Annotated in this window: 348 protein-coding genes, 9 tRNA genes and 2 pseudogenes (1 of these 359 only partly in view); 115 read left to right on the top strand and 244 right to left on the bottom strand. The window is 56.0% G+C overall.

Annotated elements, in window-relative coordinates; all coding sequences use genetic code 11:
• The first annotated feature begins 327 nt into the window (after nucleotides 1–327).
• Entirely contained in the window at nucleotides 328–1,203 is an 876-nt protein-coding gene (locus CDH48_RS07490) for a hypothetical protein (RefSeq protein WP_100688080.1), read from the top strand.
• A gap of 64 nt (nucleotides 1,204–1,267) precedes the next feature.
• Nucleotides 1,268–1,690 (top strand): annotated as a pseudogene (locus CDH48_RS07485) (glycosyltransferase family 4 protein); the annotation flags it as partial.
• A gap of 89 nt (nucleotides 1,691–1,779) precedes the next feature.
• Here CDH48_RS07485 and asnB read toward each other — a convergent pair.
• The 7 genes from asnB to CDH48_RS07455 form a co-directional block, all read right to left on the bottom strand.
• On the bottom strand, nucleotides 1,780–3,738 hold the full coding sequence (asnB, locus tag CDH48_RS07480; RefSeq protein ID WP_100688078.1) for an asparagine synthase (glutamine-hydrolyzing): 1,959 nt from the start codon (nucleotides 3,736–3,738) through the stop codon (nucleotides 1,780–1,782).
• 114 nt (nucleotides 3,739–3,852) lie between these two features.
• A complete protein-coding gene (locus tag CDH48_RS07475) occupies nucleotides 3,853–4,761 on the bottom strand; it encodes a glycosyltransferase (protein WP_157807805.1) in 909 nt (302 codons plus the stop codon).
• Nucleotides 4,762–4,823: 62 nt separating this feature from the next.
• Nucleotides 4,824–5,198, bottom strand: a complete 375-nt coding sequence (locus CDH48_RS19710; RefSeq protein ID WP_406564991.1) for an IS30 family transposase — start codon at nucleotides 5,196–5,198, stop codon at nucleotides 4,824–4,826.
• 145 nt (nucleotides 5,199–5,343) lie between these two features.
• The gene (locus CDH48_RS19705) at nucleotides 5,344–5,574 is read right to left on the bottom strand and encodes a helix-turn-helix domain-containing protein (RefSeq protein ID WP_406564990.1); all 231 of its coding nucleotides are present in this window, start codon (nucleotides 5,572–5,574) and stop codon (nucleotides 5,344–5,346) included.
• A 121-nt stretch (nucleotides 5,575–5,695) separates the two neighbouring features.
• Entirely contained in the window at nucleotides 5,696–6,979 is a 1,284-nt protein-coding gene (locus CDH48_RS07465; protein ID WP_100688076.1) for an O-antigen ligase family protein, read from the bottom strand.
• Nucleotides 6,979–7,530 carry an arsenate-mycothiol transferase ArsC gene (locus CDH48_RS07460; protein WP_100688075.1) on the bottom strand — a complete coding sequence of 184 codons (552 nt, stop codon included), beginning with the start codon at nucleotides 7,528–7,530 and terminating at the stop codon, nucleotides 6,979–6,981. The genes CDH48_RS07465 and CDH48_RS07460 overlap by 1 nt, the downstream gene beginning before the upstream one ends.
• Nucleotides 7,530–8,639: a glycosyltransferase family 4 protein gene (locus CDH48_RS07455; protein ID WP_100688074.1), complete on the bottom strand. Its 1,110-nt coding sequence runs from the start codon at nucleotides 8,637–8,639 to the stop codon at nucleotides 7,530–7,532. Before CDH48_RS07455 ends, CDH48_RS07460 begins: the two co-directional genes overlap by 1 nt.
• 129 nt (nucleotides 8,640–8,768) lie before the next feature.
• Between CDH48_RS07455 and CDH48_RS07450 the strand changes: the two genes are divergently transcribed.
• Both CDH48_RS07450 and CDH48_RS07445 read left to right on the top strand, forming a co-directional pair.
• Nucleotides 8,769–9,947 (top strand): carboxylate--amine ligase, encoded by a 1,179-nt coding sequence (locus CDH48_RS07450; RefSeq protein ID WP_100688073.1) that lies wholly within the window; start codon nucleotides 8,769–8,771, stop codon nucleotides 9,945–9,947.
• A 200-nt stretch (nucleotides 9,948–10,147) separates the two neighbouring features.
• The gene (locus CDH48_RS07445) at nucleotides 10,148–10,966 is read left to right on the top strand and encodes a polysaccharide deacetylase family protein (RefSeq protein ID WP_157807804.1); all 819 of its coding nucleotides are present in this window, start codon (nucleotides 10,148–10,150) and stop codon (nucleotides 10,964–10,966) included.
• An 11-nt stretch (nucleotides 10,967–10,977) separates the two neighbouring features.
• Here CDH48_RS07445 and CDH48_RS07440 read toward each other — a convergent pair whose 3' ends face one another.
• Genes CDH48_RS07440 through CDH48_RS07410 form a run of 7 tightly spaced genes read right to left on the bottom strand, consistent with a single transcriptional unit; the run spans nucleotide 10,978 to nucleotide 19,063 of the window.
• Nucleotides 10,978–12,042, bottom strand: a complete 1,065-nt coding sequence (locus CDH48_RS07440; RefSeq protein ID WP_100688071.1) for a FemAB family XrtA/PEP-CTERM system-associated protein — start codon at nucleotides 12,040–12,042, stop codon at nucleotides 10,978–10,980.
• A gap of 5 nt (nucleotides 12,043–12,047) precedes the next feature.
• A complete protein-coding gene (locus CDH48_RS07435) occupies nucleotides 12,048–13,151 on the bottom strand; it encodes a GNAT family N-acetyltransferase (protein WP_100688070.1) in 1,104 nt (367 codons plus the stop codon).
• Nucleotides 13,151–14,515, bottom strand: a complete 1,365-nt coding sequence (locus CDH48_RS07430; RefSeq protein WP_100688069.1) for a hypothetical protein — start codon at nucleotides 14,513–14,515, stop codon at nucleotides 13,151–13,153. Before CDH48_RS07430 ends, CDH48_RS07435 begins: the two co-directional genes overlap by 1 nt.
• A 4-nt stretch (nucleotides 14,516–14,519) precedes the next feature.
• On the bottom strand, nucleotides 14,520–15,392 hold the full coding sequence (locus tag CDH48_RS07425; RefSeq protein ID WP_100688068.1) for a P-loop NTPase family protein: 873 nt from the start codon (nucleotides 15,390–15,392) through the stop codon (nucleotides 14,520–14,522).
• Nucleotides 15,392–16,981: an XrtA system polysaccharide chain length determinant gene (locus tag CDH48_RS07420; RefSeq protein WP_100688067.1), complete on the bottom strand. Its 1,590-nt coding sequence runs from the start codon at nucleotides 16,979–16,981 to the stop codon at nucleotides 15,392–15,394. Before CDH48_RS07420 ends, CDH48_RS07425 begins: the two co-directional genes overlap by 1 nt.
• Nucleotides 16,981–17,619 (bottom strand): XrtA/PEP-CTERM system exopolysaccharide export protein, encoded by a 639-nt coding sequence (locus CDH48_RS07415; protein ID WP_100688124.1) that lies wholly within the window; start codon nucleotides 17,617–17,619, stop codon nucleotides 16,981–16,983. The genes CDH48_RS07420 and CDH48_RS07415 overlap by 1 nt, the downstream gene beginning before the upstream one ends.
• 37 nt (nucleotides 17,620–17,656) lie before the next feature.
• Nucleotides 17,657–19,063 carry a TIGR03013 family XrtA/PEP-CTERM system glycosyltransferase gene (locus tag CDH48_RS07410; RefSeq protein WP_100688066.1) on the bottom strand — a complete coding sequence of 469 codons (1,407 nt, stop codon included), beginning with the start codon at nucleotides 19,061–19,063 and terminating at the stop codon, nucleotides 17,657–17,659.
• A 318-nt stretch (nucleotides 19,064–19,381) separates the two neighbouring features.
• Here CDH48_RS07410 and CDH48_RS07405 point away from each other — a divergent pair, with 318 nt between their 5' ends.
• Together CDH48_RS07405 and CDH48_RS07400 are read left to right on the top strand one after the other, a co-directional pair.
• Entirely contained in the window at nucleotides 19,382–20,254 is an 873-nt protein-coding gene (locus CDH48_RS07405) for an XrtA system polysaccharide deacetylase (RefSeq protein ID WP_100688065.1), read from the top strand.
• 20 nt (nucleotides 20,255–20,274) lie between these two features.
• Nucleotides 20,275–21,318, top strand: coding sequence for an ExeA family protein (locus tag CDH48_RS07400; RefSeq protein ID WP_100688064.1), 1,044 nt, complete (start codon nucleotides 20,275–20,277; stop codon nucleotides 21,316–21,318).
• Nucleotides 21,319–21,362: 44 nt separating this feature from the next.
• Here the strand turns inward: CDH48_RS07400 and prpD are convergent, their stop codons facing one another.
• From prpD to CDH48_RS07345, 11 genes are all read right to left on the bottom strand, one after another.
• On the bottom strand, nucleotides 21,363–22,847 hold the full coding sequence (prpD, locus tag CDH48_RS07395) for a 2-methylcitrate dehydratase (RefSeq protein WP_100688063.1): 1,485 nt from the start codon (nucleotides 22,845–22,847) through the stop codon (nucleotides 21,363–21,365).
• Nucleotides 22,848–22,895: 48 nt separating this feature from the next.
• On the bottom strand, nucleotides 22,896–24,071 hold the full coding sequence (gene prpF / locus CDH48_RS07390) for a 2-methylaconitate cis-trans isomerase PrpF (protein WP_100688062.1): 1,176 nt from the start codon (nucleotides 24,069–24,071) through the stop codon (nucleotides 22,896–22,898).
• 195 nt (nucleotides 24,072–24,266) lie between these two features.
• Nucleotides 24,267–26,879 (bottom strand): Fe/S-dependent 2-methylisocitrate dehydratase AcnD, encoded by a 2,613-nt coding sequence (gene acnD / locus CDH48_RS07385; protein WP_100688061.1) that lies wholly within the window; start codon nucleotides 26,877–26,879, stop codon nucleotides 24,267–24,269.
• Between the two features lie 204 nt (nucleotides 26,880–27,083).
• The gene (gene prpC, locus CDH48_RS07380) at nucleotides 27,084–28,214 is read right to left on the bottom strand and encodes a bifunctional 2-methylcitrate synthase/citrate synthase (RefSeq protein WP_100688060.1); all 1,131 of its coding nucleotides are present in this window, start codon (nucleotides 28,212–28,214) and stop codon (nucleotides 27,084–27,086) included.
• A gap of 70 nt (nucleotides 28,215–28,284) precedes the next feature.
• Nucleotides 28,285–29,175, bottom strand: a complete 891-nt coding sequence (gene prpB, locus CDH48_RS07375; RefSeq protein ID WP_100688059.1) for a methylisocitrate lyase — start codon at nucleotides 29,173–29,175, stop codon at nucleotides 28,285–28,287.
• A gap of 34 nt (nucleotides 29,176–29,209) precedes the next feature.
• On the bottom strand, nucleotides 29,210–29,890 hold the full coding sequence (locus CDH48_RS07370; protein WP_100688058.1) for a GntR family transcriptional regulator: 681 nt from the start codon (nucleotides 29,888–29,890) through the stop codon (nucleotides 29,210–29,212).
• A gap of 113 nt (nucleotides 29,891–30,003) precedes the next feature.
• Nucleotides 30,004–31,590 carry a glucan biosynthesis protein gene (locus CDH48_RS07365; protein ID WP_100688057.1) on the bottom strand — a complete coding sequence of 529 codons (1,587 nt, stop codon included), beginning with the start codon at nucleotides 31,588–31,590 and terminating at the stop codon, nucleotides 30,004–30,006.
• Between the two features lie 35 nt (nucleotides 31,591–31,625).
• Nucleotides 31,626–33,716 (bottom strand): glucans biosynthesis glucosyltransferase MdoH, encoded by a 2,091-nt coding sequence (mdoH, locus tag CDH48_RS07360; RefSeq protein ID WP_100688056.1) that lies wholly within the window; start codon nucleotides 33,714–33,716, stop codon nucleotides 31,626–31,628.
• The gene (locus CDH48_RS07355; protein WP_100688055.1) at nucleotides 33,709–33,975 is read right to left on the bottom strand and encodes a hypothetical protein; all 267 of its coding nucleotides are present in this window, start codon (nucleotides 33,973–33,975) and stop codon (nucleotides 33,709–33,711) included. Before CDH48_RS07355 ends, mdoH begins: the two co-directional genes overlap by 8 nt.
• A gap of 37 nt (nucleotides 33,976–34,012) precedes the next feature.
• Complete coding sequence (locus CDH48_RS07350) at nucleotides 34,013–35,566, bottom strand: glucan biosynthesis protein G (RefSeq protein ID WP_100688054.1); 1,554 nt, start codon at nucleotides 35,564–35,566, stop codon at nucleotides 34,013–34,015.
• Between the two features lie 91 nt (nucleotides 35,567–35,657).
• The gene (locus CDH48_RS07345; RefSeq protein ID WP_100688053.1) at nucleotides 35,658–36,812 is read right to left on the bottom strand and encodes a ShlB/FhaC/HecB family hemolysin secretion/activation protein; all 1,155 of its coding nucleotides are present in this window, start codon (nucleotides 36,810–36,812) and stop codon (nucleotides 35,658–35,660) included.
• 343 nt (nucleotides 36,813–37,155) lie between these two features.
• Between CDH48_RS07345 and galU the strand changes: the two genes are divergently transcribed.
• Entirely contained in the window at nucleotides 37,156–37,995 is an 840-nt protein-coding gene (gene galU / locus CDH48_RS07340) for a UTP--glucose-1-phosphate uridylyltransferase GalU (protein ID WP_100688052.1), read from the top strand.
• Between the two features lie 35 nt (nucleotides 37,996–38,030).
• On the opposite strand, the gene CDH48_RS07335 is transcribed toward galU, so the two are convergent.
• Both CDH48_RS07335 and CDH48_RS07330 read right to left on the bottom strand, forming a co-directional pair.
• The gene (locus CDH48_RS07335; protein ID WP_100688051.1) at nucleotides 38,031–38,447 is read right to left on the bottom strand and encodes a helix-turn-helix transcriptional regulator; all 417 of its coding nucleotides are present in this window, start codon (nucleotides 38,445–38,447) and stop codon (nucleotides 38,031–38,033) included.
• 146 nt (nucleotides 38,448–38,593) lie between these two features.
• Entirely contained in the window at nucleotides 38,594–38,992 is a 399-nt protein-coding gene (locus tag CDH48_RS07330; RefSeq protein ID WP_100688050.1) for a 6-pyruvoyl trahydropterin synthase family protein, read from the bottom strand.
• 336 nt (nucleotides 38,993–39,328) lie between these two features.
• Between CDH48_RS07330 and CDH48_RS07325 the strand changes: the two genes are divergently transcribed.
• From CDH48_RS07325 to CDH48_RS07305, 5 genes are all read left to right on the top strand, one after another.
• Nucleotides 39,329–40,402: a hypothetical protein gene (locus CDH48_RS07325; RefSeq protein WP_100688049.1), complete on the top strand. Its 1,074-nt coding sequence runs from the start codon at nucleotides 39,329–39,331 to the stop codon at nucleotides 40,400–40,402.
• Between the two features lie 37 nt (nucleotides 40,403–40,439).
• The gene (locus tag CDH48_RS07320; RefSeq protein WP_100688048.1) at nucleotides 40,440–41,528 is read left to right on the top strand and encodes a hypothetical protein; all 1,089 of its coding nucleotides are present in this window, start codon (nucleotides 40,440–40,442) and stop codon (nucleotides 41,526–41,528) included.
• 148 nt (nucleotides 41,529–41,676) lie between these two features.
• Nucleotides 41,677–42,636: a DMT family transporter gene (locus CDH48_RS07315; RefSeq protein WP_100688047.1), complete on the top strand. Its 960-nt coding sequence runs from the start codon at nucleotides 41,677–41,679 to the stop codon at nucleotides 42,634–42,636.
• Between the two features lie 45 nt (nucleotides 42,637–42,681).
• Nucleotides 42,682–42,758, top strand: a tRNA-Val gene (locus CDH48_RS07310).
• A 281-nt stretch (nucleotides 42,759–43,039) separates the two neighbouring features.
• Entirely contained in the window at nucleotides 43,040–43,507 is a 468-nt protein-coding gene (locus CDH48_RS07305) for a c-type cytochrome (protein WP_100688046.1), read from the top strand.
• Between the two features lie 36 nt (nucleotides 43,508–43,543).
• Here CDH48_RS07305 and CDH48_RS07300 read toward each other — a convergent pair whose 3' ends face one another.
• On the bottom strand, nucleotides 43,544–44,227 hold the full coding sequence (locus tag CDH48_RS07300; protein WP_100688045.1) for a cytochrome b/b6 domain-containing protein: 684 nt from the start codon (nucleotides 44,225–44,227) through the stop codon (nucleotides 43,544–43,546).
• Between the two features lie 109 nt (nucleotides 44,228–44,336).
• On the opposite strand from CDH48_RS07300, the gene CDH48_RS07295 reads away from it, so the two are divergent.
• Nucleotides 44,337–44,732 carry a glutaredoxin family protein gene (locus tag CDH48_RS07295; RefSeq protein ID WP_100688044.1) on the top strand — a complete coding sequence of 132 codons (396 nt, stop codon included), beginning with the start codon at nucleotides 44,337–44,339 and terminating at the stop codon, nucleotides 44,730–44,732.
• A 165-nt stretch (nucleotides 44,733–44,897) separates the two neighbouring features.
• Here the strand turns inward: CDH48_RS07295 and CDH48_RS07290 are convergent, their stop codons facing one another.
• The 8 genes from CDH48_RS07290 to CDH48_RS07255 form a co-directional block, all read right to left on the bottom strand.
• The gene (locus CDH48_RS07290; protein ID WP_157807803.1) at nucleotides 44,898–45,701 is read right to left on the bottom strand and encodes a PEP-CTERM sorting domain-containing protein; all 804 of its coding nucleotides are present in this window, start codon (nucleotides 45,699–45,701) and stop codon (nucleotides 44,898–44,900) included.
• A gap of 260 nt (nucleotides 45,702–45,961) precedes the next feature.
• Nucleotides 45,962–46,969: an NAD-dependent epimerase gene (locus tag CDH48_RS07285; RefSeq protein WP_100688123.1), complete on the bottom strand. Its 1,008-nt coding sequence runs from the start codon at nucleotides 46,967–46,969 to the stop codon at nucleotides 45,962–45,964.
• Between the two features lie 70 nt (nucleotides 46,970–47,039).
• A complete protein-coding gene (locus CDH48_RS07280; protein WP_100688042.1) occupies nucleotides 47,040–47,765 on the bottom strand; it encodes a TIGR04219 family outer membrane beta-barrel protein in 726 nt (241 codons plus the stop codon).
• A 45-nt stretch (nucleotides 47,766–47,810) separates the two neighbouring features.
• A complete protein-coding gene (gene purC / locus CDH48_RS07275) occupies nucleotides 47,811–48,524 on the bottom strand; it encodes a phosphoribosylaminoimidazolesuccinocarboxamide synthase (RefSeq protein ID WP_100688122.1) in 714 nt (237 codons plus the stop codon).
• A 61-nt stretch (nucleotides 48,525–48,585) separates the two neighbouring features.
• Complete coding sequence (gene bamC / locus CDH48_RS07270; protein WP_100688041.1) at nucleotides 48,586–49,716, bottom strand: outer membrane protein assembly factor BamC; 1,131 nt, start codon at nucleotides 49,714–49,716, stop codon at nucleotides 48,586–48,588.
• A gap of 62 nt (nucleotides 49,717–49,778) precedes the next feature.
• Nucleotides 49,779–50,657: a 4-hydroxy-tetrahydrodipicolinate synthase gene (dapA, locus tag CDH48_RS07265; protein ID WP_100688040.1), complete on the bottom strand. Its 879-nt coding sequence runs from the start codon at nucleotides 50,655–50,657 to the stop codon at nucleotides 49,779–49,781.
• Nucleotides 50,658–50,781: 124 nt separating this feature from the next.
• Nucleotides 50,782–51,873: an AI-2E family transporter gene (locus CDH48_RS07260; protein ID WP_100688039.1), complete on the bottom strand. Its 1,092-nt coding sequence runs from the start codon at nucleotides 51,871–51,873 to the stop codon at nucleotides 50,782–50,784.
• Nucleotides 51,874–51,889: 16 nt separating this feature from the next.
• A complete protein-coding gene (locus CDH48_RS07255) occupies nucleotides 51,890–52,117 on the bottom strand; it encodes a sulfurtransferase TusA family protein (protein WP_100688038.1) in 228 nt (75 codons plus the stop codon).
• A gap of 170 nt (nucleotides 52,118–52,287) precedes the next feature.
• Between CDH48_RS07255 and CDH48_RS07250 the strand changes: the two genes are divergently transcribed.
• Complete coding sequence (locus CDH48_RS07250) at nucleotides 52,288–53,763, top strand: M48 family metalloprotease (protein WP_100688037.1); 1,476 nt, start codon at nucleotides 52,288–52,290, stop codon at nucleotides 53,761–53,763.
• 15 nt (nucleotides 53,764–53,778) lie between these two features.
• On the opposite strand, the gene nadA is transcribed toward CDH48_RS07250, so the two are convergent.
• The 32 genes from nadA to aspS all read right to left on the bottom strand — a co-directional run bounded on the left by nadA (nucleotide 53,779) and on the right by aspS (nucleotide 80,995).
• The gene (gene nadA, locus CDH48_RS07245; RefSeq protein ID WP_100688036.1) at nucleotides 53,779–54,840 is read right to left on the bottom strand and encodes a quinolinate synthase NadA; all 1,062 of its coding nucleotides are present in this window, start codon (nucleotides 54,838–54,840) and stop codon (nucleotides 53,779–53,781) included.
• A gap of 68 nt (nucleotides 54,841–54,908) precedes the next feature.
• Nucleotides 54,909–55,463 (bottom strand): BMC domain-containing protein, encoded by a 555-nt coding sequence (locus CDH48_RS07240; protein WP_100688035.1) that lies wholly within the window; start codon nucleotides 55,461–55,463, stop codon nucleotides 54,909–54,911.
• A gap of 23 nt (nucleotides 55,464–55,486) precedes the next feature.
• Entirely contained in the window at nucleotides 55,487–56,818 is a 1,332-nt protein-coding gene (locus tag CDH48_RS07235) for a 4Fe-4S dicluster domain-containing protein (RefSeq protein ID WP_188437628.1), read from the bottom strand.
• A gap of 14 nt (nucleotides 56,819–56,832) precedes the next feature.
• The gene (eutL, locus tag CDH48_RS07230) at nucleotides 56,833–57,489 is read right to left on the bottom strand and encodes an ethanolamine utilization microcompartment protein EutL (protein WP_100688033.1); all 657 of its coding nucleotides are present in this window, start codon (nucleotides 57,487–57,489) and stop codon (nucleotides 56,833–56,835) included.
• A 75-nt stretch (nucleotides 57,490–57,564) separates the two neighbouring features.
• Nucleotides 57,565–58,509: an ethanolamine ammonia-lyase subunit EutC gene (eutC, locus tag CDH48_RS07225; RefSeq protein ID WP_100688032.1), complete on the bottom strand. Its 945-nt coding sequence runs from the start codon at nucleotides 58,507–58,509 to the stop codon at nucleotides 57,565–57,567.
• A gap of 10 nt (nucleotides 58,510–58,519) precedes the next feature.
• Entirely contained in the window at nucleotides 58,520–59,884 is a 1,365-nt protein-coding gene (locus CDH48_RS07220) for an ethanolamine ammonia-lyase subunit EutB (RefSeq protein ID WP_100688031.1), read from the bottom strand.
• A gap of 14 nt (nucleotides 59,885–59,898) precedes the next feature.
• Nucleotides 59,899–61,332, bottom strand: coding sequence for an ethanolamine ammonia-lyase reactivating factor EutA (locus CDH48_RS07215; protein WP_100688030.1), 1,434 nt, complete (start codon nucleotides 61,330–61,332; stop codon nucleotides 59,899–59,901).
• Nucleotides 61,329–62,627, bottom strand: coding sequence for an ethanolamine utilization protein EutH (gene eutH, locus CDH48_RS07210; RefSeq protein ID WP_100688029.1), 1,299 nt, complete (start codon nucleotides 62,625–62,627; stop codon nucleotides 61,329–61,331). The genes CDH48_RS07215 and eutH overlap by 4 nt, the downstream gene beginning before the upstream one ends.
• Before the next feature lie 33 nt (nucleotides 62,628–62,660).
• Nucleotides 62,661–63,908: an iron-containing alcohol dehydrogenase family protein gene (locus CDH48_RS07205; protein WP_100688028.1), complete on the bottom strand. Its 1,248-nt coding sequence runs from the start codon at nucleotides 63,906–63,908 to the stop codon at nucleotides 62,661–62,663.
• A gap of 1 nt (nucleotide 63,909) precedes the next feature.
• Entirely contained in the window at nucleotides 63,910–64,755 is an 846-nt protein-coding gene (gene eutJ / locus CDH48_RS07200) for an ethanolamine utilization protein EutJ (protein ID WP_100688027.1), read from the bottom strand.
• Between the two features lie 12 nt (nucleotides 64,756–64,767).
• Nucleotides 64,768–66,165 carry an aldehyde dehydrogenase family protein gene (locus CDH48_RS07195; protein ID WP_100688026.1) on the bottom strand — a complete coding sequence of 466 codons (1,398 nt, stop codon included), beginning with the start codon at nucleotides 66,163–66,165 and terminating at the stop codon, nucleotides 64,768–64,770.
• 56 nt (nucleotides 66,166–66,221) lie between these two features.
• Nucleotides 66,222–66,527: a EutN/CcmL family microcompartment protein gene (locus CDH48_RS07190; protein WP_100688025.1), complete on the bottom strand. Its 306-nt coding sequence runs from the start codon at nucleotides 66,525–66,527 to the stop codon at nucleotides 66,222–66,224.
• Between the two features lie 31 nt (nucleotides 66,528–66,558).
• Nucleotides 66,559–66,879: an ethanolamine utilization microcompartment protein EutM gene (gene eutM, locus CDH48_RS07185; RefSeq protein ID WP_157807807.1), complete on the bottom strand. Its 321-nt coding sequence runs from the start codon at nucleotides 66,877–66,879 to the stop codon at nucleotides 66,559–66,561.
• 103 nt (nucleotides 66,880–66,982) lie between these two features.
• The gene (gene eutM, locus CDH48_RS07180; protein ID WP_100688024.1) at nucleotides 66,983–67,270 is read right to left on the bottom strand and encodes an ethanolamine utilization microcompartment protein EutM; all 288 of its coding nucleotides are present in this window, start codon (nucleotides 67,268–67,270) and stop codon (nucleotides 66,983–66,985) included.
• 23 nt (nucleotides 67,271–67,293) lie between these two features.
• Nucleotides 67,294–68,277 (bottom strand): phosphate acetyltransferase, encoded by a 984-nt coding sequence (gene pta / locus CDH48_RS07175; protein WP_188437626.1) that lies wholly within the window; start codon nucleotides 68,275–68,277, stop codon nucleotides 67,294–67,296.
• Nucleotides 68,274–69,098 carry an ethanolamine utilization cob(I)yrinic acid a,c-diamide adenosyltransferase EutT gene (gene eutT, locus CDH48_RS07170; RefSeq protein WP_100688023.1) on the bottom strand — a complete coding sequence of 275 codons (825 nt, stop codon included), beginning with the start codon at nucleotides 69,096–69,098 and terminating at the stop codon, nucleotides 68,274–68,276. The genes pta and eutT overlap by 4 nt, the downstream gene beginning before the upstream one ends.
• Before the next feature lie 15 nt (nucleotides 69,099–69,113).
• Nucleotides 69,114–69,809: an ethanolamine utilization acetate kinase EutQ gene (gene eutQ, locus CDH48_RS07165; protein ID WP_100688022.1), complete on the bottom strand. Its 696-nt coding sequence runs from the start codon at nucleotides 69,807–69,809 to the stop codon at nucleotides 69,114–69,116.
• Between the two features lie 24 nt (nucleotides 69,810–69,833).
• Entirely contained in the window at nucleotides 69,834–70,370 is a 537-nt protein-coding gene (locus tag CDH48_RS07160; RefSeq protein WP_100688021.1) for a EutP/PduV family microcompartment system protein, read from the bottom strand.
• Complete coding sequence (locus tag CDH48_RS07155) at nucleotides 70,367–70,729, bottom strand: BMC domain-containing protein (protein WP_318276751.1); 363 nt, start codon at nucleotides 70,727–70,729, stop codon at nucleotides 70,367–70,369. The genes CDH48_RS07160 and CDH48_RS07155 overlap by 4 nt, the downstream gene beginning before the upstream one ends.
• A gap of 306 nt (nucleotides 70,730–71,035) precedes the next feature.
• Nucleotides 71,036–71,111, bottom strand: a tRNA-Lys gene (locus CDH48_RS07150).
• A 72-nt stretch (nucleotides 71,112–71,183) separates the two neighbouring features.
• Nucleotides 71,184–71,259 (bottom strand) — tRNA-Lys (locus tag CDH48_RS07145).
• Between the two features lie 86 nt (nucleotides 71,260–71,345).
• Nucleotides 71,346–72,116 (bottom strand): tol-pal system protein YbgF, encoded by a 771-nt coding sequence (gene ybgF, locus CDH48_RS07140; RefSeq protein WP_100688020.1) that lies wholly within the window; start codon nucleotides 72,114–72,116, stop codon nucleotides 71,346–71,348.
• 27 nt (nucleotides 72,117–72,143) lie between these two features.
• Nucleotides 72,144–72,713 carry a peptidoglycan-associated lipoprotein Pal gene (gene pal, locus CDH48_RS07135; RefSeq protein WP_100688019.1) on the bottom strand — a complete coding sequence of 190 codons (570 nt, stop codon included), beginning with the start codon at nucleotides 72,711–72,713 and terminating at the stop codon, nucleotides 72,144–72,146.
• Between the two features lie 66 nt (nucleotides 72,714–72,779).
• Nucleotides 72,780–74,036 carry a Tol-Pal system beta propeller repeat protein TolB gene (gene tolB / locus CDH48_RS07130; RefSeq protein ID WP_264754764.1) on the bottom strand — a complete coding sequence of 419 codons (1,257 nt, stop codon included), beginning with the start codon at nucleotides 74,034–74,036 and terminating at the stop codon, nucleotides 72,780–72,782.
• Between the two features lie 73 nt (nucleotides 74,037–74,109).
• Nucleotides 74,110–75,153 carry a cell envelope integrity protein TolA gene (gene tolA / locus CDH48_RS07125; RefSeq protein WP_227520982.1) on the bottom strand — a complete coding sequence of 348 codons (1,044 nt, stop codon included), beginning with the start codon at nucleotides 75,151–75,153 and terminating at the stop codon, nucleotides 74,110–74,112.
• Nucleotides 75,154–75,175: 22 nt separating this feature from the next.
• Nucleotides 75,176–75,622: a protein TolR gene (gene tolR, locus CDH48_RS07120; RefSeq protein WP_100688016.1), complete on the bottom strand. Its 447-nt coding sequence runs from the start codon at nucleotides 75,620–75,622 to the stop codon at nucleotides 75,176–75,178.
• 37 nt (nucleotides 75,623–75,659) lie between these two features.
• On the bottom strand, nucleotides 75,660–76,349 hold the full coding sequence (tolQ, locus tag CDH48_RS07115; protein WP_100688015.1) for a protein TolQ: 690 nt from the start codon (nucleotides 76,347–76,349) through the stop codon (nucleotides 75,660–75,662).
• Nucleotides 76,350–76,352: 3 nt separating this feature from the next.
• Entirely contained in the window at nucleotides 76,353–76,823 is a 471-nt protein-coding gene (gene ybgC / locus CDH48_RS07110; RefSeq protein WP_100688014.1) for a tol-pal system-associated acyl-CoA thioesterase, read from the bottom strand.
• Nucleotides 76,820–77,848 (bottom strand): Holliday junction branch migration DNA helicase RuvB, encoded by a 1,029-nt coding sequence (gene ruvB, locus CDH48_RS07105; RefSeq protein ID WP_100688013.1) that lies wholly within the window; start codon nucleotides 77,846–77,848, stop codon nucleotides 76,820–76,822. The genes ybgC and ruvB overlap by 4 nt, the downstream gene beginning before the upstream one ends.
• A gap of 141 nt (nucleotides 77,849–77,989) precedes the next feature.
• On the bottom strand, nucleotides 77,990–78,619 hold the full coding sequence (ruvA, locus tag CDH48_RS07100) for a Holliday junction branch migration protein RuvA (protein ID WP_100688012.1): 630 nt from the start codon (nucleotides 78,617–78,619) through the stop codon (nucleotides 77,990–77,992).
• A gap of 30 nt (nucleotides 78,620–78,649) precedes the next feature.
• The gene (gene ruvC, locus CDH48_RS07095) at nucleotides 78,650–79,177 is read right to left on the bottom strand and encodes a crossover junction endodeoxyribonuclease RuvC (RefSeq protein ID WP_100688011.1); all 528 of its coding nucleotides are present in this window, start codon (nucleotides 79,175–79,177) and stop codon (nucleotides 78,650–78,652) included.
• 12 nt (nucleotides 79,178–79,189) lie between these two features.
• On the bottom strand, nucleotides 79,190–80,995 hold the full coding sequence (aspS, locus tag CDH48_RS07090) for an aspartate--tRNA ligase (RefSeq protein ID WP_100688010.1): 1,806 nt from the start codon (nucleotides 80,993–80,995) through the stop codon (nucleotides 79,190–79,192).
• Nucleotides 80,996–81,247: 252 nt separating this feature from the next.
• Between aspS and fabR the strand changes: the two genes are divergently transcribed.
• Nucleotides 81,248–81,871, top strand: a complete 624-nt coding sequence (fabR, locus tag CDH48_RS07085) for an HTH-type transcriptional repressor FabR (RefSeq protein WP_100688009.1) — start codon at nucleotides 81,248–81,250, stop codon at nucleotides 81,869–81,871.
• On the opposite strand, the gene CDH48_RS07080 is transcribed toward fabR, so the two are convergent.
• The 4 genes from CDH48_RS07080 to tadA form a co-directional block, all read right to left on the bottom strand.
• The gene (locus CDH48_RS07080; RefSeq protein ID WP_227520997.1) at nucleotides 81,864–82,292 is read right to left on the bottom strand and encodes an HIT domain-containing protein; all 429 of its coding nucleotides are present in this window, start codon (nucleotides 82,290–82,292) and stop codon (nucleotides 81,864–81,866) included. The genes fabR and CDH48_RS07080 overlap by 8 nt on opposite strands.
• A gap of 86 nt (nucleotides 82,293–82,378) precedes the next feature.
• Nucleotides 82,379–83,719 carry a UDP-glucose dehydrogenase family protein gene (locus CDH48_RS07075; protein ID WP_100688007.1) on the bottom strand — a complete coding sequence of 447 codons (1,341 nt, stop codon included), beginning with the start codon at nucleotides 83,717–83,719 and terminating at the stop codon, nucleotides 82,379–82,381.
• Between the two features lie 68 nt (nucleotides 83,720–83,787).
• Complete coding sequence (galE, locus tag CDH48_RS07070; protein WP_100688006.1) at nucleotides 83,788–84,783, bottom strand: UDP-glucose 4-epimerase GalE; 996 nt, start codon at nucleotides 84,781–84,783, stop codon at nucleotides 83,788–83,790.
• A gap of 6 nt (nucleotides 84,784–84,789) precedes the next feature.
• Nucleotides 84,790–85,293, bottom strand: coding sequence for a tRNA adenosine(34) deaminase TadA (tadA, locus tag CDH48_RS07065; RefSeq protein WP_100688005.1), 504 nt, complete (start codon nucleotides 85,291–85,293; stop codon nucleotides 84,790–84,792).
• A 198-nt stretch (nucleotides 85,294–85,491) separates the two neighbouring features.
• Between tadA and CDH48_RS07060 the strand changes: the two genes are divergently transcribed.
• Together CDH48_RS07060 and CDH48_RS07055 are read left to right on the top strand one after the other, a co-directional pair.
• Nucleotides 85,492–85,992 carry a cytochrome c gene (locus CDH48_RS07060; RefSeq protein ID WP_227520981.1) on the top strand — a complete coding sequence of 167 codons (501 nt, stop codon included), beginning with the start codon at nucleotides 85,492–85,494 and terminating at the stop codon, nucleotides 85,990–85,992.
• A 37-nt stretch (nucleotides 85,993–86,029) separates the two neighbouring features.
• Complete coding sequence (locus CDH48_RS07055; RefSeq protein ID WP_157807802.1) at nucleotides 86,030–86,587, top strand: cytochrome c; 558 nt, start codon at nucleotides 86,030–86,032, stop codon at nucleotides 86,585–86,587.
• 28 nt (nucleotides 86,588–86,615) lie between these two features.
• On the opposite strand, the gene CDH48_RS07050 is transcribed toward CDH48_RS07055, so the two are convergent.
• From CDH48_RS07050 to CDH48_RS07020, 7 genes are all read right to left on the bottom strand, one after another.
• Nucleotides 86,616–87,740 (bottom strand): ABC transporter permease, encoded by a 1,125-nt coding sequence (locus CDH48_RS07050; RefSeq protein WP_100688003.1) that lies wholly within the window; start codon nucleotides 87,738–87,740, stop codon nucleotides 86,616–86,618.
• 2 nt (nucleotides 87,741–87,742) lie between these two features.
• A complete protein-coding gene (gene rbbA, locus CDH48_RS07045) occupies nucleotides 87,743–90,547 on the bottom strand; it encodes a ribosome-associated ATPase/putative transporter RbbA (RefSeq protein WP_100688002.1) in 2,805 nt (934 codons plus the stop codon).
• Nucleotides 90,544–91,605 (bottom strand): HlyD family secretion protein, encoded by a 1,062-nt coding sequence (locus CDH48_RS07040; RefSeq protein ID WP_100688001.1) that lies wholly within the window; start codon nucleotides 91,603–91,605, stop codon nucleotides 90,544–90,546. The genes rbbA and CDH48_RS07040 overlap by 4 nt, the downstream gene beginning before the upstream one ends.
• An 11-nt stretch (nucleotides 91,606–91,616) precedes the next feature.
• Complete coding sequence (locus tag CDH48_RS07035; protein ID WP_100688000.1) at nucleotides 91,617–92,237, bottom strand: TetR/AcrR family transcriptional regulator; 621 nt, start codon at nucleotides 92,235–92,237, stop codon at nucleotides 91,617–91,619.
• 25 nt (nucleotides 92,238–92,262) lie between these two features.
• Entirely contained in the window at nucleotides 92,263–95,376 is a 3,114-nt protein-coding gene (locus CDH48_RS07030; RefSeq protein ID WP_100687999.1) for an efflux RND transporter permease subunit, read from the bottom strand.
• Nucleotides 95,373–96,710, bottom strand: coding sequence for an efflux RND transporter periplasmic adaptor subunit (locus CDH48_RS07025; RefSeq protein ID WP_198515480.1), 1,338 nt, complete (start codon nucleotides 96,708–96,710; stop codon nucleotides 95,373–95,375). Before CDH48_RS07025 ends, CDH48_RS07030 begins: the two co-directional genes overlap by 4 nt.
• Before the next feature lie 190 nt (nucleotides 96,711–96,900).
• On the bottom strand, nucleotides 96,901–97,635 hold the full coding sequence (locus CDH48_RS07020) for a murein L,D-transpeptidase catalytic domain family protein (protein WP_100687997.1): 735 nt from the start codon (nucleotides 97,633–97,635) through the stop codon (nucleotides 96,901–96,903).
• Between the two features lie 101 nt (nucleotides 97,636–97,736).
• On the opposite strand from CDH48_RS07020, the gene CDH48_RS07015 reads away from it, so the two are divergent.
• The 6 genes and pseudogenes from CDH48_RS07015 to CDH48_RS06990 all read left to right on the top strand — a co-directional run bounded on the left by CDH48_RS07015 (nucleotide 97,737) and on the right by CDH48_RS06990 (nucleotide 112,115).
• Complete coding sequence (locus CDH48_RS07015; RefSeq protein ID WP_100687996.1) at nucleotides 97,737–99,362, top strand: L,D-transpeptidase family protein; 1,626 nt, start codon at nucleotides 97,737–97,739, stop codon at nucleotides 99,360–99,362.
• Nucleotides 99,363–99,428: 66 nt separating this feature from the next.
• Complete coding sequence (locus CDH48_RS19405) at nucleotides 99,429–101,294, top strand: adenosylcobalamin-dependent ribonucleoside-diphosphate reductase (RefSeq protein ID WP_227520980.1); 1,866 nt, start codon at nucleotides 99,429–99,431, stop codon at nucleotides 101,292–101,294.
• A pseudogene (locus CDH48_RS19400) lies at nucleotides 101,293–101,385 on the top strand (erythromycin esterase family protein); the annotation flags it as partial. The gene CDH48_RS19405 and the pseudogene CDH48_RS19400, both read left to right, overlap by 2 nt.
• Nucleotides 101,386–101,523: 138 nt before the next feature.
• Nucleotides 101,524–102,546 (top strand): universal stress protein, encoded by a 1,023-nt coding sequence (locus CDH48_RS07000; RefSeq protein WP_100687994.1) that lies wholly within the window; start codon nucleotides 101,524–101,526, stop codon nucleotides 102,544–102,546.
• A 17-nt stretch (nucleotides 102,547–102,563) separates the two neighbouring features.
• A complete protein-coding gene (locus CDH48_RS06995; protein WP_198515478.1) occupies nucleotides 102,564–110,972 on the top strand; it encodes a GH36-type glycosyl hydrolase domain-containing protein in 8,409 nt (2,802 codons plus the stop codon).
• A 111-nt stretch (nucleotides 110,973–111,083) separates the two neighbouring features.
• Nucleotides 111,084–112,115 carry a zinc-dependent alcohol dehydrogenase family protein gene (locus CDH48_RS06990; RefSeq protein WP_100687993.1) on the top strand — a complete coding sequence of 344 codons (1,032 nt, stop codon included), beginning with the start codon at nucleotides 111,084–111,086 and terminating at the stop codon, nucleotides 112,113–112,115.
• A gap of 57 nt (nucleotides 112,116–112,172) precedes the next feature.
• On the opposite strand, the gene CDH48_RS06985 is transcribed toward CDH48_RS06990, so the two are convergent.
• Both CDH48_RS06985 and CDH48_RS06980 read right to left on the bottom strand, forming a co-directional pair.
• On the bottom strand, nucleotides 112,173–112,778 hold the full coding sequence (locus CDH48_RS06985; protein ID WP_100687992.1) for a protein-L-isoaspartate(D-aspartate) O-methyltransferase: 606 nt from the start codon (nucleotides 112,776–112,778) through the stop codon (nucleotides 112,173–112,175).
• Between the two features lie 203 nt (nucleotides 112,779–112,981).
• Nucleotides 112,982–113,245, bottom strand: coding sequence for a hypothetical protein (locus CDH48_RS06980; RefSeq protein WP_100687991.1), 264 nt, complete (start codon nucleotides 113,243–113,245; stop codon nucleotides 112,982–112,984).
• Nucleotides 113,246–113,503: 258 nt separating this feature from the next.
• Between CDH48_RS06980 and CDH48_RS06975 the strand changes: the two genes are divergently transcribed.
• Nucleotides 113,504–115,183 carry an aspartate:alanine exchanger family transporter gene (locus CDH48_RS06975; RefSeq protein ID WP_157807801.1) on the top strand — a complete coding sequence of 560 codons (1,680 nt, stop codon included), beginning with the start codon at nucleotides 113,504–113,506 and terminating at the stop codon, nucleotides 115,181–115,183.
• A gap of 820 nt (nucleotides 115,184–116,003) precedes the next feature.
• On the top strand, nucleotides 116,004–116,351 hold the full coding sequence (locus CDH48_RS06970) for a helix-turn-helix transcriptional regulator (RefSeq protein WP_100687989.1): 348 nt from the start codon (nucleotides 116,004–116,006) through the stop codon (nucleotides 116,349–116,351).
• Between the two features lie 8 nt (nucleotides 116,352–116,359).
• On the opposite strand, the gene CDH48_RS06965 is transcribed toward CDH48_RS06970, so the two are convergent.
• From CDH48_RS06965 to guaB, 5 genes are all read right to left on the bottom strand, one after another.
• Nucleotides 116,360–116,884 (bottom strand): helix-turn-helix transcriptional regulator, encoded by a 525-nt coding sequence (locus tag CDH48_RS06965; protein WP_100687988.1) that lies wholly within the window; start codon nucleotides 116,882–116,884, stop codon nucleotides 116,360–116,362.
• Nucleotides 116,885–116,887: 3 nt separating this feature from the next.
• Nucleotides 116,888–117,157, bottom strand: a complete 270-nt coding sequence (locus CDH48_RS06960; protein ID WP_076517519.1) for a hypothetical protein — start codon at nucleotides 117,155–117,157, stop codon at nucleotides 116,888–116,890.
• Nucleotides 117,158–117,576: 419 nt separating this feature from the next.
• Nucleotides 117,577–118,197 (bottom strand): tyrosine-type recombinase/integrase, encoded by a 621-nt coding sequence (locus tag CDH48_RS06955; RefSeq protein WP_455429678.1) that lies wholly within the window; start codon nucleotides 118,195–118,197, stop codon nucleotides 117,577–117,579.
• Nucleotides 118,198–118,552: 355 nt separating this feature from the next.
• Nucleotides 118,553–120,130: a glutamine-hydrolyzing GMP synthase gene (gene guaA / locus CDH48_RS06950; protein WP_100688115.1), complete on the bottom strand. Its 1,578-nt coding sequence runs from the start codon at nucleotides 120,128–120,130 to the stop codon at nucleotides 118,553–118,555.
• 62 nt (nucleotides 120,131–120,192) lie between these two features.
• On the bottom strand, nucleotides 120,193–121,656 hold the full coding sequence (guaB, locus tag CDH48_RS06945) for an IMP dehydrogenase (protein ID WP_100687987.1): 1,464 nt from the start codon (nucleotides 121,654–121,656) through the stop codon (nucleotides 120,193–120,195).
• 221 nt (nucleotides 121,657–121,877) lie between these two features.
• Here guaB and xseA point away from each other — a divergent pair, with 221 nt between their 5' ends.
• From xseA to CDH48_RS06930, 3 genes are all read left to right on the top strand, one after another.
• Complete coding sequence (gene xseA, locus CDH48_RS06940; RefSeq protein WP_379923132.1) at nucleotides 121,878–123,257, top strand: exodeoxyribonuclease VII large subunit; 1,380 nt, start codon at nucleotides 121,878–121,880, stop codon at nucleotides 123,255–123,257.
• Between the two features lie 89 nt (nucleotides 123,258–123,346).
• A complete protein-coding gene (locus tag CDH48_RS06935) occupies nucleotides 123,347–125,221 on the top strand; it encodes a propionyl-CoA synthetase (RefSeq protein WP_100687985.1) in 1,875 nt (624 codons plus the stop codon).
• Between the two features lie 100 nt (nucleotides 125,222–125,321).
• A complete protein-coding gene (locus tag CDH48_RS06930) occupies nucleotides 125,322–125,531 on the top strand; it encodes a cold-shock protein (protein ID WP_100687984.1) in 210 nt (69 codons plus the stop codon).
• An 86-nt stretch (nucleotides 125,532–125,617) separates the two neighbouring features.
• On the opposite strand, the gene leuA is transcribed toward CDH48_RS06930, so the two are convergent.
• The gene (gene leuA, locus CDH48_RS06925; protein ID WP_100687983.1) at nucleotides 125,618–127,312 is read right to left on the bottom strand and encodes a 2-isopropylmalate synthase; all 1,695 of its coding nucleotides are present in this window, start codon (nucleotides 127,310–127,312) and stop codon (nucleotides 125,618–125,620) included.
• A gap of 146 nt (nucleotides 127,313–127,458) precedes the next feature.
• Here leuA and CDH48_RS06920 point away from each other — a divergent pair, with 146 nt between their 5' ends.
• Together CDH48_RS06920 and CDH48_RS06915 are read left to right on the top strand one after the other, a co-directional pair.
• Nucleotides 127,459–127,956: an Lrp/AsnC family transcriptional regulator gene (locus tag CDH48_RS06920; RefSeq protein ID WP_100687982.1), complete on the top strand. Its 498-nt coding sequence runs from the start codon at nucleotides 127,459–127,461 to the stop codon at nucleotides 127,954–127,956.
• A gap of 97 nt (nucleotides 127,957–128,053) precedes the next feature.
• Nucleotides 128,054–129,787 (top strand): proline--tRNA ligase, encoded by a 1,734-nt coding sequence (locus CDH48_RS06915; protein ID WP_100687981.1) that lies wholly within the window; start codon nucleotides 128,054–128,056, stop codon nucleotides 129,785–129,787.
• 65 nt (nucleotides 129,788–129,852) lie between these two features.
• On the opposite strand, the gene murB is transcribed toward CDH48_RS06915, so the two are convergent.
• From murB to CDH48_RS06870, 9 genes are all read right to left on the bottom strand, one after another.
• A complete protein-coding gene (gene murB / locus CDH48_RS06910) occupies nucleotides 129,853–130,881 on the bottom strand; it encodes a UDP-N-acetylmuramate dehydrogenase (RefSeq protein ID WP_100687980.1) in 1,029 nt (342 codons plus the stop codon).
• Nucleotides 130,878–131,357, bottom strand: coding sequence for a low molecular weight protein-tyrosine-phosphatase (locus CDH48_RS06905; protein WP_100687979.1), 480 nt, complete (start codon nucleotides 131,355–131,357; stop codon nucleotides 130,878–130,880). Before CDH48_RS06905 ends, murB begins: the two co-directional genes overlap by 4 nt.
• Complete coding sequence (gene kdsB / locus CDH48_RS06900) at nucleotides 131,354–132,169, bottom strand: 3-deoxy-manno-octulosonate cytidylyltransferase (RefSeq protein ID WP_100687978.1); 816 nt, start codon at nucleotides 132,167–132,169, stop codon at nucleotides 131,354–131,356. The genes CDH48_RS06905 and kdsB overlap by 4 nt, the downstream gene beginning before the upstream one ends.
• 27 nt (nucleotides 132,170–132,196) lie before the next feature.
• Nucleotides 132,197–132,385 (bottom strand): Trm112 family protein, encoded by a 189-nt coding sequence (locus CDH48_RS06895; RefSeq protein WP_100687977.1) that lies wholly within the window; start codon nucleotides 132,383–132,385, stop codon nucleotides 132,197–132,199.
• A 19-nt stretch (nucleotides 132,386–132,404) separates the two neighbouring features.
• Nucleotides 132,405–133,442, bottom strand: a complete 1,038-nt coding sequence (lpxK, locus tag CDH48_RS06890; RefSeq protein ID WP_100687976.1) for a tetraacyldisaccharide 4'-kinase — start codon at nucleotides 133,440–133,442, stop codon at nucleotides 132,405–132,407.
• A complete protein-coding gene (msbA, locus tag CDH48_RS06885) occupies nucleotides 133,439–135,214 on the bottom strand; it encodes a lipid A export permease/ATP-binding protein MsbA (protein WP_100687975.1) in 1,776 nt (591 codons plus the stop codon). Before msbA ends, lpxK begins: the two co-directional genes overlap by 4 nt.
• Nucleotides 135,211–135,636, bottom strand: coding sequence for an ExbD/TolR family protein (locus CDH48_RS06880; RefSeq protein WP_100687974.1), 426 nt, complete (start codon nucleotides 135,634–135,636; stop codon nucleotides 135,211–135,213). The genes msbA and CDH48_RS06880 overlap by 4 nt, the downstream gene beginning before the upstream one ends.
• Before the next feature lie 5 nt (nucleotides 135,637–135,641).
• Nucleotides 135,642–136,268 (bottom strand): MotA/TolQ/ExbB proton channel family protein, encoded by a 627-nt coding sequence (locus tag CDH48_RS06875; protein ID WP_100687973.1) that lies wholly within the window; start codon nucleotides 136,266–136,268, stop codon nucleotides 135,642–135,644.
• Nucleotides 136,269–136,340: 72 nt separating this feature from the next.
• Nucleotides 136,341–138,785, bottom strand: a complete 2,445-nt coding sequence (locus CDH48_RS06870; RefSeq protein ID WP_100687972.1) for a DNA internalization-related competence protein ComEC/Rec2 — start codon at nucleotides 138,783–138,785, stop codon at nucleotides 136,341–136,343.
• A 45-nt stretch (nucleotides 138,786–138,830) separates the two neighbouring features.
• On the opposite strand from CDH48_RS06870, the gene CDH48_RS06865 reads away from it, so the two are divergent.
• Nucleotides 138,831–139,376 carry a DUF2062 domain-containing protein gene (locus CDH48_RS06865; RefSeq protein WP_100687971.1) on the top strand — a complete coding sequence of 182 codons (546 nt, stop codon included), beginning with the start codon at nucleotides 138,831–138,833 and terminating at the stop codon, nucleotides 139,374–139,376.
• On the opposite strand, the gene CDH48_RS06860 is transcribed toward CDH48_RS06865, so the two are convergent.
• Together CDH48_RS06860 and CDH48_RS06855 are read right to left on the bottom strand one after the other, a co-directional pair.
• The gene (locus tag CDH48_RS06860; protein ID WP_379923192.1) at nucleotides 139,364–140,053 is read right to left on the bottom strand and encodes an ABC transporter ATP-binding protein; all 690 of its coding nucleotides are present in this window, start codon (nucleotides 140,051–140,053) and stop codon (nucleotides 139,364–139,366) included. The two genes, CDH48_RS06865 and CDH48_RS06860, sit on opposite strands and share 13 nt — an antisense overlap.
• Before the next feature lie 13 nt (nucleotides 140,054–140,066).
• Complete coding sequence (locus CDH48_RS06855) at nucleotides 140,067–141,308, bottom strand: lipoprotein-releasing ABC transporter permease subunit (RefSeq protein WP_100687969.1); 1,242 nt, start codon at nucleotides 141,306–141,308, stop codon at nucleotides 140,067–140,069.
• A gap of 123 nt (nucleotides 141,309–141,431) precedes the next feature.
• On the opposite strand from CDH48_RS06855, the gene CDH48_RS06850 reads away from it, so the two are divergent.
• The 9 genes from CDH48_RS06850 (at nucleotide 141,432) to infA (ending at nucleotide 148,569) form a co-directional block, all read left to right on the top strand.
• Nucleotides 141,432–142,019, top strand: coding sequence for a PilZ domain-containing protein (locus CDH48_RS06850; RefSeq protein ID WP_100688114.1), 588 nt, complete (start codon nucleotides 141,432–141,434; stop codon nucleotides 142,017–142,019).
• Between the two features lie 103 nt (nucleotides 142,020–142,122).
• On the top strand, nucleotides 142,123–142,425 hold the full coding sequence (locus CDH48_RS06845; RefSeq protein WP_100687968.1) for a hypothetical protein: 303 nt from the start codon (nucleotides 142,123–142,125) through the stop codon (nucleotides 142,423–142,425).
• 93 nt (nucleotides 142,426–142,518) lie between these two features.
• Nucleotides 142,519–143,571 carry an agmatine deiminase family protein gene (locus CDH48_RS06840; RefSeq protein WP_188437624.1) on the top strand — a complete coding sequence of 351 codons (1,053 nt, stop codon included), beginning with the start codon at nucleotides 142,519–142,521 and terminating at the stop codon, nucleotides 143,569–143,571.
• The gene (locus tag CDH48_RS06835; protein ID WP_100687967.1) at nucleotides 143,568–144,503 is read left to right on the top strand and encodes a carbon-nitrogen hydrolase; all 936 of its coding nucleotides are present in this window, start codon (nucleotides 143,568–143,570) and stop codon (nucleotides 144,501–144,503) included. Before CDH48_RS06840 ends, CDH48_RS06835 begins: the two co-directional genes overlap by 4 nt.
• 7 nt (nucleotides 144,504–144,510) lie before the next feature.
• Nucleotides 144,511–145,422, top strand: a complete 912-nt coding sequence (locus tag CDH48_RS06830; protein ID WP_100687966.1) for an AAA family ATPase — start codon at nucleotides 144,511–144,513, stop codon at nucleotides 145,420–145,422.
• Between the two features lie 131 nt (nucleotides 145,423–145,553).
• Nucleotides 145,554–146,507, top strand: a complete 954-nt coding sequence (gene trxB, locus CDH48_RS06825) for a thioredoxin-disulfide reductase (protein ID WP_100687965.1) — start codon at nucleotides 145,554–145,556, stop codon at nucleotides 146,505–146,507.
• A gap of 242 nt (nucleotides 146,508–146,749) precedes the next feature.
• Entirely contained in the window at nucleotides 146,750–147,463 is a 714-nt protein-coding gene (gene aat, locus CDH48_RS06820) for a leucyl/phenylalanyl-tRNA--protein transferase (protein WP_100687964.1), read from the top strand.
• Nucleotides 147,464–148,177, top strand: coding sequence for an arginyltransferase (locus CDH48_RS06815; protein ID WP_100687963.1), 714 nt, complete (start codon nucleotides 147,464–147,466; stop codon nucleotides 148,175–148,177).
• A 173-nt stretch (nucleotides 148,178–148,350) separates the two neighbouring features.
• Nucleotides 148,351–148,569 carry a translation initiation factor IF-1 gene (gene infA, locus CDH48_RS06810; RefSeq protein WP_008938619.1) on the top strand — a complete coding sequence of 73 codons (219 nt, stop codon included), beginning with the start codon at nucleotides 148,351–148,353 and terminating at the stop codon, nucleotides 148,567–148,569.
• A 90-nt stretch (nucleotides 148,570–148,659) separates the two neighbouring features.
• Here the strand turns inward: infA and clpA are convergent, their stop codons facing one another.
• Both clpA and clpS read right to left on the bottom strand, forming a co-directional pair.
• On the bottom strand, nucleotides 148,660–150,930 hold the full coding sequence (gene clpA / locus CDH48_RS06805) for an ATP-dependent Clp protease ATP-binding subunit ClpA (RefSeq protein ID WP_100687962.1): 2,271 nt from the start codon (nucleotides 150,928–150,930) through the stop codon (nucleotides 148,660–148,662).
• Between the two features lie 18 nt (nucleotides 150,931–150,948).
• Nucleotides 150,949–151,308 carry an ATP-dependent Clp protease adapter ClpS gene (clpS, locus tag CDH48_RS06800; protein WP_100688112.1) on the bottom strand — a complete coding sequence of 120 codons (360 nt, stop codon included), beginning with the start codon at nucleotides 151,306–151,308 and terminating at the stop codon, nucleotides 150,949–150,951.
• A 357-nt stretch (nucleotides 151,309–151,665) separates the two neighbouring features.
• On the opposite strand from clpS, the gene CDH48_RS19660 reads away from it, so the two are divergent.
• The 8 genes from CDH48_RS19660 (at nucleotide 151,666) to CDH48_RS19575 (ending at nucleotide 158,720) form a co-directional block, all read left to right on the top strand.
• Nucleotides 151,666–151,977: a cold shock domain-containing protein gene (locus CDH48_RS19660; protein ID WP_100688111.1), complete on the top strand. Its 312-nt coding sequence runs from the start codon at nucleotides 151,666–151,668 to the stop codon at nucleotides 151,975–151,977.
• A 167-nt stretch (nucleotides 151,978–152,144) separates the two neighbouring features.
• On the top strand, nucleotides 152,145–152,783 hold the full coding sequence (locus CDH48_RS06790) for a pseudouridine synthase (protein WP_100687961.1): 639 nt from the start codon (nucleotides 152,145–152,147) through the stop codon (nucleotides 152,781–152,783).
• Entirely contained in the window at nucleotides 152,780–153,229 is a 450-nt protein-coding gene (locus tag CDH48_RS06785; protein ID WP_100687960.1) for an NUDIX hydrolase, read from the top strand. The genes CDH48_RS06790 and CDH48_RS06785 overlap by 4 nt, the downstream gene beginning before the upstream one ends.
• 51 nt (nucleotides 153,230–153,280) lie before the next feature.
• Nucleotides 153,281–154,465: a tRNA 2-thiouridine(34) synthase MnmA gene (gene mnmA, locus CDH48_RS06780; RefSeq protein WP_100687959.1), complete on the top strand. Its 1,185-nt coding sequence runs from the start codon at nucleotides 153,281–153,283 to the stop codon at nucleotides 154,463–154,465.
• A complete protein-coding gene (hflD, locus tag CDH48_RS06775; RefSeq protein WP_100687958.1) occupies nucleotides 154,462–155,106 on the top strand; it encodes a high frequency lysogenization protein HflD in 645 nt (214 codons plus the stop codon). Before mnmA ends, hflD begins: the two co-directional genes overlap by 4 nt.
• Before the next feature lie 90 nt (nucleotides 155,107–155,196).
• Nucleotides 155,197–156,564 carry an adenylosuccinate lyase gene (purB, locus tag CDH48_RS06770; RefSeq protein ID WP_100687957.1) on the top strand — a complete coding sequence of 456 codons (1,368 nt, stop codon included), beginning with the start codon at nucleotides 155,197–155,199 and terminating at the stop codon, nucleotides 156,562–156,564.
• A 31-nt stretch (nucleotides 156,565–156,595) separates the two neighbouring features.
• The gene (locus tag CDH48_RS06765; protein WP_100687956.1) at nucleotides 156,596–157,747 is read left to right on the top strand and encodes a ribosomal protein uL16 3-hydroxylase; all 1,152 of its coding nucleotides are present in this window, start codon (nucleotides 156,596–156,598) and stop codon (nucleotides 157,745–157,747) included.
• Between the two features lie 4 nt (nucleotides 157,748–157,751).
• Nucleotides 157,752–158,720, top strand: a complete 969-nt coding sequence (locus tag CDH48_RS19575) for a GNAT family N-acetyltransferase (protein WP_100687955.1) — start codon at nucleotides 157,752–157,754, stop codon at nucleotides 158,718–158,720.
• On the opposite strand, the gene CDH48_RS06755 is transcribed toward CDH48_RS19575, so the two are convergent.
• Nucleotides 158,709–159,719, bottom strand: coding sequence for a LysR family transcriptional regulator (locus tag CDH48_RS06755; RefSeq protein WP_100687954.1), 1,011 nt, complete (start codon nucleotides 159,717–159,719; stop codon nucleotides 158,709–158,711). The two genes, CDH48_RS19575 and CDH48_RS06755, sit on opposite strands and share 12 nt — an antisense overlap.
• A 241-nt stretch (nucleotides 159,720–159,960) precedes the next feature.
• On the opposite strand from CDH48_RS06755, the gene CDH48_RS06750 reads away from it, so the two are divergent.
• Both CDH48_RS06750 and CDH48_RS06745 read left to right on the top strand, forming a co-directional pair.
• Complete coding sequence (locus tag CDH48_RS06750; RefSeq protein WP_100687953.1) at nucleotides 159,961–160,734, top strand: hypothetical protein; 774 nt, start codon at nucleotides 159,961–159,963, stop codon at nucleotides 160,732–160,734.
• 54 nt (nucleotides 160,735–160,788) lie between these two features.
• Nucleotides 160,789–162,795, top strand: a complete 2,007-nt coding sequence (locus CDH48_RS06745; RefSeq protein WP_227520978.1) for an ATP-binding protein — start codon at nucleotides 160,789–160,791, stop codon at nucleotides 162,793–162,795.
• Here the strand turns inward: CDH48_RS06745 and CDH48_RS06740 are convergent.
• Together CDH48_RS06740 and CDH48_RS06735 are read right to left on the bottom strand one after the other, a co-directional pair.
• The gene (locus tag CDH48_RS06740) at nucleotides 162,755–163,222 is read right to left on the bottom strand and encodes a MarR family winged helix-turn-helix transcriptional regulator (RefSeq protein ID WP_227520977.1); all 468 of its coding nucleotides are present in this window, start codon (nucleotides 163,220–163,222) and stop codon (nucleotides 162,755–162,757) included. The genes CDH48_RS06745 and CDH48_RS06740 overlap by 41 nt on opposite strands.
• A 9-nt stretch (nucleotides 163,223–163,231) precedes the next feature.
• Complete coding sequence (locus tag CDH48_RS06735; protein WP_100687952.1) at nucleotides 163,232–163,717, bottom strand: glutathione peroxidase; 486 nt, start codon at nucleotides 163,715–163,717, stop codon at nucleotides 163,232–163,234.
• Between the two features lie 273 nt (nucleotides 163,718–163,990).
• On the opposite strand from CDH48_RS06735, the gene CDH48_RS06730 reads away from it, so the two are divergent.
• The 3 genes from CDH48_RS06730 to htpX all read left to right on the top strand — a co-directional run bounded on the left by CDH48_RS06730 (nucleotide 163,991) and on the right by htpX (nucleotide 166,677).
• Nucleotides 163,991–165,205: a pyridoxal phosphate-dependent aminotransferase gene (locus CDH48_RS06730; RefSeq protein ID WP_100687951.1), complete on the top strand. Its 1,215-nt coding sequence runs from the start codon at nucleotides 163,991–163,993 to the stop codon at nucleotides 165,203–165,205.
• Between the two features lie 25 nt (nucleotides 165,206–165,230).
• Nucleotides 165,231–165,689 carry a hypothetical protein gene (locus CDH48_RS06725; protein WP_100687950.1) on the top strand — a complete coding sequence of 153 codons (459 nt, stop codon included), beginning with the start codon at nucleotides 165,231–165,233 and terminating at the stop codon, nucleotides 165,687–165,689.
• Nucleotides 165,690–165,792: 103 nt separating this feature from the next.
• Complete coding sequence (gene htpX, locus CDH48_RS06720; protein ID WP_100687949.1) at nucleotides 165,793–166,677, top strand: protease HtpX; 885 nt, start codon at nucleotides 165,793–165,795, stop codon at nucleotides 166,675–166,677.
• An 88-nt stretch (nucleotides 166,678–166,765) separates the two neighbouring features.
• On the opposite strand, the gene pdxB is transcribed toward htpX, so the two are convergent.
• Genes pdxB through CDH48_RS06705 form a run of 3 tightly spaced genes read right to left on the bottom strand, consistent with a single transcriptional unit; the run spans nucleotide 166,766 to nucleotide 169,828 of the window.
• Complete coding sequence (pdxB, locus tag CDH48_RS06715) at nucleotides 166,766–167,935, bottom strand: 4-phosphoerythronate dehydrogenase PdxB (RefSeq protein ID WP_100687948.1); 1,170 nt, start codon at nucleotides 167,933–167,935, stop codon at nucleotides 166,766–166,768.
• Between the two features lie 17 nt (nucleotides 167,936–167,952).
• Nucleotides 167,953–169,239, bottom strand: a complete 1,287-nt coding sequence (locus CDH48_RS06710; protein ID WP_100687947.1) for a DEAD/DEAH box helicase — start codon at nucleotides 169,237–169,239, stop codon at nucleotides 167,953–167,955.
• A gap of 16 nt (nucleotides 169,240–169,255) precedes the next feature.
• Nucleotides 169,256–169,828, bottom strand: coding sequence for an elongation factor P hydroxylase (locus tag CDH48_RS06705; RefSeq protein WP_100687946.1), 573 nt, complete (start codon nucleotides 169,826–169,828; stop codon nucleotides 169,256–169,258).
• Nucleotides 169,829–169,986: 158 nt separating this feature from the next.
• On the opposite strand from CDH48_RS06705, the gene dsbD reads away from it, so the two are divergent.
• On the top strand, nucleotides 169,987–171,882 hold the full coding sequence (gene dsbD, locus CDH48_RS06700; protein ID WP_100687945.1) for a protein-disulfide reductase DsbD: 1,896 nt from the start codon (nucleotides 169,987–169,989) through the stop codon (nucleotides 171,880–171,882).
• 14 nt (nucleotides 171,883–171,896) lie between these two features.
• Here the strand turns inward: dsbD and tusA are convergent, their stop codons facing one another.
• A complete protein-coding gene (gene tusA / locus CDH48_RS06695) occupies nucleotides 171,897–172,136 on the bottom strand; it encodes a sulfurtransferase TusA (RefSeq protein WP_100687944.1) in 240 nt (79 codons plus the stop codon).
• 84 nt (nucleotides 172,137–172,220) lie between these two features.
• On the opposite strand from tusA, the gene CDH48_RS06690 reads away from it, so the two are divergent.
• The 10 genes from CDH48_RS06690 (at nucleotide 172,221) to CDH48_RS06645 (ending at nucleotide 181,462) form a co-directional block, all read left to right on the top strand.
• On the top strand, nucleotides 172,221–172,511 hold the full coding sequence (locus tag CDH48_RS06690) for an antibiotic biosynthesis monooxygenase family protein (protein WP_100687943.1): 291 nt from the start codon (nucleotides 172,221–172,223) through the stop codon (nucleotides 172,509–172,511).
• Between the two features lie 273 nt (nucleotides 172,512–172,784).
• The gene (gene ccoN, locus CDH48_RS06685) at nucleotides 172,785–174,215 is read left to right on the top strand and encodes a cytochrome-c oxidase, cbb3-type subunit I (RefSeq protein WP_100687942.1); all 1,431 of its coding nucleotides are present in this window, start codon (nucleotides 172,785–172,787) and stop codon (nucleotides 174,213–174,215) included.
• 14 nt (nucleotides 174,216–174,229) lie between these two features.
• Nucleotides 174,230–174,838: a cytochrome-c oxidase, cbb3-type subunit II gene (gene ccoO, locus CDH48_RS06680; RefSeq protein WP_100687941.1), complete on the top strand. Its 609-nt coding sequence runs from the start codon at nucleotides 174,230–174,232 to the stop codon at nucleotides 174,836–174,838.
• A 4-nt stretch (nucleotides 174,839–174,842) separates the two neighbouring features.
• A complete protein-coding gene (locus CDH48_RS06675; RefSeq protein ID WP_100639641.1) occupies nucleotides 174,843–175,028 on the top strand; it encodes a cbb3-type cytochrome oxidase subunit 3 in 186 nt (61 codons plus the stop codon).
• Nucleotides 175,025–175,915 (top strand): cytochrome-c oxidase, cbb3-type subunit III, encoded by an 891-nt coding sequence (gene ccoP, locus CDH48_RS06670; protein ID WP_100687940.1) that lies wholly within the window; start codon nucleotides 175,025–175,027, stop codon nucleotides 175,913–175,915. Before CDH48_RS06675 ends, ccoP begins: the two co-directional genes overlap by 4 nt.
• A 135-nt stretch (nucleotides 175,916–176,050) precedes the next feature.
• On the top strand, nucleotides 176,051–177,481 hold the full coding sequence (gene ccoG / locus CDH48_RS06665) for a cytochrome c oxidase accessory protein CcoG (RefSeq protein WP_100687939.1): 1,431 nt from the start codon (nucleotides 176,051–176,053) through the stop codon (nucleotides 177,479–177,481).
• A gap of 54 nt (nucleotides 177,482–177,535) precedes the next feature.
• The gene (locus tag CDH48_RS06660; RefSeq protein WP_100687938.1) at nucleotides 177,536–178,051 is read left to right on the top strand and encodes a FixH family protein; all 516 of its coding nucleotides are present in this window, start codon (nucleotides 177,536–177,538) and stop codon (nucleotides 178,049–178,051) included.
• On the top strand, nucleotides 178,048–180,498 hold the full coding sequence (locus tag CDH48_RS06655; RefSeq protein WP_100687937.1) for a heavy metal translocating P-type ATPase: 2,451 nt from the start codon (nucleotides 178,048–178,050) through the stop codon (nucleotides 180,496–180,498). The genes CDH48_RS06660 and CDH48_RS06655 overlap by 4 nt, the downstream gene beginning before the upstream one ends.
• 50 nt (nucleotides 180,499–180,548) lie before the next feature.
• Nucleotides 180,549–180,776, top strand: a complete 228-nt coding sequence (gene ccoS, locus CDH48_RS06650) for a cbb3-type cytochrome oxidase assembly protein CcoS (RefSeq protein ID WP_227520976.1) — start codon at nucleotides 180,549–180,551, stop codon at nucleotides 180,774–180,776.
• A complete protein-coding gene (locus CDH48_RS06645; protein ID WP_100687935.1) occupies nucleotides 180,773–181,462 on the top strand; it encodes a sulfite exporter TauE/SafE family protein in 690 nt (229 codons plus the stop codon). Before ccoS ends, CDH48_RS06645 begins: the two co-directional genes overlap by 4 nt.
• A gap of 16 nt (nucleotides 181,463–181,478) precedes the next feature.
• Here CDH48_RS06645 and ttcA read toward each other — a convergent pair whose 3' ends face one another.
• Nucleotides 181,479–182,384 (bottom strand): tRNA 2-thiocytidine(32) synthetase TtcA, encoded by a 906-nt coding sequence (gene ttcA / locus CDH48_RS06640; RefSeq protein ID WP_100688108.1) that lies wholly within the window; start codon nucleotides 182,382–182,384, stop codon nucleotides 181,479–181,481.
• An 87-nt stretch (nucleotides 182,385–182,471) separates the two neighbouring features.
• Between ttcA and CDH48_RS06635 the strand changes: the two genes are divergently transcribed.
• The 3 genes from CDH48_RS06635 to CDH48_RS06625 are packed head-to-tail and all read left to right on the top strand — an operon-like array spanning nucleotide 182,472 to nucleotide 184,850.
• The gene (locus tag CDH48_RS06635) at nucleotides 182,472–183,116 is read left to right on the top strand and encodes a TetR/AcrR family transcriptional regulator (RefSeq protein ID WP_100687934.1); all 645 of its coding nucleotides are present in this window, start codon (nucleotides 182,472–182,474) and stop codon (nucleotides 183,114–183,116) included.
• Between the two features lie 28 nt (nucleotides 183,117–183,144).
• Nucleotides 183,145–183,822 (top strand): DNA-J related domain-containing protein, encoded by a 678-nt coding sequence (locus CDH48_RS06630; RefSeq protein WP_100687933.1) that lies wholly within the window; start codon nucleotides 183,145–183,147, stop codon nucleotides 183,820–183,822.
• Nucleotides 183,819–184,850 (top strand): polysaccharide deacetylase family protein, encoded by a 1,032-nt coding sequence (locus tag CDH48_RS06625; RefSeq protein WP_100687932.1) that lies wholly within the window; start codon nucleotides 183,819–183,821, stop codon nucleotides 184,848–184,850. The genes CDH48_RS06630 and CDH48_RS06625 overlap by 4 nt, the downstream gene beginning before the upstream one ends.
• Before the next feature lie 4 nt (nucleotides 184,851–184,854).
• Here CDH48_RS06625 and CDH48_RS06620 read toward each other — a convergent pair whose 3' ends face one another.
• From CDH48_RS06620 to CDH48_RS06590, 7 genes are all read right to left on the bottom strand, one after another.
• Nucleotides 184,855–185,889 (bottom strand): MalM family protein, encoded by a 1,035-nt coding sequence (locus tag CDH48_RS06620; protein ID WP_227520975.1) that lies wholly within the window; start codon nucleotides 185,887–185,889, stop codon nucleotides 184,855–184,857.
• Between the two features lie 34 nt (nucleotides 185,890–185,923).
• Nucleotides 185,924–187,549 carry an OmpP1/FadL family transporter gene (locus CDH48_RS06615; RefSeq protein WP_100687930.1) on the bottom strand — a complete coding sequence of 542 codons (1,626 nt, stop codon included), beginning with the start codon at nucleotides 187,547–187,549 and terminating at the stop codon, nucleotides 185,924–185,926.
• Between the two features lie 39 nt (nucleotides 187,550–187,588).
• Complete coding sequence (locus CDH48_RS06610; RefSeq protein ID WP_100687929.1) at nucleotides 187,589–188,599, bottom strand: flagellar protein FilC; 1,011 nt, start codon at nucleotides 188,597–188,599, stop codon at nucleotides 187,589–187,591.
• A gap of 67 nt (nucleotides 188,600–188,666) precedes the next feature.
• Nucleotides 188,667–189,467, bottom strand: coding sequence for a C39 family peptidase (locus CDH48_RS06605; RefSeq protein WP_100687928.1), 801 nt, complete (start codon nucleotides 189,465–189,467; stop codon nucleotides 188,667–188,669).
• Nucleotides 189,468–189,594: 127 nt separating this feature from the next.
• Nucleotides 189,595–191,058 carry an SLC13 family permease gene (locus tag CDH48_RS06600; RefSeq protein ID WP_100687927.1) on the bottom strand — a complete coding sequence of 488 codons (1,464 nt, stop codon included), beginning with the start codon at nucleotides 191,056–191,058 and terminating at the stop codon, nucleotides 189,595–189,597.
• 51 nt (nucleotides 191,059–191,109) lie between these two features.
• Nucleotides 191,110–192,864, bottom strand: coding sequence for an N-acyl-D-amino-acid deacylase family protein (locus CDH48_RS06595; RefSeq protein ID WP_100687926.1), 1,755 nt, complete (start codon nucleotides 192,862–192,864; stop codon nucleotides 191,110–191,112).
• Nucleotides 192,865–192,911: 47 nt separating this feature from the next.
• Nucleotides 192,912–193,232 (bottom strand): TraR/DksA family transcriptional regulator, encoded by a 321-nt coding sequence (locus tag CDH48_RS06590; RefSeq protein ID WP_100687925.1) that lies wholly within the window; start codon nucleotides 193,230–193,232, stop codon nucleotides 192,912–192,914.
• A 154-nt stretch (nucleotides 193,233–193,386) separates the two neighbouring features.
• Here CDH48_RS06590 and CDH48_RS06585 point away from each other — a divergent pair, with 154 nt between their 5' ends.
• Nucleotides 193,387–193,704, top strand: coding sequence for a phasin family protein (locus CDH48_RS06585; protein WP_100687924.1), 318 nt, complete (start codon nucleotides 193,387–193,389; stop codon nucleotides 193,702–193,704).
• Between the two features lie 11 nt (nucleotides 193,705–193,715).
• Here the strand turns inward: CDH48_RS06585 and CDH48_RS06580 are convergent, their stop codons facing one another.
• The 14 genes from CDH48_RS06580 to CDH48_RS06515 form a co-directional block, all read right to left on the bottom strand.
• On the bottom strand, nucleotides 193,716–194,726 hold the full coding sequence (locus CDH48_RS06580; RefSeq protein ID WP_100687923.1) for an AgmX/PglI C-terminal domain-containing protein: 1,011 nt from the start codon (nucleotides 194,724–194,726) through the stop codon (nucleotides 193,716–193,718).
• Nucleotides 194,723–195,229 carry an ExbD/TolR family protein gene (locus tag CDH48_RS06575; RefSeq protein WP_100687922.1) on the bottom strand — a complete coding sequence of 169 codons (507 nt, stop codon included), beginning with the start codon at nucleotides 195,227–195,229 and terminating at the stop codon, nucleotides 194,723–194,725. The genes CDH48_RS06580 and CDH48_RS06575 overlap by 4 nt, the downstream gene beginning before the upstream one ends.
• Nucleotides 195,226–195,747: an ExbD/TolR family protein gene (locus CDH48_RS06570; protein WP_100687921.1), complete on the bottom strand. Its 522-nt coding sequence runs from the start codon at nucleotides 195,745–195,747 to the stop codon at nucleotides 195,226–195,228. Before CDH48_RS06570 ends, CDH48_RS06575 begins: the two co-directional genes overlap by 4 nt.
• A gap of 24 nt (nucleotides 195,748–195,771) precedes the next feature.
• On the bottom strand, nucleotides 195,772–196,494 hold the full coding sequence (locus CDH48_RS06565) for a MotA/TolQ/ExbB proton channel family protein (protein WP_100687920.1): 723 nt from the start codon (nucleotides 196,492–196,494) through the stop codon (nucleotides 195,772–195,774).
• Between the two features lie 135 nt (nucleotides 196,495–196,629).
• Nucleotides 196,630–196,938, bottom strand: a complete 309-nt coding sequence (locus CDH48_RS06560; RefSeq protein ID WP_100687919.1) for a hypothetical protein — start codon at nucleotides 196,936–196,938, stop codon at nucleotides 196,630–196,632.
• 15 nt (nucleotides 196,939–196,953) lie between these two features.
• Nucleotides 196,954–197,541, bottom strand: a complete 588-nt coding sequence (locus CDH48_RS06555; protein WP_100687918.1) for a tetratricopeptide repeat protein — start codon at nucleotides 197,539–197,541, stop codon at nucleotides 196,954–196,956.
• Complete coding sequence (locus CDH48_RS19385) at nucleotides 197,528–202,147, bottom strand: tetratricopeptide repeat protein (RefSeq protein WP_264754762.1); 4,620 nt, start codon at nucleotides 202,145–202,147, stop codon at nucleotides 197,528–197,530. Before CDH48_RS19385 ends, CDH48_RS06555 begins: the two co-directional genes overlap by 14 nt.
• Nucleotides 202,148–202,233: 86 nt before the next feature.
• A complete protein-coding gene (locus tag CDH48_RS06545; RefSeq protein ID WP_100687917.1) occupies nucleotides 202,234–202,779 on the bottom strand; it encodes an AraC family transcriptional regulator in 546 nt (181 codons plus the stop codon).
• 19 nt (nucleotides 202,780–202,798) lie between these two features.
• On the bottom strand, nucleotides 202,799–203,998 hold the full coding sequence (locus CDH48_RS06540; RefSeq protein ID WP_227520973.1) for a DUF3570 domain-containing protein: 1,200 nt from the start codon (nucleotides 203,996–203,998) through the stop codon (nucleotides 202,799–202,801).
• A complete protein-coding gene (locus CDH48_RS06535) occupies nucleotides 203,955–204,191 on the bottom strand; it encodes a DUF4266 domain-containing protein (protein WP_100688105.1) in 237 nt (78 codons plus the stop codon). Before CDH48_RS06535 ends, CDH48_RS06540 begins: the two co-directional genes overlap by 44 nt.
• A 20-nt stretch (nucleotides 204,192–204,211) precedes the next feature.
• On the bottom strand, nucleotides 204,212–204,709 hold the full coding sequence (locus CDH48_RS06530) for a TlpA family protein disulfide reductase (RefSeq protein WP_100687916.1): 498 nt from the start codon (nucleotides 204,707–204,709) through the stop codon (nucleotides 204,212–204,214).
• Nucleotides 204,710–204,726: 17 nt separating this feature from the next.
• A complete protein-coding gene (locus tag CDH48_RS06525) occupies nucleotides 204,727–205,386 on the bottom strand; it encodes an outer membrane beta-barrel domain-containing protein (protein WP_100687915.1) in 660 nt (219 codons plus the stop codon).
• Nucleotides 205,356–206,105, bottom strand: a complete 750-nt coding sequence (locus CDH48_RS06520; protein ID WP_100687914.1) for an SH3 domain-containing protein — start codon at nucleotides 206,103–206,105, stop codon at nucleotides 205,356–205,358. Before CDH48_RS06520 ends, CDH48_RS06525 begins: the two co-directional genes overlap by 31 nt.
• Before the next feature lie 21 nt (nucleotides 206,106–206,126).
• Nucleotides 206,127–208,778: an HzsA-related protein gene (locus CDH48_RS06515; RefSeq protein WP_227520972.1), complete on the bottom strand. Its 2,652-nt coding sequence runs from the start codon at nucleotides 208,776–208,778 to the stop codon at nucleotides 206,127–206,129.
• Nucleotides 208,779–208,993: 215 nt separating this feature from the next.
• Here CDH48_RS06515 and CDH48_RS06510 point away from each other — a divergent pair, with 215 nt between their 5' ends.
• The 3 genes from CDH48_RS06510 to CDH48_RS06500 are packed head-to-tail and all read left to right on the top strand — an operon-like array spanning nucleotide 208,994 to nucleotide 214,286.
• Nucleotides 208,994–210,226 (top strand): hypothetical protein, encoded by a 1,233-nt coding sequence (locus tag CDH48_RS06510; RefSeq protein ID WP_227520971.1) that lies wholly within the window; start codon nucleotides 208,994–208,996, stop codon nucleotides 210,224–210,226.
• A gap of 7 nt (nucleotides 210,227–210,233) precedes the next feature.
• Nucleotides 210,234–212,735 (top strand): LamG domain-containing protein, encoded by a 2,502-nt coding sequence (locus CDH48_RS06505; protein ID WP_100687913.1) that lies wholly within the window; start codon nucleotides 210,234–210,236, stop codon nucleotides 212,733–212,735.
• A 12-nt stretch (nucleotides 212,736–212,747) separates the two neighbouring features.
• The gene (locus CDH48_RS06500; protein ID WP_100687912.1) at nucleotides 212,748–214,286 is read left to right on the top strand and encodes a general secretion pathway protein GspF; all 1,539 of its coding nucleotides are present in this window, start codon (nucleotides 212,748–212,750) and stop codon (nucleotides 214,284–214,286) included.
• 69 nt (nucleotides 214,287–214,355) lie between these two features.
• Here the strand turns inward: CDH48_RS06500 and CDH48_RS06495 are convergent, their stop codons facing one another.
• Both CDH48_RS06495 and CDH48_RS06490 read right to left on the bottom strand, forming a co-directional pair.
• Nucleotides 214,356–215,378, bottom strand: a complete 1,023-nt coding sequence (locus CDH48_RS06495) for an FAD:protein FMN transferase (RefSeq protein WP_227520970.1) — start codon at nucleotides 215,376–215,378, stop codon at nucleotides 214,356–214,358.
• A complete protein-coding gene (locus CDH48_RS06490; RefSeq protein ID WP_100687911.1) occupies nucleotides 215,378–215,908 on the bottom strand; it encodes a methylated-DNA--[protein]-cysteine S-methyltransferase in 531 nt (176 codons plus the stop codon). The genes CDH48_RS06495 and CDH48_RS06490 overlap by 1 nt, the downstream gene beginning before the upstream one ends.
• Before the next feature lie 246 nt (nucleotides 215,909–216,154).
• On the opposite strand from CDH48_RS06490, the gene glpD reads away from it, so the two are divergent.
• Nucleotides 216,155–217,660: a glycerol-3-phosphate dehydrogenase gene (gene glpD, locus CDH48_RS06485; protein WP_100687910.1), complete on the top strand. Its 1,506-nt coding sequence runs from the start codon at nucleotides 216,155–216,157 to the stop codon at nucleotides 217,658–217,660.
• Here the strand turns inward: glpD and CDH48_RS06480 are convergent.
• Nucleotides 217,615–218,229, bottom strand: a complete 615-nt coding sequence (locus tag CDH48_RS06480) for a uracil-DNA glycosylase family protein (RefSeq protein ID WP_100688101.1) — start codon at nucleotides 218,227–218,229, stop codon at nucleotides 217,615–217,617. The genes glpD and CDH48_RS06480 overlap by 46 nt on opposite strands.
• A gap of 120 nt (nucleotides 218,230–218,349) precedes the next feature.
• Between CDH48_RS06480 and CDH48_RS06475 the strand changes: the two genes are divergently transcribed.
• Nucleotides 218,350–219,102, top strand: coding sequence for a nitroreductase family protein (locus tag CDH48_RS06475; protein ID WP_100687909.1), 753 nt, complete (start codon nucleotides 218,350–218,352; stop codon nucleotides 219,100–219,102).
• 47 nt (nucleotides 219,103–219,149) lie between these two features.
• A complete protein-coding gene (gene pyk, locus CDH48_RS06470; RefSeq protein ID WP_100687908.1) occupies nucleotides 219,150–220,598 on the top strand; it encodes a pyruvate kinase in 1,449 nt (482 codons plus the stop codon).
• 65 nt (nucleotides 220,599–220,663) lie between these two features.
• Here the strand turns inward: pyk and zwf are convergent, their stop codons facing one another.
• Nucleotides 220,664–222,139, bottom strand: coding sequence for a glucose-6-phosphate dehydrogenase (gene zwf / locus CDH48_RS06465; RefSeq protein ID WP_100687907.1), 1,476 nt, complete (start codon nucleotides 222,137–222,139; stop codon nucleotides 220,664–220,666).
• Nucleotides 222,140–222,348: 209 nt separating this feature from the next.
• On the opposite strand from zwf, the gene CDH48_RS06460 reads away from it, so the two are divergent.
• Nucleotides 222,349–223,227 carry a MurR/RpiR family transcriptional regulator gene (locus CDH48_RS06460; protein WP_100687906.1) on the top strand — a complete coding sequence of 293 codons (879 nt, stop codon included), beginning with the start codon at nucleotides 222,349–222,351 and terminating at the stop codon, nucleotides 223,225–223,227.
• Between the two features lie 75 nt (nucleotides 223,228–223,302).
• On the opposite strand, the gene CDH48_RS06455 is transcribed toward CDH48_RS06460, so the two are convergent.
• From CDH48_RS06455 to CDH48_RS06370, 19 genes are all read right to left on the bottom strand, one after another.
• On the bottom strand, nucleotides 223,303–225,156 hold the full coding sequence (locus CDH48_RS06455; RefSeq protein ID WP_100687905.1) for a SurA N-terminal domain-containing protein: 1,854 nt from the start codon (nucleotides 225,154–225,156) through the stop codon (nucleotides 223,303–223,305).
• A 116-nt stretch (nucleotides 225,157–225,272) separates the two neighbouring features.
• The gene (locus CDH48_RS06450) at nucleotides 225,273–225,545 is read right to left on the bottom strand and encodes an HU family DNA-binding protein (RefSeq protein WP_100687904.1); all 273 of its coding nucleotides are present in this window, start codon (nucleotides 225,543–225,545) and stop codon (nucleotides 225,273–225,275) included.
• Between the two features lie 238 nt (nucleotides 225,546–225,783).
• Nucleotides 225,784–228,201, bottom strand: a complete 2,418-nt coding sequence (lon, locus tag CDH48_RS06445; RefSeq protein ID WP_100687903.1) for an endopeptidase La — start codon at nucleotides 228,199–228,201, stop codon at nucleotides 225,784–225,786.
• 127 nt (nucleotides 228,202–228,328) lie between these two features.
• The gene (locus tag CDH48_RS06440) at nucleotides 228,329–229,282 is read right to left on the bottom strand and encodes a carbohydrate kinase family protein (RefSeq protein ID WP_100687902.1); all 954 of its coding nucleotides are present in this window, start codon (nucleotides 229,280–229,282) and stop codon (nucleotides 228,329–228,331) included.
• Between the two features lie 31 nt (nucleotides 229,283–229,313).
• Nucleotides 229,314–230,363, bottom strand: a complete 1,050-nt coding sequence (locus tag CDH48_RS06435) for a LacI family DNA-binding transcriptional regulator (RefSeq protein ID WP_227520969.1) — start codon at nucleotides 230,361–230,363, stop codon at nucleotides 229,314–229,316.
• A gap of 31 nt (nucleotides 230,364–230,394) precedes the next feature.
• Nucleotides 230,395–231,528 (bottom strand): ABC transporter ATP-binding protein, encoded by a 1,134-nt coding sequence (locus CDH48_RS06430; protein WP_100687901.1) that lies wholly within the window; start codon nucleotides 231,526–231,528, stop codon nucleotides 230,395–230,397.
• A gap of 69 nt (nucleotides 231,529–231,597) precedes the next feature.
• Nucleotides 231,598–233,214: an alpha-amylase family glycosyl hydrolase gene (locus tag CDH48_RS06425; protein WP_100687900.1), complete on the bottom strand. Its 1,617-nt coding sequence runs from the start codon at nucleotides 233,212–233,214 to the stop codon at nucleotides 231,598–231,600.
• Nucleotides 233,215–233,229: 15 nt separating this feature from the next.
• Nucleotides 233,230–234,072, bottom strand: a complete 843-nt coding sequence (locus tag CDH48_RS06420) for a carbohydrate ABC transporter permease (RefSeq protein ID WP_100687899.1) — start codon at nucleotides 234,070–234,072, stop codon at nucleotides 233,230–233,232.
• Nucleotides 234,069–235,061, bottom strand: coding sequence for a carbohydrate ABC transporter permease (locus CDH48_RS06415; RefSeq protein ID WP_100687898.1), 993 nt, complete (start codon nucleotides 235,059–235,061; stop codon nucleotides 234,069–234,071). Before CDH48_RS06415 ends, CDH48_RS06420 begins: the two co-directional genes overlap by 4 nt.
• A gap of 6 nt (nucleotides 235,062–235,067) precedes the next feature.
• Nucleotides 235,068–236,339 carry an ABC transporter substrate-binding protein gene (locus tag CDH48_RS06410; protein WP_198515477.1) on the bottom strand — a complete coding sequence of 424 codons (1,272 nt, stop codon included), beginning with the start codon at nucleotides 236,337–236,339 and terminating at the stop codon, nucleotides 235,068–235,070.
• Nucleotides 236,340–236,370: 31 nt separating this feature from the next.
• The gene (locus tag CDH48_RS06405) at nucleotides 236,371–237,780 is read right to left on the bottom strand and encodes a carbohydrate porin (RefSeq protein ID WP_227520968.1); all 1,410 of its coding nucleotides are present in this window, start codon (nucleotides 237,778–237,780) and stop codon (nucleotides 236,371–236,373) included.
• Between the two features lie 64 nt (nucleotides 237,781–237,844).
• Nucleotides 237,845–237,919, bottom strand: a complete 75-nt coding sequence (locus CDH48_RS19700; RefSeq protein WP_379923187.1) for a DUF6053 domain-containing protein — start codon at nucleotides 237,917–237,919, stop codon at nucleotides 237,845–237,847.
• 362 nt (nucleotides 237,920–238,281) lie between these two features.
• Entirely contained in the window at nucleotides 238,282–239,565 is a 1,284-nt protein-coding gene (gene clpX / locus CDH48_RS06400; RefSeq protein ID WP_100687896.1) for an ATP-dependent Clp protease ATP-binding subunit ClpX, read from the bottom strand.
• A gap of 84 nt (nucleotides 239,566–239,649) precedes the next feature.
• A complete protein-coding gene (clpP, locus tag CDH48_RS06395) occupies nucleotides 239,650–240,285 on the bottom strand; it encodes an ATP-dependent Clp endopeptidase proteolytic subunit ClpP (RefSeq protein WP_100687895.1) in 636 nt (211 codons plus the stop codon).
• 185 nt (nucleotides 240,286–240,470) lie between these two features.
• On the bottom strand, nucleotides 240,471–241,775 hold the full coding sequence (gene tig, locus CDH48_RS06390; RefSeq protein WP_100687894.1) for a trigger factor: 1,305 nt from the start codon (nucleotides 241,773–241,775) through the stop codon (nucleotides 240,471–240,473).
• A gap of 182 nt (nucleotides 241,776–241,957) precedes the next feature.
• Nucleotides 241,958–242,042: transfer RNA gene (locus CDH48_RS06385), tRNA-Leu, on the bottom strand.
• Nucleotides 242,043–242,114: 72 nt separating this feature from the next.
• Nucleotides 242,115–242,190: transfer RNA gene (locus CDH48_RS06380), tRNA-His, on the bottom strand.
• Nucleotides 242,191–242,296: 106 nt separating this feature from the next.
• Nucleotides 242,297–242,373: transfer RNA gene (locus tag CDH48_RS06375), tRNA-Arg, on the bottom strand.
• A gap of 33 nt (nucleotides 242,374–242,406) precedes the next feature.
• A tRNA-Pro gene (locus tag CDH48_RS06370) sits at nucleotides 242,407–242,483 on the bottom strand.
• Nucleotides 242,484–242,710: 227 nt separating this feature from the next.
• Here CDH48_RS06370 and folD point away from each other — a divergent pair.
• On the top strand, nucleotides 242,711–243,571 hold the full coding sequence (gene folD, locus CDH48_RS06365; RefSeq protein WP_100687893.1) for a bifunctional methylenetetrahydrofolate dehydrogenase/methenyltetrahydrofolate cyclohydrolase FolD: 861 nt from the start codon (nucleotides 242,711–242,713) through the stop codon (nucleotides 243,569–243,571).
• Between the two features lie 79 nt (nucleotides 243,572–243,650).
• Here the strand turns inward: folD and CDH48_RS06360 are convergent, their stop codons facing one another.
• The 3 genes from CDH48_RS06360 to CDH48_RS06350 all read right to left on the bottom strand — a co-directional run bounded on the left by CDH48_RS06360 (nucleotide 243,651) and on the right by CDH48_RS06350 (nucleotide 249,050).
• Nucleotides 243,651–245,831, bottom strand: a complete 2,181-nt coding sequence (locus tag CDH48_RS06360) for a malate synthase G (protein WP_100687892.1) — start codon at nucleotides 245,829–245,831, stop codon at nucleotides 243,651–243,653.
• 135 nt (nucleotides 245,832–245,966) lie between these two features.
• Entirely contained in the window at nucleotides 245,967–247,355 is a 1,389-nt protein-coding gene (cysS, locus tag CDH48_RS06355; RefSeq protein WP_100687891.1) for a cysteine--tRNA ligase, read from the bottom strand.
• A gap of 18 nt (nucleotides 247,356–247,373) precedes the next feature.
• On the bottom strand, nucleotides 247,374–249,050 hold the full coding sequence (locus tag CDH48_RS06350) for a glutamine--tRNA ligase/YqeY domain fusion protein (RefSeq protein WP_100687890.1): 1,677 nt from the start codon (nucleotides 249,048–249,050) through the stop codon (nucleotides 247,374–247,376).
• A 137-nt stretch (nucleotides 249,051–249,187) separates the two neighbouring features.
• Between CDH48_RS06350 and CDH48_RS06345 the strand changes: the two genes are divergently transcribed.
• The 3 genes from CDH48_RS06345 (at nucleotide 249,188) to CDH48_RS06335 (ending at nucleotide 253,162) form a co-directional block, all read left to right on the top strand.
• Nucleotides 249,188–249,697 carry a peptidylprolyl isomerase gene (locus CDH48_RS06345; RefSeq protein ID WP_100687889.1) on the top strand — a complete coding sequence of 170 codons (510 nt, stop codon included), beginning with the start codon at nucleotides 249,188–249,190 and terminating at the stop codon, nucleotides 249,695–249,697.
• The gene (gene lpxH / locus CDH48_RS06340; RefSeq protein ID WP_100687888.1) at nucleotides 249,694–250,440 is read left to right on the top strand and encodes a UDP-2,3-diacylglucosamine diphosphatase; all 747 of its coding nucleotides are present in this window, start codon (nucleotides 249,694–249,696) and stop codon (nucleotides 250,438–250,440) included. The genes CDH48_RS06345 and lpxH overlap by 4 nt, the downstream gene beginning before the upstream one ends.
• A 94-nt stretch (nucleotides 250,441–250,534) precedes the next feature.
• On the top strand, nucleotides 250,535–253,162 hold the full coding sequence (locus CDH48_RS06335) for a mechanosensitive ion channel domain-containing protein (RefSeq protein WP_227520967.1): 2,628 nt from the start codon (nucleotides 250,535–250,537) through the stop codon (nucleotides 253,160–253,162).
• Here CDH48_RS06335 and CDH48_RS06330 read toward each other — a convergent pair.
• The 6 genes from CDH48_RS06330 to CDH48_RS06305 form a co-directional block, all read right to left on the bottom strand.
• Nucleotides 253,154–254,107 carry a hypothetical protein gene (locus CDH48_RS06330; RefSeq protein WP_100687886.1) on the bottom strand — a complete coding sequence of 318 codons (954 nt, stop codon included), beginning with the start codon at nucleotides 254,105–254,107 and terminating at the stop codon, nucleotides 253,154–253,156. The genes CDH48_RS06335 and CDH48_RS06330 overlap by 9 nt on opposite strands.
• A 134-nt stretch (nucleotides 254,108–254,241) precedes the next feature.
• A complete protein-coding gene (locus CDH48_RS06325) occupies nucleotides 254,242–255,450 on the bottom strand; it encodes an ABC transporter permease (RefSeq protein WP_100687885.1) in 1,209 nt (402 codons plus the stop codon).
• Nucleotides 255,447–256,199 (bottom strand): ABC transporter ATP-binding protein, encoded by a 753-nt coding sequence (locus CDH48_RS06320; protein WP_227520966.1) that lies wholly within the window; start codon nucleotides 256,197–256,199, stop codon nucleotides 255,447–255,449. The genes CDH48_RS06325 and CDH48_RS06320 overlap by 4 nt, the downstream gene beginning before the upstream one ends.
• Nucleotides 256,192–257,442: an efflux RND transporter periplasmic adaptor subunit gene (locus tag CDH48_RS06315; protein ID WP_100687884.1), complete on the bottom strand. Its 1,251-nt coding sequence runs from the start codon at nucleotides 257,440–257,442 to the stop codon at nucleotides 256,192–256,194. Before CDH48_RS06315 ends, CDH48_RS06320 begins: the two co-directional genes overlap by 8 nt.
• Before the next feature lie 3 nt (nucleotides 257,443–257,445).
• Nucleotides 257,446–257,838 (bottom strand): acyl-CoA thioesterase, encoded by a 393-nt coding sequence (locus CDH48_RS06310; protein WP_100687883.1) that lies wholly within the window; start codon nucleotides 257,836–257,838, stop codon nucleotides 257,446–257,448.
• 137 nt (nucleotides 257,839–257,975) lie between these two features.
• Nucleotides 257,976–258,746: a ferredoxin--NADP reductase gene (locus tag CDH48_RS06305; RefSeq protein ID WP_100687882.1), complete on the bottom strand. Its 771-nt coding sequence runs from the start codon at nucleotides 258,744–258,746 to the stop codon at nucleotides 257,976–257,978.
• 144 nt (nucleotides 258,747–258,890) lie between these two features.
• Between CDH48_RS06305 and CDH48_RS06300 the strand changes: the two genes are divergently transcribed.
• Nucleotides 258,891–259,775 carry a LysR substrate-binding domain-containing protein gene (locus tag CDH48_RS06300; protein WP_100688097.1) on the top strand — a complete coding sequence of 295 codons (885 nt, stop codon included), beginning with the start codon at nucleotides 258,891–258,893 and terminating at the stop codon, nucleotides 259,773–259,775.
• Nucleotides 259,776–259,779: 4 nt separating this feature from the next.
• On the opposite strand, the gene miaE is transcribed toward CDH48_RS06300, so the two are convergent.
• Complete coding sequence (miaE, locus tag CDH48_RS06295; protein ID WP_100687881.1) at nucleotides 259,780–260,406, bottom strand: tRNA-(ms[2]io[6]A)-hydroxylase; 627 nt, start codon at nucleotides 260,404–260,406, stop codon at nucleotides 259,780–259,782.
• A 193-nt stretch (nucleotides 260,407–260,599) separates the two neighbouring features.
• On the opposite strand from miaE, the gene CDH48_RS06290 reads away from it, so the two are divergent.
• Nucleotides 260,600–263,194, top strand: a complete 2,595-nt coding sequence (locus CDH48_RS06290; RefSeq protein ID WP_100687880.1) for a bifunctional aconitate hydratase 2/2-methylisocitrate dehydratase — start codon at nucleotides 260,600–260,602, stop codon at nucleotides 263,192–263,194.
• Nucleotides 263,195–263,280: 86 nt separating this feature from the next.
• Here the strand turns inward: CDH48_RS06290 and CDH48_RS06285 are convergent, their stop codons facing one another.
• The 16 genes from CDH48_RS06285 to CDH48_RS06210 all read right to left on the bottom strand — a co-directional run bounded on the left by CDH48_RS06285 (nucleotide 263,281) and on the right by CDH48_RS06210 (nucleotide 278,974).
• Entirely contained in the window at nucleotides 263,281–264,273 is a 993-nt protein-coding gene (locus CDH48_RS06285; protein ID WP_100687879.1) for a zinc-dependent alcohol dehydrogenase family protein, read from the bottom strand.
• A 30-nt stretch (nucleotides 264,274–264,303) separates the two neighbouring features.
• A complete protein-coding gene (locus tag CDH48_RS06280) occupies nucleotides 264,304–265,050 on the bottom strand; it encodes a sulfite exporter TauE/SafE family protein (protein WP_100687878.1) in 747 nt (248 codons plus the stop codon).
• Nucleotides 265,047–267,206 (bottom strand): TRAP transporter permease, encoded by a 2,160-nt coding sequence (locus CDH48_RS06275; protein WP_198515476.1) that lies wholly within the window; start codon nucleotides 267,204–267,206, stop codon nucleotides 265,047–265,049. The genes CDH48_RS06280 and CDH48_RS06275 overlap by 4 nt, the downstream gene beginning before the upstream one ends.
• Nucleotides 267,207–267,208: 2 nt before the next feature.
• Nucleotides 267,209–268,216 (bottom strand): TAXI family TRAP transporter solute-binding subunit, encoded by a 1,008-nt coding sequence (locus tag CDH48_RS06270; RefSeq protein WP_100687877.1) that lies wholly within the window; start codon nucleotides 268,214–268,216, stop codon nucleotides 267,209–267,211.
• 164 nt (nucleotides 268,217–268,380) lie between these two features.
• On the bottom strand, nucleotides 268,381–269,874 hold the full coding sequence (gene putP / locus CDH48_RS06265) for a sodium/proline symporter PutP (RefSeq protein WP_100687876.1): 1,494 nt from the start codon (nucleotides 269,872–269,874) through the stop codon (nucleotides 268,381–268,383).
• Nucleotides 269,875–270,173: 299 nt separating this feature from the next.
• A complete protein-coding gene (locus tag CDH48_RS06260) occupies nucleotides 270,174–270,953 on the bottom strand; it encodes an AraC family transcriptional regulator (RefSeq protein ID WP_100687875.1) in 780 nt (259 codons plus the stop codon).
• 38 nt (nucleotides 270,954–270,991) lie between these two features.
• Nucleotides 270,992–271,627, bottom strand: a complete 636-nt coding sequence (gene tmk / locus CDH48_RS06255) for a dTMP kinase (RefSeq protein WP_100687874.1) — start codon at nucleotides 271,625–271,627, stop codon at nucleotides 270,992–270,994.
• The gene (gene mltG, locus CDH48_RS06250) at nucleotides 271,624–272,676 is read right to left on the bottom strand and encodes an endolytic transglycosylase MltG (RefSeq protein ID WP_188437622.1); all 1,053 of its coding nucleotides are present in this window, start codon (nucleotides 272,674–272,676) and stop codon (nucleotides 271,624–271,626) included. The genes tmk and mltG overlap by 4 nt, the downstream gene beginning before the upstream one ends.
• A gap of 5 nt (nucleotides 272,677–272,681) precedes the next feature.
• A complete protein-coding gene (locus tag CDH48_RS06245) occupies nucleotides 272,682–273,512 on the bottom strand; it encodes an aminotransferase class IV (protein ID WP_100687872.1) in 831 nt (276 codons plus the stop codon).
• 6 nt (nucleotides 273,513–273,518) lie between these two features.
• Nucleotides 273,519–274,766 (bottom strand): beta-ketoacyl-ACP synthase II, encoded by a 1,248-nt coding sequence (gene fabF, locus CDH48_RS06240; RefSeq protein WP_100687871.1) that lies wholly within the window; start codon nucleotides 274,764–274,766, stop codon nucleotides 273,519–273,521.
• A 138-nt stretch (nucleotides 274,767–274,904) separates the two neighbouring features.
• Entirely contained in the window at nucleotides 274,905–275,138 is a 234-nt protein-coding gene (gene acpP, locus CDH48_RS06235) for an acyl carrier protein (protein WP_012136033.1), read from the bottom strand.
• 135 nt (nucleotides 275,139–275,273) lie between these two features.
• A complete protein-coding gene (gene fabG, locus CDH48_RS06230; protein ID WP_100687870.1) occupies nucleotides 275,274–276,017 on the bottom strand; it encodes a 3-oxoacyl-ACP reductase FabG in 744 nt (247 codons plus the stop codon).
• A 26-nt stretch (nucleotides 276,018–276,043) separates the two neighbouring features.
• Nucleotides 276,044–276,982: an ACP S-malonyltransferase gene (gene fabD / locus CDH48_RS06225; protein ID WP_100687869.1), complete on the bottom strand. Its 939-nt coding sequence runs from the start codon at nucleotides 276,980–276,982 to the stop codon at nucleotides 276,044–276,046.
• Nucleotides 276,983–277,093: 111 nt separating this feature from the next.
• Nucleotides 277,094–278,095 carry a phosphate acyltransferase PlsX gene (gene plsX / locus CDH48_RS06220; RefSeq protein WP_100687868.1) on the bottom strand — a complete coding sequence of 334 codons (1,002 nt, stop codon included), beginning with the start codon at nucleotides 278,093–278,095 and terminating at the stop codon, nucleotides 277,094–277,096.
• 43 nt (nucleotides 278,096–278,138) lie between these two features.
• Entirely contained in the window at nucleotides 278,139–278,318 is a 180-nt protein-coding gene (gene rpmF / locus CDH48_RS06215) for a 50S ribosomal protein L32 (RefSeq protein WP_100687867.1), read from the bottom strand.
• A gap of 101 nt (nucleotides 278,319–278,419) precedes the next feature.
• The gene (locus CDH48_RS06210; protein WP_100687866.1) at nucleotides 278,420–278,974 is read right to left on the bottom strand and encodes a YceD family protein; all 555 of its coding nucleotides are present in this window, start codon (nucleotides 278,972–278,974) and stop codon (nucleotides 278,420–278,422) included.
• A gap of 135 nt (nucleotides 278,975–279,109) precedes the next feature.
• On the opposite strand from CDH48_RS06210, the gene CDH48_RS06205 reads away from it, so the two are divergent.
• Entirely contained in the window at nucleotides 279,110–279,706 is a 597-nt protein-coding gene (locus CDH48_RS06205) for a Maf family protein (protein WP_100687865.1), read from the top strand.
• Nucleotides 279,707–279,722: 16 nt separating this feature from the next.
• Here CDH48_RS06205 and CDH48_RS06200 read toward each other — a convergent pair whose 3' ends face one another.
• From CDH48_RS06200 to rluC, 3 genes are read right to left on the bottom strand one after another with little or no spacing between them, the layout of a single operon-like run.
• On the bottom strand, nucleotides 279,723–280,748 hold the full coding sequence (locus tag CDH48_RS06200) for a S49 family peptidase (protein ID WP_100687864.1): 1,026 nt from the start codon (nucleotides 280,746–280,748) through the stop codon (nucleotides 279,723–279,725).
• 37 nt (nucleotides 280,749–280,785) lie between these two features.
• Complete coding sequence (locus CDH48_RS06195; RefSeq protein ID WP_100687863.1) at nucleotides 280,786–281,433, bottom strand: HAD family hydrolase; 648 nt, start codon at nucleotides 281,431–281,433, stop codon at nucleotides 280,786–280,788.
• The gene (gene rluC, locus CDH48_RS06190) at nucleotides 281,433–282,497 is read right to left on the bottom strand and encodes a 23S rRNA pseudouridine(955/2504/2580) synthase RluC (RefSeq protein ID WP_100687862.1); all 1,065 of its coding nucleotides are present in this window, start codon (nucleotides 282,495–282,497) and stop codon (nucleotides 281,433–281,435) included. Before rluC ends, CDH48_RS06195 begins: the two co-directional genes overlap by 1 nt.
• A gap of 605 nt (nucleotides 282,498–283,102) precedes the next feature.
• On the opposite strand from rluC, the gene rne reads away from it, so the two are divergent.
• Nucleotides 283,103–286,390 (top strand): ribonuclease E, encoded by a 3,288-nt coding sequence (rne, locus tag CDH48_RS06185; RefSeq protein WP_100687861.1) that lies wholly within the window; start codon nucleotides 283,103–283,105, stop codon nucleotides 286,388–286,390.
• Between the two features lie 3 nt (nucleotides 286,391–286,393).
• A complete protein-coding gene (locus CDH48_RS06180) occupies nucleotides 286,394–286,936 on the top strand; it encodes a YecA/YgfB family protein (protein WP_100687860.1) in 543 nt (180 codons plus the stop codon).
• On the opposite strand, the gene CDH48_RS06175 is transcribed toward CDH48_RS06180, so the two are convergent.
• On the bottom strand, nucleotides 286,933–287,811 hold the full coding sequence (locus CDH48_RS06175) for a PHP domain-containing protein (RefSeq protein ID WP_100687859.1): 879 nt from the start codon (nucleotides 287,809–287,811) through the stop codon (nucleotides 286,933–286,935). The two genes, CDH48_RS06180 and CDH48_RS06175, sit on opposite strands and share 4 nt — an antisense overlap.
• A 143-nt stretch (nucleotides 287,812–287,954) precedes the next feature.
• Between CDH48_RS06175 and CDH48_RS06170 the strand changes: the two genes are divergently transcribed.
• From CDH48_RS06170 to CDH48_RS06160, 3 genes are all read left to right on the top strand, one after another.
• Complete coding sequence (locus CDH48_RS06170; RefSeq protein WP_100687858.1) at nucleotides 287,955–288,254, top strand: YciI family protein; 300 nt, start codon at nucleotides 287,955–287,957, stop codon at nucleotides 288,252–288,254.
• A gap of 145 nt (nucleotides 288,255–288,399) precedes the next feature.
• On the top strand, nucleotides 288,400–289,071 hold the full coding sequence (locus tag CDH48_RS06165; protein ID WP_100687857.1) for a TIGR04211 family SH3 domain-containing protein: 672 nt from the start codon (nucleotides 288,400–288,402) through the stop codon (nucleotides 289,069–289,071).
• 5 nt (nucleotides 289,072–289,076) lie between these two features.
• On the top strand, nucleotides 289,077–289,367 hold the full coding sequence (locus CDH48_RS06160; RefSeq protein ID WP_100688095.1) for a PilZ domain-containing protein: 291 nt from the start codon (nucleotides 289,077–289,079) through the stop codon (nucleotides 289,365–289,367).
• Nucleotides 289,368–289,388: 21 nt separating this feature from the next.
• On the opposite strand, the gene rraA is transcribed toward CDH48_RS06160, so the two are convergent.
• Together rraA and ppsA are read right to left on the bottom strand one after the other, a co-directional pair.
• Nucleotides 289,389–289,868: a ribonuclease E activity regulator RraA gene (gene rraA, locus CDH48_RS06155; protein ID WP_100687856.1), complete on the bottom strand. Its 480-nt coding sequence runs from the start codon at nucleotides 289,866–289,868 to the stop codon at nucleotides 289,389–289,391.
• Between the two features lie 42 nt (nucleotides 289,869–289,910).
• Nucleotides 289,911–292,283 (bottom strand): phosphoenolpyruvate synthase, encoded by a 2,373-nt coding sequence (ppsA, locus tag CDH48_RS06150; RefSeq protein WP_100687855.1) that lies wholly within the window; start codon nucleotides 292,281–292,283, stop codon nucleotides 289,911–289,913.
• 224 nt (nucleotides 292,284–292,507) lie between these two features.
• Between ppsA and ppsR the strand changes: the two genes are divergently transcribed.
• Nucleotides 292,508–293,323, top strand: a complete 816-nt coding sequence (gene ppsR / locus CDH48_RS06145; RefSeq protein WP_100687854.1) for a posphoenolpyruvate synthetase regulatory kinase/phosphorylase PpsR — start codon at nucleotides 292,508–292,510, stop codon at nucleotides 293,321–293,323.
• 53 nt (nucleotides 293,324–293,376) lie between these two features.
• Here the strand turns inward: ppsR and CDH48_RS06140 are convergent, their stop codons facing one another.
• Nucleotides 293,377–296,301 (bottom strand): insulinase family protein, encoded by a 2,925-nt coding sequence (locus CDH48_RS06140; protein WP_100687853.1) that lies wholly within the window; start codon nucleotides 296,299–296,301, stop codon nucleotides 293,377–293,379.
• A gap of 101 nt (nucleotides 296,302–296,402) precedes the next feature.
• Here CDH48_RS06140 and CDH48_RS06135 point away from each other — a divergent pair, with 101 nt between their 5' ends.
• The 3 genes from CDH48_RS06135 (at nucleotide 296,403) to CDH48_RS06125 (ending at nucleotide 299,286) form a co-directional block, all read left to right on the top strand.
• Nucleotides 296,403–296,864 (top strand): hypothetical protein, encoded by a 462-nt coding sequence (locus CDH48_RS06135; RefSeq protein WP_100687852.1) that lies wholly within the window; start codon nucleotides 296,403–296,405, stop codon nucleotides 296,862–296,864.
• Nucleotides 296,865–296,977: 113 nt separating this feature from the next.
• Nucleotides 296,978–298,186 carry a PEGA domain-containing protein gene (locus CDH48_RS06130; RefSeq protein WP_100687851.1) on the top strand — a complete coding sequence of 403 codons (1,209 nt, stop codon included), beginning with the start codon at nucleotides 296,978–296,980 and terminating at the stop codon, nucleotides 298,184–298,186.
• 50 nt (nucleotides 298,187–298,236) lie between these two features.
• A complete protein-coding gene (locus tag CDH48_RS06125) occupies nucleotides 298,237–299,286 on the top strand; it encodes a response regulator (protein ID WP_100687850.1) in 1,050 nt (349 codons plus the stop codon).
• Here the strand turns inward: CDH48_RS06125 and CDH48_RS06120 are convergent.
• Complete coding sequence (locus CDH48_RS06120; protein ID WP_100687849.1) at nucleotides 299,246–299,914, bottom strand: nucleotidyltransferase family protein; 669 nt, start codon at nucleotides 299,912–299,914, stop codon at nucleotides 299,246–299,248. The two genes, CDH48_RS06125 and CDH48_RS06120, sit on opposite strands and share 41 nt — an antisense overlap.
• Nucleotides 299,915–300,030: 116 nt before the next feature.
• On the opposite strand from CDH48_RS06120, the gene CDH48_RS06115 reads away from it, so the two are divergent.
• Complete coding sequence (locus CDH48_RS06115; RefSeq protein ID WP_100687848.1) at nucleotides 300,031–300,879, top strand: 6-carboxytetrahydropterin synthase; 849 nt, start codon at nucleotides 300,031–300,033, stop codon at nucleotides 300,877–300,879.
• A gap of 246 nt (nucleotides 300,880–301,125) precedes the next feature.
• On the opposite strand, the gene CDH48_RS06110 is transcribed toward CDH48_RS06115, so the two are convergent.
• The 3 genes from CDH48_RS06110 to gltX all read right to left on the bottom strand — a co-directional run bounded on the left by CDH48_RS06110 (nucleotide 301,126) and on the right by gltX (nucleotide 302,881).
• Nucleotides 301,126–301,201, bottom strand: a tRNA-Glu gene (locus CDH48_RS06110).
• Between the two features lie 7 nt (nucleotides 301,202–301,208).
• Nucleotides 301,209–301,284: transfer RNA gene (locus tag CDH48_RS06105), tRNA-Ala, on the bottom strand.
• A 112-nt stretch (nucleotides 301,285–301,396) separates the two neighbouring features.
• The gene (gltX, locus tag CDH48_RS06100; RefSeq protein ID WP_100687847.1) at nucleotides 301,397–302,881 is read right to left on the bottom strand and encodes a glutamate--tRNA ligase; all 1,485 of its coding nucleotides are present in this window, start codon (nucleotides 302,879–302,881) and stop codon (nucleotides 301,397–301,399) included.
• Nucleotides 302,882–303,078: 197 nt separating this feature from the next.
• On the opposite strand from gltX, the gene CDH48_RS06095 reads away from it, so the two are divergent.
• Nucleotides 303,079–304,044 carry a zinc ABC transporter substrate-binding protein gene (locus CDH48_RS06095; RefSeq protein WP_100687846.1) on the top strand — a complete coding sequence of 322 codons (966 nt, stop codon included), beginning with the start codon at nucleotides 303,079–303,081 and terminating at the stop codon, nucleotides 304,042–304,044.
• Here CDH48_RS06095 and CDH48_RS06090 read toward each other — a convergent pair.
• Nucleotides 304,021–304,935: an AEC family transporter gene (locus tag CDH48_RS06090; RefSeq protein WP_100687845.1), complete on the bottom strand. Its 915-nt coding sequence runs from the start codon at nucleotides 304,933–304,935 to the stop codon at nucleotides 304,021–304,023. The genes CDH48_RS06095 and CDH48_RS06090 overlap by 24 nt on opposite strands.
• A 204-nt stretch (nucleotides 304,936–305,139) precedes the next feature.
• Here CDH48_RS06090 and CDH48_RS06085 point away from each other — a divergent pair, with 204 nt between their 5' ends.
• The gene (locus tag CDH48_RS06085; protein WP_100687844.1) at nucleotides 305,140–306,354 is read left to right on the top strand and encodes a trans-sulfuration enzyme family protein; all 1,215 of its coding nucleotides are present in this window, start codon (nucleotides 305,140–305,142) and stop codon (nucleotides 306,352–306,354) included.
• Here the strand turns inward: CDH48_RS06085 and CDH48_RS06080 are convergent.
• Genes CDH48_RS06080 through CDH48_RS06065 form a run of 4 tightly spaced genes read right to left on the bottom strand, consistent with a single transcriptional unit; the run spans nucleotide 306,349 to nucleotide 310,871 of the window.
• Complete coding sequence (locus CDH48_RS06080) at nucleotides 306,349–306,711, bottom strand: DUF488 domain-containing protein (protein ID WP_100687843.1); 363 nt, start codon at nucleotides 306,709–306,711, stop codon at nucleotides 306,349–306,351. The genes CDH48_RS06085 and CDH48_RS06080 overlap by 6 nt on opposite strands.
• A 22-nt stretch (nucleotides 306,712–306,733) precedes the next feature.
• A complete protein-coding gene (locus CDH48_RS06075; protein WP_100687842.1) occupies nucleotides 306,734–307,876 on the bottom strand; it encodes an L-lactate dehydrogenase in 1,143 nt (380 codons plus the stop codon).
• Complete coding sequence (locus tag CDH48_RS06070) at nucleotides 307,873–309,858, bottom strand: putative bifunctional diguanylate cyclase/phosphodiesterase (RefSeq protein ID WP_100687841.1); 1,986 nt, start codon at nucleotides 309,856–309,858, stop codon at nucleotides 307,873–307,875. The genes CDH48_RS06075 and CDH48_RS06070 overlap by 4 nt, the downstream gene beginning before the upstream one ends.
• Nucleotides 309,859–309,914: 56 nt before the next feature.
• Nucleotides 309,915–310,871 (bottom strand): AraC family transcriptional regulator, encoded by a 957-nt coding sequence (locus CDH48_RS06065; protein ID WP_198515475.1) that lies wholly within the window; start codon nucleotides 310,869–310,871, stop codon nucleotides 309,915–309,917.
• A 110-nt stretch (nucleotides 310,872–310,981) separates the two neighbouring features.
• Here CDH48_RS06065 and CDH48_RS06060 point away from each other — a divergent pair, with 110 nt between their 5' ends.
• The 6 genes from CDH48_RS06060 (at nucleotide 310,982) to CDH48_RS06035 (ending at nucleotide 316,616) form a co-directional block, all read left to right on the top strand.
• On the top strand, nucleotides 310,982–312,109 hold the full coding sequence (locus CDH48_RS06060) for an acyl-CoA dehydrogenase family protein (RefSeq protein ID WP_100687839.1): 1,128 nt from the start codon (nucleotides 310,982–310,984) through the stop codon (nucleotides 312,107–312,109).
• Complete coding sequence (locus tag CDH48_RS06055) at nucleotides 312,110–313,498, top strand: acyl-CoA dehydrogenase family protein (protein WP_198515474.1); 1,389 nt, start codon at nucleotides 312,110–312,112, stop codon at nucleotides 313,496–313,498.
• Between the two features lie 2 nt (nucleotides 313,499–313,500).
• Nucleotides 313,501–314,286, top strand: a complete 786-nt coding sequence (locus tag CDH48_RS06050) for an acetoacetate decarboxylase family protein (protein ID WP_100687838.1) — start codon at nucleotides 313,501–313,503, stop codon at nucleotides 314,284–314,286.
• 167 nt (nucleotides 314,287–314,453) lie between these two features.
• Nucleotides 314,454–315,167: a succinate dehydrogenase iron-sulfur subunit gene (locus CDH48_RS06045; protein WP_100688093.1), complete on the top strand. Its 714-nt coding sequence runs from the start codon at nucleotides 314,454–314,456 to the stop codon at nucleotides 315,165–315,167.
• Nucleotides 315,168–315,289: 122 nt separating this feature from the next.
• A complete protein-coding gene (locus CDH48_RS06040; RefSeq protein ID WP_100687837.1) occupies nucleotides 315,290–315,691 on the top strand; it encodes a PA2779 family protein in 402 nt (133 codons plus the stop codon).
• 10 nt (nucleotides 315,692–315,701) lie between these two features.
• The gene (locus tag CDH48_RS06035) at nucleotides 315,702–316,616 is read left to right on the top strand and encodes a PA2778 family cysteine peptidase (RefSeq protein ID WP_100687836.1); all 915 of its coding nucleotides are present in this window, start codon (nucleotides 315,702–315,704) and stop codon (nucleotides 316,614–316,616) included.
• On the opposite strand, the gene CDH48_RS06030 is transcribed toward CDH48_RS06035, so the two are convergent.
• Genes CDH48_RS06030 through CDH48_RS06020 form a run of 3 tightly spaced genes read right to left on the bottom strand, consistent with a single transcriptional unit; the run spans nucleotide 316,606 to nucleotide 319,918 of the window.
• Nucleotides 316,606–316,950, bottom strand: coding sequence for a YdbL family protein (locus CDH48_RS06030; RefSeq protein WP_100687835.1), 345 nt, complete (start codon nucleotides 316,948–316,950; stop codon nucleotides 316,606–316,608). The genes CDH48_RS06035 and CDH48_RS06030 overlap by 11 nt on opposite strands.
• Before the next feature lie 43 nt (nucleotides 316,951–316,993).
• Nucleotides 316,994–317,209, bottom strand: coding sequence for a YnbE family lipoprotein (locus CDH48_RS06025; protein WP_318276738.1), 216 nt, complete (start codon nucleotides 317,207–317,209; stop codon nucleotides 316,994–316,996).
• Nucleotides 317,210–317,233: 24 nt separating this feature from the next.
• On the bottom strand, nucleotides 317,234–319,918 hold the full coding sequence (locus CDH48_RS06020) for an intermembrane phospholipid transport protein YdbH family protein (protein WP_100687834.1): 2,685 nt from the start codon (nucleotides 319,916–319,918) through the stop codon (nucleotides 317,234–317,236).
• A gap of 114 nt (nucleotides 319,919–320,032) precedes the next feature.
• On the opposite strand from CDH48_RS06020, the gene CDH48_RS06015 reads away from it, so the two are divergent.
• Nucleotides 320,033–320,836: a methyltransferase domain-containing protein gene (locus tag CDH48_RS06015; RefSeq protein WP_100687833.1), complete on the top strand. Its 804-nt coding sequence runs from the start codon at nucleotides 320,033–320,035 to the stop codon at nucleotides 320,834–320,836.
• Between the two features lie 46 nt (nucleotides 320,837–320,882).
• Here CDH48_RS06015 and CDH48_RS06010 read toward each other — a convergent pair whose 3' ends face one another.
• The 3 genes from CDH48_RS06010 to CDH48_RS06000 form a co-directional block, all read right to left on the bottom strand.
• Nucleotides 320,883–322,265, bottom strand: coding sequence for a sodium-dependent transporter (locus tag CDH48_RS06010; RefSeq protein WP_100687832.1), 1,383 nt, complete (start codon nucleotides 322,263–322,265; stop codon nucleotides 320,883–320,885).
• Between the two features lie 96 nt (nucleotides 322,266–322,361).
• A complete protein-coding gene (locus tag CDH48_RS06005) occupies nucleotides 322,362–323,543 on the bottom strand; it encodes an amino acid aminotransferase (protein ID WP_100687831.1) in 1,182 nt (393 codons plus the stop codon).
• Nucleotides 323,536–327,072 (bottom strand): indolepyruvate ferredoxin oxidoreductase family protein, encoded by a 3,537-nt coding sequence (locus CDH48_RS06000; protein WP_100687830.1) that lies wholly within the window; start codon nucleotides 327,070–327,072, stop codon nucleotides 323,536–323,538. The genes CDH48_RS06005 and CDH48_RS06000 overlap by 8 nt, the downstream gene beginning before the upstream one ends.
• A gap of 156 nt (nucleotides 327,073–327,228) precedes the next feature.
• Between CDH48_RS06000 and CDH48_RS05995 the strand changes: the two genes are divergently transcribed.
• Nucleotides 327,229–327,696, top strand: a complete 468-nt coding sequence (locus CDH48_RS05995; protein ID WP_100687829.1) for an Lrp/AsnC family transcriptional regulator — start codon at nucleotides 327,229–327,231, stop codon at nucleotides 327,694–327,696.
• Here the strand turns inward: CDH48_RS05995 and CDH48_RS05990 are convergent.
• Complete coding sequence (locus CDH48_RS05990) at nucleotides 327,668–328,816, bottom strand: MFS transporter (protein ID WP_227520965.1); 1,149 nt, start codon at nucleotides 328,814–328,816, stop codon at nucleotides 327,668–327,670. The two genes, CDH48_RS05995 and CDH48_RS05990, sit on opposite strands and share 29 nt — an antisense overlap.
• A 123-nt stretch (nucleotides 328,817–328,939) precedes the next feature.
• Complete coding sequence (locus CDH48_RS05985) at nucleotides 328,940–329,857, bottom strand: DMT family transporter (RefSeq protein WP_227520964.1); 918 nt, start codon at nucleotides 329,855–329,857, stop codon at nucleotides 328,940–328,942.
• Between the two features lie 113 nt (nucleotides 329,858–329,970).
• Between CDH48_RS05985 and CDH48_RS05980 the strand changes: the two genes are divergently transcribed.
• On the top strand, nucleotides 329,971–330,846 hold the full coding sequence (locus tag CDH48_RS05980) for a LysR substrate-binding domain-containing protein (protein WP_100687827.1): 876 nt from the start codon (nucleotides 329,971–329,973) through the stop codon (nucleotides 330,844–330,846).
• A 102-nt stretch (nucleotides 330,847–330,948) separates the two neighbouring features.
• Here CDH48_RS05980 and CDH48_RS05975 read toward each other — a convergent pair whose 3' ends face one another.
• From CDH48_RS05975 to CDH48_RS05885, 19 genes are all read right to left on the bottom strand, one after another.
• Nucleotides 330,949–331,500, bottom strand: a complete 552-nt coding sequence (locus CDH48_RS05975; protein ID WP_100687826.1) for a hemerythrin domain-containing protein — start codon at nucleotides 331,498–331,500, stop codon at nucleotides 330,949–330,951.
• A 97-nt stretch (nucleotides 331,501–331,597) separates the two neighbouring features.
• Entirely contained in the window at nucleotides 331,598–333,040 is a 1,443-nt protein-coding gene (gene nuoN / locus CDH48_RS05970; RefSeq protein WP_100687825.1) for an NADH-quinone oxidoreductase subunit NuoN, read from the bottom strand.
• Complete coding sequence (gene nuoM / locus CDH48_RS05965; RefSeq protein ID WP_100687824.1) at nucleotides 333,040–334,611, bottom strand: NADH-quinone oxidoreductase subunit M; 1,572 nt, start codon at nucleotides 334,609–334,611, stop codon at nucleotides 333,040–333,042. The genes nuoN and nuoM overlap by 1 nt, the downstream gene beginning before the upstream one ends.
• 37 nt (nucleotides 334,612–334,648) lie before the next feature.
• Nucleotides 334,649–336,532 (bottom strand): NADH-quinone oxidoreductase subunit L, encoded by a 1,884-nt coding sequence (gene nuoL, locus CDH48_RS05960; protein WP_100688090.1) that lies wholly within the window; start codon nucleotides 336,530–336,532, stop codon nucleotides 334,649–334,651.
• Nucleotides 336,532–336,840 carry an NADH-quinone oxidoreductase subunit NuoK gene (gene nuoK, locus CDH48_RS05955; RefSeq protein WP_100687823.1) on the bottom strand — a complete coding sequence of 103 codons (309 nt, stop codon included), beginning with the start codon at nucleotides 336,838–336,840 and terminating at the stop codon, nucleotides 336,532–336,534. Before nuoK ends, nuoL begins: the two co-directional genes overlap by 1 nt.
• A complete protein-coding gene (nuoJ, locus tag CDH48_RS05950; RefSeq protein WP_100687822.1) occupies nucleotides 336,837–337,367 on the bottom strand; it encodes an NADH-quinone oxidoreductase subunit J in 531 nt (176 codons plus the stop codon). The genes nuoK and nuoJ overlap by 4 nt, the downstream gene beginning before the upstream one ends.
• Nucleotides 337,368–337,432: 65 nt before the next feature.
• Complete coding sequence (gene nuoI, locus CDH48_RS05945; protein WP_100687821.1) at nucleotides 337,433–337,972, bottom strand: NADH-quinone oxidoreductase subunit NuoI; 540 nt, start codon at nucleotides 337,970–337,972, stop codon at nucleotides 337,433–337,435.
• Between the two features lie 37 nt (nucleotides 337,973–338,009).
• Nucleotides 338,010–339,017: an NADH-quinone oxidoreductase subunit NuoH gene (nuoH, locus tag CDH48_RS05940; protein ID WP_100687820.1), complete on the bottom strand. Its 1,008-nt coding sequence runs from the start codon at nucleotides 339,015–339,017 to the stop codon at nucleotides 338,010–338,012.
• Nucleotides 339,014–341,806: an NADH-quinone oxidoreductase subunit NuoG gene (nuoG, locus tag CDH48_RS05935; protein ID WP_100687819.1), complete on the bottom strand. Its 2,793-nt coding sequence runs from the start codon at nucleotides 341,804–341,806 to the stop codon at nucleotides 339,014–339,016. The genes nuoH and nuoG overlap by 4 nt, the downstream gene beginning before the upstream one ends.
• Nucleotides 341,806–343,158 carry an NADH-ubiquinone oxidoreductase-F iron-sulfur binding region domain-containing protein gene (locus CDH48_RS05930; protein WP_100687818.1) on the bottom strand — a complete coding sequence of 451 codons (1,353 nt, stop codon included), beginning with the start codon at nucleotides 343,156–343,158 and terminating at the stop codon, nucleotides 341,806–341,808. The genes nuoG and CDH48_RS05930 overlap by 1 nt, the downstream gene beginning before the upstream one ends.
• Entirely contained in the window at nucleotides 343,155–343,682 is a 528-nt protein-coding gene (nuoE, locus tag CDH48_RS05925; RefSeq protein WP_100688089.1) for an NADH-quinone oxidoreductase subunit NuoE, read from the bottom strand. The genes CDH48_RS05930 and nuoE overlap by 4 nt, the downstream gene beginning before the upstream one ends.
• A gap of 32 nt (nucleotides 343,683–343,714) precedes the next feature.
• Nucleotides 343,715–345,502 (bottom strand): NADH-quinone oxidoreductase subunit C/D, encoded by a 1,788-nt coding sequence (gene nuoC / locus CDH48_RS05920; RefSeq protein ID WP_100687817.1) that lies wholly within the window; start codon nucleotides 345,500–345,502, stop codon nucleotides 343,715–343,717.
• On the bottom strand, nucleotides 345,502–346,182 hold the full coding sequence (locus CDH48_RS05915) for a NuoB/complex I 20 kDa subunit family protein (protein WP_100687816.1): 681 nt from the start codon (nucleotides 346,180–346,182) through the stop codon (nucleotides 345,502–345,504). The genes nuoC and CDH48_RS05915 overlap by 1 nt, the downstream gene beginning before the upstream one ends.
• A 32-nt stretch (nucleotides 346,183–346,214) precedes the next feature.
• Complete coding sequence (ndhC, locus tag CDH48_RS05910; RefSeq protein ID WP_100687815.1) at nucleotides 346,215–346,595, bottom strand: NADH-quinone oxidoreductase subunit A; 381 nt, start codon at nucleotides 346,593–346,595, stop codon at nucleotides 346,215–346,217.
• A gap of 164 nt (nucleotides 346,596–346,759) precedes the next feature.
• Nucleotides 346,760–347,761: a phosphogluconate dehydrogenase (NAD(+)-dependent, decarboxylating) gene (gene gnd, locus CDH48_RS05905; protein WP_100687814.1), complete on the bottom strand. Its 1,002-nt coding sequence runs from the start codon at nucleotides 347,759–347,761 to the stop codon at nucleotides 346,760–346,762.
• 37 nt (nucleotides 347,762–347,798) lie between these two features.
• Entirely contained in the window at nucleotides 347,799–350,630 is a 2,832-nt protein-coding gene (gene acnA, locus CDH48_RS05900) for an aconitate hydratase (RefSeq protein WP_100687813.1), read from the bottom strand.
• 143 nt (nucleotides 350,631–350,773) lie between these two features.
• On the bottom strand, nucleotides 350,774–352,735 hold the full coding sequence (locus tag CDH48_RS05895; protein ID WP_100687812.1) for a heavy metal translocating P-type ATPase: 1,962 nt from the start codon (nucleotides 352,733–352,735) through the stop codon (nucleotides 350,774–350,776).
• Between the two features lie 58 nt (nucleotides 352,736–352,793).
• Complete coding sequence (locus CDH48_RS05890) at nucleotides 352,794–353,009, bottom strand: heavy-metal-associated domain-containing protein (protein ID WP_198515473.1); 216 nt, start codon at nucleotides 353,007–353,009, stop codon at nucleotides 352,794–352,796.
• Between the two features lie 119 nt (nucleotides 353,010–353,128).
• A complete protein-coding gene (locus tag CDH48_RS05885) occupies nucleotides 353,129–353,890 on the bottom strand; it encodes a Crp/Fnr family transcriptional regulator (RefSeq protein WP_157807800.1) in 762 nt (253 codons plus the stop codon).
• 102 nt (nucleotides 353,891–353,992) lie between these two features.
• Here CDH48_RS05885 and cfa point away from each other — a divergent pair, with 102 nt between their 5' ends.
• Nucleotides 353,993–355,150 carry a cyclopropane fatty acyl phospholipid synthase gene (cfa, locus tag CDH48_RS05880; protein WP_100687809.1) on the top strand — a complete coding sequence of 386 codons (1,158 nt, stop codon included), beginning with the start codon at nucleotides 353,993–353,995 and terminating at the stop codon, nucleotides 355,148–355,150.
• Between the two features lie 101 nt (nucleotides 355,151–355,251).
• Here cfa and CDH48_RS05875 read toward each other — a convergent pair whose 3' ends face one another.
• Nucleotides 355,252–356,187: a hypothetical protein gene (locus CDH48_RS05875; RefSeq protein WP_100687808.1), complete on the bottom strand. Its 936-nt coding sequence runs from the start codon at nucleotides 356,185–356,187 to the stop codon at nucleotides 355,252–355,254.
• Nucleotides 356,188–356,482: 295 nt separating this feature from the next.
• On the opposite strand from CDH48_RS05875, the gene CDH48_RS05870 reads away from it, so the two are divergent.
• Nucleotides 356,483–357,406, top strand: coding sequence for a 5'-nucleotidase (locus CDH48_RS05870; RefSeq protein WP_100687807.1), 924 nt, complete (start codon nucleotides 356,483–356,485; stop codon nucleotides 357,404–357,406).
• Nucleotides 357,407–357,421: 15 nt separating this feature from the next.
• Here CDH48_RS05870 and CDH48_RS05865 read toward each other — a convergent pair whose 3' ends face one another.
• The 3 genes from CDH48_RS05865 to CDH48_RS05855 all read right to left on the bottom strand — a co-directional run bounded on the left by CDH48_RS05865 (nucleotide 357,422) and on the right by CDH48_RS05855 (nucleotide 360,357).
• A complete protein-coding gene (locus CDH48_RS05865) occupies nucleotides 357,422–357,907 on the bottom strand; it encodes an acyl-CoA thioesterase (protein ID WP_100687806.1) in 486 nt (161 codons plus the stop codon).
• Nucleotides 357,908–358,028: 121 nt separating this feature from the next.
• Entirely contained in the window at nucleotides 358,029–358,823 is a 795-nt protein-coding gene (locus tag CDH48_RS05860) for an alpha/beta hydrolase (protein ID WP_100687805.1), read from the bottom strand.
• Nucleotides 358,824–358,854: 31 nt separating this feature from the next.
• Nucleotides 358,855–360,357, bottom strand: coding sequence for a flavin-containing monooxygenase (locus tag CDH48_RS05855; protein ID WP_100687804.1), 1,503 nt, complete (start codon nucleotides 360,355–360,357; stop codon nucleotides 358,855–358,857).
• 435 nt (nucleotides 360,358–360,792) lie between these two features.
• On the opposite strand from CDH48_RS05855, the gene dusA reads away from it, so the two are divergent.
• From dusA to CDH48_RS05830, 5 genes are all read left to right on the top strand, one after another.
• Nucleotides 360,793–361,854, top strand: a complete 1,062-nt coding sequence (gene dusA / locus CDH48_RS05850) for a tRNA dihydrouridine(20/20a) synthase DusA (RefSeq protein ID WP_100687803.1) — start codon at nucleotides 360,793–360,795, stop codon at nucleotides 361,852–361,854.
• Nucleotides 361,855–361,993: 139 nt separating this feature from the next.
• The gene (tal, locus tag CDH48_RS05845; RefSeq protein ID WP_100687802.1) at nucleotides 361,994–362,962 is read left to right on the top strand and encodes a transaldolase; all 969 of its coding nucleotides are present in this window, start codon (nucleotides 361,994–361,996) and stop codon (nucleotides 362,960–362,962) included.
• A 43-nt stretch (nucleotides 362,963–363,005) separates the two neighbouring features.
• Nucleotides 363,006–363,455 (top strand): tellurite resistance TerB family protein, encoded by a 450-nt coding sequence (locus tag CDH48_RS05840; RefSeq protein ID WP_100687801.1) that lies wholly within the window; start codon nucleotides 363,006–363,008, stop codon nucleotides 363,453–363,455.
• A 24-nt stretch (nucleotides 363,456–363,479) separates the two neighbouring features.
• Nucleotides 363,480–364,607 (top strand): hypothetical protein, encoded by a 1,128-nt coding sequence (locus CDH48_RS05835; protein WP_100687800.1) that lies wholly within the window; start codon nucleotides 363,480–363,482, stop codon nucleotides 364,605–364,607.
• Nucleotides 364,604–365,398 carry a glycerophosphodiester phosphodiesterase gene (locus tag CDH48_RS05830; RefSeq protein WP_100687799.1) on the top strand — a complete coding sequence of 265 codons (795 nt, stop codon included), beginning with the start codon at nucleotides 364,604–364,606 and terminating at the stop codon, nucleotides 365,396–365,398. The genes CDH48_RS05835 and CDH48_RS05830 overlap by 4 nt, the downstream gene beginning before the upstream one ends.
• Before the next feature lie 17 nt (nucleotides 365,399–365,415).
• Here the strand turns inward: CDH48_RS05830 and sthA are convergent, their stop codons facing one another.
• The 10 genes from sthA to CDH48_RS05780 form a co-directional block, all read right to left on the bottom strand.
• Nucleotides 365,416–366,807 (bottom strand): Si-specific NAD(P)(+) transhydrogenase, encoded by a 1,392-nt coding sequence (gene sthA, locus CDH48_RS05825; RefSeq protein ID WP_100687798.1) that lies wholly within the window; start codon nucleotides 366,805–366,807, stop codon nucleotides 365,416–365,418.
• Nucleotides 366,808–366,873: 66 nt separating this feature from the next.
• Nucleotides 366,874–367,122 (bottom strand): (Na+)-NQR maturation NqrM, encoded by a 249-nt coding sequence (gene nqrM / locus CDH48_RS05820; protein ID WP_100687797.1) that lies wholly within the window; start codon nucleotides 367,120–367,122, stop codon nucleotides 366,874–366,876.
• A gap of 11 nt (nucleotides 367,123–367,133) precedes the next feature.
• Nucleotides 367,134–368,186 carry an FAD:protein FMN transferase gene (locus CDH48_RS05815; RefSeq protein WP_100687796.1) on the bottom strand — a complete coding sequence of 351 codons (1,053 nt, stop codon included), beginning with the start codon at nucleotides 368,184–368,186 and terminating at the stop codon, nucleotides 367,134–367,136.
• 9 nt (nucleotides 368,187–368,195) lie between these two features.
• On the bottom strand, nucleotides 368,196–369,422 hold the full coding sequence (nqrF, locus tag CDH48_RS05810; RefSeq protein ID WP_100687795.1) for an NADH:ubiquinone reductase (Na(+)-transporting) subunit F: 1,227 nt from the start codon (nucleotides 369,420–369,422) through the stop codon (nucleotides 368,196–368,198).
• Nucleotides 369,423–369,459: 37 nt separating this feature from the next.
• Nucleotides 369,460–370,068: an NADH:ubiquinone reductase (Na(+)-transporting) subunit E gene (nqrE, locus tag CDH48_RS05805; RefSeq protein ID WP_100687794.1), complete on the bottom strand. Its 609-nt coding sequence runs from the start codon at nucleotides 370,066–370,068 to the stop codon at nucleotides 369,460–369,462.
• Nucleotides 370,068–370,733, bottom strand: coding sequence for an NADH:ubiquinone reductase (Na(+)-transporting) subunit D (locus CDH48_RS05800; protein ID WP_100687793.1), 666 nt, complete (start codon nucleotides 370,731–370,733; stop codon nucleotides 370,068–370,070). The genes nqrE and CDH48_RS05800 overlap by 1 nt, the downstream gene beginning before the upstream one ends.
• Nucleotides 370,734–370,735: 2 nt before the next feature.
• Nucleotides 370,736–371,539, bottom strand: coding sequence for a Na(+)-translocating NADH-quinone reductase subunit C (locus CDH48_RS05795; protein WP_100687792.1), 804 nt, complete (start codon nucleotides 371,537–371,539; stop codon nucleotides 370,736–370,738).
• The gene (locus CDH48_RS05790; RefSeq protein WP_100687791.1) at nucleotides 371,532–372,740 is read right to left on the bottom strand and encodes an NADH:ubiquinone reductase (Na(+)-transporting) subunit B; all 1,209 of its coding nucleotides are present in this window, start codon (nucleotides 372,738–372,740) and stop codon (nucleotides 371,532–371,534) included. The genes CDH48_RS05795 and CDH48_RS05790 overlap by 8 nt, the downstream gene beginning before the upstream one ends.
• Nucleotides 372,741–372,744: 4 nt before the next feature.
• The gene (locus tag CDH48_RS05785; RefSeq protein ID WP_100687790.1) at nucleotides 372,745–374,091 is read right to left on the bottom strand and encodes a Na(+)-translocating NADH-quinone reductase subunit A; all 1,347 of its coding nucleotides are present in this window, start codon (nucleotides 374,089–374,091) and stop codon (nucleotides 372,745–372,747) included.
• A gap of 269 nt (nucleotides 374,092–374,360) precedes the next feature.
• Nucleotides 374,361–375,857 (bottom strand): glyceraldehyde-3-phosphate dehydrogenase, encoded by a 1,497-nt coding sequence (locus tag CDH48_RS05780; RefSeq protein WP_227520963.1) that lies wholly within the window; start codon nucleotides 375,855–375,857, stop codon nucleotides 374,361–374,363.
• Between the two features lie 163 nt (nucleotides 375,858–376,020).
• On the opposite strand from CDH48_RS05780, the gene mfd reads away from it, so the two are divergent.
• Together mfd and CDH48_RS05770 are read left to right on the top strand one after the other, a co-directional pair.
• Complete coding sequence (mfd, locus tag CDH48_RS05775) at nucleotides 376,021–379,551, top strand: transcription-repair coupling factor (protein ID WP_100687788.1); 3,531 nt, start codon at nucleotides 376,021–376,023, stop codon at nucleotides 379,549–379,551.
• Between the two features lie 44 nt (nucleotides 379,552–379,595).
• A complete protein-coding gene (locus CDH48_RS05770) occupies nucleotides 379,596–380,279 on the top strand; it encodes a CsiV family protein (RefSeq protein ID WP_100687787.1) in 684 nt (227 codons plus the stop codon).
• Here the strand turns inward: CDH48_RS05770 and CDH48_RS05765 are convergent.
• The 5 genes from CDH48_RS05765 to CDH48_RS05745 all read right to left on the bottom strand — a co-directional run bounded on the left by CDH48_RS05765 (nucleotide 380,254) and on the right by CDH48_RS05745 (nucleotide 384,458).
• Nucleotides 380,254–381,036 carry an S-methyl-5'-thioinosine phosphorylase gene (locus CDH48_RS05765; RefSeq protein WP_100687786.1) on the bottom strand — a complete coding sequence of 261 codons (783 nt, stop codon included), beginning with the start codon at nucleotides 381,034–381,036 and terminating at the stop codon, nucleotides 380,254–380,256. The two genes, CDH48_RS05770 and CDH48_RS05765, sit on opposite strands and share 26 nt — an antisense overlap.
• Nucleotides 381,036–382,331 (bottom strand): mechanosensitive ion channel family protein, encoded by a 1,296-nt coding sequence (locus CDH48_RS05760; protein ID WP_100687785.1) that lies wholly within the window; start codon nucleotides 382,329–382,331, stop codon nucleotides 381,036–381,038. The genes CDH48_RS05765 and CDH48_RS05760 overlap by 1 nt, the downstream gene beginning before the upstream one ends.
• 32 nt (nucleotides 382,332–382,363) lie before the next feature.
• Nucleotides 382,364–382,828 carry a L,D-transpeptidase family protein gene (locus tag CDH48_RS05755; protein WP_379923183.1) on the bottom strand — a complete coding sequence of 155 codons (465 nt, stop codon included), beginning with the start codon at nucleotides 382,826–382,828 and terminating at the stop codon, nucleotides 382,364–382,366.
• A gap of 91 nt (nucleotides 382,829–382,919) precedes the next feature.
• The gene (locus CDH48_RS05750; protein ID WP_100687784.1) at nucleotides 382,920–383,597 is read right to left on the bottom strand and encodes a TetR/AcrR family transcriptional regulator; all 678 of its coding nucleotides are present in this window, start codon (nucleotides 383,595–383,597) and stop codon (nucleotides 382,920–382,922) included.
• A gap of 60 nt (nucleotides 383,598–383,657) precedes the next feature.
• Complete coding sequence (locus CDH48_RS05745; RefSeq protein ID WP_100687783.1) at nucleotides 383,658–384,458, bottom strand: hypothetical protein; 801 nt, start codon at nucleotides 384,456–384,458, stop codon at nucleotides 383,658–383,660.
• Nucleotides 384,459–384,645: 187 nt separating this feature from the next.
• Here CDH48_RS05745 and CDH48_RS05740 point away from each other — a divergent pair, with 187 nt between their 5' ends.
• Nucleotides 384,646–385,266, top strand: a complete 621-nt coding sequence (locus CDH48_RS05740) for a riboflavin synthase subunit alpha (RefSeq protein ID WP_100687782.1) — start codon at nucleotides 384,646–384,648, stop codon at nucleotides 385,264–385,266.
• A gap of 15 nt (nucleotides 385,267–385,281) precedes the next feature.
• On the opposite strand, the gene CDH48_RS05735 is transcribed toward CDH48_RS05740, so the two are convergent.
• The 4 genes from CDH48_RS05735 to CDH48_RS05720 form a co-directional block, all read right to left on the bottom strand.
• Nucleotides 385,282–386,406, bottom strand: a complete 1,125-nt coding sequence (locus tag CDH48_RS05735) for a methyltransferase (RefSeq protein WP_100687781.1) — start codon at nucleotides 386,404–386,406, stop codon at nucleotides 385,282–385,284.
• Entirely contained in the window at nucleotides 386,403–387,455 is a 1,053-nt protein-coding gene (locus CDH48_RS05730; RefSeq protein ID WP_100687780.1) for a class I SAM-dependent methyltransferase, read from the bottom strand. Before CDH48_RS05730 ends, CDH48_RS05735 begins: the two co-directional genes overlap by 4 nt.
• A gap of 45 nt (nucleotides 387,456–387,500) precedes the next feature.
• The gene (gene can / locus CDH48_RS05725; RefSeq protein WP_100687779.1) at nucleotides 387,501–388,181 is read right to left on the bottom strand and encodes a carbonate dehydratase; all 681 of its coding nucleotides are present in this window, start codon (nucleotides 388,179–388,181) and stop codon (nucleotides 387,501–387,503) included.
• A gap of 84 nt (nucleotides 388,182–388,265) precedes the next feature.
• Nucleotides 388,266–393,158, bottom strand: a complete 4,893-nt coding sequence (locus tag CDH48_RS05720) for an NAD-glutamate dehydrogenase (protein ID WP_100687778.1) — start codon at nucleotides 393,156–393,158, stop codon at nucleotides 388,266–388,268.
• A 136-nt stretch (nucleotides 393,159–393,294) separates the two neighbouring features.
• Here CDH48_RS05720 and CDH48_RS05715 point away from each other — a divergent pair, with 136 nt between their 5' ends.
• Together CDH48_RS05715 and CDH48_RS05710 are read left to right on the top strand one after the other, a co-directional pair.
• Nucleotides 393,295–394,257, top strand: a complete 963-nt coding sequence (locus CDH48_RS05715; RefSeq protein WP_100687777.1) for an AAA family ATPase — start codon at nucleotides 393,295–393,297, stop codon at nucleotides 394,255–394,257.
• An 8-nt stretch (nucleotides 394,258–394,265) separates the two neighbouring features.
• A protein-coding gene (locus CDH48_RS05710; protein WP_100687776.1) for a DUF58 domain-containing protein crosses the window boundary here: on the top strand, nucleotides 394,266–394,408 show its start. It continues 790 nt past the right edge of the window; 143 of the gene's 933 nt are visible here — the first part of the coding sequence; it begins with the start codon at nucleotides 394,266–394,268; its stop codon lies off the right edge, out of view.

Below are 394,408 nucleotides of genomic sequence, written 5' to 3'. Positions count from 1 at the left end.
GTCGCCAGGTCAGAAATTGCGAGCCCGTTGGGCCAACGACACTGAATCCGGTGAAGCGTACGGTAGAAAAAGACGCGGCTTAAACACAGAAACAGTGCCAACTATCTTGAAAAACACCGGTGACCTGCCTCCTTAGCTTTGAGTTGCCTACTGTCTCGGAAATCGCCAAGAGTCTGCAAATCGAACCTAGCCGTCGCCGGTGCTCGATCATCACAAAGTTCAGTTCCTTATTAACGGTTAGTAACCGAAAAACACTTATATTCTGGATACAATTGTTAAGGTTCAAGTTAAGCTTCGACGGATGATCAAACCATACCGGAGAACTCTATGAATAAATTTGCGCTTACCTTTACCGCGGCGTGGCTCTTTGCATTTGCCACTTTCACCAGCGGCGAATCAATTGTGTATGACTCCTTTGAATCTGGAGACTTTTCCGCACCAAGCGCACATGGATTCAGGTGGTCGACGAACTCTGCCATGACATCGATCGTTACATCAACAACTGAATTATTCAGAACATCAGTAATTAATGCGCCAGCTCCAGAAGGCAGTCAATGGGAAGCGAAAAGCGGCGAACACGCACTACGGCTTTTCTACCCCGCTGGTCAGCACTGGACAGAACAAAAATTCTACTTGGATAAACCTCAACCTGAGATCTGGATGAGCTTTTGGCTGCGGGTTCCGACCAATTTTACCCACCCCAAACGCGGAAAAGCCGGTGACAATCAAAAGCTCTTCAGGCTTTGGATGGACAAGTACTCTCAGCAAGGCGATGGCTCAACTGTAGGAATGTCGTTCAGAGGCGATGGACATGGGGGGTCCTATTTCTTTGCTAAAATTAACGGCAGTCATGATATCGGCAAGGTTCCGTTTATCGCTATCCCTGGCGACCGCGGCAGATGGATGCATTTGGTAGTTCATTTGGATAGCGAAAGCGTGCCTGGAGCAAGTGATGGATTAATGGAGGTTTGGCGGAAGTGGGAAGGAGACACAGATTATACCAAAACTCATGATATTAGGAACCAACCTATCAACCTTAGTTCCACGAAAAAAGGCTTCGCCGCAGGTTACTTGATGGGCTATGCCAACGCTGTTTATCCAGTAGATACTGAATTCATGATTGATGATTTTGAGCTCTCTACTTCACCTTTATTTTTGAGTTCAAATGTTCCAAACCCGCCTTTGGGACTTTACGTAAGATAGAATCAATTTGATTGAGACATAAGACCTTGAACCCAAGTCGTACCGCTATTGCTGGACAGTCACGGGTAGTACCCATCGCAAAGAACTAGAAAGTACGGTACGAAGGCTCGGCATCGAAAAATCTGTAACCTTTCTTGGCACACGCAATGATGTGCCTGACCTTCTCGTAGCTAGTGATATAATGATCGTGCCATCAGTTTGGGAAGAGGCGTTTGGATTTACAATTTTAGAAGCTATGAGTGTCGGCATTCCCCTAGTTGTGTCGAAAGTCGGGGGAATCCCCGAACTTGTTGAGGACAGTTTTAACGGTTTAGTTGTAGAAAAAGCCTCTTCTGACGAGATCGCCGCGGCAATCATTACTCTTATCAATAATCCAAGACTTCGAGAAGAATTTTCAAAAAATGGAGTTGCAAAATCTATTGATAAGTTCTCCATCGTTGACCAATGTCAGAAAATATTCTCATCATATCAGAAATCACTGTTATAAAGCCTATAATACGGCGTGGGCAATCTGTGTTTAATATATTAATCTTTTGTTCGAAAATTATAATTATTTCTGATCTAAATTCACCTTATTCAATAGTTATTTGAAAGCCACTGTGATAAAACTAAAACAGGCCATAACACTAATCCGTTATCGTAAGCACCTCGTTGATGTTTGTCCCATAGACTGCGGTAATGGCCGACATCAACAAACTCCTTAAGAAGAGGGTTTTCTATAAGATCTAACGACCAACTTTTTAATTCATTCCTCAGCCAGACAGAAATAGGCACGGAAAAGCCCATTTTAGGTCGCTCAATTAAGGATTCCGGGACATGCTTAAACAGTATTTGTCGAAGAGGCCACTTCTTTATCCCATGTCGTAGTTTTAATTTCGTAGAGAGACTCCATGAATATTCTACGATCTGCCGGTCAAGTAATGGCAAGCGAGTTTCGAGCGAAACTGACATTGCAGAGCGATCAACTTTCGCCAAGTTGTCGTCGACCAAATAGTTTAATTGATCAATCAACATAGCAGTAGTTGCAAAATCTTCTCCGTCATCAAAGAATTCCCGAACTCTTTTTTCAAGAATTGTGGTTGGTATAGACTTATCTGGAGAGAGACCGTTAAATTTTAAAAGAAAAAGATAAACCTCATCGGGCCTCGTTGTTCTCATCAGAACTCCTAACTTCTGGAGCTTCAACACGAGGTTGGGTTGCTTTACTTTGCCGAGGCCCGGTAGCTTACACAAGCATTCCACAGCTCTGTCGACTCTATCCGGATTCAGGCTTAATAGCAATTTACTCAAACTGTGTTTAACCGGGTCAGGCCAACGCTCAAACGTAGCGGACATATGGCTCGCGGTGGCGTAACGATTATAACCCGCGAACAACTCATCCCCACCATCGCCGGAAAGACAAACTTTCACATTTTTACGCGCAACTCCGGCAACGAGTATCGAGGGTAACTGTGAGGGATCTGCAAACGGCTCATCATAAACGAGCGGTAAACGATCGATCAGATCAAGCACATCGGTGGTTTTAACGTAGGTTTCTTGATGGTCCGTACCAAGGTGATTCGCAATATCTCGTGCGAATGGTGCTTCGTTAAATTGTTTCACATCAAAGCCTACTGTGAATGTTTTAATAGCTCGTGCAGACTGCTTCTGTGCTAGCGCCGCGACCAGGCTTGAGTCTATGCCGCCCGAAAGGAAGCACCCAACCGGTACGTCAGCTATCAACTGTCGAGAAATGGTATCTTCGAGCTTTTGTTCTAAAACGTCTACTGCCAGCTCTGGTGTTTCTATACAATTGCTTACCCGCTTCACTTTTTTAAGATCCCAAAATGGCCTTGGACCGTGATCGGTGCCCGGGTATGGACTGAACGATTCCGGTACTCCGTAATTTTCCCTTTTGGTTAACGTAAGGCTTGTGCCAGGCGTCAATTTGTAGATGTCTTGGTAGATGGAATGTGGAGTGGGAATATAACCATAAGTGAGAAAATCGCCTATGCAACCCCTGTTAATCGTGAGCGAATAATTAAGTGTTTTTAGTGCCTTCAGTTCCGAAGCGAAGACAAACCGACCGTTAATCCACCCATAGAACAGCGGTTTCTCGCCCATCCTATCCCTAGCAATTGTTACCTCTTGGCGTTCACGGTCATACACAGCAAACGCAAACATCCCATCAATTTTACGTAAGGTTTGGTCAATACCGTGAGCATCAATGAGAGCCAAAATTACCTCAGTGTCTGATCGCCCCCTGAAGTTAATACCTAGTTCTACTAAAGCAGACTTTAGCTCCGAGAAATTATAGATTTCACCATTGAACGTGAGCACATAACGTCCACTTGCAGCAATCATAGGCTGCTGACCGTGCTCAGACAAATCTAGAATGGCCAAGCGGTTATGTGTTAAGAGCAAGTTATCGTCATCTCTCCAAAAACCGTTACCGTCAGGGCCACGATGATTTAGAGCTTTCGTAAAGCGCTGGGCTTGGCTTTCAACTTCGTCACTGGTGAGCTGAGTAATTGAACAACCAGCAATTCCACACATTTCTTTCTCCCAACTTTTCAGGATGATAGCATCACATATTTCTACAAACGAAAATAGCTCGCGTCTACCCAATCCCTAATATACAATTTTCGTAGTTATTTTAGTTAATGCCCATCAATACTTACGACTTCTTCTGGCTAAAGCCAAAAACAGAGACCCAAAACGAGCAGAAAAATAACAATAGTTTAAAAAATTATTTATAACTAAAGTTTTTAAAGGTTTATTTTTAAACCTTGCCGACGTAATATAAATATTTAAAGAGCACAAAAAAAACATAAAAATTAAGCCATATAAATAACAGCCAACCACAAAAAAGGCAATCGCATGCACTTGAATAGCGAAATAAAAAACCGATAACAACGCTACTTTAGAGCTTAAAAAAGTCTTAAAGCTAGAGAAATCACCTTCTCCGTGCCATAGTTCCCTTTTTATAAATCCAGAAAGAGTTGAAGGGTAGCCTAAATGTATTGCTTCAAATGACTTTACTGGGCAATAGTATATATTATTATTTTTTTTTGCTCTATCGCATAAATCATAATCTTCCCCAGTTTTCAGGTCTTCATTAAACCCTCCTAGCATATCAAATGCCGATCTTGATATTATTAGATTGGCCGAGTTAATATGATTACTGGCTAGGTTGCCGAACCAATGCTTTTCTATCCATGACGGTTTTTCTCTAATAATAACCTCATACCCGGTCAAGAAAGGTGTCTTGCGATCTTCAACAAAACGACTAACCGAATCTACCCACACATCATTAACAACAACATCTCCATCGATAAATGCAAGAACATTACCTTTAGATTTTGATGCTCCGACATTTCTTGCATATGAAATCGTTGATCTAGGGATATTATATACGCTCGCATTTTTAAAGCTCTTCAGCAACGCTGGTGTTTGGTCACTCGAACCATTATCTATGATTACGATTTCGTACGACAATTTCGATTCATCTAAACATGAAATCAACGACTCATAGCATTGCACTATAAATTGTTCTTCATTAAAAATTGGTATTATCACCGATACATCCATATAAAGCCCTATAAATCATGAATTCAACCAATAACCGCAGCACCGCTCATTTATAGTGCTCTGGAATATTCACCCCAGAACACCTCTGCCGGTGTTCGGTAGCCCAGCCGTTTCCTGGGCCGGTTATTCAATTGCTCAACCACTCGATTGATATGTGTTTGAGACACCTTGGTGAAGTTCGTCCCTTTCGGGTAGTACTGGCGTAGCAAACCATTCGTATTCTCGTTGGTGCCTCGCTGACCCGAACAATACGGATCACAAAAATAGGCGGACAAGTTCAGCGCTTTGGCCATGTATTCATGCCCTGAAAACTCACCGCCGTTGTCCAGAGTCAGGGTTTGAGCCGCGCCTCGAACAGGTTGCAGAAGTCGAATCACGGTCTGCGCCGACGTCCGCGGCTGTTTCTGTGTCGACAATAGCGCCATAGAGTGCCGCCATGGAATCGATCACGATGGATCAGATCATAAACCCACAGGTGACTGACGCGAACCGGCGTCTTCATGCGATTCATGAAGCCGGCAATCTGCTCAGGGCTCCAATATTGCTTTAATTGCTCGCTGACCCAGTCTGTCAGCCACACTGCACTCGTTTGTGCCATTTAAAAGCTTGCCTGCGCCTCACATTTGATTGGTGCTGGGCGTCCTCAGGGTCATAGTCTGAGGTGCCGATGCGCCTCAACTCACGGCCAACGGTGCTGCTGTGGCGACCGATTATTACCGCAATCTGTCGTTGGCTTTTGCCGGCCACACGCAGGGCCGAAATCTGATATCGTTGTGTCTGGATCAGTTGTCGGTACTTCATCACTGCTTCACTTTGGTCGGTAAAGTCCGTGAGGGTACCGGCAACGACCCTCCAACCTCTACCTGGTTACGCCAAAGTGCTGCAGTTATTATCTGAATTCACGATTAGCGGAACGACTATTTCATATGGCTTTGGCACTAAAGGCTCCTCTGTGCATTTCAATTTCGCGTTCCTTTTCTTTGGATAGCCGAGCATTAATTATTGCCAAGCCCAACAGGAAATATATGTAGGGATAAAATGTGATGGACATAAACATTGCACCTACAAAATAAGTCAGTATAGCTCCGTTCAAGGACACCCGGAAACTCTCAAGGAAGACGATCCCAGGGACAGGTTCTTTGTACTTCTTTAACAAGGACCTGCTGGAAAAGACGACAACGTGGAACCAGAGATACAAAACAAGGGCAGGTACCCCAAGGGTGGAAACCACCTCAATCAATGAGTTATGGGCAACTTCTTTCCTGTTCGAAAGGTAGCGGCCATCTCTCACTTTGTATAACCTGTGATAATGTTCTGGAAAGGTTCTGAACCCTACTCCTAGCCATGGATACTCTTTAGCCATATCGATTCCGGCTTCCCAGTAAAGCAGCCGGGTAGCGGAAGTTTGGTCCGAACCTGCAGTTTCAAATCGAGCTTTTTGCTCTTCTGGGAAAACCGCCCAAACGATCGAAACGAAGACCGCAACATAAACCAGATTTTTGAAGCGAATCTTCTTGTACGCCAATAACAAATATATGAAGCCTACGAGCAATGCCAACTGCCCTCCCCTGGAACTGGCGCCCATAACAGTCATTGTCGCAGTTATTGGAAGCAACCAGTACAACTTCGTTTTTGGCTTCATGTAAAGAATCAGCGGAATCGACATCACCGCACATATCGCCATCAGCAAACTGAACTCACCACTATTCTGAAAAAACCCGGCGGGGCCTTGTATGCCCCAAGCCGCAAAACCAAAACCACGGCTCGCCCAGACGCGGGCGCCAAAAAGGGACATCTTGAAAATGCACAGGAAGAAGACAACCATCAGCAGTTGTAACTGCTTGACGTTTTTCACACAATTCGAGAGGAATAAGACCTCAAGGGCAAAAATAAAAGGGGTCGTTATGTCCCTTGAAGAGATATCGGGATAGAGTGAATTCATGGCCGACAGCCATGCCAGTGTTGCAAAAAGAAAAACCAGAAAATGGGTACCCGTGAATTTGAGCCTGCTTTTGCCGGCCATCGCGATAAAGCCAAGCAAAATCGTAATCTGCATCCAGGGTATGATATTTAGCCCGGGAATAATGACCTGGGGGCGCAAGTAATACAGAACAATAAAGGCCAGCCCAAAGTAGAAAATTGAGTCCTGCCCTTTGAGTGCCTGCCGGAAGGTTTTCAGATCTTGTTTGATTACGGAAAACACCATCACCTCTTTAGGCTTTCTGCCAATTCAACAGTGTGGTACACGATGTCATCAACGGTTTTGGCCATGAACGTGTCGTTGGCGGAATATGGGTCGTTAATGCGAAACGTTTTCTTTTTGCCGAACAATCCAAGGAGCAGGAAAGGCCCGCCATACCCGAGACTTTCAATCTGCTTGATATGACTGGCTTCCATACACACAAAAGCGTCGCCTGGCTTAGGCACATAATCTTCAACACTGGTGGTTTTATGGGATGACAGGTCTATATTTTTTCTTTCAAACGCAATTTTTAGTAACCGGGGATTAGCCTTTTTACCGGTGTGCGTATTTAAGCCCAGCGATATGGCCTCAATATCCGAGTGGCTTTTGAAAACCCATTCCGCCAGCGCACTTCGGCAGATGTTTCCCTGGCATACGAACACCAGTCGTTCAGGTGGCGTTTCCCATTGGGCGTATTGTCGAAAATTACCGAGCCGAAAGGCTAAACCGTCCCGTAAGTAGCGCAACAATCCCTTTTTGCTACCAAACCTGTCCATAATGTATTCGCGGAACATCAAGCTGCCCCGATTTCATACAGATTGATGTATCGCTGGCGCATTACGTCCTCGCTATAGTTATCCTTTACGAACTTCCGGCCTGCAACAAGGCGCTCTGAAGCTCCTGCGATCGCTGCAGTCTCTGAACTTCGCAGAAGCTCCTCCAAGGCTGCAAACAGCGAGGCGGCTGTATGCTCATGGGCCAGAAACAGCAAATGTTCCGGCACCACGCGCTCTACTCCATTACGGGTGGAGAGAATCGGCTTGGCCGCTGCCAGAGCCTGGGTTAGTGCCAGTGGGTGGCCTTCCGATGAGGAGGTCATCAGAAATACATCAATGGAGCCGAAAAACCCGGGCACGTCGTTTATAAAGCCAAGAAACTCGACGTTTTCTTCCAACCCCAGCCGGGCGACCTCTTTTTTAAGCTCAATGGCACCGCTTTTAGTGTCGTCACCTGCGATCCGCAGCATGACGTTGGTACCCTTGCTTTTCAACAACTGCACAAATTCAATGGCAAGAGCGTAGTTTTTTGCAGGCCTTATATTCCCCAGGCATCCCAGAGTCAGTGGCTTGTCGGACGATGCCGGGGCACCGATAGGGAGCTTTTCCAGTTCGGACAGATCGATGCCGTTTGGAATAACAGTCGGATAAAGCCGGCACCAGGAACCGGTGGTCTGATTAATGGTATTTTTCAGATCTTCTGTTACAGACACTACATGCCTGGCCCCCAATTTTATAAGCGCTAATTTCGCGTTACGAAAACGTTCGTTGGGGGAGATATCCACATGGCCATGAAAAGTGGCCGTTACGGGAAGCCCGGTAAAGAGCCCTAGAATGGACGTGTAAACGTTGGAGCCAAGCAGGTGGGACTGAATGTGAGTCACTTGTTCCTTACGAATAATGGAACGCATCTCCAAAAGAAACCTGAGGTTCAGCGAGCCTTTGCAGTCACGGATATAATAGGGAATCGACCGCGTCTTAAGCTGTTGTTCCACCCAGCCCGGCCCACGAATCAAGGCCACGCTGCGATAGCCCTGTTTGATGCAGCCTTCTGCGAGTGCCAGAAAGACCGTTTCCGCACCTCCAGGCCCTGTGGTGTCGATTACATGCAGTATGGTGGGAGTCATTCCACGTTTGCCATTCCATTGATCCGATTTCTGTATTTGTTGTATGTTAACCTACGACAATATGCTGAGCCACTGCTGTTTCTACACGGATTTGTTAGACTCTTTAACTTGTATTTTATGAGGTAGTGAATGGATTCTAATCCGCCCGGTGTGCTGGTTCTGGACGCCAACCAGCGCAGTGCTCTTGCGGTTACCCGTTCTTTGGGCAAGTCCGGTCAATTCCTGATTACCACCGCGGACGCCACTACCCAAGCGCTGGCCGGCGCTTCCCGCTATAGTAAGGCTTATCTGCAGCACCCTGACCCCTGCCATCACCCACGGGACTTTATTGCCTGGATAAAAGACCTCACCGGCCGTCAACACTTCGATCTGGTAATTCCAACCACTGAAGTCACCAGCCAGTTGCTGCTGTTTTGCAAGGATGAGCTGCCGGGAATCGAACTTCCTTTTGCGCCCTATGAAACGGTAATGGCGCTGTCTGATAAAATCTCCCTGGTGGAGCTTGCCAGGAGCCTGGATATTCCGGCACCTGAAAGCTTGGTGTTTAACAATGCGGCTGAACTGGAGGGGGTATCCGTCAGCTACCCTTGTGTACTTAAACCTGCATTGTCGCGTATTTTTACCGGGCATGACTGGATATATACCCACGTAAAAGTCATTCAGGATGAAGCCGGGTTAAAGCAGGCTTTGGATCGCGCGCCATATCTCAAGACATATCCTTTTATGCTTCAGGATTTTATTCCGGGGCACGGCGGTGGCATCTTTTGTTTGTACAACAAAGGGGAGCCGCTGCAATTCTTCGCCCACGAACGCCTTCGGGAAAAGCCTCCTGAAGGTGGCGTCAGTGTTCTGAGCCGAAGTGTTCCGGTTAACGAGGAACTAAAGGCAAGTGCAAAAAAGCTATTGGATGCTGTGAACTGGCACGGGGTTGCAATGGTCGAGTTCCGGGTTACTCCGGAGGGTAAAGCCTATCTTATGGAGGTAAACACCCGCTTCTGGGGGTCTTTACAGCTGGCGGTGGATTCAGGTGTGGATTTCCCGCTGATGTTGGCACGAGCGCAGCTTGGGCAGCCTTTGAACAGCATGGAGGACTACCGTATTGATCAGCGATTGCGCTGGCTATTGGGCGATGTTGACAGCCTTTATCTGTATCTGAAGGGGCGGCAGCCGTGGATGAAAAAATTTATGAGGCTGGTGAGCTTTCTTTCCATAAGGCTCCGCCATCAAAAGCACGAAATTAATCGTTTGCACGACCTGATGCCGGCCTGGCTTGAATTCAGGCAATATCTGAAGGCGCTGGTCAAATAATGATGTTATCCAAAGCTGTGATAAACCTTTTAACAAGCCAGTCGGTGTGCAAACTGATGCAGCCTCTCAGGCAAAACCTGGTGCCGGTTTTTCTGTTACACCGGTTTGCGGATGCCTCCCGGGGGATTCAGGGCCACTCACAGGCTCAGCTTGAAGCCGCCCTCACCTACCTCAAACGTAATAACTATACCGTGGTCTCTGTGCGCCAGGTTGTAGAAGCCCTGATTAGCGGTGAAGCTCTGCCTCCCAGAACTGTGGCTTTTACCCTTGATGATGGGTTTTATGACCAGGCTAAAACCGCTTTGCCCGTTTTCGAAAGTTATCAGGCGCCCGTTACGCTGTTTTTGGCCACCGACATGCAGGACCAACGGTACTGGTCCTGGGACTACAAACTCGAATATATTTTCAAACACACACCCCGCCAGAGCCTGGAGCTCGACCTCGGCAAAGGCGTCGCGCCCCAAACTTTCGCTACCTCCAAGGATAAACGGGATCTGGTAAGAGCCCTGCGGAACCTCAATAAACGCCTACCGAACCAAGCCGCTGAGTCGTCCGTAAAAGATATCGCTGAGCGTCTTGCAGTGCATCTTCCTGCCGAGGCCCCTGACGAGTATCAGCCAATTACGTGGGAGCAGGCACGCAGTCTTGAATCACACTATGTTGAATTCGGACCACATACGCAACGCCATCCAATTTTGGCGCAGGTGAGTGATGAAGAGGCAAAGCAGGAAATAGTAGGCAGTTGGAAAGCGCTGCAAGCCAACATCGCCAATCCCGTCCCGATCTTTTGCTATCCGAGCGGCCGTGAGGGCATTGATTTTGGCGTCAGAGAACAGAAAATCGTCAAACAGGCAGGGTTAATCGGGGCGTTTTCAGCTGATCCTGGCTATGTTCACCTTACGAGGGCGGACAACAACCGGTTTTCGCTAAAACGGTTCAACTTTCCCAACGATATTACTCACTTCAGACAATACTGTAGTTGGCTGGAGTATGCCAAAGAGAGAATGTCCCGCAGATAGCGTAAAGCCTCTTATAAACGAATATGCTTTCGAACGAGAGGGCCCAGAGCATTGGCCAAACCCAGCGGAAGCCTGCGCCAGGCGTTCTCAATAATTGACCTTAATCTGCCCGGTGGCCCGGTCAGGCTTTCGCTCTGGCCGAGCCAGTTTTCCCATGTGAGTAAATAAGGCTGGGCGCCCCACTGCTTCTTGAACCGAAACGTACCCTCCCCAAAGGAAGACCGGCCAAAATCAAAAAAACGGATGCCTGCATCTGCGCAGTGTGAAAGAAGCTCCCAATACAGCAGCATATTGGGCGCCAGCCGGTTATATTCGGCCAGTGACGAGGCCCAGGGAATAGCAGCCTGGTGGCCGTTGCTGAGAACAATACCGCCTGCGGCCACTTTATCTTCAAAATAGACAACCGCAACTACGGCCTTGTCACCGTAAGCTTCGCAGATAGCGTGAAAGAGCGCCTTGCTGTGAACCGGGGAACCCAGCGCATGCATATTCCGGCTGAATACGTAGTAGAAGTCTTCGACCAGTTCCGGCGTGTTACCCGCTACCGTTATACATCCGTTTTTGATCGCTTTTTTGATCTGACTTCTCAGTTTTGGTTTAAAGGCCGCTAATTGCTTTTCACTGCCTGGTTCCAGCTCAAGGAGCATGCTGACTTTCTGGCCGCCTAACTCTTCGCTCAGGCGGTCAAAATCATAGCCTAGCCCTTCTTGCTGGCGATGCCTGACCTCCAGCAATTGAGCATTCATCTTTTTTGCCAGATCCGCTGCAGCGCTGCGCAGCAATTGCTGATGTTGTTCGGCTCCAAGCATTCCACCCAGATCGCAGAAAGGCAGGCTTACAAGAGAATATTTTTGTTTCAGGGGGTTATTAAGAGGGTGTTCCATGAGTATCAGCGGCAAAACAGCAAGTATCGCTCCCTCCTCTTCTACCGCCAGCGGGTAGGCCTTGTGGCCGTATGCAGTTTCAATGGCTTCCATCCACTCAAACCGGTGGTACGGCGACGCATCAGCCGCTTCGGAAACAAATCGATTCCACTCGGCTCGCTTCGAAGAATCAAGCAGCAATGTTTTAGCCATGGATTTCAACGGTCCTTGTTCAAGCGGTGTTTTATGGCTCGCGCCCCACGTTCTGCTCGCAATTTCCAGCGGTCTCTTTGCAAGCCAATTTTAACCAGGTGCTGGTGCGGTTCCGCTAGCTGGGCTTTGTAGCGATCCTGGCCGCCCATAAAATCATAGAAATCGAAGCCCTTTTCGAGATAATCATCGATGCAGAGGCTATGGCCGAGTAACCCTGGTTTTAACCGGTTATCTTGTTCTTTCCTGATGCCGGCAAGATAGAAGTAAACACGATTGCGATAAATCAGGTTGTAGAAAATTGCCAGCGTTTCATCCCCTGCTTTCAGCACAATCAGGTCGGCTCCTCCCTGCTCCCAGTGGGTGCGGATATAATGTTGGTGGAAGCGTATGAACTCGGGGTTGGTAAAACTGCTCTCACCCTGGCCACCTCCCCAACGCGCAAAATGCAGCGGGGTGATGGAATGAAAAATGAACTCGGCTTCTGCAACTGTTCCCGGTCGCTGCAGAACTACGGCACCCGACTCCTCGTAAAGCCGGCGTGTGCGACGAATCTGATGACGAGTATTTCTTGAGAGTGTATCCAGATAAGCCTGATCACCGGATCGAAGAGAACGCAGATCAACCCCATAACTTGGCGATTCCCAACGGATGTGGGAAACAAGCCCCGAGGCTTGCGCCAGCTCTTGCGCGTAATCGGCTTCAACCGCACCAATCACGATTTCATCCCAGCCCGTTCCTGATTGTTTCAGGTACTCTATAGCGGACTTCCCCACCTCCGCTTCCCGGTCTTTTTCAGCGAGGAAGCCATTGTATTCAATACAGATCTGATCCTCTGCCGGGCAACCGGTTTGATGCAGGCGCAGGCATCGCGAAACCAGCACTCTGTGCCTGCGTTCAGATGATTCCGTTACCAGCCCCAGGCCAACCAGTTTTCCACGATCTCTTACCCTGATAACACTGCATTCAGGCCGGTAAACGGATAGCCAGACCCCTATCCATTGCCAGGACAGAAAAACACTGGGCTGCGCAAGAGCCTCCAATGTTTTCCAGTCGTTGGCGAGCAAATCTGATTTGGCGCTTGCGTCTTCATGGCAAACGTCTAAAGCCACTACTTGCGTGCCCCTGTCATCGAAAAACCGCGGCTAAGCACCAGCCGCAGTTCAAACTGATCCTGGTCGTCTCTGGCTAATTTAGAACGGAGGTAGGACTGGTAGAACTCCACACCAAAGGTTGTATTTTCGGCAATCTGCCGAGTCCAGCTTGTGTTAAAGCGATGAATCTGATCAACAATAACGTCGGCATCTTCATTTGCATCGGCTTCCCAGCTATACCCGAAGCTGAGCCGCTGGAGTGACGTTAATTGAAAACCAAGATTTACGCCTGCACGGTATTCGTGGGTTTTATCTCCGGAATTCTGCGATTCGAGCAGGGCGCCTTTTGCGTATACCCCAAGATTACAGGCATCGCAAACGAGCCGGTTGTTGTGGGATATCGACAGTGAATCTTCAATAACCAGGCCCCGCAATCGAATGGTCCCGGCCTCCGGTAGCAAGGGAAAAACAGGTGACTGGTTAAGGGAGAGTTCTGTGGCACTGTCTGACAAGCTGCGATCGTATTTCACCGCTGTGCGCCAATTGGATGCTACCCAGGCGCGCTCCGCAAAACCGGTTACTGCTTCATTTTCACTGATGGTTCCGTCGCTGTATTCCGATTCCGCCTGGCTGCCCCCGGCCCCAATGCGAAAGTAACCGCTTTCCATTTGCAGGCTGTAGACCAGCTGCGCGGTATCGATGGTGATATCCGTACCACGCTCGTCAGACCAGCTTCGGCTAAGATTAAGGCCTCCGGTGGAGCGGTCGCTTAACCTTCGTGTAAGCTCACTGCCGAGAGTATAGGATTTCTGATCGCCAATGTAGTCATCACCATAACTGCGGCCGGCCTGGCCGGTAAACCGCAAGGTTGTTAACTTCCCCGGATAGAACCGCAGCCCCGCGCCCGCGCTCAGGGTGTTTTCTGTGTCGTAACTGGAAGGGTTTAGTTCAAAACCTGTGTTGTTGCGCACCGAGCTGATGGTGTGGCCGAGGTTGAAATCAACACGGCTGCCGGGATCAAAGTAGGTATAGCGGGAGGCGCCGGTGACAGACGTGTTGTTCCCGTCACCACCGTCGATTGTCTCCCGATCGGTTTCCAGAGTTCCGCCGTATCTCAACGCAAGCGCATTGGCGCCGCTTTCAAGCGTGCCACCGATTTGGCCGGATACACCAACACCTGGCTCTGTGTTGGTCTCCGTGGACTCTGCCCGATCCGTTCGCGTGTGGGTAACCCCTGTAAATACCGAGGCCGAGCCCGCAAGCCTGCTGACATTATCACTCAGGCCCTGCGCTGTTGCTCCATAGGACCAGGCTAAACAGAAGGCACCCACATAAAGACCTCCGAGACTGCGTTTACTTGCGTTCCATGCTCTGGGTCTCATGAGACTACTCCTGGAAAATCAGGCCGGAAAATTTATCAGACCCGAATGCATCCACGGAATCTGCAATAACTTCCCCGGTAACTTGTCCGAAAGGAACCCCGAAGACGATCTGATCTGCAAAGCGCTCAAGGATCCGTGCTTCTGTATTTTCCCGGAACGGCGGGGCGTTCAATACTATGCAACGATCCGGATAACGAGTTTTGAGCTCTTCCATCAGCTGGCGCATACGCACGGAAGAAAACAGTTCAACCGCCGAGGAGGCCTGGGTACCGGCCGGTATTACCGAGAGACGCGCGACACCGCTTGGATAGAGGATGGATTCGATGGCCATCGAACGGTCACTCACAAAATCTGTAACGCCGGCCCTCATTGGGGACGATACCAGGCCCGCCAATTCGTCGCTGTGCGGGTCGCAATCCACAAGCAGTGCCGAGGTGTGCGAATCCAAAGCGAAAGCCGCGGCAAGGTTAAACGCCGTCAAAAGCCCACCTGAGGTATTACCGAGGCTGCTGTACATCACCGCGAAGTTACCTTCCCCGGCACGATTACGGAGCTGGATACGAAGCTCGCGATAGGCATCCATCACTTCTTTATCCGGCATGCCGGAAAAGATTATCTTCCGCTCCCTTAGCTGCTCACGGCTCCATGGCTTCGGGTTGGCAATCAGTGCCAATGACACAGACGAATCATAAAGCGTGGGAGGCTCGTGATTGCTCGTTTCTACCCGGTTCCAGTTAGACTTGTCCCGGTCGGAGGCTGCATAAGGGCGCTCTTTGCGAAAGTTTTCTTCGCGCTTTGCTTCTCCCCGGTCGTGCCCCAGCCGACGGCGTTCGTCCTGGCTTTTCAGAAGCGCATTGTAGAGTTTGTTGTCGTCCATTACTCGCTCTCTCCCCAAAGCCCAAGCACAAACTCGGTTAATTTGTCCACTTCACTGACCAGTTGTTCGGTGGTAACACCCATAATGCCGAACACAAGAAACGCTAGATAAGCCGTCATGAAAATGGCGAGCACACACAGAATTGCGAGTATATCCTTACGTAGTATCCGGTCTTTCCAGGTGCTGCGATAATGGGGTATCGAAGTCAGCACCGGAATGGTTTCCGGCAGGGCCAGTTGCAGCGCGCGGGGCGATCGCACGCGCTGGTCAAACATAACCAGCATAACCAGCAAGCCCAGCACCATGGCGCTGCCCAGGAAGGGCCCGGCAAGGCCGAACTGATAAAGCTGCAGGCCATCCCACTGCGTGGGGTAAGAAGCTGGTTCCTGTATTTTGTAGCTTACGCCCTCGCCCTGTACGTCCAGGGTCATTGAGAGCCGGGCTTTTTCCCGGCTCTGAAGCATGTCTTCGTATACGCCCCGGGTAACGTTGTAGTCCCGGGTCAACTCCGAAAGCTGTGCCTGATTCTCTGCAACCCGCTGGGAGCGTTCAAACGCCTCCTCGAGAAGCCGTTCCAGCGATTCCAGCCGGTTCTTTTGGACGGCCAGGCGTGTGGTGCTGTCCGACAGTTGAATTTTAAGATTTTCGTAAACCGGGTTTTCCATAACCTCGGTGATGCCGCCATCCCTATCGTCATCGGTTTCTGTGTTTACGCGCTTCTCGAGGTCTGCAATCTGCGCCTTGACACTCACCACGTCGGGATGGCGTTCGTGATAACGCAGTAGCAATGAATCGAGTTCCTGCCGCATAGAGACGAGTCGCCGTTCGGCGGAGGTTTTGCCCGGGTCCACTGTTATGCGCCTTACGGGCTGTTCCTCAGCGAGCTGCTGGCGGGTAAGCTGAACTTCAGATTCGGTTTGCTGAATTTCCAGTTTGAGGTTTTCGATTTCGCGCCGCAGGTTTTCAATTCTGGCGAGCACGCTACCCTCGGTACCGTCCTGATTGTTTAATTTGAATTCCTTTAAACGCTGTTCAGCCGCTTCAAGCTGTCGCTGGTAGGTTTCAACCTGGGACCCGATGAACTCAAACGCACCCTGGCTCTCGGTGCGCTTTTTAAGCAGGGTGCGCTCAATAAAGCGGTTAAGCACTGCGCTGAGAACCTTAAAGGACTCGTCCGGGTTTCCACTGGTGTAGGAAAGCTCGATAAAGTTCTTGTTTGATACTTTTATCCCAACCTGGTTGCGCAGGCTATCGATCTTCCCGTTACGAACGATATCGATTTCGTCGCCTCTGATGAGCCCGGTATCCATGGCGACCTGTTCCAGAAAAGACCGGCTTTGCAGCATCTCCCGCGCTTCGTTTACACGATCGATCTGGGTCATCTCAGCCTTGCCCTGGAGCAATGGCTTCAGAATGGTGGGTTGGTCTGCGTAAAGAACAGCCGTGGAGGTATAGCTTTTCGGTATTACATAGCCCACCGTTAACACCCCGACCGTTGCGACCATAAAAATAATCACAGCTGCCAACCTGTGCCGATAAAGCTCGAGCTTCACCGCACGGAGGGTATCAATTATGAACTGGATATCCATCAGAGCTCGCCCCGGAACAGTTGTTTACGAGGAACGCTAATCACGTCTCCCGGCTGTAGCCTGTAGTTGGTGCTCATGTCGCCGTCGGTCAGAATAGCTTCAAGATTCAGGCTGAAGCTCTGGTATTCGCCTTCTATCTGGCGGTGCAACACTGCACGGCGGTCGGCAGCAAAATCGGTAATGCCTCCGGCCATCAGCACAACGTCCAGAACAGTCATGCCGGGCTGAAAGGCGACAGATTGGGGCGAGGCGACCTGTCCGGTAACCCGGATACGATTACGGAACTCTTTGCTGAGCGGGTTGGTAACCATCACGGTCACTTCCGGGGTACGGATAAACTCGCTCAGGGCGTCATCGATTTCAATCGCCAGCTGTTCCGGTTTTTTGCCTTCCGCTTTTACGTCACCCATCAGGGGCATGGAAATATAGCCATCCGGCCGAACCACAATAGACTGGCTCAACTCGGGATTGCGCCATACGTGTATAGCAACCGTATCCCCTACTCCGATTTCATAAGGGTCGGTTTCCAGCTCAGACGCAGGCGGCATTTCCGCAGAAGACTGCAGGCCGGAGCAAGCCGTGATGAACAGCCCCAAAACCGCAATCAAGCCCACCCGCATCAATGTGAAACTAGTCATAAACACCCCCAAACCCATTGTTTTCTTCGTCTGTTTATTATCGGACGCCTTTACCCAGAAGGATTACTTCCACTGTCTGGATCATGATCAGAAAATCCATTAAAAGGCTGTGATTCTTGGAGTAGTATAGATCGTACTCCAGCTTGCCCCGGGCGTCTTCAACCGATGCGCCGTAAGGGTATTTAAGTTGTGCCCAGCCCATTAAGCCAGGTTTTACATAATGCCGGGTATCATAAAACGGAACTTTGTCTTTCAGTTCCGAGACAAACTCGGGCCTTTCCGGGCGCGGCCCGACGATGCTCATTTCGCCTTTGATCACATTATAGAGCTGCGGCAGTTCGTCCAGGCGCGTGTTGCGTATAAATGCTCCAACCCGGGTAACCCGGTCATCGTTAGCCGAAGCCCAGCGCGCTTTGCCGTCTTTCTCTGCATCCTGGCGCATGCTGCGAAACTTGTAGATTCGAAACTCCTTACCCAGCATCCCGACTCGAGTCTGGCTATACAGTATAGGCCGCCCCGTTTCCAGAAACACCGCAATAGCCGTCAGGATAATAAACGGGAGCGTAACTGCCAATAACGTGAGGCTGATGAACAAATCCAGAGAGCGTTTTGCGAAGTCGCGGGTTTTGGAGGCTTTGAACCCCTCCGAAAACACAATCCACGACGGGTGAACCATATCCAGCTTGGCTTTCTTCAACTCGCGCTCATAAAAATCGATACCATTGGTTATGGCAATTCCACGTAACTTGCATTCCATCAGTTGCGGTACCGGAAGCCAGCCACCTTCATTTCGACGCCGTTCCTGTTGCGCTATAACAATCTCCGAAACCCGGTTCTGCCGGCAAAACTTATAAAAATCTTCGGGCTTGGGAAGCAATTTATCAGCTGCGACAGTGCCATTGGGGCTGTCGGCAATGCACCCTATGATTCGCACACCCAGTGCGCACATGTTGTGCTCGTATTCGTCCAATAAGCTGGCGGCGAAACTGCCGTCACCCAGCACAACTACGCGGCGCACCAACTGCTCTGAATCCACTATACGGAGGAATGCCAGGCGCAGCACAATCACTACGAACGATGCGACAATAACGGCCCAGAACAGGTTCGTGCTGCCAGGATCTGCCGTTGGAACCACCAGGTAGAGTAATTTTAGCCCAATCCCCCCCACGAAACAGTAAGCAACCAAGGTGCGGAAAAACAGTGCGGAAACGCTTTCATGAACCATAGCAAGGTAACCACCCATGGCAAGCGTTCCACAGCTCAGGATCAGTGCGAAGAGGTTTGCTGACATAGCGTTCGTATCAACCGACGGATAACCGACACCCGCTATTGAGAGCAGTGGTGAGAGCAAGGAGAAAATTGCGTACAGGGCGAGGAATTCCAGCGCTGCAAGCACCAGATAGGGGATATGAAGATAATGCTTTCGAAACCGTATATAAGACACACTGAACTTCCTTGTTGACTGCACAACGCCTTGCAACAGACCAACATCAGTTTTCCGGCGACAAACGCTCAATCTGACAAGGACCGATCTTCTTACCACCGGTTCTTTTTTCGAGCGGTCCATTCTGCGCTGACCAGACTCTAATCTCAACTCATTGTATCTTTCACCTGCTGAATTTTACACAGTTTCTCTCGCGAAGCGGAACTACTCGCATCCAGAATTGTATTTACACGGTCAGTAAGCGAGAATCAGGTTCTTCGTTATGCATGGAAAGGAGAGCCCGTGCCTGGAAAGGAAACATCCTCACCCTTACACGCCATGAGCATAGACGTAGAAGACTACTTCCACGTTGCTGCGCTTTCCGGCGTCATACGGCCAGAGCAGTGGGACACATTGCCGTCCAGGGTGGAGCAGAATACGGAACGCCTGCTCGCGCTGTTTGACAAGCATCACGTAAAGGCTACCTTCTTTGTGCTCGGATGGGTAGCCGAGAGATTTCCGGCTCTTATCCGCAAGTTGTCCGATCACGGGCACGAGATTGCCTCCCACGGATACAGTCACCAGCTGATCTACAACCAGACTCAGGAGGTTTTCCGGGAAGAAACACTTCGTTCCAAGGCGCTGCTGGAAGACATCACCGGTAAAGCCGTAGAAGGCTACCGCGCTGCAAGTTACTCCATTACCCGGAAGTCGCTTTGGGCACTGGACATACTGAGTGATGCAGGCTTTACCTGGGATTCGAGCATATTCCCCGTGCGTCATGACCGTTACGGTATCCCCGGCTCGCCGTCGGCGCCCTACTCCATCGAAACCGCCAGTGGCGCCATTATCCGGGAATTTCCGCTGACCACCGCCCATATAATGGGGCTTTCCATACCGGCAGCCGGGGGCGGTTATTTCCGCCAGTTTCCCTATCCGGTATTTCGTTACCTGTTTCGCAACGCCTCCGGCTTTGGCGCGAAACCCCAGATGTTTTATCTGCACCCCTGGGAGATAGACCCGGAGCAACCACGTTACAATAACGCAAGCTGGTTCTCACGCTTCCGGCATTATACTAATCTGCATCAGTGCCACGATCGCCTTGAGCGATTGCTTGGGGATTTCCGGTTCGGAACCGTGAGCGAAAGCTATAATGCCTATGAACCAGACAAAACCCTGCTGCGCAGCGATCAGATGATCCGCCTTGCCTGATTCGGGGACAGGAACTGAATATGTATCTGGAATTTTTCGGTCTCCACAGACATCCCTTCCGCATTACACCGGAAGACGACTTTATTTACATGAGCCAGCAGCATTCCCGGGCTTACGTGTACATGTCTTCGGCGATCTGGAGCTCTGAAGGCTTTGTGGTTATCAGCGGTGAAATTGGTTCCGGCAAGACAACCCTGCTGAAGAAGACCATTCGTAACCTCGACAGCAATCTGAAACTGCTCAATATTTCTTACACCAATCTGGAATCCAGGGATCTCTTCAGCCTGATTCTTCGCAAGGCGGGGATAAAGGTGGAGGACGAGAGCAAAGTTGCAATGCTCTTTCAGATTACCGATTACCTGGAAAAAATGGCCACGGCAGGCACCCCGGTGGTGTTAACCATTGATGAAGCGCAGAACCTTACCCGGGAGAATCTTGAAGACATCCGTATGCTGACTGGCATGGAAAGCATGGGCGGGCCGTCAATGCGGGTGATCCTGCTTGGACAGCCGGAGCTGAAACAGGCGGTACTGGATATTCCCCAGCTTGCTCAGCGGGTGAAGCTTTTCTTCCATCTGGAAGGTCTGACCCTTGCTGAAACAACTGAGTATATTGACTACCGGCTTCTGGTTTCCGGCCATGGCGGCGGCAACAAGCTTTTTGATAGTGGCACCGTTCGCGAAATCCACAAGCTGAGCAAAGGCATTCCGCGACTGGTCAATAAGCTGTGTGACGGGATGATGATGTGCGCATACTCCGAAGACAGACCGTTCATCGACCCCCATGATCTCAAATCCATTCGCAAGGATTTGCTGGGGGATGTGCTGCCGGAAAAAGCGCCTAAAAGCACCGAGCTTACGAAGCAGGAACATCCAGGCCCGGGGCATGCCGGATACAACATGGGCGATCTCACGGGCGCAACCACTGCGCTTCTGCGCATGGCGGAAGCGCTGGAGCGAATTGACAACCGGCTGGCGTCGATTTTCCCGGACGAGCAGTCTTCCCGCAGGGAAAATATCGGGGCGCCTGACAACGTCAAACCGTTGTCGCCCGGTCGCAAGTGATGCTTTCTGGCCACTGCAAACCCGTTTAAGCAGTGACCGCCCTGCTATATCATAAACAACCTTGAGAACTCATCAGCCGATGTTTTCTCAAGTGCCCGCTGATTATTACACAGGTCAAATATTTCCTGGCATCGCTGCCCGACAAAACGAGTAGCAACATTGGCCTTGAATTTTTCTTCCAACAGCGGGATCCCCTCTTTCCGGCGCCTGCGGTGGCCGACGGGATATTCAACCTCAACCTTGTCGGTGCTGGAGCCGTCTGTGAAAAACACCTGAATGGCGTTAGCGATGGAGCGCTTGTCCGGTTCCAGATATTCCCGGGTGTAGCGCTCGTCTTCCACGATTTCCATCTTTTCCCGCAGCCTGTCTATGAGCGGATTGGCCTCGTGGAAGCTGTCTTCGTAGTGCTCGGCGTTGAGGTTACCGAAAATCAGTGGTACTGCGGCCATGTACTGCAGGCAGTGATCCCGGTCCGCCGCATTCGCCAGCTTGCCTTTTTTGGAAATAATACGAATCGCCGACTCGTGTGTGGTGATAACGATTCGGTCGATCTCGTCCAGCCGGTCTTTTACCTGGGGATGAAGCGTTACCGCCGCTTCAGCGGCCGTCTGGGCATGAAACTCCGCCGGGAAGGAAATCTTGAACAGAATGTTTTCCATTACGTAGGAACCGAAGTCCTGGGGTAATGAGAACTTGCGTTTATCCTCGGGCTTGAGGGCCTGGTCTTTGTTGGTTTTACTGAAAAGCACATCGTAGAACCCCCACTGCGGAGCGGTCAGCGCGCTTGGAATGCCCATTTCTCCACGCATGGCAATATCCGCGAGGCGAACCGCCCGGGATGTGGCATCACCAGCAGCCCAGGATTTACGGGAGCCGGCGTTTGGTGCGTGGCGGTAAGTTCGCAGGGCCTGTCCGTCTACCCAGGCGTGAGAGAGTGCTGAAAGCAACTGCTCGCGGTTGGCGCCCATTAGCTTGGCGGTGACCGCGGTGGAAGCGACCTTCACCAGTATCACGTGGTCCAGCCCTACCCGGTTGAAGGAGTTCTCCAGGGCGAGCACACCCTGGATTTCGTGCGCCATGATCATGGCTTCCAGAACTTCGCGCATGGTGAGCGGTTCCTTTCCCTGTGCAACGCGTTTCTGGGACAGGTGGTCTGCCACCGCGAGAATCCCGCCCAGGTTATCCGAAGGGTGCCCCCACTCTGCGGCCAGCCAAGTGTCGTTATAATCCAGCCAACGCACGATGCAGCCGATATCCCAGGCAGCCTTGACGGGGTCAAGGCGGAACGACGTACCGGGAACCCGCGCACCGTGGGGAACAACTGTTCCCTCCACAATCGGCCCGAGATGCTTGGTGCATTCCGGAAAGCGAAGTGCCAGCAACCCGCAGCCCAGGGTGTCCATCAGGCAGAGGCGCGCGGTATTCCAGGCTTCCTTGCTCTTCACCCGATAGGTCAGAACGTAGTCTGCAATCCGCTGCAGAACGTCGTCGTAATCGGGTCGCTCGTTGAGATCGAATGTTGCAGACATATCGCTCCTCCTTTCGGGGCTCATGTGGTGATGTTTGTGCTTCGAGGTTCAGGCCTCATCCGGTATGCGAACCCAGCCCTCCATCAGAATGCGCGCGCTTCGGCTCATGATGGCTTTGGTGGCAGTCCACTGGCCGTTCACTTCTTTTGCTTCCGCGCCTACCTGCAGAGTGCCTGAGGGATGGCCGAAAGTCACTGAAGTGCGATCGCCACCGCCCGCTGCCAGATTTACCAACGTTCCGGGAATGGCTGCCGCCGTAGCAATGGCCACGGCCGCCGTGCCCATCATGGCGTGGTGCAGTTTGCCCATGGACAAAGCGCGCACCAGCACATCAATATCGCCCGCGTTGATATTTTTGCCACTGGATGCAGTGTAGTCCGCCGGCGGCGCTACGAAAGCAACTTTTGGTGTGTGCTGCCGGGCGGCGGCCTCTTCAATGTTCTGGATCAGACCCATTTTTACCGCGCCCTGGGCACGGATGGTTTCAAACATCGCCAGTGCTTCGGGATTGCTGTTGATATCATCCTGCAGCTCCGTGCCCGTGTAACCGATTGCCTCTGCATTGATGAACACGGTGGGAATACCGGCATTGATCATGGTGGCCTTCAGGGTACCAACGCCGGGCACGTCCAGTTCATCCACCAGATTGCCGGTGGGAAACATGGAACCTTCGCCGTCTGCTGGGTCCATGAATTCAACCTTCACCTCGGCGGCAGGAAATGTAACGCCGTCCAGCTCAAAGTCGCCGGTTTCCTGCACTTCACCGTTGGTGATGGGCACATTGGCGATGATGGTTTTGCCGATATTGGCCTGCCAGATACGCACAACCGCCGTGCCGTTCTCCGGGATGCGGTCTTTGGCAACAAAACCGCTGTTAATGGCAAAGGCACCTACCGCGGCTGTGAGGTTGCCGCAGTTGCCGCTCCAGTCTACGAAAGGCTTATCGATGCTCACCTGCCCGAACAGGTAATCCACATCGTGATCCGGCTGGGTAGGCTTGGCCAGGATGACCGTTTTACTGGTGCTGGATGTGGCGCCGCCCATGCCGTCTGTGTGCTTCTGGTAGGGGTCCGGGCTGCCGATTACGCGCAACAGAATGGCATCCCTCGCCGGGCCCGGGGTCCGGGCTTTTTCGGGGAGATCTTCCAGGCGGAAGAACACGCCTTTGCTGGTGCCGCCACGCATGTAGGTGGCGGGGATTTTTATTTGGGGCTTGTGGGGCATGTGGGGTTACCTTTGGTGTTTGGTTTTGGGGTTGGGGGTTGTCCTCGCCCCCTCTCCCCAACCCCTCTCCCGCCGGGGGAGAGGGGCTTTACTGCGCTGCTCTCAGGTTTGGGAGTCAAGCTCCCCTCTCCCCTCGCGGGAGAGGGGCCGGGGGAGAGGGGGTAAAAGAACCTGCCACATCCAGTGGCAGCTCCTTCAAGCCGCTCCTTCCGATTGAAGGAAATCCTCAGCAAACCGCTGCAACACACCACCTGCAGAGTAAATCGACAACTCCTCAGCCGTATCCAGCCTGCAGATAACAGGCACTCTCTGCGAACTGCCATCTTTGCGGTTGATAACCAGAGTCAGCGTGGCACCCGGCTCGGGCTTACCTTCCACATCAAAGGTTTCTGTACCGTCAATCTTCAGGGTCTTGCGGGTTGTGCCTTCTTCAAACTGCAAAGGCATAACACCCATACCCACCAGGTTGGTCCGGTGGATGCGCTCAAAGCCTTCGGCAACAATGGCTTCAACACCGGCGAGCGCCACACCCTTTGCCGCCCAGTCGCGGGAGGAACCCTGGCCGTAGTCAGCGCCGGCGATGATGATCAGCGGCTGTTTGCGCTCCATGTAGGTCTCTATGGCTTCCCACATGCGGGTGACCTTGCCTTCCGGCTCGATGCGGGCCAGAGAGCCCTGCTTCACTTTGCCGTTTTCATCCAGAACCATTTCGTTGAACAGTTTCGGGTTGGCCAGGGTTGCCCTTTGTGCGGTCAGGTGGTCACCACGGTGAGTGGCGTAGGAGTTGAAGTCCACTTCCGGCACGCCCATTTTGTGCAGGTATTCACCGGCAGCGCTGTTCATCAGAATCGCGTTGGAGGGTGAAAGGTGGTCGGTGGTGATGTTATCCGGCAACACCGCCAGCGGGCGCATCCCTTTGAGAGCCTTCTCCCCTACCATGCTGCCTTCCCAGTATGGCGGGCGGCGGATGTAGGTGCTCATTGGGCGCCAGTCGTACAAGGGGCTGACGTTGGCGTGGGATTCCTGGGTTACGTCGAACATCGGGATGTAGGTGCTGCGGAACTGTTCCGGCTTCACCGATTCTTTCACGATGGCGTCGATTTCTGCATCATCCGGCCAGATGTCCTTCAAGGTTACGGGGTTGCCGTCCTTATCGTAGCCTAGGGCGTCTTTTTCGATGTCGAAGCGGATGGTTCCGGCAATGGCGTAAGCCACCACCAGCGGCGGAGAGGCCAGAAACGCCTGTTTGGCGTAGGGATGAATCCGGCCATCGAAGTTACGGTTACCGGAGAGCACCGCTGTTGAGTACAAATCCCGCTCAACCACTTCTCTCTGGATTTCAGGATCCAGTGCACCGCTCATACCGTTACAGGTGGTGCAGGCAAAGCCGACCACGCCAAAGCCGAGGTCTTCCAGCTCTGGTAACAGCTTGGCATCGTTCAGGTACATCTCAACAGTTTTGGAGCCCGGTGCCAGGGAGGTTTTCACCCAGGGCTTGCGGGTGAGGCCCAGCTTATTGGCGTTACGGGCAATCAAACCAGCGGCCACCATGTTACGGGGGTTACTGGTGTTGGTGCAGCTGGTGATGGCAGCGATGATTACCGCGCCATCCGGCATTTTGCCTTCTTCCTGCTCCCACTCACTGGCAATACCCCTTGAGGCAAGCTCAGAGGTTGGCAGGTGAGCATGGGGGTTGGACGGGCCAGCCAGGGTGCGTACAACGGTGGAAAGATCAAACTTCAGAATGCGCTCGTACTCGGCGGTTTTCAGGGCATCTGCCCAGAGGCCGGTGTGCTTGGCGTATTTCTCTACCAGTGCCACCTGCTCGTCTTCACGGCCGGTGAGTTTGAGGTAGTCGATGGTCTGGCCGTCGATGTAGAACATTGCAGCTGTGGCGCCGTATTCCGGTGTCATGTTGGAGATGGTGGCACGGTCGCCGATGGTGAGACTGTCTGCGCCTTCGCCAAAGAATTCAAGATAGGCCCCTACCACACGCTCTCGGCGCAGGAACTCGGTCAGGGCCAAAACCATATCGGTACTGGTGATGCCTGGCTGCAGTTTACCGGTGAGCTCAACACCCACGATATCCGGCAGGCGCATCATGGAGGCACGGCCCAGCATCACGCTCTCCGCTTCCAGGCCACCAACGCCTACGGAGATAACGCCCAGGGCATCCACCATGGGCGTGTGGCTGTCGGTACCTACGCAGGTATCGGGGAAAGCGACCTTCTTGCCTTCACCATCCGGGCGCGCCTGGATCACCGGAGACATTTTCTCCAGGTTGATCTGGTGCATGATGCCGTTGCCCGGGGGAATCACATCCACGTTCTTGAACGCTTTTTTGGTCCAGTTGATGAAGTGGAAGCGGTCGTCGTTGCGGCGGTCTTCGATGGCGCGGTTTTTCTCGAAGGCGTCTTTCTCAAAGCCGGCGTGCTCCACCGCCAGGGAGTGGTCCACAATCAATTGGGTGGGCACCACCGGGTTTACTTTGGCGGGATCACCGCCCTTCTCGGCAATGGCATCGCGCAGGCCGGCGAGATCCACCAGTGCGGTCTGGCCCAGGATGTCGTGGCAGACTACGCGGGCCGGATACCAGGGGAAGTCGAGATCCCGCTTGCGCTCGATGAGCTGCTTGAGGGAATCGGTGAGTGCGTCCGGATCGCAGCGGCGAACCAGCTGTTCCGCCAGGATTCTGGAGGTGTATGGGAGTTTGTCGTAGGCGCCGGGCTGAATGTCTTCTACGGCCTGGCGGGTGTCGAAATAGTCCAGGTCGGTGCCTGGCAGGGGTTTGCGGTAGTTGGTGTTCATTTGAATTCTCTTGATTGGAATATGGTGGCTCCCCCTCTCCCCCGGCCCCTCTCCCGCGAGGGGAGAGGGGAGACAAGATCGCCATTCCGGGAGTGAGAGTGGGCTGGATGCTTTGTTCCCTCGCGGGAATCTTTAGCCCCTCTCCCCTCGCGGGAGAGGGGTTGGGGAGAGGGGGGGGAAGCAAAGGCTTCCTCTCAACTCACATCACGCCCGCTTCTCAATCGGCAGCCACTCAGCATGCTCCGGCCCGGTGTAATCCGCGCTCGGGCGGATAATCCGGTTATTGGCACGCTGCTCTTTCACATGCGCCGTCCAGCCGGAAACGCGGGACATGACGAAGATTGGGGTGAAGAGTTCAGTCGGAATGCCCATGAAGTGGTACGTAGATGCATGGAAGAAGTCGGCGTTGCAGAACAGTTTTTTCTCACGCCACATGACTTCTTCACAGCGCACGGATACCGGGTAGAGCACCGTATCACCTACTTCCTTGGCCAGTTTTTCCGACCACTTCTTGATGATCACGTTGCGGGGATCCGACTCGGTATAAACCGCGTGGCCGAAGCCCATGATCTTTTCCTTGCGCGCCAGCATGCCCATCAGGCCTTCTTCGGCTTCTTCTGGCGTTTTGAATCTCTGAATCAGCTCCATGGCTGCTTCGTTGGCACCGCCGTGCAGCGGGCCGCGGAGGGTTCCGATGGCGCCGGTTACGCAGCTGTGGATGTCAGAGAGTGTGGATGCGCACACGCGGGCGGTGAAGGTGGAGGCGTTGAATTCGTGCTCGGCGTATAGAATCAGGGATACGTTCATTACCCGTTCGTGCAGTTCGCTGGGCTTTTTACCGTGCAGCAGTTCGAGGAAGTGGCCGCCAATGGAGTCCACATCACTGTCTGTTTCAATGCGTACGCCTTCGTGGGCGAAGCGGTACCAGTAGGTGATGATGGAGGGAAACAGGGCCAGCATGCGGTCGATTTTATCGTCCTGCTGGCTGAAGTCCTCTTCGGTTTCCAGGTTGCCCAGCATGGAGCAGCCGGTACGCATTACATCCATGGGGTGAGCGTCTTTGGGAATCTGTTCTAGAACCGCTTTCAGGGGGGCAGGCAGCCCGCGAAGGCTTTGCAGTTTCTTCTTGTAGGCATCCAGTTCCTGCTGGTTCGGCAGTTTGCCGCGCAGTAGCAGGTAGGCTACTTCTTCAAACTGGGCGTTGTCTGCCAGGTCACTGACGTCGTAACCGCGATAGGTCAGGCCGGTTCCGGTTTTACCAACGGTGCACAGTGCGGTTTCACCAGCAACCTGCCCGCGAAGGCCTGCGCCACCTGTTTTTTTTGCTTCAGCCATGGTGCTCTCCCTTTATGATTTATGATTGATCGGGTTTCGTTCGGGAACCCGATGACTCAACACTCGGATATCAGCTTTTGGACTGCTGGAACAACTGGTCCAGCTTCTGTTCGAAATCGTGGTAGTTCAGGTAATCGTAGAGTTCCATACGAGTCTGCATCAGATCAACTACGTCTTTCTGATCACCTTTCTCCAGAATGTTCTGGTACACGGTTACCGCGGCTTTGTTCATGGCCCGGAATGCGCTCAGCGGGTACAGCACCATGGCGGCTCCGGCTTCACCCAGTTCTTTACGGTTATAAAGCGGCGTCGCGCCAAATTCGGTGATATTCGCCAGAATGGGTATGTCACCCAGAGCTTCAGAAAATGCCTTGTAGTGCTCCAGCTCGGTAACCGCTTCCGCAAAAATACCATCTGCGCCGGCTTCGATGCAGGCTTTGGCGCGATCAATGGCCGCTTCCAGGCCTTCTTTCTGGAAGGCGTCGGTGCGGGCCATGATGAAGAAGTCTTTGTCTTCCCGGGCGTCTACGGCGGCTTTGATGCGATCAACCATTTCCTCTTTGGAGACAATTTCCTTGTTGGGGCGGTGCCCGCAGCGCTTCTGGGCTACCTGGTCCTCAATGTGCACGGCCGCAGCGCCGGCACGCTCCATTTCCCGGATGGTGCGGGCAATATTGAACGCCCCACCCCAGCCTGTGTCGATATCCACCAGCAACGGCAGGTCGGTTGCTGCGGTGATGCGGCGCACGTCTTCCACCACATCGTTCATGCTGGTCATGCCCAGATCCGGCAGGCCATAGGAGGCGTTTGCCACGCCGCCGCCGGAAAGGTAGATCGCCTGGTGCCCGACTTTTTCCGCCATCATGGCGGCGTAGGCGTTGATTGTTCCCACAATCTGCAGGGGCTTGTTGTCTTTGAGGGCTTTACGGAAACGGGCGCCCGGGGAGAGCTTGCTGGACATGTTATTTTCCTCTCTTTTCAGATAGCAAATGAATTCAGATAGTTAAAACGCCTTCCTTTATTTTTTTCTCAATGTTTTCGCGGGCAGCGTTGATGTGCCTTTTCATCAGAAATTCTGCGAGTTCACCATCACGCTGGGCAATGGCTTCCACAATCCGGCGGTGTTCGCCGAGGGCGCGATGGGGGCGACCGGCGGAGGTGCTCAGCCGATAGCGGTACATTCGCACCATATAGTAAAGATCCCCTAACAGCATCTGGGCCAGTTTGGTATTGCGGCTGCCGGTGGTAATGCGGTGGTGAAAATCGTAATCCCCTTCAGCCTGGTAATAGGCCTGCCCATGGGCTTCTTCGATCATGGTTTCGTGGCCATCCAGAGTGGCCTGAAGGTCCGCAATTTCCTGATCGGTCATGCGTTCGGCCGCCTGGCGAGCTGCCAGGCCTTCCATGACTTCGCGTATGCGATACAACTCAACCAGTTCTGCTGCACTTAACGATACAACCTTTACACCTGCATGAGGCCTGCGCACCAGAAGCCCGCGGGACTCAAGCCGGCCAAGTGCTTCCCGAAGCGGGCCGCGGGTGAGTTCAAAACGCGAACAAAGGTCCAGCTCACCGATTTTGTCTCCTGGCGCAAGTTCCCCCTTCACGATGGCCGTTTGCAGACAATCAAAAGCCTCATCGGCGCGGGTATAGGTTTGAGCGTTGGTATCCAGCATGGTTTGTCGACAATATTGGGCGATATTTCGGAAATCTACGCTTTCAACCCAATATTGTCAACAATTACTGATTTTGATTGTTAACAATCCAGGAATGATGTGTTCCTACCACATCAGTAGAGCTTGCGCTCGGAAACGGGAGGCGGTGAATACTGGTAAACCCAGGTTTCGGTAAGCGGCTCGTCGCCGAGGCGCAGGTACAGCCGGATATCGATGGGTTCTTCTGATTCGCCCGGAACCAGATCAAACATCGCCCTGTATCCGTTGATTGCAGACAACGGGCGTGCCGAGGTTATTTCCACCTCGCCCCGGCTGGCACTGATAACGGCTTCCACTTCGGCGTCGTCACCCAGCATTTCGAGCATCCCCCCGGCAAAATCCACGGCAAATCGCCAGGAGAAATACTCCCGTTTCTGGCCAACGACACCACCCAGGCCGGTTCGGGTTGCCTGCACAGTGGCAAGCTCCTGCGGCCTGACCGGCGCACGTTCACCCCAATGCAGGCGGTAGGCATACAGATATTCCTGCCCGGGCTTCAGCGGCTCCTCGGGGTGCCAGAAGGCAACGATGTTATCGAAGGTTTCATCCACCGTCGGAATTTCCACCAGATCAATACTGCCCTTGCCCCATTCGCCTTTTGGCTGCACCCATACGCTTGGGCGGCGGTCATAGAAAACACCATCGTCCTGGTAGTGGTCAAAGTTGCGATCGCGTTGCAGCAGGCCAAATCCTTGCGGATTGTTATCGCTGAAACTGTTAAAACGCAGATGAGCCGGGTTCTCGAGGGGGCGCCACAACCACTCGCCACTGCCTGATAACATCGCAAGGCCGTCGGAATCGTGAATTTCCGGGCGCCAGTCGTACCCCATACGCCGGTTGTTTTCACCAACCTGATACATACTGGTTAAAGGAGCGATGCCGGCCCGGTTGATTTCCTGGCGCGGGTAGAGCGCGACGTCAACATCCATCACCATGTTGCGACCCGGATCCAGCACAAAAGCATAGGCTCCTGTAGTACTGGGTGAATCAAGCAGCGCCCACACCCGCATTACGTGGCTGCCGGGTTTGGGTTTCTCCAGCCAGAAGGCGCTGAAGCGGGGGAATTCCTCGTCGCCGTCAATGGCGGTATCAATCGCCAGCCCTCGGGCAGACATGCCGTATTGCATCTCCGCACCCACCGCGCGGAAGTAACTGGCGCCGAGAAACGCCGCAAGGTCCAGGGAAAAGTTGGTTTGATAATGAAGGCGAAACCCGGCATAGCCGAGGTTGCCCGGCAGGTCACCAAGGGGCTGTTCACCCTGGTAATCAAAAAAATCCGGGTTGTAGCGAAGCATGGTGGCTTTGCCATCAACCACCTCATGAATCTGTACTGGCGACTGAAAATACAACCCCAGATGAAAAAGCTGCACCTGGAAGGCGGTGTCGCTATCGGCCCATAACGCGTGATCTTCCTGGAACCCGATTGCCTGGTAGTCGTCCCAGGAGAGCTGTTTCAAACTCTGGGGCAGCTCGCCCTCATGGGAAATGTAGGGATGGCCGGCCAGTTCCCTGGCATAGCCTTTCAGCCATGCGTAGCTGAATGGTTTCCCATTAACGCCGGAACTGAGCTCCGATTCCTGTGCCCAGACCAAAGGCGCCAGGGGCAAGGCACTGGCACCCACTCCTGCTATCAGGGTTTTTATCAGAGTTCGTCGATCCATAGCCTGCGTTCTCCTCTGTTAGCCTGTTTGCTGATCTATAACCTTAACCGGCCTATGGCACGGCCCCAGAAACTGTCCGGGGGTGCCCGCCAGGCGCCTTCGTGCATTACTCTGAGCGACTCCCGGTCCCGGGCAATCTGGCTCATTTCGGAGCGTGAAAGAACATCCGGCCCCTCCGCAAGGCAACGCGCCACACAGGATTCCAGCTCGGCCTTGCGGGACCCCCGGCGGTGATCCCATGCCAGTGCCTGGTGCAGGCGGTTGTGATCAAGCCTGAGCACAGCCTGTTCAAGCGGTGTAAGGGTGGAGTCTGTCTGCTCCCGTGAACGAAACCGAATCGCGTCTTCAAGCAGTGTCATGGTTTTGTTTTCTTCCGGTATCAGCAGCAGGCGGCGATTCTTCAGCGCCTGGCCAAGCGAGTTCCGGCTGAGGTACACGGCGGTAGGCGCGGCCAGAATCAGGGGCAAGGCCACGGGCAAAGACCAGAAGAAAAACATGGTGTCCAGGCTCCAGGCAAAGGCCGACCAACCGGCACCCAGCAGCATTCCCGGCAGCTGGGTTATCAGCGCTTCCTTCCAACTCGTTTCCTCGGTGCGGTTCTGCCCCGCCCACTGCAGTGATACATTCAATAATGCCGAGAGCACGTAACGACTGTGTGCCCACATGCGCACCGGCGCCAGCAGAACCGAAATGACGATTTCCAGCAACACGCTGCAGAACAGCCGGAACAGCCCGCCAAAGTCTTTCGTGAGCCGGTGAATAACCGCATCAATAATCGCCAGGAACTTGGGAAAGAAAAGCAGCGCCAGGGTACTCAGGGCCAGGCCGAGGGCCCACTCTGGCCGCCACTCTGGCCACAGTGGGAACAGGCCCTGATGCCCTTCCGGGAAATACTCGATGGGTGACAGGGTCATATTGGCCGCTTCAATGGTGGTAAGAATCAGAAAGCCGAGCCACAAAGGCGAAGCCACGTAGGCCATTATGCCGTTAAGAAAAGCCATCCGGTGCGCAAAACGCAGGCCTGGCTCCCGCAGCATAATCCACAGGTGCTGCAGGTTGCCTTTGGCCCAGCGGCTGTCGCGGGCGAGTTCATCTGCCAGGGTTGGCGGCGACTCTTCGTAGCTTCCCCCCAGACCCGGCTCCAGCCAGACTTCGTAACCGGCGCGCCCCATATAGGCGGCTTCCACAAAATCGTGGCTCATGATCGGGCCGCCAAAAATCCCGAACCCGGGGAGTTTGCGCAAGCCACAGTGCTTCATGAAAGGTTCTATACGGAGGATGGCGTTATGGCCCCAGAATGCCGCATCACCCATTTGTATGGCCGCCAGCCCGGTGGCAAACAAAGTAGAGTAGAAACGATTGGCAAATTGCTGAATCCTTGCAAACAGCGACTGCCCGTTGATGATACTGGGGTTGGTCTGCAGAATGCCCACGGCAGGCTCGAGCTGCATTAACCGCACCATGCGAACAATGGTACTGCCGCTCATCAGGCTGTCGGCATCGAGCACCACCATATAGGTACTGCGCCTGCCCCAGCGGCGGAGAAAGTCCGCAACGTTGCCGCTTTTGTAATTCAGGTTTACCGGGCGCCGGCGATAGAAAATCCGGCCTTCACCTCCCAGTTCTTTCGCCAGCTTGCTCCACGCCGTCTGCTCCTCCAGCCAGACGTCCGGGTCCCGGCTGTCGGAAAGGATGTAGAACTCGAAGTGCTCAATCTGCCCGGTGCGTTCAATGTCCCGGTACACCGCCTTCAACCCGCTGAGGGTCCAGTGAACCGGTTCATGGTAAATAGGCAGCAGTACAGCGGTTTTTGCCAGGGGCGTTTTCAGCAGTTCCGCCTCTGTGTGGCGTTTGAGCATGGAATGGCGATCACCGCCCGTTAGCCTGATCACAAACCCGAACACGGCTGTCCAGAACCCGACGGCAATCCAGGCGTAAAGAATGGCAAACAACACCAGCATGCCAAGTTCCAGAGCGGTCCCGCCATGGTATGGCAACACCCAGAGCAGATAATAGGAGGCCACTGCGGTCTGGCCAAACACAAACAGCATCAACACGGCACGGCGAAGATTGGCAATACCTCGCCAGCGGTGTTCCGGGGCGGCGCGGGCAGCGGTGCTATCCATTACGGCTGTACCCGATGCTACCCCGGTATAAAGGCGGTGTCGGCGTGGGAATCCGTGCTTCCGGCAGAACAAAATACTCGGGTAACCGGTCCATGGCGTTATCAAGAAGCACCTGCCCGGTATTCTCGCCAACCGTGGCAACAGCGTCATCAATCAGCTGAAGCATTTGCCGGCAGCGCTCACTGGTCATCTCGACACCTGCTTCACACAGATAGCTGTACAAACGGCTGAATACATCCTGGAAGGAAATATCTTCCATGCCTGTCTCCTTGCACGTTATTTACCGCCGGAAGTTTCTACGACGACTTACCACGAAGATCCGTTGAGGGCCCCAGCCGATAGGTCCATGTCTCGGTAACCGGCTTATCGTCCCTGGCAAGGGACCCTCTTAGTGTGAGTGGCTGGTCAACCGCCGGTTTTGCCAGAATGGACAGCCGCCACACATCAATCGCCTCGATGTACTCAACAAAGTGCTCGATAACCTCTACACCCTCGCCGCCACTCACCTGGCTGACAATAGCGGAGTTCGGGCGCAGCCCGGCAAGCTCGCCACCTTTGAAGTCAACAATCAGCCGCAGCGCTTCGTCAGCGTTATCCCCCCGGCTCTCTTTGCCCACAAAGGTACTGACAGCACGAGCGTTTGGTTGCCCGGTGATTTCCGGCCCACCAAAGAGCACGGAGTAATTCACCCGCCGGCTCTCTCCTGCCTTAATCGGCTGAGCCGGCTTGAAAAATGCCACGATGTTGTCGTTAGTCTCTGCCCGGGAGGGAATTTCAACAAGCACCACCTCCCCTTCTCCCCAGCCTTCTTTGTTTTCACCAGTCGGCTTTACCCACATGCTCGGGCGGCGATCATAGCGGGCTTCGTTATCCTGAAAATCTGCGAAGCGGCGGTCCCGTTGCATCAGGCCAAATCCATCAAGATCCTGAACATGATGATAGCTTAGTTGCAGTTGCGCCGGATTAACCAGTGGCCGCCACAACCACTCCCCGGTTTTGCCATCCTTCACTAGCAGCCCGTCGGAATCATGCACCTGCGGGCGCCACTCCCCCAGGGGCCTGAGGGTGTTTTCCCCGTAAAAGAACATGGATGTAAGCGGTGCCTGGCCCAGTTGCTCAATATCATCCCGGAAAAAAAGCTCGGCACTGACGTTCATGCGGGTGTGCTCGCCCGGACGGATCTCGAACCGGTAGGCACCAGTCAGGCTTGGGCCATCCAACAGGCCATAGACCACCATCACATCGCTATCCGCCTTCGGGCGCTCCATCCAGAAATCGGTGAATGCCGGAAATTCCTCCCCGGACGGGAGGCCGGTATCAACCGCGATTCCCCGCCCGGACAGCCCGAAATTCTGGTTTGCACCCACTCCCCGGAAGTAGCTCGCTCCGCCAAACACCAGAAACTGGTTTTGTGTTCCTGCGCCAGACAAGGGATAAGTTAACTTGAACCCGGCATAGCCAAGGTTGGCGGGAATCCGTTTTGCCAACTCGGGGTTCGGGTACTCAAACCGGTTTTTGTCAAATTCGACGGGGTGTACGCCTTCGCTATCAATGACATTAAGCTGCACGGCCTGGGAGTAGAAGCTGCCCTGGGGAATCATCATCACCTGAAACCGGGATTTGCCAGAGCGCCACAGGCTGTCTTCGGGCCTGAACCGGATCGACTGGTAGTCGCTGTAGCTGAGGTTTTTGAGAAAGTCCGGTGCCTGGGTTGGCGCCTCATATTTTTCCCCGGCACGGGTTTTGGCTTTTTTGATGACGTCGTCAAAGCCGAACGCCAGGGCGTTACCGGAAACTCCGAACAGAATAAGAAAGGAAAATACTAACCCCTGCAGGCGTAATCCTGACATGTCAAAACTCCTTTTAGGCCTGGATACAGATGTAACAACAGCTACACTGCGGCCTCAAGTGACATCTTGGTAAGGGCGGGACTGGCAGGGATCAGATGCCGAGCGTAATGGAGAAGGAAAGATCCGGGCTGGAAGGCATGAGGAGTGCAGTGTTGGATGCATTGAGCATTTGCCCGATGCTTACATCCGCATGAAAATCACGGGAATAGAGCTGGAAAGAAATTTCGCCGGTACTGGTGCTGCCAAACCGGTCAGACTGTGCCGCCGAATAGGGTGCCCAGCCCTGCAGCAGGGAGATTGTGATGGACGAGTTCAGCTCCGATGCAAAGGGCCAGTGATAACCGGGGCTGCGGGCATTCATCCACAACAGACCTCCTTCCGGCACCCGCACGGACTGGCCACCAAAACCCCGCATGAGGCTTGGGCCTGCAATGGTCAGGTACTCAGAAGACGGCAAATCCCCGGGGGCAAACTGGTACCGCCCGTTAAGCCCGAGGTTCCAGCTCAGCACTTCCCGGCTGAGGGAAGCAGAGAGAGCCAGTTTGTGGAAACCATCTGAATCACTTGTGTAGCCCGATTGGCTGACTGTCTCTTCGGAATCCAGCCCCCCCATGGCAATGAGTGTTGTGGAGGCATAAAACCCGCCAAGCAACTCCCGTGATGCGCTGCCTTCGAGGCCGAAGCTTGAAAGCTGATGGGTGGAATCCTTAACCCATACGGCATCTTCAAAAGCACTGCTGCTGCCGCTGGTGTGGGAAACAACGCTGCCAATTTCCATTCCCTGCCAGGACCAGAGAGAACGGCTGCCGGTAATCCGGAGATCGCGTCGTTCGCCACGGGCATCGAAGCGCTGCCCCGACTCGCTGATGGCACCCGCATAATCCCTGTCTTCCAGATCAATACGGAAATTGCCACCTGCAATGGGAAATGAGTAGCGGAGCGCAAGCGTCGTGGATTCAGCGTTACCGTCGCGCACAACGGAATCGCTGAAATCAAGCCCAAGTATGTGCTGAGACCAGATCAGGTTGTTGCTGGTCAGATTGAGGCGCCCGTTTGCCTTGTCGTTGTTCTGGCTGGAGTTGCCGCTAAACTCGACGTGGGAAGCAACGTACCGGGTAACCGACTGGAGAAGATCCGCAGGATACAGATCCCACAGAGGGGATCTGGCCCGGGGCCCTTCGCTATCGGCAAGAGCTTGACCGGTAACCATGCCCGTGATTATGGCCAGGAGCAGAATACGTCCCACTAAACAGCCTCGTTGAAATCATTAACCGGAATTACGGTAGTTTAAAAGTGCCCGCCCACTCTAAAAAAAGGCAGCAAAACAATCCACCGAAAATTTCCAAAATTTACAATTTTAATGTTCGCTAAAACAGCAGGTTATAACGATAACTGAAAATTTACTTTAACACTGGCAAGCACTTGGCTGAAACCGGTCGTGCGAAACTGCCGATTACAAAACGTAATGAATTCCGGCTACGCTCTCCAATTGACGGAATATCTTGGTAAACTCGCGACATTCCATGGAATGCTGCTGCTGTATAGCAGTACCAGCCAGGTTACGAAATCCGATGAAAAGGACGAATGCGATGATCAAAAAATGCCTGTTCCCGGTTGCCGGTTATGGCACCCGCTTTTTGCCGGCTACCAAAGCGATGCCCAAGGAAATCCTGCCTGTTGTTAACAAGCCGCTGGTGCAATACGGCGTTGAGGAAGCCGCCGAAGCCGGCATCCACGAATTCGGTTTTGTAACCGGTCGCGGCAAAAGGGCAATCGAAGACCATTTTGACATCAGCTATGAGCTCGAGCACCAGATTGCCGGCTCCGGAAAGGAAGACCTGCTAACCTCCATACGCGAACTGATTGATCACAACACCTTTGCGTTTACCCGCCAGGTTGAGATGAAAGGCCTGGGCCATGCTATTCTGAGTGGTCGCAACCTGATGGGTGACAATCCGTTTGCGGTTGTGCTGGCGGATGACTTCTGTGTTGGCCCCGGTAACGGCGAAGACGGCGTTATGGCGCAGATGGTCAGGCTGTACAACCAGTTCCGCTGCTCCATTGTGGCTATTGAAGAAGTGCCGGCGGATGAAACTCACAAGTACGGCGTTATTGCCGGCGAATCCATGAAAGACGGCCTCTACCGCATCACCGACATGGTTGAGAAGCCTGCGCCGGAGGATGCCCCGAGCAACCTCGCCATTATTGGCCGTTACATTCTCACACCGGATATTTTCGATATTCTGGAGCGCACGCCTGCCGGCAAAAACGGTGAGATCCAGATTACCGATGCGCTGCTCGAACAGGCCAAGAATGGCTGCGTGCTGGCCTACCAGTTCAAAGGCAAACGCTTTGACTGCGGCAGCATTGACGGGTTCGTGGAAGCCACCAACTACGTGTACGAGAATATCTACAAGAAGCAGAAATAACGGGAGCTTGCTCCGGGTCTTTCAGTCAGTCTCGGTCAGTTGCCCAGAATCTGCAGAATCATGCGCCGGTTCTCTGCTGTTGTCTTGCGGAACCGGCGCAACAGTTCCGCCTCTTCATCTGAAAGCTGAACCCGGTTTATCTCCTGCTCCAGTTCTTTCAGCGCCCTGGAGAGATCATCGCTGCTACTGAATGCCAGCCCAGGCAGTTCAAGCTGTCCACAGTTTCCCGGTTCCGCAAGATCCAGCAGGTCTTCCAGAGGGGTTTCGGTTTTTATACAGAAATCCAGCAACTCTGACACATCCGGGTAGGTGCGCTGCCTGGCATCTGTGGCTTCCCAGCTAATAACCTGCGCCTCTTCAACGCCACAAAGCTCTGCCACGTCCTGGCAGGATAAATGCCCTGCCTCACGCATCTGCCGCAACCGGCGGTTGAATGTCTGCAGGTAACGCATGGGTTTCGCCTCTGCAAAATTGTGCCTGATCCGGAAATGTAACGTACATACAGCTTTAAGCACAATCTGCCTAAACTGATTTGAACAGAACTGGACCTGTTCTTGGCTTTGTGTAAGCCCTGGACCACATAACAAAGTGCAGGGTGTCAGATTCCCGCATGGTAACTGGCCCAGGCATTGGGCGATTCCGCCAGAGTCACTTTCAATGCACAAATGGCATTTGCGCTCTCCCCCAGACGCCCGGAGTGGATGGCTGCGGCCATGCGGTCAAATACTTTCTTTGCCATGAATTCGGTGGTCGTATTGCGGCCCTGGAAATCCTCGAAATCATCCAGGTTCTTCAAGTTGAACTCACTAAGAACCTGTTTCAGAACCGCCGACGCCAGCCCGATATCCAAGATCAGATCGTCTTTATCCAGCTGATGACGTTCGAATGTAACATCTACCACATAAGTGGCTTCGTGGGTTTTTTGTGCCTGACGGAAGACTTCTCCGGTAAGGCTGTGGGCGATCGTCATGTGATCGCGAACGGTAAGGCTGAACATGACTGACTCCTTAATAGTTCATGCAGTGACACAGCGTATCACCGCCATTCGCAAGAATCCGGCTCACCGCTTCACGCATCTGTTCCAAACGGGTTCGCTGTCGTATGCAATAACCTGTTCCTGAAACTATAGTTGTAAATACCCGATCAGCACAGATCTGGGCAGGATCGCAACCCTGATCAAGGCTGTTAAGGATTCAGACTGGTTTTGAGCGCTTTTGAGATACCGGTCACAGGAATTGCCCGCGCTTTTCATTTTTTTGACTATATTTTAGCCGGTACGGACTAATCGACAGTATGGTTGTCAGATAACACATTCACGGAAAAGGACAGACGAATGCCCCGAAAGGCGCTCGTAGTCAGTTTGGTTGCAGCTTCTTTCGTGCTCGGCACCGGGTACCTGTTGTCGGAGGACAACCGCTTCGGTTTTAGCTGGGATATGCAAACCCAGGGGGATGAAGGCCGCGGGAAACCCCGCAGTGCTCAGCCCGCGCCGGGAACCGTTTCGGCAACCGCCAGCCGCCAGCAAAAACCACCTTCAGACAGCCCTGTCGGGTTTATGCTGGCAAAGGTAGCCGAAGAGTATGCCCGGTCGGTTCGTTATCCGCCCTGGTCGATACCATTAACGGAAGCACAGGCCAGGGCGTACCGGGGTAATCACTACGAGCCTGTGGCGCTGCCGCTGGAACACGGCGGTCAGTTTATTGTCACCCTCGACAAGTTCCGCTTTACCCGGGGTGAAGACATCCTGGTTGTCGCCTCCTTACAGGGGCCACAGGTGGTCGGTGATTCGCTTCAGGCAACACTGGAGCGCCCCGAATCCAGAGACCCGGTCACAAGCACCACGCTGGAACGGGACGGCCAGACAGGCTACTACGAGGGCAGCCTGAGCTCCGATGAAGAGCCCGGGGAATACCGGCTGATCGTCGAGGCAGCCATTGACGGAAAACCTGTGCGACACGCATCCAGCCTTACCATCGAACCCTATCTCGGGGATTTTGAAGGCCTCGAAGACACCTATATCAGCAACAATAACCTTATTATTCCAGTCATTTTTTCACCCCAGACCTCAGGTTTTTATGGGTTGTCTGCCCAGCTCTATAACGGCCAGCAACCCGTCGCCCAGCTTCAGGCCGAGAAGCGCCTTGACCGCACCTCTGACACGATTTCTCTGAAGGTTCACGGAACCCTGCTTGCAGGCAAATCGCTCAACGGGAAGTTCCAGCTGCGCAATATACAGATTCGACAGCTTCCGGCCAGGCCCGGCGACCGGACACATTACGCTTTTGGGCCGGATGACGGCTACGACTTTGAACCGCCCGATCTTGATGACCTCACGGACACACCGGCGGTAAATCCCGAATCGGAACAGCGTGCAGCCCTTCTGCAGCAGTTGGCTGACAAGTTCTGAGGTACTCCAACAATAATCAGACAAATACGGAGCAATCATGAAAACAATAAAGACGAACAAAACCTGGAAAATCGCGCTTGCAGCAGCATTTACCAGCAGCATGCTGGCCGCACCTGCCCAGGCCCAGTTGGCCGGACACAACGTAATACTGGTACACGGGTTTCAGATGGAAGATCTGGCCACGCCCCCCGCCGATCTGCAGGCGATCAAGGATGCGGGCGAGGATTACTGGCGTACATTCTGGTTATCCCGTTCCGAAGCCCGTATTGACTGGCCCAGTGATGGCCGGGTAGAAGGCAGCATTGCCCAGCGCGCCTATGAACAGATCCGGGAAATCAGTCAGCAGGGTTTGTGTAACGACTTTTGCATAGTTGTCTCACACTCCACCGGTGACCTCGTTACCCGCTATCTGCTTGAGAATCAGGCACGCTGGCTGCAGAACGAAGGTTTGCCACCGCTGAAAATTCTCGCATCCATTGACTATTCCGGTGCAGGTGGCGGCACCGAACTTGCCAACCTGGCCATGAGCCTTGCATACAACCCAACCTGGTATAACTGGGCTCTGCGTGCCGCTGTGCAGGCGTTTACAGGCATTGAACCAGAACCCGGCAAAATGGGAGTTGTAAATGACCTGCAAACCAACACTGCCAGAAATCTTGCCTTGAGCCCGAACTCTGTGCCGCGCCTGCGTTTTGTTGCCGGAGGATCCTCCTACGGTGGCATCACCAAGCCGTTTATTTCCGGAACCGATGACGGCGTTGTTCCCACTCATTCCGCCTGTGGCGCAACCAGCGCACAGGGCATAGATTCCTGCTCCGGTAACCTGAGCCTGGCTGGCAAGGTAACCAGCCAGAACGGCCCCGCCGGCCTTTACTACAACCATTACCCGGTGCTGATGAATGAAGGCGTTTCCCACAGTGGCGTGCTGGGTTCAGAAACCGGCAATATTTCTGTTCCGGTGATCAATAATACAACCCTGAACGGCCTGCAGGTCGATTTCGCCAGCAGAAGCTACAACAAACGCCCCTGGTGGAAGCTCTGGGGTTCGGGAGATCAGTATATAGAGGTGCCCGGTTCCGATCAGACAGACATGTCTTCGCTGGTGTATTCCACACTCAACAACTGACGCATTCTGGTTTCTGCGAAAGAATGCTTTTTGCACAACCTGCATTCCCAACACCGGCTCAGGGAAGAGCCACCTTTCTTTTTTAGTTCGCTAACTATACATTGGCAGGTTACTACCGTTCTCTTTCCACTGGTAAAGCCCTACGCCAATGTCTGACGCCCAAAAATCCGATCTTCTGCTGGTTATCGTCACACTGCTCGCAGCCATTAGCTGGATATTTTCGAAAGAAGCCGTGCTTCTTATGCCGCCGTTGTTATTTATGGCTGTACGGTTTTTGATTGCGGGGGGCTTTCTGGCGGTAGTCGCCTGGCGCCCTCTCATGCGCTTGAATGCAGATCAGTTCATACGCGGCGTTGGCGTTGGCCTGGTGTTTGGTATCGCCATGAGCTTTTGGGTTATGGGCCTGGTTCATATCACCAGCATGGGCGAAGGTGCATTTTTAACCAGCCTGGGCGTGGTGATTGTTCCGATTGTTGCGCGGCTTATTTTCAGAGAGGCGCAACCTGTGAGCACCTGGTTTGCCATACCTGTGGCCATTGCCGGGCTGGCCCTGCTATCCCTTCGAAATGGATTCCAACCGGAACCTGGCCAGATGTTTTTCGTGGTGGCCGCCACAATTTTCGCGTTGTACTTCACCCTGAACACCCGGGCTGCTAACCAACGCACGGTAACAAGCCGCGCAGGGGCAACCATCGAAAAACAACGAATCCCCGCCCTGCCCCTCACAGCCCTGGCACTACTGACTGTCGGACTCGTGACCCTGGTTGAATCCCTGGTTACGGAACCCTGGCGGCCAACTTTCGCAAACCCTCCGCCACTGTTGATATGGTGGGTTCTGGCCAGCGCTGTTATAGGAACTGCGGGGCGCTTCTTTGTACAAACCTATGCCCAAAGCCTCTCCACCCACAGCCATGGCGCCGTTATCCTGGTGCTGGAGCCGGTTTGGGTATCTCTGTTTGCAGCCGGGTGGTTCGGGGAAACCATGACACCCACTCAAATGGCTGGCTGTGGTCTGATTTTTGCGGCGTTGATTGTTAACCGTTGGAGTGCTCTGAGCAGCACCCTCCGGACCCGACTCAGGACAACAAAAACGCGGAAAACAGGTTGACCCTAAACGCTGGAATCAGTATATTCCTTTCCCGTTGCAGATCGCAGGACCATAGCTCAGTTGGTTAGAGCGCTACCTTGACATGGTAGAGGTCCCCAGTTCGAATCTGGGTGGTCCTACCAATATCTGCGAGAAAAAGTCAGTTGCTTACGGAGATCGTGAGAACTGGCTTTTTTTGTGCCCCGGTTTTCCAAAAGAACGGTTTCCCAACCACGCCCTTGCCAGCCAGCAAATGCATTCATCTTAATTTTTATCAAGACAGCAAAAATTGCACTACCATGAAGTGAGATCGGGAAGGTTTACCGGAACTTTCCAGTTTTGCTGTGTAAACGCGGCCTGATATATGGAATGATTAGACTGCAAAACTGCTGTAGTTATTTTCATAGATGAGAGAGGAATAACAATGCATAGATCAGGAATTTTTGCCGCCCTGGCATTGAGCGCTGCCGTCGCGACCCCAGTTGTGGCCCAACTGGATGTGGAAGAACAGATTGAAACCCGCCAGAGTGCATTTACGTTTGCCTCATGGAACATGGGCAAAATCAAGGCTCAAGCCGTTGATGGCACGGTCGCCTATAATGAGCAGCAGATGCTGGCAGCTGCCAATGCGATTGCATCTGTCGCCAATTCCGGCCTTGGCTCTTTGTTTGGCCCGGGTACTGCCATGGACAAGAACGACAATACCAGGCTCAAGCCGGAATTTTTTGATAAGCCAGATAAAGCCCGCGAGGTGGCCATCGGTTTCGCTCAGGCCGCCAACAAGCTCCAGGAAATTGCCGCCAACGGTGGCAGCAAGGCCGATCTGGCTGCCCAGTTCAGTGAGGTGGGCAAGTCCTGCAAGGCCTGCCACGATGAGTTCCGTGCCGAGTAAGCCTTAGAGGTATGAGCAGCCCTGCACCTCTGCCGTTTACCAGCCCAGATCAGGCGGTGGAGGCGGAGGTGGAGGCAGTAGCCCGCCGCTCGCCACCCAGACTGCAAAGCTGGCGATCGCCAGGGATACAATCAGAGCTATAGCCCCACCACCCTGACGTTCCTTGTGCTGCTTATCATCAACAATCTTGCGCCCGCTTATCATCGGGCTGATCAGATTGTCTTTTTTAACCAATGTGTAGAAAAACACAGTGGCAACGTGCAGCCCGATCAAGCCATAGATAAACCATTCCGTCAGTTTGTGCCAGGAGGTAATCGTATCGTTCCAGCCCGAAGATACCGCACGGTAGAGGGGCCCATTAAAGGCAATGGCATCGGTCGCAAACAAGCCGGAGACGGCCTGGAAACCAAGCAGGCCGAGCATGGCCAGAACCGACAGGCCTCCGAGCGGGTTATGGCCCAAACCCTGCCATTCACCTTTCAGATACGCTGAAATGGCGACCGGCCCGGGAATGAAATGCCAGAAGCGCGCATAGGTGGAGCCAACAAGCCCCCACATCAACCGAAAGCTGATCAGGCCTACAATGGCAAGACCAAAGCGCTCATGCCATAACATCCAGGTTCCGCCAAGGTTCACTGTTACGAGTGAGCCTGTAACGGCAAGCACCAGCAACCAGTGAAACAGCCGTGTGGGCAGATCCCACAGGGGTATCGATTTCATTCCGCTTCCTTCTAAATCTCCTGAGTACCAAGGGAGGTTACCCGAAAGATACCAATTTTGCTTTATACTGCGCACCGAAGTTCATGCACCATGATTAAAGGTCTATTCAATGCGAGTGGTTATCCGTTATTTTTTCCGGACGTTACGTCTTATTCTGACACCCTTTGTTCTGCTTAGCGAAAAAATGGGCGGAGGCAAACCGGTGGAGCGCAGCGCTGAAGAGCAACAAAAAGTGGATGCAGCCTGCGAGAGCCTGGCACTGTATCAGTTCAAAACCTGCCCTTTCTGCGTCAAGGTACGAAAGCAGATAGCGCGGCTGAACCTCAATATTGAAAAGCGGGATGCCCAGCACAACCCGACCCACAGGGCCGAGCTGGAACAGGGTGGTGGTAGCATCAAGGTTCCCTGCCTGTTAATAAAGCACCCGGATGGCAGTGAACAGTGGATGTACGAATCAGCTGACATTAATGCTTGGCTGGACGAGCGGTTTGGAGAGACTGCCTGATATTCAGGTTATCGATTCAACGAATGCCCCTGTATAGCCAGATCGAGACCGACAGCCGTATGTCATCGCATATTTTTCAAAAACAGTAAAAGGGGGTGCAAGCCCCCTTTAGTAAATTATTGAGTCGATTAGTCAGCGCTTATCAGACCAAGTTTACGCAGCGATTTATGCGGCAGATGCCTTCCTCCGACGCAGGCCCAAGAACATCAACCCAAAGCCGAGCAAAGCGAAAGTACTGGGTTCCGGGACGGACACGGGGTCATCGATTTGCGTGGAGGCGGCAGTCCAGATATTTTCCCATAAGTTCTGATTACGAGTATCTCCCCAGCCAACTCCATCGCTCCAGAAGTCAATATCCGTAGCTATAAAAACGTCACTGGAGCGGCCTGCGCCCGCATCAAAAACGCCCATAATGGCACGGCCCTCGTCATCTTCCGCGAGGACGTCAAACCCGGCGGGTATCTCATTGATGGTACTGTGCGCACTTCCAGTGAAACCGTTTACCAAATGGGGTTCGGTAACCCATGTGGAGGAGCCTACCGTTGTGTGGCCAGCGTCATTGGAGTACGTGCCGGCAGAGTTGCCAATCCCCCAGTTTGCGAGAATGGCACTGCTGGGACCGTGCCACGATCCACCATCGTGATCTTGTTGAATGAACAAAAAACCACCACTGACATCGACAAAACTCTGAAAAGCCGAGATTTCCGTTGTATCCACGGATCCTATAAGACCTGTATAAAACGCATCAACGGTAGAAAGGAAGCTGGCATTTGCCTCACTGGTTGAGACTAACGTATGTCCATTATCCGCTAGCCACTGCGTTGCGCCAGAAAGATAACCTGTTGACATGCCGTATAACTCACGGGTGTTATCGAAATGACCGATAACCAGTGCGTTAGCTGGTTGCGTTAGTGCACCAATGATAAAAACAGGAGCGAGTAGATGTCTTTTGAGTATCCGTGCGTTCATGCTGTATCTCCTCATAACCATATAAGACTTAGGTTCTGGGCAGACTTCTCGTTGCTTTAATGTGTGGTTAATACAAAAACAGCGAGTGCGAACAGCCCACTATAGGAAACAGCATAATCCGCGCCATACTCATTATTGCTTTATAAAACTATCGGTTATACAACAAAGAGTCACGATGGTTAATTTTCATTAGCCGTTAATGTAAAAAAAATCGACGTTCGCTAATGGAGTGAGTTTAGGGGTGGTAATGAGACTTCTGTTTAAACCTGGTAAAACTCGCGATACCAGTCAATAAAGTTGGCAATGCCCTCTTCCACACTCGTTGATGGCTTATATCCTACGTCGCTGATCAGATTATCGACATTGGCATAGGTTGCGGGTACATCGCCGGGCTGCATGGGCAAAAGGTTCTTCTGCGCTTTTTTTCCTGTTCTCTGCTCAATAATTTCTATGAAGCGAGACAGTTCCACGGGATTGTTGCTGCCAATATTGTATATGCGGTACGGGGCTTTGCTGGTGCCCGGATCAGGAGCTGCACCACTCCATTCCTCGTTGGGCTGCGCGACCTGATCAAGGGTGCGGACAACACCTTCCACTATATCGTCAATGTAGGTGAAATCCCGCTTGTGGTTGCCATGATTAAAAACATCAATCGGCTCACCGGCGAGAATCTTTTTGGTGAAGATAAACAGCGCCATATCCGGGCGACCCCAGGGACCATACACGGTGAAGAATCGCAGGCCGGTGGTTGGCAGCCCGTAAAGATGGCTGTAGGTGTGTGCCATGAGCTCATTGGCTTTTTTGGACGCTGCATACAGGCTCAGGGGGTGGTCTACGTTGTCGTGCACAGAAAACGGCATGGCTTCGTTGGCGCCATATACCGAACTGCTGGAAGCGTATACCAGGTGTTTTACGTTGTTATGGCGACAGCCTTCCAGGATATTCATGAAGCCAACCAGATTGGCATCCACGTAGGCGTTGGGGTTTTCCAGCGAGTATCGAACGCCAGCCTGGGCAGCAAGGTGCACGACCCGTTCCGGGCGATGTTTGGCGAAGATCTCCGCCATCACAGTACGGTCTGCAATGTCCTGTCGAACTTCTGTGAAATTGGGGTTACCGGTCAGGCGTGCCAGCCGGGCTTCCTTGAGAGTGACATCGTAGTAGTCATTAACGTTATCAACGCCGATAACCTCGTCTCCCCGCTCAAGTAGCCGGTGCGCCAGTTGCGAACCGATGAACCCTGCTGTGCCCGTAACCAGAATTTTCAAATCTTTTGCTTCCCTGTTGTTGTGCTGCAAACAAACATAGCGCAAGCCACTGCCAGTGTGCTCCCGCCCTTTAGAAAGTCACACCTGCACTGATGAACGGGCCATCCAGTTCAATGTCAAAAACGTCGCTGCCATCTTCATAATCAACGGCGATCTGACGATAGCCTGCACGCAGTTGCAACAGTGAGATACTGTACTGGCCATACACGTTGAAGTCGCGAATGGAGTCACCGTCAAAGCTCATGAAATTACCTTCAGCGCCCACCGCAACGCCGGTCAGCGGCAGATCAAAACGGGCGGCGACATAGCCCAGTGGCAACACGGCATCAGCTTTGGTAAGGCTGGACTGTGAGGTGTTCTGTACCAGCAGCTCACCGGAGAAATCACGCACGGTCAGCCCCAGATCCAGATTTACCCAGTTATCCAGAATTTCGTAATACAGGGTCAGATCCAGTTGCTCCAGATCCAGATCCGAGCGCACCGCGGTTCCGGCGCCAAACCCCTGGTAAGAGCTGGTAAGCGTGCCATTGCCACTTTGCTGAACCAGGGTGTAGGCCAGGCGTACGTTGGGCAGCACGGGTACCGGATGCTCTACGTAAATACTGGCATTGGCGTTACCGTCGTCTTTCAGTCGCAATTCGTCGTTGACATCAACTGAACTGCCGTCAGACGCGATCCGGCCGGACAAATCAGAGTCCCAATAGCTTACACTGGCGCCGAGCCCCACCACGTCGGAATGGGCCAGAGGAGCCGCAATTAAAAGAGAACTGCCGATCGCCAATGTCAGTTTACGCATAATGCACCTGTATCATTATTGTCTGTCTGGATTTATCGCTAGTAATCAGTTGAAGTCAATGCCCAGGCGGCGACCAACTTCCTCATAGGTTTCGATAACGTCGCCCAGCCCCTGCCGGAAGCGATCCTTGTCCATTTTCTTACGGGTTTCCTTATCCCATATTCGGCAGCCGTCCGGGCTGAACTCGTCGCCCAGAACAATTTCACCGTTACTCCGGCCAAACTCAAGCTTGTAATCCACAAGCATCATTCCAGCCTCATCGAACAGGTTCTTCAATACATCGTTTACTTTATATGTGAGCTCTTTCATCCGGGCGAGTTCGGCCTCGCTTGCCCAGTTGAAGCTTACGGCCAGGGATTCATTCACCATCGGGTCGTGCAAGGCATCGTTTTTCAGAAACAATTCATAGGTTGGAGGGGTCAGTTCAAGCCCTTCCTCAACGCCAAGCCGACGACACAGGCTGCCTGCAGACAAGTTTCGCACCACACACTCCACGGGGATCATGTCGAGCTTTTTAACCAGTGTCTCAGTTGCGGACAGCAGGCCTTCATAATGGGTGGGCACGCCTGCGGCTTCCAGCTTTTCCATAATAAAGGCGTTAAAGCGATTGTTCACCATACCCTTGCGGCTGAGCTGCTCTTTCTTTTCGCCATCAAACGCCGAGGTGTCGTCCCGGAAAACGAGCACAAAGCGTTCCGGGTCGTCCGTTCGATATACCGACTTCGCTTTGCCTGCGTAGAGTTCTTCGCGTTTTTCCATCATCAATCTCCGAAACGGAAGCCTGCACCGCAGGCTTCCTTCTTGATCAGTATAGGCCTGGTCAGTACAGGTAATCGAACAACTGTGTCAGCAAATCATCGACCTGGCGGTCACCGCTGTAATCATCGGCTTCCCGGGCTGTAACCTGTACCTGACCATCATCGCCTTCCACCAGGGTAACCGTATGGGTATGGCGAGGCTTTTCTTTATCACTGAACCAGCTGAACCAGCCGGGATCCCGCTCGTCTTCCGTGCGAAAATCAACAAAGAACCAGCCTTCACTGCGGTTGAGGTCCACCACTGCAATATCAGATTCAACAAGTGCGCGATTGACTTCCGCCCAGGCGCGACCATAGTCCAGGTCCATGCGGATGGATTGTGCCTTGTCGTTTTCAGATACCAGCCTGACCAAAGGTTTTGAAACCATGCCCGATGCAGCGCGGGAGAAGGACTTGCTTTCTTCGCGAGCCTGCATGAAGTCACCAAGATCCTTTAACAGGCGTTTTTGCAACGCGAGTTGCTCTGCCGGGGGATCGGACACCCGGCGCCAGGGAATCAGTTCACCGGGCCAAACCGAGCCCTCTTCCACCAGTGTCTCTGAGGTAAGCTTTCGCACCTGGATTTCGGTGGTTTTGCGACGCACACCGGGGGCAATGCGAACCTGCAAGACGGCTTTGGGCTCGGCTGTGCCTGCCTCAGTGGGCGCATTGGGCAGCTCCAGCAGCTCCCGGGCGCGCATACTGAAATTTGCCAACTCACTTTGCAGCAGCCCCAGTTGCGGGTTGTCATAGGCGACACCCAGGCCCCGCTCATTCATGTAAGCCGTTACTGCGGGCCAGATACGGCCGGGCACATCATTGACCAGGAGCCAGGCACGGCCATCCAGCTCTTCCACCAGGTAATTTTCTTCGAGAATTTCCGAGGTCATATCCGGAGGCCGGGGAATGTCCGACGGGTACATCCTGCTACCGTCCGCAGGCTCTACCTGGCGTATGGGCATTACCTGAGTGAAGCGCGAAGGATCCGCGGTTTCCGGCAGGTCCAGTGGCTTACCTTCTTTTGCATTCACATAACGCTCGGAACGGTCTTCAACCAGGCTGCACCCGGACACGACGACCATCAGTAAAAGCCCTGTTGCAATGCCCAGGTGCCGGAATAAAACTGACTTACGGGTTCCTGAAAGAACCGGCATTGGCCTACTCTCTGTGTGGTACTGTTCTGTGTGGGGCTGATTCAGCATCAAGGTCTGCAAGCTCAGATAACACCCGATGCTTTCAGGGCTTCTTCGAGTTCTGAATGGAACTTCTCGCTGAGCTGTGTCAGCGGCAGCCTTATACCACTCTCAATCATACCCATGCGCTGGAGAGCCCATTTAACCGGGATAGGGTTAGCTTCCAGAAACAGTTTGCGGTTCAGTGGCATCAGCAGTTCATTCAGGCGTTCAGTTTCTTCCCGGTTTCCCGCAAGCGCCGCCGCACAGAGATCAGACATGGCTCTGGGCGCCACATTAGCGGTAACCGATACGTTCCCCTTCCCGCCCGCGAGGATAAGTTCCGCTGCAGTTGCATCATCGCCGGAGTAGACCACAAGGCGTCCGTCCAGATCCCTGATCAGTTCCGCACCCCGGGGAATGTTGCCGGTGGCGTCCTTGATGGCAACGATATTGGGAATATCCGCCAGGCGCAAAACCGTTTCATTCAGCATATCGCATGCCGTACGGCCAGGAACGTTATAGAGCATCTGGCTCATCCCGGGTACTGCTTCTGCAATGGTTTTGAAGTGCTGGTAAAGACCTTCCTGGGTTGGCTTGTTGTAGTAAGGCACCACCAAAAGGCAGGCATCTGCACCGAGTTTGTAAGCTTCGGTTGTCAGATAGATTGCTTCACGGGTGCTGTTACCACCGGTACCGGCGATAACAGGAATCCGCCCGTTAACCCGTTTGATGATGTGACCAATTACCTGGCAGTGCTCTTTCTGATCAAGCGTTGCGGATTCGCCCGTGGTTCCCACAGCAACAATACCGTTGGTCCCGTTCTCCAGATGAAAGTCCACCAGCTTATCCAGATGCTCCCAGTGGATGTCTCCGTTGGGATGCATGGGTGTGACCAGTGCGACAAGGCTACCCGTAATCATAAAAGCTCCATCCGAATAAAACGAATATGGTAATGTTGGGCAAGGGCTGACACAAGGGAATTAAAGCAGATGTCATGCCCTGTGTTGCGCCCGATGATGCGGTGCACCCGGTGAGATCGGTTAATCACGTCTGATCCGGTGCAGTTGGTGCAGCCGGGGAAGCAGGCTCATTCTTCACCGGCCAGGCAGAGACCACGGCTTTCAGCATGGTTGCCAGGGGAATTGCAAAGAAAACCCCCCATAGCCCCCAGATACCCCCAAAGAACAATACTGAAATGATGATTACTACCGGGTGCAGGTTATTTACTTCGGAGAACAGCACGGGCACCAGCACGTTCCCGTCCAGGGCCTGAATGGTTCCGTAGATCACCATCACCCAGATAAAGTGGCTGCCCCAGCCGAAGGCAAAGAGTGCAATAACGGCAACCGGAATGGTCACCACGGCAGCGCCGATGTATGGAATAACAACGCTAAGCCCTACCAGAAGCGACAGCAATGCCGCATAGGGCACACCCAGAAGCTTGAATGCCACATAGGTTGCGCCGCCAACTATAAGAATCTCAAGGGCTTTTCCGCGAACATAATTGGCACACTGCAGGTTCACTTCGTGCCAGATCTGGAGCATCATCGGGCGCTGGGGCGGCAACAGCCTGGAAATCGCACCAAGCAGCACTTCACGATCTTTCAGAAAGAAGAACACCAGAATGGGTACCAGCACCATATAGATCAGCAGCGCGACCAGATCCGGTATACTGGAGAGTGAAAAAGACACCAGCCACTGGGTCATGTGCCCGACTTCCGTGTTCACCTGCTGATAAAGGCTCTCGACTGCCTGAGCGGAGATAAGGTGGGGATACTCATCGGGCAGCAGTTCAAGATAGGACTGGAGCTCGCCGATAATACGGGGCGCTTCCCCGGCAAGGGTGCTGACCTGGGTCCATACCAGAGGCAGCAGACCGAATATAAAGCCCACAAGCACCCCCAGAAACACAAGGAATACGCCCAGTATTGCAAAACCTTCAGGGAGCCCGAGAGAGTTCAGCCGTGTTACAAGGCCTTGCAGAATGAATGCGACGATGAGCGATGCGATCGCGGGTGCCAGCATGGCGCCAAACCAGATTATGAAAGCTGTGCCGACAATCAGAATCAGGAAAAGAATGACAGCTTCTTCATCTGAAAAGTATTTGTGGGCAAGACCGCGTAAAATTCTGAACATCAGGGACTCCGGAGAATTAGCCGCCGCACTCTACCACAAACCGGTAGTAACCATCAGTTTCCGAGCACTCCACCAGGCGGTGGCGGGACAACTCCAGAAAGGCCGGAATATCGCGGGCAGAGCCCGCATCTGTGGCAATCACCTCAAGCAACTCACCGGGAGACATGCCATTGAGCTCCAGTTTTGTTTTCAGCAGGGGCATGGGGCAACGAAGCCCGGACGCATCCAGTGTACGATCAGCCATAACGAAGAGGCACCTTCACAAGACATGAAATTTGCAAGGCGGCATTATGCCCCCAGTGTTACTGTATTGCATCTCAATACCTGTTAATCATTGATTGCGGATATCCACGGGAATCCCGACACCTTTGTTCTGTCATAATAGCGCTATATATCAGGAGCACAGTGTATTACATGAATAACGTTCTAACCGGGCTTTGCTGTTGGCGAAAATTGTCAATTGCTACGCTATGTGCTTTTGCATTGATATCCAGCCCTGCCTCGACAGCCCAGGAGACTCGCCTGCCGGATATTGGTGGCGCCGGGGGCGGTCTTATTTCCGGGCAACAGGAAACCGACATCGGGCAGCAGGTTATGGTCTCAATCCGGCGCTCTGCGCCACGGATCACTGACCCGCTGGTATACGATTACCTCAACGCCATTATCTATCGGCTGGTACCCTCGGCTCCGCTGGAAAACCGGGACCTGACTCTTGCCCTTATTGACAGCCCTGCCCTGAACGCCTTTGCCGTGCCAGGGGGAATCGTGGGTGTGAACGGAGGCCTGTTCCTTAACGCAGCCACAGAGCAGCAGTTTGCTTCCGTGCTGGCTCACGAACTGGCTCACCTCAGCCAGCGACACTTTGCGCGCCGCCTGGAGCAACAGGAAACCAGCGCACCACTGACCATTGCCGGGATGATCGCCGGTATTGTGCTCTCCGCTGTAACCCAGTCGGATATTGGCATTGCCGCTATAGCGGGTACTCAGGCGCTGGCAATACAGAATATGCTTGCCTACTCACGCTCCCACGAACAGGAAGCAGACCGGGTGGGGCTGGACATCCTGGCAACCGCTGGCTTTGACCCTCGCGGCATGCCCGAAATGTTCGAGATTATGATGCGGCAGAACCGGTTGCAGGGAAACAACATGCCGGAATACCTCTCAACCCACCCCCTGACCCAGAACAGGGTGGCAGACACCCGTAACCGCGCGGAACAGTATCCAGACAATGCAATTCGTGACGGCCAGGAATATCACCTGATGCGCAACCGGCTGCAAGTGCATTATTCGGCTTCACCCGAGGTTGCGGTGGACACCTTTGAAAACTATCTGGAAAAGCCCGACGCTCAGAACAGCGAGGCAATCCGTTACGGACTCGCCGTCGCTTATCTGAGCAACAACCAGTTTGAGCAGGCAGCCGACATCATCAACGATTTGCTGGCTAACAATCCGGGCCGGATAACCTTGCAGGTCACCAAGGCGGAGATACTCATACAGCAAAAAAAGCTGGATGAAGCGCGGTCCCTGCTGAAGACTGCCCTGGACAGGAACCCTGGCAACTATCCCATTTCGTCAACCCTTGCGGATGTCGAGATTGCCGCCGGCAACGGCACGCAAGCTGCCGAACATCTGAAACAACTGACACGCAGAATCCCCGCGCAGGAATATCTCTGGTTGCGGCTTGCAGAGGCAGAGGGTATGGCGCGAAACATTGTGGGTGTTCACAGGGCACGGGCAGAGTACGATGCACTTATGGGGGATCTGGAGTCCGCCCAGAGGCAGCTCAGGCAGGCGCAGGAGAAGCTCCCTGCCGGGTCAGCCCAAAGACAGGTGGTGAGCGAGCGGCTGGCAGAAATCACCAGCCGCCTGCAGGAGCGCAGGAATAACTAGTGCCCCGTCTGGCTACTAGGCGTTACCCGCTGCTTTCAGGTTCATCCCTGCGGTGAAATCCAGCATACGCCGCAACGGCCTGAGCGCTTTCTCCCGGGTTTCCGGGTCTACCAGCACTTCCTGATCGCCGTTCTCGATCACCCGGAGCAGGTTTTCGAGCCCGTTCATCGCCATCCACGGGCATTGGGCACAACTGCGGCAGGTGGCACCATTGCCGGCCGTGGGCGCTTCAATAAGCGTCTTGTTAGGCGCAAGCTGTTGCATTTTATAGAAAATGCCGTTATCCGTGGCCACAATGAATTCCTGATTCGGCAGAGTCTGGACTGCGTGAATCAGCTGTGATGTGGAACCAACAACATCTGCCATTTCTACCACGGCATCCGGTGATTCCGGGTGGACCAGAATAGCCGCATCCGGATACAGGGCCTTGAGATCCTCGAGACCACGGTACTTGAACTCCTCATGCACAATGCATGAACCGTCCCACAACAGCATGTCGGCGCCGGTGGTTTTCTGTACATAGTGGCCAAGGTGCTTGTCTGGCGCCCAGAGGATTTTCTGTCCGCGGGCATCAAGGTCTTCCACAATCGCCTGGGCACAACTGGACGTTACAACCCAGTCTGCACGAGCTTTGACCGCAGCGGAGGTGTTGGCATAAACCACCACAGTACGATCGCTGTGCTGATCGCAGAAAGCTTCAAATTCATCCGCAGGACACCCGACATCCAGCGAGCAGGTTGCCTCCAGGGTGGGCATCAGAACCCGTTTTTCCGGATTCAGGATTTTCGCGGTCTCGCCCATGAACCGAACACCCGCCACAACCACGGTCGAGGCCGGATGCTGGTTTCCGAAGCGGGCCATTTCAAGCGAATCTGCCACGCAGCCACCGCTTTCTTCCGCGATGCGCTGGATGTCAGGATCCGTGTAATAGTGCGCCACAAGTACGGCGTCTTTTTCCTTGAGGACAGCCTTGATACGGGCCTCAAGCCGCGCCTTCTCGTCTGCGCTGAGCGGCTTGGGCTCCGCAGCGTGGGCCAGGTGCTCCTGAACAAGGATTCGGTCTTCAATTTTAGTCATGTACAGCTACTCTCAGTTACTTCCTGCACCCGAGTATATCATTTCAGACACAGGTAGCACTGTACGGACTATACCTTGTCCCGCAAAATTTCTTTCCGGGGCTGCGGAATGACCACTTTATCAACCAGCAGACCTTTGGCCTTGATGTAGTCTGTGCCTGCGTCAACGGCTGCGGTTACGGCGGCGACGTCTCCGGTCAGGGTTGCATAGCCTTTACCGCCGATTGCCATGGCAAGGTGAACATCAATCAGTTCTACATTGGCGGCTTTTACTGCCGCATCGGCGGCCTCAATAATGGTTGCAACAGAGAAGGTTTCGATAATACCGAGTGCCGCAGTCTGTTCAATAACCCGTGTCCCGCTGATGGCTGAGAATACAGAAGGATGCACATTGGGAATGATGAGCTCGTCGACAATGGTTTCACTCCCCAGTTCCATGCCAGCGGACATGGCTGCGTCCACGGCTGCTACATCGCCAGCCACCATTACCATGAACTTGCCCGGGCAGATTGTGCGGTTGAACAGGATTTCAACATTAGCCGCTTTCAGCATGGCATCGCCGACCGCGTAGCCTTTGGCGATTGAATTCAGTTCAATCATTCCGATCGCACTTTTATTACTCATAGTCATTACCTGTAAAAAGCCCGTCAGTTAGCGGCGTCAATAGCAATAAAACCGTCCAGCAATGTCACTCTACCACCGATGCTGGCGTGTAGAGGCACACCCATGCCCTCACCTTGCGGTGCAGCAATCACGGCACCCTCATCCACCAGGTCCCCGGTTTTTACTACGGGCACTGGTTGCTGGCCCATGCGCTGATGCAGCGGGATGGTTACACGGGATGGAGACACAGCCACATCCTTCCAGCGCGCTGTTTTGCTGTCGTATTTCGCCAGCCCCAGTTTGCGGGTCAGGCGCTGCGATGGCACACCCCGGTAATCCCGCATGCTGTGCACTTCACGCGTCTGGTTCTGCAGCTGCTGAGGTGTCAGCCACAAGTCATTGGCCTTGAGGTCACGCTTGGTCGAAACACAGATATCCCTGGGATTCAGCTGCTCCGGGCAGGCCCACAAGGTGCAGATGTTGCACTCGCAGCAAGCCTGGGCATGCACCGAGAGGGTTTCACTGACTTCACCGGTGGTCAGCAACGAACGCATGACCAGGTGGGGCTGTATGGGATAGCCAAGCAGGTACCGGGGACACATTTCAGTGCACAGCGTACACTGGTCACAGCCGGATTTGCCGATGCGTTTGTACTGCTGTTCTGTTTCCGATCGGCGTTTCACGAGATTGGTGTCGCGTGGTAGTACCAGCAAGCCGCTACTCACCGCTGAGATCGGTGTTTCCAGATCTTCAACGACCTCACCCATCATGGCGCCGCCATCAATGACCACAGGGTCATCGCAGGTTATGGCGCCTGCAAGGCTGATAACATCGGCAAAGCGCATTCCTACGGGCAACCAGGCGGTGAACGGGTGCTCCACCTCTCCGTGTACCGTAACCATGGTTCGGGTAACCGGCTGGCCTTCCGCAGCCCGCGCAATGTTCACAAGTGTCTCAACATTCTGAACCAGTACGCCGATATCCTTGGGCAGGCCGCCGGCCGGAATCCGGTTTCCGGTTATTTCGTAAACCAGTTCATATTCATCACCCGCCGGATACATATTGGGCATCAGCTTGAGCTCAATATTGGCGGGCAACATGGGTTTGATGTGTGCGATCGAATCCTTATGCTTCTCCTTGACTGCCAGAACACCCCGGCTTGCACCCGTCTGCTCCATCAGAAGCGCCATACCGCGAAGCAGGTCATCCGAGAACTGCTGGATAACCGTCTGGTCTTTGTACAGCAGCGGCTCGCATTCGGCACCGTTGGCAATGACCACATCAACCTGGGCCTGAATTTTTACGTAGGACGGAAAACCCGCACCACCGGCACCGACAACACCCGCATTTCTGACTTTTTCAACAAGTGAGTTCATGTCAGGACAACCACTCAGATATCGATTGGGTTGCTGGCCACGGCCAGGACTGCCTCCTCAAAGGCTTCACATGCTGCTCTGCAAGCTGCCTGGGTACCCGTCAGAAACCCGCCACCGTAGTTGGTTTCAGAAGGCGGGGAAAAGAAGGTAGCCACTTGAACACTGGCTGCTTTAAGCGCTGCATCCATACCGAACATGGCCTCCAGTGGCGGCGCAATCAGATAGGCCATTGAATCGCCCCGTTTTAACCCGCCTTCTTTGGAAAGATAGCCGCCTGTGGCGGATACCAGGTGGGCAAAGTATGCGATGCTGCCTTCTTCATTGGCGGAGTAAAAACAGGCTTCGTTCTCGATAACTTCCTGCGTGCGCCTGAGACCCGCGATAACATCGGCCGGCCCCGGCCCTGCGATGATGCCAATCACCTCACCGGATAACAGGCCTGAGGAATGGGCCGCGCCGGCGTAAAACGACCGGGCGTAGACCACATCCACCTGGGCTGCCTTGGTGGCCTCGTCCAGGGCTACGTAGGTAACATCGTCGCTGTCGCAGGTGATCATACCGATACAACGCTGCTCTTTTTTGAGGTTGAACTGTTTCATCATCCCGTCATCAACCGAGGCGATGACGCGAGTTGCCAGTACAGATGCTCTGATTTCATCCCGAACTGCCATGATGTTGCTCCTTTAAAAGGTTAGTCCGGAAAAACCACTATGAATTCCCGGATCAAGAATTCCGGAGGCCGGGCCTCACCGTTTAAGCGCTAAACCACTGGCCTTCTGCTCAAGCATTTTGCGCGTCAGATCAACGATCACTGCTGCCGCCTCTATTGGCGGTGTTCCGCCTCTGTGGATATTGGAAATAACCATGCGATCCGATTCCACTGTGGACTCGGTGGGCTTGTATACACAATAGCAGCTCAGGCTTTCGGACTGCCCAAGACCAGGTCTTTCTCCAATCAACAGAAGATTAGCTTCGGCCTGCAGCAAGCTGCCTATTTCGTCCTGGGCTTTCACCCGACCATAGCGCAAAAAGAAAGGCGTACCAACGCTAAAGCCCGCGCTCTCCAGCCCCTTCATAAGCGGCGGGATGATTTCCTCAAGGTTATTGGTGACAGCGTCTGTACTTAGCCCGTCAGAAATAACCACCTGCACCTGGGGCGATTTCTTGCAGCGCTCGCCAATGATTTTCTTCGCTTCATCGGAAAGCTTGCGGCCAAGGTCGGGGCGCCGGAGATATTCGCTCTTGTCTGTGACACGAGTCTGCACTTCCCAGAGATTCTGCTTTTCAAGCCACTCTGGTGTGACTTCCTTGACCACTGTGTCCTTGGAACGGGAGTGGTCCGCGAGAAAGCGCAGCAGCGACCGCGTGCGCGGCCTTGGGCCTGCGCGTCCCTGACACACCCGGGCCGCTGTCTGTTTGACCATTTCGCTGTTTACGGATTCGTTATGGGCATTTTCGATGCCATTCCAGTGCACGAATTTATCCAGGCTAAGATCCTCAAGCCCGGCTCCCTGGTCTTTCGATGCAGACTGCCTGCCGGCACTTTCTGTGGGCTTGTAGGCGGGTGGATTGTTTTGCGAAGACCCGCTGTTCTGGGGCTGTACACGTGTCACTTGCCCTGTCGGAACATTCTGTTCACCCAGCTCCCGCAACACTGAATTGACGATACTCTGAATTGTTTGCTCATCCATGGTTATCACCTCAATCAAAGAAGATGGATGGGTCGCCCGCACGGGCGGTGAGCTTGCCGTTTTCCATCAGCCCCATGGTTTCCATCCAGGCCTCGAACTCGGGAGCGGGACGGTAGCCCAGAAGCTGGCGGGCGGTAGCGACGTCGTGATAGCTGGTAGTCTGGTAATTCAGCATGATGTCATCACCCAGGGGTAAGGACATGGTGAAGTTACAGCCTGCGGCCGCCAACAAAGCAATCAGGTTTTCATTGGAGTTCTGGTCGGTTTCCGCATGGTTGGTGTAACAGGCGTCACAGCCCATGGAGATGCCGGTCAGCTTGCCCATGAAATGGTCCTCCAGCGCTGCCCGGGTTATTTGCTGATGATTAAACAGATATTCCGGCCCGATAAAGCCAACGACCGTGTTTACCATGTGCGGCTTGTAGCGTCGCGCCAGGCCATAGTTGCGGGCTTCAATGGTCAGCTGGTCCGCGCCATGGTGAGCGTTGGCGGATAACGCCGTGCCCTGACCGGTTTCAAAATACATCATATTGGAACCGGCCAGCTTGCAGTAATGCTTGCCCATTTCATAGGCTTCGTCCAGCAGTTCCACGGTGACACCGAACTCGTTGAGACCCTTTTCTGTTCCAGACAGGCTCTGGAACAGCAAGCCTCCGGGGGCGCCCTTCTCAAGGGCCGCCATCTGGTTGGATATATGGGCAAGCACACAACCCTGTGTTGGAATGTTCCATTTGTCGGTGGTTTCCTTGATCGCATTGAGAATGCGCAGCGTGTTCTCTACCGACTCGGTAACCGGGTTGACGCCAATGACCGCATCACCACAGCCATAGGTCAGCCCCTCGTATACCTGCACCATTATGCTGTCAATATCATCCCGGGTATCGTTTGGCTGCAAACGGGCGGAGAAGGTTCCGGGGGTGCCAATGGTGCAGTTTGCTTTGGAAATCACGTAGAGCTTCTTGGCGCCTACCATAAGATCGCCGTTCGAACATATCTTGCACACGGCAGCGACCATTTCGGCTGTCAAACCCTTGCGCAGCCGTTCATAGTCTTCCCGGGTGGGCACATCAGACAATATGTACTCCCTTAGTTCACTGACAGTCCAGTGTTTGATATCGTCGTAGGACGCTCTGTTGATCCCATCCTGAATAACCCGGGTTACGGCATCCTCCTCGTAGGGAACAATCGGATTTTCCCGCAAGGTTTCGAGGCGCATTTCGCTCAATACCTGTTTTGCGGCCACACGCTCCTGGGCGCTTTCTGCAGCAACGCCGGCCAGCACATCACCGGAGCGAAGCTCGTTGGCTTTTGCAAGCACATCTTTTACGTCTCGGAACTGGTATACCTGTCCGAACAATGTTGTTTTCAAGTTCATGGAAAACCTCCCCTCTATGCAGGAAATGCCAGCGATTTGATGGTTAATGGCACAACTTCCCCGCCAAAAAAGCTTTCGCCGATATCAATATAGTCACCGGCAACGGCACGCACTTCATCAATCACCAAAAGCTTCTGGGGCTCGATCAGGGGCTGCAACTCCATGCCCAGTACCTTGCCCAGATCATTTTCGGTAACGATAATCACAGGTGCACGGCTGTTGCCGTGCTGTTGGTAATACTGCGCAATTTCCCTCGCGCTGTGATTCACAACCCGGTAGCTCATGGGCATACTGCCGCCCAGTGAGACCGCGTACTGATCCTCGCGCAGATTCAGGTCCATTCGCTTTGCGGCTTCAACAATCAGATCGCAAAGCGGTGGCTGATCCGTTTTTTCCCAGTCAACGTCCGGCTCCACCACGGGTATGTTGCGCATGGGTAAGGCTTCGGGATTGAGCCAGATGGAGCTTCCGGACAGCGACATGGAATAAGCCCCGGCGCCAATCACAGTGGCCTGCTGGGTTTGCACAGGCTCACGCACATTCATCGCCGCCAGGGTCGGGTGCTTTAACAGCGCTCCGGCCAGCAGCACGCCCATGTCCTGCCACAGAAAAGGATCCAGCTCTTCCTTACGCAGGCGATAATAGCTGTTGCCCACACCACCACTGATAAAGACCGCGTCAAACTCGCCCGGGCCCTTCAGGTTTGGCGTCATCATCAGCTTGTCCCCCAAAACGGAGCGGTTGCCGACAATTTCATCCACAATCAATTGGGCCATGCAGTTGGCGATCTTTCTGAGATGATCAATGCTGAGCCGGGAAGCAGGTAGCGCTTCCCGAAACATGTACTCGATAACCTGCCTGGCTGGCTCCCGGATAACCGTGACTTTGCCGGAGCGGTCGGTTTTAACAAGGTTGCCGCCAATATTGATGCATGCGGTATCCTCCACATGACCGCTGTGAAACACCACGTAATTGCTGGTGCCACCGCCAATATCAATATTCAGTACCCGGGCGTGGTTGCGTTTGGAGTATTCACCGGCACCACTGCCCTTGCCTGCAATTACCGATTCCAGATTCGGCCCGGCAGTGGCCACCACGAAGTCACCCAGGCGGTCGGCCAGCCCCATCACGGTATCCCTGGCGTTTTTAACCTTGGATGTTTCGCCGGTAATGATGATGGCGCCGGTTTCAATGTCGCTCAGCTTGACGTCGGCTGCAGCAAACTGGTCGTCGATAAACCGCTGCAGCATGGCCACATCCACTGTGCCATCCTCCTGCAGGGGTGTGGGGCTGACCGGGCTCTGGTAGAAAATATCCCGTTCCACAAACTCATACCGGGGCACCTGGGTTACAGGCGCCCGGTTAACCATGGTGAGCCGGGAAAAGATCACCTGGGTTGTGGTGGTGCCGATATCGATACCGACACTGTGTACGGTTTTTCTGTTCACAGTTTCTCTTCCGCCACCTCTGAAGTGGACAGGTCCGGCCCCGGCTTACCGTGCTTTTCGATAGACGCAATCATCCGGTTGGCGAGCAGCATGGCGAACATAACCGCGGTGATACCACCGACAAGCTTGCCGATGATAACCGCCATGATCATGTCCGGCTTGTTGGCAGCAGTAAAGCCAAGGTGGTCCCCAAAGGTAAATGCAGCGCTCACAGCAAAAGCAGAGCAAAGAATCTTGCCGCGGCTGTCCATATCCTTCATTACCTGGAACATGGGAATGTTGTTGGCCAGGGTTGCGATCAGGCCGGTAGCGGCTGTCGGGTTTACATTCAGCACACCACCCATCTTCAACAAGGGCTTTTCAAACCAGCGGGTCAACAACAGCACCATCGGATAGGCACCCAACAGGATGATCGCGATGGAGCCAATGACCTCTATGGCCCGCATATCAACACCCGGCTCATCACCCTCGGTCATGAAAATCGGGTCCATACCGGGGATCAGGGTTATGCCCAGTGTGGTTTTCAGCACCGCAGCTGCAAGGCCAATGGTGATAAACGCCACCAGGAACTTTGAAAAAATTGAAAAACCACCGATCATCTTTTCGGGCATAAACCAAAGGCCGGCAGCAATAAGCGCAGACACGATAATCACCGGTATCAGGTTCATGAAAATCAGTGGCAGGTTGAACTGTATCGCCTCATTCGTACCGGGTATCAGAACCGTGGAAGCCATGGCCGCAAAGCCGCCTGCAATACAGCCCAGTGGAATAGTCACAATACCTGCAAGCACACCGGAGGCAAGATAGGGACGATCCTGTTCCTTGATGATGCCGACGGCAACGGGGATGGTGAATACAATGGTCGGGCCCATCATGGCGCCCAGAATCAGGCCCGCGTACATCCAGGCACCGTAGTTGATGGTGCCATCAGCGGCCGTGGCCATTTCCTTCGCCAGGAAGTAACCACCCATATCGTTGGCCAGAAGCGTGGTTGCGAACATGGCGGGATCCGCGCCCAGGAAGGTATAGATAGGTACCACGATGGGCGACAGTATTTTGGCCAGTACCGGCGCCATGGCGATAATACCGACCATCGCCAGGGCAAGTGCCCCCATGGCCTGAAAGCCTTCTTCGAATTCGTTACCGGCGCCGGTTATCGACCGCCCTACCCCGCGAAGCCCCAGTTTGCCGAGCACCGGTTCTGAGCCACCGAATTGCATGAATATACGATCCAGGGCACCGATAACCATGAAGGTCATCATGATGTAAAGAATAATCTGGTTTAGCATTTCCATAACCGTTTCTCCGCCTTCGAGCACAGGGTTGGTTCAATTTTTTTCTTTGGTACTGCAAGCCTCTTCAAGTAGTTGCACTATGTCCGTTTGGGTAACGTCTCTTGGGTTGTCCCGGATGCACACATCCGCCAGGGCACCGGTTGCGATGTCAGCAAAGTCATCCCTGTGGATGCTGGTTCCCGCAAGGCTTCCGGGCAAGCCAATATCACAAAGCAGTTGCCGGACTGCCGCAATGGACGCCATGCACTGCTCACGTTCTGTCATTCCCGAGTGAGTTACGCCCAGCATGTGGGCTATGGCGGCGTACTGCCGCTGACACACCAGGGCGTTGAATTTCATGACATAAGGAAGAAGGATCCCATTGGCAATGCCATGGGCGAGCTGGTAGCGGGCTCCGATCTGATGTGAAATGGCGTGCACAAGGCCGAGCCCGGAATTACTGAAGGCGAGACCCGCTTTATAGGCGGCGGTCGCCATGGTCAGTCGCGCTGCCATATCACCACTGTTACCCACCACCACAGGTAAGGCTTCGGCAATGCTCTGCACCGCACAGATAGCCAGCGCTTTTGCCAGCGGATGGGAACTGCGCGCGGCATAGGCTTCAATGGCGTGGGTCAGTGCATCAATCCCGGTGGCCGCGGTCACCAGAGGCGGCAGATTCAGCATCAGGGCAGGATCAACGATGGCGAGATCCGGCATCAGATCTACCTCTTTGATCACGAATTTGTGCTGCCGGTCAGCGCACATGATCACGCTGATGTCGGTTACTTCCGATCCTGTGCCCGCAGTTGTCGGGACAGCCCCCAAACCGATAGTCCGGCGGCCTGAAAATCCTGGCTCTGCCATTTCCTGCAAACTGCTCTTACAGCTTCCTGCCAGCGCAATGGCCTTGGCGGCATCGATTGCGGACCCGCCACCAAAACCCAGTACAAAATCTGCACGATTGCGAGCCACGAGCTCTGTTGCAGTAGCGACCACCGTTTCATCAGGTTCGCGGGTAATACCGGGATATAGCGTAAATTCGATACCTGCCCGCTCCAGGCTCCTCTCCATGCTCCGCATCAGACCTTTTTCATGTACCACGCGGTCGGCCACCACCAGCACATGAGATACACCGAGGTGGCGGAGCATCTCGCCAATTCTCAGAATCGCACCCTCGCCCATCAATGTCTGGCGCGGTGCATTGAAATTGAACAGACCTCGTGGCGTCAGTTCGTCTACCGTGTGGGTAACGACATTTTCGATCAACGCATTATCCAGGGACTGCTCAATGGTTTTCATATCAGCCGACCCTCTCTTCGCAGGGCTGGGAAACCTGCGAATAGGTAGCTATGGCGAGGGGCGTGAGGTACAGAGGATGTGATGGCATCACAATGTCAATACCGGGAAACTCTGCTGCAAAAACCTCAAGAAACCCGGGAAGCGCGCAGGAACCACCAGTGAGATAGATGGCCGGCACCTCATGGCCTGCAATATGGCCATGAACGATATCTGCCATCTTCGCAATCACCGGCGACGCCAGCCGGCATAAAGCGAGATCTTTGCTGGTGCGTTTCATCTCTTCGGCTTCTTCATAGGGCATACCGAAGTGCCCGGCCAGCGCCAGCGTGATATGCCGCCCTCCCGTAGCGTCATCCCTTGAGCATACAACCCGGCCCTGCTCTATAATGGCGGTGCCTGTGGTTCCACCACCAATATCGACCACCGCTGCGTGGTCGAGTTGCAGAAGCTGGGCAACACTGCTTGGCTCATCAATAACGCCGGCCACTTCCAGGCCAGCGGCTTCAATAACGTTGGTCGAAATACGTGAATCGGTACCGGGCGGAAAAGACGTGGTAACCCGCTCTATGGAAATACCCAGCCTGGCGCCCGCCCGCCTGATCTGTTCCCGGACGATCTGGCTGGCGCCAAAGAAATCCACCACTACCCCGTCACGAACAACATTGGCCCAGTCCATGTAGCCGGCCAGAGGGTTACCGGCTGCATCCAGTACAATGGTCTGAATATCAGCGGTGCCCAGATCCACGCCCACTCTGAACTCCCCCTGAAAAGGCGCCTCGGTATCCTTGTTAATCAGGCCGGCAGTCTTCTTCAGTAATCGGTTGACCTCGGCCATTGTCCTGCTCATTACGCTCTCCTTTCACACAATCCGGAACGAATCCACCAGAGTGCAACGCCGTTTGCGCACAAAGGTGCTGGCGTTGGTTACACCTTCGCCGGTGGGAGTTGATATCGTCATGGATGTCCAGCCCTCTCCCCCTGCCCCCAGCCCGGCGAGGCAGGGGCCATTTTTTACAAACAGGCTGCAGTTGATTTCCAGCGCCATGCGGGAGAGGTTGTCGATATTGCGGGAATGCATGGCCGCGGTGTGACGGTTGCCGGCTTCCAGCTCTACTGCCCAGTCGATCGCCTGGTCTGCATCTTTGACGCGGATCAGCGATATAACCGGGAGCATCATCTCGGTGGTAGCAAAAGCGTGATCCCGTGCTGTCTCTGTAACAAGCAGCCGTGTTCCTGCGGGGACACTGAAGCCTGCTGCGGCCGCGATTTTTTCTGCGTCGCGCCCCACCCACTCCGGTTTGGGGCGCGGATTCGGGCCCGGGTAACCCGCGAGTACAAGCCTGGCGACTGCATCCGCCTGATCGGCACTGATCTCCGCCGCACCGTGCCGGCACATGGACTCCTTCAGTTTCGTAGCAATCGACTCTACGGCGACAATCTCTTTTTCATCGACGCAAACGATGTTGTTATCAAACGAGGCACCCTGCACGATACTGATGGCAGCGCGTTCAATATCAGCCGTTTCATCCACCACCACGGGTGGATTACCCGGGCCCGCAGCAATCAGGCGCTTGTCGGTGACTTTTCGGGCGGCGTTCACCACCGCCTCGCCGCCAGTAATGGTAAGCAGATTGATGCCGGGGAAGCTGAATAACCGTGTGGCTGCCTCAATCGTGGGATCTTCCACACAGGTTACGAGATTGGCAGGCCCGCCCGCGCTTACAGAGGCGCGATTAATCAACTGAATCGTGCGCTGGGAGACCGCCTTGGCTGCGGGGTGCGGTGAAAACACCACCGAATTACCGCCCGCGATCATGCTGATCGCGTTATTCAGGATGGTTGCAGACGGGTTGGTTGAGGGCGTAACGGAGGCAATTGCACCCCAGGGGGCGTTCTCAACCAGTGACAGCCCGTGATCACCGGTAACCGCCATAGGCACTACGGCTTCAATACCCGGTGTTTTATCCAGAACCAGTTGGTGTTTGCGTATTTTGTCGTCTACCCGGCCGAACCCTGTCTCCTGCACCGCAAGCTCGGACAGTTCCCGTATGTGCTCCCCCCCGCTGCGCCGGATAGCCTTGATGATCGCTTCTCTCTGCGCCATCGATCTCAGCTTTTTATGGGCGGCCTGAGCCGCCGCCACGGCATCATCAAGGGTCTTGAAAACACCGTAACTTTCACCGTCGCGCTGCGGAGCGTGCAACTGCTCGATAACGCGGCGGACGATGGACTCAATCTGCTGTGCATCCATCTGCATATCCAGTCTCCCCTCTGGCTGCCCTGTTGTTACCTGTGGCAACCCCAAAAAGTGGCCTAATAGTTTCTCTGGTACTTCTGAAACCAGGTTTTCGAGCCACTGGTAACTTCATCGATGATACCCACGATGCTCAGGTCAACAGGTGCCTGGCCGGTGCCATCCACAGACATCCGGGCGGAGCTGCCACTAACCACCAGTACCCATTCACCTTCCCCCGCGCCCAGCCGGTCAGCTGCCACCAAAACTGAGCTTTCTTCCTTTCCGTCCTGATCGATAAACTTAACCAAGGCCAGCTTATCCATCCCCAGACGGTCGCTGCGGACAGTAGCAACGACTTGGCCAATTACTTTTGCAAGTCTCATGGGATGTCTTCCAAATCAGTTAACCCTGGCCCTATGTTTTCTTACCCTGAGCCGGCTTTTCCGGCTCCGCTGGCTTTTTCGGCAGGATCGGGAAAATGGATTCCAGATCTGCGTGTGGCCGTGGGATGACATGGACCGCTATCAGCTCTCCCAGCCTCTGTGCTGCCGCTGCTCCGGCATCCGTAGCCGCTTTACAGGCAGCTACGTCGCCTCTGACCAGGGCGGTAACGTAGCCATGGCCAATCTGCTCATAACCCACCAGTTCTACCCTGGCGGCTTTAACCATGGCATCAGAAGCTTCTATAAGAGCTGTCAGACCTCTGGTTTCAATAATGCCTAATGCTTCCATCATGCTCGTACCCTCATGCCGTGTAGCTTGTTCTGAAGCCTGCTTCCAGACTGCGTTCATCTGCATAAACCCTTTCCGGTGTCAGTCGACTGCCACAAGAGCCAGATCAGGACTGCCCGGAAGGTGTGATCGGGAAAATGGCCTCCAGATCTCCGTGTGGACGCGGAATCACGTGCACCGCCACCAGTTCGCCAATTCTCTGGGCAGCCGCAGCACCGGCATCTGTTGCCGCTTTGCAGGCTGCCACATCACCTCTGACCATTGCGGTTACCAAACCGCTACCAATCTGCTTGTAGCCAACGAGCTGAACCCTGGCGGCCTTGACCATTGCGTCAGACGCTTCGATCAGTGCTGTCAGACCTTTTGTTTCAATAATTCCAAGTGCTTCATTCATGGTTAATTCTCCTCAGGGTGTTACTACTCTTTGTTTCCCAGGCACGACGCCACTATGGCTACATCGACGATATCATCGGCGGTACAACCTCGTGACAGGTCATGCATTGGTTTTGCCAATCCTTCCAGTACCGGACCCAACGCCATGTAGTTACACAGGCGCTGGGCAACCTTGTAAGCGATATTTCCCGCCTCCAGCGAAGGAAATATCAGAACATTGGAGTTACCTTTCAGCGGGCTTTCAGGCGCTTTTTTCAAGGCAACCGAAGGCACCACCGCTGCGTCAAACTGCAGTTCACCATCAATAACAAGTGACGGCTCCCTGGCTTTGGCCAGTTCAAACGCCTCTCTTATGCGCCGGGCTGCCGGGTGCTGGGAGCTGCCCTTGGTAGAGAATGACAAAAGTGCTACCCGGGCTTGCTCGCCGGTAAGCGCCTCAAAGGCGCGTGCAGAATCGATGGCAATGTCGGCAAGCTGCTCTATTGTGGGTTCGGGTATAACACCTGCGTCTGCAAACAGCCGGAAGTCCCCACCATCGGCGGAGGACATCAGAAAAAACGAGGACACGGTTTTATGGCCGCCCTCAACACCAATCACTTTGATCGCTGCACGGATAACATCACCACTGGTTGAGATGTTTCCCGCGATGCAGATGTCTGCATGTCCAAGCTTGACCATCATGGCACCGAAATACAGCGGATCAGTCATCAGCCTGTGACCTTCATCGCGGCTCATCGCCTCGTTTTCGGCAAGGTGCGTACTGACAAAAGAATCCCGCCAGGCCGAATGCGCCGGGTCCACAATAGAAAAACAGGGTACGGCAACCCCTGCGTTGTGGGCGTAATCACGAATCTCGAAAGGGTTACCCAGCAAAACGGGTTTTGCCAGGCCCCGCTGTTGCAGCTCGTTAGCCGCATGCAATACCCTCACGTCCAGGGCATCGGGGAAAACAATGCGCTTGGGCGCCTTGCGACAAGCGTTCCGGCACTTTTCGATAACCGGGATCATGAAATCCCTCCCAGATCCGGAAGCGATCCGGTTGACTCAACCACCAGCGTCATCAGCATCAGAACGTAAAGTGCGCTACTCAGCCGGTTCAGGCCCTGGACAATATCCGGCCTGGTGATATCAAAACTGTCTGTCTGGAAGGTTCGGCAAGCCTCGACTTCGGCCTCCCGTGCAATAGCCCTGAGTACATTAATCAGGGACACATTCGGCCCGTGCTTCAGCTCCGGGACAATGTGGTCGTGACCGAGATATTTCAGGGGGTTATGGGAGATACGGTGAATGGTTTCGTCCGCCAGATCACCCATGCTGATTTCCGGCTGGGCGTCGCCAGTGACTTCACTGCGCAGGAGGTTACCCATAAAAGACCGCAGATCTGCCAGTGCATGCTGTAAAGCCGGATACTTTTCGAAGTTGGCGGCAAACTGGGTCTGCACCCATACCGTCTGGGAAATAAGCGTATCGAGCTTGCCACGCAGTGCGATCCTGGGGTGTGTCTTGGGCACCAGTTTTTCACCATCCAGCAGCGTTAATAGCTGGGTTTTCTTTTCAACCTGGCTGTTACAGAGGGCACATGCATTACCCGGGCGCTTGTTGGCACTGGTGAGAGGATGCACAGACGCTTTCTGGCTGGCGCCGGCCCCGGACTCGTCGGGGAGAAAAACCCGGCCATCATCGCCAATATACTTGACCCGGATTTTGCGCTCGGCCAGGAGCTGGCTTGCCGACGGTGTGAGGCGGGAGCCCTGGGGCAGGTGCACTTCGCTGCCATGGGCAAGGCCGAACTCGTGCCGTAAACTGGTTTCTGTGATCCAGGAAGGCATTGTTACAACCCCTTCTTATTGCGCGGACCAGTCCGCCGGATAGGTCACATACACAAACCGCACTTTTCCGGGCGACCCGAATTCGATCGCCGCGCCCTTGGGTATGAAAAACACATCCCCGGGCTTACCGACATGGGTCTTGTTGCCGCAGGTAATGTGCAGTTCGCCTTCCAGAACCACATCAATCTCGTCGTAGTTCAGTGTCCATGGAAAACTGCAGTTTTCCCACTGCATGTAACCGGCTGCTATGGAACTGTTGTCGGCAGAGCCAATTACATCGATAAGCCCGACCGGCTTGCCGCGTGCGCCCTCGAACCTGCCGGGCTTGACCGAGTTACCACGCACAAGCACCACCCCGTTGGGGGCTGTCTCGCGCTTACAGGAGGGGCCCTCCGCATCCTGGTGCTGCAGTTCTTTCAGGGCTTTCTCGATGAGCTGATCGAGCAGGCTGGAATTCTGGTGCGCGGCAGGCAGCTTGGCCCTCACGGCCTTTTTGATGGCCTGCAGGCTCTCAGGTTGGTTGCCAGCCCCGGGCGAGTGTTTTTTCCGGGGTTCATGGCCAACCGGAGCATCAACAATTTTCAGCCCCAGTTTTTTTGCAACATCGCGCGCTTCCGGTGTAATGATTGTGCGCTTCGGGCAAACCTCTACCGAGGCTTGTCCGCTGCGATGAAGCTCCTTGATTGTCTCAGCCGTTAACAGAGATTTCATAATCCGGCCCCTATCAAACCTGTATCAGAACCCGTTTTCGCCAACGTCTGCCAGCTCGGCGTGCTTGTCGTTGGCACCAATGTTCGAATCCGGTGTTTGCAGACCGATCAGAAACGATCGCAAACGGTCAACGCCCTCTCCTGTTTTCGTTGAGGTCAGGAAATACGGTGGTGGGATATTGTGTTCTGCCATCACACGACAGGCAGCTGCGGTGTCTGCGTCCGGCAAGTCTGTCTTACTGACGACTCCGACAACACGCTTGTTGGGATAGACATGCAGCAGACCGGGCGGCAGGGAGAAAGCCCTGCTGTTAGCAGGCTGCAGGTAAACTATCGTGTCAATCTCGGCAATTGTGGAAAGCAAGGCGCCGTAATACGCCGGGCGATTCACAAATTCACCGGGAGTATCTACGACATGGCTGGGGTGAAAAACAACAGCCTGGGTTTTCAGGACTTCTTCATCAGATTGCAGTAAGGCCAGGGTAAGCGCTGTTTTTCCACAGCCCACATCACCAACAAGGGCAAAATTCGCCAGATCCGGGTGCAAAAATCCCTCGCTCACGTCCTCGTCGCCTGACATACCCTGTACCCCAATGAAGACTCCAATGTGGAGAGGATGGCGGTGAGCGCTTCTTCGACTGAGCCTATACTGCCGGTGAGCACAAGAGCGCCCGAAAAACGATCCAGAAATCCTATTCTTACCGATGCAAACTTGGTTGCTATGTCTCCGGCAATAATGGCCGTCTCGCCGGGCGTCAGCGTAAGAATGCCGACTGCCTCTACGTGTTCCACCCCGACTTTCTGGCACAACTCCTCGGTAGGGTTGGCAAGCAAGTGCGCCAGCGTGACCTGTTTGCCCGGAACGTATTCCTGAATAATCCGTTCAATCTCGGCCGACTTACCAGAACCGATCACAGACACTATAAAATGCCCCGCTTTTTTGGCGCTCGAATAATCAATAAAGCCAGGATAAATCTGGACACACGTTCAGGTTAGACCAGTATTATTTTTATGCCAGTCAATCTTCAATCATACTGATACTAAGTTGACGCTGGTCAAAGAGAAGTTGCAGCTTGCAAGAATGTTGCGAACCGGGGGCGAGAAGCCAGGCTCAGGCAAGCGAAAGGAAGGGGGGAAGAGTGGTACGAAACACACCGACAAAAAAGGGCTGCATCTCTGCAACCCTTTTTTGTCGTTAAAGCTCTTTGAGTTTTCAAACTACAAATATGGTGGGTCGTGATGGATTCGAACCATCGACCAATTGGTTAAAAGCCAACTGCTCTACCAACTGAGCTAACGACCCAAAACTGGTGATCAGCGCATGTACCCTGATCGATTCCAGAGCGGCTCAGCAACTGCCCCGGAACATCGAATATGGTGGGTCGTGATGGATTCGAACCATCGACCAATTGGTTAAAAGCCAACTGCTCTACCAACTGAGCTAACGACCCAAGCGAGGCGCATATAGTAATGATTTTTACTGGACGATCAACCCTTTCGCGCCATGTTTTTTAAAAAAATTGCCAAACCCCGGCGTTCAGTCCTGCCCTGAGTCCAGAAATTTTCTGGCAAGCCTGGCGGCTTCGCTCTCCGGATAGTCAGCCAGAACCTGTTCCATCTGCCGGCGGGCCTCGGAGTTTTTATCAAGCCGGGCAAGCGTAATACCCAGTTTGTAGAGCGCATCCGGGGCTTTGCGGTGATCCGCATAGCGGGTCGCGACAATGGAGAATGCCTGGCGAGCCTGCTCAAGCTGAGGCTTTACAAGGTAAACTTCACCTAACCAGTAGTAAGCATTCACCGTCAGATCCCCTTCGGGATACTTGTCTATAAATTCATAAAGAGCGCTGATGGCCTGATCGTATTTTTTCTGGTTATGAATCAGATCCTGAATGGCTTTATAGGCTTTGCGCTCTTCCGCGTCGGGCTGACGATATTCCCGTATTTCGGCAGCGCGCTTCTCCTTGCCCGCCTCCTCGCCTGGCGTCTCTGCAGCCTGGGGCCTGGCGGCAAGCTTTTCTGAAAGATCGAGTATCCTCTGGTCCAGATCTATGTAACGATCCCGGCCCTGATCCTGCAGGCGCTTGATGAGATGCCTCTGCTCTTCTGTTTCGCCCTGCAGCCGCCGGACTTCACTCTGGAGTTGCTGGATCATGTAGAAAAGCTCAGATGTCGCCTGGCTGGAACTGGCGTTGCGCTGGGCTTCTGAAGCACTGTTCTGGAAAGCAGGAGTAGATGATTGCGCCAGAGTTATTTCCGCTTGCCCTAAAGCAAGCGGAAACATCACTGCCGCCATGAGCTGTTTTCTCATGGGCTTAACCTGATGTTGTGTGTGCGTTTACTCGAATACGAGCTCCACACGGCGGTTTTGCGCCCACGCACTCTCTGATGAGCCCATTACCGCCGGCTTCTCTTCACCATAGCTTACGGTTTCCATCTGGCCCCGTGAAGCACCATTTACAATCAGGAAGCGCTGAACGGCGTTGGCACGGCGTTCACCCAGTGCCAGGTTATATTCCTTGGATCCACGCTCATCAGCGTGCCCTTCAAGGCGCACATTCTGGCGGGGGTTATCAGCCAGATAACGGGCGTGAGCCATAAGCACATCACGAGCCTCGGGCTTGATTTCCGAGGTATCAAAATCGAAATAGAAGGTGGTGATATCCCGCAGAGCTTCCTGCTCAGCCTGCTTCCGGGCTTGCATGCGCTCTTCTTCAGTCATTGCAGACGAGGAAATACCGCCCTGGTCATCACCGCCATACACGGTAGAGCCGCCGTCCTGATCGATGGCTGCAACGTCAGAATCGTAGCCGCCTTCGTCCATACTCTCGCCCGTAGTACTACAGCCGGCAAAAAGGCCTGCGGAGAACAAAAGAGCAATTACTTTGGTTTGCGCTGACAACTTCATGATTCATTCCTTTCCGTTGATTGACTTGAACTTCTGTTTTCCGATGAATGGTTGGACATTCATCTACTACCGAACAATAGGCCCCCAGGCAGGGTCACGAACATCACCCTCTGAAGCCGGCAGGCTGTATGCCGCCCCGCCATCTGCAGAAACAACGGTCAATACGCTTTCACCATTGTGTTTGGTGGCATAGATCAGCATACGACCGTTTGGTGACACGCTTGGGGTCTCATCGGATTCCGTGCGCGTGAGGATGGTTTCCTCATCGTTTTTCAGGTTAGTGCGTGCAATATGAAACGCCTGATCCCGTTGATGGACGTAATACACGTAGTTACCTGTGTTGTCCGGGCGCGGGCGAGCGTTGTAACGGCTGCCGAATGTGATCCGGCGCGGCTCGGCACCAGGCTTTGCCATATAGTATATCTGCGGGCCACCGGAGCGGTCCGATGTGAAGAATATCCCCTTGCCTTCGCTGTCCCATACCGCCTCGGTATCAATGGCCCAGTGATTGGTAAGCTTTGTCACCTTCCGGGACTGAAGATTCATCTGGTAGATTTCAGCATTACCATCTTTTGACAGAGTCATCAGCAGGGATTGCCCATCCGCCGACCAGGCAGGTGCCGAGTTCAGACCCGGAAAATCCGCTACTTTTGTGCGCTGGCCGGTACTGAGTTCGTGTACAAAAATAACGGGTTTACCGGTTTCGAATGACACATAGGCCAGCTTCTTTCCATCCGGAGACCAGGCCGGGGACAAAATCGGTTCCTTACTCTGAAGCCGTACCCTGGCCCGCTTTCCATCGATATCACTGACCTCCAGGCGGTAACGGGGTTCTCCGTTACTCATATCAAGCGTGACGTATGCAAGCTTGGTGGAAAATGCCCCTTTAACGCCCGTGATCGCCTCGTAGACCTTGTCACTTACATGGTGGGCCAGCGAGCGCATATTGGAGGCCGGGGCTGCAGCCGTTTCACCCAGGATTCGCTCTTCCCGGTTGACATCAAACAGCTCGTAACGCGCCTGTATGCGATCCCCTTCGCGGGTGAGTTCGCCGACCAGCACATATCGCTGGCCGAGTAAACGCCAGTCCCGGAAGTACACCTCGGAGCGCCGGGAGGGAAGACTCAGCATTTTCTCCGGAGGCAGGGGCCGGAACTCGCCACTCATGGCCAGGTCTGCCTGTACGATGCTACTGAGTTTGTCGCCTGCGGGCATGTTGCCATTCTCGGCAAACGGCACTACGGAAACCGGAATTGCCGAGTCCGCGCCTTCGGTAATACGGATCAGCAGTTCGGCCTGAGCGCTGGTAGCTGCCACAAGCATCAGGGCGACCGCCGCAAAAGTAGCCCTTAACAGGCTGAACGAAATTTTCTGCTTCATGGTGTTACCCGCATCCTTATCTCAATCTTCGGGGATTGAACTCGATCGTGAACTGGCGGAAATAGGTTTCAAACGTATCCCGCTCAGACGGTACCGGATACCGGTTCAAAGACTTTACTGCGCCCAGCGCCGAGTTATCAAACGCCGTATTGCCACTGCTGGCGATCAGTTTTACTCCGGCCAGCTCACCAGTTGGCAGCAGGGTTATCTGCAGGCGAGCCGTCATTTCTTCCGTTGCTGAGGACGGTGGATACCAGGCCTGGCTCAAACGCTCACGAATCAGTGCCTGATATTTCTCGGTCTCCGACAACATCTGAGCCTGCCTGGCTTTGGCCGCTGCGGCCTGCTCTATGCGGCGCGCCTCTTCTGCCCGGGCTTTTCTCGCCTGTTCCGCCTGAGCTTCCAATTGCTGCTCCCGGAGTCGTCGCTCTGCCTCCAGGCGCTTGCGCTCAGCTTCCTTGCGAGCCTCTTCCTCTTTCTTCCTGCGCTCGGCTTCTTCACGTTTGCGCTGTTCTTCCTGGCGCCGCTTTTCTTCCTCGGCCTTGCGCTTGGCCTCCTGCTGCCGCCGTTTCTCTGCCTCCGCCTCTGTTTTACGACGTTCGCGTTCTTTCGCTTCAGCTTCCGCTTTCTGGCGCGCCGCTTCCGCTTCACGGGCTTTTTGCGCTTTCAGCTCTTCCGCCTTTGCCTGCTCGCGTTTGCGCTTCTGCTCCTCAGCTTTGCGCTCGGCCTCTTCGCGTTTTTTCTGCTCAGCAGCCTTGCGGGCCTCTTCCTCTTTCTGGCGCTTTTGCAATTCTGCCTGCTTCTGTTTTTCCAGCTCTTTGCGTTCCTGCTCTTTGTCCGGCTGATCTACCGGCTCGACAACCGGGCTTGGTTCCGGTTTCTGCTGGGTAATAAGGCGTGCAGAAATGCTGCTGGGAGGCGGTTCATGAGTAGGAGATGACCACGACCAGCCCGCCAGAGCCACACCGGCAATAAGCAGGTGCAAAGCTACCGAGAGTGCAACTGGCGATTTCCAGGGCGGCACTCCGGCACTGGTGTATTCCCGTTCCTGACCTGTCACAACCATTCCGCCTGCACTGATCTCACGTTTCGTCCGGTGCGGTATCGGTAATCAAACCGATACTGGTCGCCCCCGCACCCTGAAGAGCCGCCATCAAACGAACCACAGTGCCGTAATCAACGTTTTCATCCCCGCGCACGAGGATATCGCCGGACGTTCTCTGAGACAGGATTTTTGCCACCTGCTGGCGCACTTCCGACAGTGGCATGGGGTCGCTGCCCTTGTCACCCACTTCCACGTAATAGGCGCCGTTGGAATCTACGGATACGATGATGGATTCCACATTTTTATCCGGCTGAATCGGATCTGATGCCGTCTCTGGAAGATCCACCTTGACGCCCTGGGTAAGCATGGGCGCGGTAACCATAAAAATGATCAGCAGTACCAGCATCACATCGATGTAAGGCACCACATTGATTTCCGACATCGGTTTACGCCGCTGTTCGGGCATCATCCCCATACCTTTCATAGCGGTGTGCTCCGGCTGTTAATAACATTCAGGGTCATCACGCTGCGCTCTTCTCACCGCTGTGAACACGTCGATGCAGAATGCTGGAAAATTCATCTGCAAAGGTTTCGTAGTTCTTCAGAAGTGCATCCGATTTGGCCGAGAACCGGTTATAGGCAACCACTGCCGGGATGGCCGCGAACAGGCCCATGGCCGTTGCAATCAGCGCTTCCGAAATACCGGGGGCAACCGTTGCCAGTGTGGCCTGCTGAACCTGGGCCAGGCCACGAAACGAATTCATGATGCCCCAGACAGTACCGAACAGGCCCACGTAAGGGCTGGTGGAACCTACCGTGGCAAGAAAAGGCAAATGCATTTCCAGGCGCTCCTGTTCCCGGGAAAAGGCAACCCGCATGGCTCGCTGCGTGCCCTCCATGACGGCGTCCGCATCACGGCTTTGCTGGCGTAACCGGGAGAACTCCTTGAAGCCGGCACGAAACAGGGCTTCCATACCCGAGAAAGGCGTCGGCTCGGCATTGACTTCCCGATAGAGTTGCCCGAGATCCATGCCAGACCAGAAACGCTCCTCGAAAGCCAGTTGCGCCTGCCGGGCTTTACGGAATACCTGCAAACGCTGAAAAATAAGTGCCCAGGACACCACCGATGCGGCAGCAAGTAACAACATCACCAGTTGCACCAAGACACCGGCGTTTGCAATCAGACTCCAGACTGACAGTTCCGAATCCACCACTTACTCCTGGGTTATTTCATGTTGTGTTTGGTTTTTGCCCTGAAGATGCCGGACGTTACGCTCCAGCAACTCCCGCATATTTTCCGGCAAACGCCTCGGGCGACCGCTATCAAGGGCTATACAGGCTACTATTACATTCGCATCACACAAGTGCTTGCTGTCCCGTGTTCTTACAACCCGCTGCCGGAATTCCATCCATACCCGCCCGAAGGCCACTGGCTCCGCAGTCACCGTAAGCTCATCGTCCAGCATGGCCGGTGCTGCATAATGAATCGACAAGCGCTGAACAACATAGCTTATGTTATCCGCCATTCCGGCCCGGAGCCCCACCCCGCAACTCCGTACCCATTCGGTGCGGGCGCGCTCCATGTAATGCAGGTATCGCGCATGAAACACGATACCGCCGGCATCGGTATCTTCAATATAAACCCGAACCGGCCAGTGGAAGTCCGCGCTTGCACTCTCGCTCAAAGCGCGTCTCCTTCCGGGCCTGCGGCTTGCCTGGCGATACCGAAATGCTGATACGCATGGGATGTCACCATACGACCCCGGGGTGTGCGCACCATAAAACCCTGCTGAATCAGAAATGGCTCAAGCACATCTTCAATGGTGCCACGCTCCTCACTGATCGCCGCCGCCAGGCTTTCAACGCCCACCGGGCCACCATCAAATTTTTCGATCATCGCCAGCAGCAACCGGCGGTCCATATGATCAAAACCCTGGCTATCTACCTTCAACATGTTCAGTGCCTGGTCTGCGATACCGGCACTGATATGCCCATTCGCCCGCACTTCAGCATAATCCCGCACCCGCCGCAGCAGGCGGTTCGCGATCCGGGGTGTTCCGCGGGAACGCCGTGCTATTTCGTAGGCGCCTTCTTTGTCGATATCCACACCTGAGAGCCGGGCCGAACGCACAATAATGTGTGTAAGATCCGCAGTGTTATAAAACTCCAGCCGCTGCACTATACCGAAACGGTCTCGCAACGGAGATGTCAGCAGGCCCGCCCGGGTGGTTGCACCTACCAGTGTAAACGGTGGCAGATCCAGCTTGATTGAACGGGCCGCCGGCCCCTCACCAATCATGATATCCAGCTGGTAGTCTTCCATTGCCGGATAAAGCACCTCCTCCACCACAGCGCTGAGGCGATGAATCTCATCAATAAAGAGCACATCGCCCTCTTCCAGATTGGTGAGCATCGCAGCCAGATCCCCGGCTTTCTCGAGCACTGGCCCGGAAGTTGTCTTTATCGAAACGCCCATTTCATTGGCAACAATGTTGGCAAGCGTGGTTTTGCCCAGCCCCGGAGGCCCGAATATCAAAACGTGATCCAGCGCCTCCCGGCGGCCACGCGCCGCGGAGATAAAGATATCCATCTGTTCCCGAACGGCGGGTTGCCCCACATACTCCGCCAGCAACGAGGGCCGGATAGCACGATCCTGAAGCTCTTCGTTGTCACCGGCCCGGGCTGAGATCAGTCGATCGGATTCAATCATTTACGCATCCGTTTATCGGGAATCAATAGACTGCCACTTGCCAATCCGGAAGTGAACCAATTGTACAAACCACCATGCGCCTGTCACGTTACGCTCTCTACAGGTTTGGTGCCACATAAGCGACACATTAATGTCCTGTCATCAAGCCGGAATCATGTTGCGCAAAGCCAGGCGTATCAGCGCTTCACTGGACATACCCTCTTCAGCCACTTTTGCAATGGCACGGGCGGCTTCCTGGGGCTTGTACCCGAGCGCAATGAGCGCCGCCTCGGCCTCGTCGGCGGGCTGATGGGATGCCGGTGAAAGCTGAGGCGCTTCCGCTGCAGCCCCATCAGCCTGGCCCGCCACCGGTATGAACCGGCCTTCCAGCTGCTTTATGCGGTCTGCCATCTCGATCAGCAGCCGTTCTGCAGTTTTTTTGCCAACCCCGGGGAGCTTTACCAGGGATTTGATATCCCGCCCTTCCACGCAATGAATAAACTGCTGTGCGTCCAGCCCGGACAGGATGCCTGCCGCCAGCTTGGGGCCAACGCCATTCACTTTGATCAACAGGCGGAAAAGGTCACGGTCAAGGCGTGAAACAAAGCCATAGAGGCTCTGGGCGTCTTCGCGAACCACAAAATGTGTATGAAGGGTAACTTCCTGCCCGGCATCCGGCAGGTGGAAAAACGTAGTGTAAGGAATGTCGACTTCATAACCCAGGCCACTGCATTCAACCAGCGCCTGAGCGGGTGCCTTCTCAATCAGAATACCTCGGATACGACCTATCAAGAATTGCCTCCTGCCGCTCCGCAGAGCAGTTTATTGTTGTCGCACGCGACCGCTGCGAGACTTCCCAGCCCCTCCCGCTACCCGAAGAATGCTTTGATTCATGTGCGCATGACACAGCGCGATAGCCAGGGCATCCGCGGCGTCTGCCTGGGGTTTTCGGGAAAGCGAAAGCAACACCTGCACCATGTGCTGCACCTGGGATTTGTCGGCACCGCCCCTGCCTACAACGGCCTGTTTGACCTGCCGTGCCGAGTATTCATGAACCGCAAGACCGCTGGTTGCGGCACCAACTATAGCAGCGCCACGGGCCTGCCCCAGTTTGAGAGCGGAATCAGGGTTACGCGCCATAAAAACCTGCTCGATGGCAAATTCCTGTGGCCGGAATTCTCCAATCAGGCTTACCAGGCTCTGAAATATGATTTGCAGGCGCTCCGCCATGGGCTTTTCCCCCACGCGGATGCACCCGCTGTCGATGTATTCCGTGTGCCGACCTTCCGAACGGATAATACCGTAGCCGGTGATCCTTGAGCCGGGGTCGACACCCAGAATAATCGCCACATCAGTGCCTGCTTATTGTTCTTCGGTTTGAGTTGCCAGGCTGTCAGCCTCTTTGGCCGGCTTTCTGCGCAAACGGATATTCAGCTCGCGCAGCTGCTTCTCCTCCACTTCACCCGGCGCCTGCGTCATCAGGCAGGTTGCGCTCTGGGTTTTCGGGAATGCGATCACATCGCGGATGGAGCCGGCCCCGGTCAGCAACATGATCAGGCGGTCCAGGCCTAAAGCCAGGCCACCATGGGGCGGGCACCCGTACTTGAGTGCGTCAAGCAGGAACCCGAACTTGGCGCGGGATTCTTCCTCGTCAATGCCCAGAATACGGAATACTTCCTGCTGCATCTGCTCGCTGTGAATACGAATGGAGCCACCACCCAACTCAGTACCATTAAGAACCATGTCGTAAGCCCGGGACAATGCTGTTGCCGGGTTCGACGCCAGCTCTTCCGGGCTGCAGCTCGGCGCCGTGAACGGGTGGTGAATGGCTGTGAGGCCGCCATCCGGCAGTTCTTCAAACATCGGGAAATCCACAACCCACAAGGGCGCCCACTCGGAGGTCAGCATGTTCAGGTCATGGCCTATGCGAACGCGCAGTGCGCCCAGGGCCTCGTTAACAACGGTGGCTTTGTCGGCACCGAAGAAGACAATATCGCCATCTTCCGCTGCCGTGCGCTCGATAACCGCCATGGCAACGTCGTCACCCAGGAATTTAACGATGGGTGATTGCAGGCCTTCAGCGCCTTTAGCGAGATTATTTACCTTGATATATGCCAGACCTTTAGCACCGTAGATACCAACATACCTGGTGTATTCATCAATCTGCTTGCGGCTTAACTCACCGCCTTTGGGCACTCGCAGAGCCGCAACACGGCCTTTCGGATCGTTTGCCGGGCCGGCAAACACCTTGAAATCCACACCTGCGACCAGGTCACCCACATCCTGAAGCTCCAGGGGAATGCGCAGGTCCGGCTTGTCACTGCCGAAACGCTCCATGGCTTCTGCGTATGGCATGCGCGGGAACGCTGGCAATTCGACATCCATAACGTCTTTGAACAGGGCGCGTATCATGCCCTCGTTCAGGTTCATCAGATCTTCCTCGTTCACGAAGGAAGCTTCGACATCCACCTGGGTAAACTCGGGCTGGCGATCTGCCCGCAAGTCTTCGTCGCGGAAGCACTTGGCAATCTGATAATAGCGATCCACACCCGACACCATCAGCAGTTGCTTGAACAGCTGGGGCGACTGTGGAAGCGCGAAGAAGGAACCTTCGTGGGTACGGCTCGGCACCAGGTAATCCCGGGCACCTTCCGGTGTTGCACGGGTGAGGATGGGGGTTTCCACATCCATAAAGCCTTTGCTGTCGAGGTAGTTTCGAATATAACTGGTGACCCGTGAACGGAAGCGCAAGCGATTGAGCATCTCGGGCCGGCGCAGATCCAGAAAGCGGTAGCGCAGACGCACGTCTTCGCCCACGTCTACGTGTTCGTCCAGGGGGAACGGCGGCGTTGCGGCGGCGTTCAGGATGGTAACTTCTTTGCCCAGCAGCTCCACCTGGCCCGTTGGCATGTTGCTGTTCTCAGTACCCGCCGGGCGGCGGCGCACACGCCCGGTAACCTTCAAGACAAACTCACTGCGCACTTTTTCTGCCAGCGCGAAGCTTTCAGGGGTGTCCGGGTCGACCACAACCTGGGATATACCGTCCCGGTCGCGCAAATCCAGGAAGATAACGCCACCATGGTCACGGCGGCGGTGTACCCATCCGCAGAGTGTAACTTCCTGATCAATGTGGGATTCGTTGATCCCACCGCAATAATGACTGCGCATACCGGTTCCCGTAGTGTTTGATGTTTACGTAGTTGTCTGGTAAGTGCTTGCGGCTCAATCTGTTTTTGCCCGCCAGATACGGCACGAACCATACTTCAAAAGTCGCTCATTATAAACAAAATGGCGACGAAAATCAGGGCTGTTTGACTCCCGAAAAAGGGCTGAAAACGAAACGCAAAACATGCAATGGAGGTTTCCTCAGGAGTAACAGACGGCTAGACTATTGCGCTAACGTTTTACGGGAGCAGAACCTTGTCAACCAGAGCCGAGCAGAAGCTTCTTACCCGGCGCTCCCTTATGGATGCTGCCCTGTCCCAGTTGAGCCCGGATCGTGGTTTCGGGAGCCTGAGCCTTCGGGAGGTGGCGCGGGAAGCCGGGATTGCGCCAACGTCTTTTTATCGCCACTTCGCAGATCTTGACGAACTGGGGCTGGTATTGGTGGACGAAGGTGGCGTGGCTTTGCGGCAGCTGATGCGCCAGGCGCGCAAGCGGATTGCCAGGGATGGCAGTGCTATCTCCACCTCTGTAGAAACCTTTATGGAGTATCTGGGCAACAACGCCAATCTGTTCCGGTTAATGCTCCGGGAGCGCACCGGTGGATCCAAACCCTTTCGAACAGCGATCAAAGCCGAAATTGATCATTTCGTAACCGAGCTGGCAGACGATCTGCGGCGATTCGCGGAAGAACAGAACAAGCCCTTGTCCGATGCACGGGTAGTTGCCGAAGCCATGGTAACGCTGGTTTTCAACCAGGGTGCGGACGCACTGGATGCAACTCCGAAAGAGCGTGAGGATCTGAAAGTCAAGCTGAAAACCGAATTGCGGATGATCCTGATCGGCTCGCAAATGATGGCCAGGCATGCGTCAATCAGGTAACCCCCAGGCGCGCCAGCACAGGCGCCAGCAATTGCTTTACCTCCGCCAGCCGGTTTTCATCGTAGGGTACCGGCGGCTGCTTGCCCCAGACCGGCCCCGGCCAGGCCGCATCACCTTCAAAGCGGACAATGTGGTGCAGATGCAACTGGGGGACCATGTTTCCTAGTGCTGCCACGTTCATCTTGTCGCCACCGAAGGCTTCCATCATGCCGCGGCTGAGCGCCGAGGATTCCTGCATCAGCAGGTGCTGCTGCTCCGGGCTTAACTCGTAGATTTCACGGATACCGGCAAGTGCCGGCACCAGCAACACCCAGGGCCAGGCCTGATCGTTCATCAGCCGGACTTCGCACAGGCTGGTGCGGCCAAGGTGGATAGTATCCGCCTCCAGCCGTTCGTGAAGTCGAAAGTCCTGATCCTGCATCATTGCTGCCCTCCGTTCGGCCTCCCATCCCATTGACTGCCCCCGGGTATTGGAGGCACTCGGCATTAAGGGTGCGGGTTACATCATCACGAATGAAACTGGTTACGCCCACGCCCAATGGCGTAGTAAATCAGGCCATGACGTTCCAGCATCTCCGGCTCGTAAAGGTTGCGCCCATCAAACACCACAGGCTCCCGCAGGGCGGATGCAATAGCGGCAAAATCCGGTGAGCGGAATTCTTTCCATTCGGTACAAATTGCCAATACATCGGCGCCCCGGAGCGTCTGCTCTTTGGTACCACAAAGCATCAAGCCCTGGTGATCGCCGTAAATGCGCTGGGTTTCTTCCATGGCTTCCGGATCAAACGCCTGCACGGTTGCACCTGCTTTCCACAGGTCTTCCATCAGCGTACGGGCTGAGGCTTCGCGCATGTCGTCGGTGTTGGGCTTGAACGCCAGGCCCCAGAGCGCAACCACCTTGCCTTGCAGGTTGCCACCGAAGTAGTGGCTGATCTTGTCAAAAAGCACATGTTTCTGGGCGTAATTGACGGCTTCTACGGCATTGAGCAGGCGTGCGTTGTAGCCACACTCATTGGCCGTGCGCGCCAGCGCCTGCACATCCTTGGGGAAGCAGGAGCCGCCATAGCCGCAGCCCGGGTAAATAAAGTGATAGCCAATACGGGGATCCGAGCCTATACCACGGCGCACCGCCTCAATATCGGCACCCAGGCGTTCGGCCAGGTTGGCAATCTCGTTCATGAAACTGATTTTGGTGGCCAGCATGGAGTTGGCTGCGTACTTGGTCAGCTCAGCAGAGCGGATGTCCATGAAGATCATGCGATCGTGGTTTCGGTTGAACGGGTAATACACTTCCCGAAGCACATCCGCCGCTTTATCGCTGTCCGTGCCGATAATGATGCGGTCCGGCTTCATGAAATCGTTGATTGCCGCACCTTCTTTCAGGAATTCAGGGTTGGAGACCACATCAAACTCAAGTTCCAGCCCGCGGCTGTCGAGTTGGGCCAGCACGGCCGCCTTCACTTTGTCGCCGGTACCCACGGGCACTGTGGATTTGTCCACAATAACTTTGTAGTCGTCCATGTATTGCCCGATAGACCTGGCAACAGCCGTTACATACTGCAGATCGGCAGAACCGTCTTCATCCGGCGGTGTGCCAACGGCAATAAACTGAAGCATACCGTGCTGCACCGCTTCTTCGACATCGGTTGTAAAGGCCAGGCGCCCTGCTTCCACCGTGTGCTTTACAATATCCTCCAGACCCGGCTCAAAGATGGGAATCTGCCCGTTCTTGAGCTTGTCAATCTTTGCCTGGTCAACGTCCATGCAGAGTACGTGATGGCCCACGTCGGCCAGGCAGGCTCCGGTAACGAGCCCTACGTAGCCGGTACCAAAAATCGTTATTTTCATCCGTTAAATCCCGATACTTTTAAATTTGCGAACAGGTCAATTTGCGAACAGGTAATTCCGAGCAGGTTTTACTGGCCAACCGCAGTTTTCTTCTTCTGCCAGATTGCCTCCCAGGCCAACGCGGTGCCGACAATTGTTTCCAGATTGTCGTAGGCGGGCTGCCAGCCCAGGGTCTTTTTAATCAGCGCATTGTCTGCCATCAAGGCTGCAGGGTCTCCGGCCCGGCGGCCAGCTTCTGCTACCGGGAAATCAACGCCGGATTGCCTGCGTACCACATCAATCACTTCCCGCACGGTAAACCCGCGACCGTAGCCGCAGTTCATGACTTTTGACTCGCCACCTGCGGCCATGTAGTCCAGAGCCATAACGTGTGCACTGGCGAGGTCTTCCACGTGGATATAATCCCGCACGCAGGTCCCATCACTGGTGTCATAATCGGTACCGAATACGCTCATCCCCTCACGCTGGCCGGTCGCACACTCGCAAGCTACCTTGATTAAGTGCGTCGCTTCCGGTGTCGCCTGGCCCAGCAAGCCATCAGGATTGGCACCGGCCACGTTAAAGTAACGCAGCACAACGTAATTGAGATCGGAGGCAGCCGCGAGATCCATGATCATCCGTTCGCTCATCATCTTGGATGCGCCATACGGGTTGATCGGGGCAAGAGGAAGGTCTTCCGTAAGCACCGTCTGCGCCGGCATGCCATAAACCGCTGCCGTGGATGAGAACACCATGTAGGGCACTTTGTACTTGTCGACAGCCTTGAGCAGATTCAGGGTATTTCGGGTGTTGTTGCTGTAGTACTTGAGCGGGTTGCTGACAGACTCCGGCACCACAATATTGGCGGCAAAGTGCAAAACCGCTTCAAACTGATGCCTGGAGAACACCTGATCAATCTCGGCTTCGCTGGCCAGGTCTCCCACCACCAGCTCACCAGCCGTCACGGCCCAGCGATAGCCGGTTGAGAGATTATCAAAAACAACAATGTCGTGCCCTGCTTCAGCCAGTTGGCGGACAACATGGCTACCGATGTATCCGGCACCGCCGGTTACCAATACTTTCACTCGGTCTTACTCCTTCCCTGAATCCTGTTTGCGCCGCTGCCGGATTTCGGCACGGCGGCGGCTGAAAAAATCACTGATGATCTGGCTGCAATCTTCCTGCAGAATGCCACCCACTGCCTCTACTTGCCAGTTCAGGTTAGGCTCGTCCAGAGTTCGCCGTGCAGACTCTATGGCACCGGCTTTTGGTTCGCGGGTGCCATAGACAAGGCGGCTGATACGGCTGTGCACAATGGCGCCAACGCACATGGTGCAGGGTTCCAGAGTGACGTAAAGGGTGGCTCCCGTCAGCCGGTAGTTTCCTGCCCTGGCCGCAGCATCACGCAACGCACATATCTCGGCATGGGCTGTGGGGTCGCAGCCGCTGATCGGTGCATTGAAGCCGGTACCCAGTTCTTTGCCATCACGGACCACAACTGCGCCAACAGGAACCTCGCCCAACGCAGCCCCGCGGGCTGCCAGTGTCAGTGCCCGGGTCATCCAGTATTCGTCAATGTTCTGTATATCCGGCATAAACGCGGCTCTGCTGATAGCGCCCTATACAAATACGACACTGGGTACACCCAGAAGCGCCACGAAAATACCATTGTTCGCTTTTTTTTACCAAGCGGTTGACAGATAGTAATTAATTACTACTTTATAGGGACTGTGAACAACTCCGCGATCATGTCGTTGGTTCGGTCGCATTGCGCATTGCGCTATGAGATTTAAATGATGTGGCTGGCGTTGACCAGCATCCTCACATCCAATAACAAAGGAAGACAAATGAACAGATCAAAATGTTCTTCAGCTGCCATGGCCTTCGCTATGGCATTACTCGCCATGGCTATGACACTACGTGCTGAGTCTGCCGAACCCATGGCTTTGCAGGGTGTGATGCAGCAACTTGGGCGTGATATGCAAACCGTGACAGGTGCAATTGCCACGGAAGACTGGGGCACTGTGGCCGAACTCGCCCCAAGAATTGGTGGTCATCCAGAGCCACCAATAAAGGAAAAGTTACGCATCCTGAGCTGGATTGGTAGCGATGCCACTAAATTTCGTGGATTCGATGTTGAGGTGCATGATGCAGCAACTGCAATGAAAGAAGCTGCAATACACGGTGACGGCAGAGCGGTCATTCGTGCATTTTCCAGGGTTCAGCTAAGCTGTCTTGGGTGCCACGAGAATTTCCGTCAGCCGTTCATTGACCATTTTTATGGGCAACGTTGAACAACTCAACCACAGAGGCAGAGCAAGGAGTACAGACATGAGTATACCTACGATAACGACGAGCAGCACCAGGGTGAACGCCCAATTACGGAGCCGCGGAAGACGATTTCGAACCATCGCCACAGCTACCCTGCTGGGGAGTCTGGCACTTAACGGTGCCGTCGTGGCTGCGGAGCCGGTGGGTCCCGATCTGACCGAGAAACTGCGTGGCCTGCTGGCAAAGGAGATGGTCGAGATCGAGACGGCAATGAAGGCGACCTACAGCGCCATCATTCAGGGCAGGCATGACGAGGTGGCGCAGAAAGGGCAAGCCATACACGACAGCTTCATCCTCGAACAGTCCCTGACAAAGCAGGATAAGCAAGATCTGAAGGCAGCAGTGCCCGAGGAGTTCCTGCAGATGGACAAGCACTTCCACCAGCTTGCCGCAGCACTGGCTAAAGCAGGAAAACAGCAGGATACTCAGGCCCAGGCCGAGACGTTCAACCGTATGACCGAATCCTGTGTGGCTTGCCACAGCCGCTATGTGACGGATCGATTCGAGGGACTGAAAGAGCAGCCAGTTCCGCAGGAGTGGGGTCACTCCACTGAATAACTTTCTTGGGCGCCGGGCGAGCCTCCGGCTAACCGGAAAGGCTCATGGACCTGCGGAACAGCGCCAGACTGGCTGCGAAAAAAGCCATTCCCAGCCCGGCCATCATCGACAACTCGAACCACACGGTGTCCGGACCCGCACCCCGGAACACCACAGCCTTGGCGAAGGCGAGAAAGTGTCGTGAAGGCAGTGCCAGGGTCAGGCGCTGTATAACGTCTGGCTGGCTTTCGATCGCGCTCATACCACCTGAAAGCATGATGATGGGAATAATTACCATGATGACCAGCAGTGCGAACTGAGCCATGCTGCGTGCCATCGTACCGAGGAACATTCCGATGGCTGCGGCGGCGGCAAGATATATGGTCGTACCCGCCAGTAACAGTGGCACAGAACCGACCACAGGCACTTGTAGAATCTGTTGCACAACGAAAACCAGCGACAAGGTGAATGCTCCGAGCACTACCACAACGTTGGCCAACACCTTGGAAAGCGCTATTTCAAGCGGCGTCAGCGGCATAACCATCAGATGCTCAATAGTGCCCTGTTCGCGCTCGCGCAGCATCGCGGCACCTGTCAGTGCGATAGTGAGAAGAGACAACTGATTGAGTAGCGATGACACCGCCTTGAACCAGACCGGATCTCCATTGGGGTTAAAAGCCCGGCGCAGTTCCAGCCGTACTGCCGACTCAGGAGCCTGGGAACTACCGGAGAGAAATGCTCGTGTTTCCGAGGAAAGAATACTGGCAATGTAATCGGTACCAAGTTGTGCCTGGGAAACCGCCGTTGCGTCCACTTCAAGCTGGGCCGCTGGCATCAGGCCGGCGATCACGTCTGCCTCGAATCCAGGGGGGAAACTGAGTACAAACATGATTCGCCCGGCGTCCATCTCGGGCGCCACCTGATCGGGAGAGATCAGAACAGGGGGCTGGAACCACGGCGACCCCAGTGCGCTGACCACCTGATGGGAAAGCGTCGAGTTATCTTCATCAAGGATGGCGATTGCCGCATTGTATACCGTATCACCAGCTCCGCTGGCTTCGAGGATAACGGCGATCACGAAAGACCACAGGATCAGGACCACCATCACCGGATCTCCGAGAACGCTTTTCAATTCCTTGCCCGCGAGCCAGAAGATATTGGCGAGACGTTTCATGCTTACTTCTCCTGCTTGCGCAAAGCCAGTACGGCCAGGCCAGTCAGGACCGGACCGAAGGCGGCAAGGCGCCAAAGACTACCAGACAGTTCCGACAGACCGAGGCCCTTGGTAAAAGTACCGACGCTGACCGCCATGTACCAGGTCGTTGGCCAGAAGGTGCCGACGATCCGGGCCACTCCTTCCAGGGAGGAAACCGGGGTAATCATCCCCGAAAACTGCAGGGTTGGCATAACCGACAAAATGGCGGCGGCGAAGACTGCCGTTACCTGGGTTTTGGCAATCATCGATACGATCAGGCCATATCCCGTTGCTGCAACAGCGTAAATCAAAGCCCCAAGCACCAGTGCAAGCGGCGAGCCCTTGAGAGGAACTCCCAGAACGGTTACCAGCAGCGCCGTCAGGATGACAAAGTTCAGAAGCGTGATGACGATATAAACCAGCTGCTTACCGATGAGGAATTCTGCGCGACTGGTGGGTGTAACGTAAAAGTTGGTGATGGTGCCAATTTCTTTCTCGCGGGCCACACTGACTGCCATCAGGATTGCCGGAAACAGCAATAACAGAAGTGGTGGAATTGAGGGGCCGATTGACGGCAGGCTTTCCATCGCTGGATTGTAATGATAGCGCGGAATCAGTTGCGCTGGCGATGGCTCGTCCGGCGTGCGGGACAGAGTCAGATCTGCGAGTGCCAAAGTCGATTGTGTGTCAACGCCCAGTATGTAGGCATGGGCACCCGTGACGTAACTTTCCACCGTATCCGCCCGGCTGGAATCTGCTCCATCTATCATCGCGGCAATCTCGGTTGTCTCACCGCGTCGCAGCGATCTTCCGAAATCCGGAGGAATCTGTATTGCCAGCGCAAGCTCACTGCTTTTCAAACGCCGCTCAAGCTCTTCGATACTGCTGATCGAAGAGCGCTTGAGAAACCATTCAGAGTCGTCAAATCCTGAAAGATAGGCGCGGCTTTCGGGACTACGATCCTGATCGAAAGCAGCAAAAGGAATGTTGCGCACTTCCTGCGAGATACCAAAGGACATGATAAGCAATAACAGCGCGCTGCCCACAAAAGAAAACACCAGTCGCACCGGATCGCGCCTTACCTGCATTGCCTCCCGTGTGGTAAAAGCGAACATACGTTGCAGGCTGAAGCGCGGAGCCGTTGCACTCTCCTGATCAGCACCGTTTCTGCCGAGCAGATGCCCGCCTTCTGCTGTTTCTGGCGACTGAGACTGCTCTGTCTCTGACGGTGACGAGGCATCAAGCATATACGCTATGAATGCTTCTTCGAGGGTCTCGGCACCACGTGCCGCAATCAGCGCTGCGGGTTCATCCGATACCAGCACTTTGCCTGCGTGCATCAATGAAATCCGGTCACAGCGCATGCCCTCGTCCATGAAATGGGTCGAAATGAAGATCGTGACCCCATCCCGGTGCGCGAGCTCCAGCAGCATATCCCAGAACACATCCCGCGCCTGCGGATCAACGCCGGAGGTCGGCTCGTCCAGAATCAGGATGCTGGGCGCATGGATCACCGCAACCGCCAGGGAAAGACGTTGGCGCACACCCAGCGGCAAGGATGCGGCCCCCTGATCAAGATAAGGCTCAAGCCCGAAACGCGGAACCAGCTCTGCCATGCGCTCGGCGGTCAGTTTTCGGCCCAGATGAAACAGGCGCGCGTGTAACAGCAGGTTCTCACGTACCGTGAGCTCGCCATAAAGCGAAAATGACTGGGACATAAAGCCGACCTGCCGACGCGAGTCGAGATTTTGCGCATCCACCGGCTCACCAAAAATCCAGGCCTCGCCTTCTGTTGCGGGCGTGAGCCCGGTCAACATTTTCATGGTGGTGGTCTTGCCACAGCCATTCGACCCCAGAAACCCGAAAATCTCACCCTGGGCAATCTCGAAACTCACAGAGTCTACGGCAGTGAAATCGCCGAATCGTTTGGTAAGATTACGCGCCTTGATGGCAGGCTCTTGCGCTTCTCCTTCCGTTGCAGGTGGCGCACGTGGTGCCTCCTGAGGCTCAGAGACTGATGCAGATTCACCGCCCAGCAGTGCCACGTAGGCCGCTCCTACGGTCTCTGTTCCAGTCTGGGCCAGCAGTTCTTCAGGGCTTCCAACGGCCAGGATACGCCCGTCGTTCATCGCCACCAGATGTTCAAAGCGCGCGGCTTCTTCCATGTAAGCGGTTGAGACCAGAACGCTCATCTGAGGTCGATCAGCACGGATCGTATCAATCAGGTCCCAGAACTGACTGCGTGATAATGGATCCACACCGGTTGTCGGTTCATCCAGCAACAGGAAATCCGGATCGTGAATCAACGCGGCGCATAGCCCCAACTTCTGTTTCATCCCGCCGGAGAGCTTGCCCGCGGGCCGGTTCATAAAACCGTCCAGTCCCGTTGCCTGGGTCAGCCGGGCAATCCGGGCCTTGCGCTCAGCTTTGTTCTGGCCGAACAGCTTGCCAAAGAAATCGAGATTCTCCTGTATAGTAAGATCATGATACAGATTGCGCCCGAGCCCTTGGGGCATGAAGGCAATCCGGCTCCCGGCATCAGCCCGGTGGCGTTTTTTCGACATATCACCGCCCAGCGCCTCGATGTGCCCGGTCTGCAAGTGCTTGGCACCGGCGATCAGCCCCATCAGGGTGGACTTGCCCACACCATCAGGCCCGATCAAACCAACCATACGCCCGGCGGGCATATCCAGGGTTACGTTGTTGAGCGCACACACCTTGCCGTAGTGATGACTCACCGCCGCAACCTGCGCAACCAGGCTGTTTGAGCTGTCAGCGGTTTTCATTTATCAGGTTCCTCAGACACCTCAGCGGCTGAAGCAGAGGACCCGGTCGGCCCAGGCAGTACGCTGGCTACCGGTGGCGTCAGTCCTTCAGGCCAGTCCGGCAGGGTGCCATCGGATCCCACCAGCCGAACCCAGGCTACGCCGCGCACACCGGTTTTTACCTGCGAGAGCCGGGACATAATCAACTCTTGGGGAATGCGAACACGGACACGAAACATCAGGCTCTCGCGTTCTTCTATGGTCTCGACCTGTTTCGGTGTGAACTGCGCCTCAGGTGCAACGAAACTCACAACAGCTGGTATCGCCATATCCGGCATTATATCTGCCACAATCCGTGCCTCATCACCCAGCCGCACCTTTGGGGCAGCGCTCGCGGGCAGGAAGAATTCCATATAAACATCACCGAGACTGACCAGCGTCAACACCTTGCCACCGCTACCCAGAACTTCACCGGGCTGGGCAAGGCGGTACAGCACCCGTCCAGCCTGGGTCGCATAAAGCGTGCTGTCATCGATGCGAGCTTCGATCTCTTGCTGAGCCGCAACCTCCGCATCTACAGCTCGTTGTTTCGCAAGAGATTCGGCATGTGCAGCAACAAGTCTGGAATCGGATACCTGGGTCTCCGTGCGTTGAATATCCAGTTCCTCACGTGAAATGACCGCCCGTTTGAACAACGTTTCCGAACGGGCCAGATTGGTCTGTGACAGTGCGAGTTCGGCCTCTGCCTGGATGACACCAGCCCGTGCTACAGCGGCTGCCGCTTTGGCACTTCCCACGGCAGCCTCCGCCCGCCTCTTTTGCGCCATCAGTTCAGCAGTATCCATCACTGCCAGCGTGTCACCTGGCTGCACCAGATCACCCTCACGTACCATGATATCGGATACCCGGGCTGCCAGACGCGTCGAAACATCAACCAGATCGGCTTCAATCCTGCCATTGCCGAGAGCGAACCCTTCAGGCGGCAGGTTGCTGGGTGCAAACAGTACCTTCCAGATGGCATAACCCATAAATGCCGCCAGAACGGCCACAACAAGAACGGTGGAAATTTTGCGCGACATGATTATTCTCCTCACTTTTCCAATTCGGAGCAGGCAATTCCGCGCCGGTAAATGGCAAATACACCCGGGGCGGCCTGGCGCATCTGGTCTATATCGCCCGAAATCAGTGACTGCATGATCAAGCCCTGAATGGTGCCAATAAACAGCATAGCAGCAGCTTGATTATCAAGCTCATTAGGAAGTTCACCACGGGATTTAGCCGTCTCGATAAGCTCGTTCAGGCGTTCTGCGTACTGTTTGAGCAACGCATGCGCCAGGCGCTTTGCCGGTGTTGCCTTAGCGCCCTGGAGCTCGCCGAATAACATGCGGGGCGCGCCGGGATGTTCTGAAACAAAGGCGATGTGGGCCAGAAACATGGCCTGCATTGCCTCAAGGGGCGACTCAATGCCCGCCGCCGCTTTCTCGATTCGCGACATCAGGCGCTCCGCCACCCATTTCATGACCGCCTGCCAGATCGCTTCTTTATTGGGAAAATGCCGGAACAGCGCTCCCTGGGTCAGTTTCATGTGTCTGGCGATGGCTGCTGTGGTGATATCTCCCGGATTGGTGGTTGCAGCCAGGTCAATCACCGCTTCAACGGTGACGTTACGACGCTCCTCGGCGGGAAGGTTTTTTTTTCTGGTCTTTTCCATTGTGCTCTCTCCTGAACGTTACGAATTATTCGGTCCCTGCCTCAGTCCCGGCAGGTTCCACCCGAGTCCAGCCCCAGTCGTCAAACAACACATAAACCGCCGGGATTATGACCAGCACCAGTACGGTGGTTGTCAGCAGGCCGAACACAACGGAAATCACCAAAGGCTTGATGGCTGCGGACTGCACGCTGGTTTCCGCCAGCAAGGGCAGCAACCCGGCAATCGTAGTGGTAGAGGTGATAAGGATAGCCCGCAGCCTGTCGCGGCTGGCCTGCCCTGCCGCAACGATTGCACTCAAACCCTTGCTACGGTGCTCCTTGATGAACTGAACCAGCAGAATGGAATCGTTAACCACGATACCCGCCAGGGATGCGGCCCCGATCATCGAGGGCATGGAGATGTACCAGCCCAATAGCACGTGCCCCCAGAGTGCCCCGACAAAAGCCAGTGGAATGGCCAGCATAACGATAAGCGGCTCGGAGTAGCTGCGGAACTGGAAGGACAGGATTACAAACACACCCAGCAGGCCAATCACCAACCCACGGGCAATGGAGCCGCCGGTCTCGGCAGAACGGGCCACCTGCCCCTCAAAACTGACCGCAACATCCGGATGACGCTGCTCAAACTCCGCAAGCCATTGACCACGCATATCATTGACAATGGCCTGGGCGCTCGCCTTGCGGGCATCAACATTTGCCTGAACCGTAACGGTGCGCTGGCCGTCAATACGAGTGATCATGGCCCAGTCGCGCTGATCGTGAATATCGGCAACAACCTCCAGCGGCATCTGCCGTCCATCAGGTAGCATGATGGTCTGATCGGCAAGGTCGTCCAGGCTGGACCTGTCGCGTTCTGCCTGGCGCACAAGAATTTCCACATCGCGCTGATTGATGCGTTGTGTATCGGCGATTTCCCCAAGGAAAGCGGCACGCAACTGGGAAGCAACCATTTCCGCTGTTAACCCCGAGGCCAGTGCACCGTCCGTCAGGGTAAAGGTTCGCTGCGGTTTGCCGGGGCGCAGATCGTCAATGATGTTATAAACGGCCTCATAACCGGTCAGATGATCACTCACGTCCAGTGCGGCGGCCTTCAGATCGTCCAGATTCGCCCCCTGCAGTCGCACTTCGATGGGTACGCCGGCAGGGCCGAAGCCCGGCTCCTGGATAATCAGGCTCGAAAGTCCGGGGATATCTCCAATCTGGTTGCGCCAGGCAACCGTCAACTCATCCAGGGTTATGGTTCGGATCTCGGCACTTAACAGGTCGACCATAACCGTGGCAACGTGTGCGCCCGCCTCTTGTGCGCTCGGGTTGTAATTGAAGCGCACCTGAATGGCGTCGACCAATGGAGACTCATCGGGTTGTTCCGGTGCAAAAGCCTCATTGAGTTGCCACATGGCATCTGCAACCTGGCGGGCAGCCTGTTCTGTGTGCTCCAGCGGGGTACCCTGGGGCAGCATAAGCCGTGCTTCCAGCGTATCGCCGTCAAGATCCGGCATGGCTTCCGTGCTGACATGGCCGCCGGCCATAAAACCCGCCGTACCCAGCAATATAAGCAGCATCATCCCCAGTACGCTATAGCGCCAGCTCACCGCTCTGTCTGCGAACCTGCCAACGCCTTCCTGAAATACGCCAAAACGCCGCTCAAAGCCTGCGCGGAAGCGGGATCGACCGCTTTTCCGCAATGATGGAACACTGCTTTTAAGATGATGTGGCAGAATCCAGAAAGCTTCTATGAGGCTCGCGAACAACGCCGCAATCAACACTACTGGCAAGACTTCAAGCACGGCACCGAGTTCACCGGCAAGAAACGCCAGAGGACCAAACACCCAGACGGTTGTCAGGAAAGACGAAACAACGCCCGGCAACACCTGTCGAGTACCTTCTACTACGGCATTCAGGGGTGAAGCTCCCCGTTCGGCCTGTACCGCGATGTTATCCGCTATGACCACTGCATCGTCCATCACGATGCCGAGAGCCATCAACAGTGCCACCAGAGTAATCATGTTCAAGGACAAACCCGTCAGGCTCATAACGAAAAAAGCGCCCATGAACGCCACGGGCAAGCCAAGTACTGCCCAAAGCGCAAGGCGGGGGCGAAAGAACAGGCCCATTACCACGACCACCAGAACCAGCCCCCCTATACCATTGCTTATCAGCATCTCCAGGCGTTCGCGGACGATACTGGTCATATTCTGCGTCAGGGTCAGTTGTATTGGTCCGTCAACACGCTGGCGCTCCGCATCTATTAATGTCGTCAGCTCGTCCAGCACATTCAACGAGTCATCACGCAGAGTCTTGCTAACCTCGAGCACCACAGCCCGCTGGTTGTTGAAATAGATCTGCGCCTCGGGTTGTTCGCCGGTTTCCCGCAACGTCGCGATCTGACCGAGGGTAAGCTCACCTCCGCCACCGCCTGAAACCACTACCAGATCCGCAAGCTCCTGAAGGCTGCGGCGCTGGTCGGTAAAGCGCAGCAAAATGTCGCGATCCGGGGTTTCCAGGGTGCCCAGAGGTACATCAACACTCTGCTGTCGGAGCCGCAAAGCCAGGTCGCTGGCGGACAACCCATACTGGGCCAGCATCGCCCGCGACACCTCGACTTGCCACTGACGCTGGGAAAGCCCCTCCAGAGTGACCTGGGCCACGCCGGGAAGCGACATGATGCGCTCTTCCAGTTGAAACGCGTAGTCTTCAAGCTGGTTTGGTGCCATATCGCCATAAACGGCTACTGCCGCCACCAGATCACTGCGGTGCAGTTCCCGCACGATCGGTCTTTCCGCACGTGCGGGCAGGTCGGTGAGCGCATTAACTTCAGTGTCGATATCGTTCAGAAAGCGGATAGGGTGCCCGGCAGCCTCCATGGTGGCCGTGGCGCGAGCCAGATTGTCCTGTGCCACGCACTCGATTTCATCGAGGTAATCAACACCTTTAACGGCATCGTATAAACGGCGACAGACCGCATCTTCCACATCAGCCGCACTGGCGCCGCGATAGACCACGTCGATGCTGACCTCAACAGGTCGGTAATCAGGAAAGGTTTCACGTTTCAGGTTCGGCGCCGCAAACAGACCCGCTGCCAGCAGCAGGATCAGCAGCAGGTTGGCTGCTGTGGGGTGGCCAGCAAACCAGCGGATCATTTGCCGTCACCCAGCGCACGCTGGCGCAGGCTTTGTTCGAGTTCCGGATTACGATGCGGCGCAACTTCCATGCCGGCGATAGCCGGCACGGGATCATCGGTGATCAACAGTTCCCCTGCGCTCAAACCGCTTTCTATCACTGCCAGACCATTCTGCTCGAAGGCGACCGTTACCGGCCGCCGCTGCAAAAGGTTACCCTCCCCCAGCAGGTAAACCTCGCCCTGGTGCACCGCTGAAGACGGTATCGCCAGCAAAGGCCGGGGGTTATCGGCTATAAATTTCACTTGCACATACATATCCCGTTGCAGCGCGGGGCGCTCGGGCACACTGGCAAGGCTGTAGGGCTGATCTACCGTAACCACCACCCGCCCGCTGCGGGTACCCGGGTCCAGGCCGCTGGCAACCCTGCTTACGCTTGCAGGCCATCGCACCCCCGGAAAACCGGTCAGCTGCACTTCGCTGCGAATGGCGGAAAAATCGAGTCGTTCAGTGATATCCAGCGCCGTCTGCTGCGAATCAACAGGTATCGACACCGCTGTCATAAGCCGTCGCAACATGCTTAACGGCACCTGTGCTTCAACCTCTGCCTGCTCAATGCCATCTACCAGAAACAACGATTGGCCGATAGCTGCATACTGATGTTCTTCCACGTCGACAGAGCGCACGCGCAAGTCGTAGGGGGCAACAAAACGCGTATCTTCAAGATCCTGGCGCCCCTGATCCAGGCGCGTATTGGCCCGCTGTATCCGGGCTTCAAGATATTGCTGCTTCGATGGCACCAGCGAGAGCTGGTTATTCAGGGATTGCACCAGCTGACGCTGCGCCAGTGTGGCGCGCCGCTGCTCGTCCAGTCGTGACTGGGACACGGCGCCGCTCGCAAGGAGGCGTTCAATGCGGTCGAGTTCGCCTTCAGACAACTCCAGCCGTTCACTTTCCAGTTTTAACAGGCGCCGGGTATTCTGCGTTTCTGCATCAAGCTGGGCCTGTTCAGCCCTCAATGAGGCCAGCTCGGCTTCGGTCTCGGCAATCGCCAGCTGGTAGCGCCCGGGGTCCAGTGCCAACAACAATGTTCCCTTCGGCAGCAACGTACCGCTGTTGAGCTCCGGGTGACGATAGACCACCCGCCCGGACACGTTGGCCACTGCCTGCCAGGTTTGTACCGGGCGGGTAATGCCAAAGCCCCTTGCTGTCAGTACAAAGGGCATGGGCTGCACTTCGATCACCGTCAGAGGCAAGGGTGAGGTATTCGATTCGCTGTGCGCCGGCCTTTCCCTCAAAAAAACAAGAAGCGCGATCAGTAGAACTCCACCCACCAGCCCGGCCAACGCAAACATCTTTCTATTTCCGAGCCGCCGCAGAGCCATTGAGTTTTCCTTTTGAAATTAGCCGACAGGAAAGATAGTAATTAGTTACTAATTTTTCTGCAACCAATGTGCAAGGTTTGTTTCCGGGGATTGAAACAACTGTTTGGTGGCGGGGTGGGGAAAGACCCGGTTCGCCGGGGCTACCGGGTAATAAAGCAGGTCAGTTCAGGGCAAGCTGACTATCGTTGCGGTCACATCTGAGAAATTCGGAATTTGCCAGCCACTCTGAGTCCGGGTAGTAGGTAAACAGGTACTGGTTTTCTTTCAGGCTGTCTATCAGTGCTCCGGCGATTTCCTGACGGACTGCGGGGCAGCCATGGCTGCGGCCCAGGCGGCCGGTCTTTTCAATAAAGCTCTCGCTGACATAATCCGCACCGTGAATCACGATAGCACGCTGGTATGCAAGATCATTGACGCCGGATTCCATCCCTTCCAGGCGCAACGAATAGCCGTTCCTGCCGTAATAACTGTTAAGCGTACGAAACAGACCAATACTGGATTGATGGCTATCCGGCACATTGGAAAAGGCGTTAGCCGTAGCGTTTCCCGACCCCTGCCCATGAGATACCAGTTCCTTGAACAACAGTTCTTCATTCTCCAGATCAAACACCCAAAGGCGGGGTTTGCTGGATGGCAGAGAAAAATCAATGACCGCCAGACGTTCCGCATCAGGAGCGGCGCAGGATATGGCCCGGGCCGCAAGGTGCATTACTCTGGGATTGGCAAGGGGCGCAAGCCTGGAAAGTGTTACATCAAGCGAGGCTCGGTGATCTGAGGGGTGCCCGGCAACCGTTGCAGTCTGAGATTCACCGGCCACCACAGGCAAGGCGCCTAACATAAGCTGGCCGCACAAAGCTGCAGCAAAGAGCCATCGGCTCCGAAAGTTCATCGGCATTCAGAAAACCTGTTTTAAGTTAGCGTAGTATTATAACCATAGGTGGCGTAATGGAAAGGCTTTGCAAAGATCACACAGGAACGATCACACAGGAGAGGTAGATGACTTTTGGTATTCGCTTAATGACCTTCAGTCTCGCGCTTTTGCTCCTGCTACATCCGGCATTACCAACTCAGGCTAATAATCGTAATAGTTCCATAGCCGAAGCCCTCGCGGACCGCCTGCCCGCCGAGCAGGCAGACCTGCAAGACTTCTATGCTGCCAGGCAGGGTCGCCCCGCATGGCAGCAGCCCGAGGCCGTTACGGGTTTTTTCGCCGCACTCAGCACGGTGGAAAACGACGGCTTGAATGCGGCGGATTATCGGTCGGCCGATCTGATGTCAACGCATCGCCAGCTTCAGGCTGCTGCCGGAACCCTGGAAGATCGCGTCCGGTTTGAGTTGCGCCTCAGCCGTGTGCTGATGACGGTACTGCATCACCTTCAGCGCGGTAAGGTTGACCCGCAAAGCGTTGACCCGACGTGGGAAATGCCTGTCACAATTGCACCACTCAACTTGCCAGCAATATCCCAGGCAGTAGATGCACAGCGCTTCGAGCAGGCATTTGCCATGGCACGGCCTGAAGCGGCGCCATATCAGCGCCTGCGAGCCGGCCTGGCGCAATATCGCCAACTTGAGCGGCAAGGTGGCTGGCCCCGGCTTCCAGAACGCCAACACTCGCTCAGGCCCGGCGATGTCCATAAAGATGTAGCTCTGCTGCGTAAACGGATGCTTATTACCGGCGAGCTGGCCATCACTGATGCGGATGAACCGGCGTCTCAGACAGCAGCCAGTAGCCCGCCTGAAACCTATGAATACGACGAACACCTTGTCGATGCGGTACGGCGCTTTCAGCAACATCACCTGCTGGAGGAAGATGGCATCGTTGGCAGGCAGACCCGGGCTGCGATGAATGTGCCGGTCACTGAGCGTATCAATCAGATCCGGGTAAACCTGGAGCGCGCCCGCTGGACTCTGCACGGTGAAGCGGAAGATTTTGTACTGGTCGATATTGCAGGCTATCGCATCAGCTATTTCCGCCCGAATGGCGAAATATGGCGCTCCCGCATCGTGGTGGGTCAACCCTACCGGCGGACACCATCGCTCCGCTCGATGATTACACACCTGACAATCAATCCAGCCTGGACTGTACCACCCACTATATACAGTGAGGATATGTTACCCAGAATACGACGAGACATCAGCTATCTGGAACGACAAAACATAAGCGTACTCAGCTTTTCAGGCCAGTGGCTTGACCCCTACTCAGTTGACTGGTGGAACCCGGGCGGCATCATGTTGCGCCAGGATCCGGGCCCGACAAACGCACTGGGACAAGTGGTTCTGCGCTTTCCCAACAATCACTCAGTGTATCTGCACGACACGCCCAGCCAGGGCCTGTTTTCCCGGCAACAGCGCGCATTCAGTTCTGGCTGCATTCGTGTCCAGGGTGTGCTCGATCTCGCGCAAATGCTGCTTGAAGACACCGGCACCCCGGCACATGTGGACTCATTAATTGCCGCAGGCGAAACCCGAAACATTCACCTGAAACGGCCGGTGCCGGTTATTCTGCACTACTGGACCGTCCACCCCGGGGTCGACGGTGAACTGGTTTTTCGCCCGGATGTTTATCAACACGACGCAAGCTTGCTGAAAGCACTTGACCGGCCTTTGGCGCCCGGTAAGTAACTGTGTAGTGCCGCTGCGACGAGGCTATAATCACGTCAGCAGGGACACTGTCGCGAGGAAGGCATCATGCAGTTCATGAATCGACGCGAGGCCGACCGTCAGTTGGCCAAGACTCTGGATACCGCCATCGCTCGCCATGTCTGGGCCACCCGCTACCGGTACGCCGGCGAGCCGGGAATCGAGGCCACCTGGCAACGCGTGGCGCGGGCACTGGCGGCGCCCGAAGCCGAGATATCGGCCTGGGAGCAGCGGTTTACCGATCTGCTGGCCGATTTTCGCTTCCTGCCAGGCGGGCGCATTCTGGCGGGGGCTGGCACCGGTCGACAGGTGACATTGTTCAACTGTTTTGTCATGGGGACAATCGAGGATTCCATGGATGGCATCTTCGAGGCGCTCAAGGAGGGGGCGCTGACCATGCAGCAGTGCGGAGGGGTGGGCTACGACTTTTCTACCCTGCGCCCGGCCGGCACGGTGGCCCGCAGGGCCGGGACAATCGCCTCGGGGCCGGTCTCATTCATGCACATATGGGACAGCATGTGCGCAACGGTTCTTTCCACTGGCCCCCGCCGCGGGGCGATGATGGCGACGTTGCGTGTAGACCACCCCGATATCGAGACCTTCATCGACGCCAAGCGCCAGCCCGGCAAGCTGACACATTTCAACTGTTCGGTATTGGTGAGCGATGCCTTTATGACGGCGGTGCACGCCGATGCCGACTGGCCACTGCTGTTTCCGTCGGCTGCACTGGAACCGGGTAGCGGCGAAGAAATCCAAAGTGACTGGCCCGGCTTCGAAGAGCCGGTGCCCTGCCGGGTGTTTCGGCGGCTGCGGGCGCGCGAGCTGTGGGAGCACATCATGCGTGCGACCTATGACCATGCCGAACCAGGTGTGCTGTTCATCGACAGGATCAACCAGTGGAACAACCTCGGCGACCGCGAGCGGATCAGCGCCACCAATCCCTGTGGTGAGATCCCGCTGCCGCCGCACGGTGCCTGTGATCTGGGCTCAATCAATCTGACCCGTTTCGTGGTGAAGCCGTTCGATGACACCGCCTGGCTGGATCTCGATGCTCTGGGCGAAACGGCGAGGTTGGCGACCCGTCTGCTCGACAATGTGATTGATGTGTCGCAGTTCCCGCTACCGGCACAGGCCGAACAAGCCCGCGGCAGTCGCCGCCTCGGGCTGGGCATCACCGGGCTGGCCGATGCGCTGATCATGCTCGGCCTGCACTACGATAGCGATGCCGCACGCGAGCGGGCCCGGGAGGCGATGGCCACGATCACGCACACGGCCTATCGCACCTCGATTGAACTGGCGCGGGAAAAGGGTCCGTTCCCGTTCTTCAACAAGGCACAATTCCTCGACCGACCGTTCATTCGCGCGCTGCCGAGCGATATCCGTGCCGGGATTGCGCGCGACGGTATCCGTAACAGCCATCTGACCGCGATCGCCCCCACCGGCAGCATCAGCCTGTTGGCTGGTAACGTTTCTTCAGGGATAGAGCCGGTCTTTCGGCGCGAAGTACGTCGGCCGGTACTGGCCGGCGACGGTGGACGACAGAGCTTCCTTGTCCAGGACAATGCCTGGCGGCGCTGGCTGGACGAGCACCCCGACGGCTCGTTGCCGCCGGCCTTTGTGGAGGCCTGGGAGTTAGCCCCCGAAGCACACCTGGCAATGCAGGCGGCCCTGCAGCCTTATATCGACAGCGCGATCTCCAAGACCATCAATGTCCATGAGTCGATGCCATTTGCCGATTTCGAGGCAATCTATCAGCGCGCTTTCGATCTGGGACTCAAGGGCTGCACCACCTATCGGCCCAACCCTGTCACCGGCGGGCTGTTGGAGGGTGTGGAAACGGGTATGCCCTGCTGGTCGAGCACGCCTGCGAACCTTGTCAAAACAGGAAATTTCCCGGCAAAAACTCCTCGATGAGCGCCTGGAAAGAGCCATCGGTGTGATCTACCGGCCTGAGACTGAGTTACAGAGCCACTATTTTTACGCATGCCTGCCGCGACAGTTTGACGAGAGAGCTTGCTTTCCAAAAGATAGTAGACTATTACTTTTACAGCAGCATCTTTGAAGAAACTCTCAACAAACCGCGTGGCCCGACAGCCAGGTAGCAAGCTTCTGCCTGTTGGCGTTTCGTCGTAAGGAGTGCGGCATGTCTGAATCTGAACGACCGACGGGAGTTCCGCAGTCGGGGGAGTTTACCGAGAAGCCCGGCTTTCGACATGTTCTGGCCTGTGTTGATGCCTCCCCTTTCGCGGTCGATGCGGCTCCCTTCGCACGAGCGGTTTTGGCTCACGCCGTTGCGGTGGCCGAGGCCATCGGCGCACGCCTGACCGTCATGCACGTGCTCGAATCGCCAACGGCCCGGGAGCCTATGGATCCGGTGGAATGGGCGTTGCGTCACCGCGAGGCGACTGAGTATTTGCACCAGCGCATGTCGCGAATCCACGATCTTCATGCCTGTGCAGCGATCGCAGCCGGGGCCCCTGCGGAGCGCATCAACGCATGGGCTCATGACAACGCGGCGGACCTGATCGTGCTGGGTCGAGGTGGTGAAAGCGATGGAACCTTCGCCCGACTGGGCGACACGGCGCGGCGGGTCGCCGAGACCGCCAACGTGTCGGTGTTGCTCGTGCCATCAATGCAGGTCGGCAACACGCCGATACGATATCACAAGGTGCTCATCCCGCTCGACGGCTCGTCACGATCAGAATGCGTCTTGCCACTCGGCCTGGGGATTGCAGCCGCCCATGGCGCTGAAACGGTGCTCGTCCATGCCGCCCCAAAGGCTGATCTCATCGAGTCGGACCTGCTCGATGCGGAGGCAGTCGGCTTGCGCGATCAGCTATACCGCCGCAACGAGCGCGCCGCGCGACAATATCTGGATTGGATTCGGTCCCGACTACCCGCCACGCCAACGACCCGAACCCGATTGTTGCCAAGCGGCGATGCGCGCCGTGCGCTTGCACGCACGGCCGTGGATGAACGTGCCGATCTGATGGTGCTTTCCTCCGCCGGCAAGAGCGGACATGCGGACATGACCGTGGGCAGCGTCGCCGACTACCTGATTAACCGTATGAATATCCCGGTGCTGCTCGTGCGACAACAACGGAGAAACCCGCCGCCACAAGATCATACCATGAACACGAGGCTACCAGGCCAGGGGACGATGTGACACAAACCGCTACGTCAATGGACGACACTAGCTTGCCGGCCAGCGCGTATGCCCGGAGTGCGACCACACTCCGGGCGAACCACGACATCACCGCTGGTCCGCCCGAGGCGGCTTCCGCCTGGCAACAGATCTCTGCCCTTCTCCCATGGCTGGATCGCGTTCGTGACTATTGCACTAAGCCACCACCCGATGTGGCCAAGGCCTCGGAATGGCTGCTCGACAATGAGTTTCACCTGCGCCGCGCCGTCCGGCAGGTACGCGAGGATCTCCCAGCCTCGTTCTATCGGCGCTTGCCGCGACTCGCCGCGCCCGATTACCACGGCATCCCGCGCGTCCTCGCACTGGCGCGAGGCATGCTCGACATGGCGCAAATACAGGTTGGTCTCGGAGGTGCGGTCGATTTCGTCAATGCCTATCAACGCGACGGACCCCTGACGATCGCCGAACTCTGGGCGTTCCCGGCGATGCTCCGCCTGGTCTGCCTGGAGGAACTCGTTCAGTCATTTTCCGAACTCTTGCCTCAGGTCGCGTCGCCATTCGAACCTACTCCGCGATCGGCGCTGCACCAGCCGCTCGAACCGACCGAAGGCGTTTCACGCGCGATCTCAGCCCTCGTGGCGATCTCGAACATCCCCTGGGCATCGTTCTTCGAGCAGGTGAGCCGTATCGAGTGTCTCCTGCAGGGTGATCCAGCCGGTGTCTATTCGGCCATGGATTTCGACACGCGCGATCGATATCGCAAGGCCGTCGAGGACATCGCCGAAGGCGCGCCCGCCGCCGAGTGGGAAGTCGCCCAGGCCGCACTGGAACTGGCCCGCGCCCATGCCGGCGCACGACGCTCGGGGCACATCGGCTGTTGGCTGGTCGCGGAAGGTCGGGCGGAGCTCGAGCGGCAGGTCGGATTTCGCGCCGGGTGGCGTACGAGTTGGAGGCGCTGGATCCTGGCGCATCCCGGCAGAAGTTATGCCGGGGCACTGACAGTTTTTACCCTGGCCGCCCTGCTCTTTCCGGCACTGCTGCTCGCCAAATTCGACGCCAGCCCGGCAGCGTGGGTGGCGGGACTTGTGCTGGCACTCACGCCAGCCATGATCATCGGCATCACGGTTACACACTGGCTCGCCAGCCGGCTCGCCCCACCCCGGGTGCTGCCAAAACTTGCCACCGAACACGGCCTGGACGCCGGTTGCGAGACTGCACTGGTGGTGCCGGTGATTCTGAACACTGAAGCCGAGGTCGCGCCGATGATGGAGCGGCTGGAAATGCACTGGTTGTCCAACCCGGATCCACTGGTGCGCGTGGCGCTACTGAGCGATCTCGCAGGTGCCGACTCGGAACATACGCCGGTAGATGAAGCGATCGAAGCCGCCCTCGTAGCCGGTGTACGCCGCCTCAATACGCGCTATGCTGAGCAGGCGCCGTTCATGCTGCTGCACCGCAGGCGCTGCTGGAATACTGCCGAAGGCCGCTGGATGGGCTGGGAGCGCAAGCGCGGCAAGCTCGAGGAACTCGTGGGCCTCATTCTGGGGCACCAGCCCCATGCGTTTGCCTTGCGTGAAGGCGATATCGATGGGCTGTGCCAGACTCGTTTCGTCGTCACGCTCGATGCGGACACCAGGGCACAGCCGAACGACATCAACCGGCTGATTGGAACGCTGGCGCATCCACTGAACCGCGTCGAGTTCGATCCGGCCACGGGACGGCCCATTCGCGGTTATACCTTCATCCAGCCCCGGGTCGAGATTTCACCCGAAGCCGGAGACAAGTCGCCGTTCACCCGCCTCTACACCGGCGATACTACGATCGACATATACAGCCGCGCGGCATCGGATGTCTACCAGGATCTGTTCGGCGAAGGGATATTCACCGGCAAGGGCGCATTCGACGTCGCCGCCTTCCATGAAAGCCTGGACGGGCGTGTACCGGAAAACGCGATCCTCAGCCACGATCTGTTCGAGGGGCTTCACGGCCGCGCTGCGCTTGCCAGCGACATCGTTTTCTACGAGGATTTCCCCGCGAACTATCTTGCTTACTCCCGGCGCGCCCTGCGCTGGATCCGGGGTGACTGGCAACTCACGCCCTGGCTTGGCGGCACCGTACCCTGCCGCAGTGAAAAGCGTATTCCCAACCGGCTTTCGATGCTTGATCGCTGGAAAGTGTTCGACAACCTGCGCCGCAGCCTGATCGCCCCCATGCTCGTCGTTTTAGCCACGGTTGGATGGCTGGTACTGCCAGGGCAGGCCCTGATCTGGACACTGCTGGCAGTGGGTGCACCTGGTGCCCACCTGTTCACAGACCTCATCCCCCGCCTGGCGCGTGGGCGCAAGCGAGGCGCGATGCGAAGCATACTGCATCCGCTGGCCGATCACGCCGGGCGCTGGCTGCTGGCGGTCATTTTCCTGGCCCACGAAGCCGCGGTCGCAAGCGAAGCGATCGCTCGCACGCTGTGGCGAATGCATGTTTCCCACCGCCGAATGCTGGAATGGACGTCAGCGGCGCACTCCGCTACCGAGGTGTCGCAAACCTGGCCTGGTACCTGGCGCGAGATGGCTGCGGCCCCGTCACTCGCGGCCGGGATCGCGGTAACCCTCGCGTGGCTGAACCCCATCGCGCTGGCTGGAGCAGCACCGTTATTGCTGCTGTGGTTCGTCTCACCGCAGATCGCCTGGCTGATCAGTCGCGAGCGCCAGGCGGTATCGGAGATCCTGGGTGAGGAAGACAAACTTTATCTGCGCCTGCTTGCACGACGCACCTGGCTGTACTTCGAGACGTTCGCCGGCCCTGACGACAACTGGCTACCACCCGACAACTATCAGGCCGCTCCACACGAGGACATCGCACACCGTTCCTCGCCAACCAATGTCGGAATGCTTTTCCTGTCCGCACTGACAGCCTGGGATCTGGGGCACATCGGGCGCAGGGATCTTGCCGCGCGCATGTCCGCCGCACTCGACGCTCTCGATCGACTGAAGACTCATGCCGGACATACACTCAACTGGTTCGACACCAAAACACTCGAACCGCTGGAGCCGCGCTATGTTTCGACGGTCGATAGCGGCAACCTGGCGGTATGTCTGCTTACATTGTGCGCAGGCTGCCGGGAAGCTGCAGCTGGCTCAATGCTGTCTCCGGCACGGTGGGACGGGCTGGGTGATATCCTGCTCTTGCTTCGGGAAGCCGTCTGTACTCTGCCCGAGAAAGATCAAGGCGCCATCGCCGATCCCCTTGATGCCATAATCAATCAGTTGCCCGCGATCCGCCGCTCGCCGAAAGACTGGCGTTCGGCCCTGATGCGGCTAGCCACCGAGGACTGGCCCCGGGTTCAAATGCGCATCGCCCGGGTACTCGAAGCCGGCATTGAGGCTAACCCACACGAAATCCACCTGTGGCTCAAGCGTGCCAATCACCACTTGATGACGATGCGGCGGGACCTCGATGCGTTGGCGCCATGGCTCGCCCTGACCGAGGAGTCGCCCGCCGGGCTAAAAGGTTTGTCGGACCTGCTCAAGGCGCTGCCACCAACCGACGCTCCCTTCGCCAAAATAACCGACCGGATCAACCGGGCTCGCCGCGCCCTTTCACAACTGGTTCCGACCGACCCGGAAAGTCGACACTGGATCGCCAAAATGACAGCCGCACTCGACCAGGGCGAGAGGGCTTGCCGCGATCTCACCGAAAGCCTCCACCAATGCGCTGCACGGGCGAAGGCGCGCGCCTTCGGCATGGATTTCCGACCGCTCTATGACGAGGAGACCAGCACCTTCTTCATCGGCCACAATCTCGACTCCGACCAGCTCGACCCGCACCACTACGATCTGCTGGCAAGCGAGGCGCGGTTGACCAGCTATTTCGCGATCGCCAAACGGGATGTGCCCGTCAAGCACTGGTTTCATCTGGGGCGCCCGATCACCAAAGCAGCCGGCGCCCTGACGATGCTATCGTGGAACGGGTCGATGTTCGAGTACCTGATGCCGGCTTTGCTGTTGCCGAGCGAGGCCGGGCGACTTCTGGGCCAGAGCGAGCGTGCCGCAGTCGCCGTGCAGCAGCGCTATGGCGAGACACTCGGCCTGCCCTGGGGTGTATCGGAATCCGGCTTTGCCGTCCGTGACGGCTCGCATCACTATCAGTATCAGGCATTTGGTGTGCCCGGGCTCGGTCTGAAGCGCGGCCTGGCCAAAGACTATGTCGTCGCACCCTATGCCAGCGCCCTGGCATTGAGCGTCGCGCCAGCCACCGCCACTTCCAACCTGCGGCACCTGGACAGGCTCGGTCTGCGTGACCGGTACGGATTCTTTGAGGCCGCCGACTTCACGCCAGAACGGCTGCCGATAGAAGGCGACTTCTCGCCGGTGCGTGCCTATATGGCCCACCACCAAGGCATGATCTGTGCCGCGATCGGCAACGCGCTGAACGACGATATTCTGATCCGGCGTTTCAGCCGCGATCCGCGCATGCGTGCCACCGAACTGCTGTTACAGGAACGCGTTCCATGGGAATTTTCAGCCCAGCAGTTGACCGAGACCGACGCTACAACACCGGACCTGACCCGTATCCCTACACCGATGCTGCATAGCTGGTCGACACCGCACCAGCCCCGGCCCCAGCTCCATGTACTGGGTAACGGCAGCCTGTCCGCCTGGATCAGTGACGCCGGAGACGGTGCGCTCTGGTGGCGCGGCCAGGCCCTGACGCGCTGGACAGGGGACCCCATTCGCCGTAGCGGTGAGGCGCGGATCCATGTCAGCGAGCCCGGCGGCGCAGCCTGGTCGCTTGGTGGACATGATTCGAACAGGATGTCGGACACGTGCTACCACGCCCACAAGATTGAATTTCACGAGCACAGGGACGGTCTGTCGACGAATCTCGAAATCCTGATTGCGCCCGGCGATGACGTGGAAATCCGCCGCATCACGCTCTCCAACGACAGCGGCCGAGAGCACGTGATGGATGTGACGAGTTATGCGGAGGTCGTGCTTGCGGCGCCTGAAAGTCATGAACGCCACCCCGCCTTCAGCAAGCTCTTCATTCACAGCGAGCGTGTTGATGACCAAAACGCGCTTATATTCGAGCGCCGCCCAAGACGACTGGATGATCAGCCACCGGTCCTGCTCCATCGCCTGCTCGCGACTGATGCAGCGGTCACGCCTGCCGGCTTTGAGACCGACCGCAGACGGTTTCTCGGGCGCCACGGCGACCCGGAGCGACCGCCGGGCGCGACCGAAGCGATGGATGGCGCGGCTGGCTGGACTCTCGATCCGGTCATGGCCTTGCGCGCGCACGTCGTCCTGGCGCCCGGTGCTCAGGCACGGTTCGATTTCATAACGGTCGCTGCCGATTCACGAAAAGCAGCACTCGAGGTCGCTGAGCGCTTTGCGACCGGGCCAGCTCTCGACTGGGCGACGGAAGACGCGCGACGATCGACCGCACTTGAGGCGAGACGTCTCGCACTGGATACAGACACGCTGGCTGAGGCGCAGGCCCTGTGCCGCTTCCTGCTCTTCCCGCGTACGCCCCCGATCCTGTTAGTGGCGGCGGACATGGCGCTCCCGGCGCAGCCGCATCTGTGGAGCATGGGGTTGTCCGGTGATCTGCCGATCGTGCTGGTGCGGGTCCTCGACGAGGCCCGTACAACGCTGCTGCCGACCATTATCCGTGCCCATCAATGGTGGCGTCGACGTGGCCTGCGCGCGGATCTGGTGTTCCTGCAGGAGGGTGTCTCGGGCTATCAGGAGCCGATTCGCGAGTTGCTGTTCGCCGCGCTTCGCGACGCCAACGTGCCCGAAGGGCTGGGTGGTCAAGGCGGTGTCCATCTTCTGGCGACTGACCGGATCGGCGCACTCGAACGCCGCGCACTTGAGGCCACGGCCCGCATGTCGCTCGACGCCGCAGCGAAATCACTGGCCACATCGATGGCTCCGCAGCGGCCTGGACGCGCCCCGCTGCCCAGGTTCCAGCCGCTCGGAGCCCCCTCGCCGGAACCGCTGAACCCGGCACCACTGCAACGCCCCGACAACCTCCTTTTCGACAACTCATTGGGAGGCTTCACCCCGGCAACAGGCGACTACATGATTCATCTTGACGGTGGCCGCGTGACACCTTCGCCCTGGTGCAACGTGCTGGCGAACGAGAATTTCGGCACCATCGTCTCGGAAGCGGGACTGGGCTTCACCTGGTGCATCAATAGCGGCGAGCATCGCCTCACTCCATGGTCCAACGACCCGGTGGTCGATCCGCAGACCGAGGCGCTTTATCTGCGCGACGAGGAGACAGCCGATATCTGGAGCCCCACCCCACTGCCTGCCGGCGGCCATGCGTCCTGCCAGATCCACCACCGTGCTGGCGTCACCAGATGGCAACGCAACGCCGAGGAGCTGGAGCAGAGTCTCACCGTATTTGTCCCCCCCGATGCCCCGGTGAAGCTGGCGCTGCTGACCCTGACCAATCCTGGCAAGCGCGGGCGCCGGTTCACGGCCACTTACTATGCTGAGTGGCTGCTTGGTTCCATGCCCAGCGCGGCGCGACCGCATCTGGTCTGCGGTTTTGATGCCGAAAGCCAGGCATTGATCGCACGCAATGGCTGGAATCCTGAATTCGGCGAGCGCACCGCGTTTCTAGCCGCCAGCCGCCAGCCGCACAGCCTCACCTGTGACCGCGCGGCGTTTCTCGGTCGCCAGGGCAATCCGGCCCGACCGGCTGGCCTCGTGGCCTGGAGCCTCGATGGTGCGCTCGATAACGTAGCCGACCCGTGTGCCGCATTCCAGGTTCACATCGATCTGGCTGCTGGCGCGACTGAAGAGGTCGTGTTCGTGCTCGGCGAGGGCAGCGATCCCGCCGAGGCGGCACGACTCGCGTCACATTGGGTGAACGTCGAGACGGCCAAACAGGGCCTTGCCGACAACGATGCTACCTGGAAGCAACGGCTCGGTGCTGTTCAGGTCACCACACCGGACCCGGCTTTCGACTTGATGGTCAATCGCTGGCTGATCAACCAGACCTTTGCTTCGCGCGTGCTGGCGCGGGCCGGATTCCAACAAGCCGGGGGCGCGTTCGGTTTCCGTGACCAGCTTCAGGATATGATGGCGCTGCTGTTCGTCGACCCACAGCGTGTGCGCGGGCACATTCTGGAAAGCGCATCGCATCAGTTCGAGGAAGGTGACGTACTGCACTGGTGGCACCCGCCGCAGGGACGAGGTGTGCGAACTCGCTGCTCAGATGATTTGCTGTGGCTGGTCTACGCCGCGGGTCGTTATGTTGAGGCGACCGGCGATACGTCCATTCTCGCCGAGGAAGTCCCGTTCCTCTCCGCTCCGCCACTGGAAGCCGGCGAGGAAGACCGTTACGCACCGTTCGAGGCAGGCGAAGAGTACGGAACCTTATTTGAGCATTGCCGGCGTGCGCTGGATCGTGGCGTCACTGCAGGGGTTCATGGGTTGCCGCTCATCGGCGCGGGAGACTGGAACGACGGTATGGACCGTGTCGGTAGCGAGGGCCGCGGCGAAAGCATATGGCTTGCCTGGTTCGCCGCGACGTGCGCCGAGACCTTCGCCAACCTCGCCAAAGACTTCGGGCGCAACGATCTTGATACTCTCTGGCGTGCGTGCGCCGATGATCTGCGTCGGGCCGCCAATACCTCAGGCTGGGACGGCGCCTGGTACATGCGCGCCTTCGCGGATGATGGCCTGCCATGGGGCTCGAAAGATTCCGACGAGTGCCAGATCGACAGTATTTCCCAATCCTGGGCGGCCCTCGCAGACGGGCCCTCGCTCGAGCGAAACCTGGCGGCCGTCACCGCAGCAACTGACCACCTGGTTGATCACGATGAACGGTTGGTGCGCCTGCTGACGCCGCCGTTCGACCGGACACCGCGTGATCCGGGCTACATTCGCGCCTACCCACCGGGTGTTCGGGAAAATGGCGGACAATACACCCATGCCGCGGCTTGGCTGGGCCTTGCCCACGCAAGGCTCGGCAATGGCGATATGGCCTACAGGATATTCGACCTGATTAACCCAATACGCCGCACCGAAGACCTCGACGGGGTCAAACTCTACCGTGGCGAGCCCTACGTCCTGGCCGCCGACGTGCGTGGCGCAGGGCCGGACACCGGTCGTGCGGGCTGGACGTGGTACACGGGGGCGGCAGGCTGGAGCTGGCAGTTGGCTATAGAAGGCATTCTCGGCCTGAGCCTGCAGCGAGGCGCTGTTCGGATTGATCCCCGGATCCCCACCAGTTGGGGTGGCGCCAGGGCTCGGATCAACGGGCCCGATGGCGCTCTGATCGTAACGATTGAGGATCCCGAACACATTGGCACCGGGCGCGTGGAGCTTGAGATAGACGGGCAGCCTGTGGACGGTGATTGCATTGCCATCCCGGCAGGCGGAATAACGCTATGTGTCACCGCCCGGTTGCGGCCACTGTCTTCCGATTGATCAATAAACCTTGGTCTTGATGTGGATCAAGGACGCAGAATACAGTCAGTGCAAGGTTGGCGTAGCGGTATCTGGTATTGGCAGCTTTGCACCATCAAAGGAGAAAGTGTCATGAAAGCACTGGTATTTCACGGTCCTGGCAAACGTAGCTGGGAAGATAAGCCGAAGCCGGCAATCGACAAGCCCACGGATGCAGTGGTTCGCATAACCCACACCACCATTTGCGGCACCGACCTGCACATACTCAAGGGTGATGTGCCCGCGGTAACAGACGGGCGCATTCTGGGCCATGAAGGCCTGGGGGTGGTGGAAGAAGTTGGTGACGGCGTCAGCAACATCAAGGTTGGCGACGAGGTGTTGATATCCTGCGTTACTTCCTGTGGGCGTTGCGACTACTGCAAACGCGGGGTTTATGCCCACTGTCGCGACGGTGGCTGGATTCTCGGCCATCTGATTGACGGCACCCAGGCCGAGTACGTGCGCATTCCCCATGCGGATAACAGCCTGTATGTGCTGCCGGACGATATGGATCGCGCTGCGGCCGTCATGCTCAGCGACATCCTGCCCACCGGGCATGAGATCGGTGCCCTCAACGGCGAGGTCAAACTCGGAGACACTGTCGCCATCGTTGGCGCTGGCCCTATTGGATTGGCGGCCCTGATGACTTCACGCTTCTACTCACCTGCCCGGATCATCATGGTCGACCCGGACGAGAATCGCCTGGCCATGGCAAAAATGCTCGGCGCCACAGACACCATTGCCCGGGACCCGATCGAGGCGATCAAAAAACTGACCAATGGCGAGGGTGTTGATGTGGCCATGGAGGCCGTAGGTATCCCCGAAACCTTCGATATCTGCCAGAGCATTGTGCGCGCAGGCGGCCATGTCGCCAACATTGGCGTACACGGTAAGAGCGTGGAATTCAAACTGCAGGATTTGTGGATCAAGAACATCACCCTGCGCACCGGCCTGGTGAATACAGACACCATCCCGGTGCTGATGAAGGTGGTTGAGAGCGGCGGAGTGAAACCCGAAGACCTGGTGACGCACCGCTTCAAGCTGAACGAGATCGAAAAAGCCTATGACATCTTCAGCGAAGCGGCGAAGGAGCAGGCTATCAAGATGTTGTTGACTGCCGAATAAGGGTTGAACAACGTGTTTTCACGGCCACTCAATGTCCCGGGTGGCTTTGAAAACACGTCAGATAAGCGGCACGAAACGAAAGCCAGGGAAGGTGTCCTGCTCAACACTGCCGTCCTCGCGTTTATAGACAACAATCATGTTGTTCTGGACGGGGATCACCATGATGCCGCCGGGGTTTAGCTGCGCAAGCAGTTCGGAAGGGAGTTCTTCTGCGGCGGCGGACACCAGGATCTTGTCAAAAACCTGCCCGGGAATACCGAGAGCCTCGCCGGCTATCTGCAGTTTGATGTTATCAAAGTTGTATTTTCCCAGGTTATTCCGCGCAAAATCCAGCAGCTCGGGAATGCGTTCAACCCCTGTTACTGATCCCGACCTTGCCGCATGGGCCAGAAGTGCCGTACTCCAGCCCGAACCGCAGCCGATATCGAGAATACGATCGCTTTCATCAAGCTCCAGCAACTCCAGCATAAACGCAACCGTGTAGGGCTGGGAGATTGTCTGCCCTGCTCCGATGGCAAGAGGGTGATCTTCATAAGCTTCATTCTGCAGGTTCGGGGCAACAAAATCCCGGCGGTCAACAAAGTTGAAGCTCTCGATAAGCAGCGGAGATTTCAGTACCCCACGCTGCTGCAGATAACGACAGAGTTCCTTATGACTGTTCATGTTTTTTCCTGTTTTGACGGGCAGTAGCCACCTAGCAGACATCAGGAGACCATGAAAAACACCAAGTTCATTAGTGCAGTTTATCGCCACCACAAATTACCACCAGAGCGCTGATTTCTCCAGGACAGTTCCGCAGACAAGAAATCCAGCTGTGCTCCTAGGCATAACCTGGGCAATAGCTGAACTTCCGGTTGTTCTCACACTCAGATGAAGGGCGCGGGGAATTGAGCGGCGTAATCAGGTGTCATGCCTAGATACAGCCCGGCGATATCAGGTCCGGCGGGGCTGCCACTAGAATCTTCTGCAGGCTGCGCAGCAGAAGCTTGGGGGACTATCGACTTTACTTGCGTTACATTGGAACCGGTATCGCCTGCATGCTCCACAGTTGCCGTTGAGTCATCGCTGCCACCACAACTGCTCACCACCAAGCTTAGTGCAAGGATCGTAACCAGAAGTAATTTGCTCATCAAAGTAATCCTCAAAGATAAACAAACCGTTTTCAGTGGACCGGGGATGAGAGCATATGAACAAGCATGCAATAATCGCCAGGGTTTTAAATGCTCATCGAACAGGGCGCAGACCACGTTTTGGCGCCCCGGGAAAACCGTGGCCTGCCCCCCCCTATTGCATTTTGTTAAAATGAACTACACTAACGCTGGCTGAAGGCGGATCCTTTGTATCGGTTGGCGTTGCCACAGATACTGCTACATTTGAATTGGAACCACATGGAGATTGATCTCTACCAGATCTTGAAAGACAACCACTTGATTCTGCTCTTTCTTGTCATTGGCGGAGGCTATCTGATCGGCAACATCAAAGTATTCAGCGTGCCCGTTGGTTCGACCATCGGTGTCTTGCTGATTGGGCTGAGTTTTGGCCACTATGGCTTGACGATTCCCTCCGAAGTCGGATCATTCGGCTTTTCACTTTTTATCTTCTCGGTTGGACTACAGGCAGGTCCGAGTTTTTTTACGGCTTTCATGGAGGATGGCAAGAACTACATAATCCTTGCTGTCGTGGTAGTGACCACTGGTCTGGTCACCGTCATCGCACTGTCGCATTTGTTTGGCTTCACGCAAGGATTCGATGCGGGGCTAATGGCGGGCGCGCTGACCAGTACCCCGACGCTCGCTGCAGCCCAGGACGCTGTAAATAGTGGCCTGGCCGGTGGTGATGAGGCAACCCGGCAACAGATTATCGAGAATATCGGTGTCGGGTACGCACTCACCTATTTCGTCGGAACCATCCTGGTAATTCTTCTCATCCGTTATGTTCCGCGGGTCTTAAAAATGAATCTCGAGGCCATGGCCCGTACCTATGCCAAGGACAAGGGCCTGCTGCCGGATCGACGTCGTGGGCCCAGCGAAGCTGAAAATTTGCCTGTCGTCAGAGCCTACAAGATCACTCCCGATTCCTATGGCAAAACCATCTCGCAACGTGCTGCAGAGCTGACCGAGATCAAAGGGGTGATACTGAAGGTGTGTCGCGGCGGTAAATTATTAGAACCCGACCCCAAGCTCGAATTGCAGGAGGGTGATGTCTTGTCAGTAATCGCCAGCCTCCAGACACATCAGTGGGTACGGAAAAACCTTGGCGGTGAGGAAGTCCTCGATGCAAGCTTGCTTAACTACCACGTCATCTCTCAAGAGATCGTTGTACTTAGTGGGCATGTGCTGGGCAAACAGATTAAAGAACTCAACCTTGCTTCCACTTACGGATGTTTCGCTACCGGTCTTAATCGCACGGGTATCCAATTGCCGATTACCGATGAAGTGACCCTGAATAAGGGCGACCGCATCCAGATCATCGGGGAAGAATCCCGCTTGCGCGAGTTGGCTTCTTTGCTTGGGCACATCGAGCAGGAAATTGAAGAAACTGACTTGGCGACTTTCTCATTGGGCATCGTCATTGGATCATTCGTCGGTCTGATTACATTCTCGATCGGTGGTATCAGTGTGGGCGTGGGCACCGCAGGTGGTCTGCTCATTGTCGGACTTGTGTTGGGTTATCTGAGTTCGATGAATCCGACGTTCGGACGAGTACCGGGTGCCGCACGTTTTCTTCTCATGGAACTGGGACTCTTGTTGTTGATGGCCTCGATCGGTCTTAATGCTGGTGGTGGCATCGTGGAGGGACTGCTCGAGGTTGGCCCGTTGATCATCGCAAGTGCGGTTCTCGTCACTACGCTTCCGCTGAGTATTGGTTATTTGGTTGGCCGTAAGATATTGAAGATGAATCCGGCATTGCTGCTCGGGTCGCTTGTTGGTGCGATGACCAGTACGCCAGCACTTGCGGTCGTTGCCGACGCTGCGAAAAGCAGCGTACCGGCGATTGGATACGTAGGCACTTACACTTTTGCCAATGTCTTTCTGATCTTTGCCGGGACCTTCTTGATGACTCTGTGACGCATTGAGCTTTGACTTCTATACGTACTTATCCCCCCATACGGTAAGGAACAGTTCCGAATATAACCTGGGAAAGGTCCCAGGTTAAAATGTGGTCGGTGGTGCCCTCCCGGTACGGCATCTTGAGTTGGTAGCGGATGCTGCCGTGACGAGAGCCCCTACTCCCACTCAATCATCAACGAGGCTCCTAACCCATTGAAGGTTAGGGGTTTTCAAAAGGTTGACCTGGGGATTTACCGTCGCTTTTATCGTCAGAATCGCCAGCTCAGTATATCCGCGAGTCGTGCAGCGATTTTTCCAGCAGCAGCATATTACACACCATCATCAACCGACTGCATTCTACCAGATCTAAGCTGCATTTCCCGATCAGAAGCAGCCCGAACCATTAACTCCTGATTCTTGCTGAAGTTCATATACCTTAAGACTGCACGGATTCTCCGCAACCCAGAAAAGCCACGGAACCAGACCAAACCTGACCCAATCATATCAAATCATTGCACCAACAACATTGTTCGTGTCATCACGACAGTTTGCCCAGATTTTGACTTCACACAGGTAAATCATGTCTGAACGTTGGCTATCGGTCGAAGAAATCGCCGAGTATCTTGAAAAACACCGCCCCCTCCCCGGCATGCATTGTATATATGCTCTGAAGGCGTTACCAAGGGCTCCCGTTGTATCCCCTACGACGAGCTTTTTTCAGGCAATTCTAAGCCCACGTTTTCTACGGCTCGCCCCAGCGGGTTGGCTCAATTGTTCTCGATAGCCACCATATCTCCAAGGCCAAACTTCGTCTTGATGCACAATATTGGAGTTATGCATGAAATCCCAATCACCCCAATCCCTGCCCAAGCCAGGAACACCTGAATACGAAGATCTGCCGCAGTACGTGGAAACGCCTCCGCTCCCCTTTCGTCGTACTATTCGCCGGCAAGAACTTCACCAAATCGTCCCCCTGGCAGAAACAACCATCTATGACATGGAACGTCGCGGGGATTTCCCGGGCCGCTTCAATCTGACGCCCCGCTGCGTGGTGTGGGACTTGGCTGAAGTGGGAGCCTGGATCGAGGAGCGCAAGCGACAAACCCGATCAGGAAAAGCTGCCCCCACTCCAGGGCCGGATGTGAGGCAACGCATTGCCCGCCCTGTGCGCTCTCGCAATAACTGAGTTCATGACTATGCCGTCAACAACTCCATGTTGTCCCGCCTGCTCATCGGGTGCCGGATTGCCTCCTTGGTGATATTCACTTCCAACGCCACTTGCGCGATTTCCAGTATGCCAGTATCAATCTGGTAGCCTCCCCGCGCCTGCAACCAATCAAGTATCTCAGCCAGATGCCAGATAGAAGCATTGCCCTCATGAACCGGCATCGGGAACGCCGAACGGTGGGCCAGCATGAGCTTGCGCATTGCCTGGCGGGAAACCCCCACAATATCGGCCACATCTGTCAGCCCGACAAGGTCCGGGGAAGCCTCAATCAGGCGCGCGGAGGGAACAGCACTTTTGACATCGGCTAGGGCAGTGCGAACTGCTTCCTCGGCGCTGTCTGCCTCTCGGGAGAATTCCAACGCCAGGCGACCTGGCTGACCCACACCGACGAGAGCGTCATCACAACCAGCGGAGCCCAATCGTTCGACGAGAACGTCCAAGTCGCTGTCGTGGTCCGCCAATTGGTATTTCAGCGTAAAAATATATTCCATAGCTCAATCCTCCGACTCCGTATCACCCCGGCGCTGGTGAGTGGAGCACTTGTCCACCACCCTGCGCAGCGCTCGTGCGTGACTGCCGGGATTTCTCGGCGTGCTCCACACACTGGCGATACAGAACTCACCACAGCGGCATTCATCGTCATTGTAGGGGCAGTAGATCTTGCCCCAGGCATGACTACCACCCACCTCGACTCGCCAGCCCTCCTCTTCCGCATGCTTGAGCGCGGCTTCAATTTCCTTCTTCGGATGTGATGAACGAGTCATTCCTTGTCTCCAGTATGGGGATGGCACCCAGGGTTGTCAAGTGACAACCCTGGGTTACAGAAAGCGTCCTGCTCCGGGGAGTTTACCAAACAGCCGAAGGACTCACTCAAAGTAAGTCTTTCGGCTTCCCCATAAACCGCTTGGTCATGACCAATACGCCACCCAGACGACCGCCAACCAACAATCACCATGACCACGGCACTCATACCGATGCCTTTAATACAGGCACCGACATTGTCGACGGCATCAAGGTTGGAATGTAGCTACCCCCTTCCGCCCAAGCATCAATCATATTGGCCCACTCTTGCATCATGTGCCGACGCTGCTCGGCATACTCCGCTTTGTTGTACACCGCCCGAGAGGAGCGGCCATCCTCGTGGGCCAGGGCCTTTTCAATCTAGTCGCGATTGAAACCGACGTCATTGAGTAGTGTGGAACCGGTACGGCGCAGGTCGTGGACGGTAAACGGTTCCAGCGGCAATCCCTTTTCCCGGGCCCGCTCTGATATCTTCAAGGTCACTCGGTTCAGTGCCCATGGACATGCACTGGTCACCATCATAGCGAGCCGGAAACAGGTACTTGGATCCACCGGCGCAGGTCTTGAGCGCCACCAGGATGTCGAGCGCCTGTCGGGACAAATAAACATTGTGAGGGAAGCGCCGCTTCATCCGTTCCTTCGGAATACTCCATACCCCGGTCTCGAAATCCACTTCATCCCAGGTCGCCTTTAGCAACTCGGCCTTTCTCACCAGGGTCAGCAGGATCATGCGCAGCCCCAGGCGAATGGTCGGCGATGTGGGTATGGTGTCCATTTCGTGGACCATCAGCCGGATCTCCGAGGGTGACAGCGCGCGGTCCTTGGGTGCAAAAGTGGCAATGGATGACGGCATCACTTCATCGGCCGGATTGGCCACTTTCTCGCCGTGCATGATGGCGTGTGCGTAGACCTGCTTGACGATATCGCGGACGTGGATCGCGGTTGCCGGTGCCCCGCGCTTTTTCACCTTCATACACAGGGCGCGGAGGTCGTCGGGTGTGATTTCAGCCAGCAGACGGTTCTTGAAGGCGGGCAGGATGTCGCGGTCGATGATGTGCTGTATCGGTCAACATATCAGGTTTCTCCTGTGTTTGCGGTTTGTTACCGTCAAGGGTCAGGAGCCCTGATGATGTCCCTAAGTTGATATCAAAAGAAGTCAGGGCGTAGTTTTACCGTCATGCCGAAAAAAGGCATGACGGTAAATGGGAGAGTCTTAATCCGGGGAATTCGCGATACCGTCGCTTTTACCGACAAATGTTTCTGCTTGCCACCGATAGGCAATGAGACATAAATTTAGACAAATCATTAACTTACATCATTTTTTCGATTGCTACCGATAGTCCCTGAAAGACGTATTTTCACTCCCACTCAATCGTTGCAGGCGGCTTGGAGGACACATCATACGTGACACGGGATATGCCCGTAATCTCATTGATAATGCGGTTTGAGACGGTTTCCAGCAACTCATATGGCAGGTGCGCCCAGCGTGCTGTCATGAAGTCAACGGTTTCAACGGCGCGCAGGGCGACAACCCACTCATAGCGGCGTGCATCACCGACAACACCCACGGACCGCACCGGCAGAAAAACCGCAAAAGCCTGATTGGTTTTGTGATAAAGATCGGCGCGGTGCAGTTCTTCCAGGAAAATGGCATCGGCACGGCGCAGGATGTCGGCGTACTCTTTTTTCACTTCACCCAGAATGCGCACGCCCAGGCCGGGCCCCGGGAACGGATGGCGGTACACCATATCGTACGGCAGGCCCAGCTCCAGCCCGATGCGGCGCACTTCATCCTTGAACAGTTCCCGCAGCGGTTCCACGAGCTTCAGCTTCATGGTTTCCGGCAGGCCGCCCACATTATGGTGGGATTTGATGACATGGGCCTTACCGGTTTTGGAGGCTGCCGATTCGATGACATCCGGGTATATGGTGCCTTGTGCCAGCCAGTTCACATCCTTGATACGAGCGGCTTCTTCATCAAATACATCAATGAAGGTATTGCCTATAACCTTGCGCTTCTGTTCCGGATCGCTGATACCCTTGAGGTTGGCCAGGAAACGTTCTTCAGCATCGGCGCGAATAACCTTTACACCCATGCTCCTGGCAAACATGTCCATTACCTGGTCGCCCTCGTTCAGGCGCAACAGACCATTATCCACGAAGACACAGGTCAGCTGGTCGCCAATGGCCCGGTGCAGCAGCGCAGCCGTTACCGAGGAATCCACACCGCCAGACAAACCCAGCAGCACTTTGTCGGTGCCTACCTGTTCGCGGATTTTTTCTACGGCGTCGTCGACTATCTTCGCGGGCGTCCACAGGGCTTCACAACCACAAATGGACAATACGAAGTGCTCCAGAATGCGCTTGCCCTGCAGGGTGTGGGTCACTTCCGGATGGAACTGCAGGCCATAAAGATTACGGGCCACATCCTGCATGGCGGCGATGGGCGCACTTTCCGTGGAGGCCAGCAGTTCAAAACCTTCAGGCATGACCACAACCTTGTCGCCGTGGCTCATCCACACATCCAGCAAGGACTCACCCGTCACCGTCAGGTGATCGGTAATATCCTGTAGCAAAGGCCCCTTGGCCCGGACCTTGACCTGGGCATAGCCAAACTCACGTTTTTCAGAACTGGCCACACGCCCGCCCAGCTGTTCTGCCATGGTCTGCATACCGTAGCAAATACCCAGCACGGGTATACCGAGGTCAAAAAGGCCTTCAGGCGCCCGCGGGCCCCCGAGGTCCGTTACCGATTCAGGCCCACCTGCCAGTAAAATGCCTTTGGGGTTAAACGCCTGTACTTCTTCGGCTGTGATGTCGAAGGCGCGAACTTCGCAGTACACGCCAATTTCGCGGACACGGCGGGCAATCAGCTGTGTGTACTGGGAACCGAAATCCAGAATCAGGATGCGGTGGTCGTGAATGTTGTGAGCCATAGAATCCTCGAAAAATATAAGCTGTGCGGCCCGGACCAGAGCCGCACCCAAGCTGCCTGCTCTTAGCTGACGCGATAGTTCGGCGCTTCTTTGGTAATGGTTACGTCGTGCACATGGCTCTCACTCATACCGGCACCGGTAATGCGCACGAACCGGGGCTTGGTGCGCATTTCGGCCATGCTTGCGCTCCCGGTGTAACCCATAGAGGCGCGCAGGCCGCCTACAAGCTGGTGCACAATATTGCGCATTGGACCTTTACAGGCGACGCGGCCCTCAATACCTTCCGGTACCAGCTTGTCCATGCCCTTGCTGGCATCCTGGAAATACCGGTCACTGGAGCCCTGGCCCATGGCCCCGAGGGAACCCATGCCCCGATAGGCTTTGTAGCTGCGGCCCTGGTACAGCTCAATTTCACCGGGGGCCTCGTCGGTACCCGCCAGCAGACTGCCGATCATCACACAATGGGCCCCGGCCACAATGGCTTTGGCAATATCGCCGGAAAACCGTACGCCGCCATCGGCAATCAGGGGGATATCACGGTCTTTCAGCGCCTCGGCAACACTGGATACCGCTGAAATCTGCGGCACGCCAACGCCCGCAATTATGCGGGTTGTGCAAATGGAGCCAGGGCCGATTCCCACTTTCACCGCGTCCACTCCGGCATCCGCCAGCGCTATGGCGGCCTCACCGGTGGCGATATTGCCACCGATCACCTGTAGATCGGGGTAATGCTTCTTGATCCACTGAACACGCTCGATCACTCCACGGGAGTGGCCGTGTGCTGTATCCACAACAATCACATCCACACCGGCATCGGCCAGCGCAATAATGCGGGCTTCGGTATCACCCCCTGTGCCCACAGCTGCACCAACGCGCAGGCGACCCTGGCTGTCTTTACACGCCAGCGGGTAGTCCTTGGATTTCTGGATATCCTTGGCGGTAATCAGGCCGCGAAGCTGAAAGTCGTCGTTCACCACCAGCACTTTTTCGATACGGTGGCGGTGCAACTGTTCCTTCACGTGTTCCAGATCGGCCCCTTCCTTCACCGTGACCAGTTTGTCCTTGGGCGTCATGATTTCACGCACCAGCGTATCCATGCTGCTCTCGAAGCGGATATCCCGGCCAGTCACGATGCCTATCAACTCGCTGCCATCAACCACCGGCAAACCGGAAATATTGTTGGCCAGGGTAATTTCAACCAGTTCGCGCACCGTGTTCTCGGGCTTTACGGTAATCGGGTCTTTAACCACCCCGCTCTCGAATTTTTTAACCCTGCGCACCTCAGCGGCCTGCTGATCCACGCTCATATTCTTGTGCATGATGCCAATGCCGCCCTCCTGCGCCATGGCAATGGCAAGCTCTGCATCGGTAACCGTATCCATGGCCGCAGATACAAGCGGTATGTTCAGGTTTATGGTCCGGGTAAGTCTGGTACGCAGATCTACCTGATGGGGAAGAACCTCGGAATAACCGGGGACCAGCAGAACGTCATCAAATGTGAGGGCTTCTTCGGCAATTCGCAGCATTGGGACAGGCCTTTTGAACGTGCTAAATTTAAACCTTCCGTGCAGCACCTGTAGACAAGAATGGTGCAGCCGCAAAGTAAAATGCTTAATCGAGCTATTATAAAGAGGTGTCGCAGGCCCGTAAACTGCGCAGTTTACCGGCACAAACTGCATGCGTTTGAAATTCCAGCACTTTACACTCATTTTTTTCGGCTATTGCGTATAAGCCGGTCAGGAGTTTTTTGGTGAACGACGTGTTTCAGGATACCCGGCCCAGAGCGCTGAGCGTCAGCGAACTGAACCACCAGGCCAGGCATCTGCTGGAATCCAGCTTTATGCAGGTCTGGGTTGAAGGCGAGTTGTCGGGCTTTTCACGACCTTCTTCGGGCCACTGGTACTTCTCCCTGAAAGACCACAAGTGCCAGGTTCGTTGCGCCATGTTCCGGGGCATGAACCAGCGTATCCGAGCTATCCCGAAGGAAGGCGATCAGGTGCGTATCCGCGGCAAGGTGACCCTGTACGAGAACCGCGGCGACTTCCAGATCATTGTTGAACACATTGAACCAGCCGGGCTCGGTGCCCTGCAACAGGCCTTTGAGGAGCTGAAACGCAAGCTTCAGACGGAAGGTCTGTTTGAATTGGGCCGCAAAAAGCCGGTGCCCGCACTCCCCGTTCACATTGGCGTTGTCACCTCTCCGACCGGTGCCGCCATACACGATATTCTCACCGTGCTGGCGCGGCGCTGCCCTGCCATACCGGTGACCCTTTACCCGACAACGGTTCAGGGCAAGCCGGCAACATCGGAAATTGTGAAAGCGATTGCTCTGGCCCAGGCACACGGTGTCGCTGATGTGCTGATCATTGGCCGCGGCGGCGGCTCCCTGGAAGATCTCTGGTGTTTTAACGAGGAGGCAGTGGCCAGGGCCATTGCAGCCTGTTCCATCCCGACAGTAAGTGCGGTTGGCCACGAGACAGACATTACCATCGCCGATTTTGTAGCCGATTTTCGGGCGCCCACACCCTCTGCTGCAGCAGAAAAAGTCTCGCCGGACCAGAGGGAGATGCTACGACAAATCAATGACTGCGAAGTCCGGTTGGCAAATGCGGCCAGAAGGGCCCTTCAGCAGCTGGCAACAAAACTGGAGCACCTTTCCACACGATTGCGCGACCCCCGCAGGGAGCTGCTGGAAAAGGCCCAGCGTCTGGACGAACTGGAGCTGCGGCTGGGCAAGTCCATTCAGCAGCGCCTGGAGCGTTCACAGGTGCGCACTGCACACCTGGCGCAACGGCTAAGCACGCAATCTCCCCGCAACCAGCTTGCCAACAGCCGTCAAACACTGGAGAGATCTGCGTCGCAGCTTGATGCAGCCATGCAACGAATTCTGGTGCGGCTGCAGGACAAACTGGCACACAGTGCCGGAACCCTTAACGTCGTCAGTCCCCTGGCTACGCTTGGGCGCGGGTACGCCATTGTTCGCGATGAGCACGGCAACATTATCCGCAATGCGGTGGATGTCGTTGCCGGCGACCGGATTTCCGCACATGTGGCACATGGGACAGTTGCAGCGGAAGTGACTTCCGTAGATCCGAAGGACAATTGGGCCCGAAACCCTGCCAACTAATCCTATTGTCTACTGGTTCACCGCCTCAAAGTGCCTAAAGTTGAAAATACTGATATCAGAAGAACAACAGGCACGATGAGGCAAAACCTATGAGCTACCACTCAGAGTTCCGCAGATCGATTGATAAACCAGAAGACTTCTGGCGCGAAAAGGCCGCCAGCATTGACTGGATGCAAAAGCCCCAGACCATATGGCAAGCCACAGAGAACGGACATGGCCGCTGGTTTCCTGACGGGACGCTCAACACGTGCGATGTGGCACTGGATGCCAACGTTCGCGCCGGCCGGGGCGACCAGAAAGCCCTCGTATACGACTCACCGGTAACCGGCGCCAAGCGCAGCTATACCTACAGCGAACTCACCGACGAAGTCGCCCGTTTTGCAGGTGCACTCAAAGCGCAGGGCATCGGCAAGGGTGACGTAGTCATCATCTATATGCCGATGATCCCGGAAGCTGTGATTGCCATGCTGGGCTGCGCCCGCATAGGTGCTATTCATTCGGTGGTCTTTGGCGGCTTTGCTGCCCATGAGCTTGCAGTAAGAATCGATGATGCTCATCCCAAAGCCGTCATTACCGCATCCTGCGGTATCGAAGTTGCCAAAGTCATCGAGTACAAGCCCCTGGTGGACCAGGCTATCGACCAGGCGTCCCACAAGCCCGATTTCTGTGTTGTCTATCAGCGCCCCCAGGTTCAGGCGCAAATGCAGAGTGGCCGCGACCACGACTGGGGCGACCTGGTGGCCGGGGCTGAGCCGGTTGGCCCGGTTCCCGTGCAGGCAACCGACCCGCTTTATGTGCTTTACACCTCTGGCACCACCGGCAAGCCCAAGGGCGTGGTACGCGACAACGGCGGCCATGCCGTGGCCCTCAAGTACAGCATGAAGCTGGTTTATGACGCCAACCCCGGCGACGTATTCTGGGCTGCTTCCGATGTCGGCTGGGTTGTAGGCCACAGCTACATTGTTTACGCCCCCCTGTTTGCCGGATGCACCACCATACTGTACGAAGGCAAGCCGGTAAAAACTCCCGATGCGGGCGCCTTCTGGCGTGTGGTCGAGGAGCACAAGGTTAACCTGCTGTTCACCGCACCCACGGCTTTCCGCGCGGTGCGCAAGGAGGATCCGGAAGCCGATCAGCTTTCCCGCTATGATATCAGTTCTTTGCGGAGCATTTTCCTTGCGGGTGAGCGCCTCGACCCACCCACCTACGAGTGGCTCAAGGAACACACTCAGCTCCCGATTCTGGACCACTGGTGGCAAACGGAAACCGGCTGGGCCATTTGCTGCAACCCGGTTGGGCTCGAAACCATGCCGACCAAACCCGGTTCCGCCACCGTTCCGTCGCCCGGCTATAACGTGCAGGTTGTGGATGCCCATGGCAGCCAGGTTCCGGCGGGCGAGCAGGGCCAGATTGCGGTCAAGCTGCCGTTACCCCCCGGATGCCTTGTGACAGTATGGGGCGATGACCAGCGTTTTCAGGACAGTTACCTCAACCCTGTACCCGGCTTTTACAGCTCGGGGGATGGTGGCTTTATTGATGAAGATGGCTATGTCTTTGTTATGGGGCGCACGGATGATGTGATTAACGTGGCAGGCCACCGCCTTTCTACCGGTGAAATGGAAGAAGTGGTGGCGTCTCATCCTGCTGTTGCCGAGTGTTGTGTGGTAGGCGCCCATGACGACATGAAAGGCCAGATTCCTCTCGGCCTGGTTCTGATAAAAGACGGTGCCACCATTGATCACGACGAACTGGAAGAAGAACTTGTGGAGATGGTGCGGGACAGGATTGGTGCAATCGCCTGCTTCCGCAGGGCCCTGGTGGTAGACCGGCTGCCCAAGACCCGCTCCGGCAAGATTCTACGACGGGTGATACGCCAGATCGCGGATGGCGAGGAATATGCCGTTCCCAGCACCATTGATGACCCGGCGATTCTTGAAGAAATCAGCGAGCAGTTCCGCCGTTGAGATTTGAGTGGCAGATACAAAAAGTCGGTCTATACTGGCTTTGCTGTGGCAAGACTTCAGCGATCCAAAACGGGGTATGTCAGAAATACAGGAAAGATCAATGTCCGATACAAAAACAGGCAGCGTAAAGTGGTTCAATGAGTCCAAAGGCTTTGGCTTCATAGCTCAGGACGGTGGCAGTGACGTTTTCGTACACTACAGTGCGATCAACGCCAGCGGTTTTCGCACCCTGACCGAGGGTCAGAAGGTGCAGTTTACCGTAACACAGGGGCCGAAAGGTCCACAGGCAGAAAACGTAACCCCGATCTGAGGTTTGGTTTTTGCCCGTCGCCCCTGCCCTGCAGGGGCATGACGAAACATAAAGCCGGCAAGATTGCCGGCTTTATGTTTTTTGTGTCACGCAGTTACCGTTGACTCCTGGCGGTGCTCCATGGCCGGCAACTCCTGTGCAGCCTGGGCAACAGCAGACAGCAGCGCCTGCAGGGTTGCAGACGTTGTATCCTCGGCCAGGGCCGCAGCACTGCAATGCTGGCCACCGGCAGTCAGACGTATACAGGCCAGGGCATTGGCCCGGGTACCCTCACCCAGGGCGTACTCATCATAAGCTTCCACAGCTATGGCAAACCCGAAGCGTTCTTCCAGCGCCGCCGAGACAGCTTCCACGGCGCCAAGACCTCGACCTTCAAGGCGCACAGGCGCAGGGTCCTGACCATAGGTCACTTCAGCGAATACGCCCCGTTCATCACGGTGCAGGTCGTATGCCCGCAAGGCCCAGTCGTCATGAACTTTCAGATAGCGCTGCTCAAACAGGGTATGAATAGCCATGGAATCAACTTCGCCACCGTTGGTTTCCGCAGCTTTCTGCACAACCTTGCTGAACTCGATCTGCAACCAGCGCGGCAGGCTGATGTTGTAATCCCGTTCCAGCACGTAGGCCACACCACCTTTGCCGGACTGGCTGTTGATACGAACTACCTCTTCGTACCGGCGGCCCACATCAGACGGGTCGATCGGCAGATAGGCCACGTTCCAGGTATCGCCCTGTTTTCTCCGGGCCAGGCATTTGCGGATAGCGTCCTGATGGCTGCCTGAGAACGCAGTAAACACCAGTTCGCCCGCATAGGGATGGCGGGGATGGGTCGATATTTCGGTGCAGGCTTCCACAACCTCGGTAATTTCAGCCATGCCGGACAAATCCAGCTTCGGATCGATGCCCTGGGAATAGAGATTCATGGCCATGGTGACCAGATCCATATTGCCTGTGCGCTCACCGTTACCCATAAGCGTACCTTCCACACGGTCCGCACCCGCCATGACCGCCAATTCCGCTGCAGCAACACCACAACCCCGGTCATTGTGGGTATGCACGCTGATGCTGATGTGCTCCCGGCGACGGATGTTGTCGCCCACCCACTCAATCTGGTCGGCAAACACGTTCGGTGTCGCCATTTCAACGGTGGCAGGCAGGTTGATGATAACCGGCTGCCCTTCGTCCGGACGCCATACATCGGTTACCGCATCGATAACCTCTACGGCAAAATCCAGTTCTGTTCCGGTGAAGCTTTCCGGCGAATACTGGAACGTCCATTCCGTATCCGGGTATTGTTCAGCCAAATCCCTGACCAGCTGTGCGCCGTTAACGGCGATATCGCGGATTCCGGCCCGGTCCAGGCCAAACACCTGCTCACGCTGAACCGTTGAGGTGGAGTTATACACGTGAACGATAGCACGGCGAGCGCCTCTTAAAGCTTCGTAGGTGCGTTCGATCAACTCGGGCCGGGCCTGGGTCAGCACCTGGATTTTCACATCGTCGGGAATCCGGTTTTCTTCGATCAGTTTGCGACAGAAATCGAAATCCGGCTGGCTGGCTGCCGGGAAGCCGATTTCAATCTCCTTGAACCCCAGCTTCACCAGCAAATCGAACATGCGCTGTTTCTGGGCAACATTCATGGGCTTTACCAGAGCCTGGTTACCATCGCGGAGATCCACTGCACACCAGGTGGGCGCTTTATCGATGACCTTGTCAGGCCAACGGCGGTCAGTTTTCTTTACCGGCTGGAAGGCCGAATATTTGCGATGATCGAAAGCCATAATCGTTGTTCTCCGTCGCGTTTCAGATGTATTCGTCGATTGAAAACAGTCTAACCTGTTCAGCACAGCAGTTGATTGCTAATTTACAGCATAAAGCATAGATTATTGGCTATATATTCTTATTTATAACCTGAGACAGCAATTTTATGCCTACAAACAAAGAAACCCTCATACAAATTGACAAAACCGATCGGCGCATACTGGCCCAGATCCAGAAAGACGCCTCCCTCACCAATCAGCAGCTGGCGGAAAAGGTGGGGCTTTCTCCATCTCCCTGCCTCAGACGGGTACGGGCACTTGAAGAGGCCGGCATCATTGTGCGCACGGTAACCGTTCTTGACCACAAGAAGCTTGGCCTTTCCCTTACCGTTATTATTCTGATCGGCATGGACAGACACACACCGGAGCGTTTCGCCGCGTTTGAGGAGCAGGTATCCGAATACCCGGAGGTTCTCGAATGCTATCTGGTAACAGGCCACGATGCCGACTACATGCTGAAAGTCGTGGTGCCGGATATGGACCAGTACCACCACTTTCTGCTCAATCGCATTACACGGATTCCCGGTGTCAGTGGCGTTCACTCCAGTTTCGTTCTCAAGCGGGTGATTGACAGCACCGCGCTACCTCTGGGCTATTTATCCTGATGCCAGGCACCTCATCTGTACCTTGTGCGGCAGGCTCCGTACAATAGCGCGAAGTTAAAAAGCACCCTTCTTTGAACACCAATGAACGGAAACCACGATGCGAGCAAGCCGTTACCTGATTGCAACCCAGAAAGAGACCCCCTCTGACGCGGAGATTATCAGCCACCAGTTGATGCTGCGTGCCGGCATGATCCGGAAACTGGCGGCCGGCCTTTATACCTGGCTGCCCATGGGCCTGAGAACCCTGCGCAAGGTTGAGCGGATTGTTCGTGAAGAAATGGACAAAAGTGGTGCTCAGGAAGTGCTGATGCCGGCAATTCAGCCCGCTGAGCTCTGGCAGGAATCCGGGCGCTGGACCCAGTATGGCGGTGAGCTGCTGCGAATGAACGATCGCCACGGCCGTGAGTTCTGCTTCGGCCCCACCCATGAAGAAGTCATCACCGATCTGATCCGCAATGAGCTGAAAAGCTACAAGGAACTGCCGGCCAACTTCTATCAGATCCAGACCAAGTTCCGGGACGAGCGCCGCCCGCGCTTCGGTGTTATGCGCGCCCGGGAATTCATCATGAAAGACGCCTACTCCTTCCATGTGAACGCCGAATCCCTGGATGAAACCTACCAGGTGATGCACCGCACATACTGCGCCATCTTTGATCGCCTGGGGCTGGATTACCGCCCGGTTCAGGCGGATTCCGGCGCCATTGGCGGCAGCGCCTCCCATGAGTTCCATGTGCTGGCGTCGTCCGGCGAAGACGACATTGTGTTCAGCACTGACAGCGATTACGCCGCCAACATTGAAAAAGCCGAAGCTGTCGCCCCGTCCGGCGAACGCCCGGCACCGGCTGAAGAACTGCAAGAAATTGCAACACCGGAACAACGAACCATTGAGGCAATTTCAGAGTTCCTGAAGGTTGCGCCCACCCGCACCGTGAAAACCCTGCTGGTAAAATCGGAAGCCGATGAAAATGGCGAATCCGGGCTCATCGCTCTGATCTTGCGCGGCGACCACACTCTGAACGAAATCAAGGCCGAAAATCTGGAAGGCGTTGCTGAACCCCTGACCATGGCAACCGATGAAGAAATCGAGGCAGCCATTGGCTGTAAAGCCGGCTCCATTGGCCCGGTAAACCTGCCGGTTCCGCTGATTGTAGACCGAAGCGCAGCTCACCTTGCGGATTTCGTGTGCGGTGCAAATAAAGAGGGTTACCATCTGACCGGCGTGAACTGGGAGCGGGATCTGCCGCTGGGCCGGGTTGAGGACATTCGTAACGTGGTTGAGGGCGACCCCAGCCCCGATGGCAAAGGCACCCTGGAGATACGCAGAGGTATTGAGGTTGGCCACATCTTCAAACTGGGCAACAAATACAGCACCGCCATGAACGCCACCGTTCTGGATGAGAACGGCAAAACCGTGATCATGGACATGGGCTGTTACGGCATTGGCGTGTCACGAATCGTGGCTGCTTCAATCGAACAGAACCACGATGACAAGGGCATCATCTGGCCAGATGCCATTGCACCGTTCCAGGTGGCTATTGTTACCCTCAACGCCCACAAAACGCCCACTGTGGCCGAAGCTGGTGAAAAACTGTACGAGCAGTTGAAACAGGCAGGCTACGACGTGCTGCTTGACGACCGCAAAGAACGCCCGGGGGTAAAGTTTGCGGACATGGAACTGATCGGCATACCGCATCGCTTTGTTATTTCAGATCGTGGCCTGAAGTCCGGCACGCTCGAATACAAAGGGCGCAGAGATGCTGACAAGCAGGATGTTGCCATTGAAGACGCCCTGCCGCTTCTGGTGAAAGCCTCACCACGTAAGGGTCTGTAGGATAGCTTGAGAAACAGCGCCCGCCGTTAACGGCGGGCCAGACAATGCTATTCAGGGGGGCCTGTTCAAACGCCCACGATACCCGGTTCCATCGCCAGCTCCACGCCAAACTGTGCCCGCACCGAATCGCGAATGTCGGAAGCCAGATCGAGCACATCCAGCCCTGTTCCCCCGGAATGATTGATCAGCACCAGCGCCTGCCGGTTGTGCACGCCCACACGGTCATTCCGGTAGCCCTTCCACCCACACCGATCAATCAGCCAGGCTGCAGCCAGTTTTACAGTGCCGTTTTGGGGGTAGCTGACAACATCCGGATGGGCAGCCTGCAGCTTACTGAAGGTCTCGGCAGACACCACCGGGTTCTTGAAAAAACTGCCGACATTGGGAATCATGCCCGGATCCGGTAACTTGCGATGCCGAATAGCCATAACAGCCTCAGCTACGGTCACTGCGTCCAGTTTTTCGGTATCCGTCTCCCCCAGGTAATCTTCAAGATCCCTGTAACCAAGCTGCAATGGTCTTGTACGAGACAGCCTGAGCCTTATCCCGGTAATAATGAAACGCTCTGGCTGTCGCTTGAACAGGCTGTCCCTGTAGGCAAACTCGCAATCTGCCTTATGCAGGGTCACAAGCTGACGGGTTTCACGATCCAAAGCTGTTACGGAGACCAGGGTATCGCACAGTTCAACGCCGTAGGCGCCTATATTCTGAACCGGGGCAGCGCCAGCGGTGCCAGGAATAAGGGCAAGATTCTCGATGCCCCGGTATCCACATCTGGCGGCGTAGAGTACTGCATCATGCCAGTTTTCACCGGCGCCCAGAACCAGCGTAGCGCCAGTGTCATCAACCTGTTCCCAATAACGCGCTGCAATACGCATGCGGATCACAAGGCCCGCATAGTCCCCGGCAAAAACCAGATTGCTGCCACTGCCCAGCACCAGGACCCTGTGCCCGTTCTCCTGCGCCCATGCCAGGGCACGGGCCAGGTCATCCAGAGTTTCCACTTCCATGTAATAGCGTGCTGTTGCGGATACGCGCAGTGTGTTGAGTTCTGTCAGATCAATATTTTCCTGCAGTTCCGCATGCAGGCTCACACCATGCGCTCCTGAATACTGCGAAGCAGGCCCTCTCCTGCATCTTCAATCAGATCAAGCACCTGCTCGAACCCGTCTTCGCCGCCGAAATAGGGGTCGGGCACCTCAGCCAAATCGGTGTTGCCATATTCCAGAAAGAGCGTGGGCCGGGTGCCGCCATTCTGATGCCAGATGTCTTTTACATCGGCAAGGTTCTGGCGGTCCATCACAACAACATAATCGAAGGTGTCGAGATCTTTCTCGGTAAACTGTCGTGCCCTGAGCCCGCTGATATCGATGCCGCGACTGGCGGCGGCTTCCAGCGACCTTGGATCCGGCCCCTTGCCTATGTGCCAGTTGCTGGTACCACAGGAGTCAATATAAATCTGCTCCTGTAACCCCGCCTGCTCCACCAGTTTGCGAAATACACCCTCGGCGGTTGGCGAACGACAGATATTGCCAAGACACACAAAAAGCACGCTGGCGCGTTTACTCATGCCCCGTTTTCTCCTGTTTCAATGGATTTGCACATCCAGGCCCTGACGCGCTGTAAATCTGCTTCGGTATCAACCCCTGGTGGTGGCGTTTGGTCTGCCACCTCAACGTGGATCCTTGCGCCGTTATACAGTGCACGAAGCTGTTCCAGCGATTCTGCCAGTTCTGTGGGTGCCGGCGGCCAACTCACGAAACGGCTCAGCACACTGGCCCGGTACCCGTAAATGCCTATATGGCGGAAATACCCGGCGTCACCCTTCAAGGCGGCAGCCGCGTTGGTTGCCAGAAGGTTACCCCGGCTCATATCACTCCAATGGTCCCGGGCCCAGGGAACAGGGGCCCGGCTGAAATAGTGGGCCATTCCTTCGAGATCAAAAACAACCTTTACAACATTGGGGTCGAAGACCTGCTCTATGTCGTGCAGGCGCTCGCAAAGTGTTGCAATAGCAGCATGGGGATAGCGATCGAGATTATCCGCAACCTGGTCAATCAACCTGGGCGGAATCAGAGGCTCATCCCCCTGCACATTGACAACCCGGTGCTCCGCATCCAGCCCGAGCTTGCGTACAACTTCTTCCAGGCGATCGGTGCCACTGACATGATTGGGCGAAGTCAACACCACTTCGGCGCCAAATGCCTTGCAGGCATCGTAAATACGCGCGTCATCCGTGGCGACAACCACGCGGCTTGCCCGGCTTTCCCATGCGCGCTCACAAACGTGCCGTATCATGGGCTTGCCGGCGATATCCAGCAAAGGCTTACCGGGTAAACGTGTGGAGGCATAGCGGGCCGGAATCACAACCGTAAAACTCATGGGGTTTCAATCCTGCAGAGAGCTTTCTCAGTTCTTGTGAAGGCGTTCATCGGTGGAGAGTGTACGGGCCTCAGTGGCCAGCATGACCGGTATACCCTCCCGTATGGGAAACGCCATGGCATCCTGGTAGCACACCAGTTCCGTTTTGGCTTCATTGAGCTTCAGGTCACCTTTACAGACCGGACAGGCCAGCATGGCCAAGAGTTTTTTATCCATAATGCAGTCTCGCTGACAGTTAAGAAGTTGATGGCCCGGAGCACGCCCGCAGCTTTGCGTGGACGCTCTCCGAAAACAGCTCTGGTAGCCGGGCCTCAACATGGAGCACCCAGGCGTTATCCGGCGCAAAGCCACGACATTTAACGCCATCTTTGGCCGTCATTACCAGTATCTGATCCGATTCTGCCCCAAGGTCTTCCGGGCGGAAACGGTGGTGATCCGGGAAAGGCACAGCCGTCACCTTTGCCCCCAGCCCTTTGAGGGTATCGAAAAAACGCGCAGGATTGCCGATACCCGCTACCGCACGAACCCGTTTTCCCCGGAGACTTTCCGGGGCCCTGGTCTCGCCATCATTGAGGTTAACAAGCCGGGTTGGCACAAGACTCATGGAATACATTTGCGGATGAGCAACTCCCGGGAGCGTGGTCTGCCCTGCCCGCCCGGAATCGCCGGTGACGCTTGCAGTGTTCACCACAACAAAGTCCACAGTATCCAGGCGGCTGACCGGCTCCCGCAAGGGGCCCACCGGGATCAGGGCACCATTGCCGATGCCCCGGGAACCATCGAATACTGCCAGTTCAATATCCCGAGGCAGACGGTAATGCTGAAGCCCGTCATCACTGACGAAGACATCTCCCAAGGCATTGTCGATCGCGAATTCGGCACCACGACGCCGGTCGGGATCCACCACCACCGGCACGCCGGTTGCCTGTGCAAGCATCACGGGTTCATCACCGGCCAGCGACGGCAGGGTCTCTTCTGTAACCAGCAGCGGGTAACCGGAAGATTTGCCGCCGTAGCCCCGGCTGAGTATCACCGGTCGCCAGCCCGCGCTGAGCATTTCACCCACCAGCCATGCCGTCAACGGAGATTTCCCTGTACCACCGGCAGTGATGTTGCCCACCACCACAACCGGCACCGGCAGCCTGGAACCAAGGGTCTGCTGGGCTTTTCGCCGCCGTGCCTGGGCGATGGCACGATAAAGCCAGGAGAGTGGCGTTAAAATAAACAGTAGCCGGCTTTTACCGTACCAAAGGCGTTCTACCAGGGAAGTCATGAGTGCTCACTGAACTGCATCTGGTGTAACTGGGCATAGGCACCCTTGCTGGCAAGAAGCTCGCTATGACGCCCCGATTCCACAATGCGCCCGTTATCCATAACCAGAATCCTGTCGGCCTTCTCAATGGTGGACAGCCGGTGCGCAATTACCAGCGTTGTACGGCCCTGAATAACCGTTTCCAGGGCTTGCTGGATATGCCGTTCAGACTCGGTATCCAGCGCCGAAGTCGCCTCATCAAGGATGAGAATCGGTGCATCTTTCAACAAGGCTCTGGCAATTGCCAGGCGCTGCCGCTGGCCGCCGGACAGCATGACTCCGTTATCACCAATTTCGGTATCCAGCCCGTCCGGCATACGATCAATAAACTCCAGCGCATGAGCCTTGGCGGCTGCCTCCCGTATTTCTTCCCGGCTGCACTGCCGCAGCGCGCCGTAGGCTATGTTGGCAGCAATGGTGTCGTTAAACAGTACAACATTTTGCGTAACCAGCGCGATCTGTGCTCTCAGTGCTTTCAGAGAAAAGTCATTGAGCGGGTGCCCGTCAATCAGGATATCGCCACCAGTGTATTCATAAAACCGCGGCAGCAAACTGACCAGCGTTGATTTTCCGCTGCCCGAGCGCCCCACAAGCGCCACGCTTTGCCCTGCCGGAATATCAACGGAGATACCTTTTAGCACATCATCAAGCTGGTCCCGGTAGCGAAACGATACATTGTCAAACCGGATGTTGCCTTCGACGCGCTCCGGGGCAAACGTGCCGGAATCCGGCTCCGGCGCTTCATCAATGGTCTCGAATACGTCATAAGCCGCAGCCACGCCTTTCTGTATCTGCGCATGAACCGATGTCACCTGACGAATGGGCTTGGCCATGGTGGTCGCGGCTGTGATAAAAGCCACCAGCTGGCCGGTTGTCATTTCGCCCCTTATCTCCGGTGCCAGCATGGTCCATACAAGGGCGGCAATGGCAATGGCTACCAGCAGCTGGATTACCGGTACACTGATAGCCTGGGTAGAGGCCATTTTGAGACTTTGCTTCAGGTTCCTGTCGTTAACTTCCTGAAAACGCGCCTTTTCGTACTCCACACCTCCGAATGTGCGAACAACCCGGTAACCCGTAATAGACTCGGAAGCCACATGGGTAATGTCGCCCATCGACCCCTGAATACGCTGGCTGATCTTGCGAAAACGTTTACTGGCATAGCTGACCACGGCGCCGATCAATGGGCCCACAGCCAAAAAGATCAGGGTCAGCTTCCAGTTGGTGTACAGCATGAAGCCGAGCAACCCGACAATGGTGAGACCTTCCCGAAGCGTAATGGTTACCGCATTGGTTGTGGCCTCCGCTACCTGTTCCACGTTAAAGGTGAGTTTGGATACCAGTCTTCCGGCAGCATTGTCATCGAAATAACGGGATGGAAGGGTCATCAACCGGTTGAACACATCCTTACGGAGCGAGTTAATAACCTGTCGCCCGACGTAACTGATGAAGTACTGGCTCATGAAGGTTCCAAAACCACGGAACGCGAATACCCCTACAATCAACGCGGTCAACAGGATCCGGTTTTGCTCGGTGGGATTTTCAATGGCCGAAATTACATATTCCATGGCAGCCGCCATACCTGTGGATGCTGCCGCATAAATAATGTTACCCACAACGGCGAAGGAGAAAGCCAGCCAGAATGGCTTTACATAGGCCAGAAGCCGCTTGTAGGTGTGCCAGCTCTCGCCGGGTTTAGCCTGCCGGGGGACTGGAAGCTCCGCTTGACTCACTGGCTTTCGGCCTCACGCTCTGTGGTTATGCTCAGCTTGGAGAAACCCAGGCGGCCTGCAACGTCCATTGCCCTGACCACATACTCGTGCGGGGTGCGGGCGTCTGCAGTAATGATAAATGGCAGACTATGATTACCTTCAGCCAGCTCGCTCACTCCACGCTCAAGTGTCTCGCGGCGATTGTTCACCAGCGCCTTGTTGTTCAGGATGTACTGGCCTTCTGCGTTAATCACCACGTCTATCTGCTTTATTTCGGTAGCAGACGCTGGCTCACCACTGGCTTCGGGCAATTCCACCTGCAAATGACTTTCCCGGGTAAAGGTTGTGGAAACCATGAAGAAAATCAACAGCAGGAAAACCACATCGATCAGCGGTGTCAGGTCTACCCCGACTTCCTGACTTCTCTGGCGAGTAAACTTCACGGCGCTCAGACCTCTTCCACATCGATTTCGCGATCACCGTGCACAACTTCAACCAGCTTGATGGCTTCCTGCTCCATGCCCACCACAAGCTCGTCTACTCGCCGGATAAAATAGCGGTGACAGATCAGTGCCGGAATGGCAACACTCAGGCCCGCCGCCGTAGTAATCAACGCTTCGGAGATACCACCGGCGAGGTTGCCGGCATTACCTACCCCGGCAAGCTGGATCTCGGTAAATACTTTGATCATACCAATCACGGTACCCAGGAGCCCGAGCAGTGGCGTAATGGTTGCAACCGTGCCCAGCGGATTGAGAAAACGCTCCAGCTCGTGAATCACCTGGCTGGCCTCGTGCTCAATGCTCTCTTTCATGATTTCGCGGCCATGCTTGGCGTTCATGAGGCCACCTGCAAGGATTCGCCCCAGGGGTGAGGAACTCTGCAACGCTTTCAGTTTGCGGCCGTTAAGTTCTTTTTTCTTGATCCAGCGCCAGAGTTCATTAATGGTCTGGGGTGGGGCAACCCGGGACGCCCGAAGTGTCCAGAATCGCTCCAGAATGATCGCAAGCGCCAGAATGGAACAGGCAACAATTGGCACCATCAGAATGCCACCGGCTTTCAACAGCTCGAACACGCTTGATCTCCCTGATTGTTTACAAGCCGCGCTACTTTAGCATAGCTGCAGGTTGAGGCTACACCTGCAATGTCACGGTATTTTGCATTGCTGCCTCGCAAGTTCCGGAGCTCCAATCCAGAAGGGCGCCTGATGTCGGGCTTCCCGGATTTTCAGCGCGCCATCAGCCACGGTCATGACCAGTTCGCCGGAACAGGCGGTGTTAAGTGCCCGGGCGCCAGCCTTCCGGTAGCGTGCGGTAACGTCCTTGTGAGGGTGGCCATATCGGTGCCGGTATCCTGCAGTGTAAATCACCAGCTCGGGGCTCAGGGTATCAACCCAGGCAGCAGAGGAGGATGTTTTACTACCGTGATGAGGTGCGATCACAATCCGCCTGCGCACCCCGTCCTCTTCCAACCTGCCCGGAACGGACTTCAGATAACGGGCTTCAATGCGAGTGCTTATATCACCCGGAAACACCCATTCCACGCCGGCATCGGAATACGCCGCTGTAAGAACGCAAGAGGCATCGTTGCCCTCATGGTTTCCTGCCGCCTGCCAGAGACCAAGCCGGAAGGCGCCACCCAATTCCCACTCTCCCTCGCACCCCGAAATACTCACCGCCCGGCCCCGCTCCAGCTTTTCAGCAATGGTCGCAGGCTCACCGGTGACAATCCGGCCTACCCTGAATTCCTCAAGAAGCAGATCCATGCCGCCGGAATGATCGTTATCGGCATGGCTCACAACCAGCGTATCTATACGCTTGATACCCAAAGCCCTTAGATTGGGCAGCAGCACAGATTCCGCGGCAGAGAATACACCTTCAACTTCCGGCCCTGTGTCATACAGCAACACCTCGTGACCTGCCCGCACTAAAGCAGAGAGGCCCTGACCAACATCCCAAACCCTTACCTCCGGCTCTGCCACATATGGATTTTGCGCATCGCCGGAAACATTCACAGCAGTTAGCCAGGCCAGGGCAACCACACTCCCGGCAGCCCGGAAAACCCGCATCGGAACCAGTGCAATCAGCAATATCAGCAGCGCAAATGCAGCGGTTTCCGGCACGCTTCCGTCCAGCTCTGGCCAATCCATACCAGCCACCCAGCCGAGAAAGCTCCACATGACATCCAGTACGGCATCAATGCTTGGTACAACAAGCCCGGACAACGCCGGAAACAGGGCTACCAGCAGCCCGCCCGAAATAAGAACCGGCATAACCACCAGTGACACCCAGGGAATAGCCAGGATATTGGCCAGCAGGCCTGCAACCGGCTGCCCCTGGCCAACCAGTTCAAGCAGCGGCCAGAGCCCGGCAAACACAGCCACCTGCGCAAGGCACAGGCCAGTCAGCCAGCCTGGAGCGCCCAAACGACCGGCAAAAGCACAAATCAGAACAGAAACCGCTCCGAACGACAGCCAGAAGCCTTGATCCAGTGGCGCGAAGGGGTCAAGCAAAAGCACCAGCCCGACCGCTACAATGAGTGAATGCCATACAGGCACCTGCCGGGATTTCAGCAAGAGCCAGCCCGCGGCTACAACCATGATCAACGCTCTTCGTGTTGGTACCGTAAAACCGGCGGCCAGTGCGTAAAACAGGCTGCAAACGAGCACCACAAGGAACACAGCCGCGCGTACCCATTGCTCACTCCTGTGGCGGGAGGTCACAGCCAGCAACAACCGGCGCGCAATGAACCCGGCGCCCAAAGCGATCAGGCCCAGGTGGAGGCCGGAAATAGCCACCAGATGAATCGTTCCCGTTGCCTTCAGACGGCTCCAGTGCTCAGGCGTTAAATGCCCACGGTTGCCGATCAGCAACGATGCAATTAAAGGGTGGTGGCGTGCTTGCGAAAATTGCCGGTCTGCCCACTGCGCCAGCCGGGAATAGGCGTGATGGTAATGGCACTGCATCCGGCAGGGTACGGATGGGTCAGAAACCGCACTGCGTACACTCCCGGTTGCCCGGTAACCTTTGCGAAACAGCCAGTCTTCATAGCGGAAGCCCTCTGTATTCAGGGAGCCATGGGGGCGTTTCAGTACCACCTCAAGACGCAGGCGATGGCCCGGAAGGGCGCCTCCGGGCTGGCCATACCAGGCAAGCCGAAGCCGTTCAGGGAGCGAACCAGCGGTTTTCCGAATCAGGGAATCCCCGTACCAGCGGGTGACACAGAAGCTGAAACGAATGCTGTCAAAACTACCTGCTGCCGGCAAATCACAGACGTAGCCGGAAACCTCAACCTGCGCACCTTCAAGGCCCGCAGGAAGCCTCTGTTCAAGGCGATCATGGGCCCAGAAACCTGCCCAGGCAATACCCGATGAAAAGCCAATCAGGATGGGCAGAATACACTCGGGCAACCGCCGGCGTATCGGCAAAAACCACAATAATGGTCCAACTGCAGCACCTGTCAGCCACACTTGAGGTGGCAACACCGTCAGCCTATAAAGTAAGATGACGCCGCAGGAAAAGGCGAATATGCCCAATACTGAAGAGCTTCCGGACAATCCTTGTCCTCCCGATGTTGTATCCGTCGGCGACATCCCTGGCGCCGGAGTTTTATTCTACTTGAAGGTTGAGCTTCCCATATGCCGAAGAAGTTCATGAAACGCTATCTGCCATCACCTGAAAAGGTGCAAGCGATACAGTCGCTTGGGTTTCTTGGCGATATCCTTAATGAACCCAATCTATGGCACATCAACCGTCACAGTGTTGCCCGGGCGTTCCTGATCGGCGTGTTTTTCTGCTTCATTCCCATGCCTTTCCAGATGATTGCTGCTGCTTTTTTTGCCATCTGGTTCAACGCCAACCTGCCTTTGTCTGTGGTGCTGGTATGGATAAGCAACCCGGTCACCATGCCGCCCATGTTCTACTTCAACTACAAGGTGGGCGCCTGGGTCCTCAACCGACCTGTTCTGAGTTTTGATTTCCAGCTTTCATGGCCCTGGATCAGTGAACGCCTGCTGGACATCGGCATTCCCCTTTACGTGGGCTCACTGATCGTCGCCACACTTTCAGCGTGTGTTGCCTATCTGGTCATACAGTTTATGTGGCGCAGGAAAATCCGTTCCGACTGGCGACTGCGCCGCCGCGCCCGCAAAATGCCCGGACACTCCCGTGATCAGGCCTCCTGAACAAGCCGGCCCTGCTCAAGCCTCAGCACTCGCCCAAGGCTTCGCGCCATCTGCATGTCATGGGTAACCATAACAAACGCAATCCCCAACTGATCACGCAAAGACTCAATCAGTGCCCGGACATCCTCACCTGTATGCTCGTCAAGGTTGCCGGTGGGCTCGTCCATCAATACGCACTCCGGTTCGTTGACCAGGGCACGGGCAATGGCAACACGCTGGCGCTCACCCCCTGACAACTCACCCGGCTTGTGAGGCAGGCGTTCCCCGAGCCCCACCTTCTGCAGGATTGACTGCGCCCGGGAGCGGGCATTTGATATTGCCATGCCACCCAGGGCGCAGGGCATCATGACATTCTCAAGCGCCGTAAATTCCGGCAACAGATGGTGAAACTGGTAAACAAAACCAAGATGCCGGTTGCGAAAACGCGCACGCCCCGCTTCCGACAGCCGATGGATATCCTTGCCACATATGGAAATCTGCCCCGATGAAGGCTTGTCCAGACCCCCGAGGAGGTTCAGAAGCGTTGTTTTACCTGCGCCGCTGCTACCCACAATTGCCAGGGTTTCACCCGCCGTCACCTCCAGTGAAATATCGGAAAATATGGTCAGTTTTTCAGGGCCCTGGGTATAGGTTCGGGTAACCTGCCGGCAATCAATCACCAGCGGAACGTCCTTCATGGCACCGTTTTCCTTATTCATATCGAAGGGCCTCCGCAGGATCTACCCGCGACGCCCGCCACGCCGGGTAAACCGTCGCTAGCAGACTCATGGCAAGGCCTGCGCCGCTGATAACGGCCACGTCCTGCCATTGCAACTGGGAGGGCAAATAGCTGATAAAGTATACATCTGCACTCAGGAACTGATGCCCCAGTGCGGTTTCCAGCCAGGAAATAAATGCACTGATATTAAGTGCACCGAGAACCCCCAGCAGTGTGCCGATCAAAGTTCCGAAAACGCCGATAACGGCACCCTGAACGATGAAAATTCTCATAATGCGCCCCGGTGTTGCTCCCATGGTGCGCAGAATCGCGATATCCGCAGTTTTGTCTGTTACCACCATGACCAGCGTAGACACGATGTTGAAAGCCGCAACAGCGACGATAAACATCAACAGCAAACCGATCATGGTTTTTTCCATACGAATGGCCTGAAACAGATTGCCGTGAGTGCGGGTCCAGTCGGAAATATAATACCGGCCGGAAAGCCCTCTGGCGGCCTCTTCCGCAACCTTGGGAGCAGCAAACAGGTCATCAACCAGCAGGCGCACACCCTGTGCTTTTCCGCCCGTTCGCATAAGCTTGGCGGCGTCATCCATATGAATGAGCGTATAGTTACCGTCCAGTTCTGCACCAACGCTGAAAATGCCTTTTACCGTAAAGCGCTTCAGGCGCGGCAAAACTCCGGCGGGGGTCACTGAAGCTTCCGGCAGCACCACGGTCACTTTGTCACCCAGCTGCAAATGCAGGCTGGCGGCCATGGTGCGGCCCACAATCATGCCAAATTCGCCGGCAACCAGATCATCCAGATTACCTTCAATCATGTGGTTTTCAATGATGGAAACCGTGCGCTCCTCCTCTGGCAGCACACCATTAAGCATGACACCACGCACCTCACCACCACCGGTGACCATACCCTGACCCTGGATGAACGGCGCCGCGGCCAGAACCCTTGGGTGCTCCTCCACCTTTGCGTCCACAGACTCCCAGTCATCCAAAGGCCCGCTGCCCTGAATAATGGCGTGGGGAACCATACCCAGAATGCGCTGCTTGAGCTCCCGGTCAAAACCGTTCATCACAGACAGCACAATAATCAGCACCGCGACACCAAGCATCAGCCCGATCATCGATGTGAGGGAAATAAACGAGATAAAATGATTGCGTCTTTTGGCAGCGGTGTAACGCAAGCCGATATAAAACGATAAGGGTCTGAACATGGAGAGGTGCCTGTCGCTACCTTCAGGTCGATCGTGGTCTGGAATTTCCCCGCAGCCTTTCAGGGCGACGGGAAACTGCTAAACTTTCACTACTGGCTGAAATCCTTGTTCGCGGAGCCCCGAATGCAGACCCGAGAAACGCCGACCGAACCGGCAGACGATCTACCTGAGCGTCGGGATTTTTTCCGCATCGAAGACCGGATTGGCCTGGAAGTCCGCAAGCTGCCGCAGTCAGCCAGGCTCGACGACAATTTCCTCAACGACGATCATCTCGAGAGCCTGAGAGCTGAATTCAGACGGCTGGATCAGGATATCAAGTCCCAGCTCGCCAGCCTTGCGGATCAGGATCGTCTGTTTACCGGCCTGATAAAGTCCCTGAACGGCAAGCTGGATACCCTGGCGCGCATTATGGCCTTTCAACAAAATCCCTTGCAACCGGATGACTGGCAAGACGTCACTCTGAGCGAAGGCGGCCTGGCCTTTTCTGCCAGCCCGCAAGCATGGCAGACTGGCGACAGGCTTGCCGTCCGCATGACCCTGCCACCGGAACTTTTCCAGCCCCGCGCCATCGCACAGGTTATGGATGTGCAGGCCGACGAAACAGGCGGAGCAAGGGTTCATACCGGCTTTATCCGGATACAGGATGGTGATCGTCAGCAAATCGCCCGACATGTGATGCGATGGCAGATTCGCCAGCGGCAAAAAGAGTAGACTGGCGAAAATATGTGACTTTTCCCCGTATTTCTCGGATATTACGTTTTATCCATGTCCCGGCGTGCTTACCGGCGACCCCTGCATTAATGGAGAATCATCAATGACAATAAAACAAGCCCTGGCCGGCACACTGGCATCGGCACTGATACTCACGCTTGCTCCGGTATCCGGCGCCCTTGCAGAAGAGCTGCGCGTGCCGGTGGGCAGTCAGGCCGACAGGAGCCAGCAAAACCTGCCCCGGGCCGGAATGTCGCAAGCCTCAGTGCGCTCTTCATGGGGCCAGCCGGATTCCGTCGAAGGCCCGGTCGGGCAGCCACCGATCAGCCAATGGCATTACGCCGGGTTTGTCGTCTATTTCGAGAACGATCGCGTTATCCATACTGTATTGACGCCCAGGCGCTGAGATTCGCAACAAAGCGTTTTCTGCCCTTACCCTGACGATACGCCGCCCTTTGTATAGAATGGCGGCTTTTTGCAATTTCAAGGTGACTGCAAAGTGACATCCCTACGAGTGCTGCCCGCTGAGTGGGCACCCCAAAGTGCCGTTGTGCTTACCTGGCCCCACCCCGGTACCGACTGGGCGGCAAGCCTGGATGAAGTGGAACCGGTATTCCTGGAAATTGCCCGCTCGGTTCTGCGCTTTCAACACCTGGTGATCAGCTGCGAACACGTTGTCCGGCTCCAGGATCTGGAACGCGATCTCAATGCCTGGGCCGGTGAACAGGGCCTGCCGGGGCGCGTGCACGCCGTGCCAGCCCCGGCCAACGATACCTGGGCCCGTGATCATGGCCCGATTACCGTCTTCGCGGATGGCGAACCGATACTGCTGGATTTTCGTTTTAACGCTTGGGGCGGCAAATTCCCCTGGGAAAAGGACGATGCTCTCAACCGTCACCTCGCCAATTTCGGAGTATTCGGAACCACACCCATGCAACGGGTGAACTTTATTCTGGAAGGCGGCTCCATTGAATCCGATGGCGAAGGAACCTTGTTGACCACCAGCGAGTGCCTTCTGACGCCCACACGTAATGCCTCCATGGATCGTGGTGCCATTGAGCAACTGCTGTCTGAAATGCTGGGCACAGACCGGATTCTCTGGCTCAATCACGGTTATCTGGCGGGGGACGATACCGACAGCCACATTGATACCCTGGCCCGTTTTTGTGCTCCGGATCATATCTGTTATGTGGCCTGCCCGGATGTGGCCGACGAACACTACAGCGCTCTGGCGGCCATGGAAGAGGAACTCCAGGAATTCCGTCAGCGCGATGGTTCACCTTACAGACTGACTGCATTACCCTGGCCCGATCCGGTATTCGGCGACGAAGGCGAACGCCTTCCGGCAACCTATGCAAACTTCTTAATCATCAATGGCGCGGTTCTGCTGCCCGTATACGATGTGCCCCAGGATGAAGAAGCCATTCGCACGTTCAGCGGCATCTTCCCTGACCGGGAAATTATTCCTGTCAATTGCCGCCCGCTGATAAAACAGCATGGCAGCCTGCACTGCGTCACCATGCAGATTCCCCAAGGAGTCGTCACGCCATGAGCAATAATTCCGCCAAAACCCGGGATTCCGGGCAACTCGCAGTTGCCGCTGTTCAGCAGGCCTGCAGTAAAGACAAAGCCGCCAGCCTGGCAACCACTGAAATGCTGATTCGGGAAGCTGCGGCAGGCGGGGCTCAACTGATCATTCTGCAGGAGCTCCACGCCACCCAGTATTTTTGCCAGACCGAAGACACCCGAATATTTGACCTTGCCGAACCTATCCCCGGCCCCACCAGCGAGCGGCTTTCAAGCCTGGCCCGGGAACTGGGTGTGGTGATGGTGGGCTCGATTTTTGAACGCCGCATGAACGGTGTCTATCACAACACCGCTGTGGTCATCGAAAGTGATGGCTCCATGGCCGGCCTGTACCGGAAAATGCACATTCCTGACGACCCGGGCTTCTACGAGAAGTTCTATTTCACCCCGGGAGACGCGCAGTTCAACGATGGCCGCAACGGCTTCTCGCCCATCGAAACCTCCGTAGGAAAACTGGGGGTTCTGGTATGCTGGGACCAGTGGTACCCGGAAGCGGCCCGGCTGATGGCCCTGGCCGGCGCCGAAATACTGATCTACCCCACTGCCATCGGCTGGGACATCACCGACGACCCCGATGAACAGGCGCGCCAACTGGACGCCTGGGTTACCGTTCAGCGAGGCCACGCGGTGGCAAACAACCTGCCCGTAGTGGCGCCGAATCGCGTCGGCACGGAACCGGACCCATCGGGGCAATCAGATGGCATCCGGTTCTGGGGCAACAGTTTTATCTGTGGCCCCCAGGGCGAGATTCTGGCCCGGGCTGACGACAGCACCGAGTGCATCCTGAGTGTTACCCTCGATCGCCACCGCAGTGAATCGATTCGTCGTATCTGGCCGTACTTCAGAGACCGGCGCATCGACGCCTATGGCGATATTCTCAAACGAGTGAGGGACTGAACCCGGCATGAAAAATCTGGTGGACAATGTAGTAACCGAGTTAAACCGGATTCTTCTGGGCAAGGAACGACAGGTTCGCCTGGCCCTTTGCGGTCTGCTAGCCAGAGGCCACCTGCTGATTGAAGACATCCCAGGCATGGGTAAAACCACCCTGTCCCACGCACTGGCAAAGGTGATGGGGCTCAGCTACCAGCGCATCCAGTTCACCAACGACCTGCTGCCTGCGGACGTGCTGGGCTATTCCATGTACGACAGGCAGGCGGGCAGCCTGATATTCCACCCCGGCCCCATATTTGCCCAGCTTGTACTGGCGGACGAAATCAACCGGGCGTCACCGAGAACACAAAGTGCGCTGCTTGAGGCCATGGAAGAGCGCCAGGTGTCCATAGAAGGAGAAACCCGCCCGCTGCCACACCCGTTCTTCGTGATCGCAACCCAGAACCCGACGGAACAGGGCGGCACCTACCCTCTGCCGGAATCCCAGCTCGACCGTTTTCTGATGCGCATACGGCTTGGCTACCCCGACCCCAGAGCCGAACGGGAGCTTCTGGAAGGCGAAGACCGCCGGCTAATGACCGACCGGCTGAGCACCCTGCTTTCCGAGGCCGATCTGGCAAAGCTGCAGGAGGAAGTAAACCGGGTAACCGCCAGCCCGGCACTGCTGGATTACATCCAGCGCCTGCTGGACCAGAGCAGGCGCATGCCCGGGCTGCTCTACGGCCTGTCACCCAGAGCCGGGCTCGGGCTGCTCAGAGCGACAAAAGCCTGGGCCCTGATGGAAGGGCGACATCACGCTTTGCCCGACGATATCCAGGCGGTATTTCCGGCGGTTGCAGAACACCGCCTTGAACAGGGCGAATCGGGCAAAAGCGCAGAACGGGTGCAGCAACTGCTAACCACCGTTTCCGTGCTCGAGTGAATAGCGAAACGTTATCAGTGGAATTGGCCAAAACAAATGGAAGCCTTCGGGATTCATGGTAGCCTTTCCACCATCCTCGCATTAACGGCTCTGAAAGAGCCCGACACATATTGATCCAGTGAGAGACATCCATGAGCGAAAGTAAACATTCCCGGCTAATCATCCTCGGCTCCGGCCCCGCCGGATACACCGCCGCTGTCTACGCAGCGCGTGCCAACCTGAACCCCACACTCATTACCGGCATCGAAGTTGGCGGCCAGCTCACCACCACCACCGACGTGGACAACTGGCCCGGTGACAACGAAGGCGTGCAGGGCCCGGAACTCATGCAGCGCATGCTCAAACACGCCGAGCGCTTTGACACCAACATCGTTTACGACACCATCAACGAAGCCGACCTGCACACCCGCCCCTTCCGGCTCAAGGGCGACAGCGGCGAATACACCTGCGACGCGCTGATCATCGCCACCGGCGCCTCCGCCATGTACCTGGGCCTGGAGTCCGAAGAAAAATTCAAAGGCCAGGGCGTATCCGCCTGCGCCACCTGCGACGGCTTCTTCTACAAAAAACAGAAAGTCGCCGTTATCGGTGGCGGCAACACCGCCGTTGAAGAAGCCCTGTACCTTTCCAACATCGCGGCAGAAGTCACCCTGGTCCACCGCCGCGACAGCCTGCGCGCCGAGAAAATCCTGCAGGACAAACTCTTCGAAAAAGCCAAAAACGGCAACGTAAACATCATCTGGGACCACACCCTGGACGAAGTCCTCGGCGACGCCACCGGCGTAACCGGTATGCGCATCAAAAGCACCAAAGACGACACCACCCGGGAACTCGACCTGGCAGGCATCTTCATCGCCATTGGCCACAAGCCCAACACCGGCCTCTTCGAAGGCCAGCTGGACATGGAAAACGGCTACATCCGGATCCGCTCCGGCCTTGAAGGCATGGCCACCGAAAGCAGCATCCCCGGCGTCTTCGCCGCCGGCGACGTAGCCGACCACGTTTACCGCCAGGCTGTGACCTCAGCCGGTTTCGGTTGCATGGCGGCACTGGATGCGGAAAAATTCCTGGATCAGCAGGTTTAGACCTGATTAAGCGATATTGGTCTGGCCACCTCCTATGATGAGAAGGCGGGGCCAGCTTTCTGAAACTGTTCGCCTTCACCTTTGTCAGATGAGGCAGGCAGGAAGCGCCTTCTGAAACTGTGCGGAGCCATGGATGGCGGAGCCAAGCGTACAAGGACGTATTCACAGCGTGTTTCAGAAGGCGCTTCCTGCCTGCCGATACGCCCAAGTTAAAAACTAACTCGGTAGAAAACTGAAGCAGGATGACCTCACTACCCTGGCTAGACCCCGACCAACTGTGGTTCCCCCCAGCGGAAGAAGCCCTCGACGACCCCGATGGCCTCCTCGCCCTGGGCGGCGACCTCTCCACAGAACGCCTGATTCTCGCCTACCGAAGCGGCATCTTCCCCTGGTACAGTGACGAACAGCCCATACTCTGGTGGTCTCCCAACCCCCGGTGCGTGCTCTACCCCCAGGACATCCACGTCTCCCGCAGCCTGCGCCGAACACTCAACCAACGCCGATTCCATATAACCGCCGACCAGGTTTTCAGCCGCATCATCCGCCTGTGCGCCACCACCCGCAGCGAAGGCACCTGGATAACCGATGACATGATCGCCAGCTACTCCAGGCTTCACCGCCAGGGCATAGCCCACTCCATAGAAGTGTGGAACAACAAGGGCGAACTGGCCGGAGGCATGTACGGGCTCGCCATAGGGCAATGCTTCTTCGGTGAATCCATGTTTTCCCTGGAAAGCAACGCCTCCAAAGTACTGATGGTTCACCTCGCCCACCAGCTGCAGGAATGGGGCTACCAGATAATGGACTGCCAGGTAGAGAGCCACCACCTTCTCACCATGGGTGCCCGCACCATTCCCAGAAGCGAGTTTTTATCTATAATCGAGGAATACGCAGACCGAAAACCGGATCAGCCCGACTGGACATTCAACTGGCAATGGCACGGGCCGGAGGCATGAATGAGTAGTCTCAGAACCCTGGTATTCTTCGCAACACCTGCTCACGACTGCAGCTACCTGCCCGATCGCGAAGCAACCACCATGTTTGTGGATCCGCGGGCCCACATCGACAAAAAGCTATACAGCCAGCTCACATCACTGGGGTTCCGGCGCAGCGGGTCCCATTATTATCGCCCCCATTGTGAAAGCTGCAACGCCTGCATCCCGGTACGACTGAACGTGAGCGATTTTCGCCCGGATCGCGGCCAGCGCCGCGTCATGAAGAAAAACAGCGATATCGAGTGCACCCTGGTACCGGCAGCATTCAGCGAGAGCTACTACCGCCTTTACGCCAACTACGTGGAACTGAGACACAAAGACGGCGACATGTACCCACCCTCGCGGGAACAGTTCACCTCATTTCTGGTGGAAGGCGCCACGGATTCCTGGTTTGTGGAAATGCGCAAAGACGGGCAACTGATAGCGCTGGCGGCGCTGGATTCCCTGGACGACGGTCTGTCAGCCATATACACCGCTTTTGATCCGGCTTTCGAGCTCCGAAGCCTGGGTACCTTCGCCATTCTCTGGCAAATTGAAGAAGCACGCCGGCGCCAGCTGCCCTACCTCTACCTCGGCTACTGGATACAGCAGTGCCGAAAGATGAACTACAAGACCCGTTTTCAGCCCATTGAAGCATTGCGGGACGGGCAATGGCGAGTGCTTGAAACCGGTTAATTATCAGCATCAAATGGTCATCACACGGGCGGCACTGCAAACAAGCCGGATATAAGCCTGATTCGTGCCATTTGGCTCCGGATAACCAACTCACTTTGCCAAACGCCGACAAATCAGGCAGAATTGCGCAATTTAAAATTACGGAAAGCATTCCCAAACGAGGTTTTTACTGAATGGCGAAATCAGATGTCATTGAAATGGAAGGCGTTATTGTTGATACCCTTCCAAATACCATGTTCCGCGTTGAGTTAAGCAACGGCCACGTTGTGACCGCCCACATCTCTGGCAAGATGCGAAAAAACTACATCCGCATTCTGACAGGCGACAAGGTCAAGGTTGAGTTGACACCATACGACCTGAGCAAAGGCCGGATTGTATACCGCGCGCGCTAAGTTAAAAGCGACATCAGAAAAGCAAAAAAACCGCTGCACGAATACAGCGGTTTTTTTGTGGGTGGCTTTCAGGCTCGCCCGGCAACCGTATTAAACGGCTTCCGCAGGCTCATCCTCATACTCGAATTCCAGCTCATCCCCTTTGAGGTGAATAAACACATCACCACCCTTCTCGGACAGCCGACCGAACAGGATCTGCTCCGCGAGCGGCCGTTTGATCTTGTCCTGTATCAGACGCGACATCGGGCGCGCGCCCATGGTTACATCATAGCCCTTGTCTGCAAGCCAGGACTTGACCTCCTCATCCACATGCAGCACAACATGCTTCTCATCAAGCTGGGCCTGCAACTCGGTCAGGAACTTGTCCACCACGTGGGTGATTGTCTCCTTCTGCAAATCACCGAACTGGATAATGCTGTCCAGGCGATTGCGGAATTCAGGCGTGAAGGTCTTGCTGATGATTTCCATGCCGTCACTGCTGTGATCCTGCTCGCTGAACCCAATCGAGCGGCGGGCCATGCTTTCTGCACCGGCGTTGGTGGTCATCACCAGGATAACGTGGCGGAAATCCGCCTTGCGCCCGTTGTTATCAGTCAGGGTGCCGTGATCCATCACCTGCAACAACAGGTTGAACACTTCGGGATGCGCCTTCTCGATTTCGTCCAGCAACAGCACGCAGTGCGGATGCTTGTTAACGGCTTCTGTTAACAGACCGCCCTGATCGTAGCCCACGTATCCGGGAGGCGCACCAATAAGACGGGATACGGTGTGCCTCTCCATATATTCCGACATATCAAACCGTACCAGCTCTACGCCAAGCGCCTTGGCCAGCTGCCGGGTCACTTCCGTTTTACCAACGCCCGTAGGCCCGGCAAAAAGGAACGAACCCTCGGGCTTCTCCGGCGCTTTCAGACCGGCACGGGCCAACTTGATTGCAGTCGACAGCGACTCGATCGCCGGGTCCTGCCCAAACACCACCATCTTGAGATCCCGCTCCAGATTACGCAGCAGGTCCTTGTCACTGGTGGACACATTCTTCGGCGGAATACGCGCGATCTTGGCCACCACTTCCTCAATCTCAGGGGCGTCAATGATTGTCTGGCGCTTGTCTTCCGACATGAGGCGTTGTCGCGCCCCGGCTTCATCGATTACATCAATGGCCTTGTCCGGAAGATGGCGGTCGGTGATATAGCGATCCGCCAGTTCCGCAGCTACCCGCAGCGCCCGGTCGGTATATTTCAGATCATGATGCTTTTCGAAATTCGGCTTCAGCCCCTTGAGGATCTGGTAGGTATCCTCAACGCTCGGCTCGTTCACATCAATCTTCTGGAAGCGCCGGGCCAGCGCGCTGTCTTTCTCGAAGATGCCGCGGAATTCCTGGTAAGTGGTGGAGCCAATGCACCGGATCTCGCCGGAACTCAGCATCGGCTTGAGCAGGTTCGAGGCATCCATAACACCGCCAGAGGCGGATCCTGCACCAATGATGGTATGGATTTCATCAATGAACAGAATTGCGTGCTTCTCTTTCTTCAACTCTGCAAGCAACGCTTTCAGGCGCTTCTCGAAGTCGCCCCGGTACTTGGTTCCTGCCAGAAGCGCACCAAGATCCAGAGAGTAAACCACCCCATCGGAAATGATATCCGGCACCTGCCCATCAACGATGCGCTTGGCCAGCCCTTCGGCGATAGCGGTCTTGCCTACGCCGGCTTCACCAACCAGAAGCGGGTTGTTCTTGCGACGGCGCACCAGAATCTGCACCACACGCTCCACTTCGTGCTCCCGCCCGATTAGCGGGTCAATGCGCCCTTCCCGAGCCTGTTCGTTCAGGTTGGTTGCGTAGGTTTCCAGCGGTTTGGACTGCCCGCCTTCCTCACCTGTCTCGTCGTGGGAAATCTGCTCACCGCTGCTCTGGTCTTCCGCTCCCTGCACACGGGAAATTCCGTGGGAGACAAAGTTAACAACGTCAATGCGTGCAACGCTCTGCTTTTTCAGGAGGTAAACCGCCTGGCTTTCCTGCTCGCTGAAAATGGCAACCAGCACGTTGGCGCCAGTCACCTCTTTCTTGCCCGAGGATTGCACGTGAAAAACCGCACGTTGCAACACGCGCTGGAACCCCAGTGTTGGCTGGGTCTCTCGCTCATCGTCACTACTGGGAATGAGTGGGGTTGTGGAATCCACAAACTCGACCAGCTCATCATGAAGTTGCTTGAGGTCTGCACCACAGGCTTTGAGAACACCTACTGCAGATTCGTTCTCCAGCAGGGCCAGCAATAAATGCTCCACGGTCATAAATTCATGACGCTTGTCGCGGGCACTTTTGAAGGCCGTATTCAGCGTAATTTCAAGATCTTTGCTTAGCATGGGCCACCCCGCCGTCTGTCAGTCCGCACATTCAATCTCGCAAAGGAGCGGATGTTCGCATTCCGAGGAATACTGGTTCACCTGTGCCGCCTTTGTTTCCGCGATGTCCCGGGTATACACCCCGCATACTGCTTTTCCCTGCGTATGGACGAGCAGCATCACCTGTGTCGCCTTCTCTTCATTCATTCCGAAGAATGTCATCAACACATCCACAACAAAATCCATGGGTGTGTAATCGTCGTTCAGAAGCATAACCCGATACTGTGAGGGCCGCTTCAGCGCAGGTTTTTCGGGAGCAACGCTGAGGTCGTCGTGACGCCCCGGCTGTTCGTCCTCCCCCTGATTTAATACTAGTAGAGAATTCTCGATAGTCCGCATCATTCTTTGCCGATTTTCGGTGTCTTTCATTAATGTGGTTGCCTGGACCCTGGTTTTCAAGTCAGAGCCCGACCCGGGCGTGATATACCTGTCAATACGAACATGATACCGCTTCCGGACTGCGTTCAACCACACATTACCGTAATAGAAGCTATTGACTCGACCCCGGGTTTGGTCGACAGTTAACCTGCCATGTAAAATAATGTTAATTTACTCATGGCTCATGTAAAGCTCATGGAGCACATGAAGCGCATGAAGGCAAAGAGTAACCAGGCCCGGCAGGCTGCTGAGCCCCGGCCGGGTACCGTAATGAACAACACAACACATAGTGACAGTAAAAGAACAGGGGAGTTCATCATGCCAAGAGGCAAGGTAAAGTGGTTCAACAATGCCAAAGGGTACGGGTTCATCATAGAGGATGGCTGCAGTGATGATCTGTTTGTACACTTCTCGTCCGTCCAGATGGACGGTTATAAAACGCTGAAAGCAGGCCAGGCGGTCAATTTCGAAAAAAAGCCCAGCGATAAAGGTGTGCATGCCGTCAACATCGTGCCTGATGACCGGGCAGATGGGCAGGTTCAGGCAGACGCGTCAGGCACCGGAGACCAAGCCGCTGACACCGCCAAGACCGATCGTGGAGACCAGCCTCCACGGGCTGCGAACGCCTGACAAACCAGCCAGGCCAGTCGTCTGGATAGCAACCTCCTGCCGGAGGAATCTGGCGGGCTGTTGAGTTATTGTGCCCGTGAATACCTGGCCCGCCTTATGCTTTCAAAACCCGCCTTTTCTGCGTAACCTCCCCCTGCGTTTCATTCCCCCGCCCTGGAGCTGCCTCTATGGCCGAACTCATTCTTTTTAACAAGCCTTTCCGGGTACTCTGCCAGTTTACTGATGAGCCTGCGGCTGCCGGACACAACTCCCGCGCCACCCTGGCAGACTGGATTGACATACCGGGCATCTACCCCGCCGGGCGGCTGGATTACGATTCCGAAGGGCTCTTGCTGCTTACCGGTAACGGAGCCCTGCAACACCGAATTGCGTCGCCCGGGCAGAAGATGCCCAAAACCTACTGGGTCCAGGTTGAAGGTGACATTTCCGCCAGCGCCATAGACAGGCTTGCGGCGGGTGTAACGCTTAAAGATGGCGCCACGCGGCCAGCGAAAGCCCGCAGAATGGAAGAACCGGAACTCTGGCCCAGGGTTCCACCGGTGCGCCGACGCGATACGGTACCCACAAGCTGGCTGGAACTGACCATAACAGAAGGCCGCAACAGACAGGTAAGGCGAATGACCGCAGCCGTCGGGTTTCCAACCTTACGGTTGATCCGCTATCGTATTGGCGATTGGTCGCTGGACGGCCTTGAACCCGGCAAATACCGCAAAGTAACCATTCATTTGCCTGATGCCCCGCAGCCCGGAAAGCGACCGGGGGCATCCCGGCCCGCAAAAACGCCATGGAGAACCCGAAGATCATGACCTGGACACCTCATGCCACCGTAGCCGTGGTCGTTGAAGATGCAGATGGCCGCTTTCTTATGGTGGAGGAGCGCAGTAGCGGCAGAATCGTATTCAACCAGCCCGCCGGCCACGTTGAGGAAGACGAAGCGATACTCGATGCCGTGCGGCGGGAGGCCCTGGAAGAAACCGGCTGGGAAATTGAGCCCCAGCATTTTCTCGGCCTTTACACTTATAAAGCCCCTGCAAACGGGGTGACTTATTATCGCTTCTGTTTTATCGGAAAGGCGCGCCAACATGTAACCGATGAGCTCGACAAGGGTATCATCGCGGCACACTGGCTATCGCTGGAAGACATCCGGCAACTGGGTAACAAGCTTCGCAGCCCGCTGGTGATCAGAAGCATAGAAGATTACCGAAATGGCCGTTGCTTTCCGCTGGAAGTGATTGCAGACACGCAGACGTAACCGGCACAAAATGATAAACTTGCGCGTTTGGAACCGGTATCCTGAACTGACATGACGAATACATCACCCGAAGCCCGCTCCCCGGAAAATACACAGGTTATCGTTGGCATGTCCGGCGGTGTCGATTCGTCCGTGGCGGCCTGGTTGCTCAAGAATCAGGGCTATCAGGTCGAAGGTCTGTTCATGAAGAACTGGGACGAAGATGACGGTACCGATTACTGTACCGCCATGACCGATCTTGCAGACGCCCAGGCGGTTGCCGATGCTATCGGCATCAAGCTCCATACCGCGAGCTTTGCTGCCGAGTACTGGGATCGGGTCTTTGAACATTTTCTTTCCGAATACCAGGCCGGCCGCACTCCCAACCCGGATATCCTGTGCAATAAAGAGGTCAAGTTCCGCGCCTTTCTTGATTATGCCGTCACCCTGGGAGCCGATTATATCGCCACCGGGCACTACGCCCGGCAGAGCCCGCTTGCGGATGGATCAGGCAGGGCACTTTTACTGAAAGGTCTGGATGCCAATAAGGATCAGAGCTATTTCCTGCATGCGGTGTCCGGAGATCGCATTGCCCGCACTTTATTCCCGGTTGGCGAACTGGAGAAACCCGAAGTGCGCCGGATTGCCGAACAGCAGGGCTTTGTCACCCACGACAAGAAAGACTCTACCGGTATCTGTTTTATCGGTGAACGCAAATTCAGCGACTTCCTGAAACAATATCTGCCCGCACAGCCGGGCGATATCGAAACCCCGGAAGGCAAGAAAATTGGCCAGCATCAGGGCCTGATGTATCACACCATTGGCCAGCGCCAGGGCCTTGGAATCGGAGGCCTCAGCGACTTTGGTGACGACCCCTGGTACGTGGCCGGAAAAGACCTGGAACGCAACGTACTGATCGCCGTACAAGGCAAACATCACCCGCTTCTGTTCTCCCGGGGCCTGTTGTCAGGCCCGGTTGACTGGGTCGCCGGTGAGCCGCCTGCGCCGTCTTTTCGCTGCAAAGCGAAAACCCGCTACCGCCAACCGGATCAGGATTGCGAAGTCACTCTTATCGAGGGTGGCGTGAAAGTGATCTTTGAAAACCCTCAGAGAGCCGTAACACCGGGGCAATCTGTTGTTTTTTATGACGGTGACATCTGCCTGGGCGGCGGGGTTATTACGGAAACCTGGCGTGATGGTGAAGCCCTGCCCGACCGCCTGTCCCACGAACACCCTGTTCAGGAAACAGGCTCATGAGCCGGTCACTGCATGATCAGACCCTGGCTCTGGCCGGTATATTCCAGGCTGCCAACCTGGTGCAGCAAATCGCCAATAACGGCCACTGCAACCAAACCAGCCTGGAAACCTGCCTGCGCTCATTGTTCGCTACGGATCCGGCAAGCACTCTGGACGTGTACGGAGGCGAATTGTCTGACGTCCGTGAAGGCCTGGTGACGCTCTCCTCGGTGCTCAGTGAACAGAAAAAACAGCAGGATGTTGAGGTACTGCGTTACGTTCTGAACCTGATTCATCTGGAATCCCGGCTCAACCGGCAGACCGATATGCTGGAAGTCATAGGCAGTCGCATTGAGCAGGCGCGGCATACAGCCAGCCACTTTGGTTACGTGCATCCAAACCTGATCAGCAATCTGGCCTCTATTTATGCGGACACCATCAGCACCTTTCGCCTGCGCATCCAGGTAAGCGGCAATCCGTCAATACTGCAACGGGACGAAAACGCCGCCAAAGTGCGGGCGCTCCTGCTTGCGGGTATCCGCTCCGCAGTGCTCTGGCGGCAATGCGGAGGCCGGCGCTGGCAACTGATCCTTTCCCGCCGCAAGGTAATCCAGCAGGCCCGGGAACTGGCAGACAAAGCCAACAGGTCGCTTTATAACTAGCCTGCCGGCGCTGATTCACCGGCAGGGCTGGTGTATTATGGTGCACCCTTTTTTTCTGAACCGATTCTTTGATCATTTGTGAGGTTTTCGATGGAACTTAACGCCCTGACCGCCATTTCCCCGGTCGATGGACGCTATGGCAGCAAAGTCAGCGTTTTCCGTGACATTTTCAGTGAATATGGCCTGATCAGGAACCGTGTAACGGTTGAAATCCGCTGGTTGCAGCAATTGGCGGCGCATCCGGAAATCATTGAAGTTCCAGCCTTTACCTCGAAGGCCAACGCCTTTCTGGACCAGATGGTCAGTGGTTTCAGTTTGCAGGATGCGGAACGAATCAAGGAAATCGAGCGCACCACGAATCACGATGTGAAGGCTGTCGAGTACTTCATCAAGGAAAAAATTGCCGGAGTTCCGGAACTTCACGCGGTCACCGAGTTTGTGCATTTTGCCTGCACGTCGGAGGACATCAACAACCTCTCCCACGCCCTGATGCTGCGCGAAGGCCTGGATAATGGCCTGCTACCGGCCATGACCCGGCTTGTGGACAAGCTGTCTGAACTGGCGCGGGAACACGCCCAGCAGCCCATGCTGTCCCGCACCCATGGCCAAACGGCCTCGCCAACCACGGTTGGCAAGGAATTTGCCAACGTTGTGTACCGTCTTCAGAGGCAAATCAGGCAAATCCGGGATATCGAGATTCTGGGTAAAATCAACGGCGCCGTGGGCAACTACAACGCCCACATCTCTGCCTATCCGGCGGTGGACTGGGCCGCCAACGCCAAAGCCTTTATTGAAAGCCTTGGTCTGGACTTCAACCCCTATACCACCCAGATTGAACCCCACGACTACATCGCCGAACTGTACGATGCCGTTGCCCGCTTCAATACCATCGTAATTGATCTCGACCGGGATATCTGGGGCTATATTTCGCTGGGTTATTTCAAGCAGAAAACCATTGAGGGTGAAGTGGGTTCCTCCACCATGCCCCACAAGGTCAACCCCATCGATTTCGAAAACTCCGAAGGTAACCTTGGCATTGCCAACGCACTTCTTGGCCACCTGTCGGCGAAGCTGCCGATTTCACGCTGGCAGCGGGACCTGACCGACTCCACCGTGCTGCGCAATCTGGGCGTTGGTTTTGCCCACAGCCTGATTGCCTACGAGGCCACTCTCAAGGGGTTGGGCAAACTGGAAATCAACCCGGCCCGCCTCGATGAAGACCTTGATAACGCCTGGGAGGTGCTTGCAGAGCCAATCCAGACCGTGATGCGCCGCTACAACATTGAAAAGCCCTATGAGAAGCTCAAGGCACTGACTCGCGGCAAAGCCATGACGCCGGAGGTTATCCGCAGCTTTGTGGGCAGCCTTGAAATACCAGAGAGCGCGAAAGCAGAACTGATGGCCCTGACACCGGGTAATTATATCGGCAATGCCGTTGATCAGGCCCGTAACATCTGATTCCACAACATCCGATTTGAGGAGGCGCAAAATGGATATGCTTGGCGGACTTTCGCCTTCAGAGTTTCTCCGGGACTACTGGCAGAAAAAACCGTTAGTCATTCGCCAGGCATTCCCCGGCTTCCAGTGCCCGGTCGACGCCAATGAACTGGCTGGCCTGGCCTGCGAAGAGGGCGTGGAATCCCGCATTATTATTGAAAACGATGAGGGCAGGCCCTGGCAGTTGCATAACGGCCCCTTCCCGGAAGATTACTTCGGCAAGCTCCCGAAGCACGACTGGACATTACTGGTTCAGGGTCTGGATCACTGGGTTCCGGAAGCGGCAGACCTGCTGGAACACTTCCGCTTTGTACCCAACTGGCGCCTTGACGACATCATGGCCAGTTATGCCCCGAAAGGTGGCAGTGTAGGGCCCCATTACGACCAGTATGACGTGTTTCTGCTTCAGGCACAGGGGCACAGGCGCTGGACGTTTGGGGGCCGCTGTGATCACACTTCGCCCCGGGTGGAGGGCACACCCCTGCGCATACTCAGCAGTTGGGAAGGCGAAGAGACCGTGACCCTGGGACCGGGGGACATGCTGTACCTGCCACCGGGCATTGGCCATCATGGTATTGCCGAAGACGACTGCATCACCCTGTCTGTGGGCTTCCGTGCCCCAACCATCGACGACCTGCTTACCGGGTTCACCGATTTTCTGTGCAATCAGTCAGACGCCTCCAATCACCTGAACGATCCGGATCTGCAGGTGCAGGACAACCCGGGCACCATTGCCCCCGAGGTTATTGACCGGCTGCAGTCAGTGCTGGCAGAAAAACTCCAGGACAGGCGCCAGCTGGCCCACTGGTTTGGCCAGTACGCCACAGCACCCAAAAATATGGATGTGGTGGTGCCCGCAGATGAACCCGCCTCCGATGAAGACCTTGCAGAGGCTATCCAGGCCGGTGAACAGCTGCGCTGGAACGAAGGGTCGCGCTTTGCTTACCATGATGATGGTGACGAAACCGCCCTGTTTGCAGACGGCGAGCAGTTCCTGCTCAAGGGCGATGCACGCCCGCTGGCACCCCTGTTATGTGCCGGAGCACGCATTGATATGAACAGCCTGGCCCGGTTTGCCGCAGACCCTGCCCTGCTCGGCCTGCTGACAACGCTTTATAATCAGGGCTCTGTGTATTTCGAGTAATGCCATGACCGTTCGGATCCGAAAATACAGCTGGCAGCTTGCCCCGCGGCACATCCGAAACATACGCCAGAAGGTGTTTGTTGAAGAGCAAAAGGTTCCGCCGGAGCTGGAATGGGACGACACCGACGAGATAGCCGATCATTTTCTTGCGGTGCTACCCGATAACACCCCTGCAGGTGTTGCCCGGCTGTTCTCAACCCTGGGCGAAACCGCGCACATAGGGCGCATGGCCATACTCCCGCAATTCCGGGGCCAGGGCATCGGAGAGACCCTGCTCCGGCATCTGATCTCGGAATCAGCTGGTCAGTATCAGGAACTGAAACTGTCAGCCCAGCAACACGCCATTGCGTTCTACCAGCGTGCCGGGTTTCATGTCTGTTCCGAGCCCTACGACGATGCCGGCATTCCACATCTGGATATGCGCTGCCTTGGCCCCGGGCTTCTGAACCCGCAGGAAAGCGCCAGGCGACCTTACCCCCTGATACTTGGCGCAGATACGCAATCCTGGCTCTTTGATAATGAGCGCAGCATGCTGGACCTGATGGATTCCATGGTTGGCCAGGCAGGCAAGCGCCTGTGGCTGTACGACCGGATACTGGATCACGACCTGTACGATCGTCACAGGTTCAGGGAACTGGTATCCGGGCTGGCACGGCGCCACAGGCTGAGCGAAATCCGCTTGCTGATCCACGATGACCAGCCACTGGTAAAACGCCGCCATCAGCTTGTCGAACTGATGCGAAGGCTACCCAGCCGTATCGAGCTGAGACTGGTGAACAATGACTACCCCTGCGAGGACCAGCCTTTTATGCTCGCAGATCAGGAAGGCGTGGTATTCCGGCATGATTTCGACCGGGCGTCGGGTTTCGCAGCATTTACAGACAGCGGTCGTGCGAGGCTGCTGGCCGAAAGTTATCAACGCATGTGGGATGCCGGTCGCCGCTCACTGGAACTGCGGGAATTACCGCTCTGACTGATGCGCCAGGGGGGCATTCACAGACTCGAAGCGCGCGCCAAAGGGCGCAAATTCCTCATCCACTTCTTCCGCAACGTCTGATATCAGCCTCCGGAGCCACTGATGGTCAGGGTTATGCTGCAACAGGGGGCTCCAGGCCATTTTCAATTCAAAAGGCGGAATTTCAAAGGGGGGAACCTTCACCACAAGGTTTGCGTTATCTTTTTGCAGCCAGGCTGCACGGGACGGTAATGTCGCAATAAGGTCGTGCTGCTCCGCCAGCAGCATGGCCGACTGGTAATGCCGGGTAAATACCGAAATCCGGCGTTTACGCCCCATCCGCGACAGGGCTTCATCAACCCAACCAAGCCTCTGGACATCGTTGGGATTCACCCCCACTCCCACACCAAAGCCGGTTTTGCTGACCCATATATGGCTGGCATCCAGATAGGTATCCAGTGTGAAAGGCTGTTTCAGTATCGGGTTGCGGGCATTCAACAGGCAGGCAAAGTACTCGATCCAGAGTGTTTTCTGATGAAACGACTGGGGTATCTTGTCGAAACGGTTGATCGCCATATCAAGACGCCCCTGCTCCACGTCCAGAAAGCTCACGTCACTCGGGGTGAGCACATCCAGCGTAACCTGGGGGGCCTCCTGGCGGATACGCCGCAGTACCCTGGGCATAAGACAGGATTCCGCATAGTCACTGGCCATGATGCGAAATACCCGCTGGCTGTCCAGGGCTTCAAACGGTGTTTTTTCCTGCACGGCCTGCTCGATGTCTGCAAGAATCGCGCGAACCAGAGGCTGCAACTCCCGTGCCCGCTCAGTGGCCGTCATTCCTTCACTGGTTCGCACCAGCAAGGGGTCGCTGAACAGGTCCCGCAATCGTCGCAGGCTATTACTCATGGCAGGCTGGGTGATACCCAGATGATTTGCTGCCTTGGTTACGTTGCGCTCCCTGAGCAAAACATCGAGATACACGAGAAGATTAAGATCAATCCGGGAAATATCCATGCACGACTCCCATGCCTGATACAGACTAACGTCAGGACAAACCCGACACAGACCATTCACCAATCTGATAGCCACACTAATACAATTCATGAAATAAATAAATAAAACGAACTTTCACATTTGATTCCGGATTCAGCCCCGCATTTCTGCTAACCTTTCTGGCAATTGCCTGAAATACCGGAATATCAGGCCAGGTTTTTCAGGAACGACTTGCCCAGAAGCCGGAGTCATTACACCCAAAATGAATACCATTACTATCGTCCTCGCCCTGGCGGCCGTCGTTGTAATCTCGATCGCCGTTATTGTAATCACCCAGATGCGAGAAAAGGCCAGGATTGAGCGTGTACGAAAAATTACAGCGTTGGAGGACAGTTATAAGCGTTGCAGCCGATTGCTGTCTGAACTTCCCGGGCAATACCTGACGCCCGACCTCAAGCTGTTAATACTCAAACGCATGGACGATGTGTGTAATGATCTGGCCGGCCTCAAATCCGCTCTTCCGGTTGAAAAATGGCGAGATGCCGTTCGGCAAAGAAAAACACAGATTCGGGAAAATCGTGATGAAGTGCAGCCGGTCAGAATCGATTCCCCGGAAAAAGCCAACTACGTAAAAGAGTTGCTGCAGAACCTGTTCAAAATGCTTGAAGCCATGCACAAAAGTGGCCGCATTGATGGCGCAACTGCGAAAAAAAACCTCAAGTACGTGTTGTTTCTGGTACACAAAACCCACGCAGACCTGCACGTATTCCAGGCCCGGGACCATATCAGGCAGAATCAGATCCGCAAGGCCATTCATGCGTATCATCTGGCCAGCACAGAAATGGGTAAATCCAGGGATAACCCTCTGGCCATGAAAGCCGTCAAGAGCTTTCGCACTCGAATAAAAGAGCTGGAGGCCATGAATCTGCAGGACGGCAGTAGCCGTTCAGAGGCACCCGAATCGACACTGGACAAACAGTGGGACAACTTTCTTCATGATACCGAGTGGAAGAAGAAGGCCGATTACGACGACTAACCGAAGGTATGATCCGGGTGGTACGCCCATCCGTGAACAGGGAATGTAACAACCGTGAGCAAAGGCTTCAGACACCGGCTTTCCTACCGACTTGCCCGCGATACGGTACTGATTGCCATGGCGCTGGGGCTTGTTCTTAACATGGCACAGATCACGCTTGATTACTTTGGCGCCCGCAAATCCATGAACGAGGACGTTCAGGCGCTGATGGAGATCAGCCACAACCCTGCCTCCCAGATTGCCTACAACCTTGATGTGCTCCTCGCAAAGGAGCTGCTTGATGGCCTGCTCAAGCACCCTGCAACCATTGACGCCCGAATTGTTGACGACGAAAACAGCACCATGACGGCGGCAAGCAAGAGCAGCCCTGCCTCACCTTACCGCTGGATCAGTGACCTGTTATTCGGGGACAGCCGGGTATTCAGCCGGAAACTGAGCGTTTCCCAACTCAGTGATCTGCCGCTGGGACGCCTTGTGGTGACTATCGACACCTATCACTACGGCCTGCAGTTTCTGGAGCGGGCAGGTTACACGCTGATCAGCGGGCTACTGAAAAGCCTTATTCTTTCCGCATCCCTGCTAGGTATTTTTTATCTGATTCTTACCCGCCCTATGCTCAGCGTTATCGGTGCCCTGAATGAGGTCAATGCCAGCTCCCCGGAAAAAATCCGCCTTCCGGTTCCACCGGGACACGAGCAGGATGAGATTGGCACCATGGTAGGCATCATCAATCAGCACCTGGAAACCATTGATTTTACCCTGGCCCAGCTTCGCATGGCTGAGACCACCATGAAGAACTATTCCATCGAACTGGAGCGGGAGGTGGAAAACCGCACACGCGAGATATCCGACAAAAATCTAGCCCTGCAACGGGGCAACCGGGCACTGGTTAAAGCCAAAGAGGACGCCATGCGCAGAGCCAGGGCGCGGGCCAACTTTCTGGCGAGCATGAGCCATGAAATCCGTACACCACTGAACGGTCTGCTGGGTATGCTGGGGTTAGCTCTGGAGGGGGAGCAGGATTCAGTGAAGCGCCACCGCCTTCAGATTGCCCTGTCGGCCGGCGAAAGCCTGCTTGGCATTCTCAACGACATCCTGGACATTTCCAAGGTTGAGGCCGGAAAGCTCAGCCTGGAGAACATTCCGTTCAATATGCGCAGCCTGATTGAGGAGTGCGCCACACTGCACATGCAGCAAGCCCGCAAAAAGGGTATTGAACTGATTGCAGAAACAGCACCCACGTTTCCGGAATGTTTCCTGGGTGATCCGACCCGTCTGCGGCAGATCCTGAACAACCTGTTGGGCAATGCAATCAAATTCACCAACTCGGGCAGTGTGCGTATCTCGGCACGCCATACCCCAGGCATGGTAACCATTGACGTTGTTGATACCGGCATAGGTATGAGCAAACAGGGGCTGCGCCGTATTTTTTCGCCCTTTTCCCAGGCCAACACGCAAACAACGCGTTTGTACGGCGGCACCGGGCTGGGGTTGACACTTTGCCGGCAACTGGTTGAACGCATGCATGGCGACATAAAGGTCGATTCTGTAGAACATCAGGGCACCCGGTTTACCGTTACCTTGCCGTTGCCAATCTGCAGCACTGTGGATGTCCCCGGCACAGGTTCTGCATCACCAACGACTGCCTTGCCAACAACCAGCACACAATCGCAAGGCTCGCTCCGCATACTTCTGGTTGAGGACAACGACGTAAACCGGATGGTTGCAGGCGCATTACTGAAAAAAATGGGGCACACCGCTGATGTTGCAGAAAACGGTGAGCGGGCGCTTGAGGCGCTCAGGCAGAGAGACTACGACCTGGTACTCATGGATTGCCAGATGCCGGTCATGGATGGCTATGAGACAACCCGGAGAATCCGGGAGAATCCGGATTGGCAGGAGTTACCAGTGATTGCGGTGACTGCCAATGTAATGCAGGGTGACCGGGATGACTGTTTTGCCAGTGGCATGAACGATTACGTTACCAAGCCCTACAACCGCAATCAGCTGGATGAGGCGATCAAGCGCTGGACCCGCCCTTTTCCTCCCGGGCTTCAATAACCCGTAGTATTGAATTCAGCTCGTGCTTCATGGCCAGCAGGCGCGCAGGGGGAATGTCCAGGCTGCACAGCAGCTTCTGAGGCACCTGTTCAGCTTGCGCCCGGAGGTTGGCACCCTGTTCGGTCAAGGAAATGGTTACCACCCGCTCATCATCCGCGTTACGCTCCCTGGAGATCAGCCCCCGCGATGCCAGGCGCTTGAGCAAAGGCGTCAGCGTTCCCGAATCAAGCCTCAGCCGGGCGCCCAGATCGGAAACCCGGGTTGCCTGGCCTGCCCGTGCACGCTCCCAGAGCACGAGCATCACCAGATATTGCGGGTAGGTCAGGTCCAGCTCTGCAAGCAGCGGGCGATAGCGCGCTGTTATCGCTCTGTTGGCTGCATAGAGGCTGAAGCAGATCTGGTTATCCAGTGCCAGCAAGTCGTCCAAAATCGTGCCCTACAGCAGTTTTTCAATATCCGCCCTGATATCTTCCGGCTTGGTGGTGGGCGGATAACGACCCACAACCTTTCCTTCACGGTTCACCAGAAATTTCGTGAAATTCCATTTCACTTTCTCCGACCCGAGAAGCCCTTTTGCCTGGGCTTTAAGAAACCGGAACAAAGGGTGCGCTTTATCTCCGTTTACATCAATTTTCGCAAACATGGGAAAGTCCACGCCGTAGTTCAGGCTGCAGAACTGGCTGATGGTATCGTTATCGGCGGGGTCCTGGTTCATGAACTGGTTACAGGGAAATCCGAGCACCTCCAGCCCCTTCTCACCAAGCTCTTTGTAGAGCGACTGCAGCCCCTCGAACTGGGGTGTAAAGCCGCACTTGCTTGCCGTATTTACAATCAGGAGCACCTGGCCCCGGTAATCGGCCATACTCTTCTCATTGCCTTTGATATCCTGAACGGTGAAATCGTATACGGACTGACTGGCCACGGGTGTCTCCTCATCAAAGCCACGAAACCTGCAAAAAAACGCGTAAATTGAAAGATTGCACAGGTAAATTGTGCACAATTTAATTGAAGGCTATAGAGATAAACGCGAATACGCAAGGTAGACAGGAGTATAAATTCGCGCAATATAAAGCTAACCCGTCATAATTGATCACAATTACCCCTGTTGCCGTTGCCCCCGCCTCCGCTAGAATAGCGGTTTGCCTGAATGGCAGCTGCCTGTTTTACGTTTACCGACTGAGGAAGCCCGGGTCTTATGCAGAACTACTACAAATCCGCCAAGCTGGATAATGTGTGTTACGAAATACGCGGCGTAGTGATGCGCGAGGCGCGCCGGCTGGAAGAAGAAGGCCACCGGATACTCAAGCTCAATATCGGCAACCCGGCAGCATTCGAGCTGGACGTTCCGGAAGAAATTCAGCAGGACGTGATCTACAACATGCACCTGGCTCAGGGCTACGTGGAATCAAAAGGGCTGTTTTCTGCGCGCAAGGCGGTCATGCACTATTGCCAGCAGCGAGGCATCGATAAAGTCGATATTGATGACATTTTCCTGGGCAACGGGGTCAGCGAACTGATCGTGATGACCATGCAGGCCATGCTCAATACCGGGGATGAAGTACTTATACCGGCGCCGGACTATCCGCTCTGGACAGCCGCCGTTACCCTCTCCAGTGGCAAGCCGGTGCATTACCACTGCGACGAGGAACAGAACTGGTTCCCGGACATTGATGATATCCGCAAAAAGATAACAAATCGCACCCGTGCGATCGTACTGATCAACCCGAACAATCCCACAGGTTCAGTCTACAGCCCGGAACTGCTTGAACAGGTCATTGAGCTTGCCCGCAAGCACAATCTGATCGTACTTTCAGACGAAATCTACGACAAGATTCTCTACGATGGCACCCGGCACGTATCCACTGCATCCCTGGCAGATGACGTTCTGTTCTTCACCTACAATGGCCTGTCAAAGAACTACCGCGCCGCCGGCTACCGGTCCGGCTGGATGATTGTGAGTGGTGCCAAGCATCTGGCAAAAGACCTGATAGAAGGCATTGACATGCTTTCCAACATGCGCCTGTGCGCCAATGTTCCTGCACAGCTGGGCATACAAACCGCATTGGGTGGCTACCAGTCAATCAATGATCTGGTGGCTCCCGGGGGCCGTCTTTACGAACAGCGGGAAACCGCCTGGCGCATGCTCAATGACATTCCCGGTGTCAGCTGTGTAAAGCCACAGGGTGCCCTGTACCTTTTCCCGAAGCTGGACCCCAAAAAGTTCCCGATTGTTAATGATGAAAAACTGGTTCTTGACCTTTTACTCCAGGAGAAAATCCTTCTGGTTCAGGGTTCGGCGTTTAACGTTGACGACAAACAGCACCTGCGGGTCGTGTTCCTGCCCCGCAAAGACACCCTCGAAGACGCTGTGGGCAGGCTGGCTAATTTCCTGACCAAATACAGACAGTAAGGTAGCGGGCAGAAGGATTTCGCTTGTGGCTGATATCCACATTGAAGAGTTCTACAAAGACGCAGCCGTAGCCCTGGTTCAGCTTTATGGGGCCTTCCCGAGGCGGGTAAACCTTTATGTAGAGGACATCGCCGGCCCCGACGAGCCCGACGAGTTCGGTTTGCACAGCAAGCGTCACATGGCCTGCCTGGGCGCTCTTCTCTGGCTGGCCGAGGAGGGCTTTCTCCGTTACGTGGACACCATACGACAAGAGGCTCTTGATCAGGCCGTGCTCACACAGGAAGCCTTTATTCGCCTGAGCGCACCTGCACCGGACGGGCTTGTCGAAAAACTCAGTGGTACCGTCGACACCGCCGGGAACCCCCTGCCTCCCTCCTTGCAGGAAGACCTCTCCAGCCACATCCACCTTGTGCGCACGGCGCTTAAAAGCCGCCATTCGCGCCACATTGGCCAGGTTGTGCGGGCCGCGCTCTTCCAGGAATAACCACGACCATTAAATCGCCGTAATATCATTGAAGCGCTGAACCCGGGCCATATTTAACGGTCTGAAAGCCGACTTTTGATATTGGACAAATCAGGAAAACACCATGCGTATACTGCTGTTTCTGGCGACCAACCTCGCGGTTATTCTTGTCGCCAGTTTCACACTGAAGCTTCTGGGCGTGGACAGCTATCTTGCCCGGAACGGAATTGAATACGGCTCCCTGCTGGCGTTTGCTGCCGTGTTTGGTTTTGCCGGCGCCCTTGTTTCCCTGTTTATCTCGAAACCTGTTGCCAAGTGGAGCACTAAAGCCCGGGTTATTGATGCTCCGCGCACGCCCGCCGAGCGCTGGCTGGTGCAAACCGTGGCCGAACTGGCACAGAGCGCAGGTATAGGCATGCCGGAGGTGGCGATATTTCCGGCCAGCCAGTCCAACGCCTTTGCTACCGGCTGGAACCGGAACGACGCGCTGGTGGCTGTCAGTGAGGGCCTGCTGCACCGGTTCAACAAGGACGAAATACGCGCGGTTCTGGGCCACGAAATAGGCCACGTTGCCAATGGCGACATGGTAACGCTTACGCTGATTCAGGGTGTGGTAAACACCTTCGTGATCTTCGCATCACGGGTGATCGGCTCGTTCGTGGACCGGGTAGTATTCAGGAACGAAGACAGCCACGGCATCGGGTTCTTTGTGGTGAGTATTATTGCAGAGCTGGTACTGGGCATTCTGGCCAGCACCATTGTATTCTGGTTCTCCCGCAGGCGGGAATTCAGGGCAGATGTTGCTGGTGCACAGCTTGCCGGTCGTACTGCCATGATCAGCGCCCTGGCGCGACTGAAACAGGAAAGCGAGATACCCGATCAGATGCCCGACAGCCTTCAGGCCTTTGGCATCAATCGCGGTGCCCGTGGTGGTTTGAGCGCACTATTCATGACCCACCCGCCTCTGGACGACAGGATCGCTGCACTGCAGCAGGCCAACCTGCCATAAATGCAAAAGGCCGGCAGCAAAACGGGGGCGCAGGCCCCCATTTCTTATCCAACTGAAAACACTTTTTTTCAAAGCGGAAGCAGCCGGCTCAGACCTTCAGCTTGAAACCGATGGCACGGAAACTGTCCTGCAGGGATCTGCCCGGTCCTTTCAGCTGCACTTTCAGGCTTGAGCACTCCCGCCGCACCGGATAATCACGGCGCAGGCGGTCAAAAGCCGAGCCGAGCCCGTCAGCCGCTGCCGTCTTCAGGGCATGGCGCAGGCGCGCATCGTCCGTGCGCGGATCGTAGCAGGCCCGCAATGCAATCCTGACAGCCACATGTTCATCGGCCGCACCAGTAAACGAAACTGTACTGAGGGCCGGTTCGGGAAGAAACTGCCCTGCCTTCTTGCGCACCGGCAAGCCAAGGAAATGGCTCGCAGCCTGGTAAATCATTTCGGTTCCCTGAACCTTTCCCTCAAGACTGTAGCCGGCAATGTGGGGTGTAGCCAGCCAGACCTTGTGCACCAACTCCGGGTTAATTTCCGGCTCCTGCTCCCAGACATCGAGCGCTACCAGCGGCGCGCTGGAATCCATCAGCCGCTCGTGCAGTGCAGCACTGTTAATCACCTCGCCCCGCCCGGTATTGATCAGCAGTTGTTCAGATGTCATGCCGGCAAGCTCCCGCTCACCGATCATATGGTAAGTGGGGTGAGCTGACTCACGGGTCAAGGGCGTATGAAGCGAGACGACATCACAGGCCAGCGCTTCATCCAGATCCACAAAAGTGAGCCCGTTCCCGAGCTCACGCTCCGGCTCACGTTCGGCACGGGGCGGGTCACAAAGCCTGACGGTAAAACCGAGGCGGGAGAGCTTGTCTGCCAGCTTGCCTCCCACGTTTCCTGCGCCGACGATACCTACACTGAGCCGCGACCAGTCATCCAGGGCACAGCGCTCTGCGTAAACAGACAGAATGGCAAGCACGTACTCAGCAACACTGTTGGCATTGCATCCCGGCGCTGCGGAAAAGCGGATGCCGTTGTCTTCAAGCCAGCCCAGATCAACGTGATCGGTTCCGATGGTTGCTGTGCCGACAAACCGGGCCCGGCTGCCCTGAAGAAGCGCGCGATCGACCCGGGTCACCGATCGAACCAGAAGCAGGTCGGCGTCGCGAACGTCTTCCGCACTCATGGTTCGGCCGGGAATGCGCCTGATTTCACCAATATCGGCAAAAAACTCTTCAAGCAGCGGGATATTTTCATCGGCAACAATCAACATCACTCAGCCCTGCCTTGTCAGTTCCTGCGCGGACGGGAATTACGCCCTCCCGGACCTCGCCCACCCTGCCCCTGGGACGGGCGGCGGCCACGCTTGCGGGTAATGGGTGGGTTATCCATTGCAGCCATCAGACTCTCATCCGGCACGGTTGTTTTGAGTTTCTGGCTGATATAGGCCTCGATCGCCGGAAGAGCAAACGAATCATCTTCGCCGGCAAAACTGACAGAAACGCCGGTTTTACCTGCACGGCCGGTACGACCGATGCGATGCACGTAATCCTCTGCGTTATCGGGCAGGTTGTAGTTGAAGACGTGAGTTACGCCATTCACATGGATACCACGCCCGGCAACATCCGTTGCCACCAGCACCTGAATGCTGCCCTTCTTGAACTGCTCCAGGGTTTTGAGGCGCTTGTTCTGGGCGATCTCGCCAGACATCAGAGCAACCTTGACTCCCTGATTACGCAAATCCTCCTCAAGATCCCGGCACTGGTCCCGGCGGTTGGCAAACACCAGCGCCTTCTCAACTTCCGGGCGCTTGAGATAGTTCACCAGTACCGGCAGTTTTTCATCTTCACCCACCAGATAAACCGTCTGTTCAACGCGCTCTGCGGTTTTCTGTTCCGGTTCGATTTCCACAAACTCTGCGTTGTTGGTCCACATGGAGGCAAGGTTAAGAACGTCCTGGTTGAACGTTGCACTGAACAGTAAAGTCTGCCGCTCACCCTTTGGGGTACATTTACGGATAATGCGTTTCACGTCCGGAATAAAGCCCATATCCAGCATCCGGTCCGCCTCATCCAGAATGAGGATGTCGATCTGGTCCAGGAACACGTCCTGGGAACCCAGGAAATCGATCAGGCGACCGGGGGTTGCCACAAGAATATCAACGATACCGTTGTGCAGCTGTTCACGCTGTTTGTCGTAGTGCATGCCACCCACTACCGTGACCACCTTGTGGCCGGTGTGCTGGCAAAGCTGCTCGGCATCCTTGGCAATCTGCATGGCCAGTTCGCGGGTTGGCGCAAGGGCCAGAACGCGGGGCTCCGAAGCAAAACGGTCACTTTCCGGTATCGGCGTTTCAAGCAGGCTCTGGATAGCGGTAATTAGAAAAGCAGCGGTTTTTCCAGTGCCTGTCTGGGCCTGGCCAATCAGGTCCTGGCAGGCCAAAGTCCAGGGCAGGGTTTCAGCCTGGATTGGCGTGCAGTATTCAAAACCAATGGCAGCAATGGCGTCCAACAGTCGCTTGTCCAGATTCAGATCGGTGAATCTCAGATCGCCGGTATGCTTTGGGTCAGATGTCATGGAGTCTCAGTTTGCCTCATAATGTTCTTTTTTCAGAGAATAGCGGAACCACACGGGTAACGTCTTCACGCCAGGCCTTATCGAAGGTACTGCCGGTTCCATAAAACGACTGCAGCGTATCAAAAAAGGATTGTGCCCGCTCTGGAAGGCCTCTGGCCAGATAGTCTTCAGCCTGTTCCAGCACTCTGCGACGAAAATCGGCATCGTCAGACGCGCCGTTTCCGGTCAGGTTGTCCAGGCTGATATGAAAACGTGCGCCAGCGGCCACAGAAAACAGCCATTCAATCGCCTGCGGCTTTACCTCTACCTGCTCGAACGCTCTTTGCTGAGCAGGTGTCCTGCCGTCCGGACAGTACCAGTAACCGTAGTCGTGAAGTGTGCGCCTGTGCTCACCTGCAATGCACCAGTGACTTATTTCGTGCAAGGCACTGGCATAATAGCCGTGGGCAAAAACAATTTGCGCGAGCTTTCCGGCACTGCCAGCAGGCAGGTATTCCGGCTCTGCGCCGCCTTTGACCAGAACAGTTCCGAAAGCTTCACGGAACAGGTCATTAAACAGCATGATAAGATCGTTTGTACGGTGATTCATTGGGAAGCTATTGTGCGGCTTTAACGTGTCCAATGCCAGAGGGAACTTTCCCCGGGCCTTTGTGTCCACTGACTCGCTGACTAATATCGGGGCGCCAGGTCATTCCGAATACATGGCTGCCTTTTTGCCACGACTTCAACCGGGAATCTGTGCATTTCATGACAGCTTTATCTACTTCATCCAGCAGCCTCCGCCTTTCAACGACACCGTTAACCCTATTGGTTATCTTTGCACTGTTCTTTACAGTTTCCAGCTCATCCTGGGCACTCGGTGGCAATAAATCCCTGTTCGGCGGCCAGGGCAGCGAATTCCTTCCTGTGGATGAAGCACTGCCCCTGACCCACACCACCGAAGAGAACGCCATCGCCCTGTTCTGGGATATAACACCCGGGCATTACCTGTACCGGGAGCGCATCAGTATCAAAGCGCTCGACGAGGGTGCGAGCGCAGGTACACCACAGTTTTCCAGCCCTGGCACCGAAACCGAAGATGAGTATTTCGGCAAAACAACCGTTTTTTTCGACCCGGTGGAAGCCAGGGTTCCGGTCACCCTGCCTGACAATGTTAATGAGGCCCGTTTCGAAGTCACCTATCAGGGCTGCGCAGAGGCCGGCCTCTGCTACCCACCCCAGACCCGCGAAGTGCTTTTCTATCAAAGCCAGAACTCTGGCTCCGCCCAGAGCTCTGACAATGCAGCGCCGCCAGCCGCCACACAGGCAGACACCAGCTCTGCCACCGGGCTCGCAGGTTTCCTCTCCGAGCAGTCGACACTGGTCATAGCCGGCGTTTTCCTGCTGCTTGGCCTGGGGCTGACCTTCACGCCCTGTGTGCTGCCAATGGTTCCAATCATTTCGTCACTGGTATCCGGGCAGAACACCCGTACAACCGGGCATGCACTGATGCTTTCCGGCAGTTACGTTCTCGGGATGGCACTGACCTACGCCGGGGCCGGCGTGCTTACCGGACTCCTGGGAGCCAGCTTTAACCTGCAGGCACAGCTTCAGTCGCCCTGGGTACTCAGTGTTTTCGCGCTGATGTTCGTCGTCTTTGCACTGTCCATGTTTGACCTGTTTGAAATCCAGCTTCCGCGCGTCATCCGCGAGCCACTGAATGATGCCAGCCAGAGCCTGACAGGTGGCCGGGTGATCAGCATTTTTGGCATTGGCGCCCTCTCTGCCCTGATTGTATCGCCTTGCGTGTCAGCACCTCTGGCCGGCAGCCTGCTTTACATTTCCACAACGCAGGATGCATTGATTGGCGGCATCGCCCTCTTTGCACTTGGATTGGGCATGGGTATTCCGTTAATCCTCGTGGCTGTTGGTGGCCGCAAGCTTCTCCCGACCACCGGGCACTGGATGACCACCGTCAAGCATTTTTACGGCGTCATGCTCCTTGCAGTCGCTATCTGGCTGATCGAACGCCTGGTTCCAGGCTGGATCGGCCTGACGCTTTGGGGGGTTCTGATTGCGATAACCGGCGTTCAGCTCGGTGCATTTGATGCCGCAAAAGCCGGTTGGGAGCGCACCAGGAAGGGGCTGGGCCTGATCTTTTTCGCTTACGGCCTGGCACTGCTGGCAGGAGCTGTTGCGGGCGCCAATGACCCGCTTGCGCCGTTGTCGCCCTTTGTCGCCAAAACATCCCAGTCCGGGGCTTCAGGCAATTCTGCCAGCTTTGATACGCAGCACGCAGACTTCAAACGCGTAACATCGCCTTCTGAAATTGACGCCATGCTGGTGCAGGCCAGGCAACAGGGCCAACCGGTCATGCTGGATTTCTACGCCGACTGGTGCATCTCCTGCAAGATTATGGAAAGGAACGTATTCAGTGATGCAACGGTAGTTCGTTCGCTGGAACCTTTCACACTGCTGCAAATAGACATGACGGACAACACACCGGCCCAGCAGGCCATGCTGGACCGGCTGGGACTGTTCGGGCCACCCGCCATACTGTTTTTCGACAGCACCGGTAAAGAAATGGCACAACAGCGGGTTCTGGGCGAAATGAACAAGAGCCAGTTCATGGATCACATCAATGGTCTGAAACCGGCTATCTGATTGCCTTGAAACCGTTAACTGCCGCGGCGTATAAGGTAGACAAACCGGTCATCCTGCTCCGTGTGGCTTAGCAATTCGTGCCCCAGAAACTGACAAAACCTTGGAATATCCCGGGTTGTTGAAGGATCTGTCGCGGTCACTCGCAGAACCTTGCCCGGCTCCACGTCGTTGATGCGATTATGCAGCATCATGACCGGCTCCGGGCAAAAAAGGCCGCTGGCGTCCAGTTCGGCATCGTATTCGGCAGCGCTCACATCCTGTCTCCTTCTGTCTGATCTGTTTTTTCAGAAATACGTGCTAAATTACTGTTTATACCATTAAAACATCTGGAGGTTTGCATGATCCGGGTTCTGATTGAACGGCATATTGCCGAATCACTTGAAACTGCCTATGAAGAACGTTCCCGTCTGGTTCTGCAGCGGGCGGTCGCTGCACCAGGGTTTATCTCCGGAGAAACCCTGGTCGACAGCCATGACCCCAACCACCGCATAACCCTGGCCAACTGGCGCTCGGAGGCCGACTGGGACCGCTGGTACCACTCTGACGACCGGCGCGAACTAATGGCTGAACTGATTCCCATGATGGACAAAGATGAAGCCATCACGGTACTACAGCAAAGCGGCGTCTGAGCCGGGGGAAAACACCTCCCGCCAGAAAAACCGTAAGGTCATGATCCGGAACGTGGCATTTTTTGTTCTTAGTCAATTTTGACAAGTATAACTTGCACGTTCGCAAGGCTATCATAGAACCTCAGCCGACATGGCGCTCGGGAAAGGCGCCACACTGCCGGCCTGGGTGCATTTGATGGATGTCAGGAGTTGATGCGAATCATTGCAAACAGCTAATGGTTTCTCCATACTTGCGCCCGCATAATTCCCCACTCTGAACCCATTGGTAAGGCTATGAGCACACAAAATCCGAACCTGACATATAACTACAAGGTGGTGAGACAGTTCGCCATCATGACAGTGGTATGGGGTATTGTTGGCATGGCGCTGGGCGTGTTAATTGCAGCACAACTGGTTTGGCCATCCCTCAACCTCGATCTGCCATTTACCCACTTCGGTCGCCTGCGACCGCTGCACACCAACGCCGTTATCTTCGGCTTTGGCGGCAGTGCCCTGTTTGCAACGTCCTACTATGTGGTTCAACGTACCTGTCAGGCCCGTCTGATTTCGGACTCACTGGCTGCCTTTACCTTCTGGGGCTGGACCGCAATCATTGTTGCTGCAGCCATTACCTTGCCACTGGGTTATACCAGCACTAAAGAATACGCAGAACTGGAATGGCCAATTGATATTGCCATTACTGTGGTCTGGGTCACTTACGCCCTGGTGTTCTTCGGCACCATTACCAAGCGCAGCACACCACACATCTACGTTGCCAACTGGTTCTATGGCGCGTTTATTATCACCATTGCTGCACTTCACATTGGTAACAACCTGGCGCTGCCGGTCAGTGCGTTCAAATCCTACTCTGCCTACGCCGGCGTAACCGACGCGATGATGCAGTGGTGGTATGGTCACAACGCAGTAGGCTTCTTCCTCACGGCAGGCTTCCTGGGCATGATGTACTACTTCGTTCCCAAGCAGGCTGGCCGCCCGGTATACTCCTACCGCCTTTCCATCGTCCACTTCTGGGCGCTTATCGCCACCTACGTATGGGCCGGTGGCCACCACCTGCACTACTCTGCCCTGCCAGACTGGGCCCAGACCGCCAGCATGATTATGTCCCTGATTCTGCTTGCTCCGTCCTGGGGTGGCATGATCAACGGCATGATGACCCTGTCCGGCGCCTGGCACAAACTGCGCACGGATCCCATCCTGCGCTTCCTGGTGGTTTCCCTGTCGTTCTATGGCATGTCCACCTTCGAAGGCCCGATGATGTCCATCAAGACAGTTAACGCCCTTTCACACAACACAGACTGGACCGTTGGACACGTTCACTCAGGTGCTCTGGGCTGGGTTGCCATGATCAGTATCGGTGCCATCTACCACCTGATTCCCAAACTCTGGGGTCTCAAGGAAATGTACAGCACCAGCCTGATCAACGTGCACTTCTGGCTGGCAACCGTGGGTACCGTTCTGTACATCGTTGCCATGTGGGTTAACGGCATCATGCAGGGCCTGATGTGGCGCGCGGTCAACGACGACGGCACCCTCACCTACAGCTTTGTGGAAAGCCTTGAAGCATCCTACCCGGGTTACTTTGTACGCTTCCTTGGCGGCGTCATCTTCCTCACCGGCATGCTTTTCATGGCCTATAACGTGTACATGACCGTGCGCCAGAAAGAAGCGGCTGCCCAGGACAACGCGGCAGTTCAGGCGGCGTAACGGAGAGAGACCTGATGAAACACGAAATTGTCGAAAAAAATATTGGCCTGATGATTGTCTTTATCATCCTGGTCATCAGTGGTGGTTTTCTGGCGGAAGTGGTCCCGCTGTTCTTCCTGAAGGAAGTCAACGAGCCCATAGAAGGCCTTGAGCCTCTGACGGCGCTGGAGCTGGAAGGCCGTGACATCTACATCCGCGAAGGCTGTCACGTTTGCCATACCCAGCAAATCCGTCCGTTCCGCGCTGAAACAGAGCGTTACGGCCACTACTCCGTTGCGGGCGAGTTCGTATACGACCGCCCGTTCCTGTGGGGTTCCAAGCGCACAGGGCCTGACCTGGCCCGTGTAGGCGGTCGTTATTCCGATGCCTGGCAGCGCCAGCATCTTTATGACCCGCGTAGCGTGGTTCCCGAATCCAACATGCCTGCGTTCCCCTGGCTGTTTGAGAACCAGGTTAATCACAAAGGCACGGCCGCAAAGCTGACCGCACTGCAGACTCTGGGCGTTCCCTACTCGGACGAGCAGATTGCCAACGCAGCTGGCGAAGTGGAAGGCAAATTTGAAATCGAAGCCCTGGTCGCATACCTGCAGCAACTGGGCACCGTGCTTTCAGACAAGCGGTGATTTAATGGATATTAACGAGTTACGCGGCGTTCATACCCTTTTGGTGATGGCGGTTTTTATCGGCATCATCTGGTGGGCATTCAGTGCCCACCGCAAAAAGGCAAACGAAGAAGCAGCCCACCTGCCGTTCGATGATGACGAGGTGGAAAAGCGTACTCTTGAACAGGAAAAAACGGAGAATAAACAATGAGTACCTTTTGGAGCATCTGGATCAGTACGATCGTGCTCGTGGTGGTCTTTGGTTGTGCCTGGCTACTCTTCGCAACACGCAAGAGCCAGACAACTGACGTAGAAACCGACCGTACCATGGGCCACTCTTTCGACGGCATCGAAGAGTATGACAACCCGCTACCCAAGTGGTGGTTCTACCTGTTTGTAGCGACTGTAGTCTTTTCTCTTGGCTACCTGGCACTCTACCCCGGCCTGGGTAACTTCAAGGGTCTGCTGGGCTGGACCTCAACCAACCAGTGGGAAGCCGAAGTTGCCAGGGCTGAGGAGATGTACGGGCCAATTTACGCCCAGTATGGCAGCACCCCCGTGCCGGAACTGGCTAAAGATGGCGATGCCATGAAGATCGGCCAACGTCTGTTCGCCAACAACTGTGCTGTGTGCCACGGCACCGCCGCCCGCGGCCAGGTTGGCTTCCCCAACCTGACAGACGATGACTGGCTTTGGGGTGGCACACCGGACGCAATCCTGCAGACCCTGAAAAACGGACGTATGGGTAACATGCCCGCCAAGGGCGTAATGCCAAATATGACCAATGAGCAGGTAGACCAGGTGGTTAACTACGTACTTTCGTTCAGCGGTCGCGAGAAGGATGCTGCGGCGGCCGAGGCCGGCAAGGCAGTATTTGCCCAGGCCTGTGTTGCTTGCCACGGGCCTGACGGTAAAGGCATGCACGCTGTCGGTGCACCTGACCTGACGGATAATATATGGCTTTACGGCTCTAACTATGAGTGGATCCGGGAGACTGTTTTGCACGGTCGCCAGAATGAAATGCCCGCCCAGAGCGGTCGGCTTTCCGATGACCAGATCCAGATTCTGGCTGCATACGTTTACAGCCTGTCGAACTGATGTTCCTGCCGGGCCCTGGGCCCGGCGTGGTCTGCTCAACCCTGTGTCTGCCCTTGCGGGCACAGGCTTGAGAAGATCAGCAGTAAGCTCGCATAAGGCATCGCTCCCGCATTACGCCCCATCTGGAGGTACCCCATGAGCAATGAAATACCGGTCAAACAGGTTGACCCCTCTCCGGATCCTTCTGGCAAAGGGAGTAAGCCAGAAACTGTTGAACTCTATGCCAGCCGCAAAAAGATCTATGTCAAAGAAGTAAAAGGCCTGTTTCAGCGAATCCGTACCGTGAGCCTGATGGTTCTGATGAGCATGTATTTTCTGTTCGTGTGGCTCACCCTCGATGGCAATCCGCTGATTCACTTCGATCTGCCCGCCCGGGAATTTCACCTCTACGGTGTCACCTTTTACCCCAAGGATTTCTTCCTGCTCTCCGGCATGCTGATCATCTGCGCCTTTGGCCTGTTTTTCATTACCACCCTGTTCGGTCGAGTATGGTGCGGTTATACCTGCCCGCAGACGGTTTGGACCTTCATTTTCATGTGGGTTGAAGAACGCATTGAAGGCAGCCGCAACAAGCGCATGAAACTGGACAAGGCCCCCAATTCCAAAGAAAAAATATTCAAGAAGTCCGCCAAACACGCAGTCTGGCTGTTTATTGCCCTGATGACGGGGCTCACATTTGTCGGCTATTTCTACCCGATTCGCGAACTGATTGCCGATCTGTTTACGTTTCAGGCCAATGGCTGGGCCTATTTCTGGGTAGCGTTTTTCACCATAGCCACTTATCTCAACGCGGGCTGGATGCGCGAACAGGTTTGCCTGTATATGTGCCCGTATGCGCGTTTCCAGTCTGTCATGTTTGACCCTAACACCCGTATTGTTTCCTACGACCCCAATCGCGGCGAGCCCCGTGGCGGTCGCAGAAAAGACGTAAAGCCGGAAGACGTTGGCCTGGGCGACTGCATCGACTGCGGGCAATGTGTGCACGTGTGCCCGACGGGCATTGATATCCGCGATGGCCTCCAGTACGAGTGCATTGGCTGCGCACTTTGCATCGATGCCTGCGATGAAATAATGGACAAGATGAACTACCCTCGCGGCCTGATTCGTTACACCACCGAGAACGAACTTGAGGGCAAACCGTCGAAACTTCTGCGGCCACGTACTTTCGGTTATGGTGCCGTCCTGACTGCCATGATTACGGCGATTATTTTCGTGATTGCGACCCGCGTGCCGGCCCAGATGGATGCGCTGAGAGACCGGGGGGCACTGTTCAGCTTCAATGGCCAGGGAAACATTGAAAACTCCTATACCCTGAAAATAGCGAACATGTCGGAAGTACCCCAGACATTTAACCTGTCGGTACAAGGCCTGGATGGTATCCGCATTCTGACCCAGACCCAGGTAACGGTAGACAGTGGCGAAAACCGCTCCCTGCCTACTGTGGTGGATGTGCCGCCGGAGTCTATCCCGCAATCGAACAACGAAATTATCTTCCATGCACAGTCTGAAACGGATGCTTCACTCAAGCTGGAAACCGAAAGCCGATTTGTCGGTCCAACCCGGTGATCCCGTGGGGATCGCTGGCCGTTGGTAACCCGTAAATAAATGAGACTGAGCAATATGAATCAAGAAGTACCCACTGCGCCCTGGTACCGGCAACCCTGGTTCTGGTTCCTGACCATAGCGCCTCTGTCTGCGATCACGTTCAGCATGTTCATGCTGGTTGTCGCTTCGAACATGAAAGATACGATGGTTACGGACGATTATTCAAAAGAAGGCCGGGGCATCAACCTCGAGATAGCCCGTGACAAGGCTGCTGCCGATATGGGCCTGAGGGCGGATATGGCATTCGAAAACCGCAGCATTCTGTTGAACGTCAGCACGGAACAGGGAGCGGCAGGTTTTCCTTACCTGATACTCAAACTGTTTCACCCAACGCTCTCGCAGAAAGACCGCACCATTCAGTTCCGGAATGATGGTAATGGCCATTACACTGGAAACATGCTGGATGACATCAAAGGCCGCTGGTATTACGAACTCACGGGGCCGGATAATGTCTGGCGACTGAAAGGCGAAGCCCGGTTGCCGACAGAAGGTTACCTGCATCTGAGTCCGCAAGGATCCGCCCAAGGGTGACCCCCGTGGATTGTTACCATTGCGGTGAGCCGGCTGACGGTGAGCCGCCTATTTCCCTTGAGCTCGATGGTTCAACAAAGTTTTTCTGTTGCCAGGGCTGCAAAGCAGTGTGCGAGACCATCCATAACGAAGGCCTGACCGGCTTTTATGAGTTTCGTACAGAAGCTGCAGTTACTCCCCGCCAGCTGACAGACTCGGAACTGGAGCGGCTCAGGGAGCTGGACCACCCCCTGGTGCAGCAAGCCTTTGTCTCCCCGGTTAAAGGTGGCCAGGAAGCCCAGCTTCTTATTGGCGGCATCACCTGCGCGGCCTGTATCTGGTTGCTTGAGAACCATATGAAAAAGCAGCCTGGGGTACTGTCTTTTTCGGTAAACCATACAACCCAGCGGGCGCGGCTCGTGTGGGCTCAGGACAAGGCTGCCCTCAGTGAATTACTGATTGCCATTCACGAACTCGGCTACACTGCCCGCCCCTACCAGTCGGATGCGGTTGAGGACCAGCTGAAAGCTGAAAATCGTTCCATGCTGATTCGCCTTGCAGTGGCGGGCATCGGTATGTTCCAGAGTATGATGCTCGCCTTCCCCCTCTATTTCGGGTTTTCCAGTGGTCTGTCGCCCGAATTTGTGGCGTTTTTTCGCTGGTTCGGGCTGCTGGTTGCCACACCGGTAGTACTGTACAGCGCGGCACCGTTTTTTCGTAACGCACAACGGGATATCAAAACCCGGCACCTGACCATGGACGTGCCGGTGGCAATTGCCATTGGCCTTGCCTACCTCGCCAGCGCCTGGGTAACCGTTATGGGGGGCGAGGAAGTCTACTTCGAATCCGTTTGCATGTTCACTTTTTTCCTGCTGCTGGGGCGCTATATTGAAGTGCAGGCCAGGTATCGTGCCGGCCTCACGGGCAATGCGCTGGCGGGGTTCCACCCAACGGTTGCCACAAGGGTGACCGGGGAAGACACGGAAATCGTACCCGCGCATGAGGTTAAACCCGGTGATGTGGTTCGAATCCGGCCAGGTGAAACCCTGCCTGTTGACGGTGTGATTCTGCGCGGCCAGTCCACGCTCAACGAATCTGCACTTACCGGCGAGTACCTGCCGGAAACCCGGGTGCCGGGTGATAGTGTTCATGCGGGCAGTATCAATGGTGAAAACCCGCTGGATGTTCGGGTCGAGAAATCCGGAGCCCAAACGCGCCTGTCCGGAATTCTGCGGATACTGGACCGTGTCCAGTCCGAAAAGCCGCCGGTAGCACGTATGGCGGACCGCATTGCCGGCAAGTTCGTAGGCCGGGTACTTATTCTTGCACCTGTTGTCTGGATAGGCTGGTGGCTTGCGGGCGCAGACAATGCCTTCGACATAACACTTTCCGTTCTCGTGGTAACCTGCCCCTGTGCACTTTCACTTGCAACGCCCACGGCTATTACATCCGCTACCGTCAAACTGAGGCGCATGGGTTTCCTGCCTACCCGGGGGCATGCCCTCGAGTCCATGAATTCTATCGACACTGTGATTTTTGACAAAACAGGCACCCTCACACGGGGAGAACTCAGCCTGGTCGATACCCGTATCGTGGGTAGTATGGACAGACAGGCGTGCCTGCGCCTCGCCTCCGGTCTGGAGCAACACTCTGAGCATCCTATTGCCCGGGTTTTCCACAACCGGCCGGCAGCGGCTGTTAGCCACGTCAATAACCACCTGGGTGGGGGGCTCTCGGGCCAGTTTGAGGGTCAGTCATTTTTCATCGGGCACCGGGATTTTGTCGCACAGCAGGTGAGCGCACCGGTACCCGAAGCCGAGATCCATTCAGGCATGGAAATCTGGCTGGCCTCGAAAAATGAGTGGCTGGCCTGTTTTCGCCTTGACGACCAGCCCCGGGAAGATGCTGCAAAGGCAGTCAGGGCACTGCAGGACGCGGGTATCCGGACATTGCTGCTCAGCGGTGATCGCTCTGGCCACGTTCGCCAGATTGCCGACATGCTCGGCATCGATGAAGCCATAGGCCAGGCTTCACCAGAGCAGAAACTGGATGTGCTGAAAAAGCTGAAATCGGAAGGACATAAGGTCATGATGGTGGGGGACGGCCTTAATGATCTGCCATCCATGGCGGGCGCGGGTATCTCCGTAGCCATGGGGACCGCAGCCGACCTCACCCAGTTGAAAGCAGACGCGGTTTTACTCAATGGCCAGCTGATGCAATTGGTGGAGGCACTGGATACCAGCCGCCGCACGCGAAAGATCATTCGCCAGAACATGACGTGGGCGCTTGTCTATAACGTCTGCGCCCTGCCTCTTGCCGCTGCTGGCCTGGTGCCGCCATGGCTTGCCGCGATAGGCATGTCACTCAGCTCACTGATCGTTGTGCTCAACGCATTGAGACTTGGCAAACGAAGCCGCCCGGTAAATCCCGGCAATGCACCGGAGTTTGGCGTACAGGTTACGCCCTGATACCTTAATCTTCCGGCTTTAATTACGAGGCTTATTCCGTGGAAATTTTAATGTTCCTGGTGCCGCTCATGCTCATGCTGGTTGTGGTGGGCATCGCGCTGTTTTCCTGGGCTGTCAAGAACGGCCAATACGATGATCTGGAGGGCCCGGCACACCGCATTCTTTACGATGACGACATAGACATGATCCCGGAAGAGGCACGCCAGGACAAACCCGGGCAGGCTGAAACACCTGCCAGCGAACAGGACGACACTGAGAACAAACCTGATCAGCCATGACGCCAGACCTGTATATCAGCTACCCAAGCGCCTTTCTCATTGGCCTGCTCGGGAGCACACATTGCCTGGCCATGTGCGGCGGTATCAGCGCTTCCCTTTCCATGGCGCTGCCCGTGGGCAAGGGCTTTCGCCTGCGCCAGTCACTGCTCCTGCTTGCCTATAACGTCGGGCGCATCGCCAGCTACTCGCTGATCGCCGCCCTGGTGGCGTTGTTGAGTACAAACGCCGCGGATCAATGGTCCCAGCTTGGCATAGTTCTGAGATCGATTGCGGGTTTACTGCTGATATCCATGGGGCTGTCCATGGGGCAATGGTGGCAGGGCATACGCTACGTAGAACGCATTGGCGCCCCCCTGTGGCGGCACCTGTCACCTCTGGCCGGGCGACTGCTCCCCATCAATCATGCCGGCCAGGCCCTGGCCCTGGGGGCGCTTTGGGGCTGGCTGCCCTGCGGCCTTGTGTACAGCACTCTGGGCTGGGCGGCCCTGCAACCTACAGTGGGTTCTGCGGCGCTCACCATGATGTTCTTCGGGTTGGGCACCCTGCCTTCGATGCTTGCCACCGGCTACGCAGCGAGCTCGATAAACCGTCTGAAAAGCAGCCTGGCTTTCCGCAGGGTCGCCGGGGCCATGCTGGTGGTTTTTGGACTCTGGACCCTGCCGCTGATGGCACTGACCGGCCACTGAAACACCATTCTTGACACTACAGGTTCAGCACATCGAGCCGGCCAAAATTCGGCTCGGGATTGTCTTCCGGGGTTGCTGTCTGCACAGCCTGGCGCTTGCCGCCAAGGCGCTTGCCTTCCCGGAAATCGTAGAGATCCTTGTCAGCGAGGTGTGAAGGCTCCACGTTACAAAGCGCCCTGAACATGGATTCCAGCCTGCCCGGGTGCTGTCTGTCCCAGTGCTGCAGCATGTCCTTGATAACCTGGCGCTGCAGGTTTTCCTGAGAACCGCAGAGGTTACAGGGAATGATCGGGAACTGCCGCAACTCTGCATAACGCGCTATGTCTTTCTCCCGGCTGTAGGCAAGAGGCCGAATAACCGTGTTACGACCATCATCGCTGTGCAGAACCGGCGGCATGGTTTTGAGCTTGCCACCATAAAACATGTTCAGAAACAGGGTCTCAAGCAGGTCGTCACGGTGGTGCCCTAGCGCAATGCGGGTAACCCCGTGCTCTTCAGCGAAGTTATAGAGAATACCGCGACGCAGCCGTGAACAGAGCCCGCACGTGGTTTTACCCTCAGGCACCTTGTCTTTGACTATGCTGTAGGTATCTCTTTCGATTATATAGTATTCAATACCCAGTGCCGCCAGGTATTCAGGCAGGACCTCTTCGGGAAAACCGGGCTGTTTCTGGTCCAGATTAACGGCGATCAACTCAAACGACACCGGGGCACTTTTCTGCAGATTGAGTAGGATGTCCAGCATGGCGTATGAGTCCTTGCCACCGGACAGGCAACACATTACCTTGTCGCCTGCTTCAATCATGGAGAAATCGGCGATTGCCTGACCGACTTCCCGGCGCAGACGTTTTTGCAGTTTATTCTGCTCCAGTTTCTGATTTGGCTCGTATTCAGGTTTATGGAGGTGTTCCGGGCTGTCCATTTTAACTTCGGGCATATCGACGGTGGTCTGTGGGAAAATGGACGTAAGATTATACGCATCCAAGGCATTGAGGGACAGGTGACAGACATGGATATGTTAAACACGGAAAAACGGCACCCTGGCAAGCGGGAACGGAACCGCAGGCGTAACCGTGAGGCAATCCTCACTGCTGCCCGTCTCTGTTTCCAGGAACAGGGGTACGAAAATGCCACCATTCGCGATCTTATCAACAGAACCCACCTCGCCTCCGGCACTTTCTACAATTACTTCCGTAGCAAACAGGATATTTTTGCAGCGCTGCTGACGGATTTTCTGAGCGGCCTCAATGAGCACCTGATCCGCTCACGCCGTTCTGCGGATACAGCAGAAGATTTTATCTACCGCTCCTACTTTGCTCTTTACAGCGCGACTGCAAGAGATCCACTGGTATATGAACTGGCCCACCGCAACGAGCGCGCCCTGAAGCAACTTTTTGGTTCTGGCATACTCGGGTTAATTATGATGTCTCTTGAGGACGACGTGAGAAACGCAGTCAGGCACGGGATTTTGCCGAAAATTGATGAGGAATACTTTTGCACCGCCCTTTTCGGGGTTGCTTATGAAACCAGCCTGATGGTGGCAAGGCGTGTATACAGAAATCCGGGCCGGGCCGAGGAGGAAGTGGAAAGGGCGAGCAATTTCTCAACGGCGCTGTTTACCGGTGGGCTCGCCCGATTGGCTGCCCTTCCCTGAACGCCCCCACTAGCCTACTATTGGCACCATGAATAATGCCCCGACCTGCCCGGACACCCCGACGCCCGCACCGGCAGCCACAACTGATCCTCTGCTGGAGCAGCAGATACAGCACATGCTTGTGGCCGTTGAGCATGAGCTTCGCATGTCATTGTCAGGCACAGACGAGCTTAACCTGATCAAAACCTTGCAAAAATCTCCATGGAGGCTGATCGGTGATCTGGATTTTCACGATACCGGGCAACTCTACCCTGTGCATTTCCTGTTGTTCCACGTGCTTTACAGGCTGAGGGATAGCCTGGCAAAGAACGGAGAGAAGCTGCATATCTCGCCCTTGCGTATCGTTATTGAGCATCAGGATCTGGTTGATGAAAACGGCTTGCCCGGTACCATGGACAGCCTTCGCCATTTCTACCTGGACCTGTCCCAGTACAGAATGCCGAAGGAAGCCCTTGAACAGATGATGAACAATTTCTGGGTCGGCCACCGGAATGCCGGGCCAGACAAACAGGAAGTCCTGCTGGCAGCAAAAACCCTCGGATTCGATTCCGTTCCTGACTGCTTTCTGGTGGTAAAACACGCATTCCGCCGCGCGGTGATGCAGGCCCACCCCGATCGTGGCGGTGATACCGAAGCGATTCAGTCTCTCAATGAGGCTTTTTCTGTTATGAAGGCACACTTCAGCCAGATGATGGAGCAATCATGAAAGTAACAACCTTGCGCATACCGGCAATCTTTTCCCTGTTCCTGCTGGCCAGTTTCACGGTGAACGCCGACCTTGTGGTGCTTCAGTACCATCACATCAGCGATGACACCCCGCCATCGACCAGCACATCCATCTCCCTTTTCAAGGCGCAGCTGGACATGATTGATGACCTGGGCCTTGATGTGGTTGATCTGCACAGCGCCACGGAGGGTCAGTACTCCGATGAACCGCCTGCAGATCAATACATTGCCATCACTTTTGACGACGCCTACGAGTCTGTCTATACCAAGGGCGCCAGCATCCTGCAGGAACGTGGCCTGCCCTACACCATATTTGTAGACACTGCAGCCATAGGAAGCCACGGCTACATGACCTGGGAACAGCTTGAGGAGCTGGCCGTGCGCGACGGGGTAAGCATTGCCAATCACGGCGCCGGGCATGGACATCTGGCGCGCAAACAGGGTGAATCGGAAGCCGACTGGGAAACACGTGTCACCCGCAGTCTCGATACTGCGCAAGCCGAACTGAAAAAGAGACTGGGTACCGACCTGCCCCTGTTTGCCTACCCCTATGGCGAGTTCGACAAAGCCCTTGAAGCCGAAGTGGCCGAGCGGGGCTGGTATGGGTTCGGGCAGCAGTCCGGCGCCATAGGACCGCTTTCAGGGAAAACCCGTTTGCCAAGATTCCCCATGGCCAACGCGTACGGGCAGCTCAATGGCCTCAAGGACAAGTTGCGGAGCAAGGCCTTCCCGATTGATACCAGCAAGTTGCCGGATGGAATCATGGAGTCAAACCCTCCTGAGCTTACGTTGCCGCGCACTGACGAAATACAGCCTGGCAGGCTGACCTGCTTCGCCTCCGGCATGGGGCGGATTGACTTCAAGGTGTCCGAAACGAGCATTACGGTGGAAGCGCCGAAACCCTTTAACAGCCGGCGGTTCCGTTATAATTGCACCCATCCGGCGCAGGATGGCAGTTTCTACTGGCTGTCGCAACAATGGCTCGACCTGAGCCAACCTGAGGACTGACCGTTTAATACGCGTCTTCCAGGGTCAGCCCGAACTCACCGGTGCGGACATGGGGTATTTTCTGCGGGCCACGACGTGTGTCAACAACTGTCTGGCCTTCCAGATCCTCGTTACGGGTAAAAATCAGCATCCAACGCTCATCACCAGCGGCTGACACCGGAATCCGGGCTTCCAGATAGCCCCGACGGTGCCAGTTCTCCGGCTCAAACTCCATGACCAGATCGGTCACCAGCCGCGTGGGGGCAAGCTCTCCGTCCAGAAACAGAACCGAAGGCACGAAAACGCCATTATTGGCATAGGACCGCAATCGCAGAATCTTGCCCTTTAGCTGGTCCTCACGGGGCAAGGCGATCAGCTGATAGGGACTTTGGCCAGTAAGAAAGCCATGTGTCGGTGAGTTTTTGGTCACATGGACTCCAAACTCGCGGCCTGCCTGCCAGAGCTGTTGGTTTTGTGTGTCCAGTGTCCGGCAACAGGTTTCCGAAAATCGCTCAAGGTAGTTATCAGGCTCATCGGCTACACCGAGAATGGCAAACGCATCCGGGTCATGGCCGGCCACGGGTTCGGATACCAGTGGCGTATCACCAGGGCGATACACCTTCGCCTGCGTGGCTACGGTTGGCGGTTTGGTAAGTCCTTTTTCCTCATCTGTGCGGGTATCAGGCTGATAGTAGGTAACTCTCACGTTTCCGCTGGCATCACGCCAGGTAAAGTAAGGCTGGCGCTCGCCTTCCCGCACATAACCCCGGCGCCGGAGTTCCTCGGCATCCGGATAGTCAGCAGGCGTAAATTCATCTTCAATCTCATCGCCGGCGCGCGCCCTTACCGGTGCTTCCGGCTGGTCTGGCGGCGCCTGTTCCTGCGCTGATACTGGTTCCTGCGCTGACACTATGGGTGAATAACGCACCCGACCCTGTTCATCCACCCATGAAAAATAGCCTTCCCGGCTGGATACCGTGGACCCGCCTATCTGGCAGCCAGACACCATCACTGCCAGAGCGGCACATGCAACAGCTGTAAGTTGTCTGTTCCTGGTCACTGAAATGCCCTTGTGGACGCCAGGCAGCCTGAGGTCAGAATTTTTTCCGGAAGCTGAGGCCCGCCATAACAACCCGCAGAGACGTCTTGACGTCAAGCCCGGCGTAGGGGTTATAGATAATATTGGTAATGTTATCGCAGTTCAGGTTGCAACTGGTATCTGCCGGTATGGTTTCTACCGAATGCAGATAGCTCAGGTTCATATCTATTTCCGTATTTTTATCCCATTTGTATCCCATGCCAATACTGTACAGGTTAGCTCCACCGAAAGGTGCCATAACCGAGCGCTGATCATCCGGTATCACCGAATCGCGAATCTCGACGCCGGCTCTAAGGTCAAGCCGTGATGAGGCATGGAACTCCATGCCGAAGGCCCAGTTCCACTGACTTTTGAAGCCCAGGGGCAACTTGAGAGTGCTGGGCGTGGCGTTATCCGGCGACAGGATGCGGGCTGCGTTAAGGAATTCCAGATTCCTGTCAAAACGAAACAGGAAGGCATCCCACTGCTTGTAGTCAGTCCAGCCAATATCTACGTTAAGGGTCAGCTTCGGATGCACATCTACGCTGATACCTGTCTGGAAATGCTGTGGGTACACCAGATCCATACTCACGTTTCCGGCCTCCCGGGGCGCACCCGAGGGCAAGCTGAGAATGGCCGACGTAATAGCGCCCAGCACCGAGCCGTTTACACTCTGCCAGAAACCGGACCAGTCGTCGGTGTATTCAATTTCAAAGGTGCCCTTCATGTTCATTTCAGCTTCTGAGGTGTAGCTTGCCCCCCAGCTGAACCAGTCTTTCGGCTCCCACATGACGCCCAGCGTGTAGGTGGGCGACAGGGTTTCCTGGACATTGATACTCAGGGCACCAATATCATCCCAGGGTCCGACATTACCGCCGCACAGTGCCAGCCAGGGTTGCAGCGGCTCATCCCCGCTTTCGCAGTTGAACGCATCCTGAAGAATCTCAGCCACACCCAGCAGCAGGTTAGGCGCGCGCATGTACTGATCCGCCGCTATACCCATGTGGGAGAGATGAATGCCCGCACCCACAGACCACTCATCGTTGATTTTGTAGCCCACCGTTGGCGAAAGATAGGTTGTACGCTGAAGCGCCGTCGCCTGAGGCTGATACCGGGCAGGGTCATCTTTGTCACGATAAAAACCTGCCGCCAGTGGCAGATAAAAGGCGTTACCGAAGGTCAGTTTTGAGCCGGGCGGATTGATACTGATCCCCGCAGATGGGGCAATCGCCGGCCCGGGTGGCGCCCGGAGAATGCCAAAACCGGGAACATAAAGCGCAGCATTGTTGCTATGGCTGTGGGTGTTGGCTACCGGATCGCGCTGTTTGCCGGTATTCGGGTCGATTTCCAGGCCATCAATGCCAAATATCTCGTAGCCTTCCGGTGCCGTAAAATTTGCGTCGATATCCAGATAGACGCCCATCAGATTCACTTCCAGCTGACGACCATCCAGTTTCGTCAGGCCCGCCGGGTTGTAATGTATGGCCATGATCCCCGGGGGATCAGCTGTAACGGCATTACCCAAAGCCAGTGCCTTGGGGTGAATCGTCAGATTCTGGGCCAGCTGGGCCTGGGCACCACATGAAAGTGTCGTGGCGACCATTGCCGCGAGAAGCTGACGCTTGTGGCTGTTATATCCCATGAAGTCCTTCCCTTCCCGTTAAACTGGCATCGGCGGCAGTCACTCTTTGAGGCCGGAGAAATTAATGGGCAGGGACACACCCAGGGAGAAGTCCGGGGCATCCTCGGTCAGGCCAATACCGAGACTGGTATTTACAATCGTGGTATCGCTGACCCGGGTTCCCAGTGACATACTCAGGAAACCGGTCATCTGATCCTGAGCCACGGCCTGGTCACCATTGGAGAACGTCAGAATGGTTTCATCGCTGTAACTCAGCTGTGCAGAAATACTCAGAGAGATATCGTAGGAAAGTGAATAGGCAAAACCTGCAGAGCCCGAAAGGCTGAAGCCGGGCTCGACTTTCGTGAGCAAACGGGCCCCACGGACCTGCTGAAGATCTTCGGCAGGCAGGTTGTAAGTGACGCTGGCAGAACCGAATACAACAACCGGATCAAGTACCTTCGAAAGACTGGCACCGCCACCAAAGGAGTAATAACCGCTACCGGTTGAAAGCTGCTCCTTGATATCAATTTCGTAAGGGCTGACACCCGTCTTGCTGGTAAAGGTGCCGAACAGGGTTGTCGACATTTTGCCCGGCACGTAGGCAAAGGGCTGCCAGCGACCGGTAAGGGAAATATCGCCGAAATCGTAGATGTTCAGTTCATCCTCGGTATCGTACTTCACCACCAGGGGAACTCGTGCTCCCACGGTCAGGTTATCCAGCAAACCAAAATCATAGGTAAAGGCATTGGTGAAATTGTGGGTGGCCGAGGGCACCACATCCAGATTTCTTACCGAGCCATTGGTGATGGCAAGATCAAGGCGCTGGTCCGCCGTATAGGAATAATCGAAAGAATAGTTAAGGGAATGAGTACCTTTTTTCTGCAGCGAGTAGTTTTTCTCCGCCGCCTGAAAGACCTCCTCAAGCTGGCGTGCAGAATCCTCATCCCCCTCCTGTTTTGCGAGCGCGTCCCTCGCCTGGTCTACACTACCCTCCTGCGCCAGGGCTGTGCCCGGAAGCATACCTGCCGCGGAAACAAGGATAAGACCTCGCACAAACCAACGATTCATCCTGACTCCCTTAATTTTTATCGGTACTCGTTTTTTTTATTGGAAACAGCCCTGGGCCCGGCACATATTAATTACGCCGGTAATGCAATTGCTTTCTTGTATTCTCAACACTGCCATCCGGATTGTTCTTCTGGCGTTCAAGCAAATTCTGGATGCGCCTCTCTGTGGCTTCATGGAAGGTGGGTATCCGTTCCAGCGCTAGCAGTGTCATGGTCTGATCGTCTACAAAGCGCAGGTCTTCTTCCTTGAGTTCCAGGCTATCCAGTGGCTTGTCACTGCCCGGGAAAACAATGAAAAGCACGTTGTCATCCCACTTTTCCTCAAACTGCGCCACGGTAAACGACAAATTCCCCACCGCCGGATCAGCCAGATAAACACGGCCATCGCGAATGGTCCGGAGTACAACGAAGTGCTTGAAGCCGGCGTGCTGGATAGGAACAATCGCCGGGTGGTCAAGATCAATAAGGTCATCAATGGTTGCGCGGAAACCGCCGGAGGGGTAACCCAGTGCAGTAACGAGGCGCTTCATATCGAGCATGGAAAAGGCCCGGCGGGCGACGATGCGTTCGCTTTCGCCGTAGTGCAACAGGCCCTCCATGACCTGGCGCTCGGACAAGGAGCGGCCAAGATAGAAATTCAGGACAGTCGTCAGGGCGGCACTGCCACAACTGTAATCGTAAGCCTGACGCACGATGTTACGGAATTTCTGCTCCACCAGAGGCTCAATACGAAAACCTGTGCGCAGCTTCGCAGGGCTGGAATCCACCTTCTGCTCCACCACGACAGTGCCCCTTTCATAAGGCTCTACCACGGTTGCTTCCTGCACCATGGCAAATGTAAGAATGGATCCAGCGAGCACCAGCAGCATGTGAGGCGAACTTCCTGTTTTTATTATCTGTAACGTTTATCGGCTTACATATTGTTACGGTAAGATACCGAAATAGCGGAGGGCTTAAAGATAACTGTGCCTCAAATCTGGTGCTGCGGCAGATCAGTCAGAGGGTAAAAATCAGGTCCAGAAGCAGGTAACACAAGAGCGTTACCACCACTATGCCTGCGATATTGAGGGCAAATCCGGCGCGGATCATGTCGCCTATTTTCATGTGGCCACCGGAGAACACAATGGCGTTGGGCGGCGTGGCAACCGGCATCATGAATGCGCAACTGGCGGCAATGGCGGCCGGTACCGTCAGCAACAACGGCGACACCTCCTGCGAAAGCGCAAGCGCCCCCAGAAGCGGAAGGAAAGCTGCGGCAGTTGCGGTGTTACTTGTCACTTCGGTGAGGAAGATAATCACCGTAACAACCAGCATGATCATAACGATCAAGGGCAATACACTGGCGACACCCATGCTCGCTGCAATCCATTCCGCGAGCCCGGAACTGCTGATAACGCCTGCCATGGCAAGTCCGCCACCAAACAGCAGAAGAACACCCCACGGAATCCCTTTGGCCGTTTCCCAGTCGAGTACAAAAGTCTGCTCTCGTGTACTGACCGGAATGATGAACATGGCGATCGCCGCGGATACGGCAATACCCGTGTCAGTGAGCCACGGCATGATACCCGCAGACAGCAGCGGCCGGAAAATCCAGGCACTGGCAGTTACCACAAAAACAAGTGCCACCAGCTTTTCGCCATGGTTCATTGGCCCCAGGGCCGCAAGTTCATCACGAATAGCCTGGCTGGTTCCTTCCTGCCGGGTCAGCCCGAAATCCGCCCGTGTCAGCCACCACCAGACCAGTGCCAGCATAACGAGTGATACGGGAACACCCAGCAACATCCACTGGGCAAAACCAACGGAAACACCCTGGGTTTCACTCAGATACGCTGCCAGCAGGGCATTGGGTGGTGTCCCGATCAGGGTAGCAACGCCGCCTATACTGGCGGAATACGCAATGGCGAGCAAAAGTGCCGTCGCGTAACGCTGCACATTCTCAGGCTGGCCATTTCCCATCATTCCGATAACCGACATGCCTATGGGCAGCATCATGATTGCCGTTGCGGTATTGCTCACCCACATACTCAAAAACGCAGTTGCCAGCATGAAACCGGCTATCTGGCGTTTGGGCTCATTACCCACTGCGTTGAGGGTCATCAAGGCAATACGGCGATGGAGATTCCAGCGTTGCATTGCCAGCCCGAGGGTAAAACCACCCAGGAACAGAAATATAATGGGGTGGGCAAACGGCGAGGTAGCCTGGGAAATACTCCCCAGACCAAGCCCTGGAATCAGGACAATCGGCAGCAGGGCGGTGGCAGGAATCGGGATGGCTTCAGTGGACCACCAAGTGGCCATGAGCAACATCAGCCCCAACGCAGACCAAGCCTCCACCGACATGGACTCCGGCGGCGGTAATAGTACAGTCATCAGAAGCAACCCGGCACCGAGGAACAGCCCGATCAGCTGGCCTTTGGGATATCCCTCCCGCTTTTCGTTCATCTGAAGTTGTTCAGACATTCAACCACTCCACGTCACACGGAAACATTCGGCGAAGGATAATGCCTGAACTCAGCCGGCAGGGCGATATCCGGCCTGCAAAAACCGGCCAAAACCGGTCTTTTTACCAAGATCTGCCTCCGGCACTCCATCGGAAACCGCCAGGCGGCCGTTAATAAACACGTGCCTGATACAGCCCGGCACCCGGTTCACCATTCGCTTCAGGCCAAAATTCTCCATTTCGGCCCACTCTACCTGTTCCAGATCCTGGCTCAGGCCCCGGGGATCCAGAATGGTGATGTCTGCGCGGTCGCCTTCCCGGATATGGCCGGCGTCTATACCGAACCAGTCAGCCTGCTCACCGGTGAGGCGGTGCACCGCACGTTCAAGCGACATGATTGGCTGGTCCTGCTGCTGGCTTTCCAATACCAGCTTCAGAAACCGCAGAGGCAGGTTGTAGAAAGCCATATTACGAATGTGTGCGCCGGCATCCGAGAAGGTAATCAGGGCATCGGGGTGAGCCACCATTTTACTGAGCCGGTCCTTGCGGTGGTTGCCAACAACGGTATACCAGCGCAGCGCACGACCGTGGCTGACAACCATATCAAGGAAAAAATCCACCACATGAATGCCACGCTCCAGAGCCAGCTCTGCGAAGTTGCGCCCGACAACCGACTGATCCGGGCAATCAAGAATAATCGCATCGCCAAAATCCCGCTGCCAGACCCTGGGCGAAAGCTTTTCACGGTAGAACTTGCGGAACTTCCGACGGTAGCCTTCGTCTTTCAGCAGCTCATTGCGCTCAAGCTGGTCGCGAAGGTCCAGCGCCATCTCACCGGCACCAAACTCCTCGAACAGAACAATGTCCATACCATCGGCGTAAACCGTGAAAGGCGTTGGCAGCAACTGCCAGCGAAAATTGCCACCGAAGCTGTTTGCGATACGGCTGACCAGACTGGCCATGGGTCTGACAGTCGGGTTGCCCTTGAGGTCGATCATGGCGATCAGCGTTGTTTTGAGCGGTTTGCGTAGCCAGCCCAGGGTTTCGCGCAGGTATTGGGTTACCTGTAAGGGGTTGGCGGCATTGGGCGCGCCCTGATGCACGCGGTCGTATCGGCGCAGCAGCCTGTTCAGGCGACTGACTTCGGGCCAGCGGGCATAGGTGCTTGGCAGGCTCTTGGACCATTCCCTGTCACCATCCACCTTGTCCCACTTGAGACACATGGTCGATAAACCAAGAAAACCCTGTTGCAGCGCCTCCTCAAGAAGATTTTCCATCTGCTGCTGTTCCTGTGCCGTGGGTCGTACCGTCCGGTCAGTTGCACGGTGCAGGCCCATCACCGCTGTCCGGAGATCGCTGTGCCCAAGAAAGCTGATGACATTGGGGCCGAGGGGGTGATTTTTTATGAAATCAACCCAAAGTGCGGGCGTATTCCATTGCTTGTGAGCCTGCAAAATGGGGAGTACTTTTTCCCGGGGTACGGTCTCCACCCGGGTAAAGATATCCGAGGCGTCTTCTGCCTCGGAGCACACCATGCTGAGTGAGCAACTGCCAATCAGAACCGTTGTCACCCCGTGGCGTACGGATTCCGAAAGCGCCGGTGACACCAGTAACTCGGCGTCATAGTGGGTGTGGGTATCCAGAAACCCCGGTGTTACCCAGCAACCGCTGGCATCAATTACATTGCTCGCCAGGGCCGGATCGGGTTTCTCATCAAAAACCCGTGCAACCCTGCCCTCATGGACAGCAATGTGGGCAATTCGGGATTCAGCACCTGTGCCGTCGAAGTACCGGCCTCCGATAATCAGTGTGTCATAAAGGCTCACAGCGACAGTCTCCTTGTTATTATTGGTTTCGGTTCTTGTGACGCAGTTCAGCCCTCGGCGCAGTCAACACAGACCGTGGTATAGGGAAGAACCTGCAGTCTTCTGGGGTCAATTTTTTCTCCGCAGACTTCACATTCATCACCCACGCCCTTGTCAATGCGCTCCAGTGCGGTTTTTATCTTGGCCAGCTCCGCCCGGGTTTCCGCTTCCAGAGAGTCCACCACCTCGTCGTTCTGGGTTTGCTGGGCACGTTCTTCGGAATCCTTGTCAAGGGCACCGTCCTTGCGCTGCTGATGGGCTTCATAGCGGCTAAGACGTGCGGTCAGATCGGCTCTCAGTGTTTCCAGTTCTGCTTTACGCTGGCTCATTACGGACCTCCAGGGCCTGTTCTGTTTATTATTGAATGGTCACAGCTCACATTAAAGCATAGGCTCAATACAAGATTGATATTTGTCACAATTCTGGCACGCTAAAAACGTAATATAAGCCATGAACACAACCTGCATGCAAAGGAGCTGTATTATGAATAGTGACATGTTAGAAAAAGCCACACGCCTTAATCAGACGCTTTTCGAGCAGTTTAGCAAAGCTGCAGAAATGCAGATGAATGCGTTCCGCCGGTATGCCGATGTCGCAATGGAGCAGGCGAGGGAGGTAGCAGAAGTCCGGGATCTTGAAGGCCTGAAAACCGTCACCAGCAAACAGGCCGAGACACTCAAGTCCATGAGTGAGCAATTTACGCAGGACTGGAAAGAGTGGCAAGACTACATGACAGAGGCCCGCAAAGAAATGCAGAAAGCGGTTTCGGGCGAACCGTCAGAGACGCCCGAAACGAAATAGGTCGCGACGCCTCAACCGGACAGCAGCTCGATCGGGTAGCGGATTGTTGTCCGGTCGACGCCCGGCTTGGCTCCGAAATCCACAAGCAGCAGGCGATTACAGATTTTGCTCTCCAGCCCGGGCTCGTCAAGGGTTGATTCAACGACAGAGCAGCTCGACACGGCGCCACTTGATTCAATCACCAGTTCGGGCGTAATGCTGCCCTGCAGCGATGGCTTACGGCGAAGTTCCCGGTTATAAATGCTATAGATAGCGGATTTGTTCGCATCCATGGTGCGCCGCAATTCCTCCTTGCTGCGGGTTCGCGACGCAGTTTCCTGCTTTTCTCTGCGTACAGCTTCTCTGGCTTCTGCAACACGTGTCGCTTCTGCTACTTCTGCTCTTTCGCGCTCTGCCAAAGCCACTTGACGGCTTTCGCGCTCAAGTGCTGCGTCGTTCACACCTGAACTGCGCACTTTGGTGGTTGCTATGGCAGCCAGAGAATCTTCCGCCTTGCGGGCAATCGGTTTTGCGGTCCGGGTTACCGGCGCATCAAGTTTTATGGAACTGGCCAGCGAGCTGAGCCTGGAAAGTTCGTTACCCATGGCCAGAACACCCGCATTCCGGGCTTTTTCACGAGCCTTGGCAATGGCTTCAGGCTCCGGCTTTTTCTCAAGCTTCGGCTCCGGTACCGGAGGTTGTGGTTCTGGTGCAGGCCTGGGTTCCGGTTTGGCCTGCTCCACCGGCTTTTCTTCCGGCTTTTTCTCAGGCTCCGGTTCGGGTTCAGGCCTGGTCTCGGGCACAACCGGCCTGGGTGGCTCTTTCTTCTCCACGAGCAGTTTCGCCAGCTGCGGTGGCAGCGCCTCGCGCTCCTGTCTATCCCGCTCCGGCAACTCGATCCAGGTGACATAACCGGCAAAAAACAAAAACAAAGGCGCAACAACCAGCGCTGCGGAGAGTAACCGTTTGCGCTCGCCCTGCTCCTGGCTCCAGGGTAATCCATACCGGTACTCTTTTGTGCTCCTGTTTAGGCTCCTGCTCATGCTCCGGCCCTCTCTTTTGCACGCTGGTTAACTGCCAGCGATATGCTGGCGTATCCCGCATCCACACAGGTCGACATGATTTTCTTGAGCAAATCGTATGGCAGTTCGCGATCAGCAAGTATGGTGATCGCCCGCCCGGCCTCGGGTGCTGGCTGGCCTGAGCGGCTGGCCTGGTAATCCAGTTCCTTTTTCAGTTCCGGCTCTACCTGCCCTTCAAGGGCCTTCAGCGCTTCGCGTTTGATGACGGCGCGCCCGTTCACGAGAATATCCTCGTCGGTTACTGTCAGCGCAAGCACGTCACCGGGAGGCTGTACCGCGGTCGAATCCGGCAGCTTGATGGTGCTGCTCTGGTTGAGCACCTGCACATCGGATGAGGAGTTAACCATCAGGAAGAACACCAGAATCGTGAAGATGTCCATCAACGACACCAGGTTCATCTTGCTCTGGCTCCTGTTGCGCCTGTGGTGGCGCTTCAGGCGACGGGCTTTGGCAGATTCTTTCATGATTGCCCCCCAGCGTCTTGCGCGTCTTCTGCATCCACCACAGGCGCGTCTCCCAGAGAGATTTCAGGGAACAGTTCTGCCTCCACAAGGTTGCCTGCAACCACAGCATCGTAGGAGCGAACCGTGTCCATTACGCTGACCAGAACCTGATAGGTGGTATCCCGGGAAGGCATGACAATCACGTCTTTTTTGTCGGGAACCCGGCTCTTCAATTCTTTCATGACTTCTTTGAGCGCAACAAAATCGTACCCGCTTTCGTTGCCGTCGATGGTTTTGATTACGCCACCCTGGTTGTCCGCAACAACCAGCCGATCAGCGTGGATAACCACCTGTATCTGCAACTCCTCAACCTGCTCCGGCGAAAGACTTTCACCGCTGGGAAAGTTGAGCTCCAGAACACTGGTGTGCGCAAAGACCATGTTCAGAAGCAACACCGGCACCAGCACGATCATGAGGTTCATGAAGGGTGTGATGTCGAGATCCGGCTCGCTTTTCAATCGACGATGTTTCCGTCTCATAGCCTGGAATCCTTCAGCTGATTATCAGGCCGGAGTGCGGACGGGGGTGCCGCCGGCCTGCGCTGCTGCAGGAGCGGAAGGTGAACCGGATTGCGCCTGGGTCTGGGCACCGGGGCGCGAGCCGGAGCCGTCGCTTAGCAGGTTAAGCACCTTGATCCCCGCCATCTCGAAACTGTCGACGATTTCATTGGTTTTGGTCTGCAATACGGAGTGAATCAGCAGCAAGGGAATCGCCGACATAAGGCCAAACGCTGTGGTGTTCATGGCCACGGAAATACTCTGGGAAAGCAGGCTGGCTTTTTGTGCCGGATCGGCCGCAGCAACTGCGGTGAATGCGGCAATCAGGCCAATAATGGTTCCCAACAGACCCAGTAGCGTTGCGATGTTGGCAAGCGTTGCGAGGTACTGGGTTCGCTTTTCAAGACGCGGCATAACGTCAAGGAGCCCTTCTTCCATGGCATACTCAATGTCCTCACGGCCCTGGCGGCGAGCCAGCCTCTGAAGGCCGTAGCCAATCATGGTGGACATGGCAGTACCGGAATCCTGCGCGTAATCCAGCGCCCCCTTGAAGTCACGCTTTGCAATCATCTGGTGCAGTCGGTTGAAGTCCCTGCGATTGGTGATTTTCTGGGCTGACAGGTACAGGTATCGCTCAATGGCCACTATGAGTCCGATAACCAGCACAATGGCAATCGGAAACATAAAAAAGCCACCTTCCTGGAAAAAGCGAACGGCGGTATCAATCATTTTCTGGGCACTCCATGGTCCGGGTTTTGCAACAGTCTAAGCGCTGCTTCCCCGCAAAGGGGTTAAGTTAGCGGAAGTCTTTGTTGCGGTTTGTTGTAGTTTGCACTCGGGCACAGAAACACTGTGACACCTATCTCACTTGCTATCCGGTGTTACAGCCACCTGATGACTGTTGAACACCTCGTGGTAGCGGACAAGCCTTTGAAATTCATAGCGCTCAAGCGGTGCGAAGGGTTGCTCCACCATTAACTGCTCATCCGGCGCCCGGAGCTCATCCACTTCCGGTGGCTGCCAGGGCACCAGATACATAACCATTGGCACCTCCTGATCGCCCCGAATGCGGGTTCCCTCAATGGTCACTATCCCTGAATCCTGAGCCTGAGCCGCTGGAATACAGAGTAATGGCAGGGTCGCAAACAGTATGCTGCGGCAAATGGCTTTCATGTTCTGTTCCCTGTCTCAGATTCTGTTTTTCGCATCGAATATCCAGTCTTCAAGTTTCGGATCAGGTTCCTCTGCCAGCGTTTCGTAGCGTTCGTACAGGGGTAACGCCTGGCCCGGCTCGCCAAGATAAATGTCCATCAGAAACGCCAGATTGAGCAATGCCGGCAGGTATTCAGGGTTGGCAGCAAGGGCGGCACGGTAATACTGCTCTGCTGTCGCAAAATCGCCGGCTTTGCGGGCGATAACACCAAGATGGTTGAGTGCAACCGGATGTGCAGGATTGAGCACCAGCACCTGTTCGAAGTGCGCCTTTGCCAGTGCCATGTCGCCTGCCTGAAACGCCAGCAGACCCAGATTTGCAACCGGGCCGGAGCGCTGTGGGTGCTCTGCAGCCATCTGTTCAAAGCGGGCCCTGGCCTCATCAGTATCACCGTTTTCCATTAACACAACAGCTTCTGAAAAGGCTTCCTGCAATTGCGTTTCGGATGCCTGTGTAATTGCAGCCGCCCCATCCGCTGTATCAACACGTTGCGGCCCGAGCGCACAACCGGACAAAAGCAGGATACCCGCAACCACTGCCGTCAGTTTTTTATCCCAGATCATGCACCACTCCGGCGGTAACTTCGGGTTTGTTGTAGCGTCCGGGCAGAAGGCGGCGCAAGGATTCGTAACTGCGCCTGACCCACTCATCAAAAATGCCATCGCGGGCACGCCGGATATTCTGTTCGTGGATATCAATGGCATTGTCTTCAAACGGATACGCCTGCTCTTCCAGTAACAATTCGTACTGAGCGAGCTCCAGTTGGCTGAGCCCCTCGGGGCGCTCGGATTCCATCAGGTCGGTGCCAAGCCGGCTGTATATATGCGCAATCTGGTAGCCCGCCTCCGTAGCAAACGATGACAGCCCGTAGCTGGCTGTTTTCTGGTAGGCCTGCACGGCTGCTTCCAGTGCGTCTGTTTTGGCTACCATGCTTTTATTCAGGGGCAAGGTCAGGCGGATACTGTCGTAGCGTGCCAGTGCATCCCGGGCCAGCGTGGCGGAGGCGGACGCAGCCAGATAACGCATGCGATCATCGGTCGCCTCCGGGTTCTGATCCACTTTTTCCATCTGCCGGTTCAGCCAGTAATCGCGACGACCAAGGTCTCCACGGGCTTCGTAAAGCTCTGCCAGCCGGTTAGCAGCTTCCATATAAATGTCGGCAGGCTCGGGGTGACTGTTTGCGTATTGGCGCCAGGTATCAATCGCTTTGGCGTCGTTTCCTGCCTGATCGTAGAGCTCGGCGGCAATCCGGAGGTTTTCCCTGCGTTCCCCGGATGTGGTTGCCATGGCAACCATCCGGTTGAGTTCGTCACCCGCCTTTTCCCATTGCCCTGTTTCCCGATAGGCGAGCGCCAGCTTCGCAGGAACCGTATCAGCCAGTTCATGCTCCGGGAAACCGGAGCGGAAGCCGGTCAGTACAGTAATAGCATCGTCCCATCGTGCAGCACTGATCAGCAGGGAGGCGGCGTCATACTGCGCGTTTGCGTTCAATACTGACGCAGGTGCCACTGCCCCGACCCGCAGATATTCTCTGACCGCGACATCCACCTGGCCGGCTTGCGCCAACTCTTCGGCCTGACGAAAAACCGAGGCCGCCATGTTTTCCAGTATTCCGGGCCGGCGCGCATCTTCAGCAGGCATCATGGCGATGGCATCACGGTAGGATTGCTCGGCTTCATCATAGCGTTCAAGCTCATAAAGACTATGGCCTGCCAGTAACCGGGCCTCCATTATCAATGCGGCATCGACCGCCGGCTGCCAGGCCGCCAGGCGCGCGGCCATGGGGATAACCTCGTCAAGATTCTGCTGATCGAACTCCCGCTGCAGGGCAATGTAATACACGCCAGGAGCCCTCGGGTCTTGTGGATAGGCATTTGCGAACCGCAGGCGGTTAAGCTGTTGCATCTCCTGAAGGGCGAAAAGATCCGCACTGGTTTCGTTCATCCAGGTGGCGGCGTATTCCCGGAACGCCAGTACGGAAGCGTACCCGGCTTCTGCAGAACGTTCAGACGCCCTGCCCACCTCCGGATAGTCATAGGCCACCCGCTCAAAAGCCCGTATGGCGTCTGGCCATTGCTGCAGCTCCATATAGGTTTCTGCCAGCAGGAACAGGCGTTCCGGTGTGCGCGGATGATCCGGGAAGGTAACCGCAAATTCGGAGTAATAGGCTGCCGCCCTGCGGTAATGCTCATCCGCGCTCAGGTTTTGTCCACGCGTGCCTGGCATGGATTCTTCGTGGGACCGGGCTCGGGCTTCCCCCGCCAGCAGGTAGTGACGATCAGCCAGTTCCGGTAACAGGATCTCAAGCTGGCTCTCGATATACACCAGGGTTTCCGGATCAGCCTCCGGCCAGTAATCACTGTAGATGCCGTAGCTTTCGATGAAACCGGCCTTGCGGCCGGGGACGGCATTACTGAAACCGGCACGCTCGAGGGTATCGATCGCGCGCATGTGATAGTGCGGTGCCCACGGGCTTGCGGGGTGTGCCTCTATATAAGCATCAAACACGTCGATAGCGTCGCTGTAGCGCTCCCGATCAATCAGCAAGGTACTGTAACGGTCGTAAACCAGAATCTCATAAGGCCGGCTACCCACCTGCCGGAACAGGTCCTGCAGGGTCTCGGCGCCATCAAGATAAGATAATGAAAGGCCAACAACCCGGAACAGGTCTTCCGTAAGTGTTTTGTAACGCTGATCCGGCGTTTCCGACGCCTGCTGGCCCGGCATGATCAGATCCAGCACTTCGATGTAACTCAGCAGCGCCTGTTGGTAGTCACCCTGCTTGAACAGACTCCATCCTTTCATGTAGTGGGCATTCATCAGGAACGCTGGATCGGTTTCCCGTTCGCTGTTGGCGCTTTCGTTGCTGGCGAGAACCACCTCTGCAAACGCCTTTTCCGCTTCCGGATAGCGGCCATTAATAAACAGGATATCCGCGCGCCGGAACTGGGCTTCCAGCCAATACTCTGAATCGGGGTATCTTGTTACCAGCGTGTTCAGCGCCTTGAGCTGCTCGTCGGTCGTGCCGCGAAGTTCCCAGGCCCTGGCCAGCTGATAGTAAATCTGGTCGTTGCCCTTGCGCCCGGGATATTCCGCCAGCAGGTCGGTATAGGCAGCTATGGCGCCTGACAGATCATCTTCTGCAGTGTCTGTCATTATACGTTCAGCACGGGCGAACTCGAGATCCGCAAGCCGGTGCCGGATGGTAACCTGCCTGGCCGGGTCGTCCACCAGTGGCAGTAAATCACGGTAACTGCGCATCACAGACTCGAGAGAAACGACCGTGCTCCGGCCTGCCTGGAAAAGCTGGTCCGCCAGCCGTGCCTGGGCATGGCGGGAGGCCAGCAGGTAACGCCTGATCTCACTATCTTGTTCCGCCAGAGCCTTGTCCATGCGCCCCATGAGAATACTGCGCGCCTGTTCTGATGCTTCGTGAACCTGTTGTTTCAACTCCTGAAGCTCTTCCACATTCCGGGCCAACCGACGGGACAGCTCGTTGTGCTCTTCGTCTGCGGCCATCAGGGCTTCTATTGCCGCTCTCTGGTTGCGGAATTGTGCCATTTCCCTGTCCAGCTCCCGCAACTGTTTCTGGGCGGCCCAACGGTTTATGCCGTAATCATTTGCCAGCGTCCAATCGAAGTAGGCTTTCATTCGCTGGTAGGTTTTCCTCTGGCGGGCGGTGCGCTCGTCATCGGGTAGCTGTGCGAGCGTATCGGCAACCTTGTCGAGACGGGCTTTCAGAGCTTTCTGCCCGGATGTCATGAAAAATTCAGCATCTTCTCTTTCAAGGGCCGCCTCGATTTCGGTACGAAACGATTCGTGCGCTTTCGCGCAATCGTCTGCCTGCTGCTGTTCAAGCTCAAACCGGGCCTCCCGGCTTCGCCGCTCCCGCTGCATCCGTCGTGTTTCCAGCATGGTTTCGAAGGTACTGAGCTGTTCTTCCCGCTGCAGCAGCAACGCCTGCATGCGATACAGTTCGTGCAACTCCCCCAGCGCCTGCTGGAAGGGCTCTGCGGCCAACACTTCTGAAAGTCCGAAATCCGTCGGTGTTACCCGCAGTCGCCCGTAGGCGTCGGTTATCATTTCACCGCTGTCGCGAAGAAAGCTCAGCCGGGCCATCAGTTTGTCTTCTGTCAGTGCCTTGCGGGCTGAAGTCAGTTCCTTGCTCCGGACGTCATAATGTTCGGCAGCCCGGGTAAACGCCCCCAGTGCTTCACGGGGTCGATTCGTCTTTTCAAGCAGGTAACCACGGGCGTAGGGAAGCTGTTCGCGCCAGGGCAGAAACAGGTTGCGCCGGGACAATGTATCAAGGGCATCCAGAGCCTTGTGCATCTCACCCTGGCCAGCGGCAGCAAGCACATAGTCAAACAACGTCCTGTCGGCAAACACGCTGTCCAGGGGCATGGTCCCCAGCAGTGCTGCGGCCTCATCAAATCTGGCCTCTCTGAGGTGCATACGGGCAAGGGATAACCGGCTTTTATCCAGCAAGGCGCGGTGCTCGGCAATCAGCTCTTCTCCCGGCGACTCATCTTCCATATCGGCAATCAGGGTAATCAGGCCTTGCTGCGCTGCTGCCGACTCGCCAGCGCTGATATCGGCCATGGCTATGTTGTAGCGCAAATAGTATTGCCAGGGGCCGGAATGCTTCAGTCGTTCAAGCAGGCTATCAATCAGCGCATCATCACCAAATTCCGGCGATGCCATGGCCAACCGGGCATTCAGGTAAAGCCATTCTGCATACAGCTGTGCATCGCTCTCCTCCAGCAAGCCTGCGTTGACCCGCTGAAGGTTCTCATAGGCCGAATCAAACTCACCCTCGAGATACAGCACTTTGCCAAGATAAAACCAGGCCTGGTTGCGAACGTCCGGAGCAAGCTCTATACCACGGCTTTTGCCATCTGAAACATCACCGGTGCCGCCGTCTTCGAGTAACCGTGTAAAGAAAGAACGGGCTTCACGAACCATGCCGTAGGACAGCATAAGCCCGCCCTCCACCAATTCCGGATAGGCTCCATGCCCGCGGATGCTGCCCCGTTCACGGGCCACGTCGAGCAAGGTCAACGCTTCAAGTGCCTCTCCCTGATGGTAGTTATAGAGCACCCAGCCATACATGGGATCTTTCGCCCGCTGCGGCGCCGCATCAGCAACTGCCGTCGGCGCACTGAGCATAAACGACAGGCAAACGGCGGCAGCGGTAACGAATCCTGTCGCTACTCCTGGGCCGGTTTTCCCGGGGAACAATGTCTCGAACCCTGTCACTTCCACTCCGCAATCGTAACCATAGGCTGATAATCCGAAGAGCGGTCCTCAATGCGTATTTCCAGTGCTGCTGTCTCCGTGCCCTTCTCGAAGGCCAGAGTGGCTGCCTGTTTGTAGGCGCGGTTATCCGGACCAATGCCTTCCACAAAAGCCGTTATCTCATGGTTGCCGGTTTTCAGGTTGCCAATAAACAATCGCTGCATGCCACCACGTTCAAGAGCGGCGACCTGGCGATTCGTGTACAGATGAGAAGCCACGATTTTGCCGTTCACCTTCAGTTTCACAGCGTCCAGCTTGAGAAATTCACCTGTATCGACGCTGAGAAAAACCGCAAACTGCGTACTTGCCGGAAACAGCAGATCTTCTTCCAGAATGAAAAGATCCCGGTTGAGGCGGATGACTTTTTTCTTGAGCTCTTCAACCTGCTCGGCAACGGCCTTGCTGTTCACCGGCGCTTCCGGCTCTGCCAGTGCGGCAGTACTCATGAGCAGTATCGTTGCAGCCAGAATGCCGGCTATACGTGTATTCAGTGAATCCGTCATGGTCAGGTTTCCTGCAAACTCAATATTCGAGAATCAGCGATGCCCGGGTGACCAGAGCATCGAATGAATAAAGTGGCTCTTCCCCCGGCAGATAATTGCCCGGGGCCGTGACATCCCGGAAGTTGTCATAGTCGAAGTTCAGCCAGTCCAGCAACAGGCTGAACTGCAGCCGCTTGATACCGGGCAGAGAAGTCTGCTTCCACTCAAAGACTGCCCCTGTTGCCAGGGTGGTGCCGGACAGCGAGCTCAGCTCTTTGTCTCTTGCAAGGTGGGTCTGTGAGTTTTCATAGGGGAAAAGGTCGCTGTAAAAGTCCGCCTCGCCCTGGCGGTAGTAGCGCACCGAGCCTTCCAGCGTCCAGCGGTCATTAAGACCATGGGCATAACCCAGCTCAACGGTATGGGCGTTGATGCCCCAGGTGTCGGTGAAATACCGGTACTCTCCCCGGATAGAGGCCCGATACGGCAAATGGTAAATGGCACGGGCCGCCACCGAGGTGCTGGTGCGGGTTTCGGGATAGCGCTCCGGCTGATAAAGAAAGGAGGTGGCGTCGTTGGGGTCCAGATACCGGTTCTGACGATACGGGTTCTGCAGGAAACCCTCATCCGTAACCACTTCCAGGTCGAGGCCCACCAGCGTATTCCGGGTGAGTACCTGGCTCAGGCCCAACTGGAAGTTGCGACGGTCGGCGTCCTCACTGAAACTGTCATTGCCAACCTTGCCCACTTCATCCCAGCCTCCGGCGTAACCCAGTGTGACCGTGGACATACCACCAAAGAATTCCTGGCTGACGGTGAAATAAAGTGTATTGGCCTCGTAATCGTTTTCCGAGCTGTTGGTAAATCCGAGGCTCATAATGGCCCGCTCGTAGAGATAGTCGACACCAAGGGTGTACTCGGTACGCTCTTCGGTATAGGCACTCGCGGTTGCCAGCACGTCGACAGACGCCGCCGACACCGAATCCACGTAATACTGCCCGGACAGTGACACCTGCGGCCCGGCACTTTTGCGCACCAGTACAGAAGGGCCATCAATCACCATACCGCCGCCGTCGTAACGGTGATAGAGCACATCCACATTATCGACCGGGAGGGTTGCAGCCTGGGCAAAGGAGCACAGACCCGCCATTGCGGGAAGCAGCCACAGTGCCACCTTGCCGTGGCACGCCTGATTGCGGTCAGTTACACCCACAACCACCTCCCGCGCCGCCTTCTGCTCCACGGGCAGATTCCCTGGCCTGATAAACGTGGTGCATGTAGGAATCTGCCCTGCCGTGACGGCTCAGGCTCATAATGGGATCCGCCAGCCGATCCCGCTCATAGGGTTTAACCCAGGGCTTTACCGGGCTGCAGCCAGCCGTTGCGGATAGCAGCAACGTCAGCAACAACGGCATGATGATGGTGAACCTGCGCATAACCTTTGTCCGCCCCGGCATCACTCTCGCACCAGCTCTCTGATCTGGGCTTCGTAGTCGTCTTCATAGCCGGGTTTGTAGCCGTAATGAATGTACCGGGCGTTGCCGTCACGATCGATCATCACAGTCGTGGGCATGGCCGGCACTTCGTACAGCTCACTGACCGAGCTTTCCGGGTCGTACAGTATCGGGTAGTTCACCGGCACCTTGTCCAGAAAACGCAGGGCTTCGTCGCGGTTTTCATCCACATTTACCGCAAGAATGGTGAACCCGAGATCCTGATAGCGGCTGTAAATATCGTCCATCAACGGCATTTCCTGCCGACATGGCCCGCACCAGGAGGCCCAGAAGTTCAGCATCACCACTTCGCCGCGATGATCTTCAAGCCGAACATTGTCTCCGGAGCGGCTTTCAAGCGTGAAATCCGGAGCCGGGATATTGATGGCGCCTGCCTGTACCGGAATTGCAGCGCCGGACAAGGCGAGTGCCAATACAGTGGCTGTAACCGGGTTGTTCATTTCAATGGCTCCTGTGTTCAGAAAAAGACCGACATTCCGGTACTGATTTCAGTGTTTATGGATGTTTTCTCCGCACCCACCACATCAATGCGGTAATAGTGCTGGCGCACACCCAAATGCAGCGCAAGGCTGTCCGTCAGAAGAATCTGATAACCTGCTCCGGCATTGACAGTAAAACGGGTATCACCGCCAAACTCCGTGGCGCCGGCCCCGGCAATCAGATAGAAATTGGTGTTGAAGGCGTAATTCTCGGTCAGAAAACCCTGGCCGGGCAGCAGGTTATAACCCAGGCTGATGTTGTAATAACGATACTCTCGCTCACTGTCGGTCAACACTTGCACGTTACCCGCCAGGTTTTCGAAACTGGTTTCTCCGCCCTCGGCAAAACCTATTCCGGCCTCGAAAAAGAACGACTCGCTCAGGTGATAAGTCAGTTTGCCGCCATACACAAACGACGACTCGAAGTCTTCGATATTGAGCACGCCTGCAAAGGCTCCGATTTCGAAGTTTTCGGTATCGATCAGGGCTTCATCCACCGGCACAGGCTTCACATCCGGCTCGATCAAGGGCCGGTCGTCGCGCCCGGATTCCCCCGCTGCAAATGCCGGAAGCGTAAAAGCCATAACCTGTGCCAGGCAAAACCCGGTCAGAAAAAGATGCTTAGTCCGATTTTCCATTCTGTCGCTTCTTCGTTGGTTGCTCGGCGGGTAAAGACCTTGTAGTCCTTGAACTCGGCCCGGAGAAAATAACGCTCGGTTATGTAAACCCTCAGCCCGAGACCTGCATGGCCCACGGAGTTGTCACGTTCCTCCGGTACCGCGAGCGTTGCTTTCGGGTCCACCCAGATATGGCCTATGCCCAGGGTAAAAAACGGGGAAACCCGCCAATGCGGGAATGGCTGATGCACGATATTGGCATTCACCATCAGTATTTCCGAGGCACTGCCCAGCACCTGCGAGCCCCAGAGTTCCGCGGCCAGGTTCGGCGTAAACCAGTAGCCGCCATAGCCTGCCGTTACCGGGGCCCCTTCGAACTCCCCCATCATGATTCCGGCTTCAATATTGCGCTCACTGAACGCTTTCATATCCGGTACGCTGAGATTCACCCTTTCACCGGTTGCATCCCGGGTTTGCGCAATGTCAGCTACGGCGACCCAGCCTTCCCGACCCTTACTGTCCCGGACTTTCATCCAGCCGGTCTTGCGCTGCAGAAGCCTTAGCCACTCCCCTTGTTCACTGCTGTGGAAAACCGGATAACCCACAGCCGGGCCGGTGCGCCAGGCCACATAAGGCTCCACAACCTGAACCCGTTGCCCGGGCTCATCATCGCCCCACAGCCAGCCTGCCCAGGCGGTCACAGGTAAACACAACATCAGTAACAGAGTGGCAATGGGCATGGTTATGGCGTTGGTTCCTGATCAGTTTTCCGGAGCGGCGAACGGGTCGTTGTAATACTGGGCGCCTATGTCCAGCCACTCTGCGATAAGGCGGAGTTCGGCGGGTGTCAGGCGGCCATCGTGAGTGCCTCCGGGCTTGAATACCTCGCGGAATCCAACGCTCGCCAGGGCGCCATTGACTGACATGCTTGGCGGTACGATTATCGGTGCAAGAATGGGTGTTGGCAGGCCGGTTACTTCATCCAGTATCGGATTCCCTTCTTCGTCCCTCACAACATCACCCGTATCAACCATTGTGTCTATCAATACACCTCCGGAATTCAGTTCCTGTTCATTATCCGGGAACAACAACTCTCGATAAGACTTGAAATGCAATGGCTCGGCATCAGAAGGGCCATCCGTGAGATCCAGTTGCGCAGCGGCAACCGCTGGCGCCCCTGCTTCATCGGTATTGGTGTGGCATGAGGTACAGGTGTTATTGCCGATTACCTGTCCTCCCGCATCCAGTATTTCTCTGTTCAGGCTCCACAGCGGATGAATGTGGGTTTCGTAATTGATAACTGCCCGGCAGTTGGCCGTCCAGTCGTTTGCACACACTCCCGACACGGGTGGGGGTGTCTGCAGATTCTCATAGGCCAGTGACCGCTCTTCGACGCTGCTGGCAAGGTCCGTCCACTCATCTGCGCGATAAACCGGGTCTGGTATTGGCTGGCGTATACTCTGAATCCGCGCATAAACCTCCGCCATGGTTTCGCCCATATCTGCATACAGGGCCGGATCGGTACCCGGAAAAGGCAGTCCGGTGGTGCCCGCACCACGCCACGCAGGGGCTGGGCCTGCATCCGGACGACCGTGGGACACGGGCGAACCGGAATCGTGGCATCCCTGGCACTCCAGCGTTTCTCCCGGGCGCACCGACAACCAGTTCTGGTGGCGCTGGCTGATTCTGCGACCCTGGGCGTCCAGAACGCTGATCGCAAACGCAACGTTCGCGGGCACCGCCACCTTTACCGAGCCATCCGGCTCAACCGGCACATACCCAAGGATTTCCCGCATTAGCTGCCCCCGGCTGCGACCGAAAGCGCTATTGTCAAAATCTTTTACGTTCTCGTCGGGCATGGATACCGGCTTTTCCAGGCGCAGGAACCGGGCCGGGCGCTGTGCCGCTGTTGTGATGGAAGGGTTTGCAGTTGCTGCAATACCGTTTGGCGCGGTGTCCACTCCATCTAAATCGTACACACTTCGAATATGCACAATGCCGTAGCCTGCATCTGCCAGGCTAGCGGCAACTCCCGTGAACTGGGCTTCCGGAATAAACCCTTCCAGCGAACGCTGCCGCAGCAGTATTGCTTCATCAAACTGCTCACCCTCTGAAGGCTCCACCACAGGTCTCCGGGTTCCGTTTGCTACATCCAGCAGCCAGAGCCCGTAAACCGGCGGTGCAGGAACATAGGCATCGGACTCCAGGCGCTCTTCGGTACAGTTTACAATCCGGCTGGATGCTCTCTCGCTGAGCCGGCATGGCGTCCAGCTCACCAGGTATCGGCCAGTGCCATCCATAAGCGGCGAAACAGAGCCGTAACGACCGTTCAGCGTAAGCTCCCCGTCGAGGCTGATGCCCGGGACCAGTGGGCTTTGGCCACTTCCGACACTGCCGTCAATATGCAGCCCGGCTTCCACGAAATTATTGATGTCAACCTCGGCCGGTGCCGAGGCATAGTTGTCGCTCTCAAAGGGACGCAACTGCACCAGCAAGGCGCCGGAGTCGGTTTTACGAGGCTTCAGATACTGAACATTGCGCGCCCCCGGCACAGAATCATGGGAATGACGCCCGTAGAGATAGGTGAGCCCTGTTCCATCCGGATTCACCCGGTAAAGATTAACCCCGTTGCTTCGGGTCTGACCGGCGTTGTCCCAGCGGCTGAATACAATAAAGCCATCGTCGCTGACCAATGGGTCGAGGTCGTGGCTCTGATTGAAGGTAATCTGCTGAATATTGTCGCCGTCCTCATCCATGGTATGCAGCACGAACGCGGGCACATCCCGGTTTTCATCAAGGCCGGCGAACTGGCCTTTGCCTTCATCCAGCAAAATGGCTTTGGAGGTGCGTTGCCGGGTAGACGAAAACACAATACGCCCGTCCGGCAAATAAGCCGGTGCCACGTCCTGACCTGCCCGGGCGGTCACATCGGAGGAGATAATCCTGCGCAGAACATCGGAAGCAAGGTCGTATTCCCAGATATTCCAGGTGGGCTGATCTTCCTCATCGACACCCTCGATTTCCGGCGCCCGCATGGCAAACAGAACCCGCGTGCCGTCATGGGAAGCGTGCAGGTCTTTCACGTCGTACCGCAAACGCCCTGCATCATCCAGAAACTCGGGGCCGGAAAAAGCCCGGGATGATATGTCCCTTGGGCTCGCATCGATTGATGCACTGGCTTTCACATACAGGCGGGCACCGGGGCGAAAACTTGAGGGGTCTGCCAGATTGTCTTCAATCAGAGCCCCGCTATTGCTGTCAAATAGCAGAGGGCGCTTCACATATGCCACCGGATCCTCAAGCACGACGGGATCCGGTTTCTGACTGTCGCCAGCAGGCAGGCAGCCGGAAAGTGCGATCGCCAACCCAAGGCAGAATAGTGTTCTGGCGATCTTGTTCGGTTTATAAGGCACGCGCCCTGGCTCCACTGAAAACCGCAAAACTACCCTGCGGCAAAGAAATTCATGACATAAATTAAGTCTGAGCCTCCTGAAACCTCTACGGGTTTTACGTAAGTAAATGTAATTACGTGGCGCAACCCACAATTCTCATGCTAATTGCAAGACTAAACTATTAACAATTGTCAAATTGGCCTATCGTGCCAACCAAAAACATTGAGGACAGCGACATGAAAGCCCAAGAGAGAATGCCGCACAGCGCATTCAAGGCATGCAGTATGTCACTGCTGATTCTGATAACTGCTGTTTACGCGGGTGCAGCAAATGCCGGACCGCGAGAACAGGCCAAGAGAATCCATGACAGGATTGCCGGGGTTCCACCCTCTGCCGAGGTCCTCGATGACATGGCACAGGATATTGCGGCCGGCCGAAAGCTGGATGCAGCTTTCCGGGCTATTGCCGACCCGGCGTTTTACAATGTAACCCTGAAAAACCTTGCCGCCCCCTGGACCAACGAAGCCATGACTCCGTTCGTCCCGCTGAACGACTACACGGCGACTGTGATCGGGCTGGTCAGAGATGGTGCAGATTTTCGCAGAGTGTTGTATGACGACATTTTATACATCGGCATGTGGAACGATGTACCACCCTATTCCAACTCGAACAACAATCATTACGAGAAAATCGAAGAGCTTGGTCACGACCTTTCCGACCACCAAAACTTCCGGGGCGTAAGCCAGTCCGGATTAACTGGCCTGCCCACTGACGCAACCGCCGGCGTAATTACGTCTCGCGCAGCGGCCAGAGCCTTCTTCAGCGCCGGCACCAACCGGGCCATGTTTCGCTTTACCCTTATCAACCATATGTGTAACGACCTGGAGCAGGTTGCCGACGTTACACTGCCACCGGATCGCATCCGCCAGGATGTCTCCCGCAGCCCCGGTGGCGACAGCCGGGTGTTTCTGAACAACTGCGTGGGTTGCCATACCGGCATGGACCCGATGACCCAGGCTTTTGCCTACTACGATTATGAGTACAACCCGGACACTGACCCCGATGGGCTTATGGGCCAGTTGGTTTACAACACCATCAATGAGCCGGGCACTGAGTCGCGGGTGCAAAGCAAGTACCTCATCAACTCAACCACCTTCGAGCCAGGTTATGTAACTACAGGTGATTCATGGGACAACTACTGGCGCCAGGGTGCCAATCGGCGCCTGGGTTGGGATACCAGCCTGCCTGGTTCAGGAAGCGGCGCCAGAAGCCTGGGAAGAGAACTTGCCTATTCCGACGCCTTCGCCGAATGCCAGGTAAAGAAAGTGTTCAAGAACGTATGCCTGCGGCCACCCTCAAACAGCGATGATCGCAACCAGATTGCGACAATGGTGACCAGCTTCCGGAATACAGGCTTCAACCTGAAGCAGGTGTTCGCCGAATCTGCCGTCTACTGTGCCGGGGAGTAAGAACGTGATGACAACCATAATCCGTCAGCAAACAACTGGCTTGCGTTCACTGGCCACTATCACAATTCTGGCAATGGCTGCTTTGGTACTGAGCGGCTGTGGCGGCGAGTCCACCGAAGCCCTGCCGAATACTACCCCCGGCTCTGGCACGATAAGCTACAGCGGCCCCGCACCCGCCAGCGACGATGTACAGAATTTCAAACTTAACGTCTGGGACAATCTGGTTCAGGACAATCGCTGTGGTTCCTGCCACGGCACGGGAGGCCAGTCGCCTACGTTCGTGGACGGCCAGAACGTAAATACCGCATACGCGCAGGCCAATACAGTCGTGAACCTTGCGGATCCGTCCCAGTCTGCCATGGTGACCAAGGTGGCGGGCGGGCACAACTGCTGGACAACCAGTGATGCAGTCTGCGCAGACATACTCACCACCTACATTTCCAACTGGGCCGGGGGCTCAGCAAACTCGGTCAAAACCATCGAGCTTCGCGCCCCGGCGATCAAAAACCCTGGAAACACGGTCATCCTCCCCAGCGACCCAAGTGATTTCGCCAGCACAGTTTACCCGGCGTTAACCCAATACTGCAGCGAATGTCATGCCGACAGCGGCCAGACTCCATACATTGCCAGTAGCAATCTGGAAACGGCCTATGAGCAGTCCAAAAGCCGGATCAACCTCAACAACCCCGCCAATTCGCGCCTGGTGGAAAGGCTGAGGTTCGATGCCCACAATTGCTGGACAAGCGATTGCGAAAGTTCTGCGGCGTACATGGAAACGAAGATTCTGGAGCTGTCTGCGCTGCAGACGCTGCAGCCGGTTGACCCAAGCCTCGTTACCAGCAAGGCGCTGGTGCTGGAGAGCGATGGCCTTCTGGCCAATTCGGGTGGACGTTTTGAAGACAACATTATCGCGCTTTACGAGTTCAAAGCCGGGGAAGGCCAGATTGCTTACGATACCAGTGGCGTATCCACACCACTGGACCTCACACTCAGTGGCAATGTGGACTGGGTGCTGGGCTGGGGTATCAACATAGGTCCCGAAGTCAAACCTGAAACCGGCCCTGTAATACCGGCAGGCAAAGCCCAGGGCTCGACCACCAGCAGCAGCAAGCTGCATGCACTGCTTACGGACTCTGGCGAATACGCCATTGAAGCATGGGTCGCGCCGGGTAATATTACCCAGGAAGATGCACGCATCATCACCTACTCCGGCTCGGCCACCGCCCGCAACCTGACGCTAAGCCAAACCTTGCAGCGCTACGAAGTGCTCCATCGCAGCACCACCAGCGATGAGAATACTCCGTTCGCAACCCAGGATGGCGACAAGCTCCTGCAGGCCACTCTGCAGCACGTTGTTGTGAACTATAGCCCAGGCACCGGGCGACAAATCTTTATTAACGGCAAGCATTCCGGCGATCTCGACCCGGACGATGCCGGTCTGCTTTCCGAGTGGGACGACAGTTTTGCCCTGGTACTTGGTAACGAAACCGATGGCCGGTCTCCCTGGCAGGGCGCCATTCGCATGGTCGCCTTTCATAACCGTGCACTGACTCCTGAGCAGGTAAAAACCAATTATGATGTGGGTGTAGGCCAGAAATTCTATCTGTTGTTCGGCGTTTCCCATCTGATTGATGTGCCGGAAAGCTTTATTGCTTTTGATGTCAGCGTGTTCGACAACTACAGCTATCGCTTCACTGAGCCTTTCTTCATCAGCCTTGATGCAAATGCAGAGCCATCGAACATAAAGCTCGAAGGCATGCGCCTGGGCATCAACGGTAAAGAAGCCACCGTCGGTCAGGCCTGGGCAAATCTTGATGTGACTCTGGATAGCGCCACCTACGAGCCAGGTAAAGGCCAGCCGGTATCACGACTGGGTACCATCATCGCGCTTGAGAATGGTCCTGGTAGCGACGAGTTCTTCCTGACCTTTGACCGGCTCGGCAGCAGCACCTTCTCACGTTCTCAGCCACCAGTGCCCGGAACCGTCGCACCGCCGGTTCTTGAGCGTTCGCCCGACATCGGCCTGAAAACTTTTGATGAGATCAATGAGTCCATGGCACGCATGACTGGTATTCAAAAAACGCAGGAGAGTGTGGCCCAGACATTCGCCACCGTGAAACAGCAGCTACCGACAGTGGAAAACATCAGCGGATTCCTGTCGTCTCATCAGATGGCCGTAACGCAGATGGCCATTCAGTATTGCAGTGTTCTCGTCGACGATGAGCAGGCACGGGCGAACTTCTTCCCGGGCTTTGACTTCTCTGAACCTGCCGCAACAGCCTTTGATCACAGTGGCAAGAGCCTGATTACCGGGCCATTGTTGGCACGGTTCGTGGGCGAGAACCTGTCCACTCAGCCTGCCGCATCGGATATTCAAGCGGAGCTTGTCAGCCTGATAGACAAGCTGACACCGTGTAGCGGTGAAAACAACTGCCAGAACCGTACCGAAACAATCGTTAAAGCAAGTTGTGCCGCTGTTCTTGGCAGCGCCACCACCCTGGTTCAGTAGAGGACTACGCTCATGTTGATACGAAAAAAACTTAAACGGCCCCTGGCCAATGGCGAGCCCCTACTGCACGAAAATCACTCGCGGCCACGCACTCGCAGGGAGTTTATTGCCCAAGGCTTGCGGGCAGGCACCGCAACGGTTGTTGGCTCGTCCATGCTCGGCCTGTTCGTCAATCCCCGCATGGCTGCAGCAGATCTGTCAGAGCAACTGAAGGCCGAGTGTGGTATCGGCATCGCCGGCGCCGGGAAGATCCCGTTTATCTGTTTTGACTTGGCTGGAGGTGCCAGCATTGCCGGCTCCAATGTGCTTATGGGCAAATCTGGCGGACAAATGGATTTTCTGAGCACCGCCGGCTACAACAAGCTCGGGCTGCCCGGGGACATGCTGCCAAACGACCCTGCCTTTGTGAACACCGAGTTGGGGCTCGCATTTCACTCTGACAGCGGCTTCCTGAGGGGGATCTTGCAAAGCACCAGCATTCTCACCCGCTCCAAAACTAACGGTGCGATTATTGCGGCACGCTCAGAAAACGACACTGGTAACAACCCCCATAACCCCATGTATGGCATTTATAAAGCCGGCGCCAACGGCTCCTTACTCTCCCTGATTGGATCTCAAAGCACAGAATCAGGCGGCAACTCCATGGCGCCCATCAACCTGATTGATCCGAAAGTGCGCCCCACCAAAATAGACCGCCCAACCGATGCCAAAGGTCTGGTGGATGTGGGCGATCTGACATCCATACTGAATCAGACTGATGCGGTTTCTGTGATGGAAGCCGTACAGCGCATCAGTGACGCAAAAATGAACCAGGTCAACACCAAACTCGGCACCAGCGAGGACACCGAAATCAAAAAGCTGGTGCGTTGCGGCTATGCCAAGAGCGCTGACCTGATTGATACCTATGGTGAACCGGCAATCCTTGACCCGGCTGAGGATGCATTTATTGTCGGGAATAGTGGAATTTTTACCGAGCAAGAGTTCGGTGCCAGTCGGGAATTCCAAAAAACAGCCTCTGTAATGAAGCTGGTGGTAAACGGCTTTGCGGGTGCTGGCACTATTACCATGGGTGGTTACGACTACCATACCGGCGAGCGAGCCACCGGTGAGCGGCGAGATGAACTTGCCGGGCGCTGCATGGGCGCCTGCCTTGAATACGCTGCGAAAGTGGGAAAACCACTGATGCTGTACGTATTCAGTGACGGCTCAGTATCGAGCAACGGCAGCCTCGACGACTCCGAAGACGGCAGGGGCAAAGGCGTTTGGACAGGCGACAACCAACAGACCGCTGCTTCATTTTTTCTGGTTTACAACCCGAGCGGGCAACCAACTGCAATTCGCAACCAGATTGGATTTATGCGCGCTGATGCATCGGTGGAGACAGCATCCAGCCCGGCTGCAAACAATGTAAACCAGTTGGTGCAAACGGTTTTGCTGAACTACATGGCATTGCACGACGAACAAAGTGATTTCGCTTCAAAATTCGTCGGGCATGGCCTCGGAAATTCAGCAAGTCAGGACCGGTTGATTGCTCTGGAACCTATAGTCTGACCGCACTACACCACCAGAATCCGAAAGTAGCTCTCGATAACTCTCTGGACACCGCCCCGGGCATCCGCTTCACGATTCCGGGGGCGCCAGCCCCTCCGAAAAATGCATCACCCGCTGATCATCAATAATGATCGCATCAATACCCGGCAGCTTTTCTATCATTTCCAGCCCCTTCTCCGGACCCAGAACAAAAACCGCCGTTGAAAGCCCATCCGTTGTCAGCGCATCGTTGCCAATGATGGTAACGCTCTGGACACCACGCACAGATTTGCCGGTGCCCGGAGAAAGAATGTGATGAACACGCTCGCCCTGATCATTGATAAAAAACCGCTCGTAATCGCCGGATGTTGAGATAGCAAGGTTTGCAAGCGGCAATACCACTGCATTGCGCTTGTCTGAACGGGGGTCCCGAACGCCCACCAGCCAGGGCCGGCCGCGCTTGTCTCCCAGCAGGCGCATATCGCCACCGGCACTGAGCCGGGCATGGCGGACGCCAGCCTGCACGAGGCGTTCTATACCAAGATCTACCGCATAACCTTTTGCTATGCCGCCGAGATCAACCAACAGCCCTTTCCGTCGAAAGAAAACTGTTTGATTCGCCTCATCCAGCATTATGTCCTGATAATTGATCCGATCCAGCCGCGACCGGATCTCTTCATCCGATGGCTGCTGCTGCGCGCGGTAGTCGTAAAGGTAGCCGATGGAGCCAAAGCTGACATCAAATGCGCCACTGCTGAGTTCCGCAACTTCCCGGGCTTTTGCCAGCACCCGAAAAAGATCCGGGCTGACCGGCACCGGGTTCACCGCGGCCTGCCGGTTAAGGCCCGAGAGCTCGGAATCCTCGCGGTAACGGCTCATGCTCCGGTCTACCTGGTGAAACACCGCCAGAACGTCCACTGCTATGGCATCGGCAGAACTCTGGTGTGTGTGCCAGAATTCCAGTTCTACTGGCGTGGTCATTGCGGTATCCGTGTATCTGAACCACTGGGCCTGAACCGGAGACGGCAACAGCACCATAAACAGGAGCATGGCGGAAGGAATACAACCGGCGATTCGGCGATTGCGGAAACTGCTTAAAAGCTGCAACAACATCAGCGCTCAGACAACCCCTGCTCGTGGCTTAATACCGCCTGTTTGCGCTTGAGGCCCCAGCGATAGCCGGAGAGGCTACCGTCACCACGCAGTACACGATGGCATGGCACAACCACGGCCAGTGGGTTGGCGGCGCAGGCCCCCGCTACCGCCCGCGATGCAGAGGGCATTCCCATGCGCTGGGCAATGTCGCCATAGCTGGCTGAGCTGCCGGAAGGAATCTCCTGCAGTGCCCGCCACACTTTGCGCTGAAAGTCTGTACCACGAAGATCAAGCTCAACAGTGAGCGGTTTACGACTGTCGATCAGATAACTCATCACATTGGAAAACCAGTCCGCACGGGAATCATTGGCGTGCCTGAGCGTGGCGTGCGGGAACCGGCTGGCCAGATCAGCAACCAGTTCCTCCACTGACTCCCCCGGCAGGACGGCACATACACCCCGGGCCGTGCATGCCACCAGAATTTCACCAAGGTAGCAGTGGCCGGTTTGCCAGGTAATTGTTTCACCCTGTGGGCTTTTACCCGTCATGGAAGACTCCTCCCCATGGGCTATTCAGGTTTTGCCGATGCTCGGTGCGCAAGCGCAGTATGACTCATGTCAGTGAGGGTGCAAATACAATGTCACCCCTATACCCCGAGGTTCAATCCGTAGCAGTTCACGCTTACCGGGGCCCGACAGGTTCAGGGCGTCAAATAAGCGGCCGTGCCTGTGACAACAGCGCCTTTATTTCAGGCACAATGACGGCTGTAAACACTCTCTGGTGGAGAATTTTCCTTGCAGCAGCGCGCATTTGATCTTGTGGTTATCGGGGGCGGCGTCAATGGTACCGGCATCGCCATGGACGCCGCCGGGCGGGGCCTGAATGTTCTGCTTTGTGAAATGAACGACCTGGCTTCGGCCACCTCATCCAGCAGCAGCAAACTGATCCATGGCGGCCTGCGCTATCTGGAACATTATGAGTTCCGCCTGGTCCGGGAAGCCCTGGCGGAACGCGAGTCGCTGCTTCGCAACTCACCCCATATCATGTGGCCCATGCGCTTTCGCCTGCCCCACCAGCCACACCTGCGCCCGGGCTGGATGATCCGCACCGGGCTTTTTCTATACGACCACCTGGCCCGACGGGAGTTACTGCCGGGTTCGCGCTCTATTACCTTTGACAGTGGCGGCCCTCTGAAGCCGGAAATTACCAAGGGCTTCGAATACTCGGATGGCTGGGTAGATGATGCCCGCCTGGTTGTGCTCATGGCCCGCAAAGCACAACAGATGGGTGCCACCATAAAGCCCCGCACCCGCTGCACCCGCGCTTTACGTGAGGGAAACAGCTGGGCAATAACACTGCAGGACAGATCAACAGGCGCCGAAAGCACAGCCTCGGCAAAAGCGCTGGTGAATGCCGCAGGCCCCTGGGCCAGCAAGCTCTTTGCAGGAACCATTGCCGCCCCCGCACCCAAACAGATTCGCCTGGTAAAAGGCAGCCACCTGGTGGTTCCGCGCCTGAACAGCAGCGACGAAGCCTACATTCTGCAGAACGAAGACGAACGTATTGTGTTTGTGATTCCCTATGAGGAGCACTTTTCCCTGATTGGCACAACCGATGTGGACTACGACGGCGACCCCGCTCTGGCCCGTATCTCGGCGGAAGAAACTGACTATCTCCTGAAAATTGTAAACAGCTATTTCCGGCACCAGACCTGCCCGGAAGATGTTGTCTGGTCTTATTCCGGGGTGCGACCGCTCATTGATGATGAGGAAAACGCCCAGGAGGCCTCCCGCGATTACGCCTATGAGCTGGATTACGATCACGGCCAGGCACCGCTGATGTCCATCTTTGGCGGCAAGATAACCACCTATCGGAAGCTTGCCGAGGCTGCCACAGACAGGCTCTGTGAGTTTTTCCCCACGGCCGGCGCGCCCTGGACAAAAACCGCCGTGCTGCCCGGAGGCAACTTCAACAGCAAGCCCTCACTCCTGGCGGAACTGAAAAACGGATTTCCCTGGCTTCCGGTGGAGTTGGCACAACGCTACGTAAGGACCTACGGCACCGCATGCCGGGAATTCCTGGCAGGCCTGAATTCTGTTGCAGACATGGGCATGCTTTTCTGCGGCAATCTGTATCAGAAAGAAGTGGACTACCTTGTAGCCCGGGAATGGGCACGAACAGCCGAGGACATACTCTGGCGCCGAACCAAGCAGGGCCTTTACGCATCCGAAGCACAGACACAGGCACTGGAGGGTTATCTTTCATCCCCTTCAGCCAAAAGCCCGGCAACCCGCTCCTGAAGCTCCGGAACCACTTCCGCCTCAAACCAGGGGTTGCGGCGTAACCAGAGATTGTTGCGAGGGCTCGGGTGCGGCATCGGCAGCAGGGCTGGCCAGTATTGACGCCAGTTTCTGACATTTTCCGTAACCGATCTTTGCGCACCGTCCGGAAGATGCCAGGCATGGGCATACTGGCCAATAACCAGCGTCAGGCCGATATTGGGTAATCGCTCAAGCAGCGGGGCGCGCCAGGCAGGGGCGCATTCGAGCCGGGGTGGCAAGTCACCGGACCTGCCTTTACCGGGGTAACAGAAACCCATGGGAAGAATGGCCAGCTTGCGGTCATCGTAGAAGGCTTCCCGGGTTATACCCATCCATTGCCGGAGCCGGTCGCCACTGGGGTCGTTGAAAGGCAATCCGGTTTCATGCACGCGCTTTCCCGGAGCCTGACCTACCACCAGAATACGGGACGCCTGTGACAACTGCACAACCGGCCTCGGCCCGAAGGGCAGAACCTCCGCGCAGATGGTACAGGCACGGACCCGGCGAACCAGTTCATCAAAAGACAGCTTTGCGAGGGTATCCGTCATAGGCTCCGCGTCATCCGGGTGATTGCATAACAGGCGTTTTCCCGTAACCATATAGCTCGAAAATCAATGCGGCAAGCCATCATCCTGCTGTTGCGCCGCAAATCCAATCAGGAATAAACAATGAACGCAAAATCTGGCCATCTCCCCTTGCCCGCCTTGCCGGAGATCGATGTTGAAGAATTCCGCAAGGTGGTTCGCAGCCGCCGCTCTGTCAGGCGTTTCACGGATGAGCCCATTCCGGATGCCGTGCTTGCGGATTGCCTGGAGCTGGCCACCCTGGCACCCAACTCCAGCAATCTGCAGCCCTGGGAGTTTTATGTTGTCAGAACACCGGAACTGAGGGCCCGGCTCGCAGAAGCCTGTCTTGGCCAGAATGCTGCCACCACGGCCCCCGTACTGATCGCAATTGTTGCCCGGCCGGACACCTGGCGCAAGCACGCCCGCCTTGCCCTTGAGGACTGGCCAAAAGATGAAAAGCTGCCGTCTATCGTTGAGAAGTACTATAAAAAGATCGCCCCCATTCATTACAACCAGGGGCCCTGCGGTCTTCTGGGGGTGGCCAAAAAAACCGCGGGGCTGGCGTTGGGGCTGGCCCGCCCGGTTCCCCGTGGGCCCTACTCGGTGAATGAAATGAAGGTCTGGGCGACCAAATCCACAGCCCTGGCCGCAGAAAACCTGATACTGGCCCTGCGTGCGCACGGTTTTGATTCCTGCCCGATGGAAGGGTTTGACGAGTGCCGCGTGAGAAGACTCCTGAAGCTGCCCCGCAAAGGCCTTGTCACCATGGTTCTGGCGGCGGGCCGTCGCGCCGAAAACGGCGTGTATAATCGCCAGTACAGATTTGACCGGAAAAACCTGATTCGCTACCTGTGAAATACCGGGATACATTTATTACCTAATCGCATCTAAAGGATAAAACCATGCTCAGGCGCACCAAGATTGTCGCCACTCTGGGCCCGGCGACGGACACACCGGAAGCCCTTGCCGCCATTATTGCTGCAGGTGTTGACCTCACCCGGCTCAACTTTTCCCATGGAACCGCGGATGAACACCTGGAACGTGCCCGCCTGGTACGTGAAGCCGCAGCAGCACAGGGGCGTTTCGTGGCTCTGCTTGCGGATCTGCAAGGCCCCAAACTTCGCATTGCCCGCTTCGCCGGCAACAAAGTCACCCTGAAGGTTGGGCAAACGTTTGTTCTGGACACCTCTATGGATAAAGAGGCAGGCACGGAAGAGCGTGTTGGCATCGACTATGAACAGCTCATTGATGATGTAAAACCGGGCGATATTCTGGTGCTGGACGATGGCCGCATTGAGATGGAAGTACAGTCTGTTGACGGGCACAGCATCACATCATCGGTTCTGATTGGCGGCCCGCTGTCGAACAACAAGGGCCTGAACAAGCGTGGTGGCGGCCTTTCGGCCGACGCCCTTACCGCGAAAGACAAGCAGGATATAGTCACAGCCGCCCGCATGGGTGCGGATTATGTGGCTGTGTCTTTTGTCCGCACTGCCGAGGATATGCATACGGCTCGCCGGCTACTCAGGGAAGCTGGCTCAAATGCCGGCCTGGTTGCGAAAATTGAGCGTGCAGAGCTGGCGCACAACGTGGAAGCGCTGGATTCGGTGATTAAAGCGTCTGACGCCGTTATGGTGGCGCGCGGTGACCTCGCCGTCGAAATCGGCGATGCGGAGTTGGTAGGTGTGCAAAAACACATTATTTCACGGGCCCGGATACTCAATCGTCCGGTCATTACCGCAACCCAGATGATGGAATCCATGATCACCAACCCCATGCCCACGCGGGCTGAGGTATCGGATGTGGCCAACGCGGTTATGGATTACACAGATGCGGTCATGCTGTCTGCAGAAACCGCCGTGGGTGATTACCCGGTACAAGCCGTGGAAGCCATGGTACGAATCTGTATGGGCGCAGAGCGACATCCTTCAATGCACCAGTCGAAGCACCGGATGCACGAGAGCATGGAACATATAGACGAGGCAGTCGCCCTTTCCGCCATGTATGCAGCCAATCACCTGACTGGCGTGGCAGCTATCATCTGCATGACCGAGACTGGCGCTACCCCCAGGCTGATGTCCCGCATCAAATCCGGCCTGCCGATCTTTGCGTTTTCCCGGCACCATTCCACGCAACACCGGGTTGTGATGTATCGGGGTGTTCAGACCATCCCGTTTGATTCTGAAGAGATTCCGAACCACGAGACCAATGCCCGGGCGATTTCCGAGCTGCTGGACCGCAATGAGGTGAGCGTGGGGGATCTGGTTGTTATCACCAAAGGCGATTACATCAATGCCCAGGGTGGCACCAACGCCATGAAGATTGTCAGGGTTGGCTCTGAAATCAGCTGATATCCCGAAGGCTGCCAGCCGCAATCCCGCCGGGATGCGCGGCTATGCCGTCCGGCAAATCCGGTTCAGGCGTCTTCATACCAGCTCCTTCCATCACGGGTGATCATGGCAATGGCGGCCACCGGCCCCCAGGTTCCTGCTGCGTATCGCTTCGGCGGATCACCCCCGTCACTCCAGTTCTGAATAATCCGGTCAACCCAGCGCCAGGCGTGTTCCACTTCGTCGCGCCGCACGAACAGGTACTGATTGCCTTTCATGATCTCCCACAGGAGGCGCTCATAAGCATCGGGGATTCGCCCGATTTCAAAGGTTTCCGAAAACGTCAGTTCCAGGGGCCCCTGGCGCAGCCGCATGCCTTTATGCAGGCCCTGATCCTTGGTGAGTATTTTAAGTGCCATTCCCTCATCCGGCTGCAATCGGATAATCAGCTTGTTGTTCGCCAGATGCTTCTGGTCCGGATCAAAAATGTAATGGGGAGCCGGTTTGAAGTGAATAATAATCTGGGACAGTTTTTCGGGCAGGCGCTTGCCGGTTCTTATGTAGAATGGCACGCCTGACCAGCGCCAGTTGTCGATTTCCACTTTCAGCGCCACAAAGGTTTCCGTCTGGCTCCTTCTGTTGGCCCCCTCTTCTTCCAGGTATCCGGGAACCGGCTTCCCCACGCTGGTTCCTGCCGTGTACTGGCCACGCACCACGCAGGTTTCCATCATATCCGGGGTGATGGTACGGAGCGCTTTGAGCACTTTTACTTTTTCATCGCGGAGGCTGTCGGCGGACAGGTCAGAGGGTGGATCCATGGCGATCAGGCATAACAGCTGGAGCAGGTGATTCTGGACCATGTCGCGGATCTGCCCGGCCCTGTCAAAGTAACCCCAGCGGCCTTCAATACCCACGCTTTCAGCCACGGTGATTTCCACATGGGAAATATGATTCTGATCCCACTGGGAGGCGAACAGATTATTGGCGAAGCGCAGCGCGATCAGATTCTGCACGGTTTCCTTGCCCAGATAGTGATCAATCCGGAAAAGCTGATTTTCATTATAGACCTCAGCAAGCTCGTCATTGATCACGCGGGATGATTCAAGATCGTGGCCTACCGGCTTCTCGACAACAACCCGGGTCTTTTCGGTACAGCAACTGGCCGAATGGAGATTGCGGGCAATCACCCCGTAAATGGACGGCGGGCTGGCCAGATAGACAATAAGCTGACTGTTTTGCTCGTCGCGCCAGCCGTTGAGCACCCCGAATCCCTCCTTGTCGTGGAATTCAAGAATCTGGTACTCAACCCGCTGCAGGAAGGCCTCGGCTACAGAACGGTCAAACTCTTCAGGCTTGATGCTCTGCTCCAGCCTTTCCAGCAACAGCTTGCGAAGCCCCGCGGTATCAAGCTCCCGGCGGGCAAGCGCGAGTATTCTGCTGCCATCGGCTATCAGCCCACCCCTTTCCAGCTGGTAAAATGCTGGAAACAACTTGCGCTGGGCCAGATCACCCAGGGCGCCAAACAGCATAATGTCGCAGCGGGCAGTGATTGTGTTGGCCATTGACCCTTCTCTCCTGTGTATCAGGCATTAGCAACGCCTGCTTCAATCATGAATGTAGTAATTTTATCCAAATAATGACAGAGGTTTCCGGTCAGCCCAGGGGATGTGCCGTAAACGTGATACGTTTACTACTCAAAATACGGTAAAATCCCGGTATAATCAGCTCGTATTCAATAATCGTTTTATCCAGAATTCAGGGAGTAGCTTTGATGGCCGCAAATCAGGCGCATCGTGATGACAATCTGCTGGAAGATATCCAGTCCCGGCTGGACACTCTTAACAAGTCAGAACGAAAGGTGGCTGAGGCAATCCTGCGGGACCCCAGCGCCGCTACGCGGTACAGTATCGCAGCCCTGGCCCGGGCCTCAAATGTCAGCGAGCCCACGGTTAACAGGTTTTGCCGGGGGTTTTCAGCTACGGGATTTCCGGACTTCAAGATTCGACTGGCCCAGAGCATCGCAACCGGCACACCCTATATTGGCCAGAATATTGAACCGGACGACTCGGTTGCCGAGTTTGCAGACAAGATCATGTTAAGCACGATTGCCAATCTGGACAAGGCACGGCAAGCGCTTGATCCCCAGGCCTTGGCCACGGCTATTGATTATCTGATTCAGGCCAAGCAAATCAACTTCTTTGGCATGGGAGGCTCGGCCTCTGTCGCACTTGATGCACAACACAAGTTTTTCCGCTTCAACATTCCGGTCATGTCCTATGACGATGCCCTGATGCAACGAATGGTAGCCGCGGGCGCAAGTGTGGGAGATGTTATTGTAATGATCTCCTACACCGGGCGTACCAGAGAAACCGTCGATATCGCCCGCATTGCCCGGGATAACGGTGCTACGGTAATTGGTATCACCTCCCCGGACTCGCCCCTCGCAGAAGTATGTACTACCGCGCTGGAAATCACGGCTCCGGAGGACATTGAGGTATACATGCCCATGTCATCGCGGATCATTCATCTTACCGTTATCGACATTCTGGCCACCGGCGTTACGCTCAAACGCGGCTCCGACTTCCTGGTGCATCTCAAGAAAATCAAGGACAGCCTGATGCCCACCCGTTTTCCGTCCAACGCCGGCTGACAACAGAACTTTCTACAGGGCGAAAAAAAACCGGGCAAAGCGCACACCTGCCCGGTTTTTTGTTTCCGATCGGCTCTAGGGCCGCGAAACTTCGGCCCTGTTTCTCAGGTACTGCTGATAAGCCGCGTATTCCCGCTGACCCTCGAGGGAGGCCAGGAAGCTGCGCAACTGATCCAGTTCAGCGTCGCCTTCTTCGGTAGTACCTTCATTAACGGCATCGAGTGCGACCACTGCAACGCCGTTTGGCACCATCGCGGAACCGTAACTTGGCGCACCATCGTCCGGACGTGCCAAAGAGAAAGCAGTCTGGACAATTCTCTGGTCAACATCTGCCCCGTTGCGCGCCTGATCTTCAAATTCCTTCCAGTCGCCGGCACCAAGGGCATCCAGGGACTGGCCTTCCTCAAGGCCGGCGATAATGGCATCCGCGCGCTCAGCAAGCAGCTCCCGGGTCTTACGGGCCCTGAGACTTTTGCGAATATCGTCCTGCACTTCCTCCAACGCAAGTTGCTGGGCTTCACGGTATTCACGGACCCGGGCGACAACAGAAACATTATCACCAACGTCGATCAGCTCAGTGTTATAACCGCCTTCGAGCACGTCTTCAGAGAACAGCTGGCGCACCAGGCCAGGATGATCAAACGGCGCCTGACCTCCATTTCTGGTGACACCGGTGGCTTCACGAACTTCCAGCCCCAGTTCCTCGGCAGGCCCCGCCAGATCATCGGCAGCGTAGGCAGAATCGGCCAGCTCGGCCCGCACTTCTGCGTATTTTTCCTGGGCGCGCTCACGGGCAAGCTCGTTGCGAAGCTGTTGTTCAATTTCAGCCAGCGGTGGCACCTCGGAGCGGCGAACATCATCCAGGCGAATCAGATGCACACCAAAGCTTGTTTTCACCGGGCCTGATACCTCACCCTCCTCAAGGGCAAACAGGGCTTCTTCAAAGGCCTCGTCATACACGCCTCGCCCGGCATAGCCAAGGTCACCGCCTTCCTTTGCGGATACCGTGTCCACGGAGAATTCTTTTGCCAGATCCGCAAAACTCTCACCAGCCTGCAGGCGCTCTCTGATATCGGCCAGGGTCTGCTCCGCGTCAGCATCGTCTTCCACCAGAATATGAGACGCCCGGCGCTCTTCCCGTGCCAGATCGTCAGCACGCTGCTCGTAGTAGGCTTCCAGCTCTTCCTGGGTAATTTCAATTTTCTCCGCCAGGGCGCCCAGCGATAAGGTTATGTATGCCGCATCAACCTGTTCCGGCTGCTGGAAAGCGGCACTGTTTTCCTGGTAAAAAGTCTCGATGTCTGCATCTGTGATCTCGATTTCATCGGATACAGCGCTTGCAGGAACCTCAACTACACGGAAGCTCCTGGTCTGATTCTGAATTCGCAGAAGCTGTGCAGCGTTCTCGTCGGCAACAAGACCGCTTTGCATAATGCCGGCGCGGATCTGGTTGACCACATACTGCTTGCGCATGGCTTCCCGGAACTCACCCACACCCATGCCCAGGTTGCGTACAGAGGCTACAAAGCGATCACGATTGAACTGGCCATCCACCTGAAACTGCGGCATCTGGGTAATCAGCGCATCAATATCGGCGTCATTAAGCGCAAGCCCCTGGGCCCTTGCATCCTGAATCAGCACCTGCTCCTGAATCAGTGAATCGAGCACGTCTTTACGGATCTGGTCATCGTTCAGCATGGCAGGGTCGGGACGCTCCATCCCGGCCAGGCGCCTCTGGCTCTCCATCTGGACAATGCGCAGGAACTCCCGTTCGGTAATGTCTTCACCGTTAACTGTCGCCACTTCCGGCTCGCCGGAGAAGCCGCCTACAATGGCGTCCATTCCCCAGATGGAAAGGGACACGATCAGCAGACCGATAATGATCTTGGCAATAGTGCCTTGGGCATTTTCCCGAATATCTTGAAGCATGTGTCTCCCGAACCCCTTTGCGGGTGCACTTAACGTAAAAAGGCGCACCCTGTCGGAATGCGCCTTGAATTCTTCTTGGCGACTCCTTTGGACGGGAGCCGCCGCAGAAAGAACCGTTACTTAACGGCGTCTTTCAGGGCTTTACCTGCTTTAAACCCGGGCACTTTGGAAGCCGCAATCTTGATTTCGGCACCCGTTTGCGGGTTACGCCCTGTGCGCGCAGCACGGTCTTTCACGGAGAAAGTACCAAAACCGATCAGTGTAACCTGATCGCCTTTTTTGAGGGCACTGGTGATAGAGCTGGTCATTGCGTCCAGAGCACGGCCGGCGGCGGCTTTGGAAATATCTGCAGACTCTGCAATTGCATCAATTAGTTCGGACTTGTTCACACTAAACCCCTTCGCTTTCAGGTTGAAGATGTTATAGGTCGGATTGTTATTTCTAGGACGTTCCCGACTATCGCATAAGCGGTCGGAGAATTCCATTCTTCGGTTTTCTTATTCCTTTCGGCATTCAACCGGTGATCGGAATAGGCACATACTGCGCGGGAGCCCTTGGTATTGGCTGCTTCACGGCGAAACAGTTATACCAATGGGCTCTCCGGCATGTCAACAACTCATCGTGGGTTTAATGTGTATTTATGCGCTCTGCACTGTCACTTTCATCGTCACGGGGTTTGCCTGACCCCACCTCGGATGATGACCCGGCACCATGAGGCTCGGGTGCGTAGGCAAGCGCAATATCCAGCACCTCATCAATCCATTTGACCGGGCATATCTCGAGTGATTCCTTGATATTTTCAGGTATCTCCTTGAGATCTCTGACATTTTCATCAGGAATAATAACGGTCTTTATACCACCCCGGTGTGCCGCAAGCAGCTTCTCCTTGAGGCCACCGATAGCCAGTACACGACCGCGAAGCGTTATCTCACCAGTCATCGCAACGTCTGCCCGTACCGGAATCCGGGTCAATGCAGAAACCAGTGCTGTGCACATGCCAATACCGGCACTTGGGCCATCTTTGGGTGTCGCACCCTCGGGTACGTGCACGTGCAAATCGTGTTTCTCGTGAAAATCATCGGCCACACCAAGCCCGGAAGCACGGCTTCTGACCACCGTGAGCGCGGTCTGGATGGACTCCTGCATTACATCACCAAGAGACCCGGTTTTGACCACTCTGCCCTTGCCAGGGGTAAGCGCACACTCGATGGTCAGCAGCTCACCGCCCACCTGAGTCCACGCCAGGCCCGTTACCTGCCCGATCTGATTCTTTTCCTCCGCCAGACCGTAGTTGAACTTGCGCACACCTGAATAGTGTTCAAGCATTTCGGGCTCGAGGACGATGGTTGACTTGTCATCAGCCTCCACATGTTCCCGCACGACTTTGCGGCAAATCTTGGCGATCTCCCGCTCAAGCCCCCGAACACCGGCCTCGCGGGTGTAGTAACGCACGATGTCACGCACGGTGGCGTCGGGCAGCGTGAGTTCATCCTTGCGCAAACCGTTGGCCTTGATCTGCTTGGGCAACAGATAACGCAAGGCAATATTCACTTTTTCATCTTCTGTGTAACCCGGAATCCGGATAATTTCCATACGATCCAGGAGCGCAGGCGGAATGTTCATGGAGTTGGATGTACACACGAACATCACATCAGAAAGGTCGTAATCCACTTCCAGATAATGATCATTAAATGTGTGATTCTGCTCCGGATCCAGAACTTCCAGTAACGCAGATGCCGGATCACCCCGGTGATCCATTCCCATCTTGTCGATTTCATCGAACAGGAACAGCGGGTTCTTCACACCAACCTTGGCCAGCTTCTGCAGCAACTTGCCCGGCAGTGCGCCAATGTAGGTTTTACGGTGCCCCCGAATCTCGGCCTCATCGCGAACACCACCAAGGGCCATCCGCGTGTACTTGCGGTTTGTTGCCCGGGCAATGGACTGGCCCAGGGATGTCTTACCAACACCGGGAGGGCCTACCAGGCACAGCACAGGGCCTTTGACTTTCTTTACCCGGCTCTGAACTGCAAGGTACTCAAGAATGCGCTTCTTCACTTCGTCAAGGCCGTAATGATCCTCATCGAGAATCTGTCTGGCCTTTTCAATGTCGTGCCGCACCCGGCTGCGTTTTTTCCAGGGCACTGCCAGCATCCAGTCGATATAACCCCGGACAACCGTTGCCTCAGCAGACATGGGGGACATCATTTTCAGCTTGTTGAGCTCAGACTCGGTTTTCTTCCGCGCTTCTTCCGGCAGGCCGGCTTCTTCCAGCTTTTGCTCCAGTTCCTCAAAATCGTTATTACCCTCGCCCAGATTACCCATTTCCTTCTGGATAGCTTTCATCTGTTCGTTCAGGTAATACTCTCGCTGGCTGCGTTCCATCTGCTTTTTGACGCGGCCACGGATGCGCTTTTCCACCTCTATAAGGTCAATTTCGCCATCCAGTTTGCCCAGAAGCAGTTCCACGCGCTTTCTGATATCGAGCGCCTGCAGCAACTCCTGTTTTTCCGGAATCGACATTTCCAGATGCGCGGCCATGGTGTCGGCGAGGCGATCCAGATCTTCGATTCCGGTGAGCGCATTGGAGACTTCAGACGGCACTTTCCGGGACAGTTTTACATACTTTTCGAACTCGCCCATGAGCGTCTTCAGAAGGACATCTTCCTCGCGCTCAGAGGCTCCAGTTTCGTCCATCAGCATTGCGTTGCCAGAGAGATACTCGGCTTCCGCTATATTACTGATCGCAGCGCGGGCGTTGCCCTCAACCAGCACTTTTACGGTGCCGTCCGGCAGCCGCAACATTTGCAGTACTGTGGCCAGCGTGCCCATTTCAAACACATCACTCGGGCCTGGCTCATCTGTGGATGCATCCTTTTGGGCTACCAGAAGGATTTCCTTGCTTCCTTCCATCGCAGCTTCCAGAGCCTGGATGGATTTTTCGCGGCCCACAAACAGTGGGACCACCATGTGCGGAAACACCACTACATCACGAAGCGGAAGCAGCGGGTATTCTTGCACGGTATCTTCGGGTATCCGGGTCATAAGGAATCCTCTGACGGTGTTTCATTCAACATACCACCCTTCATTGGGGCGCGCGCTGAAATTGCAATCTTTTTACCAAACAACACAGCACCGGACCCTAATGATACAAACCAGTATCGAAACAGGTTTATATCGCTTGAAGATCAACCTGCAAGGGCAAGGCATCAAAAGCCCCGTACCGTGTCGCAGCAACAGCACCGCACCGGCTGGCGAACGCCAACGCAGCATCCAGATTCCCGGCTTGACGAAGCCATGGGCCAAGCTGACTCTTACCCACTCCGTGAGTTGCCAGCCGGTAAAGAAAACCTGCAACAAAGGCGTCGCCAGCTGCGGTGGTGTCCACGGCCGTTACAGCGGGAGGTCGCAGTTGATGCAGGCCTTCACCGGACCAGGCACACAATACGTTCGGTCCGTCAGAAACCAGCACCAGCAGGACACCCTGTTGACGTAACTCGCGAATCACCCTGTCGCCCTGATCGCCATACAGCGCCACCAGTTCTTCCCGGCTGAATTTTACCACATCCGCCTCAGCGGCCATGCTTCTGATCCATTCCGGCGCCTGATCCGGATCTGGCCACAGCAGTTCACGAAAATTGACATCAAAGCTGATCAGGCAACCGGCATCCCGGGCCCGCCTGACCAATGCCAGGGTTACTTGCAGGATGGCGGGTTCTGTCAGGGTATTGGAACAGAAATGAAAAATCGGTTTTCCGGCAAAGGCGGCGTCTGGCATTTGCTCTGACCGGTACTGCAGGTCCGCAGTGCCAGTGCGGTAGAAGGTAAAACTGCGCTCGCCAGAATCATCCAGGGCGACTATGGACAGTGCAGTCCTGGCGCTGGGCGACTGTATCAGAAGCGAGGTGTCTACACCATGTGCGGACAGCGACGCCACGATATTGTCGCCAAAAACATCTGCACCAACCTGGCCGGCAAAACGGGATCGACCGCCAAGCTTTGCGACCCCGACTGCCACATTCGCCGGTGCGCCACCGGGCTGCGGAATAAACCGGGATTGCCCGGCCACCCGCTCCCCACGCATGTCGATCAGGGCTTCACCAAAACAGAGTACCTCGAGTGTCATGATTGAAGATTTTTCTCCGGAATGGGATGGATCAGGGACAGCTCTCACGCACGAGCAGGCAGGTAGGCAGCACAACGTTTGTGTCTTCCTGTTCACCGAGAAATATCCGGGCTGCGATACGGCCTTTCTCGGCACTCTGCTGGTACACAGTCGTGAGTGACGGATGAAGGTTGGCTCCCTCCGGAATTCCGTCAAAACCGACGATCCGAACGTCCCCGGGCACTCGCAGCCCCATCTGCAGTGCAGCCTGGATAGCGGCCAGGGCAATCCGGTCACTCATACACAGCAACAGATCAGGCCGGGGGCTGCTGGTCAGTGCTTCCCGTGCCGCCTGGTAGGCGTCCGGATGGGTATTAGTGGGGATCGACCAGATGCGTTCAGCGGGAACCTGGTAGCCGGCAGCTTCCAGGGCATCGGTATAGCCATGAAGCCGGCGAACGGAAATGGCTCTCGTCTCGCTGAAAAGCTCCCGATCGCGTATCCGGCAGACACGGTCCGTGTCCACCAGGCGCAGGCCCAGAATGGCGACATTTTCCGGAGGCTGCCGGAGCGCATGTTCGGCGCTACGGCGGGCACCCTCATAGTTGTCGATGTTGACCCAGGTGCAGCCTTCCAGAGCAAAATCCACCGCTACCATGGGTTTGCCATGCTGCAGCAGCCGTTCGTAGGTTCTGCCTTTTTTCAGCCAGCCGTAGATAATAAATCCGTCCACCATGGATTCCTGAAGCCTGCTCCGGTGCTCGTCATCATCCTGGCTTGAAAGCAACAGCATATTCATATGACGTCGATCGAGAACCTCCGCAAGGCCATGCAGGAACTCGCTGGCCACCGGGTCCGTCAAGCTGTAGGCGAGGTTGTCCGCCAGCATCACTCCGACGTTGCCGGTCCGGCCTGTACGCAGGCTACGCGCTGCTGCATTGGGGCCCATGTATCCAAGGCGTTTGCACTCTTCCAGAATCCAGCGGCGACGGGCTTCAGACAGCTGATCCGGCCGATTGAAGGCATTGGAGATGGTGGCGGTGGAAACATTCAGCCGCTCAGCCATCAGCTTCACTGTAAGTCGTTTTGGCTTCTCGGTCACACTTGCCTCTCCCGCTCCTGGTTATCGGATTTCATTGGGTTGCTGCCAGCCGCTCAGCGGTCTCCGTTTCCGCCCGGAAAGGGCCAAGGGCCCGGCCACTGTTTCCGAACACATGCACCAGTTCAGGATCGGTAGTCAGCGCCACGCGCTGCCCGGTCTGAACCTCGCAGGGCACCGGCTGGCGCACAACCATGAGCTCGTCCATGCCGGGCAGTTCCACATAGACATAGGCCTCGTTACCCAGGTACTCAACGTTGACCACTTCCAGCCCGTGATCAGGCCCTGACAACGTCAGGCTGAAGTGTTCCGGGCGAACGCCGACGGTCACTGTATCGCAATCCTTCAGGCCCGATGTATCCCGGTTAACCGTCACCTCCCCCAGTCCGCGAATAGTAATTGCGGTTGTCGGTGCACCGGTTTCACCCGCGACCCGGCCAGGCATCAGGTTCATTTTGGGAGAACCGATAAATCCGGCCACAAACAGGCTGGCCGGCGTTTCGTAGAGCTCATAGGGGGTACCGACCTGTTCAATATTGCCGCCGTTGAGCACCACAATCTTGTCGGCCAGAGTCATGGCTTCAACCTGATCGTGGGTTACGTAGATCATGGTGGACTGGAGCCGGTCATGGAGCTTGGCGATTTCAGTGCGCATTTGCACCCGCAGGCTGGCGTCCAGGTTGGACAGCGGCTCATCAAACAGCATGATCTTGGGTTCCCGGGCCATGGCCCGGCCAATCGCCACCCGCTGGCGCTGGCCACCAGACAGCTCGCGGGGTTTTCGATCCAGCAACTTTTCCAACTGCAGCACTTCGGCGGTTTTTTCCACCCATTCGCGGATCTTGTTCTTTTTGGCCTTGCCCAGCTTGAGACCGAAGGCGATGTTCTCATACACCGACATGTGCGGATACAGGGCATAGGACTGGAATACCATGCCCACGCCACGCTCCTTCGGTGACTGGTCCGTGACCACTTCGCCGTCGATCTCGATATCCCCGCTGGTGGGGTCCTCCAGCCCGGCAATCAGCCGGAGCATGGTTGACTTGCCGCAACCCGACGGGCCGACAAAGACGACGAATTCGCCGTCTTCGATGCGCAGGTTCACGCAGGGCAAAATCTCGGTCTGTCCAAAGGTCTTGTTTATATTTTTCAGTTCCACGCATGCCATGGTGGAGACTCCTCTGTTGATCGCCCGGCCAGGACCGGGCGCTCCTCATTTTTTCCGCTGCGCACTGCTTTACAACTCTGCAAACAATGCCTGATAAGGCGGCAGGACAAGGTCGCCGCCATCGATATATCCGGCAAACCCGTGTCCGGTTGCAATCCGGCCGATGTCACAGGGCACCGGGGTGCGCAGCTCCCGGCCGGTGACATTGAGTGCAACCAGCATGGACTGATTCTCCGCCTTGCGAACCCAGCAAAGGGCATCGCCGGTGCCCTCGATCAACTCCAGTTCCCCCTGCACCAGGGCCGGCTGATTCTGGCGCCAGCGGATCAGCCGGCGAACACCGTTCAAGGTGGAGTCCGGATTGTCCTCCTGGCTCTGCACCGACAGCTCAAGATGGTGGCGGTCGACGGGCAGCCATGGCGTACCCGCGGTGAATCCGCCTCCGTCTTCCGATGTCCAGGGCATGGGGGTGCGGCAACCGTCCCGGCCCTTGAACTCCGGCCAGAACTGGATGCCGTAGGGGTCCTGCAGGGCCTCGAAGGGCACCCAGGCTTCCGGAAGTCCGAGCTCCTCACCCTGGTAGATGCAAGCACTGCCCCGAAGTGACAGCAGCAAAGCCATAAGCACCCGGGCATACGCTGGCAGATCCTCGACACCCTCACCCCAGCGCGACACCACCCGGGCAACGTCGTGGTTGCTCAGTGCCCAGCAAGCCCAGCCATCGCCAAGACCCTTCTGGAACCTGCGCACCACATCGCGAACCCACTCCGGGCCATGCTGGTCGGAGAGCAAGTCAAAGGAATAGGCCATATGCAGGCGGTTGCTGCCCCGGGTGTACTCGGCCATCCGCTCCAACGGCCGGTCGTCTCCGATTTCGCCCACCAGGGTGGTTTCCGGAAACTCGTCCATCAGCTCGCGAAGATCCTCCAGGAAAGCCAGGTTCTCCGGCTGGCTCAGATCATATACATGGCGTTGGTAGGTGTAAGGATTCATACCTTTGGCCACAAAGGTCTTGTTCTCACCGGCCGGAACAGCCGGATTATTCTCCAGCCCCTGGCTGTGGTAGTAAAAGTTCACTGTGTCCAGGCGAAAACCATCCGCGCCCAGCTCCAGCCAGAATCGCATATTATCGAGCTGGGCCTGTCGCACGTCCGCATTGTGGAAGTTCAGGTCCGGCTGGCTGGCCAGGAAATTGTGAAGGTAATACTGGCCCCGGCGGCTGTCCCAGGCCCACGCGCTTCCACCAAAAATTGAGAGCCAGTTGTTGGGCGGGGTACCATCCGGCTTCGGATCGACCCAGACAAACCAGTCGGCCTTGGGATTATCCCGGCTGGAACGGCTTTCCTCGAACCAGGGGTGACTCTCGGCTGTGTGGCTGAGCACCTGATCAATGATCACCTTCAAGCCCAGGCGATGAGCTTCTGCGACCAGTGCACGGTAGTCGTTCATGACCCCGAAAATCGGGTCGACACCGCGGTAGTCAGAAATGTCGTAGCCAAAGTCTTTCATGGGTGACTTAAAGAACGGAGACAGCCAGATAGCGTCCACGCCCAGGGACGCGACATAGGGCAGTTTACGGGTAACGCCCTGCAGATCGCCGATACCATCCCCGTTGCTGTCGAGAAAACTGCGGGGATAGATCTGGTAGATAATGCCACCTTTCCACCAGGGCTGAGACTGGATCATACAATAACTCCTCAATTAACCTTTCACCGCACCCGCCGTGAGGCCGGATACGATACGACGTTGAAAAATCAGCACCAGCAACACCAACGGCACCGTGACAATGACAGACGCCGCCATCAGGTTGCCCCAGGGCAATTCGTACTGGGAGCCGCCGGTCAGCAGGGCAATGGCGACAGGAACCGTGCGCTGGTCATCGGTGAGCGTGAAGGTGAGTGCAAACAGGAACTCATTCCAGGCGGCAATAAATGCCAGCAGGCCTGTCGTTGCCATCGCTGGCCACATCAGTGGGATAAACACCTTGAACAGAGTGGTCATGGGTGAGGCACCGTCAACAATGGCTGCCTCTTCAAGCTCCTTCGGCAACTGCCGCATGAAGGTGGTCAGAATCCAGACCGTGAACGGCAACGTGAAGATGGTGTAGGAGAAGATCAGCGCCAACGGGCTGTTGTAAAGATCCAGGGCCCGGATCACCTCGAACAACCCGGACAGCACCGCCACCTGGGGAAACATCGAGACTCCGAGCACAATCATCAGCACCGCACTCCGGCCCCGGAACTGCACCCGACCGAGAGCATAGGCGGCCGTAAGGCCAAACACCATGGCAATGATTACCGTGGCGAAAGAGACCAGCACCGAGTTCCAGATGCTGCCCACGAAGGAGCCGTCGCCAATCACGGAGAGGTAATTGGAGAAATCGATCGAGCTCACCCACCAGGTCACATCGAACAGATCGGAACCACTCTTGAATGAGGTCACGATCGCGTAATAGAACGGGAACACCGTAAACAGCAGGATCCCCACCAACAGAACAGCGAAACCGGTTTTCGCCACGATTTTCCTCAACAGTTTGCGGTTCATGCCTCACCCCCAATCTGCTTGCGGCCGAGATAGAGATAGCTGATGGTCAACAGGGCAATGATCAGGAACAGAACCGTGGAGGCCGCCGATCCGTACCCGACATCCTGGAATTCCACCAGTTGCTGTCGCGCATAGACCGACATCGACATGGTGTCCTCACTGTTGGATGTCAGCACGTAGATCACATCGAAGACGCGCAGCGCATCGAGCACACGGAAAATGATGGCAACCATCAACGCCGGCAGGATCAGCGGCAGGGTTACCTTGAAGAACACCCGCACCGGATGAATACCGTCAACCTTCGCAGCTTCGTAGCAGTCCGAGGGCAGCATCTGCAGCGCGGCAAGCGTGAGCAGGGCCATAAAGGGCGTGGTTTTCCAGACATCGACCATAATTACTGCCCACATGGACAGATCCGCGTTGGCTGTCCAGTTCAGTGGCTCTGCAATCAGGCCAAGACCCAGCAACATTTCGTTGATGATTCCGAACTGGTCGTGGAGCATCCAGCCCCACATCTTGGCGGACACGATGGTTGGCACCGCCCAGGGAATCAGCGTGGCTGCCCGGACCCAGCCCCGGCCAGTGAACTGAGCGTTCAGGGTCAGCGCTATGATCAGTCCGAGGACGGTCTCAATGCCAACCGACACCACCGTGAAGAACAGCGTATTCCAGACCGCGCTCCACCAGGTCGGGTCCGCCAACACGCCATACCAGGCGCCGTTGTCGTAAACCAGGTAGTTTTCGAATCCCACCAGTCCGTATTCGCTGATATTGGAGAAACTGGCATCAGTGAAGCTGAACCAGATGGTTCGCATCAGTGGCCAGCCCGCCACGGCGGCCAGCACGAGCAGCATGGGGATCAGGAACAGCCATGCCGCCCGCAGGCGCTGGCGGCGCACCCGGCTGGCTTGCCGTTTGACGGGAAAGGCCCGGGCCGGCGATTTGCCGCCCGCGACCGTGTCTACAGGTGCCGGCGCGGTATAAGCCATGACCGGTTACCAGCCCCGACGACCGACACGCTGAAGCTGACGCTCCAGGCCACTCAACGCCTGTTCCGGCTCCGCCTCACCGGAAAGCACCTGATGGGTAGCATTGAAGAACGCGTTGCTGACCCGACCATAACTTTCACCGGTCACTGAAGAAGGCCTGGGCACTCCGTTCTTGAAGGTTTCGAACAGTTCGCCAAAGAAGGGCACTGCCGTGAGAACCTCTTCATCTTTATACAGGCCCGGAATCGTGGGGTTATAGCTGCCCTGGATTGCCCGGCGTTTCTGTTCCTCGTAACTGGTCAGGAAGAGGACAAGATCTGCTGCTTCCTCCGTATTCTCAGAATAACGGGAGACCGCCAACTGCCACCCCCCCAACGTGCCGGTATGAGAGCCATCTTCCCCACCCTTGGGCAGGGCAACTACGCCCACCTTATCCTTGACGGAACTATCTTCACTCTGTGCCAGGCTCCAGGCGTAAGGCCAGTTGCGCATGAACAGTGCATTCCCGGACTGGAACACACCACGAGCCTCTTCCTCGGTATAATTCAGTACGCTCCGCGGTGAGATATCATCGATCCAGCTGGCGGCCAACGCCAACGCCTCCCGGGCGTGCGGATTATTGATGGTAACTTTTCCGTCAGCATCCACTATGGTTCCACCGTTGTAGGAACTCACCCACTCCAGGGCATTGCAGGTCAGCCCTTCGTATGCCCGGCCCTGCCAGACATACCCCCAGAAGCGGTCGTTACCGGCTTCACGCTCGCCGGCCATGACCACACGGGCCGAATTGGTCAAGTCCTGCCAGGTTTCCGGCACATCTTGATCGTACTTCTCCAGCAGATCCTTGCGGTAGTAAAGAACCCCGGCATCTGTAAACCAGGGCATGGCAACCAGTCGGCCATCCACCGTGTTGTTCTGCACCAGGGATTTGAAGTGGGCGTCTTCGGCCCCGCCCGTGTACTCCGAGAGGTCCACCAGGTGCTTGGCCAGCATGCCGGGCCAGACTACGTCGATCTGGAAAATATCCACATCACCGGATTGGGCTGCCAGCAGCTGCTGATACAGCGACAGGCGTTCAGTAGCGGAATTGGGCGTGGAAACCACTTTTACGTCATGACCGGTCTGTTCAGCCCAGGCCTGGGTACCCTCTTCACACAACTGCTTTTCTGCACCAACAGCGCCACAAGAAATGGTTAGTGTCTTGGCTTGCACGCCGGCGGCAAAAGCAACAACCGCGACAGCACCAAGCATCCATTGACTTACATTCAATCTGGACATATTGCTCACCTCGATTTTGTAATTGTTCGCTTCAGAACCAGATTTCCATCTGGGTACCAAAAGTCCACTGGCCGCTCTCGAAATCACTGTCAGCACCGAGTGCGTCACCAACAGCGTAACTGTCCAGCGCGTCATCCCAGGTAGAATAGCTGGCGAACACGCGGATTTCGGGGCGATTCCAGAAACCGCCAACCTGAGGTTTAAAGGTAGGTGCTATGGTGAACTTGCTGTAATCACCATCAACATCTTCGCGACCGTTGTAGCCCATCGTCGTAATGTCCATGGTCTGCCAGGAAACCTCATACTGCATCTCGAAGTTTGCGGCAATTTCGTGGGCAAGGCGGGTATTGAAAGTCAGCCACTGATACTCGTCACCGGCGAGGTATCGATCCTTGCTGGTTTCCGCCAGGATCGCCGGAGCGAGACGCCAGTTGTCGCTCAGATAGGTGGTGCCGTAAACCCCAAAACGGGTGCTGACCGCGTCCTCGTGGAGATCACCATCGGAACCGATGTTCTTGGTCTCCGCGCCCAGGCCCTGACCGTGCATCACCGCCACTTTGTAGTTACCGTCGGACACGCCAAAAAAGCTGCCGCCATGGTAAGCCAGCATGGTGTGGATACCAGTTTCAGCCGCTTCGGTAACACCCTCCACGACACGTTGGTCATTGTCCCGGGCTTTCATGCCACTTATCATCCACTGAAAATTACCGGCATAGTTGTTGGCGGTCAGGATAATATTGTCAGTACTGTAACTGCCTTCCGGAACAAAATCGGTGTCTGCCGCGAACTCAATAAAGCTGCGCCCATACAGAGAGAAGCTGGACTTGACATTATCTGACCAGGCAATGTCGTAGATCCCGGCACCCAGCCCTGCCAGAAAAATGAAATCACTGTCCAACCAGTGGATATCGAAGTTATCCCGGTCAAAACGTTTACCTGCCCAAATTGACGCATCCTTGAAGATCCCACTGAAACTCGCCAGGTCGCTGAACTCAACGTAGGCCTGCCGAACGTTCAAGGCGCCATCCTCGGAGGTCCAGTCATTGGAGGATGAGGTGGAGTCTGCAATCATTACCCGGTAATGGGATTTGGTGCCATTCTCCGCCACCTGCTTGTAGTTGAGGATAGCTTCGAGGTATGTATCGGGCTCATTACCCAGGCGCCCAACCGCCCCGCCAACGGAACCTGCCGGCGTCAGATAAGGGCCACCGGATGCGCTTTGCAAATCATCGTCAAGCAGTAGCCCGGAACGGGCGTATGCGTTGAAGGAAAAGCCCTCCTCGCCGGTAGCTTGCGGTTGAATTTCGGCCAGTTTGGCCTCCAGGGCGGACAGGCGCTCTTCCGTGCTTTGTTGCGCCTGCACGGCGAGCGGAGCAGTGGCCAAAGCCAGAGTGGCAGCCATGGCCACAGGGTTGCGATTTCGTGCTTTGAAGTAAATCACTTGTCAGAACCTCATCTTGTTTTTGTAAGGTTTAATTTTTCCGATCAGTGCTTACTTAATGCATTTAGATACTAAGCCAGTCTCTCGCATCCATCGAAGCCGTGGTCGGAGGCCCTTCTGCTCCAATGCTGCGATCAATACATTAAGCCGTAACCCTTGCTTAACAACCAAGCTGGAATCAATAGTCCGGATCGAACTTAATCGATTAAGCACCCAACCAATACTAGAAACGATATATGACTTATGCAACCGCCGGTAAAACTTAATTCTGTCTTAATTTTCAAATGACGGGGGGACGAAGCGGGGAGAGATAACTGCCGGACAATATCCGGCTTCAGATTTGGTAAAGATCCAGGTCAGATCCCGTTCGAAGTCGGGAATTTGCGTCCGGTCCTACCACTGACAATCCATGAATCCATTCAAGCAAAAACCTGGCAAACTCGCCGGTTTGCCAGGTTTTAAGACCGGCCAGCACCTTCCTGGTGTGCCGTGAAAACCCGGTCAGTCATCCGGTACGGCTTTGGCGTGATCCTTGTTGGCGTATATCTTGAACGGCTCCGAGTCGCCCTTGATCACACTTTCATCGATCACGACCTTGGAAATATCATGCTCCGAAGGGATCTGGTACATGGTATCCAGCAAGGTGGCTTCCATGATGGAACGGAGACCGCGGGCACCGGTTTTCCGTTCCAGCGCTTTAGCTGCAACAGCACGCAAGGCATCATCCCGGAAGTCCAGTTCCACACCCTCCATGTCAAACAGCTTCTGATACTGTTTGGTCAGGGAGTTCTTCGGCTCGGTAAGAATCTGCACCAGTGCATCTTCATCCAGCTCGTTCAGCGTGGCGACCACCGGCAGGCGCCCTACGAATTCAGGGATCAGCCCATACTTGACCAGATCTTCTGTCTCAACGTGCTTGATCACGTCACCGGTATTCTTGCTGTCGTCCCGACTGGTAACTGCCGCCGAGAACCCGATACTGCTCTTTTCAGTGCGATCACGGATGACTTTATCCAGGCCGGCAAAGGCACCACCACATATAAACAGCATATTGCTGGTATCCACCTGCAAAAACTCCTGCTGCGGATGCTTGCGACCACCCTGGGGCGGAACCGATGCTACCGTGCCCTCGATCAGCTTCAGCAGCGCCTGCTGAACCCCCTCACCGGATACATCACGGGTGATGGAAGGGTTATCAGACTTGCGTGAAATCTTGTCGATTTCATCGATATAAACAATGCCCCGCTGGGCCTTGTCCACATCATAATCACACTTCTGAAGCAGCTTCTGGATGATGTTCTCGACGTCCTCACCCACGTAGCCCGCCTCGGTCAGGGTTGTCGCGTCGGCAATGGTAAATGGAACGTTGAGCATACGTGCCAGGGTTTCGGCCAGCAGCGTTTTACCGCTACCCGTTGGGCCAATCAGCAGTATGTTACTTTTGCCCAGCTCAACATCGCCCTTGCCTTCCCCATAACGCAAACGCTTGTAATGGTTATAAACCGCCACGGCAAGCACAACCTTTGCGCGGTCCTGACCGATTACGTATTCGTCCAGCGTATCGCGGATTTCAGCCGGCGTGGGAAGACGATCACTCGGCTCCTCCTGTGCATTCTCCTGAATCTCTTCACGGATAATATCGTTGCACAGGTCGACACACTCGTCGCAGATGAACACCGAAGGCCCTGCAATGAGCTTACGGACTTCATGCTGGCTCTTTCCACAAAACGAGCAGTACAGCAACTTGCCGTTATCGTCGCCTCTGCCGTTTCTATCATCTGCCATTGAAATACCTCTGATCTCGTTTTACCGGCGCTTCCAAAAATAATTACGCAGCGCCAGTCAAATGTGGTGCTACTACTGCCAGTATTATTTATTCGGTACGCGCTTATCAAGTATGGAGTCAATCAACCCGTACTCTTTCGCCTGGGACGGATCCATGAAGTAGTCACGATCCGTGTCCCTCGAGATGGTTTCCAGATCCTGGCCGGTGTGGTGGGCCAGTATGGAGTTCAGGGTGTGCCGGATTTTAAGAATTTCCCGTGTGTGGATCTCGATATCCGTTGCCTGCCCCTGATAACCACCCAGAGGCTGGTGAATCATCACCCGGGAGTGAGGCAAGCAGGCACGCTTGCCTGCTGCACCGCCTGCCAGCAGGAAGGCGCCCATACTGGCGGCCTGCCCCACGCACAGCGTTGCAACGTCCGGCTTGATAAACTGCATGGTGTCATAAATGGACATACCCGCCGTTACCGAACCTCCAGGGCTGTTGATGTACAGGTGGATATCCTTGTCCGGATTCTCGGATTCCAGGAACAGAAGCTGCGCTACGATCAGGTTCGCCATGTGATCTTCCACCTGCCCGACCATGAAGATCACCCGCTCCTTGAGCAGGCGGGAATAAATATCGAACGAACGCTCGCCGCGGGCAGTCTGCTCTATAACCATCGGCACCAGGCCGGAACTGGTAACCATTGCGGGACCATCAATCGGTTTCTGCATCATGATGCGCCTGAACTCCTTATGGACAGTTGGAACGTGGCTTCACACCACAGCGTCTTCAGCATTTCTACACCTTGTACTTTGCCAGCAGCGAGTCAAGATGAAAACAGCCGGACATGCCGGCTGTTAGGTCTTTTCGGCCAGCCGGGCCAGAATAAATCCAACCCCGACACCAGTGCCCTACTATATCAGCGCTGCGGCTGTCCTGCCTGGATGGCTTCTTCGTACTTGACCTTTTTCTCTGTGACCTGGGCCTGAGAGAGGACATGGTCAACAACCTGATCTTCCAGTACAGACGATTCGATCTGGCTCTTTTGTTCCGGGTTACCGTTGAAGTGGGCAATAACCTCCTCAGGTTGTTCATACGTTGACGCGATTTCCTGGATCTTTTCGTCAACCTTGGCCGGATCCACTTTCAAATCGTTTGCCTTTACAACTTCCTGGAACAACAGGCCGGTCTTGACACGACGCTCAGCCTGCTCCTGGAAGATCTCCTTCGGCAACTGCTGGAAATCTACCTGGCCGCCAAAGCGTTGCACTGCATCCTGGCGCAAACGGTCAATTTCCTGATCTGCCAGAGCCGTCGGAATATCGACTTCCGTTGTTTCCAGAAGACCGTCTACCACATCGTTCTTCAGCTTGTTGGAGATCGCCTGCTTGAGTTCGCGCTCCATGTTCTTCCTGACTTCTTCGCGGAAGCTGGCTTCATCTTCTGCATCGATACCGAATTTACTGAAAAACTCAGCATTCAGTTCAGGCAGTTGAGGCTCTTCAACCTCGTGGATCTTGATTTCAAACTTGGCCGGCTTACCTTTGAGGTCCTCGTTGTGATAATCCTCAGGGAAGGTCACTTCAATCTCAAGCTCTTCACCGGCTTTGCCACCAACAAGAGCTTTTTCGAAACCCGGGATCATCTGGTCCGAGCCCAGGGTCAGCTTGTGGCCTTCAGCGGCTCCGCCCTCGAACTCTTCACCATCGATAAAGCCCTTGAAATCAATGGTCAGCACGTCCTTGTTCCTGGACTTACGCTTGACAGACTTCATGGTGGCCTGCTGACGACGCAGGTTATCGATCATGGTGTCGATATCCTTTTCGGTGATCTCCGAGGTCAGCTTTTCAATGGAAATCCTGCTCAGGTCACCCAACTCAATTTCCGGCAGAACTTCAAAAATAGCCACGAACTCAAGATCTTCGCCGGCCTTCATGGTCTTCGGCTCAAGTCTGGGCCAACCCGCCGGATTGATATCCTGCTCCTGCAGTGCCTTGATGTAGTTGTCGCGCATGATTTCGCCCACAATTTCCTGGCGAACGCTATCACCGAAACGACGCTTGACCACGCTCATGGGCACCTTGCCAGGGCGGAAACCGTTCAGGCGAACGGTGCGCGCAGTTTCCTGCAGGCGTTTCTGAACCGCCTGTTCAATTTCCTGGGCGGGCACACCAATCGTCATGCGACGCTCGATGTTGGAGGTCGTTTCTACAGACACTTGCATGGAAGATCCTCAAATTTCGGGTTCGGTATGTGAATGAAATTAAATCAAAAAGTCCGTTCCTGAGCGATTTCCCCGGAAGGACCCAAAATTAAAAGACGATAGTTTATCACGGTTTGCCCTGACGAGAGAATCACCTGCCAAAAACTAAAAAAGCCCTTAGAGGGCCTCTAAGAGCTTTAATCTGGTACTCCGGGAGGGACTTGAACCCCCACGCCTTGCGGCAATAGGACCTAAACCTATCGTGTCTACCAATTCCACCACCGGAGCTGAAATCTATTCAGAACAGAGCGTTAACCGCCTGGCGTCAGCCATAGATCGCAGCAAACACTTTCAGGAAATTGGGGTGGACGAAGGGGATCGAACCCTCGACCGCAGGAGTCACAATCCTGAGCTCTACCAACTGAGCTACGTCCACCACATCGCGACATACCTTTCGGTACATTCTATCTATCGACAAAACAGCTGTCGATCTGACACTTTGCTGACTGCAGTTTCGGTTTTGACCAAGCCGGCGGCTTAAGTGGCGCGCCCGGCAGGACTCGAACCTGCGACCCTCGGCTTAGAAGGCCGATGCTCTATCCAGCTGAGCTACGGGCGCTTGACCGTTGGCCTAGCTGAATATCCAGATAAATGGTCGGGGTAGAGAGATTCGAACTCCCGACATCCTGCTCCCAAAGCAGGCGCGCTACCAGACTGCGCTATACCCCGTTTCAACTGAACAGATCGTGCTTCAGCAAAGTTGGCGCGCATATTACCGCCGCCAAATAGCTCCGTCAACAAGGAAAATCAAATTCTCCCATAAATCAGGTGTTTCAGTGCCAGGCCACGGCCCCGCCGGACTGTATTCCGGAAGCTCCGCCAATTGGAGTTGAGCGGTAAGCGTGAGACAATGCGTGCTCTTTTTTAACTACCCATGCCAACCGACAAGACAAAACATGAGCGCCAAACTGATTAATGGAAAAGACATTGCCGCCGCGGTCAAAGAACAGGTCGCTTCCGGTGTAAAAGCCCGTGCCCGCAAGGGTCTGCGCGCGCCTGGCCTGGCTGTGGTCCTGGTGGGGAACGATCCCGCATCGGAAGTCTATGTAGGTAACAAGCGTAAAGCCTGTGACGCTGCAGGCATAATTTCACTTTCCTATGACTTGCCGGCAGATACTTCACAGCAAGCCCTGGAAGCACTGATTGATGAACTGAACGATAACCCTGCGGTAGACGGAATACTGGTACAACTGCCGTTACCCGGCCACCTGGACGCAGACCCCATTCTGCTGAAAATCCGCCCTGACAAGGACGTGGATGGTTTCCACCCCTACAACATAGGGCGCCTCGTGCAACGCAAGCCTGCCCTGCGGCCATGCACGCCTGCAGGTGTGATAACACTGCTGGACAGCATCAACACCCCTTATAAGGGCCAGCATGCGGTAATAGTAGGCGCATCCAACATTGTCGGTCGCCCCATGACCATGGAACTGCTGCTTAAAGGTGCCACCACTACGGTGTGCCATCGCTTTACTCCGGATCTGGAAAAATTTGTCCGGGATGCAGATATTCTGATTGCAGCCGTAGGCAAACCGGGCCTGATTAAGGGGGACTGGGTAAAGCCCGGCGCAACCGTGATTGATGTCGGCATCAATCGCATGGAGAACGGGAAGTTACAGGGTGATGTGGATTTTGAGGCCGCGTCAGCCCGCGCGGCATACATTACTCCGGTTCCCGGCGGTGTTGGCCCCATGACCATTGCTACCCTTCTGCAAAACACTCTTTATGCCGCAAACGAGCTGCATAAAGAGGAGTAACCGCAGCAGCGCTTTTGATGGGGAATACCCACAAGCACCAAAAAACCCGCCGAAGCGGGTTTTTTTGGCTCAGTCGATCTTACTGACCGAACTTTTCTTTTGCCTTCAGGCGATAAGCGTGCAGCAGTGGCTCTGTGTAGCCATTGGGCTGCTCCCGCCCTTTCAGAACCAGATCCATGGCCGCCTGGAACGCAACGCTGTCTGCGAAGTCTGGCGCCATAGGCCGGTAGCCAGGGTCATTGGCGTTCTGTTTATCCACAACCTGCGCCATACGCTTCATGGTTTCTTCAACCTGCGCCTCGGTGCAGATGCCGTGGTACAGCCAGTTTGCCAGGTGCTGGGAAGAGATACGCAGGGTGGCACGGTCTTCCATCAGGCCGATATCGTTGATATCGGGCACCTTGGAGCAGCCCACACCGCTATCGATCCAGCGTACAACGTAACCCAGAATACCCTGGGCGTTGTTGTCCAGTTCCTGCTGGATGTCAGACTCGCTCAATCTGGAAGGATCTTCCATCACCGGCACGGTGAGAATGTCGTCCAGGCTGGCACGGGTGCGGCTTTCCAGTTCTTTCTGGACATCCGCTACAGATACCTGGTGGTAGTGAATCGCATGCAGAGTTGCAGCCGTAGGAGAAGGTACCCAGGCCGTGTTGGCTCCGGATTTCGGGTGGCCAATTTTCTGTTCAAGCATCGCTGCCATCAGGTCCGGCATGGCCCACATGCCTTTACCAATCTGGGCAACACCGCGGAAACCGGTTTCCAGCCCGATATCGACGTTCCACTGCTCGTAGGCGCCAATCCACACCGACTGTTTCATTTCACCCTTGCGAATGAACGGACCCAGCTCCATGGAGGTATGCATCTCATCACCGGTGCGATCCAGGAAGCCGGTATTGATGAACACCGCCCGCTCTTTGGCTGCATGGATGCAGGCCTTGAGATTCACCGTGGTACGGCGCTCTTCGTCCATGATACCCACTTTGAGGGTGAATCGTGGCAGGCCCAGAGCATCTTCAACAAGCCCGAAGAATTCGTTGGTGAATGCGACTTCCTCCGGGCCGTGCATTTTCGGCTTAACAATGTACACAGAACCGGTTGCGCTGTTCTGGAACTTGCCGTTACCTTTCAGATCGTGAATGGCGATCAGCGAGGTCAGAAAGCCATCCATCAGGCCTTCCGGCACTTCGCTTCCGTCTTTCAGCAAAATGGCCGGGTTGGTCATCAGGTGCCCGACGTTGCGCACAAACATCAGGCTGCGGCCTTTCAGTTTGAGCTCACTGCCATCGGCTGCAGTGTATACGCGGTCCGGGTTCATTTTACGGGTCAGGCGCTCGCCACCCTTGTCAAAGGTTTCTTCCAGATCGCCCTTCATCAGGCCCAGCCAGTTGCTGTAGGCCAGCGTTTTATCGTCGGCATCTACAGCCGCTACTGAGTCCTCACAATCCATGATGGTGGTCAGAGCGGACTCCATCAGCACGTCTTTCACGTGGGCGCCATCATCCTTGCCAATCGGATGGCTGGCATCAATCTGGATCTCGAAGTGCATGCCGTTCTTCACCAGCAGAATGCCGCTGGGGGCATCGGCTGCACCGGTGTAACCTACGAATCCGGCTTCATCTTTGAGGCCGGTTACATCACCGCTTTGCAGTTTGACAACCAGTTTGCCGTCAGCAACCTGATACAGAACTGCATCTTTATGGCTGCCGGTCGCCAGGGGCGCTGAGTTATCAAGCAGATTGCGGGCAAATTCAATAACCCTGGCGCCACGCACCGGGTTGTAACCGCGACCTTTCTCAGCGCCGTCCTCTTCGGAAATGGCGTCGGTGCCGTACAGCGCATCATACAGGCTGCCCCAACGCGCGTTTGCGGCGTTCAGGGCGAAGCGGGCATTCATGATCGGCACAACCAACTGGGGACCGGCCATGGTAGCAACTTCCGGATCAACATTTGCGGTAGAGATCCGGAAATTACCAGGCTCTTCTACCAGATAGCCGATTTCTTTCAGGAAGGACTTGTAGGCGGCCATGTCCAGCTTCTGGCCCTTGTGATCCCGGTTCCAGCTATCCATTTTTTCCTGGATGGCATCACGTTTGGCCAGCAATTCACGATTGCGCGGCGCCAGATCGTTCACGATCCTGTCAAACTCCGCCCAGAATTTATCCGCATCCAGTCCCGTGCCCGGAATTGCTTCGTTGTTCACGAAGTCATACAAATTCTTTGCGACCTGAATGCCGCCGAGTTGTACGCGCTCTGTCATCGTTAATAGCCTCAGTGGTTTAGCAAGTCCCAGCCACTTTTCTGCAGCTGGGCCCGATAAATTTGAACGCCGCATTGTACGGGAAATTCCCTACAAGGTCATTTCCCTTAACACAACACGACTTTGGTCAAGGTGTCAGTTGCGACGCCAGCGTGTTCCCTCGCGGGAGTCATCCAGGATAATGCCCTGCTCTGCCAACTCCTCACGAATGCGGTCGGCACCGGCAAAGTCTTTGGCTTTGCGGGCCTCCGCGCGGGCCTGAATTTTTGCTTCGATGTCTTCAGCGCTCAGCTCACCGCCGCTCTCCGCCTGGAAAAAGGCATCCGGGTCCTGCTGCAGCAGGCCAAGAACATCGCCAAGCCGGATCATCACCGCTGCCGCACTCTGCGCTTCCCCGGTTCGACCCTCGCGGCGATGCTGGTTGATGTCATTGGCAAGGGCGTGCAGCACTGAAATCGCCCCGGGGCAATTAAAGTCATCGTTCATCAACTCCACGAAGCGCCGATCATAGTCTGTTTCAGGCACACTGTCCGGCTCCAGCGGCACAATACCCCGGAGCGCATGGTAAAGCCTGGCCAGGGACCGCCCCGCCTCTGCAAGGTTATCCTCAGAATAGTCCACCTGACTGCGATAATGACTGGACACCAGGAAGAAACGCACCACTTCCGGCGGGTAGGTTTCCAGGATTTCCCGAATGGTGAAAAAATTGCCCAGGGATTTGGACATTTTTTCCTTGTTCACCCGGATTGCACCCGCATGCATCCAGGTGTTCACAAAGGTGTGTCCTGTGGCGCATTCGGACTGGGCAATTTCGTTTTCATGGTGGGGGAACAGCAGGTCCGGCCCGCCGCCATGAATGTCAAACGTATCGCCCAGGCATTGGGTAGACATGGCGGAGCACTCAATATGCCAACCAGGGCGGCCATCGCCCCAGGGCGAGGGCCAGCTCACCTCCCCTTCACCGGCAGCTTTCCACAGGGCAAAATCCGCCGGGCTACGCTTGGCTTCCTGCACGTCTATGCGCGCACCGGCAAGCAGATCTTCAAGTTTTTTCTTGCTGAGCTTTCCGTAGTCTTCAAACGATTCCACGGAAAAGTACACATCACCGTTATCAGCAACATAGGCATGACCGGACTCAATCAGCGTGTTGATCATGGCAATGATCTCGGCAATATAGTCGGTAGCACGGGGCTCCGCGCTGGGTGGCAGCACACCGAGCCGGGCCTCATCCTCATGCATCGCAGCGATCATGCGTTCAGTCAGTTCGGTAAACGGCTCACCATTTTCCTCGGCACGACGGAGGATTTTGTCATCGATATCGGTGATATTGCGCACATAGGTCACATCGTAGCCACGACTTCGCAAATAACGTGTTATTACATCAAAAGCCACCAATACCCGGGCATGACCAAGATGGCAGTAGTCATAAACCGTCATTCCGCACACGTACATGCGAACCTTTCCCGGCTCGATGGGCGTAAAGATTTCTTTCTGCTGGGTGAGCGTGTTGTATATTCTGATCACAGCTGGTCTCCCGAATGCTTACCCTTGTTTACCCCAGGAATCCCGTAAGGTAACAGTGCGATTGAACACCGGCTTGCCGGCTTTGGCGGTAAGCTCCTGGTCACAGAAGAAGTAGCCCTCGCGCTCAAACTGGTATGGCAGGTCCGTGAGAGGCGTTGCCAGGTTCTGCTCTACCCGCGCACCCTTGAGCACCACCAGTGATTGCGGATTAACGTGATCGAGGAAGTCGCCTTCCTTGTCGCTGTCCGGGGATTCGTGGTTGAACAGACGGTCGTACAGATTGATATCGCAGTCCACGCTGTGGTTTGCAGATACCCAGTGGATAACGCCATTGGGTTTGTAACCCTCGGGGTTTACACCCAGGGTGGCCGGATCGTATTCACAGCGCAGTTCAACAATCTCGCCGTTGGCATCCCGCACAACTTCCTTGCAGGTCATCACATAGCCACCGCGTAAGCGAACCGCCTGCTGCGGCGCCAGACGCTTCCACTTGCGGGGCGCCTCTTCAACGAAATCTTCCCGGTCGATGTACAGGGTCTGGCTCCAGGTTACTTCACGCTGCCCCATATCCGGGTTCTGCGGGTGCACCGGCAGTACCAGGGTTTCTGTCCGGTCAGCCGGGTAGTTGGTGAGCGTTACCTTCAACGGCCGCATTACACACATGGCACGGGGTGCGCGGGCGTTCAGATCTTCCCGGATGGCGAACTCCAGCATGCCCACATCCACAGTTCCGCCGGCCTTGTTAACACCGATCATGTCGCAAAATGCACGCAGGGATTCCGGCGTATAGCCCCGGCGACGCATTCCGGAGATGGTTGGCATGCGGGGATCATCCCAGCCATCCACCAGATGCTCGTCCACCAGGCGCTTGAGCTTGCGCTTGCTGGTAATGGTGTAATTCAGGTTTAACCGGGCAAACTCGATCTGCCGCGGCTGACAGGGGGCGCTGATGTTTTCCAGCACCCAGTCGTACAACGGGCGGTGGTCTTCAAACTCCAGCGTGCACAGGGAGTGGGTGATTCCCTCCATGGCATCAGAAATGGGGTGGGTGAAATCGTACATCGGGTAGATGCACCATTTATTGCCCGTCTGGTGATGCTCTGCGTAACGGATACGGTAAAGAATGGGGTCGCGCATGTTGATATTGGGTGACGCCATATCAATTTTGGCGCGCAATACCAGTTCACCGTTCTGGAACTTGCCGTCGCGCATATCACGGAAAAGCTTCAGATTTTCCTCAACAGGGCGGTCCCGGTAAGGGCTGTTCCTGCCCGGCTCCGTCAAGGTGCCACGGTACTCCGCCATCTCGTCTGCCGACAGAGCACAAACGTACGCCTTGCCTTTCTCGATCAGCTCTTCGGCAAAGTAGTAAATATCGTCAAAATAATCAGAGGCATAGCGCACATCCCCGGCCCAGGTGTATCCCAGCCATTCAACATCCCGTTTGATGGCATCTATGTATTCCTGGTTTTCCTTCTCCGGGTTGGTATCGTCAAACCGCAGATTGCAAACGCCGGAAAATGTCTCAGCAATACCGAAATTGAGGCAGATGGATTTGGCATGGCCAACGTGCAGGTAACCATTGGGCTCGGGCGGGAAGCGGGTCACCACCTGACCGGTATGCTCACCTCTGGCGATGGCGTCTTCAATCAGGCTCTGGATAAAGTTATGGGCTTTCTTCGACTCGGCGCTCATACAATCTCTGTTAAAAGAAGTGGGTCGTAAACCGGCTATTATACTCATAAATCCGGGCCGGACTCATGCATCCCCGGAAACTCTTCAGTACAATAACTGACTTTAACCGATTCTCACCAAACGAACAGGAAACCCTGATGATTCTGCTGAAAACCAACCACGGCGACATCAAACTTGAACTGGATTACGAAAAAGCCCCGGAAACCGCAAAGAATTTTGAGCAGTACGTTCGCGACGGCTTCTATGACGGCCTGATTTTCCACAGGGTTATCAGCAATTTCATGATCCAGGGCGGCGGCTTTGAGCCCGGTATGACCGCGCGCAAAACCCGTGAACCCATCAGGAACGAGGCGGATAATGGCCTAAGCAACATGCAGGGCACGGTTGCCATGGCCCGCACTATGGACCCCCATTCCGCCACCGCCCAGTTCTTTATCAACGTAGAAAACAACGGCTTTCTGGATCACACCGCAAAAAATGCCGAAGGCTGGGGTTACTGTGTATTCGGCAAGGTAGTGGAAGGCATGGACACCGTGAATTCCATCCGCGCTGTTCGTACTACCATGGATTCAGGCCATCAGGACGTGCCTTACGAAGACGTGGTTATTGAAAAAGCCACCGTTGTAGAGGACGGAGGCGCAGCGTGACCACGCTGTTTATTTCTGATCTGCATCTGGAAGAGTCACGCCCTGATATTACCGGGGCGTTTCTGGGCTTTCTGAACAGGGAAGCGCCTGGCGCAGAACAGTTATACATTCTTGGCGATTTCTTCGAGGCCTGGATCGGTGATGATGAACGCACGCCTTTACAGGAACAGGTTGCGCAAGCCCTGCGCCGGCTCAGCGAAAACGGAACCCGTATCTTCCTTATGCACGGCAACCGTGATTTTCTGCTGGGGGAGGACTTCTGTGCCCGGGCCGGCGCGGCCCTGCTTGACGACCCCACAGTTATAGACCTTTACGGTATTCCTACCCTGCTCATGCATGGTGACAGCCTTTGCACCGCTGACGTGGAATACCAGAAGTTCCGCGCTAACATGCGCAACCCGCAAACACAGAAACTCATTCTTGCACGCCCGTTAAAAGATCGTCAGCAAATGGCCCGGCAGTTGCGGGAAATGAGCATGGCAACAAACCGGGGCAAAGCAGAGGACATCATGGACGTTACCCCGGCGGAAGTGGTACGAGTTATGGAATCACACAATGTCCGGCAGATGGTTCATGGCCACACCCACAGGCCCGCGGTACACAACCTGGAAACGCACGGCAAAACCGCCACGCGCATTGTTCTGGGCGACTGGGACGAAAACGTTTGGTGGCTGATTGCCAATCCGGGGCAAAAACCTGAGCTGCAAAAAGCGCCGCTATCCAGCTTCAGCCCGTTCCAATAAAGGCAGCAACAGCCTGCCCTCGCAAGGATGGCCTACCATGAAGCAACGCCCGACCAACCATTCAATATTAACAAGGTGCCTGGCCGGGTTTCTTATGTTGTGGTTTTCCACCCTGCCCGCCCTGGCGGAAGAAGCCCAGGCGCCGGAGGAATCTCGCCCTGCGGTACAGCCCGAGATTGAAAAAGGTACGGAGGCACCCCCGGAAACCAGGCTTCCGGAAGCGGTAAACGCAGATATTCAGGAGCAGGTCCAAACACTGCAGGAGTCGTTAGATCAACGCCGGGCAGCTGTACGTGCCAGCCGGGAGCGGCTGGAATACGCCGAATCCTTACTTGCACGCCTGCAGGATGAATATGAAAGCTTCGAGCTGAGGCTTGAGAAAGCCGGGCTCAACCTCACCGCAAATTACGCTGATCTGTTAAAACAGAGGCTTGACCGCTTAAAGCGGCAGAGTATTGCAAAAGACCTGATTGAAGACATCGAAAACAAACTGGCGGCAGCGAGAGAAGAGCAACTGCGCCTGGAGGAGTTTGAAGCCATTACAGAGCCGGATGACGATGCCGGCGGCCAACTGCGCCGGCGCCGATCGCAACTGCTCCGGGAGCTCCACAAGGCGGTTACGGAACATATTGACGCACTCAACGAATACTACAGCACGGTAACGGCGCTTCAGGAGCAGGTGCAGGACTACCAGAAGCTGTTGCAGCAAAGACTGTTCTGGCTACCCAGTGCCGCTGTAGTGAGTGCAGAAACCGCAGGCGGGCTGTACCAATCCGCCAAATGGTTTGTTTCCCAACTGCGCCCCGACGCCCTGGGTAACGCCATTACCCAATCGTGGCACGAGCGCGGCGCCCGCATAGCGTTAGTGGCCCTGCTTCTGCTGATACTTCTCGTCAAGCGCAGCGCAATCGCAACAAACCTGCATGCCAACAATCGTTATGTCGGCAATGTTGGTCGGGACCGCACGGCTTTTACCTTACAGGCACTGATCAACAGTTTCCTGCTGGCACTGCCGGGCGTTCTTGCGCTCTCTCTGGCTGCCCTGTTGCTAATGGAGGGCAACGAGTTTTTCGCAGCGTTATCTAAAGGCCTCACCGCCGCGGCTTTCGTAATGTTTTTGCTCGCGTTTATCCGCAATGTTGCGCGCAAGCATGGCCTTGGTGAAAGTCATTTCCACTGGAACCCCAACTCGCTGCTGGTTATCCGGCGGGAAATTCCCCTGTTGATGGCCTTTGTTGTGCCGGTCACCATCATCACCACGTCAACAAGCTCAACACCTGAAGGCGCCCAGTTCGATGACAGCCTCGGTCGCCTGCTTTTCACCCTCGTATCCATTGCACTGGCGGTGTTTGCGCAACGCATCATGAAAGCGGTCAGGGCCTACAAATCCCACGGCGGTCTTTTTCTTTTCCTTCATATCCTTGCTGTCACAACGCCTCTTGTACTGGCCGTTGCCTCGCTTCTTGGTTACCACCACACGGCCCTGCAGCTTGAGCGAAACCTGTTTATCTCTATCTGCTGGCTGGCCTTCACATCACTGCTTTACTACCTGGGATTAAGAGCACTGTCAGTGCGTGAACGGCGCCTTACCCTCGAGATCCTGAAAGAACAGCGTGCAGCCGAACGCAGGGCTGCCGAAAACAGAGAAGCCGAGGATGCCTCTGACGAGAATATTCTTCCCACGCTGGACATGCCGGAAATGGACCTGAAGGATATCAGCCGCCAAAGCACATCATTGCTGCGAATTGTAATATCGGCCCTCGCAATTACCGGCTTACTCGTTCTTTGGGCCGACATTGTTCCCGCGCTTCAGTTGTTTGACAACATCACACTGTGGACCATTGCCACCGACCTGAAGGGCGGCGACCCGCTGCCAATAACCCTCGCTGATGCCCTGCTGGCGGTTCTGGTTGCCGCCGGAACGGTGCTTGCGGCCCGGGATTTACCCGGCACTCTTGAAGTAACCATTCTGAGCCGCCTGAACCTGGAGCCCGGCACCGGCTATGCCATTAAAACCCTCACAACCTACATTCTGGTTATTGTGGGCGCAATAACCTGCCTTGCGGTTACGGGGGTCCAGTGGTCCAAGCTGCAATGGCTGATAGCAGCACTGGGCGTGGGCCTCGGGTTCGGGCTTCAGGAAATAGTCGCCAACTTTGTCTCTGGCATTATACTGCTGTTCGAACGCCCGATCCGGGTCGGCGACATGGTCACCATTGATGGCATTACCGGTACGGTTTCACGTATACGTATTCGCGCCACAACGCTGGTCGATTGGGACAGAAAGGAACAAATCATCCCCAACAAGACCTTTGTTACCCAGGACCTGACCAACTGGACCCTCTCGGATCCGATTACCCGCGTGATCATTCGGGTGGGTGTGGCTTATGGATCGGATGTGGACAGGGTTCAGGAGATACTGGCCGAGGTGGCCGGAAAGAACGAACGCGTGGTGAGCGACCCGGCGCCGGAGGTTTTCTGTGTCAGTTTCGGCGACAGCAGCATTGATTTCGAACTGTGGGTATACGTCAAAGATCTGCAGGACATGATGCCACTGTCCCACGAAATACACGCATCCATTACCCGCGCACTGACAGAAGCCGATATAGAGATTCCCTTCCCGCAGCGGGATATTCATGTACGAACCCTGCCGGAAGCCCCCCGGGCTTTCGGGCCCCGCCCGGGATCCGGGAACGGAAACCCCGGCACAGCCTCAGGATGACACGCCGGATACAGAGCCCATCTCTACAGGTTCCTTATAGGTCTCCAGGCGTTTAAGCCACCCTGCAAGCCAGCTCTCCCGCTCAACCGGCTTGTCTGCATTCCGGGCGCGACGGGTCAGCACTGCCGCAGCTGCTTCCCGGAATTGCGTCAGTATTTTTTCGTCAGGCTGCTCATGCGGCGTATCCGACGCCCTGGATTCAGTCGCATCCGTTAAAACCGGCATAGCCAACAGGACCTGAAGCAACCCCCAGCCATCGCCATTGTAACGCTCGTTCGGCGATAGCCCTTCGCCCTTGAAGTTTACATAATCCATAAGGGCATAAACGCCACCCGGGGTCTGGCTCAGTGTTCGCAATTTCTGCTGCACATCTTCACGGCGCGACTCAAGAGCAGCCTGTACTATTTTTGCCATGGATGCTTTGGCACGGCGGAATATAAACTCTGCCTGAACCCCCTGCGTACCCGCCAGAAATTCCCGTAACTCAGCCATTTCCGGCGAGTCCGCAGCCTTCAGGAACGTTTCCCGGTCCGGCCATGGAGCATCAAACGGTTCCAGCTCCCGCAACCATTCGGGAATATTAAGCTGACGCTGCTCCATATACTCAATCAGCGCGGGAAAGCTCTCCACAAATCGCCCGTCAACCCCCCGGGGATACCAGATAAAGTGGCCGATGCCGAGGGACGGGAATGCCTCTGCCTCATTCCAGTGAACAAGGCACTGAAACTGACCCGCACATTCATTCTGGAAGATTTTCTGGCCGACCCAGTCAAGCTGGGCTGGCTCCAGGGCAAGGGAGATATCGCCGGAGCTGTCCAAAGTCCGGGCAGTCGTGCTATCCGCGCCACTGTCTCCTGCCCCGGTGTTACCCAATCCGTTTCCGGAATCGCAGCCGGAAAGCACCAGGAGGCCTGCCAGAAACATCAACCCGAGCATTTTATACATCGTGCCATCCCCCATTCACACGGCCAAGCGTAGAGTTGGTCCGCAGTATGGAGGAATTGGTTTTGACAGAACAGCGCAGGCTGTTTACAAAACCGTCAGGTTTCTTTTTGCTGAGCACCATGGGGCAACCGGGATTACTCGTGGCGGAGCGCGTCGATAGGATTGAGTCGAGCGGCTTTGCGGGCCGGGAAAAATCCGAAAATAATACCGATGGCAACAGAAAAGAAGAACCCCAGGAGCATGACCCCGGGAGCCAGTAGAAATGGCATATCGAGGCGGGACGTTACCAGCCAGGTACCACCGATACCCAGCACCAGCCCGATGATGCCCCCCAACGTCGACAGCGCAATCGACTCCACCAGAAACTGGGTCAGTACATCACGGGTTCTGGCGCCTATGGCCAGGCGAATTCCTATTTCCCGGGTGCGTTCGGTAACAGACACCAGCATGATATTCATGATCCCTATGCCGCCCACCAGCAAGCTGACTGCGGCGATGGCGCCCAACAGTATGGTCATGGTGTTGGTGGTGCTGGCCAGAGCGTTGGCGATGTCCTGGGTATCCCGCACGTAGAAATCGTCATCTTTTGGTGAGGCAATATGCCGGCGCTGACGCAGCAGTGATTCGATATCCTTCTGCACCCGGCCAGTACTGCCGTCGATGAGCGCCGACACATATATTGTCTGCACATCAAGACTCCCCAGCAACCGTCGCTGCACAGCCTTGACCGGCATAAGAATGATTTTGTCCCGGTCCTGCCCCATGGACTGCCCTTTCTCTTCCAGAACGCCGATCACCCGGCAAGCGGTGCGCCCGACACGAAGAGTGGTTCCAAGGGGCTCCTGGCCCAGATACATCTCATCAATGAGCGTGGTGCCGATGATGCATACCGCCGATCCGGCGTTCAGTTCATCCGGGTCGAAAGCCCGGCCGTAGGCAATCCTATGGTTGCGTACGGCAAAGTAATTGTTATCTGTTCCAATAACCGGGATGGTTTCGTTGGCGTTGCCAATGACCACGGTCGGGCTGACAGTAATCGCCGGCGCAACGAGGATGTCCGGTACCTCCTGCGCTATGGCTTCCACATCGTCAAGCTCAAAGGGTTCGGCAGATGTGCGCACGCCGCCCGGTCCACGCTGGGCCGTTCCCGGCATCACGAACAGCAGATTGGAGCCGATACTGGCAATCTCATCGGTAACACTGCGGGTGGCAGACTGGCCAAGGTGGACCATGGCCACCACGCTGCCAACACCAATGATGATGCCAAGTGTTGTCAGGAACGAACGCAGCTTGTTCCGGATAATCGCCTGAAAGGCCATGACAAAGACGTCCAGCCACCTCATGACAGAACCTCCGCCGGGATTCCATCCTTCACCAGCTTTCCATCAACAAAATACAGAACTCTCTCTGCATAGCGTGCGATATCCGGCTCGTGGGTCACCATGATAATGGTGATGCCGCGTTCAGCGCGGATTTGGACCAGCTGCGACATAATGCCATCGGCCATGGCAGTATCCAGGTTGCCGGTGGGCTCGTCTGCCAGCAATATCGGTGGTTCCGTTACCAATGCCCGGGCAATGGCTACCCGCTGTTGCTGTCCTCCGGAAAGCTGGCTGGGAGTGGCAGATTCCCGCCCGGCAAGTCCGACAATTCGCAAAGCTTCTTGCGCGCGGGCCCTGCGCTCTGAACGCCGGACACCGTCATATATCAGTGGCAACTCCACATTGGCGAGCGCGTTAACCCGGGGCAGCAGATTGAAGCTCTGGAAAATAAACCCCATGAAATGACGCCGTAAAAGCGCCAGTTCATCACGATCCAGGCCGCCTACGTTTACGCCCCGGAACAGGTACTCACCGGCAGAGGGCACATCAAGGCAGCCAATCATATTCATGCAGGTGGACTTGCCGGAGCCACTGGGGCCCATAATGGCTACGAATTCGCCATCCCGTATGGTCAGATCAACGCCATCCAGCGCCCTCACCTCGGCGGATCCACTGCCATAGATCTTGAAGATGTTACGCATACGAATGATGGCCGGTGGCAAATCGGGCGTCTCCGGATCGTCGTTCCGCAACCGGGCGCTGCTACTCAACGGAGCCTCTCATGATTCCGGTCAGTACCTCGTCGCCTTCCGACAGCTCATCGCTCAGCACTTCCGTGTATTGGCCGTCTGTATAGCCGCTACGCACAAGCACGCGCCGGGGTTCCTCATCCTCGAGCACCCACAGGGTATTTGACGTGCCCTGGGCACCCCCTCTGCCACGGGACGCAGGGTGGCTGAACATGCCACCACTCTCGGCTTCAGTCGCAGGAGGTGTAAACCGGAACGCAATATTCGGAACCCGCAAGGCCTGATCGCGCTGGCCGGTGTTGATGGTGGCTGTCGCGGTCATACCAGGTTGCAGGAGGTGCGCGGAATTATCGACTGCCAGCACCGTAGTGTAGGTAACAACATTGTTTTCAACGGTGGGGTAGAGGTAAACCTTCAACACCTCGGCTTCAAATTCCCGGCCCGACCAGGCATCCACACTGAACGTCGCAGACTGGCCAGCTTTCACCAGCCCCACATCCGCCTCATCCATGGAGACGTGAAGCTCCATCTGCCCCAGATCTTCGGCCAGCAGAAAAAGCACCGGCGTCTGAAAGTTTGCGGCCACCGTCGCTCCGGGCTCAATGCTGCGCTGAAGCACCACACCATCAATAGGTGAGGTGATGACGGCCTTTTCCAGCCGGGTACGTGCCTGGGATACAGTCGCTTCAGCCTGGCGTACCGTAGCCCGGGCATAGGCGGACCTCGCTTCAGCTCGCTTCCGGGTGGCAACAGCTTTATCCAGCGTTGCCTGGGGTGAGTTTCCCCGCTCAACCAGAGACTCTGTTCTGCGTTCGTCTACCAGGGCCTCTTCCAGGGTTGCTGCGGCTTCGGCCAGAGACGCGCGCGCCAGTTCCAGACCCGCCGTTGCCTGCAGCAGTGCAACTTCGAGCTCTTCGGTATCAAATCGGGCAAGAACCTGCCCGCGCAGGATTTCATCATTTTCGGAAACCAGCACTTCGCTGACCAGGCCGGATATTTCGGCGCCCACCGACACTTCGCTCTTGGGCTGCAGATTGCCTGTGGCCATGGCCGTAAGCACCATGTCGGCCCTGTCCAGTCTGTGAGTCTGCCACTGTATGCGGGTATCCTCCGGCCAAAACCACCATGCCAGCCCGGCGATAAATACTACGCCAAGCGCAACCCAGGCCAGGACACTGAACCGCCCCCGTTTTTTTTCCGCCCGGATGACAGAGTTCACTTCCTTTGCCATGTCCTTCAGAGAAGGATCATTATCAGTTGTCATTAGTTACTCGATCAGGTGTTTAGCCAGCTGGTTGCGAATTTCTTCAGGTATTGGAATGGATTTTTCTGTTTCATAATCAAAATGAATCAACACGGCCTGGCCACGCGCAATCTGCTTGCCATCCTGCCAGGCTTCCTGGACAGCCTGAAACGAGCTGTTCCCGATCCTGCCTACGCCAGTGCGGATCTCAACCGGAAGGTGCCAGTAACTCTGTGCCACGAAGTCGACTTCAACCCGGGCGATAATCAGCGGCCAGGTTTTCACATCCAGCGTTGGGTGGAAGATGCTGAACAAGGGCATTCTGGCCTGCTCAAACCACACTGGCAAGGTTGTATTGCTGATGTGGCCCAGGGCATCTGTGTCACTGAAGCGGGGTTGAAGCTCATAGTAAAACATTCGGTTCTTCCTGATGATTAAAACCAGACACTATACACCCGGTTCCAGACTTCATAAAAAAACCCGGAGCCGTGGCTTCGGGTTTCTGGTTTCACAAGAGTCGCCTCAAGCCAGCAGGATGCCTGCCAGGCCCCGCGTTACTTCTCCACGAAAGCTCTCTCGATTACATAATGCCCCATGTCTCCACCCCGTGCTTCTTTGAAACCCATGCCGTCAAGTATGGCGCAGGTGTCCCTGAGCATGCTCGGGCTGCCACAAATCATGAAACGGTCGTTTTCCGGATCAAAATCCGGCAGGCCCATATCCCGGGTTATCTTGCCGCTCTGAATGGCATCGGTCAGCCTGCCCTCATTACGGAACGGCTCCCGGGTTACCGTCGGGTAGTATTCAAGTTTGCCTTTAACCATCTCGCCGAAAAACTCGTTCTCGGGCAACTCTTCAATTTCCTGCTGATAGGCAAGTTCGGAGATGTAGCGAACGCCGTGGGTCAGAATGACCTTGTCAAACGCTTCGTAAACCTCCGGATCCTTTATGATGCTCATGAACGGCGCCAGCCCCGTACCGGTGCTGATCAACCAGAGGTTCCTGCCCGGAAGCAGGTTATCCAGAATCAGGGTGCCCGTTGGCTTACGGCTCACCAGAATCTCATCCCCCACCTGGATTTTCTGCAGGCGCGACGTGAGGGGGCCGTTCTGCACTTTGATCGAGAAAAACTCCAGCTCTTCTTCGTAATTCGCGCTGGCAATACTGTAGGCGCGCATCAACGGTTTACCTTCTGTCTCCAGCCCGATCATGACAAAGTGACCGTTCTTGAACCGAAACCCGGGGTCACGGCTGGTTTTGAAGCTGAACAGGGTGTCGTTCCAGTGACGAACGCTGGTTACTGTTTCTTTAATCAGGTTGCTCATTTAAACCTCTTGCCTCTCCGGTTCACATTCGGCGGCGAATGTTGCAAATATGAATTGCCTGAAGTTTAACCTATCGTTAACCTATCGATGAAATGGGTTATTCACATAACCCTATTCGGCTGCATCGATTTAGAGCATTTTGTTATGAAGTACAGTTTCAGGCAACTCGAAGTTTTTCTGGCAGCTGCGCACTTTCAGAACATCACCCGTGCAGCGGAATCCCTGGCCATGTCCCAGTCTGCCGCAAGCAGTGCTCTCAAGGAACTGGAAAACCAGTTTGACATCCAGCTCTTCGACCGGGTTGGCAAACGCCTGCAACTGAACGAGCTCGGCCGACTCTACAGACCCAAGGTAGAGGCTGTTCTTGCTCAGGCTACCGAGCTGGAACAGGCCTTCAGCAAACATTCCGAAGTGGGCGCCCTGAAAGTCGGAGCCACCTTAACCATAGGTAACTATCTGGCCGTTGGCGTTATGGCCCAATACATGAATACCCCTACCCGGCCCAGAGTTTCCCTTGAAGTTGCCAATACGAGCACCATTGTCCGCCGGGTCAGGGATTTTGAACTGGACATCGGTCTTATAGAAGGCGAGCTGCAATCGTCCGAACTGGAGGTTCTGCCCTGGCGTGGCGACCAGTTGAGAGTGTTCTGCTCTCCCGAACACCCATTGGCGGAGAAAGGCGAGCTGTCAGACGACGACCTTCGTAACGCCACCTGGATTATGCGGGAACAGGGTTCGGGAACCCGGCAAAGTTTTGAGCGCGGCATGCATGGCCTGCTGCCGGATATGAACGTACTGCTGGAACTGGAACACACCGAAGCCATCAAACGGGCGGTTGAAGCTGGCCTGGGCATAGGGTGCCTGTCAGAGGTGGTGCTTGCGGACGCCTTCAAACGCGGCAGCCTGGTGCCGCTGAAAACCCCGGAAAACCGGAGCTTCGAGCGGCAGTTCTATTTCATTCTGCACAAGCAGAAATACCGGAGTGCCGGGATTGATGCCTGGATCGGCCTGTGCCGGGCGCTCAAATGAGTGCTCAGGCCACCGGCCCGCTGTGGAATCGGAACTCAGTATCCGGCTCCAGAACAAGCTTCTGTTCGATTGCCATAAACTCGGCAACCCGCTCCGTAACAGGTCCTTGGTTGGCTTGTTCCGCCAGTGCCAGATAATCCCGGTAATGGCGCGCCTCGGATTTCAGCAGACTGCTGTAGAAATCCGCCAGCTCCTGATCCAGAAACGGAACCAGCGCCGCAAAGCGCTCGCAGGAGCGCGCTTCGATGATGGCTCCCACCACCAACACGTCCACAAGGCGCCCGGGGTCTTCCGTGCGAACCTCTTTGCGTAAACCCGCGGCATAGCGCGCAGGGGTAAGGTGGCAGTAATCAACGCCGCGCTTGTCGATAATGGCCAGTACCTGTTCGAAATGGCGCAACTCTTCCCTGGCCAGACGGGACATTTTGTTCAGCAGGTCGCTGTTGTCAACGTAGCGGTACATCAGGCTAAGTGCGGTTGAAGCGGCTTTTTTCTCGCAGTGGGCGTGGTCAATCAACATCAGGTCCTGATTGGCCAGCGCATTATCAATCCACTGCTGCGGCGTAGCGCAGGGAAGAAAATCATGGATCTCCTGCAGGGACTGGGCAACGGAGTCGGGGTTCTGGTTCATGGCGAGTGGCATCGTGAATCAAATTGAGGCGCGAGTATAACGCGGCTAACAGATTTCTCCGACCTCTGTCCAACTTAACTTTATAAGGGGTTTCCTATAGAATGCAGCGCCAACTTAACGTCTTTCCGCCAAAAAACTCCCGCCGGGCGCATTGCCACAGCGCGGGACATACCAACTGATGAGGGTCCAAATAGTGCTAGAAGCCTACCGTGAACACGTTGCAGAACGTGCGGCTCTGAATATTCCCCCCAAGCCACTGAACGCCGAGCAAACTGCAGCTCTGGTTGAATTGCTGAAAAACCCGCCCGCAGGCGAAGAAGAAACTCTGGTTGACCTGCTGGAAAACCGTATCCCGCCGGGTGTGGACGAAGCCGCCTACGTGAAAGCGGCTTTCCTGACCGCCATTGTTAAAGGCGAAGCCGAATCTCCCCTGCTGGACAAGCCCAAAGCCGTGCAACTGCTGGGCATGATGCAGGGCGGCTACAACATTGAGACCCTGGTTGATCTGCTCGACGACAGCGATCTGGCAGAGCTGGCGGGTGAACAGCTGAAGCACACGCTGCTGATGTTTGACGCCTTCAACGACGTTAAAGAAAAGATGGACGCCGGCAATGCCGTGGCCAGATCTGTTGTCGAATCCTGGGCCAATGCCGAGTGGTTCACCAAGAAAGACAAGGTTCCTGAAAGCACCAGGATGGTGGTGTTCAAGGTGACCGGCGAAACCAATACAGACGACCTGTCACCGGCTCCGGATGCATGGTCCCGCCCGGACATCCCGCTGCACGCCCGCGCCGCCTATAAAATGGAACGCGACGGCCTGAAGCCGGACGAGCCCGGCGTAACCGGCCCCATGAGCCAGATTGATGAAATCAAATCCAAAGGCCTGCCTGTAGCATTTGTTGGTGACGTTGTAGGTACCGGGTCTTCCCGTAAGTCTGCCACCAACTCGGTGCTGTGGTTCTTCGGTGAGGACATCCCGGGCGTACCCAACAAGCGTGCCGGTGGTGTGTGTATCGGCAACAAGGTTGCCCCCATCTTCTTCAACACCATGGAAGACGCCGGCGCTCTGGTATTCGAAGCGCCTGTCGACAACATGAACATGGGCGACGTGATCGAAATCCGCCCCTACGAAGGCAAAATCCTGAACGAAGCCGGTGAGGTTATCTCCGAGTTCGAGTTCAAGTCTGACGTTATTCTGGACGAAGTTCAGGCCGGCGGTCGTATCCCCCTGATCATCGGTCGTGGTTTGACTGCCAAGGCACGTACTGCTCTGGGCCTGGGCGCCACTGATCTGTTCCGTCTGCCGGAAGATCCGGAAGCCGGCGACAAGGGCTTCACCCTGGCCCAGAAGATGGTTGGCAAGGCTTGCGGACTGGAAGAAGGCCAGGGCGTTCGCCCGGGCACTTACTGTGAGCCACACATGACGACTGTTGGTTCCCAGGACACCACCGGCCCGATGACCCGTGACGAGCTTAAAGACCTGGCTTGCCTGGGCTTCCAGGCGGATCTGGTTATGCAGTCTTTCTGTCACACGGCGGCTTACCCCAAGCCGGTTGACGTTGAAATGCAGCACACCATGCCGGACTTTATCCGCAACCGTGGCGGCGTTTCCCTGCGTCCGGGCGACGGCATCATCCACTCCTGGCTGAACCGCATGCTGCTGCCGGATACTGTCGGCACCGGCGGTGACTCCCACACCCGCTTCCCCATGGGCATCTCCTTCCCGGCCGGTTCCGGTCTGGTTGCCTTTGCTGCGGCTACCGGTGTTATGCCACTGGATATGCCAGAGTCGGTCCTGGTTCGTTTCAAAGGCGACATGCAGCCGGGAATTACCCTGCGCGATCTGGTACACGCCATCCCGCTGTACGGCATCAAGCAGGGTCTGCTGACCGTTGAGAAGAAAGGCAAGATCAACGAGTTCTCCGGTCGCATTCTTGAAATCGAAGGCCTTGAGCACCTGACAGTTGAGCAGGCGTTTGAGCTGTCAGACGCCTCTGCGGAGCGTTCTGCAGCCGGTTGTACCATCAACCTGTCAGAAGACTCGGTTGCCGAGTACCTGCGCTCCAACATCACCATGCTGCGCTGGATGATTGCTGAAGGCTACGGCGATGCCCGTACTCTCGAGCGTCGTGCCCAGCAGATGGAAGCCTGGCTGGCGGATCCGAAGCTGATGCGTGCTGACAAAGACGCAGAGTACGCACATGTCATCGAAATTGACCTGGCCGATATCAAAGAGCCGATCGTTTGCTGCCCGAACGATCCGGACGATGCCAGATTCCTGTCCGAAGTGGCGGGCGACAAGGTAGACGAAGTGTTCATCGGTTCCTGCATGACCAACATTGGTCACTTCCGTGCCGCCGGCAAACTGCTTGAGCAGCACAAGGGCAACCTTAGCACCCGTCTGTGGATGTCCCCCCCCACCAAGATGGACCAGGCGCAACTGATGGAAGAAGGTTACTTCAACATCTACGGCACCGCCGGTGTGCGCACCGAAATGCCGGGCTGCTCCCTGTGCATGGGTAACCAGGCACGTGTAGCGCCCAAGTCTACCGTGCTGTCCACCTCTACCCGTAACTTCCCGAACCGCCTGGGCGATGGTGCCAACGTGTACCTCACCTCTGCGGAGCTGGCGGCTGTGGGTGCGATTCTGGGCAAACTCCCCACTCCACAGGAGTACATGGAGTACGCCAAGGATCTGAACAGCATGTCGGCGGAGATCTACAAGTACCTGAACTTCGACCAGATGGAGAACTACACCAGCAAAGCAGCTGAAGCGAGCGTCGCGTAAGCACTGGCTTTAAAGGTTTAACTCCAGCAAAACGCCAACCCCCGGGTTGGCGTTTTTTTTGTTAGAGAAAAGCAACCCTGCGTTTGTTATCGCTCCAGAAGAATTTTACCAACGGCCAGGCCCGATTCGAGACGCCGATGGGCATCGGCTACCCGGGCAAAGGAATAACGTTCGCGATCCAGCAATGGCCGCACTACCCCCTGCTCCAGCATCCGGGTCATTTCTGCGATCAGGCGTGGCTGATCATCCATGCCGATACCGTGCAGTAACGTGATTGCGCGAAAAATCACATGCAGGGACAAACCCTTGGCATGCATCTGGCTCAGATCATGTGTCGAGCGGGTGTTGATGGAGCAGAGCCGGCCTGAAATGGCTGTCGCCTCAATAGACCGGTCAAGGTTTTCTCCTCCTACCGTGTCAAAAACCAGACTGAAGCCCAGCCCGCTGGTCAGCCGTTGTTTGTAGGCATCAACGGTTTCATCACGGTAAAAAATAATATTGTCTGCCCCCAGTTGTCTTGCCAGTTCCGCTTTTTCAGGGGTGGATACCGTAGTCGCGACGCGGGCACCCAGATGCTTCGCAATCTGGATTGCAACATGCCCCACGCCTCCCGTGCCGGCATGAATCAGCACATGTTCACCGGACTGAATATTGGCTCGTTCAACCAGAGCCGACCAGGCAGTGAGAAAAACCAGGGGTAAGGCCGCACACTCAACCAGAGGCAGCCCCATGGACGGTGTGCGTTTTGCCAGCAAACGAACGTCTGCAACCATGTAGTCTGCCAGCGCCCCCTGCCAGCCTTTGGTGCCGCCGGGGCAGCCGAATACCTCGTCGCCCTCGGAAAAAGAAGTAACACCCGGCCCCAGCTTGTCCACAACGCCCGCCACATCACCATTCAGGATCGCAGGCATATCCGGGCCGGCTTTCACCAGCCCTGAACGAATTTTGGTTTCAATGGGATTAACGCTGGAGGCCACTACCCTGATCCGCACCTGCCCGGCAGCGGGTTCCGGAGTCTTTACCTCCCGTTCCACGAAAACCTCAGGGCCCCCATACTTTTCAATGACCATTGCTTTCATTACAGTTCCTCTCCAGTTTCCATAGTCCAATCAATATATTACCAGCCGGATCAGTATCGCTCCGGCCATAACGAGGGTAGTCCATTTAACCCACTGCGCGCCCTTTTCACTCAGATTCACCTTTACAGCAACAAATGCGCCCGTGATGTTGCCAACCGCGAGAATCAGCCCCATGCCCCAGCGAACCTGGCCGTTAACGGCAAAAATCAATAATGCCGGTATCGTATACAACAGAATGATCGACACCTTGAACACATTGACCTGCCGCAGATCTATACGCAGCATGCGGTACAAAACCACGATAAAAAGTGCGCCCACACCCACCTGAATAAAACCACCGTATACGCCAATCAGAAACATGGCGATGTAAATCACCGGGCCAAGCCGGTCCGGAGTCAGCGGGCTGGTATCCAGCCTGGGCTGAGGCAACAGCATGAATACGGACGCACCGATCATGGCGATGATCAATACCAGCTCGAATATCGCATCTGCCACCCAGGTCGCTATCCAGGCACCCAGCAGCGAACCCAGAACTGCCGGCACCGCCAGGTGCACACTGACCCGAAGGTTGCCGTGTCCCAGGCGCCTGAAACCGGCCACGGCGGTTGTACTCTGCAGAATGATTGCAACCCGGTTAGTACCGTTCGCAACCTGTGGCGGCAAGCCCATAAACATCAACAATGGCAGGGTCAGCATTGAGCCGCCTGCCGAAAGTACGTTAATGAACCCGGCTATACCGCCGAGCGCCAGCAATGCTATTACTTCAAAAGCTGTCATGCTGTGCCCGACAGTTCTGGATTGCCAGCGGGGCGTTTTCCGCGACGGCTGCTCCAGACCAGAACAGCGAAAAAAATAACCAGCCCTGCACCATCCACCAGTATCTGCCCATGGGGCCACAGCATCAGGGCGCCGAGAGGAAACATCAACAGCCGTACCAGCACATTGAGTTTGTGCTCAAGATAGCCTTCAAGGCCCGCAATGATTGCGTAAATGCCAAAGAGGGCGAAACAGAACACCCGGATCATTTCGGTGAAATCTCCGGTAATCAACGGTGAGTATGCGAAAAGAAGCGGCACTATATACAGGCCCTTGGCCAGCTTCCAGGCAGTAAACCCGGTGCGCATCTGGGGTGTCCCCGCGATTGCCGCCGCCGCAAAGGCAGTCAGGCAAACGGGCGGGGTCACGTTCGAATCCTGGGACAACCAGAAGATGATCATGTGCGCGGCCACCAGCAACATGGAAAGTGACGCAGGCGATAATGCCTGCTCCAGGAGCTGGCTGCTGAAGGTGTCCGGCACCAGAGAGAGCATCTGCTGAGCGCTTGCCACATCCATGGGCCCGTCCAGCAACGACAGTTTGTCGGGGGCCGCCAGCATGAAAATGGCTTTGGCCTGATCCGGCAGATTGCCGTTTACCATCAGGTCCACCAGCTGGCTTTGGGCGATCAGATTATATATCGCCGGTGCCGAGAGTGTGGCAAGCACAATATAAGCCGCCGTTACAGGCAGCCCCATGCCCAGAATCAGCGAGGCCAGCGCAACCAGCAGGATGGTGATCAGCAGGCTTCCACCGGCCCAATCGGTAATCATCAGCGAAAATGTGTTGCCAATGCCCGTGGTGGAAACAACCATCACAATGAGGCCGACGGTAATCAGCAGGATTGCGGTGGTTGTAATGTTCCGTGTGCCCATCGCCAGGGCATCCAGGATATCCCGAAGCCCCATCGGTTTTTTCGACAGCCAGGACGCCACAATAACCGACAGGATGGCTATCCCCGCTGCGTACGTTGGCGTAAACCCATAGACAAGCGCAGCCACAAGCACCACCAGTGGTAACAGAAAATGCCAGCCGCCTTTGAGGACTTCCCCCAGTGTGGGTGCTGTATCGTCTTCCAGTTTGACGGCATGGCTGCGTTTGGCCTCGATACGCACAAACATCCCCACCGATATGAAATAGAGAAGGGCCGGCAGTGCGGCAACCCCAATGATGGTGAGGTAGGAGACCTGGGTATAGGAGGCCATGATAAACGCACCCGCCCCCATCACTGGCGGCATCAACTGGCCACCGGTGGACGCTGCCGCTTCAACGCCAGCGGCAAACCGTGCCGGGAAGCCGGCCTTGCGCATCAGTGGAATGGTGATCACACCGGTGGAAACCGTATTGGCAACGCTGGAACCGGAGACCGACCCCATCAAACCCGAGGCGAGTACCGCCACAAACCCGGGGCCACCTACAAACCGCCCGGCGGCGCAGCGCGCCAACTCAATGATGAAATCTCCTGCCCCCGACTTCACCAGGAATGCCCCGAACAGGATAAACATGAACACGTAGGTCCAGGAAATACGGGCAATGGACCCCAGCATCCCTTGGCCGCCAATATACGAGCGATAAAGCACCGTTTCCCAGGAAAGCCCCGGGAAATTGAAAATGCCGTCAACATACTGGCCCCACCAGGCCACATAGGTCAGTGCAACCACACAAAGGACCGGGATAAACCAGCCCACAGTGCGGCGGGCCAGCTCCAGTACCAGCGCCACTGCCACGATCGAAACAACCCAGTCACCCGTATCGAAGTTGAACCCACGCTGGTACAGGTCATCCTCGAAGACAATCAGATAGAAAGCACAGGCAAGCGCGGTAAGCCCCAGTATTGCATCAACGCCGAGAACCATCCTTTGGCCCGCCGTTGAGCGGGCCCTGAGCATGGGAGTGGTCAGCGTGCAGATCAGACCGAAAAGGCCGAAATGAAGGGCTGAACTCCACAGCTCCGACAAAGTGGAAACCGTGTTGAAATATAGATGGACCAGAGCGGTGCCAACGGCGAGCCAGAAGACCACCGGCCCGATCAACCGGTGCTCCAGGCGTTCACTGGCCTCGCCGACGCTCTCATCGCGAACCCTGGTGGCAGGTTCGCCCGGGATATTATCCGTCACAATTACTGCGCGAGCAGCCGCTCGGGAATATCCAGCCCCTGCTCCTTATAGAAGCGCGCAGCCCCGGGGTGAAGTGGCATTGGCAAGCCGGCAATCGCTTTTTCAAGCGCCATTGCTTTGGTTGCCGGATGTATGTTGTTCAGGAACGGCAGGTTTTCGTAGATGGTTTTGGTGATCTCGTAAACATCGTTCTCCGGGACATCATTACGTACGGCCAGAATATTTGGCTGTGCAATGGTATTGATATCCTCTGTCTGCTGGGGATAGGTGCCTGCAGGGATGGTATAAGGCGTCCACAACTCGAAGTCGCTGTTAACCTGGGCAACCTGTTCAGGGGTAAAGTCCAGTGTGGTAATACTGTCACCCATGTTGGCATAGGCTCTTGTTACCGCAGCCGCAGGCACCCCCGCTGGTATGTTCATGCCATCGATATTGCCATTTTGCAGGGCATCGGCACTGGGTCCGTAGCCCTGGTACACGAGGTTGACCTTTTCCAGATCGATACCGACCTTGCCCAGAATAAAGCGGCCGGAGCCTTCGGTGCCTGAGTTTCTGGCGCCGATGGAAAAGCTCTCGCCATACAGGTTCTTCATATCTTCGATTGTGCCGGTTTTTGCGACTTTTTTGGTGACAACAAAATGCTCCACGTTCTGCCACAGCATGGAAACCGAACGCAGGTTCTTATAGGCCTTGGGAACCGGCCCTGTTCCATTCCAGGCATAAGCCCCATAAAGCCCCTGGAGAATGCCGAACTGTATCTGGTCTTCGTCCATCAGCTTCAGGTTCTCACCAGAACCCGCGGAACTGATGGCCGATACCGATATATTGGTAGAGGGCTCGAGTTTCACTTTAATCAGCGTTGAAATGGCAACACCCACGGGATAATAGGTTCCTCCCGTAGTGGCAGTACCCATCACATAATTGCCTTCCGCCTGAACCCCGCCGGAAAGAGAAACCAGGGCAGCTGCAAGCAGCCCCGAGGCGCATTTGATAACTCTGTTCTTGCTCATGGAGTGGCTCCTTTTTATCGTTGTTTTAGCTCACACATTGAAGTGTAACCCTCTAAAGATAGTTGCACTACGCTGTCTCTACCAGTGCGATAAACGCAGTCGCACCAACGCAAAAGAGCTCCCGCAGGAGCCCTTTTCAATATCGAACGTTATTCGCTCCTGCCTTAGCTGTGTTCGACTGCCTGATATTCATTGGCATCGGACGTGGCAAGACTTACCACGAGGATGGCAATGAAAGAGGCAACAAAGCCGGGAATGATCTCATAAACGCCAGGTCCTCCCATGAACTCGCCATTCCAGCCCAGAGAGATCCAGATCATTACAGTGGCGGCACCAACAATAAGACCTGCCAACGCGCCTGCACCATTAGTGCGTGACCACATCAGCCCCAGAATGATGACGGGGCCAAAGGCCGAGCCAAAGCCAGCCCAGGCGTTACTTACCAATCCCAGAACCTGTGAGTCAGGGTCGGAGGCAATGACGGCAGCAACCAGACCAACCACAATGACGCATACGCGGCCAACGTTCACACACTCACGGTCACCTGCTTCCTTACGCAGGAATAAGCGGTAAAAGTCCTCGGTCAGGGACGCCGACGACACCAGCAACTGGCTGGAAATGGTACTCATTATCGCAGCCAGAAGAGCGGCATACAGGAACCCTGTGATCAGCGGGTGGAACAGCAGGTCTGCGAGGATGATGAAGATGGTTTCGGGATCGTCCACTTGCATGCCGTTGCGAACTGCGTAGGCCCGGCCGAAGATACCCAGGCCGATGGCACCAATCAGCGAAATCGCCATCCAGGACATGCCAATGTTACGGGCAACCGGAACCTCTTTCACCGTGCGGATTGCCATGAAACGGACGATGATGTGTGGCTGACCGAAATAGCCAAGCCCCCAGGTAACCGCTGAAAGCCAGCCTATGATGGTCAACCCTTCTGTCCAGGAAAGCAGTGTCGGATCAACCTCGTTCAATGTCTGTGTTGCCTGGGCGAAGCCACCACCGCCTTCACCGAAAAGCACAACCGCGGGCATGAGGACAAGTGCGACCATCATGATGCACCCCTGAACAAAGTCCGTCATGCTAACCGCCAGGAACCCGCCAACAACGGTATAGGCCAATACAACGCCCAGGGTAATGACAATGCCTACCGCATAATCACTCAAGCCGCCAAAGTTGAAAATGCCCGCAAACGCACTTTCAAACAGCTTGCCGCCCGCTACCAGGCCGGAGGCCGTGTAAACCGCAAAAAACAGCACGATAACAATGGCCGACACGGTTCTCAGTGGCAGCGCCTGGGTGGGAAAGCGGTTAGCCAGAAAAGCCGGTATGGTCAGAGCGTTGCCGTAATGAACGGTTTGAGCACGTAACCGCGGCGCAACGATGATCCAGTTAATGAAAGCGCCTACGAACAGGCCGATGCCAATCCAGGCCGAGGCCAGGCCCGACACATACATCGCCCCCGGGAGACCCAGCAGCAACCACCCGCTCATGTCCGAAGCACCTGCAGACAAAGCCGCAACCTTTGGACTGAGCCCTCGTCCACCAAGCATGTAATCTTCAGCTGTGGCAGATGCTTCGCGCATGGCATAAACGCCGATGGCGATCATGAGCGCAAAGTAAGCAAATAGACTGATCCAAACACCAATAGCCATAAGGCTCCTCCGGTTTAATGAGTGGGCGGTACCCACCCGTAAAGCTCAGGCATGGCACTGATGCCAGTTTACTGAGCCGTTTTTCTTGTTTATACGGTCCCTGCGAACCCGAGCTTGCCGGCGTATTGCGCGCCCGACCTTAACTATAGTTAAGTATCCCGAATTTGCGACCGTAACAGTTACAGGTTCGACAGGAAGGAAATTGACACGACAAGCCTAGTATTACTACGTATACACGGCTTACAAAATCCTACGATTCTTTTACGGAATTCTACGGAGTGGCGCTGATTCGGATCTGATCAGGCGAGATTATCACTGGCTTTCAGTTTTGCAGGGGTAATCCCCTTATGCTTGCGCAGTGCATTGGTTAATGCACTCTGCGAGGAAAACCCGACACGGTAACTGATTTCAGATACAGAAAGGGACGTTGAGGCCAAAAGGGTTATGGCCTGATTGAGCCGGGTCTGCAGCAGATACTGGTGCGGTGTGGTTCCCAGCACCTCGCGGAAAACCTCGTGAAAACGGCTCACACTCAGGCAAGCCTCACTGGCCAGTTCCTGGACCGTCACCTTCCGGTGCAGATTGGCGCGTATGTAGCGTTGCATGGCACTCGGGCAGAGACTATGCCGGTTTGGCGTCGCAACCTTCCGGTCAACCAGCCGGTCTGCCATGCAGTGCAAAATACTGGCCGCGAGGTGGCCATGCAGTGCAAGGTTGCCCGGGGAGCGGTCGAATTCGCCGGCAGCAAACTGAACCAGCCCCTGCAAGCGACTGTCCATCTGGAGTGTGCGGGGCTTTTCAAAAATCCTCACCATCTTTTCGTAGTCGGCGTGGGCGGGGGTGGAAACTGCAGGGTTGGAAGGGTCAACGTTGATCACCAGAACGTGATTCTGATAATCGCCACAATAATCGTGCCGGGCTTCTGTAGGGACCAGGCACGCTTTCCATGTGTTCAGGTGGGAACCGGTTCCGTCAACATTCAGGTCAGCTTCACCCTGAATGCCCACCACAATCTGATGGTGTTCATGGCGGTGCTGGTGAGCGGCAGTTGGAAGCTTGAGTAATCGGGCATCAAGCATAGGCGCGACCGGAACCTGTAATTGAGAATATTAATCAATTAAAGCAGATGTGACTGGAATTTGCACATAAGCTCACTGACCCTGGCACTGACCTGCTCCAATGATGCTGACGCATCCACAATAGCATAGCGATCAGGGTCGGCAGCGGCGCGAGCCAGATAGGTCTCACGGATACGCTGGAAGAAGGACACCGCTTCCTGTTCAAAGCGATCAAGCTCGCCCCGATGGCGGGCCCGGGCCATTCCGGTTTCCACCGGTGCATCCAGTAACACCACATGATCCGGACGCACATCGCCCTGAACCAGATTTTCCAGCAACGCAATTTTTTCACCCGGCATGCCACGCCCTCCCCCCTGATAGGCGAAGGTCGCATCGGTGAAGCGATCACATAACACCCATCGCCCCCTCTCGAGGGCAGGAAGAATCAGCGTGTGCAGGTGTTGCGCGCGGGCTGCGAACATCAGAAGTAACTCGGTGAGATCATTCACCGGCTCATTGCGCGGGGCCAGAAGCAGCTCCCGGATCGCCTCGGCCATGGGTGTGCCCCCGGGCTCACGGGTAACAATGCAATCGACCCCCAGCTCCCTGAGGGTGTCAGCCGCATTGGCAATCTGCGTGGATTTGCCCACGCCTTCGGTTCCCTCGAAGGTAATAAACTGACCGCGAACCGTCATTGCTTTTCATCCATCACAGGTGCTGGTGAAGACCGGTAGTCCGACCGGCGGTTAAGCTGAAATGCCCGCACGGCTTCCTGATGCTCCGCCAGCGTGTTGGAAAACTTGTGGGTACCGTCACCGCGGGCTACAAAATACAGAGCCTTGCCAGAGCCAGGGTGAAGGGACGCATGTATGGCCTCGCGGCCAGGCAAAGCGATTGGCGTGGGCGGCAATCCGTCAATACGGTAGGTGTTGTATGGTGTGTGGGTGCGCAAGTCCCGGCTGCCTATGCGGCCCTTGTACTTGTCGCCCATGCCGTAAATCACAGTGGGATCCGTCTGCAGCCGCATGCCTTTTTGCAAACGCCGCACAAACACGCCCGCCACCTGCTCCCGCTCGTGGGGAGCTCCGGTTTCCCGCTCTACAATGGAGGCCATAATCAGCGCCTCGTAGGCGTTATCGTATGGCAGCCCTTGCTCGCGATTTTCCCATTCTTCAGCCAGAACGGTTTCCATGCGCCGGAACGAACGCTGCAGCAGATCCAGATCCGACTCGCTGCTGGTAAAAAGGTATGTATCCGGGAAAAAACGTCCTTCCGGATGCTCGCCCCCGGCACCAACGGCCTCCATAATCTGCGCATCCGACCAGTCCGTAGTAACCTTCTCAAGACGCTCGGTGGCTGCCAGTGCGGCGCGCATATCCTTGAAGGTCCAGCCTTCAATAAACTGAACCGACCAGTGTTTGGTATCCCCTGCCACCATTTTATCGAGCATGGCTTCCGCGCTCATACCGTCAGTAAACTCATACTCTCCTGCCTTGATTCTCGCCACATCCGGAAACAGCCGGGCGTACACCCGCACCCAGAAACTTTTCTCAACCAGTCCATGCTCAGCCAGTTTTCTGGCAACATCATTGAATGCCGTGCCAGCGGGTACATCAAACAGTACCGGCTCAGCCAGAGGAACCGGCTTTGACAGCGACTCCAGCCCCTGCCAGACCCACAAACCCGTACCAGCCACCACCAGCACGGCAGCACAAACACCTGCAATTAACAGTTTCTTGAACAAACGAATTATTCCAGCAGTTCGAGAGGATTAAAGATTGTCGCAAGTCCATCATCTGCAGGCAAATCCTGGCCGGCAAGACGACGCACGGGAACCACGCCCATGACACTGTTCAGAAGATAGAGCCCCTGACACCGCTCCCCCATAACATCCTCGATACTCAAAGCGCACTCCATAACCGACTCGCCCCTTGCCCTGAGCCTTTCCAGTAGCCATTGGCGCAGTATGCCGGCTACAGCAAGCACCTTGACTGGCGGCGTTATCCAGCCTTCGCGCACTTTCAGAAGCAGGTTGGTGCGGGTGCCTTCAATCAGATCACCGTTGGTGTCAGACATGAGTACCTCGAACAGGTCGTCCTCAATCTCTCTGGCAGCCATAACCTGCTCCAGGCGATTGAGCGATTTGATGCCGGCAAAAAGCGGATTAACCGTCAGGGGCACGCGGGAAAAATCAGCAAAAACACCGGAACCTGGAGGTGGGGCGGGCAAAGGGCTGGCAGATGCAATCAGGTTTGGCCGGATGCCCGGCCCCGGCTGATAGCCACGACCACCCTCTCCGCGCGTGAGCGTTAATTTCAGCACCCAGCCACGGTCGCTCTCCTGCCCGGTAAAACGGCCACTGTAGCGCGCAATTGCTGCAGTGCAGGCTTTGCGAAGATCTGCATTGGCCAGGGGAATGCTGAGCCTGCCAGCGTCACGAACCATGCGCTCCAGGTGACGCGACAGCAACACCCCCCGGTCGCCATGCATTCGGATCGTCTCGAACAGCCCGTCACCGTATGCGGCACCCCGGTCACCCGCGGGCAGGCCCCCTTCATCAGCCCAATACAGACCGAACACGGCGCCTCAGCCTTCGTAACGGCGCATAATCAGCGTGCCGTTGGTTCCACCAAAGCCGAAGGAGTTGGACAGGGCTACGCGTACATCGGATTTGCGGCAGGTATTGGGCACCAGGTCCAGATCACAGCCTTCATCGGGATTGTCCAGATTGATGGTGGGTGGCAGCACGCCATCACGTATGGCAAGCAGTGAAAAAATGGCTTCAACTGCGCCTGCTGCACCCAGCAGATGCCCGGTCATGGATTTGGTGCTGCTCATAGCCAGTTGGCTCGCGTGGCCACCAAACACCCGCCTGGTAGCTGCAACTTCTGCCACATCACCGACCTGCGTCGAGGTCCCGTGGGCATTGATGTAATCAACGTCTTCCGGTTTCAGCCCGGCGTCCCGCAGTGCATTGCTCATGGATCGTGCGGCGCCGTCGCCATCCTCAGGTGGGGCTGTAATATGATGGGCATCATCGCTCATACCAAACCCGATCAACTCACCGTATATGGTTGCGCCACGTTTTCTGGCATGTTCCAGTTCTTCGAGCACAACAACGCCCGCGCCGTCACTGAGAACAAAACCATCCCGGTCTTTGTCCCATGGGCGACTGGCCTTCTGTGGTTCGTCGTTACGGGTTGAAAGTGCTTTGGCAGAGGAAAACGCCGCAATGCTAACGCGGGTTGTCGCCATCTCGGAACCGCCGGCGAGCATGACATCCGCGTCCCCGTAGGCAATGGTGCGGGCGGCGTAACCAATGTTATGGGTGCCGGTTGTGCAGGCAGTCACAATGGCAATGTTGGGCCCCCGGAAACCAAAACGGATGGCGGCATTGCCCGAAATCATGTTAATTATCGATGCAGGAACAAAGAACGGCGACACTTTGCGTGGGCCGGATTTGTCCATCGTGAGCACACTTTTCTCGATGTATTCGAGCCCGCCAATCCCGGAACCAATAGCAATACCGGCACGTTCGTGGTCCAGCTCATCGAATTCAGCCAGACCACTGTCATTCAACGCCTGTTGCGCTGCGATCAACCCGTAATGGATAAACGCATCCAGCTTTCTGGCTTCTTTCGTCGAAAGGTAAGATTCCAGATCAAGGCCTTTGATGGCGCCACCAATCCGGGTGTTGTATTCCGACGCATCGAACCGGTCAATCATACCGATCCCGCTGCGACCCGCCAGGATCCCGTCCCAGGAAGATGCAACATCATTGCCCAAAGGCGACAACATTCCCATGCCGGTGATAACAACCCGTCTTTTGCTCATAACCCTGCTCACCTGATCTTTTTTCTTTCATTGACAGCGATCCCGCCAGACACGCGGGCAGTTTCCGGACAATAAAAAAGCCGTCCTTCACTGAATGGCAAGGACGGCTTTTTGCCTGGCTAACTTGAACTTGGAGTATCAGGTATGCGCGACAATGTAGTCGATCGCGTCCTGAACACTGGCAAGCTTCTCGGCTTCTTCATCCGGAATTTCAGTTTCAAATTCTTCTTCCAGCGCCATGACCAGCTCAACGGTGTCCAGTGAGTCAGCGCCAAGATCCTCTACAAAAGAAGAAGAGTTCTGAACTTCGGACTCCTTCACGCCCAACTGTTCACAAACGATCTTCTTCACGCGCTCTTCAACTGTACTCATAATGTCCTCACTTTGTGTATTAACCAAGCAACTCAAGTGCTGCAAGTTTAGTGTAAACCCCACCTGCAAACAAGCAGGGATCCGGTCAAACATGTTGTGCGGCGGGGGGTTGCGTACAAGCTCCGAAACCGGAGCTTATCCCATGTACATTCCGCCGTTTACGTGAATGGTCTCTCCAGTCACATAACCGGCAACATCCGAAGCCAGAAAAGCGACAATAGCCGCCACTTCTTCCGGCTGCCCCAGACGACCCGCGGGTATGATTTCCAGCATAGCCTCACGTTGCTTGTCGTCCAGTTTTTTTGTCATATCTGTGTCGATAAAGCCGGGCGCAACACAGTTGGCTGTGATGCCACGATTCGACATTTCTTTCGCAAGGCTGCGGGTAAAGCCTTCCACACCCGCCTTCGCCGCACAATAGTTGGCCTGGCCCGGGTTGCCCATACTGGCAACCACAGAACTGACATTAATAATGCGCCCCCAACGTGCCTTGGCCATCCCCCGTATAACAGCTTTGCTTGTACGGTACACGCTTGAGAGGTTGGTTTCGAGCACCGACGCCCAATCATCATCCTTAAGGCGCATCAAAAGGTTGTCACGGGTTATACCCGCGTTATTGACAAGAATCACCGGTGCGCCGGATTTTTCGGCTATCTCTTTGAGACCGGCCTCGATACTTTCAGGGTCGGCGACATTCATCACAATGCCATACCCGTTTGCGCCAGCAGCCTTGAGATTGTCTGTAATCGTCGCTGCACCATCTGCGCTGGTGGCAGTGCCCACCACCAGTGCGCCCTGTTCGGCGAGCGCCAGCGCTATTGCTTTCCCGATTCCACGGGTAGCACCGGTTACCAGTGCTGTCTTGCCTTCCAGAGACATTCAGGACTCCCTTAATTCAAAACAGTTCAGGACGGCTCAAATGCCGCAAGCGCAGCGGCCATCGCGTCCGGTTCCTCTATGCCGTACACGGCAAGCCCGCGATCGATACGCTTGGCAAGCCCGGCGAGCACTTTACCAGTGCCGCACTCGATAGCTACCTTGACATCATTTGCCACCAGAGCGCGGACAGAATCTGCCCAGAGTACCGGTGAGTATAGCTGCTTCAAGAGATTAGCTTTCAGTGTAGCCGAATCTGTCTCGGCTGCTGCGTTAACATTTTGTATAACCGGAATGAGGGCATCGCTGAAACGAACGTCATCCAGGGCCTGGGCAAGCTCGTCCGCCGCACCTTTCATCAGGGCGCAATGGGAAGGCACACTCACCGGCAGTGGCATGGCCTTACGGGCACCCCTGGCCTTGCAGGCTTCGATGGCCCGTTCGACAGCTGCCGCAGAACCTGCAATCACCACCTGGCCAGGGGCATTGAAGTTCACTGCGGACACCACATCTCCATGGGCAGCTTCTTCGCAGGCTGCAACAACGTCGGCATCCTCCAGCCCCAGAATGGCCGCCATTTTACCGTCACCAGCGGGAACCGCCTCCTGCATCAGTTCACCGCGCAAGCGTACCAGTTTAACGGCCTCAACAAAATCAAGGCTTTCAGCCGCCACAAGTGCGCTGTACTCGCCCAGACTGTGACCTGCAAGAAAGGCGGGCCTTGATCCACCTGCCACAAACCACTGCCGCCATAACGCAACACTTGCAGTCAGCATGGCAGGCTGGGTGACCATTGTCTGATTCAGTTCCTCTGCCGGCCCCTTCTGGCAAACTTGCCAGAGATCGTAACCAAGCACGTTGGAGGCTTCAGCAAAGGTTTTATTGATCATGGGCCAGGATTCGGCAGCAACGGAAAGCATGCCAACCGACTGGGAACCCTGTCCGGGAAATATAAAGGCTGATTTCATAAGCGCGATCTTACCGTCATTGGAGGTTTCAGGAGATTAGCCAATAGTACAATCTGCACGGGTTTTGCGCGAGCAAGCCACCGGATTCGATGCGGTATCAGCAATAAAGGCTCACAGCATCAGGTCGTCAAGGCGCTCGTTAATTCGCTGCGGCACTTCAAGCTCAACTTCACGGACCGCCTGCCGGATAGCGGCAAGCATGGCACGCTCATTGGCGTTGCCGTGGCTTTTTATAACCACTCCCTGAAGCCCGAGCAGGCTGGCGCCATTGTGGCGGGAAGGATCCATCAGGCGCAGGAGACGCCCAATGATAGGGCGGGCAAGAAGGCCCACAAAGCGGCCATAGAGTGACTGGGTAAATGCCTGTTCCATAAGTTCAATCAGCAGGCCGGCCACACCCTCGCCGGTTTTCAGTGCGATATTGCCAACAAAGCCATCACAAACCACCACATCCGCAACATCGCGGAAGAGATCACTGCCCTCCACATAGCCGATGTAATTCACGGAGTCACTCTGGGCCAGCATCAGTGACGCAAGACGCACCTGCTCATTACCTTTGATCTCCTCCTCACCAACGTTCAGCAGCGCAACCCTGGGCTCGCCCTGACCACAGATTGCGGAAGCCATCAGCGAACCCATCAGGGCATACTGGTAGAGGTTTTCTGCGCTGGAGTCCACGTTGGCACCAAGATCCAGAACGTGGCACCGACCGCGGAGAGAAGGAATCAGTTTGGCAATGGCAGGACGTTCGATACCCGGGTACATGCGGATAATCGAGCGGCCAAACGCCATCAGGGCGCCGGTATTGCCGGCGCTAACACACCCCTGGGCATCACCATCACGAACCAGGCCCAGGGCGATGGCCATGGACGAGTTTTTCTTGTGGCGCAACGCATGGGAGGGGCGCTCGTTCATACGAACAACATCTGCGGCTTCCACGATGCGAATTCGCGGATGCCCCTCACCCAAAAAAGCCTCGAGCTCACTCCGGATTCCCACCAGAATGATGCTCAAGGCTTTGTTTTCACGCACCGCTTCGAGGGCTGCAGCTACGACAACACCTGCGCCCCGATCGCCACTCATGGCGTCAATCGCTATGGTGACCGGCTTCACCGCTGCTTGACTCGATCGGGATTAGTACGGCTGCGCAACGGGATTACTCGTCGCTGGCCTCGATTACCTGCTTGCCACGGTAGAAACCATCCGGAGACACGTGGTGGCGACGATGAACTTCGCCAGTCGTTGAATCAGTGCTCAGAGCAGCAGCGCTCAGAGCATCGTGGGCACGGCGCATGCCACGCTTGGAGCGGGTCTTGCGGTTCTTCTGTACAGCCATGGTTATACTCCTGACCTGTTAACGTAAACTTGACTTGAATATCGCTACGAGTAACGAGTGTTCATCTGATTGTGCCAGCCTCGCGAGAGCACCTGACCCAATCAATGCTTTGTATTCTTGAGCCCTGCCAGCACACTGAACGGGTTGTCGCCCGGCCTTTTTTCCGGCTCTGCCGAAGCATTGTCTGGCTCATAAGCCTCCAGATCCTCTTTCGCCGGGCACTCATCCCGCTCATGAAGCGGATACGGCGGCAGTACAAGCAGCAATTCATCCTCGACCATTGACCAGAGATCTGCACTGAAATCATCGGTCAGGAATGGCTCGAGATCCTTCGGCAACCGTTGCGCCTGCTCGTCGCTGGTAACCAGACCCAGCACAAACCGGGAGGTTAGCAATGATACCATTGCCCCCATGCAGCGCTGGCACTCCAGTTTAACCTGGGCCTCAAGCTCACCAGAGACAATCCTGCGACGCTCGCTGTCCATGTAAAACTGAAGTTTCACATGACATACGGCGCCTTCATCATACCCCAAAACAGCATCCCCGAAACGAGACAAGGCCCTGACAGGGATTTCACCCTCCAGATCGCTGTTGTGCTCTGCCAACCGGTAAGGGTCGACTGTTTTCGGCAATTCTGCACTGGACGCTTTTGACATAGGCGCGCAATTCTAGGGGCGCAGCTCGCTACTGTCAAAGACTTCGTGGGCTTTTGGCCAGGGTTCCGGTTTTCGTAGGTGTATTCTACGATACGCGCACGAAAAAACACGCAAAATTGATCGGAGGCCGGCCTTATGCCGCAAAAACCCGTCTTACTGGCTTCATCGTCTCCTTACCGCAAGGAGCTTCTGGCCCGTCTCGGCCTGCCGTTCTCCTGCGCCAGCCCGGATATTGATGAATCCCCGCTGCCCGGCGAGGCGCCACACACACTGGCCATGCGTTTGGCCCAGAGCAAAACGAAAGCCCTTGCAGCTTCTCATCCGAACCACTGGATCATCGGCTCCGATCAGGTAGCCGCGCTACCCGATGGCACCTTCCTGAGCAAACCCGGGTCATTCGCAACAGCCTGCCGGCAACTGCAACAGAGCAGTGGCCAGAGCGTTATCTTCCACACCGGGCTGGCACTTCTGGATTCAAATTCGGGAAACCTGCAGGCCTGCTGCGAAGTTTTCACGGTTCACTTCCGAAACCTGAGCAGAAAAGAAATTGAAGCCTATTTGCATAAGGAACAGCCCTACGACTGCGCCGGCAGTTTTAAAATGGAGGGGCTGGGCATCACCCTGTTCCGGGAACTGCAGGGGCGCGACCCCAACAGCCTTATTGGCCTGCCACTGATCGCCCTCAACAGCATGCTGACAAACTGGGGCAGGAACCCGCTTCTGGAGCCCTGATGCCAGCCGGCGCTGATTATCTCAGTTCCAGACGCGACTCAACAAGCTGCCCCACAACACCCTGCCCGAAAGACACACCGAGTTGGTCAACAAGATCCCGCAGCGGCCCTTTGCGACGGCTGTAATCAACCAGATTTTCCTGGCCGACGATCTGCCTGGCGACATGGGAGGCACTGCCCAGCCCGTCAATCAGCCCCAGCTCCAGTGCCTGCTCACCACTCCAGACCAGACCACTGAACAGCCGGGGATCATCCGCCAGGCGGTCACCTCGGCCCTCTTTAACAGCCTCTATAAACTGCCGATGAGTGTTTTCCAGCACACTCTGCCAGAATTCCACCTCCTGTTCCTGCTGGGGAGAGAAGGGGTCCAGAAATGCCTTGTTTTCTCCGGCAGTATAAAGCCTTCGCTCAACACCGAGTTTTTCCATGGCCCCGGTAAACCCGAAGCCGCCCGCCACTACGCCTATAGACCCCACAAGGCTGGCGCGATTGGCATAAATCTCATCAGCCGCCGCAGCGATGTAGTAAGCTCCCGATGCCCCGATGTCGGAGATCACTGCATAGACCTTTTTTTCCGGATACTCTTCTCTTAGCCGCTTGATTTCATCATAAACATAACCCGACTGAACCGGGCTTCCACCCGGGCTGTTGATGCGCAGGATAACGGCTACTGCATTCTCCTGCTCGAAGGCAGAGCGCAGGGAGCCGGCTATATTGTCCGCACTGGCAAGCTCATCTGCCGCGATCGTGCCATTTATCTCCACCAGGGCCGTGTGCTTGCCGGTCGTGGCCTCGAGACTGCCGCCAAATGGTGACCAGAAAATGGCCAGCAAGGCAAACAGGTAGGCGAAGGTGAGCAGCTTGAAGAAAATGCCCCAGCGCCTGCTGCGACGCTGCTCTGCCTGCAAGGACATAACCAGCTTTTCAATCAGCTTCCAGTCACGACCGGATTCCGGCGGCAAACGCGGCGCCTTTCGGCCTGAACGAGGTTCGACAGGCTTGTCACCCCAATCCGCTGTCTTGTCAGTATCCCAATCACTCATCCGTTTATCCTGTCAGAATCAGCCACACGAGGCTTGCTTACAAACCGAGCACACTGCGAAGGTCGGGCACAGAACTCACAATGGCGTGAGGCGCATATTCACCCAGCACATCACGCTTGTGCACTCCCCATTCAACACCGATAGATGGCATACCAATGCGTTGCGCCATTTCCAGATCATAGCGTGTATCGCCAATCATAACGGCCTCTGTGGGCTCAATTCCGTAGAAAACCAGAATTTCTTCGAGCATACGCGGATCCGGTTTGGACCGGGTTTCATCGGCACAGCGCGTAATATCGAAATGCATCCCCAGGCCACTGGAAACCAATGCCGACTGGAGCCCTCTCCGGCTCTTGCCGGTTGCCACAGAACAGCCCCGACCGGCGCTGCGAAGATCTGCTACCACCTCTGACATACCATCAAAGATATTCTGCGGCGTTGTCACCTTGCGAAAGAAATAATTGGCATAGCCTTGGCGAACGGCCACTATTTCATCACGGCTGATGCCCGGATAGAGTTTTTCCAGGGCCTCAACCATACCCAGGCCTATGATGTCACGATAGGCTTCCCGCTCCAGCGCCGGATAGCCCAGCTCAGTTGCGGCCTGATGAAGGCTGTCCGCAATATGGTCTACGGAATCCACCAGAGTTCCGTCCCAATCAAAAATAACAACTTTGACGTCCATTAACTTACTCCCGTTGCACGCACTTCAAGCTTGCTCAGCACGTGACTGAATACCTCATCATATGGCGCCTCGAACCGGACTTTCTCACCGGACCCGGGCAAGGTAAGCTCCAGGGCCCTGGCATGCAGCATAAGGCGCTGACCGCCAAGCGACCGGAACGCCTTGAGACTGACATCATCCATATATTTGTCATCTCCCGCTATCGGATGGCCGGAACAGGCCGCGTGTACACGAATCTGGTGGGTCCGACCGGTCACCGGAGAAGCCTCAACCAGACTGTAACCCCGGAACCGCCTCAGGCAGGAGAAGGTTGTAAGCGAAGCCTTACCGGCTTCATCCACCCTGACCCTGCGCTCCCCATTGGGCATTTCATAGCGCAGCAACGGCTCCTCAACCCGGCGAAGCCTGTCTGGCCAATCCCCGGCCACCAGTGCGTGGTACTGCTTACGAATACGCCTTTGCCGGAGTTCATCCTGCAGGTAACGTAATGCCGAGCGCTTCTTGGCAATCATTACCAATCCGGAGGTATCGCGATCCAGGCGGTGCACCAGCTCCAGAAAACGCGTTTCCGGGCGGGCAGCCCGCAGCACTTCAATCAAACCGAAACTGAGACCGCTCCCACCGTGGACAGCTATACCAGATGGCTTGTTGACAACCAGCAACTGATCATCCTCAAAAACAACCGCAGCCTCAATCACCCCCTGCACACGACTGCCCGGAGCCGCCTGTGGTTCTTTTTCCTTGCGGGCCACGGGCGGTATACGCACCTGGTCACCCAGCGCAAGGCGGGTATCCGGCTTGACCCTGCCCTTATTAACCCGCACCTCCCCTTTGCGGACGATGCGATAAATAACGCTTCTGGGCACGCCCCGCAGCTGCGCCAGCAAAAAATTGTCCAGCCGCTGGCCCTCGCTGTTTTCGTCAACCGTTACCCACAGAACACTCTGCTGAACCAGCTCCTGCTCCGGGCCGGCGGGCCGGGCATCAGCACCGTGATCCGTGCGAGGCTTCGGTTTTCCAGCTTTTGTTCTGACGGTTTTTCCGGAAGCAGATTTTCGGGACATAAGGATCCTTGGGCAGATGATATAACAGACAGCAAGAGCAGGATTGAACGACTCCTTCATTGCTGTTATATTCCAGCGTGATCTGTCGTTTGCCTACGGCCTGACCAACTCTTGTCAGAAGCCGGAGCGGCAGAAGTATACCGACACTATTCAAGAGTTTGAACGCCGAGCACCTGATCACTAACGGGCACGGCGTTGAAAATATGTCCGGAATGCCAGAAATTACCCGCTTGCAGCGGCGAACTGGTTCCGGAGAACTGAAACCGCGCGGAAAACCGCCGGGCGATATCGCGAAGAATCACTGCCACGCAAGGCCGGGCCGTCCAGCTTACGAATACGACGTGAGACCCAGGCACTTGTGTGAACCTGAAAACGGATTATATGCGTCAACAGACACGAACCCTACACGACACTTCTCTGCCGGATAACAGGCGGAGCGTGGGCGGTGGTCTCAGATCAACAGGATCATACCCCGGAAGGGAATGATTTGTCTGTCCGCCGCTCCGCACCTGTACATCAGGGCCAGCGGCACGCACATCCTGCTTCGCAGATGCGACGCCCTGCGGTTTTCTGTCAAAATCTAACGACAGGAAATCCTTTTTTCCATGAAAAGAATGCTCATCAATGCAACTCACCCCGAAGAGTTGCGCGTCGCCCTGGTTGACGGCCAGCGTCTGTTTGATCTTGATATCGAATCCAGCTCCCGCGAGCAGAAAAAAGCCAACATCTACAAGGGGCGAATTACCCGCGTCGAGCCGAGTCTGGAAGCCGCCTTTGTTGATTTCGGTGCTGATCGCCACGGCTTTCTTCCATTAAAAGAAATCTCCAGGGACTACTTCAAAAAATCTCCCGGCCAGATCGAAGGCAAGATCAATATCAAGGAAGTGGTGTCCGAAGGCCAGGAAGTCATAGTCCAGGTCGACAAGGAAGAGCGCGGCAACAAAGGTGCCGCCCTCACAACGTTTGTGTCTCTTGCCGGCCGCTACCTGGTCCTGATGCCCAACAACCCCCGTGCAGGCGGCATTTCACGCCGGATTGAAGGCGAAGAGCGAGCACAACTCAAAGAAGCCATGAACGACGTTCAGGTGCCCAAATCCATGGGTATCATTGTTCGTACCGCCGGCATTGGCCGCAACAGCGAAGAACTGCAATGGGACCTCGATTACCTGGTGCAGTTCTGGGAAGCAATCACCCAGGCTGCGGGGGAACGCAAAGCGCCGTTCCTGATCCACCAGGAAAGCAACGTTATCATCCGCGCCGTTCGTGACTATCTGCGCCAGGATATCGGAGAGGTCCTGATCGATTCGGAGAGCGTTTACGAAGACGTACTGAATTTCGTGCGCGCCGTGATGCCAACCTTCGAAAACAAAATCAAGCTGTACAAGGATGAGATCCCCCTGTTCAGCCGCTACCAGATTGAAGGTCAGATCGAAACCGCATTCCAGCGGGAAGTCAGGCTTCCTTCAGGCGGCTCCATCGTGATCGATCCCACAGAGGCCCTGGTCTCCATCGACATCAACTCCTCCCGTGCCACCAAAGGCCAGGATATTGAAGAAACCGCTTTCCAGACCAACCTGGAAGCGGCGGAAGAAATCGCGCGCCAGCTTCGCCTGCGCGACATGGGCGGTCTGATTGTCATCGACTTTATCGACATGACACCGGCCAGGAACCAGCGGGAAGTAGAGCAGAAAATGCGTGAGGCCCTGGAAATCGACCGGGCACGGGTTCAGGTAGGCAAGATCTCGCGCTTTGGCCTGCTGGAAATGTCACGCCAGCGCCTGCGCCCCTCTCTCGGCGAAACCCGCAGTGAAGTCTGCCCCCGTTGTGAGGGCCAGGGCACTATTCGTGGTATCGAATCCCTGGCGCTCAGCATCATGCGCCTGATCTACGAAGAGTCATCGAAAGAAAAGACCGGTGAAGTCCGGGCCATTGTGCCGGTTTCGGTGGCTACCTTCCTGCTGAACGAAAAACGCAAACAACTGGCCGACATTGAAGCCCGCCAGGAAGTGAACGTTGTTGTGGTTCCGGTACCTCACATGGAAACACCCCATTTCGAAATCCTGCGCATGCGTGATGACGAAACAACGCCTGAGCATATATCCAGCCATCAGGTGGCCCAGGAATACAGCGAACGGGAAGAAGAAGTGTTTGAGGTGCCAACAGCGGAAAAGCCGGTTCGCGAGCAAGCCGCAGTGAGAGCCGTTCGCCCGAGAACCTCGGCACCAACCCCCACCACCGCCTCCTCTCCAGCCGCGCAAAGCCAGCAAACCGCGGAACAGGATGCTGGCCTGCTGCGCAGAATTGGCCGCAAGATTGCCTGCTTCTTCAGCGGAGAGGAAGCGCAACAGGCAGAAAGCAGCGACAGCCCAGGCAGGAATGCCACTCGTGGTGATCAACGCAACCAGGCGCGGCAGGATCGCCGTAAAACCCGTGTAGCCCGCGATGACCAGAGCGCGGGCGGGAATAACCGCAGTGGAAACGAACGTCGCCAGAGCAGTACTCAGCAGAACCGCAGTGACGACAATCGCTCCCGGGGCCGCACCCGCAATGACAACCAGAACCGCTCCGGCCAGAGCCGCCAGGTTGCTGACAAGAGTGCGGATGGCAAGGGCAGCGAAACCAGAAGCGCGGACAGCCGCAGCAGCGACGCCCGCCGGGATAACCGCAAAGATAGTCAGAGCCGCAGCCAGAACCGCAGCCGCCCGCAGCGTGACGCCAAAACCAATGGCGATCAGAAAATCGCCAATCTGCAGGACGATGCACAGAAGCCAACGGCCGACAAATCAGCTTCGGACGACAGCCGCCGCAAGCCTCGCCGGCCCCGTAACCGGGATGGATCGCCTTCCGAAACCCCAGCGTCCACGCCGGCTGCGCGCAAGAATGCCCGCAATGCCCGGCATCAGAAAGACACACAGCCGGAAACCGGCGATGACAGAGCTGAAATAAAAGAAACGGCTGTGCCGGATAAAGCCACTGCTGCAACTTCGGCCAACGGCGCCCCGGCTCCCGGGCAGCAGCAAGAGCCTTCAGCCGGCAAAGAGCCTTCAGCCGGGAAAGAGCCCTCAGCGGAGAAAGAACCTTCAGCGGCAAAAGAGCCCTCAGCGGAGAAAGAACCTTCAGCGGCAAAAGAGCCCTCAGCGGGAAAAGAGCCGAAAGCTCAGGAAAAGCCTTCAACTGAAACCAAAGCAGCAACCGAAAAGCCGCGTCAGGCTTCAACAGCCAAGGCTGCAGCGGACACATCCAGGGCTGAATCGGACCAACAAAAGGCTCCCCGGGCAGCAGCGACGGAACCCGAAGCGACAACCGGTGCCGGCAAAGCAGTGTCAACCGGCAAAGACAGCGGATCTTCGGTCGATTCCGACAGTAAGCCGGTAACGGAATCCGCTGTAACAGCAAAACCCGAAGCTGAAAAAGAGCCGGTAGCGGAGGAAAGCAAAAAAGCATCGGTGCCGGAAGACAAAGCACTGCCGACTGAAAAGAGCAAGGAGCCGTCCTCCGAGAGGGATAAAGAGCCTTCAGCCGAGAGGAATAAAAAGCCTTCAGCGGGAGAACATAAAGAACCCTCAGCCAAAGAGCCAGAAGAATCCGCAGCAAACGCCAAAGCCGGGTCGGCTGATGATGAAGACGCTGCAGCTAAGGCGAAAAAACCCAGATCAACCCCGGCCAGAAGCCGGACCAAATCTGCTGCGACCGACAAAACTGCCGAAAAAACCGTGACAGACAAGCCAGAGGTAGCAAAAGCCAACTCTGAGCCCGCGTCCACGGGCGAATCAGCTGCCAATGACAATGTACCCGGGATTCCGGTTACACCGGGCCGTGCCTACAACGATCCCCGCGAAGTACGTAAGCGGCAGCGGGCAGCCGAAGAAGCCAAAAAGTCCGAGGGTAATTAACACATGCTGTCCAACTCCGACATTGAAGCGCTGGAAGACATACTGTTCGCCGACCCCTGGGGCGATGACGCCCTGGACTTCTTCGGTTTCCACGGCGTTGTCTGCGCCAGCGTTGTCGGGCCTGCCGAGCTGAGCGTGGAAACAGTTTTCCGCCTGGTGACAGGCACCGACAAGACCCCAGGTGGTGGTATTCCAGACATCTTCCGGCAGTGTGTTACCCGGTTGACAGCAGACCTGACCAAAGCCCTCGATATGGGCCAGGCCCTGGAACTGCCGGAACCGGAAGATGGCGACCCCATGAACGCGCTGGAGAACTGGTGCGCGGGATTTGTGGACACCTTTCTGGAATATGAGGATGAGTGGCTTGATGCTGCCGGCGAAGAAGAAACTGCCGACCTGATGGTCCCCATGCTGACATTATCAGGGCTGTTCGATGATGAAGATTTCCAGAATGTGCGCAACAGCGAAAAGCTGTCGCGCCAAATGGCGGATGCCATCCCCGACTCGCTGACCGATCTTTACCTGCTGTTCCACGCACCGGATTAAGCCGGTGCGGTGGCGCCGGGAACCTGCTTGAAATGATGCCAGACCGGTTCCAGCCCGTCTGGCATTTTCACGACACGGCCCAACTCACACCATGGCGCACCGGGAAAGTGAAAGTCGCTACCCTGGGATGCCAGCAGCTTTTCCCGCTTGCATAATTCCGCGAGAAACCCCAGATCGCCACTGGACTGCCCGGAGGTGGAAACCTCAATCCCACGCCCCCCTGCGCGACAGAAATCCGCTGTCAGCTCCCTTAGTTTTGTCGCCGTAAGCTGGTATTTGCGAGGGTGCGCCAGCACCGCAATTCCTCCCGCTGCGTTGATCCAGCGCACCACCTCTTCAAGCTCGGGCCAGAAGGCTCTCACATCACCAACTTTCCCGGCACCCAGATAGCGCTTGAATGCCTGCGCTGAATTCCAGACGATGCCCGCCTCAACCATCACTTTCGCAAAGTGCGGCCGACCGGGAACATCACCGCCAGCCTCAGCGGTAGCACGCTCGAGCAACTCCGGAACCGCCAGTTTGCCCAGACGCTCGGCAATCATGGCCGCCCTGCTCCAACGGTTCCGATGCTGAAGTTCAAGGGCGGCAAGAAAGTCGCTGTCAGTGAGATCAATATCCAGGCCCACAACATGTATCGTGCGGCTGCGCCATAAACAGGAAAGCTCGATTCCGGGGATCAACATCACACCCTGGGCAACAGCGGCTTTTTCAGCTTCAGCCAGACCACTAACTGTATCGTGATCGGTCAGAGCAAGGTGCGTAACACCCATTTCAGCGGCGCGCTCCAGCAATTGTGTTGGCGTAAGCGCGCCATCGGATGCCGTGCTGTGGCAATGCAGATCAATGCACAAAACAGGGTCTTGCGGTATAGTCACAGAAATTCCCGGGTAAAATATGGCGGAGTGAACAGCAATGCCAGTTCGAGCCGGCGTTCACTGGCCCCGAACCTGACACCAGTGTACCAGCCAATCTACTCTTTGCATTAACCCCAGGCCACATCACGAATCCGGAGGCTTTTATGTATTACGCTATTATCAGTGAAGATGTCGATAACAGCTTGTCTTTACGCCAGAGCGCAAGGCCTGCACACATAGAGCGGCTGCAAAAACTGAAAGCGGAAGGCAGGCTGTTGGTCGCGGGGCCACACCCGGCCATAGACACCCCGGACCCGGGTAATGCCGGTTTCTCGGGCAGTCTGGTGATCGCAGAGTTTGATTCCCTGGCTTCGGCCCAGGCCTGGGCAGACAGTGATCCCTACATGGATGCCGGGGTATACAGCAGGGTCACTGTTAAACCGTTTAAAGCCGTGTTGCCCTGAATACCAGCGCAGCTGTCCATGAGTTTTTTGTAATGACGGCTCGCTTGAACAACCGGGCATCTGTGACAGAATTGCTGCTTTCACAGCTTTGTTAAGCTTTATTAACAGCGTATCTCTTAAACCGAACACCGTGGGAAACTTGCCAGTGACGTTTTTTCGCCTTGCCATCAGTGCGCTATTTGTATTGTCTTCCATCGCCACGGCTCAGGCGAAAACCGTCTGGGTTGATGACAAGCTCTACCTTCCGGTTCGCTCCGGGGCTGGTTCCCAGTACCGCATCATTGAAAATGCGGTACCAAGCGGAACGGCGCTGGAGGTGATCGAAACCTCGGATTCCGGCTACACCCGTGTGCGCACCCCCAAAGGCAACGACGGCTGGGTGTCCAGCCAATACCTCAGCGACACCCCCATTGCCGCGGACCAACTGAAAACCGTGAGCCGGCAGCTCGAACAAGCGAAATCCGAGCTATCCTCACTTAAAGAGCAACTGAAGGAAGTATCCAGCGACCGGGATGCCCTGAGCAATGCGGAGTCGACACTGTCTGCGCGCACCGAAGAGCTGCAGCAGGAACTCAGGCGCATCAAGAACATTGCGTCAGATTCGATTAACCTGGAGCGCCGGAATCGTGAGTTACTGGGGGAAAACCAGAAGCTGCGAAATGATCTGGAAGTGCTGACAGCAGAAAACGAGCGGCTGGAAGCCAGCAAGGAATCCGATTTCATGTTGGTCGGCGCTGGCCTGGTACTTGGGGGCGTACTCCTGGCACTGATTATTCCGATGCTCAAACCCACAAGAAAAACCGACAACTGGGCATGAACCTTATGAGGGACTATTCGGAGAAGCGCGATTTTCATCGCATGCAGGTTGAGTCAGAAATCGAGATTACCGACAGCAAAGGAAATACCTTCGCGGGTACTTGCAGGGATCTCAGCGCCACAGGGATGCAACTGCTTGTGCGCAATCCTGTAGCGGTTGGCGAAGAGCTGAGCACGGTTCTGCGCCCCGGCAGCGATCAGTTTCCGCCTCTTGAGACCATCTGTGAGGTCATCCGGTGCGAGCCCGAGGGTGACGGCTTTTTGCTGGGAACCAACATCAGCGAAGTCACCCGCTAGGGCTGGGCCCTGCCCCCGGGATTAAACCAGGGGCTTTTCTGACACAACAATGCCGTTATTGTCGGCATAAACATAGTGACCGGGGCGAAAGGTTACGCCGTGGAAGGTCACGGGCACATTCAGGTCGCCCAGGCCACGCTTTTCGCTTTTTCTGGGGTAAGTCGCCAATGCCTGAACCCCCAGGTCTGTTTTGCCGATTTCATCCACATCCCGCACGCAGCCATAGATAATCAAACCGGCCCAGCCGTTGCTGGCTGCTTTCTCGGCCAGCATGTCGCCCAGCAGAGCGTGGCGCATGGAGCCTCCGCCGTCTACAACCATTACACGGTCCTTGCCGGGTAGACCAACCTGCTCCTTGACCACTGAGTTGTCTTCAAAGCACTTTACGGTAACTATCTCGCCACCAAAGGCCTTTATTCCACCGTAGTTATTAAAGCCGGGCGCGACCACCTCAACTTCCGGAAACTCGTCACACAGATCCGGGGTAATAATTGTTGCCACCTTATCGCTCTCCTCAAGTGCCGAATTAAGTGCAAAAGTGAATCAGTCGATTTTTTCGTCCGCCAGGAAAAACCAGGTGTCGAGAACGGAATCCGGATTAAGGGATACCGAATCAATACCCTGATCCATAAGCCATTTGGCGAGATCAGGGTGGTCGGATGGCCCCTGGCCGCAGATACCAATGTACTTTCCGGCCTTCTTGCACGCCTGGATGGCGCTGGACAGAAGAATTTTGACGGCTTCATCCCGTTCGTCGAACAGGTGCGCAATAATACCCGAGTCGCGATCCAGACCGAGGGTCAGTTGGGTCAGGTCGTTGGAGCCAATGGAAAAGCCGTCAAAGTGCTCGAGGAACTGATCCGCCAGCAACGCATTACCCGGCAGTTCACACATCATGATCACTCGCAGGCCGTTCTCGCCACGCTTCAGGCCATTCTCCGCCAGCAGATTGACCACCTGCTCTGCTTCGCCCACAGTGCGCACGAACGGCACCATTACCTCTACGTTGGTCAGCCCCATCTCGTTACGCACTTTCTTGAGCGCACGACACTCCAGCTCGAAGCAGTCACGGAAGGTTTCGGAGATATAACGGGAAGCACCCCGGAAGCCCAGCATCGGGTTTTCTTCATCCGGCTCGTAAAGGGTGCCACCAATCAGGTTGGCGTATTCGTTGGACTTGAAGTCAGACAAACGCACGATGACTTTCTTTGGCGCAAATGCAGCGGCCAGGGTAGAAATGCCTTCCACAAGTTTGTCCACGTAAAAATCAACCGGCGATCTGTAGCCGGAGATACGCTTCTCTACGGTCTGCTTGATATCCCGGGGCAGGCCCTCAAAATTCAGGAGAGCCTTCGGGTGTACGCCAATCATGCGGTTAATAATGAATTCAAGGCGCGCCAGCCCAACCCCTTCGTTGGGCAGTGACTGGAAATCAAAAGCACGGTCCGGGTTACCCACGTTCATCATGATCTTGAACGGGATATTGGGCATGGAATCTACGGTGTTTTCACGCAGCTCGAAGTCCAGCGCACCTTCGTAGATCAGCCCCGTATCACCTTCGGCACAGGACACGGTCACTTCCTGGCCGTCTTTCAGTACTTCTGTAGCGTCGCCGCAGCCCACAACCGCCGGGATACCCAACTCACGGGCGATGATCGCTGCGTGGCAGGTACGACCGCCACGGTCGGTAATAATCGCTGACGCCCGCTTCATGACAGGTTCCCAGTCCGGGTCTGTCATATCCGTAACCAGCACATCACCCTGCTGTACACGGTCCATTTCCTTGATGCTGGTAATGATCTTGACCGGGCCTGCGCCAATCTTGTGACCAATGCTGCGGCCTTCCACCAGCACCGTGCCGGTTTCCTTGAGCAGGTAACGCTCCATCACGTTGGCAGACGCGCGGCTCTTAACGGTTTCCGGGCGCGCCTGCACTATGTAGATTTTGCCGTCATCACCGTCTTTGGCCCACTCGATATCCATTGGGCGCTGATAGTGCTTCTCGATGATTATCGCCTGCCTGGACAGTTCCTCGACTTCCGCGTCAGAAATGCAGAAACGACCCCGGTCTTCCGGGTCCACCTTGACGGTTTCCACGAGCTGACCACTGCCGGGCTCCGAGTGATAGACCATTTTTATGGCTTTGCTGCCAAGATTGCGACGCAACACTGCCGGCCTGCCTGCTTCGAGAGTGGGCTTGTGTACGTAAAACTCGTCGGGGTTAACAGCACCCTGAACCACCGTCTCACCGAGGCCATAGGAGCCGGTAATAAAGACAACGTCGCGGAAGCCCGATTCCGTATCCAGCGTAAACATAACGCCACTGGCAGCGGTTTCACTGCGCACCATTTTCTGGATACCGGCAGACAAGGCCACCAGCTTGTGGTCAAAACCATGGTGAACACGATAGGAAATAGCGCGGTCGTTGAAGAGAGATGCGAACACCTCTTTTACAGAGGTACGCACCTGCTCAAGGCCCACTACGTTCAGAAAGGTCTCCTGCTGGCCGGCAAAGGAGGCATCCGGCAGATCTTCTGCCGTTGCGGATGAGCGTACGGCAACGGCCATTTTGTCATTGCCGTCCAGCATCTTGCTGTAGGCGTCCCGAAGCGCAACTTCCAGTGCATCCGGGAAGGGCGTATCTATAATCCACTGGCGAATCTTTGCCCCGACACGGGCAAGTTCATTGACATCATTGATATCGAGACTGTCGAGAACCTTGTCGATTTTTTCCTTGAGACCGTCTTTTGCCAGAAATTCGCGATACGCATGCGCGGTGGTGGCAAAGCCACCTGGCACGGTGACACCGGCGTTGGCCAGATTACTGATCATTTCACCGAGGGAGGCGTTCTTACCACCTACCTGGTCAACATTGGACATTCCCAGGTGATCAAACCAGATTATGTAATCTTCCAAAGCACGTCTCCCTTAGAATCTGTAAAGCAAAGAATATAGCCGGGCCAGCGGTATCAAACGTAAAAAGCAGACAACAACCACTGCGGAGTCTCGAATCTGCCGTGTATGATACTGTAACCTTCGGAATTTACCTAGGGACCCTCCGAGAAAGTGCACACAACTTTCCCGCCTTACCCTGGAAAATGTGCCCTGACAATCCGCCACATACGGAGCTGCAAAACACCATGAAACGCACAGCCTTCTTTATCTCCGACGGCACCGGCCTGACCGCCGAAGCTCTCGGGCACAGCCTTCTGGCCCAGTTCGAGAAAATTGAATTTGAGCGCGTTACCGTACCTTATATTGACGATATTGAAAAAGCCCGGGACATGGTCAAGCGTATCAACAGCGCCGCAGAGGCTGATGGCGCCCGCCCTCTGATATTTGACACCATTGTGGACAGTGCTATCCGGGAGGTCATCTCGGATGCGGAGGGCTTTATGGTGGATATCTTTGGCACTTTCCTGGGGCCGCTGGAACGGGAACTGGAGTCATCTTCGTCCTACTCTGTGGGCAAATCCCACTCCATCAACAATGAAGGTGTTTATGAAAGGCGCATCAATGCTGTGAACTTCGCACTGGACAACGATGATGGAGCGCGCACGCGTCATTACGATGAGGCGGATCTTATCCTGATCGGCGCGTCGCGCAGTGGCAAAACCCCCACCTGCCTTTACCTGGCTCTTCAGTATGGAATTAAAGCCGCCAACTACCCCATTACGGAGGAAGACCTTCTGGACCAGCAGATGCCCAAGGCACTGCGGCCCTACAAGGAAAAGATCTTTGGCCTGACGATTGATCCGGAGAGGCTGGCCACCATCCGCAATGAGCGCCGGCCAAATTCCCGTTACTCATCCCGTCAGCAATGCATGCACGAAATCGAAGAGATTGAGCTGATGTACCGGAGGGAACGCATTCCTTTCCTCAATACCACAGCCTACTCTGTAGAAGAGATCTCGACACGCATCATGGTTGCCACGGGCCTGAAACGGAATCGCTGAAAGCTGAATACCTGAACTGCCGGCAGGCCGCAGAGGGCCTGCCGGCTTTCTGCTTACAGTTCCTGAATACTCATACCAAGCTCTTCAACAAGACTGCGGTTTTCCGGGCTGGTCACAACTGCGGTGCTTGCGTTCTCCGGCACCAGCCAGGTGGCCGCAACCCGCCTGAGATCGTCCAGGGTTACCGACAACACCCGCTCGCGGAAACGCGCCCTTTGTTCAGGGCTGCGCCCGAACAGCTTGTTGTGAAAAGCATGGCGTGCGGCGCCGGCCGGTGAGCGCGGACGATCCAGCTGACCAATCACACCGAGTATGGATTCTTCCAGTGCCTGGTATTCATGGTCGGTTTCCTGAAGCCAGACCAACGACTCATCAAAGTCATCAAGGGTCTCTGCAAGGCGCGGATCCCGATAGGAAAAGAAACGGAAGTTGCCGTTCACGCTGTCCTGGGAAGCGCCGCCACCGTAGGCCCCGCCTTTTTCCCGGATCGCCCGGTGCAGGTAGCCATTACGGAGAAAACCTCCAAGCACGGTGAGCGCCGCCGCATCCGGATGATCAACGGCCACAGTGCTATAGGCACGGGCACAGAAGTTAACCTGAGTGGATGTAAGCCATGCCTCACGGGTCACAAAGTTTACCGGCTCCATGGTCCAGCGGGCGGATTCAATACCCCGGTCATCCTGCCAGCAGGATTTGAGATCGTCGATCAGCGCCGGCAGCTGGTCCTCCTCGCCAACAATCAGAAATTCCCGGGCCTGCCTGCGGATTTTTTCATGCAGGCTTGTCAGCTTCCGGCAGAAGGTCTCGAGCGCTTTCGGGTCTTTCAGTGACTGATCCAACTCTTTCGTTCCGCGAATTCCGGCCAGTCCGCCCAGACGGAAGCTCAACCAGGCACCAGGGCTGACTCCCTGGGCGGCAGCCCCCATGGCCAACACGTGGCCACTGCCAGTGACCGCCTGTTCCCGGCGCGCCCGGATCTGGGCGACAAGCTCACGAATACGGTCTGCTTCATCAAACCGCGCACTGGTGTATACGTCCCGAAGGAGCTTTGTCAGCGCCGTGCGATTGCGGGCCAACGCCTTACCATTGAATATCATGTAACCCTTGAGGTCCTGAACATCATCAATGCGGCCTTTGGCAGTGAATGACGCACTGATACCACCGGACTCCGCCGATATTCGATCCTGCATCTGAAGATAATCCAGGTCACCACAGCCAACCTCGGAAACCAGTGTGCTGTAATAAGGCAACAGCAACAGCTCCTCCTCCGTCAGGGCCGGCAATGGCAAAACCACCTGCTGGTATATCAGCCCGTTGGTTCCCCGGGCAAAGACCGTGGCTGAAATATCGCCGTCGAAGCGGGCCTCGGGTTCCGGCATCTGCAGGGGTACGTCGGTCAAATCCACTTTTGGCAGGATGGAATCGTCATCCTTGCGCATCTGGCGCTCTTCCAGAGCCCTGGCACGATCAACAATCTGCGTGATTTCTTCACTGGTGAGCTCTGCTTTGCGCTTTGCAAGAGCTTCACGGATTGACTGTTGGCGCCGCGCATCCAGCTTGTCGTCCGGCCGCAGGGTGAGCGTTACCCGGTGCGGGTTATCCAGCAGCTTGCGGCGAATAAGGCCGGGAATGTACTGCGGGTCGCGGATTTTCTCACGCAGCGTTGCCAGAACCGGCTCCAGATCCAGCAACTCAACGGGATCACCACCGTGGACCATGGGCGCAATTGCACTCATGATCAGCTGAAGACCGTATGGGAAACTGTCGCCGGCAATTTCCCGCTGATGCAGTTCGAGCTGATGAAGGATGGCTTCCAGGCGCTCCTCGCTGACACCCTCCTCAACGACTGTCTGCAACGTGCTCTCAATGAGAGCTTCCAGGTCTTTCTGTCTGTCTGGCTCACTGCCTTCAATACCGCAGACAAAGGTCATTTCCCGGTTGGAATCTTCCAGCCCGCACATGGTCGAGGGCGCCTGGCCGAGATCGGTTTTTTCCAGGGCGCGCATAAGCGGCGACGCACTGTTTTCCAGCAAAACAGCAGACAGCAACTGCCCTTCGAGGTTTTCCTGCAAATCAAAACTGTGGCCCAGCAGCCAGCCCATCACAATGTGGGTTTTGCTGGCGGTGTCTTCGCCCTCGTTTACCCCGTAAGCCTGCTCTACCCGAACCGGTGCGTACATGCGTTTTTCATCGCGCACGGGCAGCTCGACATCCAGCCTGTCAAAACGACTGAGCGCCAGTTCTTCAAACCGCTCATGATGCTCAGAGGCCGGAATATTGCCATAAGTGGCAAAAATCGCATTACTCGGATGGTAGTGGTGCCGATAAAAACGGATAAGGTCGTCGTAACTCAGGTCAACAATGTGATCCGGCTCGCCGCCACTGTTGTAGTGATACGTGGTCGTCGGGAACAGGTGGCTGCTCAGGTTTTGCCACAACTGTGAGGTCGCCGAGCTCATGGCGCCTTTCATCTCATTATAAACAACACCCCGGTATACCAGTTCGGTAGCCGGGTCATCGGGTTTTTCAAATTCGAGCCTGTGACCTTCCTGGGCAAAATCCAGCGGGTCCAGTTTGGAGAAAAACACCGAATCCAGATAAACAGACAGCAGGTTATCGAAATCCTTGCGGTTCATGCTCGCAAAGGGATAGGCGGTCCAGTCACTGCTGGTGAAGGCATTCATAAAGGTATTGAGCGACCGGCGAATCATCATGAAGAAAGGATCACGAACCGGATAGCGCTCACTGCCACACAAGGCCGTATGTTCAAGTATGTGAGCGACGCCGGTAGAATCCATCGGAAAGGTTCTGAGCGCCACAAAGAACACGTTCTCTTCGTTATCCGCCGCAAGATGCAGATGGCGGGCACCGGTTTTTCTGTGGCGATACTCTTCCACATCAAGGTTGAGAGTATCAATCCGGTGACTGCGGAGCTTTTCAAAAGCCGGATGGGTTGCGTTATCAATCACTGCAGCCATTCAAACTATCCTGTCGTTAAACAATTGGAGAATCACAGGGTAACACGTAGTATCAATGATCATGTATCCGTCCTTCATTTTGACAAGGCAGAAACAGTTTCATGAGTGCATCAGAAAGCCCTGAAAAAACAACTCAGGCGCCCGAAGTCGCAGCCTACTGGGCAGAACGGCGCAGGTATCTCGAGAGTATCCGGAAGTCCCCGGAAGTGAGGCAAAGGTACTGGCGTGAGGTGGCAGTCTACATGGCACGCCGCCTGCTTTGGTCGTTCGGCTTCTTTCCGGTATTCCTCGCCTTCTGGGTACCTTTGGTACTGGCCAGCTTCAACCCGGTGGTGCTGGCGTCGGATCTTATCCCCCTGCTGCAGGAGTTTGTGGGTTCAAATCCGGAAGTGCAGGCGACAATGCTCAGTACCCTCGCCATCGCCTGGGCGTCTGTCGGCTTTTTATTTCTGATTTTCGATTTTGTTCTCACGCCCTTCCGGTCGCCCTACGAATACGAAGCCGACGTCTACATGAAGGCCTGGGAGCAACTCAATCAGGAACAACTTCCGGCCAAAGTGTGATTTGGCCTGCATTCTCGCCAAGTTCAGTCACTTTCAGTTACATAACTCCGTCCTCGCTGGGTAAGATAAACCTGCTACCGAATCAGCAGACAGCAGGATGACGAGGTTCCGCCATGGTCGATTTCAGACCACTTTTGTTTTTGAATGCCCTGGCACTCATGCTTCTGGTTACAGCCGGCTTTGCGTCCGTACAGAAAGACCTGCAAATTGCAGACACTGTTCAGCAACCGTCGCAAAGCAGCACCCTGGCAGAGACTGCCGGCACACCTGCAGACCCGGAAAGCCCGGTTACGGTTGCGGACACACCCGCCCCAGAGCCTTCCTCTGCTAATGAACCGGCGCCTGTTGCTCCGGAAGCTGAAATGGCTGCCGTGCAGGCTCCGGCACCAACAACCGGCAGTCTTACCCTGCGCTCGAACGTGGTTGGCGATGAGGTCGAAATCAACGGTCAAGCCTATGGAACCACGCGACTGGATCTTGAGCTGGCCCCTGGCGAATACGACGTTGTTATCCGCAAACCCGGCTTCAGGTCCTGGCAGCAAGCCGTCGTCCTTGAGGCCGGAAGTGAGCTGACACTGGTAGGCAAACTGGAAGCCTATACCACCGTCAACTATACAAACGGGGTTTGGATCGGAGGTGTAAAAACCGGTGACGGCACCTGGGAAGACAGCGACGGCCTCAAATATGAAGGGCAATTTGTGAACGGCGCCTTTCATGGCACCGGCACAGCCTGGTACCCCGATGGCAGCCGCTATGAAGGCGACTGGATGAAAGGCGAGCGCAGTGGTGAAGGCGTATGGCGCGGTGCAGACGGGTCCCGCTATACCGGCCAGTTCCGGGCCAATGCATTTCATGGCCAGGGCACCCTCACCCTTGATAACGGCGACATCCTGACAGGCGAGTGGTCCATGGGGCAACTCAATGGCCATGGATCACTAACAACAGCGGACGGCATGCTCTACGTAGGCGACTTCCGTAGCAGTGTCTTCCACGGTCGCGGTACCCTGACCTACCCGGACGGCCGCCATTACGAAGGCGACTTTTCCAATGGCAGTTTCCATGGCACCGGCGCGGAAGTATTCGCCAACGGCAAGAAATACGAAGGTGAATACATGGAAGGCAAGTTCCACGGCAACGGCTTGCTGCGCAACCCCAATGGCAGCTCGATTGAGGCGACCTTCCGCCATGGCGAACCCTACGGACAGGTTCGCCTGACCACAGCGGCCGGTGAAATATTCACTGCCCGCACCACAGAGCCCGGCGTATGTTATCGGGACAAAAGCTACCGGGCCACACAATGCCCGAAACTGGAAGGCTGGTAGAACCCTGCCCGATAACCAACGCATTTGAAGTAACAGCTTGAGGTAGTGAGATGGCGATCAAGAATGCGCTTCTTGTAGACGATTCCAAGGTGGCCAGGTTTGCGCTTGGCAAACTGCTGGAAAACCACGACATGCACGTCACCATGGCTGGTTCTGCGGAAGAAGCCCTGGATTTTCTCAACCGTCATGAGCATCCGGATGTCATTTTCATGGATCATCTGATGCCCGGCATGAACGGCGTGGAAGCCACCAAGGCTATCAAGAGTAATCCAGACACCGCCGGCATTCCGATCGTCATGTGCACCTCCCAGAAGTCTTCGTCGTTCACCAGGGAAGCCAGGAACTTCGGGGTTTACAACATTCTGACCAAGCCAACCCAACCGGATAGCCTTGGGCTGGTGCTTGAGCAGCTGGCCAGTGACGTAAGTGGCGGAACTTTGCCGGCGGCTCCACAGTTTGAAGTGGACCCGGACCCGGCACAGCAGCCCGAAAGCGAGCAGACCCTGAACGGCGGCAGCTCACCCAGCGTTGTACCCCTGACAAGCGATCTGATTGAGCAGATCTCCCGCTCCGCCGTGAAAACCCAGGTCAATAACTGCCTGCATGAGCTTCTGGGTTCCCTGTTTGACGAGCAATTCGATCACCTGAAACGCGCACTGGAAGAATCCCGCAGCAAACAGGAAAGCGCGATAGAAGAACGCCTGAACGCCATGAACAAGTTGATAGAGGAACGCACAGAAAACCTGCGGGACGAAGTGGCAGCCGAGGTAAATCTGAACCTGGGCCGGGAGCTGGCAGAGCTGAAAAAGGAACTCTCCCGTAACTCCGGTTTTACCAGCAACCATATGGCGGAGCTGAAGGACCACATCACCAGCGTTCAAACAATTGACACCGAGTTCTGGCAAACACTTCAGTCAGAAGCCATCCAGCAAGCCCACGAGATTTCCCGCGAAACCGCCGAAGATATCGCCCAACGCACCATAGACCTGTTTGTAGCACAGCAACGCTCGGCCTCTTCCAGGCTCTATACTGTGGGGCTCGCCATCAGCCTTGGAGTGTTCAGCCTGGGGATTGCCTGGCTCGCAGGTCTGTTTGCCTGAGCTTTCTGCGTATTCTTTCCCAATCTTCCGGCGTGTCTATGTCGTCATGGACACCCGGAATAATCCACCGTGTGGCCCCTACTTCCGTCAGCAAACGCCCGGCACCCCGGTCCCCCTCCAGCGCCATCACCTCTGGCCACAGCCATCGCGGTAAATAGGCCGGTACACCCGGGCGTTTCCCGTAATCCGCCGCCACCGGTAATCCGGGATAACGCCGGGCCGTGTCGGCAAAAGCCATCAGTGCCTTTGTGTCCAGCAAGGGCTGATCAGCCACCAGAACGAACACACCTTTTACATAAGGCCCAAGGCTGCGAAGCCCTGTCTTTAAAGATGCCGCCATCCCCGTTTGCCAATCTTCCACCGACACCCAGCGGGACGGCTGAGCCCGGCACCGGAAACGCACAAGCGGGTACCAGGCGCCACACACAACGCCCACATCCCCGCTGAGCAACCTTCCCTGCCCAATGGCACAGTCCAGCAGCGAGCAGCCCTGGCCACTTTGGTCGCGAAGGGTTAAAAGAGCTTTCGGGCGCCCAAGACGACTGGAAGCACCGGCGGCCAGAACAAGTGCCGGAAATTCCTGATCGTTGCGGTTACGAGAGGAGGTTATGATTGCGCTCCTGACCAAGAGATAAAATTGCCTCTGATGACTGGCTTGCAGTGACGCCAGTCACCCGGCGGTTAATCACTCCGGATTTTTGCTAGAATCCGCACATCATTCAACCTTACCTGCCCGGACATTTGATGAACCACCTGTTTGTAGACAACCTCACCGTTATTGATTTCGCTTACCTGGACCCCACCCGCGGGCTGGTCGGGGAAAGCTGGATTGCCGACGTGGTACTGGGAGGCGAACTTGATGACCAGGGTATGGTATTCGATTTCAGCAATGTAAAGCGCACAATCAAGCGCATCATAGACGAGCGCGTGGATCACCGGCTGGTTATACCCCGGGGCTATGAAGGCCTTTCATGGCATCAGGATACACCGGATACCTTCATCTGGACTCTTGCGGACGGCACCCACATTGTCCATCGTTCTCCAGACGAAGCCGTTGTCTGGCTTTCGGCAGAACGTGTCATCCCCTCGGCAGTTGCGGCGCTGCTTGAGCGCGAACTGATGGCAGTACTGCCGGCAAACGTCACTTCGGTAACACTTAATCTGCGAGAAGAGGTCATCGAAGGCGCCTATTACCATTACGTTCATGGTCTGAAAAAGCACCTGGGTAACTGCCAGCGCATAGCCCACGGCCACCGCTCACCGATTCGCATTGACCGTAATGGAAAGCGCGATGAAGAGCTGGAACGCACCTGGGCCGCGCGCTGGGAAGATATCTACGTGGGCACCGAGGAAGACGTTGTACGCCGCCATGTTGAGAATGATGTGGCTTACATCACCTTTGAGTACGAAGCGAACCAGGGCGAGTTTACTTTGACACTGCCCGAGGCGCGGGTTTACATGATGAACACAGATACAACCGTTGAATTCATTGCCGCTCACATCGCCGACCAGCTTAAAGCCGAATTTCCCAGCGATACGATTCTGGTAAAAGCCTACGAAGGTGTCGGCAAGGGGGCCATGGCCTCCCGTTAAAGCAGGAAACCAGGAAAGCAGGCCACTTCAGGCCAAGTGAGCAGGGTGCCGCCTCCCAAAACTGTGTGTTGCCAGGGATGGCAACACCAAGCCCCCATGGACGGGTTCACGGCGTGTTTTGGGAGGCGGCACCCTGCTCACACTCTCTGGCACATAGCTGGACTTCACTTTTCTTCAGGCACAAAAAAACCGCCCGAAGGCGGTTTTTTTGATGGCTGGCCGGTGGACTAAACCGTCAAGCCGTATTGGCGTCCCCTAGGGGGTTCGAACCCCTGTTGCCGCCGTGAAAGGGCGGAGTCCTAGGCCACTAGACGAAGGGGACTGGAAATTGGTGGAGCCAGGCGGGATCGAACCGCCGACCTCAACACTGCCAGTGTTGCGCTCTCCCAGCTGAGCTATGGCCCCTCAACGGATGCGTATATTAAGGATCCGCCCGAGGGGCGTCAACCTTTCGCCCCACTTTTTTCCGGTTTTCTGAACTCCCCTGCCCGGGCCGCTCATTTCTTCGCCAAACTGATCAAAAAGCACTCAGAGATGCATACTCTTTTTCCACTTTTTTGGTTTCTTTCTTCGAGAAACCACCAAGCACTTCAAGAGCATGGCGCAAACGGGCCCGGGTCATGTCCGGCCCCAGCAGGTCCATGGAATCCATAACCGACCAGGAATTAGGCGTACCGGCAATCGCTACAAAAACGGAGAACATGAAATCACCCATTTTCAGACCCATGGCTTTGGCCAGGAACTTGATATCTGCGAATATGGTTTCCTTACTCCAGTGGCGCTGGGCTTCCAGTTTCCACAAGGTGAACTGGAGCACCCGTTTGATCTGGCTTTCTTCCAGTTTGTTGTGGACAAAGTCCTCAGGTTTCAAATCCAGCAGGCCAGAGAACATGAACTGGGCCATGGGCGCCACATCGGAGAACACCTCTGCCCTGCCCTTGATATGCGGCACCAGTGCCCTGAGTGCGTCTTCATTGAACCACCACTGGCGCATGCGCTCCATAAACTGGTCTTCCGTGAGCTCCTCACGTAACCACTGACCATTAAGCCAGCGCAGCTTTTCCACATCGAAAACCGGGCCACCCAGGGAGACGCGCTGGATATCGAAATTGGCGATCATTTCATCCAGGGTGAACTTTTCACGCTCATCCGGCATGGACCAGCCCATGCGGCCAAGGTAGTTGGTGACCGCTTCCGGCAGGAAGCCCATGCGCTCGTAGAAGTTGATGCTGGTGGGATTTTTACGCTTGGAAAGCTTGCTCTTATCCGGATTCCGAAGCAGTGGCAGGTGGCAGAGTACCGGCATGTCCCAGCCAAAATATTCGTACAGTAATTTATGCTTGGGCGCCGAGTTAATCCATTCTTCGCCGCGCAGCACGTGTGTGATGGCCATCTGATGGTCGTCAACCACATTGGCCAGGTGGTAAGTCGGCATACCATCGGATTTCAGCAGGATCTGGCAGTCCACCTGCGCCCAGTCGATTTCAATGGTGCCACGGAGCATGTCTTCGATTTCGCAGATGCCTTCATCGGGCACCTTCATACGAATGACATAAGATTCACCGGCATCCAGGCGACGTTTGACTTCTTCATCAGGCAACTCAAGATTGCCTTTGATACCCGGATTCAGGCCTTGTGCCTTGCGCTCCTCCCGAATTGCATCCAGCTCCTCCGGCGTGCGGAAGCAATAAAACGCATGGCCCGCGGTAACCAGATCTTCCGCGTACTGGGCATAGGTATGCTTGCGTTCAGATTGACGATACGGCCCGTGGGGGCCGCCTACATCCGGGCCTTCATCCCAGTTAAGGCCAAGCCAGCGCAAGGCCTTGAGAATATCCTGTTCAGACTCGGCAGTGCTGCGCGCCTGGTCGGTGTCTTCAATACGCAGGATGAACTGGCCGCCGTGCTGACGGGCAAAACACAGGTTGAACAGAGCCACGTAGGCGGTACCAACGTGTGGATCACCGGTGGGTGATGGAGCAATTCGGGTACGTACGGTCATGAAACCTTCCTGTAAGTCGGGAGCCTTTTGATCAGGCCGGCATTATACCGACCCGGGCATTATTTCGCATGAATGCCAGTTGCTTCATTACAGCGACCTCCCCGGTTCACACCAAAAAATCCCGTCAGATTTTGCGCTAACGTTCTCTTGGGTGTTATATTATAACATTGCAAACAAAGAACAGGACTCACACCACCATGCGTGTCATTAAAGCCGCCCTTCCCCTTCTTGTCCTTGGTGCCAGCACTCTCCTGTTTGGCAGCAATGCCCTGGCGGATGCTCGTATTGTCACCTCCATCAAGCCTCTGGAACTTCTGGTGCGCGCCATCGCAACAGAGGACATGGAAATCAGCACGCTTGTACCACCAGGCTCCAGCCCCCATAACTATTCCATAGCGCCCTCGAATCGCCGGGCACTGGAAAGTGCCGATATTGTATTCTGGGTAGGTCCGGGCATGGAAACCTTCCTCACACGCCTTTTGACCGGCAGTGAATTCGGTGAGCGCTCGATCGCCCTCATGGCGACGGATGCCAGGCTGGAAAATGCCGGCAAGGTCGCTGACAACCACGATGGGCACGATGAGGGCTATGACAGCAGCCATGATGACGAACACCACGGGCACGATCATGGCGACGGCGAAGATCCGCATATCTGGGTAGACCCTTACATGGCTGTGGCCATGGCGCAAGATATCCGTGATGCACTGGTTACGCTGGAAGGTACAGACTCACGGGCACTGGATCACAACCTGGCAGAATTCCGGGCTGCCGTTTTGGAAAAAGAAACGCAGATCCGGAAACAGCTGGAGCCCGTCACGCACATCAGCCTGTTTGCCTATCACACGGCCTTTATCCGGTTCGCAGAACACTACAATCTGCGCCTTGCAGGCGTTCTGACCCTCAACCCGGAACTCTCGCCAGGAGCACGGCATATTGCTGAAGTCCAGAACAAACTGCGTGCTGCCGATACCCCCTGCCTGCTCACCGAGCCGCAATTCAACCGGCAGTGGTGGCGCTCGATCACTGAGGGCCTTGATGTAACGTTCAGCACCTGGGATCCCCTGGCTACGGATATTGATGCCACTGCGAACGGTTATGCAGCCTTCCAGCAGAGCATCGCCGATGCCGTACTCGCATGCCTACCAGAGAATGCTGAGCATTAACGGGATAGACACCATGGCCAGCAGCGTCTGGCCACTGATGATGCCTGCCATCAACGGCGCATCACCACCCAGTTGGCGGGCAAGAATGTAAGCGGATGTAGCGGTCGGCAGAGTGGCCAGAAGCACGGCGACCTGCACCAGTGTGCCGTCCAGGCCCAGTAAGAAAGCAAGGCCTGCAGCCATCAGCGGAAACACTAAAAGCTTGAGAACAGAAGACACCACAAAAGGCACGGAGCCACCTCGCAGAGCTTTTAATTGCAGCCCTGCACCAACCGTCATCAGCCCCATAGGCAAGGCCAGATTGCTCAATGGCTCCAGCGTGCCTGCCAGGAGCGGATGAAAACCGATCTCGAAGAAGCTCCAGGTAACTCCGAGAACCGACCCGATAATCAGCGGGTTGGATGCAATAGCACGCAGCACCGGCCCTACCCGCGCCGGGCCCTCAGATGCAACTACCGAAAACATGAGTATGCACAGCAGGTTCAGTAACGGCACCATAACGGCAACCGCAATTGCTGTGACAGAAAGGCCATCATCCCCCAGCAACATACCGCCGGCAGCCAGCCCCACATAGGAGTTAAACCGGATAGCGCCCTGATAGACCGAGGAAAAAACGGCTCCGCTCCAGCGCCAGACCAACTGCACTATGACCAGCGCGAGCGTCATGGCAACAAGCATGGAACCGATCAGCAAAGCAGTTTCACCATAAACAGAAGCAGGGAGCCGTGCCTGGCCAAGCTTGAACACCAGCATGGCGGGGAAAAGCACGTAGTAGGTGAAGCGTTCGGCCTGGGGCCAGAACTCGACGGAGGGAAACGCCCAGCGTCTGAACAGGTGGCCCAATACAATCAGCGCGAAAACAGGCACCAACGCCTGAACCATAACCGGCATTCTGAAGACTCCAGTATCAGCAACTCACCATGACAGCTAACCATCCCGAACCGGGAAGCCGTGGAGCATAGCAGATCCTCTGCGCTGCCAGTATCCTGAGGCCATATGCTGTCGGTCATCTCTGCCGGTAGTCAGTGGCAGCCAGGGCTGCCAGAATAATCCCCGACTCTACTTAAATACCACATCCAGCCCCAGGGGGAGCCTATGCCGCCGGATTCCAAAGCAAAATCTGCCATCACGCCAGAGCCCCGGCCCGAGCAGGGCACAGCCACCCGGATCATTCACAACCGGCGCCACAGAGACAGCTTTGGCAGCCCTTATTCACCGGTGTACAACACAACCACCTATCGATTTCCGGACACAGCTTCCCTTGAAGATGTCATAGAAGGCAGAGCGCCGGGCAATCTCTACACCCGCTGGGGCAGCAACCCGAGCATTTGTGAGCTTGAGCAGGGGCTGGCCTGCCTCGAGCACTGTGAGCAGGCGCTGGCCTTCGCCTCCGGCATGGCGGCAATTTCTGCCTGTTTATTTGCCCACGGGCGCAACGGGATTGTTTGCGTTGGCGATCTCTACGGCGGAACACAGGAACTGCTCGCCAGGCACCTGCAGCCGTTGGGCATTCCTGTCACCTTCCTGCTGCACAATGAATCCGGCCTGCTGGCAGATGCCCTGACCAGGCCGGGAATGCTGGTGTATTGCGAATCCCCCGCCAATCCGACGCTGGGCATACTGGACATACGCGAACTCGCGCAGAGCGCTCACGCAGGTGGCGCCCTTCTTGCTGTTGATAACACTTTTGCCTCGCCAATAAACCAGCGCCCGATTACACTCGGTGCGGACCTGAGCATTCACAGCGCGAGCAAGTTTCTCGGGGGCCACAGCGATATCACAGCGGGAGCTGTGATGGCCTCGGAAGAACGAATCCGGCCGGTTGCAGAGTGGCGGAAAAACCTCGGCCAGATCCTGGCTCCGGAAACCGCAGCCCTGCTCTCGCGCAGCCTTCGAACCTTGCCCGTGCGGATAAAGCAGCATAACGAGAATGCCATGGCTGTTGCCCGTGCAATGGCGGATCACCCGGCAATCAAACGAGTGCTTTATCCCGGCTTACCGGGCTTCCCCGGCCATGGATTGGCGGCAAAACAAATGGATGGATTTGGTGGTGTGCTGACCATTGAAATTGAAGGGGGCCGGGAACAGGCTGCCAAGGTAGCCGACAACCTGGAAATTTTCCTGTTGGCCACCAGTCTGGGTGGCGTGGAGAGCCTGGTTTCCCAGCCGTGCGCCACCAGCCACCACGGTATAAGCCGTGAGGAACGGGAGCGCCACGGCATTAGCGACGGCATGTTGCGGCTGTCCGTGGGCCTGGAAGACGCCCGGGATCTTGTTGCCGATCTTCAGCAAGCGCTTGGCCGGCTATAAATCGCCATTTTTCAGGAAATCGCGAAGGGCTGCGGCGTTATTATGCTCGGTATCCTTCGCGGCAAATACCAGCGTTATACGCTTGTGCTCTTTCACTATCGACTGCAGCTTTTCCAGATCCTCGGCCGCGTCTGACTTTTTCAGCTCTTTCAGGTAGCGTTGCCGGAATTCGTCCCATTTTTCCGGATCATGGCCAAACCATTTTCGCAATTCGGTTGACGGGGCCAGGCCTTTAAGCCAGGTTTCCAGATCAGCATCTTCCTTGGCAACGCCACGTGGCCAGATTCTGTCCACAAGAATTCTTGGCCCGTCGGAACGTGCCGCGTCTTCATAAGCTCTTTTGATTCGGATTTCCATTGTCGGCCCTCCGTTTTGCAATTCAGACAAGATCATCCGGAGCCAATTGTTGTACCGAATTCTTGCCCAACAGTGCAAGGGTCAACTCCACCTCATACCGGAAGTTATCCAGCAGTCGGGAAACCGCAGCCTCCCCGCCGGCCGCAAGCGCATAGGCCCATGCACGCCCCACCAGACAGCTGTTTGCGCCCAGACAAAGCGCCCGCACAACATCCTGACCAGACTGTACACCGCCATCAAACAGGATCTCGGTTTTTCCTGACACAGCTTTTACAATAGCCGGCAGTGCCGAGATTGTTGAAGGCGCGCCATCCAGCTGTCGCCCGCCATGGTTGGACACTACAATGCCATCCGCTCCTACATCCACCGCGCAAAGGGCGTCGTCCGGGTCCATAATTCCCTTGATAACCAGTTTGCCCTGCCAGTGCTGCCGCACCCAGTCCAGGTCCTTCCAGGTGACAGACGCATCAAACTGCCGATCAACCCAGGCTTTAAAATCCTCAGGGTTGCGGCCCGAGGGCACGGCATCGGAGAGGTTGCCAAAGGTCAGGGGCTTGCCCTTGACAACAACATCCCATAACCAGAGGGGATGGGAGAGCAAATCGGAGAGCTTCTGAATTTTCCCCCAGGGAGAAAGCCCACCGTTCATGCCGTTGCGCACATCCCGGTATCGCACGCCAACCCTGGGGAGGTCCACGGTGAACACCAGGGTGGAGTAACCGGCCTTGTGGGCACGGTCAAGCAGAGCCTCCGAGTAACCCCTGTCTTTCAGAACATAAAGCTGAAACCACTTGTTTGAACTGTTTGCTGCAGCAACTTCCTCAAGGGAACAGATCGAGACGGTGCTGAGGCAAAAGGGTACGCCCCTGGCCTGTGCTGCCCGGGCCGCTTGCACCTCCCCTCTCCGCGCAAGCATACCGGCAAGGCCAACGGGCGCGAGAGCCAGCGGCAGTGCGGCCTCCTGGCCCAGTATCCGTGTGGCTGCAGACGCAGTGGAAACATCCCGCATGACCCGCTGACGAAAGTGCAGGCCCTGGAAATCCCCGGTGTTCTCTCTCAGGGTTTGTTCGGAAAAGGCGCCACCATCAAAGTAATCGAACATCATGCGTGGCAAACGGGCTTTGGCGATTTTACGGTTGTCTGTTGTATTTGCAGGCGTAATCATTGTGTTACTTGTTCTCCGGCAGACCATTCGGGGTAGGGTCGCCACTGGCTTTTCCAGGTGGCTATTTTCTCCGGTTTCATTGGCTTGGCAATGGCGTAGCCCTGGGCATCATAACAGCCAAGACGAATCAGGAGTTCTCCGTGCTCCATGGTTTCGACCCCCTCCGCCACCAGCTTTCGGTCAAAGGCCTGAGACAATCCGATTATACCCCTGAGAATGCTGATATCGTCCGAATTTGAAAGTGCTCCTCTTACGAACCCCTGGTCTATTTTCAGCGTTTTTACCGGCAGCTGCTTGAGATAGGAAAGCGAGGAATACCCGGTGCCAAAATCATCCAGTGAAAAAGTAACGCCGAGGCGTTCGCAATCCCGGATGGTGCTGTGTGCCTTGTCGAGCTCACCGAGAGCGGCTGTTTCAAGTATTTCAAGATCAAGCCGTTGCGGATCTATGTGGGGGTAGCTGGCCAACGCCTCCGCCAGCCGTGCAACGAAATCCGGGTGTTGAAGGTGTGTGGCGGCAATATTAACAGCCACATTCAAAGCCAGGCCTTCGCTGTCCCAACGGGTCATCTGCCGGAGCGCCTGGTCTATCACCCACTCACCGATATCCACCACCAGAGGATGGTGTTCCAGCGCCGGCAAAAAGTGTATCGGGCTCAGCAAGCCCTTTTCCGGGTGCTCCCACCGTATAAGCGCTTCAACACCAATCACTTGTCCGGAACAGAGGCAAACCTTGGGCTGGTATACGAGCCGGAACTGGTTATCCGCAAGCGCTGCCCGAATATCGGCAAGAAGCTGCTGGCGCTCCACGGACAGGCGTTGTTCACTGGCATCCAGATACAACCAGTCTCCTTTTTGTTCCTGTTTGGCACGAAACAAGGTTTGATCGGCCTGGCGCAAGAGCGTATCGGCATCGTCTGCACCGCTATGGGGAAACCGCACAACGCCGGCACTGAAGGCGATGGAGATACTGCCACCGTCCAGAATAAACGGCTGTTCGGCCGTCAGTCTCAGAGCTTTCAGCTGCAGATCCACCTTTGCACAATCCGGTAACAGGACGACAAATTCATCACCGCTGATACGAGCCAGTTGCCCGCCCTGTGTAAGAGCATCGCTCCAGCGCTTTGCCAGCAAGCCAAGTAACCGGTCTGCCGACTCTTCACCAAAGCGGGCATTCACCGCGCGAAAATTATCCAGATCGATGGATATCAACGCTGCCGACTCTGTTGGCAGGTTCTTGTGCCGGATGACGCGACGTATCTCCCTGAGAATGCCATTGCGGTTCATCAACCCTGTCACCGGATCTGAATAAGCCAGAAACCGGAGCTGTTTCTCATGATCCGTTGCCTGTTGCTCCAGTGCGGAATTCAGCTTTTCCTGTTGCAACCGGGTAAGCTCTTCCTCCGCTCTGAGCCTCGCCATCTTTTCGCGCATCAGCTGTATCGTGCTGGCAGATAGCTTGCCGTAAATCTCCAGAAGCGCAGAAACCATGACAGAAACTGCGCCGCTTAACTGGCCATCAACCTCCTTTCTGGCTTCCTCCGGGGAGAGGCCACGCTCTACGGCACCGATGGTAAGCGCCATTCGCCGATCCGATTCCAGAATGTGAAACGCCAGCCAGCGGGTGAGATAATTGAAAAGGTCCGCCATGATTTTTTCTGCCGGTTCGCCACTGGAGCGGTAAATCTGGATCTGTACAAAGAAGAGTTGGTGGCCATCATGATGGTTTCGCACCATTTGATGCTCACCAAGTGCCGCTTTCCAGATTTTTTCTTCCGCTTTGAAGTGATAGGCGGCGTAAGACAGCAGTTCGTCAAGAATATGACCGCAGTCCAGTTCCGAGGTGCTGGATGCAAAGTGCCAGGCAAGCCGGTTCAGAATTTCAACAAGCACCTTGTGTTGCTCGTCAATCTCATCGATACCTGTTTCGAAATTCCGGTTCCATGGAAAAATTTCAAACGTGGTGTCGTCTGTTTCGGACATATTTGAGAGCCTGGCAATGAAAAGAAAAGAATCTGGACAGCATAACGTATGCAAGTTTACGCAACATCTGTTTTACCGGATTTACCGGCCCAGTAGCTGGGGGCCTTTCCTGTCCAGCGTTTGAACGCCTGGGAAAACGTAGACGCATCACTGAACCCGAGGCGCTCGGCAATTTCCGAAATAGCCATGGTTCCCTGATTCAGCAGGCGCTCGGCGTTGTCTTTTCGAACGCGCTCCAGCAATTGCCGGAAACAGACCCCTTCAGCCTGCAAATGACGCTTCAGGGTTCGTTCGCTCATATCGAGGTGGTGCGCAGCTGCCATTAAAGTGGGCCTCCGTGTACCGGAATTCTGCAGATAATGCGTGACGATCGCCTGAACGCCGGCACTGCTTCGCCTCTGTTCCATGAGCGCACGGCACTGCTGTTCACATAATTCTGCGGTGACCGGATTCGCCTGCGGCAGTTTTCGGGACAACTGGTCTCTGGAAAACGCAAACGTGTTACGGGAAGTCTCCACAACCTTGAAAGACTGGCCCAGCAACTCGTGCATGAGAACAGTTGCGGCTGCCATGTCCCTTGCGACCACAAACTGCTTCAGACGCCATTCAAACTGCGGCTCACCAAAATCAAGAACCCCCATATCCTTTTCTTCATGATATGAAATTACCGTATAGGCGTAGGTGAGTGGCAAAAAACGCAGAGCCAACTTCAAGGCGTCTCCTGCTGTGGCGCTGCACATCAGCCCATAGCCCCAAAGCCCGTAGGCGGAGCATTGGTATCTCGCGCCAATGGCACGCGCGACAGTTTCCACCTCATCAAATCTGTCCAGAAGATTCCGGATTACCTGCAGTTCCTGGCTTGCCGTAATTTCGGTGTTCGGGTTCATCAGCAACGCCCGGGATATCTGGCTGCCTTTGAGCAGTTCTGCCAACGATAATCCCTGCTCAACGCCATAGTCGACCATCAAACGAACACTGGTGATGCTGCGCCTGAAATCCAGAAACCCGGACATACAAGCCTCCATGGCCCAAAAACTAAAATTATTGACCCTGTTCAGCATTCACGCAAGGCGGTTTAAGAAATAATCTGGACGTAACAAAAGCAAAACACCAGGTACATTTTATGGCCCCCGCTCTTCTTGCGACCGATGACCTCCAACCACTACTGGATGAAGTCACCCGGTTCAGCACGACCGAAATGGCCCCGATAACCCAGCGCCCGGACCTGCCGGCTTCGGCTGAAGCGATTTCAAAGCTCAGCCAGGCTGCATACGACTTCGGCATTCTGCCCGGTGATGACCAGAACCCCGGCTTCGCTTTATGGGCACAACCTGAAGATGCAAACGCTCTCGCTTTCAGCATCGGTGCACTTAAACAGCTGGCCTCGGTTAACGCCGGCATAGCCCTGGCATGGCACCGCAATGCATTAGCCTGTTTTCTTGCACGTTCCATCGGATTCCGCCTTAACGAAACACAGCAGGCACCGCTGGCACTGACCGCAATCCCAACGGGCCATCACGGGCTTGCCAGAGGATCACTGGCCCGCTGGCTGCGCCGGAGGGTTACGGATGAAGATCAATCCATGCTCGCAGACTGGCTGGATCGAAACACTTGCAACACACCCCTTACGGCGCCTCCACAGTGGCAGAATCTGATCTGGCCTGTGTGGCACGAGGGCGTTATGAGCTGGCAACTTGTACATCGCAGCGAGATTGCGATTACGCCCTGCCGCCCGCAGCACGGGCTTGATGAACTGGGCACCTGGCAAGTCAGTGCAGGCCCGGCGAACGGCGAAATTGTCGGCGCGACGCAGCAACAGGTCTCTTCCATGCTTGTTCTGGACGCTCTGGGATTACTTGCCATAGCAGCCGGTACCAACCAGCACGGTGCAGCTATGGCCGGAGAATTCGCCAGTCTGCGCCGTCAAGGAGGCAGGGTTATCAGCCAGCATGCGGCTGTCCAGACCATGCTGGCAAAGATTCAGCAGGCCAGGTGGGAAGCCGAGATGGTTCTGAGCGGACTGACCAGGCCGCTATCCAGGCTGAGCCTGAAAGAACTGATGATGGCTCGCCAGCAACTTCATCCCAGGCTTTGCATGGCTGCCAACCTCGCCATGCAAGTGCATGGTGGCATTGGATACATGCAGGATTGCGGGCCCGAGAAACTGCTGCGCGACCAGAACATGTTGCGCTTTCAGAGTGGAGGTACCCGGGAGATACCACTGTTCATTCACGCCTGGGGAGAAATATAAATGATTAACCGGGCAATGCATCTGGAAGGCCATCTTCCGGCAGATCACAGACTGGCACCCCACTGGCAGTTCGCTGCGCTTCCCCGGATTGCCCAACAGATCACCAGCTACCAGCGTGATGATCTGTGGGCGTCCGATACCCGCAGACTACCTGCGCCCCTGGCGCAACTGCGGCGACGGGCCCGTACATTCGCTGAAACGTATCTTGCGCCCCTTTCTGCGGAGGCAGATCTTGCCATGCACACAGTTCCCGGGCAGCACCCACCGGCAATCACCGACATGCTGAAAGTTGCCGCCCGCGAGGGATGGCTGAGTTATTTCCTGCCCAGGCCCTTGGGCAGCATGAGCTGGAAAAGAAGTCTTTACCCGCCTGTGTGGCAATCCAGCCTGGTGGTTGAGGAGTTCAGCAGGGTCTGCGGGGGCCTGATGCTTCTGCTCTCGGCCCATCACCTGGGCTGTATACCACTGCTTCTCTCTGGCGATATTAAGGTCATCCGGCGTTTTCTGGCACCGGTATACCGTTCCTGCCACAAAGGGGACCCGCATCTGGTGGCTTTCGCCATTACCGAACCAGGCGCGGGTTCGGATGCCGAAGACGGGCACGGTGCCCGGGATTACAAACCGGGTGTTGTAGCCAGCCGCTGCCAGGGGGGCTGGAAGCTCAACGGGCGCAAGTGCTTTATAAGTGGTGGAGACATGGCCCGGACCCTGACTGTCTTTGCGGCGCTTGAGGGTGAGGGCATGGAATCCTGGACATGCTTTTATGTGGATGCGGCCAGCCCGGGGTTCAGGGTTGCACGAAATGAAATGAAAATGGGCATGCGCGCATCCGGCGCTGCAGATCTGGAGTTTACAGAGGTATTTGTGCCGGACAGCCATGTTATCGGCGGCTTGCGAAAAGGCTGGGTGCTGAACCGCGCGAGCCTGAATACGTCCCGGATTCCGGTCGCCTCAATGGCGGTGGGATTTGCCCGGGCCGCAACCGAACAGGCCACGACCTTCGCCTGCCGCTACCAGCTCGGCGGTAAAGCGCTGATCCACTATCAGGATGTACAGCAACACATTGCAACCATGGTGGCGGAAACCCGGGCCATACGCAGCATGGTTTGGCAGGAAGCCCGGAATGCCTGGAAACCACGACAGCTCAACGCTTCGGCCTGTAAATTCCATGCGACAAACCGGGCTCAGATTGTTGTGGAAATGGCCCTGGACCTGCTTGCCGACCAGGGCGGACTGCAGGAACAGAAGATTGAAAAAATATTCCGGGACGTTCGCCTGACCCGGATTTTCGAGGGAACCAACCAGATCAACCAGCTTTCTGTCATTGAAGACTGGCAAGACCAGCTGCTTCCTCTGTGCTCACCATCATCAGCACCCATCGGAGTTTAACCATGACCAACTGGCACCAGGATCCGTTTTTTCAATACCCTCTGACCCCCTTCCAAACCAGTGAGGGAAAGATAGACCTGCCCATACTCTACTACGACAACTCCAACTTTCTGGCACTCTATGAAGTAGCGCTGGAGAAGGCCGCCCCCCTGTTGAACACCAGTCTGGCAGAGGTAGCAAGGTTTCCCGGAGGCAAAGCCCTGGTGGCGCTGGCCATGTACGAGTACCGGGAAACAGCGGTGGGCACCTACAACGAGGTTGGTGTTGCCATTGCCACCGTGCCTGCGGGAACGACCCAGCCCAGGCATCCATGGCTGGCGATGTATCAGGCTCTGGATAGGCGAAAGATGGGGCTCACGGTTATCGATCTTCCGGTCACCACAGCCGCAGCCTGCGCTGCCGGTAAAGAAGTCTGGGGATTCCCCAAGTTCATCACCGGCATCAGTTTTTCACTCTCCGGATCGGGTTTTCGCAGCACCGTGAAAGACCCGGACAGTGATGAGAGTATTCTTACGGTAAGCGGCTCCCCCGGCCCTGGCCTGCCCGGGCCCCAACTGGACATTCTCCTATACTCCCAACTCAGGAAAGACCTGCTGCGAACTCTTGTAGTTACCCGGGGTGGTGGCCGGGTGTGCCTGCCGGGCAGCATCCGGGCCTCCGTTGGCGCAAGTTCTCATGCAATGGCTCAGCGGCTGCGGGAACTGGGAATTCACGGCCAAAAGCCCAGATTGGTGTTTTACAGCCATGGCTTGCAGCTGAGGCTGAATGCCGGAGCAAAAGTTGCCTGAAGCCTGTGCCACCCCTTGACGCTCTCCCTGCGTGTACTAGAGTTTCTATAGAACATCTATTTCACACACTTCTTTAAACAGGGAGACTCTTGCGGCCTAGTGCCGTGTCATTGTCTGCTCTGTTTGTTTCGTTGCTGCTGGCCGTGACCAGCGAGGGATGGTTTACCATGAACCCGATCACCGTCTGCCTCTATCGCTACAACCCGGAAACCGATAGCGCACCCTATGTGCAGGATGTGGAAGTGGGTTCCAGTTACCGCAACCGAATGGTACTGGATGTTCTTGAGCATCTTAAAACACGTGATCCCACGCTTTCCTTCCGCCGTTCATGCCGTGAGGGTGTTTGCGGCTCTGATGGTTTGAATATAAATGGCCGTAACGGGCTTGGCTGTATCACGCGGGTAGCTGATGCCATCGGCAAGTCTGACAAGCTGACCATTCGCCCCCTGCCCGGCATGCCGGTTATTCGTGATCTGGTGGTAGATCAGACACTGTTTTTCAAGCAGTACAAAAGCATTCAGCCGTGGCTAATCAACGATCAACCGAGACCGGCCATCGAACGGCTGCAAAGCCCCGAAGACCGCGCAAAACTTGATGGTTTATACGAGTGCATTCTATGCGCCTGCTGCACCTCGGCCTGCCCCTCGTGGTGGTGGAACCCGGAAAAATACGTGGGCCCCGCCGGCTTGTTACAGGCCTACCGGTTTCTGCTCGACTCCCGGGACACCGCAACAGCAGAACGGCTGGCAAAGCTGGAAGACCCGTTCAGCGTGTTTCGCTGTCGCGGCATAGGCAACTGCACCGCCTATTGCCCGAAAGGTCTGAACCCCATGAAAGCCATCGGCCGCATCAAGGCGATGCTGGTACGGCACCAGGTTTGAGTTTGGCATCCCCGGGGCTCTGATTAATGCTTGGTAATCCGATTTTATCGGCAAACATAACAGAACTGTTTACACTTGCTACTGATTGATCCATAAACAGGAACCTGAACAGGAACAGTCTTATGCAAGCAGTACGATGCTACACGCGGTCCGTTTCGGCCATTATGGCCCTCCTGATGATTCTGAGTTCAATCTGGGCCACCCCGGCCTCTGCAAACATTGTGGGCACAGGTGAACTTCTGACCGAACAGCGAGCCGATATTGATCGCGAAGCCCTGATGAACATGCTGGAACGCGAAGATGTAAAAAGCACTCTGGCAAGTATGGGCGTTGGTGAGCAGGAAGTGAGAGACCGAATCCAGAGCCTTACGCCTGCCGAACTGGCGGACTTCAAACAGCAGCTTGCCGAGGCCCCTGCCGGTGAAGGCGTGGTAGGTATTATCGTGCTTTTCCTGCTGGTGTTCATCATCACGGACATGCTGTGCGCAACGGATATCTTCCCGTTCGTTAACTGTATCCGTTAAGCATATTCACATGCCTGTGCTCTGGCAGAAGTCCGCGCGGCTTCCTCTGGCGGCAGTGCTGGGAGTTTTTTTCGTAACCCTGCTCTCAGGCTGCGCCAGCCAGCCAAAATGGCCGGATTCGTTCGACAGCACCACCCTCCTCACCGAAGTGCCTTTTCATCCGCAAAAAAAGTACCAGTGCGGACCGGCCTCTCTGGCAATGATGCTGAACGCCCAGGAAGTGAAGGTGACGCCCGACGAGCTGGTCGACAGGGTATATCTGCCAGAGCGCAAAGGCGCTTTACAAGTGGAAATGGTGGCAGCGGCACGCCAGTACGGCATGCTGGTGTATCCGCTGGAACCGCATCTGGAGAGCGTACTTGAGGAAGTTCAGGCGGGCCACCCGGTTCTGGTTTTGCAGAATCTGCGTTTTGGCTGGTGGCCGCAATGGCATTTTGCGGTAGTCATCGGTTATGACAGGGCGGCCCGGTCTCTGATACTTCACAGCGGCACCGAAGAACGGTATCGCCAGCCCGCCAGTGCCTTCATGGCAACCTGGAACCGGTCAGACCGTTGGGCACGGGTCATTCTGCCGCCAGACCGGATTCCGGCAACTGCCGAGCCGCTCAGGTTTCTGATGGCAGCCCACGACCTTGAAACAACTCAACAGACAGCTTCCGCAAAAACCGCGTACAAGACCGCATCAGAGGCGTGGCCAGACCAGCCTGCAGCTTTGCTCGGTTTGGGCAATATTGCCTATCAACAAGGCAAATGGTCTGAAGCTGAGAATTACTACCGCACCCTGACTGAGAAATTCCCGCATATCAGTGCTGGCTGGAACAATCTGGCCGAGGCGTTAGCCAGACAAGGCAGAGACAAAGAAGCCGCCGCGATGCTGGAAAAAGCCGGGCATATCAAGGCGGTTCAGCCAGATCCTACTTCCTGACCCAGCTGTCCCCTACCAGGATATATTGCCCGGGCGGTGTTTTGTCCACGGCCTTCTGGCCCGCCACTGTCTCAACCTTGGTGACGGCTATACCATGCTTCTCAGCGATCTTTTTGTAGGCCTCACGCCGCGCATCATTGATTGCTTTGACAATCTCACGGGCCTCAGGGTCGGAGCTTACCGCTGCCAGATAGCCGGTTGGCGTTTCCCCTACGAGCCCCTGGCTTTTCGCGGATTCCAGGGCGTTCTTGGCTTCATCCAGGCTCATGGCCAAGGCGGGCAGCGCCAGGCAGAACGCCAGAATCAGGGCGCTGAATCTTGTAAATAGTGTCATGTTCTACTCCTTTGTAATTCTCTGCGTAAAAACTCCCGGATATTCAGAACAGGCCCTCTTCACTGAACAGTTCGTCGACGTCTTTATCAACCTTCACGTAAATTTCATGCTGGATTTTCACATTCAGGTTTACGGTTATCGGCTCCTTGGGCGCAGCCACCTGAACGGTCGGGGTACAAGCTACCAGCAGGCCACCCATAACCAGACCCGCACACAGGGCGGACACATGCCGGGAAAACCTGAAACCAAATTGCGTCATATCAGTGTACTCCTTTGTTACCCGTCACTCTAACAGGTCATCTGACTCATCGTCAGGGTTCTGTTCGCGCCTCTTGAACAGATTTTTTACTCTCTCTGTCACGGCATCACTCACTTTGCCGCTCAATTGCAGGCTCCTGAGCAACGCCGGAATGTCCTCCTCCAGATTGATGTTCAACACCACCGGCTGGCCTTTGCCAACGTTCGGGCTGGTGCCTTTCAAATGAAGCGTCAGTACCAGAGTGCCGTTCTCATCATAGTCAATACCACTATCCAGAACCGAATAGCGGAAGTCCTCAAGCGCCTGTGCCACCAGCTTCATGGATTCGTTCCGGGTAGCGAGTGCCTTCAGCCGTTCGGCGGTCAGCTGCAATCGCCCACCGGGCTCAAGGGCGTCAATGCGCCCGCGCTCCACTCTTATCCCGGTCGCCGGGTCGAACAGCACAGGCACGGTGCCACTGAGAATACCCGTGCCCGCAAGCCCCTCTGTCGGGTATAACTGCAAAAGGTGCGCAAGGCTCAGCTGTTTGAGCTCAATCGGAATCCTCACTGGCGCCTGGGCCAGATCCCAGCTGGCTGGGTGGATGCGTATCTCGCCTCCCAGGGCATCGGAGCTGGCCTGCTCCAGCGTCAGCTTCCCGGCGGTCAGTTGCGCCAGAGGCGCTTCGTAGGTTCCGGCCAGGAGCACTGGCCCGATCGGCAGCCCGGGGTTCACTTCCTCCACCGTCAGTTCCGGCGTGGATACTCTGATGCGATCGTCTTCCAGCCGGAATTCAGCGGAGCCGTTCACCCTGCTCCAGGCGGTGCGATCGTAGGTGCCACTCCAGTCGGCAAACACCAGTTTGCCATCCAGCAACATCGCTCCGTTTGACGGCTGTTTAAAAGTGGCATTGGCGCTGACCGTACCGCCCGATACCGTGAGCAGGGCCGGCCAGGCCGAGAAAACACGAGCCAGCGCCTCGGCTTCCCGCTCGCCACTCACCCGCGTCTTGCCCTCAAGCGTTAACAGCCCGCCGTATGGAAACTCAAGATCCAGGTTCACTGTTGTTCCGGTGCTGGCCCTGAGCACACCAGTAACATCGGTGTGAGCCAGGCCGCTGTTCACCCTGCCACTGAACTGCCAGGGTTGCGGCAACAGCTGCGGGTGCCTGACCTGTTTTGCGTTCACGCTAACCGGTCCTTCAAGGCTTAGCGTATCGAGTTCGCCCTGCCCCACCCTGTAGGTTGCGTCCAGGGTCGTTTTGCCGAGATCTGCGCGCAGGCCTTTGAGTCGCGTTTCATCCGCCGCTGCCGTCGCTCCGGCACGCGACTCCAGGCGGTCAACCTCAAGCAACGTGGGCTCGGCAAATGTCAGTGCCGCAGTGGTGGTGTTCATCCATCCCGACAACGCAAGTTGGAGCCGGGGCCGGGTCAGTTGCCAGCCCGCCGCTTCCAGTTCTGGCAAGGCTGCGCTCAACCGGGTTTCTCCCAGCTGCACCATCCATGGCGCTTTGGTGGTCACCGCAAGATGCGAGCGTAAGGAAACATTTGCGCCGCCACGACTGCCCAGTTCCACATTCAATGGCAAAAAGGTTCCTGCAGGGCCTGTTTGAACTGCCGGTGTCCTCGCGGGAGCAGACGCCAATGCCGGAGCCGGGCGCACGGACAGCGTGAGCGAGTCTGGCCGCATCAGCTCCGGAACCTTTCTGATCCACATTGCCGGATTGCTCAGCTCCAGATCAGCCAGCAGGGTTTCGGGTTGCCACTGACCCTGATTTGCCTCCAGAGCAAGCTCTACATTGCCACTGATCGATCCCAACCCGGGCGCCGGCCAGGGCTGGGGCACTTGTGCCTGGGCCTTTGCGCTCCCCGTTGCCTGCGCCAGAAAGTTCTCGTTGCCCGGGCCCTGCAAATCCCAGCTGGCTTCCATGGACCCCGCCTCCGGCTGATCCGGCAACTGCTCCAGGGGAATTTCCTGCCAGGTTTGCAGCCAGGCCAGCAACCAGTCTGCCCGGGGCAAATCGGGCATCTTCACCGAGCCGTGCCACGACACCAGGCCATCCGCATTGTGTTTGCGGAAACCCGACTTGGCATGCAGGTAGCGGGTGCCATCAATCGCCAGTTCTGCAGAGAAATCCAGGCTGCTGTCCCAGGCTCCATCAAGGGTCGCCAGTAAAGCAATATGATGGCCGTCATGATCAAGCTGCACATTGGCCGTGATTGGCATCAAGTCAGATTCCGACCTGGAAACTGACAAGTTTCCTGCCAGAGGGCAGCGCCCTGCCTCACACGGCAAGGTTACCTTGAACTGCTGAATGCTTATTTCGGCAGGCAGCCAGGCGGGATTTTCACGGGGCGACAGCTGCGCTTGTTGCGACTCTCCTGCAGGCTGTTCTCCCGGTTTTGTGTACCAGTCCAGCTCCAGATATCCGGCCGTCAGCGCCGTCAGCTTCGGCAGCCATCCCTCTCCCCACTCAGGGCTTCGCCATTCCAGATCCAGCTCCCTGCCCTGCAACGCAATTTCTCGCGTAGGCAGGGACTGGGTGAGTCTTAGTTCACGTAAAGACACACCACTGAATGATATTCCCAGCCCCTGCCACTCCAGCGTCTCTATTCCATTCTTTTGCAGCGCCTGGCTCCAGAGATGTCGGGCAACCAGAATGCCAGACAGTATGGCGAGCACCAATACCGTAAACAGTCCCCACCCAATTGGTTTCCACGCAATGCGCATTGCCGGCTATCTCCTGACCCGTTACCGGTTTTAAGTGAATCCTACCGTACATTGGTTGATATAACTGAAACAGTTACAGTATCGGCACCCATCAGCGAGGAAAGCGCATAATTCATGACCATCAACGATATAGATTTCGGGCAGCTGTACCGCGACCAGATGGCACAGGCCGGCGGCAGAGAGAAGCCCGCCAGCGCATGGGATGCGAAGGCAGCCAAAATGCCAATAACGCCAGTCCAAAGCCCCTACAGCCAGGCATTTATTGATCGCACCGACCTGAGCGGTTGCGAGACTCTGCTGGACATGGGCTGCGGCACGGGGACCATCGCGCTGGCACTGGCACCCCGGATGAAAGACGTTACGGGCGTGGATTACAGCGCCGGAATGCTGCAGGCTTTTCAGGACAATGCTCTTGCGCGAGGCTTGAGCAATACCCGCACCATCCAGCGTGCGTGGGAGGATAATTGGGATGATATTCCCCAGTGCGACCTGGTGGTCGCCTCCCGCTCAACGGCCGTAATGGACATGGCCGACGCCCTGCAAAAGCTCGACCGTACGGCTCGCAAACGAGTCTGCCTTACCAATCTGGTGGGAGGCAGTTTTATAGACCCCGGCATGGTCCGGGCCATGGGCAGAGACGTTCTGCCAAGACCGGATTATATCTTCATTATGAACATACTGTACCAGATGGGGCGCTACCCCCGCCTCGACTACATCGAAGCCAGGGGGCGCCTTGCAGGAACGGCAAATATTGATGAATTCCTGATAAAAGCCGACTCTGCTCTGGGCCCCTTGACCGCCACAGAAAAAGAGCGCTTGTCGGACTGGTACCAGGCAGACCCGGAACGGGCTCAGCGTGGCGGTGAGGGCTTCTGGTGGGCGTTTATTTCGTGGGATACAAACCAGGCTCCCCGGTAACCAGCACCGTGGGAGCCTGTTCTTTCAAAGAATAAAACCGGGCAGTTTACACCAGATTATAAAGGAACACGATCGCGATACCTGCCGGCGTCACGAACCTGAGCACAAACATGAATGCCTTGTAGGCACCGCCTTGCAAACCGATATCTTCCGCAAGTCCCTCACGGCGGATGGCCCAGCCTGCGAACAGGGCGATTGCCAAACCACCCAGGGGCATCATCAGGTTGGATACAAGAAAATCGAGCAAATCGAACACGGTCTTGTCTTCAAACATGCTGATAAAACCCAGTGGGTGTATATCACTCCACCGGTTGAACGACAGCACCGTACCTATGCCAATAAACCAGGCTGCAAAGCCGCCGGCAACGGCGCTTTTGACTCGATTTGCGCCCTTGTGCTCTTCAAGCCACTCCACAACCGGCTCCAGCATGGAAATGGCAGAGGTGATGGCGGCAACCAGCAGCAAGGCAAAAAATATAGCCCCGAACAGAACGCCCCCTCCCATTTGGCCAAACGCCAATGGCAGGGTAACAAAGATCAACCCCGGCCCGGCACCGGTTTCGAGCCCGTTGGCAAACACCAGTGGAAATATGGCCAGCCCGGCAAGCAACGCCACACTGGTATCCAGCACTGCAATGGTCATGGCCGTTCGGGCAATGTTGATGTTTTTGGGCAGGTAGGAACCATAAGCCATCAGAACACCTATGCCGATACTGAGGGTAAAGGCAGCGTGCCCAAGGGCGGTTAAAACTCCTTCTGTGGTCAGGCGGCTGAAGTCTGGCGAAAACATGAAACTGACCGCACGGCCAAAGCTGCCACTGTTCATGGCGTAGAACACCATCACGATAAGCAGCAGGAATAACAGTGGCATCAGCATGTTAACGGCTTTTTCCAGGCCGGACCGGATACCCTTGCCCACAATGAACACAACAATGGCCATGAAGGCGGTGTGCCAGAGCAGCAATTCCCAGGGATTTGCCAACAGGTTATTGAATTGCCCGCCAATGGCTTCTGCGTCTGCACCTGCAAACATACCTACGGCGGCCTTGCCGATGTACACCAGCGCCCAGCCACCGATAACGGCATAAAAAGAGAGCACCAGAAACGAAGCCACAACACCGTTCCAGCCGATAATACGCCAGCCCCTTGCGGTGCCTTCGGTTTGGGTTAGCGTGCGCATGCTTGCCACAGGGCTCTGCCCACCCCGGCGGCCAATCATGATTTCTGCGATCAGAACCGGCACCCCTATCAGGAATATGCAGGCAAGATAAACCAGTACAAACGCACCACCGCCGTTTTCGCCGGTGATATAGGGAAATTTCCAGATATTACCGAGCCCGACGGCAGAACCGGCTGCCGCCAGAATAAACGCCATTCTCGAGGTCCAGAGATTACTGGCCTGCTGGTGGGGATAAACCATCTCACTCATCGTGTTCTCCGAATAGTTGTTTTTGTCGGATCGTCATAATGGAAAGCCTCTATGGAAGAGGCTCTGATTGAATGCTTTTTACAGGGAAACGGGTCGCTACATAACGCTGCGTATCGCGCTGGCAACGCCGGGCAATACCCGGTCATTCAGGCCTGCGACGTTCACCCGGCTGCTTTCCAGCATGTAGATGCCATGCTCTTCCCGCAGCTGGCGAACCTGCTCCGGTGTTATTCCCAGAAACGAGAACATGCCTCTTTGCCGGGCAATAAAGCCAAAATCGCCTGCGGGAGCCAGGGCGCCTGCAAAAGCATGGCGCAGGCCCAGAATGCGTTCACACATGCCGCCAAGCTCGCTTTGCCATCCTGCACGCAACTGGTCATCACCGAGAATGGTTTCGACAATGGCGGCACCGTGGGCCGGGGGCATGGAGTAGTGAGAACGCACCACACTCAGCAGCTGGCTGGTTGCAGCTGTATTGATGGCAGGGGTTGCCGAGATCAGCATCAGCGCGCCCGTTCGCTCCCGGTAGAGGCCAAAGTTCTTGGAACAGGACGCAGCAACCACCATTTCCGGTACCTGGCCTGCCAGATAGCGCAAGCCGGCGGCATCCTGATCCAGCCCCTGACCCAACCCCTGATAGGCCATATCCACAAAAGGCAGCAGGCCTTTACGCTGGATCAATTGCGTAACCGCCTGCCATTGGTCAGCACTCAGATCGGCGCCGGAAGGGTTGTGGCAACAACCATGGAGCAGCACAACATCGCCCGCCTTGGCAGACTCGAGGGACTCGAGCATGGCCGGGAAATCAACCGTTAATGTCTCACGATCAAGGTAGGCATACTCACGAATGCGCAGACCTGCACCACCCAATAACGGCAGATGATTTGCCCAGGTGGGTGTGCTTACCCAAACCGTGGTATCCGGCTGGCACAGACGGAAAAACTCCGCTGCCATGCGCAGGGCACCGCAACCACCCGGTGTCTGGATAACCGAGGCCCGGCCATCACGAATCAGGCTGCTGTCATCACCCAGGACCAGCCGCGCCATGACCTCATTGAAACCCGCAGACCCGGCAGGGCCTACATAGCTTTTGGTGGTTTCACCCTCAAGAAGCCGCCGTTCGGCCTCATGAACCGAGGCCATAATGGGTGTATTGCCCGCATCATCCTTGTAAACACCAATGCCCAGGTCAACTTTACCGGGGCGGTTATCGTCCCGATACATCTGCATGAGTTGCAGAATCGGGTCCTGGGGTAACTGCCTGAGCCCCTCAAACATGATCTGCCTCCTTGTTATCGGCCTGTGCAGTCCGGATCAGTGTGGGCCGGCCGGTATCCAGGGCTTTGGTCAGCTGTGTCTGCTTTTCGCGAATGGCTTCAGCGGCCTGTTCGCGTACCGGCCCGTAGCCCCGGATCTCGCCCGCCAGTTCCGCCAGCTGCAGGAAGGTATCGTAATTGCTGGCATTCAGCTCGTTGACAATACGCCCCACCAGCTTCTGGTAGTCTTTCAGCTGGGCCCGGTCCATCTTGCGATCGCGGGAGTAGCTGAAAGGATCTATTGCTGTTCCACGCAGCACCCGGAACTTCGCCAACAGTTTGAACACACGGAACATCCAGGGGCCGAACTGGCGCTTTTTGGGCCTGCCCTGAGCATCGGTGCCGCGGTTCATAAGGGGCGGCGCAAGGTGGAAGTGAACCCTGAAGTCGCCCTCAAAGGTGTTATTCACCTCCTTCATGAAATCCGTTTCGGCAAACAGGCGCGCCACTTCGTACTCGTCCTTGTACGCCATAAACCGGTAAAGCTGCTGGGCAACCGCGCGGGTCAGCAGGTGGTTATTTTCCCCCAGCCGTTGTTCGGCCTGGCGCACCTGTTCCACCTGCGCGGTGTACTTGTCCGCCCAGCGACGGTTCTGGTAATTCACAAGATGCCGGTGACGACTGGCAATCAGCTCATCCAGGCCTGGCTCGGCTTTCACTTCCGCGGATTTTTCTTCACCGGTATCCAGAAGATCATTCAGAACCTTCACATCAACCGCTGCCACACGCCCCCAGCCAAAGGCCTCCTTGTTGCGTTCAACCGCAACACCATTTAATTCAATGGCTTTGAGCAGGGCCTCCTGTGATAACGGCAAAAGCCCTCGCTGCCAGGCAAAGCCCAGCATCATCACGTTGGAAAATACCGTGTCGCCCATCAGCTTCTCGGCAATACCATTGGCATCCAGCCGGGCAAAGTTATTCTCGCCCACGGCGTCACGGATCAGGTTCAGGCGTTTTTCAGCCTGCATGTCTGCGTCACGGAACAGAACGTAATCGCCGGTCGGAAGCTCGGCTTCGTTGGCAACCACACGGGTATGGTCAGGCCGGAGAACAGTCAACGCCTTCTGGGACGAAGCCACCACCAGATCACAGGCGATCACGGCGTCGGCCTGGCCGCTACTGATACGGACCTGGTGCAGTTTATCCGGCTGCGGCGCCATACGAACGTAGCTGAGCACGGTGCCACCCTTCTGGGCGAAGCCGGTGAAATCCAGTACCGACGTACCTTTAGCCTCAAGATGCGCAGCCATGGTAATAAGCTGGCCCACGGTTACAACGCCTGTGCCGCCAACACCGCCTACCAGCACATCGTAGGAACCGGCCAGTTCCGGCAGAACCGGCTCGGGGATATCCGCAAGCCTGGCTGTCAGCAAAGAGCCGGTATCCATACCGCGGGATTTGCGCAGCTGCCCACCCTCGATGGTTACAAAGCTTGGGCAGAAGCCATTCACACAGGAGAAATCCTTGTTACAGGAGGACTGGTCAATCCTGCGTTTGCGACCCAGCTCAGTCTGCCGGGGCACCACGGAAAGACAGTTGGATTGCACGGAACAGTCACCACAGCCTTCACAAACGTGATGGTTGATAAACGCCCGTTTTGCCGGGTCCGGATACTGATTACGCTTGCGCCGGCGACGTTTCTCGGCCGCACAGGTCTGGTCGTAGATGAGCACTGTACAGCCCGGAATGTCACGCAGTTCCCGCTGCACTCTGTCCAGCTCGGTACGATCGTGGAAGGTTACCCCTTCCGGGAACTGCTTCCGGTGACCGTCGTACTTCTCCGGCTCGTCACTGAGTACGACAACCCGGCGCACACCTTCGGCAGCCACCTGCTGCGCGATCATCGGCACCGTGATCTGGCCGTCCACCGGCTGGCCGCCGGTCATGGCTACCGCATCGTTGAACAGAATCTTGTAGGTAATATTGATGCCCGCCGCGACGGCCTGGCGAATAGCCATGGAACCGGAATGGAACCAGGTACCCTCCCCCAGGTTCTGGAATACGTGGGGATTGCCGATATAACGGCTCTTGCCAACCCAGTTCACGCCTTCGCCACCCATCTGGATCAGCGATTCCGTGTTGCGCCCCATCCAGGAAGCCATGAAGTGGCAGCCGATACCGGCGAGTGCCTTACTGCCTTCGGGCACATGCGTGGAGGTGTTGTGGGGGCAACCGGAACAGAAATACGGCAGGCGCTTTACGCCACCCGGATCTTCAGCGTTGCTCATGCGGTTGATAGCCGCCAGCTGCTCGCTGAAATCTTCGCCAAAAAAGCGCCCCAGGCGGGCAGCCAGGAATCCGGCTACCAGTTTGGGGCTCAGCTCACCCACGTAGGGAATCAGAGGCTCGCCCACCTCGTCCTGCTTGCCGGTAACCAGAACCTCACCGGGGCGATCCGGTTCGGACATGGCCTCCTTGATCTGGCTCTCGATAATGCCCCGTTTTTCCTCAATAACCAGCACTTCCTGTTTACTGTGAACAAAATTAAGAACGCCACGGCGCTCAATGGGCCACACCAGGCCCACCTTGTAGATATCCAGCCCCAATTCCCGGGCACGGCCTTCATCAATACCCAGCAAATCCAGCGCTTCCAGTAAATCCAGGTGCCCTTTACCGGTGGTGACAATGCCAAAACGCGCCTGGTCGTTATCATAGAGACAGTGATCAATCGGGTTGGCCCGGGCAAACGCCTGCACGGCGGCCAGCTTGTGCTCGATGCGGGTTTCCAGCTGAGGGCCCGGCAGGTCCGGCCAGCGATAGTGAAGGCCGGTTTCCGGCGGTGTGAAATCATCGGGCGTTACAAACTCTGGCAGCGGCGGCAACTCCACCGAGGCTGCACTTTCCACGGTTTCCGAGACCGCCTTGAACCCGACCCAACAGCCGCTGTAGCGGGATAACGCGATACCCCAAAGCCCGTATTCCAGATACTCGGCAATGTTAGCCGGGTTAATGGTGGGCATGAAAAAACTCATGAATGCCACATCCGACTGGTGCGGCATGGACGACGACACGCAGCCGTGGTCGTCACCGGCAACCACCAGCACACCACCGTGGGGGGAGCTGCCATAGGTGGTGCCGTGCTTCAGGGCATCGCCTGCACGGTCAACACCTGGCCCTTTGCCGTACCAGATGCCGAATACACCATCCACCTGCCGGTCTTCATCGGTCTCAACCTGCTGGGTACCGAGCATGATAGTTGCTGCGAGGTCTTCATTGATTGCGGGGATAAAATCGATGTTGTTTTCATCCAGCAGTGTTTTGCTCCGCCACAACTCCAGGTCGTAACCGCCGAGGGGGGAGCCGCGATAACCACTGATCATACCGGCGGTTTTAAGCCCCAGCTTGCGATCCAGTGCCGCCTGCATCAGGGGGATGCGAACCAGTGCCTGGGAGCCTGTGAGAAAAACCCGGCCAGAATCACGCAGGTAACGATCCTCAAGCTTGTAGTCGTCCAGCTGCACCTTGCCGGTCTGAGAGATATCAGTGGACATGACGCCCTCCTTTTGTCGGTTTTATAACCAAAATTCTAAAAGGATTCTCACAAAAGGTGCTTGCTTATTGGGTCGTAGTTGCCTTGGATTGCGAAAGGTCCTTTGATAAACGACAATTACATCGAAGATCCTTTGATAAAAATCAGGTGTTACCAAATGAAACACGTCGAACTCGACAAACTGGACCAACGCATCCTCGCCATATTGCAACAGGATGGCAGAATCAGTAACCAGCAACTGGCAGAACAGGTGGGCTTGTCGCCAGCCGCGTGCTGGCGCCGGGTGAGAGCACTTGAAGAATCCGGCGTTATTATCGGCTACAGCGCACGCCTTGCACCGGAGCGTGTAGGCCAGGGGCTGTGCGTGCTGGTTAACCTGTCCCTGCAGCGGCACACCATAGACAGCACAGCGGATATCGAGCAGCAGGTGAGCAGCTACCCGGAAGTACTCCAGTGTTTTGCGGTTACCGGCAATTCCGATTTCGTGCTGCGGGTAATCGTGCCGGATATGGAGAGCTACGACCGTTTTTTAAACGAAAAGATTTTTACCTTGCAGGGTATTGCGCAGGTAAATTCCAACTTCGTCCTGCGGGAGATCAAGAATACCCAGACCCTGCCGATGTGAGGCGCACCAGCAAAACCACTATCAGCGCCACCAACACACCGGAGAGTGCGAACGAAAGCCCGAAACCACCCAGATCAAGCATCACACCAAACAACAGGGGAGCAAAAAAGTGCACCGCCCGGTTGGCCATCAAACGCATGCCCAGGGCGCCGGACCTCTGATCCCGCCCGACACTTTCGGCCAGAACCACCATGGACAGGGGCTGCGTGAGGCCGCCGCCCAGCCCCACCAGCACAGACAAGAGAGCAATTGCCGGTACATTGGCCGCAAAACCAAGGCAGCCAAGACCCACAGCCATGGTGCACACCGCCAGAAGGGTGGCTTTTTCACGCCCGCCGACGAGAGTGATAATCCGGGGGATAAACGGACGTATCACCATAGACGTGCTGGATCTGAGACTTACCAGAACACCAATCATCACCGCGGTCATTTCCAGGCTATCCAGGTACACCGGCAGATAGCTGCCATAAACCCCGAGCGCAAACATACCGGCTACGGTAATCGCAATGGAGACCTGAACCCCGATATTCGTGCGCACCAATGAGGCCTGAGCCCGAAACCCGGATCGTTTGCGGGAGACGATCATTCCCCGGGCTGCCTCGCCGGTCAACCCGAGGCCCACAACCCCGGCGACCAGAATGATGCCGGCCATAACCAGGAACAGGTTATCAACACCATTGGCCCAGTGAATCCAGGTGCCCGCCAGCAAAGGCCCCGCCACCTGGCCTCCGGACAACCAGGTGGAATACCAGCCAAAGTAACTCTCAAGCCTGGGGCCGGTTCCCAGCGAGGAGATAATGGTTTGTGCCGACAGCACCATCTGCAGGTGCGCCAACCCGATCAATAACTGACCGCTGATCAGCCCGTAGTAGCCAGGCAGAAACTGGATAAGCAGCAGGCCCGCAGCCATAAGAGCCGCCCCAGCCACCAGGGTAAACCGGCCACCGTGACGCGCAACTACACCACCCATGGGAATTGCCAACAGAAACGGAAGCAGGTACTGGGAACTGAGAACAACCCCCAGCATAAGAGGTGAAGCCCCGAGCGCCAGACCGTAAACAGGAACGGTCACCAGCAGCATCGAGTAAACAACAAAACAGAGTGTGAGGGATACACACACAGCCCCGAAGTTCTGGCCTGCTTCATCTGCCGGCCATCTCAGGGGGTTCTTTGGAAGTGGTCTGTTAATAGGTCACCGGGTTGCTGCAATAGATCCAACAGCCCACAGTTTATTACTTTTACGTCAACATTTCAGGCGCTCATCACTGCGCTTTATGGACGCCACAACCGATCCGGCAACCACAAGCAAGGCTGCGAGAGGCAACCGCCAATCCGGCGCGGCAACACCGGCAATCACCAGAAATGCCGCAGCCAGCACAGGAACCGCATAGGCCATGCTGCCAACCAGCGCGGCAGGGCCACTACGGAGCGCCACATCCCAGGCCACCATGGCCAGCCCGTATGGGCCCACGCCCAGAGCTACGCCGGTAGCCAGGGCCAGACCCGATGGCAAACCGAAACCGTTACCGGCAAGAATATCCGCTACCGCTGCACCTGCAGCCGCCAGCAGGAAAAGCCTGGGCATAACCGGCGCAACCGCAACGGGCGTAGCCTGGCAAACCCATGAATACAGGGCCCAGCAGCAGGCAGCCAGTAATGCCAGAGCATAACCTGCCAGATAATCCGAGAAAGCTGCACTACCCGCTTCCGGAGACAGTAAAACCGCCGCCCCCGAGAACGCGATCAACGCACCGCATAATACAGGAAGCGGAATCCGGCGATGAAAAAGCCACTGGCTCAGCACAATGAACATGACCGGCCAGGTATAGGTAATAAGCGCAGCCTCTGCCGTTGGTGCCATGCCAACGCCTGCCAGATAACTGCCAACCGCCCCGAGAATCAACACCGGAAGCAGGCCATAGATAACCAGTTTCCACTTCAGGGGAATTTCCTTATGGCTGTGCTCCCTGCGCCGGGCACGCATGCTTGTAGGCAGTGCCGCTACGGCACCACTGAGCAAAGCAATGGCGGTGAGATGAAAAGGCGGCACAGAACCGGCCAGATCCACCAGCAAAGGTGCGCCGGCCCAGAGCACAACGGCAAAAAGGGCGGCAATGATACTGATGTAAAGCGGTCGGGAGGGATTTATGATCGCATGCACCGTCGTGACTCCTCTTGGGTTGGTGGATTTGATTCGACAATGACATGCTATACAATTAAAACCCATCACAAAAACAATGCTTTTTGATAGATAACATCACAGGAATTGATGTATTGAGAAACCGTATACTGGACCTGAACATGTTGCTGACCCTGGTGACCATTGCGGACACAGGCACAGTAACAGCAGCGGCAGAAAGACTGGCGTATACCCAGTCCACTGTGAGCATGCAGTTGCATCGGCTGGAAAATGCGGTGGGCGTTCCCCTGCATGAACGGGACGGGCGGCGCATCCGGTTTACACCTGAGGGGCAAAAGCTGGTGGGTTACGCCCGCAAAATGCTGGAACTGAACAACGAAGCCCTTGATGACGTGCAGCAGCAACAGATAGCCGGAGAATTGAACCTCGGCATTCCGGAAGACTACGCCTTTCTTCTCACCTCGGTACTGTCGCACTTCAACCGGCAGTTCCCGGCGGTGCAACTGCAGGTTACCTGCAGATCAAGCGTCGAGCTGGTAAAACAGGTTCAGGCAGGCAGCATGGATCTGGCCGTAGTCACGCGGCAGGCCAGATCCCCAGGCGGCGAAGTGATCCGGCGCGAGCCCCTGATGTGGGCCGTGGGTGCCACGGCCCAGCCCTCGTTGCTTGACCCTATCCCGCTGGCACTCTACTCCCCCGGCGCAGACGTTTTCCGGGACGCCGCCGAGCAGGCACTGGCCAGTGCTGGCCGGGACTGGCGAATGGCCTATTCCAGCCAATCCATGACCGGCCTCATGCCGGTAGTGGCAGCCGGGCTCGCCGTAGTGGTTGTGACCCGGAACATGCTCACCCCGCAACTGCGGGTACTGGATGAACGCAACGGTATGCCGCCCTTGCAGTCCGTCGATATCGCCCTGCACCGACCGCCTGGCAGGCCCTCAGAACCAGCCAAGCAGCTGGCTGAGTTGATCCGTAATCACCTGTCCACAGACGAACACAACCGCAGTTGATAAAAGCCCTTCTGCTACCGTACAGAGGCCCTGCCCGGACGCCCGGCATACTCATACCGAAACCATGAGCGCCAGGGCGTGCCACTTTGACACCGGGGGTGCTCAGGAAAACGGAGAAGGCGCTTCCTTAAATTCCTTATACAACTCGGGATAATCTTCTTTGAGGCGCGCCAGGTTCGCTTGTGCGCCGTCGGGCAGCATCTTGAGCAGGCTCTTTTGTTCTTCTTCGGTCAGTTGTTCACGGAAGAACGGGAACAGCAGCTCACGCTCAGCGCGCAGGTATTCGCGGTGGGCATCAAGATAGGCTTTGAGGTCATCGGCAAAGCGATCCATGGGTACTACGGCATCCAGCAGAATCATATCGATATTCTCGGAAAGCAGGTTCAGCCGGTCCCGCAGCGCCTTGTAATCATCGGCCAGTTTCTGGCCCACATCCCCTTCCTGGAACTTCCTGGCCACCAGATGTTCGCTGTAAAGGCGCTCAAGGGGTGTAACAAAGCTGTTCATATAATCGAGAATGTAGTCCACAACCTCGCGTATCAGATGAAAATCCGGGCGATCGCCCTGCTTCAATGACTCGTGTCTGAGCAAGAGTACGTGTAGCAACCGGGCCATGTTGGCATGATCGTGGCGTACTTGGTTAAGGGTCGCCATGTTAAAGCTCCTCTGCTGGTAGGTCGTGTCATGATTATCCCTTTAAGTCCCATATTGGATCCTTCGCTATTGGAATACCAGAGCCGAGGGAGAGGCATCAGCGAATAGCTATTCCACCAAGGACCCGCGCAAGCTCGATCATCGGCGAGGGGTAGAGTCCCAGCAGTATCACCAGCACCGCTACCGCAAGCACCACCACGCCCCCGGCCCGCACGCCCCAGTCGTCGGATGCGTCGCGACGCCGCATTCCCGGTTCCACCAGAAACAGCGTGATTGTGACCCTCAGGTAGTAATAAAGCCCGATGGCGCTGCCAAGAATAATACCGCCCACCAGCCACCAGCGCTGGGCTTCAACGCCCAGGGCGATGAGATAGAATTTGCCGATGAAGCCGACGGTTGCCGGAATTCCTGCCAGTGACAGCATGGCTACAGTAAGCACGGCCGTCAGAAAAGGACGCCGCCAGAACAGGCCGCGATAGTAGTGCAGTGCCGCCACGTCTTCGCCACCGGTAGTGCTCGATACCAGGATGACCACGCCGAACGCCGCCAGCGTGCTCAGCACGTAGGTGATCAGATAAACCCCTGTCGTTTCCGCTGCCAGACCATCCGCGACCACCAGCGCGATGAGCAGGTAGCCGAAATGGGCAATCGAGGAATAACCCAGGATACGCTTGAGGTTAGACTGGGTCAGCGCCAGAAGATTACCCACCAGCATGCTGGCCAATGCCAATCCCGTGAGCACCGAACGCAGCCAGTCGCCTTGCACCACTGGCGCCGACAGCATCAGCCGCAGCAACAGCGCGAATACCGCCACCTTGCTGGCAGTGGCCAGAAAGGTCGTGGCCGGCCCCGGGCCACCCTCGTATACGTCGGGAGTCCATAAATGAAACGGCACCACCGAAAGTTTGAAACCCAGCCCCACCAGCAACAGACCAATGCCCGCCAGACCCCAGAGGCCCAGGCCATCATTCAGGCCGGCCATCAGAAGGCCGATCCGTAGCTCACCCGTCTGAGCATAGAGCAGAGCCATACCAAACAGTAAAAAAGCGCTGGCGGCGGCGGAAAGAACCAGGTACTTGATGCCAGCTTCCAGCGAGCGCTGTTCATGAAAAGCGTAGGCCAGCATTCCATAGAGCGGCATGGATAACAGCTCCAGGCCAACAAACAGACTGGCCAGGTGCCGACTCGCCGCCAGTACCAGGCCCCCTGCCGCCGCACACAGCAGCAGCACATAGAACTCCTCGCGGGCGCCGTGAAAGGACTCAAGGTAGGCGTGAGACAGGATGGCGCATACCAGAGTTGACGCCAGGATCAAAAGCCCCGCTAATACCGCAAGACCATCGAAGGAGAGCAGCGGCGTCTGCACAGGAATCACGCGCCAGGCAAATGCCTGGGCGATCAGAGCCAGCACCAGGCCCAGAACGCTGGCCGCAACCGTTACGGTGTGCTCGCGGCGCCAGGCGATGCCAAGCATCACCGCAACCGCCGTCGCGGCCACCAGAATCATTGGCAGATAAGCGACAAGGGCAGCAAAGGGCATCAGCGGGCCTCCCACGTGAGCGTGATGGCCGCACCCGGCTCAGCAGAAACGCCCGGCACCGGGGTACTGGAGGGCTCGAACAACCGATGTACCTCATCCATGGTGGTTTCAGTGGTATCAAGCAACGGCTGGGGATATATGCCAAGCCATATCAGCAGCGCGACGATGCTCAGCATCATGGCAAATTCCCGGGAATCAAGCCCCTTGAGCGGCGTCTCGCTGCGTGGCGGGCCATAGTGCACCCGCTGCATCAGGATCAGGGAATAAACCGCCGCCAACACCAGGCCAAAACTGGCGGTGATTACCACCCAGGGTGCTGTCGGGAAGGTGCCGAACAGCACCATGAACTCACCAACGAAGTTGGCCGTAACCGGTATACCCAGCGAGGCGGCTATAAAAAACAGCCAGAACCCCGGCAGACTACCCAATCGATTCCACAGCCCGCCCATCTTGCCAAGTTCCCGGGTATGCAGACGCTCGTACAGTTGTCCGCTGAGGATAAAAAGCCCCGCTGCAGAAAAGGCGTGGGCCAGCATAAGCACCACCACACCCTGCAGGGCCAGCGCAGATCCGGAATAGATACCGATCAGTACAAATCCCATGTGGGCGATACTGGTATAGGCGATGAAGCGTTTGACGTTCTGCTGACCACAGGCCAGTGCCGCGCCGTAGTAGATTCCCAGCAATCCAAGCCCCATAGCGATGGGCGCGAATGCCTGAGAGGCCTCCGGAAACAACGGCAAGGCGAAACGCAGCAAGCCGTAAGCGGCGGTTTTGAGCAGGATGCCCGCCAGGTCCACACTGCCAGCGGTAGGTGCCTGGGCATGAGCGTCCGGCAGCCAGCCGTGCAGCGGTACCACCGGCAACTTGACCGCGAAGGCAATAAAGAAACCCAGCATCAGCCACCGGGAAAGCGTCGGCGACAGTGTCGTCTCCAGCAGTACCTGATAACTGAACGAATACTCGCCGGTGCTTGCGTGGTGGGCAAATACCAATCCCAGGATGGAGACCAGCATCAGCAGCCCGCTGGCCTGAGTGTAAATGAAAAATTTGGTCGCCGCGCCGATGCGGGTTTTACCCTTCGAGCCACTATGGCCCCACAGCGCAATCAGGAAGTACATCGGCACCAGCATCAGCTCCCAGAAGAAGAAAAACAGGAACAGATCAATGGCCAGGAACACACCGACAACGCCTGCAAGAATCCACAGAAGATTGAGATGGAAGAAACCAATCCGGCGAACAATCTCGTTCCAGGAACACAGCACTGCCAAAACACCGAGAAAGGCAGTCAGCACAATCAACACCAGTGACAAGCCATCCAGGGCAAGATGGAAGTCGATGCCAAAACGCTCGATCCAGGTCACACGAAACTCCAGCGCCCATTGAGCGCCGGAGCCGTCAAGTGCCGGTAGCTGGAAGTCGAGCCGAGCCCACAGCCACAGCGACATCAATAGCTCAACCAGCATGGTGACCAGCGCAATTGAACGCGTCGGCCGGTCACCGAGCCGCTCCATCTGCCAGCACAAGAGCCCACCAGCAAAAGGGATCACAATTAACCACACCAGTATCATAAGTGTCGCATCTCCTTACCGGGGTTTCGCATAGCCCCTAAAACACCAGCGCCAGGCTTAATAAAATCAGCGTAGAGCCAACCACCATGGTGGCAGCATAGCCGCGCAGCTTGCCGGTCTGCGTCCGGGACAGCCCGAAATGCAGAGTGCGCAGGGCCTGAGCGATCAAGCGGAAGAAGGCGTCGAACAGATCGCCTCGCAACACTCGCACCAGGCCCCGCCAAGGCCGCACCAGCAACCAGTCAAAGGCTATGTCGAAGCCCCAGGCGAGATGCCAGCAGGCCCACAACCAGGCACCCACCCCCTGCCGAGTCATGCGCGCGAGCCAATCGCGCCTGACTACAAACAACCAGGCCCCAAGGCCAAGGCCGATCAGCGCCGTAGCCGACGCGATCAGCTCGAGCGCGGTGTGCCCCGTTTGCACGCTCGCACCGGGGCCGGCAGGCAAGACCCCGCCCAGTGGCGGCGTAATCCAGGCGCCCAGCCATGTCGAAAGCAATGCCAGAACCACCAGCGGCAGACCGTGGGCCAGGCCCTGCCCTGCTTTGGCCTCGCGGGCGCCGTCACTTTTCATCTGGCCATGGAAAATGCCAATAATCAGGCGCAGGGTGTAAAGCGAGGTCAGGAAAGCGCCGATCAGCCCGGCCATCAGCAAGCCCTGGCGATCTGCCGCCAGCGCCTGCCAGAGAATCTCATCCTTGCTGTAGAAACCCGCGGTGACCAGGGGCAAGGCCACCAGGGCTGCACCGCCGACGACAAACCCCAGATAAGCCAGCGGCAGCCTGCGCCAGAGCCCGCCCAGGCGACGTATGTCCTGTTCGTGATGACAGCTGATGATCACCGCCCCGGCAGACAGGAACAGCAGCGCCTTGAAGAAGGCATGGGTCATCAGATGGAACACCGCAGCGTCAAAGGCACCGACACCCAGCGCCAGGAACATGTAGCCGATCTGGCTCATGGTGGAATAAGCCAACACTCGCTTTATATCGGTCTGGGCCAGTGCCGCGAAGCCCGCCATTAACAGTGTCAGGGCGCCGATCACGCCGGTCAGGTAAAGCGCCGCGGGCGCCAGCTCAAACACGCCATGCATGCGCGCGATCAAATAAACCCCGGCGGTTACCATGGTCGCAGCGTGGATCAGCGCCGACACAGGTGTAGGGCCCGCCATGGCGTCGGCAAGCCAGGTGTGTAGTGGCAGCTGGGCAGACTTGCCCACCGCTCCGCCCAGCAGTAAAAATGCCGCCAACTCTACCGTTGCGTCACCGTTGTGCCACACCTGCGGTGCCAGAGAGAGAATCCTGGCAATGTCGAGGGTGCCAAGTTTAGCGAACAACAGAAACATGCCGATGGCCAGGAACACATCGCCGATGCGGGTGATGATAAAAGCCTTGAACCCCGCCCAGCCATTGGCATTGTCCCGGTAGTAGTAGCCAATGAGCAGATAGCTGCACATGCCGACCCCTTCCCAGCCCAGGAACAACAGCAGCAGGTTGTCGCCCAGCACCAACAGCACCATGCTGAACACGAACAGGTTCATGTAGGTATAAAAGCGCGTAATGCCTTCCTCACCGCGCATGTACCAGGCGGCGAACAGATGAATCAGAAAGCCTACGCCGGTAATAATGCCGAGCATGGTCAAAGACAGCCCGTCAAGGGCCAACCCTATGCCGGGCTGGAACTCCCCCACGGATATCCAGGTCCATAGAGTGATAACTTGAGGCGGGCTGGTGGCGTCAAAACCCACCACCAGCAGTACGGTGACCAGGGCAGAGAGCCCTACGCTGCCCACACCCACCAGGGCACTGGCGCGGTAACCAAGCGTGCCCCGGGAAAACGCCAGTATCAGCGTTCCCGCCAGGGGCAGCAGGAAAGTCAGCGGCAACAGCACAGCCATGGGAAACAGTGACGTTAGTACCTGCATCATCCGCGCATCCTGCTAACCGCATCAATATCCAGAGACTTGAAGCGCCGGTGCAGTTGAATCAGCAGCGCCAGGCCGACGCTGGCTTCCGCCGCAGCCAGCATGATCACCAGCAGATACATGACCTGACCTTCTGGCTGCTGCCAGCCCGCACCGGCGACAATAAAGGCCAGTCCAGCGGCGTTGAGCATGATCTCAAGGCTCATCAGCACAAAGATCATGTTGCGCCTGAACATCAGGCCCGCCAGCCCGAGCGCAAACAGAATAGCCGCCAACACCAGGCCATGTTCCATGGGTACACCATTCATGGAGCCTCCTTGTCAGTCTCTGAGCCCGGGGCCTGCAGGCGCTGACGCCCGACATGAGAGGCTGTGACCAGCGCTGCCAGAAGGAGCAAAGCGCCCAGTTCCACCACCAGTAGCCAGGGGCCAAACAGAATCATGCCGACCTGCTTGGCACTCAGCACGTCGCCCTGCACAAGCATACCGGCATCGCCGCGCCACAGCGTACCGATCAGCGTCACCAGCAAGACGGTCGCGAGCAGCGACGGCCCCAGCCAGGTGGCAGGCTGCAGCCAGATGCGCTCCTGGGCGACTGCCGCCTGGCCCAGGTTAAGCATCATCACCACGAATACGAACAGAACCATGATCGCTCCGGCGTAGACGATGATCTCAAGCGCTCCCGCAAAGGGCGCGCCCAGGGCAAAGAAAACCATGGCCACCGCTAACAGCGACACCACCAGATACAGCACCCCATGCACCGGGTTGTGATTGCTTATAACGCCCAGAGTTGCCAGCACTGCGACCAGACCACTCAGGTAAAATGCAAGCTCCATGTTCCCTCCCTTTACTCCCCTGTCCGGCACTGCAACACCAACAAGGTGCTGCCGGTCATGCAACGTCAGGGAAGCAGTGTGGTGACATCGATCGGTTTGTCCTCTGCCTCTCCCTGCCCCTTGTCCTTACCGGCGATGGCCATACCTGCCACCTTGTAGAAATTGTAGTTGTGATCCTTGCCCGGGCCATTGATCAGCAAATCTTCTTTTTCGTAAACCAGTTCCTGGCGTTTGTATTCGCCCATCTCAAAGTCCGGGGTCAGCTGGATTGCCGACGTCGGGCAAGCCTCTTCACACATGCCGCAAAATATGCAGCGCGAAAAATTGATGCGGAAGAATTCCGGGTACCACCGGCCGTCATCCTTCTCACCCTTCTGCAGCGAGATGCAGTCCACCGGACAGGCCACGGCGCACAGGTTGCAGGCCACGCAGCGCTCCTCGCCGTCCGGATCCCGGGTAAGCACAATGCGGCCGCGATAACGCGGCGACAGATAGACCTCTTCTTCAGGATAATTGACGGTTTCACGCTTGCGAAAACCGTGCATGAAAATCATGCCCAAAGTGCGCAATTGCGACCAGGTACCTTGCAAAAGTCCCTTGTACATAGCAGTTGCTCCTTGTTAACAATCGATTCGAACGCTCTTAGCCCGGCGCGGCCAGCAGAATCACCCCGCCGGTCACCAGCAGGTTAATCAGCGTCAGCGGCAGACAGACAATCCAGCCAAAGGTCATCACCCGGTCGTAACGCGGCCGGGGCAGAGAGGCTCGCACCAGAATAAACAGCATTAAAAAAAAGCTGGTTTTGAGCACAAACCAGAAAATGGGTGGCAACACCGGCCCATGCCAGCCACCGAAAAACAATGTCACCACCAGCGCCGAGACCAGCAGCATGCCAACGTATTCGCCGATGAAAAACATGCCGAACTTCATGGAGGAGTATTCGATGTGGTAGCCATCTGCCAGTTCTTGTTCCGCCTCTGGCTGGTCGAAAGGGTGGCGATGCACCACCGCGAAGCCGGCGATCAAAAAATTACAGAAGCCCAGAAACTGGGGCACGATGTACCACAGCCCCTGCTGCGCGTCGACGATCTCGCGCAGATTAAAAGAGCCAGCCATGGCAACGACACCCATCAGCGACAAACCCATGAACACCTCATAGGAGATGGTCTGAGCCGAAGATCGCATGGCGCCGATTAGCGCATATTTGTTGGCACTCGCCCATCCTCCCAGCAGAACCGAATAGACGTTAATGCCGCCCATGGCCAGGAAAAACAACAGGCCGATATTCCAGTTCGCCACGCCCCAGCCCGGCGTAATGGGAATAATCATGAACGACAACAACAGCGATGCCATGGCAATGGCCGGTGCCAGTACAAAGAGCGTTTTGTCGGCAAAAGGCGGTATCCAGTCTTCCTTGAAGAAGATCTTGATCATATCGGCGACCAGTTGCAGCACGCCGAAGGGGCCGACCCGGTTGGGGCCGTAGCGATCCTGCCACCAGCCCAGCAAGCGACGCTCAACAACCGTGAGAATCGCGCCCACCAGCACCGCTGCCAGCAAAATGACCAGCGCCTGCAACATGGCCACGGCGATGGCCATCACCTCCGGGGTCAACCACTCAGGCCGCAAGTTCGCTATCGTCCGGCTCATGAGGGTGCCTCCTCATGGCTTGAAGCTGCGCCCGGCGCTGCATCCGAGACGCTGAGTCGTACCCAGTCGCCACTGCTGAAGGCGCTGGAAATCCCTGCTGGCAAACTCACCAGACCTTTCGGCAAGCACTGATCGCAACGCAGCGGCAGGGTCAGATTCAGAGCCGCTGAGTCTGTTTCCAGGGTCAGCCATGCACCCTGCTCCAGCCCCAGCCGCGCGGCATCATCAGCGCACAAACCAATGCCCGGCGCTTCGCCTGGTGCCATGGCGCGTTCCTCAATTGGCGCAGAGCGGGCAGAGGTTTCCTCACCGCCAAACAGCCGCGGCAACAGCACTAGCTGCCAGCGATCCTGGCGTGGTTCAAAGGCCGCTGGGATATCGCTGGCATAACCATAGGCACCGGGGCGCGGCGCAACCAGACGTACACCCGGATCGCCCGCACGCAGATGCCCGCCCACTTCATCGGTAAACTTGTTCCAGGCTTGATGCGAGTTCCAGCCTGGGGCCCAGGCAAACGGCACCTCCATACGCGGTGGTTCGAAGCCGCTGAAACCCTCCATAGAAAAGCTGAAGGGCGTATCCGGGTCCCGGGGAGTGCGTGGCTCGCTTATCGCGATATTGGCACGCATAGAGGTCCGCCCACTGTAACGGTGCGGTGCCCGGGCCAGTTTGACGCCCTCGACGCGATAATCCGCTCCCGGCGCCGCAGCTACGATATCGGCCAGTGCCGGATAACTCCGGGCGCAGGCCTCGGTAGCCTCATCCAGAGTGATGGGGGATTTATTGGCCCGAACAAGGCTGGCGCGCAAGGCATGCAGCCAGCGCCAGCTTTCGTGGATGCGACACTCCGGGCGCAGATAGCGCGGGTCGAAAACCTGGAAGAAACGCTGGGCTCGCCCCTCCAGGTTCACCAGCGTGCCGTCTGCCTCGGCAAAACTGGCCGCAGGCAGGCCGAGCCGTGCCTGTTGCCAGGTGCGCGTACGCTGATGATCCAGCACTACCAATGTAGTTGCAGCATTCAATGCTGCCTCAACGCGCACTTCCGGCAACCGGGCGTACAGGTCGTTTTCCACCACCACAAGCGCATCCGCACGGCCTTCGACGATCTCATCCAGAGCCCACTCCAGCGACCGACCGCCCAACATGGCAGTGCCGGTGCTGTTGGCTTCCCGGCGCACCAGCGTAAGGCCGCCGCGCCGAGTACGCCGAGACAGCGCCCGGGCAATGCTGCCCGCAGCATCGAGCACCTGAATGGATTGCAACGAACCACCGCTGATCACCAGCGGCCGGTCCGCCGCCAGCAATTGCGCGGCCACCGTTTTTGCTGCCGCCCCAAGGGTGGTATCCAGATCCGTCACCTCGGGGGCATTGGCGTCGATCGCATGGGCAATGGCAAAACCCAGGCGAGCGATATCGGCAGGCGCCAGGTTCCAGCTACCGGCACTGATCTGGTCGAGTTCGGTGCTAGCCGGATAAGCGATGTACAGCGGATACCGACTGTCCTGAGCCAGCGTTTTGACGGCAGCGGCGTTCCACGTGGGAATGCCCCGCGCTTTCGCCAGAGTGTCGCGCCGGGCAAGCACCGCCTGGCGTACCGCCAGTGCCAGGCGTGCGGCACTGTGTAACAGGTCCTCTCCCAGTACCAGCACCGCGTCGTGCGTTTCCACCTCACGCAGCGTGGGAACCGGCAGCCCACAGGACGCCTCCAACTCGGCCATACGCTTAAGGCAGTCCAGCTCACGGGCGGCGACGCCACTGGAGAAATTGTTCCGACCGACCAACTCAATCAGTTGATGATTGCTTTCCAGACTGGCCCGGGGCGAGCCGATGCCGATGACACGCCGGGCGCTGCGCAGTAGGTCCGCACCGCGGTCCAGTGCCGGATCCACCTCCAGAATGGTAGTGTCACCCGCCTGCTCACCATGCCCATCGTTCCGCCATTCCGGCTGTCGCGGCCGATCAATGCGATTGACGTAGCCATAACCGAAACGCCCGCGATCGCACAGAAAATAGCGGTTGACCTCGCCGTTGTAGCGATTTTCGATGCGGCGGATTTCGCCATAACGCTCCCCCGGGCTGGTATTGCAACCCACAGCACACTGGTGGCAGACGCTGGGCGCAAAGAGCATGTCCCACTTGCGGACGTAGCGATCAGAGTGGGTTTGATCGGTAAACACGCCGGTGGGGCAGACTTCACTCAGATTGCCGGAAAACGGGCTTTCCAGAACACCTTCCTGATGGCGCCCGAAATACAGGTTGTTGTTCGAACCAAAAACACCGAGATCTTTGCCACCGGCGTAATCGTTGTAGAAGCGCACACACCGATAGCAGTTGATGCAGCGGTTCATCTCGTGGGCAATGAACGGCCCGAGATACTGATTGCGGTGCGTACGTTTGCGGAAACTGTAACGGCGCCGGTCGTGGCCGGTCATCACCGTCATATCCTGAAGATGACAATGCCCCCCCTCTTCGCAGACCGGGCAGTCATGCGGGTGATAGGTCATCAGCCACTCCACCACGGCGGCCCGAAAGGTCCTGGCTTCCTCGTCGTCGATGGATATCCAGCTATTATCCGTAGCGGGCGTCATGCAGGACATGACAATTTTGCCCTGGCTGTCGTCCTTGTCCTTGTACTGTTTAACTGCGCACTGGCGGCAGGCGCCGATACTGTCCATGGCCGGGTGCCAGCAAAAGTAGGGAATGTCGAGCCCCAGAGACAGGCAGGCGTGCAGCAGGTTGTCGGACCCATCCACCTCATAGCTCTTGCCGTCTACGTGAATCGTCGCCATCAGCCCACCCCTTCCAGTGAAGCCTGTGCAATGCCCGCCTCGAACTCTGCCCGGAAATGACGGAGCGCCGATTCCAGCGGCATCATCGCCCCGGGCGCATGGGCACAGAAGGTGCGGGCTGGGTTCAGTCCTACGGTATGCTGCTCGAGTATTTCGATATAATCCGGCTTACCTTCACCGCGCTCCAGGGCCTGAAGAATCTTTACCGTCCAGGGCAATCCATCACGACAAGGCGTACACCAGCCACAGGACTCCCGGGCGAAGAACTGTTCAAGGTTCCGCATCAGGGAAACAATGCTCTGGCGCCTGCTGACCACCGCTATCAGCCCGGTGCCCAGCCGGCTGCCATATTGACCAATCGTATCGAAATCCATGGGCAGATCCAGGTGTTCCGGCAGCAAGAAGCCGGTACTGCCACCACCGGGCAGCCAGGCCTTGAGCGTATGTCCCTCACGCATACCACCAGCGCGATCAAGAATTTCCCGACCACGGGTACCGATGGGCAGTTCCCAGAGCCCCGGGCGCTCGACCAACCCGGACACGCCGTAAAGTTTGGTGCCCCCATCCTCGCTGCGCCCGCCGGAGAGCCCCCGATACCAGTCCACACCGTGCTGCATTACACCCGGCGCGTTGCACAGGGTCTCGACATTGTTGACCACCGTCGGCTTGCCCCAGGCCCCCGACTGGCCTGGAAACGGGGGTTTGGCTCGCGGATTGGCACGCTTGCCTTCCAGGGAATTGATCAGTGCAGTTTCTTCACCGCAGATGTAGCGCCCGGCGCCGGTATGCAAGGCTATATCGAAATCAAAGCCGCTGCCGGCAACGTCCTTCCCCAACAGCCCTGCCTCTCGCGCTTCCCCGATGGCCAGGGCCAGGGAGCGCGCCGCCTCAACGTATTCGCTGCGCAGAAAAATATAGCCGTAGCAGGAGCGGTTGGCATAAGCGGCGATAATCATGCCTTCAATCAGCAGGTGCGGCAGCTGCTCCAGCAACAGCCGGTCTTTGAACGTACCCGGCTCCATCTCGTCGGCATTGCAGATGAGGTAGCCACGGGGCAGATGATCTCCCACCTGAGTCAGGCTCCACTTGAGCCCGGCGGAAAAACCGCCGCCACCCCGGCCACGCACATTGGCCTCTTTCATGGTGCCAATCACATCGCCCGGTGTGCACTTTTCAAGCGTGCGAATGGCCGCTTCATAGCCGTCTTTTTCACGATATTCATCAAGCCCGATACGGGCGCCATCTTCCCGCAACCGCCAGGTCAGCGGATGCGTGTCAGCGCGTCGCTCACCGGCGCTCTGGCGCAATTGGCAGTGATAGCGCAGCCGTGATTCCCCAGGTATCGCCATCATGAGTAAGCCCCCAGAAGTTCATCCAGATCGTCCACCGCAACAGGGCCGAAGGTATCGTCGCCGATCATCATTGCCGGGCCGCGATCGCAGGCCCCCAGGCAGCACACCGGCAGCAGGGTGAAACGACCGTCTTCAGTTGTCTCGCCAAAACGAATGCCAAGCCGTTCGCTCAGGGCCGCACTCAGCTCCTCAGAACCGGTGAGAAAACAGGAACTGCTGTCACAGAGCAGAATCACATGCCGACCCACCGGCTGGCGAAAGATCAGGCTGTAGAAGGTCGCCACCCCCTCGACTTCTCCTGTGCCGACGCCCAGGGTTTCGGCAATGGCCGCAATGGCGCCATCCGGTACCCAGCCGTGACGTCGCTGAACAATTTTGAGCGCCTCGATACACGCGGCCTGGGGCTGCTCATAATGATCCCGCTCGGTGAGCATGGCGCGCCGGTCATCCTGGTGCAGGATGAAACCGTCACCGTCGGTGGCGATACGACGGCCTGCACCAACGCCTGATTGAGCTTTCGACATACCGGAGTCAGACATACCTGTATTGCCCATAGTCAGCGGTCCACGTCAGCCATCACAAAATCGATACTGCCCAGGTGCGCAATCAAATCCGGCACAAAGCCACCACGCATCAGCTCGGGAATTTGTTGCAGATGCGGAAAGCTCGGCGTACGAATGCGCGTACGGTAGCTCATGGTGCTGCCATCACTGGTCAGGTAATAACTGTTGATACCTTTGGTGGCCTCAATCATCTGCAGCGATTCATTGGCGGGCAGCACCGGCCCCCAGGACACCTGTAAAAAATGAGTAATCAGGGTTTCGATGTGCTCAAGCATGCGCTCCCGGGGTGGCGGCGTGGTCAGCGGATGATCTGCCTTATAGTCACCTTCAGGCATGTGATTAACGCACTGCTGGAGGATTTTCACACTCTGGCGCATTTCCTCAATGCGTAACTGGCCGCGGTCGAATACGTCGCCGTTGTTACCCAGCGGCACTTCGAAATCGAAGTTCTCATAGCCGGAATACGGACGCTGCTTGCGCAGGTCGAAATTGCAGCCAGTGGCGCGCAGGTTCGGACCGGTGACGCCCCAGGCCAGGGCGTTGGCGGTATCAAAGGCGGCAATATGCTTGGTGCGATCGCGAACCAGAGAGTTGTCCATCATCGCGCGCTCGTACTCATCAAGCCGGGCAGGCATCCAGTCAACAAAGCCCTGCACCAGCCTGTCCCAGCCTTTCGGCAGGTCCTGCATCAGGCCACCGATGCGAAACCAGGCCGGGTGCATCCGGAAGCCTGTGATCGCCTCAATAACCTCATAACCTTTCTGGCGATCGGTAAAGGCATAAAAAACGGGTGACATGGCGCCGAGATCCTGCAGATAGGTGCCCAGAAACAGCAAATGACTGGTAATGCGAAACAGTTCAGACATCATCACCCGAACCGTCTGGATGCGCGCCGTTACCTTTATGCCGGCAAGCTTCTCCACCGCCAGTACGTAAGGCAGGTTGTTCATCACACCGCCGACGTAATCGATACGGTCCGTATAGGGAATGAAGCTGTGCCAGGACTGGCGCTCAGCCATCTTTTCCGCACCGCGATGGTGGTAGCCGATATCCGGTACGCAATCGATAACCTCTTCGCCGTCAAGCTGCAGCACAATGCGAAATGCACCATGAGCAGAGGGATGATTCGGCCCCAGATTGAGAAACATGAACTCGGTATCGTCGCTCTGGCGCTGCATGCCCCAGTCTTCAGGCCTGAACTGTAGTGCTTGCTGTTCCGTTTCCTGGCTCTCCACGGTCATGCTGTAAGGATCAACTTCCGTGGCTCTGGCGTGGTGGTCCTTACGCAGCGGGTGGCCCTTCCAGGTAGGCGGCATCAGAATACGAGACAGGTTGGGATGACCTTCAAAGCGGATGCCGAACATGTCCCAGACTTCGCGTTCATACCAGTTGGCGTTGCGGTAAACAGGGATCACTGTGGGTAGCGACAGGTCGCGTTCAGAAAGCGCCACCTTGAGCATGACGTCCCGATTCCCCGAGACCGACAGTAGCTGGTAGAACACTGTGAAATCCGTCTCCGGCAAACCATGACGACGACTGCGCAAGCGCTCATCAATAGCGGACAGGTCAAACAGCATCTCGAACGGCTCGGGTAGCTGGCGCAGCACGGTGAGCACCTCCACCAGCGCGCGCCGGCTCACCCAAAACACCGGCATGCCCGTCAAGGTGGCCTGTTCACACAATATCTGATCACCAAACTGGTCTCTCAGCCGTTCGGTCAGTAAGCCGACCCGGTGATCGGGAGGATCTGTGGCACGGAGTTCGGGATTAACAACACTCATCAGATACCATCCGGCGTGCGCAGTTCCGTCACCTGAATACGCCGGTCGCGATGCTTCTCGCGCTGCGACGGCATCTCGGCGCGGTATACGCCCTGATCACCCACCACCCAGGATAGCGGCCGGCGCTCTTCCTGAATCGAATCCTGCAGCAACTGCAAACCCTGCAAAAAAGCCTCCGGACGCGGCGGGCAGCCGGCCACGTAGACATCTACCGGCAGGAACTTATCGACACCCTGCACTACCGAATAAATATCGTACATGCCCCCAGAGTTGGCACAGGACCCCATGGAAATCACCCATTTGGGTTCAAGCATCTGGTCGTAGAGTTGCTGAATAATTGGCGCCATCTTCATGAAACAGGTACCGGCAATGACCATGAAGTCCGCCTGGCGCGGAGAGGCGCGGATGACCTCGGCACCGAAACGCGCGATATCGTGGGGCGAAGTAAATGCCGTGGTCATTTCCACATAACAGCAGGACAGCCCGAAATTATAGGGCCACAAGGAGTGTTTGCGCCCCCAGTTGACTGTCGAGTTGAGCACTTCTTCAAGCTTGCCGGTGAACACGCTGCGGTGCACCTGCTGTTGCATTGGATCTTCAACACGCTGACGCTCACCCAAAGGATAGCGTGCGTTTTCTGCCGCTAATGCGTCTTCGACCCGTGTCAGGGTGTATGTCATGACTTGCCTCCCCGATGCGGACGGTCACTGCCTCAAGGCGCCCAGTCCAGCGCACCAACACGGCGGTCATAAACCAGTCCCGCTAATAGAATGAAAATGAATACTGCCGCACCCCAAAATCCGCTCCAGCCTACCTCCCGCACGGACACGGCCCAGGCAAACAGGAACACGGCTTCGATATCGAAAATCACAAAGAGCATGGCAACGAGATAAAACTGAATGGAAAAACGCTGGCGGGCACTGCCCCTGCCGATGATCCCGCTTTCGAAGGGCAACCCCTTGCTGTGACCTTTGCTGCGCCCACCAAGCAGTGCGGATACACCTAGCATGAAAGCGCACAAGCCTATGACGGCTATGATAAAAAGCCCAATGGCCCAGTACTCTGCAATCAACGCTGTTGCATCTTGTTGCATAATCAACCCGATAAAAATTTCGGAGCATATCGCTTCATGGAGCCGGCCAGTATCGGCAACCGACCTGACCTCATCTGGCAGCCACCTACTAAATCAAACGTAGGAGATATTTAAACTTTGTCAAAACTCCGCTCTTATGGCCGGCACCACATCTGAAGGATCGTTTACCCCGCCCCATGCCCTCCAAAGGCGTTGCGCATGGCTGATAGTAGACGATTGGCATAGCGCCCATGATCGCGGCTGGTGAAGCGCTGGAACAGTGCCTGGGCCAGCAGTGGTGTGGCTGCTTCTGTCTCTATAGCTGTTCGAAGTGCCCAGCGCCCTTCTCCCGAATCCGCGACCCTATCATCGTAGGCGGTAAGGCTGGGGTCGACGTTCAGGGACTCACTAGCCAAATCAAGCAGCCACGAACGAATCACCGACCCCTGGCGCCAGAGCCGGGCAATTTTGGCAAGATCGAAATCGTATTCGATGGCTTGCGGATCGTCGCAGAAGGCGGACCGCTCACCGGAGTTCTGTTGCTCGTGACTGGCATGGCGAAGCAATTCGAAGCCCTCGGCATAGGCTGCCATGATCACGTATTCAATGGCGTTGTGCGCCATCTTCACATAATGACCAGCTCCGGGGGGACCGCAGTGAAGATAGCCTTCTCCGGCGGTATCCATGTCATTTCCCGAAGGCTTTGGCTCTATGCCGCCTCCAATACCGGAAGCCAGGGCGCGAAACAGCGGAACCAGCCGTGTCACAGGCGCGTCGGCACCGCCGATCATCAAACAGTATCCGTGATCCCGACCCCAGATACCGCCGGACACGCCGACATCGACGAAGGCAATACCCTTTTCCGCAAGTTCTGCCGCTCGATAGTGGGTGTCGCGGTAATAGGAGTTGCCACCGTCGACGAGAATGTCCCTGGGCCTGAGCAAGGGGCTCAAAGTAGTAATGACATTCGCTACAGCAGTAGCGGGCACCATCAACCAGACCACTCGCGGCTTCGTCAAACATTCAACCAGCCTGTCAAGCGTCTGTGCAGGCTCGGCACCAAGCGCTGCGAGCCTTTCCAGTGCTGCAGCATCGCCATCATGCACAACCACATCATGCCCCGCCGCCATGAGGCATTGCGCCATGTTGCCGCCCATGCGGCCGAGACCGATGATTCCGATTTGCATCACATCCTCTCATGCGTTATGTCGGGAAAACCACGACCTATCCAGGCCCGGGATTTTGAGGACCGGCTGCAGGATCCAGCAACTGCCGCAACACATACGGCAGGATTCCCCCGTGCAAGTAGTAGTCGGCTTCGGCCGGAGTGTCGATACGCACAACAGCATCGAACGTTTGAGTCTGGCCCTGTGGATTGGTGGCCGTTACACGCACCTCATGAGTTGGCACCTTAGTGCCAGCCAGACCCGTGATGGTGAAGACCTCTTCACCGGTTAAGCCGAGCGTCTTGGCATTTTGCCCTTCCGGAAACTGTAGAGGTATCACGCCCATGCCGATCAAATTGGAACGGTGAATACGTTCGTATGACTCGGCTATCACTGCACGCACACCCAGCAAAGCGGTGCCCTTGGCCGCCCAGTCGCGAGAGGAACCCGAACCATATTCTTTACCAGCCAGAATAATCAAAGGCGTACCAGTTGCAGCATAATTCTCAGAAGCCTCGTATATGGTGGTCACCGGCCCATCAGCCTGAGTGAAATTACGGGTGAAACCGCCTTCAGTGCCGGGAGCCAGCAGGTTGCGCAAACGTACGTTGGCAAAGGTGCCACGAATCATTACCTCGTGATTGCCGCGGCGAGCCCCATAAGAGTTGAAGTCTTTGCGTTCCACGCCGTGTTCGGTGAGATAACGACCGGCCGGCGAATCCGGCGCAATGGCGCCTGCCGGGCTGATGTGGTCGGTGGTCACTGAATCGCCAAGTAATGCCAGCACTCGCGCATCGGTGATATCGGTTAAGGGTTCCGGGGTATGACCGATGCCGTCGAAGAACGGTGGCCTGCGCACATAGGTTGATTCTGGCTGCCATTCAAAGGTATCGCCTTCTGGAACCTCCATGCCTTGCCAATGTTCATCGCCGGCGTAAACATCGGCATAGCCCTGGGTAAACATTTCCGCATGCAGGTTTGCCGTAACTGCGTCCTCAACGGCTTGCGGTGACGGCCAGATATCGCGCAGGTAAACCGGTTTACCATCGGACCCGATGCCCAGAGGCTCGCTCGTCAGGTTGACATGCATACTGCCGACCAACGCATAAGCGACTACCAGTGGAGGCGAAGCAAGAAAATTCATCCGGACTTCCGGATGGATCCGCCCTTCAAAGTTGCGGTTGCCGGAGAGCATTGAGCACACAGTCAAGTCGTTGTCGTTGATGGCGGCGCTGACCTCAGGGATCAGCGGCCCGGAGTTGCCGATACACGTGGTGCAACCATAGCCGACCAGATGAAAACCCAGTGCCTCAAGGTATGGTGTGAGCCCCGCACGCTCAATGTAATCGGTGACCACCCGCGAGCCAGGCGCCAATGAGGTTTTTACCCAAGGCTGGGTGACCAGTCCCTTCTCCACGGCATTTTTTGCCAGCAGTGCCGCCCCGAGCATCACCGAAGGATTGGACGTATTCGTGCAAGAGGTAATAGCGGCAATGACCACCGAGCCGTGGTCGATTTCAAAGCGTTGTCCGTTGGACAGCGTCACAGGGACCGGCCTGGGCTTCCACGTTGCGGCGCAACTGTCGTCTGCCAGTGGGCGCGGCGCATCACTGGGATCATCGTGGGCGAGTGAAATCGGATCACTGGCCGGAAACGACGAGGCAGACGCCGCATCCAGACCAATTTTGAGCGCATCAGACTGTGACTCCCCCGCCAGCAGTGCGCACACTGCATTCGGTGCAATGCGTAAAGGCACGCGATCTTGCGGGCGCTTGGGGCCGGCCAATGACGGCTCTACTGTGCCTAAATCAAGCTCAACTGTTTGTGAGTACTCAGCTTCACGTACCGGGTCATGCCACATACCCTGTTCTTTGGCATAGGCCTCTATCAAACGGATCTGGTGTTCGGGTCTGCCGGTCAAACGCAGGTATGAGAGGGTTTCCCCGTCAATTGGAAAGATCGCACAGGTAGATCCGTATTCCGGGCTCATGTTGCCGATTGTGGCACGGTTGGCCAGTGGCACATTGGCAACGCCAGGGCCATAAAACTCGACAAATTTTCCCACCACGCCCGTATGCCGCAACAGCTCGGCTACTGTTAGCACCAAATCCGTTGCAGTGGCACCTGGCGGTAATTCACCGGTGAGTTTGAAACCAAGTACCTCCGGCATCAGCATACTGACCGGCTGGCCCAGCATTGCAGCTTCTGCTTCAATACCACCCACGCCCCACCCAAGCACACCCAAACCATTGACCATAGGCGTGTGGGAGTCGGTACCCACCAGAGTATCGGGGTATGCAAGCGTGCCTTCCGGCGTATCTCGCGTGAACACCACCCGGGAAAGGTACTCGAGATTAACCTGATGGCAGATGCCGGTATCCGGCGGCACAACTTTAAAATCGTCTAATGTCTGTGCACCCCAGCGCAACAGTTGGTAGCGCTCAGCGTTACGCTCGAATTCCAGGTTGGCGTTAGTCCGAAAAGCGTCCGGTCGGCCGAACACATCAACAATTACGGAGTGATCGATAACCAACTCGGTGGGAATCAGCGGGTTGATCCGGCGAGCATCCCCCCCCAGATCACCAATTGCATCGCGCATGGCCACCAAATCAACGATACATGGCACACCGGTGAAATCCTGCATCAACACCCGTGCCGGCGTATATTGAACTTCCTGCACCTGTACATGCTTCGGCTGCCACTCCACCAGGGCTTTGATTTGCTCTGCGGTAATGCGCTCGCCATCTTCGTTACGCAACAGGTTTTCCAGCAAGACTTTCAGACTGTAGGGCAGCCGTTTTACGCCGTCGATGCGATTAAGGTTATGAAAAATATAGGTCTTATCGTCGACTGTGAGCTGATCGCGGGTATTGAAGCTGTTGGATGTCATAGGGCGTCCTCCATCAGGATGCAAGACTTCCTGTGATTAATAAGTGTAGCAGTGGATAATGAACGTGCCACCGGAAGACGGTGGCACGGGTTTCGCGAATAAAAAAGCCGGAGAAGGCCTGAACCCTCTCCGGCGTTGGGGTGTCACGCTACCCGGGCACGCTGTGGCGCCATGGGAGCCGGGCTCTGCTTCCAGGCGGGGCGAGCGCGCATCAGGCGCATGCCGTTGAGGACCACCACCAGCACGGAAATCTGGTGGATGAACATGCCGCCTGCCATGTGAACCTCATTGGCAAACACTCCGGCCAGGAGACCAAACACAGTCAGCAGTGCGATGACGACGTTCTGGCGGATGTTGTTCAGGGTGGCCCGCGCCAGTCCTACCGCTTCCGCTATCTTGCCCAGATCATCAGCCATCAGTGCAATGTCCGCACTTTCGATGGCCACGTCGGTTCCGGCAACACCCATGGCAATGCCGATATCTGCGGTGGCCAGAGCGGGGGCGTCGTTGATGCCATCCCCGACCATGGCGGTGGCACCGGTTTCCCGCTGTATCTTCTGGATGGCTTCAAGTTTCTGCTCCGGCAACAGCCCGGCATGTACTTCATCAATCCCTACTTCACGGGCGATACGCTGTGCGCTGGCCAGGTGGTCGCCGGTCAGCATGACCAGGCGTTTCACTCCGCTATCACGCAGATGCTGCAGCGCAGCGGCAGCTTCAGGGCGCAGCCGGTCAGCAAACCCGAGCAGACCCACAAGCACTCCGTTCACAGACACCGCGGCTACGGTTTCACCACGTTCGCGGATTTCATCCAGAGCCACCCTTGCAGCCTCCGGCCACTCATTAACCCGCGTCTCGAGCCACACAGGGCTGCCAATTTCCACACGCTGGTCCTGCCATTGGGCGCTGATACCACCACCCGGCGCTGTTTCGAATTCATCGACACGAGGGCCGACATAGTCCTCTGGCAGCGCGCGTTCAACCGCCCTTCCCAGCGGGTGCTCAGACCCACTCTCCGCCAATGCCGCCCAATGCAGCAGCCGGATGCGGGGAGAAGCTTCACCTGCCATTGCCGGCAGGGCCGGAATTCCAGGCAGCGGTGTGACCGTTAATACCTCCGGGCGCCCTTCGGTCAGGGTACCGGTTTTATCGAAAGCCACAGCGCGGATACGACCGGCTGTCTCCAGGTATTCACCGCCTTTGATCAGAATGCCGCTGCGGGCCGCCCGACCGATACCGGCAATCACCGAGATGGGCGTGGATATAACCAGCGCACCCGGGCAGGCAATCACCAGCAGCGTCAACGCCAGGGCAATATCCTTTGTTATCAGATAGGCGCCAATGGCCATAACAATAATCGCGGGTGTATACCAACTGGCAAAGCGCTCGATCATGCGCTGGGTTGGAGCCTTGGCTTCCTGCGCCTCTTCAACGCGCTGGATAATCCGCGCCAGGGTAGTATCCGCACCCACTCCTTCGGCCCGAACCTCTAGATAGCCATCGTGGCTCACCGTACCGGCGAACACGGTATCGCCTTTTTGTTTCTCTGCGGGTATAGGTTCACCGGTGATTGCACTTTCGTCAATCGCAGCCTGGCCGCTGAGGATGACACCGTCAACACCAAGGCGCCCACCGGGGCGAACTATTACAGTATCGCCTTTTATAACTTCGTGGGGGGCCAGGGTGATTTCCCCCCCACCCCGAAGAACCGTTACCTCCGTAGGCGCCAGCGCCAGCAGGTCTTTAAGCGCCGAGCGTGTGCGTGACAGGGTTCGCGCCTCCAGATAGCCTCCGAGCACGAACAGGAAGGTGACTGCGGCCGACTCCCAGTACTCGCCAATAAACAGGGCGCCTACTGCAGCAATGGTCACCAGCAGTTCAATACTGATGATTCGGGCGCGCAGGGCCGCAAACGCCCGCAACGCAATCTCGGTGCCCGCCACGGCTGCTGCAAACAACCAGAGTGCACTGGTAAGACCCGCCGGGCCTCCGAGGAAATTACTGGCAACACCGCCAATGCCTGCAACACCAGACACCAGCACAACCATACCGCGCCGGCTGACGGGAGAATGCCACCAGCGGCGCAACTTGTTAATAAATTCCATGATTAATTACCTCAACATAACGCCAGGGGCAAACATCGGGTTTGCCCCTGGCCGCAGTTTAAAATGCGCTGACGCGAGCCTCGTAACCGACGTTACGCACCGCTGAAACCAACTGGTCGGTTTTCACCTGCCCGGCGTCGTATTCAACCTCAATGCGCCCGGTGGCAAAGTGCACCTTGGCGTGGGATACACCAGCAACCTGGCCCAGGGCTTTCTCGATCTTGGGAACACAGGAAGGACAATTCAGTTCGTCACTGCGTAGGATGATTTTCATGCTCATTCTCCTGTCTCTCTATGTTTGATGCATACAGAATGAATGATTAAGGCGAGTCTTTATATGCGCTGGAACATGTTAGTCCAACTATTTGTTAAATATATGGAAATTTAACGGAATCAATCAGATGAACCGGCATCTTCAGCCAGTTGCGCAAGGCCGTCACGATCACAAATTCGTATCCATTGGCGCCCGGTTTCAAGATAACCCCGGCGTCGCAGGCTGGAAATAATACGGCTTACGGTTGCTGCAGTTGTCGCAACCATGGCAGCGAGATCCTGTTGTGAGAGTGGCGACTGAATCAGGATGCCGGAATCATCGGCCTCGCCCAAGCGGTCTGCAAGGTCAGTCAGCACCTGTGCAATACGCGCCTCCACCGGAAGCGTACTGAGTGACCGAATAACATCGTGGGCAGCTTCAAGGTCACGGGCTACCCCATCAAGGGCACTGAGGGCCACCTCCGGGTAGGTGCGAATCAAATGCCGGAAATCTGCCGTGGTAATAGTCAGTACACAGCAGGCGGTGTGAGCTACCGCTGTTTGCGGATAACGACGCCGGCCCAGTGTCGCCAAGCCACCAAAAGGCTCACCCTGGCTCAGCAAATCCAGCACAACCTCATTCCCGGAAGCACTGTGCTGCAGGAGCTTTACCCTGCCGTGGGCAACGAGGAAAAGTGCCTCAGCCGGGTCACCCTGGTGATAAAGGGGCGCACCAGCGGGGTAGTCGACACTGCGGAACAGGCTATTCACCGCCTTAATGGCCTGCGCAGGCAACCCGCGGAAATACGGCGCATTACCCAGAATTCTCGCGCGGAGGTCCGGTGAGCAGCCGTCAGGGCTGACTTGAACATCGTCCAATGGCGTTGTGCGTTTTCGCCTCACAAAGACGCTCCTCGGCTCCTTTGCCCAGAGAGAGCCATATTTGACTAAATGGCTACTATAATCCAAAACACAGTGTAAGCCCGTTGTGGGGGAGTATCCATTATGACTGATAACCAAAGTATTCAGGCCACGTCAGCCCCAGATGCCTCCGATTCAGAGCTTCATCGCGCTATCTCTGATTTGCTGGCGACTGCCGATATACGTATCGGCGGCAAGCGGCCCTGGGATATCCAACTCAATGCCCCGGGTGTAATCGAACGAGCCATTACCAAAGGCAATCTCGGATTCGGCGAAGCCTATATGGACGGAGACTGGGACGCCGAACGGCTGGATGAGTTCTTCTACCGACTGCTGAGCTGCCAGCTGGATCAGCACTTCAAGCCCCGTACGCAATTGCTCTATTTTCTCAGCGCCACCCTGCGCAACCTGCAGCAGGGTAAACGGGTGTGGAAGGTTGCGCAGGTTCACTACGACCTGGGCAATGAATTCTATCAAGCCATGCTCGATCCACGCATGAACTACAGCTGCGGCTACTGGAAAAATGCCGACAATCTGGCCGCTGCCCAGGAAGCAAAGCTGGATCTGATCTGTCGTAAACTCGGCCTGCAACCGGGCATGCGGGTGCTCGATATTGGCTGTGGCTGGGGCGGCTTCATGGGTTATGCAGCAGAGCACTATGGCGTGGAATGCGTAGGTTTCACGGTTTCCCAGGCCCAGGCCGAGTGGATCCGGGCGCATTACGCTGGCCTGCCCATCGAAGTAAGACTGCAGGACTATCGGGAGGTAGAAGGCAAGTTTGACCGCATCGCCAGTATTGGCATGTTTGAACATGTGGGCCGTAAGAACCACCCGGAATTCATGCGTGTGGCAAACGAGGCTCTCACCGAAAACGGGCTGCTCTTGCTTCACACCATCGGCAAAAACAGAACCCGAACCGTGACCGACCCCTGGACTGAAAAATACATCTTCCCCAATGGGGACCTACCGTCCATCCGCCAGATCGCCGATGCCTCAGAGGGCCTGTTTGTAGCTGAAGACCTGGAAAATTTTGGCGCCGATTACGACAAAACCCTGATGGCCTGGCACACCAATTTCGAGGCGGCCTGGCCCAACTTTAGGGACACCCTGGGCGACCGATTCTATCGAATGTGGCGGTACTACCTGTTGTCCTGTGCCGGTGCGTTCCGTGCCCGGGATCTGCAACTGTGGCAATGGGTGTTTTCCAGAAGAGGTGTTCGAGGCGGCTATGTGCGACCGTAAGGCCGTCTCGACCGCCCACGGGATATTCCTTCTCAAAGGGCTTTCAAACCCGAATCCATCTGCAGATTACGGTGAGGAGCAACGCTCCTCACCGTGCTCGCCTAATAAACCGGCGTAAAACCAACACTGCTGCAGTCGTCATAGCTCTCAACAATCTGGCCATCAACCCAAATCGCCACAGCAGTTGCAGTACCGCCAGCGCTGCTACCATATCGCACCTCTGCTGCACCATCACTGGAGAGCCGGATTACACCCGCTGTTGGGCAATTTTCGTAATCAGATATTGCTAAAGGTGTTGGCGTAGACATCTGAATGTAACCACCAATCGCAGAGCCAATGAGTTTGCCGGACATCGCGTACTCAGCATCAAACTCTGTACCCTCCAAACGAGTTTCAGCGTTTAAAATTGCCACGTAGCGGTCTCCAATTCGCAGTTCAAATGCGTCGATAGTATTAATCACACGACCACTCTCAGTGGTATTATCCCACTGGTAAGCCTGATCCCAGTCAGCCCTCCCCTTGAGGCGCAAAGGCTCACCGGTTCTCTTGAGCTCGCCCGTTACATTGAAACTTTCAAACCCTTTCCAGCTTTCGCTGGTGTCGCTCTCTCCCGTGAGAGTATCGACATACCTATAGCTACCATTCAGAAAAACATCACCATAATCATAGGTCGAGACAACGCAATCGGTGAGCTCCCACACTTCATCATCATTCCAGCCTTCACCGGCATACTTGACTGTGGCTGTTCCCCCTGCGTCACAATTCGTAGTTCCTGACACGCCACCACTTTGCGATATGAGAATGGTGCGGATATCTTCAACCAGATCGAACCCCTCATTAAGATCGTCGTAGAGTGCAAAAACCCCGTCCAGGTTGGTGTTTGAGGAAATTTCGACACCTTTTTCTGCATAATTTTCCGTGTCATACGACAAGGTTACCTTCGAGCTTTCGTCACCACCTCCACTGCCTCCGCACGCTACCAGGAAAGTTGCTCCCGAGATAACAATCCAACGCCCTACAAATGTCTGATCTTTCATGCACTGACTCCTTGAAGGTTTAACGAAGGCCGTTTAGTTCTGGCAAAATGCTAGCCAAAGACCCAGGTATTCATTTCCGCCTGATGGACATTACAAATTTTTTACACTTAGGATAGTGTCCCATAACAGTGCAAAGCGAAAGGGTGACTATGTAAAACATCGTCATATAACTGGCTGATATGTTGAGTATTTGCGTAGATGACCCATTGCCCCTCCCATGACCGAGTTCATATACCTGTTCGGCGCTCCTTTATTAAACGGCTGCCCCTCCCAACAGAAAAGGAAACCTCTGCCTATGGCCTATCCCATCGAAGACAAACTCGTTATCGCGGTGGCCTCAAGTGCCCTGTTTGACCTCTCGAAGTCTGACCGTGTGTTTCGGGAGCAGGGGGAGAAGGCCTATAGGCGCTATCAGGAAGCCCACCTGGATGAGCCTTTGCGCAAGGGGGTCGCTTTTCCGTTCGTAAGGCGTTTTTTGAGCGTTAACCAGAAGTTTCCTGAGCAATGCCCGGTGGAGGTTGTGTTGCTATCGCGCAATTCGGTGATCACCGGAAAGCGGGTATTTCACTCCATTCATCACCACGGCCTGGACATTTCCCGAGCCGCGTTTCTGGAGGGCAAATCACCCTACGCCTACATTCCTGCGTTCAATGCCTCTCTGTTTTTGTCGGCCAATGCCAGCGATGTGTCCCAGGCAATAGACTATGGCTATGCGGCTGGCACGGTTCTGCCAAGCAAGGTGGTGGATGATGAGGGTGATACTGAACTGCGCATTGCGTTCGATTTTGATGGTGTGATTGCAGACGATGCCTCCGAGCGTGTGTACAAGGCCGGTTCGCTGGAAGAGTTTCAGGAGCACGAAACCTCCCGCTCCCAAATCCCCCATAGCCCGGGCCCGCTCGCGGATCTGTTCCGCAAGCTTTCACACCTGCAGAAGCTGGAAGACCAGGCGCTGACGGACGATCCGGATTATAAACGAGTATTGCGCACCGCCATTGTGACCGCCCGCAATGCCCCTTCCCATGAACGGGTGATTACAACGCTGGAACACTGGGGCGTGGATGCCAATGAGGTTTTCTTCCTGGGCGGCATGAAGAAAGACCGCATTCTTAACGTACTCAAGCCCCATGTCTTCTTTGATGACCAGCGCTCGCACCTGGAATCTGATGCGGGGGATATTCCTATGGTGCATATTCCGTTTGGGGTAGCGAATCTATAACTCAAACCCGACTCTTCATCCCTTTCGGACTTCCAACGCCTTATAACGCTCCGCCAGCTCTGCCCGGATCGCACGGCGTTGCTGGCCATTGGCAAAGCGCCTGATTTCATCCGGAGTGCTCGGTTCCCGTTTGGGCACCTTCACTGTTGCTCCCGTTTCATCAACGGCCACCATGGTAAAAAAGCAACTATTGGTATGCCGCACCAGCTTTTCACTGATGTTTTCCGTAATCACCTTGATGCCCACCTCCATGGAGGTGTTTCCCGTGTAGTTTACACTGGCCAGAAAAGTAACCAGCTCACCCACATGGATGGGCTGACGAAACGTCACCTGGTCAACCGACAGGGTAACGACATAATTGCCTGCATAACGGCTGGCACAGGCATAGGCAACTTCATCAAGGTATTTAAGCAGAGTGCCCCCATGGACATTACCAGAAAAGTTGGCCTTATCCGGCGTCATTAAAACCGTCATGGTTAGCGTTGCTGATCCAAGAGCCATAATGTTATCTCAGTAGATGAACTGCAGAGTCAATCCCGAGAGTCAGCGATAGAGAGGCCACCGTCAACCGTACGTATTATCAACGGTAAAGCCCTGGATCAAACACCCGGAGGGCAGACTGTTACGAAGCAGCCCCCAACCACCTGAAAATTTCGGAGCGGACCTCCGGGAAAAACCGGCCACCTACCGTCCAGTGACAGCAGCCCGGAATTTCCACCAGCATCCCGCAAGTGCCGAAGCGCTTCGCAATGCTGCGCTGAATGCGAACAGGCGTAATACGGTCAGCGGTCCCTCCGATAATCAACACGGGGCACTGTATATTCGGAACATTTACATGGGAGGCCCCGTGACTCCGCAGCAGTACCCCCATACTAATCTGAAAGGTGGCCATTCCGGACTCATAGGTACAGCTTTCATGAATTTCCTGCTGGAGGGCGGAACTCTGTGCGTTAGCAATACCGTATTTCACATTGGCCAGATTGACTTCTGTGACACTGTGCCAGAGAGGAAAGCGCAGCAGGTTGCGGCCCAGCGTCCGGATTGCAGACCAGCTCAGGCCATTAATACCCGCGGGGGCCGCAGACGAAAGCAGGATTAATCGCTTGCAGGGCAACCGGGCGGCAACCAGTTGACCCAGTAACCCACCCATCGAGTGCCCGACCAGAATCGGCGGAGACTCCTGGCGCCTCACATACTCAACCAGGTATTCCACATAATCCTGCAAGCGGGTTCGGGCAAGTTTTGCCTTGCTGGCAGGCGTGTGTTCAGCCTTGGGAACGTGAAGCGGAAGGCGCAAGGCCTCCACATCATAACCTTCTTCAACAAAGGCATCCCGGACTTCATCAAGAGTGCCGGGAGTGCTCCACATCCCATGAACAAGCAACACTCGTGCTTTGTCAGTGCTGGCAGGTTTCATGCCCCTATCCTTATTCTAGGTTCTCCCGGCGTCAGGCTGTGGCATTCCGATATTCAAGGTTATCACTTGAAGATGCCGGTATCGCAGCTTCAAACTGCAGAATACCGTCATCCACTGGAGCGTTAACCAGGGTCTCTTTATCCCTGCCATAGTGCATGACCAGCATCCAGGGCCCCGCCTTACCCTGTCGCGGCATCCGGTCTTTTGCCCGGCTGATGTAACCCGGCGAAAACTCGTCCAACAGGCCCCTATCCGACACATTGTTCCCCTTATCAACGGGGGTGGCAACTGAAACACCTGCCTTTTCCATATACGCAAACAGACGGCATAAATACTGCCCTCCGATATCACACTTGAGGGTCCAGGGCGCGTTGGTATAGCCGAAAATCCAGCCGAAATTGGGAATATCCTGAATCAGGATGCTCTTGTAACTCATCTTCCGGGTCAGGTCCACCGGCTGGCTATCGATATTGAGCGTCATTCCACCCATCAGCTGCACATCCAGCCCCGTTGCGGTAACGATAAGATCCGCTCCGATATGTCCGCCAGACTTGAGCACAATGCCGGTTTCATCAAAACGCTCAATAGCGTCGGTGACAATCTCCGCCTTGCCCGAACGCAAACATGCAAAGAAATCACCATCCGGCGCCGCACACAAACGCTGGTCCCATGGCATATATGTGGGCGAAAAATGGCGTTCGTCTACATTCGGTGCCTGTTTGCGCATGTGCGAAACAAGAAACTTACGCATGGGCTTTGGCCAGCGTTGACAGGCCAGGTATAACCCCCGCTGAAACAGGATATTGCGCCGGCGCGCCATATTGAACACCCATTTCTCGGGCAAAAACTTGCTTAGCACCATGGAAATTTTATCGGTATTCGGCATGGCCATAATGTAGCTGGGTGAGCGCTGAAGCATGGTAACCTTCGCCGCTTCGTTCGCCATGGCCGGAACTAATGTTATAGCCGTGGCTCCACTGCCAATTACCACTACTTTTTTCCCTCTGTAATCAAGATCTTCCGGCCAGTGCTGGGGATGGATGATAGCGCCCCGGAAAGCTTCCTCATCGGGAAAGCGGGGGCGATAGCCATGATCAAAGTTGTAATAGCCCGCACAGTTCACCATAAAGCTACAGGTGAAGAGCTGCTCTTCCCCCGAAACCTCCTGCAGGGCAGAAATAGTCCATCTCTGGTCTTTGCTTGACCAGTCGGCGTTGATGAGCTTCAGGCCAAACCTGATCTTGTCAAACAGGCCAAACTCTTTCGCCGTCTCCGCCACGTAGTTTCGAATATCCTCGCCTTCGGCCAAAACCTTGTCGGAATACCAGGGCTTGAAATTGAAACCGAAGCTGGCCATGTCAGAATCGGAACGGATGCCAGGATAACGGAACAGATCCCAGGTACCGCCTACAGTGTCACGACGCTCAAGAATAGCGAGGGTTTTGCCGGGGTGCTCGCGCGCAATGTGACATGCAGTACCAATGCCGGATAATCCGGCACCGATAATAATGATGTCGTAGTGTTTTGCAGTCATTGCTGCATCCTCTTGTTATTGTTTTGGGCGAATTAAGACTTGAATTGTTGCAGTAATGACATCTACAGTATTGATAGTAAAGGCCAGATTATTGCTATATCGCGACACGAGTATGTACAAGGATTTTACCAGCTAAAACTTTGTCATCATGCGGAACCACATGAAGGAGGGTATTATTCTGCTTCACTTCGCACGCAGTTTTCCGGCTGCATTGAGGCTTATCGGCTATTACTCATAGGACGATACGAACCCAGGAGACCAGCTAAACCGTTTTCCTGATAGAATTGGCTGCTCAAACGATCCGTTCGAACGAATCGTACAGGCCGCAGGCCTTCCTCCAGAATGGGGCCAGATACAGCTTTGGGTGCTACAAGCTGAGATCTGAAACACTTCTGTAGCACCGGGATCCGAAAAACGGACAGAATTGAGCATTTAATGGTCGAAAACGCATCTTCAGAATACGCGGGAAATCTCTCTGCACGTACTGTAAGCACTGGTCAAGAGCCATCCCGGCGCTTCTGCGTCGCGCCGATGATGGATTGGACAACACCGCACTACAGGTATCTCGCCCGCCAGTTAAGCCGGCACACCCTGCTCTATACCGAGATGGTCACCACCGGCGCCTTGATACACGGCGATACCGAGCGGTTTTTGCGCCATGATCCGGTCGAGTACCCGCTGGCCCTGCAGCTTGGTGGCAGTGATGCGGGTGAGCTGGCTCATTGTGCGCGGCTTGCCGAGCAGTTCGGTTTCAGTGAGGTGAACCTGAACGTGGGCTGCCCCAGCGACAGGGTTCAGAACAATATGATTGGCGCCTGCCTGATGGCGCATCCGGACAAGGTGGCAGAAGGCGTTCGGGCGATGATTGATGCCACCCGCCTTCCGGTTACAGTTAAACACAGGATTGGCATCAATGGCCGGGAATCCTGGGAAGATCTTTGTGAGTTTGTGGATAAAGTCAGTGCAGCGGGTTGCCGTACATTCATTGTGCATGCGCGCATTGCTGTTCTTGAGGGCCTCAGCCCAAAAGAGAACCGGGATGTTCCACCGCTGAAGTACGACTGGGTCTACCATCTGAAGCAACGGTATCCGCACCTCGAGATTATTATCAACGGTGGCATCAGGAGCTTCGATGAGTGCCATCAACACCTGCAACATACCGACGGTGTCATGCTGGGCCGCGAAGCTTATCATAATCCCTGGCTTCTGGCCGGCGTGGATCCGGTGTTCTTTGGCAGCGAGGCACCCAGTGCGTCGCGCCACGATGCGTTAAGGGCCATGTACCCGTTTATCCGGAGCGAGCTGGAACGCGGTGTTTTCCTTGGCCATATATCCCGGCATTTGCTGGGGCTTTTTCACGGAGTGCCGGGTGGCCGCCAGTTCCGCCGCTACATCAGTGAAAACGCGCACAAGCCCGGCGCCGGTCTGGAGGTGATTCAGACCGCCCTGGAGAAAGTCCGCGAGCCCGGGCAGGCAAGAGCGGAAGCCAGCGTCTGAGAACACCTTAACGCGCTATTACCAGAACCTTACCTTTTGCTGTCTTGTTCCTGCCATTGCAGCCCGTTATTGTAGAAGCACGACCCGCATCCGGGATCTGGGTGCTCTGAGAACAATATCAATCAGGACGACTGCACGAATGACGAACAAGCTGGACCAACTGAAAACCATGACAACGGTAGTGGCCGATACCGGCGATATTGACGCCATCGCCCGGTGGCGGCCGCAGGATGCCACCACAAATCCCTCGTTGCTGCTGAAAGCTGCCGCGTCCGATGCCTATCGGCCCATGCTTGAGAAGGCTGTTGCCATGGCACGCAAACAGGGTGGTTCAGATGCCGAGCAGTTAACCCTGTCTACCGATATGCTCGCGGTTCTGGCCGGCCAGGAGATTCTTGGCCTGATTCCGGGTGTGGTATCGACCGAGGTAGATGCCCGTTTGTCGTTCGACACCGAGGCCACCCTGAAGCGTGCGCGGCGGCTGATAGAACTCTACGACCAGCAGGGTGTGGACACCAACCGGGTTCTGATCAAGATTGCATCTACCTGGGAAGGCATTCGCGCCGCAGAGATTCTTGAGCAAGAGGGAATCCGCTGCAATCTCACACTTCTGTTTTCCTTTGTGCAGGCAGCAGCCTGTGCGCAGGCTGGCGCGTTTCTTATATCACCGTTTGTCGGGCGTATTCTGGACTGGCACCTTGCCAACAGTGGCCGCGACCAGTTTCCAGCGGAGGAAGACCCGGGGGTACAGTCGGTAACCCGTATCTACAACTACTACAAGGCCAATGGCTTCAGCACCGTGGTTATGGGGGCGAGCTTCCGAAACATCGGAGAAATAGAAATGCTTGCAGGCTGCGACCGGCTCACGATCAGCCCGGCCCTGCTGCAGGAGCTCCAGGACGACAAGGGCAAGCTGGAACAAAAACTGTCTGCCGCCAGCGCCACCTCAACCGATGGTTTCGGAATCCTGGATGAAAAACGCTTTCGCTGGGAATCCAACGAAGATGCCATGGCTACCGAAAAGCTGGCTGACGGCATACGTCGCTTCGCCAAAGACCAGATTGATCTGGAGAACCGGGTGCGCCAGCTGGCCACCAGGGCGGCCTGATTTTCCCGACACCTTCAATAAACCCTGTTGACCGTACCAGATTATGATTGAGAGCCTGAAGAAACTGTTTGCTGCACCGGAAACGGAAAATCACAAGCCCGACCCCCATCAGCTTGCAGTGGCGGCGACGGCCCTGATGGTGCAGCTCTCGCGCGTGGACAACCATGAAGATGAGCGCGAACTGCAAGTCATAGTAGACTGTGCCGTCAAAGCCCACCAGGTAACCCGGGAAGAAGCGGAAGACATCCTGAGCAGTGCGCTGAGTCAGGCTGAGGATGCCACCTCACTTTACGAATTTACCGGGCAGATCAACGAGTTCCTGGATCAGGAAGGCAAACAGGCGTTGCTGGAAAGCATCTGGCAGGTTGCCCTGGCCGATGACCGTATCGACAAATACGAAGAACATCTTATTCGCCGCATCGCTGATTTGCTGCATCTTAATCACCGGGAATTCATGCAGGCGCGGCACAGGGCTGAGAGCAAACGCTCATAGCCTGACGATCACAAAGGAGACCGCATGCTAGCCATTCTTCACCCCAACACGCCTCTGGACAGCGAGGGCTACCGCCAGACAATGCACTATCTGGAAAACCTGCCAGGCGTGTCGGTTCGGGTTCACGAAATTCAGGGGGTCAGCCAAAGGCTCACCGAAATCTACCTTCTGGGTGACACCAAGTCCCTGAACAAGGATGAAATTGAGGCGCTTCCGGCAGTTGAGCGTGCCATTCGCATATCCGAAGACTATCGCATTCTGGGCCGGCACCGGGATGACAACCGGCAAACCGGCTTCAGCTACAACGGCGTGGATTTCAACCAGTCGAATCTCAACATTTTCGCGGGCCTGTGTGCCGTGGATATTCCCGAACATGTTGAAATGATGCTCCAGGCGCTGGAAGAGAACGGCCAGGTTTGCACCCGCATGGGTGCCTACAAACCGCGCACTAACCCCTATTCGTTTCAGGGGCATGGCAAAGGCTGCCTGCCTTGGGTATTCGAGAAAGCCGGCAAGCATGGTATCAAAGTGGTTGCCATGGAAATCACCCATGAAAGCCATATTGAAGAGATCGATACCTGCCTTGAGAAGCTGGGGCGACCAACCGGCGTCATGCTGCAGGTGGGCACCCGGAACACACAGAACTTTGAGCTGTTAAAAGCTATCGGTCGGCAGAGCAGCTATCCGGTTCTACTCAAGCGCGGCTTCGGCATCACTCTGAACGAATCCCTTAATGCGGCGGAATACCTGGCCAGTGAAGGCAACGCAAACGTGATTTTCTGCCTTCGCGGCATGAAAACCGAGGCAGGCCAGCCCCACCGTAATATGGTGGACTTTGCCCACGTACCGGCAGTAAAACGGCTTACGCGCATGCCTGTCTGTGTTGACCCGTCTCACTCTGTGGGCACGCGCGAGAAGTCACCGGACGGTATCCTCGACGTTATGCATGCAACCGCCCAGGGCGTGGTAGCAGGCGCCAATATGGTTCTCGTGGACTTCCACCCGAAACCGGAGAAAGCATTGGTAGACGGGCCTCAGGCGCTGCTCATGAACGAACTGCCGGCCTATCTGGAAGACATACATCTGTGCCATGACACATGGAAAAAGCGCCAGGCCATATACCAACGCCTCAGGAGTAATGCAGCGGAATGATCGTGTATGGACACCGGGGAGCCAAAGGTGAAGCCCCCGAAAATACCCTGCCCGGATTCCGGCATGCCTATCGACAGGGCATACGGCATTTTGAACTGGACCTGGTGCTGTCGAAAGACGGCAAGCCGGTTTTGGTGCACGATCTTACAACCGATCGTACTACGGGCCGCAAAGGCAGTGTCAGCCAATACACTGCGGCCGAACTCGCAGGAATGGATGCCCGCCGCAACACCAGTTCATGGCCGGTGAAAACGGGCATTCCGTCCCTGGAAGACCTGCTGAATCAGTTCGATGATCTCGAGCATCTTCAGCTTGAAGTGAAAAAGGACTCCCGCATCAGGCTGAATGTGCTCTGCAACCGGTTAACAGAAATCATCCAGCACCGTAACCTCTATCAAACGGCGGCAGTTACTTCCACGGACGCCTGGTTTCTGAAGGAAATACATCGCAGGGACAAGCGCATCCGAACCGGGCTGGTAACAGAACGTCGTTTCCCTAAACCGGTTGGACTGGCCGGGCGTTTGAACTGTGATTACCTGTGCATCAACTGGAAGCTTTGTTCACCAGCACTGGTAGACGACGCTCGCCGCAGAGGAATGCACGTCTCCTGCTGGACTGTTAACCGCATCCAGGACATGCTTCGGCTTGAAGCCATGGGTGTGGACAGCATCATTACAGATTACCCCACAAGTACCCGTATATTTTTTGACAACCGCGCCAAATCTGCCCTGGTTCTGCCCGACCGTGAGGAAAATACTTCGGCGGGTAGTGGAGCTTTACCCGCCAGTTGATAAAGCCCGGGCCGGCCTCAGAAGATCCGGTTAAGGCCATTCAGCGCAGCCACCCGGTAAGCTTCCGCCATGGTCGGGTAATTAAACGTTGTGTTGATAAAGTAGTTGAGCGAGTTCGCTTCACCCTTCTGGTTCATGATGGCCTGGCCGATATGGACGATCTCGGCGGCCTGGTCACCAAAGCAATGAATGCCCAGAATTTCCCGGGTCTCCCGGTGGAACAGGATTTTCAGCATACCCACGGCTTCGCCGGTAATCTGAGCCCGGGCAAGATCCTTGAAAAACGCTTGCCCGACTTCGTAGGGCACTCTGGCTTGCGTCAGCTCCCGCTCGGTTTTTCCTACGGAGCTGATTTCCGGAATGGTATAAATGCCTGTCGGCACATCCGTTACAAACCGGAAGTACTCGTCCTTAACGATGTCTGAAGACGCAGAGCGCCCCTGATCATAGGCAGCACTTGCCAGGCTTGGCCACCCGATCACATCACCAACCGCGTAAATGTTTTCCACCTTGGTACGATAATGATCATCCACCGCCAACTGGCCGCGACTATTGGCAACAAGCCCGACATTCTCAAGCCCGAGATTGTCCGTGTTCCCGGTTCTGCCATTGCACCAGAGAAACGCATCCGCACGAATCTTCTTGCCGGACTTCAGGGAAAGCACGATGCCGTGATCATCACCATCTACAGACTCATATTCTTCGTTGTGGCGCACCAAAACACCATTGTTACGCAGGTGGTAGCTCAGAGCGTCAGAGATCTCATCATCAAGGAAAGACAACAACCGGCTACCCGGGTTAATCAGGTCAACCTTTACCCCCAGGCCGGAGAATATGGAGGCGTATTCCGAACCAATAACGCCCGCGCCATAGATGACCAGTGTGCGAGGCGTATGTGACAGATTGAGGATGGTATCCGAGTTATAGATGCGGTGATGACGGAAATCCACGTCGGGTGGCAGATAGGGGCGCGACCCGGTGGCCACAACCGCCTGTTTGAAGTGCAGGGACTCAACGGATTTGTTGCCACGGATTTCGAGTCGGTTGGCATCCAGAAACGCTGCGCGCCCCCGGATCAGGTCCACCCGGTTGCGGGAATAGAACTGGGTTCTCAGCTTGACCTGTTTGCCAATGACCTTCTGCGCGCTCTGCAGCACCCGTGGAAACGAAAACCAGCGGGGTTCACCAATGTCACGGAACATCTGGTTGGTATTAAAAGTAATGATCTGCTTGACTGAATGACGTAGGGCCTTGGAAGGAATCGTGCCCCAATGGGTGCAGTTGCCTCCCACTGTAGGCTTATCTTCGATGATAGCAACACGCTTGCCATGCTTCGTCGCGTTCATTGCCGCACCTTCGCCCGAAGGCCCGGCGCCGATAACAACGACGTCGTAATGATGTTCTGCCATGCGCGCAGTGACTCCTTATCTACATGATGAGAAAGTAATTGTGATTATCAACTCCACCAACACCTGTCACTTGCGCCCTGCTTTGGTGGCATCATAGGCAAGCTCCCCGGGCGACCGGGCTTCTGAAGCCAGGCGCTGGTTTTCCTCTTCGCATTTCTGGGTGTTGCCACCACAAATATCACAGGAAGAGCTGATACCAAGCGCGCCGATACCGCCACAGGTGCCGCTGATTGGCTTGCGCCCGAAAATAACGCCAATAGACATGCCAGCAACCAACACAACCACAATTAGCAATGCCAGAATAAAGGTACCCATGTTGCCTCCCCTTACTGAATAACGTAGGACGAAAACGCAGGGGTCTGGTGCGACTCAAACCCGTTTTCCGCCCGGATAATAAAATAGGCGGGAATATTTTCCCTTGTTGCGAGCGCACTGGCCCGCTCATAACCCATCACCGTAAAGCCGGTAGCCAACGCATCCGCTGTCATGGTGTCGTCTGCAATAACGGTTACAGAAGCCAGATGATGCTCAATCGGCTTTCCGGTTTCGGGGTCTATTGTATGGGAGAAACGACGCCCTTCCGATTCGTAATAGTTACGATAGTCGCCGGAGGTTGCCATGGCCCCGGATGGCAGCGTAACAATACGATTGACTGTATGCTCTCCGCCCTCTACTGGCTGTTCGATGGCCAGCCGCCAGGCGCTGCCATCAGGCTTGCGGCCCTGGGTGCGCACCTCACCCCCAATCTCCACGAGATAAGCCTTGACGCCTTCGCTATCAAGGTAGCGGGCCACCACATCGACCCCATATCCCTTGGCAATAGCGGACAAATCAATGTACTGGGGCCGGTCGGCTTTTACAGCAGGCGGATCCGCCCGTAACGACAGGTGTTCAAAACCCGTTGCGGCCAGTGTCCGGGCAAGTGCCTCATCCGAGGGCACCTGTTCCGGCCGCGCATCCGGGCCAAAGCCCCAGAGATTCACCACGGGGCCAATGGTTATATCAAATGCTCCGTCTGTCAGCCGTGAAATCTCAAGTGATCTGGATAGCACCTCGAACAATGGCTCAGACACAGGCGTCCAGTCGGATTGATCGTCGAGGTGGTTCAGTTTTGAAAGCTCCGAATTTTCTCTCCAGGTCGACATGGATGCATCAACTTTCTCGAGAGCCTCGTCAATGCCTTGAGCCAGAACCTCAAGCCGCTCGTGGTCCTCAGGCAGAACAACGCTGATATGGTAGAGGGTCCCGAACACAGGCCCCGAGATTTCCCAGACTTCGTCTTCCTGCTGAAACGAGCAACCCGCCAGGGCCGCCAGTACCAGCATCGCTAAGACACTGGCAATGGCCACCCGGGCGGGTTGTACGATACTGGATGTCATTTGATAAGTTTAACCCCCGAAGTCATCCAGCATGATATTTTCATCTTCAACACCCAAATCCTTCAACATCTTGATAACAGATGCGTTCATGATAGGGGGCCCGCACATGTAGTACTCACAGTCTTCCGGCGCAGGATGGTCCTTCAGGTAGTTTTCATAGAGTACGTTGTGGATAAAGCCCGTGGGCCCTTCCCAATTGTCCTCCGGTTGCGCGTCCGACAGTGCAACGTGCCACTCGAAGTTGTCGTTCTCTTCGGCCAACATGTCGAAGTCTTCCACGTAGAACATCTCGCGGACACTGCGGGCACCGTACCAGAAGCTGATCTTGCGCTTGGAATTCAGGCGCTTGAGCTGGTCAAAGATATGGGAGCGCATGGGCGCCATGCCGGCGCCACCGCCGATGAACACCATTTCCGCTTCGGTTTTCTTGGCGAAGAACTCACCGAAGGGCCCCATAACCGTCACCTTGTCACCCGGCTTCAGATTGAATACGTAGCTGGACATGATTCCGGGCGGGTGATCCGTACCCGGGGGCGGCGTAGCTATACGAATATTGAACTTGAGAACGCCCTTCTCTTCCGGATAGTTGGCCATGGAATAAGCACGAATGGTCTCTTCCTTATTGACCGCCTTGTAACGCCAGATATCGAGCTTGTCCCAGTCACCGTGAAACTCTTCTTCAATATCGAAGTCTTTGAAGCTGATTTCGTAAGGAGGACACTCCAGCTGCACATAACCGCCTGCGCGGAAGTCCACTTCTTCGCCTTCCGGCAGCTTGAGCACCAGTTCTTTGATGAAGGTGGCAACGTTATGGTTGGAGATAACCTCACATTCCCACTTCTTGACGCCAAAGAACTCCTCAGGCACCTCAATCTTCATATCCTGTTTGACCGGTACCTGGCAGGACAGACGCCAGCCTTCCTTCTCTTCACGGTTCGTGAAGTGGGTTTTTTCCGTGGGCAGCATGGCGCCACCGCCCTCAAACACCTTGCACTTGCACTGGGCGCAGGTACCGCCCCCACCGCAGGCGGATGACAGGAAGATACCGTTACTTGCCAGGGTTCCCAGAAGCTTGCCACCGGCTTCCGTTTTCACGGTGTGTTCCGGGTCGTCATTGATTTCGATGGTCACATCACCGGTGCTTACCAGTTTGGATCTTGCCGCGAGGATAACCGCCACAAGCGCCAGAACGATAACGGTGAACATGACCACGCCGAGTATTATTTCTGTATACATGGTCTCGCCTTTTCGTTAAACCGAATCACCGGATGAGTTACAGGGAAATCCCTGAGAAGGACATAAAGCCAAGGGACATCAAACCTACGGTAATGAAGGTAATGCCCAGGCCACGCAGCCCTTCTGGAACGTCACTGTACTTCAGCTTTTCACGGATACCGGCCAAAGCAACAATAGCCAAAGCCCAGCCCACACCTGCTCCGAAGCCATAAACCACACTTTCACTGAAGGTGTAATCACGCTCAACCATGAACAGTGCTGCACCCATAATGGCGCAGTTCACCGTAATCAGTGGCAGGAACACACCCAGTGCGGAATAAAGCGCCGGGATATATTTGTCCAGTATCATTTCCATAATCTGGACAATGGCTGCGATAACACCAATGTAGGTGATCAGGCCCAGAAAGCTCAGATCCACATTGGGCAAACCGGCCCATGCCAGCGCGCCTTCCCGCAGGATGTTGTTGTAGATCAGGTTGTTGGCTGGAACGGTCAGTGTCAGAACCACAACAACGGCAATGCCGAGGCCTGTGGCCGCTTCAATCTTCTTGGAAATGGCGAGAAACGTGCACATGCCCAGGAAGAACGCGAGTGCCATGTTCTCAATGAAAATTGCCTTGAGAAGCAGGCTGATATAATGCTCCATCAGAAGGCCTCCTTGTGGGTATGACGGGACATCTTGTAGTCCGGTTCTTCCACCTGTTCAGGCATCCAGGTGCGCAAGCCCCAGATAGCCAGGCCGATAATGAAGAAGGCACTGGGTGGTAACAGCAGCAGACCGTTGGTGATGTACCAGCCACCCTCGTTAACCGGTGGCAACAGAGTTAAGCCGAATAATGAACCGGCGCCCAGCAGTTCACGGAAAAATGCCACGAACAGCAGCATCACCGAGTAGCCAAGACCGTTACCGATGCCGTCCAGAAAACTCAGCCAGGGGCCGTTCTTCATGGCGAAGCCTTCGGCACGCCCCATAACGATACAGTTGGTGATGATCAGACCAACGAATACCGACAACTGTTTACTGATCTCGTAGGCGTAGGCCTTGAGTATCTGGTCAACCACAATAACCAGCGAAGCGATGATGGTCATCTGCACGATGATCCGGATGCTGCCAGGAATCTGGGTACGAACCAGCGATACAGCCAGGTTGGAAAATGCAGTAACTGCGATAACCGACAGGCACATAACGATGGTAACGTTCATGCTCGTAGTTACCGCAAGCGCTGAACAGATACCAAGGATCTGCAGCCCGATCGGGTTATTACTGAAAATCGGTTCGAAAAGAACCTGTTTGGCAGTTGCTTCGGCCATGATCAGACCTCCCCTTCACGAAGTTTCTTGAGGAACGGTGCGTAACCCCGGTCACCCATCCAGTAGTTAACCAGATGCTGAACGCCGCGACTGGTCAGCGTTGCACCGGAAAGCGCATCGACCTTGTGCTCTTTGTCAGCAGCGTTGGCGCCCACGCCACCTTTCATAAGGCGTATCTGCGGCTCGGTTTTGTCTTCGCCATACAACTCCTTGCCAACCCACTGGGACTTCCAGCGCGGGTTATCCACCTCACCACCGAGGCCAGGTGTTTCTGCGTGAGCATAGAAGCCAAGCCCTTCGATTGTGTTCAGGTCACCCTCGAGGGACATGAAGCCATACAGGGTGGACCAGAGCCCGTAACCGTGAATCGGCAGCACCACTCGTTTGAGCTCCCCGTTCTCGCTCAAGGTATATACCTTGGCAATATCGGGACGGCGCTTGATACCGGCCTTGTCCTCAGAAGCTGGAATCTTCGTGGACATCTTGGGGTCCGAGGCGGCCTTGTACATGTCGTACTTCATGGGATCCTGCACACCCACGACCGACGGCTCTACAAAGTCGCCGGTTTCCAGATCCACCAGACGCACGTCAAACTGCGCGAAGATACTCTCGATTTCCTCAGCGCTCGCCCCATCTGGCAGCATACCTGCTGCTGCCAGAATGTTGGTCTTGATATCCAGATTCTGGTTCTTGATCTGAGCCGGACGAAGCGTTACCGCAGCGGTTGACACCACCACGGAGAACACAATGCTCAGCACCAGCGCAACAATCAGGGTTCTGGAGACAGTTTCTTTAGCTTTAGCCACGAGCGAGCCTCCGTTTGATATTGGCCTGAACCACGTAATGATCCATAAGCGGAGCAAAGAGGTTGGCGAACAGAATTGCGAGCATAATGCCTTCCGGAAACGCGGGGTTAACAACCCGGATCAGGATGGTCATGACACCCACCAGAATACCGAAGCACCAGCGACCCGTGTTCGTCATTGCCGCTGACACCGGATCGGTGGCCATGAACATCATACCGAAGGCAAAGCCACCCATAACCAGGTGCCAGTGGGCCGGAACCGAAAACATCGGATTGGTCTCAGAGCCGATAACGTTCATCAGCACGGCGGTGCCGATCATGCCGATCAGCACACCACCCACTATCCGGTAGCTTGCGATCCCCATAACCACAAGGATCAGACCGCCGATAAGAACAGCCAGCGTGGAGGTTTCGCCAATGGAGCCCTGGATAGTACCCATAAACGCGTTCATCCAGCCGATGTTGGTTTCCAGAGCCTCAAGGCCGCCGCTGGCAGCCCAGCTGAGCGCGGTTGCACCACTGAAGCCGTCAACTGCCGTCCACACGGTATCGCCGGAAATCTGTGCCGGATAAGCAAAGTACAGGAATGCACGGCCTGTCAGTGCAGGGTTCAGGAAGTTTTTGCCGGTACCGCCAAACACTTCCTTACCGATAACCACACCGAAGGTGATGCCCAGAGCCACCTGCCAGAGCGGGATCGTCGGCGGGCAAATCAGCGCAAACAGGATTGAGGTTACGAAGAAGCCTTCGTTGATCTCGTGACGACGCACAGTAGCGAACAGCACTTCCCAGAAGCCACCCACCACGAAGGTCACAAAGTAGACGGGAACAAAATACGCCATCCCGTAAACGAAGTTGTCCCAGACGCCGGCACCGGCACCTGTAACAGCAAGGGCCTGTATGAAGGCTGTCCGCAGGCCGCCATCCGCTATCATGGCATCCGGGTTGGAAGCCAGGAAGCTGTTGGCCTGAAAGCCGATGTTCCACATACCAAAGAACATCGCCGGGAAAGTACACAACCAGACCGTGATCATGATGCGTTTAAGATCAACGCCATCGCGAACGTGCGAGGTTGTGGACGTTACCGAAGCGGGGGTATAAAAAATCGTATCGGCAGCTTCGTACAGAGCATACCAGCGCTCGTATTTGCCACCCTTTTCAAAATGATGCTCGATTCCATCGAGAAACTGTCTGATAGCCATCGTATTAGCCCTCGATCTCGATTCGGGTCAGGTTCTCGCGGAGAATCGGACCGTATTCATATTTACCCGGGCACACGAAGGTGCACAGCGCCAGATCTTCTTCATCCAGTTCCAGAGCGCCGAGCTTCTGAGCCATTTCGGTATCCCCGACAATAAGCGAACGCAACAACTGGGTTGGCAGGATATCCAGTGGCATCACCTTTTCGTAGGCGCCGACAGGTACCATGGCACGCTCACTGCCATTGGTCGTCGTTGTGAAGTCGAAGGACTTGCCGCCGGCGAGCTTGGAAAGATAGATATTCAGAACAGAAAACTTGTTAACACCCGGTGTCAGCCACCCCATGAAATGCCGCTTGTGGCCTTCCTCAAGCACAGACACCTGGTTCGCGAAACGACCAAGGTAGGCACAGGGGCCATCACCCCGGCGGCCACCAAATACAGACCCGGAGATTGCACGGACATCACAGTCTGTAGCAATTTCACCCTCAAGGAGTTCCGCCAGGCTGGCCCCCAAACGGGTTCTCACCAGGCGTGGTTTGAGAGCCTTGGGGCCTCCGAGAGCAACAATACGACCCACATTCAGCTCGCCGGTGGAGAACAGCTGCCCGATATCAATCACATCCTGATAGTTAATGGACCAGACGGTCTTGGAAACAGAAACCGGATCAAGATAATGGATATGGGTTCCCACGTTTCCGGCAGGGTGCACACCATCAAACTGCTGCACCTCGATATTGTCAGCCTTTGGGACGGACACATTCGAGCCGGGGCGGCCGGTAACGAAGACCTTGCCTGTTGTCAGCCGGCCCAGAATAGTCAAACCATTCTCAAAGGCTGCCGCGTTTTCAGCAATCACCACCGTGGGGTCAGCGGCCAACGGATTGGTGTCCATAACGGAAACAAAGATGGAATTCGGAGCCGAATCGATTGCCGGCACTTTGCTGTAAGGACGTGTCTTCAGAGCCGTCCACAAACCGGACTCTACCAGGTTATCGACTACCTGCTGACGCTCAAGACCAGGAAGGTCCGCATCACCAAAGCGGGCAAACGTCTCAGCCTCATCGCCATCAATTTCGATGACAATGGACTGGAACACCCGACGCTCACCGCGATTAATCTCTTTCACCACGCCAGCGGCTGGTGATGTATAACGAACGCCCTCGGTCTTCTTGTCCGTGAACAGCAGCGTACCGCGCTTGACACGATCTCCTTCTTTAACAGCCATCGTCGGCTTCATGCCGATATAGTCGAAACCAATCAACGCCACGTGGCGAATTGGCTTACCGTCTGTAATGGTCTGCTCGGGAGCGCCGCTGATGGGAAGATCCAGGCCTTTTTTGATCTTGATCATTAGCCTCATCCAATCATCAGAAACTATCTATGGATTAGTATTGCCCGACCCCAGCGGCCCAGAAAACAGGTTGAGAAACGGGGAGCCAGACATACCCAAAAACGCGCCAATTATAGAGTTTAAGACGAGCTATTTCCACCTGAAACAAGAACAGGTTTGTACCTTAACGTAATCCCCGAGCGGCTGTTCATCACGTACAAAAAAACCCGGCGACTTTCGGCACCGGGTTTGCGGGACTGTCAGGCGCCAGCTCTGGCGTCTTGCACTCTTTAGTCGCGGGAGCGCTTCGGGAAGATCGGGTAATTGATACCCGCCATCTGGTTGACCACACGAATCACCTGGGCACTGTAGCCAAACTCGTTGTCGTACCATACGTACAGAATCAGGCGCTTGCCCCCGGCAATCGTGGCCTGGGCGTCCACAATGCCGGCATGACGGGAGCCAACAAAATCTGTGGATACCACTTCCGGAGAATTTACGAAATCGATCTGCTTCTGCAATTCCGAGTGCAAAGCCATCTCGCGCAGGTAATCGTTAACGCTTTCTACATCCACCTCTTTGTTCAGGTTGAGGTTCAGAATCGCCATGGAAACGTTTGGAATAGGCACACGAATCGCGTTGCCGGTGAGCTTGCCCTTGAGCTCGGGCAGCGCCTTGGACACCGCTTTGGCAGCGCCTGTCTCGGTAATTACCATGTTCAGAGGAGCGCTGCGCCCACGACGGCTGCCCTTATGGTAATTATCAATCAGGTTCTGGTCGTTGGTGTAGGCATGCACTGTTTCAACATGACCATTTTCAATACCGTATTCGTCGTGGATTGCTTTCAGCACCGGCGTAATGGCGTTGGTGGTACAGGACGCGGCCGAGAGAATTTTGTCTTCGTCTGTTATCCAGTCATTGTTGATGCCGTAAACAATGTTCTTGATATCACCCTTGCCCGGTGCTGTCAGAATCACGCGGCTTACACCCTTGGACTTCAGGTGCAGGCCCAGACCCTCTTCATCACGCCACTTACCGGTGTTGTCGATAACGATGGCGTTGTTGATGCCGTATTCGGTGTAATCCACCTTGTCCGGGCCATCGGAGTAGATCACCTTGATAAAGTTACCATTGGCAATCAGGGCAGATTCTTTTTCATCAACGCGGATACTGCCATCAAAAGGCCCGTGTACAGAATCACGACGCAACAGGCTGGCACGCTTTTCCAGATCATTCTCGGCGCCACCCTGGCGAACCACAATGGCTCTCAGGCGAAGGTTGTTACCGCCACCGGCTTTCTCGATAAGAATGCGGGCCAGCAGCCGGCCGATACGGCCAAATCCGTACAGCACCACATCTTTGGTGTCGTTATTGGCGTCTTCTTCAGACTGGGACGGGTAAAGACCGACCACCGGGCCGATTTCTCTTTTGAGAAACGCAGTCAGATCACCACCACCCTCTTCTTTGAATTTCACGGCCAGTTTGCCGATATCCACGTGCGCGCGCCCGAGATCCATCTGATCCATGGCCTGCAGGAGTGGCAAAGTGTCGCGAACAGACAGTTCTCCACCTTCTACCTGGCGCACATAGCGGTGGGCGCGAATGATATCGATAACCGACTGGTTGATGATGGCGCGCCCGTATACCGAGGTAACAACGTTGTTTTTCCGGTATAAACGGCCAATCAGCGGAATCATGGCCTCCGCAGTGGATTCTCTGTCCATCCAGTTGGACAGGCACTGATTTATCTGTTCGTGACTCACGGTAGGAACCCCTGTTTCGCACATGGTAATAATTCAGGTTGAGCATTATCCAACTTAAACCGGCTAACGGCAAATACGAACTGGCACGGACATCGTAGATTTGCCGCCATGACACTGGCACCCGCCAGCGTTAGAATGGCCACCTCATCCCAGCCCTATCATCTGAAGCAGGAGAACCTGACGGCCCATGAACCACGGTGCCCCCACAACCGCCTCGCCGCAAACACTGATTGCGCCGACATTTCCTGAACAACCGGCTGATCACCGCGTCTGGGGGCAATTACACGGCAGCAGCGATGCCCTCGCCATTTGTGAAAGTGCCCGGGCACACAAGGGCCTTACGCTGGTGATTACCCGCAGCACGGCAGAGGCAATACGCCTTGAACAGGCCATGCGTTTTTTTCTCGGCTTGCCGCCAGAGGAAGACGGCGCCACGGTTACCACCGACGGCCTGGAACTCCTGTCATTGCCGGACTGGGAAACCCTGCCCTACGATCTGTTTTCGCCGCATCAGGACATAACCTCAAGACGCATTCGCACGCTGCACCGGCTGCCTGGCATCAAACATGGCGTTATTGTGGTTCCGGCCCGCACCCTGATGCACCGTTTACCACCGGTGAGTTATCTGCAAGGCAACACTCTGCTCCTGGAAACCGGTCAGGCCCTGGATATCGACAACTGGCGCACGCAACTGGCAACCGCAGGCTACCGGCACGCGGAAAACGTGTACGAACACGGCGAATATGCGGTACGCGGGTCCATTCTGGATATATTTCCCATGGGTTCCAACCTGCCCTACCGGATCGACCTGTTTGACGATGAAATCGAGACCCTCCGTACGTTCGACCCTGAAACCCAGCGTTCCATAGACCGTATTGACCGCATCGAGTTGCTTCCTGCCTATGAGTTCCCCTGGCACAAAGAGGCCCGCTCCGCGTTTCGGGGCCGCTGGTTCGAACAGTTTCCGGAATCAGACAAAGACACGCCTATCTATCAGGACGTCAGTCATGGCATTACGCCGCCGGGTATCGAATACTATCTGCCGCTGTTTTTCGACCACACGGCCACCCTGTTCGACTACCTGCCAGGCACCACCCGTGTCTTTACCGCTGACGGCCTGAACGATGCAGTCAGTCACTTTGACACAGAAACGCGCAACCGCTACGAAGACCGCCGCCATGACCGGCTGCGCCCCATTCTTCCGCCCGCGAAGCTGTTTCTACAGCAGGACGAGTTATTCGGCCATCTCAAAGCCTTCCCAAGGGTGACCATAACCCCCCGGACGGCAGAAGGAGCCGGCGCTGTGAACTGTGCCAGTGAGGCACTGCCGGACATTGCCATGAACGCGCGGGCAGCCGACCCTGCGGGCAGCCTGAAACGCTTCATACAGCAGTTCGGCGGGCGCGTACTGATCTGTGCAGAATCTTCGGGACGGCGTGAAGCGTTGATTGAAAACCTGGGGGAACACCAGCTTCAGCTAAAGGGTTTTGAGCACTGGCAGGACTTCCTCGCAGACAAGAGCAGCACGCCGGGCATTACCATCGCCCCCATGGAACAGGGCCTTGTGCTGCCTGAACACCATGTTGCATTGATCACCGAAACAGCCCTTTTTGGTGAGCGGGTGTTGCAACGGCGCCGGCGTGAGAAGCCTACCGAGATTAACGATGATGGCTACCGTGACCTGTCCGAACTCCGGATCGGCGCCCCGGTGGTTCATATTGATCATGGCGTCGGCCGCTACCTGGGCCTGGAGACCATTACCGTAGAGGGCGAATCCAGCGAGTTTTTGATGCTCGAATACGCCGGCGGCTCCAAGCTGTATGTTCCCGTATCCAGCCTGCACCTGATCTCCCGCTATGCCGGCACCGACACGGAACACGCGCCGTTGCACAAGCTGGGCACCGAGCGCTGGAGCACCGCCAAGCAGAAGGCGCTGGAAAAGATCCGCGATACCGCAGCCGAGCTTCTGGACGTGTACGCACGCCGTGAAGCCCGCAAAGGCTTCGCCTTTGAAGATCCGAAAGAAGCCTACCGCGCCTTTGCAGCCGGATTTCCGTTTGAGGAAACGCCGGATCAGCAGGCAGCCATCCAGGCTGTCTTTGAGGATATGACCAACGAAAAACCCATGGACAGACTGGTGTGCGGCGATGTCGGTTTCGGCAAAACCGAGGTAGCCATGCGCGCAGCCTTCCTGGCCACCTGGTCCGGCAAGCAGGTTGCAGTACTGGTGCCCACAACGCTGCTGGCGCAACAGCATTATGACTCCTTCCGGGACAGGTTCTCGGACACACCAGTCAACATTGAGCTACTGAGCCGTTTTCGCAGCGCCACGCAGACGAGTAAAGCCCTGGACGCCATTGAAAACGGCAAGGCCGATATTGTTATCGGCACCCACAAGTTGCTGCAGGGTGATATCCGGTTCAAAAACCTGGGACTGGTTATTATTGATGAAGAGCACCGGTTTGGCGTCGGGCAGAAAGAAAAACTCAAGGCCCTGCGCGCCGAGGTGGACATGCTGAACCTTACGGCAACGCCCATCCCCCGAACCCTGAACATGGCCATGGGGCACCTGCGGGATCTGTCCATCATTGCAACCCCGCCGGCCCGAAGGCTTTCGGTAAAAACCTTTGTGCGCCAAAGGGACGATGCCATGGTAAAGGAGGCCATCCTGCGTGAGGTCTTACGGGGTGGTCAGGCTTATTTCCTGCACAATGATGTGGCGAGTATCGAGAAAACTGCCGAGGATCTGCGGCGCCTGGTACCGGAAGCCAGGGTGGGCGTTGCCCATGGCCAGATGCGGGAACGTGAGCTTGAGCAGATCATGTCGGACTTCTACCACAAACGCTTTAATGTTCTGGTATGCACCACCATTATTGAAACCGGAATCGACATCCCCAGCGCCAACACGATCATTATCGAGCGGGCGGACAAATTCGGGCTGGCACAGCTACACCAGCTTCGTGGCCGTGTTGGCCGCTCTCACCACCAGGCCTACGCCTACCTTTTGACACCACCACCAAAGGCCGTAACAGCGGATGCAAAAAAGCGGCTTGACGCCATTGCCGAGGCCCAGGACCTGGGTGCAGGCTTTATGCTGGCAACCCACGACCTTGAAATTCGCGGTGCCGGAGAGCTGCTCGGGGACGAGCAAAGTGGCCAGATAGAAAGCATCGGCTTTACCCTGTATATGCAGCTGCTGGATGAGGCCGTTAAGGCCATTCGGGAAGGCCGCACTCCCAACGCCGAGCTGCCACTGAGCCATGGCACGGAAATGAACCTGCGCATTCCGGCCCTGATTCCGGAAGATTATCTGCCCGATGTTCATAACCGGCTCATGCTTTACAAACGAATTGCCAGTGTCAGCAATCGCGAGGCATTAAAAGAACTTCAGGTTGAAATGATCGATCGCTTCGGATTATTACCGGAACCGGCAAAAAACCTGATCCGACAAACGGAGCTGCGGCTGCAGGCGGAAGCCCTGGGTATAGTAAAAGTGGACGCTGGCAAGGAGTGGGCTCGCCTGGAGTTTGGCAATTCCACCCAGGTCGACCCGCTGGTGCTGGTTAAGAAAATGCAATCTGCACCAGACACCTATCGCCTTGAGGGCGCCAACAGCTTTCGTTTTCGGCTGAAGGATACCTCAACCAGTGGTAAACTCGACGGCATTTCCACGCTTCTTGGCGAACTTGTGCCCGAAAAAAGCGCGGCCACTGCCTGACTATCGCCAGGATACACGGGCTTGAACAAAACTGGAGCACTCTCTTGCAGACTGATGGTAATCGCTTGTGCCGGCTTTTGGCACGCACACTACTGACGGCCATTCTGGCAACCACTTCTCTGGTGAGCCATGCCCAGCAAACGCCCGACGACTATTACCGGGCCGAGTTTGTGATTCTGGAGCGCATTGTCGACCCGGATGCGATCAATGAGCGTATGCAGCAGCAAAAAGTGGCGCCGCCAGTAGAGACCAATGAAGTACTCTACAGTGTTGCCCCGGGAGGCGCCGCCAACTCAACGCTGGAACTGGTGCCTCGCAGCTCGCTTCACCTTGGCAACGCAGCCAACCGCCTGGAACGAAGCGGGCGCTATCGTGTGCTGATGTCAGCGGGCTGGTATGAAGCCTTCCCGCCGGATTACAAAGGTCAGCCCCTGAGAGTTGAAGTGGGGGATTGGCTGGAACAGGCAGGCCAGAGGGAGATTGAAGGACACATTACAATCGACAGGCAGCGCTACCTGCACGTTAACGTTCATCTGAACCATTGGCAGGAAGGGAAAATCGCCGCGATGACGACAGGCTCCGGGCTCGAGCTTCAGCCTGAAATACCGCTTGAGCTAATCACCTGGATCCGCGAAACCCGCAGAATGCGAAGCGAGGAAATCCATTTTCTGGATTCCCCCACCATCGGCGTTCTCGTCTTCTTCAAAAAGATTGAGGCAGAGCAGTAAGCGCACCCATGCTGGCCATCGACACTTCAAGAATGCGTCTGACACCAGACATGCCTTGATCGATGGCCGCGTCAATTTCTTCCATGGTTATAATGTGGTCTGACTTCCCGGCAGCCCAGTTCACCACGAGGCCCAGGCACACATAACGGATACCCAGCTCCGCTGCCAACGCGGCTTCCGGCATACCGGTCATACCCACCAGATCACAGCCATCCCGCTCCATGCGTCGTATCTCCGCTGCGGTTTCCAGCCTTGGGCCCTGGGTTGCACCATAAACACCAAATCCGGCAAATGGCACGTCATGGGTTCTTGCCGCTTGTATCAGAACATCCCGGGCGGCCTGGTCGTATGGCCAGGTGAAGTCGATATGTGTTACCTGCCTAAGGTCGCCCTCAAAGAAGGTACCTGCCCTGCCCCAGGTGTAATCAATAATCTGGTCGGGGATAACGACGCGGGCAGGCCCCATGTCCGGATGTATTCCGCCCACCGCGTTCACACCAATGACCGTGCGCACACCGGCGTCGTAGAGGGCTTTTATGTTCGCTCTGTAGTTCACCTGGTGCGGTGGAATCTGGTGGGGATTGCCGTGCCGGGACAAGAACACAACCGGCTGGCCATCAAGAAGCCCGTGGGTTAACTCCGAGGAAGGCGCACCCCAGGGCGTTTCCACATTGCGGGTATCGTTGATTTTCAGGCCCGAAAGCGTCGTCAGGCCTGTTCCACCAATGATGCCAACGGCGTTACCAATATCCGTCATCAATCTCCATCTCCCCCGTCCAGGGACTGCTCGCCAACATCACCCGCCTGGGTGTCATAGCGGCGGCTGCGTGCGCGTTTGCTACGATTGCTTTTGTTGTGCGAGGCGCTATCGGCACTGGTGGTTTCTTCAGGGTGTTCATCACCCGTTTCACCACGGTCGCTCTCCCCGCTCTGGTCTTCGTCAGACCATGCAGGCAGCCGCTCGTCACCAAAATGTATGGTTTGTGTCGGGAAGGCCACCTGGCCACCATGGTTCTCAATCACATTACTGATCTTCAGAAGCACATCCTGCTTCACTTCGTGGAACCGAACCCACTGGGTGGTTTTGGTGAAGGCGTACACCATGATATCCAGGGAGGAATGGCTGAAGGCCAGAAAATTCACAATCAGCGTTTGCGTGTTATCTATATCCTCATGCTTCTCCAACATCGAGCGGATATCCGCAACAATTGTTGCCATCTGGCTGACATCCGCATAGCGAATGCCGATGGTCTCGTAGATACGCCGGTTGGTCATTCTTGACGGGTTTTCTACTGCAATCGTTGTAAACGTCGCATTTGGAACATACAAAGGGCGCTTGTCAAACGTCCGGATCGTCGTCAGCCGCCACCCGATCTGTTCCACAGTACCTTCAATATTGCGGTCCGGCGAGCGTATCCAGTCGCCCACCTTGAATGGCCGGTCCAGATGAATAATGAAGCCGCCGAAAAAGTTGGCCAGCAAATCCTTGGCTGCAAAACCCACCGCAATGCCACCGACACCACCAAAAGCCAGCACACCCGAAACGCTATAACCCAACGACTGCATGGCGATCAATACCGCCGTAATAATGACCACCGCCCGGGAAATCTTGCTGATGGCGTTCACCGTGGTGTAATCCATCGGCTTCTTCATCTTGACCGGGGAAACCAGAATAGCCTCAACCTGCCGGATAACCCTCAGCAATCCCCAGACAATGATAAAAATAAAGCCGAATTCCAACAGGACACTGTTCGCCCTGAAGATCTCGGCAGACGAATAATGGTGTGCCACCTCTGCGGCCCAGTAAACACCCTGAAGCCACACGAACGCCACCACCGGCGCACGGACCGCATGCAGCGCAGCGTCATCCCAGATGGTATCGGTTTTGGCAAACCTCCGCTCAAGCGCGGCAATCACGTGGCTTGCAATGTAAGCGACCGTCGCAGTTCCCAGGACCAGCGCAAAAACAACAATGCCCACGCGCCAACCCTCGGATAACACACCGAAGCCCTTGATCCAGTTATTGAGGACGGACATCATTTCCCCGATCATAAGGTTCCTCTAAACATTCGTGCAGTACGCCGTCAGCGAATAGTAACCGGCATGCCCACGTGCGCACAGTCAAACAGCGCAATCACATCCGCATTGCGCATACGCACACAACCGTGGGAAAGCGCCAGACCCATGGGCTCTGAGTCGGGAGTGCCGTGTATGTATATAAAACGGCGGAACGTATCAACGCCGTTACCGCGATTCTTCCCTGGTTCCAGGCCGCAAAGCCAGAGTATGCGGCTAAGAATCCAGTCCCGCCCGGGGTGCCTGGCGGCCAGTTCGGGGCTGTATATCTCGCCGGTTGGGCGGCGTGCCCGAAACACCGTGTTAGCGGGTAATTCGGCGCCAATCATGGCCCGTATATAATGCGCCCCCCGTGGAGTGCAACCGCTGCCGTCCTGCTCGCCTGCGCCATTTAACCCGGTAGAAACCGGAAAACTGGCCACTACGCCACCGCGCGCATCAAGCAGCGCGAGAGTCTGGCTGTGCAGATTGATGTCGATTGAACAGGCGGTACGGCTGTGTTGGCTCACAACGGGCAGGGCTCCCACACAATTTGAAGAGGAAGCCTAACCGAGAGGGTGCCCCTCAGGCAACCGGTAACCGGGCGCCCGCTGGCGGGGTCAGCATCGTGTCCTGGGCCTGCATGCCGGCTGCAAGGAAGGGTACGAGGCGTGCGGCAATTTCCTGAACGGTGGTTTCCACGCCCAGCTTGTTGCGCAGAATATCCTGCAGGGCGTCACTGCTGGACATGGTAAAAGCGGTTGCGCCCAGCATGAACTGTATACGCCAGTAGCGATCTACTGCCGAAAGCTGCGGCGTCGCCTCTTTCAGCAGGCCCATAAAACGACTGAACGGTTCGCTGTATTCCTGCTCCAGAAATTTGCGCAAATGCCCCTGCGACTGAGTATAGGCAAGCCCGAGCAGTCGCATGAAAATCGAGATACCTTTTTCATTACGCTGGGGCATACGCACAGCGCTTTCGGTGAGGGCCCAAAGTGTCTGGTTCAGGGTTGGCGGCTTGCCGTCACAACGGGCCTCAAGCTGATCAAACGCGCTCTCAAGGGTTGCTGAAAACGGAGTGAGAAAGCGGGCAAAAACAGCGTGAATCAGCGCGTTCTTGGAGCCGAAGTGGTAATTTACTGCCGCAAGGTTTACCTTGGCCTTGCTGGTAATCATACGCAGTGAAGTTTCCGAAAAACCGCGCTCGGCGAAAAGTTCTTCTGCGGCGTCAAGAATTCGGTCAACAGTATCCGACTGGGCCATTTTGTTTTCAGTGCCTTTAGCAAACGTCTGTTTGAAACATACGTTTGAAGCACATTTATGTCAAGTTCTGCCCTCGGGCTTTGCCACTGCTGACTGCCATCCCCGATCAATGGCTTGCTGATTGCCTTCAAAAAAGGCGGCCTGGACCCGATCATAAGCCTTTTCCGCCTCAAGCAGATAGATCAGGTACAGCCTTACGTGCTCGCGACGGGACAAAGCCCGCGGCAGCGCTGTCTGTTCCGACAGGCGCAAAAGACCGCTGAAACGGGTGTTTCTCAGGGTAGGGTTAAATTCTGCCATGCGGGCGCACTGCCAGATCAGCCCCTCTTCACCCTCGAGATGTTCAGCGTGTTTTCGCGCATCGCGAAGCATTCGCTGGCGTTTGATCAGCAAATCCAGGTAAGAAGGCGTTGCGGTATAGAGCCGTCGCACGGCTGGAATGCCCAGTAGCAGAATAATCACGAAAGCACCAAACCCGCCACCGGCGATCCAGGCAGGCACAAAGCCCGTCAGGCCGCTGAGGAATACGACGGCTGCCAACAGGGCGCTGAACAGCCACAGATCCCTGCGCCGGCGCGCCGTTGCAACACTGAAATTGTCTGGCCAGTCGTTCATGGCCAGAAGCTCAAAGTCCATTAACAGTACCCGGTCGCACTGGCGCAGCATCAGCCTCAGTTGTCGCTGACGGGCTTCTGCCTCCTGCCCATCGCTTCCGGCCGGTGCTGCAGCCACCTGCTGGCCAGCCCGGCTGGCTGCCGGCAGCGCGTTCCCGGGCACAGGATCAGCCGCTCGCCCGGGCCGCAACACAGCGCCCTGCGCTGCGCCGGCTAACGCCTTTTCTGCGGTTTGATTCTGTGCCATGGCATGTCACCTAACAGGTCAGGAAATCCCGGTTAACGAATAGCTTCTTTGTCGGGTATCGACTGCGTGGCCACGATCTTGAGTCTGGTGTTTCACCCGTGCTTTTCCACCAGAACTTGGCAACAACAATCTCCGCCGTTATCCTTCCTGTCCATCGCCACACACCGCGCTCCAATCGAGGTTTATTATGTTCACAGGTATTGTCCAGGGAATGGCTGTCGTGGAAGAAATTACCGCTGTAACCGGGCTGAGCACCTTTGCAATCCGTTTTCCGGAAAACAGCACAGAGAATGTCACTATTGGCGCGTCAGTGGCCATCAACGGCACCTGCCTGACAGTTACCCGCCAGGATGGCAATACGCTGTTTTTTGATGCCATGCAGGAAACACTGAAACTGACAACACTCGGGGATCTTGAGCCCGGCCACTCGGTCAACTTTGAGAGGGCGGCGCGGATAGGCGACGAAATTGGCGGCCACCTGCTTTCAGGTCACATTCACACCACAGCAAACGTGGTTGACATAATCAGGCCGGAAAACAACGTAACCCTCTGGTTTGAAGTACCGGAACCCTGGGCACGCTACATCTTTGCGAAGGGTTATATAGCCATCAACGGCGCCAGCCTTACCATCGGCGAAGTCGATGGCAACCGGTTCAATGTTCACCTCATTCCGGAAACACTGCGCGCCACAACCTTTGGCACCATTGAAAAAGGCATGAGAGTAAACATCGAAATCGACAGCCAGACCCAGACCATTGTCGATACGCTGGCGCGACTGGGCTACAACCGCCCTGCCCCGGCCCTGTAAAGTGGCAGCCAGCCATCAGAGCCTGGCTTCGAAAACCACGAATTTCGGGTTGGCATCTAACTGCCGGACACCGGGAAAGAAACGCCGCAAGCTCCGATGGTAACCAAGATGCCGGTTGCCCACCATCAGCAGGCGCCCGGTTTTTGTCAGGTGGCGTGACGCCTGCTCAAACAGCCTGAGCGCAATGTGATCACCCACCACGCCGCCTTCATGAAACGGCGGGTTGAGCAGAATGCGCTCAAACTCCCCCTGATTACCGGCTATCCCGTCTGCGTGCAGGAACAGCGCCCGGGCATCCGGAAACGCACTCTCTGTATTGTGGCGGGCACTGAGAACGGCCTGGCTTGAGACATCACTGAAAGTCATTTGAATGCCTGGTTGCACGGCCAGCGCGCTCAGGCCCAGTACACCGTTACCGCAAGCCAGGTCCAGCACCTTGTCACCGGGCTGGCAGGATCCGAGGGCGGATGCCAGGTGCGACAGTAGCAGCCGTGTACCAATATCCAGCTTCTCCCGCGCGAACACAGCTGGCATGGCGTCAACCCGGATGCCGCCATCCAACCGGTAACCTTTCCAGGAGCCGGGCCAGCCTGCCAGCCTCGCAGCACCTCGGCTGCAGGTGATCAAGCGGGCCTTTTTAACCGCCCGGCTTACCTTCCGGACCTCCACCGCTCCCGCGAATACATCCACACTGCGATCCGGCAGATGTTTGATCATTCCGGCAGCCAGTATTGTTCCGTCATGATTTAGTGCGGCATTGGCCCAGCGCAGCAGCCAGCCCAGATAATCAGCCTCGCGGGGAATCTTCAGGAGAATCAGATCGTAGCTGGCAGCAGGGGGTTGCAACCAGCTGTATACCTGCTCCGGTGTCGCACAACCGGGGTTCAGGCTCGCATTGAGTTTCAGTGCGGGGCCGAGGACCGCGCTGTCAGCCACCACATCCGGCGCAAAACGGGACAGCCCAAGCGTCAGCGCGCCATACTGGTCATCAACCACCAGAACCCGCGAATCGGGCGCATCTGCCAGGTGCCCGAAAGCTTCCTGTAACAGCAATTCGTCAGCGGCATTCCAGGCGCGGAGGCTGGGGTCATCCGTACCCGGGCGTTTCAGGGTCAGTTCAACCCCGGGGGCTTTTATCATTTCGGGCCCCTGAAAGCGCGGTAAACGGTGAAACCCCCGTCTTCACGCAGACGTTCGACACGCCCGATGTACCGGCTGATCAGAGGCTCATAAGGCAGAAAACTGTTTGCCACCAGGCGTAATTCGCCGCCAGGCTGCAAATGCCGTTTCACACCCTGAAGAAACTGCTCTGTCATGGACGTGTCGGTTTTTACGCCGGTATGAAAGGGAGGGTTGCTGATAACCCCCTGCCAAACTCCGTCAATATTCGTGAGACCATCCGAGGCGAATATTGTGCCCCTGGTTGCATTGCACTGGTAGGTTTCCCGGGCGCAGATCACTGCCTGCGACTGGACATCCACGCCGTCAACACGAGCAACAGCCGCTTGCCTTGAGGCCTGCCAGGCCTGAATCCAGGCGCCGATAACGCCTGCGCCGCAGGCGAAGTCCAGTACCCGGGCAGCACGGACCGGCTGCTCCGCCAAGGTCTCCAGCAACAAGTGTGTGCCCCTGTCCAGACCATCCTGGCTGAAGATTCCCGGCAGCCCTGCCACCTCCACGGACACCCCGGCACATTCAACCGTGCGCCAGCTTAGCCAGTCCTGAACCCGAAACCCGGGGGCAGGCTCTGTCGCTTCGGCACACCACACCTGACAATGGCGCGCACTGTCTTTTTTCACAGCCTGCGGAGCAATCGCTTTCAGTTGTTTGATGGCACCGGCAATACCCTCTTTCTTTTCACCAATCAGGATCAGCCGCGCCTTGTCCGAAGCCAGGGAACGTGCCAGCGCCAGGCGCATTTCCAGCTCTGCCCGGGCTTTCGGCAAGAAAACCACAATAGTGTCATAACGGTTTTCCGCCAGTAACGGGGCATCGTAACCAAAACAGGCCTGCCAGCCTTCACACTGCTCAAGAGTACGAAATACACCGGCGTGTTCGCTCATGGCAAGGCCGCCGCCAGGGAGCTCCGGCAAAAGGTGCACAGACGCAACCCCCAGCAAGGCCACCCGATCAGACAACAGGTGGCGATTTTTGAGCAGCGCCTGGTGGGAGTTAGGTAAACCGGACACAGGTATGCTCTGCGTGGAGTGAATGCAACCGTTTCAAGGTAACGATCAGACTTTTTTCTGGCGGCCGGAACGCACCGGGCGCAACGCCAGTTCGTCCAGGCTGTTCTGTTTGATCTGTTCCCAGTCCTTGTCGCCGTTAACCGACAGCCCCATATCCCGGAGTATGCCGTCTGCCACGTCGTAAACGAAGCCGTGAACATTCAGTCGCTGCTTGCGCTTCCAGGCTTCCCGAACGATGCTGTTCTGGCACAAATGCCCTACCTGCTCGATCACGTTCAGCTCACACAGGCGATCAATCTGGTCCGGCTCATTGTCGCTGGCATTGAGAACGGCCTGGTGGCGATCCCTAACATCCTGCACATGCCGCAGCCAGTTGCTGATCAGGCCAAAGCCTTCATTGCGCAGCGCTGCCCTGACACCACCACAGCCATAGTGCCCCACTACCAGAATGTGCTTTACCTTGAGCACTTCTACAGCAAACTGCAGCACAGACAGACAGTTGAAATCAGTATGCACTACCACGTTAGCCACATTGCGGTGCACAAAAAGCTCACCCGGCAGTAGGTCGACTATCTGGTTGGCAGGCACGCGGCTGTCGGCACAACCTATCCAGAGGTATTCCGGCGCCTGCTGATTCGACAGGCGATAAAAAAACTGCGGATCCTCGGCCTTGATGCCTTCGGCCCAGGCCCGGTTTTTTTCAAGTAGGTGGTCCAGCTGACCCATCAAAAGACTCCATTGTGATGATTCCCGATCACGATTGAACGGGAATCACGGCTTCAACGCAATACTCAGTTTGTCTGAATCATGTCATTCTGTCTTTTGAGGTTCGCTTTCATTATGGGGCTGGTGCAACGTACTTTGCGCCAGGTCCAGCAGTTCACGCAGAGCAACAGAGAACATGGCATACTCGGGCTCCCGGACACCCTTGAGCTCGAGCAGTATGGATTGCCAGCGCTCAATCATATGCTCATGCCGCTGCCACCATTCGTCAATACAGGCAGGGATATCCTCCGGTTTACCGGCCATATTCAGAACGCCGGTGGTCAGCGCCCGCTGCTGCCAGTCGAGATCCTCACGAAAACTCTCCCTTGCCAGCGCCTGCCAATGGGAGCCGGGCATAAGATTGGCAATGGCATTGGCGAACCAGTTCAGGTCCAGCCGGTCCCCCAGCTGATAATACAGGTTAGCCACGGTTTTAAGGGGCATGCCTGTCGCTTCCTGAGCTTCGATAATACCCAGGGACGAATACAGGTAGCCGGTACCTGAAACCACTGAAGCCAGTTCTGCTGGCAGCCCGGCGCCAACCAGCGCTTCATTGCGTTTTTCCCATTCCTGACGGGCCTGTTCGCCCAGATACTCCGGCAAACCTGCTGTAATCGCCCAGACGCCGTCTGCAAAACGTTCCATATGGCTCTGGATGTTCAGTTCCGCACGGCGATTACGCAGCAGCCAACGCACAGCCCTGCGCATCACGCGCATCAGGTCCCCCATCAACTCCATTTGCAACTGGGCCGGGATGTGAAAATCGAGATCCTCAATCTTGTCCCACCAGATATCAAAGCGGAATACATCCCGGGCAATCAGCCAGGCCAGCGCTATGGAAGCTGCACTGGCGCCTGTGGATTGGGTCAGGCGTTCCACAAAGGTAATCCCCATGTGGTTGACCATATCGTTAGCGATCTGGGTGGCAATAATCTCCCGCCGCAGCTGATGCTCACCCAACTCCCGGGAGAACTTCTGTGTCAGGGCGCGAGGGAATACCTTGTACATTTCCCGGGCAAGCGAAGGCTCATCCGGCAGGCTGCTATCAATGAGGGTCTGCTTCAGGTCCCCTTTCACGTAGGAAATCAGAATCGCCAGTTCGGGTCTGGTCAGCCCCTTTTTGTTGAGCTTGCGCTCCGCAAGGGTTTCATCATCCGGAAGAAACTCCAGGGCCCGGTTGAGCTTGCCCTCGCTCTCGAAGTTGTTCATCAGCCTGCGATATTCCTCAAGGCGCGCGGCGGCATCCCGGTTGGCGATACTGATGGCCTGGGTTTGCCGGTAATTGTTTTTGAGAACCAGGGCCGCTACATCGTCTGTCATTTCCTCAAGCATGACATTGCGCTGTTTGGACGTCAGGTCGCCCATGGCAACCGCGCGATTGAGCAGGATCTTCATATTGACTTCGTGATCAGAACAATCCACACCACCGGAGTTATCAATAAAGTCGGTATTCAGGCGGCCACCTTTCAGGGCGTAGTCAATCCGGCCAAGCTGGGTCATGCCCAGGTTGCCGCCCTCACCGACAATTTTACAGCGCAACTCACCGCCGTTAATCCGCACGCCGTCGTTAGCCTTGTCGCCAACATCACTGTTGGATTCGCTGCTGCCTTTTACGTAGGTACCTATACCCCCCACCCAGAGCAGGTCCACCTGGGCTTTGAGGATGTGGGTAATCAGCATGTTGGGCGGCACCCGGTCAGATTTGATATCCAGGAGCTTTTTCATTTCCGGGCTTACCGGTATGGATTTCGCACTTCTGCTGAATACGCCACCACCTTTGGAAATGAGGTTTGCGTCGTAATCTGTCCAGGCGGAACGGGGCTTTTCAAACAGTCGTTTCCGTTCCTTGTAGCTCTTGGCAGCATCCGGTGACGGGTCTACAAAAATATGCATGTGGTTAAACGCTGCCACCAGCCGGGTTTTCTCGGAACGCAGCAAACCGTTTCCGAAAACGTCGCCGGCCATGTCGCCAATACCTATGGCGGTAAACTCGTCCTCCGCCGGGTTGATTCCCAGTTCGCGGAAATGCCGTTCCACAGACACCCAGGCGCCTTTCGCCGTAATCCCCATTTTCTTGTGGTCGTAGCCGTTACTGCCGCCGGAGGCAAAGGCGTCGCCCATCCAGAAGTTGTATTCTGCCGCCAGGCCATTGGCGATGTCAGAGAAGGTTGCTGTGCCCTTGTCTGCGGCCACAACCAGGTAATGATCATCCGAATCATGGCGAACCACCCGCTCCGGTGGCTGAATGGCAGAATCGACAAGGTTGTCGGTTATATCGAGCAGGCCCCGGATAAACGTCTTGTAGGCAGCCACACCCTCGGCCTGGAAGGCTTCGCGATCGGAGGCATCGGGCAATTGTTTGGCCACGAAACCGCCTTTGGCACCCACCGGGACAATAACCGCGTTTTTGACCTGCTGGGCCTTTACCAGCCCGAGCACTTCGGTCCGGTAATCTTCAAAACGGTCTGACCAGCGCAGGCCACCACGAGCCACTTTGCCGCCCCGCAGGTGCACACCTTCAACCCGTGGCGAGTACACGAAAATTTCGTACACAGGCAGCGGCAGGGGCATATCCGGGATTCCGGAGGGATCAAACTTCACACTGATGTAGGGCTTGGGCCCGCCCGCTTCATCCAACTGGTAGTAATTGGTGCGCAGCGTGGCCTGCATCAGCTCAAGATACAGCCGAAGTACACGGTCCTCACTGAGGTTTTCCACCTTTTCCAGCCCGGCATTGAACTCGATTTCCAGCTTCTGCTGCGCCGCCTGGCTCTTGCCTTCACTCTGGAAGCGATCCGGGTTGAAGCGCACGTCAAAGAACTCAAGCAGCATCCGGGTCAGGTCAACATGATGCACCAGAGTATTGGATATGAACGTTTGGCTGTTGGAGAAACGGATCTGGCGCATGTAGCGGGCATAAGTTCGCAGCAGCGCTATTTCACGCCAACTCATGTACGAAGAAATCAGCATGCGGTTGAAGGCGTCATTCTCCGCCTCACCAAACCATACCCGGTGGAACAGCTCCTCGAAAATCGGCCTCAGCCGGTGGATATCCAGCGCAGCGCCACTGCTGGCGTAGAGCGTGAAATCATGAATCCAAACGGTTTTATTGTGGCGGTCCGTCACTTCAAACGGATGCTCCCCAAGGACCCGGAAACCCAGATTGTCAAAAATCGGCATCACGTCTGACAGTGGCAGCGGCTGATCGGGATAGAACAGTTTGAAATGCAGGGTGCTTTCATCTTCTTCCAGAGCCCGGTAAAAACTCATGGTAAGGTCGTTATCCGTTGCCGCGTCCGAAATGTGTTCAAGGTCAATGGCAGCCCGGCGCGGCGAGAACATCTCCCTGTAGCTGGCCGGGAAGCCGGCAGCCCAGAGCCGGTACAGTTCGTTGCCCTCTTCTTCACCACAGGCCTCACTGAGTGCAACCGCAAGGCCATCCCGCCAGGACTGTGCCAGTTCGATGACTTTCTCGCGAATCTCGGCAATCGGCAGCTTGCGGTTCTCAACCTGGGGAACACGGATCGTGAATTGCACCCGGGCCAGCACCGATTCAGAAAAATGGGTCACAAACTCGATATCTTCTGCATCCAGGCAGTCAACAAGCACCTTCTCTACTTTCAGGCGCAACTCGGTGTTGTATATATCCCGCGGAAAAAACGCCAGGCAGGTAACGAACTGACCGTAGACATCCTCGCGCAGAAACAGCTCAATGCGACGACGCTCCTGGATGTACAGAATATTTTTCGCCACCTCCAGAAGCTCATCCTCACCGATCTGGAACAATTCATCCCGGGGATACAGGGTAAGGATCTGTTCCAGTTCTTTGCCGGCATAATCTTCGCGCAGAAATCCCGAGCGCTTCATGACATTCTCGAATTTGCGCTTGAGCAAAGGGATCTCATCCGGTCGCTCATTGTAGGCACGGGCGGTATACAGACCCAGGAAGCGCCGTTCACCAACGACTTCTCCCTTTTTATTGAACTTCTTGACAGCAATGTAGTCCGGATAGGCAGGGCGGTGAACCCGCGAGCGCTGGGCAGATTTGGCGAAGATGAAAATGTCGTTCGCCCGGGTCATTTCGTTTCGTGTGCGCTGTGGCAGTTTATTGAGGCGTACCTGGGCTGGTCGCTCATTGTTTACGTGCAGAATGCCCAGTTCGGAATCCTCGACCCGGCGCACCACCACGCCGGACTTGTCTTTGACAAAGTCGTATTCGTCGTACCCCAGAAAGGTGAAGTGATCGTTGACCAGCCAGCTCAGAAAGGCCTGGGCCTCCTTTTTTTGCTCAGCACTGATGCCTGCATTGGTGCTGTCCAGCTCGTTGATGATTTCATTGACCTTCCCGGTCACCACCGGGAAATCAGCAACGGCGATGCGCACCTCGTGCAAAACGGTTTGCAGGGTATGCTCCAGGTCTTTCAGATCTTCCGGGTTGCTGTGCCTGTCAATTTCCAGAACGATAAACGCCTCATAAGCAGCAGAGCCACTGTCGCTTTTCGTTGTTGGCAGCAGTTTCTTCAGCTTCCCGGCCTTGTCTCGCTCTACCTGGAGGATGGAATGCTGAATGGAGTGGGTCCCGATCTCCCGTTGATTGATGGCAATGCGCAGGGAGTCAATCAGGAAGGGAATATTCGGGTGCAGAACAAACACAACGGTATGGGTGGATTGCCAGCCATCGCCTTCCAGGTCGGGGTTGAATACGGCAACCGGCGTTTCTTCCGCGCTGCGCTTCTGCAGAAACTGCCAGGCGGCCAGCACGGCACCATAGGTATCCGAGAGACTTCTGCTAAGAAGCTCCTCCAGAGGAATGTGCGCGTAATGCTGTTTTACAAATTCGCTGATTTTCCGGGCTTCGGCCTTGGTGATTTTTCGGGAAAACTCTTCGGCCAAACGTTCAAAAAACTGATCTTTGTTAGCCACTGTCAGCGCATTCATGGTCGACCTCAGTTAGTGTGAAATAAACGTAATCGGGGTATCGTCACATAAGCATAGTCAAACCCTTGATTTTTGCCGGGCAGACACCAAAACTGCGGCAACTACTTACGCTTACGAACGAGAGCAGTCAATTCCAATGTCGTTACAGCATACGTTTGGAGAGTTACGAACACAGTTAGCAAAAAGAATAATCGGGCAGGAAAAGCTGGTTGATCGCCTTCTTGTTGCCCTGCTAGCTGATGGACACCTACTGGTTGAAGGGGCACCGGGGCTGGCAAAAACAACAGCGATCAAAGCACTGGCAGATCATCTCACCGGCGACTTTCACCGCATACAGTTCACCCCGGATCTTCTGCCCTCGGACGTTACCGGCAGCGAGATCTACCGCGCCGAAACCGGCCTGTTCGAATTTCAGCGCGGGCCTATTTTCCACAACCTTGTGCTGGCCGATGAAATTAACCGGGCACCAGCCAAGGTGCAGTCTGCGCTGCTTGAAGCCATGGGTGAACGGCAGGTTAGTGTGGGCATGCGTACCTTTCCGCTGGATCGCCTGTTCATGGTGATGGCCACCCAGAACCCCATTGAACAGGAAGGCACCTACCCGTTGCCGGAAGCCCAGCTTGATCGCTTTCTGATGCACGTGGTGATCGGCTATCCCTCGGCGCAGGCAGAGCAAGCCATTCTGCACCTTGCGCGAAGCGATTACCGTCAGGGGCAGCCAGTGGCGGACATCCGCCTGAGCGCAGAGCAGGTGTTTGAAGCCAGGGCCCAGGCCGCTGATATTTATATGGCTGAACCGGTTGAGCAGTACCTGCTGGCACTGGTTCTGGCAACACGGGACCCGAGCGCCCTGGATCCGGAACTGGCTCGCTGGACCGCTTTCGGCGCAAGCCCGAGAGGCACCATTGCCCTGGATCGCTGCGCCCGCGCTATTGCGTGGCTCGAAGGCCGCGATTATGTAACACCGGATGATATACGCGCGGTGGCATTCGACGTGCTGCGGCACCGGATTCTGCTCACCTTTGAAGCCGAAGCCGAGGGCGTAACAGCCGATACAGTGATACAGCGCCTGATTGACCGCGTTCCCGTGAGCGCCTGAGGCCGGTCATGGATGTAACAGCCAGCGATGCAAAAACCCGCATCGGCCTGCAGGCACTCATTCGCCTGCAGGCCGATGCCAGGGCACTGAAACTGCCATCTGCGCGCCCGGTACGGGCGCGTCAGGCCGGGCTGCAGCAATCGGCCCAACG

The organism is Marinobacter aromaticivorans (genome assembly GCF_002806975.1).
Lineage (GTDB): Bacteria > Pseudomonadota > Gammaproteobacteria > Pseudomonadales > Oleiphilaceae > Marinobacter > Marinobacter aromaticivorans.
This window is presented reverse-complemented; position numbering and strand designations above follow the sequence as displayed.

Coding starts and splice junctions, on each gene's coding strand:
- CDH48_RS05800 (WP_100687793.1), bottom strand. CDS start 370,733: ATGGCCGAAGCAACTGCCAAACAGGTTCTTTTCGAACCGATTTTCAGT.
- CDH48_RS07350 (WP_100688054.1), bottom strand. CDS start 35,566: ATGTCAGGATTACGCCTGCAGGGGTTAGTATTTTCCTTTCTTATTCTG.
- CDH48_RS06200 (WP_100687864.1), bottom strand. CDS start 280,748: ATGAGTGATTGGGATACTGACAAGACAGCGGATTGGGGTGACAAGCCT.
- zwf (WP_100687907.1), bottom strand. CDS start 222,139: ATGGCCAACACAATCACTGCCCGCTGCGACATTATGCTGTTTGGCGCC.
- pal (WP_100688019.1), bottom strand. CDS start 72,713: ATGAAGTTGTCAGCGCAAACCAAAGTAATTGCTCTTTTGTTCTCCGCA.
- ccoG (WP_100687939.1), top strand. CDS start 176,051: ATGAGCAATGAAATACCGGTCAAACAGGTTGACCCCTCTCCGGATCCT.
- CDH48_RS05765 (WP_100687786.1), bottom strand. CDS start 381,036: ATGACGGATATTGGTAACGCCGTTGGCATCATTGGTGGAACAGGCCTG.
- CDH48_RS05870 (WP_100687807.1), top strand. CDS start 356,483: ATGGCCTATCCCATCGAAGACAAACTCGTTATCGCGGTGGCCTCAAGT.
- bamC (WP_100688041.1), bottom strand. CDS start 49,716: ATGCCGGTTCTTTCAGGAACCCGTAAGTCAGTTTTATTCCGGCACCTG.
- CDH48_RS06440 (WP_100687902.1), bottom strand. CDS start 229,282: ATGACACTCGAGGTACTCTGTTTTGGTGAAGCCCTGATCGACATGCGT.
- CDH48_RS07290 (WP_157807803.1), bottom strand. CDS start 45,701: ATGAACGCACGGATACTCAAAAGACATCTACTCGCTCCTGTTTTTATC.
- galU (WP_100688052.1), top strand. CDS start 37,156: ATGATCAAAAAATGCCTGTTCCCGGTTGCCGGTTATGGCACCCGCTTT.
- CDH48_RS19705 (WP_406564990.1), bottom strand. CDS start 5,574: ATGAAGTACCGACAACTGATCCAGACACAACGATATCAGATTTCGGCC.
- CDH48_RS06360 (WP_100687892.1), bottom strand. CDS start 245,831: ATGACAGAGCGCGTACAACTCGGCGGCATTCAGGTCGCAAAGAATTTG.
- prpC (WP_100688060.1), bottom strand. CDS start 28,214: ATGGCTGAAGCAAAAAAAACAGGTGGCGCAGGCCTTCGCGGGCAGGTT.
- eutC (WP_100688032.1), bottom strand. CDS start 58,509: ATGGATGAGCAAACAATTCAGAGTATCGTCAATTCAGTGTTGCGGGAG.
- CDH48_RS06005 (WP_100687831.1), bottom strand. CDS start 323,543: ATGTTTGAGGGGCTCAGGCAGTTACCCCAGGACCCGATTCTGCAACTC.
- CDH48_RS06705 (WP_100687946.1), bottom strand. CDS start 169,828: ATGAATCACCGTACAAACGATCTTATCATGCTGTTTAATGACCTGTTC.
- CDH48_RS07000 (WP_100687994.1), top strand. CDS start 101,524: ATGTCTGAATCTGAACGACCGACGGGAGTTCCGCAGTCGGGGGAGTTT.
- CDH48_RS05750 (WP_100687784.1), bottom strand. CDS start 383,597: ATGGCCCAGTCGGATACTGTTGACCGAATTCTTGACGCCGCAGAAGAA.
- CDH48_RS07305 (WP_100688046.1), top strand. CDS start 43,040: ATGCATAGATCAGGAATTTTTGCCGCCCTGGCATTGAGCGCTGCCGTC.
- eutM (WP_157807807.1), bottom strand. CDS start 66,879: ATGATGGAAGCATTAGGCATTATTGAAACCAGAGGTCTGACAGCTCTT.
- prpF (WP_100688062.1), bottom strand. CDS start 24,071: ATGCCCCACAAGCCCCAAATAAAAATCCCCGCCACCTACATGCGTGGC.
- CDH48_RS07020 (WP_100687997.1), bottom strand. CDS start 97,635: ATGCCGATGAACTTTCGGAGCCGATGGCTCTTTGCTGCAGCTTTGTGC.
- dusA (WP_100687803.1), top strand. CDS start 360,793: ATGGTCGAAAACGCATCTTCAGAATACGCGGGAAATCTCTCTGCACGT.
- CDH48_RS06115 (WP_100687848.1), top strand. CDS start 300,031: ATGAACCACCTGTTTGTAGACAACCTCACCGTTATTGATTTCGCTTAC.
- CDH48_RS06260 (WP_100687875.1), bottom strand. CDS start 270,953: ATGCTTGATGCCCGATTACTCAAGCTTCCAACTGCCGCTCACCAGCAC.
- CDH48_RS06460 (WP_100687906.1), top strand. CDS start 222,349: ATGGCCGCAAATCAGGCGCATCGTGATGACAATCTGCTGGAAGATATC.
- nuoH (WP_100687820.1), bottom strand. CDS start 339,017: ATGAGCCGGACGATAGCGAACTTGCGGCCTGAGTGGTTGACCCCGGAG.
- CDH48_RS06330 (WP_100687886.1), bottom strand. CDS start 254,107: ATGTATAAAATGCTCGGGTTGATGTTTCTGGCAGGCCTCCTGGTGCTT.
- nuoK (WP_100687823.1), bottom strand. CDS start 336,840: ATGAATGGTGTACCCATGGAACATGGCCTGGTGTTGGCGGCTATTCTG.
- nuoN (WP_100687825.1), bottom strand. CDS start 333,040: ATGCCCTTTGCTGCCCTTGTCGCTTATCTGCCAATGATTCTGGTGGCC.
- CDH48_RS06335 (WP_227520967.1), top strand. CDS start 250,535: ATGTTGTGGTTTTCCACCCTGCCCGCCCTGGCGGAAGAAGCCCAGGCG.
- CDH48_RS05745 (WP_100687783.1), bottom strand. CDS start 384,458: ATGGCACAGAATCAAACCGCAGAAAAGGCGTTAGCCGGCGCAGCGCAG.
- CDH48_RS06630 (WP_100687933.1), top strand. CDS start 183,145: ATGAATAATGCCCCGACCTGCCCGGACACCCCGACGCCCGCACCGGCA.
- CDH48_RS06510 (WP_227520971.1), top strand. CDS start 208,994: ATGAAAGCCCAAGAGAGAATGCCGCACAGCGCATTCAAGGCATGCAGT.
- CDH48_RS05860 (WP_100687805.1), bottom strand. CDS start 358,823: ATGAAACCTGCCAGCACTGACAAAGCACGAGTGTTGCTTGTTCATGGG.
- infA (WP_008938619.1), top strand. CDS start 148,351: ATGGCGAAATCAGATGTCATTGAAATGGAAGGCGTTATTGTTGATACC.
- CDH48_RS06565 (WP_100687920.1), bottom strand. CDS start 196,494: ATGATTGATACCGCCGTTCGCTTTTTCCAGGAAGGTGGCTTTTTTATG.
- CDH48_RS06525 (WP_100687915.1), bottom strand. CDS start 205,386: ATGGAAAATCGGACTAAGCATCTTTTTCTGACCGGGTTTTGCCTGGCA.
- CDH48_RS06535 (WP_100688105.1), bottom strand. CDS start 204,191: ATGCGCAGGTTCACCATCATCATGCCGTTGTTGCTGACGTTGCTGCTA.
- CDH48_RS06140 (WP_100687853.1), bottom strand. CDS start 296,301: ATGGCTGCAGTGATTGATAACGCAACCCATCCGGCTTTTGAAAAGCTC.
- CDH48_RS07365 (WP_100688057.1), bottom strand. CDS start 31,590: ATGGATCGACGAACTCTGATAAAAACCCTGATAGCAGGAGTGGGTGCC.
- CDH48_RS06965 (WP_100687988.1), bottom strand. CDS start 116,884: ATGGAATATATTTTTACGCTGAAATACCAATTGGCGGACCACGACAGC.
- ccoN (WP_100687942.1), top strand. CDS start 172,785: ATGAGCACACAAAATCCGAACCTGACATATAACTACAAGGTGGTGAGA.
- ndhC (WP_100687815.1), bottom strand. CDS start 346,595: ATGCAACAAGATGCAACAGCGTTGATTGCAGAGTACTGGGCCATTGGG.
- CDH48_RS06125 (WP_100687850.1), top strand. CDS start 298,237: ATGGCGATCAAGAATGCGCTTCTTGTAGACGATTCCAAGGTGGCCAGG.
- tig (WP_100687894.1), bottom strand. CDS start 241,775: ATGCAAGTGTCTGTAGAAACGACCTCCAACATCGAGCGTCGCATGACG.
- CDH48_RS06430 (WP_100687901.1), bottom strand. CDS start 231,528: ATGGCATGCGTGGAACTGAAAAATATAAACAAGACCTTTGGACAGACC.
- CDH48_RS07300 (WP_100688045.1), bottom strand. CDS start 44,227: ATGAAATCGATACCCCTGTGGGATCTGCCCACACGGCTGTTTCACTGG.
- lpxK (WP_100687976.1), bottom strand. CDS start 133,442: ATGACTTCCCTGGTAGAACGCCTTTGGTACGGTAAAAGCCGGCTACTG.
- CDH48_RS06425 (WP_100687900.1), bottom strand. CDS start 233,214: ATGATCCAGTCTCAGCCCTGGTGGAAAGGTGGCATTATCTACCAGATC.
- nuoJ (WP_100687822.1), bottom strand. CDS start 337,367: ATGGAGCTTGCATTTTACCTGAGTGGTCTGGTCGCAGTGCTGGCAACT.
- nqrM (WP_100687797.1), bottom strand. CDS start 367,122: ATGGGTACCTTTATTCTGGCATTGCTAATTGTGGTTGTGTTGGTTGCT.
- CDH48_RS06615 (WP_100687930.1), bottom strand. CDS start 187,549: ATGGGATATAACAGCCACAAGCGTCAGCTTCTCGCGGCAATGGTCGCC.
- CDH48_RS05715 (WP_100687777.1), top strand. CDS start 393,295: ATGTCGTTACAGCATACGTTTGGAGAGTTACGAACACAGTTAGCAAAA.
- ybgF (WP_100688020.1), bottom strand. CDS start 72,116: ATGAGAAAACAGCTCATGGCGGCAGTGATGTTTCCGCTTGCTTTAGGG.
- acnD (WP_100688061.1), bottom strand. CDS start 26,879: ATGAACACCAACTACCGCAAACCCCTGCCAGGCACCGACCTGGACTAT.
- CDH48_RS06580 (WP_100687923.1), bottom strand. CDS start 194,726: ATGAGCAGGAGCCTAAACAGGAGCACAAAAGAGTACCGGTATGGATTA.
- CDH48_RS05760 (WP_100687785.1), bottom strand. CDS start 382,331: ATGATCGGGGAAATGATGTCCGTCCTCAATAACTGGATCAAGGGCTTC.
- CDH48_RS06960 (WP_076517519.1), bottom strand. CDS start 117,157: ATGACTCGTTCATCACATCCGAAGAAGGAAATTGAAGCCGCGCTCAAG.
- CDH48_RS06490 (WP_100687911.1), bottom strand. CDS start 215,908: ATGACGGGTAAAAGCCCACAGGGTGAAACAATTACCTGGCAAACCGGC.
- CDH48_RS06415 (WP_100687898.1), bottom strand. CDS start 235,061: ATGGCTTATACCGCGCCGGCACCTGTAGACACGGTCGCGGGCGGCAAA.
- dapA (WP_100688040.1), bottom strand. CDS start 50,657: ATGATTACGGGTAGCCTTGTCGCACTGGTCACACCCATGCATCCCAAC.
- mdoH (WP_100688056.1), bottom strand. CDS start 33,716: ATGGATAGCACCGCTGCCCGCGCCGCCCCGGAACACCGCTGGCGAGGT.
- ccoS (WP_227520976.1), top strand. CDS start 180,549: ATGTTCCTGGTGCCGCTCATGCTCATGCTGGTTGTGGTGGGCATCGCG.
- clpP (WP_100687895.1), bottom strand. CDS start 240,285: ATGATGCAGAAACCGATTGATGGTCCCGCAATGGTTACCAGTTCCGGC.
- CDH48_RS06605 (WP_100687928.1), bottom strand. CDS start 189,467: ATGCTGCTGGTGCTCGCTGGATCCATTCTTACATTTGCCATGGTGCAG.
- CDH48_RS05780 (WP_227520963.1), bottom strand. CDS start 375,857: ATGTGCGAAACAGGGGTTCCTACCGTGAGTCACGAACAGATAAATCAG.
- CDH48_RS05855 (WP_100687804.1), bottom strand. CDS start 360,357: ATGACTGCAAAACACTACGACATCATTATTATCGGTGCCGGATTATCC.
- trxB (WP_100687965.1), top strand. CDS start 145,554: ATGAGCGAAAGTAAACATTCCCGGCTAATCATCCTCGGCTCCGGCCCC.
- CDH48_RS07355 (WP_100688055.1), bottom strand. CDS start 33,975: ATGGAAGATATTTCCTTCCAGGATGTATTCAGCCGTTTGTACAGCTAT.
- CDH48_RS05815 (WP_100687796.1), bottom strand. CDS start 368,186: ATGACATCCAGTATCGTACAACCCGCCCGGGTGGCCATTGCCAGTGTC.
- CDH48_RS06075 (WP_100687842.1), bottom strand. CDS start 307,876: ATGATTACGCCTGCAAATACAACAGACAACCGTAAAATCGCCAAAGCC.
- nqrF (WP_100687795.1), bottom strand. CDS start 369,422: ATGTATACAGAAATAATACTCGGCGTGGTCATGTTCACCGTTATCGTT.
- CDH48_RS06180 (WP_100687860.1), top strand. CDS start 286,394: ATGCTGTCCAACTCCGACATTGAAGCGCTGGAAGACATACTGTTCGCC.
- rpmF (WP_100687867.1), bottom strand. CDS start 278,318: ATGGCTGTACAGAAGAACCGCAAGACCCGCTCCAAGCGTGGCATGCGC.
- CDH48_RS06975 (WP_157807801.1), top strand. CDS start 113,504: ATGGAGATTGATCTCTACCAGATCTTGAAAGACAACCACTTGATTCTG.
- CDH48_RS07460 (WP_100688075.1), bottom strand. CDS start 7,530: ATGTTCCGCGAATACATTATGGACAGGTTTGGTAGCAAAAAGGGATTG.
- CDH48_RS06850 (WP_100688114.1), top strand. CDS start 141,432: ATGCAGACCCGAGAAACGCCGACCGAACCGGCAGACGATCTACCTGAG.
- CDH48_RS06085 (WP_100687844.1), top strand. CDS start 305,140: ATGCCGCCGGATTCCAAAGCAAAATCTGCCATCACGCCAGAGCCCCGG.
- CDH48_RS06730 (WP_100687951.1), top strand. CDS start 163,991: ATGCAGAACTACTACAAATCCGCCAAGCTGGATAATGTGTGTTACGAA.
- nuoC (WP_100687817.1), bottom strand. CDS start 345,502: ATGAGTGTTGTTAATCCCGAACTCCGTGCCACAGATCCTCCCGATCAC.
- CDH48_RS06055 (WP_198515474.1), top strand. CDS start 312,110: ATGATTAACCGGGCAATGCATCTGGAAGGCCATCTTCCGGCAGATCAC.
- CDH48_RS06210 (WP_100687866.1), bottom strand. CDS start 278,974: ATGTCAAAAGCGTCCAGTGCAGAATTGCCGAAAACAGTCGACCCTTAC.
- CDH48_RS05865 (WP_100687806.1), bottom strand. CDS start 357,907: ATGGCTCTTGGATCAGCAACGCTAACCATGACGGTTTTAATGACGCCG.
- CDH48_RS06635 (WP_100687934.1), top strand. CDS start 182,472: ATGGATATGTTAAACACGGAAAAACGGCACCCTGGCAAGCGGGAACGG.
- CDH48_RS07240 (WP_100688035.1), bottom strand. CDS start 55,463: ATGAGTAATAAAAGTGCGATCGGAATGATTGAACTGAATTCAATCGCC.
- CDH48_RS06645 (WP_100687935.1), top strand. CDS start 180,773: ATGACGCCAGACCTGTATATCAGCTACCCAAGCGCCTTTCTCATTGGC.
- CDH48_RS07025 (WP_198515480.1), bottom strand. CDS start 96,710: ATGTTTGCGTTGGCCGGGCTGGTGGGTGGAGTTCTACTGATCGCGCTT.
- guaB (WP_100687987.1), bottom strand. CDS start 121,656: ATGCTGCGAATTGCCGAAGAAGCCCTCACATTTGATGACGTTCTGCTG.
- CDH48_RS07430 (WP_100688069.1), bottom strand. CDS start 14,515: ATGAGACCCAGAGCATGGAACGCAAGTAAACGCAGTCTCGGAGGTCTT.
- miaE (WP_100687881.1), bottom strand. CDS start 260,406: ATGAACCAGAACCCCGACTCCGTTGCCCAGTCCCTGCAGGAGATCCAT.
- CDH48_RS06205 (WP_100687865.1), top strand. CDS start 279,110: ATGCCGCAAAAACCCGTCTTACTGGCTTCATCGTCTCCTTACCGCAAG.
- CDH48_RS06160 (WP_100688095.1), top strand. CDS start 289,077: ATGAGGGACTATTCGGAGAAGCGCGATTTTCATCGCATGCAGGTTGAG.
- acnA (WP_100687813.1), bottom strand. CDS start 350,630: ATGACATCCAACAGCTTCAATACCCGCGATCAGCTCACAGTCGACGAT.
- CDH48_RS06350 (WP_100687890.1), bottom strand. CDS start 249,050: ATGAGCGCCGAGTCGAAGAAAGCCCATAACTTTATCCAGAGCCTGATT.
- clpA (WP_100687962.1), bottom strand. CDS start 150,930: ATGCTAAGCAAAGATCTTGAAATTACGCTGAATACGGCCTTCAAAAGT.
- leuA (WP_100687983.1), bottom strand. CDS start 127,312: ATGGCTTTCGATCATCGCAAATATTCGGCCTTCCAGCCGGTAAAGAAA.
- CDH48_RS05890 (WP_198515473.1), bottom strand. CDS start 353,009: ATGAAAATCATCCTACGCAGTGACGAACTGAATTGTCCTTCCTGTGTT.
- CDH48_RS06095 (WP_100687846.1), top strand. CDS start 303,079: ATGCGTGTCATTAAAGCCGCCCTTCCCCTTCTTGTCCTTGGTGCCAGC.
- CDH48_RS19405 (WP_227520980.1), top strand. CDS start 99,429: ATGCAGTTCATGAATCGACGCGAGGCCGACCGTCAGTTGGCCAAGACT.
- CDH48_RS07295 (WP_100688044.1), top strand. CDS start 44,337: ATGCGAGTGGTTATCCGTTATTTTTTCCGGACGTTACGTCTTATTCTG.
- CDH48_RS19660 (WP_100688111.1), top strand. CDS start 151,666: ATGCCAAGAGGCAAGGTAAAGTGGTTCAACAATGCCAAAGGGTACGGG.
- CDH48_RS06010 (WP_100687832.1), bottom strand. CDS start 322,265: ATGAGTGAGATGGTTTATCCCCACCAGCAGGCCAGTAATCTCTGGACC.
- nadA (WP_100688036.1), bottom strand. CDS start 54,840: ATGACTAAAATTGAAGACCGAATCCTTGTTCAGGAGCACCTGGCCCAC.
- pdxB (WP_100687948.1), bottom strand. CDS start 167,935: ATGTTGATTGTTGCCGATGAAAATATCCCGCTGCTTGAAGAGTTTTTT.
- CDH48_RS07455 (WP_100688074.1), bottom strand. CDS start 8,639: ATGACTCCCACCATACTGCATGTAATCGACACCACAGGGCCTGGAGGT.
- lon (WP_100687903.1), bottom strand. CDS start 228,201: ATGACCCGGATACCCGAAGATACCGTGCAAGAATACCCGCTGCTTCCG.
- fabG (WP_100687870.1), bottom strand. CDS start 276,017: ATGTCTCTGGAAGGCAAGACAGCACTGGTAACCGGTGCTACCCGTGGA.
- CDH48_RS05790 (WP_100687791.1), bottom strand. CDS start 372,740: ATGGCTATCAGACAGTTTCTCGATGGAATCGAGCATCATTTTGAAAAG.
- CDH48_RS06170 (WP_100687858.1), top strand. CDS start 287,955: ATGTATTACGCTATTATCAGTGAAGATGTCGATAACAGCTTGTCTTTA.
- CDH48_RS06455 (WP_100687905.1), bottom strand. CDS start 225,156: ATGCTTCAAGATATTCGGGAAAATGCCCAAGGCACTATTGCCAAGATC.
- CDH48_RS05915 (WP_100687816.1), bottom strand. CDS start 346,182: ATGACATACACCCTGACACGGGTCGAAGACGCATTAGCGGCAGAAAAC.
- rluC (WP_100687862.1), bottom strand. CDS start 282,497: ATGTCCCGAAAATCTGCTTCCGGAAAAACCGTCAGAACAAAAGCTGGA.
- nuoL (WP_100688090.1), bottom strand. CDS start 336,532: ATGCAGGTACTAACGTCACTGTTTCCCATGGCTGTGCTGTTGCCGCTG.
- CDH48_RS06600 (WP_100687927.1), bottom strand. CDS start 191,058: ATGTCTGAACAACTTCAGATGAACGAAAAGCGGGAGGGATATCCCAAA.
- CDH48_RS06495 (WP_227520970.1), bottom strand. CDS start 215,378: ATGTTGTTGCAGCTTTTAAGCAGTTTCCGCAATCGCCGAATCGCCGGT.
- CDH48_RS07015 (WP_100687996.1), top strand. CDS start 97,737: ATGACTTTTGGTATTCGCTTAATGACCTTCAGTCTCGCGCTTTTGCTC.
- CDH48_RS07320 (WP_100688048.1), top strand. CDS start 40,440: ATGAAAACAATAAAGACGAACAAAACCTGGAAAATCGCGCTTGCAGCA.
- CDH48_RS07035 (WP_100688000.1), bottom strand. CDS start 92,237: ATGGAAAAGACCAGAAAAAAAAACCTTCCCGCCGAGGAGCGTCGTAAC.
- tmk (WP_100687874.1), bottom strand. CDS start 271,627: ATGACGGTTCGCGGTCAGTTTATTACCTTCGAGGGAACCGAAGGCGTG.
- eutM (WP_100688024.1), bottom strand. CDS start 67,270: ATGAATGAAGCACTTGGAATTATTGAAACAAAAGGTCTGACAGCACTG.
- ppsR (WP_100687854.1), top strand. CDS start 292,508: ATGAAACGCACAGCCTTCTTTATCTCCGACGGCACCGGCCTGACCGCC.
- CDH48_RS06915 (WP_100687981.1), top strand. CDS start 128,054: ATGCGAGCAAGCCGTTACCTGATTGCAACCCAGAAAGAGACCCCCTCT.
- CDH48_RS06050 (WP_100687838.1), top strand. CDS start 313,501: ATGACCAACTGGCACCAGGATCCGTTTTTTCAATACCCTCTGACCCCC.
- CDH48_RS06285 (WP_100687879.1), bottom strand. CDS start 264,273: ATGAAAGCAATGGTCATTGAAAAGTATGGGGGCCCTGAGGTTTTCGTG.
- CDH48_RS06815 (WP_100687963.1), top strand. CDS start 147,464: ATGAGTAGTCTCAGAACCCTGGTATTCTTCGCAACACCTGCTCACGAC.
- tolB (WP_264754764.1), bottom strand. CDS start 74,036: ATGCTTGTGGCAGCTACCAGCGCTCAGGCCGAACTGCTGATCCGTATT.
- CDH48_RS05930 (WP_100687818.1), bottom strand. CDS start 343,158: ATGATGGCGATACCTGGGGAATCACGGCTGCGCTATCACTGCCAATTG.
- CDH48_RS06560 (WP_100687919.1), bottom strand. CDS start 196,938: ATGAAAGCCATTTGCCGCAGCATACTGTTTGCGACCCTGCCATTACTC.
- clpX (WP_100687896.1), bottom strand. CDS start 239,565: ATGGCAGATGATAGAAACGGCAGAGGCGACGATAACGGCAAGTTGCTG.
- tadA (WP_100688005.1), bottom strand. CDS start 85,293: ATGCCGGATATACAGAACATTGACGAATACTGGATGACCCGGGCACTG.
- CDH48_RS07080 (WP_227520997.1), bottom strand. CDS start 82,292: ATGCAGGATCAGGACTTTCGACTTCACGAACGGCTGGAGGCGGATACT.
- CDH48_RS07315 (WP_100688047.1), top strand. CDS start 41,677: ATGTCTGACGCCCAAAAATCCGATCTTCTGCTGGTTATCGTCACACTG.
- CDH48_RS06520 (WP_100687914.1), bottom strand. CDS start 206,105: ATGCCCATTGCCACTCTGTTACTGATGTTGTGTTTACCTGTGACCGCC.
- CDH48_RS06935 (WP_100687985.1), top strand. CDS start 123,347: ATGAGCTACCACTCAGAGTTCCGCAGATCGATTGATAAACCAGAAGAC.
- CDH48_RS06755 (WP_100687954.1), bottom strand. CDS start 159,719: ATGGATATTTCCCGGATTGATCTTAATCTTCTCGTGTATCTCGATGTT.
- prpD (WP_100688063.1), bottom strand. CDS start 22,847: ATGTCTGCAACATTCGATCTCAACGAGCGACCCGATTACGACGACGTT.
- CDH48_RS05835 (WP_100687800.1), top strand. CDS start 363,480: ATGCTAGCCATTCTTCACCCCAACACGCCTCTGGACAGCGAGGGCTAC.
- sthA (WP_100687798.1), bottom strand. CDS start 366,807: ATGGCAGAACATCATTACGACGTCGTTGTTATCGGCGCCGGGCCTTCG.
- CDH48_RS07465 (WP_100688076.1), bottom strand. CDS start 6,979: ATGGTGTTTTCCGTAATCAAACAAGATCTGAAAACCTTCCGGCAGGCA.
- CDH48_RS06305 (WP_100687882.1), bottom strand. CDS start 258,746: ATGAGCAACCTGATTAAAGAAACAGTAACCAGCGTTCGTCACTGGAAC.
- CDH48_RS06500 (WP_100687912.1), top strand. CDS start 212,748: ATGTTGATACGAAAAAAACTTAAACGGCCCCTGGCCAATGGCGAGCCC.
- CDH48_RS06130 (WP_100687851.1), top strand. CDS start 296,978: ATGGTCGATTTCAGACCACTTTTGTTTTTGAATGCCCTGGCACTCATG.
- CDH48_RS06270 (WP_100687877.1), bottom strand. CDS start 268,216: ATGAGCAAGAACAGAGTTATCAAATGCGCCTCGGGGCTGCTTGCAGCT.
- asnB (WP_100688078.1), bottom strand. CDS start 3,738: ATGTGTGGAATTGCTGGTTGTTCAATTACTCAGCTCACCAGTGACGAA.
- CDH48_RS07235 (WP_188437628.1), bottom strand. CDS start 56,818: ATGAACTCACTTGTTGAAAAAGTCAGAAATGCGGGTGTTGTCGGTGCC.
- CDH48_RS07450 (WP_100688073.1), top strand. CDS start 8,769: ATGGATTCTAATCCGCCCGGTGTGCTGGTTCTGGACGCCAACCAGCGC.
- CDH48_RS06690 (WP_100687943.1), top strand. CDS start 172,221: ATGATCCGGGTTCTGATTGAACGGCATATTGCCGAATCACTTGAAACT.
- nqrE (WP_100687794.1), bottom strand. CDS start 370,068: ATGGAGCATTATATCAGCCTGCTTCTCAAGGCAATTTTCATTGAGAAC.
- CDH48_RS19385 (WP_264754762.1), bottom strand. CDS start 202,147: ATGCTCAGTGCGCCGACGGCAGTTGCTGATGCGGCGCCGCAGCGGGCG.
- CDH48_RS06895 (WP_100687977.1), bottom strand. CDS start 132,385: ATGGATAAAAAACTCTTGGCCATGCTGGCCTGTCCGGTCTGTAAAGGT.
- CDH48_RS06310 (WP_100687883.1), bottom strand. CDS start 257,838: ATGTTTTACTATGAGCTTCAACCCCGCTTCAGTGACACAGATGCCCTG.
- CDH48_RS06750 (WP_100687953.1), top strand. CDS start 159,961: ATGAATACCATTACTATCGTCCTCGCCCTGGCGGCCGTCGTTGTAATC.
- CDH48_RS06860 (WP_379923192.1), bottom strand. CDS start 140,053: ATGAAGGACGTTCCGCTGGTGATTGATTGCCGGCAGGTTACCCGAACC.
- pta (WP_188437626.1), bottom strand. CDS start 68,277: ATGATCCCGGTTATCGAAAAGTGCCGGAACGCTTGTCGCAAGGCGCCC.
- CDH48_RS06025 (WP_318276738.1), bottom strand. CDS start 317,209: ATGACGCAATTTGGTTTCAGGTTTTCCCGGCATGTGTCCGCCCTGTGT.
- CDH48_RS07420 (WP_100688067.1), bottom strand. CDS start 16,981: ATGGATATCCAGTTCATAATTGATACCCTCCGTGCGGTGAAGCTCGAG.
- CDH48_RS06545 (WP_100687917.1), bottom strand. CDS start 202,779: ATGACGGATTCACTGAATACACGTATAGCCGGCATTCTGGCTGCAACG.
- CDH48_RS06590 (WP_100687925.1), bottom strand. CDS start 193,232: ATGAGCCAGCGTAAAGCAGAACTGGAAACACTGAGAGCCGATCTGACC.
- nuoI (WP_100687821.1), bottom strand. CDS start 337,972: ATGTACAAGGGACTTTTGCAAGGTACCTGGTCGCAATTGCGCACTTTG.
- CDH48_RS07440 (WP_100688071.1), bottom strand. CDS start 12,042: ATGGCTAAAACATTGCTGCTTGATTCTTCGAAGCGAGCCGAGTGGAAT.
- CDH48_RS06970 (WP_100687989.1), top strand. CDS start 116,004: ATGAAATCCCAATCACCCCAATCCCTGCCCAAGCCAGGAACACCTGAA.
- eutJ (WP_100688027.1), bottom strand. CDS start 64,755: ATGAGCAGGACAATGGCCGAGGTCAACCGATTACTGAAGAAGACTGCC.
- CDH48_RS06865 (WP_100687971.1), top strand. CDS start 138,831: ATGCCGAAGAAGTTCATGAAACGCTATCTGCCATCACCTGAAAAGGTG.
- CDH48_RS06475 (WP_100687909.1), top strand. CDS start 218,350: ATGAACGCAAAATCTGGCCATCTCCCCTTGCCCGCCTTGCCGGAGATC.
- CDH48_RS07490 (WP_100688080.1), top strand. CDS start 328: ATGAATAAATTTGCGCTTACCTTTACCGCGGCGTGGCTCTTTGCATTT.
- CDH48_RS06020 (WP_100687834.1), bottom strand. CDS start 319,918: ATGCGCATTGCGTGGAAACCAATTGGGTGGGGACTGTTTACGGTATTG.
- guaA (WP_100688115.1), bottom strand. CDS start 120,130: ATGGCTCACAACATTCACGACCACCGCATCCTGATTCTGGATTTCGGT.
- CDH48_RS06080 (WP_100687843.1), bottom strand. CDS start 306,711: ATGGAAATCCGAATCAAAAGAGCTTATGAAGACGCGGCACGTTCCGAC.
- CDH48_RS07370 (WP_100688058.1), bottom strand. CDS start 29,890: ATGCTGGATACCAACGCTCAAACCTATACCCGCGCCGATGAGGCTTTT.
- CDH48_RS06835 (WP_100687967.1), top strand. CDS start 143,568: ATGAGCAATAATTCCGCCAAAACCCGGGATTCCGGGCAACTCGCAGTT.
- acpP (WP_012136033.1), bottom strand. CDS start 275,138: ATGAGTACAGTTGAAGAGCGCGTGAAGAAGATCGTTTGTGAACAGTTG.
- clpS (WP_100688112.1), bottom strand. CDS start 151,308: ATGCGGACTATCGAGAATTCTCTACTAGTATTAAATCAGGGGGAGGAC.
- eutH (WP_100688029.1), bottom strand. CDS start 62,627: ATGGAAATGCTAAACCAGATTATTCTTTACATCATGATGACCTTCATG.
- CDH48_RS05840 (WP_100687801.1), top strand. CDS start 363,006: ATGATTGAGAGCCTGAAGAAACTGTTTGCTGCACCGGAAACGGAAAAT.
- CDH48_RS05785 (WP_100687790.1), bottom strand. CDS start 374,091: ATGATCAAGATCAAAAAAGGCCTGGATCTTCCCATCAGCGGCGCTCCC.
- purB (WP_100687957.1), top strand. CDS start 155,197: ATGGAACTTAACGCCCTGACCGCCATTTCCCCGGTCGATGGACGCTAT.
- CDH48_RS07405 (WP_100688065.1), top strand. CDS start 19,382: ATGAGCATAGACGTAGAAGACTACTTCCACGTTGCTGCGCTTTCCGGC.
- fabD (WP_100687869.1), bottom strand. CDS start 276,982: ATGAAATCAGCCTTTATATTTCCCGGACAGGGTTCCCAGTCGGTTGGC.
- CDH48_RS05720 (WP_100687778.1), bottom strand. CDS start 393,158: ATGAATGCGCTGACAGTGGCTAACAAAGATCAGTTTTTTGAACGTTTG.
- CDH48_RS07190 (WP_100688025.1), bottom strand. CDS start 66,527: ATGAGACTTGCAAAAGTAATTGGCCAAGTCGTTGCTACTGTCCGCAGC.
- CDH48_RS06420 (WP_100687899.1), bottom strand. CDS start 234,072: ATGAACCGCAAACTGTTGAGGAAAATCGTGGCGAAAACCGGTTTCGCT.
- pyk (WP_100687908.1), top strand. CDS start 219,150: ATGCTCAGGCGCACCAAGATTGTCGCCACTCTGGGCCCGGCGACGGAC.
- purC (WP_100688122.1), bottom strand. CDS start 48,524: ATGGAAAAACGCGAAGAACTCTACGCAGGCAAAGCGAAGTCGGTATAT.
- CDH48_RS07075 (WP_100688007.1), bottom strand. CDS start 83,719: ATGAAAATAACGATTTTTGGTACCGGCTACGTAGGGCTCGTTACCGGA.
- CDH48_RS06575 (WP_100687922.1), bottom strand. CDS start 195,229: ATGAAAGAATCTGCCAAAGCCCGTCGCCTGAAGCGCCACCACAGGCGC.
- CDH48_RS06505 (WP_100687913.1), top strand. CDS start 210,234: ATGACAACCATAATCCGTCAGCAAACAACTGGCTTGCGTTCACTGGCC.
- CDH48_RS06995 (WP_198515478.1), top strand. CDS start 102,564: ATGGACGACACTAGCTTGCCGGCCAGCGCGTATGCCCGGAGTGCGACC.
- CDH48_RS05875 (WP_100687808.1), bottom strand. CDS start 356,187: ATGAAAGATCAGACATTTGTAGGGCGTTGGATTGTTATCTCGGGAGCA.
- CDH48_RS06710 (WP_100687947.1), bottom strand. CDS start 169,239: ATGACATCTGACCCAAAGCATACCGGCGATCTGAGATTCACCGATCTG.
- CDH48_RS06060 (WP_100687839.1), top strand. CDS start 310,982: ATGGCCCCCGCTCTTCTTGCGACCGATGACCTCCAACCACTACTGGAT.
- CDH48_RS06280 (WP_100687878.1), bottom strand. CDS start 265,050: ATGACAGCTTTTGAAGTAATAGCATTGCTGGCGCTCGGCGGTATAGCC.
- CDH48_RS07220 (WP_100688031.1), bottom strand. CDS start 59,884: ATGAACTTGAAAACAACATTGTTCGGACAGGTATACCAGTTCCGAGAC.
- dsbD (WP_100687945.1), top strand. CDS start 169,987: ATGACAGCTTTATCTACTTCATCCAGCAGCCTCCGCCTTTCAACGACA.
- nuoG (WP_100687819.1), bottom strand. CDS start 341,806: ATGGCGACGATTCACGTAGACGGCAAGAGCTATGAGGTGGATGGGTCC.
- CDH48_RS06015 (WP_100687833.1), top strand. CDS start 320,033: ATGACCATCAACGATATAGATTTCGGGCAGCTGTACCGCGACCAGATG.
- CDH48_RS06040 (WP_100687837.1), top strand. CDS start 315,290: ATGCAAGCAGTACGATGCTACACGCGGTCCGTTTCGGCCATTATGGCC.
- ttcA (WP_100688108.1), bottom strand. CDS start 182,384: ATGGACAGCCCGGAACACCTCCATAAACCTGAATACGAGCCAAATCAG.
- CDH48_RS07030 (WP_100687999.1), bottom strand. CDS start 95,376: ATGATCCGCTGGTTTGCTGGCCACCCCACAGCAGCCAACCTGCTGCTG.
- CDH48_RS07400 (WP_100688064.1), top strand. CDS start 20,275: ATGTATCTGGAATTTTTCGGTCTCCACAGACATCCCTTCCGCATTACA.
- CDH48_RS06300 (WP_100688097.1), top strand. CDS start 258,891: ATGAAGTACAGTTTCAGGCAACTCGAAGTTTTTCTGGCAGCTGCGCAC.
- CDH48_RS07250 (WP_100688037.1), top strand. CDS start 52,288: ATGAATAACGTTCTAACCGGGCTTTGCTGTTGGCGAAAATTGTCAATT.
- CDH48_RS06585 (WP_100687924.1), top strand. CDS start 193,387: ATGAATAGTGACATGTTAGAAAAAGCCACACGCCTTAATCAGACGCTT.
- eutL (WP_100688033.1), bottom strand. CDS start 57,489: ATGGCAGTTCGGGATGAAATCAGAGCATCTGTACTGGCAACTCGCGTC.
- CDH48_RS06555 (WP_100687918.1), bottom strand. CDS start 197,541: ATGATCTGGGATAAAAAACTGACGGCAGTGGTTGCGGGTATCCTGCTT.
- CDH48_RS06325 (WP_100687885.1), bottom strand. CDS start 255,450: ATGAGGTGGCTGGACGTCTTTGTCATGGCCTTTCAGGCGATTATCCGG.
- CDH48_RS06985 (WP_100687992.1), bottom strand. CDS start 112,778: ATGAACAGTCATAAGGAACTCTGTCGTTATCTGCAGCAGCGTGGGGTA.
- CDH48_RS06905 (WP_100687979.1), bottom strand. CDS start 131,357: ATGAGTAAACGCGCCAGCGTGCTTTTTGTGTGTCTTGGCAATATCTGT.
- CDH48_RS06135 (WP_100687852.1), top strand. CDS start 296,403: ATGAGTGCATCAGAAAGCCCTGAAAAAACAACTCAGGCGCCCGAAGTC.
- CDH48_RS19710 (WP_406564991.1), bottom strand. CDS start 5,198: ATGGCGCTATTGTCGACACAGAAACAGCCGCGGACGTCGGCGCAGACC.
- CDH48_RS06480 (WP_100688101.1), bottom strand. CDS start 218,229: ATGACGGATACCCTCGCAAAGCTGTCTTTTGATGAACTGGTTCGCCGG.
- CDH48_RS07280 (WP_100688042.1), bottom strand. CDS start 47,765: ATGCGTAAACTGACATTGGCGATCGGCAGTTCTCTTTTAATTGCGGCT.
- CDH48_RS06610 (WP_100687929.1), bottom strand. CDS start 188,599: ATGAATCGTTGGTTTGTGCGAGGTCTTATCCTTGTTTCCGCGGCAGGT.
- CDH48_RS05975 (WP_100687826.1), bottom strand. CDS start 331,500: ATGGCGACCCTTAACCAAGTACGCCACGATCATGCCAACATGGCCCGG.
- gltX (WP_100687847.1), bottom strand. CDS start 302,881: ATGACCGTACGTACCCGAATTGCTCCATCACCCACCGGTGATCCACAC.
- CDH48_RS05740 (WP_100687782.1), top strand. CDS start 384,646: ATGTTCACAGGTATTGTCCAGGGAATGGCTGTCGTGGAAGAAATTACC.
- CDH48_RS06030 (WP_100687835.1), bottom strand. CDS start 316,950: ATGACACTATTTACAAGATTCAGCGCCCTGATTCTGGCGTTCTGCCTG.
- folD (WP_100687893.1), top strand. CDS start 242,711: ATGAGCGCCAAACTGATTAATGGAAAAGACATTGCCGCCGCGGTCAAA.
- tal (WP_100687802.1), top strand. CDS start 361,994: ATGACGAACAAGCTGGACCAACTGAAAACCATGACAACGGTAGTGGCC.
- aspS (WP_100688010.1), bottom strand. CDS start 80,995: ATGCGCAGTCATTATTGCGGTGGGATCAACGAATCCCACATTGATCAG.
- CDH48_RS06065 (WP_198515475.1), bottom strand. CDS start 310,871: ATGTCCGGGTTTCTGGATTTCAGGCGCAGCATCACCAGTGTTCGTTTG.
- CDH48_RS07255 (WP_100688038.1), bottom strand. CDS start 52,117: ATGGCTGATCGTACACTGGATGCGTCCGGGCTTCGTTGCCCCATGCCC.
- gnd (WP_100687814.1), bottom strand. CDS start 347,761: ATGCAAATCGGAATCATCGGTCTCGGCCGCATGGGCGGCAACATGGCG.
- CDH48_RS07060 (WP_227520981.1), top strand. CDS start 85,492: ATGATGTGGCTGGCGTTGACCAGCATCCTCACATCCAATAACAAAGGA.
- CDH48_RS06790 (WP_100687961.1), top strand. CDS start 152,145: ATGGCCGAACTCATTCTTTTTAACAAGCCTTTCCGGGTACTCTGCCAG.
- CDH48_RS06930 (WP_100687984.1), top strand. CDS start 125,322: ATGTCCGATACAAAAACAGGCAGCGTAAAGTGGTTCAATGAGTCCAAA.
- CDH48_RS05995 (WP_100687829.1), top strand. CDS start 327,229: ATGAAACACGTCGAACTCGACAAACTGGACCAACGCATCCTCGCCATA.
- htpX (WP_100687949.1), top strand. CDS start 165,793: ATGCGTATACTGCTGTTTCTGGCGACCAACCTCGCGGTTATTCTTGTC.
- CDH48_RS06870 (WP_100687972.1), bottom strand. CDS start 138,785: ATGTCGCCGACGGATACAACATCGGGAGGACAAGGATTGTCCGGAAGC.
- nuoE (WP_100688089.1), bottom strand. CDS start 343,682: ATGTCGAAAGCTCAATCAGGCGTTGGTGCAGGCCGTCGTATCGCCACC.
- CDH48_RS07415 (WP_100688124.1), bottom strand. CDS start 17,619: ATGACTAGTTTCACATTGATGCGGGTGGGCTTGATTGCGGTTTTGGGG.
- CDH48_RS07050 (WP_100688003.1), bottom strand. CDS start 87,740: ATGAAACGTCTCGCCAATATCTTCTGGCTCGCGGGCAAGGAATTGAAA.
- CDH48_RS07205 (WP_100688028.1), bottom strand. CDS start 63,908: ATGAAAACCATTGAGCAGTCCCTGGATAATGCGTTGATCGAAAATGTC.
- CDH48_RS06990 (WP_100687993.1), top strand. CDS start 111,084: ATGAAAGCACTGGTATTTCACGGTCCTGGCAAACGTAGCTGGGAAGAT.
- kdsB (WP_100687978.1), bottom strand. CDS start 132,169: ATGAGTTTTACGGTTGTGATTCCGGCCCGCTATGCCTCCACACGTTTA.
- CDH48_RS06000 (WP_100687830.1), bottom strand. CDS start 327,072: ATGTCCACTGATATCTCTCAGACCGGCAAGGTGCAGCTGGACGACTAC.
- hflD (WP_100687958.1), top strand. CDS start 154,462: ATGAGCCGGTCACTGCATGATCAGACCCTGGCTCTGGCCGGTATATTC.
- CDH48_RS06980 (WP_100687991.1), bottom strand. CDS start 113,245: ATGAGCAAATTACTTCTGGTTACGATCCTTGCACTAAGCTTGGTGGTG.
- putP (WP_100687876.1), bottom strand. CDS start 269,874: ATGGCTATTGGTGTTTGGATCAGTCTATTTGCTTACTTTGCGCTCATG.
- CDH48_RS06070 (WP_100687841.1), bottom strand. CDS start 309,858: ATGTCCGAAACAGACGACACCACGTTTGAAATTTTTCCATGGAACCGG.
- CDH48_RS07425 (WP_100688068.1), bottom strand. CDS start 15,392: ATGGACGACAACAAACTCTACAATGCGCTTCTGAAAAGCCAGGACGAA.
- CDH48_RS07260 (WP_100688039.1), bottom strand. CDS start 51,873: ATGTTCAGAATTTTACGCGGTCTTGCCCACAAATACTTTTCAGATGAA.
- CDH48_RS07040 (WP_100688001.1), bottom strand. CDS start 91,605: ATGTCGCGCAAAATTTCCACCGTTCTTGTTGTGGCCGTTCTGGCGGCA.
- can (WP_100687779.1), bottom strand. CDS start 388,181: ATGGGTCAGCTGGACCACCTACTTGAAAAAAACCGGGCCTGGGCCGAA.
- mfd (WP_100687788.1), top strand. CDS start 376,021: ATGAACCACGGTGCCCCCACAACCGCCTCGCCGCAAACACTGATTGCG.
- CDH48_RS19575 (WP_100687955.1), top strand. CDS start 157,752: ATGACCGTTCGGATCCGAAAATACAGCTGGCAGCTTGCCCCGCGGCAC.
- fabF (WP_100687871.1), bottom strand. CDS start 274,766: ATGAGCAAAAGACGGGTTGTTATCACCGGCATGGGAATGTTGTCGCCT.
- CDH48_RS06675 (WP_100639641.1), top strand. CDS start 174,843: ATGGATATTAACGAGTTACGCGGCGTTCATACCCTTTTGGTGATGGCG.
- CDH48_RS06625 (WP_100687932.1), top strand. CDS start 183,819: ATGAAAGTAACAACCTTGCGCATACCGGCAATCTTTTCCCTGTTCCTG.
- ccoP (WP_100687940.1), top strand. CDS start 175,025: ATGAGTACCTTTTGGAGCATCTGGATCAGTACGATCGTGCTCGTGGTG.
- CDH48_RS06765 (WP_100687956.1), top strand. CDS start 156,596: ATGGATATGCTTGGCGGACTTTCGCCTTCAGAGTTTCTCCGGGACTAC.
- aat (WP_100687964.1), top strand. CDS start 146,750: ATGACCTCACTACCCTGGCTAGACCCCGACCAACTGTGGTTCCCCCCA.
- CDH48_RS07055 (WP_157807802.1), top strand. CDS start 86,030: ATGAGTATACCTACGATAACGACGAGCAGCACCAGGGTGAACGCCCAA.
- CDH48_RS06045 (WP_100688093.1), top strand. CDS start 314,454: ATGAACCCGATCACCGTCTGCCTCTATCGCTACAACCCGGAAACCGAT.
- eutQ (WP_100688022.1), bottom strand. CDS start 69,809: ATGAAATCTCTGTTAACGGCTGAGACAATCAAGGAGCTTCATCGCAGC.
- CDH48_RS07335 (WP_100688051.1), bottom strand. CDS start 38,447: ATGCGTTACCTGCAGACATTCAACCGCCGGTTGCGGCAGATGCGTGAG.
- CDH48_RS06570 (WP_100687921.1), bottom strand. CDS start 195,747: ATGAGACGGAAACATCGTCGATTGAAAAGCGAGCCGGATCTCGACATC.
- cfa (WP_100687809.1), top strand. CDS start 353,993: ATGACTGATAACCAAAGTATTCAGGCCACGTCAGCCCCAGATGCCTCC.
- prpB (WP_100688059.1), bottom strand. CDS start 29,175: ATGTCCAGCAAGCTCTCCCCGGGCGCCCGTTTCCGTAAAGCCCTCAAA.
- CDH48_RS06855 (WP_100687969.1), bottom strand. CDS start 141,308: ATGTTCAGACCCTTATCGTTTTATATCGGCTTGCGTTACACCGCTGCC.
- rbbA (WP_100688002.1), bottom strand. CDS start 90,547: ATGAAAACCGCTGACAGCTCAAACAGCCTGGTTGCGCAGGTTGCGGCG.
- eutT (WP_100688023.1), bottom strand. CDS start 69,098: ATGCCTTCCTGGATCACAGAAACCAGTTTACGGCACGAGTTCGGCCTT.
- CDH48_RS06845 (WP_100687968.1), top strand. CDS start 142,123: ATGACAATAAAACAAGCCCTGGCCGGCACACTGGCATCGGCACTGATA.
- ruvB (WP_100688013.1), bottom strand. CDS start 77,848: ATGATTGAATCCGATCGACTGATCTCAGCCCGGGCCGGTGACAACGAA.
- CDH48_RS06785 (WP_100687960.1), top strand. CDS start 152,780: ATGACCTGGACACCTCATGCCACCGTAGCCGTGGTCGTTGAAGATGCA.
- CDH48_RS05735 (WP_100687781.1), bottom strand. CDS start 386,406: ATGATAAAAGCCCCCGGGGTTGAACTGACCCTGAAACGCCCGGGTACG.
- CDH48_RS06660 (WP_100687938.1), top strand. CDS start 177,536: ATGAATCAAGAAGTACCCACTGCGCCCTGGTACCGGCAACCCTGGTTC.
- CDH48_RS05895 (WP_100687812.1), bottom strand. CDS start 352,735: ATGGAATTTATTAACAAGTTGCGCCGCTGGTGGCATTCTCCCGTCAGC.
- CDH48_RS06410 (WP_198515477.1), bottom strand. CDS start 236,339: ATGTCCAGATTGAATGTAAGTCAATGGATGCTTGGTGCTGTCGCGGTT.
- rne (WP_100687861.1), top strand. CDS start 283,103: ATGAAAAGAATGCTCATCAATGCAACTCACCCCGAAGAGTTGCGCGTC.
- CDH48_RS06830 (WP_100687966.1), top strand. CDS start 144,511: ATGAAAAATCTGGTGGACAATGTAGTAACCGAGTTAAACCGGATTCTT.
- CDH48_RS07195 (WP_100688026.1), bottom strand. CDS start 66,165: ATGCAGATGGATGCACAGCAGATTGAGTCCATCGTCCGCCGCGTTATC.
- nuoM (WP_100687824.1), bottom strand. CDS start 334,611: ATGATACTGGTGTGGTTAATTGTGATCCCTTTTGCTGGTGGGCTCTTG.
- CDH48_RS07330 (WP_100688050.1), bottom strand. CDS start 38,992: ATGTTCAGCCTTACCGTTCGCGATCACATGACGATCGCCCACAGCCTT.
- CDH48_RS06530 (WP_100687916.1), bottom strand. CDS start 204,709: ATGAACAACCCGGTTACAGCCACTGTATTGGCACTCGCCTTGTCCGGC.
- CDH48_RS06195 (WP_100687863.1), bottom strand. CDS start 281,433: ATGGACGTCAAAGTTGTTATTTTTGATTGGGACGGAACTCTGGTGGAT.
- CDH48_RS06345 (WP_100687889.1), top strand. CDS start 249,188: ATGATTCTGCTGAAAACCAACCACGGCGACATCAAACTTGAACTGGAT.
- CDH48_RS06035 (WP_100687836.1), top strand. CDS start 315,702: ATGCCTGTGCTCTGGCAGAAGTCCGCGCGGCTTCCTCTGGCGGCAGTG.
- CDH48_RS06090 (WP_100687845.1), bottom strand. CDS start 304,935: ATGCCGGTTATGGTTCAGGCGTTGGTGCCTGTTTTCGCGCTGATTGTA.
- CDH48_RS07325 (WP_100688049.1), top strand. CDS start 39,329: ATGCCCCGAAAGGCGCTCGTAGTCAGTTTGGTTGCAGCTTCTTTCGTG.
- tolR (WP_100688016.1), bottom strand. CDS start 75,622: ATGAAAGGTATGGGGATGATGCCCGAACAGCGGCGTAAACCGATGTCG.
- CDH48_RS06920 (WP_100687982.1), top strand. CDS start 127,459: ATGCCTACAAACAAAGAAACCCTCATACAAATTGACAAAACCGATCGG.
- CDH48_RS06315 (WP_100687884.1), bottom strand. CDS start 257,442: ATGACAACTGATAATGATCCTTCTCTGAAGGACATGGCAAAGGAAGTG.
- CDH48_RS05830 (WP_100687799.1), top strand. CDS start 364,604: ATGATCGTGTATGGACACCGGGGAGCCAAAGGTGAAGCCCCCGAAAAT.
- ccoO (WP_100687941.1), top strand. CDS start 174,230: ATGAAACACGAAATTGTCGAAAAAAATATTGGCCTGATGATTGTCTTT.
- mnmA (WP_100687959.1), top strand. CDS start 153,281: ATGACGAATACATCACCCGAAGCCCGCTCCCCGGAAAATACACAGGTT.